The 461,373-nt window shown below is 38.3% G+C and carries 438 protein-coding genes, 21 tRNA genes, 5 rRNA genes, 13 pseudogenes, 6 riboswitches and 1 other annotated feature (2 of these 484 cut by a window edge); of the genes and pseudogenes, 143 read left to right on the top strand and 334 right to left on the bottom strand.

Translation table 11 applies throughout. From position 1 onward, the window contains the following. The 9 genes from Q5794_RS04915 to Q5794_RS04875 all read right to left on the bottom strand — a co-directional run. Window positions 1-627: the 5' end (the start) of a sugar ABC transporter ATP-binding protein gene (locus Q5794_RS04915; protein ID WP_057239178.1), read on the bottom strand. It extends 855 nt beyond the left edge of the window; the window shows 627 of its 1,482 coding nt (coding positions 1-627); it begins with the start codon at window positions 625-627; its stop codon lies off the left edge, out of view. A 14-nt stretch (window positions 628-641) separates the two neighbouring features. After that, window positions 642-1,031 (bottom strand): D-ribose pyranase, encoded by a 390-nt coding sequence (rbsD, locus tag Q5794_RS04910; protein WP_013055631.1) that lies wholly within the window; start codon window positions 1,029-1,031, stop codon window positions 642-644. Beyond that, entirely contained in the window at window positions 1,032-1,910 is an 879-nt protein-coding gene (rbsK, locus tag Q5794_RS04905; protein ID WP_057241486.1) for a ribokinase, read from the bottom strand. Beyond that, on the bottom strand, window positions 1,903-2,892 hold the full coding sequence (locus Q5794_RS04900) for a LacI family DNA-binding transcriptional regulator (RefSeq protein WP_214984963.1): 990 nt from the start codon (window positions 2,890-2,892) through the stop codon (window positions 1,903-1,905). Before Q5794_RS04900 ends, rbsK begins: the two co-directional genes overlap by 8 nt. A 116-nt stretch (window positions 2,893-3,008) precedes the next feature. Further along, the gene (locus Q5794_RS04895) at window positions 3,009-3,434 is read right to left on the bottom strand and encodes a MarR family winged helix-turn-helix transcriptional regulator (protein WP_215054967.1); all 426 of its coding nucleotides are present in this window, start codon (window positions 3,432-3,434) and stop codon (window positions 3,009-3,011) included. Window positions 3,435-3,596: 162 nt separating this feature from the next. Next, window positions 3,597-4,007, bottom strand: a complete 411-nt coding sequence (locus Q5794_RS04890) for a hypothetical protein (RefSeq protein WP_057239187.1) — start codon at window positions 4,005-4,007, stop codon at window positions 3,597-3,599. Between the two features lie 8 nt (window positions 4,008-4,015). Then, window positions 4,016-4,546 (bottom strand): NAD(P)H-dependent oxidoreductase, encoded by a 531-nt coding sequence (locus Q5794_RS04885; RefSeq protein ID WP_013055626.1) that lies wholly within the window; start codon window positions 4,544-4,546, stop codon window positions 4,016-4,018. 18 nt (window positions 4,547-4,564) lie between these two features. Then, entirely contained in the window at window positions 4,565-6,190 is a 1,626-nt protein-coding gene (locus tag Q5794_RS04880) for a DHA2 family efflux MFS transporter permease subunit (RefSeq protein ID WP_214984959.1), read from the bottom strand. A 42-nt stretch (window positions 6,191-6,232) separates the two neighbouring features. After that, complete coding sequence (locus tag Q5794_RS04875; RefSeq protein ID WP_374988757.1) at window positions 6,233-6,871, bottom strand: HlyD family efflux transporter periplasmic adaptor subunit; 639 nt, start codon at window positions 6,869-6,871, stop codon at window positions 6,233-6,235. A gap of 352 nt (window positions 6,872-7,223) precedes the next feature. Here Q5794_RS04875 and Q5794_RS04870 point away from each other — a divergent pair, with 352 nt between their 5' ends. Further along, the gene (locus Q5794_RS04870; RefSeq protein WP_016763199.1) at window positions 7,224-7,679 is read left to right on the top strand and encodes a MarR family winged helix-turn-helix transcriptional regulator; all 456 of its coding nucleotides are present in this window, start codon (window positions 7,224-7,226) and stop codon (window positions 7,677-7,679) included. 93 nt (window positions 7,680-7,772) lie between these two features. On the opposite strand, the gene Q5794_RS04865 is transcribed toward Q5794_RS04870, so the two are convergent. The 4 genes and pseudogenes from Q5794_RS04865 to Q5794_RS04850 form a co-directional block, all read right to left on the bottom strand. Then, window positions 7,773-8,534 (bottom strand): SDR family oxidoreductase, encoded by a 762-nt coding sequence (locus Q5794_RS04865; protein WP_214984957.1) that lies wholly within the window; start codon window positions 8,532-8,534, stop codon window positions 7,773-7,775. A 115-nt stretch (window positions 8,535-8,649) separates the two neighbouring features. Further along, window positions 8,650-9,477: pseudogene (locus Q5794_RS04860) on the bottom strand (aldo/keto reductase). A gap of 31 nt (window positions 9,478-9,508) precedes the next feature. Beyond that, window positions 9,509-10,264, bottom strand: coding sequence for an IclR family transcriptional regulator (locus tag Q5794_RS04855; RefSeq protein ID WP_214984955.1), 756 nt, complete (start codon window positions 10,262-10,264; stop codon window positions 9,509-9,511). Window positions 10,265-10,480: 216 nt separating this feature from the next. Then, the gene (locus tag Q5794_RS04850) at window positions 10,481-10,789 is read right to left on the bottom strand and encodes a hypothetical protein (protein ID WP_116074627.1); all 309 of its coding nucleotides are present in this window, start codon (window positions 10,787-10,789) and stop codon (window positions 10,481-10,483) included. A 497-nt stretch (window positions 10,790-11,286) separates the two neighbouring features. Here Q5794_RS04850 and Q5794_RS04845 point away from each other — a divergent pair, with 497 nt between their 5' ends. Both Q5794_RS04845 and Q5794_RS04840 read left to right on the top strand, forming a co-directional pair. Then, a complete protein-coding gene (locus tag Q5794_RS04845; RefSeq protein WP_034275644.1) occupies window positions 11,287-11,622 on the top strand; it encodes a DUF485 domain-containing protein in 336 nt (111 codons plus the stop codon). A gap of 16 nt (window positions 11,623-11,638) precedes the next feature. After that, window positions 11,639-13,189, top strand: a complete 1,551-nt coding sequence (locus Q5794_RS04840) for a cation acetate symporter (RefSeq protein ID WP_374988756.1) — start codon at window positions 11,639-11,641, stop codon at window positions 13,187-13,189. Between the two features lie 40 nt (window positions 13,190-13,229). On the opposite strand, the gene Q5794_RS04835 is transcribed toward Q5794_RS04840, so the two are convergent. Next, window positions 13,230-13,715, bottom strand: a complete 486-nt coding sequence (locus tag Q5794_RS04835) for a DUF6985 domain-containing protein (protein WP_057239197.1) — start codon at window positions 13,713-13,715, stop codon at window positions 13,230-13,232. Window positions 13,716-13,841: 126 nt separating this feature from the next. Here Q5794_RS04835 and Q5794_RS04830 point away from each other — a divergent pair, with 126 nt between their 5' ends. Both Q5794_RS04830 and Q5794_RS04825 read left to right on the top strand, forming a co-directional pair. Next, complete coding sequence (locus Q5794_RS04830; protein WP_214984950.1) at window positions 13,842-15,584, top strand: ABC transporter ATP-binding protein; 1,743 nt, start codon at window positions 13,842-13,844, stop codon at window positions 15,582-15,584. Window positions 15,585-15,600: 16 nt separating this feature from the next. Further along, window positions 15,601-17,385 carry an ABC transporter ATP-binding protein gene (locus Q5794_RS04825; RefSeq protein WP_214985624.1) on the top strand — a complete coding sequence of 595 codons (1,785 nt, stop codon included), beginning with the start codon at window positions 15,601-15,603 and terminating at the stop codon, window positions 17,383-17,385. On the opposite strand, the gene Q5794_RS04820 is transcribed toward Q5794_RS04825, so the two are convergent. Beyond that, window positions 17,382-17,591 (bottom strand): hypothetical protein, encoded by a 210-nt coding sequence (locus tag Q5794_RS04820; RefSeq protein WP_251033930.1) that lies wholly within the window; start codon window positions 17,589-17,591, stop codon window positions 17,382-17,384. The two genes, Q5794_RS04825 and Q5794_RS04820, sit on opposite strands and share 4 nt — an antisense overlap. 163 nt (window positions 17,592-17,754) lie before the next feature. Here Q5794_RS04820 and Q5794_RS04815 point away from each other — a divergent pair, with 163 nt between their 5' ends. Together Q5794_RS04815 and rpoN are read left to right on the top strand one after the other, a co-directional pair. After that, a complete protein-coding gene (locus Q5794_RS04815; protein WP_034668472.1) occupies window positions 17,755-18,102 on the top strand; it encodes a helix-turn-helix domain-containing protein in 348 nt (115 codons plus the stop codon). A 212-nt stretch (window positions 18,103-18,314) separates the two neighbouring features. Then, window positions 18,315-19,652, top strand: coding sequence for an RNA polymerase factor sigma-54 (rpoN, locus tag Q5794_RS04810; protein WP_374988755.1), 1,338 nt, complete (start codon window positions 18,315-18,317; stop codon window positions 19,650-19,652). Window positions 19,653-19,710: 58 nt separating this feature from the next. Here rpoN and Q5794_RS04805 read toward each other — a convergent pair whose 3' ends face one another. From Q5794_RS04805 to Q5794_RS04795, 3 genes are all read right to left on the bottom strand, one after another. Next, window positions 19,711-20,562: a class I SAM-dependent methyltransferase gene (locus tag Q5794_RS04805; protein ID WP_374988754.1), complete on the bottom strand. Its 852-nt coding sequence runs from the start codon at window positions 20,560-20,562 to the stop codon at window positions 19,711-19,713. Window positions 20,563-20,659: 97 nt separating this feature from the next. Beyond that, a complete protein-coding gene (locus tag Q5794_RS04800) occupies window positions 20,660-23,035 on the bottom strand; it encodes a YhgE/Pip family protein (protein WP_374988753.1) in 2,376 nt (791 codons plus the stop codon). A 187-nt stretch (window positions 23,036-23,222) separates the two neighbouring features. Further along, a complete protein-coding gene (locus Q5794_RS04795; protein ID WP_078081507.1) occupies window positions 23,223-23,708 on the bottom strand; it encodes a GNAT family N-acetyltransferase in 486 nt (161 codons plus the stop codon). 175 nt (window positions 23,709-23,883) lie between these two features. Here Q5794_RS04795 and Q5794_RS04790 point away from each other — a divergent pair, with 175 nt between their 5' ends. The 3 genes from Q5794_RS04790 to Q5794_RS04780 are packed head-to-tail and all read left to right on the top strand — an operon-like array spanning window position 23,884 to window position 26,282. Then, entirely contained in the window at window positions 23,884-24,114 is a 231-nt protein-coding gene (locus Q5794_RS04790) for a FeoA family protein (protein ID WP_013055605.1), read from the top strand. After that, window positions 24,111-26,081: a ferrous iron transport protein B gene (gene feoB, locus Q5794_RS04785; protein WP_374988752.1), complete on the top strand. Its 1,971-nt coding sequence runs from the start codon at window positions 24,111-24,113 to the stop codon at window positions 26,079-26,081. The genes Q5794_RS04790 and feoB overlap by 4 nt, the downstream gene beginning before the upstream one ends. A 15-nt stretch (window positions 26,082-26,096) precedes the next feature. Beyond that, a complete protein-coding gene (locus tag Q5794_RS04780; RefSeq protein ID WP_192996709.1) occupies window positions 26,097-26,282 on the top strand; it encodes a FeoB-associated Cys-rich membrane protein in 186 nt (61 codons plus the stop codon). Between the two features lie 43 nt (window positions 26,283-26,325). Here Q5794_RS04780 and Q5794_RS04775 read toward each other — a convergent pair. The 3 genes and pseudogenes from Q5794_RS04775 to Q5794_RS04765 all read right to left on the bottom strand — a co-directional run. Beyond that, window positions 26,326-26,508 (bottom strand): annotated as a pseudogene (locus Q5794_RS04775) (DUF3243 family protein); the annotation flags it as partial. A 12-nt stretch (window positions 26,509-26,520) separates the two neighbouring features. Continuing rightward, window positions 26,521-26,649 (bottom strand): hypothetical protein, encoded by a 129-nt coding sequence (locus Q5794_RS04770; protein WP_374988751.1) that lies wholly within the window; start codon window positions 26,647-26,649, stop codon window positions 26,521-26,523. Window positions 26,650-26,665: 16 nt separating this feature from the next. Beyond that, entirely contained in the window at window positions 26,666-27,247 is a 582-nt protein-coding gene (locus tag Q5794_RS04765; protein ID WP_043980198.1) for a hypothetical protein, read from the bottom strand. A gap of 261 nt (window positions 27,248-27,508) precedes the next feature. On the opposite strand from Q5794_RS04765, the gene Q5794_RS04760 reads away from it, so the two are divergent. The 3 genes from Q5794_RS04760 to hxlB all read left to right on the top strand — a co-directional run bounded on the left by Q5794_RS04760 (window position 27,509) and on the right by hxlB (window position 29,340). Beyond that, window positions 27,509-27,874: a helix-turn-helix domain-containing protein gene (locus tag Q5794_RS04760; protein WP_013055600.1), complete on the top strand. Its 366-nt coding sequence runs from the start codon at window positions 27,509-27,511 to the stop codon at window positions 27,872-27,874. A 268-nt stretch (window positions 27,875-28,142) separates the two neighbouring features. Next, window positions 28,143-28,772, top strand: a complete 630-nt coding sequence (gene hxlA / locus Q5794_RS04755) for a 3-hexulose-6-phosphate synthase (RefSeq protein ID WP_013055599.1) — start codon at window positions 28,143-28,145, stop codon at window positions 28,770-28,772. 10 nt (window positions 28,773-28,782) lie between these two features. Beyond that, window positions 28,783-29,340, top strand: coding sequence for a 6-phospho-3-hexuloisomerase (hxlB, locus tag Q5794_RS04750; protein ID WP_013055598.1), 558 nt, complete (start codon window positions 28,783-28,785; stop codon window positions 29,338-29,340). A gap of 116 nt (window positions 29,341-29,456) precedes the next feature. Here the strand turns inward: hxlB and Q5794_RS04745 are convergent. The 14 genes and pseudogenes from Q5794_RS04745 to nei all read right to left on the bottom strand — a co-directional run bounded on the left by Q5794_RS04745 (window position 29,457) and on the right by nei (window position 41,966). Further along, window positions 29,457-29,702 (bottom strand): annotated as a pseudogene (locus Q5794_RS04745) (ferredoxin). Window positions 29,703-29,788: 86 nt separating this feature from the next. Then, window positions 29,789-30,799, bottom strand: a complete 1,011-nt coding sequence (locus tag Q5794_RS04740) for an ABC transporter substrate-binding protein (protein ID WP_016763180.1) — start codon at window positions 30,797-30,799, stop codon at window positions 29,789-29,791. Beyond that, window positions 30,796-31,539, bottom strand: a complete 744-nt coding sequence (locus tag Q5794_RS04735) for an ABC transporter permease (RefSeq protein WP_098547119.1) — start codon at window positions 31,537-31,539, stop codon at window positions 30,796-30,798. Before Q5794_RS04735 ends, Q5794_RS04740 begins: the two co-directional genes overlap by 4 nt. Next, window positions 31,536-32,300: an ABC transporter ATP-binding protein gene (locus tag Q5794_RS04730; RefSeq protein WP_214984941.1), complete on the bottom strand. Its 765-nt coding sequence runs from the start codon at window positions 32,298-32,300 to the stop codon at window positions 31,536-31,538. The genes Q5794_RS04735 and Q5794_RS04730 overlap by 4 nt, the downstream gene beginning before the upstream one ends. Further along, on the bottom strand, window positions 32,293-32,964 hold the full coding sequence (gene tenA, locus Q5794_RS04725; protein WP_129706493.1) for a thiaminase II: 672 nt from the start codon (window positions 32,962-32,964) through the stop codon (window positions 32,293-32,295). The genes Q5794_RS04730 and tenA overlap by 8 nt, the downstream gene beginning before the upstream one ends. Before the next feature lie 5 nt (window positions 32,965-32,969). Further along, window positions 32,970-34,247, bottom strand: coding sequence for an acetylornithine deacetylase (locus Q5794_RS04720; RefSeq protein ID WP_214984938.1), 1,278 nt, complete (start codon window positions 34,245-34,247; stop codon window positions 32,970-32,972). Between the two features lie 114 nt (window positions 34,248-34,361). Further along, a riboswitch (TPP riboswitch) is annotated at window positions 34,362-34,464 on the bottom strand. A gap of 219 nt (window positions 34,465-34,683) precedes the next feature. Beyond that, window positions 34,684-35,694: a MupG family TIM beta-alpha barrel fold protein gene (locus tag Q5794_RS04715; RefSeq protein ID WP_374988750.1), complete on the bottom strand. Its 1,011-nt coding sequence runs from the start codon at window positions 35,692-35,694 to the stop codon at window positions 34,684-34,686. Continuing rightward, the gene (locus Q5794_RS04710) at window positions 35,691-37,052 is read right to left on the bottom strand and encodes a PTS transporter subunit EIIC (protein WP_214984934.1); all 1,362 of its coding nucleotides are present in this window, start codon (window positions 37,050-37,052) and stop codon (window positions 35,691-35,693) included. The genes Q5794_RS04715 and Q5794_RS04710 overlap by 4 nt, the downstream gene beginning before the upstream one ends. 89 nt (window positions 37,053-37,141) lie before the next feature. After that, the gene (locus Q5794_RS04705; protein WP_013081906.1) at window positions 37,142-37,996 is read right to left on the bottom strand and encodes a MurR/RpiR family transcriptional regulator; all 855 of its coding nucleotides are present in this window, start codon (window positions 37,994-37,996) and stop codon (window positions 37,142-37,144) included. A 12-nt stretch (window positions 37,997-38,008) separates the two neighbouring features. Then, window positions 38,009-38,914 (bottom strand): N-acetylmuramic acid 6-phosphate etherase, encoded by a 906-nt coding sequence (murQ, locus tag Q5794_RS04700; RefSeq protein ID WP_214984932.1) that lies wholly within the window; start codon window positions 38,912-38,914, stop codon window positions 38,009-38,011. Between the two features lie 153 nt (window positions 38,915-39,067). Beyond that, complete coding sequence (locus tag Q5794_RS04695) at window positions 39,068-40,102, bottom strand: DUF6612 family protein (protein ID WP_374988749.1); 1,035 nt, start codon at window positions 40,100-40,102, stop codon at window positions 39,068-39,070. 11 nt (window positions 40,103-40,113) lie between these two features. Beyond that, complete coding sequence (locus Q5794_RS04690; protein ID WP_374988748.1) at window positions 40,114-40,452, bottom strand: hypothetical protein; 339 nt, start codon at window positions 40,450-40,452, stop codon at window positions 40,114-40,116. Window positions 40,453-40,667: 215 nt separating this feature from the next. Next, window positions 40,668-41,045, bottom strand: a complete 378-nt coding sequence (locus Q5794_RS04685; RefSeq protein ID WP_192996701.1) for a MaoC family dehydratase N-terminal domain-containing protein — start codon at window positions 41,043-41,045, stop codon at window positions 40,668-40,670. Window positions 41,046-41,147: 102 nt separating this feature from the next. Continuing rightward, window positions 41,148-41,966 (bottom strand): endonuclease VIII, encoded by an 819-nt coding sequence (gene nei / locus Q5794_RS04680; protein WP_374988747.1) that lies wholly within the window; start codon window positions 41,964-41,966, stop codon window positions 41,148-41,150. Window positions 41,967-42,213: 247 nt separating this feature from the next. On the opposite strand from nei, the gene Q5794_RS04675 reads away from it, so the two are divergent. Continuing rightward, window positions 42,214-42,366, top strand: a complete 153-nt coding sequence (locus Q5794_RS04675) for a DUF3231 family protein (RefSeq protein ID WP_251033928.1) — start codon at window positions 42,214-42,216, stop codon at window positions 42,364-42,366. Window positions 42,367-42,370: 4 nt separating this feature from the next. Beyond that, window positions 42,371-42,466, top strand: coding sequence for a hypothetical protein (locus Q5794_RS04670; protein WP_285229662.1), 96 nt, complete (start codon window positions 42,371-42,373; stop codon window positions 42,464-42,466). A gap of 26 nt (window positions 42,467-42,492) precedes the next feature. Here Q5794_RS04670 and Q5794_RS04665 read toward each other — a convergent pair whose 3' ends face one another. From Q5794_RS04665 to Q5794_RS04600, 14 genes are all read right to left on the bottom strand, one after another. Continuing rightward, complete coding sequence (locus Q5794_RS04665) at window positions 42,493-43,509, bottom strand: iron ABC transporter permease (RefSeq protein WP_214984928.1); 1,017 nt, start codon at window positions 43,507-43,509, stop codon at window positions 42,493-42,495. Window positions 43,510-43,515: 6 nt separating this feature from the next. After that, complete coding sequence (locus Q5794_RS04660) at window positions 43,516-44,550, bottom strand: iron ABC transporter permease (RefSeq protein ID WP_214984926.1); 1,035 nt, start codon at window positions 44,548-44,550, stop codon at window positions 43,516-43,518. A gap of 79 nt (window positions 44,551-44,629) precedes the next feature. Beyond that, on the bottom strand, window positions 44,630-45,574 hold the full coding sequence (locus Q5794_RS04655; protein ID WP_028412138.1) for an ABC transporter substrate-binding protein: 945 nt from the start codon (window positions 45,572-45,574) through the stop codon (window positions 44,630-44,632). Window positions 45,575-45,747: 173 nt separating this feature from the next. Beyond that, a complete protein-coding gene (locus tag Q5794_RS04650) occupies window positions 45,748-45,942 on the bottom strand; it encodes a hypothetical protein (RefSeq protein ID WP_251033927.1) in 195 nt (64 codons plus the stop codon). Between the two features lie 110 nt (window positions 45,943-46,052). Next, window positions 46,053-47,243: an acyl-CoA dehydrogenase family protein gene (locus Q5794_RS04645; protein ID WP_214984924.1), complete on the bottom strand. Its 1,191-nt coding sequence runs from the start codon at window positions 47,241-47,243 to the stop codon at window positions 46,053-46,055. A 15-nt stretch (window positions 47,244-47,258) separates the two neighbouring features. Next, the gene (ssuD, locus tag Q5794_RS04640; protein WP_374988746.1) at window positions 47,259-48,392 is read right to left on the bottom strand and encodes an FMNH2-dependent alkanesulfonate monooxygenase; all 1,134 of its coding nucleotides are present in this window, start codon (window positions 48,390-48,392) and stop codon (window positions 47,259-47,261) included. A gap of 107 nt (window positions 48,393-48,499) precedes the next feature. Then, the gene (locus tag Q5794_RS04635) at window positions 48,500-49,681 is read right to left on the bottom strand and encodes an acyl-CoA dehydrogenase family protein (protein ID WP_374988745.1); all 1,182 of its coding nucleotides are present in this window, start codon (window positions 49,679-49,681) and stop codon (window positions 48,500-48,502) included. Beyond that, window positions 49,678-51,063 carry an LLM class flavin-dependent oxidoreductase gene (locus Q5794_RS04630; protein WP_374988744.1) on the bottom strand — a complete coding sequence of 462 codons (1,386 nt, stop codon included), beginning with the start codon at window positions 51,061-51,063 and terminating at the stop codon, window positions 49,678-49,680. The genes Q5794_RS04635 and Q5794_RS04630 overlap by 4 nt, the downstream gene beginning before the upstream one ends. Before the next feature lie 307 nt (window positions 51,064-51,370). After that, the gene (locus Q5794_RS04625; protein ID WP_192996693.1) at window positions 51,371-52,030 is read right to left on the bottom strand and encodes an HAD family hydrolase; all 660 of its coding nucleotides are present in this window, start codon (window positions 52,028-52,030) and stop codon (window positions 51,371-51,373) included. A 113-nt stretch (window positions 52,031-52,143) separates the two neighbouring features. Beyond that, window positions 52,144-53,523, bottom strand: coding sequence for an APC family permease (locus Q5794_RS04620; RefSeq protein ID WP_047932361.1), 1,380 nt, complete (start codon window positions 53,521-53,523; stop codon window positions 52,144-52,146). Between the two features lie 299 nt (window positions 53,524-53,822). Continuing rightward, window positions 53,823-54,779, bottom strand: a complete 957-nt coding sequence (speB, locus tag Q5794_RS04615; protein WP_214984912.1) for an agmatinase — start codon at window positions 54,777-54,779, stop codon at window positions 53,823-53,825. Window positions 54,780-54,901: 122 nt separating this feature from the next. Further along, window positions 54,902-56,278 (bottom strand): putrescine aminotransferase, encoded by a 1,377-nt coding sequence (locus Q5794_RS04610; protein WP_057239260.1) that lies wholly within the window; start codon window positions 56,276-56,278, stop codon window positions 54,902-54,904. A gap of 25 nt (window positions 56,279-56,303) precedes the next feature. Further along, complete coding sequence (locus tag Q5794_RS04605) at window positions 56,304-57,791, bottom strand: aldehyde dehydrogenase family protein (protein WP_268575008.1); 1,488 nt, start codon at window positions 57,789-57,791, stop codon at window positions 56,304-56,306. A gap of 135 nt (window positions 57,792-57,926) precedes the next feature. Then, window positions 57,927-58,514, bottom strand: a complete 588-nt coding sequence (locus Q5794_RS04600) for a TetR family transcriptional regulator (RefSeq protein WP_097824250.1) — start codon at window positions 58,512-58,514, stop codon at window positions 57,927-57,929. Window positions 58,515-59,110: 596 nt separating this feature from the next. Here Q5794_RS04600 and Q5794_RS04595 point away from each other — a divergent pair. From Q5794_RS04595 to Q5794_RS04585, 3 genes are read left to right on the top strand one after another with little or no spacing between them, the layout of a single operon-like run. Continuing rightward, window positions 59,111-59,974, top strand: coding sequence for a glycine betaine ABC transporter substrate-binding protein (locus tag Q5794_RS04595; RefSeq protein WP_374988743.1), 864 nt, complete (start codon window positions 59,111-59,113; stop codon window positions 59,972-59,974). A 35-nt stretch (window positions 59,975-60,009) separates the two neighbouring features. After that, the gene (locus Q5794_RS04590; protein ID WP_374988742.1) at window positions 60,010-61,215 is read left to right on the top strand and encodes a glycine betaine/L-proline ABC transporter ATP-binding protein; all 1,206 of its coding nucleotides are present in this window, start codon (window positions 60,010-60,012) and stop codon (window positions 61,213-61,215) included. Beyond that, window positions 61,208-62,053 carry a proline/glycine betaine ABC transporter permease gene (locus Q5794_RS04585; RefSeq protein WP_013081885.1) on the top strand — a complete coding sequence of 282 codons (846 nt, stop codon included), beginning with the start codon at window positions 61,208-61,210 and terminating at the stop codon, window positions 62,051-62,053. Before Q5794_RS04590 ends, Q5794_RS04585 begins: the two co-directional genes overlap by 8 nt. A 39-nt stretch (window positions 62,054-62,092) precedes the next feature. On the opposite strand, the gene Q5794_RS04580 is transcribed toward Q5794_RS04585, so the two are convergent. Both Q5794_RS04580 and Q5794_RS04575 read right to left on the bottom strand, forming a co-directional pair. Then, window positions 62,093-62,866: a class I SAM-dependent methyltransferase gene (locus tag Q5794_RS04580; RefSeq protein ID WP_280160628.1), complete on the bottom strand. Its 774-nt coding sequence runs from the start codon at window positions 62,864-62,866 to the stop codon at window positions 62,093-62,095. Between the two features lie 65 nt (window positions 62,867-62,931). After that, window positions 62,932-64,050, bottom strand: a complete 1,119-nt coding sequence (locus Q5794_RS04575) for an AbrB family transcriptional regulator (protein WP_374988741.1) — start codon at window positions 64,048-64,050, stop codon at window positions 62,932-62,934. Between the two features lie 140 nt (window positions 64,051-64,190). On the opposite strand from Q5794_RS04575, the gene Q5794_RS04570 reads away from it, so the two are divergent. Both Q5794_RS04570 and Q5794_RS04565 read left to right on the top strand, forming a co-directional pair. Then, entirely contained in the window at window positions 64,191-65,063 is an 873-nt protein-coding gene (locus tag Q5794_RS04570; protein WP_013055563.1) for a LysR family transcriptional regulator, read from the top strand. Between the two features lie 129 nt (window positions 65,064-65,192). Beyond that, a complete protein-coding gene (locus Q5794_RS04565; RefSeq protein WP_081085189.1) occupies window positions 65,193-65,372 on the top strand; it encodes a hypothetical protein in 180 nt (59 codons plus the stop codon). 38 nt (window positions 65,373-65,410) lie between these two features. On the opposite strand, the gene Q5794_RS04560 is transcribed toward Q5794_RS04565, so the two are convergent. The 9 genes and pseudogenes from Q5794_RS04560 to Q5794_RS04520 form a co-directional block, all read right to left on the bottom strand. Further along, window positions 65,411-66,379, bottom strand: coding sequence for a tripartite tricarboxylate transporter substrate binding protein (locus tag Q5794_RS04560; RefSeq protein ID WP_214984901.1), 969 nt, complete (start codon window positions 66,377-66,379; stop codon window positions 65,411-65,413). Window positions 66,380-66,403: 24 nt separating this feature from the next. Continuing rightward, entirely contained in the window at window positions 66,404-67,075 is a 672-nt protein-coding gene (locus Q5794_RS04555) for a response regulator (protein ID WP_028412126.1), read from the bottom strand. Between the two features lie 27 nt (window positions 67,076-67,102). After that, window positions 67,103-68,692, bottom strand: coding sequence for a sensor histidine kinase (locus Q5794_RS04550; RefSeq protein WP_057239277.1), 1,590 nt, complete (start codon window positions 68,690-68,692; stop codon window positions 67,103-67,105). A 153-nt stretch (window positions 68,693-68,845) separates the two neighbouring features. Beyond that, window positions 68,846-70,182: pseudogene (locus Q5794_RS04545) on the bottom strand (CitMHS family transporter). Between the two features lie 294 nt (window positions 70,183-70,476). Then, complete coding sequence (locus Q5794_RS04540) at window positions 70,477-71,040, bottom strand: ImmA/IrrE family metallo-endopeptidase (RefSeq protein ID WP_057239281.1); 564 nt, start codon at window positions 71,038-71,040, stop codon at window positions 70,477-70,479. A gap of 228 nt (window positions 71,041-71,268) precedes the next feature. After that, window positions 71,269-71,730, bottom strand: a complete 462-nt coding sequence (locus tag Q5794_RS04535) for a CBO0543 family protein (RefSeq protein ID WP_374988740.1) — start codon at window positions 71,728-71,730, stop codon at window positions 71,269-71,271. Between the two features lie 400 nt (window positions 71,731-72,130). Beyond that, window positions 72,131-72,762 (bottom strand): annotated as a pseudogene (locus Q5794_RS04530) (fumarylacetoacetate hydrolase family protein). A gap of 336 nt (window positions 72,763-73,098) precedes the next feature. Next, window positions 73,099-74,034 (bottom strand): homocysteine S-methyltransferase, encoded by a 936-nt coding sequence (gene mmuM, locus Q5794_RS04525; protein WP_374988739.1) that lies wholly within the window; start codon window positions 74,032-74,034, stop codon window positions 73,099-73,101. 134 nt (window positions 74,035-74,168) lie between these two features. After that, complete coding sequence (locus tag Q5794_RS04520; RefSeq protein ID WP_374988738.1) at window positions 74,169-75,566, bottom strand: PLP-dependent aminotransferase family protein; 1,398 nt, start codon at window positions 75,564-75,566, stop codon at window positions 74,169-74,171. 111 nt (window positions 75,567-75,677) lie between these two features. Between Q5794_RS04520 and Q5794_RS04515 the strand changes: the two genes are divergently transcribed. After that, window positions 75,678-76,148, top strand: coding sequence for a GNAT family N-acetyltransferase (locus Q5794_RS04515; protein ID WP_214984892.1), 471 nt, complete (start codon window positions 75,678-75,680; stop codon window positions 76,146-76,148). A gap of 229 nt (window positions 76,149-76,377) precedes the next feature. Further along, window positions 76,378-76,578: a YolD-like family protein gene (locus Q5794_RS04510; RefSeq protein WP_074893948.1), complete on the top strand. Its 201-nt coding sequence runs from the start codon at window positions 76,378-76,380 to the stop codon at window positions 76,576-76,578. 76 nt (window positions 76,579-76,654) lie between these two features. Here Q5794_RS04510 and Q5794_RS04505 read toward each other — a convergent pair whose 3' ends face one another. Continuing rightward, complete coding sequence (locus Q5794_RS04505; RefSeq protein ID WP_214984890.1) at window positions 76,655-78,583, bottom strand: LTA synthase family protein; 1,929 nt, start codon at window positions 78,581-78,583, stop codon at window positions 76,655-76,657. Window positions 78,584-78,976: 393 nt separating this feature from the next. On the opposite strand from Q5794_RS04505, the gene Q5794_RS04500 reads away from it, so the two are divergent. The 6 genes from Q5794_RS04500 to Q5794_RS04475 all read left to right on the top strand — a co-directional run bounded on the left by Q5794_RS04500 (window position 78,977) and on the right by Q5794_RS04475 (window position 81,999). Continuing rightward, on the top strand, window positions 78,977-79,159 hold the full coding sequence (locus tag Q5794_RS04500) for a YolD-like family protein (protein WP_013081871.1): 183 nt from the start codon (window positions 78,977-78,979) through the stop codon (window positions 79,157-79,159). Window positions 79,160-79,306: 147 nt separating this feature from the next. After that, the gene (locus Q5794_RS04495) at window positions 79,307-79,525 is read left to right on the top strand and encodes a helix-turn-helix transcriptional regulator (protein WP_013081870.1); all 219 of its coding nucleotides are present in this window, start codon (window positions 79,307-79,309) and stop codon (window positions 79,523-79,525) included. 210 nt (window positions 79,526-79,735) lie between these two features. Then, window positions 79,736-79,981: a hypothetical protein gene (locus Q5794_RS04490; RefSeq protein ID WP_374988737.1), complete on the top strand. Its 246-nt coding sequence runs from the start codon at window positions 79,736-79,738 to the stop codon at window positions 79,979-79,981. A gap of 214 nt (window positions 79,982-80,195) precedes the next feature. Continuing rightward, window positions 80,196-80,510, top strand: coding sequence for a hypothetical protein (locus Q5794_RS04485; RefSeq protein ID WP_374988736.1), 315 nt, complete (start codon window positions 80,196-80,198; stop codon window positions 80,508-80,510). Between the two features lie 12 nt (window positions 80,511-80,522). After that, window positions 80,523-81,446: an FAD:protein FMN transferase gene (locus Q5794_RS04480; RefSeq protein WP_374988735.1), complete on the top strand. Its 924-nt coding sequence runs from the start codon at window positions 80,523-80,525 to the stop codon at window positions 81,444-81,446. Further along, window positions 81,421-81,999, top strand: coding sequence for a ferric reductase-like transmembrane domain-containing protein (locus Q5794_RS04475; protein WP_268588050.1), 579 nt, complete (start codon window positions 81,421-81,423; stop codon window positions 81,997-81,999). The genes Q5794_RS04480 and Q5794_RS04475 overlap by 26 nt, the downstream gene beginning before the upstream one ends. A 33-nt stretch (window positions 82,000-82,032) precedes the next feature. Here Q5794_RS04475 and gdh read toward each other — a convergent pair whose 3' ends face one another. The 4 genes from gdh to Q5794_RS04455 form a co-directional block, all read right to left on the bottom strand. After that, entirely contained in the window at window positions 82,033-82,818 is a 786-nt protein-coding gene (gdh, locus tag Q5794_RS04470) for an SDR family oxidoreductase (RefSeq protein WP_214984878.1), read from the bottom strand. Window positions 82,819-82,835: 17 nt separating this feature from the next. Continuing rightward, window positions 82,836-83,696, bottom strand: coding sequence for a RhaT/GlcU family sugar-proton symporter (locus tag Q5794_RS04465; RefSeq protein WP_028407570.1), 861 nt, complete (start codon window positions 83,694-83,696; stop codon window positions 82,836-82,838). A 219-nt stretch (window positions 83,697-83,915) separates the two neighbouring features. Then, window positions 83,916-84,602, bottom strand: a complete 687-nt coding sequence (locus tag Q5794_RS04460; protein ID WP_192996672.1) for a response regulator — start codon at window positions 84,600-84,602, stop codon at window positions 83,916-83,918. Between the two features lie 12 nt (window positions 84,603-84,614). Next, on the bottom strand, window positions 84,615-86,183 hold the full coding sequence (locus Q5794_RS04455) for an ATP-binding protein (RefSeq protein WP_374988734.1): 1,569 nt from the start codon (window positions 86,181-86,183) through the stop codon (window positions 84,615-84,617). A gap of 108 nt (window positions 86,184-86,291) precedes the next feature. Here Q5794_RS04455 and Q5794_RS04450 point away from each other — a divergent pair, with 108 nt between their 5' ends. Together Q5794_RS04450 and Q5794_RS04445 are read left to right on the top strand one after the other, a co-directional pair. Then, complete coding sequence (locus Q5794_RS04450; protein WP_374988733.1) at window positions 86,292-87,350, top strand: DctP family TRAP transporter solute-binding subunit; 1,059 nt, start codon at window positions 86,292-86,294, stop codon at window positions 87,348-87,350. Between the two features lie 144 nt (window positions 87,351-87,494). Further along, a complete protein-coding gene (locus Q5794_RS04445; RefSeq protein WP_374988732.1) occupies window positions 87,495-88,763 on the top strand; it encodes a dicarboxylate/amino acid:cation symporter in 1,269 nt (422 codons plus the stop codon). Between the two features lie 75 nt (window positions 88,764-88,838). Here the strand turns inward: Q5794_RS04445 and Q5794_RS04440 are convergent, their stop codons facing one another. Both Q5794_RS04440 and Q5794_RS04435 read right to left on the bottom strand, forming a co-directional pair. Next, window positions 88,839-88,976, bottom strand: coding sequence for a hypothetical protein (locus tag Q5794_RS04440; RefSeq protein WP_374988731.1), 138 nt, complete (start codon window positions 88,974-88,976; stop codon window positions 88,839-88,841). Window positions 88,977-89,109: 133 nt separating this feature from the next. Further along, a complete protein-coding gene (locus Q5794_RS04435; RefSeq protein ID WP_016763134.1) occupies window positions 89,110-89,775 on the bottom strand; it encodes a TerC family protein in 666 nt (221 codons plus the stop codon). Between the two features lie 376 nt (window positions 89,776-90,151). Here Q5794_RS04435 and Q5794_RS04430 point away from each other — a divergent pair, with 376 nt between their 5' ends. After that, window positions 90,152-90,334 carry a YolD-like family protein gene (locus Q5794_RS04430; RefSeq protein WP_013081858.1) on the top strand — a complete coding sequence of 61 codons (183 nt, stop codon included), beginning with the start codon at window positions 90,152-90,154 and terminating at the stop codon, window positions 90,332-90,334. Between the two features lie 305 nt (window positions 90,335-90,639). Here Q5794_RS04430 and bioA read toward each other — a convergent pair whose 3' ends face one another. The 5 genes from bioA to Q5794_RS04405 form a co-directional block, all read right to left on the bottom strand. Then, window positions 90,640-92,013 carry an adenosylmethionine--8-amino-7-oxononanoate transaminase gene (gene bioA, locus Q5794_RS04425; RefSeq protein WP_374988730.1) on the bottom strand — a complete coding sequence of 458 codons (1,374 nt, stop codon included), beginning with the start codon at window positions 92,011-92,013 and terminating at the stop codon, window positions 90,640-90,642. After that, window positions 91,994-92,716 carry a dethiobiotin synthase gene (gene bioD, locus Q5794_RS04420; protein WP_374988729.1) on the bottom strand — a complete coding sequence of 241 codons (723 nt, stop codon included), beginning with the start codon at window positions 92,714-92,716 and terminating at the stop codon, window positions 91,994-91,996. The genes bioA and bioD overlap by 20 nt, the downstream gene beginning before the upstream one ends. Before the next feature lie 32 nt (window positions 92,717-92,748). Next, entirely contained in the window at window positions 92,749-93,312 is a 564-nt protein-coding gene (locus Q5794_RS04415) for a biotin transporter BioY (RefSeq protein ID WP_057239327.1), read from the bottom strand. 138 nt (window positions 93,313-93,450) lie between these two features. Next, window positions 93,451-94,887, bottom strand: a complete 1,437-nt coding sequence (locus Q5794_RS04410; protein ID WP_214984868.1) for an amino acid permease — start codon at window positions 94,885-94,887, stop codon at window positions 93,451-93,453. A 316-nt stretch (window positions 94,888-95,203) separates the two neighbouring features. Next, window positions 95,204-96,397 (bottom strand): NupC/NupG family nucleoside CNT transporter, encoded by a 1,194-nt coding sequence (locus Q5794_RS04405; protein ID WP_374988728.1) that lies wholly within the window; start codon window positions 96,395-96,397, stop codon window positions 95,204-95,206. A gap of 138 nt (window positions 96,398-96,535) precedes the next feature. Next, a riboswitch (purine riboswitch) is annotated at window positions 96,536-96,637 on the bottom strand. A 387-nt stretch (window positions 96,638-97,024) separates the two neighbouring features. Between Q5794_RS04405 and Q5794_RS04400 the strand changes: the two genes are divergently transcribed. Next, a complete protein-coding gene (locus Q5794_RS04400) occupies window positions 97,025-97,894 on the top strand; it encodes a DUF4097 domain-containing protein (RefSeq protein ID WP_214984866.1) in 870 nt (289 codons plus the stop codon). Window positions 97,895-97,920: 26 nt separating this feature from the next. On the opposite strand, the gene Q5794_RS04395 is transcribed toward Q5794_RS04400, so the two are convergent. The 3 genes from Q5794_RS04395 to folP form a co-directional block, all read right to left on the bottom strand. Next, entirely contained in the window at window positions 97,921-98,115 is a 195-nt protein-coding gene (locus Q5794_RS04395; RefSeq protein ID WP_013055532.1) for a hypothetical protein, read from the bottom strand. Window positions 98,116-98,356: 241 nt separating this feature from the next. Beyond that, a complete protein-coding gene (locus Q5794_RS04390; RefSeq protein WP_214984863.1) occupies window positions 98,357-99,490 on the bottom strand; it encodes a zinc-dependent alcohol dehydrogenase in 1,134 nt (377 codons plus the stop codon). 118 nt (window positions 99,491-99,608) lie between these two features. Beyond that, complete coding sequence (folP, locus tag Q5794_RS04385) at window positions 99,609-100,457, bottom strand: dihydropteroate synthase (protein ID WP_192996663.1); 849 nt, start codon at window positions 100,455-100,457, stop codon at window positions 99,609-99,611. Window positions 100,458-100,811: 354 nt separating this feature from the next. On the opposite strand from folP, the gene Q5794_RS04380 reads away from it, so the two are divergent. After that, the gene (locus Q5794_RS04380) at window positions 100,812-101,798 is read left to right on the top strand and encodes a S8 family peptidase (protein WP_374988727.1); all 987 of its coding nucleotides are present in this window, start codon (window positions 100,812-100,814) and stop codon (window positions 101,796-101,798) included. A gap of 69 nt (window positions 101,799-101,867) precedes the next feature. Here the strand turns inward: Q5794_RS04380 and Q5794_RS04375 are convergent, their stop codons facing one another. From Q5794_RS04375 to Q5794_RS04355, 5 genes are read right to left on the bottom strand one after another with little or no spacing between them, the layout of a single operon-like run. Further along, entirely contained in the window at window positions 101,868-103,064 is a 1,197-nt protein-coding gene (locus Q5794_RS04375) for an ABC transporter permease (protein ID WP_016763129.1), read from the bottom strand. Next, entirely contained in the window at window positions 103,061-103,750 is a 690-nt protein-coding gene (locus Q5794_RS04370; protein ID WP_214984856.1) for an ABC transporter ATP-binding protein, read from the bottom strand. Before Q5794_RS04370 ends, Q5794_RS04375 begins: the two co-directional genes overlap by 4 nt. Then, entirely contained in the window at window positions 103,747-104,472 is a 726-nt protein-coding gene (locus Q5794_RS04365; protein ID WP_374988726.1) for an efflux RND transporter periplasmic adaptor subunit, read from the bottom strand. The genes Q5794_RS04370 and Q5794_RS04365 overlap by 4 nt, the downstream gene beginning before the upstream one ends. A gap of 50 nt (window positions 104,473-104,522) precedes the next feature. Continuing rightward, the gene (locus Q5794_RS04360; protein WP_374988725.1) at window positions 104,523-104,876 is read right to left on the bottom strand and encodes a hypothetical protein; all 354 of its coding nucleotides are present in this window, start codon (window positions 104,874-104,876) and stop codon (window positions 104,523-104,525) included. Next, entirely contained in the window at window positions 104,877-105,551 is a 675-nt protein-coding gene (locus Q5794_RS04355; RefSeq protein WP_214984853.1) for a Yip1 family protein, read from the bottom strand. 344 nt (window positions 105,552-105,895) lie between these two features. Here Q5794_RS04355 and Q5794_RS04350 point away from each other — a divergent pair, with 344 nt between their 5' ends. From Q5794_RS04350 to fetB, 3 genes are all read left to right on the top strand, one after another. Next, window positions 105,896-107,203 carry a homocysteine synthase gene (locus Q5794_RS04350; protein ID WP_374988724.1) on the top strand — a complete coding sequence of 436 codons (1,308 nt, stop codon included), beginning with the start codon at window positions 105,896-105,898 and terminating at the stop codon, window positions 107,201-107,203. Between the two features lie 97 nt (window positions 107,204-107,300). Beyond that, the gene (locus Q5794_RS04345) at window positions 107,301-108,038 is read left to right on the top strand and encodes a phosphate ABC transporter ATP-binding protein (protein ID WP_214984849.1); all 738 of its coding nucleotides are present in this window, start codon (window positions 107,301-107,303) and stop codon (window positions 108,036-108,038) included. Then, window positions 108,035-108,790 (top strand): ABC transporter permease, encoded by a 756-nt coding sequence (gene fetB / locus Q5794_RS04340; protein ID WP_214984847.1) that lies wholly within the window; start codon window positions 108,035-108,037, stop codon window positions 108,788-108,790. The genes Q5794_RS04345 and fetB overlap by 4 nt, the downstream gene beginning before the upstream one ends. Before the next feature lie 33 nt (window positions 108,791-108,823). On the opposite strand, the gene Q5794_RS04335 is transcribed toward fetB, so the two are convergent. The 7 genes from Q5794_RS04335 to Q5794_RS04305 all read right to left on the bottom strand — a co-directional run bounded on the left by Q5794_RS04335 (window position 108,824) and on the right by Q5794_RS04305 (window position 117,415). Continuing rightward, window positions 108,824-109,831: an aromatic ring-hydroxylating dioxygenase subunit alpha gene (locus tag Q5794_RS04335; protein ID WP_214984844.1), complete on the bottom strand. Its 1,008-nt coding sequence runs from the start codon at window positions 109,829-109,831 to the stop codon at window positions 108,824-108,826. A gap of 392 nt (window positions 109,832-110,223) precedes the next feature. Beyond that, the gene (locus Q5794_RS04330) at window positions 110,224-110,667 is read right to left on the bottom strand and encodes a hypothetical protein (RefSeq protein WP_214984842.1); all 444 of its coding nucleotides are present in this window, start codon (window positions 110,665-110,667) and stop codon (window positions 110,224-110,226) included. 216 nt (window positions 110,668-110,883) lie between these two features. Then, window positions 110,884-113,652: a phosphoenolpyruvate carboxylase gene (gene ppc / locus Q5794_RS04325; RefSeq protein ID WP_214984839.1), complete on the bottom strand. Its 2,769-nt coding sequence runs from the start codon at window positions 113,650-113,652 to the stop codon at window positions 110,884-110,886. 462 nt (window positions 113,653-114,114) lie between these two features. Continuing rightward, a complete protein-coding gene (locus tag Q5794_RS04320; protein WP_013055518.1) occupies window positions 114,115-114,624 on the bottom strand; it encodes an acyl-CoA thioesterase in 510 nt (169 codons plus the stop codon). 84 nt (window positions 114,625-114,708) lie between these two features. Beyond that, entirely contained in the window at window positions 114,709-115,194 is a 486-nt protein-coding gene (locus Q5794_RS04315; RefSeq protein WP_311592073.1) for a DUF5105 domain-containing protein, read from the bottom strand. 87 nt (window positions 115,195-115,281) lie between these two features. Next, on the bottom strand, window positions 115,282-115,650 hold the full coding sequence (locus Q5794_RS04310) for a DUF4352 domain-containing protein (RefSeq protein ID WP_251033923.1): 369 nt from the start codon (window positions 115,648-115,650) through the stop codon (window positions 115,282-115,284). Between the two features lie 169 nt (window positions 115,651-115,819). Further along, window positions 115,820-117,415, bottom strand: coding sequence for an APC family permease (locus tag Q5794_RS04305; protein WP_214984836.1), 1,596 nt, complete (start codon window positions 117,413-117,415; stop codon window positions 115,820-115,822). Window positions 117,416-117,471: 56 nt separating this feature from the next. Next, window positions 117,472-117,550, bottom strand: a riboswitch (ZMP/ZTP riboswitch). Between the two features lie 385 nt (window positions 117,551-117,935). On the opposite strand from Q5794_RS04305, the gene Q5794_RS04300 reads away from it, so the two are divergent. The 3 genes from Q5794_RS04300 (at window position 117,936) to Q5794_RS04290 (ending at window position 120,614) form a co-directional block, all read left to right on the top strand. Further along, window positions 117,936-118,535 (top strand): cupin domain-containing protein, encoded by a 600-nt coding sequence (locus Q5794_RS04300; protein WP_080754378.1) that lies wholly within the window; start codon window positions 117,936-117,938, stop codon window positions 118,533-118,535. Window positions 118,536-118,911: 376 nt separating this feature from the next. Beyond that, window positions 118,912-119,115, top strand: coding sequence for a DUF3311 domain-containing protein (locus Q5794_RS04295; RefSeq protein WP_013055514.1), 204 nt, complete (start codon window positions 118,912-118,914; stop codon window positions 119,113-119,115). Continuing rightward, on the top strand, window positions 119,115-120,614 hold the full coding sequence (locus tag Q5794_RS04290) for a sodium:solute symporter (RefSeq protein WP_214984833.1): 1,500 nt from the start codon (window positions 119,115-119,117) through the stop codon (window positions 120,612-120,614). The genes Q5794_RS04295 and Q5794_RS04290 overlap by 1 nt, the downstream gene beginning before the upstream one ends. A 30-nt stretch (window positions 120,615-120,644) precedes the next feature. On the opposite strand, the gene Q5794_RS04285 is transcribed toward Q5794_RS04290, so the two are convergent. Both Q5794_RS04285 and Q5794_RS04280 read right to left on the bottom strand, forming a co-directional pair. After that, complete coding sequence (locus tag Q5794_RS04285; RefSeq protein WP_214984830.1) at window positions 120,645-122,075, bottom strand: sodium:alanine symporter family protein; 1,431 nt, start codon at window positions 122,073-122,075, stop codon at window positions 120,645-120,647. Between the two features lie 103 nt (window positions 122,076-122,178). Beyond that, on the bottom strand, window positions 122,179-123,168 hold the full coding sequence (locus Q5794_RS04280) for a glutaminase (RefSeq protein ID WP_214984828.1): 990 nt from the start codon (window positions 123,166-123,168) through the stop codon (window positions 122,179-122,181). A gap of 266 nt (window positions 123,169-123,434) precedes the next feature. On the opposite strand from Q5794_RS04280, the gene Q5794_RS04275 reads away from it, so the two are divergent. After that, the gene (locus tag Q5794_RS04275; protein ID WP_214985619.1) at window positions 123,435-124,685 is read left to right on the top strand and encodes an ATP-binding protein; all 1,251 of its coding nucleotides are present in this window, start codon (window positions 123,435-123,437) and stop codon (window positions 124,683-124,685) included. Between the two features lie 4 nt (window positions 124,686-124,689). Next, entirely contained in the window at window positions 124,690-125,628 is a 939-nt protein-coding gene (locus tag Q5794_RS04270) for a response regulator (protein ID WP_164797132.1), read from the top strand. A 39-nt stretch (window positions 125,629-125,667) separates the two neighbouring features. Here the strand turns inward: Q5794_RS04270 and Q5794_RS04265 are convergent, their stop codons facing one another. The 8 genes from Q5794_RS04265 to Q5794_RS04230 form a co-directional block, all read right to left on the bottom strand. Continuing rightward, entirely contained in the window at window positions 125,668-126,276 is a 609-nt protein-coding gene (locus tag Q5794_RS04265) for a malonate decarboxylase holo-ACP synthase (RefSeq protein WP_192996646.1), read from the bottom strand. Continuing rightward, complete coding sequence (mdcD, locus tag Q5794_RS04260) at window positions 126,264-127,964, bottom strand: biotin-independent malonate decarboxylase subunit beta (protein WP_374988723.1); 1,701 nt, start codon at window positions 127,962-127,964, stop codon at window positions 126,264-126,266. Before mdcD ends, Q5794_RS04265 begins: the two co-directional genes overlap by 13 nt. Further along, complete coding sequence (locus Q5794_RS04255) at window positions 127,951-128,253, bottom strand: malonate decarboxylase subunit delta (RefSeq protein WP_214984822.1); 303 nt, start codon at window positions 128,251-128,253, stop codon at window positions 127,951-127,953. The genes mdcD and Q5794_RS04255 overlap by 14 nt, the downstream gene beginning before the upstream one ends. A gap of 23 nt (window positions 128,254-128,276) precedes the next feature. After that, window positions 128,277-129,143 carry a triphosphoribosyl-dephospho-CoA synthase gene (locus tag Q5794_RS04250; protein WP_214984819.1) on the bottom strand — a complete coding sequence of 289 codons (867 nt, stop codon included), beginning with the start codon at window positions 129,141-129,143 and terminating at the stop codon, window positions 128,277-128,279. Window positions 129,144-129,148: 5 nt separating this feature from the next. After that, complete coding sequence (mdcA, locus tag Q5794_RS04245) at window positions 129,149-130,801, bottom strand: malonate decarboxylase subunit alpha (protein ID WP_374988722.1); 1,653 nt, start codon at window positions 130,799-130,801, stop codon at window positions 129,149-129,151. Window positions 130,802-130,838: 37 nt separating this feature from the next. Continuing rightward, on the bottom strand, window positions 130,839-131,765 hold the full coding sequence (mdcH, locus tag Q5794_RS04240) for a malonate decarboxylase subunit epsilon (RefSeq protein WP_374988721.1): 927 nt from the start codon (window positions 131,763-131,765) through the stop codon (window positions 130,839-130,841). 406 nt (window positions 131,766-132,171) lie between these two features. Beyond that, complete coding sequence (locus Q5794_RS04235) at window positions 132,172-133,128, bottom strand: LLM class oxidoreductase (RefSeq protein ID WP_214984810.1); 957 nt, start codon at window positions 133,126-133,128, stop codon at window positions 132,172-132,174. A gap of 57 nt (window positions 133,129-133,185) precedes the next feature. Then, window positions 133,186-134,385 (bottom strand): MFS transporter, encoded by a 1,200-nt coding sequence (locus Q5794_RS04230; protein ID WP_014461498.1) that lies wholly within the window; start codon window positions 134,383-134,385, stop codon window positions 133,186-133,188. A gap of 287 nt (window positions 134,386-134,672) precedes the next feature. Here Q5794_RS04230 and Q5794_RS04225 point away from each other — a divergent pair. The 6 genes and pseudogenes from Q5794_RS04225 (at window position 134,673) to budA (ending at window position 139,200) form a co-directional block, all read left to right on the top strand. Next, a pseudogene (locus tag Q5794_RS04225) lies at window positions 134,673-135,082 on the top strand (winged helix-turn-helix transcriptional regulator). Window positions 135,083-135,166: 84 nt separating this feature from the next. Further along, window positions 135,167-135,346: a hypothetical protein gene (locus Q5794_RS04220; protein ID WP_013055499.1), complete on the top strand. Its 180-nt coding sequence runs from the start codon at window positions 135,167-135,169 to the stop codon at window positions 135,344-135,346. Further along, entirely contained in the window at window positions 135,346-135,543 is a 198-nt protein-coding gene (locus Q5794_RS04215; protein ID WP_192996640.1) for a YwbE family protein, read from the top strand. Before Q5794_RS04220 ends, Q5794_RS04215 begins: the two co-directional genes overlap by 1 nt. 857 nt (window positions 135,544-136,400) lie before the next feature. Beyond that, window positions 136,401-136,565 (top strand): aspartyl-phosphate phosphatase Spo0E family protein, encoded by a 165-nt coding sequence (locus Q5794_RS04210; protein WP_014461503.1) that lies wholly within the window; start codon window positions 136,401-136,403, stop codon window positions 136,563-136,565. Window positions 136,566-136,790: 225 nt separating this feature from the next. Then, window positions 136,791-138,470, top strand: a complete 1,680-nt coding sequence (gene alsS / locus Q5794_RS04205) for an acetolactate synthase AlsS (protein WP_374988720.1) — start codon at window positions 136,791-136,793, stop codon at window positions 138,468-138,470. Window positions 138,471-138,486: 16 nt separating this feature from the next. Then, complete coding sequence (gene budA, locus Q5794_RS04200) at window positions 138,487-139,200, top strand: acetolactate decarboxylase (RefSeq protein ID WP_374988719.1); 714 nt, start codon at window positions 138,487-138,489, stop codon at window positions 139,198-139,200. Between the two features lie 110 nt (window positions 139,201-139,310). On the opposite strand, the gene Q5794_RS04195 is transcribed toward budA, so the two are convergent. The 6 genes from Q5794_RS04195 to Q5794_RS04170 form a co-directional block, all read right to left on the bottom strand. After that, complete coding sequence (locus Q5794_RS04195; RefSeq protein ID WP_374988718.1) at window positions 139,311-139,733, bottom strand: NUDIX hydrolase; 423 nt, start codon at window positions 139,731-139,733, stop codon at window positions 139,311-139,313. A gap of 7 nt (window positions 139,734-139,740) precedes the next feature. Next, window positions 139,741-141,582, bottom strand: coding sequence for a 2-aminoethylphosphonate aminotransferase (locus Q5794_RS04190; RefSeq protein ID WP_328246641.1), 1,842 nt, complete (start codon window positions 141,580-141,582; stop codon window positions 139,741-139,743). Further along, complete coding sequence (gene aepY, locus Q5794_RS04185; protein WP_328246642.1) at window positions 141,575-142,705, bottom strand: phosphonopyruvate decarboxylase; 1,131 nt, start codon at window positions 142,703-142,705, stop codon at window positions 141,575-141,577. Before aepY ends, Q5794_RS04190 begins: the two co-directional genes overlap by 8 nt. Further along, window positions 142,698-144,215, bottom strand: a complete 1,518-nt coding sequence (aepX, locus tag Q5794_RS04180; RefSeq protein ID WP_374988717.1) for a phosphoenolpyruvate mutase — start codon at window positions 144,213-144,215, stop codon at window positions 142,698-142,700. The genes aepY and aepX overlap by 8 nt, the downstream gene beginning before the upstream one ends. Window positions 144,216-144,228: 13 nt before the next feature. Then, complete coding sequence (locus Q5794_RS04175) at window positions 144,229-145,278, bottom strand: Mur ligase family protein (protein WP_374988716.1); 1,050 nt, start codon at window positions 145,276-145,278, stop codon at window positions 144,229-144,231. Window positions 145,279-145,633: 355 nt separating this feature from the next. Further along, window positions 145,634-148,255: a YheC/YheD family protein gene (locus tag Q5794_RS04170; RefSeq protein ID WP_374988715.1), complete on the bottom strand. Its 2,622-nt coding sequence runs from the start codon at window positions 148,253-148,255 to the stop codon at window positions 145,634-145,636. 245 nt (window positions 148,256-148,500) lie between these two features. Here Q5794_RS04170 and Q5794_RS04165 point away from each other — a divergent pair, with 245 nt between their 5' ends. Then, on the top strand, window positions 148,501-149,175 hold the full coding sequence (locus Q5794_RS04165) for a hypothetical protein (RefSeq protein WP_374988714.1): 675 nt from the start codon (window positions 148,501-148,503) through the stop codon (window positions 149,173-149,175). Window positions 149,176-149,178: 3 nt separating this feature from the next. Here the strand turns inward: Q5794_RS04165 and speE are convergent, their stop codons facing one another. After that, on the bottom strand, window positions 149,179-150,066 hold the full coding sequence (speE, locus tag Q5794_RS04160) for a polyamine aminopropyltransferase (protein ID WP_034654266.1): 888 nt from the start codon (window positions 150,064-150,066) through the stop codon (window positions 149,179-149,181). 363 nt (window positions 150,067-150,429) lie between these two features. Here speE and Q5794_RS04155 point away from each other — a divergent pair, with 363 nt between their 5' ends. Then, entirely contained in the window at window positions 150,430-151,611 is a 1,182-nt protein-coding gene (locus Q5794_RS04155) for a nitrate/nitrite transporter (protein WP_374988713.1), read from the top strand. 49 nt (window positions 151,612-151,660) lie between these two features. Here Q5794_RS04155 and Q5794_RS04150 read toward each other — a convergent pair whose 3' ends face one another. Next, the gene (locus Q5794_RS04150) at window positions 151,661-153,811 is read right to left on the bottom strand and encodes a molybdopterin oxidoreductase family protein (RefSeq protein ID WP_374988712.1); all 2,151 of its coding nucleotides are present in this window, start codon (window positions 153,809-153,811) and stop codon (window positions 151,661-151,663) included. Between the two features lie 19 nt (window positions 153,812-153,830). Continuing rightward, complete coding sequence (gene nirB / locus Q5794_RS04145) at window positions 153,831-156,176, bottom strand: nitrite reductase large subunit NirB (protein WP_374988711.1); 2,346 nt, start codon at window positions 156,174-156,176, stop codon at window positions 153,831-153,833. A 336-nt stretch (window positions 156,177-156,512) separates the two neighbouring features. Between nirB and Q5794_RS04140 the strand changes: the two genes are divergently transcribed. After that, window positions 156,513-156,947: a hypothetical protein gene (locus tag Q5794_RS04140; protein WP_025749838.1), complete on the top strand. Its 435-nt coding sequence runs from the start codon at window positions 156,513-156,515 to the stop codon at window positions 156,945-156,947. A gap of 55 nt (window positions 156,948-157,002) precedes the next feature. Here the strand turns inward: Q5794_RS04140 and lrgB are convergent, their stop codons facing one another. The 12 genes and pseudogenes from lrgB to Q5794_RS04080 all read right to left on the bottom strand — a co-directional run bounded on the left by lrgB (window position 157,003) and on the right by Q5794_RS04080 (window position 168,572). Then, window positions 157,003-157,683, bottom strand: coding sequence for an antiholin-like protein LrgB (gene lrgB, locus Q5794_RS04135; RefSeq protein ID WP_013055484.1), 681 nt, complete (start codon window positions 157,681-157,683; stop codon window positions 157,003-157,005). 33 nt (window positions 157,684-157,716) lie between these two features. Next, window positions 157,717-158,151, bottom strand: coding sequence for an antiholin-like murein hydrolase modulator LrgA (gene lrgA / locus Q5794_RS04130; RefSeq protein ID WP_192996632.1), 435 nt, complete (start codon window positions 158,149-158,151; stop codon window positions 157,717-157,719). Between the two features lie 163 nt (window positions 158,152-158,314). Next, a complete protein-coding gene (locus Q5794_RS04125; RefSeq protein WP_374988710.1) occupies window positions 158,315-159,055 on the bottom strand; it encodes a LytR/AlgR family response regulator transcription factor in 741 nt (246 codons plus the stop codon). A gap of 1 nt (window position 159,056) precedes the next feature. Further along, window positions 159,057-160,808, bottom strand: coding sequence for a sensor histidine kinase (locus tag Q5794_RS04120; protein WP_192996631.1), 1,752 nt, complete (start codon window positions 160,806-160,808; stop codon window positions 159,057-159,059). Between the two features lie 120 nt (window positions 160,809-160,928). Further along, window positions 160,929-162,257, bottom strand: a complete 1,329-nt coding sequence (locus Q5794_RS04115) for a 6-phospho-beta-glucosidase (protein WP_374988709.1) — start codon at window positions 162,255-162,257, stop codon at window positions 160,929-160,931. Further along, window positions 162,254-162,583, bottom strand: a complete 330-nt coding sequence (locus Q5794_RS04110; RefSeq protein WP_013081807.1) for a PTS lactose/cellobiose transporter subunit IIA — start codon at window positions 162,581-162,583, stop codon at window positions 162,254-162,256. Before Q5794_RS04110 ends, Q5794_RS04115 begins: the two co-directional genes overlap by 4 nt. A 13-nt stretch (window positions 162,584-162,596) precedes the next feature. Beyond that, a pseudogene (celB, locus tag Q5794_RS04105) lies at window positions 162,597-163,954 on the bottom strand (PTS cellobiose transporter subunit IIC). A 13-nt stretch (window positions 163,955-163,967) separates the two neighbouring features. Further along, window positions 163,968-164,273, bottom strand: a complete 306-nt coding sequence (locus tag Q5794_RS04100; protein ID WP_374988708.1) for a PTS sugar transporter subunit IIB — start codon at window positions 164,271-164,273, stop codon at window positions 163,968-163,970. A 163-nt stretch (window positions 164,274-164,436) separates the two neighbouring features. Next, entirely contained in the window at window positions 164,437-166,386 is a 1,950-nt protein-coding gene (locus Q5794_RS04095; RefSeq protein WP_374988707.1) for a BglG family transcription antiterminator, read from the bottom strand. Window positions 166,387-166,646: 260 nt separating this feature from the next. Continuing rightward, window positions 166,647-167,225: a TetR/AcrR family transcriptional regulator gene (locus tag Q5794_RS04090; protein ID WP_374988706.1), complete on the bottom strand. Its 579-nt coding sequence runs from the start codon at window positions 167,223-167,225 to the stop codon at window positions 166,647-166,649. Window positions 167,226-167,229: 4 nt separating this feature from the next. Next, window positions 167,230-167,952 (bottom strand): MBL fold metallo-hydrolase, encoded by a 723-nt coding sequence (locus Q5794_RS04085; protein ID WP_374988705.1) that lies wholly within the window; start codon window positions 167,950-167,952, stop codon window positions 167,230-167,232. Between the two features lie 281 nt (window positions 167,953-168,233). Further along, window positions 168,234-168,572 (bottom strand): general stress protein, encoded by a 339-nt coding sequence (locus Q5794_RS04080; RefSeq protein WP_025749849.1) that lies wholly within the window; start codon window positions 168,570-168,572, stop codon window positions 168,234-168,236. A 441-nt stretch (window positions 168,573-169,013) separates the two neighbouring features. Between Q5794_RS04080 and Q5794_RS04075 the strand changes: the two genes are divergently transcribed. Next, on the top strand, window positions 169,014-170,405 hold the full coding sequence (locus Q5794_RS04075; RefSeq protein WP_057241368.1) for an amino acid permease: 1,392 nt from the start codon (window positions 169,014-169,016) through the stop codon (window positions 170,403-170,405). Window positions 170,406-170,692: 287 nt separating this feature from the next. On the opposite strand, the gene Q5794_RS04070 is transcribed toward Q5794_RS04075, so the two are convergent. The 4 genes from Q5794_RS04070 to Q5794_RS04055 form a co-directional block, all read right to left on the bottom strand. Beyond that, window positions 170,693-171,322 carry a copper homeostasis protein CutC gene (locus Q5794_RS04070; RefSeq protein ID WP_374988704.1) on the bottom strand — a complete coding sequence of 210 codons (630 nt, stop codon included), beginning with the start codon at window positions 171,320-171,322 and terminating at the stop codon, window positions 170,693-170,695. 63 nt (window positions 171,323-171,385) lie between these two features. Then, on the bottom strand, window positions 171,386-172,831 hold the full coding sequence (locus tag Q5794_RS04065) for a DEAD/DEAH box helicase (protein WP_374988703.1): 1,446 nt from the start codon (window positions 172,829-172,831) through the stop codon (window positions 171,386-171,388). Window positions 172,832-173,025: 194 nt separating this feature from the next. After that, window positions 173,026-173,379, bottom strand: a complete 354-nt coding sequence (locus tag Q5794_RS04060) for a hypothetical protein (RefSeq protein WP_374988702.1) — start codon at window positions 173,377-173,379, stop codon at window positions 173,026-173,028. Window positions 173,380-173,534: 155 nt separating this feature from the next. Further along, window positions 173,535-173,606: transfer RNA gene (locus Q5794_RS04055), tRNA-Val, on the bottom strand. Window positions 173,607-173,736: 130 nt separating this feature from the next. Here Q5794_RS04055 and Q5794_RS04050 point away from each other — a divergent pair. Together Q5794_RS04050 and Q5794_RS04045 are read left to right on the top strand one after the other, a co-directional pair. Beyond that, window positions 173,737-174,348 carry a DsbA family protein gene (locus tag Q5794_RS04050; protein ID WP_374988701.1) on the top strand — a complete coding sequence of 204 codons (612 nt, stop codon included), beginning with the start codon at window positions 173,737-173,739 and terminating at the stop codon, window positions 174,346-174,348. Between the two features lie 20 nt (window positions 174,349-174,368). Continuing rightward, entirely contained in the window at window positions 174,369-175,124 is a 756-nt protein-coding gene (locus tag Q5794_RS04045; protein ID WP_214984770.1) for an arylamine N-acetyltransferase, read from the top strand. A gap of 27 nt (window positions 175,125-175,151) precedes the next feature. Here Q5794_RS04045 and Q5794_RS04040 read toward each other — a convergent pair whose 3' ends face one another. Next, entirely contained in the window at window positions 175,152-175,601 is a 450-nt protein-coding gene (locus tag Q5794_RS04040; protein ID WP_192996618.1) for an Lrp/AsnC family transcriptional regulator, read from the bottom strand. Window positions 175,602-175,773: 172 nt separating this feature from the next. Between Q5794_RS04040 and Q5794_RS04035 the strand changes: the two genes are divergently transcribed. Continuing rightward, window positions 175,774-176,394 (top strand): YitT family protein, encoded by a 621-nt coding sequence (locus Q5794_RS04035; RefSeq protein ID WP_214984764.1) that lies wholly within the window; start codon window positions 175,774-175,776, stop codon window positions 176,392-176,394. A gap of 38 nt (window positions 176,395-176,432) precedes the next feature. Here the strand turns inward: Q5794_RS04035 and Q5794_RS04030 are convergent, their stop codons facing one another. The 5 genes from Q5794_RS04030 to gnd form a co-directional block, all read right to left on the bottom strand. Beyond that, complete coding sequence (locus tag Q5794_RS04030; RefSeq protein WP_192996617.1) at window positions 176,433-177,044, bottom strand: DUF1349 domain-containing protein; 612 nt, start codon at window positions 177,042-177,044, stop codon at window positions 176,433-176,435. A gap of 154 nt (window positions 177,045-177,198) precedes the next feature. Beyond that, the gene (locus Q5794_RS04025) at window positions 177,199-178,527 is read right to left on the bottom strand and encodes a gluconate:H+ symporter (protein WP_214984761.1); all 1,329 of its coding nucleotides are present in this window, start codon (window positions 178,525-178,527) and stop codon (window positions 177,199-177,201) included. Window positions 178,528-178,796: 269 nt separating this feature from the next. Next, entirely contained in the window at window positions 178,797-180,323 is a 1,527-nt protein-coding gene (locus Q5794_RS04020; protein WP_374988700.1) for an NCS1 family nucleobase:cation symporter-1, read from the bottom strand. A 294-nt stretch (window positions 180,324-180,617) separates the two neighbouring features. Next, window positions 180,618-182,159 carry a gluconokinase gene (gntK, locus tag Q5794_RS04015; protein WP_057239435.1) on the bottom strand — a complete coding sequence of 514 codons (1,542 nt, stop codon included), beginning with the start codon at window positions 182,157-182,159 and terminating at the stop codon, window positions 180,618-180,620. Window positions 182,160-182,184: 25 nt separating this feature from the next. Continuing rightward, entirely contained in the window at window positions 182,185-183,084 is a 900-nt protein-coding gene (gene gnd / locus Q5794_RS04010; protein WP_192996614.1) for a phosphogluconate dehydrogenase (NAD(+)-dependent, decarboxylating), read from the bottom strand. 150 nt (window positions 183,085-183,234) lie between these two features. On the opposite strand from gnd, the gene Q5794_RS04005 reads away from it, so the two are divergent. Together Q5794_RS04005 and Q5794_RS04000 are read left to right on the top strand one after the other, a co-directional pair. Beyond that, window positions 183,235-184,080, top strand: a complete 846-nt coding sequence (locus tag Q5794_RS04005) for a MurR/RpiR family transcriptional regulator (RefSeq protein WP_013055460.1) — start codon at window positions 183,235-183,237, stop codon at window positions 184,078-184,080. Window positions 184,081-184,249: 169 nt separating this feature from the next. After that, window positions 184,250-184,729, top strand: a complete 480-nt coding sequence (locus Q5794_RS04000; RefSeq protein ID WP_192996613.1) for a GNAT family N-acetyltransferase — start codon at window positions 184,250-184,252, stop codon at window positions 184,727-184,729. A 131-nt stretch (window positions 184,730-184,860) separates the two neighbouring features. Here Q5794_RS04000 and Q5794_RS03995 read toward each other — a convergent pair whose 3' ends face one another. Next, window positions 184,861-185,397: a phosphatidylglycerophosphatase A gene (locus tag Q5794_RS03995; RefSeq protein ID WP_192996612.1), complete on the bottom strand. Its 537-nt coding sequence runs from the start codon at window positions 185,395-185,397 to the stop codon at window positions 184,861-184,863. A 173-nt stretch (window positions 185,398-185,570) separates the two neighbouring features. On the opposite strand from Q5794_RS03995, the gene Q5794_RS03990 reads away from it, so the two are divergent. From Q5794_RS03990 to Q5794_RS03970, 5 genes are all read left to right on the top strand, one after another. Continuing rightward, window positions 185,571-185,957 carry a hypothetical protein gene (locus tag Q5794_RS03990; RefSeq protein WP_029324785.1) on the top strand — a complete coding sequence of 129 codons (387 nt, stop codon included), beginning with the start codon at window positions 185,571-185,573 and terminating at the stop codon, window positions 185,955-185,957. Between the two features lie 162 nt (window positions 185,958-186,119). Next, on the top strand, window positions 186,120-186,845 hold the full coding sequence (locus Q5794_RS03985) for an esterase family protein (RefSeq protein WP_192996611.1): 726 nt from the start codon (window positions 186,120-186,122) through the stop codon (window positions 186,843-186,845). An 82-nt stretch (window positions 186,846-186,927) separates the two neighbouring features. Beyond that, on the top strand, window positions 186,928-187,440 hold the full coding sequence (locus Q5794_RS03980) for a YjcG family protein (protein WP_192996610.1): 513 nt from the start codon (window positions 186,928-186,930) through the stop codon (window positions 187,438-187,440). Window positions 187,441-187,445: 5 nt separating this feature from the next. Then, window positions 187,446-187,880: a GNAT family N-acetyltransferase gene (locus Q5794_RS03975; protein ID WP_214984752.1), complete on the top strand. Its 435-nt coding sequence runs from the start codon at window positions 187,446-187,448 to the stop codon at window positions 187,878-187,880. A gap of 89 nt (window positions 187,881-187,969) precedes the next feature. Continuing rightward, window positions 187,970-188,647 (top strand): DUF421 domain-containing protein, encoded by a 678-nt coding sequence (locus Q5794_RS03970; RefSeq protein ID WP_268588150.1) that lies wholly within the window; start codon window positions 187,970-187,972, stop codon window positions 188,645-188,647. Between the two features lie 76 nt (window positions 188,648-188,723). On the opposite strand, the gene Q5794_RS03965 is transcribed toward Q5794_RS03970, so the two are convergent. Next, window positions 188,724-188,975: a hypothetical protein gene (locus tag Q5794_RS03965; RefSeq protein ID WP_214984746.1), complete on the bottom strand. Its 252-nt coding sequence runs from the start codon at window positions 188,973-188,975 to the stop codon at window positions 188,724-188,726. A 378-nt stretch (window positions 188,976-189,353) separates the two neighbouring features. Between Q5794_RS03965 and Q5794_RS03960 the strand changes: the two genes are divergently transcribed. Beyond that, window positions 189,354-191,672, top strand: coding sequence for an ATP-dependent helicase (locus Q5794_RS03960; RefSeq protein ID WP_374988699.1), 2,319 nt, complete (start codon window positions 189,354-189,356; stop codon window positions 191,670-191,672). 1,091 nt (window positions 191,673-192,763) lie between these two features. On the opposite strand, the gene Q5794_RS03955 is transcribed toward Q5794_RS03960, so the two are convergent. From Q5794_RS03955 to Q5794_RS03935, 5 genes are all read right to left on the bottom strand, one after another. After that, complete coding sequence (locus tag Q5794_RS03955) at window positions 192,764-193,021, bottom strand: stage VI sporulation protein F (RefSeq protein WP_013055449.1); 258 nt, start codon at window positions 193,019-193,021, stop codon at window positions 192,764-192,766. 132 nt (window positions 193,022-193,153) lie between these two features. Continuing rightward, entirely contained in the window at window positions 193,154-193,276 is a 123-nt protein-coding gene (locus Q5794_RS03950; protein WP_013055448.1) for a YjcZ family sporulation protein, read from the bottom strand. A gap of 87 nt (window positions 193,277-193,363) precedes the next feature. Continuing rightward, window positions 193,364-193,543: a hypothetical protein gene (locus tag Q5794_RS03945; RefSeq protein ID WP_214984742.1), complete on the bottom strand. Its 180-nt coding sequence runs from the start codon at window positions 193,541-193,543 to the stop codon at window positions 193,364-193,366. Between the two features lie 61 nt (window positions 193,544-193,604). After that, window positions 193,605-193,775, bottom strand: a complete 171-nt coding sequence (locus Q5794_RS03940) for a hypothetical protein (protein ID WP_162837671.1) — start codon at window positions 193,773-193,775, stop codon at window positions 193,605-193,607. Between the two features lie 67 nt (window positions 193,776-193,842). After that, window positions 193,843-194,229 carry a hypothetical protein gene (locus tag Q5794_RS03935; RefSeq protein WP_192996604.1) on the bottom strand — a complete coding sequence of 129 codons (387 nt, stop codon included), beginning with the start codon at window positions 194,227-194,229 and terminating at the stop codon, window positions 193,843-193,845. Window positions 194,230-194,490: 261 nt separating this feature from the next. Here Q5794_RS03935 and Q5794_RS03930 point away from each other — a divergent pair, with 261 nt between their 5' ends. Both Q5794_RS03930 and Q5794_RS03925 read left to right on the top strand, forming a co-directional pair. Next, window positions 194,491-195,222 (top strand): hypothetical protein, encoded by a 732-nt coding sequence (locus Q5794_RS03930; protein WP_374988698.1) that lies wholly within the window; start codon window positions 194,491-194,493, stop codon window positions 195,220-195,222. A gap of 138 nt (window positions 195,223-195,360) precedes the next feature. Continuing rightward, entirely contained in the window at window positions 195,361-196,194 is an 834-nt protein-coding gene (locus Q5794_RS03925; RefSeq protein ID WP_192996602.1) for a hypothetical protein, read from the top strand. Between the two features lie 47 nt (window positions 196,195-196,241). On the opposite strand, the gene Q5794_RS03920 is transcribed toward Q5794_RS03925, so the two are convergent. The 5 genes from Q5794_RS03920 to mgtE form a co-directional block, all read right to left on the bottom strand. After that, window positions 196,242-196,577: a DUF1360 domain-containing protein gene (locus Q5794_RS03920; protein WP_098620778.1), complete on the bottom strand. Its 336-nt coding sequence runs from the start codon at window positions 196,575-196,577 to the stop codon at window positions 196,242-196,244. A gap of 77 nt (window positions 196,578-196,654) precedes the next feature. Then, the gene (locus tag Q5794_RS03915; RefSeq protein ID WP_374988697.1) at window positions 196,655-197,275 is read right to left on the bottom strand and encodes a CotO family spore coat protein; all 621 of its coding nucleotides are present in this window, start codon (window positions 197,273-197,275) and stop codon (window positions 196,655-196,657) included. Between the two features lie 222 nt (window positions 197,276-197,497). Beyond that, entirely contained in the window at window positions 197,498-197,632 is a 135-nt protein-coding gene (locus Q5794_RS03910; protein ID WP_264295253.1) for a hypothetical protein, read from the bottom strand. A gap of 170 nt (window positions 197,633-197,802) precedes the next feature. Continuing rightward, a complete protein-coding gene (locus tag Q5794_RS03905; protein WP_214984740.1) occupies window positions 197,803-199,662 on the bottom strand; it encodes a monovalent cation:proton antiporter family protein in 1,860 nt (619 codons plus the stop codon). A 158-nt stretch (window positions 199,663-199,820) separates the two neighbouring features. Next, window positions 199,821-201,197 (bottom strand): magnesium transporter, encoded by a 1,377-nt coding sequence (mgtE, locus tag Q5794_RS03900; protein WP_057239464.1) that lies wholly within the window; start codon window positions 201,195-201,197, stop codon window positions 199,821-199,823. A 177-nt stretch (window positions 201,198-201,374) separates the two neighbouring features. Between mgtE and prpE the strand changes: the two genes are divergently transcribed. After that, window positions 201,375-202,115, top strand: a complete 741-nt coding sequence (gene prpE, locus Q5794_RS03895) for a bis(5'-nucleosyl)-tetraphosphatase PrpE (protein ID WP_057239465.1) — start codon at window positions 201,375-201,377, stop codon at window positions 202,113-202,115. A gap of 18 nt (window positions 202,116-202,133) precedes the next feature. On the opposite strand, the gene Q5794_RS03890 is transcribed toward prpE, so the two are convergent. The 4 genes from Q5794_RS03890 to Q5794_RS03875 all read right to left on the bottom strand — a co-directional run bounded on the left by Q5794_RS03890 (window position 202,134) and on the right by Q5794_RS03875 (window position 204,964). Then, entirely contained in the window at window positions 202,134-203,042 is a 909-nt protein-coding gene (locus Q5794_RS03890) for an RluA family pseudouridine synthase (protein WP_121944393.1), read from the bottom strand. Between the two features lie 14 nt (window positions 203,043-203,056). Then, window positions 203,057-203,854 (bottom strand): NAD kinase, encoded by a 798-nt coding sequence (locus Q5794_RS03885; protein ID WP_162257821.1) that lies wholly within the window; start codon window positions 203,852-203,854, stop codon window positions 203,057-203,059. A 61-nt stretch (window positions 203,855-203,915) separates the two neighbouring features. After that, window positions 203,916-204,551, bottom strand: coding sequence for a GTP pyrophosphokinase family protein (locus Q5794_RS03880; protein WP_014461566.1), 636 nt, complete (start codon window positions 204,549-204,551; stop codon window positions 203,916-203,918). Window positions 204,552-204,577: 26 nt separating this feature from the next. Then, the gene (locus Q5794_RS03875) at window positions 204,578-204,964 is read right to left on the bottom strand and encodes a hypothetical protein (RefSeq protein ID WP_043980462.1); all 387 of its coding nucleotides are present in this window, start codon (window positions 204,962-204,964) and stop codon (window positions 204,578-204,580) included. Between the two features lie 216 nt (window positions 204,965-205,180). Here Q5794_RS03875 and Q5794_RS03870 point away from each other — a divergent pair, with 216 nt between their 5' ends. From Q5794_RS03870 to Q5794_RS03850, 5 genes are all read left to right on the top strand, one after another. After that, window positions 205,181-205,771: a CYTH domain-containing protein gene (locus tag Q5794_RS03870; protein WP_029324774.1), complete on the top strand. Its 591-nt coding sequence runs from the start codon at window positions 205,181-205,183 to the stop codon at window positions 205,769-205,771. A 79-nt stretch (window positions 205,772-205,850) separates the two neighbouring features. Beyond that, the gene (locus Q5794_RS03865) at window positions 205,851-206,465 is read left to right on the top strand and encodes a lytic transglycosylase domain-containing protein (protein ID WP_374988696.1); all 615 of its coding nucleotides are present in this window, start codon (window positions 205,851-205,853) and stop codon (window positions 206,463-206,465) included. 286 nt (window positions 206,466-206,751) lie between these two features. Then, window positions 206,752-207,162: a globin-like protein gene (locus tag Q5794_RS03860; RefSeq protein WP_013055433.1), complete on the top strand. Its 411-nt coding sequence runs from the start codon at window positions 206,752-206,754 to the stop codon at window positions 207,160-207,162. Window positions 207,163-207,188: 26 nt separating this feature from the next. Further along, a complete protein-coding gene (locus tag Q5794_RS03855) occupies window positions 207,189-208,040 on the top strand; it encodes a ClpXP adapter SpxH family protein (RefSeq protein ID WP_013055432.1) in 852 nt (283 codons plus the stop codon). A gap of 294 nt (window positions 208,041-208,334) precedes the next feature. Beyond that, a complete protein-coding gene (locus Q5794_RS03850; RefSeq protein ID WP_013055431.1) occupies window positions 208,335-208,514 on the top strand; it encodes a hypothetical protein in 180 nt (59 codons plus the stop codon). Between the two features lie 31 nt (window positions 208,515-208,545). Here Q5794_RS03850 and pepF read toward each other — a convergent pair whose 3' ends face one another. From pepF to mecA, 4 genes are all read right to left on the bottom strand, one after another. After that, window positions 208,546-210,363: an oligoendopeptidase F gene (gene pepF / locus Q5794_RS03845; RefSeq protein ID WP_028407481.1), complete on the bottom strand. Its 1,818-nt coding sequence runs from the start codon at window positions 210,361-210,363 to the stop codon at window positions 208,546-208,548. Between the two features lie 163 nt (window positions 210,364-210,526). Further along, window positions 210,527-211,708, bottom strand: a complete 1,182-nt coding sequence (locus Q5794_RS03840; RefSeq protein WP_214984737.1) for a competence protein CoiA — start codon at window positions 211,706-211,708, stop codon at window positions 210,527-210,529. 119 nt (window positions 211,709-211,827) lie between these two features. Continuing rightward, complete coding sequence (gene cls / locus Q5794_RS03835) at window positions 211,828-213,345, bottom strand: cardiolipin synthase (RefSeq protein ID WP_013081764.1); 1,518 nt, start codon at window positions 213,343-213,345, stop codon at window positions 211,828-211,830. Between the two features lie 214 nt (window positions 213,346-213,559). Continuing rightward, a complete protein-coding gene (gene mecA, locus Q5794_RS03830) occupies window positions 213,560-214,240 on the bottom strand; it encodes an adaptor protein MecA (RefSeq protein WP_013055427.1) in 681 nt (226 codons plus the stop codon). Window positions 214,241-214,600: 360 nt separating this feature from the next. On the opposite strand from mecA, the gene Q5794_RS03825 reads away from it, so the two are divergent. Continuing rightward, entirely contained in the window at window positions 214,601-215,266 is a 666-nt protein-coding gene (locus Q5794_RS03825) for a TerC family protein (RefSeq protein ID WP_374988695.1), read from the top strand. Between the two features lie 96 nt (window positions 215,267-215,362). On the opposite strand, the gene madM is transcribed toward Q5794_RS03825, so the two are convergent. The 7 genes from madM to Q5794_RS03790 all read right to left on the bottom strand — a co-directional run bounded on the left by madM (window position 215,363) and on the right by Q5794_RS03790 (window position 221,925). Continuing rightward, window positions 215,363-216,124, bottom strand: a complete 762-nt coding sequence (gene madM, locus Q5794_RS03820; protein ID WP_029324768.1) for a malonate transporter subunit MadM — start codon at window positions 216,122-216,124, stop codon at window positions 215,363-215,365. After that, window positions 216,121-216,534: a malonate transporter subunit MadL gene (gene madL / locus Q5794_RS03815; protein ID WP_192996589.1), complete on the bottom strand. Its 414-nt coding sequence runs from the start codon at window positions 216,532-216,534 to the stop codon at window positions 216,121-216,123. Before madL ends, madM begins: the two co-directional genes overlap by 4 nt. A gap of 195 nt (window positions 216,535-216,729) precedes the next feature. Beyond that, window positions 216,730-217,626, bottom strand: a complete 897-nt coding sequence (locus Q5794_RS03810; protein WP_192996588.1) for a LysR family transcriptional regulator — start codon at window positions 217,624-217,626, stop codon at window positions 216,730-216,732. Between the two features lie 201 nt (window positions 217,627-217,827). Then, on the bottom strand, window positions 217,828-218,226 hold the full coding sequence (gene spxA, locus Q5794_RS03805) for a transcriptional regulator SpxA (RefSeq protein WP_013055422.1): 399 nt from the start codon (window positions 218,224-218,226) through the stop codon (window positions 217,828-217,830). Between the two features lie 418 nt (window positions 218,227-218,644). Then, entirely contained in the window at window positions 218,645-220,051 is a 1,407-nt protein-coding gene (locus tag Q5794_RS03800) for an amino acid permease (protein WP_192996587.1), read from the bottom strand. Window positions 220,052-220,298: 247 nt separating this feature from the next. Further along, window positions 220,299-220,502: a hypothetical protein gene (locus Q5794_RS03795; protein WP_214985639.1), complete on the bottom strand. Its 204-nt coding sequence runs from the start codon at window positions 220,500-220,502 to the stop codon at window positions 220,299-220,301. Between the two features lie 58 nt (window positions 220,503-220,560). Further along, complete coding sequence (locus Q5794_RS03790; RefSeq protein ID WP_192996586.1) at window positions 220,561-221,925, bottom strand: amino acid permease; 1,365 nt, start codon at window positions 221,923-221,925, stop codon at window positions 220,561-220,563. 451 nt (window positions 221,926-222,376) lie between these two features. Between Q5794_RS03790 and Q5794_RS03785 the strand changes: the two genes are divergently transcribed. Further along, window positions 222,377-222,952: an N-acetyltransferase gene (locus Q5794_RS03785; RefSeq protein ID WP_192996585.1), complete on the top strand. Its 576-nt coding sequence runs from the start codon at window positions 222,377-222,379 to the stop codon at window positions 222,950-222,952. Window positions 222,953-223,233: 281 nt separating this feature from the next. On the opposite strand, the gene Q5794_RS03780 is transcribed toward Q5794_RS03785, so the two are convergent. The 5 genes from Q5794_RS03780 to Q5794_RS03760 form a co-directional block, all read right to left on the bottom strand. Next, window positions 223,234-224,151 carry an ABC transporter ATP-binding protein gene (locus Q5794_RS03780; protein ID WP_374988694.1) on the bottom strand — a complete coding sequence of 306 codons (918 nt, stop codon included), beginning with the start codon at window positions 224,149-224,151 and terminating at the stop codon, window positions 223,234-223,236. A 1-nt stretch (window position 224,152) separates the two neighbouring features. After that, window positions 224,153-225,223: an ABC transporter ATP-binding protein gene (locus Q5794_RS03775; RefSeq protein ID WP_374988693.1), complete on the bottom strand. Its 1,071-nt coding sequence runs from the start codon at window positions 225,221-225,223 to the stop codon at window positions 224,153-224,155. A gap of 14 nt (window positions 225,224-225,237) precedes the next feature. Then, the gene (locus Q5794_RS03770) at window positions 225,238-226,155 is read right to left on the bottom strand and encodes an ABC transporter permease (protein ID WP_057241320.1); all 918 of its coding nucleotides are present in this window, start codon (window positions 226,153-226,155) and stop codon (window positions 225,238-225,240) included. A gap of 7 nt (window positions 226,156-226,162) precedes the next feature. Further along, window positions 226,163-227,098, bottom strand: coding sequence for an ABC transporter permease (locus tag Q5794_RS03765; RefSeq protein ID WP_098620791.1), 936 nt, complete (start codon window positions 227,096-227,098; stop codon window positions 226,163-226,165). 95 nt (window positions 227,099-227,193) lie between these two features. After that, window positions 227,194-228,825 carry an ABC transporter substrate-binding protein gene (locus Q5794_RS03760; protein ID WP_374988692.1) on the bottom strand — a complete coding sequence of 544 codons (1,632 nt, stop codon included), beginning with the start codon at window positions 228,823-228,825 and terminating at the stop codon, window positions 227,194-227,196. 677 nt (window positions 228,826-229,502) lie between these two features. Further along, window positions 229,503-229,707 (top strand) — a binding site (T-box leader). Between the two features lie 76 nt (window positions 229,708-229,783). Between Q5794_RS03760 and trpS the strand changes: the two genes are divergently transcribed. Further along, window positions 229,784-230,773: a tryptophan--tRNA ligase gene (trpS, locus tag Q5794_RS03755; RefSeq protein WP_214984727.1), complete on the top strand. Its 990-nt coding sequence runs from the start codon at window positions 229,784-229,786 to the stop codon at window positions 230,771-230,773. A 30-nt stretch (window positions 230,774-230,803) separates the two neighbouring features. On the opposite strand, the gene Q5794_RS03750 is transcribed toward trpS, so the two are convergent. The 9 genes and pseudogenes from Q5794_RS03750 to Q5794_RS03710 all read right to left on the bottom strand — a co-directional run bounded on the left by Q5794_RS03750 (window position 230,804) and on the right by Q5794_RS03710 (window position 240,886). Beyond that, the gene (locus tag Q5794_RS03750) at window positions 230,804-231,553 is read right to left on the bottom strand and encodes a YjbA family protein (protein ID WP_050689374.1); all 750 of its coding nucleotides are present in this window, start codon (window positions 231,551-231,553) and stop codon (window positions 230,804-230,806) included. A 300-nt stretch (window positions 231,554-231,853) separates the two neighbouring features. Continuing rightward, window positions 231,854-232,768, bottom strand: coding sequence for an oligopeptide ABC transporter permease (gene opp4C / locus Q5794_RS03745; RefSeq protein ID WP_192996580.1), 915 nt, complete (start codon window positions 232,766-232,768; stop codon window positions 231,854-231,856). 11 nt (window positions 232,769-232,779) lie between these two features. Next, a pseudogene (gene opp4B / locus Q5794_RS03740) lies at window positions 232,780-233,744 on the bottom strand (oligopeptide ABC transporter permease). Window positions 233,745-233,772: 28 nt separating this feature from the next. Continuing rightward, window positions 233,773-235,512 carry an oligopeptide ABC transporter substrate-binding protein gene (gene opp4A, locus Q5794_RS03735; protein WP_214984724.1) on the bottom strand — a complete coding sequence of 580 codons (1,740 nt, stop codon included), beginning with the start codon at window positions 235,510-235,512 and terminating at the stop codon, window positions 233,773-233,775. A gap of 43 nt (window positions 235,513-235,555) precedes the next feature. Beyond that, window positions 235,556-236,539: an ABC transporter ATP-binding protein gene (locus Q5794_RS03730; RefSeq protein ID WP_214984722.1), complete on the bottom strand. Its 984-nt coding sequence runs from the start codon at window positions 236,537-236,539 to the stop codon at window positions 235,556-235,558. Next, complete coding sequence (locus Q5794_RS03725) at window positions 236,539-237,561, bottom strand: ABC transporter ATP-binding protein (protein WP_214984719.1); 1,023 nt, start codon at window positions 237,559-237,561, stop codon at window positions 236,539-236,541. The genes Q5794_RS03730 and Q5794_RS03725 overlap by 1 nt, the downstream gene beginning before the upstream one ends. A 225-nt stretch (window positions 237,562-237,786) precedes the next feature. After that, window positions 237,787-238,560 carry a DUF2268 domain-containing protein gene (locus Q5794_RS03720; RefSeq protein ID WP_016763040.1) on the bottom strand — a complete coding sequence of 258 codons (774 nt, stop codon included), beginning with the start codon at window positions 238,558-238,560 and terminating at the stop codon, window positions 237,787-237,789. A 106-nt stretch (window positions 238,561-238,666) separates the two neighbouring features. Beyond that, on the bottom strand, window positions 238,667-239,908 hold the full coding sequence (fabF, locus tag Q5794_RS03715) for a beta-ketoacyl-ACP synthase II (RefSeq protein ID WP_013055405.1): 1,242 nt from the start codon (window positions 239,906-239,908) through the stop codon (window positions 238,667-238,669). 39 nt (window positions 239,909-239,947) lie between these two features. Further along, window positions 239,948-240,886, bottom strand: a complete 939-nt coding sequence (locus Q5794_RS03710; RefSeq protein ID WP_013081747.1) for a beta-ketoacyl-ACP synthase III — start codon at window positions 240,884-240,886, stop codon at window positions 239,948-239,950. A gap of 256 nt (window positions 240,887-241,142) precedes the next feature. Between Q5794_RS03710 and Q5794_RS03705 the strand changes: the two genes are divergently transcribed. Further along, window positions 241,143-241,343 carry a hypothetical protein gene (locus tag Q5794_RS03705; RefSeq protein ID WP_214984713.1) on the top strand — a complete coding sequence of 67 codons (201 nt, stop codon included), beginning with the start codon at window positions 241,143-241,145 and terminating at the stop codon, window positions 241,341-241,343. Window positions 241,344-241,371: 28 nt separating this feature from the next. On the opposite strand, the gene Q5794_RS03700 is transcribed toward Q5794_RS03705, so the two are convergent. The 3 genes from Q5794_RS03700 to Q5794_RS03690 all read right to left on the bottom strand — a co-directional run bounded on the left by Q5794_RS03700 (window position 241,372) and on the right by Q5794_RS03690 (window position 243,451). Beyond that, complete coding sequence (locus Q5794_RS03700) at window positions 241,372-241,566, bottom strand: ComZ family protein (RefSeq protein WP_164797075.1); 195 nt, start codon at window positions 241,564-241,566, stop codon at window positions 241,372-241,374. A 77-nt stretch (window positions 241,567-241,643) separates the two neighbouring features. Continuing rightward, a complete protein-coding gene (locus tag Q5794_RS03695; RefSeq protein WP_214984710.1) occupies window positions 241,644-242,528 on the bottom strand; it encodes an NAD(P)-dependent oxidoreductase in 885 nt (294 codons plus the stop codon). Between the two features lie 182 nt (window positions 242,529-242,710). Next, window positions 242,711-243,451: a hypothetical protein gene (locus tag Q5794_RS03690; protein ID WP_013055401.1), complete on the bottom strand. Its 741-nt coding sequence runs from the start codon at window positions 243,449-243,451 to the stop codon at window positions 242,711-242,713. Between the two features lie 209 nt (window positions 243,452-243,660). Here Q5794_RS03690 and Q5794_RS03685 point away from each other — a divergent pair, with 209 nt between their 5' ends. Continuing rightward, entirely contained in the window at window positions 243,661-243,849 is a 189-nt protein-coding gene (locus Q5794_RS03685; protein ID WP_013055400.1) for a YjzD family protein, read from the top strand. Window positions 243,850-244,052: 203 nt separating this feature from the next. Further along, window positions 244,053-244,937, top strand: a complete 885-nt coding sequence (locus Q5794_RS03680; protein WP_214984707.1) for an NAD(P)-dependent oxidoreductase — start codon at window positions 244,053-244,055, stop codon at window positions 244,935-244,937. Between the two features lie 42 nt (window positions 244,938-244,979). On the opposite strand, the gene galT is transcribed toward Q5794_RS03680, so the two are convergent. After that, window positions 244,980-246,503, bottom strand: a complete 1,524-nt coding sequence (gene galT, locus Q5794_RS03675; RefSeq protein WP_214984705.1) for a UDP-glucose--hexose-1-phosphate uridylyltransferase — start codon at window positions 246,501-246,503, stop codon at window positions 244,980-244,982. 30 nt (window positions 246,504-246,533) lie between these two features. Beyond that, window positions 246,534-247,712 (bottom strand): galactokinase, encoded by a 1,179-nt coding sequence (locus Q5794_RS03670; RefSeq protein WP_374988691.1) that lies wholly within the window; start codon window positions 247,710-247,712, stop codon window positions 246,534-246,536. A gap of 338 nt (window positions 247,713-248,050) precedes the next feature. Between Q5794_RS03670 and Q5794_RS03665 the strand changes: the two genes are divergently transcribed. After that, window positions 248,051-248,944 carry an AraC family transcriptional regulator gene (locus tag Q5794_RS03665; protein ID WP_013081740.1) on the top strand — a complete coding sequence of 298 codons (894 nt, stop codon included), beginning with the start codon at window positions 248,051-248,053 and terminating at the stop codon, window positions 248,942-248,944. A gap of 28 nt (window positions 248,945-248,972) precedes the next feature. On the opposite strand, the gene Q5794_RS03660 is transcribed toward Q5794_RS03665, so the two are convergent. The 11 genes from Q5794_RS03660 to argC form a co-directional block, all read right to left on the bottom strand. Further along, window positions 248,973-249,224 carry a hypothetical protein gene (locus Q5794_RS03660; protein WP_014461601.1) on the bottom strand — a complete coding sequence of 84 codons (252 nt, stop codon included), beginning with the start codon at window positions 249,222-249,224 and terminating at the stop codon, window positions 248,973-248,975. 199 nt (window positions 249,225-249,423) lie between these two features. Further along, the gene (clpB, locus tag Q5794_RS03655) at window positions 249,424-252,027 is read right to left on the bottom strand and encodes an ATP-dependent chaperone ClpB (RefSeq protein ID WP_215054973.1); all 2,604 of its coding nucleotides are present in this window, start codon (window positions 252,025-252,027) and stop codon (window positions 249,424-249,426) included. A 114-nt stretch (window positions 252,028-252,141) separates the two neighbouring features. Continuing rightward, on the bottom strand, window positions 252,142-252,321 hold the full coding sequence (locus tag Q5794_RS03650) for a YjzC family protein (protein ID WP_013055394.1): 180 nt from the start codon (window positions 252,319-252,321) through the stop codon (window positions 252,142-252,144). Window positions 252,322-252,450: 129 nt separating this feature from the next. Beyond that, window positions 252,451-253,095 (bottom strand): SDR family oxidoreductase, encoded by a 645-nt coding sequence (locus Q5794_RS03645; RefSeq protein WP_214985613.1) that lies wholly within the window; start codon window positions 253,093-253,095, stop codon window positions 252,451-252,453. Window positions 253,096-253,198: 103 nt separating this feature from the next. After that, a complete protein-coding gene (argF, locus tag Q5794_RS03640) occupies window positions 253,199-254,149 on the bottom strand; it encodes an ornithine carbamoyltransferase (protein WP_214984701.1) in 951 nt (316 codons plus the stop codon). Then, window positions 254,146-257,256 (bottom strand): carbamoyl phosphate synthase large subunit, encoded by a 3,111-nt coding sequence (locus tag Q5794_RS03635; protein ID WP_374988690.1) that lies wholly within the window; start codon window positions 257,254-257,256, stop codon window positions 254,146-254,148. Before Q5794_RS03635 ends, argF begins: the two co-directional genes overlap by 4 nt. Continuing rightward, window positions 257,249-258,322: a carbamoyl phosphate synthase small subunit gene (locus Q5794_RS03630; protein WP_374988689.1), complete on the bottom strand. Its 1,074-nt coding sequence runs from the start codon at window positions 258,320-258,322 to the stop codon at window positions 257,249-257,251. The genes Q5794_RS03635 and Q5794_RS03630 overlap by 8 nt, the downstream gene beginning before the upstream one ends. A gap of 70 nt (window positions 258,323-258,392) precedes the next feature. After that, entirely contained in the window at window positions 258,393-259,547 is a 1,155-nt protein-coding gene (locus Q5794_RS03625; protein WP_268577472.1) for an acetylornithine transaminase, read from the bottom strand. Continuing rightward, on the bottom strand, window positions 259,513-260,337 hold the full coding sequence (gene argB / locus Q5794_RS03620; RefSeq protein ID WP_214984695.1) for an acetylglutamate kinase: 825 nt from the start codon (window positions 260,335-260,337) through the stop codon (window positions 259,513-259,515). Before argB ends, Q5794_RS03625 begins: the two co-directional genes overlap by 35 nt. A 12-nt stretch (window positions 260,338-260,349) precedes the next feature. Beyond that, complete coding sequence (gene argJ, locus Q5794_RS03615; protein WP_374988688.1) at window positions 260,350-261,585, bottom strand: bifunctional ornithine acetyltransferase/N-acetylglutamate synthase; 1,236 nt, start codon at window positions 261,583-261,585, stop codon at window positions 260,350-260,352. Window positions 261,586-261,630: 45 nt separating this feature from the next. Beyond that, window positions 261,631-262,674, bottom strand: coding sequence for an N-acetyl-gamma-glutamyl-phosphate reductase (gene argC / locus Q5794_RS03610; protein WP_214984693.1), 1,044 nt, complete (start codon window positions 262,672-262,674; stop codon window positions 261,631-261,633). A 351-nt stretch (window positions 262,675-263,025) separates the two neighbouring features. On the opposite strand from argC, the gene Q5794_RS03605 reads away from it, so the two are divergent. Continuing rightward, window positions 263,026-263,724 carry a Crp/Fnr family transcriptional regulator gene (locus Q5794_RS03605; RefSeq protein ID WP_192996563.1) on the top strand — a complete coding sequence of 233 codons (699 nt, stop codon included), beginning with the start codon at window positions 263,026-263,028 and terminating at the stop codon, window positions 263,722-263,724. Between the two features lie 30 nt (window positions 263,725-263,754). On the opposite strand, the gene Q5794_RS03600 is transcribed toward Q5794_RS03605, so the two are convergent. Further along, window positions 263,755-264,063 carry a metal-sulfur cluster assembly factor gene (locus Q5794_RS03600; RefSeq protein ID WP_013055384.1) on the bottom strand — a complete coding sequence of 103 codons (309 nt, stop codon included), beginning with the start codon at window positions 264,061-264,063 and terminating at the stop codon, window positions 263,755-263,757. A gap of 235 nt (window positions 264,064-264,298) precedes the next feature. Here Q5794_RS03600 and Q5794_RS03595 point away from each other — a divergent pair, with 235 nt between their 5' ends. From Q5794_RS03595 to Q5794_RS03585, 3 genes are all read left to right on the top strand, one after another. Then, complete coding sequence (locus Q5794_RS03595; protein ID WP_013055383.1) at window positions 264,299-265,111, top strand: Cof-type HAD-IIB family hydrolase; 813 nt, start codon at window positions 264,299-264,301, stop codon at window positions 265,109-265,111. Window positions 265,112-265,229: 118 nt separating this feature from the next. Continuing rightward, on the top strand, window positions 265,230-265,382 hold the full coding sequence (locus Q5794_RS03590) for a hypothetical protein (protein WP_013055382.1): 153 nt from the start codon (window positions 265,230-265,232) through the stop codon (window positions 265,380-265,382). A gap of 3 nt (window positions 265,383-265,385) precedes the next feature. After that, window positions 265,386-266,147 (top strand): DUF3813 family protein, encoded by a 762-nt coding sequence (locus Q5794_RS03585; protein ID WP_374988687.1) that lies wholly within the window; start codon window positions 265,386-265,388, stop codon window positions 266,145-266,147. A gap of 37 nt (window positions 266,148-266,184) precedes the next feature. Here the strand turns inward: Q5794_RS03585 and Q5794_RS03580 are convergent, their stop codons facing one another. Then, window positions 266,185-267,024: a YitT family protein gene (locus Q5794_RS03580; RefSeq protein WP_025749916.1), complete on the bottom strand. Its 840-nt coding sequence runs from the start codon at window positions 267,022-267,024 to the stop codon at window positions 266,185-266,187. 256 nt (window positions 267,025-267,280) lie between these two features. On the opposite strand from Q5794_RS03580, the gene Q5794_RS03575 reads away from it, so the two are divergent. Together Q5794_RS03575 and Q5794_RS03570 are read left to right on the top strand one after the other, a co-directional pair. Continuing rightward, window positions 267,281-268,141, top strand: coding sequence for a DegV family protein (locus Q5794_RS03575; protein ID WP_192996560.1), 861 nt, complete (start codon window positions 267,281-267,283; stop codon window positions 268,139-268,141). A 52-nt stretch (window positions 268,142-268,193) separates the two neighbouring features. Then, window positions 268,194-268,325: a DUF3941 domain-containing protein gene (locus Q5794_RS03570; protein ID WP_013055378.1), complete on the top strand. Its 132-nt coding sequence runs from the start codon at window positions 268,194-268,196 to the stop codon at window positions 268,323-268,325. A gap of 35 nt (window positions 268,326-268,360) precedes the next feature. Here the strand turns inward: Q5794_RS03570 and Q5794_RS03565 are convergent, their stop codons facing one another. Then, window positions 268,361-269,224, bottom strand: a complete 864-nt coding sequence (locus Q5794_RS03565) for a S1 RNA-binding domain-containing protein (RefSeq protein WP_013055377.1) — start codon at window positions 269,222-269,224, stop codon at window positions 268,361-268,363. A gap of 255 nt (window positions 269,225-269,479) precedes the next feature. Here Q5794_RS03565 and Q5794_RS03560 point away from each other — a divergent pair, with 255 nt between their 5' ends. The 3 genes from Q5794_RS03560 (at window position 269,480) to Q5794_RS03550 (ending at window position 272,492) form a co-directional block, all read left to right on the top strand. Further along, a complete protein-coding gene (locus tag Q5794_RS03560; RefSeq protein ID WP_013055376.1) occupies window positions 269,480-269,971 on the top strand; it encodes a YajQ family cyclic di-GMP-binding protein in 492 nt (163 codons plus the stop codon). 140 nt (window positions 269,972-270,111) lie between these two features. Beyond that, the gene (locus Q5794_RS03555; protein WP_374988686.1) at window positions 270,112-270,975 is read left to right on the top strand and encodes an SDR family oxidoreductase; all 864 of its coding nucleotides are present in this window, start codon (window positions 270,112-270,114) and stop codon (window positions 270,973-270,975) included. 104 nt (window positions 270,976-271,079) lie between these two features. Further along, entirely contained in the window at window positions 271,080-272,492 is a 1,413-nt protein-coding gene (locus Q5794_RS03550; RefSeq protein ID WP_028407442.1) for a sigma-54-dependent Fis family transcriptional regulator, read from the top strand. 27 nt (window positions 272,493-272,519) lie between these two features. Here Q5794_RS03550 and Q5794_RS03545 read toward each other — a convergent pair whose 3' ends face one another. The 14 genes and pseudogenes from Q5794_RS03545 to asnB form a co-directional block, all read right to left on the bottom strand. Continuing rightward, window positions 272,520-273,938 carry an amino acid permease gene (locus tag Q5794_RS03545; protein WP_268577479.1) on the bottom strand — a complete coding sequence of 473 codons (1,419 nt, stop codon included), beginning with the start codon at window positions 273,936-273,938 and terminating at the stop codon, window positions 272,520-272,522. 23 nt (window positions 273,939-273,961) lie between these two features. Further along, window positions 273,962-275,640, bottom strand: a pseudogene (locus tag Q5794_RS03540) (M20/M25/M40 family metallo-hydrolase). Between the two features lie 103 nt (window positions 275,641-275,743). Continuing rightward, window positions 275,744-276,949: an ornithine--oxo-acid transaminase gene (locus tag Q5794_RS03535; protein WP_013055371.1), complete on the bottom strand. Its 1,206-nt coding sequence runs from the start codon at window positions 276,947-276,949 to the stop codon at window positions 275,744-275,746. 23 nt (window positions 276,950-276,972) lie between these two features. Then, window positions 276,973-278,520 carry an L-glutamate gamma-semialdehyde dehydrogenase gene (gene pruA, locus Q5794_RS03530; RefSeq protein ID WP_208755982.1) on the bottom strand — a complete coding sequence of 516 codons (1,548 nt, stop codon included), beginning with the start codon at window positions 278,518-278,520 and terminating at the stop codon, window positions 276,973-276,975. 102 nt (window positions 278,521-278,622) lie between these two features. Further along, entirely contained in the window at window positions 278,623-278,826 is a 204-nt protein-coding gene (locus Q5794_RS03525) for a hypothetical protein (protein ID WP_374988685.1), read from the bottom strand. Window positions 278,827-278,899: 73 nt separating this feature from the next. Then, window positions 278,900-279,934, bottom strand: coding sequence for a LacI family DNA-binding transcriptional regulator (locus Q5794_RS03520; protein ID WP_013055369.1), 1,035 nt, complete (start codon window positions 279,932-279,934; stop codon window positions 278,900-278,902). A gap of 57 nt (window positions 279,935-279,991) precedes the next feature. After that, on the bottom strand, window positions 279,992-280,759 hold the full coding sequence (locus Q5794_RS03515) for an alpha-glucosidase C-terminal domain-containing protein (RefSeq protein WP_374988684.1): 768 nt from the start codon (window positions 280,757-280,759) through the stop codon (window positions 279,992-279,994). An 8-nt stretch (window positions 280,760-280,767) separates the two neighbouring features. Then, on the bottom strand, window positions 280,768-281,505 hold the full coding sequence (locus Q5794_RS03510) for an alpha-amylase family glycosyl hydrolase (RefSeq protein ID WP_374988683.1): 738 nt from the start codon (window positions 281,503-281,505) through the stop codon (window positions 280,768-280,770). Window positions 281,506-281,654: 149 nt separating this feature from the next. Beyond that, on the bottom strand, window positions 281,655-283,055 hold the full coding sequence (locus Q5794_RS03505) for an ammonium transporter (protein WP_214984684.1): 1,401 nt from the start codon (window positions 283,053-283,055) through the stop codon (window positions 281,655-281,657). A gap of 37 nt (window positions 283,056-283,092) precedes the next feature. Further along, window positions 283,093-283,197, bottom strand: coding sequence for a P-II family nitrogen regulator (locus tag Q5794_RS03500; RefSeq protein WP_268588157.1), 105 nt, complete (start codon window positions 283,195-283,197; stop codon window positions 283,093-283,095). Window positions 283,198-283,288: 91 nt separating this feature from the next. After that, window positions 283,289-284,137, bottom strand: a complete 849-nt coding sequence (locus Q5794_RS03495) for a phytoene/squalene synthase family protein (RefSeq protein ID WP_374988682.1) — start codon at window positions 284,135-284,137, stop codon at window positions 283,289-283,291. A 58-nt stretch (window positions 284,138-284,195) separates the two neighbouring features. After that, on the bottom strand, window positions 284,196-285,653 hold the full coding sequence (locus Q5794_RS03490) for an NAD(P)/FAD-dependent oxidoreductase (RefSeq protein ID WP_214984682.1): 1,458 nt from the start codon (window positions 285,651-285,653) through the stop codon (window positions 284,196-284,198). Next, window positions 285,650-287,182 (bottom strand): annotated as a pseudogene (locus Q5794_RS03485) (phytoene desaturase family protein). The gene Q5794_RS03490 and the pseudogene Q5794_RS03485 overlap by 4 nt, the downstream one beginning before the upstream one ends. Window positions 287,183-287,498: 316 nt before the next feature. Further along, the gene (asnB, locus tag Q5794_RS03480; protein ID WP_214984680.1) at window positions 287,499-289,346 is read right to left on the bottom strand and encodes an asparagine synthase (glutamine-hydrolyzing); all 1,848 of its coding nucleotides are present in this window, start codon (window positions 289,344-289,346) and stop codon (window positions 287,499-287,501) included. 171 nt (window positions 289,347-289,517) lie between these two features. Between asnB and Q5794_RS03475 the strand changes: the two genes are divergently transcribed. After that, window positions 289,518-290,078, top strand: a complete 561-nt coding sequence (locus tag Q5794_RS03475) for a DUF2777 domain-containing protein (RefSeq protein WP_013055361.1) — start codon at window positions 289,518-289,520, stop codon at window positions 290,076-290,078. 41 nt (window positions 290,079-290,119) lie between these two features. Here the strand turns inward: Q5794_RS03475 and Q5794_RS03470 are convergent, their stop codons facing one another. Both Q5794_RS03470 and Q5794_RS03465 read right to left on the bottom strand, forming a co-directional pair. After that, entirely contained in the window at window positions 290,120-290,467 is a 348-nt protein-coding gene (locus tag Q5794_RS03470; protein WP_116515066.1) for a DUF1516 family protein, read from the bottom strand. 78 nt (window positions 290,468-290,545) lie between these two features. Continuing rightward, window positions 290,546-291,718, bottom strand: a complete 1,173-nt coding sequence (locus Q5794_RS03465; RefSeq protein WP_214984678.1) for a DUF418 domain-containing protein — start codon at window positions 291,716-291,718, stop codon at window positions 290,546-290,548. A gap of 198 nt (window positions 291,719-291,916) precedes the next feature. Between Q5794_RS03465 and Q5794_RS03460 the strand changes: the two genes are divergently transcribed. The 6 genes from Q5794_RS03460 (at window position 291,917) to Q5794_RS03435 (ending at window position 294,145) form a co-directional block, all read left to right on the top strand. Then, the gene (locus tag Q5794_RS03460) at window positions 291,917-292,138 is read left to right on the top strand and encodes a spore germination protein (RefSeq protein WP_013055358.1); all 222 of its coding nucleotides are present in this window, start codon (window positions 291,917-291,919) and stop codon (window positions 292,136-292,138) included. 30 nt (window positions 292,139-292,168) lie between these two features. Then, window positions 292,169-292,444, top strand: a complete 276-nt coding sequence (locus tag Q5794_RS03455; RefSeq protein WP_029324687.1) for a spore germination protein GerPB — start codon at window positions 292,169-292,171, stop codon at window positions 292,442-292,444. Between the two features lie 89 nt (window positions 292,445-292,533). Beyond that, the gene (gene gerPC / locus Q5794_RS03450; protein WP_057239572.1) at window positions 292,534-293,250 is read left to right on the top strand and encodes a spore germination protein GerPC; all 717 of its coding nucleotides are present in this window, start codon (window positions 292,534-292,536) and stop codon (window positions 293,248-293,250) included. Continuing rightward, window positions 293,247-293,423, top strand: a complete 177-nt coding sequence (locus Q5794_RS03445; protein ID WP_013055355.1) for a hypothetical protein — start codon at window positions 293,247-293,249, stop codon at window positions 293,421-293,423. Before gerPC ends, Q5794_RS03445 begins: the two co-directional genes overlap by 4 nt. Window positions 293,424-293,435: 12 nt before the next feature. After that, on the top strand, window positions 293,436-293,864 hold the full coding sequence (locus Q5794_RS03440; protein WP_057239574.1) for a spore germination protein GerPE: 429 nt from the start codon (window positions 293,436-293,438) through the stop codon (window positions 293,862-293,864). Window positions 293,865-293,926: 62 nt separating this feature from the next. Then, complete coding sequence (locus Q5794_RS03435) at window positions 293,927-294,145, top strand: spore germination protein (protein WP_013055353.1); 219 nt, start codon at window positions 293,927-293,929, stop codon at window positions 294,143-294,145. A gap of 46 nt (window positions 294,146-294,191) precedes the next feature. On the opposite strand, the gene Q5794_RS03430 is transcribed toward Q5794_RS03435, so the two are convergent. The 9 genes and pseudogenes from Q5794_RS03430 to Q5794_RS03390 form a co-directional block, all read right to left on the bottom strand. Then, window positions 294,192-294,497 (bottom strand): HNH endonuclease, encoded by a 306-nt coding sequence (locus Q5794_RS03430; protein WP_214984676.1) that lies wholly within the window; start codon window positions 294,495-294,497, stop codon window positions 294,192-294,194. A 14-nt stretch (window positions 294,498-294,511) separates the two neighbouring features. After that, a pseudogene (locus tag Q5794_RS03425) lies at window positions 294,512-295,009 on the bottom strand (SbcC/MukB-like Walker B domain-containing protein); the annotation flags it as partial. A 1,568-nt stretch (window positions 295,010-296,577) separates the two neighbouring features. After that, entirely contained in the window at window positions 296,578-297,903 is a 1,326-nt protein-coding gene (locus Q5794_RS03420) for an AAA family ATPase (RefSeq protein ID WP_374988681.1), read from the bottom strand. Continuing rightward, window positions 297,900-299,084 (bottom strand): exonuclease SbcCD subunit D, encoded by a 1,185-nt coding sequence (locus Q5794_RS03415; protein ID WP_192996546.1) that lies wholly within the window; start codon window positions 299,082-299,084, stop codon window positions 297,900-297,902. Before Q5794_RS03415 ends, Q5794_RS03420 begins: the two co-directional genes overlap by 4 nt. 54 nt (window positions 299,085-299,138) lie before the next feature. Next, window positions 299,139-302,876 (bottom strand): helicase-exonuclease AddAB subunit AddA, encoded by a 3,738-nt coding sequence (addA, locus tag Q5794_RS03410; protein WP_374988680.1) that lies wholly within the window; start codon window positions 302,874-302,876, stop codon window positions 299,139-299,141. Continuing rightward, a complete protein-coding gene (gene addB, locus Q5794_RS03405; protein ID WP_374988679.1) occupies window positions 302,869-306,369 on the bottom strand; it encodes a helicase-exonuclease AddAB subunit AddB in 3,501 nt (1,166 codons plus the stop codon). Before addB ends, addA begins: the two co-directional genes overlap by 8 nt. Before the next feature lie 262 nt (window positions 306,370-306,631). Further along, window positions 306,632-307,372, bottom strand: coding sequence for a 3-oxoacyl-ACP reductase FabG (gene fabG / locus Q5794_RS03400; RefSeq protein WP_013055347.1), 741 nt, complete (start codon window positions 307,370-307,372; stop codon window positions 306,632-306,634). 580 nt (window positions 307,373-307,952) lie between these two features. After that, a complete protein-coding gene (locus Q5794_RS03395; RefSeq protein WP_013081701.1) occupies window positions 307,953-308,570 on the bottom strand; it encodes a TVP38/TMEM64 family protein in 618 nt (205 codons plus the stop codon). 162 nt (window positions 308,571-308,732) lie between these two features. Continuing rightward, window positions 308,733-310,712 (bottom strand): S9 family peptidase, encoded by a 1,980-nt coding sequence (locus Q5794_RS03390; protein WP_374988678.1) that lies wholly within the window; start codon window positions 310,710-310,712, stop codon window positions 308,733-308,735. Window positions 310,713-310,888: 176 nt separating this feature from the next. Between Q5794_RS03390 and Q5794_RS03385 the strand changes: the two genes are divergently transcribed. Further along, window positions 310,889-311,125 carry an IDEAL domain-containing protein gene (locus Q5794_RS03385; protein WP_057239588.1) on the top strand — a complete coding sequence of 79 codons (237 nt, stop codon included), beginning with the start codon at window positions 310,889-310,891 and terminating at the stop codon, window positions 311,123-311,125. Between the two features lie 196 nt (window positions 311,126-311,321). On the opposite strand, the gene aceA is transcribed toward Q5794_RS03385, so the two are convergent. The 28 genes from aceA to Q5794_RS03245 form a co-directional block, all read right to left on the bottom strand. Then, window positions 311,322-312,605, bottom strand: coding sequence for an isocitrate lyase (gene aceA, locus Q5794_RS03380; RefSeq protein ID WP_192996541.1), 1,284 nt, complete (start codon window positions 312,603-312,605; stop codon window positions 311,322-311,324). 392 nt (window positions 312,606-312,997) lie between these two features. Beyond that, window positions 312,998-314,257 (bottom strand): M48 family metallopeptidase, encoded by a 1,260-nt coding sequence (locus Q5794_RS03375; protein WP_214984667.1) that lies wholly within the window; start codon window positions 314,255-314,257, stop codon window positions 312,998-313,000. A 209-nt stretch (window positions 314,258-314,466) separates the two neighbouring features. Beyond that, a tRNA-Glu gene (locus tag Q5794_RS03370) sits at window positions 314,467-314,538 on the bottom strand. 4 nt (window positions 314,539-314,542) lie between these two features. Then, window positions 314,543-314,617, bottom strand: a tRNA-Asn gene (locus tag Q5794_RS03365). A gap of 3 nt (window positions 314,618-314,620) precedes the next feature. Continuing rightward, a tRNA-Ile gene (locus Q5794_RS03360) sits at window positions 314,621-314,697 on the bottom strand. Window positions 314,698-314,703: 6 nt separating this feature from the next. Then, window positions 314,704-314,777, bottom strand: a tRNA-Gly gene (locus Q5794_RS03355). An 11-nt stretch (window positions 314,778-314,788) separates the two neighbouring features. After that, window positions 314,789-314,864 (bottom strand) — tRNA-His (locus Q5794_RS03350). Window positions 314,865-314,874: 10 nt separating this feature from the next. Then, window positions 314,875-314,950, bottom strand: a tRNA-Phe gene (locus Q5794_RS03345). Between the two features lie 15 nt (window positions 314,951-314,965). Then, a tRNA-Asp gene (locus Q5794_RS03340) sits at window positions 314,966-315,041 on the bottom strand. Between the two features lie 4 nt (window positions 315,042-315,045). Next, window positions 315,046-315,122: transfer RNA gene (locus Q5794_RS03335), tRNA-Met, on the bottom strand. Between the two features lie 25 nt (window positions 315,123-315,147). Next, window positions 315,148-315,240: transfer RNA gene (locus tag Q5794_RS03330), tRNA-Ser, on the bottom strand. A gap of 27 nt (window positions 315,241-315,267) precedes the next feature. Further along, a tRNA-Met gene (locus Q5794_RS03325) sits at window positions 315,268-315,344 on the bottom strand. A 30-nt stretch (window positions 315,345-315,374) separates the two neighbouring features. Beyond that, a tRNA-Ala gene (locus tag Q5794_RS03320) sits at window positions 315,375-315,450 on the bottom strand. A gap of 5 nt (window positions 315,451-315,455) precedes the next feature. Next, window positions 315,456-315,532: transfer RNA gene (locus Q5794_RS03315), tRNA-Pro, on the bottom strand. Between the two features lie 4 nt (window positions 315,533-315,536). After that, window positions 315,537-315,613, bottom strand: a tRNA-Arg gene (locus Q5794_RS03310). Between the two features lie 6 nt (window positions 315,614-315,619). Then, window positions 315,620-315,694: transfer RNA gene (locus tag Q5794_RS03305), tRNA-Gly, on the bottom strand. 9 nt (window positions 315,695-315,703) lie between these two features. Next, window positions 315,704-315,776: transfer RNA gene (locus tag Q5794_RS03300), tRNA-Lys, on the bottom strand. A gap of 4 nt (window positions 315,777-315,780) precedes the next feature. Then, window positions 315,781-315,855: transfer RNA gene (locus Q5794_RS03295), tRNA-Gln, on the bottom strand. A 7-nt stretch (window positions 315,856-315,862) separates the two neighbouring features. Continuing rightward, window positions 315,863-315,946: transfer RNA gene (locus tag Q5794_RS03290), tRNA-Tyr, on the bottom strand. An 8-nt stretch (window positions 315,947-315,954) separates the two neighbouring features. After that, a tRNA-Thr gene (locus Q5794_RS03285) sits at window positions 315,955-316,030 on the bottom strand. Window positions 316,031-316,034: 4 nt separating this feature from the next. Further along, a tRNA-Val gene (locus Q5794_RS03280) sits at window positions 316,035-316,110 on the bottom strand. A gap of 104 nt (window positions 316,111-316,214) precedes the next feature. Then, a 5S ribosomal RNA gene (gene rrf / locus Q5794_RS03275) occupies window positions 316,215-316,330 on the bottom strand. A gap of 63 nt (window positions 316,331-316,393) precedes the next feature. After that, window positions 316,394-319,329 (bottom strand): 23S ribosomal RNA (locus Q5794_RS03270). A gap of 258 nt (window positions 319,330-319,587) precedes the next feature. Next, window positions 319,588-321,139 (bottom strand): 16S ribosomal RNA (locus tag Q5794_RS03265). The 16S, 23S and 5S rRNA genes sit together here with 19 tRNA genes alongside, the layout of an rRNA operon. Window positions 321,140-321,556: 417 nt before the next feature. Beyond that, window positions 321,557-322,333 carry an enoyl-CoA hydratase-related protein gene (locus tag Q5794_RS03260; RefSeq protein ID WP_043981729.1) on the bottom strand — a complete coding sequence of 259 codons (777 nt, stop codon included), beginning with the start codon at window positions 322,331-322,333 and terminating at the stop codon, window positions 321,557-321,559. A 35-nt stretch (window positions 322,334-322,368) separates the two neighbouring features. Then, complete coding sequence (locus Q5794_RS03255; protein ID WP_192997960.1) at window positions 322,369-323,901, bottom strand: fatty acid--CoA ligase family protein; 1,533 nt, start codon at window positions 323,899-323,901, stop codon at window positions 322,369-322,371. Between the two features lie 169 nt (window positions 323,902-324,070). Beyond that, on the bottom strand, window positions 324,071-325,060 hold the full coding sequence (locus tag Q5794_RS03250) for a lipoate--protein ligase (protein WP_214989058.1): 990 nt from the start codon (window positions 325,058-325,060) through the stop codon (window positions 324,071-324,073). Between the two features lie 15 nt (window positions 325,061-325,075). Beyond that, window positions 325,076-325,807, bottom strand: coding sequence for an MBL fold metallo-hydrolase (locus Q5794_RS03245; protein ID WP_374988677.1), 732 nt, complete (start codon window positions 325,805-325,807; stop codon window positions 325,076-325,078). A gap of 228 nt (window positions 325,808-326,035) precedes the next feature. On the opposite strand from Q5794_RS03245, the gene yhfH reads away from it, so the two are divergent. After that, on the top strand, window positions 326,036-326,167 hold the full coding sequence (yhfH, locus tag Q5794_RS03240; RefSeq protein ID WP_013055337.1) for a protein YhfH: 132 nt from the start codon (window positions 326,036-326,038) through the stop codon (window positions 326,165-326,167). A 38-nt stretch (window positions 326,168-326,205) separates the two neighbouring features. Here yhfH and Q5794_RS03235 read toward each other — a convergent pair whose 3' ends face one another. From Q5794_RS03235 to Q5794_RS03225, 3 genes are all read right to left on the bottom strand, one after another. Then, window positions 326,206-327,789 carry a response regulator gene (locus Q5794_RS03235; protein ID WP_214989056.1) on the bottom strand — a complete coding sequence of 528 codons (1,584 nt, stop codon included), beginning with the start codon at window positions 327,787-327,789 and terminating at the stop codon, window positions 326,206-326,208. Beyond that, window positions 327,767-329,587: a sensor histidine kinase gene (locus Q5794_RS03230; protein ID WP_214989055.1), complete on the bottom strand. Its 1,821-nt coding sequence runs from the start codon at window positions 329,585-329,587 to the stop codon at window positions 327,767-327,769. The genes Q5794_RS03235 and Q5794_RS03230 overlap by 23 nt, the downstream gene beginning before the upstream one ends. Before the next feature lie 150 nt (window positions 329,588-329,737). Next, complete coding sequence (locus tag Q5794_RS03225) at window positions 329,738-331,027, bottom strand: ABC transporter substrate-binding protein (RefSeq protein WP_214989054.1); 1,290 nt, start codon at window positions 331,025-331,027, stop codon at window positions 329,738-329,740. 280 nt (window positions 331,028-331,307) lie between these two features. Here Q5794_RS03225 and Q5794_RS03220 point away from each other — a divergent pair, with 280 nt between their 5' ends. Beyond that, on the top strand, window positions 331,308-333,479 hold the full coding sequence (locus tag Q5794_RS03220; RefSeq protein WP_214989053.1) for a penicillin-binding protein 2: 2,172 nt from the start codon (window positions 331,308-331,310) through the stop codon (window positions 333,477-333,479). 52 nt (window positions 333,480-333,531) lie between these two features. On the opposite strand, the gene Q5794_RS03215 is transcribed toward Q5794_RS03220, so the two are convergent. From Q5794_RS03215 to Q5794_RS03195, 5 genes are all read right to left on the bottom strand, one after another. Then, the gene (locus tag Q5794_RS03215; protein WP_013081690.1) at window positions 333,532-334,101 is read right to left on the bottom strand and encodes a TetR/AcrR family transcriptional regulator; all 570 of its coding nucleotides are present in this window, start codon (window positions 334,099-334,101) and stop codon (window positions 333,532-333,534) included. Window positions 334,102-334,263: 162 nt separating this feature from the next. Beyond that, entirely contained in the window at window positions 334,264-335,685 is a 1,422-nt protein-coding gene (hemY, locus tag Q5794_RS03210; RefSeq protein ID WP_214989052.1) for a protoporphyrinogen oxidase, read from the bottom strand. Window positions 335,686-335,822: 137 nt separating this feature from the next. Then, a complete protein-coding gene (hemH, locus tag Q5794_RS03205) occupies window positions 335,823-336,755 on the bottom strand; it encodes a ferrochelatase (RefSeq protein ID WP_268576088.1) in 933 nt (310 codons plus the stop codon). 97 nt (window positions 336,756-336,852) lie between these two features. Then, entirely contained in the window at window positions 336,853-337,896 is a 1,044-nt protein-coding gene (gene hemE / locus Q5794_RS03200; protein WP_013055329.1) for a uroporphyrinogen decarboxylase, read from the bottom strand. A 196-nt stretch (window positions 337,897-338,092) separates the two neighbouring features. Further along, window positions 338,093-340,222 (bottom strand): transglycosylase domain-containing protein, encoded by a 2,130-nt coding sequence (locus tag Q5794_RS03195; RefSeq protein WP_214989050.1) that lies wholly within the window; start codon window positions 340,220-340,222, stop codon window positions 338,093-338,095. 185 nt (window positions 340,223-340,407) lie between these two features. On the opposite strand from Q5794_RS03195, the gene Q5794_RS03190 reads away from it, so the two are divergent. Continuing rightward, on the top strand, window positions 340,408-340,914 hold the full coding sequence (locus tag Q5794_RS03190) for an antibiotic biosynthesis monooxygenase (RefSeq protein WP_013055327.1): 507 nt from the start codon (window positions 340,408-340,410) through the stop codon (window positions 340,912-340,914). A gap of 83 nt (window positions 340,915-340,997) precedes the next feature. Beyond that, window positions 340,998-342,386, top strand: coding sequence for a hypothetical protein (locus Q5794_RS03185; RefSeq protein ID WP_214989049.1), 1,389 nt, complete (start codon window positions 340,998-341,000; stop codon window positions 342,384-342,386). On the opposite strand, the gene Q5794_RS03180 is transcribed toward Q5794_RS03185, so the two are convergent. Next, the gene (locus Q5794_RS03180; protein ID WP_214989048.1) at window positions 342,355-342,597 is read right to left on the bottom strand and encodes a hypothetical protein; all 243 of its coding nucleotides are present in this window, start codon (window positions 342,595-342,597) and stop codon (window positions 342,355-342,357) included. The two genes, Q5794_RS03185 and Q5794_RS03180, sit on opposite strands and share 32 nt — an antisense overlap. A gap of 138 nt (window positions 342,598-342,735) precedes the next feature. Next, entirely contained in the window at window positions 342,736-343,401 is a 666-nt protein-coding gene (locus Q5794_RS03175; protein ID WP_214989047.1) for a phosphatase PAP2 family protein, read from the bottom strand. A 224-nt stretch (window positions 343,402-343,625) separates the two neighbouring features. Here Q5794_RS03175 and Q5794_RS03170 point away from each other — a divergent pair, with 224 nt between their 5' ends. Both Q5794_RS03170 and Q5794_RS03165 read left to right on the top strand, forming a co-directional pair. Continuing rightward, window positions 343,626-344,834 (top strand): M20 family metallopeptidase, encoded by a 1,209-nt coding sequence (locus Q5794_RS03170; protein ID WP_311592655.1) that lies wholly within the window; start codon window positions 343,626-343,628, stop codon window positions 344,832-344,834. Window positions 344,835-344,947: 113 nt separating this feature from the next. Further along, window positions 344,948-345,667, top strand: coding sequence for an EcsC family protein (locus Q5794_RS03165; RefSeq protein ID WP_013055323.1), 720 nt, complete (start codon window positions 344,948-344,950; stop codon window positions 345,665-345,667). Between the two features lie 36 nt (window positions 345,668-345,703). Here Q5794_RS03165 and Q5794_RS03160 read toward each other — a convergent pair whose 3' ends face one another. After that, window positions 345,704-346,909: an ABC transporter permease gene (locus Q5794_RS03160; protein WP_214989046.1), complete on the bottom strand. Its 1,206-nt coding sequence runs from the start codon at window positions 346,907-346,909 to the stop codon at window positions 345,704-345,706. Further along, on the bottom strand, window positions 346,902-347,645 hold the full coding sequence (locus tag Q5794_RS03155) for an ABC transporter ATP-binding protein (protein WP_214989045.1): 744 nt from the start codon (window positions 347,643-347,645) through the stop codon (window positions 346,902-346,904). The genes Q5794_RS03160 and Q5794_RS03155 overlap by 8 nt, the downstream gene beginning before the upstream one ends. Window positions 347,646-348,334: 689 nt before the next feature. Here Q5794_RS03155 and Q5794_RS03150 point away from each other — a divergent pair. Then, entirely contained in the window at window positions 348,335-348,769 is a 435-nt protein-coding gene (locus Q5794_RS03150; RefSeq protein WP_014461670.1) for an HIT family protein, read from the top strand. Between the two features lie 102 nt (window positions 348,770-348,871). Here the strand turns inward: Q5794_RS03150 and Q5794_RS03145 are convergent, their stop codons facing one another. The 3 genes from Q5794_RS03145 to Q5794_RS03135 all read right to left on the bottom strand — a co-directional run bounded on the left by Q5794_RS03145 (window position 348,872) and on the right by Q5794_RS03135 (window position 352,086). Next, window positions 348,872-350,767, bottom strand: coding sequence for an acyltransferase family protein (locus Q5794_RS03145; RefSeq protein WP_192997947.1), 1,896 nt, complete (start codon window positions 350,765-350,767; stop codon window positions 348,872-348,874). A gap of 303 nt (window positions 350,768-351,070) precedes the next feature. Continuing rightward, window positions 351,071-351,514: a GNAT family N-acetyltransferase gene (locus Q5794_RS03140; RefSeq protein WP_214989044.1), complete on the bottom strand. Its 444-nt coding sequence runs from the start codon at window positions 351,512-351,514 to the stop codon at window positions 351,071-351,073. A gap of 17 nt (window positions 351,515-351,531) precedes the next feature. Beyond that, window positions 351,532-352,086: a PadR family transcriptional regulator gene (locus Q5794_RS03135; protein WP_374988676.1), complete on the bottom strand. Its 555-nt coding sequence runs from the start codon at window positions 352,084-352,086 to the stop codon at window positions 351,532-351,534. Window positions 352,087-352,339: 253 nt separating this feature from the next. Between Q5794_RS03135 and serC the strand changes: the two genes are divergently transcribed. From serC to Q5794_RS03115, 4 genes are all read left to right on the top strand, one after another. After that, on the top strand, window positions 352,340-353,437 hold the full coding sequence (serC, locus tag Q5794_RS03130; protein WP_268576778.1) for a 3-phosphoserine/phosphohydroxythreonine transaminase: 1,098 nt from the start codon (window positions 352,340-352,342) through the stop codon (window positions 353,435-353,437). A gap of 124 nt (window positions 353,438-353,561) precedes the next feature. Continuing rightward, window positions 353,562-354,092 carry a tryptophan transporter gene (locus Q5794_RS03125; protein ID WP_214989041.1) on the top strand — a complete coding sequence of 177 codons (531 nt, stop codon included), beginning with the start codon at window positions 353,562-353,564 and terminating at the stop codon, window positions 354,090-354,092. Window positions 354,093-354,641: 549 nt separating this feature from the next. Then, window positions 354,642-355,037, top strand: a complete 396-nt coding sequence (locus Q5794_RS03120; RefSeq protein WP_013055314.1) for a YtxH domain-containing protein — start codon at window positions 354,642-354,644, stop codon at window positions 355,035-355,037. Between the two features lie 113 nt (window positions 355,038-355,150). After that, window positions 355,151-355,747, top strand: a complete 597-nt coding sequence (locus Q5794_RS03115; RefSeq protein ID WP_014461677.1) for an HTH-type transcriptional regulator Hpr — start codon at window positions 355,151-355,153, stop codon at window positions 355,745-355,747. A 3-nt stretch (window positions 355,748-355,750) separates the two neighbouring features. Here the strand turns inward: Q5794_RS03115 and Q5794_RS03110 are convergent, their stop codons facing one another. Then, window positions 355,751-356,095 carry a DUF1878 family protein gene (locus Q5794_RS03110; protein ID WP_013055313.1) on the bottom strand — a complete coding sequence of 115 codons (345 nt, stop codon included), beginning with the start codon at window positions 356,093-356,095 and terminating at the stop codon, window positions 355,751-355,753. A gap of 476 nt (window positions 356,096-356,571) precedes the next feature. Between Q5794_RS03110 and Q5794_RS03105 the strand changes: the two genes are divergently transcribed. After that, window positions 356,572-356,751, top strand: a complete 180-nt coding sequence (locus tag Q5794_RS03105) for a hypothetical protein (protein WP_013055312.1) — start codon at window positions 356,572-356,574, stop codon at window positions 356,749-356,751. Between the two features lie 35 nt (window positions 356,752-356,786). On the opposite strand, the gene Q5794_RS03100 is transcribed toward Q5794_RS03105, so the two are convergent. Beyond that, complete coding sequence (locus Q5794_RS03100) at window positions 356,787-356,882, bottom strand: YjcZ family sporulation protein (RefSeq protein ID WP_016762974.1); 96 nt, start codon at window positions 356,880-356,882, stop codon at window positions 356,787-356,789. Window positions 356,883-356,918: 36 nt separating this feature from the next. Next, window positions 356,919-357,008 (bottom strand): YjcZ family sporulation protein, encoded by a 90-nt coding sequence (locus tag Q5794_RS03095; protein WP_078081447.1) that lies wholly within the window; start codon window positions 357,006-357,008, stop codon window positions 356,919-356,921. 307 nt (window positions 357,009-357,315) lie between these two features. Between Q5794_RS03095 and Q5794_RS03090 the strand changes: the two genes are divergently transcribed. Continuing rightward, window positions 357,316-358,239, top strand: coding sequence for a peptidylprolyl isomerase (locus tag Q5794_RS03090; protein ID WP_214989040.1), 924 nt, complete (start codon window positions 357,316-357,318; stop codon window positions 358,237-358,239). Between the two features lie 42 nt (window positions 358,240-358,281). On the opposite strand, the gene Q5794_RS03085 is transcribed toward Q5794_RS03090, so the two are convergent. The 4 genes from Q5794_RS03085 to Q5794_RS03070 form a co-directional block, all read right to left on the bottom strand. Then, window positions 358,282-358,464: a sporulation YhaL family protein gene (locus Q5794_RS03085; RefSeq protein ID WP_013055310.1), complete on the bottom strand. Its 183-nt coding sequence runs from the start codon at window positions 358,462-358,464 to the stop codon at window positions 358,282-358,284. A gap of 65 nt (window positions 358,465-358,529) precedes the next feature. Then, on the bottom strand, window positions 358,530-359,471 hold the full coding sequence (gene yhaM, locus Q5794_RS03080; RefSeq protein ID WP_013055309.1) for a 3'-5' exoribonuclease YhaM: 942 nt from the start codon (window positions 359,469-359,471) through the stop codon (window positions 358,530-358,532). Between the two features lie 492 nt (window positions 359,472-359,963). Beyond that, entirely contained in the window at window positions 359,964-361,217 is a 1,254-nt protein-coding gene (locus Q5794_RS03075) for an ABC transporter permease (protein WP_214989039.1), read from the bottom strand. Beyond that, window positions 361,210-362,109, bottom strand: a complete 900-nt coding sequence (locus Q5794_RS03070; protein WP_029320779.1) for an ABC transporter ATP-binding protein — start codon at window positions 362,107-362,109, stop codon at window positions 361,210-361,212. Before Q5794_RS03070 ends, Q5794_RS03075 begins: the two co-directional genes overlap by 8 nt. A gap of 141 nt (window positions 362,110-362,250) precedes the next feature. Between Q5794_RS03070 and Q5794_RS03065 the strand changes: the two genes are divergently transcribed. Further along, complete coding sequence (locus Q5794_RS03065; protein ID WP_214989038.1) at window positions 362,251-362,436, top strand: YhzD family protein; 186 nt, start codon at window positions 362,251-362,253, stop codon at window positions 362,434-362,436. Window positions 362,437-362,476: 40 nt separating this feature from the next. Here the strand turns inward: Q5794_RS03065 and Q5794_RS03060 are convergent, their stop codons facing one another. The 6 genes and pseudogenes from Q5794_RS03060 to Q5794_RS03035 form a co-directional block, all read right to left on the bottom strand. Beyond that, window positions 362,477-362,749, bottom strand: a complete 273-nt coding sequence (locus Q5794_RS03060; protein ID WP_013055305.1) for an HU family DNA-binding protein — start codon at window positions 362,747-362,749, stop codon at window positions 362,477-362,479. A 112-nt stretch (window positions 362,750-362,861) separates the two neighbouring features. Further along, window positions 362,862-363,665 carry an enoyl-CoA hydratase gene (locus tag Q5794_RS03055; RefSeq protein ID WP_214989037.1) on the bottom strand — a complete coding sequence of 268 codons (804 nt, stop codon included), beginning with the start codon at window positions 363,663-363,665 and terminating at the stop codon, window positions 362,862-362,864. Window positions 363,666-363,670: 5 nt separating this feature from the next. Continuing rightward, entirely contained in the window at window positions 363,671-365,284 is a 1,614-nt protein-coding gene (locus Q5794_RS03050; RefSeq protein ID WP_374988675.1) for a long-chain fatty acid--CoA ligase, read from the bottom strand. A 114-nt stretch (window positions 365,285-365,398) separates the two neighbouring features. Next, window positions 365,399-366,901 carry a coproporphyrinogen III oxidase gene (locus tag Q5794_RS03045; protein WP_214989060.1) on the bottom strand — a complete coding sequence of 501 codons (1,503 nt, stop codon included), beginning with the start codon at window positions 366,899-366,901 and terminating at the stop codon, window positions 365,399-365,401. A gap of 228 nt (window positions 366,902-367,129) precedes the next feature. Beyond that, a pseudogene (locus tag Q5794_RS03040) lies at window positions 367,130-368,007 on the bottom strand (Cof-type HAD-IIB family hydrolase). Between the two features lie 179 nt (window positions 368,008-368,186). Then, window positions 368,187-368,537 carry a YlbF family regulator gene (locus tag Q5794_RS03035; RefSeq protein ID WP_214989035.1) on the bottom strand — a complete coding sequence of 117 codons (351 nt, stop codon included), beginning with the start codon at window positions 368,535-368,537 and terminating at the stop codon, window positions 368,187-368,189. A gap of 187 nt (window positions 368,538-368,724) precedes the next feature. On the opposite strand from Q5794_RS03035, the gene Q5794_RS03030 reads away from it, so the two are divergent. The 7 genes from Q5794_RS03030 (at window position 368,725) to Q5794_RS03000 (ending at window position 376,115) form a co-directional block, all read left to right on the top strand. Then, window positions 368,725-370,071, top strand: a complete 1,347-nt coding sequence (locus Q5794_RS03030) for a YheC/YheD family protein (RefSeq protein ID WP_192997938.1) — start codon at window positions 368,725-368,727, stop codon at window positions 370,069-370,071. Then, on the top strand, window positions 370,068-371,147 hold the full coding sequence (locus Q5794_RS03025; RefSeq protein ID WP_192997937.1) for a YheC/YheD family protein: 1,080 nt from the start codon (window positions 370,068-370,070) through the stop codon (window positions 371,145-371,147). The genes Q5794_RS03030 and Q5794_RS03025 overlap by 4 nt, the downstream gene beginning before the upstream one ends. 4 nt (window positions 371,148-371,151) lie before the next feature. Beyond that, on the top strand, window positions 371,152-372,501 hold the full coding sequence (locus Q5794_RS03020) for a YheC/YheD family protein (RefSeq protein WP_374988674.1): 1,350 nt from the start codon (window positions 371,152-371,154) through the stop codon (window positions 372,499-372,501). Continuing rightward, window positions 372,498-373,658 carry a YheC/YheD family protein gene (locus tag Q5794_RS03015; RefSeq protein ID WP_192997935.1) on the top strand — a complete coding sequence of 387 codons (1,161 nt, stop codon included), beginning with the start codon at window positions 372,498-372,500 and terminating at the stop codon, window positions 373,656-373,658. The genes Q5794_RS03020 and Q5794_RS03015 overlap by 4 nt, the downstream gene beginning before the upstream one ends. Window positions 373,659-373,724: 66 nt before the next feature. Then, window positions 373,725-373,934 (top strand): YheE family protein, encoded by a 210-nt coding sequence (locus tag Q5794_RS03010; protein WP_013055294.1) that lies wholly within the window; start codon window positions 373,725-373,727, stop codon window positions 373,932-373,934. Window positions 373,935-373,963: 29 nt separating this feature from the next. Then, complete coding sequence (locus Q5794_RS03005; RefSeq protein WP_214989033.1) at window positions 373,964-374,866, top strand: CdaR family transcriptional regulator; 903 nt, start codon at window positions 373,964-373,966, stop codon at window positions 374,864-374,866. A gap of 139 nt (window positions 374,867-375,005) precedes the next feature. Next, window positions 375,006-376,115, top strand: coding sequence for an ABC transporter ATP-binding protein (locus Q5794_RS03000; protein ID WP_025752961.1), 1,110 nt, complete (start codon window positions 375,006-375,008; stop codon window positions 376,113-376,115). Between the two features lie 23 nt (window positions 376,116-376,138). On the opposite strand, the gene Q5794_RS02995 is transcribed toward Q5794_RS03000, so the two are convergent. Beyond that, window positions 376,139-376,303, bottom strand: coding sequence for a hypothetical protein (locus tag Q5794_RS02995; RefSeq protein WP_013055291.1), 165 nt, complete (start codon window positions 376,301-376,303; stop codon window positions 376,139-376,141). 370 nt (window positions 376,304-376,673) lie between these two features. Between Q5794_RS02995 and Q5794_RS02990 the strand changes: the two genes are divergently transcribed. Then, window positions 376,674-376,892, top strand: a complete 219-nt coding sequence (locus tag Q5794_RS02990; protein ID WP_013055290.1) for an alpha/beta-type small acid-soluble spore protein — start codon at window positions 376,674-376,676, stop codon at window positions 376,890-376,892. A gap of 65 nt (window positions 376,893-376,957) precedes the next feature. On the opposite strand, the gene Q5794_RS02985 is transcribed toward Q5794_RS02990, so the two are convergent. Further along, window positions 376,958-378,223: a hemolysin family protein gene (locus Q5794_RS02985; protein WP_214989032.1), complete on the bottom strand. Its 1,266-nt coding sequence runs from the start codon at window positions 378,221-378,223 to the stop codon at window positions 376,958-376,960. 184 nt (window positions 378,224-378,407) lie between these two features. Here Q5794_RS02985 and Q5794_RS02980 point away from each other — a divergent pair, with 184 nt between their 5' ends. After that, entirely contained in the window at window positions 378,408-379,028 is a 621-nt protein-coding gene (locus Q5794_RS02980; protein ID WP_214989031.1) for an NAD(P)-dependent oxidoreductase, read from the top strand. A gap of 38 nt (window positions 379,029-379,066) precedes the next feature. On the opposite strand, the gene Q5794_RS02975 is transcribed toward Q5794_RS02980, so the two are convergent. Continuing rightward, window positions 379,067-379,264 (bottom strand): hypothetical protein, encoded by a 198-nt coding sequence (locus tag Q5794_RS02975; protein WP_214989030.1) that lies wholly within the window; start codon window positions 379,262-379,264, stop codon window positions 379,067-379,069. Window positions 379,265-379,445: 181 nt separating this feature from the next. On the opposite strand from Q5794_RS02975, the gene gpmA reads away from it, so the two are divergent. Then, window positions 379,446-380,171 carry a 2,3-diphosphoglycerate-dependent phosphoglycerate mutase gene (gpmA, locus tag Q5794_RS02970; RefSeq protein WP_214989029.1) on the top strand — a complete coding sequence of 242 codons (726 nt, stop codon included), beginning with the start codon at window positions 379,446-379,448 and terminating at the stop codon, window positions 380,169-380,171. Window positions 380,172-380,201: 30 nt separating this feature from the next. Here the strand turns inward: gpmA and thiD are convergent, their stop codons facing one another. The 10 genes from thiD to Q5794_RS02920 form a co-directional block, all read right to left on the bottom strand. After that, on the bottom strand, window positions 380,202-381,011 hold the full coding sequence (gene thiD / locus Q5794_RS02965; protein WP_192997928.1) for a bifunctional hydroxymethylpyrimidine kinase/phosphomethylpyrimidine kinase: 810 nt from the start codon (window positions 381,009-381,011) through the stop codon (window positions 380,202-380,204). 22 nt (window positions 381,012-381,033) lie between these two features. Further along, window positions 381,034-382,053, bottom strand: a complete 1,020-nt coding sequence (locus Q5794_RS02960; RefSeq protein ID WP_013055284.1) for a thiazole biosynthesis adenylyltransferase ThiF — start codon at window positions 382,051-382,053, stop codon at window positions 381,034-381,036. Next, on the bottom strand, window positions 382,050-382,817 hold the full coding sequence (locus Q5794_RS02955) for a thiazole synthase (RefSeq protein ID WP_013055283.1): 768 nt from the start codon (window positions 382,815-382,817) through the stop codon (window positions 382,050-382,052). Before Q5794_RS02955 ends, Q5794_RS02960 begins: the two co-directional genes overlap by 4 nt. Window positions 382,818-382,822: 5 nt before the next feature. After that, on the bottom strand, window positions 382,823-383,026 hold the full coding sequence (gene thiS, locus Q5794_RS02950; RefSeq protein WP_013055282.1) for a sulfur carrier protein ThiS: 204 nt from the start codon (window positions 383,024-383,026) through the stop codon (window positions 382,823-382,825). Continuing rightward, window positions 383,023-383,880 (bottom strand): FAD-dependent oxidoreductase, encoded by an 858-nt coding sequence (locus Q5794_RS02945; protein WP_374989196.1) that lies wholly within the window; start codon window positions 383,878-383,880, stop codon window positions 383,023-383,025. Before Q5794_RS02945 ends, thiS begins: the two co-directional genes overlap by 4 nt. Then, window positions 383,792-384,151: an FAD-dependent oxidoreductase gene (locus tag Q5794_RS02940; RefSeq protein WP_374988673.1), complete on the bottom strand. Its 360-nt coding sequence runs from the start codon at window positions 384,149-384,151 to the stop codon at window positions 383,792-383,794. Before Q5794_RS02940 ends, Q5794_RS02945 begins: the two co-directional genes overlap by 89 nt. Beyond that, window positions 384,135-384,758 carry a thiamine phosphate synthase gene (locus Q5794_RS02935; RefSeq protein ID WP_192997926.1) on the bottom strand — a complete coding sequence of 208 codons (624 nt, stop codon included), beginning with the start codon at window positions 384,756-384,758 and terminating at the stop codon, window positions 384,135-384,137. Before Q5794_RS02935 ends, Q5794_RS02940 begins: the two co-directional genes overlap by 17 nt. 121 nt (window positions 384,759-384,879) lie before the next feature. After that, window positions 384,880-384,981, bottom strand: a riboswitch (TPP riboswitch). Between the two features lie 174 nt (window positions 384,982-385,155). Continuing rightward, window positions 385,156-385,371 carry a hypothetical protein gene (locus Q5794_RS02930; protein WP_013055279.1) on the bottom strand — a complete coding sequence of 72 codons (216 nt, stop codon included), beginning with the start codon at window positions 385,369-385,371 and terminating at the stop codon, window positions 385,156-385,158. Window positions 385,372-385,418: 47 nt separating this feature from the next. After that, a complete protein-coding gene (gene crcB / locus Q5794_RS02925; RefSeq protein WP_374988672.1) occupies window positions 385,419-385,808 on the bottom strand; it encodes a fluoride efflux transporter CrcB in 390 nt (129 codons plus the stop codon). Beyond that, window positions 385,809-386,225 (bottom strand): CrcB family protein, encoded by a 417-nt coding sequence (locus tag Q5794_RS02920; RefSeq protein WP_251034317.1) that lies wholly within the window; start codon window positions 386,223-386,225, stop codon window positions 385,809-385,811. Between the two features lie 323 nt (window positions 386,226-386,548). Between Q5794_RS02920 and Q5794_RS02915 the strand changes: the two genes are divergently transcribed. The 3 genes from Q5794_RS02915 to Q5794_RS02905 are packed head-to-tail and all read left to right on the top strand — an operon-like array spanning window position 386,549 to window position 388,823. Then, window positions 386,549-387,370, top strand: coding sequence for an amino acid ABC transporter substrate-binding protein (locus tag Q5794_RS02915; protein WP_013081647.1), 822 nt, complete (start codon window positions 386,549-386,551; stop codon window positions 387,368-387,370). Next, a complete protein-coding gene (locus Q5794_RS02910; protein ID WP_075422131.1) occupies window positions 387,354-388,058 on the top strand; it encodes an amino acid ABC transporter permease in 705 nt (234 codons plus the stop codon). Before Q5794_RS02915 ends, Q5794_RS02910 begins: the two co-directional genes overlap by 17 nt. Before the next feature lie 30 nt (window positions 388,059-388,088). After that, a complete protein-coding gene (locus Q5794_RS02905) occupies window positions 388,089-388,823 on the top strand; it encodes an amino acid ABC transporter ATP-binding protein (RefSeq protein WP_075422130.1) in 735 nt (244 codons plus the stop codon). A gap of 34 nt (window positions 388,824-388,857) precedes the next feature. Here Q5794_RS02905 and Q5794_RS02900 read toward each other — a convergent pair whose 3' ends face one another. Continuing rightward, window positions 388,858-389,802, bottom strand: coding sequence for a nucleoside hydrolase (locus Q5794_RS02900; protein WP_214989028.1), 945 nt, complete (start codon window positions 389,800-389,802; stop codon window positions 388,858-388,860). A 179-nt stretch (window positions 389,803-389,981) separates the two neighbouring features. Here Q5794_RS02900 and Q5794_RS02895 point away from each other — a divergent pair, with 179 nt between their 5' ends. After that, the gene (locus tag Q5794_RS02895) at window positions 389,982-390,977 is read left to right on the top strand and encodes an acryloyl-CoA reductase (protein ID WP_192997921.1); all 996 of its coding nucleotides are present in this window, start codon (window positions 389,982-389,984) and stop codon (window positions 390,975-390,977) included. Window positions 390,978-391,029: 52 nt separating this feature from the next. Here Q5794_RS02895 and Q5794_RS02890 read toward each other — a convergent pair whose 3' ends face one another. From Q5794_RS02890 to Q5794_RS02880, 3 genes are all read right to left on the bottom strand, one after another. After that, a complete protein-coding gene (locus tag Q5794_RS02890; RefSeq protein ID WP_047931544.1) occupies window positions 391,030-391,461 on the bottom strand; it encodes an Rrf2 family transcriptional regulator in 432 nt (143 codons plus the stop codon). A 66-nt stretch (window positions 391,462-391,527) separates the two neighbouring features. Beyond that, window positions 391,528-391,857 (bottom strand): antibiotic biosynthesis monooxygenase, encoded by a 330-nt coding sequence (locus tag Q5794_RS02885; protein ID WP_214989027.1) that lies wholly within the window; start codon window positions 391,855-391,857, stop codon window positions 391,528-391,530. A 123-nt stretch (window positions 391,858-391,980) separates the two neighbouring features. Next, window positions 391,981-393,390 (bottom strand): SpoVR family protein, encoded by a 1,410-nt coding sequence (locus Q5794_RS02880; protein ID WP_075422126.1) that lies wholly within the window; start codon window positions 393,388-393,390, stop codon window positions 391,981-391,983. Window positions 393,391-393,711: 321 nt separating this feature from the next. Between Q5794_RS02880 and Q5794_RS02875 the strand changes: the two genes are divergently transcribed. After that, complete coding sequence (locus Q5794_RS02875; RefSeq protein WP_013055267.1) at window positions 393,712-393,963, top strand: YhdB family protein; 252 nt, start codon at window positions 393,712-393,714, stop codon at window positions 393,961-393,963. A gap of 210 nt (window positions 393,964-394,173) precedes the next feature. Beyond that, window positions 394,174-394,785 carry a biotin transporter BioY gene (locus Q5794_RS02870; RefSeq protein ID WP_057240588.1) on the top strand — a complete coding sequence of 204 codons (612 nt, stop codon included), beginning with the start codon at window positions 394,174-394,176 and terminating at the stop codon, window positions 394,783-394,785. 34 nt (window positions 394,786-394,819) lie between these two features. On the opposite strand, the gene Q5794_RS02865 is transcribed toward Q5794_RS02870, so the two are convergent. The 11 genes from Q5794_RS02865 to Q5794_RS02815 form a co-directional block, all read right to left on the bottom strand. Then, window positions 394,820-396,574: a phospho-sugar mutase gene (locus tag Q5794_RS02865; RefSeq protein ID WP_374988671.1), complete on the bottom strand. Its 1,755-nt coding sequence runs from the start codon at window positions 396,572-396,574 to the stop codon at window positions 394,820-394,822. Window positions 396,575-396,739: 165 nt separating this feature from the next. Beyond that, window positions 396,740-398,419, bottom strand: coding sequence for a glycerol-3-phosphate dehydrogenase/oxidase (locus tag Q5794_RS02860; protein ID WP_016762944.1), 1,680 nt, complete (start codon window positions 398,417-398,419; stop codon window positions 396,740-396,742). A gap of 187 nt (window positions 398,420-398,606) precedes the next feature. After that, window positions 398,607-400,097: a glycerol kinase GlpK gene (glpK, locus tag Q5794_RS02855; protein WP_192997916.1), complete on the bottom strand. Its 1,491-nt coding sequence runs from the start codon at window positions 400,095-400,097 to the stop codon at window positions 398,607-398,609. 67 nt (window positions 400,098-400,164) lie between these two features. Next, a complete protein-coding gene (locus Q5794_RS02850; RefSeq protein WP_214989025.1) occupies window positions 400,165-400,992 on the bottom strand; it encodes an MIP/aquaporin family protein in 828 nt (275 codons plus the stop codon). A gap of 173 nt (window positions 400,993-401,165) precedes the next feature. Then, window positions 401,166-401,720, bottom strand: coding sequence for a glycerol-3-phosphate responsive antiterminator (locus Q5794_RS02845; RefSeq protein ID WP_034654553.1), 555 nt, complete (start codon window positions 401,718-401,720; stop codon window positions 401,166-401,168). A 113-nt stretch (window positions 401,721-401,833) separates the two neighbouring features. Continuing rightward, window positions 401,834-403,372 carry a carbon-nitrogen hydrolase family protein gene (locus Q5794_RS02840; protein ID WP_214989024.1) on the bottom strand — a complete coding sequence of 513 codons (1,539 nt, stop codon included), beginning with the start codon at window positions 403,370-403,372 and terminating at the stop codon, window positions 401,834-401,836. Between the two features lie 359 nt (window positions 403,373-403,731). Next, entirely contained in the window at window positions 403,732-404,502 is a 771-nt protein-coding gene (locus Q5794_RS02835; RefSeq protein WP_016762940.1) for a L,D-transpeptidase, read from the bottom strand. 189 nt (window positions 404,503-404,691) lie between these two features. Beyond that, window positions 404,692-405,486 (bottom strand): SurA N-terminal domain-containing protein, encoded by a 795-nt coding sequence (locus tag Q5794_RS02830; RefSeq protein WP_214989022.1) that lies wholly within the window; start codon window positions 405,484-405,486, stop codon window positions 404,692-404,694. 259 nt (window positions 405,487-405,745) lie between these two features. Further along, window positions 405,746-406,738, bottom strand: coding sequence for a Gfo/Idh/MocA family protein (locus Q5794_RS02825; protein WP_214989021.1), 993 nt, complete (start codon window positions 406,736-406,738; stop codon window positions 405,746-405,748). Window positions 406,739-406,912: 174 nt separating this feature from the next. Beyond that, window positions 406,913-407,050: a hypothetical protein gene (locus Q5794_RS02820; protein WP_192997911.1), complete on the bottom strand. Its 138-nt coding sequence runs from the start codon at window positions 407,048-407,050 to the stop codon at window positions 406,913-406,915. A 128-nt stretch (window positions 407,051-407,178) separates the two neighbouring features. After that, window positions 407,179-407,571, bottom strand: coding sequence for a YhcU family protein (locus Q5794_RS02815; protein WP_013081630.1), 393 nt, complete (start codon window positions 407,569-407,571; stop codon window positions 407,179-407,181). A gap of 154 nt (window positions 407,572-407,725) precedes the next feature. On the opposite strand from Q5794_RS02815, the gene Q5794_RS02810 reads away from it, so the two are divergent. Beyond that, window positions 407,726-408,637 carry an RluA family pseudouridine synthase gene (locus Q5794_RS02810; RefSeq protein ID WP_374988670.1) on the top strand — a complete coding sequence of 304 codons (912 nt, stop codon included), beginning with the start codon at window positions 407,726-407,728 and terminating at the stop codon, window positions 408,635-408,637. Between the two features lie 202 nt (window positions 408,638-408,839). Here Q5794_RS02810 and Q5794_RS02805 read toward each other — a convergent pair whose 3' ends face one another. Then, on the bottom strand, window positions 408,840-410,858 hold the full coding sequence (locus tag Q5794_RS02805; protein WP_215055124.1) for a methyl-accepting chemotaxis protein: 2,019 nt from the start codon (window positions 410,856-410,858) through the stop codon (window positions 408,840-408,842). A 140-nt stretch (window positions 410,859-410,998) separates the two neighbouring features. Beyond that, the gene (locus Q5794_RS02800) at window positions 410,999-411,874 is read right to left on the bottom strand and encodes a cation diffusion facilitator family transporter (protein WP_057242117.1); all 876 of its coding nucleotides are present in this window, start codon (window positions 411,872-411,874) and stop codon (window positions 410,999-411,001) included. Window positions 411,875-412,206: 332 nt separating this feature from the next. Here Q5794_RS02800 and Q5794_RS02795 point away from each other — a divergent pair, with 332 nt between their 5' ends. Continuing rightward, complete coding sequence (locus Q5794_RS02795) at window positions 412,207-413,163, top strand: L-lactate dehydrogenase (protein ID WP_192997907.1); 957 nt, start codon at window positions 412,207-412,209, stop codon at window positions 413,161-413,163. Window positions 413,164-413,225: 62 nt separating this feature from the next. Further along, the gene (locus Q5794_RS02790; RefSeq protein WP_214989018.1) at window positions 413,226-414,806 is read left to right on the top strand and encodes a lactate permease LctP family transporter; all 1,581 of its coding nucleotides are present in this window, start codon (window positions 413,226-413,228) and stop codon (window positions 414,804-414,806) included. 95 nt (window positions 414,807-414,901) lie between these two features. On the opposite strand, the gene Q5794_RS02785 is transcribed toward Q5794_RS02790, so the two are convergent. After that, window positions 414,902-415,894, bottom strand: a complete 993-nt coding sequence (locus Q5794_RS02785; RefSeq protein WP_214989017.1) for a zinc-binding dehydrogenase — start codon at window positions 415,892-415,894, stop codon at window positions 414,902-414,904. A gap of 404 nt (window positions 415,895-416,298) precedes the next feature. Here Q5794_RS02785 and Q5794_RS02780 point away from each other — a divergent pair, with 404 nt between their 5' ends. Beyond that, on the top strand, window positions 416,299-416,829 hold the full coding sequence (locus Q5794_RS02780) for an IseA DL-endopeptidase inhibitor family protein (protein WP_013055250.1): 531 nt from the start codon (window positions 416,299-416,301) through the stop codon (window positions 416,827-416,829). Window positions 416,830-417,077: 248 nt separating this feature from the next. Here the strand turns inward: Q5794_RS02780 and Q5794_RS02775 are convergent, their stop codons facing one another. Then, window positions 417,078-417,347: a hypothetical protein gene (locus tag Q5794_RS02775; RefSeq protein WP_057242122.1), complete on the bottom strand. Its 270-nt coding sequence runs from the start codon at window positions 417,345-417,347 to the stop codon at window positions 417,078-417,080. Window positions 417,348-417,474: 127 nt separating this feature from the next. Here Q5794_RS02775 and Q5794_RS02770 point away from each other — a divergent pair, with 127 nt between their 5' ends. After that, complete coding sequence (locus Q5794_RS02770) at window positions 417,475-418,617, top strand: AI-2E family transporter (RefSeq protein WP_013055248.1); 1,143 nt, start codon at window positions 417,475-417,477, stop codon at window positions 418,615-418,617. 35 nt (window positions 418,618-418,652) lie between these two features. Here the strand turns inward: Q5794_RS02770 and Q5794_RS02765 are convergent, their stop codons facing one another. Further along, a complete protein-coding gene (locus Q5794_RS02765; protein ID WP_013055247.1) occupies window positions 418,653-419,048 on the bottom strand; it encodes an SET domain-containing protein in 396 nt (131 codons plus the stop codon). 335 nt (window positions 419,049-419,383) lie between these two features. On the opposite strand from Q5794_RS02765, the pseudogene rarD reads away from it, so the two are divergent. Further along, window positions 419,384-420,279: pseudogene (gene rarD / locus Q5794_RS02760) on the top strand (EamA family transporter RarD). Window positions 420,280-420,354: 75 nt separating this feature from the next. Further along, window positions 420,355-421,125 (top strand): TatD family hydrolase, encoded by a 771-nt coding sequence (locus tag Q5794_RS02755; RefSeq protein ID WP_075422113.1) that lies wholly within the window; start codon window positions 420,355-420,357, stop codon window positions 421,123-421,125. A 32-nt stretch (window positions 421,126-421,157) separates the two neighbouring features. Here the strand turns inward: Q5794_RS02755 and Q5794_RS02750 are convergent, their stop codons facing one another. Then, window positions 421,158-421,295 carry a lmo0937 family membrane protein gene (locus tag Q5794_RS02750; RefSeq protein WP_013055244.1) on the bottom strand — a complete coding sequence of 46 codons (138 nt, stop codon included), beginning with the start codon at window positions 421,293-421,295 and terminating at the stop codon, window positions 421,158-421,160. 194 nt (window positions 421,296-421,489) lie between these two features. Here Q5794_RS02750 and Q5794_RS02745 point away from each other — a divergent pair, with 194 nt between their 5' ends. Both Q5794_RS02745 and Q5794_RS02740 read left to right on the top strand, forming a co-directional pair. Continuing rightward, on the top strand, window positions 421,490-421,933 hold the full coding sequence (locus tag Q5794_RS02745; RefSeq protein ID WP_057274965.1) for a YfmQ family protein: 444 nt from the start codon (window positions 421,490-421,492) through the stop codon (window positions 421,931-421,933). Between the two features lie 146 nt (window positions 421,934-422,079). Then, window positions 422,080-423,381, top strand: a complete 1,302-nt coding sequence (locus Q5794_RS02740; RefSeq protein ID WP_374988669.1) for a CitMHS family transporter — start codon at window positions 422,080-422,082, stop codon at window positions 423,379-423,381. 312 nt (window positions 423,382-423,693) lie between these two features. Here the strand turns inward: Q5794_RS02740 and Q5794_RS02735 are convergent, their stop codons facing one another. From Q5794_RS02735 to Q5794_RS02715, 5 genes are all read right to left on the bottom strand, one after another. Further along, window positions 423,694-424,221, bottom strand: a complete 528-nt coding sequence (locus tag Q5794_RS02735) for a GNAT family N-acetyltransferase (RefSeq protein ID WP_328245475.1) — start codon at window positions 424,219-424,221, stop codon at window positions 423,694-423,696. A 71-nt stretch (window positions 424,222-424,292) separates the two neighbouring features. Then, the gene (gene nikA / locus Q5794_RS02730; protein ID WP_374988668.1) at window positions 424,293-425,717 is read right to left on the bottom strand and encodes a nickel ABC transporter substrate-binding protein; all 1,425 of its coding nucleotides are present in this window, start codon (window positions 425,715-425,717) and stop codon (window positions 424,293-424,295) included. Window positions 425,718-425,973: 256 nt separating this feature from the next. After that, window positions 425,974-426,164: riboswitch (cobalamin riboswitch) on the bottom strand. 2 nt (window positions 426,165-426,166) lie between these two features. Next, window positions 426,167-427,171, bottom strand: coding sequence for a cell division protein FtsZ (ftsZ, locus tag Q5794_RS02725; protein ID WP_013055240.1), 1,005 nt, complete (start codon window positions 427,169-427,171; stop codon window positions 426,167-426,169). A gap of 359 nt (window positions 427,172-427,530) precedes the next feature. Further along, window positions 427,531-427,920, bottom strand: a complete 390-nt coding sequence (locus Q5794_RS02720) for a tautomerase family protein (RefSeq protein ID WP_013055239.1) — start codon at window positions 427,918-427,920, stop codon at window positions 427,531-427,533. Between the two features lie 167 nt (window positions 427,921-428,087). Further along, the gene (locus tag Q5794_RS02715; protein WP_013055238.1) at window positions 428,088-428,246 is read right to left on the bottom strand and encodes a hypothetical protein; all 159 of its coding nucleotides are present in this window, start codon (window positions 428,244-428,246) and stop codon (window positions 428,088-428,090) included. Between the two features lie 260 nt (window positions 428,247-428,506). Here Q5794_RS02715 and Q5794_RS02710 point away from each other — a divergent pair, with 260 nt between their 5' ends. Next, a complete protein-coding gene (locus Q5794_RS02710; RefSeq protein WP_192997901.1) occupies window positions 428,507-429,460 on the top strand; it encodes a TRM11 family methyltransferase in 954 nt (317 codons plus the stop codon). Between the two features lie 36 nt (window positions 429,461-429,496). Here Q5794_RS02710 and rluF read toward each other — a convergent pair whose 3' ends face one another. Further along, window positions 429,497-430,204: a 23S rRNA pseudouridine(2604) synthase RluF gene (gene rluF, locus Q5794_RS02705; RefSeq protein ID WP_025601719.1), complete on the bottom strand. Its 708-nt coding sequence runs from the start codon at window positions 430,202-430,204 to the stop codon at window positions 429,497-429,499. Window positions 430,205-430,543: 339 nt separating this feature from the next. On the opposite strand from rluF, the gene Q5794_RS02700 reads away from it, so the two are divergent. After that, complete coding sequence (locus Q5794_RS02700; protein ID WP_214989014.1) at window positions 430,544-431,119, top strand: TetR/AcrR family transcriptional regulator; 576 nt, start codon at window positions 430,544-430,546, stop codon at window positions 431,117-431,119. 21 nt (window positions 431,120-431,140) lie between these two features. Beyond that, a complete protein-coding gene (locus tag Q5794_RS02695; RefSeq protein ID WP_374988667.1) occupies window positions 431,141-432,577 on the top strand; it encodes a DHA2 family efflux MFS transporter permease subunit in 1,437 nt (478 codons plus the stop codon). 56 nt (window positions 432,578-432,633) lie between these two features. Here the strand turns inward: Q5794_RS02695 and Q5794_RS02690 are convergent, their stop codons facing one another. The 3 genes from Q5794_RS02690 to Q5794_RS02680 all read right to left on the bottom strand — a co-directional run bounded on the left by Q5794_RS02690 (window position 432,634) and on the right by Q5794_RS02680 (window position 434,421). Beyond that, the gene (locus tag Q5794_RS02690; RefSeq protein ID WP_214989012.1) at window positions 432,634-432,981 is read right to left on the bottom strand and encodes a hypothetical protein; all 348 of its coding nucleotides are present in this window, start codon (window positions 432,979-432,981) and stop codon (window positions 432,634-432,636) included. A 64-nt stretch (window positions 432,982-433,045) separates the two neighbouring features. Continuing rightward, a complete protein-coding gene (locus tag Q5794_RS02685; RefSeq protein ID WP_214989011.1) occupies window positions 433,046-433,495 on the bottom strand; it encodes a hypothetical protein in 450 nt (149 codons plus the stop codon). A 437-nt stretch (window positions 433,496-433,932) separates the two neighbouring features. Then, window positions 433,933-434,421: a QueT transporter family protein gene (locus tag Q5794_RS02680; protein WP_013081607.1), complete on the bottom strand. Its 489-nt coding sequence runs from the start codon at window positions 434,419-434,421 to the stop codon at window positions 433,933-433,935. Window positions 434,422-434,430: 9 nt separating this feature from the next. After that, a riboswitch (PreQ1 riboswitch) is annotated at window positions 434,431-434,475 on the bottom strand. 196 nt (window positions 434,476-434,671) lie between these two features. Between Q5794_RS02680 and Q5794_RS02675 the strand changes: the two genes are divergently transcribed. The 3 genes from Q5794_RS02675 (at window position 434,672) to Q5794_RS02665 (ending at window position 436,899) form a co-directional block, all read left to right on the top strand. Next, window positions 434,672-435,082, top strand: a complete 411-nt coding sequence (locus Q5794_RS02675; RefSeq protein WP_192997897.1) for an Lrp/AsnC family transcriptional regulator — start codon at window positions 434,672-434,674, stop codon at window positions 435,080-435,082. A gap of 382 nt (window positions 435,083-435,464) precedes the next feature. Next, a complete protein-coding gene (locus tag Q5794_RS02670) occupies window positions 435,465-436,331 on the top strand; it encodes a YitT family protein (protein ID WP_192997896.1) in 867 nt (288 codons plus the stop codon). Window positions 436,332-436,680: 349 nt separating this feature from the next. Further along, window positions 436,681-436,899 (top strand): hypothetical protein, encoded by a 219-nt coding sequence (locus Q5794_RS02665; RefSeq protein ID WP_013055227.1) that lies wholly within the window; start codon window positions 436,681-436,683, stop codon window positions 436,897-436,899. Between the two features lie 255 nt (window positions 436,900-437,154). Here Q5794_RS02665 and Q5794_RS02660 read toward each other — a convergent pair whose 3' ends face one another. The 7 genes from Q5794_RS02660 to iolG form a co-directional block, all read right to left on the bottom strand. Further along, the gene (locus Q5794_RS02660; protein WP_192997894.1) at window positions 437,155-437,943 is read right to left on the bottom strand and encodes a 5-deoxy-glucuronate isomerase; all 789 of its coding nucleotides are present in this window, start codon (window positions 437,941-437,943) and stop codon (window positions 437,155-437,157) included. Between the two features lie 88 nt (window positions 437,944-438,031). Then, entirely contained in the window at window positions 438,032-439,057 is a 1,026-nt protein-coding gene (locus Q5794_RS02655; RefSeq protein WP_374988666.1) for a LacI family DNA-binding transcriptional regulator, read from the bottom strand. A 60-nt stretch (window positions 439,058-439,117) separates the two neighbouring features. Further along, a complete protein-coding gene (gene iolE, locus Q5794_RS02650; protein WP_192997892.1) occupies window positions 439,118-440,014 on the bottom strand; it encodes a myo-inosose-2 dehydratase in 897 nt (298 codons plus the stop codon). A gap of 84 nt (window positions 440,015-440,098) precedes the next feature. Beyond that, window positions 440,099-442,033 carry a 3D-(3,5/4)-trihydroxycyclohexane-1,2-dione acylhydrolase (decyclizing) gene (gene iolD / locus Q5794_RS02645; RefSeq protein WP_374988665.1) on the bottom strand — a complete coding sequence of 645 codons (1,935 nt, stop codon included), beginning with the start codon at window positions 442,031-442,033 and terminating at the stop codon, window positions 440,099-440,101. A gap of 111 nt (window positions 442,034-442,144) precedes the next feature. After that, a complete protein-coding gene (locus Q5794_RS02640; RefSeq protein WP_192997890.1) occupies window positions 442,145-443,602 on the bottom strand; it encodes a CoA-acylating methylmalonate-semialdehyde dehydrogenase in 1,458 nt (485 codons plus the stop codon). A gap of 73 nt (window positions 443,603-443,675) precedes the next feature. Continuing rightward, window positions 443,676-444,683: a 5-dehydro-2-deoxygluconokinase gene (gene iolC / locus Q5794_RS02635; RefSeq protein ID WP_192997889.1), complete on the bottom strand. Its 1,008-nt coding sequence runs from the start codon at window positions 444,681-444,683 to the stop codon at window positions 443,676-443,678. Window positions 444,684-444,759: 76 nt separating this feature from the next. Next, a complete protein-coding gene (gene iolG / locus Q5794_RS02630) occupies window positions 444,760-445,782 on the bottom strand; it encodes an inositol 2-dehydrogenase (RefSeq protein WP_192997888.1) in 1,023 nt (340 codons plus the stop codon). A 438-nt stretch (window positions 445,783-446,220) separates the two neighbouring features. Between iolG and Q5794_RS02625 the strand changes: the two genes are divergently transcribed. Next, window positions 446,221-447,501 (top strand): MFS transporter, encoded by a 1,281-nt coding sequence (locus Q5794_RS02625; RefSeq protein WP_214989008.1) that lies wholly within the window; start codon window positions 446,221-446,223, stop codon window positions 447,499-447,501. A 63-nt stretch (window positions 447,502-447,564) separates the two neighbouring features. Here Q5794_RS02625 and Q5794_RS02620 read toward each other — a convergent pair whose 3' ends face one another. After that, window positions 447,565-448,563, bottom strand: coding sequence for a LacI family DNA-binding transcriptional regulator (locus Q5794_RS02620; RefSeq protein ID WP_013055218.1), 999 nt, complete (start codon window positions 448,561-448,563; stop codon window positions 447,565-447,567). Window positions 448,564-448,739: 176 nt separating this feature from the next. Between Q5794_RS02620 and Q5794_RS02615 the strand changes: the two genes are divergently transcribed. Then, a complete protein-coding gene (locus tag Q5794_RS02615) occupies window positions 448,740-448,949 on the top strand; it encodes an alpha/beta-type small acid-soluble spore protein (RefSeq protein WP_016762907.1) in 210 nt (69 codons plus the stop codon). Between the two features lie 230 nt (window positions 448,950-449,179). On the opposite strand, the gene Q5794_RS02610 is transcribed toward Q5794_RS02615, so the two are convergent. From Q5794_RS02610 to Q5794_RS02595, 4 genes are all read right to left on the bottom strand, one after another. Beyond that, on the bottom strand, window positions 449,180-449,407 hold the full coding sequence (locus tag Q5794_RS02610) for a hypothetical protein (RefSeq protein ID WP_192997886.1): 228 nt from the start codon (window positions 449,405-449,407) through the stop codon (window positions 449,180-449,182). A 75-nt stretch (window positions 449,408-449,482) separates the two neighbouring features. Beyond that, entirely contained in the window at window positions 449,483-449,974 is a 492-nt protein-coding gene (locus Q5794_RS02605; protein WP_025753600.1) for a general stress protein, read from the bottom strand. A gap of 174 nt (window positions 449,975-450,148) precedes the next feature. After that, window positions 450,149-451,600 carry a cardiolipin synthase gene (gene cls / locus Q5794_RS02600; RefSeq protein ID WP_214989007.1) on the bottom strand — a complete coding sequence of 484 codons (1,452 nt, stop codon included), beginning with the start codon at window positions 451,598-451,600 and terminating at the stop codon, window positions 450,149-450,151. Window positions 451,601-452,077: 477 nt separating this feature from the next. After that, the gene (locus Q5794_RS02595) at window positions 452,078-452,908 is read right to left on the bottom strand and encodes a GNAT family N-acetyltransferase (RefSeq protein WP_214989006.1); all 831 of its coding nucleotides are present in this window, start codon (window positions 452,906-452,908) and stop codon (window positions 452,078-452,080) included. Between the two features lie 148 nt (window positions 452,909-453,056). On the opposite strand from Q5794_RS02595, the gene Q5794_RS02590 reads away from it, so the two are divergent. Together Q5794_RS02590 and Q5794_RS02585 are read left to right on the top strand one after the other, a co-directional pair. Further along, window positions 453,057-453,230 carry a hypothetical protein gene (locus tag Q5794_RS02590; RefSeq protein WP_013055212.1) on the top strand — a complete coding sequence of 58 codons (174 nt, stop codon included), beginning with the start codon at window positions 453,057-453,059 and terminating at the stop codon, window positions 453,228-453,230. A 160-nt stretch (window positions 453,231-453,390) separates the two neighbouring features. Further along, window positions 453,391-453,927 carry an SH3 domain-containing protein gene (locus Q5794_RS02585; RefSeq protein ID WP_028410207.1) on the top strand — a complete coding sequence of 179 codons (537 nt, stop codon included), beginning with the start codon at window positions 453,391-453,393 and terminating at the stop codon, window positions 453,925-453,927. Window positions 453,928-453,980: 53 nt separating this feature from the next. On the opposite strand, the gene Q5794_RS02580 is transcribed toward Q5794_RS02585, so the two are convergent. The 10 genes from Q5794_RS02580 to Q5794_RS02535 form a co-directional block, all read right to left on the bottom strand. Next, window positions 453,981-454,109 carry a YjcZ family sporulation protein gene (locus tag Q5794_RS02580; protein ID WP_013055210.1) on the bottom strand — a complete coding sequence of 43 codons (129 nt, stop codon included), beginning with the start codon at window positions 454,107-454,109 and terminating at the stop codon, window positions 453,981-453,983. A gap of 229 nt (window positions 454,110-454,338) precedes the next feature. Next, on the bottom strand, window positions 454,339-455,100 hold the full coding sequence (locus tag Q5794_RS02575; protein ID WP_057240546.1) for a D-alanyl-D-alanine carboxypeptidase family protein: 762 nt from the start codon (window positions 455,098-455,100) through the stop codon (window positions 454,339-454,341). Between the two features lie 207 nt (window positions 455,101-455,307). Then, window positions 455,308-456,651, bottom strand: coding sequence for a LysM peptidoglycan-binding domain-containing protein (locus Q5794_RS02570; RefSeq protein ID WP_374988664.1), 1,344 nt, complete (start codon window positions 456,649-456,651; stop codon window positions 455,308-455,310). A gap of 280 nt (window positions 456,652-456,931) precedes the next feature. After that, window positions 456,932-458,704 carry a PHB depolymerase family esterase gene (locus Q5794_RS02565; protein WP_374988663.1) on the bottom strand — a complete coding sequence of 591 codons (1,773 nt, stop codon included), beginning with the start codon at window positions 458,702-458,704 and terminating at the stop codon, window positions 456,932-456,934. Between the two features lie 442 nt (window positions 458,705-459,146). Continuing rightward, complete coding sequence (locus tag Q5794_RS02560; RefSeq protein ID WP_374988662.1) at window positions 459,147-459,449, bottom strand: GNAT family N-acetyltransferase; 303 nt, start codon at window positions 459,447-459,449, stop codon at window positions 459,147-459,149. 344 nt (window positions 459,450-459,793) lie between these two features. After that, window positions 459,794-459,916 (bottom strand): hypothetical protein, encoded by a 123-nt coding sequence (locus tag Q5794_RS02555; protein WP_280167623.1) that lies wholly within the window; start codon window positions 459,914-459,916, stop codon window positions 459,794-459,796. A gap of 80 nt (window positions 459,917-459,996) precedes the next feature. Beyond that, window positions 459,997-460,398, bottom strand: a complete 402-nt coding sequence (locus Q5794_RS02550; RefSeq protein WP_374988661.1) for a hypothetical protein — start codon at window positions 460,396-460,398, stop codon at window positions 459,997-459,999. Window positions 460,399-460,537: 139 nt separating this feature from the next. Next, window positions 460,538-460,614: transfer RNA gene (locus Q5794_RS02545), tRNA-Met, on the bottom strand. A gap of 11 nt (window positions 460,615-460,625) precedes the next feature. Further along, window positions 460,626-460,741 (bottom strand): 5S ribosomal RNA (gene rrf / locus Q5794_RS02540). Window positions 460,742-460,804: 63 nt separating this feature from the next. Continuing rightward, window positions 460,805-461,373, bottom strand: a 23S ribosomal RNA gene (locus Q5794_RS02535); it runs 2,367 nt beyond the window's last position.

Raw genomic sequence — 461,373 nt, 5'->3', positions numbered from 1 at the left:
AATGGAATCACAAATAGCGAAAATCTCTTCCATACGATGTGAAATATAGACAATCGATACACCTTGTTTTCGCAGCGCATTAATTACGTCAAATAACTTTTGAATTTCTCTTTCAGTAAGCGCTGCAGTTGGCTCATCCATGATAATGACTTTTGCATTCGTCATCAGCGCTTTGGCTATCTCAATCATTTGCTGCTGTCCGACAGAACAAAGTCCCGCTTCTTGATCAAGAGGAATGGTCACAGCTAATTTTTCAAACTGCTTCTTTGCTAACGCTTTCATTTCTTTTGTTTTTAAAAAACCTAAAGGCGTTTTTAATTCTTTGCCGATAAATAAATTTTCAAGCACCGTCATTTCAGGCCAAACGTTCAGCTCTTGATGAATAAAGGTAATTCCGTTTTGTTCTGCTTCTTTTGGATTTTGAAAATACGTCTCTTTACCATCAATCAGAATCTGCCCTTCATCTTTTTTATGAAGGCCGGTTAAAATATTCATCAGCGTAGATTTACCCGCTCCATTTTCCCCCATTAGTGCGTGAACTTCACCTTCATGTAATTCAAAATCCACGCCTCTTAGTACACGGTTTGCTCCAAAGGCTTTATGAATCCCTCTCATTGCAATATGCATGCTGTTCACCTCTTTTAAAAAATAACTCCCGCTTGTAAAATGCAGTTTGCATAAGGAGTTGCTTCTCCTGTACGAATCACAACTTTCGCTTTGCTTGTCAGCATTTTTAATTGTTCATGCGATACTTCTTCTACTAAGATGTTTTGTTTCTCCATCAACTCGTAAGCCTTTTGATTTCTTTCTTTCATTTCAGAAGCAATCACTATTTTTTCTGTAGCCATATCTTCTAACACAGCTACTACTACATCTTCAAAGCTAGGCACTCCTAGCTTTAAAGATAAATCAATTTTAGGCACGTCACTAGGAACAGGTAACCCTGCATCTGCAATGACAATAGTGTCTGTATGACCTAGATCTGTTAGTATTTTCGTAATATGACTGTTAATCATTCCGTGACGTTTCATTTACAGACTCTCCTCCACTTCTTTTCGAGTCGGCATACCGCCTTGCGCACCAAATTTAGTGACGGATAGCGAAGCTGCGCGATTAGCAAACTGAATTCCTTTTTCAAAACCCATTCCTTCGGCAAGTGCCACGGCAAGTGCTGCGTTAAATGTATCTCCTGCTCCTGTTGTATCAATCGTTTCTACTTGATAAGAAGGAACCAATACTTCTTTCTCGCCGTTAAAATAGCGTACACCTTGTTTTCCTTCTGTAATAAACAATTTATTTGGATATTGTTTTAATACTTCTTCTTTTTCTTTTCCTTCAAATAAAAGCTCTGCTTCATGTTCATTTGGAGTGATGTAAGAAACTTGTTCAATCACTTCTGCTTTTAATGGTCTTGCAGGCGCTGGATTTAACAAAAGCGGTACTTTAAGTTCCTGACAAAGCTGAGCAACATATTCAACCGTTTCTTCTGGAATCTCTTGCTGAATAAGTACGATATCCGCTTCTTTAATTTTTTCTTTTGCTTTTTCTACGTAGTCTGGAGTAATATAATCGTTTGCTCCTTTGACAACTACAATGCTGTTGTCTCCTTCAGCCAGTATAATGTGAGCTGTTCCACTATCTGAACCTGTAACCGGTTTCATATTTTCCACAGATACACCGTTTGATTTGAAATTCTCCAAAATTGCTTTTCCGTAATGATCTTCGCCCACACACCCAATCATACTCACATCAGCTCCAAGACGGGCTGCTGCAACAGCTTGGTTCGCTCCTTTTCCTCCCGGAACGGTTTTGAATGATTCTCCTAACACTGTTTCTCCAGCTCCAGGACGAATATTTGATGTTACTACTAAATCCATTGATGAACTTCCAATCACAGTTACTTTAGCCATGTTCCTCAACCTTTCGTGTCGTATTTCGTTCAATAAACGTAACGGGTAGTTGTACTTGCTTTTGAATTAAAGGTTCTTTCTTAATGCATTTCATTAACAGACATGCTGCTTGCTTGCCCATTTCATAAGCAGGCTGACGAATTGTAGACAGCGCTGGAAACGAAAAGCGGCTTTGCGGAATATCATCAAAACCAATTACTTGTAGATCATCAGGCACGCTTTTTTCTAATCGAAACGCCTCGTGTAAAACGGCTGTGGCTACAATGTCATTACTTGCAATAATCCCGTCCGTTTCCGGGTACTTTTGAAAGATTTCCTTTGCCCATTTCTGCGCATCGTCAAACGCTAGAGAATTTGTATTTAATACGTAAAAGTCTGCATCAGACTGACTCAAAACAGACAGAGAACCTTGAAAACGTTCCTGGGCAGGCTTTACATTTACTGGACCTTTGATAAGTGTAATTCTTTTACTTCCTCTTTTGATTATTTCTTCTGCAGCAAGTTTTCCACCTTCAAACCCATCAGCATAAACGGATGGATACTGATCAGAACTTCTATCTAAAAACACGACGGGAAATGTAAGACCTTCATATAGTTTCTGAGCTAGACTTGTTGTTGCCGTGATCATCCCTACTACATGGTTTTGCGTAAACGTTTGGAGATAGGTTAATTCTTTCTCTAACTGTTCATCACTATTGCCAAGAATTAAACGAAATCCATGGCTATGTACTTCATCTTCTATTCCTCGTGCAAGCTGAGGGAAAAAAGGGTTTGTAATGTCTGGAAGCAAGAGACCAATCAAACGCGATTCACGTGTATAAAGTGAACGGGCTACCTCGTTAGGGCTGTAGTTTAATTTTTTAATTGTATTCATTACTCGCACACGCGTGTCTTCTTTTACATATCCTGTACTGTTTAAAACGCGCGAAACGGTCGCAACGGATACGCCTGCTTCTTTTGCTACATCGCGAATTGTTACCACTTTATTTCCCTCCCTTCATATATGTAACCGTTTACACAAATGATAACATGGAAAAGTGAAGTTGACAATCTTTTTATGAAAAAAAATCACTTCATTAAGAAGTGATTTTTCTTTCATTAGATATTAGCGTCTAGTTTTTTAAATAATTTCAAAAATTGCTCTTGATCTTTCGGTTCATAGCAAGAAAAGAAATGAGCAATCATCTTTTGTACAATGTCATTTGCTTCTTCAATCACTTGTTCACCTTTAGCTGTTAACTCAATGTTTACCTTACGACGATCCTCTTTAGAGTGATGGCGTGAAACTAACTCTAAGTCTATTAAACGATTAATAACAGGAGTAATCGCACTAGGCTTGACGCGCATCTCTTCTGCCAGCTTGGTTACCCCAATGTGACTGCACTTACCGATAATTAATAAGATATGATATTGAAAAGGTGTAATCCCTTGTGAAAGTAACCTTTCTTTTATCTCTGTCATTACCTTTTTGTTAAGGGATATCGAAATTCTCTGGACCTCTTCAATAAATGTGAGCTGTTCCATGTTTTGACGTCCCCTTTCTTATAATCAGGGAGTCGATGTTAACATGTCAGCCCCCTGCTGCACTCCAAGCGAAACCTAACCTGGGGAGAGCGGCTGGTTTCGTGGAATGCTTATACCCTATTTTCTATCTACTTTATTCCGTACTATTATAATAGAAGAAACTCATTCACTATCGTTTTTCTTAAACGATCTTAAAGCTTTACGAAAAGCGTCATCATTCATAACGTCACGTTCTTCTTTTGTAAAAACCGTGTCGTCTTTTTCGCCTTCTCTAAACTTTTGCAGCACTTGACGATACATATCATCGTTCATGACATCTTTTTCTCTCTTATGTCTAGATGTTCTTGTTTCCGTCTTCGCCTGCGGCTCTTTTGGCTCTTCTTTTGGTGCTGCAGGTTTTTCTTCTGCTACTTTTTTCTCTTCTACTTTTGGCTCTTTAGGAGCATTTGAAGCAGCCGCTTCTTTTTTAGGTGGAACTGGACGCTGGCGCTTAGAAGATGATGCTTTGGCATTCATTGTAATAATTAGTATAACCAGAATCACAGCTACAACGATCAGTAAAATACCTAACATACCGTCACCTACTGTCCTTGTGTCATTCGTTTAGTCACTTGAACAACACGTTCTCCTAATGCTTTACCTAGCGCTTGGTCGTTCTCTGTTAATAATTCGTCACCTTCGATTGGACAAGTAATTCCAACACCGTAATAAGTACCGTAAAGCGCATTTTCTGGGATGTTACCTGGTAATCCAGCGATAATCATACCTTGATGAAGCATAGGTGTAATTAAATTTAAAAGCGTCGCTTCTAAGCCACCGTGCGTTGTAGCTGTTGTACAGAACACCGCACCTACTTTATTAATTAATTTACCTTCTGCCCACAGATAACCTAATTTATCGATCCACGTTTTTAACCCTGAACTAATTGTTCCAAAATGCCCTGGGCAGCCCCAAATAATAGCATCCATTTCAGGCAGTTCACGTACATCTGCATCTTCGACATGCTTTACATATACGGTTGCTTCTCCAGACAGCTCGGCGCCAGAAGCAATCGCTTTTGCTAATGCCTCTGTATGTCCGCCTTCACTATCATATACGATACAAATTTTCATCCTTTATCCCTCCGTTGCTTATGAGTTCATATCTTTTGGTGCCGGTAACATACGAATATCGTCTGTTGCTTCTTTTTCTGTTTCTTCTACTTCTACTACTGCATCTTTACGAACATCACGTAGGAAGAAACTTAAAATCAATCCAATAATGGCAATAATAACTGTCCAGTAAAATGCGTCGTTAATTCCTTGTACAGTTGCTTGCGCTTGAACTTTTCCAGCTAAAGTTGTTAAAGCTTGTTTTTGCGCCTCAGTTTGAGAAAGGTGAAGCGTTTGAGCAATCTTTTGAACAAATACCTGGAAGTTATTCATAAAGAATGGATCAGAAGTATTCATTGAACTGCTCATTTCATTTACATGATATGTTGTGCGATTTGTAAAGATTGTAGTCATTAAACTGATACCGATTGAACCACTAACCTGACGAAGCGTGTTCGCCATTGATGTACCGTGGCTGCTTAATTTTGCCGGCAGCTGATTTAAACCAGCTGTCATAATTGGCATCATTAATAATGACATACCGAATGCACGGATCATATAAATAATAACAATATGGCTAAACGGTGTTTCTAGCGTTAATTTTGTAAATTCAAATGTTGTCACAACCGTAATCAACATCCCGACAATTCCTAGTGGGCGCGGTCCTAATTTATCAAACAGCGTACCAGAAATTGGTGACATAACTAACATAACAAGTGCACCAGGCAAGATTAATAAACCTGAATCAAATGCTGAATAGCCACGAATATTTTGCAAGTAAATTGGCAATAAGAACATACCAGCATACATGCTAATTGTGATGGCAATACTAATGATATTAGATAATGAGAAAATACTGTATTTAAATACTCTCACATCAAGTAATGGACTTTTAAGTCGAAGCTGCTGCACGACAAAGATGATTAATAAGACAATACCGCCAATCATCGTTGACAATACAACTGAATCCGTCCAGCCATCGTTTCCAGCCTCACTGAATCCGTATAGAAGTAAAGCCATACCTGCAAGAGATGTAAACACAGAAATTAGATCTACTTTTACATTTTGAGGTGGTTTAATATCTTTTAATTTAAAAGCTGCAATAATAAGTACGATCGCACCTAGTGGCACCATTCCCGTAAATAAAATGTGCCAGTCATAGTTCTGAATAACCCATCCTGAAAGCGTCGGTCCAATTGCCGGAGCGAACATCATGGCTAAACCAAAGATACCCATTCCTTTTCCGCGCATATGAGGAGGGAAAATAAATACGATAATGGTCATAACTAGAGGTGCTAGCACTCCGCCTCCGACTGCTTGAACCAGACGTCCGATTAGCATAATCGAGAAAGTAGGCGCAATTCCGCAGACAAGTGCCCCTATTGTAAAGCAGGCCATTGCAAATAAGAATAAGCGGCGAACTCCAAAACGTTCAATTAAATAGGCTGATAATGGAATAAGTGCACCATTTACAAGCATATATCCTGTAAGCAACCACTGTGCCGTATTAGCCGTAACACCAAACTCTGTAATCAGATGCGGAATCGCAACATTTAGCAGCGTTTGGTTTAAAATTGCTAAGAACAATCCAAGCATAAGTACGACTAGCAGCGGAAGATGCTTTTTAACTGAGCTTTCCTCTGGTTGTATCGTGTTTGCTGACATCAGTTCCTTCCTCCTTTCTTCTCTTCTTAATCATGTACGTTCTTAATTTTTAGAGATTTTAACTTCTGCGTTCATACCTGGTAGTACGTTTTCAGAGTAGTTAGAAATAGAGATTTTAACAGGAACTGTTTGTGATACTTTCGTATAGTTGCCGTCTGAATTAGAACTTGGCATTAATGAGAAAATTGAGTTTGTTGCATAACCGATTTCTTCTACTTTTCCATCGATTGTTGTTTTAGTATCTCCGTCAACTGTTACATCAACGTCATCGCCAGCTTCAATATCTTTTAATTTGTCTTCTTTAATGTTTGCAATGATGAATAAGTTATTCATATCTACTTCGCTAGCAATTTGTTGACCAGCTTGAACCATTTGATTTTCTTTTACCTGTGTTTTGATGATTTTACCGTCTTCTGGTACTGTAACTGTTTTTTCTCCATCTTCTGATTGGATTTTAACTACCTCATCGTCTTTTGAAACATCTTTACCTTCTTCAACGTTCCAGCTTGCTACTTTACCTGCCGCTGGCGCTACTACTGTATAAAGGTCGCCGGACACTTTTGCATTGTCTGTGGATACATAATTAGATTTTTGAATATAATAGTATCCCCCACCAATAATTAAAGCTAATACTACAATAATTCCGATAAAGTTCATTAAAATTAAACGCCCTCTTGACATTTATTTTACCTCCTTAATATTTCATTCAGTTAAGTATTACGCTAGATAACTTTATCACAAAGATATTTAGTTGTAAATAAATTTGATTTTAATTTATTTTTAAAACTAAACATTTATGTTTCATAAAGTTTTCCCGACTGAATACTTTACTACATCTTTAACTGAAATACAACTTAAAAGTTTTGGTTTCTTTACAAGTACTTTACTTTACTTTAAAGTTAGATATATAAGCATAGGGTTATACACAAAAACAGCTCCTTTTTTCGGAACAAACTCCCTATATACATAAACCACAATAGGTAACTAGCAGCAATTGTTTAACACCTATAATGATAAAGAAAAGGTGATTATAATGGATCAGCAGTTAATAGATAAACTAGAAAAACTTGACCAAGTTAAAACCTCATTATTTGAACTCAAGCGAAAGCTCTTGGAAGATAAAATCAGTGAGCAGCCCTATAATTTGACCATTACGAAATTTTTAATTCTAAAATTCATTGGAGTCAGCTCTAAACGTATGGTAGCCGAAATTTCTTCAAATCTAAAGCTAACCTCCGGGGCTACTACCATTTTATTAAATCAATTAGAAGATGATGCACTCATTAAGCGCGTACGTGACCAAAAAGACCGCCGAATTGTATGGATATCCTTAACAGAGGCTGGCGAAACATTAGTGAACTATGTAATTGAGCAGCGAAATTTATTTTGGCAAGACATGCTTTTTGCTCTAACTCCTGAAGAACAGGATGAGTACCTCCGCATGCTTGAAAAAATGGAAAAACGAATTAGACAAACTGTGGATCGTTAATGCTAAAAAGCGTGTGTTCATTTATTTTATGGACACACGCTTTTTATGACCCGCTACTACTGACGAGTTTAGGAAGCTTTTGGTTTGCTGCCTTTAAAATTCAGGATTATTTTTCAAAAATCCATTCCAAGCCTGTGCTGTAGCTTTCTCAATTTCTTCTTTGGAAGCTTGAAGCCTCTTAGCGCTATCTCCATAGCCAATTTCGATTTTACCTTTTTTCAATTCTTCAAATATCGAATCAGCAAAGTCATCAAGCGGTGCTCCAAATGTATGAAGTCCCGGTCCTCCTAAATCCGTGTTCACGGCTGGAGGAAGAATTTCTATCACTTCAGTATTTGTTTCTTCTAATTGATGCCTTAAACTAATCGTAAACGACCTTAACGCCGCTTTTGTTGCGCTGTAGATTGGCACCCATGCTCCAGGTGTTAAAGATAGCCCGGACGTTACGTTAATAACCGCAGCACGTTCTTGTTGAACGAAATGAGGAACCAATAACGACGTTAAATGAATAGGAGCACTTACATTACTCATTAGTTCTTTTTCGTAATACTGCCACTCTTCGTGCATGTGTAAAAGGTTTACGCGCTGCTGAATACCTGCATTATTTACAATAACATTTAATTTTGGGAACGTTTCAGTCGCCCATTTTACTGACTCTACTCTGCTTTCTTCTATTGATACGTCGCACACTTTTGTATGTAACGAAGGGAATCTTTCTTTTGCTTCTTGCAGCTTTGATTCCCTTCTTCCACAAATAATGACTTCATTTCCTTCATTTAAAAAACGTTCTGCAAGCGCCAGCCCAATTCCGGACGCTCCGCCCGTAATTAAAATAGTGTTTCCTGACATTTTCATTACTTTTCCTCCTCGTTCAACCATCACATTTACTTTTTAATAAACAAAACGCTACTGCATGAATGACAATAGCGCTTTGTTTATTATTTATCTTACAAGACGTTTTAGTCTTGCTTTAAAAGTCAAAGTTATCCGGATCTGGACCTACGCGATGATTTTGATTTAATGCGTTAATTTTTTCAATTTCTTCTGCATTTAATTCAAAATCAAATACGTCTGCATTTTGGATAATACGATGTTCTTTTGTTGACTTAGGAATAGTTACTACTTCGTTTTGTAAGTCCCAACGTAAGATAACTTGAGCTGTTGATTTTCCGTGCTTTTCAGCAATTTGAGTTAACACTTCGTTATCAAGCAGCTCACCTTGTGCAAGCGGTGACCATGCTTCTACTTGGATTCCTTGTTTTTTGCAATATTCACGCACTTCTGTTTGTGTTAAAAGTGGATGAAATTCGATTTGGTTTACCATCGGCTTAACTTCTGCCTCTGCAATTAAGTCTTCTAAATGATGAACTTGGAAATTCGATACGCCGATTGCACGAATTTTCCCGTCTTTATAAAGCTTTTCAAGTGCTTTTCACGTATCTTTATACTTACCTTCAACTGGCCAGTGAATTAAGTATAAATCTAAATATTCAAGACCTAGCTTGTTTAAGCTTGTTTCAAACGCTTGAAGAGTTGTGTCATATCCTTGATCTGCATTCCACACTTTTGATGTAACAAATAGTTCTTCGCGAGAAACACCTGATTCTTTGATCGCTTGTCCCACGCCTTCTTCATTTTCATAAATTTTAGCCGTATCAATGCTTTTATATCCAGCTTTGATTGCATATTTAACTGAATCTACAACTTCTTGACCATCTTCTACTTTATAAACACCTAAACCTAACCAAGGCATTTTAACGCCGTTTGCTAAGGTCGTCGTTGACTGTAAGTTTTCCATGTTGCTGTTCATCCTCTTTTTTACTGTTGAATTATTCGTAAAGAGTAATTGCTTGTGAAATTTGTTCTGCGCACTGTTTAACAAGTGCAGCATGTTCTTCGTCTTTCTCTTGTGAAATACGAAGGGATGGACCTGATAAAGCAATAGCCGCCATTATTTTTCCTTTTCTGAAAATAGGGGCTGCAATACAGCGAACGCCGGGCTCCCGTTCTTCATCATCGACAGCATATCCTCTTTCCTTACTTAAAGCCAATTCAGCTTCAAGCTCGTCCAGCTCGGTGATCGTTCGATCTGTATAAGCTTCAAGCGAAAGTTCATGAAGAATAGATTTTTGCACGCTGTCCTCTTGATAAGCAAGAATACACTTTCCAATAGCATTTGCATGAAGCGGCTTTTTATTTCCTACTTCGGAATGCGTACGAGTGCTATATTGCCCGTTGACCACCTGAGTTGTAACCATTTGTTTATGATGGAGAATTCCCGCGTAAATGGTCTCTTTGGTCTCTTCACTCAGCTTCTGCATAGCAGGAACTGAGAGCCAATTCATTTCATAGTTCGTATGCATCGTATTTTGCACGAGTGCCAGCACCAGTTGTGGTGAAACCGTATAGCGGTTAGACGGGTTTCTTACAATAAATCCATTTTGTTCAAGCGTGCTTACAAGACGATACATCGTACTCTTATTAAAACCGAGCGCTTCCATCATTTCTGGAATAGTCATATTCGGACGGTTTAAAAGCAAAGAGAAGATATCTAATCCTTTTTTTAAAGTTCCAACCTCGGACATGCCCTTCTTCCTCCTTTTATCCGAACAACAATTTTATTATAAAACAAAGCTCTTTATCGTATCAAATAAGGAAACTCACCTAAGTTATTTTCCTTATATGAGAGAATACATAACGTAATTGTTCTTCTTAATCTATTCCACTGTTTTTTCTATTTAAACATAAAAAAAGCCTTAACAATAGAATTTTTTTACAGTTTTTGAAATTAGTTTTGCTTTTCACTCGTTAACTTCTTCAAATCGCTTCAGCTGCTCCAGCTGATTTTCCTTTTTCATAATTTCTTTCTGACGCTCGCCTAGTAAATCGAAATGAGGATAGCCGGATCGATTATCAATATACTTAGCGGGAATACCATACTTTTTTCCCCACTTAATCAGCTTATTTAAGTCACTACAACCTACTTTTGTTACGGTAGTTGCATTTGGAAAACGCTCATCAAGCCAATAATGAGTTAAAAATGCGATCTCTCCTCGCTTAACAGCTGCTTTCCATGCGTTTAGTTCCGGGCGTTTAATTCCAAATGCCATTATTTCACCTTTTCTCTTTTATATAAGTAGTCACATGATTTGTTTGCTATAAAGAAAAAATATCATTCATATAGAAATCTTTCATAATATCTTGTCTATTTATAACCATCTCTAAATAATAGCGTACTTTCTCAACCTGTTTCCTATCTAAGCATTATTGTGTGCTTATGATTTTATCATCATCTTCTTTTATTTTTCAAAAGATCAAACAAAAAAATAACGTTTAAATAATAAAGAAAAGCCTTATATGTAAAAGAAACTAAGGATTAATTTCAACATTTCTTTTGCGAATGATTTTTCCTTTGTATTGAATGGTGTTCTTTTTTTATTATGGCAGTATGCATTTATTGTGAACCTTCAGTATATTAAAAATTTACACAGTTACCATTCTCACAAAAAGACAGAATTTACTTTTTATTCAGAAAATAATATAATTCAAGTGATATGAAGCTTTTCGCTTCATCTATTTATTATCAAAGGGGGAATTCAGCTTGGCGATGAATGAAAATTCTTTAAAGAAGGTAAACAATGCTTCTTCCTCTCCTGATTACACAGAAATTGTACAGTCTGCTTCATTTCAAAAGCTTTTGAAACAAAAACGCAATTTTATTTTACCGCTCTCTCTGTTTTTTCTTGCTTTTTATTTTACCTTGCCTATCTTAACGGCTTACACAACCGTCCTAAACAAACCAGCTTTTGCTTCTATGACCTGGGCGTGGGTATTTGCTTTTGCACAGTTTGTGATGACCTGGACCCTATGCATTCTATACACAAAAAGAGCCTCGAAATTTGATGAACTTGTTGACACGATTAAAAAAGAAGCTGCCAATTAAATAGGGGGGTAAATGAATGAACGTACTAGCTTTTTCACTTTTTTTAGCCATTGTAGGTCTTACGCTAATCATTACGTATGCGGCATCCAAGCGGACAAAAACGACCAGTGACTTTTATACAGCAGATGGAAGTTTAACCGGCTGGCAAAATGGTATGGCGATTGCCGGAGATTATATGTCTGCTGCATCATTTTTAGGCATAGCCGGAATGGTAGCGCTTTCTGGATTTGACGGTTTTTTTTACAGCATCGGCTTTTTAGTTGCCTACCTCGTTGTGTTATACATTGTAGCTGAACCACTTCGCAACTTAGGAAAGTACACGATGGCAGATATGATAGCAGCTCGTTTTAACGAAAAGAAAGTGCGGGGAGTTGCTGCGTTAAACACGATCACCATTTCCATTTTTTATATGATTGCGCAGCTTGTTGGAGCAGGAGCATTAATTCATTTATTACTTGGTCTAGATTACATGTACTCTGTCTTGATTGTCGGCGTCTTGATGACGGTTTACGTTGTATTTGGAGGAATGACAGCGACTAGCTGGGTGCAGATTGTCAAAGCCTTGCTTCTGATGATTGGTACGTTCATTATTTCCATTATCGTATTTTCAAAATTTGATTTTAGCTTAGCTAAAATGTTTTCCGAGATGAAAACTGCAACCCCTCTTGGTGACGGCTTTTTAAATCCAGGAAATAAATTCAAAAATCCGCTGGACATGATTTCGTTGAATTTAGCTCTTGTTCTTGGTACAGCAGGCCTGCCTCATATCCTTATTCGTTTCTTCACAGTAAAAGATGCCATCACCGCAAGAAAGTCTGTTATTTATGCAACGTGGATCATTGGCGCTTTTTACATTATGACAATCTTTTTAGGATTCGGTGCTGCTGCATTTGTAGGATACGATGATATTATAAAAGCAAATGCAGCAGGAAATATGGCAGCTCCCCTGCTCGCTCAAGTTCTTGGTGGAGACTTTCTTTTTGCGTTCGTCTCAGCTGTAGCTTTTGCTACAATTTTAGCTGTTGTAGCTGGACTGGTGCTATCAGCAGCTTCAGCATTCGCGCACGACTTCTATAGTCATATTCTGCGTAAAGGAGCTGCTACTGAAAAAGAACAGGTAGTAGCTGCACGATGGGCTTCTATTGGGGTATCTATTCTATCTATTATTCTTGCATTATTTGCTCAAAACATGAACGTGGCATTTTTAGTGGCGCTTGCCTTTGCCGTAGCAGCGAGCGCTAACTTGCCAATTATTCTTCTCACTATCTTTTGGAAACGTTTCAATACAGCAGGAGCAGTCACTGGCATGCTGGTTGGACTATTCAGCTCACTGTTTTTAGTTGCCATTAGTCCAAACGTATGGGCACCTGAGCCGGGAGCTGCTATCTTTGTAGGTGAACCGCTCATCACACTAACAAACCCTGGTATTATCTCTATTCCTCTAGGTTTCTTAGCTGCTTTTATAGGAACACTTCTTTCGTCTAAAAAGGCAGACGAAAAGAAATTTGATGAGATTTTAGTAAAAGCAAATACAGGTATGGGAATCGAAGAGCCTGTCAAACATTAATTTCAAAAAGCCTTGAAGCAGTTTGCTTCAAGGCTTTTTACTAGAATAAATCTTCTTGTAAACCAATAGCGGCAATTTGTTCATTTCTAAACTTTACAGCTAACATATGCTCTTCTTCCCATGTACATTCAAAAAACAAACCAAGTTCTCTTGTATCATGAGGTGCTTCAGGGACAAAGATTTGAATACACTCAACTAAAAAACCGATGTCTTTTCGCTTTTTTACATTCGGAACTAATAAGTCTACCACGTCTTTTTCAACTTGAGTTCTGTATTCATCTCGCACCTGCTGATAATAATCAAAAAGAGCTTTTTCCGTCCTCTTTAACAATAATTCACCTTGAAGCCAAAACGCTTGAAAGGCCTCTTCTTGTCGTTTTTGAAATGGCTTCTCTTTATCTCCATCAATTGTCAGCAACACGTGTTGTTTTTGTCCAAAGAAAGTGACCTGTTTTTCTCCAACCCAGGCCGAGTCATATAACAAAGATCCAAAAAGCGGATGATGTACTCGTAATGTTTGATTCATTGCATACCTGACCCTCTCAAAAAGTGGATTTCTGCTTGCATTGGCGTATAATAAATGGTGCTTAAAACAAACTTCTAAACTTATTCTATGTTACCATATTTTTTACAGAAAGGAGTGCCACAATGTGTGAATACAATTAAATCTTTGTACCCTTACTTAAAACCTTACAAATGGCTCGCGCTGTTTGCCCCGCTATTGATGGTAATTGAAGTGTTAGCTGACCTTCTTCAGCCTACTATTATGCAGCATATCATTGATTATGGCATTGCAAACAATAATCAAACATATGTTATCACCCGAAGTATCCTTATGCTCATGTTAGCACTCATTGGCTTAGCTGCCGGTATCGTCTGCGCCATCCTTAGCACAGAAGCGGCAGTGAATTTTTCTACCGATATTCGGAAATCGCTTTTTGAAAAGATTGAAAACCTCTCAAACAGCAACAGAGACAAACTAGGGACTGGTCACTTAATTACCGTCATGACAAATGATGTAACGAGTGTTCAAAACGCATTGAATATGACGCTAAAAGTATTAGTTAGAGGTCCTTTACTTTTTGCAGGAAGTATTGTGATCGTGTTATTAACCGCTCGTTCTTTGTTTCCTATTATCGTCGTGGTCGTCCCTATTTTATTTTTATGCATTTGGTTTGTGATCACGAAAGCTGGAAAACTTTTTAAAAAAGTTCAGCAAAGCGTTGATCGTGTAAATACAAAAGTCCAAGAAAATTTATCAGGGATGCGTGTAGTAAAAGCGTATGTAAGAGAATCGTATGAAATCAATCAGTTTAAAGAAGCAAACAGTTCCTTGACGCGAGCTAATATGAGTGCTGTTCAGCTTATTTCGCTTTTAATGCCCGTTATTTTATTTGTCGTAAATATTGGAATGATAGCTACTCTATGGCTGGGAGGATTTCAAGTCGAAGCAGGAAAAATTGAAGCAGGTGTCATTCTAGCTTTTATTAATTACTTAACGATTATTTTAAACGGACTTATGTCAAGCAGCATGGTGCTTATGCAAATTACACGCGCATTCCCTTCAGCTGAACGAATCGATTCTGTTTTAAAAACAAAAATAGACATCCCTCCAGCAAACTCTGCTGCTCAAATCAACAGACTTAAAGGTGATCTATCGTTTCAAAACGTTACATACAGCTATAGTAAAAATGGCGAAAACGTATTAAAAGATATTTCGTTTACTGCTAAACACGGGGAAACCATTGGCATTATCGGCTCTACTGGAAGCGGAAAGTCGACGCTTGCAAAACTTATTTCCCGCTTATATGATCCTGATGACGGCGAAATCTTCGTAGATGAAAAAAATCTTACGGACTATGACGTAAAAGTGCTTCGCTCATCCATTGGGTTTATTCCTCAAAAAGCTACGCTGTTTACCGGCACGATTGATATGAATATTCGAATGGGAAAAGATCATGCTTCTTCCTCAGAAATTGAAGATGCTGCGGATTTTGCATGCGCAACGGAGTTTATTGAAAAACTCCCAGAAAGATATGAGTATCCTTTAACGCGAGGAGCAACCAATTTATCAGGAGGGCAAAAGCAGCGTCTTTCAATCGCGCGTGCATTTGTTAGAAAGCCCGCTATCCTGGTCATCGATGATGCAACTTCGGCATTAGACGCTGTCTCAGAAGCGCAGGTACTAAAACATTTAAAAGAAGAGTTTGCTGATGCGACCGTTATCATTATTGCTTCTAAAATTTCGTCTCTTCTCCACGCTGACCATATTATCGTCATGGATGAAGGCAAAATTGCTGAACAAGGAACTCATGAAGAATTGCTTCGTTATCGCTCTCTTTATTACGACATTTATCTTGCACAAGGCGGAAAAGAGGTGTTGCCTAGTGAATAACCAAGGTAAAAATCAAATGAGCTCTATTCGCGGCCCTAGAGGAATGATGAAAGGCCCTGTAGTTAAGCCAAAAAATGCGAAAAAAACACTGTACAGAATCTGGTCATATATGGGGAAACGAAAACCTCCGCTTGCGGCTGCGATAATCTTAGTTATTGTGACTTCCCTGCTTAATTTATTAGGCCCTTATTTAATTGGGGTTATTATTGATGAGCATATTATTCCCAAAGATACCAGCGGAACGATACGAATGTCACTTATTCTTGCAGGAATTTATATTACGACATCTTTGTTAACATGGCTGCAAACCTATTTAATGGTGAACGTTTCGTTTACGACTATTGGCATGCTTCGACAAGATTTATTTGCAAAGCTTCAGACTCTCTCCCTTCGCTTTTTTGACAAACGAGCTCACGGAGAGTTAATGAGCAGAGTCACAAATGATATTGATAATCTAAACAGCGCTCTGAGTCAAAGCGTTATTCAGGCTCTGTCCTCTATTTTGTCTTTAGTCGGCATTACCATTGCGATGTTCTCGCTCAACTGGATTCTTGCCATTATCACGCTGATTGTTATTCCCTTGATGGTTATAATCGTTCGACAAATATTAAAACGAAGCAGTGAAAATTTTGTCAAACGCCAAAAAGACTTAGGTGAGCTAAACGGCTTTGTAGAAGAAGCAATCTCTGGAGGAGAAGTTGTTACGCTTTTTAGTAAGGAAAAAGACTTTTTAACTGTTTTTAATGAACGAAATGAACAGCTGAGAAGTTCAGCAACAAAAGCGGAAACATTTTCAGGCTTTTTAGGTCCTGTTACAAACTTTATTAACAACTTAGGCTTAGCACTAGTGATTGGAGCGGGAGCATTTATGGCTGTTCAAGGTAGCGTTACAGTTGGGATGATCGCTTCATTTGTTAACTACTCACGTCAGTTCTCTCGCCCAATCAGTCAAATGGCAAACTTAGTAAACACCATTCTTTCGGCTATTGCCGGCGCAGAGCGAGTGTTTGCCATTATGGATGAGCAGCCGGACGTCACAAACAAGCCAAACGCTCTTTCTGTTACAAAATTTGCAGGAGACGTTGCTTTTGAGAACGTATCATTTGGCTATACTGAGGAAAAAATGATTTTAAAAAATGTTACACTGACAGCAAAAAAAGGTGAAATGGTTGCTTTGGTCGGTCCAACAGGTTCTGGTAAAACAACAATCATTAACTTGCTCACACGATTTTATGACATCTCAAACGGAGACATTAAAATTGACGGACGTTCCATCAGTGACTATAACATCCATGATTTACGAAACCGAATCGGCATTGTTCTTCAAGATACCTATTTATTTTCCGGTACGATTGCGGATAACATTCGATTTGGCCGGTTAGATGCCAGCAACGAAGAAGTGAAAAGTGCCGCAAAGATGGCAAATGCTCATTCGTTTATCAAGCATCTGCCGCAGCAATACAATACCGTGATTTCAGCTGGCGGAGGAAATTTAAGTGAAGGTCAAAAGCAGCTTTTATCGATTGCTCGAGCCATGCTTTCTGACTGTGATATTTTAATTTTAGACGAAGCTACTTCCAATATTGATACAAAAACAGAAATTGATATTCAACGAGGAATGAGTAATCTATTAAAAGGAAAAACAAGCTTTGTGATTGCCCACCGCCTTAAAACGATTGAAAATGCAGATCAAATCCTTGTCTTAAAAGACGGACAAATTATTGAAGAAGGAAATCATCGCGAGCTGTTAGAAAAACAAGGGTTTTATCACAAGCTCTATACGCAGCAGTTTACGATTTAAAAGAGGTAAAATAAAAAGTATGTTAGTTTAAAGAAGGTCCGAACGAGTAATCGTTCGGACCTTTTCATTGTGCTGGTAAACGTAGGGTTCAGGGCAGTAGCTTTAATTTTAACTAAAATTTTACCTTTAGCTGGATGCGGCTTTTGGATATTTCCGACTTTCATCTCACTTACTTTCCCTTTGCCTTCTAGCAGTAAAGCTTTCATCAAGATCTCCCCTTTTACATTTCTTCCTTCAATTAAAAGTTCTTTTTCAGTATAATAAATACATGTTGTTTACAAAAGACGGCACTTTCATGTAACCAGGTACCTTCCCGGTAACCTAGGTCTATGGATATTAAATTATTATATCCATATTTCATATCTGTTTATGAATGGAGGATTAACGGTGAAAGCACCCCACTATAATGTACCTGTTGAAGCAACGCTTGAAGTAATCGGCGGGAAATGGAAAGTCGTTATTTTATGCCTATTAAAAGAAGGTGAAAAACGTTTTAGTGAACTTCAGCGAGCTATGCCTGCTATTACCAAAAAAATGCTGTCTCAACAGCTAAAAGAATTAGAAAAAGACGGTGTGGTTAATAGAAAAGTATACAATGAAGTTCCTCCTAAAGTAGAGTACTCACTCAGTGAAGAAGGCGAAACCTTACGAGAAATTTTAAATATGATGTGCGCATGGGGAGATAGAAGAATGGGAAACACCCCAAATTGCAGCTAAGTTCTCCTAGCGGCTCTGTTAAAACAAACGAATAGCTATTGCCAGGAGCTATTCGTTTTTGTTTTATCTATTCTCCTACTCTTTCTTGCGATTCGCCCCTGTGTAAGAACATCTGACAACACTATAGAATTCTTTCGCATTTTCAGCTATGATGATGTCGAACGATGCAGCCAGAATTGTCGAAATAAAACTCAAGAATGATAGGTGATTCAATGATGCAATTAGGTTTAGATTTATCCCAAAAACAACTATTAAAATTGGCCATGACACCTGAATTACGTCAGTCTATCAACATTTTAAATTATTCTACGGCCGATTTAGTTCATTATCTTCATCAGCAAGTCAATGAAAATCCTGTAATTAAACTGTCTGCTGGCGACTCTCAGCAAAAAGATTCATTTGATACTCGAGAACAGCGTTCATATTCAAAAGGTTATACCGATGACGAGTATAATCCGTTTAATTATATATCTGATGAAACTGTGACATTAGAAAGTCATTTATTAGAGCAGCTGTCTATGCTAAATCATTTACACACACACCAAAAACACATCGTTCAATTTCTAATTGGAAACTTAAATAAAAACGGCTTTTTAGCAATTGAGCCAAAATTGGCAGCCGAACTGCTGAATGTTTCAATTAACGAAGTCGACGATATGATTCACGTTTTACAAAGCTTTGATCCGATTGGCGTGGGCGCTCAAAATTTTGTCGATTCACTGCTTATTCAAATTAAGGCCAAAAAGTCAAAGCCTCCTCTTTTATACGACGTGGTAAAACACGATATTGAAGATATTGCTAACAAAAAATATCGGAACATTTCAAAAAAATACTCTATTTCGATGCGTGAAGTACAAGAAATTGTTGACTGCTTGCGGACATTAAATCCTCGTCCAGCAGGAGATTTCCACGTCCCGCTTACGAAGTACATCTCGCCTGATGTAACGGTACAAAAAGTTGACGGCCGCTATCATGTTATTCTTCATAGCGAGCTGCTTCCGCCCATCGAAATTAACGGTACCTACCAAAAGCTGGTTCATCGCGCTGCATGCGTAACAACCGATCGATACGTACAGGAAAAAATTCATGAAGCTACTTGGCTAATCAATAGTATTGAGCAGCGTAATGCGACGATTTACAACGTATCCAAAGCCATTGTGGAACATCAGCAAGATTTTTTTAAAATGGGTATTTCGGGGCTAAAGCCGCTTACCTTAAAAGATATTGCTCAAAAAGTTGACTGTCACGAATCAACGGTAAGCCGTGCGACTAACGGAAAGTATATTCAAACGCCACGCGGGCTGTTTGAGTTAAAATACTTTTTCACCAATTCTTTAGAGCGAACTGATGGCGAACAAAGTAATTCTACTGCCTTTATAAAAGAAAAAATCAAAACATTAATTGCCGAAGAAGATAAACTAAAACCTCTTTCAGATCAAAAGCTCATGTCTCTTCTTTCCAGCGAAGGAATTCAAATTTCAAGAAGAACAGTAGCTAAATACCGTGAAGAAGCAGGAATTGAAAGTTCTTCTAAGCGGCGACGATTTTAATATTGCTTATTCTAAATTACAGCTTTATCACTACTAAAAAAGAACCCGTTGATTTTACTCAACGGGTTCTTTTTATCGGTTTCCAATAAATAAAAGCCATATGATATTGATATGTATATTCATATCTGCCATTTATTTTCTTTACATGCTGTAAAATAATCTTCTCAGTTTCTAACTTGTCAATATCTTTAGAAAGCACCTTTGTCGAGTTCTTCTTGATGAGATCTTCGTACGTCTCATAGGTTACCGTTTTGGTTATAGGAACCAGCTTACAATCTGCGTAAATACCCAGTTCATATAAAATATTTAGTAAGTCAATATATTCCTTACGGCGCCATTTAATCTCGTACCCAAGTTTTCTATGTAACTCTACGTAATGAGGCTTTTCTGGACCCGTTGACATGCCGATAACCGCCAAACAATTAGCCGAATCATTCATATTTAAGAGACCATCGACAATATTATGCATACGGTAAAAACAGTTTATTCCTACTACGGCATCATAGTTATCTGTTAGACGCTCATACTCCCATTTACCTTCTATGAACTTTAGATTAGAGCGGGCATCTGATTGCGTTTGTAAGTAGCGAATAATGCTTGGCGAACAATCCATACACGTAAGTTCTTTTACATAATCAGCAATCGAAAACGTATAATTTCCCCAGCCAGGGCCAATTTCCATAACAGAGTCATTTGGATTCAAAAAAGCAAGAAGTTCTTGTTGAAGCTGTTTTACTACAGGATCATTTTCTGAATCAAAAGACATTTTTTCTACATACCGCTGCCAAAATTCATCTTCAGCTCGGTCATTTATCATTCGCTCCGATATTGAACCGTCCCATTCTTTCAACCCTTCCTGCCACTTTTTCACACGATCACTTTCATATACCGAAAATTTTGTAAGCTGCATGCATTCACGTTCCCCTCTTTTATACGTAAACCTATACTATCATAAAGAAAAAGAGAGTTCCTTTTTAAACTGGAACTCTCTTTTTATGTTAATTAAATTATGCTGCTGCCTCTTCCTCTGTGTGATGCTTCTCTTTTCTGGCATTGATATAAAACATTATCAATGAAAGAGTGATGAAGATTGCTGCAAAGATTCCAAGTACGCCAGCCTGATGCCATACATAGCCGAAATCATCACCAATTGAAATGATTTCACGGAAACCGCGAATTGCATAGGTCATAGGCAAGTACGGATTAATTGCCTGGAAGAATTCCGGCACAAGTGCTTTAGGGAATGTACCTGCACTGCCGCCAATTTGAAGCAGCAGAATAATGAAGGCTAAATACTGCCCTACTTTTCCTAACCCTGTTGTTAAGAACAAGATAAGTGTAAAGAACGTCACACCTGTAATCATGGTAAAGATATAGAAGTGCCAAATGCTTGTTACGTTTAAATGCAAGCCCCATAGAAGAGCTGTAACAGCAATCGCTGCCTGCAGCATACCTACAATAGTGATGACACTAAACTTACTTAAGAACCACGAAATGCCTGATGTCGGTCGAATTGATGGCTCTTTCATTGGATATACTGCTGAAAACATTAGCGTTCCCGCAAACAAGCCAATACATAAGATGTATGGAGCTAATCCGACACCGTACTTATCTACGTTGTTTTGTTTATCTGATTTTAAATCCGTTGGATTTGAAAACATGCTATATGTTTTATCATCCGCTTTAACATCTTTTGCATCTTTTGCACCATCTGCTAAAGATGAATGAAGCTCGCTTGTTCCATCTGATAATTTAGATGAGCCATCATATAGTTTGGACGAACCATTTGTTAACTCTTTAGAACCATTTGCTAATTTGGTTGCCCCGTTTTCTAGCTGTGTTAAACCATTTGCTAGCGCTGCGCTTCCTTGTTCAGACTTCTTAAGTCCATCCACAATTTGCTGCTGCCCGTCAGCAAGCTTTCCAGCTCCTGTATGAGCGTCAGCAATACCGCTGTTTAATTCTGCAAATTTGCTGTTGAACTGCTTTTCTCCGTCTGCTAGTTTAACAGCACCGTTGTATAATTGAGTTTGGGCATTATATAATTTTGTTTGGCCATTGTACAGCTGACTTTGTCCATCAGCAATTTTATTAATAGCGCTTTGAATATCTTCTCCGCCTTTAGACAGCTTTTGAAGAGCCGCAGATAACTCTTGCACTTTATCTACTTTTGCTTTTAACTGCTCTGCTTTTTGCTGCTGTTCATCCATAAACTGCTGAGACGTGAGTTTTTTAATTCCTGCAATCAGCGTTTGTTTTTGCTCATCAGGAATGGACTCGTTGCTGTTAATGCTGTCAATGAGAGCTTGCTGCTGCTGTTCAAACTCTGCTTTTTTTGAATCGACCTGCTGTTTAATCTGCGTAATTTCCTGTTCCGCTTGATTAATTTGCTGCGTAACGCTGCTCACTTCAGCGTCCACTTGATTTAAGCCGCTTGTAAACTGCGGTAATTTCCCTTGAAGTGTCTTTGTTCCTTCATTGAGCTGTTGTGTCGCACCTTGCAGTTTTGCAGTTCCGTCTTGTAGTTGTCCTAACCCATTGCTAAGCTTTCCTGCACCTGTTTCAAGTTCTTTAGAAGCCGCATAAAGCTGTCCGCTCCCACTTTCTAACTTTCCTAAACCGCTGTTTAGGCTGCCTAAATTTTCATTAATTGTGTCCGCACCGTTTAGGAGCTTAGCTGCACCTGCATTTAAATCTGTTGCTCCTTTTCGTGCATCCGTTAATCCGTTTGCCAATTTAGCTGTACCGTCTTCGAATGTAACCGTGCTGTCTGCTAATTTCTTCATGTTATCTCGCAGCGTTTTTGAGCCGTTTTCGAGCTCTCCTGCACCGTCACTTGCTTTTTGAAGACCGTCCGCTACTTGCTTAAAGCTGTCAAATACCGTTTCAGCATACTGCTTTGTGACTGCTTCTTTAATCTGATCATTGATTTTAGCCACTGCATTTGAGCTAATTTGAGCGCCTGAATAGTTCTTTCCGGCATTTGTATGATAGATAAATTTCATTTTTTTAGGATCTTTATCCATTAATGTTGTTGCATTTTTGGAGAAATTCTTTGGAATTTCTAAAACTAAATAGTAGTCCTCATTTTTTAAGCCATCTAACGCTTTTTCTTTGTTCGTAAATTCCCAGTCAAATTTATCGTTTTTCTTTAAATCATCAACAAAATCACGACCGACATTCAATTTCTTTCCATCTAACGTAGCACCTTTATCTTCATTTACCACTGCAACTGGAATTTGATCTGTTTTTCCATATGGATCCCAGTAAGCAGATAAAAAGATGACATTATAAAGTAATGGAACAAATAACAATCCGCAAATCACAACAATAGTCATTGGTTTGGAAAAGATTTTTTTCCATTCTCCTTTAATCATATTCATGTTTTTTAGCCTCCAATAATCCTTACTTCCGTCTGACTGTTTGACCGAAAAACACTTTCGGTCATTAAGTTCTGATTAATGTTACCATATTCACAAGAATAAGGTCAATCGTTATTCTGTAATTAAAAGCTGATTTTAGCAGAAAGTTTAAAATCAGCTTTTTTAAGGTAACGTTCATGCTATAGGCTTAAATCATTAACTTCATCCGCATCGTTTTTAACAAATGCCCTTCAAATTCATCATCAAATTCATCCACGAGCTGGAAACCTTTTGATTGATAAAAAGCACGGCCTATTCCGTTTTCCCTTTCTACGTTAATGTAAACGATTTTTAATTCCTTCGAGCGCTTCATTCCTTTTTCTAACAATTGCGAACCGATTCCTTTTCCTTGATAAGCAGGCAGTATATAGATAGATCCTAGTTCTATTTCCCCTCTGTTTTGTAGTCGGAAAAAGTTAGCGTACCCTACGATTTTCTCATCAATAGTTGCTACATAAATGAACGAATTGCGCAAGCGCCACAGCAGCCTTTTATTGGAGTATGCTTCTGAAAGAAACCGATTCTGAACGCTTCTAGGAATAATTCCTTCATATGTATCATACCAGCTCATCTTTGCGACGTATTGAACAGACGTAATATCTTCTTTTCTCATTTTGCGAATGATTACCTCCACTCACATCCCTCCTGACAATTTGCTGCTAAAATCGTACATAATTTCACCTGAAAAATATAGTTATAAATATATATTTTTAATTGTAACGCTCTAGAAGCATTGATTGATTTTAGAACCTTATGTATAATCGAGATAGATACAAATTGAAAATGATTATCATTAACAGGAGTGCTGAATGATGAATTTAACTACCGTGAGTATTGGCGACAAAGTAAAAGTTAAAAACATTGAATTTTTAGATAGATCATTAGAACGCCGCCTTCTTTCTTTTGGAGTAAAAAAAGGCTGCGAACTATGCATGAAGCAAAAAACCATCTTAGGGGGACCTTGTATTATTGAATGTCAAGGTCAAATGATTAGCATCCGAAAACGCGATGCGGCTAAAATTGAGGTTGAGACAGCATGAGTACAATTGCACTTTTAGGAAATCCAAACACAGGAAAAACTTCTTTATTCAATATATTAACAGATTCCTATGAATACGTAGGAAACTGGAGCGGTGTAACCGTTGAAAAGAAAGTTGGGTCTATTAAAAAGCAAAACAGCCAGCTGGTTGATTTGCCGGGTGTGTATGATTTTACTCCTCTTTCTTCAGATGAAGCAGTAGTAACTAACTTTTTGTTAACCGGAGAATTTAACAGTATGCTGAATATTGTAGACGCTTCTCAGTTTGAAAGAAGCATGCATCTCACTATTCAAGCATTGGAATATGGAAAGCCATTAGTAATCGGCTTAAATATGATTGATGTAGCGGAAAAACGCGGATTGACTTTTCATTTGGAGAAGCTTAGCAAATCATTACATATTCCAGTTTCTGCAATTATTGCCCGCAATGGAAAAGGAATTAATGAGCTTCTCTCCACTTTGAAGCAAGATTTAAAAGCCCCGTTATTTCAATTAAATTACGGGGAAACCGCTGAACAAGCAATTCATATGATTCAAACAAAAGCGGCTGTCAGCAGATGGATTGCCATTCAATTTTTAGCGGAAAATAGCGTAATCGAATCAACGTTAAAAGAAAAAACGAGTTACTCAGAGCTGCTTGAGCTTCGAAAAGCGGCTGTACAAAAATTAACCAAGCCGCTTAGCGAGCATTTCTTCGACGTGCGTACAGCATTTATCGAGCGCATTTCCAGCGAGTGTATTGTAAAGGGCAGCGAAACACCTCTAACCTTCACAGATCGAATCGATCGAATTGTGACGCATAAGTGGCTCGGTCTCCCTATTTTTCTTGGCTTAATGTATTTGATTTTTAATATTACGTTTACTTGGATTGGCGTTCCTCTTTCTGATAAACTGGACGGTTTTTTTGGCGGAACGCTTAGTAAAGGCGCTGATTCTCTTCTAAATGCAGCTGGTGCCGCTCCATTTATTCATGATTTAATTGTGGACGGCATCATCGCAGGCGTAGGCGGCGTACTAGTATTTGTACCACAAATCTTTGTCCTGTTCTTTTTCATTTCACTGCTTGAAGATTCAGGATACATGGCTCGAATTGCTGTAGTAATGGATCGTATCATGGAATTTTTCGGTTTGAACGGAAAAGCATTTATTCCGATGATTATTAGCTTTGGATGTAACGTACCGGGGATCATGGCCGCGCGTACAATTGAACAGCGAAAAGAGCGCCTTATGACCATTTTAGTAAATCCATTTATGAGCTGCTCAGCACGCCTTCCTGTATACGCTTTATTTGTAGGTGCGTTTTTTGTGCAAAACGGAGCAGCTGTGGTGTTTTCTATGTACTTGCTTGGCATTATTTTAGCACTTGTTGTAACGAAAATTTTATCAGTAACGCTTCTTAAAGACGAACAATCAACTTTTATTGTTGAACTTCCTCCTTACCGCGTACCTCAAGCCAAGACTCTTTGGAGAAGCACGTGGGAAAAAGGCCGAAATTTCGTTCGAAAAGCAGGTACGGTTATTTTAGCTGGCTCTGTATTTATCTGGCTATCATCTTATGCTGGCCCTGGCGGTTTTGGAGTAGATATGGAAAATAGCTTTATGGCTATTATTGGAGGTGCTATCGCTCCGCTATTTATCCCTTTAGGTTTTGCGACATGGCAAGCTGTAGCATCACTGATTACAGGCTTCCTAGCAAAAGAAGTGGTTGTTTCGACTATGAGCATCATTTATAAAGTACAAGAAGGACAGCTTGGCGACACAATGAAGACATTCTTTACACCGCTAACAGCCTATACGTTTATGGTGTTTGTTCTTCTTTATGTTCCGTGTCTAGCAACCGTCGCTGTTATTCGACGAGAAACCGGCTCATTGAAATGGACAGCATTTGCTGTGGCCTACCCTTTGGTTGTCGCTTATCTCGTAGCTTTGCTTGTACACACTATTGGAAAAGTACTTGATTTTTCTTAAAAGGAGTGAATAACATTGATTATTAACATTTTAATTGGGGTTTTGATATTTGGATATGCCCTTTATCATATGGCAAAATTCTTCCGCAAGAGTACTCAGGGAAAATGTGCAAGCTGCGCACAGCAATCTTCTTGTGCAACGGATGATTGCGGTATTGAGTGGGATAAAACGATTCAAGAGGCTCAAAATCAATCATCTTAATACATTAAAAAAGCATCCTGATAGATGGGATGCTTTTTTAATGTTACGCAACTAGTTTTAAAATGAGATGAGAAAGGACTTCCTTTTCCTCTTCACTGCTGACTTTCCATAACTCATGAAGGACTTTTTCTTCTCGGTTTCGAGGTTCCTCATTTTTGGCTAAATAGCTAGCCACTTTTTTTGTAGCGGCCGTTAATTGTTCCTCACTTAACCCGAGCTTTTTACCGACATGAACTTTTTAACTTAAATAATCAGTAAACGTATCAAAGTTCTGCAAAATTGCTTCTTTTTTCTCCGTCCCTAAATTATCTGCCGTTTCTTCAATTTTATTCATGTCTTTTGTAGTTCCTTCATTCATTTGACTCACAGTTAACATCTCCTTTTTAGTGAATAGACTGGTATGTTCTTTCACGCTCAGCTTCTGGTTTTTCGTCTGGCGTCATCTTTTCCTTACTTATTTCAGAAGTTGCATCTTTCACTTTTTCACCAATTTGCTGTAAATCACTTTTAGCATCTTCTACCGTCGATTTTGCATCATGCGTAACGCTTTTCACATCTTCTGCTTGCTTAAAGAAATCTTCATTTACACGCTCGTACAAATGTTTAGCATCATTAATTGCATCTTTTAAAAGATTCGATGCGTTTTTCATTTGTTGCACCATTTTTTCTTTTGTTTCTTGAGGGTTCTCTTTTACTTGATTAATCATGTTTGCGGAAGAGTCCTTTAATGTAACGGCTCTTCTTTTAACAGATGAGCGAGTTTTATTATCAAGCAATGTTATACATCCACCCACAACTGCCCCGACAACAACACCTTTTACTAGCTTGCTGCTGCAGCTTTTTCCAGTGCTAACAGCAGTAGTGCTATTAGCTGTCTGTGGATTGTTATTGATTCCTACGTCGTTATTAATGCCTGCGCTGTTGCTTAAAGCAGGGTTTTGTAATTCAGATCGGCTTCTTTCCATTTTTACTGCCTCCTTTAGCATTGTTATTGAGTGATTTCCCATCTTTTTTTATATTTAAACAATTGAATTCCTTAAAAATAAAAAACATGACTAAAGGCCACCTTTTACACCTCACTAGTCAAGAATAACTATATAGTAAGAAAAGTTGAGCTTTTTAACGGAAAGATACAAGCCGGATTTTTGTAAAAGGATTGTCAGCACCGGTATAATAAGAAGTACTTTAAAATAAATTTTATACTATTGGTCATAGGGGTGAAGCAATTGAGCCAGCTTAATAAGGAATTTAACTGTGAAAAAGAATTAACGCTTGCTATTATCGGTGGAAAATGGAAGATGCTGATACTATGGCACTTAGGACGTGAAGGAACAAAACGGTTCGGGGAACTAAAATCGCTTATTCCTGATATTACGCCGCGCATGCTGGTTAACCAGCTGCGGGAACTGGAAGAAGATCTAATTGTTAATCGTAAAGTTTATCCTGTCGTACCACCTAAAGTCGAATACTCACTTACAAAAGAAGGAGAAAGTTTAATGCCCATTTTGACAGCCATGTATGATTGGGGTAAAAATTACCGTGATACAGTGCTGATCAATCAAGAACAAAAGGCGGAAACGTTAATTAAATGATGGAAACTACTCCTTCTATTCCATAGTTTTTATTTTTTTATGCGGATGATGTTACTCAACATCATCCGCATTTTTAATGAAAATTAAGCGGTTACAAGACTGATATGTCCATTAGTATACTTGTGTATACTATCATTCCCCACACTATTTGTGAGAAAAGTGCGTACTTTTAAGAACCTCAAACTGCGGGTACAATAACTACACCAGCTGCTTTATATGTAAAAAAGCACAAAAGGTATTTATACATTTCTGTAAGGAGTGGAGTAGAATGGAATTACAATTAGCATTAGATCTTGTTAATATCTCTCAAGCAAAAGAGGTAGTAAAAGAAGTTGAAGAACATATTGATATCGTGGAAATCGGTACGCCCGTTGTAATCAATGAAGGGCTTCGCGCCGTTAAAGAAATTAAAGAAGCATTTCCTAATTTAAAAGTATTAGCTGACCTAAAAATTATGGATGCAGCTGGCTATGAAGTACAGCAAGCTTCTCAAGCTGGAGCAGACATCATTACCATCTTAGGTGTTGCTGAAGATATGTCAATCAAAGGTGCAGTTGAAGAAGCCAAAAAACAAGGTAAAAAAATTCTTGTCGATATGATTGGTGTAAAAGATATTAAAGGACGCGCAAAAGAGCTAGACGAATTTGGCGTTGACTATATCTGTGTACACACAGGATACGATCTTCAAGCAGTTGGCCAAAACTCTTTTGAAGATTTAGTAACAATCAAAAGCGTTGTAAAAAATGCAAAAACAGCCGTTGCTGGCGGAATTAAATTAGAATCTTTACCTGAAGTAGTAAAAGCACAGCCTGATCTTGTTATCGTTGGCGGAGGAATCACGAGCCAAGACGATAAAAAATCAGTTGCTTCTCAAATGAAAGAGCTTATTACAAATTAAGGAGCTTTCTATGCAGACGAGCGAACATTTAAAAACAGTTATGAATGAGCTTTTACAAACAACAGCTCTAATCGCTGATGATGAAGCTGAGCAGCTTGTAAATGGCATCATCTCATCTAAAAAAGTGTTTGTCACTGGAGCAGGCCGTTCAGGCCTTATGGGCAAGTCGTTTGCTATGCGTATGATGCATATGGGCATTGATGCTTATGTCATTGGAGAAACCGTGACGTCCACTTTCACGCAGGATGATTTATTAATCATCGGATCAGGTTCTGGCGAGACGAAGAGCTTGATTCCTATCGCTCAAAAAGCAAAAGAACTTGGAGGAAAAGTTGGAGTAGTCACAATTTCTCCCGATTCCACGCTTGGCAAGCTGGCTGACTTTATCGTGAAGCTGCCCGGTGCTCCGAAGGATCAAGAACAAAGCAGTTATCAAACAGTGCAGCCTATGGCGTCACTGTTTGAACAAACGCTTCTTCTCTTTTACGATGCGCTGATTCTTCGCTTCATGGAGAAGAAAGAACTTGATACCCATACAATGTACGGAAAGCATGCAAATTTAGAATAAAAAAAGGTCTTGCTCTAGGCAAGACCTTTTTCGTTTTGAAACTTTCTATCTCACCAAATATTTATTTATCGCATAACTAAATGTACTTTATCATTAACTTTGTTTTTTCAAAAACCCTATTCGAATTTTGTTGCATCTCCATAAAACGGCTGCTCTGCGACTTTAATGGATTCTGTTAGGCATCCTTCATACGCTTCCATCATCTCATCTTGCTGATGTTCAGGAACTTCTTTTGTTCATTCGTTGTTATCTAACGCGGCATAAGCAAGACCTTCTGAATCATAATCATAAAGATCTGGTGCGCTCCCTCCACATGCTCCGCAAGCAATACATGTTTCCTTATCTATTATCGTAAAAGCCATAAAAAAACCTCCTTTACCTTTTCACTTTCTCGTTCAGAAAGTTACGTTCAGTATAAGAAGGTTTTTTAAAATTTGTCTTAAATTATTTACTTGGATTCTCCAATATTCTCAAACATTTCATCTACATTTGGTTTTTTCTTAATTAATCCTGACTCTTTTAGCCAGTCCACATTTGACTGCCATGATTCTTTCGTTTGACTGCCAAATCCGTGTTCAGACTTCATTTTCGGAAGTAAAATATTTAAACTTTTTGTTTCCACGTCTTTTTCAAGAGGGAAGTTTGATTTATCTTGGTTATCTAATAGAATTTGAAGTGATTCTTTTGGATGTTTCTCTGTGTACTCATACCCTTTTGTCGCGGCACGCCAAAACGCTTTAATCGTATCAGAATCTTTTGCCCACGTTTGATCCCCTGTAACTGCCACTAGCTCATAGTAAGATGGTACGCCGTAATCCGAAGGATCAATGTCAACCGTTTTGTATCCTTTTTTGTGAAGCAATGGTACTTCGTGATTAATATATGCCCCTATTACGGCATCTACTTTTTTACTAATCAGCGATGAATTTAACTCAAATCCTACGTCTACTAGTTTTACCTTATTCGGATCTCCTCCATCGCTTTTTACCATTTTCTTTAGAACAGATTCACTTAATGGTGTTCCGCTGTAGCCTACTACTTTTCCTTCTAAATCTTTAGGACGCTTAATACCGCTATCTTTGAGCGCCACAACTCGGTTTAACGGAGATCTTACAATCGCTCCTACCGACTTTACCGGCACATCTTCATTTGCTCGTGCCATTGCTACATCAGGCTGATAATAAAGGCCGAGCGTAACTTTCCCCGCAGCTGCTAAATTAAGCGAGTCTGTTGGATTAGCAGGAAACTGTACTTTTACATTCAGCCCTTCTTTTTTGAAATATCCTTTTTCTTGTGCAGCGTAAATGAAGCTGTGCACTGCATTTGGATACCAATCAAGCATAATTGTAACGTCTTTTAATTTTTTACTGTCACCAGCTTTATTTTCCTTGTTCTGACCGCAAGCAGCGAGCATCAAAACAAGCATCAGGCTTAAGCCAATTACAAACCATTTTTTCATTCTGTTTTCCTCCACTTTAATGAACGTTTTTCGAAACCTACTACAATAATAAAGAATAAAATACCAAGCGCGGATAAAATCACAATTGGTGCAAATACACCAGCTGCATCAAACTGTGTCATCATGCGACGACTGAAATATCCTAAGCCTGCTTGTGCACCTAACCATTCCCCAATGGCAGCACCTATTATACTAAAGGTAACCGCTACTTTGAGCCCTGAATAAAAATGAGGCAGTGCAGAAGGAATGTTCAACTTAAAGAAAATATCTTTTTTTGTTGCTCCCATCGTTAACATGAGTTCTTTTAACTCTTTGTTTGTGGAACGAAGCCCGTCAAACGTGCTAACGGTAATTGGAAAAAACGTAATTAATACGGTCACAATCACTTTGCTCCAAATGGAGTAGCCAAACCAGAGAACAAATACAGGAGCTATGGCAATAGTCGGGATCATTTGCGACGCAATAATAAGCGGATAGAAAGCACGCTCAATAAGCGGACTCCAATTCATCCACACGGCCAGCAGAACCCCTAGCACAACGGATATAACCAGCCCAATTACGACAATAGATAACGTAGCTGGTAAATGCTTAAACAATAAATCCATTCGCAAATCCCAAAGCTTCGTTAAAATACCGGTGGGCGTTGGTAAAATAAACGGATAGTTTACAATGCGTGCTCCAATTTCCCAAGCAGCCAGTAAAATGACTACTAATATCACTGAAGCTCCGTACTTTTTCATGTGTTCACCTTCGATCTAAGCTGTTCAATTAAATAATCTTTCACGTCAAGCACACGCTGTTGATTCAAATCTTTTTGCGTTCGAGGTCTGCTAAGCGGCACTTGAATCTCTTCAAGATGACTTACCGGCTTGTCTGAAAAGATAAAAATACGATCTGATAAAAAAAGCGCTTCGTTTACGTCATGAGTGATAAATAAGATGGTGTGCTTACGCTTTTGCCATTGTTCAAGCAGCCATTCTTGCATCGACAAACGCGTAATGGCATCAAGCGCACTGAAAGGCTCATCTAAAAGCAGCACGTTAGAACCGCTTAATACCGTTCGCAGAAAAGAAACACGCTGCTTCATCCCTCCGGATAAATCACTTGGAAAACGGTTTTCATACCCTTTTAACCCAAACTCTTCGAGCAGCTGAGATACTTGCCTATGAGCACTTGCTTTTGACACATTGTGAAGCTCAAGCGGCAGCGCTGCATTGTCTAAAATCGTGCGCCACGGAAGAAGCAAATCTTGCTGCGGCATGTAGCCTACTTTTCCAAGCCGCTTTTCATAAGACTGTCCGTTAATCACGATATCGCCTTCACTCTGCTGTTCAAGACCTGTAATGAGACGAAACAACGTACTTTTCCCAGAACCGCTCGCTCCAACGATACTGACAAACTCGCCTTCTTTCACGTCTAAGTTTAATGATGTTAAAATCGGTTGATCACCGTTTTTGTACGTAAAACTGACGTTTTGAAAAGATAACACAGACTTACTCATGAATTGGCCACATCGCTTCGTTATAAGCCATATCCCAAAACATATACTCAAAACGCGTTGTATTTAAGAAAATTTCTTCGAGCTTTTCTAACTCCGCTTCTGATTTGTCTTCAGTAAGTGAGTCGAATAAGTTGATACACCACGTCGCTAGTTCTCCAAATTCTTCTGAGCTGTACATTTCAATCCACTCACGATAAAACTCATTGTTAGCTCCAGGCTTTTCACTGAGTTCTTTTCCTATTTCCCAGTAGCTCCACATACAAGGCAAAAGAGCCGCCACTAATTCAGCCAATGTTCCGCTTTGACCAACGTGCAGCATATAGTGTGTGTATGCAAGCGTTGTAGGAGATGGCTGCGCTTTTTCTAATTCTTTTTCGCTGATTTCAAATTTCTTGGCATACTCACGGTGCAGGCTCATTTCTTCGTTTAATGTAGAATCTAAAAGTGCAGCAAATTTCCCCATCGTTTGAACATCGGTAGCTTTCATGGCTCCAATCGCAAATAATTTAGCATAATCAATTAGGTAGAGATAATCTTGAATCATATAAAAGCGAAACTTCTCCTTTTCAAGCGTTCCGTCTCCCATTCCCTCTACAAAGGGATGATTATGATTTTGGCGCCAAATCGGCTGCAGCTTTTCATATAATCGTTCACTAAATTTCATGATGATCACTCCTTATGCGTATGCAGCCACGTATAAATGAACTGCACCATCACTTTTGTATATTGAATAAGCTGATTGATATCTAATTGTTCGTTCACAGCATGTGCATTTGCTAAATTCCCCGGACCGTAAATAGCTGCTGGGATACCCGCATCAGCTAGCCAACCGCCATCTGTTACGCTAGTTGACACATCGATTAGAGGCTTTTTCCCTTCAATTTGTTCATGAGTATTTGCAAGCAGCTGTACTCCAGCATGATTTTCATCAATTTCTAATGACGGGAAGATTTCTCCTCTGTCTTCAATCATTGATGTGCCTCCCCATTCAAAGGTTGGCAGATTATCTTTTAACCATGGATCTGCTTTTGCAATAGCTAAAATGTATTCTTCCACTTCTTTTGATACTTGGTCGTATGATTCATTGGGATAATAGTGAACGGTGATCCACAGCCTGCATTCATCTGCAATAAACGCAGCATGCCTTCCGCCTTCGATTACTGCTGGGTTAATCGTATTTGTCCCCGGCAAAAATCCTGGATAGCTTTTTGTAACAGCCCAGTGGCGCTCTAATTCTTGCAGCCCTCCGATCACTTTTGCCATCTTCTCAATAGCACTCGCAGCTAACAGCCCTCCTCCAGCATGAATCATACTTCGGCGTGTACCGTCATGATAGGTTTTGCTGCTTTTTATCGTAATCCATCCCGTGATCACTCCGCCTTGACCTTGAATATGTAAATCACTCGTATCGGCAACGAGCGCAAAGTCAGCAGTATATCCTTTCTGACAGCATTGCAGCGTACCTGCTTCTCCCACTTCTTCTCCTACAACGGATTCAAAAATCAAGTCTCCCGGCAGTTCAATTCCTGCTTCCGTTAAAAGCTTCACTGCAAATAATGCTCCTGCCAAGCCGCCTTTCATATCAGCAACTCCGCGTCCGATTATCATATTGTCTTTTACCACAGCTTCAAACGGATTTGTCTCCCACTTTTCATTTTCTTGTACCTCAGCAACATCCATATGCCCGTTAATAATCAAGCTTTGATAGTCAGCTGATTTTTGTCCTTTTAACGTACCCACTACGATGGGATCGTTGGAATATAAGTCCCACATATCGATGGAAAAACCGCAGTTTTTAAGGAAATCCGCTACGTACAGCTGCGCTTCATGAGAATTTCGTGCAGGAGGCGCGGGCGTTTTATATGAAACAAGCGTTGTTAATAACTGGATTAGCTCCCCTTTGCGCTCCTCTACCTGTTTGACAAGCAAATCAATTGTTTCTTCCATGTATGACACCTTCCTTTACGCATAAAAAAACACTTCTTTCGCAGGAAAGAAGTGTTTTTGTTTATATACACAAAATTATTATAACGAGTTCGTAAGGAAATCCCATACAAAACATCCATTACAATACCTCTTTCCTACGCTAGTATTACCTAGTTCAGGTTATAAGGGTTAAGACTTCTCGTCTCTCTCAGCTTCGAAAGCACCCCTAGTGGTGTTGTATCTCTATGAAATTAAACTATTATCATATGTTTACCTTTAATAGTTTTATCATAGTAAAGCGTTTTATTCAATAGAAAGGTTCATGATTCAGCAATGAAAATAGTTTCCTTTTTAGTAAAATAAAAAGCACACACCTTTTTTAAGCAGTGTGTGCTCTTTACTTTTATAAGCTTACTAGTTAGCTATCGGCTTCTTTAAAAATACGCGGTTTTTCCATTTAGACAGTGACAAGCTCAAGTTTTTGCCCCGGCCTCACTAACGAAATCAGCTCATGATCTTCCTCTATCACATACCCAATCACGTTAACGTTAGCATTGGCAGGCAAATTCGTTTTAGCTATTTGAACCTCTCCTCTGTAACGTCCGTAGCCATCATTGTCCATTGTAATTGCTCCGATTCTGCGTTCTACTGTATGACATGGCGGCACTGGTTTTACAGATCGAGTATCAACTAAACGCAGAACGTCTCTTGATACATCCGGACGCACGCTGTACGTTCCCTCTATATGAGGTGAACGAATGCGCAGCGGAATAATGCGGCTTTCTTGATATTGAACTAAACGCTTTAATAAACTCGAACCCGGGTATGGATCTCCAATATAAACCTCCGATACTCCGCATCTGTATAAATCTACTGCAGAGGTAAAAGGACATCTATTACGGTCTTTTTCTCTAGTAGGAAGACCTTGATAAATAGGGCCTCTTTTTTCGCCTTCTCCAGGAATATAAGCGCAGACTGGAATACGAAGTTCATTAAATAAATCTGTCTGCTGTTGAAAAAACGTTTCTTCAAGTCCTGTTTCAGGCCGCGGATAAAAATTATGCCATGCAAGCAGCTGATGATGATGAAGCCCTGCAGATAAGAGTGCTTCAATTTCTTGTTTGGATAACGTACTTGCATTAACAGCAATATAAAATTCATTCGCAAGCGAAAGAGTTTCTTCTACGCTAAAGCCACCGTCTAGTCTAATACCAGATACGCCAAGTGAAGATAGCGACATAAGGCTTTCAATACCTAAATGAACTGGCGTATACTTGGATACGTCTGCATACACGCTTATTCCACAATCTCTAGCCACATGAAGCAATTCTTTTGCCCGTTCAGCCAAATCTCCTGTTTCCTCTGGAATGTGAAGCGAAGTGAATGCACGTGTGACGCCGCACTCACTTGCTTCTATTAATCTTTTTTTAGCATTTTTATCATTTAAATAAAACGAAATGCCAATCATTCAAACTCCCTCGCCATTTCATCGTTGAATCCAAAGAAATACGTACAGACAAAGCCTGCTGCGTAAGCAATAACTAATCCGAGTAAATAAAGAAGAATTTGATGCGCATGAACTAAAAACGTAAGCGGTAAACCTGATACCCCCACTGCTACAGTTGCAATATGAAAGTGCGCCTGAAATGCTCCGCCGATTCCAGCTCCGAGACAAGCGGTTAAGAATGGACGCCCTAAAGGAAGTGTGACTCCAAAAATAAGCGGCTCTCCGATTCCAAGCAGCCCTGAAGGAAGAGCGCCTCCAATTGCTCGCTTTAAACGTTTTTTCTTTGTTTTGATATAAATAGCAAAAGCGGCACCTACCTGACCAGCTCCGCCCATTGCCAGTATAGGAAGAAGCGGATCATCTCCAATTGAATTGATAAGCTCTAAATGAACAGGAGTAAGACCTTGATGCAGTCCTGTAATGACGAGCGGCAAGAACGTTGCTCCTAAAACAAAGCCTGCTACAACTCCTCCAACCTCTAAAACTCCTAAAAGGCCTTTTGTGATTCCGTCTGAAATCAAGCCGCTGATTGGCATGAACACTACATACGTAATAATGCCTGTAATTAGCACCGTAACGGTCGGTGTAATAATAATATCCAGTGACTGAGGGACAAATTTACGCACTCGTTTTTCCACTACGGCCATAAAGATTGCTGCAAGCAAGACGCCTATTAAGCCGCCCCGCCCCGGCAAAAGTGCTTCACCGAAAAGTTTAATATCAGCTACGGCAGGATTAATGACTAAAATACCGGCTAAGCCTCCTAGAGCGGGCGAACCACCAAATTCTTTTGCAGCATTAATGCCTACTAAAATACCAAGATAAGCAAATAAGCCGCTTCCGATAACGGTTAAAAGAATAGCAATCTGTGAATCTGCCGGAAGCCACTTCGCTTGAACAGCTGCTTTTGTCACTCCGGTGATAAGTCCAGATGCTACAAGAGCAGGTATTAACGGAATAAAAATACTCGCAATTCGTCGAAGCAAGAGCTTAAACGGAGTTGCGTTTTTTTCTTTCAGCTCCGATTTCCGCTGAGCCGCACGATTTTCTAAATTAATACCGCCAGATTCATCAATTAACTTTCCAAATTCCTCTGTTACTTTGTTTACTTTTCCAGGACCAATAATGATTTGCAGCGTTTCTTCTTCAACTAATCCGAGTACGCCTTCAAGCTTTCGTATATCTGCCTTTTTTACAATTGAATCATCTTTTACAGTCACGCGCAGCCGAGTCATACAATGCGTATACGCTTCAATATTCGATGCTCCCCCAAGCATCTCCAAAATAACCTTTGCTAATTGATGATTATCTAAAGACATGTTAATCCCCCTTTGTATTTTCCTCTTAGATGGATACGGTACTGAGGAAACAGACCACAAAATCCCCTTTTTGTAACCGCTTTCTTTTTTTATTTCTTAGTTTTCAAAAACTGAATGGCATCCCTTGTTTTATCAATATATTCAATCGTCTGGTCATACTGCTGCGCTGCAATACTTAAAAATAACACATCAATCACATAAAGCTGGGCCAAACGAGACGATGTAGCTGCGCTTCGAAACGGCGCTTCTTGAGAATAAGACGTATACAAACAAATATCAGCTAAAGACGAAACGGTAGACTGTCCGTACTTGGTTAAGCTAATCGTCTTTACTCCGCGATTTTTAGCTAAAGATAAGACGTTGCTTACTTCAGGAGTCTCCCCTGAAAAAGAGATGCCCACAACTACATCGTCTTTACTTGCATTTGCGATGAGTGTAGCTGCTAGATGGCTATCTGCAAAAGCCGTCGCATTTTTATTAATTCGAAGAAATTTTTGCTGCGCATCCATAGCAATAATATGTGAAGCACCGATTCCAAAAAAATGAATGTTTTTGGCTTCAATCAGCGCCAAAACAGCCCGCTCTGCTTCTTTGTAATTCACAAGCTCGGCCGTATCACTTAGACTTTGAATGCTGTTGCTTGCCGTTTTTTTGACAATAGATTGAATCGTTTCATTTGTTTCAATATCCCGGTATCCTTGCTCCGTATCTCTAGCTAAATCACCGGCTACTCTTACCTTTAATTCTTGAAACCCGCTAACCCCGATAGATTTACACAAACGAATAACAGCAGCACTGCTAGCATTCGCTAGTCTACCTAATTCTCCAGCCGTACTGTTTACCACAGTATGCGGATTATTTAAAATATATTCAGCAATTTTCCTCTCCGAATCAGGAAGCTTAGCCACCGTGTTTTTAATCATTGTTAATCCGCCTGTTGACATCGTTTCTCTCCTTTATACGTAATGTTCAATCGCTTTTCTCACATAACCGCCCGCATTATTCAGTAACATCTTCGCGGTGTCGTAATTTTCATTTGTTTTGATCATAACCACTGCTGTTTTTACCTCATTATTTGCTTCTTCAAGCGTTTGACTTGCTTGTTCATAAGAAACACCTGTAATTTTACAAATAATACCTATTGCTCGTTCTTTAAGCTTTTCGTTACTCACATGAACATCTATCATTAAGTTTTCATACGCTTTTCCTACTTTGATCATAGCCGCGGTAGAAATCATGTTAAGAATCATTTTATGAGCGCTTGCTGCTTTTAACCTTGTGGAACCTGTTAGCACTTCCGGACCTACTACCACCTCAATACTATGGTCCGCTTCTTTTCCAATAAGAGAATTATCATTGCAAGACAGCGCCACCGTTTTAGCTTTTACAGATTTTGCATATCTTAATGCACCAATCACATAAGGAGTGCGTCCGCTTGCAGCAATTCCAATGACTGTGTCTCGTTCATTCAAATGAATTTTTTGTAAATCTGCTGCTCCCAATTCTTCTTTATCTTCAGCACCTTCAACTGCTTTAACAAATGCTTTTTCTCCTCCAGCCATCAATCCCTGTACCTGATCGGGATTGGTACTGAAAGTAGGCGGGCATTCAACAGCATCCAATACTCCCAGCCTTCCGCTTGTTCCTGCTCCGACATAAATAAGCCGACTTTCCTTTTGAAACGATTCACTTACAAATTCAACTGCCACCTCTACGTCTGGAAGTACTTTTTGTACAGCCAGCGCCACTTTTTGATCTTCTTTATTCATTATGTTTAAAATTTCTTTTGTACTAGCTGTATCTATCTTCATTGTGTGTTCGTTTTGGGACTCTGTTGTTAATAACGTAAGCTGTTCATTCATCTTTTGGGCTCCTTTTTCATCATGTAGTGAAGTTATGGTTATTATAATTTGTTTGAAATATAATTTCAATAATTTATCTTATTTTTTAAAATTATATTTTAAAAAACATAAAAAAACTTCAGGCATATAGCTGAAATCTTTTTTTATGTCTATTTATGATTGTTGAGCAAATGTTAACAGATACTCATCTTGCGTTAAAACTTCGTAATCTTTTTCACCATTTCTTACGACGTGTACAGGGACTGTTTTTGCCGGAAGTAATTCAACTGGCTCACGATAGCGTTTTGCTACTCCGTTAATAAGTTCGTTTACTAACTGCTCGTTACTCAGCTCACCCGCCTGATATTTTTCTGCAAGTGGTGTCATGACTTCCGCTAATACACTTGCATCGTTAAATCCTTGAATTTCGACTTGTACGACGTACGCATCATCTTCAGCACTATACGCTGCATCTTTAATTTTATATTTTGTAGATGAAAGAGCTTTTAGAAAAGCGCTGCTTACTTCGTTTAACTGCTCATCGGTTATATTTGAGCTCAATGATGATAAAGCACCTTCAAAATTCGTTTCAAAAAACTCTACAAACGAACTCTTTTGGAACTCCCCTTTTTCTTTCACCTGTTTCTTATCTTCCTGATTCGGATGTTTAGCAACAAATTGATCTGTATTTTGATAAACAGTTCCTTGAATTAAAGCATCCACGTATTGTCCCGCTTCCTTGGCATAGGCAGCTTGCTTTTCTTTACTTGGCGTTTCGGTGCTGCTATCTTTAGAAGCAGTAGCGGCTTTTGCTTCCACTTTCGGTTTTGTTACATCGTCTAATTGGTTATATGTATACGTATACGTATACGTTTGCTTAGACTTTGAGTTTTCTGTTTTTCCGTCTACTTTAACTGAATACGACTGATTTTTTACTACTTTCTTTACTTGCTTCGTTTCTTTATCAATTGTCACAACAAGCGAAAAATCTTTTCCTTTAATTTGGTCAAGGTCTACAGCGGTATCTCTGCCTTGATTTGTTATTTTATAATAAGCTTTAGCATCATCTGCTACAATTTTTTGCTTTTTGTCTTTGTCTCCGTTAAATGTTAATACATACTCTTTGTCTTTTTCGGTGACGTCAAATTCGTTTGGAAGATTTTTATCATATTTTTGATAGTAGCGTATTGGATTTTGTTGAAGCTCCATGGCGTTATTAATTAAAGCCGCAACGTACTTTTTTCTTCTCCCTGTACTTTTGTGCTTTCTTCTCCAGCCACAGCTAACGTTTCATCACCGTCATGATACATCTTCAATTCTTCGCCGTTCATTTTTGTGTTAATGTAACCTGCTTTACTTTTAAAATCAAACTCTTGTACTCCGTTTACTTGGTAATCAGAGGATCCTTCTTCTTTTCCAGTGACCTTCACTTGAACATTTTTCACCTTTTCTTGTGCTTCTTTCACGTCACCCGTTAATTCCTCTGAAGACGGCATCCCACATGCCGAAAGCAATAGAGCGAATGATAGTGCTAAGCCTGTATTCATTATTTTTTTCATATAAGAAACTCCTTTTTAAATATTTTTCCAAAAATAAGAATTTATGTACTTAGTAAATACACATTTTTACCATTTACGAAACTCAACTTCACTAAATTACCATATTTACATTTAAATGGTAATCAATAAAAGAAGGAAATTGCACAATAAAAAAGTCACGAATCCGTGACTTTTCTAACAACATTCATAACTTATTTTTTGTTGGCGTTTTCATTTTAATCTCTAATAATTCCATTACTTGTCCCTATCAGTACTTCTTTACCTTGTTGATTTCGATACACTGATTTAATTTTCACTTTTTGAAAACCATCTGCTTTTTCTACTTTAGTTAATATGCATTCACAAGTAACTGTATCTCCTGCAAAAACTGGACGAAGAAATTCACTCACCATTTCTCTTGCAATGTAGTTTAAGTCTCCCCCTATTTTTGTCCCAATACTAGCAGTCATAAGTCCATGCACCATTAGCCGCCCTTTTTCGTCACGTTCTATATGATGTTTGCCCCGGTCTCCGGTCATCTCCGCAAACTGCATAATTTCTTCCTCTTGAAACGTTCTTTGCCACGTAAATGTATCTCCTGCTTTACATTCCATCTTATCCCTCCCCTTAAGATTATGACTTTACTTTTAACTATATCACAAAATGAACGATCATTCATTTCCACATCAAAAAAATAGCAGAATAAATATATCCTGCTATTTTTGACAAGTAGGACAGTAATAAAGCCTTCTAGAAGCAGCTTGCACTTTTAAGATAGGCGTGCCGTCAATTCGGCAAGCTTCTCCTTCACGGTTAAAAACCCAGTGGCGGTATTCAGAGCGCTTTTGGCCTTTCTTTTTTAACGTTTCAGCAAGCTTTACATCATTTGTAATGCCACCTGTTTCATAGGACTGTTTTACAAGAGAAATGGTTGCTTCAGCTGCCTTTTTAAGCTGTTCTTCTGTGCAGTCTACGGGACGAGCTACAGGATTAATTCCCGCTACAAATAGGATTTCACTGCGCAAATAATTTCCAATCCCCGCTATAAAGCTTTGGTCTAGCAGCAGCGACGCCCATTTTCTGCGGTAAAATGGCTTAGAATAAAAGCGATCTAAAAGCTCATCTGCCGTTACTTCTTCACTTAAAATATCAGGGCCAACTCTTGATACAAAAGGATGAGCAGAAACTTCTTCATCACGCAATACTTCAATATCAGAAGCGCTATAGAGCAGCGCTGATTTCTTTTCATTATGAATAGCAAGACGCAGCTGTCTGTTTGTAGATGGGTAATTGTAAGACGAACGAACATACCATTTTCCATAAAGCTGATTATGTGAATAAATGGTATAGCCGTTGTCAAAACGAATAAGCATAGCCTTTCCTTTTGTATCTACTCTTTTAATACAAGCTCCTGTTAATACTTCTTTATAGTGCTGCAAAGATGGAAAAGCAAACCATATCTCGCTAACGGGAAGACCGATAATCGCTTTTTCCACTTCGTCGGCTGATCGTCTAATTTCTGGACCTTCTGGCATATAATGAAACTCCTTTCTTGTCTGACTTTCTTCATTTATTATTTCGGTTTTATTTCTGCTTTGCAAGAAAGAAGCGGTTGCGCCCTTCTTTTCCTAAAAGAACCTTTAAATTATGCATGACGTTTACTCTTATAGCAAAATGTTGATACCTTTTTACTTTCTATAGTGTTTATCTTACTTCCTTTGGCTTATACTAGTTGATAACCCTTTAGAAACTTGTTAATTACTTAGGCATGAGAAGTTTATTATGAATAATCAATCATTTTCTCCATTATCAGAAAAACTAATGATGTTCCACCTAGCTGCGATGATTACTGAAAATGCACGTGGTTACGGGCTTGCTATGTCAACAAGCCCGCGTTTAGATCTCGCTTTAAAATTATACAGCATTCACGACTGAAATTTTGGAATACGCCAAAGAAGTATCAAGAATAAGTATTGAACAAGGATGGCTGGAAGAGCCTCCGCATAATCCATGTCCAAAAATTCATTTGGAATAAAAATAAGCTCGCGCTAAAGCGCGAGCTTATTTTTTAGATTCTCTCCACAATAAATAAAGAAAGTACGGAGCACCGATAATGCCGATGATTAATCCGGCCGGAATTTCAACCGGAGGAGCAATTCCTCGCCCAATTAAATCTGCTGCTAGTACAAACAAAGCGCCAAGTAAAGCGGCTGTAGGAATTAGTTGTTTATGTCTCGGTCCCACTAACCGTTTGGCCACATGAGGAATAATAAGCCCTACAAAGCCAATGGTGCCAACAACCGATACAACGGCAGCCGTCATTGCCACTGCGCTTGCTAGTAATACTAGACGAATTAATTCTACTCTAGCCCCTAGCCCTCGAGCCACTTCATCACCTAAATGAATTAAATCTAGCCGGGCAGCTAACAGCCAAATCAGCGGTAATAATATAACCATCCAGGGAAGTAAACCAATCAATTGATCCCATGTCCTTCCCCATAAGCTGCCGCTCAGCCAAATGAGTGCCGCGTTTACGTTTGGATTTGCTTTTGAAATTAACAAGTGAATACCGGATGAACAAAAAGCGCTGACTGCTACACCTATTAATGCAAATCGAATAGGTTCTACTCCTTTTTTATAAGCAAGCAAATAGACGATGACAAAAACAAGCGAGCCTCCTGCAAACGCAGCGGCGGATAAAACAGACGGGCTTGCTAAAGGCAGTAAAATAGTGACTGCAACAGCAGCTAACCCTGATCCGCTTGAAAGACCTAATGTATCTGGACTAGCGAGCGGATTTCTCATAATAGACTGTACGACGACTCCAGACACAGCTAGGCCGATTCCCGTTAAAATAGCTAGCAAAATACGAGGCAGACGAAATTCTACCAAAATAGACGTCAAGTCAGGATCGCCAATACCAATAAAAGACGTAATAATGTCTAGAGGAGGTATGTTAATGTCTCCTAAGCTAAGGCTTATTACGCTCAGCGCTATAATTAAGACAGAAAGAGTGATAAACAGGCCGACAGACTTGAATCGAGATGGCTGCTTTTTTGTTTTATTGACAGTCTGCATATATACTCATGCCTTCCTTTCTGTTTTTTTGCGTCTCGCTAAGTAAATAAAGTACGGCGTTCCAAGTAATGCTGTTACTGCACCCACAGGAGTCTCATACGGGTATGTAATAAATCGCGACAATACGTCTGCTAACAGCAATAAAGATGCACCAAGCAGCGCGCTCATTGGCAAAACGACCCGGTAATCTACGCCTATTAAATAGCGTACCATATGAGGAACAACAAGCCCTACAAATCCAATAGGACCCGCAATAGCCACTGAAACACCAGCTAATACAATCACAACAACTGCCGTGAACGCTCTAATGGCAAAGACCCGCTGCCCGAGTCCTCTAGCTACGTCATCTCCTAAAGACAACAAAGAAGATGCTCTTCCCAAACCAAAGGCAATAATCAGACCTACGATGCTAAAAGGAAGCAATACATGAACATGTCCCCAATCTCGTCCAATAACTGAACCGGTGAGCCAGAACATAACGCCTTCTGTTTTGCTTTCATTAAAAATCAGCAGTGTTTGCGTGAGAGACATAAGCATACCTTGTATAGCAACACCTGTTAAAGCAAGCTTTACATCACTGTCGCCGCCTTTAATCCACGAACTCATCACGTAAACAATAACAGCAGCAACAGCCCCTCCTAAAAATGCACCAAATACCCCGCCAATCATACTTACACCCGGCACTAAAACCGTTAAAAATACCATTGCCGCTGAGGCCCCGGCATTAATACCAAAAATACCAGGAGAAGCTAATGGATTTCTAGTTAATGCTTGCATCAACGCTCCGGCGACAGCCAAGTTAGCGCCAACAAATGCCGTTACCAGTAGGCGAGGCAGACGGACAGTTTGAATAATAGACTGTTCTTTTGATCCGTCAAAATTTAGTATAGCTTGCTTAATCGTTCCAAAAGAAATATGTATAGAACCGATGGAAATAGATAAAAACATTGAAATCAGTAAAAGAATAATAACCGCAAGAAAAATAGCTATTATACGAAGCGGAGATTTGTTTCTTTTGGATAAGCCGTGAACAGCTTTCATAGTAGACTGCGCCTCCTTTCATTCGAAAGTTCATTAAAAAGAAAAAAACAATCCCGCTGGATTGTTCTTTTCTTCGTTATTATTTGCCTTCAAATAATAACTTCTCTGCTTCATCTGCAATACCATTTGCACCTTGTACACTTCGGCGAAGAGACCATTTAAATACATCAACTTCATACACTTGATTATTTTTAACCGCTTTTAGCTCTTTCCATAATGGCTGTTTTGCTAAAGGCGTATGACCTTTTTCATTTCGCATAACAATGAGTTTGTCCGGATCTGCTTTTACAAGCTGTTCCATTGTCATTTTTACACTGTACTCTTTTGTAGGATCTGTTAATGCATTTTTGAAGCCTAATTGCTCAAGAACACCCGTTGTAAAGAAATTTGAAGTTCTAGCATTAATATTACCATTTGCATCAGCGATAACAAGTACATTGCCCGGATTTTTTGGTGCTTTTGCTTTTAAATCCTTCATTTTTTGCTTATGCTCTTCTACCACTTTTTCAACTTTTGCTTTCTTGCCAACCGCTTCTCCTACTTTTAACTCTGTATTTAGTAAATCATCGTAATTAGCATTTAAGTTTTTCAACTCAATCGTTGGCGCAATTTTTGATAATTCTTTGTATACATTTTTATGACGTTCTGAATCCGCGATAATCAAATCTGGCTTCAACAGTTTAATCGACTCTAAGCTTGGCTGTGCTCGCGTGCCAACTGATTTGTATCCTTTGATTTCTTTTAGTACATCTTTATCAATAAGCTGTTCTGCTTTATCATCATCAGCTACTCCTACAGGTTTGATACCAGCATCTAACAATGCATCAATAAAACCTAACTCTAATACGACTACTCGCTTTGGATTTTCTTTTACCTTTGTCTCTCCAAGCTCATGTTTGACCACTCTTGTTTTTTCATTTTTTTCATCGGCTGAATTTTCCTTATTCGTGCTGCTGCAGCCGATAAGCATTCCGATTGCCAGCATTGTAATAAAAGCCAGCAGTCCTATTTTTTTCTTATTCAAATGTCATTCCTCCTGCTTGTATCTTTATGTAGATAATCGACTCTTGAAACTGATAATCGTTATCATTATATCAGTTTTATCTATTTAAACAAGCTGATTCGTGATTTTTTAATTAAAAAAATTATATCTATTCTACAAAAAAAGAGATTGAGACATAACTACATCATTCCAATCTAAAGACGAATAAATGGGATAAACGAGCTAGCAGGGATCACTTGTTCCACCGCTGTTGATTTCCGTACAAGACTTCGCTTTCCGCAGGCGGCCGATGAGCCTCCTCGTCGCTTATGCTCCTGCGGGGTCTCACCGATTCCGCTTTTTTCCCGCAGGAGTCTTCGTCTTGCCTTCCAATCAACAGCTAGAAGCAACTCAATATATGAAACCTACGTTCACCCTCACCATGAAAAAATCCGAACGATTCATCGTTCGGATCTTCCTTCAACTAAACTACTTTTCTCCCAGCCACTTTTTAGACTTTCTATGAATATGGTGTAATAGGGAGCAGTTCACCGCTAAGACACCATTTACCTATGTCACGCAGCTTATAAGCAATAGGATCGTGTAAGCTAATTGTCCGGGCGTTGCGCCAGTATCGGTCAAATTTATACTGATCAGACGTGGCTCTCGCTCCCATCCCATCAAATATAGTAGAAGTAATATGTAAGACCGTTTTGACAGTAAATGTTTTGGCCATCGCAATGGCGACTCCGCACTTACCCCGCTGCTGTTTCGTTAGCGCATCTTCTTTTTTCCATGCATGATCAAATTCTGCAACAGCTTTTTCTATAAGTGCTGAACAAGCATGAAGGTTTAAACTCATTTCACCATATTGCTGAATAATGTAAGGATCTTGCTCCGCTGCTTCAACACCCGAACTTATCCACGGCTTTGTATGAGCCTTCACATAAGCTTTTGATTCCTCCAAAGCTCCTTGAGCAATACCGTACAATAAGTGAGTGAGCATAAGCTGAGCCAAATGCGTTCGCACCGTAGGAAAAACCTTTTGCTCTTCGGCTGCTTTATACAATATTTCTTCTTCATAAACGATAACATCTTCAAACTTTACACTTCCGCTATCCGTTTGACGCTGTCCAAATCCGTCCCAATTATCTTTAGTAACGATTCCGGCTCTATGAGTAGGAAGTACACATAGCAATGCCTCGCCGCTTCCTTCTTCTTGAGCCGATACTAACAAACGGTCTGAATCGGTTGCCCCGGAACAAAAACTCTTGCTTCCGCTAAGCATTAATCGTCCATTTTCTCGAACTGCTTTTAGTCCTGAATCTCTAGGATTAAAGGCATTGCCCCAAAATAGCTGGTGAGCTGCTGTTTCTTTGTAAAAAGTTTTGTACTGCTCAGTACTTCCAAACAGAAACGTCGAACAAACCGTCAAATAATGATACCCCAACAAGTGTGCAAGTGAACTATCTGCTTTCGCAATGATATTCACGACTTTAAAAACAATCGGCCAGCCGGCTCCATAACCTCCGTATTCCTTAGGAATTGGGAGAGCTAAAAGACCGCTTTTTCTAAGCAGATTACGCTCATGTAGAGGCGTTCCACCTTCTCTATCTCTTTTTACAGCAGTTTTGGAAAACTCTTGAGCCAACTGGTTAGCCAATTCAAGGATCTTTTCTTGAGACGCTGCAATCGTTTGGGTGTTGTTCACGATTTCCCTCCTTTCTCACCTTTTAGCGGGTGTTTTACCATTCACTTTCACTTCACCAAATGGACTGATAAATGTGCGCTCGTTCTCATCGTGCTTACGCTTAACTGGAAGCCTTGGAAACAAAAGCTCTGCTGTTCGATATGCTTCTTCTAAATGGGGATATCCAGATAAAATAAATGTTTCGATACCTAACTCTGCATATTCTTTGATTCGTTGTGCCACCGTATCAGCATCTCCTACTAAAGCAGTCCCTGCTCCTCCTCGAACTAACCCTACACCAGCCCATAGATTAGGGCTTACCTCTAAGTTTGAACGATCGCCTTGATGCAAGGCGATCATACGTTTTTGACCTTCTGAATCCATTCGAGAAAATACTTTTTGGGCTGATTTAACTGCTTCTTCATCTACATGTTGAATCAGTTCATCTGCAGCTTTCCAGGCTTCTTCTTCAGTTTCACGAACAATGACATGAAGCCTGATGCCAAATCGAATTTCTCTTCCTGTCTGCTTTGCTTTTTCTTTCATTCGTTTAATTTTTTCTTTGACTTGTGCAGGAGGCTCTCCCCAAGTCAAATAGACGTCTATATGCCTTGAGGCAACGTCCATCGCTACAGGAGAAGAACCTCCAAAATAAAGGGGAGGATACGGTTTTTGGATTGGCGGATAAAGCACGTCTCCACCCTTAACACTCAAGTAGTCTCCTTCGAAGTGAACATCGGATTCATTTAATACCCTTCTCCATATCGTTAAAAATTCATCTGTCAGCTCATAGCGATCGTGATGGTTTAAAAACACTCCGTCTCCTTCTAACTCAACGGGATCTCCTCCTGCTACGACATTAATGAGAAGCCTTCCTTTCGAAAAGCGGTCAAATGTCGCAGCCATTCTTGCGGCTTGTGTAGGCGACATTAAACCCGGGCGTACCGCTACTAAAAACTTCAGATTTTCAGTGACTGGCACTAAAGTAGATGCAGCAATCCACACATCTTCACATGATTTTCCCGTCGGAAGCAAAACCCCGCTATAGCCTAGCTCATCCGCAGCTTGTGCAACTTGTTTGCAATAAGAATAGCTTGCAGCCCTGGCTCCTTCATGGCTTCCTAAATAACGTCCATCTCCATACGTTGGAATAAACCAAAATAACTCCACTTGTATTCGCCCCTTTTGAAAGCTACATAAAAAAACTCCGTTATTACAAATAAACTGCAATAAGGAGCCTCAGTTGTCTGATAGCTTCATTTTTTACTATTTTTAAATCAAGCATACGGATTAGGTGTAGGGTACTGCTGATTCAACACCCAGTTCCCAACCGTTCGAAGCTTGTATTCAGCTGGATTATGAAGAGTATGAGTTCTTACATTACGCCAGAATCGGTCGTATCCGTATTCAGCATGAACCGAACGCGCTCCCATAACTTCAAATATCTTACTTGTGATATCCAGTGCAGTATTACCAGCAAAAACATTGGCAGCCGCTACGTGAACTGCTAGGTTTCCACGTTCTTCTTCCGTTAATTTTCTGCCTTTTTCCCACGCTCCATCCAATATGAGAGCTGCTTCATCTGCAAGTGCACTGGCTGCTTTCGCTTGAATCCAGAGTTCACCGTATTTTCGCAGTATACCTGGATCATCCGAAGCTTTTTCTACTCCTGATGTTAACCAAGGCCTTGTTTTAGAAGCCGTGTAGTTTTGTGCTTCTTCAATTGCTCCAAAAGCGCTTCCTATAAAGACATTCGTTAAAATAATTTGCGACAGCGAGGCTCCAATAGTTGAAAAAGGAGTAGGATTTTCAACAAAATCTCGAATCACTTCATATTCTTCTATTCGTACATTTTTAAAGTCTACATTTCCACTTCCCGTCTGTCTTTGTCCCATCGCATTCCAATCATCTTTGACGGTAATGCCTGTTCTGTCAGTAGGCACGACGCCGTTTAAATATTGTCCCGTTTCTCTGTCATTAAATGATAGCCATAAGTACTGAGAATCAGGCGAACCAGAACCGAACGCTTTCGTTCCATTTAACAGATAACCTTGTGATTGCTTATCGCCTTTTAGGCTTTCTACTAAAGGATTAGAGGCATTTCCCCAAAAAGCTTGCTGCTGAACAGATAAAGGATAAAAATAGGCCTGCTGTTCTTCTGTGCCTTTGATTCGAATATCTGAGACAAACAAGGAGTGATAGCCATATAAGTGACCTAATGCTGCATCGCCTTTCGCCAACTCTTGAACAATAGCCAAAGCCGTTGACCATTTCCCGCCTTCTCCGCCATATTTTTGAGGAATTAATAAATTTAACAGCCCGCTTTGGCGAATAGCATCTTTTTGCTGTTTAGGTGTTCCCCCTTCTTTATCTCTTTGTGCCGCATCCTTTGCAAAAGAAACGGACAGCTTTTTTGCTTGATCAAGATAAATTTCTTCCTTTACAGTTGTTGCAGTCATGTTAAACTCTCCTTTTGGCTCGTCTTTCGATACTGAGCGCCATAGTGTTCATCAGGCAAGAAATGTGATTTTTTAAATAGCTTTTCTCTATAAGTTCCTTCACTGTAATCTGTTTTGAATAAATCTCTTTCCTGCAAAACAGGAATCACTAAATCAATAAAATCAGCAAACGTTCCCGGCGTGGTCACATAAGCCATATTAAATCCATCCACGCCTGTATCGTCTATCCACTCTTCCATAAAATCAGCTACTTGTTCCGGACTTCCCACAGTAACCGGTCCCATTCCTCCGATACTGACAAATTTCACTACTTCTTCTACCGTCCACTTTCTATCGGGATCGCTTATTGTAAATTTCTCTAAAGCGGAACGAACTGAATTCGTCGCAATAAATTCAATAGGCTGTTCTGGTTCATAGGCAGAAACATCGATTCCCGTCCAGCCGCTAAACAGCGTAGCTGCTCCTTCGAAATTGACATAGCTCTCAAACTGAGCAAGCTTCTCCTCAGCCTCTTTTTCAGTTCGTCCAACAATTGGTGTAAATAAATTAAAAATTAATACGCTCTGTGGGTCTCTGCCTTCTGCAGCGATTTGAGCGCGCATTTTTTTCACATAATCTGCGGCTACTTTTTTAGTAGGAAAACTTGTAAAGATACACTCAGCATGTTTGGCGGCAAATTCTCTTCCTGGGGCAGAAGCTCCTGCTTGGAATAAAACTGGAGTTCGCTGCGGGGAAGGTTCTGATAAATGTACACCCGGAACACTAAACCACTTCCCTTTATGATTAATCGGATGAACCCGGTCTGGAAGTGTAAAGATCCCTTTTTCTTTATCTTTTACAACAGATCCTTCCTCCCAACTTCCTTCCCATAATTTATAGCAAACTTCTAAAAATTCATCGGCAATATCATAGCGGGTTTCATGCGTAAAATGTTCTTCTAATCCTAGATTAATTGACCCGCTTTCAAGATATGAAGTCACAATATTCCATGCAATACGTCCATTTGTTAAATGGTCCAACGTCGAAAATTTTCGCGCAAACGCATAAGGCTTCTCATAAGTAGTAGACACCGTTACCCCAAACCCTAAATGCTTTGTGGCATATGCCATAGCGGAAATAAGCGCAGTTGGTTCATTCACCGGAAGCTGAGCAGCTTGTTTAAGAGCTCCTTCGTTACTTTTCCTGTAAACGTCATAAATGCCTAATACATCGGCTAAAAACAAACCGTCAAACTTTCCTTTTTCCAATAGCTTAGCTAACTTCACCCAGTAATCTAACGTTTTATATTCGGCCGCCTGATCACTTGGGTACGTCCACAAACCAGGTGTCTGATGTACAACACAATTCATATCAAACGCATTTAAATAAATATGTTTCCCCATAGAAACCTCCAAAACTAATTAAATACATAAATTAACTAAGAATTAAATCTGTTTGGAAGTAATCTTAAAACATATTCTTCCAGAGTGTCAATAAAACTTCTCTCTTTATAATGAAATATAAATGAAGCTATTACTAATGCTGAATTAGGATTTCTTTAAAGGTTATTGACTTATTATTGCAACAACTAAAAAAACACTACGACGGCGTCTATACCCCTGTAGATAATCATTTTTATTTGACTGAAGAAGCAGTAAAACAATAAAAAAAGCGCCACATTTTCTTTTGAAAAATGTGGCGCTTTTAGCGTTAGTCTTCAATACAAAGATATTGAATCACTTCTTTTAAACTTTTCTCTTTCATCGATTCGATGTGTAAGTGATATCTTTCGAATGACAGATGTTTAGTTAATGGATTTGGTACAATCACACAGCGCAAGCCTGCTGCCATAGCAGCTTTTGCTCCATTAGAAGAATCTTCAAATGCTAAAGCTTCAGAGGGCTCTACTCCTAGCTTTTCAATTGCATTTCGGTAAAGAGCCGGATCTGGCTTCACTTTTTCTACATCATCGCGCGTTTGAATGACTTCAAAATAGTGCAGCAAATCTAGCTCTTTTAAAAATGTTGTTACCCATTCGCGATATGAGCTGCTTGCTAAACCAATTTTTAATCCAAGTTCTTTTGCTTCTGCCAAGTACTCCGCTACACCTTCTCGGGCTACTAATGATTTCATTTTTTCTTGATGACGTCTTAACGATTCTTGAGCTAGTTCCTCTTTTGTGAACTCATTGTTAAACTGCTGAAGCAAGTAATCGTAAAGTGCCGTAGCATCCGTTCCTACATAAGAAGCAAACGTTGCAATCGGTAGATCTACTCCCCTGTCTTCTAACATTTCGCGGTACACCTCGTACCACACAGATTCTGTATCAATAATTAATCCATCAAAATCAAACACAACTGCTTTAATCATAATTTACCTACCTTTTTCTATCTTATCGTTCTTACATAGTAACACGTTCAAAATACGTAATCCATAAATGTGGCTTCCTTAATAAGATAGGCTTAAACAGGTAGTTTCTATCCTTACTTTTCTCCGACTTTCATCAAAGGTGACATTTCTTCTGTTTCCTTAAACTCAATGGAAGACAGCTGCCTTCTAAAACCTTTCGTTGCATACACTAAATAAACTAAACCGGCAATCGCCCAGCCAATACCAAGTAAAAATGAATTGCGCTCCAAGTTAAGCCATAAAACGCCAATCGCCGCTGCTCCTAATAGTGGCATAATAATGTATGACCAAAAACCCTTAGCCGACCGGTGCTGCTTTTGATGAACAGCATAGTGCGCAATAACCGAAATATTAACAAAAGAAAACGCAATGAGTGCTCCAAAATTAATAAATGACGTAGCCGTTGCCAGACTGAAGAAAATGGCAGTTGCTGATACAACTCCGACTAATACAATATTTCGAGAGGGAGTGCGCAGCTTAGGATGAACATAACCAAAAAATGACTGAGGTAAAATTCGATCGCGTCCCATTACGTATAATAAACGCGAAACGCTTGCATGCGATGACATGCCTGATGATAATGTTCCTGCAATTCCTCCAGCTAAAAAGACAATTTGAAACAGCGTACCGCTCACATACATAGCAATTTCAGGAGCCGCAGCGTCTGGATGCTTGAATCCTTCTAACGTTGGAAAAACCGCTTGAATAAAATAAGATGTCACGGTAAACATGACTCCTCCGATTAACGCAACTAAAAAAATAGCTTGCGGAATCGTTTTTTTAGGATTAGGCGTTTCTTCTGATAACATAGCCACTGCATCAAACCCTAAATAGGAAAAACACATAAGTGTGGCTCCCGCTATTAGTCCTGATGACGTCATGTTCTGATTAAAGAAAGGCTTCATGGAAAAAAGAGTACCTTCCCCCATTCCGCCTAACAAGGCTTTGATTGAAACAGCAACAAACAATACTAAAATCGTCATTTGAAATACAACAAGAAACGTATTGAAATTGGCGGTGAAATTAACGCTTCGTAAATTTAGCAGCGTAACGATAATGACGAAGCTGACAACCCAAATCCACGATGGTACCGAAGGAAAAATAGATGATAAATAAATTTGGAAAATAAGTGCGTTAACCATCGGTAAAAAGAGATAATCCATTAGTGCAGACCAGCCAACTAAGAACCCTAAATGTGGATTGATTGTCTTTTGCGTATATGTATAAGCTGACCCTGCATTTGGAAACACTTGAATCATCTTTTTGTAGCTTACTGCCGTGAGAAGCATCCCGACAAGGGCTATGATATAAGACGTGGGAACGTGTCCATTCGTCATATCAGACGCAATCCCAAACGTATCAAACACTACCATCGGAGTCATATATCCGATCCCCATTAATACAATCTGCCATAATTTCAACGACCTTTTTAATGTTACCGTTTCATGTTTCATTTATCTTCCCCCTTCTATTTATTAAGAACATTCTGACAATTAAATCCATAAATGCCTGTATTTAATTTCTTTATATAAAAATGAATGACTTTCATTCATTTTTATATAAAGAGTAGTTACATTTACTATAGCAAATATATGATTTATTTCTTTAAGTTGGTAAGGGTTGCTAACAAACTATCTTTTTCTTTTATCATAATATGAAAGCGCTTTATTTTAAATAGCTATATGTTCCTAATCTCCTGCTATATCAACGCAGAAACACCCTCTGAATAAGAGGGATTTCTGCTTACAAGCCGTTATTCAATCATCGTATCCAATGACTTTCTTTTCGTTTTCACTGCAACTAAACTAGCAAAATCATGAATGATTGTAGCTGCAAGCAACGAGGTTATCTGAGTTGGATCATAAGAAGGCAGCACTTCCACCAGGTCAAATCCAACATAGTTAAATTCCGTCAGAGAACGGATCATCTGCAGCGTTTCTCTGCTGCTGAATCCGCCTACTTCAAGCGTTCCTGTTCCTGGTGCACAAGAAGGATCAACAAAATCAATATCAAACGTTAAAAAGCACGGCGTATCTCCAATAGCTGTCTTCATTTGCTCTAAAATCACTGAAAATCCTTGATGTTCAAGCTCCCCTGCCGTTACTACATGATAACCGAGGTCTTTGCTTTCTTGAACATCTCCCGGATGATTTAATGTTCCTCTGATGCCAATTTGAAAGACCTTCTTTGGATCTACTAGCCCTTCTTCATATGCGCGTATGAAAGGAGATCCGTGCCAATATTTTTCATCGTAATACGTATCCCACGTGTCTGTATGGGAATCAAAATGAATCATAGCCACTGGACCATATCTTTTAGCAGCAGCACGAAGGCTTGCCAAAGTAATTGAATGATCTCCTCCAATTCCAATTGGAACAATTCCTCTATCCATAAGAGTACCTACCGCTTCTTCCATTAATTCATAGCTTCTGTGAATATTATGCGGAATAACGGGCACATCACCAATATCGATAGCATTTGTATCATCGAATGGATATACGTCGTGTACCGGGTGATAAGGAAACAGCGTCATGGAAGCTTGCCGAATTGCCTGAGGTGCAAAGCGCGCACCTACTCTGAAAGATGCTGCCGTATCAAACGGCATCCCTACTAGCCCTACTTTTGCATTTTCTCTTTCCGCTGGCAGCCTCATAAATGAGCCCGTTGTACAAAATTCTGGTTTGACATCTGGGGACAATGGATATTTCATAATTTACTCCTCCGTTTCAATGATTTCAGTTAGTCGCTAGGCATTTCCACTACTAAAATCATTGAAAGCAATACGGGAATAAGAAACGTTTGCCGACTCATATTCATTGCTCCTTGTTACATTTATTGGTGGTTCAGCTCATTTAATACTTTTTCAAATGTAGAAATGACTTGATCTACTTCTTCCGCTGAAATAGTCAACGGCGGCTCAATACGAATTGTTTTAGAGTTTACAAGCGTCCCAGCTACTAGAATCCCTTCGTCAAACATACCTTTAGAAAGCGCGTAGCCAATTTCATCTTGGTGAAACTCAATTCCAATCATTAAACCTTGCCCTCTGATTTCAAGTACTTTATCTCCATGTTTTTCAGCTGCTTTCTTTAAACCAGCAAGGAAATATTCTCCCAGCTCTTTTGCACGGTTTGGCAGCTGCTCTTCAATCAACACGTTAATGGTTGCAATAGCGGCTGCGCAGGCAAGCGGGTTGCCTCCAAACGTTGTTGTGTGCATAAACGGATTATCAAAGAAGCTTGAAAACACTTTTTCTTTGGCTACAACCGCGCCAGCAGGCATAACTCCTCCTCCAAACGCTTTAGCAAGACATAAAATATCTGGTACAACATCGTATAGTTCTGATGCAAACATTTCACCGGTACGTCCCATACCTGTTTGAACTTCATCAAAAATTAAGATAGCGTCGTACTCATCACATAGTGCACGCACTTCTTTTAAATAATTTTCAGGAGGAAGAATAATGCCGCCTTCTCCTTGAATTGGTTCTAATAAAACAGCTGCCACATCTTCCCCTACAAGCGCGCACGTTTCAAATGTTTTGCGCATCATGTCAATATCACCAAACGGTACGTGACGGAAGCCTGGAATTAACGGCAGAAATGGTTTACGGAACATTCCTTTTGCCGTACCTGATAAAGAACCTAGACTTTTTCCATGAAAAGAACGTGTTGTGGAAATAAACGTTGTTCGATCACTATACATTTTCGCTAATTTTAAAGCGGCTTCTACACTTTCTGTTCCGCTGTTTGTGAAAAAGGAATACTTCAAATCCCCCGGTGTAATATCTGCTAAAATTTTAGCAAGCATCGCACGAAGTGGATCTAATAAGTCTTGGCTATGAAGCGCTTGGCGCTGAAGCTGATCTTGAACAGCTTTGACTACTTTAGGATGACGGTGCCCCACGTTATAAATTCCAAATCCGCCCAAACAATCAATGTATTTTTTACCGTTTACATCCGTAAAACAAGAACCTTCATCTGACCATTCAACAGCTGCAAACTGCGTATCCACCGTTACTGTTTTACGATATTCTAAAAAGCCTGGGTTGACATGTTCACGAAATCCCTCTACTGTTTCTTTCGTAATCCACTGTGCTTCTTCAGCTGACACTTCGCTTTTTTCAATAAGTCCTAGCACTTTGTTGATATATTCGTTTACTTCACCATATGCTTTGTTTACCTCTTGATTTTTCGTCACTGTATTCATTTCAATATCGCTCCTTCTCTACTTTTTAATTTTTAAACCAGCCGATTGGCTCTACTTGTAAGTTAATGTTAATTTGTTTTACTTCTTGAAATTCTTCCAAACCAAACGTGCCTAGTCCTCGGCCAATTCCGCTCTGCTTATATCCGCCCCAAGGCGCTTCATTAAACGTAAAATGATACGTGTTTACCCAAGTGATGCCCGCACGCAGCTTTTTAATCACCCGAAGAGCTTTTGCACCGTCGTTTGTAAACACACTGCCTGCCAAACCATATTCCGTATCATTTGCAAGCTTAATAGCTTCTTTTTCGTTCTTAAACGTTTGAATAACGACAACGGGCCCAAAGATTTCATCTTGCACAATTTTCATATTTGACGTAACGTTACTAAAAACCGTGGGTTCTACAAAAAAACCTTTTTCCAATCCAGTGCTGGTGATTCGATTGCCTCCGCATACAAGACGGGCGCCTTCTTGCTTTCCAATTTCGATGTACTTTAATACTTTTTTCATATGTTCCTCACTTACAAGAGGACCCATTTCAATCTCTTGATCTATTCCATTGCCTACTTTAATTTTTTGAGCACGCTCTGCAAAACGTTCGATAAATTTCTCAGCAATGCTTTCTTCTACTAAAATACGAGAGCCTGCAGCGCAAATTTGGCCGCTTCCTGCAAAAATTCCAAATAACGCATAATCTACGGCTGTTTCAAAGTCAGCGTCAGCAAATATAATGTTCGGGGACTTTCCTCCAAGTTCTAAAGAGACTTTTGTTACATTTTCTGCTGCTTGACGCATAATGTGTTTTCCAGTTACCGTTCCGCCTGTAAAGGAAATTTTGTCAACACGCTTATCTTGAATAAGCGTATTTCCCACAGTATCTCCGGCTCCCATAACAAGGTTTGCGACACCTTTTGGCAATCCTACGCTTTCTAAAATCTCAAAAAGTTTTGTAGGAGTAACCGGTGTTACTTCAGAAGGTTTAAATACAATCGTATTTCCTGCAGCTAAAGCAGGTGCAATTTTCCACACGCTCATCAACAGCGGATAATTCCAAGGTACAATCAATCCGCACACCCCGATTGGTTCTTTTATAACCATTGCTTGCATAGGTGCAGGAACACTGTAGGTTTGACCGTCTGGCTTTGTAATTAATCCAGCGTAATATCTAAAACAAGCAGCTGCATCTTCCACATCGGCCTCAGCTTCGCGATATGGCTTTCCATTATCCATTGTTTCTAGTGCTGCTAATTCTTCTTTCGCTTCCTCAAGCTTATCGGCAATTTTGAACAAGATGGCGGCTCTTTCAGATGCAGAAGTCTCAGACCAAATTCCGCTGTCAAAAGCTTCTCGTGCTGCTCCAATCGCTGTTTTCATATCTTCTATGCTGCCTTCTGCAGCATATCCAATCACTTCACCTGTAGCTGGATTAACAGTAAGACGCTGCTTCTCTGCTTTTTTCCACTCTCCGTTTATGTACATATTCAAAGTTAAAGTTTTAACGGCTGTACGATCCATAAGATACCTCCTCATTAAATAACGACTGATTGTCAGTCATTTTAAACTCTTAAAAACTTACAATTCTGATAATTATTTGTATAGTTTGAATGAATGTCAGTCATTTTAATAGGTGTAATATTAGCATTGCTAATATTACACGGACGGCACAAGAGAACGCTTTAAGAATTGAAAAAGTTCTTCCTTTGATTGCTCAAGTGTGACATCTTGCTCTCGCCCGATGTAAAAAAGTTCAGCAGCATTTTCAATCAAGTTAATCATTGTCTTAGCTGTCCATTTAACGTTAAGCTGCTTGATGACTTCTTCCTTTCTAACAGCCTCATTTAATACCTCTTCAAACCAGTTGTAATAAGGTAAGTAAATAGCTTCCCATGTTTCTAATGAATAGTCAAAAGCGAGCCCTGAATAGCATAAAACAAGAACATCTCTATACTCATCTGTTGTTTTATACGTTTCGTCAATCATTACCTCTAATGTACTTAAAAAATCCGTTGCTGTTTTAGCTCGTTCTTTGATTTTTTCAAGCGACAAAGAAAGTAAGTTTTCTGCAATAGCAGGAACAAGGGCATTTTTGGACCTGAAATAAAGATAAAAAGTTCCTTGAGCTACGCCTGCACGCTTTACAATGTCTGAAATTGACGTTTTATCAAGCCCCTTTTCAGATATAACTTCAATCGCTGCCTGTAAGATTTTATCGTATTTTTCACTTGTGCTTGTAACCAACTCTTTCCCTCCACCTATAAAATGAATGACTTTCATTCATTTTACTATAAGCAACCATAATTACGCAAGATTAAATTTTCCGAATCTTTAAATTTAATTAAAAAATCGTCCGTATACCGGCTTCAAAAATATTTTTTTATTTGATCAATTTACCCTCGTTCTTTTTATATGTTTCACTGTTATTTCCCTTCCTTTCATAATCCAAAGTAAAAGCTGATACAACGCACTTTAAGCACCAAATCTTCTGAAATGATAACTTTATTAGAAAGATACTTTTCTGCGTTTATTTATACAGCTTGATCGCTTAATTACTCTTGACTTGAAGTTGACGGAGTAAAAAAAAGAGTGGTAACATGTAAAACTGATTCGACAGTCACTTATTACATCCATTTATTTCCCATAATTTCTCTTAACTACGATGTACATTTTTAGTTAAAAATAACTTTACATCATCTAAAATCATCCACTATGTTTATTTCACATTTTTAATTTTCTAGGTTTATCATTTAAAAAAGCGGGTATACATCTCGTTGTGTTTAGTATCCATTTTACATATTAATCAGTTGAGTTAAAACTTTATAAAGGAGTTATATTTCATGAAGAAACTATTGTTAATCAGCATGACTTGCTTTCTTCTAGTTATTGCTTCCGCTTGCGGCAACGGTAATGGCGCATTTAAAGATAAAAAAACTATTACCATTGGCATGAATAACTATACTGAAAACATTGCCTACACGTACGTGTGGAAACACGTTTTGGAAGATCGAGGCTACAAAGTCAGAACCGTTTTCTTAGAGAAAGCTGGTGTTTGGGTAGGAACAGCTAATGACGACATTGACATTTCGTTTGCACCATGGCTTCCTACAACAGATGCGCCTTTTTACAAAAAGTATAAAGATCAAGTGAACATCGAAGACCCTTGGCTTGAAAACGCACGCTTAGGATTTGCAGTTCCCAGCTACATGAAGGATGTGAACACAACGGAAGACCTTGCTAAGGTTGCTTCTGATGTCGATAACAAAGTAATTGGAATTGACCCAGGCTCCAGTATTAATGGATTAGCGGAACAAGCGTTAAAAGATTATAACCTTAAAAGCTATACGCTTGTAAAATCGTCTGAAGCAGCTATGCTCAGTGAACTGCGCAAAGCCTATGATGCCAAAAAACCAATTGTTGTTACTATGTGGAATCCTCACTGGGCTTTTGCAGACTTTGATATCAAATACTTAAAAGATCCTAAAAATTCGTTTGGAGACCCTGACAACATTTACACAATGACAAGCAAGGAATTTAAAAAGACAAATCCTCAAGTCATAAAATGGATGAATAATGCACAGATGAATGATAAATTAATCAGTCCTCTTCTGTCACAAGTTGAAAAATCTTCGAATCCTGAAGAAGCAGCGCAAGAATGGGTAAAAAAGCATAAAAAGCTAGTCGACAGTTGGACAAAAGATTAATGGACGTAAAAGAAAACAACAATTGAGGTGGACATATGGAACACGTAAAATTAAAAGTACAAAATATAACCAAAGTGTTTGGTAAGAATCCGTCAAAAGCGATTGATTTACTTCAAAAAGGAAAAACAAAAAAAGAAATTCTAGAAGAAACAGGAATGACAATCGGGGTTAATCAAGCAAACTTCGAAATCAAATCCGGTGAAATCTTCGTTATTATGGGCCTGTCTGGAAGTGGTAAATCCACTTTAGTTCGTATGTTTAATCGCCTTGTTGAACCAACATCTGGATCCCTTATTTTAGACGGTAACGATGTAGTAAAAATGAACAAAGATGAACTCCGCGACATGCGCCGAAAAAAAATGAGCATGGTTTTTCAAAACTTTGCCCTATTCCCTCACCGTACGGTTCTTGATAACACAGAATACGGATTAGAAGTTCAAGGTACGCCAAAAGCCGAACGTGAAAAGAAAGCAAAAGAAGCGCTTGAATTAGTAGGTTTGAAAGGGTACGAAAATCAATACCCTGGTGAACTGAGCGGCGGTATGCAGCAGCGCGTCGGACTGGCCCGAGCACTTGCCAATGACCCTGACATTTTATTAATGGATGAAGCATTCAGTGCACTAGATCCGCTTATTCGTAAAGACATGCAAGATTTCTTACTGGAGCTTCAAGAAAAAATGGAGCGTACAATCATTTTTATTACCCATGATCTTGATGAAGCTCTTCGAATCGGAGATCGCATCGTTTTAATGAAAGACGGGAGTGTTGTGCAAGTAGGAACACCCGAAGAAATTATGACAAACCCTGCCAATGATTATGTCGAGCGCTTTGTCGAAGACGTTAATGTAGCTAAAGTATACACAGCTGAAAGCGTGATGAACCGTGCCGAATCTATTACCGTAGACCGAGGTCCGCGCGTGGCTCTTAAAATTATGCAAGAAGCTGGTTATTCAAGCATCTACGTCGTAGACAAGAAAAAAACTCTTCTAGGAGTTGTAACTGCAGATGATATTAGCCGTGCTATTAAACAAGATAAACTGACAGCAGACGTATTAGATACGGATATTCCAACTGTTACAACAGATACGCTACTAGAAAACTTGTACGACAAAATGGTTATCAGCCGCTTTCCGCTACCGGTTGTAGATGAAAACCATCGTCTGCGCGGCATCATTAAAAAAGAACGAGTGATTGAAGCACTCGCCGGTACTGATAGTAATGAGGTGAACGTAAATGAATAGTATTCCTAAAATTCCCGTTGGCAATTGGATTGACCATTTTGTCACGTTTTTAAATGATAATATCAAAGGATTTTTTGATGTTATTTCAGCTATTGTCGATGGTATTGTAAGTTTTATTGTACTAGTGCTAACCTTTCCACCAGCATTAATTTTAATCTTAATTGTCGGAATCATTGCTTGGTTTTCAAGTAAAAAATGGTCATTTACTATTTTATCGATGATTGGCCTGTTATTTATTCTTAATCTTGGCTACTGGCAAGAAACCATGGACACACTAGCCCTCGTTTTAACAAGCGTACTGATTTCGATTATAGTAGGAATTCCGCTTGGCATTTGGGCATCTCAAAGCGAAAAGACGGCTCGGATTATTACGCCAATCTTAGACTTTATGCAAACAATGCCCGCATTTGTTTATTTAATTCCAGCACTTTTCTTCTTTGGAATTGGTGTCGTACCAGGTGTTATCTCATCTGTTATCTTTGCAATGCCTCCGACGATTCGCTTAACGAACCTAGGTATTCGCGAAGTACCCGCTGACTTAGTAGAAGCAGCAAATGCCTACGGTTCAACAACAAAACAAAAATTATTTAAAGTACAGCTTCCATTAGCTACAAAAACAATCATGGCCGGAATTAACCAAAGCATCATGCTATCTCTTTCAATGGTTGTTATTGCCTCTCTTGTAGGTGCTCCGGGACTTGGTGCGGAAGTATATCGTGCAGTTTCTCGACTTGAAGTCGGCACGGGCTTTGAAGCTGGAATTTCAATCGTTATTTTAGCGATTATTTTAGACCGTATTACGCAATATTTTGGAAATCGTTCAAACCAACGAGCATAAGTAAAAAAAGAAGCCAACTCCGGTGAGTTGGCTTCTTTTTTATTTATTTTTGTAACACGCTACAAAGATTGCTTCTCCTTGAAACGATTCAATTCTTTGTTGATTCGTTTTGATGTCGAAAAACTGCTTAAATCCGCTTGGTATATTCAGCATATATTGAGTAAGCTCACGCTTTGTCTCTTCCGAAACATTCATCATCCCGCACCAGTCATCAAATAAAAAGCGCTTTGGGAAAGTTGTCAGCACTTCTGTACGGAATCCTTGCATTTCAAGCATAGAAAGCCACTCTGTTTTTTTATAAGCACGATAATGGCTTGGATCTCTTGTCTTTTCAACTCGATTATAAAACTCGTCATAAGCATTCACTTCCGGTGCTACATTATCAATGAGCAAGAACTGTCCGCCTGGCTTTAACACTCGGTATACCTCTTTGATGAACTGTTTAATATTAGGAAAATGGTGCGGTGCAATTCTGCACGTTACCGTATCAAACTCTTCATCTTGAAATGGCATATCTTCGGCATCTCCTTGAACAAACGATACATTTTCATGACCATTTTCTTTAATGAAGCCTTCAGCACTTTGCAACATTTGAGGAGTTAAGTCAAAAGCCGTTACTTCTTGAAAAACAGGTGCTAGCTTATTTGCCACGTGTCCTCCTCCTGTTGCTACATCAAGCAGCTTTCCCCCTCTGTTTTCTTCAGCAATTTCCGCTAAAACAGCTAAATCTTTGCCTTTCGCATGACCTTTACTTTTGACGTACTTTCCAGCATTCCCCCCGAACTGACTGACCACCATTTCTTTATTACTCATCTATTCTCCCCCCATTTCCCTCTTTAAAACTCTCTATTACTTTGCCTAGTGCATTCACATATTTATTATGAAACGTGTGAATGTATTCTTTTTCTTTCTCCCCATTGATGAAACACGCGAAACAGCGGAGGAAGAAGCAGCCAAATGGTTAAAATGCGAAGCACTTGGACCGCTACTACCAACGTCGAATCGGCTTGCAGTACAATTGATGTTGTTGCCATTTCTGCAATGCCTCCAGGAGCAAACGCTAAAATAGACGTAATAAGCCCGATTCCAGTTATTTTGGAGACTGCTAGTGCACAAACAAACATAGCAGCAATTAAGCCGATTGTATTAATAAGCGCAACAACTATAATTTTTTTTACACCAATAAACATTTCTTTATGAAAGCGAGAACCAATGCTTGACGCGATAAAAATTTGCGATAAAATCATCACAGAATGAGGCCAGTATGCTTGAAGATTATAGCCCGCGTACGATGAAGCAGCTGTTTGAACAATCGCAACAGTAAGCATTCCCCCTACTAACCAAGGAGCAGGAAATTTTAGTTTTTTTCCTATATAATAGCCTACTACTGCTGTAACGATTAAAACGCCTGTCCATAGCAGTGATTCCCACCCAAAAATACTTGGAGTAGCTGACACTGCATGCCGACCTGTATTACTTCCCCAATAGACCACAAATAAAGGAACAGCAAGCACAACTAAAAACACGCGCATCGTTTGAATGATGCTTACAACTGCCGTATTGGCCCCTACCTCTTCAGCCATGCCTGGCATTGCGCTCATTCCTCCAGGAGTCGTGCCGAAAAAGCTTGTTAATAAGTCTGTGGAACTGAACTTCCATAGCAAATAACCGGATAAAAGAGAAAAAACAACGGACAGCAAAAGCATGATCGTAATGGTGGACCAGTGAGATTGAAACGTAGTTAATACAGACAAGTTAATCTTTTGACCTAATTCAATTCCTAAAATACACTGTCCTGCGTACAGCCAATATTTTGGAATACCTTTTTTGCTTGTTTGAGATAAAAAACGCGGCTTTCGGAAAGCTAGAATAGCAGCTAAAATGAGGGTCCCAAGCATCCAGCCAATGGATAAGCCCGTTAACGATAAAAGAAATCCTCCCACGCATGTTAGTAAAATAAAAAATATAGATTGTAAAAAAATAATTCTTGCGTTCATATCTACTTCCTTCCTTCTACAAGGCTTTTCTTTCTTACACCGAACATTCCTCTTCTTAACTATAGTATAATTTTAGAGATAATTAAAATATCGAAATTTTATTATAAACCATTCATTTTTTTTATTCCTGGAGGGGTAGTATGGACGATCGAGATTGGCTTATTCTACAAGTGTTGTATCGAGAAAAAAACATTACAAAAGCAGCCAAGGAGCTGTTTATCTCTCAGCCTGCGCTTACGCATAGACTGCAGCAGATGGAGAAGGAATTTCATGTTCAGATTGTGAACAGAGGACGCCGCGGCGTTCAATTTACACCGCAGGGAGAATATTTAGTGAAGTGCGCAGAAGAAATGCTGCTCACGCTTCAAAAAATAAAAGAAAATGTGTTAAACATGGATGATCAATTAACCGGTACTTTACGTCTAGGAGTGTCTAACTTTTTCACTGACTACAAGCTCCCTGGACTATTACGGTTATTTAAAGAGCGATTTCCTGACGTTGAATTCAAAGTCACGACCGGATGGAGCAGCGACATGGCCCACTTACTTTATAAGCACGATGTTCATATTGCGTTTGTAAAAGGTGATTATAACTGGCAGGATCAGAAAGAGCTGCTTTTTAAAGAAACGATTTGCATTGCGTCTGCACAGCCTGTTGACATAAACAACCTTCCCAATATACCTCGAATTGACTATCACCAAGATCGTTTTTTAAAAACATCTGTTGATAACTGGTGGGCTGAAAATTACTCTCAGCCTCCCCTTGTCAGTATTGAAGTGGATAAAGCAGAAACATGCAAAAAGATGGTTGTAAACGGACTCGGTTATGCGATTTTGCCGAGTATGCTGCTTGATGACGCAGCAGAGATTTACAGATACACGCTAAAAACAAAAGACCAGCAGCCTTTAACGCGCAGTACATGGATGTTTTATCATGAGGATTCATTAAAAATTAACATCGTAAAAGCTTTTATTGAGTTCATTCAAAACTTGGATTTAAAAGATGTACACTGATAGAAAGAGATTGAAACAAAAGTAGTTTAGCTGAAATGAAAAAACGAACCATTAATCAAAATGTTTGATTAGTGGTTCATTTTTTGTTGTAGTGAACATAGGTTTCATCTGTTTCGTTCCTTCTAGCAGTTGATTGTAGGGCAAGACGAAGACTCCTGCGGGAAAAGCGGGACAGGTGAGACCCCGCAGGAGCGTAAGCGACGAGGAGGCTCATCGCCCGCCCGCGGAAAGCGAAGTCTTGCACGGAAATCAACTGCGGTGTCTCAAGCAGTTCAGCTCATATATCCCATTTGTTCATCTTTAGATTAGATTCATTTCGTCATGTCTCACCCTTTTCTTTATCATGTCTACTCGTCATTTGTTCCGCCCATTAAGTCAGAATACAGCTTGCTTTGCTGTTCAAGAAAAACTTTAGCACCGCTGCTATTTTTATAAAAAGAGGTTAAATCGTTATCTTTAAGCAGCTGTCCCCATTCTTTTGTATGAACCATTTCATACACTGTCTTATTCCAATATGCTACCTGCTCTTTGGTCATATTAGGCGGTCCCATTAGACCTCTCCAATGGCTAAATGTTACGTCAATTCCCGCTTCTTTCCACGTTGGGATCTCTTTTAACTCTTCTAGCCTGCTGGGAGAAGAAACGGCGAGTATTCTTACCTGCCCTTGTTCATACTGCTTTTTTACTTCTGATAATGACATAGGTGCTACATCTAGCTGATGATGAACGAGCGCATCGATCACTTTATGACTGCTGTTGTAAACGAAGAACTCAAGCTTGGAAGAGTCTACTCCTGCTTTTTTATTCAGCTGCATGAACGATAAATGATCGTCGTTTCCTAAGCGAGGTGATATTCCCACTTTCATGCTGGATTCACTTTGGTTTAACGTGCGTATGAGCTGTTTTAAATTATATATAGGAGAGTTAGCAGGGACTACGATGACCTCCCATTCAGATGTTAAAATAGCGAGCGGAGTAAAGTCTTTATAGGTTAATTGACTTTGCCCTAGCAAATTATTTGTAATCAGTAAGCTGGAATTTCCGGAAACAATATTCCCTTCTTTTCTCTGTTTAATATATTTCCATCCTTCTTCACCTTGCCCACCTATTTTATTACTAACAGAAACGGGTACCTTCACAATCTTCTTTTCCGTTAGCACTTGTTGAATGGCTCTTACTGTTGCATCTGCTCCTCCGCCTTTTGCACCGGCTGCCACGATTTCAATTTCTCCCATATCAATACGGTCTTTTTTAGAGGGAGAAGAACAGCTAACAAGCAATACACTTATAAACACTATCATGAGCTTTTTGATCATATATACCATCCTTCAAGGCTAATGCTACGCTAAATAGTACTTGCGCTCCGGCCGTCCAATAATCCCATAATCATATTCAACGTGACATTCACCAGTTGATACTAGATACTCTAAATATCGTCTAGCTGTCGTTCTAGATACTCCCATGTGTTGTCCCATCTCTTCGATCGTAATTCCTTTGATGCTTTTTAAAATGTCTTTTGACTTTTGTAATGTGATACCATCAATACCTGAAGGAAGAGATTTATCCGCTTTTGGCTTTGTTCTGACATGTCCAAAGTACGCATCAATAAATGATTGATCAACTTCTTCATGCGTACTAAACAGTTCCTTTTTCTCTTGATACTGTTTAATAGCATTAATGAAGGATTCCATCATAACCGGCTTAATCAAATAATTAACGACGCCGTTTCTCAAACAGATTTCTACAATGTTTTTTTCGGTTGCAGCCGTTACAACGATAACGTCAACTTGTGGAAACTGCGCTCTGATTTTCGGCAGTAAATCTGTTCCCATTTCATCTGGCATATAGATGTCTAAAAGAAGTAAATCAACTTTCTTCTCCTTTAGCATTTCAAGCGTCTCTTTTGCATTCAACGCTTTGCCTACAACTTCCACACCATCTACTTCTAATAAAAATCGCTCTTGAACTTGAGCAATTCGAAAATCGTCTTCTGCAATTGCGACTCGTAACATTTCGACTCTCCCCTTACTTCTCATGATTCAGTTTTTTGGAAGGTAAACTGAAAAAATGGCTCCTCCTTCCGGCTGATTATACACTTCAATAGATCCTCCAAGCTCATCTACCATTTTCTTTATATTTGCCAGTCCGTATCCTCTGTCTGTACCTTTGGTTGAAAAACCTTTTGTGAAAATTTGATTTAGTACTTCTTCTGATATACCTGGTCCGTTATCCATCACTTCAATAATTAAATCATGACCAATATCGGTAATAAAAAACGACACTTCTTTTTTAGACTGCTGACTCACCGCTTCAAATGCATTATCAATTAAGTTCCCAATAATGATAATGAGATGAGAAATTTCAATATGTTCTGGGAGCGTATCGAGTGTACTCTCCGAATCAACCGAAAAATAAATTTTCTTTTCAGATGCTTTTCCAATCTTCCCAAGCAATATTGCTTGGACTTTAGAATCTAATATCTGATCAAATAGAATACGATTTTGTGTTTGGTGTACGGCTGATTCTTTTTGAATAAACTCAAATGCATCTTTGTACTGCCCTAACTGCAGCAAACCCGACAAAACATACAGCTTATTCGTAAACTCATGCGTTTGAGCTCGTAAATCCTCTGAATACTTTCGTACTTCTGAAATCGTATTGATCAAGCTTTTTAATTCTGTTTTATCACGAAAACTAGCGACCACTCCTACAATTCGTTGATGTTCAATAATAGGTGTTAAGTTTAAGATAAACGTTTTTTCATTTAGAAAAATCTCTTGGTCGCTTCGGGCTATTCCCGTATCTAGCACTTCAATCATATTCGTATAAGGAAATACTTCAATGATATGATGATGTAAATATTCCGTCTGTAGTCCTAGCATATTTTTAGCTGATGTATTCATCATCGTAATAAAGCCTCGATGATCAATAGCAATAATTCCTTCTTTTATCGAAAGTAAAATCGCATTTCGTTCACGGTATAAAGAAGCGATTTCATGGGGCTCAAGACCGAGAGTATCTTTTTTAATACTTTTAGCTAAAAAAATACCCCCGATCATACCAAGCAATAACACAGCTAGTGAAAATAGGATAATTTGCTGAATACGCGTAATGAGCTGAGCATGAACATGAGACTTTAAAAACTCAACCGTCACCACTCCCACGACCTCCGTATACTTTCCGTGACTGATGACAATAGGCGCTTTCCCCATAATTGCAGGACCTGTGGTTCCCTCTCCGTCAAGCGTATAATATCCGCCAAACAGCAGTGCTCTATCGTTAACCGCCTCTTTGTTTTTCTTTCCTATCCATTTTTGATTAGAATGAGAATAGATGATTTGCTCACGGTTTTGAACCACAATACTTGCTGCTCCGATTTGTTCCCTCACTTGCTCGGCAAGCGGCTGAATATAGCGACTCGGCTGTTTTTTTTGAAAAGCAGCTTTGACTTCCGGCATAAATGATATTGATTTGGCTGCTTGAAGAGCCAGCTGCTCGGCTTGCCTTTTAGATTCTACAAACTGCATGTAAGAGAAAATACTCGCTAAAAGAACAATAACAGTTATGATTAATGCTGCGGATAAACCTACGATTTTTGTTTGCAGCGATACTTGAAACCATTTTTTCATTTCATCGCACCTTTAGCCTTTACCTTATAGTTCTATTCCTCTTTTATTTTATCAAAATTTTTTGTATATCCGCTCCTTATTCCAAAAGCTTTTTAGACAAAAAAACTTATCAATCCCAAAAGCGGAATTGATAAGTTTTTAGGTTCATGATTTTTACAGCGTAATAACTCCTGTAATAATAGCTACTAAAAGCATCACCATCGCTGTTCCAATCGTCCACTTTAAAGTAAAGCGCTGGAATTCACCAAGCTCGACTTTTGCCATACCGACCAATAGATACGTAGAAGCAACTAAAGGACTTAGTAAGTGAACAGGTTGACCAATCAATGAAGCACGGCCAATTTCTGCAGCATCAATACCGTATGCTGAAGCTGCTTGAGCAATAATTGGTAAAATCCCATAGTAGTAAGCATCATTTGACATAAAGAACGTAAACGGCATACTTGTGATAGCTGTAATCACAGACATGTAAGGCCCTAACGCATCTGGAATTAATCCTACTAAACTATTACCCATTGCATCTACCATTTTTGTACCTGATAAAATGCCTGTGAATACGCCTGCTGCGAATACAAGAGATACAACAGCAAGTACATTGCCAGCATGTGCTGTGATACGCTCTTTTTGAACTTCTAAATTTGGATAGTTAATCATGATAGCGATTGCAAATCCAATCATAAACAGAATTTGAAGCGGCATAACTGCTGTGATAAGTCCTACTAATAAGAGAGCTGTTAAAGCAAAGTTTACCCACAAAAGCTTCGGACGCTTGTACTCGATTCCTTCAGCAGCGGCTGCTTCTGCAAAAGCTACTTGAGCATTTGTGACGTCTTGAATATCAATAACACCTAAGCGCTGGCGCTCTTTTTTCCGAAATAGTAAGCCGTGAATAATAACCAAACAGCTCCACCAATCATGGCTGGAATAAGTGGTGTAAACACCTGTGAAGCATCTAACTTCAATGCGCTCATCACACGAGCAGTAGGTCCGCCCCAAGGCGTTAAGTTCATAACTCCACTACCCATAATAGCGATACAGGCTAAAATCATCGGCTTCATGTTTAGCTTTTTATAAAGCGGAAGCATCGCTGAGAGCGTAATCATATATGTTGTTGTTCCGTCTCCGTCTAATGAGATAATAAGAACTAAAATAGCTGTACCAATTGTGATTTTTAGTGGATCACCTTTTACGATTTTTAAAATTCTTCCTACAACTGGATCAAACAAACCAGCATCAATCATAATCCCAAAATATAAAATAGCGAACATTAACATAACGCCTGTAGGTGCTAATTCTTTTACACCATTTAAAGCCATTTCTCCAATATCAGTTGTGAATCCCCCTATGATTGCAAACAATACTGGAATAACCATTAAAGCAATAAGCGGCGTTAATCGTTTTGTCATAATTAGAAACATAAATGTACAAACCATCAAAAACCCAAGAATAGCTAACATTATTACCCCTCCTATTTTTGAATCCGCTTTCATAACAGTGGAAGCGATTCGTTTGTATGTATGACCCGCATATGTATGCCAGTTCGTCTATACGATTACAACATCGCTTGTTCACTATTAAGTTGTACCTTAAAACTTTAAAATTTTCTGTTTTTTCTTAAAATAATCATAATTTACAGGAGGGTATAGTGTAAATAATTCGTACTATAAAAACTTTTAAAACTTTATGGGTAATTAAATCCTTTTTGTTCATTTGAAGGATAAAAAAAAGGAAGAGGAAAAAGATAGGAAAATAAAAAACGGAGAGAGAGGAACTATTCTCGTGAATTATTCAATTTGAACTCTAAGAGAACAAGCTCCAGGATGAGGAGTTTTATTCCATTGAGTAAGAGACTCCTCTAAAAATGGAATGTTTTTCAACTTTTTTGTTTGGAACTTTTCTATTTTTGAATATTTCTCTAAAGCATACGTATTAGCAAACATTTCTTGCGTTCTATTTCCTTCTTTTAAAAGCGTTCCATTTGTCATACGATCCACATGATGGCCTAATTCATGCAGAATGATAAAAGCAAATTGATGAGGCTTTTTATTTTTTGTTGTATCGATAAAGACAATAGGACATTCCGTTACTGTATATTTAATATAGTCAATTTCAAACTGAAGTTTGCGCTTCTCTTTTGGAAGGTTATCATTAAATTGGCCATAGTACACACCTAGCACATCTTTTCCTTGCACCTTTACACTGCCTAAGCAATACACACCTTTTAGCCCATCCCAGTCTTTTTCGTCTGTTACATTAGCAATTTCCTGCAGGGCGGCTTTTTGCTTCGCACTCATGACTCCATGAAACGTTACGCCATGAATTTTGATTTTTTCACTACGCTTAAACATCTTCTTGCCTCCTTTGCTAAATTCCTTCTACAACATATTATTTAGCAATAAGTATATTGATTCACAATACATGGTTAAAAACATGAAGTTAATGTCAAGATTCCCATTTTGATGTTTTTTAACCCTGCTTATATGCTGCTTCGTTTATTTTCTATTTTCACTATATTACATATGTAGCCATTAATAAAATATCATTTTTTTATGATTTATCATTACTTTTTTTTATTTCTATTTTTGTTTATCGATAATCTGAAGCCTGCGTATCATTTTTAAATTTAAAACCATTGCTATATAAAGAAAAGGATAGCAAAAAAACGAGTATATCGTCTTCCATTCGTTATAATAAAACACTTCTGTTTGGGCAGAAATATATTCAAACAGTGTTGTAAGAATTACCCACACTGTAATATATAAAGCTTTTTTAGCTAAACTCTTGCTCTGTGGATAAAAATTCAAAAATACACTATTCGTCGCAGGATAAATAAAAATAAAAATTAAAAGATATTCAAAATATACTCCTTTTGTAAAGAATCCATAAAGATCATATTTAACATCAAGATATACATCTGCTACCGATCCTAAAAACATAACAAACAAAGAAGTTGTGTACATTTCTATCCAGCTGATACGTTTTGGCATAACTAGTACACTCAGAATAGAAATCACCGTTGCAAGGATTAAGAGCACCATGCTGAGGACCTCGTTTTCTATAGGAGATAGAAACAGCTTTCCCATTGGATATTAAATTCATTCTGAAGGCTAAAAAATTAAGACTTCGCAAAAAAAGAGATTGAGGCATAACGAAATCAAGCCAATCTAAATACGAACAAATGAGATAAATGATTTGGACTGCTTGGTACGCCGCTGTTGATTTCCGTGCAAAACTTCACTTACCCTTCTGCGGGGGCTCAGCCACTCCACTTTCCCCCGGAGTCTTCGCCCTGCCCTCTAATCAACAGCTAGCAGCAAATATATATAATCTACGTTCACCATCACAATAAAAAATCCGAACGAGTTGGATTCTTTATCAAGAATCCAACTCGTTCGGATCTTCCTTCAACTAAACTACTTTTGTTTCAGCTTCTTTTTGTTAACGAAAGGAAATGATGCAAGAACCAAGCTCTTGCTGTCCCCATTTAAGTGAAAGATGATCGTGATGTGAAAGCGGACCTACTCCCTCAGGGGTACCTGTAAAAATAAGATCTCCTTTATCAAGACCAAAATGTTTTCCTGTAAAATCAATAATCGTTTGTAAGTCAAAAATCAAATCTTTAATATTCCCCAGCTGCACGCGTTCATTGTTTTCACTAGCGAAAAGTCTTTCTTCTTAGATGCTTCTACTCCTTCAAATGGAATAAAGTTTCCCACAACCGCAGAATGTTTGAATCCTTTTGCAAGCAGCCAAGGGTGCTTTTTTTGTTTTAATTCGCTCTGCACGTCTCGAAGCGTCAAGTCTAATCCAATCGTCATCTCATCAACAAGTTCATCCACTGTTATGCCTTCTTTGTAAGATTGTCCAATATGAAGAATCAGTTCAGTTTCAAAGTGCACCTCTCCTTGGTCGCTAGGAAGAGTGATTGATTGTCCAGCTGCTTCAACGAGAGCGTGAGTAGGTTTGGAAAATAAAAAAGGTGATGTTGGAATATCATTATGTAATTCTTTTGCATGCAGTGCGTAGTTCCGGCCTACACAATAAATATTTTTAATATCTTTCACTTTCATCATCCCTTCTTTCGTTCAAATAAAGATTTTTTAACTTGTATTCTTTTATTTTACAAGAAAAAAAGGTTGGGACATAATAAAATGAATCCAATCTAAAGACGGAAAATGGGAATAAATGAGCTGAACTGCTTGTGACACCGCTGTTGATTTCCGTGCAAGGCTCCGCTTTCCGCGGGAGTTTTCGCCTTGCCCTCCAACCAACAGCTAGAAGGACCTGCGCACACGAAACCTACGTTCACCATGACCATAAAAAAACACGAACTATCTATTTTTGATAGATAGTTCGTGTTTAACGTTAGCGAAACACTTTTCTCACATTCTCTTTCTTTCAATCCGTTATTTTCTAGCCCATTTTGTAATGCCTTTGATATCATCTGGAGTCGTACGACAGCACCCTCCGATTAACTGAGCACCTGCTTCATACCAGCTGTGAGCGCTGCAGCCATACGTTTCGCCCGCAGATGTTCCGTTCCATGTTTTAGATTCAGCATCATAATGCTCCCCTGAATTTGGATACACAATGACCGGCTTATCCGTTTGAGATTTAATTTCTTTAATAAGTGAAGAAATATATTGAGGCGGCGTACAGTTAACTCCAAGAGCCGCTACTTGCTCATAGGAATCCAGATAGCGTGCACACTCCGAGATTAATGTTCCGCTGCTAATGTGCAGGTCATCTTTTGCGCTGAACGTAATCCATGCGTACGCTCCTGCAAATTCTTCTAGCAGCCTCGCAATGGCTCTTGCTTCCATTACATTAGGAATGGTTTCACAAGCTAATACGTCCGCTCCTGCTTCAATTAATGCTTTCATACGAGGACGATGAAATTCCATTAACTCTTCTTCTGTTACGTCATACTGTCCAGTATATTCCGATCCGTTTGCTAAAAATGCTCCGTAAGGCCCTACCGAAGCGGCGACAATTGGTTTTGGACGATTATGACGATTCTCTTCTTGCTGCCAAAATTCATCTCTTGCTTCCGCCGCAATTTTTACAGATGCTTGAATTAACTCGCGAGCCTCTGCTTCACTCAAACCACGTTTAGCAAAACCTTCAAATGTGCTTTGATAGCTTGCTGTAATTGCACAGTCAGCTCCCGCTGCAAAGTAGTCTTGGTGCACTCTCTTAATCAGTTCCGGCTGCTCCATCAGCACTTTTGCAGACCATAAGCTGTCGTTTAAATCACAGCCATATCTCTCCAGTTCAGTTGCCATTGCACCATCTAGTACAATCACAGGAAATATATGTAAAATTTGTTGGATAGGATTCATTGTTTAATCTAGGGTTGTCCACTAGCAATTAGTTTCGATTACCCTATCCTCCTTTCAGATAATTTAAAATATATGCAAAAAAGTCTAAAGGACTAGGCAACTTTTGTCAAGAAACCGAAAAAACGAGCATGGATTTATAACCAAGCTTTTTTTAATCGTTTTATTCCTTCTTCTATTTCTTCTCTCCCCAAACTTCCAAAACCTAATAATAGATGAGTCATTTGTTGAGGTGATTCCGTAAGGCAATAACGAGAAGTGCCATAGACAGAGACATCTTGCTTTCGAGCTGCGTTAATTAATTGCTGTTCGTTCATATCGTTGTGCACGCGTACAAGTATATGCAAACCTGCAGATTCACCTGATATCGTAATGTTTTTGTTAAACTCCTTCTGTAAAGCTGCTAAAAGAGTACTATGTTTCAGTTGATAAGCAGTTCTCACTCTTCTTAAATGCTTACTCCACTCTCCATTTTTCATCATCAGCCCGAGCGTCCGCTGATGGAGAGTTGGAACAGCTTGCTCGTATAAAGAGAAACGTTCATGATATTCCTTTAGAAGAACTTCAGGTAATACAAGGTAGCTGATTCTTAAAGAAGGCATAAAAGATTTTGAAAATGTGCCTGTATAAATGACGCGCCCCTTAGTGTCTAAGCTTTGCAATGAAGGGATGGGAGAGCCTTTATAACGAAATTCTCCGTCATAATCATCCTCAATAACAAATCCATTGCAGTCATTCGCCCATTTAAGAAGCTCTATTCTTCTTGAAACAGGCATGATCATTCCATATGGAAACTGATGAGATGGTGTAACATAAACAGCTCGTGCTTGGCTATCATAAAGCTCTTGAATGTTTATGCCTTTGTTATTAAGCGACACGGGTTTTAAGGAAAATCCATGCTGCTTAAATACAAAGCTAGCCCCGTCATAACAAGGATTTTCAAAGGCAATATCTCTGATGCTTTGCTTTAACATCTGCGCTAATAAACTGAGTGATTGCTGCGTACCTGCTCCAATAATAATTTGATGTTTTGAACAAACCACTCCTCTTGACTGATAAAGGTACGTCGCAATTTCTTCACGCAGTGATTCTTCTCCTTGACTTTCTTGGTACGTGAACAGCGCTTCTCTATAGGTTTGAAGACTTTCATTGTATCGTTTTTTCCACTCATTCAAGGGAAACAAACGGCTATCAACTTTTCCATACTGAAAATCATAGGTACACGACTTTGTTTCTGAGTGAGGGTGTAAAAATACAGTCGGCTTTTTATCTGTTTGCAGTAAATCAAACTGTGTATTCGTTACGTACAGTCCACTTTTGGGCCTGCTTTCTACATATCCTTCAGCTAAAAGCTGCTGATAGGCCATATCTACAGTATTTCGACTTACGTTTAAGTAATCAGCAAGAGACCGGATAGAAGGCAGTTTGTCATTCACTTCCACCCTGCTAGATACAATTTCTTTTTTTATACATTCATATAGCTGGTGATACAAAGGCATATCATCCTTGCGGTTTAATAAAGGTGTGAACTTCACGCTAGCTCCTTTCATCTGTCCCTATTTTATTTTTCAAATCTGGCTCTTTTAGAGGGGATATATTTCTTTTACTATAAGTGTAGATCATCTGATTAAAAAGGAGAAGATTTAATGACTACTATTATAATTCGTCAAGCTAATGCTGCTGACATGGAAGCACTTATTTCATTAATGAACGAGTACATTGTTGATTTTTACAAGCGCCCTCAGCCTACCAAAAAGCAGCTGAGAAATTTAATTAATCACTTGTTTCACCATCCCGATGCTGGCGTTCAGTTTATCGCGACTCAAAATGACGAGGCAGTAGGTTTTTCGACACTTTATTTTACATTTAGCACCACGCGTATAAAGCCTGTAGCGATTTTAAATGACTTGTACGTTACTGAAAAAGCAAGAGGACAAAAAATTGGAGAAAAGTTATTTTCGACTAGTCACCAGTATACAAAAAAACATCAGTATGCAGCTATGTCTTGGGAAACGGCTTATGATAATACAAGAGCCCAAACGCTTTACAGAAAAATGGGAGGAAATGTAACGAACGATGAATGGATTCACTACGACATTTCAAACAATATTTTATAATATTCTTCCATCCATAAAGTTTTAACACGTTCTTAACACTCCTTTCATAAATTTATTTTATGATGAATACGACAAATAAATCAGTTTCTGTATGTATTTGTCACATTCTCTGTTAAAGTTTTCACAAAGTGTTCAAACTTTAAGTGAAAACGCTTTCTATTTTTGTGTATAATAAAAATATGCAAATGAAAATGAATGTTACAGCTAGTTAATCATACACATTTTAAATATGGAAGGAGTTTTGAAAATGATTTTAAAAGCATTAAGAAAAAACGGGGCCGTTACAATTAACTATTATAAAAACGGTTTGCTTCAAACGTTTAAAGGAAAAGTACAGCGCCTAGATTTAACAGACCAAACGCTTTCATTAAAAGATGAACAGCAAAATACTTTCTCTATTCGCTTATCGGGAATTAAAGAAATTTATTGATGAATAGTTTACAGTAAAAAAGAACATGATGTTCATTCTGCTTTGCAGAAGTCATCATGTTCTTTTGATTTTAGCTTTATTTAGCTGGTGTTTCTGTTTCTTCTTTCCCGTACATATATTTCGAAGGGTCGACTGTTTGGAAATCCTTCAGCTTGTGGAAGCGAAGTAAGTCTCCATAAAGCACTTGATCAGATAACTCCAGTTCTTTCGCTACCTTCTGTTTATAAGCTTTCATTTGATTATTTTCTTTAAGCGCTTGGCCCGTCTTAGAATCATAATACGTTCCATCCACTAATGTATACTTCGGAGATACGTAGTTGCCATTACGGAATGCCACTACATCATCATGATTTTTAGAAAATAAATCCGTACCAAATTGGATAAATTCTTTGCTGTCAATCCCTACTAAATGAAGAAGAGTTGGCACAACGTCAATTTCTCCACCGTACGTATGATTAACTCCGCCTTTTACTCCAGGAACGTGAATGAATAGAGGTACACGCTGCAGCTGAGCATTTTCATAAGGCGTAATTTCTTTTCCCATTACTTTTTCCATTGCCGCATTATGATTTTCAGAAATACCGTAGTGATCTCCATAAATCATAATCACAGAATTATCATAAAGCCCAGAAGCTTTCAATTCTTGGAAGAAAGATTGCAATGATTCGTCTAAATAACGAGCCGTTTGGAAATAACGGTCAACTGTTGCATCGCCCGTGTTAGCCGGCTGTATGCTTGCCTCATTGTTCCCAAGTAAAAATGGAAAATGATTTGTTAACGTAATTAAATGCGCATAGAACGGCTGTGGTAAAGACTGCAGCATTGGAACAGATTCTTTAAAGAACGGTTTGTCTTTTAAGCCATAATTAATTTTATTTTCACCCGTCATATTGTAATAACTTGCATCAAAGAACTTATCCACACCGAACTGCTTGTAAATTTCGTTGCGGTTCCAAAACGTCTTATAGTCTCCGTGCAGCACAGCGCTCGTATAGCCAGCTTTTTGATCTAAAATAGCTGGTGCTGCCTGATACGTATTGCTTCCTTTCAGTACAAAGGCAGAACCTTGAGGAAGGCCGTATAGAGAGTTGTCCATCATCAGCTCAGCATCTGATGTTTTTCCTTGTCCTGTTTGATGAAAGAAGTTATCAAAATACGTAAAGTCATTTCCATGGGCCAACGAATTTAAGAAAGGTGTCACTTCCTGACCATTTAATTTGTAATCAATTAAAAAAGACTGAAATGATTCCAAATGAATTTTAATAATATTTTTCCCTTTAGCTTTTCCAAAATAAACGGAATTAGGCTCCGCATAATGACTGTTTTTAAAATTAACGACGTTTGTTAAATCATTGCTGCTTGCAAAAGCTCGCTGTTTAGAGTTTTGAGCAGTCTGAACACCGTCATACATCGTATAATTATAGGCGCCTAAATACTTTACTAGATAATTGCGGTCAAAAGTTCGAGATAGAAGCTGCGGGCGATCAATTTCTGCTAATGTTAAATTGACAGAAAAGACCATGAATCCTAAAGAAAGAATGGTTACAGCATTCTTAACCGATACCTTTTCATTATGCCAGTCAATTTTTTTACTGAAAAAGAAGAAAAGATAAATAATAAAATCAACAAAATAAAAAACATCATGTGCTTTTAATAAATTCATAATGCTTCCGCCCATACTTCCTGCATTACTTGTCTGCAATAGTGTAGGAAGCGTTACAAAATCGTTAAAAAAACGATAATAGAGAACGTTGCTGTATAACAGCAGCGTCATAATGAAACTGCCTGCAAGAATCCAAGCTCCTGCTCTCTTTCCTTTAAAAAATAAGCCGATTCCTAAAAAAATCAGCACTGAACTCACAGGATTTATGAACAGCAGCATTTGCTGCATTACGCCGCTTACGCCTAAGTTAAATTCAGTTTTATAAGCCACGTACGACTTTATCCACATTAAAACAGCGGCTAATATGAAATAGTGCAGCGGCTTAGAAACGATTCGCTTCATTTTGATTTTCCTTTCTCGATTATTTTATGAGTAGATTCACAAAGAACATATAGAAAACCTTTATCATTATACTCATAGAAAATGAAAATTAAATGAAATCCTAGCCTTCACAACTATAGATAGATTCTTTAAATTCATCTACTAGTTTACCTAATACCCATAAATAAATAAACTAAAATCACCTTTTTTATCATAAAACCCCTTCTCTCCTCATATACTGTATTCTGTTGCAACACCCGTACTGCAAACTTGTGCATTTTTTCACAATTTATCTACAAACTATTCTCATCTTGCTGTATAATAATAATTCTGCCTTGAGCATTCTCCAAATTTTTATGCTTAAGCCACAGCTTTCTTTTCATAACAGGTGCACACATGAAAGGAGATGAATAAATGATTTTAAAAGCGTTAAAGAAAAACAAACATGTAACCGTGAATTATTACGAAAATGGCCTGCTTCAAACCTTCAAAGGAAAAATCCAAAATTTAAACCTAACCGACCAAACCCTCTCCCTACGAGATGAAAAACAAAACATTTTTTCCATTCGTTTGTCTGGCATTAAAGAAATTTATTAACAAAAAAGATCCTGAAGAATTCTTCTAGGATCTTTTTGTATTTTTTATCCATTAATTATTGAAAAATAATCCAATTAATGTTAAATTAACTTTACATAATGTTAAATCAACTTAACAAATTTATTAAAAAGGCAGCGGGTGATCATATTGACTCTTATTAATCACGTAAAAGAGCTTAGAGCTAAACATGGATATACGCAAGGAGATTTAGCTGAAAAAGTTGGAGCCACTCGCCAAACCATTGCAGCTATTGAAAAGGGAAATTACGTTCCTTCTCTACTACTTGGTTTAACAATTTGTGATGTCTTTCAATTAAAAATGGAAGATGTTTTTACACTTCAAAAGGAGGAGAAAAATGTTGAGTAATGTTATTAAATCTTATTTGTTGAATGTAGTGTCTCTGTTATGCGTAGGTTGGTTTTTATATGATTTTTTAAGCCTAAATATTCAATTTAGTGAAATTATGACCCACCCTGAACCCCCGTGGGAAATTACTATGTCTATAGGCTTGCTTCTTTAATTGTTCTTTTAATTGTCTCATTTTTTTACTACCGCGCGCGTAAAAAGACGAAGAACGTGTCGCCTTTATTATTTCCTTTTGAATTTGCAGAAGAAGATGAACGTGAAAAGATGATAACAGCAGAAGCTTGTAAAAAAGCCTTTGTTTTCCTCCTGTTTTCTATTCCTATAGGTGCTATATTAATAGCTTTTTATCCGCTGTTACCTAATTCTTTTAGCTTCTATCCCATTGCCGTTCTTTTGCTTCTTTCTCTTGTGCAGTTAACGGTTTATTACGTATCAATTAGTAAGATTTATCGCTGATTAAAAAAGGGTTGTTCTAAAAAGAACAACCCTTTTTTAATCTAATAATTCACTGAATTCCCTAAAAAAATAATCCAACCTACATCTATTTCACTATTTTTTCATTTTCTCTGTCTATATTGAACTATAACAATTGAACGATGTATGTTACCTTCCACTGCAGTTTTTCTTCAGTGTTCAGTTGCAAAATATGAAAGATAAAAGGAGCATATCAATGGCAGCTAATAAGTGGACAAAATGGATGGTTGGTTTATCGAGCGTTGCTGCATTTACCACTTTTATAGGACTTTCTCAAAAATATGATCAAACAAATTCAACAGCTACAGCACTAAATAACGATACATCAGCCGATAATTCATCTCAACCTCAAACGGAAGATGAGACGGACCTATTTCCAGATTCAGGATCCTCCTCCAATACGGACAATGGAACTAACGGACAAGATCAATGGTCAAATGACGATTCCACAAATGGCCAGGATAACGGAGGCAATAATAATGATTCTTCTATCCAATCAAGACCTTCTTAAGGATGTGATGTAATGAGCTACTCATTTAAAGCAATGAATACCGAATTTAATGTATACCAGCTTGAAGCACCTGTCAGCAAAAAAGTGGAGAGCTGGTGTTATCGTGTAGAAGAAACCCTAAGCCGCTTTCTTCCAACAAGCGAGCTTTCACAGCTGAATTCGCTGAACGGAAGATTATTTTTACCGTCAAAAATGTTGTATGAAGCTGTAAAAATAGCCTCTTTCTATTACAATGAAACAAACGGAATTTTCAACCCATTTCTGTATCATTCCATTCAAACTCTAGGATATGACCAAAGCTTTGAACAACTGCCTAACAATCAGCTTCCTCAAGAAGTAGCATCTTTTGATGCTGTTAACCCTATTATGATTCATAAAGGAATGAGAAGTATTCAGCTTGCTTCTAATGTCGGTCTGGATTTAGGCGGAATCGCAAAAGGTTGGAGCATTCAGCAAATGGCGAATCAATTAAAGAAAAAAGGAACTTCACTTGGGGCAATCGATGGAGGCGGTGATATTGTAACGTGGGGGCCTGCTAGCAAGCACTGGTCTATTGCGCTCTCTCATCCATTTGATTTATCAAAAAATCTCATGAGTATTAAAGTAAAGAGCAACAGTGGCATTGCCACAAGCAGTGTGGGCAAGCGATTGTGGAAAGTAAACGGACACACTCACCATCATATTATTGACGGCAGAATCAGCAAGCCTAGTTCATCAGAGCTTCTGCAAGTAACGGTTATTTCAGAAGACTTGACCGTTTCTGAAGTCTATGCAAAATGCATGCTTATTCTCGGATGGGACGCTGGATTAAGATTAGCTAAAATGCATCACCCTTCTTTAGAGGTAATTGCGGTTACAAAAGAAGGCAAGGTGTTAATCGAAAAAAATGTGAAAGGTCAGGTATACCATTATGGCTACTCTCCTCGCGCAATTTAGTGCCCACTTTCCCGTTTGGAATACCCTTCGGGCAGCCGGCTTAACCTCTTATTTACTAATGTTTATATCGGTTGCCGCTGGCATTTCTCACAGCTTTTCATTTTTTAAACCAAAACGAAAAAAACAGCTTTTGCTGGTTCATCAATCATCGGGGTGGTTCGGGTTATTATTTGGCATGATTCACGGACTTGTTTTATCATTTGATCAATCTATTCATTTTTCGCTTTCTGACATTTTAATTCCGTTCACTTCCGATTACAAACCAATTAGCACAGGTCTTGGTACTATTTCACTCTACATTTTATTCGTACTAATTATTACATCCGATTTTATAAAACAGCTTGGGAGAAAAACATGGAAAGCCATTCATTTTCTTGCTTTTCCAGGCTATTTGCTAGCGCTGTATCACGGCATTACTTCTGGAACCGATACACAGCAGCCGCTTATTCTTGGGATGTACAGCATCACTGGCTGCATCATTTTAATTTTGCTTTTTTTACGAATTCAACACCAGTCAGCTCCTAAGAACCAAAAAAAAGCTCAGGAAAACTAAAAAACGCACTCTATCATAGAGTGCGTTTTTTTCTTATCCGCGTCCTGCTTGGAATGATGGGTACTGTGTCATACCGCCGTCAGCAAAGAGCGTAATCCCTGTTACATAACTTGCCTCTGAAGAAGCTAGCCATGCAGCAACCGCTGCAATTTCTTCCGGCTCTCCGATGTATCCCATTGGAATCATGCTTTCTACATCTGCACGCTGCTCAGGATCAGCAAATTTCTCAGCGTTAATCGGTGTATTAATCGCTCCCGGTCCAATGTTATTTACACGAATACCTTTTGGAGCGTATTCTAATGCAAGTGTTTCAGTCATGAGCTTCATACCGCCTTTACTTGCTGCGTAATGAACAAATAACGGCCAAGGAATTTTCTCGTGAACACTCGACATGTTAATAACTGTTCCCTTAATATCATTTTCCACAAAATATTTAATCGCTTCACGGCTGCCTAAAAATGCTCCCGTTAAGTTCGTATCAATGACTTTATTCCAATCGCTTAAAGACATTTCATGAGACGAAACCGGATTTTCCATTCCTGCGTTATTAATCATAACGTCTAACTTTCCAAATTCTTTAATAGCAGATTGAACTAAATTGATCACGTCAGACTCAACTGTTACGTCACCTTTAACGGCAATTGCCTCTCCGCCAACTTTTTTAATTTCTTCTAAAACGCTGGTAGCTTCTTCTTCTTTAGAACGATAATTCACAACTACTTTGGCTTTTTCTGTCGCAAAACGAATCGCCATTGCTTTTCCTAAACCGGTAGATGAACCTGTTATGACAACTACTTTTCCTTCTAAATCTTTATACATTGTTAATACCCTCCTAGTTAGCTTTTGGCGAGCCCTAACATGACTCCTGCTATGATGATCAGTATAATTCCAATAATAATCCCAACTAACTGACGCTTCGTTTTCTTCTCACCTAAAATAATGATCCCGCCTAATGTTGAAATGACGATTCCCATTTGGGAAAGCGAAAAGCTTGTCGCTACGCCTACTTTAGGTTGTGAGATGAATAAAAACATATTACCAGCGGCCCAGATAAGACCTGGGATAATGTTGCGAATTGCATATTTATTAAATGGCTTATGCTTAAACGTCAGCAATACTCCTCCAATAACCATACCAATTGCTTGAGGTAATAAAGCCGACCATCCGTCTACATTAAATAGACGTGCTACTACAACATAAACTAAATAACCAACGGTTGAAATTAATAAAATAACAATTCCTTTTTTGAAGTTTCCTTTTCCTTCTTCAGCCTCTTTCTCTTCTTTGCTTTGAAGTGATGCTAAAACAATCCCTACAATAATAAAGATAAGAGCGAGCACACCAAGAATAATTGAAGTTTTTGTAGACCACTCGTGAAACACAATTACTCCAAATAATGAAGTGGAAACTAACTGAAGCCCAGTTGAAATAGGCATCGTTTTAGAAACTCCAATTAAATCAATACTTTTCAGCTGATTACTTTGTCCAACTGCCCAAAATAGTCCTGATACAACTCCAACGCCAAAGATTAAAGGCGTAAGCGTAGGGTGTACAAAAATATAAATACCAATGGAGAAAATCAAAGCTCCCAATGTGGTTCCAAGCGTTTGACTATAAGGTCCTCCGCCTAGTTTCACATTGAAAAGCACAATGCTTCCCCAAAATATGGCTGGTAAGACGGCTAAAAATATGTCCATGTTTCAAAACCTTCCTGTGCTAAAATTAAATGTCAAAATGCATATTCCCCAATTTTTCCGCCATTAATCCTTTTTCAGGGACATTTTATGAATTAATGACCGCACGAAATATTCTTTAGATAGCGAAAACTGTATACCTTAATTTGTTCTAGGAGAGAAAAAGATATACTTTCTAACGCAAAAAAACAGCTTTTTCAAATAAAAGCTGTTCTGTATGATTTAATTTATTTTTAACATATAGCGATTAATAGGTCTCCCCACTCTGCCGTATTCAACTGATAATTTCAGCTCGTTTTCCTGTTCTAAAAACTCTAAATACCTTCTTGCCGTAACACGCGCAATTCCTACGCCGTCCGCTACTTCTTCAGCAGAAATTGGATGATTTTGTTCGGAAAGATATTGTTGTATTCTCCTTAACGTAACCGCATTTAGCCCTTTTGGAAGCAAATCGGCTTTTTCTTCGAATTGCTGAAACAGCATAGAATCTAATTCAGACTGAGTAATATGTTCTTTTTGACTTATTTTAATTTGAAACGAACGATACTGCTCAAGCGCTTGCTTCATTCGTTCAAACTTGAACGGTTTCATAATATAATCCACCGCGCCGTATTGAAGAACTTTCCGTACCGTTTCAATATCACTTGCAGCCGTAACTGCTATCACGTCTGTTTTATAGCCATTTGCTCGAATTTGCTGTAAGGTGGTTAAGCCATCTTGACTAGGCATATACATATCAATAATCGTTAAATCAGGCTGATGCTGTTTAATGAGCTGTATACCCTCTAAACCATTCGAAGCTGCAGCGATAACGATGAACCCTTCAACTTGTTCAATAAATTGGCGGTTCACTTCTTGTACCATAGGATCGTCTTCTATGAGAAGCACCGTCCATTCTTTTTTATTCATTTTCCACTCCCCCTATAAAAAGAATGTAATGATAAAAGTCGTTCCAACATCTATTTCTGACTCTACTTCGATCTGACCGTTTCCTTTTTCAACAATTTGTTTTACTAAATGCAAACCAATTCCTCTATTTTCCTTTGCTTTAGTTGAAAAACCTTCATCAAAGATTCTCTCTACTTGATCCTCATTCATGCCACACCCGTTATCTTCAACTAATATAGAAAGAATGCCGTCATTTTGTTCCATACTTATATAGATCTTCCGTTCATGACGCTCCATATGTTGATACGAATCAAAAGCGTTCTCAATTAAGTTACCGATAACAATCACAAAATCATGATGATCTAAGTAAGGAGGAAATGAGTGAAGCTCGCTGTGGCGATCGATAGCTAACTCAATTCCAAGTTCTTTGGCACGGCTGACTTTGCTCAACAGCAATCCCGATATACTTTCATCTTTAATATGCTTATGAAGAAATTGGGTGAGCTCTTCTTGCTGTTCAGACACTTGAAAAACGTACTGAAGAGCCTTGTCTTTATTTCCAAGTTGGATAAGCCCTGCAATCGTATGAAGTTTATTCATGTATTCATGGTTTTGAACTCTAAGAGCGCTTACAAATGATTTAACTCCTGTTAACTCTTCAGCTAATTTTTTAACTTCCGTTCTGTCTTGAAAAATAGCGACCGCACCGACTGTGTGATTATTAACCTTAATCGGCACACGATTGCTTAAAATATTCAAATTTCGAACTTGAAGCTCTCGATTATAAACAGGCTGATTAAGCTGCAGAATTTCTGGAAGCCTTGTATCTGGAATCACATCATAGATCTTTTTTCCAATTACCTCATCGGGTACATCCATCATAATTTTCGCTTTATGATTAAAAATAGTGATGTTCTCCTCTTTATCAATGGCAATGACTCCTTCATGCATGGCATTAAAGGTCTCCGTTCGTTCTACGAACAAACGAGAAATTTCATGAGGTTCAAGCTCAAACATCTCTTTTTTGATACGAGATGCAAGCGCCCACGCTCCCCATCCTCCAAAAAAAAGAGCAAGACCTGAGATAAGAAAGATTTCTTTTTTTAAACTTAAAATGACCTCTGTAAATTTCGGAAGAAGATAGCCTGAGACAACCACCCCTACTTGTTCATGGTGATCGTTTACAACGGGCACAAAAGAGCGAATGACCATTCCGCCTTCTCCTTTTGCTTTATCCGTATAGGTATGTTCTGCAAACGCCTGTCCCTCATCATCTCCTTTAGAGATTTTTCCAATCATGCTTTGCAAAGGGTGAGACAAACGTTCATGATTCATATTCATAACCACTACATAATAAGCACCGTGAATAATGCGAATCGGTTCTACAATTTGATTAATGTTCTTACTATCTTTTTCAATTTTTTCTCGAATTTCAGGCATTTCAGCAACTGTTCTCGAAGTGATTAAAGCTCTTTGCTCTAAATCATTTTCTTTTGACTGTACAAAATTATTAATCACTACGATACTTGCTAAAAACAACGAAAAGGCCACGATAAAAAAGATTAACCCCGTCATTTTCGTTTGCATCGATAAGCGCATCATAGCGGAACACCTACTGCTGATTGAAGTTTATTTTAATTTTACCACGTTGAGAAATTGCGTGTTAGAATATTTGTAGAGAAAAATTATTGAATCGCGGGGTTGGACATTTTGAAGATGTTTATAGGGGCAAGTATAATTGTCAGCGTTTTCTTGATGATCTATGTTTTTTTGCAGTATACGGTTATAAATCAGGATGATGTGTATCATGACGATGAGCAAAAAGGATTAAATAAGCAAATTGTGATTAATTTTAGCCATGTTGTAGCTGAAAACACTCCAAAAGGCTTAGCCGCTCAAAAATTTGCTGAAATCGTTAATCAAAAATCGGATGGTAAAGTTAAAATTGAAGTATATTCAAACGGTGTATTATATTCAGACGACGAAGAACTTGCCGCCCTTCGCCGAAATGATGTACAAATGATTGCACCTTCCATTTCAAAGCTAAGCGACCTCTCCCCTACGTGGCAACTTTTTGATCTTCCCTTCATTTTCGACGATTACAGCGAGGCAAAACAAGTGTTTACCGGTAAAATCGGACAGAATTTGTTGAGTACGCTGCAAGAGAAAAACATTAAAGGGCTTGCTTTATGGAGCAACGGCTTTAAACAAATGACTAGCAATACGAAACCTTTGCTCCATCCAGCAGATTTTCAAGGTCAAACGTTTCGCATTATGCCAAGTGAAGTAATCAAAAAGCAATTCGAACTTCTTGGCGCCAAGCCTCAGGCTGTCTCGTTTAATAAAGTATATCAATCCCTTGAACGACAGGAATTTGATGGACAGGAAAATACCATTTCTAATATTTATTCAAAACGTTTGTACGAGTTGCAAAAATATATGACCATCAGCAACCATGGATACTTGGGCTACGCCGTTTTAATGGATGAAAAGTATTGGGACAGCCTCCCTGAAGATGTAAAACAACTATTAAGTGATGCAATGGTAGAAACAACTAACTGGATTTGGACTCAATCAAAAATAATGAACGATGAACAGCTGCAGCAAATAAAAAATAAATCTGGCATGCGCGTTTATTACTTAAATGATTTACAAAAAGCCGAATGGAAAAAACAGTTTAACTCTCTTTATCAATCGTTTGAAAACAATGCAACAAAACAAACGCTTAATATCATTCAACAAATAAAAAATATCGAAAGCAAAAAGTGATGACTATATGTTCATCACTTTTTTGACCAAAATGACCAAAAAGAACATTATCACCAGAAATATAAATAGTTAAAATTATCAGTTAATATAAGGACAGGAATAATGTAAGCGTTAACAAAAACATTCTCGAAAGGAGCATTACGTATGAAATTAAGTTTTAAAAATCTAACTGTTCAAGTTGTTATCGGTATCCTTCTTGGTATTGCAATCGGCTTCATATTTCCTGAATTTGGAGCTAAATTAAAAGTATTGGCTGATATCTTCATTAAATTAATTAAGATGGTGATTGCCCCAATTATTTTCTTAACAGTGGTCATTGGTATCGGAAGCATGGGAGATTTAAAGAAAGTGGGACGAATTGGAGGTAAAGCTCTTTTATACTTTGAGATTGTCACTACTTTTGCCTTAGCAATTGGAATTATCGTTGTAAACTTTATCAAACCTGGGGCTGGCTTTAATATCAATGGCGCAAGCGGAGCTGATGTTACTCAATATACGCAGCAAGCAGCTGAAGCGGAGCATGGCTTTATGGAGTTTATCATGGAAATTATTCCAGACAGCGTATTTGGGGCAATGGCAAATGGTGAATTATTGCCAATCTTATTCTTTGCCGTACTATTTGGAATGGCTACAGCTACACTCGGCGAAAAAGCGGCTCCTGTCATTACATTCTTTGAACGCTGTACAGATATTTTCTTTGGCATTGTTAATATGATTATGAAACTTTCACCTATTGCGGCGTTTGGAGCGATGGCTTATACGATCGGTAACTTTGGAATAGGCTCTCTTCAAAAACTCGGTTTCTTAATGGGATCTGTTTACATTACTATGTTCTTATTTATTGTATTCGTACTTGGAACCATTGCTAAGATTTATGGATTTAATATTTTTAAATTCATTGCTTTTATTAAAGAAGAAATTCTACTTGTATTAGGTACGTCTTCTTCGGAATCTGCACTGCCAAAAATGATGGACAAAATGGAGAAGTACGGATGTTCAAAATCTGTGGTAGGACTTGTCATTCCAACTGGTTACTCATTTAACCTAGATGGAACAGCCATCTACTTATCCATGGCTGCTATCTTTATCGCTCAAGCCTATGGAGTCGACCTGTCGTTAATGCAAGAGATTACGCTACTTGGTATTTTAATGCTAACGTCTAAAGGAGCTGCCGGAGTTACTGGCTCTGGATTTATTACACTAGCAGCTACGCTTGCTGCATTCCCGATGATTCCAGTTGAAGGAATCGCGCTGTTAATTGGGGTAGACCGCTTCATGTCGGAAGCTCGTGCCATTACAAACTTAATTGGAAATGGTGTAGCGACTGTAGTTGTATCAAAAATGGAAAATGAATTTCATCCTCCTGTAGAGACGATACAGGACGTTAATTCCGCACCTCCATTAGCTAAGTAATAAAAAAAGAGGTTGAGACATAGCGAAATGAATCCAATCTAAAGACGAATAAATGGGATACATGAGCTGAACCGCTTATGACACCGCAGTTGATTTCCGTACAAGACTTCGCTTTGCGCGGGCGGCCGATGAGCCTCCTCGTCGCGTACGCTCCTGCGGGGTCTCATCTGTTCCGCTTTTCCCGCAGGAGTCTTCGCCTTGTCCTCCAATCAACTGCTAGAAGGATCTAAACAAATGAAGCCTACGTTCACCACAACAAAAAAACGAACTACTAATCAAAATGTTTGATTAGTGGTTCGTTTTTCACTTCATCTTAAATACTTTTGTCCCAACCTCTTTTTTAGGATTAATGCGTTTCTTTTTTAGAACGTCCGCTAAGTTTTCCAACAACAACAACTAAAATAGCTAACAAAATAGGAATAATCGTATGCAAATGCGGATTCAACCCTTCTAATACGTGTCCCACCGCTTTGTCTTTAAAGATCATTTCACCAGCAGTATAGCCAAGAAGCGCTGCTCCGGCAATGATGATAATCGGGAATTTTTCCATAATTTTCATTAAAAGCTGACTTCCCCAAATGATTAACGGAATGCTGATAACAAGACCAAGGATAATGAGTAGAATATTGCCGTTAGCCGCACCCGCAACCGCTACTACGTTATCTAAACTCATAACAAGATCCGCTATAATAATTGTTTTAATAGCACCTGCTAGAGTTGAATTCGCTTTAATATCTCCGTCATCTTCACCTTTTAAAAGACTAATCGCAATCCATAGAAGAAGCAGGCCTCCGATGAAATTCAAAAATGGGATTGTTAATAAATATACAGCGACAAACGTTAGCCCTACACGTAGTACAACCGCTCCTAATGTACCGAAAACAACCGCTTTGTTTCGATGCTCGTCTGGAAGATTCCGACAAGCTAAAGCAATCACGACTGCGTTATCGCCACTCAGTACAATGTTAATCAGTAAAATTTCTAAAAGATTTAAAATAAAACTCTGATCCATAAAAAAACTCCTTGATTGATTTTTATTAGTCTATTTCTCTATCTCTTATTTCATTACTAGAAACAGAGAACTAAAACTCTATTAATATAACCCATTCTTACCCTTTAATGAAGAGAAGTAGTTATTTCACTAACAGTATTTTATCACTAAAAAGAAATTTGAAATAGGTATTTGTAAAGGAAAAGTCAGTTCATTACAATAAATCAAACCTCGTCCTTTATCTTTCATCTGTTTTTCACCATTACCCTCTACTATTAGTAGCAGGAGAGCATTTATAAAAAATAGAGTAATTTTTATAAATAATACAAGCCTCCAATGCTTCTTCGTTATTTTGTAGTTTTTCGTCAGCTACGATATAAGAAAGGAGAAAATAGGTATGATTTTAAAAGCGCTAAAAACAAATAAATTATTAACTATTAACTATCAAAACAACGGTTTTGTTCAAACGGTAAAAGGTTATATTCAAAACTTAAACTTGCTTGAACAAACGCTTCTATTAAAAGATGAAAATCAGCATGTACGATCACTTCGCCTATCAAGTATTAAAAATATTTATTGATAAAAAAAGAAGAGATTTAGACATAACTACACCAACCCCATCTAAAGACGTACAAATTGGACAAATGATCTGGACTGCTTGTTAAACAGCGGTTGATTTCCGTACAAGGCTTCGCTTTCCGCGGGCGGCCGTTGAGCCTCCTCCCGCTTTTCCTGCAGGAGTCTTTGTCTTGCCTTCCAATCAACTGCTAGAAGCAGCTAAATAGAGTAAACTCATGTTACCATAACCATAAAAAGATCCGAACGATGAATCGTTCGGATCTTTTTTCAATTAAATAAAATATTTTTGTCTTACCCTCTTTTTATTTAACTCACTGTATAGCGTGCAATTACTTCTTTAATTGATTTATATACAATTTCTACCATTGTTTTTAATTCTTCGTCTGTCATTGAAAGAATAGGCATCATCGTAATCACAGGACCTAGCTCTCTAATAATTAAACCTTTTTGGCGAGCCGCTAAAATAATGTCTCCCATCACTTTTTTATCTTCAAAAATAGACTTTGTTTGACGATCTTTCACAACTTCGATTCCTGCCATTAATCCTCTTTGTCTAATGTCCCCCACGTTAGGCAGTTCATAAAGCTTTAATAGATAACGTTTAAAAACTTTTTCCTTTTCTTTTACACTACGGATTAACTCCCTTTCTTCTATCAGTTCAATATTTCTAAGCGCTACTGTACAGGCTAATTGATTTCCCGTATACGTATGTCCATGAAAGAACGTTTTATTTTCATCTGGATGAGCTAAAAAAGCATTAAATATCTTTTCGCTTGTTAACGTAGCAGCAAGCGGCATATACCCTCCTGTTATCCCTTTTCCTACACACATAATATCCGGTACAACATCTTCTTGCTCACATGCAAACAGCGTTCCTGTTCGTCCAAATCCAACGGCTACTTCGTCACAAATCAGCAATACCCCGTACGCTTTGCACAGACGCTCTACTTGTTTTAAAAAACCGGGAGGATGTGTAATAATACCCGCTGCTCCTTGCACAAGCGGTTCAATAATCAAGCCGGCTACTTCTTCTCCTTTGTTCTGCAAGAGCTTCTCTAGCTGATGAATACAGTAAGCTGAAGCTTGCTCTTCCGTTTCTAACCCGTCCATACGGTAAGTATAAGGAGAAGGTGCGGGAATTCGTTCAAACAGCAAAGGCTTAAAGAGGCGATGAAATAAATCCATGCCTCCCACACTGACTGCCCCAATTGTGTCTCCATGATATGCCTCATTCAATGAGATAAATTTACTTTTGTTTTTGTACTTTACAGAGTCGAGATTTTGCCAATATTGATAGGCAATTTTCAACGCAATTTCGACAGCGGCGGAGCCTGTATCAGAGTAGAAGACTTTCGATAAGCTGCCAGGAGTAATTTCCGCTAGCTTTTTGGCTAACAAAATGGATGGAACGTTTGCCGATCCAAGCAGCGTAGAATGCGCTAATTTTTCCACTTGTATATGTAAAGCTGTATTTAATTCCGGATCATTATGTCCATGCACGTTCACCCATAGAGAAGCGTATCCGTCTAAATATTTGTTTCCCTCTACATCATATAAATAGCTTCCTTCTCCTCTTTCAATAATAAGAGGATTCGATTGACGGTAAGCTTTCATTTGTGTAAACGGATGCCACACATATTCTTTATCCCATTTCTCCAGCTCAGCTTTTTGATACGGCACAGTCAAACACCTCCTGAATATGTTGCATAACACTTTTTTGCCTCATCATTTTCTCAATATATGCATCTAACTCTTCATCGATATGTGTGAATACTGGAACGGTCATTAAAGATGATATTTGAAGCAGCTTTTCAATCGTTCGAACATTATCGTTATGAATGATACTGCTGTGATTAAAACAATTAAAAATGAGTCCGTTGATTTTAAGGTGATGCTCACTTGCATATGAAAAGGTAGAAAGCGCGTCGTGAATAGCTCCTAACCCCGTTGTTCCAACAGCAATAACCGGCATTTGTGCATCTATGATCAAATCTTTTGTCATATAGAATGTTGTTTCCTCCTCAATTAAAGGTACGGCAAGACCTCCCGCTCCTTCCACGAGCACTACATCAAATTTCTTTTTTAATTCATTAATGCGTTTTAAGACGATTGAAGGCTCTACTTGCTTGTTGCTCAATGCAATAGCCAAATGAGGAGACGTCTCCGGCTTTAACTGATAAATACCCGTATCTGCTACTCCGAGTCTTGTTTCAAACCAGTGAATATCCGGATAACCTCCAATTTTATCTTGGTAGCCGGTTTGAAATGGTTTGCAAATTGTCGTTTTTATTCCTAGACGACCAAGTACTTTATACAAAATACTTGTAACCAGGGTTTTTCCAATATCCGTTCCAGTTCCCGTAATAAAATACGCTTTACCCATTTTCTTTTCTCTCCTTTTTTTCTATGTCTTAGTTACCCCGCTTTAACCCGCTTTGATGACAAACGACTAAATTGAGGCTGCATTCGGTGAATCAGCACTGAACATAAAATGCACAATAAAAGATCTCCAGGCATTGGCAAAACAGCTCCAAAAAGAAGTGTATCACTCAGTGAAAGAGGCTTTTCAATTATCCATTTCATTGCTCCGTAAAGCCAGAAGCAGCCGACTGCGTACACAATAGCTAACGTAGATAAGTTAGCTAAAAAGATAGAAAAAGGTTTCTTTAAGTCATATTTTTGAATAAGGTAGCCGTTCATAAATGCCCCTGCAGCATAGCCAATTAAATAGCCAAACGTTGGTTTGAAGATATACCCTAAACCTCCTCCTTCTGCAAAAACCGGAGCACCGATTAACCCAATACCTATGTAGCATAGCTGACTATACAAACCTAAACGCGGACCTAACAGCGCACCGGCTAAATAAACAGGAACAATTTGAAGAGTAAACGGTATGTAGGGAATAGGAATTTTTATAAATGCACCAATCGCCGTTAAAGCTGCAAATAAGGAAACATACGCCATTGTTTTCGGTTTCATATTCACCCTCCTTTCTCTTTTCGCTGCTTTAATTTTGCAATAATTTCTTTTTATTTGTCAACTTAATTTTATTTTAAGTTTACAAATAAACAATAAAAAAAAGACGCAAAAAACTGGGCTTTTGCGTCTTTTTGATTTTTATAAAATTACTTTTTTGTCGTCTTTAAGCTGCACTTCTTGACGGCTGATAGATAAATCAACTTTCTTTTTTACACGTGCATGATAATAAGCATAAAACAGCAGCGCTAGTGGAATACCGACATACAGTGCCATTCGCTGTTCTGCATCAAATGCCATGCTTCCCAATACGATTGTATTTAATACTAATGCTATTAAAGGTAATACCGGGTAAAGAGGGACTTTAAATTTTAAATCCTCGATTTGCCCTCCTTGATTTATATATCTTTTTCTAAATGCAAGCAGTGATGCAGCAATCGTAATCCAGCCGATTTGTGCACCTAAACCCGCTGCAGAAATGAGCCATACAAATACTGTTTCTTGAGCAAAGAATCCTGAAAGTAAAGATAAAAGCGCAATGCCTAATGTTAAAAACAGGGCATTCATCGGCACACCGCGTTTATTTACTTTCATGAAAGCTGAACTTGCCATGTTATCTTTTGACAATGAATACAGCATACGCGTTGCTGCATAAAGACCTGAGTTAGCTACAGATAACAGCGCCGTTAGGATAACAAAGTTCATAATATCTGCTGCATATGGAATACCAATTTGGTCAAATACAACAACAAATGGACTCTCAACTACGCCTGCTTTTTCAAGCGGAATCATACCCGCTAAGACAGCTACAGCTAGTACAAAAAATACAAGCGTTCTCCATACCGTTTGTTTAATTGCTCTTGGTACAGTCTTGTCTGGGTTTTCACTTTCCCCAGCCGCTACACCAATAAGCTCCGTGCCTTGGAATGAAAAGTTAACTGTAATCATGGTAATCAACACGGCACTAATTCCGTGAGGAAACACGCCGTGAGCCGTATAATTAGAGAAAAGCGGTGCGCTGTCTCCATTACTTAATGGAAGAAAACCAAACATAGCAGCTCCACCAAGCACGATAAATAAAATAATAGCTAACACCTTAATGCTGGCAAACCAAAACTCCGCTTCACCAAACGCTTTAGCTGACAGTGCATTTAATGAGAATAATAAAAGCGCAAATATAGCACACCAGATCCATACAGGAGAATCAGGAAACCATCTTTGCATAAGCTGACCTGCTGATAAAAATTCTAATGCAACCGTTACAGCCCAGCCCAACCAATATAACCATCCAAAAGCGAAACCAACGCCAGGGCCAATAAATTTTGTTGTGTATGTCTGAAACGAACCGGAAACTGGCATTGCTACTGCAAGTTCCCCTAAGCAAAGCATTGTTAAGTACATAATGAAGCCACCTACGATAAACGAAAGGATAGCTCCAATCGCTCCTGCTTGGCTAATTGTGTATCCTGTTCCTAAAAAGAAACCTGTACCGATAACCCCGCCGAGCGAAATCATAAACAAATGTCTGCTTTTCATCGTCTTTTTTAATTCATTTGTTTGCTGTTGTCCTTCTATCATATTAACGACATTTCCTTTCAACCTATTTATTACGAGATATTACCTAGAAAAAAATTAATAAACCTTTGTTTTCTATGCATATTTACTTACATATTTATGCGGTGTTCTCAATTTAAATGAAACAGCCTTTTGTAATCTTAACATAATGCTCACTAGATTTAAAATGTTTTTCTGCAAAAGTAAAATGAATTTTTCTTGAATAGTGTGATTTTCTTTTACTGTTGATATTCATAACCGTTTTTCTGCAAATGAATAGATGATGCAACAAGAAAAAAGCTGTGCTTTCGAAGACGAAAGCACAGCTTTTTTTAACTTTTTACCAAACAAACAATCCAACAATCATAGCACTTAATAACGAAACAGCGATACCGCTCACAAGCAGTTTCCATACGTTTTTTCCAATAATCGTTGATTTACCTTCTGATAACGTAGAATTATACGTTCCATAAATCATACCCACCGTACTGAAGTTAGCAAAAGATGTTAAGAATGTTGTAGCAACTGCAATCGTATGCGGTGGAAGTGTATCTAGATTTTTCTTCAAATCCATCATCGCGACGAATTCATTTGTTGCTAGCTTGATACCCATCAGCTGAGCTACGTACATTGCATCATGCCCCGTTAGCCCTAGTAAGAATGCGAATGGACTAAAGATATAAGAGAAAATCTTTTGTACAGTCAAGCCGTCTACGATAACGCCTAAAATACCGTTAAGCGCAGATGTAAGAGCTACATATCCAATAACCATCGCTAAAATAACAATAACCATGTTCATTCCGACTAACATACTGTTTGAAATGGTAGAGAAAAAGTCTTTTTTCTCCGACTTTGGCGGTACGTAAATCATATCTTCTTCTTTTGTAACATGAACTGGATTCAATAAGCTCACTAAAATAAGCGCGTTTAAACAGTTCAGTGGAATTGCTGTAAACACGTACGTAGCGGGAACCATCGTTAAATAAGCACCGATAATAGATCCGCTAATACTGCTCATACTCATAATTCCAAACGTAAGCAAACGGTTGTCTTTTAACACAGAAAGTTGATTACGAATAACCGCTAATGCTTCCGTATTTCCTAAAAACATCATTTGAATAGCGAAAAAGCTTTCTAATTTAGGCAAACGAGAAACTTTCGAAATGACCCAGCCTACTTTATCAATAATCCACGTTAAAATACCAAAGTAAGATAAAATATCAAAAAATGTCACGACAAAGATGATAGGCAGTAATGCACTGAAGAAAAAGTCAACCGTTTCATTTCCCATTACGGATGGGAACGCAAAAGCAATTCCATCGTTAGCACAGGAAATTAGCCAAGTAAAGAACGAAGCAATTTTATTAATGATCCATGTTCCGATTGAAGTTCCTAACATAAACCAAGTAATGAGGACTTCAACGACCAACAGTGAAGCAATAGGACGCCACTTTATTTCTTTCTTTTTAGGAGAACATAAGAAGATGACACCCATTACTACAAAAACGCCTAATAAATTTAATAAAAAGTACATGCAAGCCACTCCCAGGTGTGTATTTGAAAACCAAAAAAAGCTCTTACTTTTCATAAATTCTGACAATAACAGAAAGTATGAAAAGTAAGAGCTTTGAAAGAAGGCTGTATCTATGATAATACGCCCTTCTTTTTGCTGCTTATATCCAAACTTTCTTGTAGTCTAGTTTTTTACGGTTACTAGGTAGAGACTATCAGACCATATTACTGATAATATACAAGATCGTAATCTTAGTTGTATTCAATTGATATGAACAAATTCTACCCTTTATTTTTTTAATAATCAACACTTTAAAAGTTTTTCGGAATAATAAAATTGGTATGAAAATTCTATTTATTTATCACTTCTTTTGAACTACTCATAGGAAAATCACACAAAAAAAGTGAATTTAATCGTTCTTTTAACTCAATTATTTTCCTATTTTTGAAGAAAAGAAATTGATTCTTTGATGAGTATGTTTAAATATCTACTTCGCTTTTCATTTAATTCCTCAAAAAAATGTTTCATTTTTACGACTTGAGACGTAGAAAAAAATAATCCTGCTGTTCGTTGAAATTAACCGCTTTTCATTTTACACTTTATGGTAGAAGAAAACAAATTTAATTTAGGTAGAAAGCGGGTTATAACGTGAAAAAAATATTGGCTTTTATTTTAGTGATAGGTGGTACGGCAGTCCTCTTTTCTACTGCGTTTGCACCTTCCTCTTGGTCGTTAAGTTCATTCAAGACGTCCAAGTCTGAAGCGGCGTTATCAAGTGATATTCAGCATATTCAAATTGACTCTCCAAGTATTAGTACAACTGTCGTGCCGCAAGATCGTCAAGATATTAAAACAAAAGTAGAAGGTAAAGGAAAAGTAGATGTAAAGCAAAATGGAGACACCCTAGTCGTCACTTATCAAAAAAGTCCTTTTCAATGGCTTTCTATTTTTTCAAACATAAAAGTAACAATCTACATTCCTACAGATTATCACCACAACCTTGCGCTTACGGTAGGTTCTGGGGACCTTCAAGTTGCTGCACAGCCTGAGCAAGCGCTTCAGCTGAAAGATGTTTCGATTAAAGTAGGTTCTGGAAATGCAAGTATTTCAAACTTGAGGAGCACTTCTCTTCGTACGGATGTCAATTCTGGAGATTTACAGCTGAGTAATGTTGAAAGCCAAACGGCTAAATTTGCTGTAGGCTCTGGGGAAATTAAAGGAACAAACTATAAAGGAAAACTTCAAGCGCGCATTGGATCTGGTGATCTCTATATGGATTTTAAAAAGCTAGAAGAGGCCGTTTCTGTAGATGTAGGATCTGGAGATGCCGTGCTGGTTCTTCCGAAAAGCGCTGGTTTTAAAGTGAATGGAAAAGTAAGCAGCGGTGATATAAACAATGACTTTAAGTTAAGCAATGCAACCGTAACAAAAAATGTATTAAAAGGAAAGCATGGAAATGGAAAATATCCTATTGATGTAGCTGTTTCAAGCGGAGAATTAACGTTAAAATCAAAATAAAACGAACACGGAAGTGTTCGTTTTATTTATGGTCTCACTGCAATATACCACGCTACTCCTACGATTGATCCTATGAATACGACTCCGTAAATAATAGATAAATTCACTATACTTTTCTTTTTAGATTTTCCGTAATCTTCATCTACTTTCTTTGCAGCACTGATTGTACCTGCAAGAGCAGCAACGCCGATAATAATGACAAGAAGCAATGCTAGTTTCATTCATTCTCTCCTCCATATTTCGGTGATTGAATAAGTCTGAATACCATGATGTTATTTATTTCATTTTAAGCAGCACGATTTAATCAGAATATGAAAGCATTATATCTTCTCTTTCTATCATAAAGCTAAATTATGTAAAATCAACCATCCAATCGTGCATTATTTTCCTCCCCCACTTTACATACATAAAAAATTCCCGAGCTTCACTGCTCAGGAATCTTCACCTAATAGAAATGGCCTTTTAAGGCTTTAAAATAACTTTAATGCAGTTATCTTGATGATCATTAAAGATTTTGTAGGCATCAGCTGCGTCTTCTAAAGCGACTTTATGAGTAATAATTTCTTTTGGATCGAATTCTCCTTTTACAATTTGATCATATAATTTCGGCATAATGGGAATGACAGGAGCTTGCCCCATTTTGAGAGTTACATTTCGAGCAAAAAAAGCTCCTAACGGAAAACTGTTATAGTTGCTTCCGTATACCCCGGTGATTTGGACGGTTCCACATTTACGAACGGCTTTTGTCGCAATTTGAATAGGTCCGAGCGTTCCACCTTGAAGTTTTAATTTTTGTTCAATGTATTCAAGAGGCGACTTTTTGCCATCCATACCTACACAGTCAATCACCACATCAGCTCCGCCTTTTGTGATTTCTTTTAAATGCTCCCCCATATCTGGGTATTGTGTAAAATCAAAGGTTTCTACGGCATTCATTTTCTTTGCATGCTGCATTCGGTATGGAACATGATCTATTGCAATAACCCGTTTGGCACCTTTCATCCAAGCAAACTTTTGAGCCATTAATCCCACTGGTCCGCAGCCGAGTACGATAACGGTATCTCCTTTTTTAACATCCGCATGCTCTACACTCCAATAAGCAGTTGGAAGCACATCTGATAAAAAAAGAAGCGATTCATCTTCTAATTCGCACGATTCCGGAATGACAAATGGTGTAAAATTTCCAAACGGTACTTTTAAATATTCAGCTTGACCTCCTGGATGATTTCCAAACTTTTCAGTATAACCGAAATAACCGCCAGAATCATAATGTGGATTAGAATTATCACATTGGCTCGTTAAATCATCCTTACAGTACGCACACTGTCCGCACGCTACGTTAAACGGAATAATAACGCGATCTCCTTTTTTTACTTTTGTAACATCCGGTCCTACTTCTTCCACAATTCCCATTGGTTCATGACCAATAATATAACCGTGAGGCAATGGCATGCTTCCTTGATATAAATGCAGATCAGAACCACATATAGCCGTTGACGTTATTTTAATGACAATGTCATCTTTCTTCTCTAACTTCGCATCTTCTACTTCTGCTACTTTTACCTGATTAGGCCCTTGATACGTTACCGCTCTCATTTTCACCCTCCATTTTTACAACCTTCATATTACTTAAATTTATCTAAAGGCATGTATTCTATCCGGAGAAATCAAGGAAAATAAAAAAGCAGCGCTTACGCGTCTGCTTAAATGATTATTAAAACTGAAATATATGTTTTCCTACCAGTACATCTGCCATCTTTACAAAGCGCTTGATTTCTAATACGTCATGAACTCGAACCATTTGAACACCTTGTGCAATCCCTGCGTATACAGTAGCTGCAGTTCCTTCCATTCTTTCCGTAGGAGGAGCACCGACTATTTGTCCAATAAATCCTTTACGAGAAGTAGCAAGCAGCACAGGATAGCCCATCTTTGTCAGCTGATCTAGATGCTGAATCGCTTCTACATTATGCGCAGCCGTTTTTCCAAAACCAACGCCTGGATCTAAAATAATTTGATCATCTCGAACCCCTGCAGCTTTTGCAATTGATATGCTTTCTTCCAAATCACTTATCATATCTGTAATCAGATTTGTATAATTGGGCTCATGGCGGTTATGCATTAAAATAATAGGAACATTATAGTCAGCTGCAACTTGAGCCATTTTGGGATCAGCCTTTGCGCCCCATATATCGTTAATAATATGTGCTCCTGCTTCTAGCGCATGCTTGGCCACTTCCGACTTGTATGTATCTACTGAAATCGGCACCTCTACGCGCTTAGCCACTTCAGAAATAACGGGCACAATCCGTTTAATCTCTTCTTCATCGCTAATTCTTGTATAACCAGGACGAGTTGATTCTCCTCCGATATCAATGATGTCTGCTCCTTGCTTCACCATTTCCTCAGCATGAGCAACTGCTTTATCTACATCGTAGTATTTTCCGCCATCTGAAAATGAATCCGGGTTTACGTTTAAAATCCCCATAATAAGCGTACGTTCCGCATAATTCAGTTCATACTTTCCGCATTTGATGACGGATTGAGACGTTAAAGTTGACACTACCCTCAGCCCCTTCGTAATTTGCAAATTGATGTATATTTATAAATATCATGTATTTTGAGAATGTCATACCGTTCGTAATTATATCAAAAGTCACCAGTCCTATGTGATTTTTCTTAGAGTTTCTTTCTTCTATAGTGTGAGATAAACATTAAAAGTGAATACACAGATAACATTAAAAATCTCTATCGGGCTTTTCTTCAGGGTCTTTTTTCCTCTTTTCACATCTTTTGTGAGTCTTTTTATTCAAAAAGAAAGGATTCGCATAAAAAGCGTTTAATTTATAGCAATAGTTGGGAATTTATAATTAAACAGCTTCCATTTTTTATGGAATTCATTTTAAGGAGGATGACTATGACTCAACAACCGTTACAAGTCAAATTAATTCCTTATACAATTGAGTCGATTATCGACTCAACAAATGAAACGCCTAAAGGAGTAAGCTTAATTCAAGCGCCTGCTATTTGGGAACAAAGCAATCAAGGAGAAGGCATTGTAATTGCAGTTATCGACACTGGTGTTGACACAAATCATCCTGACTTAAAAGATTGTATTATCGGAGGAAGAAACTTCACTTCGGATTATGACGGAGATTCTTCTGTATTTGAAGATAATAATGGGCACGGCACTCATGTGTCTGGTACCATTGCCGCTGCGCTCAATAATGAAGGGGTAGTAGGAGTGGCACCCAAAGCAAAAATTCTAAGCTTAAAAGTACTTACCGGTGAAGGATCGGGAAATTACGAATGGATTATTGACGCTATTAACTACGCCGTCGAATGGCGCGGTCCTAACAATGAACGAGCACGAGTTATTTCCATGTCACTCGGGGGACCACAAGACGTTCCAGAACTGCACGAAGCTGTACGAGATGCTGTGAATAAAGATGTTTCTGTCGTTGTTGCGGCTGGAAACGAAGGTGATGATCGCGAAGAAACACTTGAATATTCGTACCCAGGAAGTTACAACGAAGTTATTCAAGTAGGAGCTGTAGACAGCAACTTAAATCTTGCCCCTTTTACTAATGCAAATGAGGAAGTGGACTTAGTCGCACCGGGAGTTAACATTATCTCTACTTTTTTAGAAGGTAAATATGCGGCTCTTTCAGGAACTTCAATGGCAACTCCCCACGTCGCCGGAGCTTTAGCTCTATTAATTAACTTATGTGAGAAAGAATTTGGCCGTTCTTTAATCGAAGCCGAAATCTATGCTCAACTTGTAAGAAGAACCCTTCCTCTTGGATATCGGAAAAGCTCTGAAGGAAACGGATTTCTCATGCTCGATTTGGTAGAGAAAATACATGATATTATTAACGTAGCCCGTATCAACCCTAGTAAGTAATAAATAAGAAAAACGAAAAACCTTCTTGGTTCTCGTTAAATTGAAATAAAGACATGCGAACGCATGTCTTTATTCATATCTTAATGCTTCGATTGGATCTAGCTTCGCCGCTTTGTTTGCAGGAAGCATGCCGAATACAATACCAATCGTCATGGAGAATAACACTCCTCCAAGTACTACTTGCCACGAAATTAATGACGGCCAGCCAGCAAATAACGAAACAAGAGCTGCCCCGCCCGCGCCGAGGCCAATTCCAAGCAAACCACCAATTAACGTGAGGGTAATGGATTCAATCAAAAACTGAGTTAGAATTTGTCTTTTAGATGCGCCCAACGCTTTACGAATACCAATTTCTCTTGTACGTTCCGTTACAGAAACCAGCATAATGTTCATAACGCCAATCCCGCCAACAAGCAGGGAAATGCCTGCAATCGATCCAATAATCGTTGTCATAATTCGCGTTACATTTCCAATGCTATCTGCTATTTCTTCTAAGTTCTGCACTTGGTAAGCATCTTCCGCATCATGCAAATTATTTAACAAATCCGTTGCGTCATTGCCTACTTTTTTTAGTTGATCAGAGCTTTTTGCTTGAACACTAAGGTTTGTGTAATCAAGCTTACCGAAGCTTGATTTATACGTATTATTCGGAATATAAATGGTCGGTATTTCAAACGCTAAAAAGCCCGTTGCCTTTTTTGTCACACCAATAATTTTGATAGGCTGTCCTTGAACCCATACTACTTGCCCAAGGGCTTCTTTCTTATCAAATAGCTCTTTTTTCATATCGCTTGTTATAACACCTACTCGATTACCTGATAAAAAGTCAGAGCTGTCTAACATTCTTCCTTTTGAAACTTCCAGCTGATTAACTTCAATATACCCTTCGTTAATAGCATTAACAGTCGTATCAGATTCCTTGTCTCTATATCTTATTCCCATTCCCATTGAGCTAGAAGCCACCACATTCTTCACTCCGGGAATAGTCGAAAGAGCTTTAATATCGTCCTCTGTAAAGATGGGCTCACCCGTCATTGAAAGGTCATCAGCTTGCATCTCGTCTTCAGGAGGCTGATAGTATACATCAACTGTATTGCTTGCTCCTGTTATTTCCGACTTAATCATTTGTTCTCCGCCTTGACCAATGGCTACAACGATAATAACAGCCGCTACGCCAATGATAATACCAAGCATCGTCAAAATAGAGCGCATTTTATGAGCAAGAACCGAAGAGAGAGCCATGCGAATGTTTTCTATCAAACTCATAAGCTATCGTTCTCCTTATCGCTATGACTTAGCACTTTACCGTCACGAACGATAACTGTACGCGATGTGTATTCTGCCACTTCAGGTTCATGGGTAATGACTACAACCGTTGTGCCATCTGCATTAAGCTGAGAAAATTGTTCCATAATATCAGCACTTGTTTTTGTATCTAGAGCTCCTGTTGGTTCATCTGCTAAAATAAGCGTCGGATTGTTAACAATAGAACGAGCAATAGCAACGCGCTGCTTTTGCCCTCCTGATAGCTCGCTCTGTAAATGTTTCATCCGCTCACTCAACCCTACTTTTTCAAGCGCAGCTTCTGCTCTGGCTCGTCTTTCCTTACGCGTTACGCCGGCGTATACCATTGGAAGCTCTACGTTTTCTACCGCTGTTAAACGCGGCAACAGCTGAAATTGCTGAAAAACAAAACCGATATGAATATTTCTTACTTTTGCAAGCTGCTCATCACTATAAGTGGAGATTTCTTGTTCATTTAATAAATAGGATCCTGAAGACGCACGGTCTAAACATCCGATAATGTTCATTAGCGTTGATTTACCAGAGCCAGAAGGTCCCATAATCGCAACAAATTCACCGTCATAAATCTTCAAATTAATATCTTTTAAAATTGGCACTTCCTCTTTGCCAAGATGATAACTTTTATGAATATTCACAAGTTCAATCATTGAACAGTCACTTCCGCACCGTCAGTTAAGTTCTTTGTAAGATTTGTAATGACTTTGTCTTTAGAAGATACGCCGCTTTTGATTTCAATAAATTTATTTGTTGTTTCTCCAATCTTTACTTCCTTACGAACCGCCTTTTTATCTTTCACCACATATACATATTTTTCTCCGTCTTCATTTACAACTGCTTTTATCGGCAAAGATGAAGCTTTTTTACTGCTTGTTTCAATTTCAAGCAGCAGCTTAAATCCCGGCTTAATCATCGTGATATCCTGGTCATCTACTTTTACTTCAATTGGATATTGATTAGCCCCATCATTGCGCGCTTCTGCTGATGCCTGCTGCTGAGGTAGATAGTCAATTTGTTTAACGCTCCCTGCCCATTCTTTATCAGGCAGCACATCTGATGTGATTTTAACAGGTTGACCGGTTTTAATTTTTAATGCATCATACTCAGACAGCACACCAGTAGCTAAGTATTCATCGGTATTACCAATATGTATAAGTGGTTTTTGAACGTCACTTGTGTTATTAACCGCTTCTTTATCTACTTCTAGCACCGTCCCATTAATATCACTCGCTACATCTAAATTACGTTCTTTTTTAGCAATTGATTTGGCTTCTAGTTTGTTTCGTTCTAAATCAATTTTAGCCGTTTCTAAATCGAGATTGAGCTGCGTACGCTCCGTGTCGATTTGATCTCTCGCTTCTTGCTTACTCATTTCTTTTTCCAATTCTTTTTGTTTTTTATTTAAATTAGAAAGCTGTTTGCTTAATGAGTCAATTTGGAGCTGACTGGATTTTTTTCTAACTTGTTTTGTTCTTGCTCTAAATCAAGCGCATCGCTTTCGTACGTTACAAGAGAGGTTCCCTGCTGTATACGAGATCCTTCTGTTACATGAAAACGTTCAACCTCGCCTTTTTCAGCATCAAAATAGACATATTGCTCATCAGCAAGCTTTAACGTACCCGGAACCATAACTGTATTTCTTAACTTTTTTTCCTTTATATTTGCTACTTGAACATTGACTGCTTTCCCACTTACACTTTGTGCACGATATACGTTAATCCCAATAACCGCAACAATAACAACTGCTACAGCTGTAATAATTATTCCTTTTTTCATTTACAACCCTGCTCCTTTAAGCGCTTCTGAAGCAGCTCCTCCAACTCCTGAAATAGCCGCTCCTAAGATGAATAAAATAATCACTGTAATAATAGAAGCAGCTTTTGATACATTTGCCACTTTTTGCAGTCCTACTGCTGTCAGAGTGAGTCCCCAAATAGAAAAGATTTCAATGGAAGTAAATACTCCTCCCATAGCACCTTTAGCACCAACCATTCCATTTAACGAAGTGACATTAGCTGAAGTATGTGCTAGTGCAGCTACTCCCGTATTAATTAGCTGACCGATTGCTGTGATGAACGTAACAAACAAATTCAAACTAAACATTTGGCGGTAAGTTGTTTTTCCAGTCCCTAACTTTGCAATTAAAAACAGAATCAAACTTGTGAATGCCAGTGTAGCAACTACTGCAATAACTCCTCCAATCATACTAAATGTTGAATTCACTTCAATGCCAGCTTCTTTTTGCTGTTGCAGCGCTTCTTTTGCCTGAGGGGTATAGACGGCTAGAATCGTTGTTGCAGCTGTTAAGATGAGGATAAGTAAAAGAGGTCCCCAAATGACCGGGCTGCTTTTCATTTTCTCAAACTGTACAACCGGACTCGTAATAAAACCAAAAATAGAAGGCTTTCCTTTCTCTTGGACTTCCGAAGATACATTGACTTCTGTGCTCATAATCAAACTCCTTTTATTTTGTTTCGTTATTAGCTCTTAAGACCCATCTTTTACTATTTTTTAAAGTCTTCTAGCAAAATCGGCTCTCTCTAAGAAACTCTCAAACACCTAATATTCTAACATAATTATACAAATTAATTTACATTTTTCTTACATTTTATATTTTTTATGGTATTTTTAGAAATTAAAGAGATGTCTTAATGCTGAATGACAGTATTAATTTTATTTATATTTTCTAAATATTCTAATTATCATTTGACATCATTCAATAGAATTCGTATATTATGATTAAAGTTTATTATTCCTATGTTTTTTATAAGTTTTATATTTAAGGAGGAGTTTCAATGTCTGCTAAGAAACCATTTCGTCCTGAAACACAAGCCATCCATTCTGGGCAACAGCTTGACCCGGCTACTTTTTCGCGTGCGGTACCTATTTATCAAACAAGCTCATTTGGATTTAAAGATACGGAGCATGCTGCGTCTTTGTTTAATTTAAGTGAACAAGGCTATATCTACACTCGAATTGTAAACCCTACTACGGACGTTTTTGAACAGCGAATTGCTGAGTTAGAAGGCGGAGTAGGTGCTCTAGGAGTAGCTTCGGGTCAGTCAGCTACTACTTTTTCCATTTTGAATATCGCTTCCGCAGGAGATGAAATTGTATCAGCAAGCAGTTTATATGGGGGAACATATAACCTCTTTTCGTCTACGCTTCCTAAACTGGGCATTACCGTTAAATTTGTAAATGCCGATAATCCAGAAAATTTTAGAAGTGCAATCACTTCCAAAACAAAGGCAATTTATGCTGAATCCGTTGGAAACCCGCAGGGAAATGTGCTAGACATCGAGGCAGTTGCAGACATTGCCCATGAGCATGGAATTCCTCTTATTATTGATAATACGGTTCCAAGCCCTTACCTTCTTCGTCCCATCGATTTCGGAGCAGATGTTGTCGTTCATTCTGCTACTAAGTTTCTTGGAGGACATGGAACAGCAATTGGGGGCGTTATCGTAGACAGTGGAAAATTTGATTGGGAAGCGAGCGGGAAATTTCCAGACTTAACAACTCCAGATCAAAGTTATCAGGGCCTCGTATACACAGAAGCTGCCGGTGAAGCTGCTTATATTACAAAAGCGCGCGTTCAGCTTTTACGAGATATTGGAGCTGCTTTATCACCTTTTAATTCCTTTTTACTCCTTCAAGGGGTAGAAACACTCCATCTGCGATTAGAGCGTCATAGCGAAAACGCATTAAAGGTGGCAAAATTTTTAGAGCAGCATGAATTAGTAGAATGGGTGCATTATGCGGGGCTTCCTTCTCACCCTTCCTATTCATTGGCACAAAAATACTTGCCTAAAGGGCAAGGAGCAATTTTAACCTTTGGTGTAAGGGGAGGAAAAAACGCTGCGGCTAAGTTAATTGATTCGGTTCAGTTATTTTCTCATTTAGCCAATATCGGCGACTCTAAATCACTCATTATTCACCCGGCAAGCACCACTCATCAACAGCTATCTGAAGACGAACAAAAAGCTTCAGGTGTGACGCCAGAACTCATTCGTCTATCGGTTGGAACAGAAGCAATCGAGGACCTTCTTGAAGATTTAGATTATGCCTTAAAAGCCAGCCAAAAAGTGAATACAACTGTTTAAAAGCTGTGATTTTTCACAGCTTTTTTTATATCACCCAATACCTTTTTATACTTTCGCTTATGCTACAATAAACAAAAAGAATGAAAAAGGAGTTACTATGAACACGTTCAATTCAATACCTGCTATCACATTTACAGACGTTCATAAAACATTTAAGGATAAAGAACATAGTGTTCTAAAAGGCATATCGGGTACAGTGATGCAAGGCTCGCTCGTCATGATGGTAGGACCATCAGGATCCGGAAAAAGCACCCTTCTTTCCATGTGCAATTTACTTTCTGCACCTGATGAAGGAAGTATTGAAGTATATGGAAAAGACATTAGCAAATGGAATATTTCTGATTTACGAAAAAAAGTGGGCATTGCTTTTCAATCAGCCCCTGTTATTGATGGAACAGTGCGAGATAATATGATGCTTGTTCAAAAACTGCATGGCAAACAGGATATTATGCCTGAAGAACTCTGCGCATTAACCGGTCTTTCCCCTGACTTGTTAGAGCAGGATGCAAGAGATTTATCCGGTGGTCAAAGACAAAGGTTATCATTAGCCCGCACGCTGTCGAACGAATCTGACCTTTTACTTTTAGACGAAATCACTTCCGCTTTGGATGCCACTTCTGCTCATGAAATTGAACAGCTTATTTCTCATTTACATAAAGAGCAGAAGAAAACGATTATTTGGGTTACCCATAATTTAGATCAAGCCAAACGTTTAGGAGAGGAAGTCTGGCTTTTAATGAACGGAGTGATTGTAGAAAAAGCGAAGACCGAGACTTTTTTTAATGCTCCTGTAAAAGATGAAACAAAACAATTTATTGAAGGAGCCTTTCTATGAGTTCACTTTCACTGATTTTTACCATTGTTTTTGTTTTTATTGCTCTTTTTTTATCAAAATCGTTTCGTATAGGACTCGAAAAAGATATTATCATTGCCAGTATTCGAGCAGCCGTTCAGCTGTTGGTGATAGGATATGTTTTATCTTTTATTTTTGACGCGAATCATCCTGCTTTTATGATTCTCATTTTATTCCTTATGCTGACGGTCGCTTCCCAAAATGTTGTAAAGAAAAAAAAGCAGGGATTTAAAGCTTTCTTTCGTGTATTTGTCACTCTTTTTATTGTAGAAACCCTGACCCAAAGTGTTATGCTTGGCCTACATATTATCCCTGCTACTCCGCGATATATCATTCCTGTCAGCGGTATGATTATTGGAAATTCGATGATTTTGGCCAATTTATTTTTAAATCGGTTAGATGCTGAAGTAAATAGAAGACGAGACGAAATTCAATTGATTCTGGCGCTTGGCGGCACTCCTAAACAAGCTATTCATAGTATTTTAAATGCCGCAATCAAAGCTAGCATGATTCCTACTGTAGAAAGTCAAAAAACAATTGGACTCGTTCAGCTTCCGGGTATGATGACAGGCCAGATTATTGGAGGGGCAGATCCGATACAAGCTGTCAAATTCCAGTTGCTTATCGTTTTTACTATTCTAGCTTCTGCTACGCTTTCCTGCGTCATTTTAAGCCGATTAACATACCCTACCCTTTTTAATAGCTATCAGCAGCTTATCCGTGAGCATACATAAAAAAAGAAGAAAGGAGTCTCCTTTCTTCTTTTTTTATTGAGCAGCTTTTTTTAATCTTGATCCTATGTCACTTCCAAAGGTTACTCCTAAATCGCCGAGCCATCTTCTATAAGCAATACTCAGTCGGTCCGGGTTCAAATGAAGCTCTGCTTGTAAGTCAAGCGGCAGCTCTTCTGGTTTTTGACTTTCCACAATACTGGTATCTTGTTCAATAATAAGCTGCTGAAAATCGCGAAAATATTGATCAGGTGCATCAAACGAATAGTTTCTAGAAACCAGCGCAAACACGGTGGACTTTCTTTCCTCTTCAGGTAAAACCGCAAACAGCATTGAAAAGATTTCACCCGTTTCGTAGTTCACTTTTTTCAACCTTGCGACGGTAGGACGAAGAATTTCAAAGGTATAATAAATAGTCGCAAAGTTACCCGTACCATCTGCATCTGCGTACACAGCGATTTCATCAGAAACGTATCGGTTATCTTTCCAATGCACCTTATAATCAGGAATTTCGGCGTAGTCAGAGTGTCCAAGGCTTCCTTCGTGGACAAAAGCCAAATGGCTTACATCTAGAAAGTTTTCTACGACACGAGGAGCTGCTGCCTGTAGAATATGAGGGTTGGCGCAAACCGTTTTGAATCCGGAGTTAAGATGTTCGTCATACAGGGGAAGAGGAGTATCACCTGCCTCGCTGTTCATCTTCACCCATATAATCCCGTACTTTTCAACGCAGTCATACACCTGTGCTTTTGCTTTTGAAGGAATAGCTCTTCCCGGCGGCTGTTGAGGAATTTTCACACAAGCCCCGGCATCATCGTATTTCCATCCGTGATAAGGGCATACAATGCAATCATCTACCACTTTTCCAAGAGATAACGCTGCACCGCGATGGATGCACAAATCTTTAAATGCTTTAATGGCATTAGATGTGCGAAAAAGCACAACTCGCTCTTCTAAAATCGTTACTTGCAAGGGCTGATCCGTTAAATCATGTGAATAAGCTGCAGGCAGCCATTCCTTAGCTAGTACTAAATCTTTAATCATCTGCATCGCCTCCGTACGATAAGTAAATTTATTTCTTGTTTATAAAAAAAACCGCAGAAATAGAAGGGGTGCTTCTAATTCCGCAGCTTTTTCGTTCCGTAAAACAGACTATAAGCGCGCGAAGATTCTACATGATTGCAGATAGAGCGACCTTAGCACTTCATCTACAATGACAATACGTATTCATCGCTATTTTTTTAATCTTAAAACCTAACCCTTATATATTGAATAAAGAGCGGCCAGCCGCTAAAAGCTTTTCTGTCCACTGATTTCTCTTATTTTTACTTTATCAATTTCCCACTGAAAAATCCCTTGCTTTGTAAGCATCTCTAACATAATTTTTTCAGTTAAACGAATAAAAGCTGCGGTTTTAAAAACCGCAGCTTGCTTTATTATGAGCTCATATAACTGGCCGTATATTTTTTCGTCTGTTTTTGTATTTCTTGATTTAAATGTTTGAAAAATGAGAGTGTTTCTTCATAATCGGTCGCTTTTTCATGAAACTTCAATGTAAGATTTTCTTCAAACAACGTTTCTCCTTGATGACCGACCGCTTTCAGCTGAACATCTGTAACAATACCTTGCGAAATCGAACATAATAAATAATTAAAGCAATGAACCGGAACGATATGCATCAGATGAAAATCGTCGATAGTTCTATCACTTTTTGTTTTCTTAAATTCCACAGTGAGTTCTTCTGGATGAATAAACACATTTATATGCTGTTTGGACAAACAAGTAGGAGTCATTTTTTGTGTATACTCACAAAATTCCAGTCCAATAAATATAGAATTCTCGGAGTCAGCTTCAATGAAGATTTGCGAATTTTTTACCATTATCCTCGTCCTCCATATTCAATCTAGTTACCCCACCACTCGCATTTTTTTATATAATATTACCATTTCCTCTCTATTTTATCATTGATTTTTCTCAGTGCCTATTTAACAGACGGAAGTTCTCTTTAAAGAGAGGGAACTGACAGGCAGTTCTTTATGTGAGAAAAATAAACAAAAGACACCTCTTTTGTTTTCTTGAGGTGTCTTTTGGTATCATCAGCCTGTGTTACGCAACCCTGCTGCAATGCCGTTAATCGTTAATAACGCTTCTTTTAAAAGTTCTTCATTTAACGTTTCAGCCTCATCTTCACGCAGCTTGGAAATGACCTTAACTTGTAAGAAGGTTAGAGGGTCCACATACGGATTTCGTAATTTAATAGATTCTTTAATCGTAGGAAGATGATCCATTAATTCTTTTTGACCCGTGATTCGAAGAATCATTTCTTTCGTAACATTATACTCTTTTTTAATAGCGGTAAAAATTCGCTCTGAAATAACCGGGTCTTGTACCATCTCCGTATATTCTTTTGCTGCCATTAAATCTGCTTTTGTTAAGGCCATTTGCAGATTATCGACGGTCGAGCGGAAGAATGGCCATTCCTTATACATTTGCTGAAGAAGCTGTATATCTCCGGATTTCTCTACTAAATGCTGTAAGCCTGTACCTGCAGCGTACCAGGCTGGAAGCAGCTGTCTGCTTTGCGTCCATGCAAATACCCACGGAATTGCTCGCAAGTCTTCAAAGCGATCACTTCCTTTTCGACTCATTGGACGTGACCCAATATTTAAAGCCCCCAGCTCAGGAAGAGGTGTAGCTTGTTTAAAGTACGTTAAAAAGTCTGGATCTTTGAAAACAAGCTCTTGATACTTACGTAAAGAAGCAATTGAAATCTCGTCCATTGTTTCTTCCCATTCATGTGTACGAATATCACATTGTTCAGCTTCTTGAGAAACATTTGCTGCCGCTGTAAGAAGAGCTGAGACCGCTTGTTCAAGGCTTCGGTAAGCAATGTCATATAAAGAGTATCTAGAAGAAAGAACTTCTCCTTGCTCTGTAATTTTGACGCCGTCTCCTAGCGTCTCAACAGGCTGAGATAAAATGCTTCGGTTTAACGGCCCACCTCCTCGGCCTAGTGAGCCGCCTCGGCCATGGAAAAACTTCAGACGAACTTGATACTTCCTCGCCATATCGTGAATTTCCTGCTGCGCTTTATAGAGCTTCCAATTAGCAGTAAGCGTTCCTCCGTCTTTACTTCCATCTGAGTAGCCAAGCATAATTTCCTGCAAATCCTGCTGTTTCCTTAGGTGCTCTCGATAAAAATCTAATTGAAATAGCTGTTCCATGATTTTAGGACCTGCTGTGAGATCATCAATCGTTTCAAGCAGCGGAGCTATATTTAACTTACTTTCAATGCGGCCATCTGCATGAAGGCGGTAAATACCCGCTTCTTTGGCGAGTACCATGACTTCTAACAAATCACTTGCAGACTGCGTCATACTGATTAAGTAGACTTCAATAGATCTTTCTCCAAATTCTTTATGTGCTCGATGTATCATATTAAATACTTCAATTACTTGCTGCGTTTCTTTAGAGTAATTCTCTACAAATGATATCACAGGTCTTGGGTCTTGAAGAACCTTCCCTAGCAGCTCAACTTTTTTCTCTTCTGTTAACGCTGAATAATCTTCAGCTAAAGAAACAGCATGGAAAATTTCTTTGATTGCCGCTTCATGTTCCCCGCTGTGATTACGGATATCAAGCGTTGCTAAATGAAAACCAAACAGCTCAACTTGGCGAATTAATTTACATAAGCTTTTTAACTGATAATCCTGAGGCTGGTGCTTTTGCAAGCTATCTTTGATTAGAAATAAATCATCTAGAAGTTCTTCCGACCTTTGATAGCCTGCTTCCGATTCTCCAACTAAATTTAATTTATGAAGCATAATCGTAAGCTTGCAGCGATATACTTCGTGTTTGATTCTCCATCGCTTTTTCTCAGGCAGCAACGATATTTCTTGATTAATAGAATCAAGAAGATTATCTGAAACTGCGACTCTTTTTGTAGACTGACTTAACCTTTGTCTCAATTGAGTAAGCGACTCTTTATATTTACGAATAGCTAACTTCCTTTGTTTGACAAGCGTTTGCCACGTTACTTTAGGAGTTACGTTTGGATTTCCATCTCGGTCTCCGCCAATCCATGAACCAAATCGAAGAATATTAGGCACCTTCCAATTTTCTTCAGGGTAATTCTCCTGCAATGAATTTTCTAACTCCTGATGAAGTTGAGGAAGCACTTCAAATAACGTTTCATCAAAATAATATAATCCATTGGATACTTCATCCATCACGGTCGGCTTGCGATCTCGCAGTTCATTTGTTTGCCATAAAATTAATACTTCGCTAAACAGTCTTTCTTCAATTTCCGTACGTTCACGTTTTGTTAACGTTGGATTATCCAAGTTTTTCAGAAGCTCAGCCATTCGTTTATGAATATCAAGGACACTTCGTCTAGTGGCTTCTGTTGGATGAGCAGTGATGATGAGCTCTAGAGATAGAGTTTGAAGCAAGTTAGCAATTACGTCTGGCGCCACGCCATTATTTTTAAGCGAAACAACGGCACTTTCCAATGAGCCCGGCTGCATAATAGAATCTTCTTGCTGCTGATATTCGCGTCTGCGACGAATTCGATGATTTTGCTCTGCAATATTAACTAAATGAAAATAAACTGCAAACGCCCGAATAACCTGCTCGCGCATCGGCTGTTCAAGAGTAACGATTTCATTTTTTATTTCTTTATAGATAACTTCATCTTTGTTTTCTCTAAGTGATTTTGCTACTTCGCGTATTTTTTCTACTTTGCTAAGCAGTTCTTCTCCACCTTGGTGAACCAGAACTTTTCCTAACAATTGACCGAGAAACTTTACATCACGGCGCAGGGCAGTGCTGCTGTTTTGTCTTTCTGCTGCTTCTACTGTTACCATTAGACACGACACCTTTCTTCATAAATGTTGTACTTTTTAAACTTTTTAGAAAATTATATTAAATCCATATTACCATGAACGAAAATAAATTTCATATAATTTTATTTCCTCCTCTCGTTCAGGAGAGGAGATTAATCAAATATAAAAAAGAGGTTAAGACATAACTAAATGAATCCAATCTAAAGACGAACAAATGGGATACATAAGCTGAACCGCTTGTGACACCGCAGTTGATTTCTGTGCAAGACTTTGCTTTCCGCAGGTGGCTGCTGAGCCTCCTCGTCGCTTCCGCTTTTCCCCCGGGAGTCTTCGTCTTGCCCTCCAATCAACTGCTAGAAAGAACGAAACAGACGAAACCTACGTTTGCCATAACAAAAAAAACGAACCACTAATCAAACATTTTGATCACTGGTTCGTTTTTCATTTGAGCTAAAATACTTTTGTCTCGGCCTCTCTTTTATGCTACCAAGGTTGTCCTAAATCCAATACCGAGGCTAGTTCATTGCTTTTTTTACGCACTTGTTTACGCGTGGCAGCGCGATCTGCCCCCGTTTGAAACAGGTATTTTTCTTCTTCTGTTTCTGGAATAAGCTCCGGTACTGCACGGGGCTTTCCATCATCATCCATTGCCACAAAAGTTAAAAATGATGTGGCTGCAATTTGACGCTCCCCGGTTTTTAAATTTTCTTTAATCACTTTCACAAACACTTCCATAGATGAACGACCTGTCCATGATACGTATGACTCCAAACATACAGAATCCTGAGGCGTAATAGGGTGCAGAAAATGAATAGAGTCTGCTGAAGCTGTCACACACTCAGTACGACTGTGACGATAAGCTGAAATAGACGCAATCATATCAATATCACTCATTAACTTTCCGCCAAATAACGTATTGTGATTATTAATATCATTAGGAAAAATGCGGCTCGTTCGAACGGCCTTTGTATCTTTACAATAATTTGCTTTCATTAGTAAGAACCTCCATTGATGCCTATCATAATAAGAATAAAAGAATGAATGAACCTATACTAGCATATTTTGATAAATTTAGCTTTACAAAAAACTCGTTGATTTATTTACAATATCTTTGAATTTAGAAGCCGCAAACTCTTCAGAGTGTTCTGTATCGTAATCTTTCGTTTCATCTGTATACGCTCGCTTAAGCTGCGATACGTACGAATATAAGTCTGATAAATTAAGAGTAGTGTACTCCACTTCTACTACGGCTTTATTATTTGCATTCGCAATCACATTTGTTTTCACACTTGCTTTTTCTTTTAAAACATCTTTATACATGTTAAAAAAATCTTTTTTTGCTTTGTCGGTTAAACTGTTAGAAAACGCACCTTTTAATTCCTCATTAAACGCTTTTTTCTGTTCTTCTATGACAGCTGTTTTGTCTGCTGTTACATATTTATCATAGTCTACGTTTTCTTTGTTTAAGTAAAGGACTTCTGTATAAGCTTGCAGAGCTTTTTCTGGGTCTTGCAGCTTATTATAGCTTTTCGCGTATTTTTTCGTATCCAGTGTTAATGTCACTTCGTCAATTTCTTCATCATAATCAGATGATTTTGGCTGAAGCCCAATTTTGTACTTTTTATCTTTTTTGACTTCAAAGACAAACGTTTAATTTTTTTGCTTTCCAGCGCCAATCTTGTCAGATGCACTGCTTTCTAGTCCAAGCTCACGACTGTTCACTCCCGTTTTTGGAGACAGCTGTTCATCTCCTTCGTATAAATACACACCGTCATAATCCGATAAAGATATACTGTTTTTGGATACATTTTTCACTTTTAAATCAACTTTTAACAGCCCTTTTTCTTCACTTGTAGCTCCTTCATCACTATCTACTAAAATATAAGATGCGCTGTCAATGGATGCTTCAATCGCCTTATTTTTAGCCGAAGTGGATCCTCCCGTTTCCTTAGAACTGCTGCAAGCCGCTAATACTAGCATAAGTACAAAAGCCAAAGCCAAAACATTCATTTTTTTCACAGCTGCCTAATCTCCTTTATTTTGTTTTTTTAGAACTTTATCCCAAATAAAGGTTCCCGCTGTATAAACACTTAATAAAATCTATATTTTTTACAATATTTTGATAAAAACTAAGTCTAAATTCTCCGTTCACCTAAATAAAAAAACACGAGCACGGGCTCGTGTTTTTTTATTTAGATTTAAAATTTTCTTGATTGATTTGTTCAGCTTCTTTCATATATCGGTTAGATTTGCCACTTTTAATTCCCCAGTAATAAAAAGCTAATGATACGCAAGCAATCACTAGCATATCCCATCCGAAAGGCAAAATATTTTTGCCTCCGAATTTTTCGCTTCCTATGTAGGAAATAAAAATCATGCACGCTAAATAGATAAGCATCCAAGCCCCGGTTAAAAACTCTTTTTTAAAGCCCACCCATTTATTTTTCGCTTGGTAATAAAAATAAACAGGCAAGCCAATTGCCATAATAAAGATCACTTCACCTGTAAGTGGCCACCTTGCCCAGTAAAGCGTCAAGGAAGCAAAAACGAAGCCGCATGGTGCAATAACTGATGCCCCTTTTAAATAAAATGGACGGTAAAAGTGTGAAGCCGTTTTTCTTAATGTTATAAGTGCTACAGGACCCATAATATAAGAGATAAGCGTCGCTACTGAGATCACTTCTGCTAAGACACCCCATCCTCTAAATAAAAAGAGAAACAAGAAGCAAGCTGCTAAATTTAGCCACATGGCTGGGCGCGGGACATTGTAAAGTGGATGAAGAGTACCAAATATCTTTGGCAAGTATCCATTTTGCTGCATCCCGTATAACATTCTAGAAGTAGTTGCCGTATATGTAGCACCTGTGCCGGAAGGAGAAACAAATGCGTCTGCGTATAACACAATTGTTAGCCAGTTAATTCCAAGCGCAATCGCTAAATCAGCAAAAGGAGAATTAAAATTCAAATGATTCCATCCATCAGCAATTGATGACGGACTTACTGCTCCGATAAAGACAATTTGCAATATAATGTATACAATTCCTGCAATAAAAATTGAACCAATTACAGCTATCGGAATCGATTTATTAGGTGATTTTGCTTCTCCTGCCATATTTACAGGACTTTGAAACCCATTAAATGCAAACACAATACCTGATGTTGCCACTGCCGTTAAAACACTGGCCCATCCGTAAGGTGCTACCCCATGCTCACTTGAAAAGTTTCCACTATGAAAACCAGCAAAAAATAAAGCTCCTGCCGTTAAACCAGGAATTATTAATTTAATAATCGTAATAAATGAGTTTGCTTTAGCAAAGAGATTTACCGTCCAATAGTTCACAAAAAAGTAAACGAATAATAACAAAGACGCAACTGCCAACCCCTTGGACGTTAAAATGCCATTGTCTACTAATTCATGAGTCCAGCGAGCCCATTTCCACGGCCAAGTACTCATATATTGCACAGATGCAATAGCCTCCACTGTTATCGTTGAAGCGATTGAAATCCAGTTAGCCCAAGCAGCCAAAAAACCAATAAATGATCCGTGTGAATACTGAGGATATTTGACCATCCCCCCTGCTTGTGGAAACATCGCGCCCAGTTCAGCATATGATAGAGCAATGGTCAAAATAACCACCATTCCAATAACCCATGAAAAAATAGCCGCGGGTCCCGCAATTTGAGCTGCTTTCCATGCTCCAAACAACCATCCCGAACCGATAATCGAACCTATGCCTGTCATGGTCAAAGCAAATGTTCCCATCTTCCTTTGCATATTGCTCATCCAAATCTACTCCTCTTCCCTAGGAAAATAAAAAAAACACTTGCGAAATTTTCTCAAGTGTTTGCCCAGGCGCGCGGCTTATACGCTATATGCTCCCCCATGGTCATCCATGTTGCGCCAGTCACATATAGGAATATATTTTTTATCAGTATATAACATTCATTACTATTACTCAATACACAAAAATGTTTACATTACTTTTCTAAAAATAATAAATTATTCGTAAAATTCCGAATTTTTCTTCTGAAAATCTCTTTTTAATCATAAAAATAACTAAAATCCTAACTTCTTCTATTATTTGATTCTTTTACTCCACGAGCAGATTACCTTCTAAAAATTATATTAATATACATTATTCATTTACAAAGTAAGAATTAACAGCTATATATCCATAGAATTCTTGCACTAGACCCTTTACTTATATACAATATGAAGAAAAGATACTAAAGTGAACTGCCCACCACTTAGCTACGCTTGAAGTGGGAGACTTCTTTTAGGAAAACGTTAAAACCTACATATCATGCACTTCGCAACAAATGAAGTACTTCGAGCAAACTTCTCTGTTTACGCAAGCAAAAAACAGGGAAAATTACGAAAAAAGATTGTTAGAGGGATGCTTATGAATTATGCAAATGTAAAAGTTCTTTATTTTGATGACGACGGAACCATTCCAAATCACCCTCGTCTTCCAGTTTTGTTGTATGAACACGTATTTATTAGTAAGAAAGAGAAAGTGGAGAGCATTTTTAATTCTCACAACTGGAAAAATAGCTGGGTAGGCGGCATATATGATTTTCACCATTACCACAGCAATTCTCATGAAGCACTAGGTGTAATTAGCGGATCTGCACGTTTAAAACTAGGTGGACATATGGGGGAAAATATCGTAGTGCATGCTGGCGATGTGCTCGTACTTCCTGCAGGAACAGGGCATATGCGTCTGCAGTCAACTGCTGATTTTAAAGTGGTTGGAGCTTATCCAGAGGGCATGGATTACAATTTACGAACAGGAAAACAAACTGATCGCCCTCACGTATTTGATGAAATTGCACAAGTACCTATTCCTACAACAGATCCTGTTTATGGCGACAAAGGACCATTGACAGAGTGGTGGAACTAGACAAGCACTTATTGTCTAGTTTTTTTATTTGCTCCGTTTTATTCTTTCCATGAATCTCTATTTGAACATACAAATTCTTTTCTTATAATGCAATAGCAATATACTTTATCTCAGCGAAATAACAAAAACTTCCCGGTCAGAACTAAATTTCTTCTTTTCCATTCTCTTTTTGCTTCAAGAGCAACTTCGCTTAGATTATTCCCCTTTTTTCTTTCATAATCATTTCAAATATACTCTCATCATAAGCTCTTTTTTGTTTTTCTAAAAAAATTTCCATGGATTATAACGAAATTTTCAAAAAACTTATTGCTTTACCATGTCAGACTTGCTATCATAGTGAACATTGTTAGATAAATTTTTAGTAGGAGGAGTAAAATTGAACAGAAAATTCATAATTTTTATTCTATTCATCATTCCATTTATTGCTCAATTCGCTTTTTTACCTTTTGTAAATAACATTCATCCAATTATTTTTGGATTACCTCTTTTGCATTTATGGTTATTTTTATGGGTCTTCTTAACGCCTGTGTGTACATTTATCATTTATCGTTTACAAAAATCTTGGGGGGACATTGAATAATGCAAGGAAATTTAACCGCACTTTTAATCACATCAGCAATTGTTCTTGTCGTTATCGCAATTGGCTTTATAGCGGGACGTGACAAATCATCTAGAAGCTCAGTTGAAGAGTGGGCTGTAGGTGGAAGACGTTTTGGAAGCCTGCTCGTCTGGCTTTTAGTAGGAGCAGATTTATATACTGCTTATACATTCCTAGGTCTTACAAGTACAGCTTATCAGGGAGGAAGCATCGCATTTTTTGCCATTCCTTACTCTGTTTTAGCCTTTTTAATTTCATACTTTTTTCTTCCAAAGCTTTGGACTGTTGCTAAAAAGCACAAACTTACTACGCTTGCTGATTATGCCAGAGAACGTTTTAGCAGTAAATTTCTCTCCTCTTTAATTGCTATAGTAGGTGTATTGATGCTCATTCCATATATTGATCTTCAGCTTAGCGGTATTCAAGATACTCTTCGCGTTGCAGGAACTGGCTACATTAACGTAAAAGCTGTCGTTATTCTTTCATTCTTTCTTGTGGCTCTTTATACCTTTTTCAGCGGAATTAAAGGTCCCACATATACGGCAATTATTAAAGATATTTTAGTATGGGCGATTATGTTATTTATGGTTGTTTCTCTGCCAATTATGCATTTTGGAAGCTGGGGCAACATGATCGACAATGTTGCAAAGGATGCACCTCAGCTATTAACGATCCCAACACAAGGACCTAAAGGCATTCCATGGTTTATTACAGCATCACTCGTATCTGCTTTAGCTTTATTCATGTGGGCCCACGCTGCTACAGGTGTTTTCACTGCTAAAAGTGCAGATTCGCTTCGTAAAAATGCTATTTTCTTACCGCTTTACAATATTGTTTTAATTCTAGTCATCTTCTTAGGATTTATTGCTTATCAAGTATTACCTCAAGATACGACGGATCCTAGATTAGCATTATTAACCTTAATTCAATATTCATATGGCGGCATTGGCCAAGGGTTAGCTTATGCAACGATTGCTCTTGCTTCATTAATTCCATGTTCTATCATGGCTATCGGAGCGTCTAACTTATTTGCAAATAATATATTCAGAGATTTAATTAATCCAAATGTACAGGGTAAAACATTAACAATGGTTACTCGTTCTATGGTTTTCATTGTTATTGGACTGGCACTTTTATTCGGTTTATTATTCCCTCAAGCACTTGTTTCCCTACAGTTACTAGGGGTATCCGGTATGGTACAAATCTTCCCGGCTATCGTTATCAGCCTGTTTTGGAGAAATCAATCGAAAGAAAGTACGATTGCTGGATTAGTAGTAGGGCTGGTTGTAACGTTTACCGTTCATGCCACAGGAAATTCATTTGGTCTTTATGAAGGGTTCTGGGGATTATTATCTAACTTACTCGTAGTTGTTATTTTAAATCCAATCTTTGCGGCAAAAACGAAAGCAGCAACTAACGGTGTGAAAGAAACATTATTTTCTAAAGACACTGCGCAATCTGAATTAAAGAAAAACGCATAAAAAAAGTTCAGCCAATTGGCTGAACTTTTTTTAGATAATATTCTCTTTTTCAGAAGAGGATGGAGTAGATTCTCTTTCCCAACATTCAATATTTTGATTGTTTTCTAGCGCATCTCTATAAAAGACTGGATTTTTCCCTTCCTTTTTCTGCTGAGTATAGTCATGCAAGGCAGAAAATGCCACTTTCGATAATAGAAAAATAGCAATCAAGTTCACGACTACCATCATCCCCATAAATAAGTCTGCCAAATTCCATACAAGCTGAAGCTGAGCGACCGATCCAAAAATAACCATCGCTAAAACACCTACACGATAAGACCAAAGCCACACCTTATTTGAATTTAAAAATTCAATATTCGTTTCTCCATAATAATAATTCCCAATTAACGTACTAAAAGCAAATAGAAATACCATGATAGCTAAAAACCCTGATGCCCAAGAGCCTATATGGGTACTAAGAGAAGCCTGCGTTAATTCAATGCCGCTTAGTCCCTGCTTATAGGCGGGGGATAAGAGAACGATAAATGCTGTGCTTGTACAAATCACGAGTGTATCCGTCAAGACACCAAATGCTTGGATAAGACCTTGTTTAACTGGATGACTCGTCACTGCAGTTGCCGCGGCGTTGGGAGCACTTCCCATTCCTGCTTCATTGGAAAACAGTCCGCGCTTTACTCCGTTGATTAACGTTGCACCAATTGATCCCCCAAGCGCTTGTTCAAACCCAAATGCATTTTTCACAATTAGAGATAGAACCGCAGGCATTTGATCAATATTTTTAAAGATAATGAACAGAGCCATTCCGATGTATAAAACGGCTAATACGACCACGATGTATTCCGATATCTTGGCGATGCGTTTGATTCCGCCAAAAATAATTATCGCAAATATAAATGTCATAATGATCCCAATCAACAAGCGGCTTGTTCCAAAAGAGTTCTCAAATGCTAGCGTAATCGTATTAGACTGCACAGCGTTAAACACCAGGCCAAATGATAGTGTAATGAGTACAGCAAATAGCCCGCCCATCCACCTTTTATTTAACCCTTTTTCCATATAATAAGCGGGTCCTCCTCGAAACCCGTTTGATCCTTTTACTTTATAAATTTGAGCGAGTGTACTTTCTACAAAACTTGATACTGAACCGATAATGGCAATAATCCACATCCACAATACAGCACCCGGGCCACCAAGTGCAATAGCAATCGCTATCCCTGTAATATTTCCCGTTCCTACTCGAGCTGCCATGCTTATGCAAAAAGCTTGAAACGGGGAGACTCCTCCACCTTTAGCCGCTCGTCCTTCTTTCAAAACAAGTACCATTTCTTTCAACATGCGAAACTGCAAAAAACGAGAGCGAATCGTAAAATAAATACCAATGGATACAAGTAAAATAATTAATAAATTCGACCAAAAAAAATCATTGATGACGCTAATCACACTTTCGACTGCTTGTTGCATGCCTATCACCTCATTAAAAAATTTGGTAGAACAAATGCAAAACATGAAAGTTTTTTCTCTTGGTGTTTATATTATTGAAGCGAATGAAGAGTACGTAAATAGACTAAAAAATACTCAAATCCCATTCTTTTGCGATTTTTTTTAGCAGCGTAACGCCTTTTACGCTATTCCCGTACTCATCAATAGCTGGACTGTATATTCCGATACCGCATCCATCTGGAAATGGAGACTGCTTTTTCGTATTAGGTGGCACCAATGACATGATTCCTCCCGATACACCGCTTTTAGCTGGCATACCAACAAATGCCGCAAACTTTCCTGAAGCATTATACATACCGCATGTAAGCATGAGCGCTTTTGTTAATTTAGCTACTTCTTTTGGAATTACTTGTTTGTGAAACACTGGATGATATCCGTCTAATGACAGAATTAATCCAATCAGTGCAATATCTTCAGTCGTTACTTCAATTGAGCACTGCTTTAAGTAAACCTCTAGAACCTCTTCTACTTCTCCTTGTAAGTAGTTCGTTTCTTTTAAATAGTAGGCAAGCGCACGATTTCGATGAGACGTTTGCCATTCTGATTTAAAGACCGTTTCATTAATGAGTGGTGTTTTCCCGGTAAGCATTGTTATCACATCAAACAAATAGCTTAATTTTTCTTTTGCCGTCTCCCCAGATAAAAGAGATGAAACTGTTAAAGCACCGGCGTTAATCATAGGATTGAACGGCTTTCCTGGTTTATGCATTTCCAGTCTTATAATAGAATTAAATGCATCTCCAGTTGGCTCTACATCCACTCTCTCTAGCACATAAGGAATGCCGCAGCATAAGCAAGCTGCTATAAAGCTAATGACTTTAGAGATACTTTGAAGAGTAAATACCGATTCATAATCTCCAGACTGAATAACAGTACCGTCAGCACCAATCAAACAAATACCTAATTGAGACGAGTCCATATCTTTCAGAGCTGGAATGTAATCAGCCGTTTTTCCTTCTGAAGAAAATTCTTTTATTTGCTCTACCCACTCATGTAACTGCTCTTTTGCAGTGACCTGTAAGTAAGACATTTCCTGTTCAATTTCTCTTTTCATTAAAATCACCTCATCACTTAATTACCTTTTTATTTTAAAGCGCTTTCATAAAGCGAGATTTCATTTTCGTTTTTAATGTACAATGCAACCTACGAGAGCATACAAAAACCTACAAAACTTTTTGGAATTATATTTTTATCTTTGGCACTCTTCTCCATTGTGCTGGACGCTGTCACAATGTATACTAATTCACGAATCACTTCAGGAGGTGAAATTATCTGAATTTTAAATCTTTCATTCGAAAAGATCCGTACATTTTATTGCTCATGCTCATTACTGTCCCGCTGGCGGGAGAGTTAAAATTTTATCCGTTAAATGAAACATTTCGAATTACATTTGGAGCTCCTACATTTTTCTTTTTCCTGTTGCTTTTAAAACGGAAAACCGTTTTAGCCGGGGGCTTGTTAACCGCTTTAAGCGTCGTTCTCTTTCGCATCATGCTCGATTATATCATGCTCGATCATTTTCAATTTTCGGCTTCTGCACATACGCATTACCCTACGTTTTTCTTCTACTTTACGTATGCACTTTTATTTTTTGTTTTTAAGGTAAGCCGCATGAACTATAGTGCTATTGTAATTGGATTGATTGGACTCATCATTGAAATTGCTGCTGATATAGTGGAACTAACTGCGCAGTATATAGTTTTGCACACAACAATCCATGTCGATTCATTATCTGACATGGCCGTTATTGCTTTTGCTCACAGCTTCATTGTACTTAGTTTTTTTAATATGATGACGATTTATGAATCACAGTCACGAGAACGTCAAATTCGCAAACAAAATGAGCACATGCTAATGCTCATCACAAGCCTTTATGAAGAAACCGTTCATTTAAAGAAGACCCTTCATAATACAGAAGCGATTACAAAAGCTTCGTACGATTTATACCGTGTATTAAATCAGCAGGAAAAAGATCATTCTGTGCTAAACCAAACGCTCAGTAAAAAAGCGCTTCGGATTGCGGGAGATATTCACGAAGTAAAAAAAGACAACCAGCGTATTTTTGCGGGCTTATCTAAAACAATTTCAAATGAAAGTTTCCAAAATTATATGAAAGCAGAGGAATTAATCGAGCTGATCGTACGCATCAACAAAAAATATGCCGATTCTCTTCACAAACAAATTACCTTTTTTTCTTCTGTAAACGGGGAACATTTCAGCTACCACGTTTACACCATTTTATCGATCATTAATAACTTGGTAGCCAACGCAGTGGAAGCGATTAAAGATGAAGGAAGGATTGTTTTATCGGTACATAGACAAGCTGAACATGTAGAATTTCATGTACAAGACAACGGTCCTGGCGTGCCTTTGAAGTACGAAAAAGCTATTTTTGAACCTGGTTTCACCTCAAAATACGATCAATTTGGAAACCCCTCTACTGGCATTGGTCTTTCTTATGTAAAAGATATTGTTCAAGAACTTGAAGGTACGATTAAAGCTACACAAGAAGACAGAGGAATGACGTTTATCATTCAAATCCCCCTTCGTAATCTAATTCAGAAAGGATGAGTTTATGCGATTTTGTATTACAGATGACGATTCAGCTATTCGTTCAACACTCAGTCAGCTGATTGAAGATGAGGATTTAGGAGAAGTTGTAGAAGAAGTCGTCGACGGAAGCTTTTTAGATGCTTCTATGTTAAATTTAAAACAAATTGATATTTTATTTATCGATTTACTTATGCCAGGACGGGACGGAATCGAGACGATCCGTCATTTAAAAGATTCATTTAACGGAAAAATGATTATGATTTCACAGGTAGAATCCAAAGAATTGATAGGAGAGGCCTATTCATTAGGAATTGAATACTATATTACAAAACCAATTAATCGAATTGAAATTTTAACGGTTATTCGAAAAGTAATGGAACGAATCTCCCTTGAAAAATCAATCGATGATATTAAGACCTCATTGAATAGTTTAGCGACAGCTCATCACGCTCCCCCTTCAAGCCAGCCGATAACGAAACAAGCCCATCTATACGATGTAGGAAAATTCTTATTAGCCGAGTTAGGTATTGTAGGAGAAAATGGTGCAAAAGATTTACTGGATATTTTACAGTTTCTGTACACTTATGATCAAAGAGAAAGTGTCGAAAAACATTTCCCTTCTCTAAAAAATATTTTTGTGAATGTTGCGGAGAAAAAATTGGGAGCTCACGCGTCTTCCATTGAAATTAACCGCGAAACCAAAGCTTGTGAACAGCGAATAAGACGAGCAGTTACTCACTCACTAAACCACTTTGCTTCTATTGGATTAACAGATTTTTCAAATCCAAAGTTTGAAAATTATGCTTCTAAGTTTTTTGACTTTACAGCCGTTCGTAAAAAAATGAAAGAATTGCAGGGAGATTCTAAAATTTTGCCGATTCGCATTAACACTAAAAAGTTCATTCAAATATTCTTTTTTGAAGCAAAGCGCTTGTTAAGCAAGGAAAAAAGCTGGTATTAATTGAAAAGACGGAAAAGGTGCAAATACCTCTTCCGTCTTTTATACTAATTGATTCAGTTTTACTAAGGAAGGTCCATATACAGTACGCAGAAGCAGGGTCTTTTCTCCCCTTGCATATTCCACCAGAGAAAATGCTCCTTTTTCTGTTTCTACCTGTACATCTACAGAAACTGGACACTCTTTTAACTGATTAACTATCAGTTGCGCTTGTTCCACCGACAAATAAGAAGAAAGTCGAATAAGTATATCCAGATCACTAGTTGTTGTAACAACTTCGGCACCACTTGCAAATTCGAATCCCACACTGCCAGTTGGTCCCCACGCAAAATCTTTTAAAATAATAGCGACTTCTTTTAAAGCACCTGTGGCTGGCATGTTTCTAAAGTGGCCGTTTTGAAAAATAGAAACGAGATCTTCCGGCCTAATTCTTTGTTTAACGGCCTGCTTAGATACAAATGCTCCAAAACGCTGATTTCTTCTTTCTCCTCTTACTCCAACAGGTATCAGGCTATCTCGGTAAACAGCCCGCCTTACAACTACAAACGGAGCCTTCGCTAAAGAATGCTCCACCCAATCGGGGATAGGTGTATAACTGATAAGCTTTGCTTCCTCTGTTAACTGAAGCAAATCATGAGCTATATATTCCATTGTTTTTCCAACTCACCTCTTACTACTAAAGAAGCTTTTCGCCCTTCCTTCCTTGCTTGCTCACTGTATAGCCGGGTGCTTAAATCGTACACACCTTCACGGCGTACATCTTCTACTGCTCCAGTCAAAATATCTTGAATCGTTTGAACGTCGCGCTCTGTGGGCTGTTCTGCTTGAATACCGCTAACCAGCTCATATAAAGCGCCAAGTGAGGCAAATGATTCAATATCATAAGCCATGGACGGGACTTTCTTTGAAGCTTCTTCAAGTTCTTTTATACTTCTTTTAGTAATGCGCGCTGCCGACTGTTTGGACATGGCGTGAACATTCACTCCTTCGTCTTTTAAAGCCACAATTCGATTTGATTGGTATCCATGAGCCAAAAATGCTCCTGAAATTGCTTTTCCGACAATTAACGTAATAACCGGATGACCTGCTAAGCGCGCTGCTGTATAAGCATCAGCCGCAGCACCGCAAGCATAGTGAATACCTAGAAGTTCTTCATGATAGCCATACGCTTGACTCGGTACGTCCACAATGGCAATTATAGGGCGCGGAGATTGATTTCGATCTTCTTTTATTACTTCACGAACGTGCTTGGCAATTGCCCATCCTTCATCTAGTCCTACTTCCCCTTTTCGTGCACGTAAGAAACGATTATAAGGATTAGGTACAACCGATATATATCGGACCTTTTCTCTTCCTAGCAATGCGTCTTTATAAAGAACGGAAGGGATTTCAAAATCTGCTTCTTCATCATTTATTAAGGCGTTGATCCACACGCGACCGCGGCTGTTGGGCATGTTGCCTGGAACTTCATTCAACGAGTAAGAGACTGTTGAAGGGATAGGTTCATTTTTTGTTGCTTTATACAATTCTTGAAACTGATCAGGAGCCAGTTTTTCTGAAGGATCAACCTTACTAAGCAAATGTCTGTAAAAATCTACTTGTTCTGTTTTACTAGTTACTTTTCCTTTCTTCTGAAACGTCTCTTGAACCGCTCGTTGAATAGCAGTGACATCATCCTGTGCTAAGGCATCTGCAAACCCGGTTTCATAGCGTTGAATACCGCCAATCGTTTTCCAGATTAAGCTTCGGTCTCTTGCATCAAACTCTTCAACCCCTGCTTCTTGTTCGATCACTTCAGGGCCGTTAAGGCCAAACCTTGCTTCTTTTGTCATAATGAGATAACTAAAGAGTGAAGCAGTGATGGACATTCCTCCAAAGCAGCCTACATTTCCTGAAATAACTCCGACAACAGGTGTATGCTCACGCAAAGCAACCACAGCTGAGCCAATTTCAGATATCGACAAAAGTCCATAATTCGCTTCTTGGAGCCTTACCCCTCCTGTATCGAATAGAAAAACAGGTCTAACAGGAACACCTTTTTTGTGATTATTAAGGGCTAGTTCTAAAGCTCCTGCAATTTTAGCTCCCGATACTTCACCAATGCCACCCCCTTGAAATCGTCCTTCTATTGAAATGACAACGACTGGCTCTCCTGCTATCAGCCCACCTGCTATAATGACACCATCATCGCTTTGAGGAACAATATTTTGCTTAGGTAAATGAGGCGATTCGATTCCGTCAAAAGGGCCAAGCAGCTCACAGAATGTTCCTTGATCTAAGATTGCCTGCGCTCGTTCTCTTCCATTTAACTCAATAAAGCTTTGATTATTCACTCCCATTTTCACTCACCTCCAAAGCTTGTGCAAGACGCAAGGCGACTACACCAGGCGTAGCACCGAAATCATTAATTACAATTTTCGCTTGAATGGTATGAACACTAAAGAACCGGTCTAATACGGATTTCCAGATTTCGCTAAATCCTTCACTTCCTGTTCGTACTGATACGTGAGCATGTTCTTCATCAGAAGGAACCATTAAAATTTCTAAATCCCCTGAACCAACAACGCCTACATGCGCGCGCTGAGTTAACTTTCGATCGGCTTTGTATTTAAACACTAACGTTTCCATTAGCCACTCCTCCCTGCAGACGTTTACGATTCTTTAAAAAGAGATATTCGATCTAAAAATAATACAGCAGCCAGCAAATCTGCACTTCCGCCTGGAGAAGCGTTAGATGATAGAAGTATATGATCTAACGCTTCTAGCCGCTGTTTTCCCATTGATGTAGATACCCCTCCAGCTTCTAACACATTGGATGCCGCCATTTTAACCTCCTCTAACACAACCGGACCAGCACGATGCAAAATACACGTATCATCAAGATTGGCTATTAGTGTTACTAAAGTATCAATCCTTGCTGATGTTTCATGTATGCCTAGCTTGCGAGCTTTATGTAAAGCAGGCAAGCCTATATGAATTACGTGAGGAAATCCTTGTTTCGCCTCTCCAGCCGCTCCTTTTGCGCCATACTGTTTTTTCACACGACGTCCATTAGATGAATGCAGAGGACAAAAACGATCTGCATAACGAGCAATTTGTCCTGCAGCTTCTGTGATGGATGCAGGTGATGCTTGAATGCCGCAAACCGCTGTTGCAGACGCAAGTAGACCTAATGCCCAAATGGCTCCTTTGTGTGTATTAACACCATCTGTAGCCGCGTACATAATTTGTTCACCCTCGCGTCCAATTCGAGCAATTTCTTCCCTTAGCATCTGACTTGGCTGCTTTCCTTGACTATATAATGCAATCTGTAAAAAGGTCGGTTGTAAAGCATAAGCAGAAGTTAACAGCGTCTCAATATTCATATCTTGATGAGATCCAGTTGTTGCTGCATCTACAAGCCCAGGCTTAGGTGTAAGCACCGCTTCATCAATCAGAGTGGTAACTGCCATTTTAGCTATTAAATATGAGTAAAACACAGCTGGTCTTGGCTCTTCTTGAATACTCTGAATACGCATATTCCTTACCAGCTCCTAAATTTAGCAGGCGGATTATACAAGCCATCCGACCATTCTACTAAATCTTCGACACTTCTTGCTGCCAATAATGAACGCTTTGCTTCTGTACGGCGAATCTGTAAATCTTCGGGAAAAGCCACTAGGCCATCTCTGCGCATCTTTTCCACTTTATTTTGGTTATGTCGCAGGCCTATAGGTGTTACCCCTGCTACTGCTTCAAGCGCTGCTTTTCTTTCGTCCAAGCTTTGTGCTTTATATAAATAAGCAATTCCTTCTTCCGTTACAACATGCGTCACATCATCCCCGTAAATCATGACAGGAGCAGTAGCTAAGCTTGCTTGTTTCGCTACCTTTATCGCATCCAAAGACTCCACAAAAACAGGCTCGTTTCCTGATTGAAAGGTTTCAACCATTTGAACAACTAGCTTTCTGCCTCTCGCTAGTTCGTGCTGCTCGTTTATCATATCCAACCAAGCAGGCGTAGAATGTCGGCGGCCTCTAGGGTCATGCCCCATATTAGGCGCTCCGCCAAACCCTGACAAACGTCCAGATGTGACGGTAGAAGAATTTCCTTCTCCATCTATTTGCAAAGTTGATCCTACAAAAGCATCTACCGCATATTGACCAGCCACTTGACACATCGCACGGTTTGAGCGCAGGCTGCCGTCGCGTCCTGTAAAAAACACATCTGGACGCGCTGCTGTGTATTGTTCCATTCCTACTTCTCCGCCAAAGCAGTGCACGCTCTCAATCCATCCGCTTTCAATAGCCGGAATTAACGTAGGGTGGGGATTCAGAGCCCAGTGCTTGCATATTTTACCTTTCAGTCCTAACTTTTCTCCATAAGTAGGCAGCAAAAGCTCAATTGCAGCGGTATTAAAGCCAATGCCATGATTTAATGATTGTACGCTGTGGCGCTCATAGATACCTCGAATCGTCATCATAGCCATTAAAATTTGGAGTTCTGTAATATGACGAGGATCTCGCGTAAATAAAGCTTCCAATTGATAAGGCTGATCCGCCACGACGATACAATCAACCCAAGAAGCCGGAATATCAACTCTCGGAAGTTCTTCAACAAGTTCATTTACCTGCACAATAACAATTCCATCCTTAAACGCGGTTGCTTCGATAATGGTTGGTGTTTCTTCCGTATTTGCTCCTGTATATAAATTACCTTGTGCATCCGCTTTGTCAGCAGCCACTAAGGCAATGTTCGGAATTAAATCAATGAAAAGGCGTCCGTAAAGCTCTAGATATGTATGAATTTCTCCCATTTTCAACGTCTCATCTTCAATCATTTGAGACACGCGAAGGCTTTGAGCACCGGCGTACGAAAAATCAATTTTTTCAGCAATTCCTTTTTCAAATATGTCGAGATGTTCCGGACGTGAAATACTAGACATAATCATATGAAGGCCGTTTATTTTATCAGCGCTTACTTCATTCAGCGCCTTTGATAAAAAAGATGCTTGCTTTTGATTGTCTCCTTCAAGCACTACTTTATCTCCGGGTGATATAAGCAATTCTAACGCTTCAATAATGTGTTCATTACCCAATAACTTTCCTTTAAGAAGATGGTCTATTTTCGCAAGGCGCGCTGCTTTGTGATCTCGGCGAGTTGTCCATGATTTTGAAGTTTTTTTTATGCTATTCATGTTCTAGCTCCTTTCTGACACTTCTAAATTAATACGCTTACATTTTTTCTTTTTCCATTAAAATTAGCAAAGTTTTCATCGTAGATTCGGCTGCCGAAATAGCCCTTGCTTCAGGGAAGCTCTTAGCAGCCAAATCCGTTAGCACTCTTCCTGGAGCCACTTCAATATACAATCTTGTGCCCATTTCATACATAACTTCCGTCGTATCATGCCAACGGACGGGCAGGGCAACACTCGCTGCCAAATCTTCCTTAATATCAGCAGCTTTCCATAATTTCCGAGCTTTACAATTACCTATCATAGGAACGGCCGGGTCCTTTCCTTTCACTTCCGCTATGGTTTTTCGTAATTCACTCGAAACTCCTTCCATAAGAGGACAGTGAGAAGGCACCGTTACATGAAGCATTTTAGTTTTTCTAGCCCCTTTTTTAGATGCTTTTTCAAGAACTTTCTCAATTGCTTTTAAGGTGCCAGAAATCGTTATTTGATCAGGAGAATTTAGATTCGCTACGTACACAGGAGCTGCATCAGTTGATAGTTCATGTACAATAGAGAGAAGCTGATGTTCACGCAGTCCCATCACAACCCCCATACCATAACCATCAGGATAAGCATTTTCCATCAGTTCCCCTCTTTTTTTCACAAGAAGAAGAGCTTCTTTAAAAGATAACACTTCAGATGTAACTGCTGCTCCAAACGCCCCTATTGAATGCCCTCCTACCACGTCTGGCGAGTATCCTTTGTTTTTAAACGACCTAGCCGTAGCCACTCCTGCAATAAAAAGACATATCTGAACATTTTTATTATATTTCAATTTTTCTGACGAATCTAATGATAATACGTCTTGATTTAAAACCTCACTTGCTTCTTCAAACGTAGGCGCTAATCCCCATTTATTTTTTATATCATGAAGCATACCAGCATATTGTGCGCCTTGTCCTGGAAATAGAAATGCAACACTCATCGTGTTTCTCCTTTCGACTTTATATCATCCAAGGAGATAATGGATAATTTTATTATAAAGAACATAGGATCAATAACTCTAATACATATTTCTTATATATCCTATAACTTGAAATCTATATAAAAAGAGATTGAGACATAACGAAATCAATGGAATCTAAAGACGAACTAATTGGATAAAGGAGCTCATATGGCTCGCTTGTTCCATCGCGGTTGATTTCCGTGCAAGACTTCCCTTTCCGCGGGCGGCCGGTGAGCCCCCAGGAGTCTTCGTCTTGTCCTCCAATCAACCGCTAGAAGGATCTAAACAAGTGAAACCTACGTTCACCAACACAATGAAAAAATCCGAACGATGAATCGTTCGGATTTTCCTTTAACTAAACTGCTTGTGTCCCAGCCTCTTTTTGCTACATATGAGACGGAAAATGCGGAAGCACTTCTTCACCAAGCTCATGTATGACTTCTTCAGCCGGACGCTTACTATCAAAAAGAGCAAAAAACAGGTGATTAACTCCTATTTCTTTATAAATAGAAAGAAGCTCAACTAATGCATTGCGCCCTGCTCGAAATCCTAAACGAATCGGCGTTGGCATTTCATTTGGATCTTCTGCCAAATCTAGATGCATAGGTTGTGTAAAAGGTTTAAAAACGCCTGGATGATAGATGTCAACCAGTTTCCTCCATTGTTTAATAGCTTCTGCTTGAAAATGGGGATGACGAGGATAATACATCCAGCCGTCTCCATACTGTGCAAACCACTCCATATTTTGCTGACTGTATCCCGTGATCATCGTTGGAATACGTTTCGTTGGCTTAGGAACAACATTTGCTCCTTGAATAGATCCCAAAGCAGACTGGATAGATGGAAATTCTTTATTTAACGCTTCTTCTAAATAATGAAAAGCCTCTGCAAATCGCTTTCCTCTTTCTTCATGAGGAATACCTAGTCCTCGAAAATCTGCTTGACGGTCTCCAGAAGATACGCCCATAATCAAACGCTCAGGAAAAAGCTGATCAATGGTTGCCATTTCTTTAGCTACGCGAAGCGGATGGCGCAAAGGCAGCACAATAGCAGATGTACTAAGAGCAATTTCTTTTGTTTGACTGGCCAGATACGTCAAATAAATAAGCATATCATAAATTTGACCCGTTGCTGGATCGCCAAATGATGGATCTTGAAGAAGAACATCACGGAACCATAAGCTTGTAAATCCATATTGTTCTGCAAGCTGCGTGAGCTCTACTTGTTTCTCCATCGTAGGCGTGGCATATTGATAATTTTCAAGCGGCATATGCAAACCTAACGTTAACTCATTCTCCTTGTACATACGACGATATGCCTTATGATGTTGAAATGTAGTCATTTACTTGCTCTCCTTTTATAGCTAAGAGATCATCGCAAAAAGCGATGATCTCTTGTTTTATTTTGCTTTTGCTTCTATCGAGCGGCTCCATGCTGTTAATAAGACCGCTCCTAAAACCATAACTCCTCCAATCCAAGGAGTATGAACAAGACCAATCGAATCAACAATCAGGCCGCCTACAAAAGAACCAATAGCAATTCCAACGTTAAATGCAGCAATATTAAGCGCAGAGGCTACGTTCACTGCTGAAGGAACATACTTTTCAGCTAAGTTCACGACCAGCACTTGCAGTCCAGGTACGTTCATAAATGCCAATAAGCCCATGGCAAAAATCGTAATCGTTCCCGCTACTTTAAACGATGCAGTAAACGATAAAATAACTAAGATAACTGCTTGAATTAGAAACATCCAAAATAATGCTTTTAACGGGTTTTTATTCGCAGCTTTTCCTCCGATTGTATTTCCGATGGCTACCGCTACACCGTATACCAGCAGCAGGATACTAACTGCGCTTGGTGCATATCCTGTTAGTTTTTCAAGAATAGGTGCTAAATACGTATAAGCTACAAACGTTCCGCCATATCCTAAGGCAGTAATAGCAAACGATAGTAAAAGCGGGCCGTTTTTCAAAATTTTCAATTGATCACTAAACTTTGCCGGCGGCGCTTCTTTTAAGTTTTTAGGCACTAAAAGAGCACTTGCAATAATGGCAATAACCCCAAGTAACGCTACTCCCCAAAATGTTGCTCTCCAGCCGAAAGCTTGTCCGATAAATGTACCAAGCGGAACACCTGTAACAGTTGCAACTGTTAAACCTGTAAACATTAAAGCAATGGCACTTGCTCGCTTATCTTCCGGCACTAAATCAGCAGCGATAGTCGCACCGATGGAAAAGAAAATTCCGTGTGAAAATGCAGTAATAATTCGTGCTATAAGCAGCAGCCCAAAGCTTGTTGATAAAGCTGCTACTGAGTTTCCTACGATAAAAATAACCATCAATAGCATCAACAGTGATTTTCTGCTCATTTTACTTGTTAAAGCTGTTAATACCGGAGCTCCAAATGCAACTCCCATTGCGTATCCTGAAATTAATAACCCTGCTAGCGTAATGGAAATATTTAAATCATCTGCAAGCGATGATAATAAACCTACTGGAACAAACTCTGTAGTCCCGATTCCAAAGGCGCTAATAGCTAGCGCTAATAGCGGCAAAGCACCGCTTTTTTTACTTTGTTGTGTTTGTGAAAGTGTGTTCACTTCTTAACGCCTCCTGTTCGTTATGATAACTTCTTTATAATACCTTCTCTTACGGCTAATTAGCTTAGGTACCTTTCATATATTCGCTAACTCGCCATCAACAATTGTTATTATGAGCGATGTAAAACCAAAGAAAAAGTACGCACTTTCAAGTGATATAGGCACCTAGAGGTTACAATAAGCGTAAATACTAAAGTCATGAACTATTGGGTATTCTAAAAAAATGCTTACACCTAGAAAATTTTGCTCTATAGTGATATGATAAACATCAGAAAAAATGCGAAAACATGCATTTGACCGTTATCTCTAGAACAAGGAGAGTTGTTAACGTGAAAAAATATAATATTCCAGTGGAAGCGGCACTAGAAGTCATTGGAGGCAAGTGGAAAGTCGTTATTCTTTGCCACTTAATTAAAGGGACAAAGCGCCCGGGAGAATTAAAAGAATTATGCCGCGCGTTACGCAAAAAGTATTAACGCAGCAGCTTCGCGAACTTGAAGCAGACGGCATCATTGTTAGAAAAATGTACAATGAAATGCCGCCTCGAGTAGAATACTCTTTAACAGATTACGGATGGTCTTTAAAAAGCATTCTTGATTCATTATGCTCTTGGGGAGAACATCATATTGAAAAAACGTATCCTGATAAAGAAGCTGTACTTATGCAGCCTGTAGAAGAAGTCACTGTTTCTAATTAAAAAAAGCTGACTAGATAGTCAGCTTTTTCATTCCCTTACTTTCTTTGTTTTTTCAGATGATGTATATATTCAGGAGGAACCCATATGACAGAACAACTTAAAAAGAAAATTAGTCTTCAAGATGCTATCAAACAGCAGCTTGCTAATAAGAAAAATCAATCTTCAAGTAAAGCTCAAAATAGCAGCACCAATCAAGCAACCAAAAAGCTGACGAGTCAACAAACAAAAAAAACGAATAATCAGCGAAAGAGAACAGGTGTATAATGAACGGACAAAATAGAAAAGACGTAACTCCTGGAATTGAAGTCGACATTGTTTTAAAAGCGGATCAGCGTTCTGGAAAACTTACACACGGAACGGTCAAAGACATTCTGACCAATTCAAGCTTTCACCCACATGGCATCAAAGTCCGTTTAACAGATGGACAAGTCGGACGCATAAAAGAAATTTATCCAAATTAAAAAAGCATGTATTCTACATGCTTTTTTAATTTACACTTCAAATAAGTCTACTTATCATTTCCTACTTTTGTTAAAATAAAGAAGCACTGTCGTCCCCTTTCTTTCCCTTGGGAATTCACGCAAGGAAGAAAAAGGTGGTGGATAGTCTGAGACGAATCCTCAAGTCATTTTTCCTAGATGCTGAGAATGTTCAGCTCCTAACGGCTTACGTAGAGCTTTTAGGAGCCATAGTCGCTCTTATTTTGCTATTTTTCCAGTAGTAAAATAAGTAATCACCGATAAGTATCGTCTAAAAGGTTCTTCATCCATAAGGCTCGTGTGCTGATTGTCTTTAGGGAATCGTGTTTGGCGGCACTTCCCTATAGTAAAAAGACAGCTTCCTTGCAGAAATGGACAAGGTGTAATCAACTACAGCTGATTATGGGTGCGGGACCTTTTTCTTTATTAGTCTATGTCTTTTTTTAAATTTCCATACACAAAAATAAAAAAACCTCCGAGTTGGCGGTCTCGAAGGTTTTTTCTAGTGAATCGCTTTCGACAAATCCTCATCCGGGCTAACAAGGTTCAGATCTAATAAGATTATGTGATGAATTTCTTCACCTTACAAGCTAAACTTGTCAAAGCTAAGAATTCATTCGCTTGTTAAGAATAACTGAACGTGCGCTCCAGATTGTCATTTTTCCTAGCCTCAGTATATCATACTTATTGAAAACAGGTAAAAAAAAGTGTTCGACAAAGCTTGTCAGCAGCTCTTCACTTATGTCATATTTTTCAAAACAAAAAACATTTTACAAATATGAAGGAATTTCATACTATTAGATAAAAGATAGAAGTATTCTGACTTGGAGAGGATTTCAATGAAGCAACCTCAGTTAGAAAAAGAAATTCGAGCCTTACAATCAGATATTTACCAATTAGCTAAAAAAACAAGCAGCTATTCTCACGGTGAGATTTTAAAATTAAGTCAAAAGCTAGATCAAAAAATTGTTAGTTACCAAAAGCTTTTTAACCATACCAAATAAGAGCCGCGTAAGACTTTCACTTGCTATCCCTCAAGTACCATAAACCTACAAATAAAACAGATATGTTTTATTCGCAATAGGTACATCTCTGCTTCCCTAATTAATAGGGAAGTTTTTTATTTAGAAAATTAAAACCTTCTCCTTTTTTTGGTTAGTTGTCATACAAATTGGGTATTCAATCAGTAGGCCTTAAAACCTATCTAAGAAACATAAAGGAGAGAATGCATGATGAGTAATGCTGATACTACCGAAACAAAAAAAGGCGCCGACTTACTAGTAGAAAGTTTGGCAAGTCAGAATGTGCCTTATATTTTTGGCATTCCAGGAGCCAAAATTGATGGCGTATTTGATGTTTTGAAAGAAAAAGGACCAGAAGTAATTGTTTGCCGCCATGAACAAAATGCTGCGTTTATGGCAGCTGCTATGGGAAGACTGACAGGTACGCCGGGCGTTTGCCTTGTCACATCAGGTCCAGGTGCCGCTAACTTAGCCACTGGCCTTGTCACTGCTACTTCTGAAGGTGATCCAGTGGTAGCCCTAGCAGGAGCCGTTCCAAGAGCAGATCGATTAAAAAAGACGCATCAATCAATGGATAATGAAGGACTATTTAAATCTATCGCCAAATTCAGCGTTGAGGTAGAAGACGTTGCAAACATTCCAGAAGTGATAACAGACGCTTTTCGCGAAGCTGTTTCTTCTCCTTCAGGAGCATCTTTTGTCAGCTTGCCGCAGGATGTAATGGATAGCGAAACATCTGCTTCCACTCTATCCGTTTTAAAAACTCCTACGATTGGCGCTGCCAATTTAGACGCTGTTGCCCAAGCTATACACACTATTCGCACAGCAAAACTACCTGTTTTACTTTTAGGTATGAGAGCAAGTAAATCTAAAGCAGTGGAATCAATCCGTCAGCTTATAGCAGAACATGACCTTCCTGTGGTGGAAACGTTCCAAGGTGCGGGAGCTGTTTCACGAGAGCTTGAAACTCACTTTTTTGGGCGAGTAGGTCTCTTTCGCAATCAGCCTGGAGACGTGTTATTGAAGCATGCTGACGTCGTCCTAACAATCGGATATGACCCAGTTGAATACCCTCCTTCTCTTTGGAACTCAGAAAGTCAAAGAAGCATTATTCATTTAGATGATTTACAAGCACAAGCTGACCACCATTATCAGCCGGAAATTGAGTTAGTAGGGGATATTCCAAGTACCATTAACATATTAGCAGACAAACTCCCACATTTAATACGTTCAAAAGAAAGTGCTTCTTTTTTAAAAACGCTAAAAAGCAAACTTGAACAACCTGACGATCAGTACGAGTTTTCTAATGACACTCACCTTCATCCCCTACAATTAATTGAAGCTCTGCAGAACTTTGTTGAAGATGATACTACCATCACATGTGACGTTGGTTCGCATTACATATGGATGGCTCGTTATTTTCGTTCCTATGAACCTCAGCATTTACTATTCAGCAACGGCATGCAGACACTAGGTGTTGCTTTGCCTTGGGCTATTTCAGCTGCACTCGTTCACCCCCATAAAAAAGTTCTGTCCATGTCTGGAGACGGCGGGTTTTTATTTTCAGCTATGGAGCTCGAGACAGCCGTTCGGTTAAACTTACCAATTGTTCACATTATCTGGAACGATCAAACCTACGATATGGTTGGCTTTCAACAGCAGATTAAATATGGGCGAAAATCTGCAGTAGAGTTTGGCAGTGTAGACTTTGTTACGCTTGCTGAAAGTTTTGGTGCCAAAGGATTTAGAGTTAACTCACCAGAAGAATTTTCGGACACTCTAGCAAGCGCTTTTCGTGAACAAGGCCCCGTTATCATCGATGTTCCTGTAGATTATAAAGATAATGAAAAATTAAATACACAGCTACTGCCAGATCAAATTAACTGAAAGGACTGAGTAAAGAATGAGCAATAAAGAAAAATTAACAATTCACCAAACTTCCACTATGATCGCTTTATTAGACGGAGTATTTGACGGTGTTGTCACATACAAGGATTTAGCTCAGAAAGGGGATTTCGGCATCGGTACGTTTAATCAATTGGATGGTGAAATGATTGCCTTTGACGGAGAATTTTATCATATTGCTGATGGGAAAGCCGCGCCTATTAGCGAAGATGCAAAAACACCTTTTGCCATTATGACAACCTTTTATGAAGATATCTCTTATCGTGTAGAAAAGGAAATGAATCGTGAACAACTAGAAACCTTAATGAACGAGCTTATTCCTAGCCCGAATTTATTCTATGCAGTTCGCATTGACGGGAAGTTTAAAGAAGTAAAAACTCGCACGGTTGCAAAGCAAGAAAAGCCCTATCCTTCTATGGTAGATGCGGCTGCTGATCAGCCTACATTTACATCTTCAGATGTAAATGGAACACTAGCAGGTTTTTACACGCCAGAATATTCTTCAGGCATCGGTGTTCCCGGCTACCACCTGCACTTTATTGATGAATATAAAAAAGAAGGGGGACATGTTTTAGATGTCTCTGTTCAGAATGTTACAATTCAAATCTGCAAAAAAACGAAATTAAATCTCAATTTATCGGAAACAAGTGAATTTTTAAGTGCTAATTTAGAAGACCATGATGTAGAAGAAGAAATTGCCACGGCTGAATAAACAACCATACTTTTACTGATAAAAAAACGCTCATCGTCACGCATGACGATGAGCATTTTTATTTAATCGCGTTCAGGCTTCATTTCTAGCACAACACAGAAACCTTCCGCCTATACGTAAAAGGAGCCCGTGTCTTTTAAAACATAGAAAAATGGTATTTCAGTCTCTTTTAGACATCTAGCCATTCGATCCTTAAAGTTATCTAATTTAATTATATTTTTTGCTTCTTCTAACGTAAAATATCCCACATCCTGCGTTTCATTGGAGACAGAAATTTTTCCGCTAATCGCTTTTCCCTTTAATAAAATAACAGTAGTAGATCGTTTAACATCTTGTTCTACTCCTAGAAAGTTGGTCACTTCAATAACAATTCCAGATTCTTCTTTAACTTCTCGTATCCCCGCATCTTTTATTGATTCACCTTCTTCAACAAAACCGCCTGGAAATTCCCATCCCCGTCTATGGTTCTTGACTAGAAGCACGTGATGATCTTGATTTACCACCATAACTGCTACAGCTAATTTTTGATTCAACTTTTTCTCACTCTCCTTTTAAAGCTTTAAGATATTGTTCAAGAAGGTGAAGAAATCTTTCTATATCTCTATATGTGATATCACCAATATTTGCTATTCGAAACGTTTCTAATTTATCAATTTTACCAGGATAAATGGTGAATCCTTGTTTATAAAAAAAATCATGCATAATATCAAAATTATACTTTTTATCGGAAGGCTCGATGATAGAGGTAATAATTTTAGAATGATGTGTTTCAGGAACCAAATAGGTTAACCCAAGCCGAGTAATTCCATCCGTTAAAGTAGTCCATGATTTTGAGTAGCGTTCATATCGTTTCTCAATTCCTTCCCACTGAGTTTCTATAATTGCCTGCTTTAAGGCGTACATAGTCTGAACAGGAGGAGTAAAACGCATTTGTTTATTCATTTGGAAATATCGATACTGATCATATAAATGAAGATAAAGGTTACGAGGCTTTATTTGCTCCGTTTTTTCTAACCGGTCTTTATTTGCTATAACAAACGACACGCCTGCCATTCCTTGAAGGTTCTTATTTGCACTTGCGGCCAGATAGCTTATATTCATTTTTTGCATGTCAATTGGAACAGCTGCATACGAACTCATTGCATCCACAATCATTTCGATATTTTTCACTGCACAAAATTCCCCAATTTGTTCAATATCATTAAGAAGCCCCGTGGAAGTTTCACAGTGAACAAGCGCCAGATAAGAAACGTTCGTTGAAATCTTTTTTATAAAAATTTCTAAGTCGTTCATATCAATAGCCTGCTCGGCGGAGCTTTTATATTCTAAATAATTCAGTCCATAAATTTCAGCGATTTTACACATTCTTTCACCGTATGGACCATTATTGATAATAACAACCGTACCGTTATCAATTACTGAACTTAAAATCGATTCCACTGCCGCCGTTCCAGATCCGCCGAATAATACCGTAGTATACTTCTCTGGATTCCCAACAAATTTTGTTAGTTCAGCAGAGATAAATTCCATTGTCTCTCCAAATTCTTTTTCTCTCGGGCAAATGTCCTCGACTATTTGAGCGTATTTGACGGTATCTGTTGTAGTTGCCGGTCCGGGGTTTAGGAGTATATTTCTCTTAACTGTATGTGAAATACCTTCTCGAGCTTTAATAATCGGATAAACAATAGTAGTTGCTCTTGCCCAGTGATCTTCATCATCCACTTCACACCATGCCAAATTATTCAGTTTATGAACATACACATTTGCTTTTTCGGAAATTTTAACGAGGCCATATTCATAATCGATCGTTTGATTAAACTGAAACAGCATATTTGCTTCATCACAAAGTCTCTGAAATGTAGCATAAGAGAGTTTGGTTAAACCAACTAGTTCTGCATAGATACTATTCAACTCTTCTTTTTGTTTTGACATATTCTTAAGGTTATTATTTTCATCAGCTTCAATATAAACTTCATCGCCAGCACCGTTCAATTTACTCGCTAGTATGACATTTGATCTCGAATGGTTTACTAATGTTTCCAACGCATTCTTTTCATAAATTACATCTGATTCCAATAGTAAAAAATCTTCTTTAATATAATTTTTTAATTGATACAGCGTAAACAGACTTCCCGTTGTTTCGTATCTAGAATTATAAACACATTTTATTTGAGGATATCTAACCATTAGCTTTTCATATTCTTCTTTCATATAACCTGTTCCAATAAAAATTTTCTTAACTCCTGCTTCTATTAACTTCGAAATGGAATGTTCAATAATTGATTTTTCATCAATCATCAAAAAACCTTTAGGGCGGTTTCCAGCTCTTTTACGAATCCTGCTCCCCATCCCTGCAGCTAGAATAACAGCTGTTTTAATCATCTAAAAACACCTGCAGTCTTTCTCTGACTTCATAAGGCTTCATTTCAGGACGCCCCAGGTTCTTTTTAGATCCTTTCGCTATTTTAAGATATAAAAACGTTAATTTTTTATCACTTTTCCACTGTTTGATATACGTCTCTAACTCATTTAAGTTATGAACATGAATGGAATTTTGATACCCACAGGAAGAAGCAATATCTACAAAATTAATGTTATGAGAGACCGTATGTTGCCCCCCTGTAGAATCATGAGTTTGATTGTCTAAAAGAATGTGTAATAAATTTGCTGGACAGTAGTATCCGTTGGTTGCTAGATTTCCCATGCGCATAAGCAACGCTCCGTCTCCATCAATTGTAATGATGTTCTTTTCATTTCTGCTCAAAGCTAAGCCTAAACCAATGGAACTAACGCATCCCATAGATCCAACCATATAAAAATTATTTCTTGCGTCTTCTATTTCGTAAAGCTCTCTTCCTGTTTTTCCTGTAGCGGCCAATTGAATAGTATTGTTGTCTTTTAATGAATTAACTACTTGTAATGCCTCATACCTTGAAGGTAATTCGTCGGTTGTTATCTGTTCACTTTTCATTTTAGGAGTAACGTTTTTTATTGATTTTTCTAAAAGCTTGACTGGCTCAAACGTTCCTTTTTTTACAATAAAGAAGTAGCTTTCATTATTTTCAACAGCTTGATTAGCCCGCTGTAATTGTTTTTTAACTTCGGCAAAATCAAAAGATAAATATTCCCATTTTATTTTCATCGTATTTAGCAGGGCAGAAGTAATTTCTCCCATTAATTCATGCTGCGGTTCATCTAGACATCCAGGTTCTCCACGAAAACTGACAAATCCAAGGACAGGAATTTTAAACGGATGAATAAGAGAGGTTAAAGGGGAAACAGCATTTGCTAATCCGGAGTTCTGCATTAAAACAACCGCTTTGTTGCCAGCAATTGATGCCCCAGCAGCAATCGCTACCGCTTCTCCTTCGTTTGCTGCTGCAACATATTCACATTCGTTGATAGCGTAGTTAATAAGATGTTTAAGATAGGAACAAGGAACTCCGCTATAAAATTGAAAACCTAGTTTTTTTAATTGAGTTCCAAATACGGACATACTAATCATTTTTCACACCATCTTTTTGAATCTTTGTATATGTTTCGGTATCTATCCATGACCCCATCGTATATTTAACAGCAACCGGATGAATTAGATTAATATAATTAAAGAAATCAGAGAACGTGAGCTGAGCAAAATCTTTTCTTTGTGCCAGTTCTTCTAAAGCTCTTTTTACAACCTCAGTGCCTTTTCCTGAAACTTTCCAAAGACCAATGAATTCACCATGAATGTTTTTAGAGTTTGGATTGCACGACATTTGAATCAAGTCTACTGTTTTGGAATACAGCTGTTTGGAATAGGGAAGTTTAGTGGTTACATAAGATGCTTGCTTCCCTTTTAACTCGTAATCAGCTCCTGCTACGATAGTGATATCGCCACTTTCATGAATTAACTCCTCAAAAATATGTGTTTTATACACGATGTTACTATCACTTATTAAAGTAGCCGGTCCTAGCTTATCCCTCGCAGCATAAAGATGATATAATTCTCCTTTATTAGGAAACGTCTTGTCTTCCATAGCTTTGTTGGAATCTACTTTTATACTATTTGTCACGCCGACTTTTTTTAACTGATTTATCTGCTCAGTTATTAAAGTGTCATTTGCTGATTCTTTTACCAGAATCATAGCGTTCGTGCTATGATTGGCAGAGCTTAAATAAAGCTTTTCTGCCATATCGAGCTCTTCAGCTTTTTGAAGACGGAAAACTTCCTCAAGCGGAGAGACATTGTTTTCTACGTTAATCAAACTTTTATCGTAATAAATCTGAGCGGACGTTTTCTGCATAGCTGTAATAGAAGATCTTAAGTTATGGTTGGCCCAAATGCTTAAGCTAATTCCTAAATCACTAAATTTATCAGTTGGAACCGAATAATATTTGGTTGGAACAATAATAACTGGAAGCCTGTTTCCCCACTCTTTCATAAAAGCTTCAATCTCTGTCATATCTGACCTTTTACTATGAATCAAAACGGCGTCAGTTCCCGCTTGACGATAAGCTTCTGCACGTTTTAAAGCTTCCTTCAGTCCCCACCCTGCAATAAAAGCTTCTATACGCGATACCACTACAAAATCTTCGTCATTTTGGCTATCTTTCATTGCTTTAATTTTGCCGCAAAATTCATTAATATCTGCAAGCGGCTGTGCTTCACCTTTAATAAATGAGTTTGTTTTTGGAAACAATTTATCTTCAATACATACGCCTGGAATGTCTCGCTGCTCCAATTTCTTAACTAATCTTCTTGCATTATTAAAGTTCCCATAGCCTGTATCACCATCAAGAAGAATTGGAACGGACGTTGCGTCACTCATAAACTCTAAGATGTCTAATACCTGTGTCCATGAAGCCTCGTTATTATCTCTTACACCCAGTGCCGCGGATAAAGACAGGCCACTGGCCCATATCCCTTTGAACCCTGCTTCTTCTACAATCTTTGCAGATAGCGCACTGTGAGCCTCCATAATAAACTCTAGCTGTTTACTTTCTATCAACTCTCTTAGCTGTTTAGTCTTCTTCATGTCTATCCTCCTTTTACTCTTCGTTGTCTGGAATAAGTTTATTTCTTAATTCTTTAAAAGTAGGTTTTTTCATAACGCGATGCGTTACTTTTAATAAAATTATTGTATTTTCATTTAAATATGGAGCTAGCACATTGTATACTTCATCACCAGTGTTACAAAAATACACTTTGTTAGAATCCATTCCACATTTTAAAGCTCCTGTCCCAATAGCTTTTGCTTCTTCTCCTACTACCACTAAAATATCAATCTTTGATTCCGCTGCTTTTTTTCCCATATCTTCATATTGTTTAATTGCATAAGGTCCTTCTCCTAGCTGAGGCATGTAACCTAATAAAGCGATAGACTGTTTCTCTTTTGACATATCACTAAGAACTCCGAGAGCTGTAGCCATCGATAAAGGTGAAGAGTTCCATGTGTCGTTAATTACCGTACATTCATTCATTCCTCTTTTAAATTCCAAATGTTCTTCTACTTGTTCAAATAAGCTAAGTCTTTGTATGGCAACGGGAATATCAACGCCAACATAAAATACAGCAGCAATGGCAGCCAGTGCATTATACACATTATGTTCACCATATCCAGGGATAAAAGCATCGTACTCTTTGTTTTGGTACTTTAAAGTAAAAGCCATTCCTCCATTAGCATATTTAATATCTTTTGCTTGAAATTGGGAATCATCACCTTTACCTATATATACAACACCTTGAAGATGACTAACATCAAGCACTCTCTTAATATTTTCATCATCTGCGTTTAAAATCAAAATGCCGCTATTTGGATCTAAGCCTTCTACAATTTCGGCTTTTGCTTTCATATATTCTTCAGGTGTTTCACAATCAGCGAGATGGTGCACGCCTATATTTAATAGAATTCGTATTTGTGGCTGAAAGTAGCGACACGCAACTTTTAAATATCCCGGATAAGCGACCGGCATTTCAAAAACAGCTACTTCTGTTGTATCATCAATACCTGTTAAATAACGTAGATTTACAGACATAGAATTCATACTCATCCACGTAGCTTTCACTTTATAATCTTCAATTAATATTTGTCGGATCATCTCTTTCGTGGTCGTTTTTCCACAAGTTCCTGTAACACCAATAACAGGAAGATCAAAAAGCCCTCGGTAGTATTCGATAAATTTCCAATAAGCCTCTTCTAATTGATCTGTTTTAACAAGAATAATATTTCCCTCTAAGTTCGTGCACAGCTCAGGGTGATCTGTTATAACGACAATTGAATGATTTTCTTTCCAATAATTCCCTCTAATCAGTTCTCTATCTAAATGAAAGATGAGTGTATGATCCTCTATATCCTTTTTAGCGTAGTTTATAGCATGTTTAATAACAGGATTTCCTGATCCATAACAAAGGTCTCCCCCGTTTGTTTAAGGATTTCATTTAATGTGAAGTGCTTCATGTTAAATCCTCCTTTTCTTCTTCGTAACCAGCCAGTGAAGACGCATAATTGAGCAGACGAATCCCCGCCAAAGTACGCAGCTTGTAGGCTCTAATTTGTGAGAATAGACTATCTGGTTTTGCATTTATTTCAAGTAACTTTATGGAACCGTACTGATCTATACATAAATCTACCGCCAGCTCCCCAAAAGGACCCACTTTCTCCTCTACTGTTGCAACAATATTTTTAGATATTTTAGCTAATTGGTTTATAATGAGCCTTCTGTCTGTTGGATCAGGATATAAACTGTTTAATATTTTACTGAGGCGCATATTCGTTTCAGAATCTTCCGTTAGCACATCTTCACCGGTGAGACGCGCAACCATACCCGTTCGAAGCCAAATTTGCTTTTCATTTTTTTGCATATAAACCCGTATTTCTAAATTTTTATCTTTATGCTGTTTTCTGCGAATTCCTTCTTGAACAAGATAAGGATTGTTTTTCATCAAAGGAGAGAGCAAAGTAAATAATTCTTCCATATTACTGAATTGATGCAGCTCTTTTTTATTAAGATCAAACCAAAAGATGCCTGTTGGTCGGCGAACGATACGCATGACTCCTTTACTTAAGGCCCCGCCAAGCGGTTTTAAATAGACTTCTCCGTAGCTATCAAGCATTTCTGCAATGTCAGCAGAATTTTGTACGAGACGTGACTCTGGAAGAAATTCTTCATATTCTTTCATAAGAAGTTCATATGTTGCCCACTTATCTCCCGTGAGCTGAAACAAATTTGAAGAATTAACAAAAGGAATTTTATAAATCGCCTGAAGTTTTGCCCTTACTTCTTCTATTAAAATATTTTTTCTACCATCTATGAAATAACGGTCATAAATAACAGCAGGAAAAGGAAAAAGCCCTTCACCGTTAATGGTTGTTCCTTTAACTAATTTTTTCTCCCAATCAATATCTTCCGGTTCAAACACATATACAAGCATTCGCTTTTCATTTGCTAAGCGACATAGATGATGGAAATAGGTTGTTTGTCTTTCAAAAGGACGGTTAGCAAGAATGCCAATGATAGGACCTAAAGTTATGATGCCTTCTGAAGCTGATAGCTTGGGGCACCAATCTTTCGGGAGAGATAGTTTATCACGGAGAGATTTAGAGAGTTGAACCATATTTGGATGGCGAAATGAAAAAGGATAAGAATGAACAGTTGCAGTTGATATTGCCTTTCCTGCACTAACAACCGTAGACTGCCCCTCTTTGAGGCCGTATTTTAAACGGAGCTTTTTGGGGATTTGGATAATATGTCCGCGGTCATAGATTTCTTTAGAAATCTTTACATTCCAATTCCGGCGAATATCATTTGATTCATCACAAGGAATTTCTTTTTCTATCATTTCAAATAGAAAAGATAGTTCATTTTGATAGTGTGGATAGCTGGATGTTTTCATAAGATTGGCCTTGATATCTTTCCACATTCGTTTAAGAAAGATTTTATTCCCTTGATAGTAGGCACGCTGCGTAAGTGGATGAAATAAAAATTCGCTTTTTAATTCATGATGATGGGTAGCAACTAGCTGAGCAAGAGCTAAAGTGGAGAGGGTAATTCTAGGGTCGATAATCCAAGAGCTTAAAGTTAAATACTCAAATCCATACGATTTCTCACGATAGCGTCCAAGACCTCCATGGTTCGTTTTCCGTCTGAGTTTAGCGGTCTTAGATTCTTCTATCAGCGCTACTGGAATAGCAAGGTAGTGGTCAAGAGCTCTTAATAAGGATAAAGAAAGCGGAATACCAAAATGAATATGTCCTCCACATTGATACCCTGAAAACGGCATGCTGCCTGCCCGAAAATGAATATTTTCATATGGTACCTGTGCAGATGCTTTTTCTATTAACTTTTGGATATTCTCAAATAGTTCTGTTGATGAATTCGCTTTTTCAGGCCTAACTTCTACTAATGCATACTCACCGCTATCTTGCTCTATTTGTCTTTCATCACAGCCTACCGGACCTTCAACAGAAAAAAAAGTAGAAGCTGGTAGAAGCTCTCCATCACAACTTAACATAAACTCAACGTCAGCACCCATGCTAAAAGGAACACTAGGCTTTAATGGATTTTCTATCCATTCACTTTCTGATGAGTTAATATCTGTGACGATACACTCTCCATTTTCTAATACTCCCATTTTGACAAAGCCGCTTTTAGCTCCCGTTACGTAAAGTGCTCGAATGGCTATGTTCATCAGCATTTCCGGTACATCCATGCCGTTTACCTGTTCTAATTTCCAGCCGAAGGCTTGCGTTCGGATGGGTATTTCATTAAATACAACATGTTCACTGGTCACTACTTGTACTGTTTTTACGCTCAGTCCTTCTACTTCTAGACAATATTCTTTGTCTATTGCATATATTTTCGTAAAATAATCATATCCTTCATATATTGCTTGGTCCTTTGTATTTACGATAACAATATCTCTTCCGCTATGGTGACCATATTTCCTCCCTATCACTGGATACGAACAGGTTTTGGGGTCAACTAATTCAACAGACGGTATATTATTCAGATTAAGAGTTTGCAACGTCATTTCTTTATCAGATAATATCCCTAACTCTTCTCTCATTGGATCCATTTTAAAGCCTCCTAATTAGAACTTTCTATCGTATTTTGCTACTTTAATGCCCTATAACAATAATCAGCTACTCATATAGTATGTAACTATACAAAATAATCCTGTACATTTATCTATTTATTTCCACCATCTCTAAAAACTTTTTATGTATGTATTTAACACGTGTAATAATTCACCGATTTTATTTTTACTGCATTTATTATAGAAAGGATAGATTTCAAACGATATAAAAGGAGAAATAGTCAATGACATTAAAATTCATTCATGGAAACTACTTAAAATACAACAAAGGAACTGGTTTTATAAGCTGTCATGTGGATGCACTTCATGCAGAGCCACCTGCTGCTGATTTATTTACGGATAAAGTTGTAGAAAATTTAGTCAAGAAAACAGGATGTGCAGGAATCGTTAGTACGGTTTCCAGAACTATAGCAGATTTAAATAGAAATCTAAATGAAACAAACCATGAGGGGATATATGAATATAGAAGAACAATCCAAGAAATTGTTAAATATTTGAAAATAGTAGATAGTAATAATCGCCTTCTAACGCCCTATTTGCATTTATCTTTTCATGGAATGAAGAATACACATTACGGACCTTATGCAATTGAAGTGGGGACTTTATATGGACAATCTTGCTCAAAGGAAGTTAAAGATTGGTTTCAACAGGCGCTGACTAAAAAATTTGAAGATTCGTTCCCAAAAATCCATGTAATATTTGATAATAAATTTGTTGGAGACGAATCAATTGCCTTTCACAGACAAGGTGACAATAGCGGCTATCTAGGTTACAGTCATAATTTTAATACATTTCAAATTGAATTATCTCAGACCCTGCGCAGCAAACACAGAACTACTATAACAAATATATTTTCCGAGATTATTGATGACTTTCAACAAACATTCGTCGCTACTTAGTTTTTAGGAATCTTTTCCGTCTACTATTTCTTTTATATATTTAGGTAAAACAAATGATGCACGGAAAATTTCAGGATCAATATATTGAGTATCTGTATGCTGTAGCTTCGTCAAATCGGCCTGAAGAGGATCCATTTTTTTAGAAGCAATCGTAAAACTCCAAATGCCGCAAGGGAAAAGAGGTATAGTCACTAAATATGTGCGGACAATTGGAAATAGCTCCTTTAGATTTTTAATTGTGCCTTGTAATGTAGAAGTATTGTAGTAAGGAGATCCTGATTGAAAAACAACCACGCCATCATCCTTAAGGCTGTTGTAGACATATTGATAAAAATCAGGTTGAAATAGTTTTTTTCCCGGTCCAACAGGGTCAGGCCGGTCAATTATGAGAACATCATAAACTCCCTTTTGTTCTTGAATCCAATCTATTCCATCGCGATGTATCATATTGAGCCTGGTTTCACCATCATAACAAGAAGCCGGAGTTAGCCATGTGCGGCAGATTTCTGTAACTTTTGGATCGATTTCGACTACATCAATTTGTTGAATTCCGTCATACTTCATGGCCTCCCGTGCAGGACCGCAGTCTCCTCCGCCAATCATCGCAACTTTTTTGGGATTTGAATGCGTTATAATTGGCACATGGCTAATCATTTCATTATAAATAAACCCTTCTCCTGTTGAAATTTGTGGAGTACCATCTAGCACCAACATTTTCCCATACCATTTTGTATCCACAATACTGATTTGTTGATAGGAAGATTGCTCATAGTGAAGCAGACTTTTTACTTTATACCCCATTTTCACTCTAGCCTGTCCAACGTAACTCCATATCCAGAGAACTCCGTTATCATCCTTTTTATAACCTGAAAGAGGATGCTTTTCTGTCACTTTTTCCACCTTCTATTTCAAAAATTTGTGTTCTATATAAAATATGAATTATTTTTTATTTCGCTATAATTCGATAGCACAAATTTATAGATGCTTACTCTATTAACCTCTTCTAATTTCAATTTTCCTTCCATTCTTTCGGCAATATTTCTACTTACTGTTCTTTCAAAGCTTTTTAACCGTTTCTTCATCAGCAATTAGATAGAGTGTAAGTTATCTCTCCACCTTTATCTGCATCCGTTCCTCAGCAAAAGTACGGAAGAAAACCTAACATAGAATGATACATAAGAAAGAAAACGTAGTATCATAATTACCATATTGCAACAGCTTTACGCTGCATATAAAAAAGGAGGTTTTTAAGCAATGTTTTCTAAACGGCCCTTATCTGTACTTCTTATCTCGACTTTATCTATGATTATTGCTTTTTCAGTATGGTCGGTCTTCGCGCCTATCGCTGCAGATATTCAAGTGATGTATTCATTAACCAATGCTGAAAAAAGTATCTTAATTGCCACTCCCGTCTTATTAGGTTCCCTCATGCGAATTCCGATGGGGATTTTAACAGATCGCTTCGGGGGAAGAAAAGTCTATTCTTTGACTATGCTGGCTCTTTTACTCCCTACCATTTGTGCAGGCTTTACTCATTCTTATTCCATGCTGCTCTTTTGGGCATTTTTTATCGGCATGGCTGGAACAACATTTGCTATTTCCATTACATATGTCTCTAAATGGTATTCACCTCAAAAGCAAGGTTTTATTTTAGGAATTGCCGGGATGGGCAACTTAGGATCGGCGGTAGCAAGCTTTAGTATTCCACTTATCTTTTCTTCTTTTGGCTTGCCTTGGGTATTTTGGAGTTTAGCAATTGCGGTAGCCTTAATGGCTCTTTTATTATGGGTAGGAACTTCAGACCACCCTTCTGCTGCTTCCCCCAAAACGCTGCAGGAATCTTTATCGGTATTAAAATTTAAAGAAACGTGGTTTTTATCCATTTTCTATTTTTTAACATTTGGTGGATTTGTAACGTTCAGCATCTATCTCCCTACCATTTTGCATGATCAATTTAATGCTTCAACTGTAGACAGTGGGCTGAAAACAGCTGGATTTGTCGTACTAGCAACGTTTGTACGGCCTCTTGGAGGATATTTATCGGATGTCTTCGGAGCAAAAAAAGTACTCACCTTCGTCTTTACCGGAATGCTACTAATAGGGTTATTTATTGCATTTACCATCACTGCCTTCTCCTTATTTAGCGTAGGTTGTTTACTTGCAGCCATTACTCTTGGTATCGGAAATGGAGCTGTTTTTAAAATGGTTCCATCTGTTTCAACAGGAAATATTGGAGCTGTTACCGGGATCGTAGGTGCATTCGGAGGAGTAGGCGGATTCTTTCCCCCTATTGTGCTAGGCTTTATAAAAGATACAAGCGGAGATTACGTTATCGGTTTTTCCTTACTAGCGCTTTTTGCCCTATTCTGTCTCTTACTGAATTATTCTGGATTCAAAAAACAAGATGTACGTATTAACCAAAAGCACCTTGCCTAATTCCATGTAAAAAGCCTCTTTTTTCAAGAGGCTTTTTGCATCAGCATTTTTAATAGCTACTTCTTTTTACAAAAGGGCTAATATTCACAGCACTTACTTTAAACCCTGGCATCTTACAGGCAGGATCTAATTTCTCAGAGACAAGGTTATTAACATTTTGAGAATCCGCCCAGTGAAAAGGAACAAATACGGTATCTGGCCGAATGCCCTCTGAAAATTTGCTTCTTACCACAATCCTTCCATATGAAGATTCAATTTGTACTAATTCTTGATTCGAAATTTCATATTTTTTCGCTGTTGAAGGGTGAATTTCCATAAAAGATTCGAAATTTCTAGCAGATAAAGACGCACTTTTTCGCGTTTGTACACCCGTTAAATAGTGCGACATCACTCTCCCCGTTGTTAAATAGAGAGGATATTTTTCGGTTATTTTTGCTTTAGGAACAATAGCTTGATTCGAGACAGGGACCATCATCGCTTTCCCATCACTATGAGCAAAACGCGTCTCAAACAGGCGCTCGGTTCCTTTATCTGTTAAGCTTCTGCATGGCCATAAAATTCCTTTTTCCTCTCGTAATCGTTCGTACGTAATACCGGAGTAATCGGCGATCCCTCCTTTACTTGCTATTCGCAGTTCATTAAATATTTCTTCAGCTGATGAAAACGAAAAATGTTCCTCTTTCCCTAAAGCTTTAGCAATTTCACATAGTATTTCCCAGTCGTGTTTGATTTCGCCACGGCATGGAAAGCTAGCCTCGCGTAATGTAACTCTTCCCTCTATATTTGTCATGGTTCCTTCATCTTCCAAGTAGGAAGATGCTGGTAAGATCAAGTTTGCTAATTTTGCTGTTTCTGATTCAAACATATCTGCTACTACTAGAAATTCAAGCTTTTCAAAAGCCTTCTTAACAAAATTAGCGTTTGGATTTGAAACTGTTGGATTTGAACACATCAAAAACAACCCTTTAATTTCACCGTCATGAATTTTTTCAATCATCTCATATGCAGAAACACCTTTTCTAGGAAGATCTTTCTCCTCTATGTTCCACACATCCGCTATATACATCCGGTGCTCGCGGTTTTCGATTGAACGGTAGCCTGGAAGCTGATCCGCTTTTTGACCATGCTCTCGGGCTCCTTGCCCATTTCCTTGACCGGTAATGGCCCCATATCCGCAGCGAGGTTTACCAATTTTCCCAACAGAAAGTAGAATATTCAAAAAATTTCGCACCGCAGCACTTCCGTCTGTTTGCTGCTCTACCCCTCTAGCAGTAAAAATCATTCCCGTTTTTCTTTGGCCAAACATACGGGCAGCTTGGTACATCTCTTCAAGTGGCACTCCCGTTATTTCTTCAATGATATTAAATTCTAGAGACGCCACATATTGAATTACTTCTTCAAATCCATTGACACGTTCTTGTAGAAATCGTTCATCTAGATAATTTTCTTCGATAAGGACCTTCAAGATTCCATTGGCTAATGCCGCGTCGCTCCCCGGCTTAAGTTTCAAGTGTAAATCAGCTATTTTAGTTGTAGCTGTTTCTCTTGGATCAATTGCAATAATAAAAGCTCCATTTTCTTTTGCTTTCTCAAAATAAGGCATAATCGTTGGCTGACATTCCGCAATATTTGTTCCAGCTAACATAATACATTCAGTAAACGGAATCTCTTGCAAGCTATTCGTAAATCCTCTGTCCATGCCAAATGTTTTACTAGCAGCAGAAGCAGCAGCCGACATACATAAGCGTCCATTGTAATCAATATACTTTGTTTTTAACGCAACTCGAGCAAATTTCCCTAATAAATAAGCTTCTTCATTTGTAATAGAGGCACTTCCATAAACACCTAGCGCATCTGCTCCATTCTTCTCTTGAATTTCTGTAACGTTTTCTTTAATATAGCGAAAAGCTTCTTTCCAAGAAATCTTTACAAACTCTCCGTTTACTTTTAATAAAGGATATTGAATCCGATCTTTATGCAAAGGATGCTGATGCGCATTCATTCCTTTGATACACAACCTTCCTTGAGAAGTAGGGTTGTCTGTTCCAATTGTTTTATACGTTTTCCTTTTCACATGTGTTTGTTCAACTAACTGCATTTTGCACTGCATGCTGCAGTAAGGACACTGAGTATTATAGATACGCTCGGTTTCAACTTGCTTTTGCTGCTCACGAAAATATTTCAATAGCATCTCAGTCATCGTAGGTCACCCTTCTTTCCTATAATAAATATGTGATTGCACGAGAGCGCTCTGAACTGAGCTGCTTCATTAAATACTCTCGATTGTCTATCTCAAACAAAACTTCTCTGACATGAACAATTCCTACTCGCTCGATCCAGCTCCCGACGGTTTCTAAATAGTTCCCCGTTTCCCGGTAATATTGAATCAAAGAACAGCTGATTTCTACTGCTTCTTCGTTCGTTTCGGCCACATAAAACAGCTCCCCGCTTCTGGCTTCTGCGCTGCTTCCGCCAGCATATATTTCCCATCCCCTGTCTATTCTTCTTAATCCTATATCACTTGTTGTTACACTCTCTGCAATGTGAGAACACGAAGCAATACTGATTTTGATATCACATGGGGTCTTTACATATTCAAGCTGTTTATCTAATTCATTTGATAAAGCAAGAGCAGGTTCATACTGACAAATACACTTTCCTTTTCCTATATAAACAGATACATTTTTAACTGTACGTTCATATAGCTGCTGAAGTCCTCTATCTATTTCCTCACTTATCAACGGAAGATATTCTTTTTTCACTCCAATAAGTTGAATGCGCTGATCACTTGTTAAACGAATATTAGAGATGTTGTACCTTTCAGCTACATTTGCTATGTTCCTTAATTCCTGTACATTTGTCAGACCACCGTGAATTTGCGGTACCACTGCATATGTCCCATCGTGAAGCAAAACAGCCTGTTCATTCTCCGTAGTAAATAAAGAATGTCGATTGTTTTCATAATGAGGATTCATCATATCTAAATAGTAATGAAGACCGCCTTCACATAACGAACAGCCTTTCATGTCTTTAAACTTTAATATTTTCCTTACTTGCTGAACCGTCTCAAATTGATATTGCTGCATTTCTCTTACCAGCTCATCTTCTGATAAATGTGTACATGTACAAAAGGTTTTTTGTTCAATGATTTCATCAAACTCATCGCTTTGAATATATGTTAAAAGATCTGTTACAAGGGGTTTGCATCCTCCGCATGAACCAGAAGCTTTCGTGCAATTTTTTATTTCATCTACTGTCGTTAAATCATTTTTCTGTACTGCTTCAATAATGGTTCCCTTTGTTACACCGTTACAGTTGCATACGATATTTGTAAGTGGCATAGAAGTTACTGCACTTTCTTTTTCATGTTGAGAAGGAAATAATTGTACTTTTTCCGCTTGCGACAAATCCTTTTTTTCATTAATCATTTGTGATAGCTTTATAGCCTCACTGGTATCTCCAAAAAGAACAGCTCCCACTATTTTGCCTTCGCGAAAAACTACTTTTTTGTATATACCATCTAACATATTCGAAATCGTAATGGCTTTTGCACCTTGGTTTTCCTTGAATTCTCCGACTGAGTAAACGTCTATTCCTGATATTTTTAATTGAGTGGAAATAACGGACCCGCGATAACCGTCGTTTTTTATTTGGCAAAGATGTCGCGCTAAGACTTTTCCTTGTTCGTAAAGAGGAGCAACAAGGCCGTATGTCGTCCCTCGATGTTCCGCGCATTCACCTACTGCATAGATATCCGGGATGCTCGTTTCTAAATAATCATTTACGATGATTGCTCTATTTGTTTCTATTCCGCTTTTTTTAGCTAGATTAACATTTGGCCTCACTCCTGTAGCCATTACAACTAAATCAGCTGCAATTTTACTGCTATCATTAAATCGGACGCCTTCTGCTCGATTTTCCCCTATAATCTCATCCGTATGTTTGTTTAATAGAAAACTCATGCCTTGCTTTTCTAATTCTTCTCTTAACATAGCAGATGCTGCTCTGTCTAACTGTCGCTCCATCAAGAAACTCGAATGATGAATGACTTGAACATCCATTCCCAAATTTAATAGTCCCCTAGCAGCTTCCAGCCCTAACAGACCTCCTCCAATAACCGCTGCTTTTTTATACTGTTTAGAAATTTTAATCATTTCCTGACAGTCTTCGATGGTACGAAAACCGAGGACACCTTCTTTGTCAGACCCTTTAACGGGGAGCATATACGGGCTCGAGCCAGTAGCAAGAATAAGCTTGTCGTACATCGTCTCTCTGTTTTTATCTGTTTTTATTATTTTTCTCTTGGTGTCTATGTGCGTAACGCTTTCTCCTTTAAATAAAGTGATATTATTTTCCTTATACCATGCCAAAGAATGAATATTGATATCTTCAAGCTTTGTACTGCCTTGTAAAACGGTTGATAATAAAATTCGGTTATAGTTAACGTGAGGCTCACTTCCAAAAACAGTAATATCAAAACAACTTGGAGAATGAATAAGAATTTCTTCAATACAGCGCATTCCTGCCATTCCATTTCCGATTAATATCAGCTTTTGTTTTGTCATATAAAAACCTCCAACACATAGATTCAGACCGTAAAATATACAGCTTTTATTATTTCATAAACTTCTCTAAAAAAATGAACCTTGTTATAACTTCTAACATTAAAATCTGTTTAAAGCGTATGAATATGCCGGTACCATTCGTTGAAAGCAAGCTTTTATATAGAAGATTAATATACTTTAAAAAGGGGTAGAAAAAAGGATGCTATGCTTATATCACCTTTCCCTACGCCTTATAAGTAATCTATATAAAATTTTGTTATCTTCTTTTTGCCTACTATTTATTTATTTTGAAATCAATTATGATAAAAGAAAGAGTCTGAATTGGAGGTTTAAAACATGTCAATAACCGTTCACGCCACTCAGTGGATTCATTTTCAAATTAAATTGTATAACCTTCATTCCAAAACGAGATCGCTTAAAGATCAAAAACTAGAATTACCTCTGCCAGAATTCCATCAAAACCTAATCATATTTACATCAGCAGCTCATCATGGCCTTACGTTTGGATATCAAGCCATTCAATGGGATACACCCTATACTTCCTGTCCGATTTACATAGAGCATCAGTCTATTCCATGGTCCACTTTAGAACGACGTTCCCATAAGCACATAACGGAACATATTACAGCTATTTTCTTAGAGACAATGTTTTATAGACAAAGTCAATTCAAACAATGTCAATTTTGTTTTGAATTTATCATTCCTGAGAGTCTTTTTGACCATACAACCTGTCAAAACTGCGCATCACGACATTTTGGAGTGGTGTATTAATTAACAAACAAAAGCCTGAAGGAGTCAGAAAATCTCTGACTCCTTCAGGCTTTTGTTACATGACTAGCTGAACAAAAAGTGGAATAACGGCAACTGTGACGACGCCTACAATAACAACTGCAATACTTGCCATGGCTGCCTCTACTTCTCCCATTTCAATCCCTACGGCTACTCCTAGCGCATGCCCAGAAGTTCCAAGAGCTAATCCTTTCGAAATTGGATTCTTCACCTTGAATACTTTTAAAAATAAAGCGCCCAGCGCATATACGATGACTGCATTAAAAATAACAGCAAAGGAAGTAATAGCAGGAATCCCTCCAATATCTTGAGACAATGGCAGCGCAATCGCTGTTGTAGCTGCTTGTGGAAGCATTGATTTCATCACAACTTCATCCATATGAATACCTTTAGCAATCGCAAAAATAATCGCTACCGAACAAACTGACCCTACCGCAATAGAAGAAAGAATTTGCCACCAGTACTTTTTTAATTTATCGGCTTGCTTATATAAAGGGATGGCGAAAGCAATTGTTGCCGGTTCTAAAAAGAAGCTGATAATTTTCCCGCCGCTGCTATATTCCTCATAAGAAAAATGGCCAATTTTCAAAAAAGCAATTCCGAGTACCATTGCCACAAATAAAGGAGTAAATAAGAAAAAACCTTTTGACTTTTTAAATAAATACGTTCCAATGCCGTACGCAGCTAAAGAAACCACGATTCCAAAATACGGATTCATCTTTCCAACCACCTTGTCTCTTTATAATTGATGTTAAGCAATACCTTGTTTTTTTGTTTTTTCACCCATATCTACATCTTTTATTTCTTCTTTTGCTTTATTATCTTTTGTCATGCCAAGTATAAGCTGTGAAAATAAGCCTGTAACGCCTAACAAAATAATCGTTGCCACGATGATAACTAAACAAATTTGAATGCCGTACTGCTGCATAACACCTAATGAATTCATAACAGAAATACCTGCTGGTACAAATAAAAATCCGATCAAAGAAGTTAAAGCCGTTCCCAGTGATTCAACTTGCTCTAGTTTAATAATCTTCAAGCAGAGTGCAAGAAATAACAGCACAAGTCCAATGACTGAAGCAGGCATTGGAAAAGGCAAATGCTCTGCAATAAAATCTGAAATCAACATAATTACGGAAAAAATAAATGCTTGTGTTAAAAAGCCATACACTTTTTTAGCACTCATTTCTTTCACCTCTCTCTGTTTGTTGACTTCATTATATAAAATGAAAATCAATAAGAAAGCGTTTTCAAATTAAAGAGTCAAATATTTGTGCTCACTTACAAAAATCGAGCCTTGAAATGCAAAAAAACAGCTTGCCAAAATGCATACGCAAGCTGCTTTTTCCTTAAATTCCTAAACGTTTCTTTAATTCTTTAGCATATGTACGGCTGACAGGAACTCGCTCATCGTTTTTCATTACTAAATTATACGTAGAATTAAACCAAGGCTGTACTTCGGAAATATGATTTACGTTGACGATATACCCCCTGTGCACACGACTAAACGACTGAGAAGGGAGCTTTTTTTCTAGCATAGCAAGCGTATCAGCAGTATGGTAGGATTCTGTTATGGTCTGAATGGTGACTTCTCCTTCTATTAATCCTACAAACAAGATGTCCTTTATATTCACCAACACAATCGAATCATCTACAGAAATCGCTAACTTTCCAGTTTGAGAAGAAGACTCTCCTATCGATTCTTCTTCTTTCACAGCGAGATGAGGAACACGCATTTTTTTATATTTATGAATGGCCTGCACCACTCTTTCTTCATCAAAAGGCTTCAAAATGTAATCAATTGCATCTACCTCAAAGGCTTGTAAAGCGTACTGATCGTACGCGGTTGCAAATATAATAGCTGGAGGATTTTTCATTTTTTTGAGCCTTTTAGCAATATCAAAACCGCTGTCATCCGACAATTGTATATCTAAAAATAATAAATCCGGCTTTTCATCCATCATTTTATCCAACGCCTCTTCGATACTTTCAGCTTCTTCAATGAAGTCTACTTCTTTCGTTCGATGTAATAAATATTTTAATTCATCTCGCGCTAACATTTCATCATCTACTATTAGTACTCGCAGCATATTACATACCCTCGCTTTTTAATTCAATTGGTATAACAAACGAAACCGCTGTTCCTTCTGTTACGTCAAACTCCAGTGTTGTTTCTTTTCCAAACAATCCATGCAAACGTTGTTTAATATTGTAAAGAGCCGTCCCCGTTCCTTTTTCTGAAAAAACGGGCTGATTACCAAGCATTTGCAATCGTTTTGTGTCTATACCTTGTCCATTGTCTTTTACCTTTACGTATACATATTTATCTTTTGTCTCAATATAAACTTCTACGCGACAGTGCTTTTGTTTACGCGGAAACGCGTGCCGAATGGCATTTTCCACAAGCACTTGAAGAATAAATGGCGGAAGCAAGACATCATCTAGCTCTTCTTCAATATACATGTCAATTTCGTATTTATTAGGGAACCTGGCTTGTTCAAGCGATAAGTACGCGTGGACATGATCAAGCTCTTTTGATAACGGAATCAACAGCTGCCTTGCACCTTGCAAATTGGAACGAAAATAAATGCTTAACTGCAAAAGCAGCTTTCTGGCTTTTTCTACGTCCTGTCTGCACAGCGCCGATATCGTATTAATAGCATTAAATAAAAAGTGAGGATTCACCTGTGCCTGTAAAGCTTTAATCTCCGCATCTTTTAGCAATTTACTTCGAAGCTCTGCTTCGCCGAGCTCTAGCTGAGTTGAAAAAAGTTTAGCCAATCCTTCTGCCAGCTCTTCCTCCACCCGGCTTAACCCGCTCGCATCTTTAAAGTACATTTTTAGTGTTCCAATGGTAGTACCGTGAGAAGTAAGCGGCATCACAATAGCGGCATGAAGCGGGCAATCTTTATGCTGACAATCAATTTGTTCTCTCGATTTTGCTTTCATAATTTTTCCTGTCTTCAGCACTTCGTGAGACAGCCCGGTAATTAAACTATGCGAAGGAACGTGATGATCAATTCCTTCCCCTACATGAGCTAAAATTTTGTGCGTATCAGTTAGCGAAACAGCATCCGTACCTGTGAAGCGATGAATAATATTTGCAACATTTTCACATGATTCACTAGTAAGACCCTGACGAAAATGTGGAAGAGTTTGATCCGCGATTAATAATACTTTGTGTGTCTGAAGCGCTCTCATTTGTTCCTCTTGCCGTAAAATGGACTGAATAATAGATAAGAAAATATAGCTTCCCGTGCCATTTACAATAATCATTGGAATAGCAATAATACTCACTAGCGTCCATGCCGAATCAAACGGTTTAGCAAATAATAAAATAATCAGCATCTGGAGCGTTTCCATCGCTATGCCTACAAGTGCAGCAAAGCGCGGTGTAATCGTTCGATGTTTTTTCCGGTAGGCATAGCCGATATATCCAGTTAACACCCCTGCTAAAACGGATGAAACTGCACAGCTAAACGCAGTACTCCCTCCTAATATAAAGCGATGAACGCCAGCAAGTAGTCCTACTCCTAAACCAACAAAAGGACCGCCAAGCAGACCGCCCATTTCCACACCCATAATTCGTGTATTTGCAATCGAGCTTGATGGATCTACTTTTAATAATAAGTCTTCATTTCGAATAATTGTTCCTTGAATTTCAATTCCCGTGTAGTTACTAATAATGCTAAAAAGAGAAAAAATAAAAATAAGTACGGCTTTTCCTTTATAACCTTGCTGTTTGCGGAGAAATTGCCGAAAAACTTTTGTATGTGCCAGCAAAAAACCTAAGATGACAATAACTCCGACTCGTTCTACCATCATAATTAATAAATGAATCATTTCTAGCCACCCTTTGTTGTCCGTTTCTATTTTATATTGTTACATTGATGGTGGCAGAAATCTAGCTTTACAAATAGAAAAAAGCTATTCGAATACGTACTGTATTCGAATAGCTTGACTTTAAGCTTGAACAGTTTTAAAAAATTGAGGCAAGTAATCCTTATGAGCTTCTAACATCTCATCGACAATTTGCTTAGCTAGTTTATCAGAAGCCACAAGAGGATTAATGGTTAATGCTAAAATAGCTTTGTCATAATCTCCTGTCACTGCTGCTTCAGCTGCAATCCGCTCAAATGACTTAATTGTTTGAACAAGACCGCGGACAGGTACAGGAAGGTCACCGACTGAAATTGGCTTTGGACCATCTTTTGTAATAATACAGCTTACTTCTACGGCGGAATCAGCAGGAATGCTTGCTATGGCACCATTATTGATAGTATTCACAGGCTGAATATCGCCTTTATCCGTATAAATGGATGTAATCAATCGAACGGCTGCATCACTATAATAGGCTCCGCCGCGCTGTTCTAATTGAGGCGGTTTAATGTCTAGATTAGGATCTTTATACAGTTCGAACAGCTCTTTTTCCAACTGTTTTACGACTTCTGCTCTCGTTTCACCTTTTTCATAATTAACAAGCTCTTTTTCTACCATTTCACGCGTTTTATAATAGTACATGTGATATGGACACGTTAACGCATTTAGGGCTTTTGTAAATTCTGGCTCCCATCCAAGTCCCGCTACATTTTTCACAAAGCTGCTGTTAGTTGGATCACTCAATAAATCAATAACTTGATCTTTAACGCTTACACCATCTACATATACATCTAATCCGTAGACCATGTGATTTAAACCAGCAAAATCAATTCGAATGCGAGAGTGATCTACATCAAGCAGCTTAGCAATCCCCATTTCCATTCCAATTGGCACATTACAAAGTCCTACAATCTTTTTAATGTTACTATAGCGGAGCACAGCTTCTGTTACCATGCCTGCAGGATTTGTGAAGTTAATCAGCCAAGCTTCTGGACATAACTCTTCAATGTCACGGCAGATATCTAAAATAACGGGAATCGTGCGAAGCCCTTTAAATAATCCGCCCGGTCCATTTGTTTCTTGACCAAGCACCCCGTATTTAAGCGGTATTCTTTCATCTTTCGCTCGTGCATCTAACAAACCAACGCGAAATTGAGTCGTTACAAAATCCGCATCTTTTAGTGCTTCTCTTCGATCTAACGTTAAATGAACATTAATTGGCAAACCTGATTTTTTCACCATTCGTTTCGCCAAATTACCAACAATCTCTAGCTTTTCTTTTCCTTCTTCAACGTCTACTAGCCACAGTTCTCGAACTTGAAGTTCATCGTATCGTTTAATAAATCCTTCTATTAGTTCAGGCGTATAGCTTGAACCTCCGCCAATCGTTACAATCTTAATACCTTTTTTCATAGTGTAATCCCCCCAGAAATTTTGATTGCTTCATATAAATCTACAAATTCAGTAGCCATTTCTTTTACCGTCATCGCATTCATTAAATGATCTTGAGCATGAATCATGAGCAGAGAAATTTCTGTGCTTTCCCCTCTAATTTCACCTTGAATTAACGACGTTTGGATATGATGAGCAGCATTTAATTCTTCTGCAGCTTGTGTAAGCTTTTCACGTGCTTCTGAAAAATTTCCGCTTTTGGCAGCTGCTATCGCTTCCATTGCTGAACTTCTGCCGTTTCCACCGTGTAAGATTAATTTAAAAATATATTCTTGAATGCTTTCCATCCTTTATCCCTCCTCACACAATATCTTTCTTTGTATCACTTGGTACCCCTTCAGCTGCAGGCTGTATACCATTTTCTTCAGTGAATTTTTGTTTATCCCACATTCTAAAGAAAGGATAATAAATGCAAACAGAGATTCCGATATTAATAGCTTGCATAACTGCACCCGATAATTTTCCTCCTGTTGCCAAATAGCCAGAAATAATCGGAGGCATGGTCCAAGGAACCGCAATACCTGCTGGTTTTGCTACCAGTCCTGTCGACATGGCAATATAGGTTGCTACTACCGTCACAAGAGGGGTAATAATAAACGGAATAAGCATCATTGGATTCATCACCATAGGAAGTCCAAAGATGATTGGCTCATTGATATTAAAAAGAGCTGGTCCTATCCCTAACTTACCAAGCTGCTTCATTTGTTGACTGCGTGCTTTTAAAATCATAGCTACAACTAGAGCTAACGTTGCTCCGCTACCTCCGATATTGATCCAAATATCAAAGAACTGCTGTGTGAAAATATTTGGTAATGCTTCATGATTAGCAAATGCAATTCGATTTTCATCCATAGCTCCATACCAAATGGGAGCCATAATTCCACCGACAATATTCGCTCCATGAAGTCCACAAGACCACATGAGCATAATAACAAGTTCGGCAACTAGCGTACCGCCTAAACTGCCGCCTAGCACACCTAAAGGCTTTCCAAGCAATTCTCCAACAATATTGTGAAGACTTCAAAATGCGTTTGTTCTACTAACAAACGTAAAATCCAAATAAATGCTATTACCGTAAACCCAGGAATAAGAGCAGCAAACGATTTTCCAACAGCAGGAGGAACTCCATCAGGCATCTTAATGATAATGTCTTTTTGAATAAACCATCTGTAGATCTCGGTAGAGAGAATCGCAACAATCATCGCTACAAAAAGCCCTTTACTTCCCATTAAAGCGGTTGGAATTCCGCCGTCTACTAAAATTGCTTCTTTGGCTCCACTTGGGAGAAAGGACACTTTATACGGAGTAGCAAGTAAAAAAGCAGCAAGTGAAATAGCCCCTGCGGACAAAGCATCTACTCCGTATTTTTCAGCTAACCGATAGGCTATTCCGAAACAAGCAAGCAGCGCCATAATATCGAATGTAGCTCCCACTGGATAGGCCATTTTCGTTGCCCATTCTTTTCCGAAAATCCCTGCCATAAAGTCGTTGTAACCTGGTATCGGTAAATTTGACAGTATTAAAAATACTGAACCGATAATAATGAGCGGCATTGTCAGAACAATACCGTCTCGAAGTGCTTGTAAATGGCGTTGGCCCGCCATTTTTCCCGCAATAGGCATTACTTTGCTTTCAAGCATACTATTAAATTTGCTCATGTAGTCCACACTCCTATTTTGAAACTAGTTGAACTGCAAATTTTAACACTTGTTCTCCATTACACGTTCCGTAGTGAACAGGATTTATAACGTCAACTGGCACTCCTTTTTCTTCACCTATCTTCTTAAGCTGCGGCAATAAGTAGCGCACTTGAGGTCCTAATAAAAGTACATCCGCTTGATCAATATGGTTGCGAACAGAATCACCAGGAACCGCCCAAATTTTATACTCCGTGCTTTGCTCCTGAGCGCTTTTTTCCATTTTTGTTACTAGTAAACTTGTAGACATTCCAGCTGCACAACATAATAGAATATTCATTTGCCATTCCCCCGTTTTTTATTTTGCTATCTGTTTTGTTGATAGTTTTATCATAAGATAAAAGCGCTTACATTTATACACAACCTTTTTCCGCTACTAACGGAAAAAGGTTGTTTGAACATTCAGATAAAAAAAGAAGCCCCCCTCTCTTAGACTTCTTTTTTTATCTAATATTTTTCATAAACACCTCTATAAATTCCTCATAATCCTTGCACTTTACTAAGCGCTGCACGACCTGCTTATCATCCACAACGCGGACTAACAAACTGTACATCTTTTGCAAATCGCCTTGATTATTCGCTTTTACACTTAAAAGGCAAATAAATTGTACGAGGTTTCCTTCCCACATAATCGGTTTTTTTAACGTACAAATGGCCCAAAACGTCGTATCCGTTTGAGGAACCATAGGATGAGGAATCGCAACGAGATTGCCAAAACTTGTTGGTGATGCAGCTTCTCTTTCAAAAACAGATTCTATAAATTGAGAAGGAACTAGTCCTAGATGAGTTAATTTCTCTCCTAAAAAATGAAGCACTTCTTCTCTCGTTTGAAATTCTTGCTGTAAATATACTAATTCTTTTTTTGTGTATTCTAAGGAAGGCTGCGGTTTGTTCTTCATTAAACAATCAATTTTTTTAAAATCACTGTTTCCTAGAATCGTACTTACTTGTACTACAGGAACAGGAAGATGATCTGGAATTGGAATGGTACTAACAATAAAATCTAAAGAGTGCAGCGACATTTGGTGAAGTTTATAATACTGCGTTGTTCCTAAAATAGTCAGATTTAATCCAAAAGTAGCCTGCAGCTTATATGATAATAGCTTGGCACTCCCTACTCCCGATGCGCATACAATCAAACAGCGCTTAGGCTGATTGATAATTTTTCGACGTTCAATGGCCCCTCCAATATGTAAAGCTAAATAGCCAATTTCCGTTTCATGCATGTCGATTTCAAGGCGATTTTTCAAAACCTTCCCAGCTATAATCCCAGCTTCAAAAGCCAGAGGGTAATGACTCTTAATTCCTTCAAGCATCGGGTTTCGCAGATTCATTCCATATTTATAGCGATTGATAGCCGGTTTCAAATGCAAGCTCATGCCAAGGATCAGCTCTGAATCTTCACTAATTCCTAAATGAAGCTCTTTTTCAATTGCTTCTAATATAGCTGCTGTTAATTCATAGATATTTGTGTCAATAAACTGCTTCACTTCTTTTTCTTCATGATTGCTATTGTTGAGCATTTTTGTACCTAACAAATGAATGGCGATATATGCCGTTTCTGACTTCGGAAAACGAATCTTGAATGCATTTTCAATCTCTCGCACAATTTCAGCTGCCACTTCATATTCTTTATGCTCCATAATCTCAAGCAGATCTTCTGAATACAAAGAGATAAAATTTTCTTCTTGTATTCGCTTACAAGCTATAGCTAAATGAATGATTAAATTGTTTAATCCAATGTCTGAAACCATAATATTGTATCGTTTTATTTGATTTAAAATGTGGGCTTTAATCGTTAAGATTGATTCTTGGGGCAGGATAGATATTTTATTGTATACCATATCTATTTCTTTATCTTTTCGGTTGAATATGTACTCAGACATACAGAATCTCATTTTCATTTCGTCCCCTTTAGCTTTCAAGCCATAGTTAGGACGTTTTTCTAAAAGAATATCATACTTACACAGCTGTTTTTTAACATCTCTTAAATCGTTTTGAACCGTTGACTTGCTAATATACAACTCGTCTGCTAAATCTTCGAGCTTCAAATATTCGTCTGCTAGCAGCAATCTTTTGATTAAATAATGCACGCGGTCATCAGGAACGGTTGGAATAGAAGTTGCATCAAATAATTGATTAGCCGAAAGTTCTTTTAAGAGGTGATGGAACTGTTTTTCATCTAAAACACTAAGTTCATATCCTGTCCCACGAGCTGATTTAATTTTAGCTCCGTACTGAGACAAAATGTCATCTAGCTGTTTTATATCCGTTCGAATAGTTCGAGAAGATACTTGATTTACTGTTGCTAAATATTCACTCGTAACGGTTGATAATGTAGACTGTACGGACATTAGTTCTCTTAATATGACGATCATTCTTGAATTAAGCATGTTTGCTTCTCTCCATTCTCAGAAGATTTCTCCCTTATAAAACAAATGAAAAGGGCTGGTTATTTTAAACAAAAACAAAAAATACCTAAACAGCAACAAACAGAAACTACCTTTTTCTGTCCTTGCAGCTTAGGTTTTGCCTGCTTCATCAGTAACAACCCTAAAACAATAGGAATAAATGTCTTTATTTGTAATCTATCATTCTTTCTCTTTTTTTTCAATTTCAACTAAAGCATTAGGCTTAGTGGCATTAATAAAATTTATGTGGTCTGTTTATATCGATGTAGCCCCAATGCAAACGTACGGATTAAAAAGTCTAGAGTCTCATCAGTGCTTAACGACATTTCAAATCCCCCTTTATGCTCCAAAGAAGAAAACCCATGTAAAATGCTGCGAAGACTTCTAACAGCATGAAGAGCTTCATTTTCCGGAAGCTGATACAGCTTCAACACATCTAGCACTAAAAACACAATGTTATCAGATGCTTTTTGTACTTCTTCATCCTTTATCCTTGGTGCTACCGTTGCCGTTGCTTCGTATATTCCCGGAGACTTTCTTACAAATGAAACGTACGCTTTACTTAGCTGATAAACAGCGTCTTCTGCAGAAGCATGTTCAACAGCACTTTTTAAAAGATGATATAGCTGCTGCAGTCCACTTAAAGCCAGTTCTTTGCGCAGCTCTTCTAACCCTTTTATATGGTTATATAAAGACGGTGGACGAACATTTAATTCTTTGGCTAATGAAGCAATTGTAACAGCATAAAATCCTTCACGATTGGCCAAATTTTCACTTGTTTGAATCACCTTTTTGAAATCTAGTCCTTGTCGTGGCGACATCCCTTCACCTCCTTTTTTCTATTTTTACTTTTGCTTGTTGTATTGCTTTTTCCATCAATTTTAGCGGCTGAGAAAGAATTCTTCCGTGTCCAACAGCAAGAAGTGACGGGTTTAGTTCATGTAGCTTTTCTGCACTTTTAAGCGCTATCTCTTTGCTCCACGTTCCAAAGGCAGGAAACGGAAACAGCGGTTTTAACTGACCTGATACCGCAATTCCCCCTCGCACTTGGAAAGAATCTCCGGCAATTAATGCGTTCGTTCTCTGGTCTAAAAAAGACATAGACCCAGGTGTATGTCCAGGTGTAAAAATAGGAGCAAGTGAGCCTATATAAGACTCTTCTTCGATGAAATGATCAATTTTAGTTGAAACCTTTCCTAGGCTTGGTATTCCCCCATGGATGGGGTTTTGAGGTTCTTCAGAATCGAGTGTGAAATCTCCTGAAAATAATCGATAATCTCTTTGCGACATATAAACAGAAGCATTCGGCAAACTTTTCTTCAAATTATCAATCGCTCCGATGTGATCTTCATGAGTATGTGTAAAAACAATTCGAGTAATCGGTTTTCCAATTTGATCTGCAGCTTTCAAAATACCTGACGCACTGTAAGGAAGAGCTGCATCAATTAATGTAAGACTGTCTTTTTCTTCGACTAAATAACAATTCACTGGAAAAAAGCGAGGCAAAAACGTCAGTTGATATAACATTTGCTCACGAACTATTCTCATTCCCTCATCCCCTATTATCAAAATAAAAACTAATGGCATTAGTTTTTATTTTAACTAATACCATTAGTTTTATCAATCATATATTGGAAAAAACAAAAAAGTGTGAGACATAACGAAATCAATTGAATCTAAAGATGAACAAATGGGATAAAGGAGCTCGTATAGATCACTTGTTACACAGTCCCCACAAAAAATCCGAACGCGTTTGATTCTCCATCAAGAATCAAACGCGTTCGGATCTTCCTTTAACTAAACTACTTTTGCCCTAGCCTCTATTAAAATTAAACGTCTTTTCTTTCTCCTGTAGCAGCTACTACAATCGCACTGCCTTTCTTTAACTCTTCTTCATATTTTTTTGTTTCGTCTTTTGATAAGCCTAGTGAAGCCATTTTTGTTCGAAGCTCATCTTCTCTTGTTAAAAATAAACTCGCTGCTGAATGCAAAGGACCTTCTTCAGACAGTCGAATAATATTTGTGTCCGTTACTTCTGTTAAATTTTTAGAATTTTCCTTGTCATACGTAAACACGTATACTTCATCTTTCTCAAAACCTTTGTCTGCAAATTGATTAACTGCTTCTTTAATGTTTGCTCCTTTTTCTACTACTTCAACATGTTTCATTATTTATAACCTCCTGTTTCTATCGCACATCTTTCTTTTATACTTAACAAAAGAATAAACTTCTTACTACTATATATACCCGTTTTCAGAAAGGAAAACCCGCATTTAGAGCTTTGCAGAGAGTTTGAAAATCATTCCGCATCACCCTTTACTTAGATGCATACCTCTTTTAAATAACATATAATGATATTCAGCTAATTTTCAGCTAACCTCCATAAGAAGTCCATCTGCATTGCTTATCATAATAAAGAAAAGAGACACTAATCAGGTACTTTATACGCATAATGAATGTCTGTGTCAGAGTAAGCCCGGTATGAATGCAACCATTCATATCCGGTTTTTTACATGAAAGAACTTCTAACAATATCCTGTCCTTGCCCCTTATAACATACTATAATTCTTTATATTAACTAAAAATTCAGGTTATATAGGAGGTCACAAATGAACAGCCATCCACAGCCACAGTTAAAAAAAGAGTTAAAGATTAGGCACATCACCATGATTTCTCTTGGAGGAATTATCGGGGCAGGATTGTTTATCGGAAGCGGATCACTTATTAACACCGCTGGACCCGGATCTATTTTTTCGTACGCATTTGCTGGTTTGCTCGTTATTTTAGTCATGCGAATGCTTGGCGAAATGTCTACTGCAAATCCTTCCAGCGGTTCTTTTTCCACTTATGCAAAAGAGGCATTAGGCCCTTGGGCCGGCTACACGATTGGCTGGCTCTATTGGTTTTTCTGGGTTATCGTTATTGCTGTTGAAGCCATTGCAGGTGCAAATATTATTCAATACTGGTTCCCGTCTTTGCCGTCTTGGGGAGTAAGCCTGGCTCTTACTTTTTTATTAACAATGACCAATCTGTACTCTGTTAAATCTTTCGGAGAATTTGAATATTGGTTTTCCCTCATTAAAGTGGTCAGTATCGTTCTTTTTTTACTTTTAGGTATAGCTATTATTTGTGGATTCATTCCAGGAATTGATTCTCCCGGCACTTCCAACCTTTTGCACAAAGGCGGCTTTTTACCGAATGGAATTAGCTCTATATTTTTAGGAATTGCCCTTGTCATGTTCTCCTTTATGGGAACAGAAATTGTCGCAACCGCAGCAGGTGAATCGTCTCAGCCTGAAAAAGCCATTACCATCGCGACCAATACCGTTATTTATCGCATTTTGTTTTTCTATTTAGGCTCTATTTTTATTTTAGTAACGGTTCTTCCGTGGAATTCGTCAAGCCTAATGAAAAGCCCATTTGTATCTATTCTTGAATTAGTGAATGTACCGGCCGCAGCTCAAATTATGAACTTTATTATTTTAACAGCCGTTCTTTCCTGTCTGAATTCTGGTCTGTATACAAGTTCTCGCATGCTGTTTTCCATGTCTCAAAACGGCGATGCGCCAAAAAGTTTTTCAAAATTAAATAAAAAAGGCGTGCCGGTTAGCGCGATATTAGCATGTACAGTTATCTCGTACATTAGCGTTATCTTTAACTACATTTCACCGGACAAAATCTTTTTGTTTTTAGTGAATGCATCAGGCGGCGTAGCGCTTCTTGTATATCTTGTTATTGCATTTTCACAGATTAAAATGAGAAAAAAATATGAAAAAGAAAATCCCGAAGCATTAAAAATTAAAATGTGGTTATTTCCTTACTTAACTTACGCTACAATCCTTGCCATCACTAGTATTTTTATTGCCATGGCATTTATTGATTCATTACGTTCTCAGTTCTTCTTAACTCTTTTAATTGCTGTACTCGTCGTAGGTTCTTTTTTCTTTCAACGTACCAAAATGACGAGCGGCTTAGCAGCAAAAGGAAATACATCAAAATAAAAGAGGTTGAGACATAACTAAATGAATCCAACCTAAAGATGAACAAATAAGATAGATGAGCTTGACTGCTTATTACACCGCAGTTGATTTCCGTGCAAGGCTTCGCTTTCCGCGGGCGGCCGCTGAGCCCGCAGGAGTCTTCGCCTTGCCCTCCAATCACCTGCTAGAAGGAACGAAACAGATGAAACTATATTCACCATCAAAAAAACGAACCACGAATCAAACATATTGATTAATGGTTCGTTTTTCACTTGGACTAAAATGCTTTTGTCCCAGCCTCTTTTTATTTAACGAGATAAATCTCCTACAATTTTTGTTCCGTGTAATTCAGCTGCTTTTGTTTCTTTCATAACCCTCTCTGCGTTGCCTTCATGAATTCCTCCGCCGGGCAAAATAATAATACGGTCATTAGCATATGTGATCAATTCTCGGATCATATGCAGATTTTGCAAAGAAGATCCTTTCCCTCCTTTTGTCAAAATACGGTCTGCTCCCAATTCACTAAGTATATCGATGGCTTTGTATTTATCTTTAATCTCATCAAATGCCATATGAAACGTAACGCTTAAAGGATGAGCTTCTGCTATTAACTCTTTAGTGCGTCCGTAATCGATTTCAGCTTCTTCTGTTAAAATGCCAAATACTACTCCGTTTACTCTAAGGTCTTTACATGCTTTAACGTCTTTTTTCATAATTTGAAATTCTGCTTCGGAATATACAAAATCACCGCTTCTTGGACGAATAATCACGTTAATATCTGTATCAAGATGTTCGCTTGCATATTGAATGGTGCCGTAACTTGGCGTAGTGCCTCCTTGACTGAGATTGTCACATAATTCAATGCGGTCTGCTCCTAGCTTTTCCGCTTTTTTTGCCTGCTCATACCCTTCTACACACGCTTCTTTTATGTACTTCATACTCTCAACTCCTTTATTGGCTGTATAAGTAAAGCCCATCTTTAAAAGATGGACTTCCTTCTGCTATTTAATTGCTTTATGAACTTTTAATTTCTTTCCTTTAATTGTCTTGTTCTTCATTGCTTGTAACACTTTGGTACCTTTTCCATTCAGAATCTCCACATAAGAGACGTTTTCTTGAATTGTAATAATTCCAATATCGTCCGCGGTTACTCCGTCTAATTTCGCAATTGTTCCTACAAAATCGACCGCTCGAATTTTCTTTTTCTTTCCTCCGTTAAAATACAGCTTCATAATGTCTTTATTTAATGACTCGCTTTTATCTTTTTTAACTTCTGGACGCTCATTAATTTTTTCAGTAAAAGCGGATGCTGCCTGTTGCACTTCTTCTTTAGAAGGAGGAGTAGATGTTGGAATTGAAAAGCCGATATATTCTTCAATTTCCGATAGCATTCTCTCTTCATAAGGCGTTACAAATGTGATAGCCTTCCCTTTTTTACCGGCACGTCCCGTTCTTCCTGTCCGGTGAACGTAGCTTTCTTTTTCTAACGGAAGATCGTAGTTAATAACGTGTGTGATATTATCAATATCAATTCCTCTCGCAGCTACATCTGTCGCCACTAAATAGCGGAATTTACCTTTTTTGAAATCATTCATAACCTCAAAACGGTCTTCTTGCACCATTGCCCCGTGAATTTTATCACAAGGATACCCAAGATCATCTAAATCATCTAACAGCGTATTTACCTGCTCTTGTGTGCGGCAAAAAATGATGCAGCTGTCTGGGTTTTCTACTGTGGTTACGTCTTTCAGCAGTGCAAATTTACGTTCATTTTCTACTGTTATAACAGAATGGTCAATCGTACTTGTTGTTAATCCGTTCGCTTTGATTTCAACATCAACCGGCTTCTTCATATATTTGCGAGACAGCTCTTCAATATCTTCAGGAAGCGTAGCGGAGAAAAGCATCGTTACACGCTCACTAGGAAGACGTTGAATAATTGCTTCTACTTGGTCAATAAAACCCATATTCAGCATTTCATCGGCTTCATCGATAACCAAATAACGAATTTTCTCTAATGCAAGCGTTTCTTTTTCTATATGATCAAGCACTCGTCCAGGCGTACCTACAACAATATGTGTTTTTTGCTTTAACTCTACTTTTTGCTTAGCAAATGGTGATTTTCCGTAGACAGCAGCTGCTTTAATTCGCTTAAAACGGCCGATATTGGTAATGTCTTCTTTTACCTGTGCAGCCAGCTCTCGTGTAGGTGTTAACACTAACGCCTGGGGTTTATTTTCTTCCCAGTTAACTAATTCACACAGTGGAATACCAAAGGAAGCCGTTTTTCCACTCCCTGTTTGAGATTTCACGACCACATCTCTTTCTTCTAGCGCGATGGGAAGAACCTTGCTTTGTACTTCCGTAGGATGATTGTATTGCAGGCTAGAAAGTGCCTTAGCTATCTTATCGCTAAGACCATATTGACTAAAACTTCTTTGATTCATTTTGTACCCTCATTTATTTTAAATTAGTGATTATCTTTATCATGACCTGATGCACTATGTTTCATTATACTTTAATTCTTCTATACGCGCTCAAGATTTAAAATCACATCAGTGGCTTTTGGATATACACTGATTTTGAAAGTCAAACTTACTTTCAGTTCATATACCTGCAATATGAAAAGTCAGTAAACTATCTAAGAAATAATAAGATAATAGCGGGCACTATGAATGGTTTGTTTTGGATATGTAGCATAACACGTGTAATCTATCCACTTGTATCTATCTAATTTCCTTTCTAACTTTTCACTGATTTCATCTTCAATTTCGTGCATGAAAGCAACAGTTTCGTAAATGGTCATTCCAAATCGATTAGCTGCTTGGTGATGAGGAGAGTGTTCTTTGAGAAGTGTCAAAAACTGCGCTTTTGTTTCGGCCTGCTGTGCTAAACGATCTTCGACTCCTTCAATGAATTGATATAACATTCGTTTATTACTAGGAAGAGAAGCAATAATATCTCTTGCAAAAATCTCCATCATCTTTTCATTCATGGTCACTCCACCCTTCATCTTTACCACAAATCATCGTTTTATTTAGTTTAAACGTAATGATTACGATTTTCAACATATTTTTTTCTTTTCATTTTGTACGCCGACGAAAGAAAGAGAAAAGCCGCTCTCTTATTAATAAGAAAACGGCTTTGGTATGAGCGATGAGGGATTCGAACCCCCGACCCCATCCCTGTCAAGGATGTATTCTCCCACTGAACTAATCGCTCGTGATATGTATTGACTATATTATAGAAAGAGTTATCCAATTTTGTCAACTATTTTTCCATAGTTCCCAAGTTGGAAGAATTGTCTTTACTTTTGATAAAATAAAAACATGCCATAAAGGAGCGTGACGGGATGAAAGCGCATATTGAATTTTATTTTGATTTTGTCTGTCCACTATGTTTTCTAGCCACTAAGCCTTTAAGAGAAGTCATTAAAGAACAAAAAGCTGAGATTGAATGGAAACCTTTTGAACTTTGTCCTGAGCCAACCCAGCAGATGGAGCAAATAGAAGATTCTTTAGAGAAATCTTGGGACCAATTCATAGTACCTTTAGCACAGCAGATGCACGTAGAAATGAAGATGCCGGCTTTGTCTCCAGTCCCGCGCACTCGTTTAGCACATGAAGGCTTTCATTTTGCTAAAAAACATGGTCAAGAAAGTGCCTATATAGATGCTGTTTTTAAAGCTTATTGGGAAGAGGAAAAAGATATTAATCAGATTGAAGTCTTAGCAGAAATCGCTGATTCTTTGCATTTAGATAAAGAAATATTTACACGTATCTTAAAAGACCGGACGTTCGAACAAGTTCATAAAGATAGCTTAGTTCATGCATATGAAGATGCTCATGTAACGAAAGTACCAACTTTAAAAATTGGCAGCCGTGTACTTCAAGGATTCGCTTCCAAAGAGACAATCGAAAAAGCGCTGTTCCATGAACATTCTGCTAAAGACAGAGAGAAATGATTTACTAAGAGGTGCATTTGATGAATATTAATTATTATTTTAGTCGGTTTTTAGCTAAGAAACCAGATAGCCCAACGTATGAAAGCTTAGCTGCTTTACAGAACAAACACATGCTTCATGTTCCTTTTGAGAACTTAGATGTTCTGTCTCAAACCCCTATTATAATTGATTTAGAACGAATTTTTCAAAAAGTAATTGTAAATTTGCGTGGAGGATTTTGCTACGAATTAAATGGTCTATTTGGCTGGCTGTTAAAAGAAAGCGGATATGAAGTCTCTTACGTTTCAGCTACCGTCAAAAAACCCGACGGCACGTGGACCATTGAAGGAAGTCACGCTACAAACCTTGTGACGGTTGAAAATCAGTCTTACATCGTAGACGTTGGATTTGGAGATTCTGTGCGCAAACCAATGCCTCTAAATGGCGAAGTAGTAAGAGATGTAAGCGGCTCTTATCGTATGACAAACGTTGCTGAGCATATGTATGATTTGCAGCGATGGGAAGATGATGTATGGAAAACGCTGTACCGTGTGTCTACGCTTCCTAAGAAACTGACTGACTTTACTCCCATGTGTGAGTTCAATCAAACGTCAGCCGATTCTCCGTTTGTACACAAACGTCTTGTTACTATCGCAACCCCTACAGGGCGCATTACCCTCTCTGGTGAAACGCTAACTGTAACAGATGGCGGAAAAAAGACGAAAAGGAACGTTTCAGAAGAAGAAATACCTGATATTTTACAAAATCATTTTTATATTATTAAAGGATTTTATTAATATCTCCTTACACGAAAAACCGGCCTCTTATGGGGCCGGTTTTTGTACAGGAGTAATCATCCTGTTTTCTACAGGCGACTTTAAAATAATTGAGGTATTCACATTTCCATAAGGAATCAGTTCATCCACTAGCATTCTAAGTCCATCCATTCCAGACACGGCTGCTTTGATAAAGTAAGAAACCGGCCCAGTTACTCGATGACATTCAAGCACGTCTTCATTTTGCTCAATAAAGCCTTCAAATTCCTCCGGTTTTCTTTTTAATTCGCTTACTTGAATAAACAGCTGTGTATCTCTTCCTAAAGCTTTCGGAGACACCGTAGCGCTGAAACGCTGGATCACTCCTCGTTCCTGAAGACGCTGAAGTCTTTCTGATACGCTTGGACGGCTAAGAGCCAGCTTTTTTGATAAATCGCTAATCGTCATACGTCCGTCCCTTTGCAAAATAGACAATAGTTGTGCATCGATTTGATCCATACAAACCTTTCCTTTCAAAATGAATATAATAAATAAAATCTTTATTCAAGTTGATAATAGAACAAGTATTATTTCCTTCATTTATACATGTGTTTTCTTTATTTAATATCCTATCATTAAAGTAGATGATTGAAAATGAAAATTCCGAAAAAACAAACAAAGGGGTTTATTTATGAAAAAAGTTTTATGGATTATTCTTGGATGTACGATTGCAAGTATTGGTGTTCTTATCTTGCGGCACTCTCACGTAGTGACGGGGGGAACAGCTGGTCTGTCTCTTAGCTTGTCATATGCCCTTCCCTTATCGTTTGCGGTGATCTTTTTTCTCATTAATATTCCTTTTTATCTCTTTTCCTTCTTTCAAATGGGATGGAAATTTACCGCCACAACTATAGGATCAGTGTCTTTGCTATCGCTTCTCACTTCACTCGATCACTTGCTTCCTTCTTTTACACTTCCTAGCCTGATGGGTGCTGTTACGGGCGGACTAATTGCCGGCCTTGGCTTATCCATTTTATTTATGAACGGAGCTTCTCTCGGCGGTGCTAATATTCTAGCGCTATTCGCGCAGCGAAAATTCGGCTGGGATCCTGGAAAAGTGAATTTTTCATTTGATTTCCTTGTCGTGCTGTCAAGCATGTATTCAATTGGACTTTCAAAAGGAATTTTCTCTGTTATATCCATTGCGATTACAGGTTTTGTCATCAGCTACTTCAAGCAAAAAATTGCTTTACCCAATCAACCGACATCCGCTTCTGCCACACAGCCTTTAGATAATGCGCTTTCTAAATAAAAAACACGATTTAGCTGTGGCTAAATCGTGGTTTTTATTTACATTTTTTCTACTTTTATAAAATCAAATTGGGCTTCATATCCTTCTCCTTGAGGACTACAAGCATAAATACCAACTTGAACAGGTTCTTTGGTTGAGTTCAATAAGTGAGCGAGTCGGAGCTGAGTCCAAGAATCTCCATCACTTGAATAACAAACGGTGTAATCATCGTTTTTGCGCTGAATTTTAAAATAAAGCGCTGATTTGTTTTGAGTAAAATTTTGACTGGACCAATCTGAGAAGCCTTGGTTGGTTACGACTGCTCCTAATTGGTTAGGACCATCGGGATTGTATTCAACTGACGTTTTGATCCACGTATCTTTTGATACACGAATCATGAGACCTGCTTGATCGTAGCGATTAACTGGATATGTATGCACCTTTGTCATGATTTCAAAGTCGCCTTCTACTTCACGGTAAAGAAAGTGTCCATTGTCCGCTTCAAAGCCATAATGAGTACGCTGCCAAAAATCCGTTTTAGCGTCTGTTTTAATCACTAATCGATTCGTGTCTGTATCAATTTGAAATTGAGCTGGTGGACAATACCAAGAAACGTCTGAATCTAATTTTCCTTCTGAAAAGTTTGTGAAAAATACTAGTTGATTACTCACTCTCTGTCATTCCCTTCTTAGAAGCTATTATTCTTCTATTTCTATTTTGCCATAATTTAACGAATAAATGAAATATTTTGATTACTTTTCTTGTAAATTCTTTTCTTTCATAAAAAAATAAGACTCTTTTACATAGAGTAAAAGAGTCTTATTTTTAAATTAATGCATTTAGAATAAGTGCTCCTGCAAAAGCAATAAAGGATAGAAGCGTTTCCAGAACGGTCCAGGTTTTGAACGTTTCTTTTACTGTTAATCCTAAATACTCCTTCACCATCCAGAAGCCAGCATCATTAACGTGAGAGAACATTAGTGAACCCGCACCCGTAACGATAACAAGCAGTTCTAAGTTAACACCGGACATATGCTCAATGATTGGTGAGACAATACCAGCCGCTGTTGTTAATGCAACTGTTGCTGAACCTGTAGCAATACGAATTAATCCAGCAATTAAAAATGCAAGTACAAGTGGCGATAGAGATAGATGTTCAGACATTTGACCAATCGTTGTACCTACTCCGCTATCGATTAATACTTGTTTGAAACCACCGCCTGCGCCAATAATTAAGACAATGGATCCTACAGGAAGCAAACATTCTTCCGTTAACTTTTTAATCACATCTTTGGTCATGCCTTGACGTTTTCCAAGCAGGTAAAACGCTGCAAAACAAGCAATTAAAAGTGCAATTAAGGGGCTTCCTATTAATTCTACAAACTTCACTACACCGCTTGGCAATCCATTAATAACAGGTGCTATAGCTGCTAAGACCATTAATAGCACGGGCAGTAAAATGACAAAGAATGAAACGCCTGTACCAGGAAGATCTTTTGATGTTGTCGTAATACGAATTAGATCAGGTTCTCCTTCTGGAATCACTCGTTTGTGAACCCATTTTGCAAAAACTGGTCCAGCGATAACTGCAGCTGGAATTGAAATCATTAATGCATATAAAAGCACTTTCCCCGTATTTGCTCCGTAAATACTAATCGCTGCCATCGCTCCTGGATGGGGAGGAACGAGACCGTGAACAATTGATAATCCTGCAATAACCGGCAGAGCAATCAATAATATATTTTGTTTTGTTGTTTTATGAATGGAAATAACTAAAGGCAGTAGAATTAAAATTCCTACTTCAAAGAAAACAGGAATACCAATAATGAAACCTGCTACTAGCATCGCCCATGGCAGTCTTTTCACACCGAATATTCTTACGAAATAATCCGCTACCTGCATGCCGGCACCTGAATCGGCCATCAGCTTACCTAAAATTGTTCCCAGCGCTAAAATTCCTACTAAGTGGCCTAAAACACCGCCCACTCCCGTTTCGTAAGCGCCAACAATTTTATCCATTGATAACCCAGAAGCAATTGCCAAAAACAAACTCGCAACCGTCAAACTAATAAACGCATGCCATTTAAAAACTGAAACACCTACAATAACAATAACAATTGCGCCAACTGTAATAGCTAATAAGTATGCATCCATCTTGCTTTCCACCTTCCCTTTAAGTAAACGCTTTCTCTATGTAGCAAAAAAGCTCTACACCTGTGAATTTTTTAGAAAATAAGTTCCAACTATCGAAATCGTTTACATAAATTAATTTAGAAAACGATTTCATTTTTTTATTACTTAAATTATATGAAAAAAAAATTCTTAAATCAATAAAAAAACTCAAAAAAATTTTATCAATTTTCTTCCATACAGTTTTAACACACAAAAAAATCCAATCGTGTTAATGATTGGATTCATCTTATTTATTTAGGGATGGTTGAATCAGCCGTTTGACTGTCGATAATCGGTTTTTCGCTTGTTTTAAACGTTATTTCTTCATATTCTCCCGGCGCTAATACACTTTTATCCCCTCTCATGAGATACGTGTAAGCGATGATAGAAATGAATAGACCAAATGTCCAAGCATTATCCCATAAAAAGCGCAGTCCAGGAATCAGTAAGCCTAAAACAGGTATGGCCACGCCAATTACTAATGCATAAATACCGTTTTTATTAAAACCTGTTGAATAACTGTAGCGACCGTTTACCTCATATAAATCCTTTAATGCCATCTGTCTCCTTCTTACAAGCCAGTAGTCAGCAATGGCGATGCCGTCTATAGGGCCAAGCAGCGCTCCGTATGTTCCAAGCCAGCCGAAAATATAGTTCCCGAAATTAGACATGATGTACCATGGCTGAAGTAAAATAGCAAAAATACCGGTCACTAGCGCCCCCATCGCAAACGTGATTTTCTTTGGATTCAGATTCTCAATTGCACGGGCTGGCGCAACAATATTTGCTCCCACATTAATCGTTAAAGAAGAAAGCACGATAACGATTGTTCCTAAGAAAATGATGAACGGAGGGAATTTAGCTACTAACGCCACTGGATCCCAAATAGCTTCTCCAAATATAACGATTGTTGCTGAGGTAACAGCAATTCCAATAAATGAAAAAATACTCATCGTCAACGGCAAAGAGAAGGTTTGCGCAACCATTTGAGATTTCTGACTTCTAGCATATCGACAGAAATCCGGAATGTTCAAAGCGAGCGTCGCCCAAAATGCAATAACTCCCGTTAAAGCTGGGAAAAATACGGCTAGAAATTCTCCAGTTGATGTAAATTTAGAAGGCGTAGATAAAATGGGCCCCCACCCTCCCGAGTTTGTATAAGCCCATATAAAAAGAATAATAGCTGAAATACCAATAACCGGAGCAGCAATCGCTCCTAATACTTTAATCGCTTGCGGTCCTTTATATGCCACTCCTACGTTTAAAAGCCAAAAAAGAGCAAATACAATGGCTGTATGACCAGCTAAACCATTCCAAGACGAAAACGAAGCGCTTAGGAGTGTATCAATTGCTTCCGTTCCAATCCATGTATTAATTCCAAACCACCCAGCAGCCACAATGGCCCTAGCCAGTGCTGGGATATGTGCTCCTTTATCTCCAAACCACAGGCGGGCAAATACTGGATAAGGAATGCCAAACTTGGTTCCAGCGTGAGAATTAAGCAAAATAGGAATAAGAACAATTACATTGCCTAAAAAGATTGTACCAATTGCTTGCCACCAGTTCATTCCAAGCGTCATCATTCCGCTCGCCATCGTGTAAGCTGGAATACACAGACACATCCCAATCCAAAGCGTGGCAAAGTTAACGCCTTTCCAAGAATGCTCTTTCATCGTAGTCGGACGTAAATCCTCATTCCAAAGGTCACTGCCGCTCAGCTGGTTGTGCGTCTCATCCGTGAGCGTCACAATTCCATCTTGCTCAATTTGTGTTTTCATCCATAAAACCCCTTTTCATAAAATAAGTTCATTCCAAAAAACAAATTTTGTTTGAATTTTCTGAAATATAAAGGCGTTTGTGACGATTCCTTCTAGTATGTGATAAATACTAACGTTATCCCTTATTATATTTAATGCGAAACGGGGATACACTGGACAAATTGTAACATTATTTGAGGGAACTTTTATATATTGTGTAGTGTCAACTCTTTTGATTGTTAGATAACCTAACACACAAAAAATCATCCCTTGAAAGCTTCAAGCGATGATTTTGGATATTGATGATTTTGGATATTAATGTACGTATTTTTTTTGAAAAGCCGTAATGCTTTCGTATTCTTCTTTAAATAAGCGAGCCAAACGAATATAGATAGCCGTTAACTCTTTATATACTTCACTGTTTTCTTTGATTGGATAATGATGATTAGTCGCTCCAACCATATCAGAAACAACGTTTAATGAGTCAACTTCGCCAAGGCTATATAAGCCAAGAATAACTGCTCCTAGACATGAACTTTCAAAACTTTCCGGCACGGATACTTCTTGGTTAAAAATATCTGCCATCATTTGACGCCAAAGTGCGGAACGTGCAAATCCGCCTGTTGCCTGAATTTTTGTAGGCTCTCCAATTAACTCTTCAAGTGCCAATAATACCGTATACAAGTTAAAAATAACGCCTTCTAATACAGCACGAATCATATGTTCTTTTTTATGATGCAAACCTAGGCCAAAGAATGAACCTTTAGCATTTGCATCCCAAAGCGGCGCACGCTCTCCTGAAAGGTATGGGTGAAACAATAAGCCGTCTGCTCCCGGTTTCACTAAAGCCGCAATATCCGTTAATACTTCATACGGATCTTTTCCAAGACGTTTAGCTGTTTCTACTTCCGACGCTCCAAACTGATCGCGAGCCCATCTGAAAATCATACCTCCGTTATTTACGGGGCCGCCAATTACCCAGTGGTCTTCTGTCAACGCATAACAGAAAATACGACCTTTGGGATCAACTACTGGCTTGTCAGTCACTGCTCGAATAGCTCCGCTTGTCCCGATTGTCACAGCAACAACGCCTGGTTCAATTGCATTTACGCCTAAATTTGATAATACACCGTCACTTGCACCTACAATAAAGGGCGTATCTGGAAGTAAGTGCATGTCAACTGCAAGCGCTGGGTTTAACCCTTTTAACTGATGCATTGTTGAAACAGGAGTGGATAACTGATCGGTTGTAACACCTGCTACTTTAAGTGCTTCTTCATCCCACGCAAGATTTTTCAGATTAAACAAACCTGTTGCTGATGCAATCGAATAGTCGATAACATATTCGTTAAACAACTTGAAGAATACATATTCTTTAATCGAAATAAACTTATGTGTTCCCTTCACTAATTCAGGCTGTTCATTAGAAAGCCATGTTAGCTTGGAAAGCGGCGACATCGGATGAATAGGCGTACCCGTACGCAAATAAATCTCATGACCATTGTATTCATTTTTAATTTTTTCCGTCCATTCTGCACTTCTATTATCCGCCCACGTGATACATTTTGTCAGCGGTTTTCCCTGCTGATCAACGGCAATAACACTGTGCATAGCTGAGCTGAATGAAACGCATAAAATATCCTCAGGTTTTACATCGCTCGTTTTTACAACCGTTTGAATTGTACGTACAACTGCTTGGAAAATTTCTTCAGGATCTTGCTCAGCCATCGCGGGCGTCGGCGAGTATAATGGATACTCAATCCCATGATTTGCAATGACTGTACCGTCTACTGAAAACAATACAGACTTTGTACTCGTTGTTCCGATATCTACACCTATTGCATATTTTTTGCTCATGCTGCTGTCCCCCTACTTTACTACTTTACTTATTTACAACACCGTGGCCGCCGAATTCATTTCGAAGTGCTGCTACAACTTTTCCTGTAAATGTATCTTCCTCTAATGAACGATAGCGCATCATTAGCGATAAAGCAATAACAGGAGTTGCCGTTTGAAGATCAAGAGCAGTCTCTACGGTCCATTTCCCTTCGCCAGAAGACTGCATCACTCCTTTAATACTATCTAGTTTAGGATCTTTTGAAAACGCATTTTCCGTTAGTTCCATCAACCAAGAACGAACAACAGATCCGTTATTCCAAACGCGCGCTACGGCTTCATAGTCGAAATCAAACTGACTTTTTTCCAGAACTTCAAATCCTTCAGCAATGGATTGCATCATTCCATATTCTACACCATTGTGAACCATTTTTAAAAAGTGACCGCTTCCGCTTTTACCTGCGTACATAAATCCATTTTCTACGCAAATATCATTAAAAACCGGTTCAATTGTACGGAATACTTCCGCATCTCCGCCGATCATTGTACACGCTCCGTTTCTTGCGCCTTCCATTCCGCCGCTTGTCCCTACGTCAAAGAAGTAAATACCTTTTTCCTGAAGATCCTGAGCACGTCGAACAGATTCTTTATAATTAGAGTTTCCTCCATCTATTATAATATCTCCTTCTGACAGAAGTTCTTTTAGTTCTGTAATAACATTTTCCGTTACTTCTCCAGCCGGAACCATAATCCATACAACTTTAGGTGAAGGAGGAAGTTCATTAACTAACTCTTCAACAGTAAAGGCACCAGTTGCTCCTTCGTTTGAAAGTTTTTCTACCGTTTCTTTATTTACATCATAAGCTACTACTTCATGATGGTTGTCCATTAAATTTAATGATAAATTATATCCCATTTTTCCTAAACCGATTAATCCAATTTTCATTTTACAAACTCCCTTTGAAAAAAAATTTCACATTACCTCCATTATACGAATTATTTTTCATTTTGCAATCGTTTACAAGAAAATTTTTTTCACTCGTATTTTTGTGCTATACTCTTTTTACTACTAAATTCGTGGAAAGGAACATCAGTTATGACGCAAAATTGCTTAGGAAAAATTCGTTCTCATTATGCTAGATTCAGTGAAAAAGAGAAAAAAATAGCAAATTATATTTTAGAACAGCCGGAACAAATTATTCACAGTACCATTAACGAAGTGGCAGACGATTTAAATGTAGCTGATGCAACAGTCTTTCGCTTTTGTAAACGAATTGGCTTCAAGGGCTATCAAGCGATGAAAATAGCGCTGGCTGCTGAAATTATGACGCCTATTCAGCAGATTCACGAGGAAATTGCTGAAACGGATAATGAAAAAACGATTGCTGAAAAAATCTTTCGCTCCAATGTGCGAACGCTCGAAAATACATTACAAATACTAGAAAGCAACGCTATTGAAAAAGCCGTCAAACTTCTTATGAAGGCGGATAAAGTTCAGTTTTATGGCACGGGCGGCTCTTCAGTAGTGGCTATGGATGCTTTTCATAAATTTGTTCGAACAGGAATTAAAACGTTTGCATTTATTGATTCCCATTTCCAGCTCATGTCCGCTTCTCAATTAACGAAACAGGATGTAGCGGTAGTGATTTCTCATTCTGGAACAAATAAAGACACGATGAATATTTTAAATACAGCAAAAGCAAACGGTGCCAAAACGATCGGTATTACGGGTTTTCCAAAATCTCCATTAAGCCAAAATGTCGATGTTTCTCTTTATACGAGTTCAGAAGAAACAGAATATCGATCTGAAGCTCTTGCTTCGAGGATTGGACAGCTAAGCCTCATTGATGCTTTGTACGTTAATGTAATGATTGCGAATAAAGATGCCTCTAAACACTCGCTTGAAAAAGTACGCGATGCCATTGCTGAAACTAGAATTTAATGTTTCGCCCTTATATGTTCTTCAACTATAACATCAAACAGAGCATAGAATATATGCTCTGTTTAGTGCAGTTCTTCGCTTAAAATTTTCAAGTTTTAATTCTCATTTAACATTTTCTAAGTTGCTACATATGATAAAGCACAACTTTTAAAAAGTAGGTGAAGTGTGTATGGAGATTATCTATCGCACTGCAAAACTAGATGATTATACAGAAGTAAATAAAATATTAGGGGAATCACTAGAACTCCACGCAAATGCGCTTCCTTCTATGTTTGATAATCAGATGGCTGTTTTATCTCCGGAACAATATCAAGCTACTCTTTATTATGCAACTATTGATATTCTTGTAGCTCAATATCGAAATCAAATTATCGGGGTGTCTGTTGTTGAATTAAAATATAACCCTCCCACCACATTAGCTCCTCTTTCCTACACAGCGTACATCCAATATTTTGGCGTTAAGAAAGGCTTTCAAAATTATGGCGTAGGAAAAAGTCTTTTTTCTGCTACGAAGCAGTGGGCTGTACAAAAAGGAGCAAATGACCTCCAGCTTACCGTATGGGCATTTAACGAGAAAGCACGTGCTTTTTATGAAAGTCTTGGGCTGAAAAACTTAAGCTACCTTATGACTACTTCACTACAGCCATAAATCGTTCCATTAACGGAGACTAGACACGTAGGTGATACGTGCCTAGTCTCCGTTATTCAAATAAGAGACTAAATCATTTCGACGTGTTAATTTACGCAGCTTATATACATACTAATACTAAAAGAAGTTTATTACGTAGCCGGATTGCCTTCTTGCAGCTGTTCTTGTTCATCACGCTGACGGTGAGCTAAACGACTTGCCGCACTAGAAGCTACGCTCGCTACTAAATCATCTAAAAAGGTATTAACTCCTTTTTCTTTTTTACAGTCCAGCTTTTCAATAATGCCTACTTTTACTTTATCTAAATAACCAAAGGTCGTAACAGCGATACTGCCATAGGTTAAAACGGCACCTAAAGCAATCGTTTCGTCAACACCAAACAACCCTTCGTCTTGTTCTACAATACTTTGAAGAGGTTCTGATAATTTATTTTGCTCAGCTAACTTATCAAGTTCGATTCCAACTAGAAGCGCATGCTGAATTTCTCTCTTTTGCAGTACTCTTTCTACGCTCTCAGCGCATTCCTGAATGGTTAGAGTTGGATGATAAGGAAGCTGTAAATCATACACGATTTCAGCAATATCTAAAACTGTTACGCCACGCTCTTCTAGCAAATCAAATGTTGCCTTTGCTACTTCTTTGCTCGTTGGGGTTTTTTTTGCTGTCATGTCTCTCTCTCCTTTTCAAGTTGTTGTCTCTCTTTATATTAAATTCGATGAGAGGCGCTAAAAACCTTTTTTGTTTCATTCACCTGAATTCATAAACTCGTCACATATCTCTTTAGGCGCTCATTACATTTACTTGCTATAATGAAATTATCTAATCAGGAGGTTTGTCTACTGTGGAAGAAAAACAAAGTAAATTTAGCAGAGGCTTATTATTATTTTTTATTGGCGCAACAGCCCTTTTCTTTATCGTCTTAATCGTTCTGTTTCTCATGTCTACTTTTGGAAAAAGCGAAAAAGAAGCCGTAGCTCTTCTAGCAGGGAATCACTACGCTATCGTTAAGGAAGAGAATTCATATACTCTTTATGATCAAAAAGAAAACAAGCCTATTTTAGAAGATGTAAACGGCTATTTCGGGGCTCGCAATATCCGAAGTTATGTAAAAAATGACACAGAATTAGTTTCGATTGATGAAAAAGAAGAAGAATATACGAAGAAGCCGCTAGAAAAAGCCAGCCAAGCAGAAAAAGCTATGTTTAAAAAAATGAAAAAATTAGATTAACTAAAAGCGCTTCAGCCGATTCTGAAGCACTTTTTTAATGACGCATGCCTCTTTCTCGTCATTCGCTAAAAAATTCGTTACAATAAAATAAAGAACGGTTATTAGAAAATGTGTTACAATAAAGGTAACGCTTTCATTCAAATGCATAGGAGTCGATTATTCATGTCAGAAAGTAAGCGGAAGTTAGAAGAAATTTCTTTTTATAGTGACGCACTGCAAGAAGATGTCACGTTACTAGTCTATTTGCCGTCAAACTATTCTACGCTCTATAAGTATTCCTTACTTATTGCCCAAGACGGAAAAGATTATGTTATGTACGGACGGACACCTCGTTTAATTGATGATTTAATGAACGAGTCGGAAATCGATCGTACTATTTTTGTTGGAATTCCATATAAAAGCGTGGAAGACAGACGCGATAAGTATCATCCAGAAGGAAATCAAGTAGATGCTTACATTCGCTTTTTAGCACATGAACTTGTGCCATTTTTGGATAAAACATATCCTACATATCAAATGGGAAAATCACGTGTTCTAATTGGTGATTCGCTTGCTGCTACAGTTTCACTGCTGACGGCCATTGCGTATCCTCACACGTTCGGGAAAGTAATTATGCATTCTCCTTTCGTGAACGATGCTGTATTACAAACGGTCAACTCATTTGCTTCTCCTTCACTTCTGGATTTGTATCATGTTATTGGAACTGAAGAAACGGCTGTCAAAACAACACAAGATGGTATATTGAATTTTATTGAGCCTAACCGCCTGTTGCATGAACAAATGAAGCTGCATGGATATTCTGTTTTCTACGAAGAATTTAATGGAAATCATACGTGGAAATACTGGCAAAAAGACGTAAAGCGGTCGCTTCAATATATGTTGAAGTAGAAAGATATCATATTTTTTGAAAATTTGTTATAATAAGCTCGCTTTATACATATTTTATGATCTTACTTTGGAGGGATTTTTTATGAAATTTGGCGTTGTACTTTTTCCATCTAAAAAACTGCAAGATGTAGCGAATTCTTATCGAAAACGCTATGATTCTCACTATTCATTAATTCCGCCTCATCTTACATTAAAAGAAGTCTTTGAAGCTACAGAGGACCAAATTGATGAAATTGCGGCTAACTTGCGTAAAATTGCCGAAGAAACAAATCCATTTACATTAAATGTAACGAAAGTAAGCTCATTTTCACCAGCCAATAATGTTATTTACTTAAAAGTGGAACAAAAGCCAGAACTGACGTCACTTTACAATAAACTTCATGAAGGCAATCTTGAACAGCCAACTGACTATTCATTTATTCCACATATTACAATTGGTCAACGCCTTTCAGATGATGAGCACTTAGATGTGTATAGCCAGTTGAAACTTGTGGATGTCGCTCATGAAGAAACAGTGGATCGCTTTCATTTAATGTACCAGCTTGAAAATGAAACATGGACTGTGTTTGAAACATTTCGTCTTGGAAAGGGATAAGATACGTGAACATCAAAGTACTAACGAACAAACAAGATCATTCTGATGCTTACTTCGTACGTCAAAAAGTATTTGTAGAAGAACAGCAGGTTGATGTAGAGCAAGAAATCGATGAATACGATTCCGAAGCCCTTCATTTAGTTGTATACAAAGGAACTGCACCAATTGGGGCAGGACGCTTCCGTATGGTAGAGGACTATGGCAAAGCCGAACGAATTTGCGTTCTTTCTTCTTATCGAAAAGACGGTGTAGGAAAGCTTTTGATGGATAAGCTAGAAGAGCTCGCATCAAAGCATGAGATTGAAAAGATTAAGCTGCATGCTCAAACACATGCGGAAGGATTTTATAAAAAGCTAGGCTACGTAACGGTTTCAGGTGAATTTATGGATGCTGGAATTCCACATGTAGAGATGGTAAAGAAACTAAGTAAAAAACACTAGGAATTGAACCTGGTGTTTTTGCTTTTTTAAAGGATAAGAACCTTTGCTTTGCTTATACTAATACCTAATCATGTGAATTAGGTGAAAATATGGATGAACTTATCGGAATTGCGTTAGAACTCTTTATCGGATTTATCTGCTTGTTTATTTTAACTAAATTTTTAGGCAGAGCGACGATCACTCAGCTTACCACTTTTGATTTTATCTCTGCTCTTGTATTAGGAGAGTTAGTAGGAAATGCGCTATATGACTCAGAAGTAGGAATAGGCAAAATTTTATTTGCTGTTATCTTTTGGGGAGCGCTTATTTATGTCACCGAAGTTATTACTCAAAAAAATATTCGCCTGCGTTTGTTTTTAGAAGGACGGCCATCTATTATTATTCGAAAAGGGAAAATTTCGTACAAAGAACTTAGCAAAAATCGATTAGATATCGATCAGCTTCTTCATATGCTTCGTTCAAAAGACATATTTTCCATTCGTGAAGTTGAATATGCGATTTTAGAAACAGATGGATCACTAAGTGTATTGCCAAAATCTGGTTATGCTAAGCCGACAAGAAGCGATCTACAGCTGCCTCCTTCTGAACCTGTTTTATCTATCGTCTTCGTCAGTGATGGACGTTTGCTTTTGAAAAACTTGATTCAGTCAGGCTTTGATGAAGACTGGTTAAAGACACAGTTGAAAAAACAGGGATTTACCGATTATAAACAGGTGCTTTATGCTGAATGGCAGCAGGGTAGTACTCTTTTTATTGAATCTTACTAAGATGTTTTTTACTTGTTCATTACTTTGTTAAAAAATCGTGAGCGCATTCATTCTGCTGCGCTCACGATTTTTTCTATTAGACACGTGTATTAATCACTAGGCCCTTATTTGTTAGCCTGCTGTATACACGCTCTGCTGCTTGAAGCTTTTTTCGCTTTTGTACTGAACTTGGCGTCAATTCCATTGAGTGAGAACGCGATTCAAACTCTTCGTCAAAGCTTTTTTTCTCAATAGGCCAAATACGATTTGAAAAAGAAGCACTATTTTTTTGAAGGCGATTTGCATATTGAATAGATTGATAAGGCGTGACGGGCAGTATATATCCCATATGAACCCTCCTCTTTTTCAAGATACCTTCTACTCCCAGACCTCAGTATTTTTCTCAAGAAGTATCGACATTGAAACAGCTCACTTAGATCCTCTACTTTAGACTTGTTCAAAACAGATGACACCTTGTATCTATACCGCCTTTTTTGAACATATGTGATGTCTTATTCAATATATACTCTTTTTTACATCCTATCCCTCCAAAAATATCCGTGCTCTTTTTAAAAAAAGGTGATTTTGATATGATAGACTTTGACTATAAAACAAAAACTGTGCGTATACACACATCTATATCGATGTAGAACGAGAGCGGCTTCTTGCGTTAACTCCCTCTTATTTACTATTGATTATTCATGTTTTAAAAAGGAGGCCATGTTTTTTGCAACGTGCACTTTATCAAAATCAGATACTTAATCTTGCTATAACGGCTAGAGACCGATTTCAATATTTATATGAAGCTAGTCTCCGAGGAGAAATAACGTGTGCTCACTGCGGAGAACCAGTTAAATTATATCTGGGAATTGAGCATTCTCCTTACTTTTATCATGCTCAAGTTCCCCATGAAAGAGAAGAGTGTTCAGACATACTATCAGAAACAACAGCTGTGCAACAAATAAAAGAAAATCCAGCTGAATACAGAGAAACCAATGGATTTCGTATGCCTAAAGGACGAGCTATTGGTGAGAAAAGTTCAACTGTAAAAGAGAAAGCGACATGGAGGTCTTCCGCACCTTTTTCAAGTGTTCCTGCTTTTCACTTAAAACCAGCTGTTCCTAAACACTCTGACTCTCCTTATTTAAATGAATTTAAAGAGAGCGGTATTGAATTAGATTCGAACCAATGGAAAGCTGTTACACATTCAGAAGGACCGCTCCTTATTCTAGCCGGTGCAGGCAGCGGAAAAACGCGTGTATTAACAGCTCGCACCGCATATATGATACAAGAAAAACAAATTGATCCAAAATCCATTATGCTGGTGACTTTCACGGCTAAATCAGCTAAAGAAATGAAAGATCGATTGGCTACATACCCAAAGATGTCTGGCTTACATCTTCGTCAAATGCTAGTTGGAACTTTTCACAGCATTTTCTTACGTATGATTGTTCATCATAATCCTCAAGCGTGGCAAATGGACCGCCTGCTAAAATGGGATTGGCAAAAAGAACAGATTGTGAAAGAAGCAGCAAGAGAGCTCGACGTGGATGAAAAAGATTTTCCGTTTGATCAGGCACTTCAGCAAATCGGCTATTGGAAAAACACGCTTGTTGGTGTGAAAGATGTTCGCCCAAAGGACAAATGGGAACAAGATGTGCACTTTTTATATCGTCGCTATGAAGAAGTCAAAAAGCAAAAACAGCTATTCGATTTTGATGACATGCTGTATGGATGTTATGAAATGCTAAAACAAAATCCCGATTTACTAACTCGTTATCAAAAAAGGTTTCGCTATTTTTTAATTGACGAATTTCAAGATATCAATAAAGTTCAATATAAAATTATGAAAATGCTAAGTGAAGACTCTAAAAACTTGTGTGTCGTAGGAGATGATGATCAATCAATTTACGCTTTCCGTGGAAGCGACCCTTCGTTCATTTTAAACTTTGAAAAAGATTTTTCTAATACAACTGTTATTACGTTAAACCAAAATTATCGTTCAGCTCACGCCATCGTTTCTTCTGCTAATAAAGTCATTGCACGAAATACAGCGCGCCGACAAAAAGAAATGGCTGCCCAGTTTGATAATGAGTTGCGACCTACATTCTTCTTTCCATACGACGAAGAAGAAGAAGCAACAATGATTGTAACGGATATGAAAGAAAAGATTAAGCAAGGGGCTTCTCCAACTGAATTCGCGGTCTTGTACCGAACTCACGCTTCTTCACGCGCCATCTTTGAACGTTTATCGCAGTCAAACCTGCCATTTTCAATCGAACAAGATGCGGATTCGTTTTATAAAAGACGAATGGTTCGAAGTTTACTTTCATTTCTACGCTTGAGCGTGAATCCAAATGACGCAAGTTCGCTACAAGATTTAGTAAACGCACTCTTTTTAAAGAAAACAGCCGTCAATGACTTAAAAGCAGCAAGTATTCTTCATGATGGTACATTTATTGATGCACTTGAATATCTTCAAGATTTAAAACCGTTTCAGCAAAAACGGCTCAAGAAAGTAATTCCTTTATTCAAGTCGCTAAAATCAATGTCTCCTTCTTTGGCACTTGAGACGATTTCTAAAGATATGGGATTCGATGATTTTGTCAAAAAACGCGGAAATGAAGGAAATATGATGGAAAAAGGTTCGGATGACGTGCGGGATTTAAAAGTTGTAGCACGTAAATTCAAAACCGTCCCTGAACTGTTAGAGCATGTGGATCATATGATTGCCATGAACACAGAGATGAAAGCTTTAAGCAAGCAATTTAATGAAAGTATTCAGCTAACCACAATTCACCGGGCAAAGGGTCTTGAATATAAGCATGTATACGTACTGAGCAGCGTAGATGGCGGATTGCCTCATGATTATGCACTCGAAGCTTATCGAGGCGGAGATGATGTGCCGCTTCAAGAAGAACGCCGCCTTTTATATGTAGCAATGACGCGTGCACAGAATTCACTTTACTTATCTGTTCCGCAAACTAGAAGAGGTAAAACCGCTTATCCTTCAAGATTCCTGAAGTCGTTTATAAAAAAAGTATAAAGAAAAAAGAGGCTGAGACAAAAGTATGTTAGTTGAAGGAAGATCCGAACGAGTTGGATTCTTAATCAAAAATCCGACTCGTTCGGATTTTTTTATGGTCAAGGTGAACGTAGGTTTCATGTACGTATGCGCTTCTAGCTGGTGATTGGAGGGCAAAGCGAAGACTTCTGCGGGAAAAGCGGAATAGGTGCGACCCGCAGGAGTAGATGCGTTACACTACGTTATGTACTGTACTACTATATTTTAGGGGGTTCCGTTATTGAACGCAAAGCCTATTCATGAAACTGAAAAGATTTTTTTATTCTATGTACGTTTATCAGTTTATCAACCTATTAATTTCCATTTATTCCTCTATATATTATTATATAACTTGTAATCAGTCCTTTAATTACATATGTACTCCACGGTTTCTCTATTGCTCAAATTCGCAATGATGGAATTAAACTGTCAGAGAAGCAGTTCCCGCACACTTATCATCAGGCAAAAAATTTATCTTCAGAGCTGGACTTAGAGCTGCCTGATATTTATATTGTTCAATCAGGCGGCTTGTTAAACGCATTTGCTACACGTTTCTTTGGACGCCACTTTGCCGTTTTATACTCTGACGTTGTTGAAATGATTGAAGATAATCAAGAAAAAGAACTTTTTTTACTATTGCTCACGAATTGGTTCATATTAAAAGTAAGCATACACTCTACCACTCACTTATTCTACCTGCTCTTTGGGTTCCTTTTTTAGGAAAAGCGTACTCTAGGGCCTGCGAATATACGTGTGATCGCATAGCTTCCGTTGCGATTGGTGATGCAAAAGCTGCCACTCAAGCATTCACCATACTTACGGTGGGTAATTGTTTAAATAAAAAAGTAAATCAGGTTGAACTTGTTCGTACGGACTCACAAGAAAAAGGTTTTTTATGTGGTTGAATCAAGCTACCTCAACTCCCCCTCCTATCGCTCATCATATTAAAGAAATTAATTACTTAGCACACATCCGGAGCTATTTGATCTCGATTCTAACACATTTCAAACAAATGAAATTGCATAAATGGAAAAAAGCCCTGACGTTTCAGGGCTTTTTATAAAAATATCAAATTATTTTTTCTCATTTAGCATTTTAGCGATGGTTGCAAAATCAATGGATTGATTATTGTTTGCAATCGCTTTAACAATTTGTTCTTCTTTTTGTTTTGAAATTGGCTTATTTGCAATTTGCGCTACTCGTTTCACAATATTACGCACCGTTTGCTCATCTTTAAAATTAGCATTTTGTACAGAATTCGCAAGTTCAAAAATATCCTTCATATTAACGCCTGTTTTCTTTTCTATATTTTTAAACATATTATTATCCATTTTGCATGACCTCCTTTATTTATACTTCATCGTATGCACTATGTGCCTAGATGGTGCCCTTTACATCTAATAAAAATTAAAGTGCGAGTGAAACTTCACCCGCACTTTTCGGTGCCTTATTCATAGAAGGGATTAATTATAAAAACAAACACAACCAACAATAATTAATAGAATGAATAATACAACGATTAACGCAAAACCACCGCCGTAGCCACCACCGTAACCACAACCACCGTAGCCAAATCCGCAGCCCATATTATTACACCCCCTCTGTTTTACTCTCTATACTGTATGTTCACTCAAATGATTTTGTATGGGCTTTTCAACTGTGTGCATTAAATTTCATTGTCCAAATGGATCTTCAGCATCTTTGTTATTAAGTCTTTTTACATTTTGCTGCAGTTTCTTCTCTTGCTCTTCCATCTGCTTTTCTGCTTTTTCTACTTCTTTCATTCTTTTTCGATGTTCTCCCATCATATGTTGTTCAAAAAAACGTTCAAATTCATCGAAAAAATCCGGCATATCTACACCTCTCTTTACTCCATGTAAAAAAGCATTGTCCGAGGAACAATGCTTCTATTGCTTATCGCTTTGGTAACTTTGAACCACAGCCGCAACCACCTTGTTTTGGAGAAGGGTACTGGACTGGCTTAGGAGTAGACTGACCTTCCTTCACTGATTGTTTTGTAATGGGTTGTGGATGATAAGGCAGTGGCTGAGGATATTGATTAGGATTATAATGATAATACATCATGTTTCCCTCCTTTTCACAGCATCCTATCTATAACATTATATTCAGGACTAAAGAAAGACGTTCTCTCTTATTTGTCCATTTTACGCTGCATGGACAAAAATAAATCGGTGCTGCTTTTGGGTTTCCTTGCTCTTGGTGCTTCCACCCTTTCTTGCTCTGTTACTTCTCCCAGCCTGCTCTGTAGCTCCTGAATCGTTTCTGATGCATGATCATCATACTGTACAATTGACTGTTCATTTTTTGATTTTTGTTCATTGACACATGCCTTAAGCCAATCTATTTTTTCTTGCAGCTTTCTTTTTTCTTGTTCATGCTTTTCCTTTAATTCAGCTAACTCTTCTTTCATATCTTCATATTCAAATTCTTGATGCTTGAACTTTTGATATTCTTCCTTATAAAAAGCCAGTTCTGACTTTAATGAAGAGATATTTTGTTTCACTTTTTCCTCACTCATACTGCTCACTCCTTCATTATAAACAATGCACAAACCTCTGAAAATCAATTAAAGATGAATAACACTTTTTACTAACATGAATATGCTGTAATTGAGTTTATTATTTCCTTCATTTTTTATGCTCGCTTCATCCAGAAATTATTGCTATAAATTCCGCTTTTACTAAGGAACATAAAAGCAAGTCATTCATACACTATAGTAGTCCGATACCTAGTAACGAACAGCGTAAAGGAAGGACAATTACAATTAGGAGGTTTAAAAATGGGAGAACATTTTGAAGCATTGTGTATCCGCGTACCTAAAGTGTACGATTGGGTCAGACGTCAAGTGGTTTTGCCACAAATCTTTACAAATGACGCTTCACTATTTGATGAAGAGGCGCTTGAAGATTTAGGCCATGATGTAGAAGTAGAAGTTATTTTAACTGATAGTAAAGGACACCCCGTAGACGTTTCAGATGAAGAGGCGCTCGATCATGTAATTGAGCTTGTACCACAAGGTGGTCGCAAACCTAAGAAGGTCATTTTACCAGACGGAGAAATTGTTATTCTTCATGAAGTAAAATTATCAATTAGCGGTTTTTATAAAATTAGGTTAATTAATTTAGGTGGACATCATAAATACAGCGATGTCGAATCTAGTGTTATTCCTTGGAAAATACATCAAACATTCTATCTTTGCGCACCTGAAGGAACAGAACCTGTTGTACACCTTGATTCTTTTGAAGGAACTGATGGTTCTATTAGATTATCAGACATTCACTTACAGCAGCTAAGCTTCGATCTTGTGTTAGGCCTAAGTGTGCAAATTGAAAAAGATGTTAAGATTGAAGTAGAAGGAAGCTTCTGTTATCCTCGCCCCGAAGTTATTTCTACAAGCGGTTTCTCACCGATTGAATATCCACCTCAGTGTGAAGCTATCTTCCCTGGAAGACCTTATCGTGATTCTGCTGAAAGTGACTTCGAAAGTGACTTTGAAAGTGACTTTGATTAACTGGATAACCTCAGAGGAGAATATTTCTCCTCTTTTTTCATCGTTTACAAGCTTTGTGCATACATATAAATAAAACTGCTGTGAGCAGCTCTGTTTTACAAGGCTGGTTCATAGCTCAGCAGGAAAGGAGACTAGTACATGAGTCGTAACTCCCCTTCTCCTAAAGATGATTTAACTCAACTAAAACAAAAGCTCATTCACTATAAATCGGAAATTCGGCACATACAGAACCAATTAAAAAGCTATGAACGAGCTTTAGAGAGAGAAAAAGAAAATACATCATTTTGGAAGAAAAAACACGCTGAGACGCTTTCTACATCTGAAAAAGAAGTAGAAATTGAAGGGCTAGAAAGAGAGCTGGATTTACTGAGAAACGAGCTTTCCGAACAAAAAATTATTGCCGAAGCATTTCGAGAGAAAGCATCGAGAAAACAGCACGCTATTGAAGAAAAGATTGTGGAAAAAGTGATCGAAAAAATTGTAGAAAAACCCGTGGAAAGGTTTGAAAAGAGTGATATCCTCTGTTTCTTTCAACATTCTATACTGCTGCCAGAACAACATGAAAGGGAGCTGATGATATTCGGCAATGTAATTATTCAAAATCAAACGAGCAGTACTTTACACTCTCCCGTGCTTTGCTTAAAAATGAAGCCTGCCGCTTCGTCTACATTAAGCGGGAAGATCGTTGATGAAAAAAGCATTGAAGCTTCTAGTATTCCATCTTCTTCTTTACAATGGCGTTACGCTCATCCAAAATGGAACGAAAAAATTCAACATGAGGGTGAGTATTGGATTAAACCTATTAAGCAGACAGTATTAAAGCCAAAAGACAAATTACTATTTGACTCTTTTCAAGTAGTTGTTCCTCTTTCCTCTGATATGCCCTCATTTATTTTAGAAGGCTTTTTCTATAGTGAAGAATGGCAAGAAGGCATTCCTTTGTTAAATAAAGTTGTGCTAAATTTTCCTTAATGACTAAAAGACATATTGATGTTCAATATGTCTTTTAACTCGTCCATTTATTTCATAAAAGATTCTACAATTCCAGCACATCCTGCAATAGCTAAGATTGTAATGATAGGAATAGCAATGTGGGGGACCGCTACATAACTAAAATAAATCCCTACCGCACACCATATGCCCGTGCACCAATAACAGCTGAGCAGCTCTCCAATCCATCTTTGCAGCCCTTTTCCTTTTATTTCTAAGTATGTTATCCTATTTCCTTCTTCATCTTGATCTTCTACAATTTTGTGAAACGGTTTACGAATAAAAGTCGTAATTTTATCAAAAACGATTAGGCGAGTGAGCCGAAACGTCGCAAAGACAAATAACGTTAGGTAAATCCATGTCATCTTCATTCCTCCGTACATTCACAAGCTTATGAAAATAAAAGCTAACATGCTTTTTCACTGTTAGCTTTTAGGGTTACTTAAATTTTAATGATGGATATGGTCTGAATATCATTAAATGTTAATACTTTCTTCTCTTTATTAGGAGGGATGCTTACGTATAAACTTCCTTCTTTGAGTTCTAAAATTGTTCCTATATATTTTTGGTTTTGACATACGATTTCACAAATAGGTTGAGACATATGAGCCGGAAAGCTGCATAGAAATTCAATTTTTTCTTTGATCGTCATAGACTGAAACATTTTATTTGGCATTTTAGTCTCTGATTGCGGTATATTCACAGGAATAATTGAATGTTCTACAACTTTTTCCTGCTTAATTTCTTGCCTAATTTCTACATCTTTTTCTTGCTTAATTTCTTGCCTAATTCCTACATCTTTTTCCCGCTTAATTTCTTGCTTAATTCCTACATCTTTTTCCTGCTTAATTTCTTCTACTTTTTCTACCTCAGGCTCGTTAACTTCTTGAATAGAAGAAAAGCTGGGCTCTTCTTTTAACACATACTCTTTCTTTATTTCTTTATTGTCTTGCTGTTTTGAACTGAAATAATATTGCATAGAACGCTGGTTTTGCGTAGCGCTTGGCTGGACAATGTACATTAGCGGCTCGTTTTCTTCTGACTTAGATTTTGAGTTAGTCATGAAGCATACCTCCAATTGCTTGTTATCGTTCTTTTAAAAATGTATGCTTGCACACGGAAAAACTTGTTTATTTTTTTGCGGCAGCATTTTTGACAACAAAAGCAGCGCTATACTTTTGTCTTCAGCATTTGAAAAAACACAATAAAAGAGGTTGAGATACAACTAAATTAATTCAATCTAAAGATGCACAAATAGGATACATGGGCTCGTATGGATCGCTTGTTACACCGTAGCTGATTTCCGTGCAAGACTTCGCTGTCCGCGGGCAGCCGATGAGCCTCCTCGTCGCTTGCGCTCCTGCGGGGTCTCATCTGTTCCGCTTTTCCCGCAGGAGTCTTCGCCTTGCCCTCCAATCAACTGTTAGAAGGAACTAAACAGATGAAACCTATGTTCACCATAACAAAAAAAACGAACCACTAATCAAAAATTTTGATCAATGGTTCATTTTTCACTTCAGCTAAAATACTTTTGTCCCAGCCTCTTCCTCTCATTCAATAAGGTAGAAAACTAAATCCACCTAAATACCTTTATCTAATTTTATATTCAAGAAGCATACGCAATTCATTCACATACGAACGAGATCCCGTTACAATCAAACGATCATCAAATTCAAGCTCCGTATCGCCATGAGGTACAATGGAATCTTTGCCTCTAAAGATTCGAACAAAAATCACATCTCCTGTAAATGGGAACTTACGAAGCTCTACCCCCTCGTATTTAGGGTTACGCATATTAATTTGATAAAGTGCTGTTTCTTGATTCGTTAAGATATTTAAAATATTTGGCGATTCGATTAAAGCTTTTAGCAATGCAGTCGTAGATAACAGCACAGAAAAAACTTCAATGTTATTTTCTTTCATCTTTTCATCTAATACAGGACTTTCTACGCGGGCAATAACCCGTTCTGTACCATACTCTTTTGCAAATAGAGCAATGTCGCTATTTCTCTCTTCTTCACCTGTTGTTACAACTAATACATCCGCATCTAAAATCCCCATACGCATTAAAGTTTCCTTACTATATCCATCGATGTCGACGATATTAAAAATGGAATCCGACGTACGGTTTTCAATTTTGTCCTGAGTAGGATGATAAATGGTAACATCATATAAATCAAGATCCATTTCTCGAATAACCGGGAGTGTAAATTGATTTGCACCGAGCATATTAACCTTCAGCTTTCTGTCACTGATTTCTAGCTTTGGAAACAGCTTTCTAAAGATAATAGGTGTAATAATACATGTAATAATCGCCACCAAAATCAGCGCACCGGACATTTGTGAATCAATAACACCAATATTTTCACCAACCGTTGCTGCCGCAATAACGAGTGATAAAGTCGATGTTAAAAGAAAACCCGATGCCAAAACGGTTTTCATATCATACCATTTTCTTAAGATTAACGCTGGGACTAGCTTGGATATTAATAATGCAATGAATAATAAAGGCATTAAAATCAGCACTTTTTTATCACTGAACAATGACCAAACATCAAGCTTCACTCCTACCATCACAAAAAAGATAGGAATTAAAAATCCATAGCCAAACGAATCTAATTTATGAACTAAGTTTTTGTTAGGCGCAAGTAGAGAAACGAGTGATCCTGCTAAAAAAGCGCCTAAAATGTTTTCAACACCAATTGACTCCGAAAGGCCCACTAGAATGATAATGAGTGCAAATACGGCGCGCGTGTCGATTTGAATTGTACCTTTAGACATTGTCTCAAGAAACGATCGGTTTTTAAACTGCTTCCCTATGAAGTATAAAATCACTCCTACTCCAAATAAAATTAAAATCAACCATGTATTGCTATTTCCTGATTTATCATAGACGGAAGCAAATACGGCTAGTAAAATCATCGTGACTAAGTCTGCAATAACCGCAATCAATAAAATGGTTTGTCCAATCGGCTTTTTCATAATCTGTGCATCTTTTAATGTCGGCACTACTACTCCTAGTGAAATGGTAGAAATAATAAGCGTCATCAAAAAGGCATTATCAATAAAACCTGTCCATACAAAAACATAGGACAAAAATAGTGAAACCGCAAAGATAGCTGCAAACACTAGTATAGAAATGGAAAAAGCATTTGGCACCTTCGCTCCTGATGCCTTTTTGTCTTTTGAATTTCCTCCAGCAAAAGCAGAAAAATCAATTTCTAAACCACTTAAAAACATTAAAAAGATAAAGCCTAGAGTGGAAAGTGTTTCAAGCCACATATCCTGCTCCACAAGGTCAAAACCACTTTTCCCTATAATTAATCCCATAATAATTTCAGCTACGACTACAGGTATAATGTTGAGTTTAAACCGATGCAACAGTATAGGCGTTAAAAAGGCCAAACTAATGACGATAACAAGTGATGTAAAGGACGCGTGCTGTTCCATTAGATTCCCCTCCTTTTACCTTCGCTATTTATAAAACGAAGACGTTAGTATTCAAAATTAAAGGTTAATCATAAAAGCTTGAAGGTTCTCTGTCAACTATATGAACTGATAATGAAAATCCGACATGATTACTCATGTCGAATTCTAAAGTCCTTTCATTATTTTAAATAACTCATAAATGTTGTCGCTAGACCGAAGTAAATTAAAATACTGATAAGGTCATTGATCGTTGTAATAAATGGTCCTGATGCGACTGCAGGGTCAATTTTGAACCTGTGCATGAGAAGCGGGATAAACGCTCCTGCTAATGTAGCCACAATCAATGTTGAAAATACAGAGACGCCTACCAAAGCGCCTAAAATAAGATCTCCTTGCCAAATATAAACAATTAATACAACTAAAAGTCCACATGATGCGCCCGTAATCATTCCGGTAGCTGCTTCTCGGATTAACAGCTTAAATTTGCTTTCTTCTTCGATCTCTCCCGTCGCTAGTCCGCGAACCGCAACGGCTAGTGCCTGTGTTCCTGTATTACCAGCCATACCGCCAATCAAAGGTATAAATACAGCTAAAATAGCTACTTGATTCAACGTATCTTCAAAACGTCCAATTAAACTCGCTGTCATCATTCCTAAAAACAGCAAAATAATAAGCCAAGGCAGCCTCTTTTTGGCCGCTACTAAAGGATTGTGGTCAATCGTATCATCTACATCACTAATACCGGCTAATTTAGAATAGTCATCCGATGCCTCTTCATCAAGAACATCCATCACATCATCAACCGTAATAATCCCGAGAAGATGCTGCTGAAAATCAACAACTGGAAGCGCAAGAAAGTTGTAATCGCGCATAATACGCGCAACTTCTTCTTGGTCTTCTGCTACTGACACGGATACGACTCGTTCACTCATAACTTCGCTTATCATCGTATCTTCATCTGCTATAATTAAATCACGAAGAGAAATAACACCTGCTAGATGCTTTTGTTCATCAATAACAAATACATAATAAATCGTTTCCGCTTCTGGAGCCTCCCTGCGTAGAATGTGCATGGCTGAATGTACGGTTTGATTTTCACGAATGGCCACAAATTCAGTCGTCATAATACTTCCAGCGGTATATTCCTCGTAATGAAGCAACTCTTTAATTTCATCGGCTGCTTCTTCATCCATAATCGTTAAATAGCTCGCCACTTGTTCTTTATCCAATTCATTTAATACGTCAACGGCATCATCCGCCGACATTTCCGACAGCATGTCTGCTGCAAAATTGGGATGCATCTCTGAGAGAATTTCTTGATAATCTTCTTCTCGTATCTCTACATTTTCAAAGATATCCGCCATTTCTTCCGGAGATAACATCTCGTACAGCGCAAATCTAGAAGGCTCATCTAATTCTTCAAAAAATTGAGCTTGGTCATACGTATGCATATGTAAAAATTCTTCACGAAATGCATCGATTTCATTTTTTTCTAAAAGTGATAATAAATGTTCGGCGAACCATGCCTTTTCTTCTTTTTCAATTGAATCTGTCATGTCTTCAACCTCCCTGTCGCACAAAACTCATTTAACTTTATGATGAATTTTGTTTTTTTTCAACTCACAGCTCTTTACTCTTTTCCCAATAATATATAAGTTCTACACATAGTTTGCTCCATATAAGGGTAATTTTATATCGTCAAAGGAAAAACCTTTTAAGGATGTGGATAAAAGATGAAAATAGATATAATAGGCGATATCCATGGGTGCTATGATGAATTAAAAGCGTTAACAGAAAAACTTGGGTATGAGTGGCAAGACGGGATTCCTGTCCACTCTGACGGACGGCGCCTTGGATTTGTAGGTGATTTAACAGACCGAGGACCTCATTCACTAAAAGTGATTGAGCTCGTATGGTCACTTGTAATAAAGCATCAGCAAGCTTACTACTGTCCAGGCAATCACTGCAATAAGCTATATCGCTTCTTTTGCGGTAACAAAGTGCAAATTACTCATGGGTTAGAAACGACCGTTGCCGAGTACGAAGCTTTACCTTCAAGAGAACAGAAATTCATTAAAAAAAAGTTCATTGAGCTTTATGAACAATCACCTCTATATGTGCAGCTTGATCAAAACCAATTAATTATTGCTCACGCCGGTCTTAAAGCTGAATACATCGGCAGAACGGATAAAAAAGTAAAAACCTTTGTGCTATACGGAGACATTACGGGTGAAAAACATCTAAACGGCATGCCTGTCCGACGAGATTGGGCCAAACATTATAACGGAAAACCTTTTATCGTGTATGGGCATACACCCGTAGTAAAAGCCAGAGAAATCCATAATACCATTAATATTGATACAGGCGCAGTTTTTGGAGGGGCTTTAACGGCGTTTCAGTATCCTGAAAGGAATATTATATCGGTGCCTTCATCTATGCCTTATGTAGAGGAAAAATTTAATCACTTCGTGTAAAAAGAAAGTCGCTTTTCATTAAAAAAAGCGACTTTCTTTTACGATTTGAAGTTTCTGCATATCTGGCGGCAAAGGTGCTGTAAAAGACAAAGTTTTTTGTAAAAAAGGATGAAAAAAAGTGAGCTCATAGCTGTGAAGAGCTTGACGAGAAATAAGATGATTCGTTCCGCCATATAAGGTATCTCCAAGCAGTGGATATCCTTTATAAGCCATATGAACACGAATTTGGTGAGTTCTCCCCGTCTCAAGCGAAAGAGCAACTTCTGTAAAAGAAGAATACTGACGAAGCGCCGTATAGTGTGTAATAGCAAACTGCCCATCTTCTCTTACTTCCCGTTCGATGATACTTGACTCTTTTCGGCCAATCGGTGCCTCTATCGTTTCTTTGCCAACAAGCTTACCATGAACAAAAGCTCGGTACACGCGTTTAATTTCATGTTCTTTTTGTGCTTTAGAGAATAAGTAATGAACGTGCCTATGTTTAGCGACAATAAGCAGCCCAGATGTGTCTCGATCCAACCTATTTACAAGATGAACAGTCGAGTTAATGTTATTTTTCTCATAATAATAGAGCACAGCATTACTTAGTGACCACGTTAGATGTTCTCGAGAAGGTATACTTGGCATGTTTGGCTGCTTATTCAAAACTAATATATACTCATCTTCGTATACAATATCCAAAGGTATAGCTTTAGGAAGAAGACTTTCACTTGCTTTTTCTGGTGGAAACGCCACCTTGATTTCGTCACCTTTTTGCAGAATATATCGAACCGTTGCATGCTTTCCATTTACTTCAATTGCTCCTCCTCTGAACTTAATGTCCGTCAGAGAAGCTTTGGAAATATCATGTTCTTTTAAAAATTCACGAACCGCTACACCCTCGAAAGAATTATCTACGGTCCAACTCAACGTAAAAACTTGTTTCATTCTCTTCCCTGCCTTTAATCATCACATACAAAAGAGTCTCTGACACGCTGCCAGAAAGGAAACGCACGAAAGCGAGCAAATCGAATTTTTTCGCTTGCTACCCGAAATTGAATCGACTTTACATCTTTATGTAAAAGAGTTAAATGATCAATGGTAATTTGAAAGTCTGCGTCGTTGACAGGCTTTAACAGCGCTGTATGATGTCCAGGAAGAACCAATGGAGAACCTATCGTACGGAACACTCGATTGTTAATAGAAGCCATTTCAGCAATTTGAATAGCATGAAGCGAAGGATGTAAAATCGCGCCTCCAAGGGATTTGTTGTAAGCTGTACTTCCCGAGGGAGTGGATACGCAAAGGCCGTCTCCTCGGAATGTCTCAAATCGCTGCCCTTTAATTTCCACATCCATTACTAAAGAACCTTCTACACTTTTTACCGTACATTCATTCAGAGCTAAGTATCGAGCTTCACGTCCACCGTTTGTGTAGCGAATAATCACTTCGAGCAGTGGATACTCTACAGTCTGATAGGGTGTCTTTGCAATAGCAATCACCAGCTTCTCAATCTCATCAGGTGTCCAATCTGCGTAAAAGCCTAAATGGCCGGTATGAACCCCAATAAAAGCCGTCTTGTCAAGTCGGTTTCGATAGCGGTGAAACGCGTAGAGAAGCGTTCCATCCCCTCCTACTGACACTACAATATCAGGCTGGTTTTCATCATATTCTAAATGAAAATCTAATAAATACGTTTTCATTTTTTGCATAAGCGTATTTGATATTTGGTTGCCTTTTGATGTAATAGCAAATTTTATTTTCTCCACCTAATTCTCTCCCCCTATCCATCCAATGTACAAAGCTGTTGCTGAGTCATACCTAAGATTCTTCCGCCGATTCTTTTTTTCGTGAGAAAATAGCCTGAGCTTCTTGAATCTCACCTCGTATTTGAGACATTTCTTCATCGAGCTGAGTAGCCGCTTCAGAAGCACGCTGAAGTCGCTTTTTGATATTCTCAGGAAATTTCCCGCTGTACTTATAATTTAAAGAATGCTCAATTGTAGCCCAAAAATTCATAGCCAGTGTACGAATTTGAATTTCCACTAAAATTTTCTTTTCACCTTTAATTGTTTGAACAGGATAACATACGACCACATGATATGAACGATAGCCGCTTTCTTTTTTATGAAGAATATAATCTCTTTCTTCAATCAATTCAAAGTCTGTTCGCTGACGAAGGAGCTCTACGACCGCTTTAATATCGTCCGTAAATTGACACATCATACGGAGTCCCGCAATGTCCTGCATCTCTTCCTCTAAGCGATCGAGAGAAATTCCTTTTCGAGTCGCTTTATCCAAAATACTGGCGATAGGCTTTACTCGTCCCGTCACGAATTCAATAGGTGAATGCGTAGACTTCATATCATACTGTGAACGAATTCCCTTTAATTTCACCTTAAGTTCTTCAACGGCTTGTTTATACGGTGCTAAAAATAAATCCCAATGCCTGATCATTAATAACACCCCCTTTTTTCTCTCTATTACTTATTTTCTTTATCTAAAAAAACTTCTTCTACTCGTGCTACCATCTCGTCTCCATAATTCACATTTCCTTCGATGTTACTGATGAGATAAGATAGCTCTTCTTTAACGGCTGATAGCTCAATTACTTTCTTATTAATTTCTAAAAATACTTTCATATCTTTATGTAAGACGTGCTTTAAATTTGCCCAAATATTATCACTAAGGCCAACATACATAAATTGATCATTAATATCTACAACATATACAAATGACATGTTATCTGAGTCAACAAGCATTTGTTTTGTATCTTCCAATTGTTCAATTTTCGTCTCAATAGGGTCTGCTTTTAAATGTAATTCATTTGATTTCATCACACAGGTAGTGATGTCAATTCGATTGTGCATAAATAAACTCCTTCCAACTATACAATTCGTTACTATTTTAACACATTCCAGGAACGTTTAATAAAGGTAAAACCTAAACAATCCGTATTTCTTCATTTTCCAAGTTCCCCATATGGATATTCCTGTTAGGAAATGTAGTTTGACTGTCTCAAAAAGTGTGATAAATTAAGATGGAAAGTGCCTTACCAAAAGACCTAAATTAAAAGGATGATTTCATTGAAACAAGAAATTGAAATTGAATTTAAAAATATAGTAACGAAAGAAGAGTTTGATCGTCTCCGCTCACACTTTCAACTAACTGAAGATCAGTTTGTTTCTCAAGAAAACCACTATTTTGATACACCTGCTTTCTCATTAAAAGACTGCGGGGCTGCCCTGCGAATTCGAAGCAAAAAAGATAAGTCCGTTCTCACGCTCAAACAGCCTCATCAAGAGGGTCTTTTAGAAACACATGAAGCATTAACAAATGAACAAGCTAAAGAATTGCGAGATGGCAGCGCCAAGATTCCGTCAACAATTCAACAGCTTATTACTGATTTACAAGTCGATAGCCATGCGCTAACTTATTTTGGCACTTTGCGTACAAGTCGAGCAGAAATTCCATATAAAAACGGGTTACTTGTACTCGATCATAGCTTTTATCTAGGTGCTGAGGATTATGAACTTGAATACGAAGTAACCGATGCCAATGAAGGAGCAAAATATTTTGAGCAATTGCTTACGGAGCTTGATATTAAAAAGAAACCAACGGAAAACAAAATTCGACGGTTTTACAAGCGAAAGTATACGTTAATGGATGGAGAATAAATTCATGAGCATGAATATTAACAATTACATGTCTTCCGTTCAATTTCCTGGAACTTAGCCATTTTCAGTTAACAACCAGATGCCAACAGCTAACGTGATGCTTGGTACAACTTTACTCTCTGTATTTGCTCAGCTTTTTCAAGACTACGTCAATCAAGAGCCTCAAATGAGTACCAATCTTTACTTGAAGGCAGCGCAGATGTTTCCATTTACGGCGGTTCAAATGCAGTCCGAGCCATCTGTTTCTTCCTCAAGTAAGGCAGCGGCTTCAAATGCTGCCTTACCTGCACAAAAAAATGAAACGGCAAAGACCAGTTCTCAGGATGTACAAACGATAATTACAGAAGCAGCTGCACGCTACCAGCTGGATTCTAAACTTATTTGTTCTGTTATTAAACAAGAATCAAACTTTAATCCATCTGCCAAAAGTTCTGTAGGAGCGGCTGGGCTTATGCAGCTAATGCCAGCAACCGCTAAAGCTCTTGGTGTAGAAGATCCGTACGACTCCAAGCAAAATGTATTTGGAGGAGCCAAATATCTTCGACAAATGTTAGATAAATACAACGGAAATGTGAAATTAGCGTTGGCGGCCTATAATGCTGGACCAGGTAATGTCGATAAATACGGCGGAGTACCCCCTTTTCAAGAAACGCAAAAATATGTAAATAAAATTATGTCTTCTTATCTTGTGTAAATGAACAAAATCATTCGCCACTCGAACATGGAATGGCTGTAGTTTGTCGAGGTTACACTATATAAATAGAAGGAAATGTTTGTGAAAGTATTCCTTTGTTTCTCATAATTAGTGATTCGCCACAGCATCATAGACTTTTCTTATGTAGAATTCCACTTTATCTCTTTTCCAGTAGAAGAAGTAAGCGGATAGTTTGAGTTAACGAAATGACACTGCTAAAATTAAGGAAAGTAAAAAACACCAAAGAGTTAAGACGTATATTTCTTATAACAAAGGAGTTATCAACATGAGAGAAAAAATCCACTCCCCTTACGAATTATTAGGCGGTGAACATACGATTTCAAAACTTGTTGATGCTTTTTATACACGCGTTGGACAACATCCTGAGCTCGCGCCAATTTTTCCTGATGATTTAACAGAAACAGCACGAAAGCAAAAGCAATTTCTGACACAATATTTAGGAGGGCCTTCGTTATACACTGAAGAGCATGGTCACCCTATGCTGAGAGCTAGGCATCTTCCTTTTGAAATTACACCGTCAAGAGCCAAAGCCTGGCTGACGTGTATGCATGAAGCAATGGACGAAATTAATTTAGAAGGCCCTGAGAGAGATGAACTTTATCATCGTCTTATTTTAACTGCCCAACACATGATTAATTCACCGGAACAGACAGATGAGAAAGGATTTTCACATTGAGTAATCTAAATAGCCAATACCCATCCTTGCATCAGCTTTGTCAAGGTTCAAATAAAAAACCGCTTGAAATCTATGTATTTGTTGACCCTCTTTGCCCGGAATGCTGGGCACTCGAGCCTATTCTAAAGAAGTTACAAATAGAATATGGTCAGCTGTTATCCCTCAAGCATGTGCTTGGCGGAAACTTACAGCAATTAAATATTGGAGCACAGCAGAAATTTGAACATATTGCAAAATCGTGGGAGAAAACTGGAAGCCGCTCCGGTATGTCATGTGACGGCAATCTGTGGCTTGAAAACCCAATCGATACTCCTTACGCTGCATCAATTGCGATTAAAGCGGCCGGTCTGCAAGGAAAGAAACAGGGCATTCGCTTTTTGAGAAGACTTCAAGAAGTAGTATTTTTAGAAAAACAAAATGTTACGGAAGAATCTGTCTTAATACAATGTGCAAAACATGTGGGGCTAGATGTTAATGAATTTGTAAAAGATTTGCATTCAGATTACGCTGCGAAGGCCTTTCAATGTGATTTAAAAATCACGTCGGAAATGGATGTCGATGAGATTCCAACTCTTGTGTTCTTCAACGAAAAAGTTGAAGAAGAAGGCATTAAGATATCAGGATACTATTCGTACGAAACATATGTACACATCATTAAAGAGATGTTAGAAATTGACCCAGATCCAGCTTGTCTTCCGCCTCTTCGTTCATTTTTAAGCTATTTTCAATTTGTTGCTTCAAAAGAAGTTGCAGTTGTGTATGGTTTATCATTAGAAGAGGCTGAAAAAGAATTGAAAAAACTTCAGCTTCAGCAAGTGGTTGAGAGAGTTCCTGTCAAATACGGCACCTTTTGGAGAAGTACTGAAAAGAGCTGTTAATCATTAAATGTTGATGCTTATCCTAAGCATCAACTAAACAAAAAAGACTTGGCTTTCGCCAAGTCTTTTCGTTTGTCTTAAGACAACAAGGGGATGGGAGAAATTTTTCACGGTCAAACAAAGGGGTATATGTTTGTTTTGTGATAAACTTCACGATTAATACTATAGCAAATTATGTCGACTTTTGGCAACCCCTTTTTTCAATTTTATTCACTTTTTTATAAAAAAACTTCATAAACAGCCAGATTCACTCATATAGTACAACCAATTATGCTTTTAATAGAGGTGTTAACTATGAAAATTGCTGGAATTACTCTAGGGGTTGTTATTCTTTTGGTTTCTTTTTTATTCTATATTTTATCTCTTATGCAGCTTGTTCCTCTCATTATCGCAGGCCCTCTCTTATTTTTAGCTATCCTTATTATTTTTACATTGCTTAACAATCACAACAAATTTCGAGGATTTAAAAAATGAAGCAGGATACAGCTCCTGCTTCATTTTAATTTTATTGATTTAATAAACGTTCCATTTCCGTTAATTTCTCTTCAAATACGGCTAGCGCTTCTTCAATAGGCTGAGATGTTGTCATGTCTACTCCTGCTTTTTTCAACACTTCAATTGGATAATCAGAGCTTCCTGACTTTAAGAAACCTACATATCGCTCAACAGCTGCATCTCCTTCTTCAAGGATTTGCTTGCTTAATGCCGCTGCTGCACTGAACCCTGTAGCATATTGATAAACGTAGTAATTGTAGTAGAAATGCGGAATACGAGCCCATTCTAATCCAATCTCTTCGTCAATTACTAAGTTGTCTCCAAAATACTTTTTATTTAAGTCGTAATATAATTTTGTTAATAATTCAGGTGTAAGCGGCTCTCCGTTTTGAGCACGCACGTGCACATCGTGCTCAAATTCAGCAAACATCGTTTGACGGAATACCGTACCGCGGAATCCTTCCAGATAATGGTTAAGTAAGTACAAGCGCTGCTTTTCATCATCAATCGTTTTTAGTAAATAATCGTTTAGAAGCGCTTCATTACACGTTGAAGCTACTTCTGCCACAAAGATTGAATAATCTCCGTAAGGATATGGCTGCGTTTTTCTTGTGTAATAACTGTGTACAGAATGGCCAAATTCATGGGCTAGTGTAAACAAGTTATTTACATTATCCTGCCAGTTCATTAAGATATAAGGATTGGTGCCGTACGTTCCTGAAGAATAAGCACCGCTTCGCTTGCCTTTGTTCTCATGAACGTCTACCCAACGGTTTTCAAATCCTTCTTTTAACACGTTAAGGTAGTCTTCACCTAGTGGTTTCAGGCCTTTTAAAATATAATCTTTTGCTTCTTCATAGGTTACTTCCATTTTTACGTCTTTTACTAAAGGCGTATAGAGATCATACATATGAAGCTCTTCAATTCCCAATACTTTCTTACGTAAATCAATATATCGATGCAATAAATGCAAATTATCGTTCACTGTTTTAACTAAGTTATCGTATACTTCTTCTGGAATGTTATTTGTGCTAAGAGCTGAGTGACGAGCTGAATTATAGTGACGAACGCGGGCGCTAAAATTATCTTTCTTCACCGTGCCGCTTAACGTACTTGCAAACGTATTTTTAAATTTACCGTACGTTTCGTACACCGCTTTAAACGCTTCTTCTCGTACGCGGCGATCGCTGCTTTCTAGGAAACGAATATAGCGGCCGTGCGTAATTTCTACTTCTTCTCCATTTTCATCTTTAATGGAAGGAAATTCTAAATCTGCATTGTTTAACATTCCAAACGTGTTGCTTGAAGATCCTAGCACTTCAGAAGCCTGAGCAAGAAGCGCTTCTTCGCTTTCTGATAAAATGTGCGGACGCTCGCGAGTAATTTCATCTAATGCATGAGCATATAACTTTAGCTCTTTATGTTCCGCCATGTATTGTTTAATTTTTGATTCTTCAATAGACAAAATTTCTGGTGTTACATACGATAATGCACTTGCAATTTGGGTATAAAGTGTTTTGATACGATCATTTAACCCTTGATAAAAAGAGTTAGTGGTATCTTGATCGTAGCGCATATGAGCATATGTATAAAGTTTACTAACGCGCATTGTGAGCTCGTCTTGCTCTTGAAGAGCGTCGTATAAAGTTTGAGCGGACTCTCCAAGTTTCCCTTTGAATTTTTCCATTTGCGGAATAAGAGCTTTTACTTCTTCAAATTCTTTTTCCCATGCGTCATCTGAAGCAAAAATATCCTCTAGTTTCCACGTATCTTCTACTTTTATCTCGCTTCTACTTGGTAACTTTTTTACTTTTGATTGTTCACTCATGGTCATCCCTCCATCTTTTTCTACTTGTCTATAACTTTTCGCTTTTTCTAAGGCGAATCCTTTTTATTTCTTTCGTTATTGTATGTTGTTTTAAAAGAATTAATCAAAAGTCAGTACGCTTTTGAAAAAAGGATTCTTTCTTAAGCGTACTGATTTTCAGTGATTATGTCACTTCTTTTGCTTGATTTAACCACCTTTTCATCATTTGTCCATCTTCTAAAAAAGCATCAGATGTTTGCTTTGGAATCGTGTAGGGCCTTCTGATTTTGTATACCCCAGAAGTTATATACGTTAGCATCCCTAGCCGGCATAATACCTCTATATACTCAAACAGGGGCTGTTCCACAGCAACAGGGGCCATGGGCAAAGACCGAAATACAATATGCCTTTTATGAATTCTGTAGAGCCATAGCCGGCATAACTCTTTTTCTGTAACTAAATCCCCTACTTGCTTCTGCTGCATTAAATCAAGAAGCAGCCACGTTTGCCATATAGTAGCAGACGTTTCAACCATGTATAAAGAAGGCAGCGGCATGCCTGCTTCTGCTGGAATATGAGAGGGAGGAATATTATTTTCATAAAGAGCGTGTAAAAAAGGCTGAAGCTTCTGATTAGGATAGAGGATATAATGCGTTCTCCATGCCTTCTTTTTCTTTATCCATGAAGAGAAAAATTGAGGTTGTGTATGTGTAGAAAAAAGATCATGAAAGGTATGCTCGTGAGGAGAGAGCACGACAAGCTGTGCATAACAAATCTGAGATGAAAAAGGAATAAGATGTTCAAGTTTCAACAGTTGATTAGTAGAAGGTGAAAAATAAAGAAGTGTGGGCGTATAATCGGAAAGAGTAAGAAACTGCCACTCTTGAAAAGAAAGTTGATACATATAAGTGGATAAGCGCTTCATTCTTTTTGCCCCCATAATCCAAAGGGGCATATAATTTCCTTTCTCATAATGAATAGAACGTTTGGTTAGCACTGAGGAAGATAAGGAAGCACATTGAAATTCGATTGCATATTTTTGCGAGGGCGTATCTACAAGAAGATCTGGACGCTGCATGATGTCAGGAAGATAACTTTCTAACTCGACTTCAAGATGAGAACTAAACCAGTGAAACAGCTTTCGTTTTCCGTCGAGATGATAATCTGTTTCACCTTCATGCTGAGCGACGCACGTTTTTTTCAGGTGAGCAAAATGAGGGATTTTTTTTGTACCTACCTTTAACTGTACAGGGGATTGACAAGAGGGACAGTAGAACTGCTTTTCTTTTTTCCACAGCTTAAGCTGTTCAAGCGAAAAGCGCTGAGCTAGTGAAATGAGGCCTTCTTCTGTTTGGGCAACTAACAATCGTACATTTCTCCTTCCTATAGTAGCAAGCTATATCCTTGTATTCGACACCTTTCTACTAAACCCTTTTCTTTCAGAAAAAAACCACATTACAGCATACGCAATGTGGTTTACAGCGATTATAATAGCGGTGAAAGCAAACGGGCTGTTGATTCAAATAGCCGCTGTATAAATGGCCGCTTTTCAAAGTCTTTAAAGTGAAGCTCACTCGTTTCTTCTAAATCTTGCATATATTCATATACGAGCTTTTGAGTACTAGCTGTGCGATATAAAAAAGCATTTACTTCAAAATTCAAATGAAAGCTTCTCATGTCCATGTTAGCTGTTCCAATAGAGGCAATTTCTCTATCAACAATCACAATCTTGCTATGCATAAATCCTTTTTTATACTCGTAAATTTTCACACCTGCTTCTAGCAGCTCCGGAAAATAAGAGCGTGATGCATGAAAAACAATTTTTTTATCGGGCTTCTGAGGTACAAGAAGCCTTACATCTATACCGCTTAGAGCAGCTACTTTGAGGGAAGTAAAAATATCTTCATCAGGTATGAAGTAAGGAGAAGCAATCCAAATGGACTCTTTCGCAGACGTAATCATCGAAAAAAATAAGTGTTTGATAATTTCCCACTCACGGTCTGGTCCGCCAGCAATCATTTGAACACCGCCGCACTTTTCCATATCAATGTCAATTAAATCCGGCGATAGATACGTTTGAGTAAGCATCGTCTGACCTGTCATATAATACCAGTCTTGCAAGAAAATAAGCTGCAATGAACGGACTGCCTCACCCTTCACCATCAAATGGGTATCTCTCCAAAAGCCAAAATGCCGACTTTTCCCGAGATATTCATCACCAATGTTCAAACCTCCTACAAATCCAATTGTTCCATCAATGACTACAATTTTACGATGATTACGGAAGTTGATTTTATTATTGAGAAATGGAAGTCTGACCGGCAAGAACGGAATCATTTCTACGCCCGCGTTTCTTAACTCGTGAATATAATGTGGTGAAAGCTGAAAACTGCCCACGGCATCATACAAGAAACGTACATAAACTCCTTCTTGTACCTTCTGAATTAAAATATCTTTAATTTGTTCTCCTAAGTGATCATGTCGTACGATGTAATACTCTAAGTGGATATGATGCCTTGCATGCTTTAATGATTCCATAATTTCGTGAAACGTCTCTTTTCCATTCGTCAATGCGCGCGTATCTGATGAAAAAGAAATTGGACTCTTGCCAAGCCTGACGGCTAGCTTCAGCATTTGCTTTCTACTGGTGCCCAACTGTTCAAAGTGATTTTCTAATATACCCGAATCTCTTTCCATCTTTAAAAGCACCTGTTCATCCAGCTTTGCTTTTTTAGCAAATAAACGCCGTTTTCGCGTATTGCGCCCAAATAACAAATAAAAAAAGAACCCTATTACCGGGAAACCGCCTAATACTACGAGCCACGTTAGCGTTTGAGTTGGATGACGGTTTTCTAATGAAATAACAAGACCGATGAAAACAACACTAATCGTAATTAAGATACTTAGCACGCCAATAAATTTACCGTCCCAATACCCTTTTGTAAAATAAAGCAAAGCAATAATACCAATAACAAAAATTAAAAGCTGTAATCTATTTTTCAACTTGTTTTCACCTATCCTAAAACCAATCTTTCATCATTAATAACAGGTCTCTATACCGTTATTATTCTCAAACTTGTTATTTTAACACTACACTTTCCCGTGTAGGAAGCAGCCGCCTGCTTTTTCCACCTATATTGTTCGATATGAGCGGAGGGCATTTCCAAAAAAGAGGGCAAAACAAAGACCGATTTCATATACATGAAATCGGCTGCTATTATCGTAAAGGAAAATACTGCTTTACTTGTTCAAGTGCATTTTCACTGATTAATTCTTTTCCATATTCCATTAAACGATGAACTGTTACATTTGATTCATTTGCATATTCTAAAATGATACTTAAAATGTTATCAATTTCAGCTACAAAGTCTTCATCATCTGTAAACTCAACGTATAAATAATATTTTCCTTCAAACACGTACATGCTGTTGATGATATCATCTAACTCTAAATGGTGACTTAAGGAAATTAAATGTTCTAAGTCTTGAAAGCGTGCGACGAACTGTAGCCCTTCGTCTTCTATAATTTCTTCTTCAAAATCAGCTTTTTTATTTTGATTCGCTTGATGATCAAGCAACGCTTCAATTTTTCCATCTACAGGGATATCGATTTTATCATTTTCACCAACAGGTACTTCGAACTTTTGACCGTCTTTTGAAACTTGTGCTCTTGTTACAATAACCTCTAGCCCTTTCTCAAGCGCATGTACTTGAATCCAAAGAGGACCTTCTGCTACAAACTCTTCTTCTTGATGAATTTCGTCCATCATCTCCCAGAATAGCTCTTCACTGCGCTCTCGGCTAAACCAAATTTCATTGCGATCAAATCCACGTTCTTCAATATCTACGTAAGTGACAAAGAATTTTACTGTGTTTTCATTAATGCGTTCGATTTCCATTATCATCTCTCCCTTCGGAAAAATCAGTGAAGGTAATCCGGCCATTTCGAACATTACCCCTAAACGATGAAGGGACTATTTTACCCCCGTGTTAAAGCAATATTACATGTACTTTCTCACTTTGTAAAGCATTCTAACTTGGGATATACAAGCATACACTATTTGAGTGAACCTTGTATATCTATTTTATGACAAAATGCGTAAGAAAGGAAATAAAAAATACTCTGACAACTCATAGCCACCTTACACCTTACTTTGTTATATACATAATCTCTTTACCCTATGAACGCTTTTTGTTAAAAATGAACACAGATAAAGCAATATGAGCTACTTATCCTTACATATTGGGAGGGAAGACTATTGGATTTAGAATTAATAACCTCCATTCTTCTTATTATCGGTATCGATATTGTATTAGGTGGAGACAACGCTATTGTTATTGCCTTAGCAAGCCGTAACTTACCTGAATATCAGCGAAGTAAAGCTATTTTTTTAGGGACTGGCTTAGCTGTGATAGTTCGCATTGTACTTACTATTTTAGCTGTTTATTTACTAACTATTCCTTACTTGCAGCTCATCGGCGGTTTTTTATTAGTGATCATTTCCTTTAAGCTTCTTGTATCAGAAGGTGATGATGCATCTTCAATCCGTGCAGGTGTGACATTAGGCGCCGCTGTAAGAACGATTGTATTTGCTGATATTGTAATGGGACTAGATAATGTAATAGCTGTAGCAGGCGCAGCTCATGGAAATATTATCTTGGTTGTCACTGGGTTACTCGTATCCGTCCCCATTATTGTTTGGGGAAGCAAGCTCATTTTGTATTTGATGGAACGATTTCCCCTGCTCGTTTATGGGGGAGCAGCTATTTTAGCTTATACTGCTGGAAATATGATTGGACATGAAAAGAACTTACATTCATTCTTTGCAGACCATACATCTCTAGTAACATTTATTCCGTTTATAACAATTGCTGTTGTGCTGATAAGCGGCATGGTTGTTAATAGCTTTCGTTCAACTAAATGATAAAGAAAAGGCCATACTAAACATTTTTATTTAGTATGGCCTTTTCTTTAGTTTAATGAGCACAGCAGTCTTTTATTCATAAAACACTTTGTACACTTAAAAAATAATCTCTGTGAGTAAAAAAAGAATAGATGGTACGAGTAAGCAACCAAGACCTGTATAAAATGTAGCTGTCATGGCTCCGTAAGGTACAAGTTTTACATCTGTCGCGGCTAAACCAGCTGCTACACCGCTCGTCGTCCCCATAACTCCTCCATAGATCATTGCTGTACGAGGGTTGTTTAATTTGATTTTCTTAGCAAATATCGGTGTCAAAATCATAACTGAAATGGATTTAATTAATCCTACAGCTATACTTAACGCGATAATATCAGAAGAGGCTCCAATCGCAGTTCCAGAAACCGGCCCCACAATATAGGTCACGGCTCCTCCTCCGATTGTGGTCAAAGCAACGGGATCTCTATATCCAAAACAAAGAGCAATAATTACACCTATTACAAAGGAATAGAAAACCCCAAAAAACAAGGCCGTAATCCCGCTGATTCCCGTTTTTTTGACTTCGCTAAAATTCGCGCCGAACGCAGTAGCAATAATGGCAAAATCTCGCAGCATCCCTCCGCCCATTAAACCAATTCCTGAAAATAACTGTATATCAGAAATTCCTTTCTCTCCTCCTGTGTTCACTCCACCGATATAAGCAAGGATTAGTCCAAACATAATAGCAATAGCAGATCCGTGAACTCTTCCTTTTGTTAATTTATCTGATAAAAAATAAGCAATATACATGACAATCCCAATAATAGCAAATGCCGTAATCAGCCCATTATTTTCTAATCCTTCTTTGATCATATTCATCATTTTATCTGCTCCTTAGGTAAAATAGAAAGCTCTATTTCTTGTTCTTTCACCTTCGCTTTCTCTCCTATTCTGCTGATAAATGGTATGGATAAAAAGCCTAATACGACTACTACCACCCCTGCAAGAAGCGCCATACCTCCTCCATCAAGAGCAGCTACAACATTTTGCTGTGCAGACATTGCTACCACGATAGGAATATAAATACCTCCCCAAAAAGCAATACCTTCTTCGGATTTTACTTGGAGCTTATTTTTCTTCTTTAAATAATCCACCGCTAGTACAAGAAGAAGCATGGATACCCCTACTCCCCCAACGTTGGCTTCTACTCCCATCAGCCCTCCTAATGCGTCCCCTACAATTACCCCTATCAACATGCAAATAGATAGCAGCGCTACACCGAAGATTATCATATTACTTCCTCCCCACTCCGTTATTGAAAGCGTTTGCTTTACAGTTTAAAAATAGTGTAAAGGAAAAAAGTTGAATAACCTATGCATTTTTAGTTATATACTTATATCAAAAATGACATAATGCAGTTTTTCTCTACTGTTTACTTTAGATTTATTCGAAAAAGAAATAAAAATCATGACATTTAGTCATGATTTTTATATGTATTCATGAGACATACCGGAGGGTAAATGTTTAAAATAATCGATCACAAACTGCCTGAAGATTTGTTGTAAATCCGTCACGTAGCCTCCATTGTTCCAAGCTAAAAAGATAGTACGTTCAAATGTTTCCTCTTCAATTTTCAGCAGTTTTACATCTTTTCCTGTAGAACCTCCCCAAGTTACTTCAGGAATAAAACCTATTCCTTGCTTCGCTCTAATCAAACCTCTCACTGTGGCTGGATCATCGCTTTCAAACGTAATTTGAGGTACAAAATTCTGTTCCTTACAAATTACATCCGTTATTTTCCTTAGCTCTTTCCCTTTCTTTAGCACAATGAATTTCTCATTTTTAAGTTCATTTAACTTTACACGTGATTTCTTGGCTAAAGGATGATCAAGAGGCACTGCAAGCAAAATCGATTCACGAAGCAAAGTAGTATGTTCGATCTGACGGGTTGTTAATGGAAAAGCTGAAATACATAAATCAAAATCAGGCTGTGAATAGCTATTAGTCAAGTGCTGCATCAGTCGAAAACGCACCTGAGGATATTGCTCACGAAACCTGCTTAATAGCTCTGGAAGTAAATGTGAACTAGCTAATACAACAAGGCGAATTTCTTCACATGGATCGTTCGACATATCCTTTAGCTCGTGCTTTGCGTCTTCCAATGTTTTTAAAGCAAGTTCTACTTTGGCACAGAATGCTTTACCATACCGATTTAATTTAATGTATTTACCGTTTCGATCAAACAAACGAATGCCTAGCTCTTTTTCTAACTGTGAAATCGTTTTGCTGAGCGCAGGCTGAGATACATATAGCTCTTCGGCCGCTTTACTGATATGTTCTAGTCTAGCAACTACTTGGAAATATTTTAGCTGTAAAAGCTCCAATCCGTTCACCACCACTTTTATATGTTTAGATACTCTCTTTCTTTACTAATTACATATATACTTCATTTTCCCTGCTATTTCGACAAAAAATAAGCAGCAGAGGCCATTTGGCTCCCTGCTGCTTATTTTTTATATACCAACTTCAAGCAAACGTTACTTGGTTGGTTTCTTATTTAAATCTTAAACAGACAAATATAAAAATTAACCATTCACAAGTCTTTGAGCTTCGCGAAGTTGGAAAGTACGCACTTTACGTGGTAAGAAACGACGGATCTCGTCTTCATTGTAACCAACTTGTAGACGTTTTTCATCAATGATAATCGGACGGCGCAATAAGCCGGGATTTTGCTGAATTAATTCATACAAATCTTGCAAAGGCATAGCGTCTACCTGAACGTCTAGTTTTTGGAAAGTTTTCGAACGTGTTGAAATGATTTCATCTGTTCCATCTTCTGTCATACGTAAAATTTCTTTAATCTCGTCGATTGATAACGGCTCTGAAAAGATATTACGCTCTGTATATCCAATATCATTTTCCTCTAACCAAGCTTTCGCTTTACGACAAGATGTACAACTTGGTGATGTATATAATGTAACCATTTACTCCTTCACTCCTTCTATCATAATCGGTCATAACATTTAAAACATGAACTGTAAATCATGTTGTTTTATACAAACTTCAACGAGTGTAAATATTTAATGACTGATAATGAAAATCGATACTACTTTATAATTACTTTTAAAAAATAATATCTATTTGCATTATACTATAAACTTCATCGGAATGATATACTTTTTAAAGTGAACTAGTACATTAGTTCGTTCCTTCACTGTCATTATTTTCATTGCCGATTTTCTTCATTATTTATTTACCACACTACTATTACGAATAAACCTGTAGATTAGTTTCATTTTTTTATTATTTTTTTCTTTCACAAATTCCTCAAATTTTTCAGTCACTAAAAAAGCCTTGCAGAAGAACGGACTTTTCTGCAAAGCTTTTGAGATAACCTCTTATTTATTTAATAGCTGATGTGCTGCTTTTTCCTCGTCTCATTAAGATAGGATACAGTAACAGCCCGATTACAAATAAGCCAATACCTAAGAAAAATGTTTTTAAATCAGCTGTCCCTGTCTTAATCACCCAAAGTGAATAAATAAGTGCTAACGAGGCAATAATTCCGTCTTTTACGCGCGATCCTTTAATGATATCGTACGTCTCACCCGTCACAATAAGCTTTAATTGATAAACTGTCGTCACGAAATAAGGAACTAAATAAGCGAGAGTAGCTACAACGATAGCGAAATTATAGGCTTGTGAAACTGTACCTGAAATAGTCGCAAACAAAAACAACTGTGTTAAGCCATTTGTTAATGTTAGTGAGCGGGCTGGACTATTGTTCTGATTCGTTTTAGCAAACCACTGTGGAAACAACCCTGATTTTGCTGCTTGATAAGGAACTTCTGCACTAACCACAATCCATCCAACAGTAGAACCTAATAAAGAAATAAGTGCTAAAATGGCCATTACGTAAGCACCTTTATGTCCAATCACCATTTCTAACGTATCTACCAAAGGTTTTTGAGACTGCTGAAGCTGAGCTGTTGAAAGAATACCCATAGCTAGAAGCGTAATCCCCACATAGATAACCATCGAGATCAATAATCCAAGCAGCGTTGCTTTCTTCACTACTTTTTGTGATTTTGCACGGTTAGATAACAGTACAGCCGATTCAATTCCGATAAACGCCCAAAGCGTAGCGATGGCTGCCCCATTGACCTGACTTCCCAATCCTACATTTATACCCTTTGAATTAACAAATTCTGTACTGACGAGGTTGGATGCGCTAAATAGCGATAGCGCCACAACAATAAATAAACCGAATCCAATAATTTTAGCTGCCGTTGTGATAAAGTTAATATTACCGGCGCTATTGATATCTCGCTGCAAAATAGCTTGAATTCCCCATAGGACAATAGAGCATACTAAAAACGTAATGAATTTTCCAGCTTCTAATTGAAAATCTCCGACGGAAAATAAAATATCCTTACTCTCCATTACTGGAAAGAACGTTGTTAAATATCCCGCAAACGATATGATGACAGATGCTGTTGCAGCCCAGTTGGCTGCCCAGTAGCCCCAAGCCATGCTATACCCTGCTACTTTACCTGCTTTAGGCGATGAAAAAAGATTCGCTGCATAACTTTGAGGCCCTCCTTTTAATTCAGGCTTTCTCATCACTAAGTTCCCGAATACAAGAGCAATCATGAACACGCCAAGACCTGTTGCAATCCAAGCAAGTGTTGAACCGATTGGACTTGATACGTTTGCTAAATTAGAAGGAAGCATAAATACTCCGCCGCCTACCATATTACCAACTACAAAGGCTGTTAAAAACCAAAGTCCCCATTTTTTATCTTTCATTTGCTGTGTCTCCTTTTTCTTTCTAAAAGCTTAAACTTTTGAGATAGAAAGCTCGATGCTAATCTATTAACACGTAAAAATTATTTGTTTCTTCATTTGTTTAACAATATAATATATTAGCACACTAAAGCAAAAAGTGAAATAATAAATCCTTCATTTTCTTTTGGAAAAAAATGCGGCTGGGACATAACTACATCAATCTAAAGATGAACAAATGGGATATATGAGCTCGTATGGATCGCGCTTGTTACACCGCTATTGATTTCCGTGCAAGACTTCGCTTTCCGCGGGCGGGCGGTGAGCCTCCTCGTTGCTTCCGCTCCCGCAGGGTCTCGCTTTTCCCCAGGAGTCTTCGCCTTTCCCTCCAATCAATAGCTAAAAGCCCTACATACAGTAAACTTATGTTCACCATCACCATAAAAAAATCCGAACGAGTTGGATTCTTAATCAAGAATTCAACTCGTTCGGATTTTCCTTCAATGAAACTACTTTTGTCCGAGCCTCATTTTTTATCTTTTATGAAAACCTTTTGAATAGTAGACAACAACCAATAAAACAAACCATATCGGACCTACAATAAGGGCTATTCTTGTATCAGAGGAAAAACCCATCACCACTACTACTCCCGCTAAGAAAGCAAGAGCGAGATACGACGTATACGGAAAAAACGGAAGCTTATATTTTAAATCACGTACTTGCTGATCGCTTAATCCTCTGCGGAAGCGAATTTGAGAAAGTAAAATAATTCCCCATGTCCAAATCGCTCCAATAGTAGCAATACTTGTCACCCAGGTGAACACTTTATCAGGAACAACATAGTTTAAGCCAACTCCCAGTAGCAGTACAACAGCTGAAGCAATAACTGCTGCACCAGGCACGCCGCCTTTTGTTAAGTTGGCATAGCGTTTTGGTGCTTCCCCGTGCTGAGCTAAATTAAATAACATACGGCCTGTACTAAAAATTCCACTGTTACAAGAAGATAAAGCCGCTGTTAACACTACAAAGTTTATAATCCCTGCTGCAGCGGGAATTCCAGCTTTATCAAATGTTAAAACAAATGGGCTTCCTTGTGTTCCGATCTCTGGCCAAGGATAAATAGACATAATAACAAACAAAGCTCCGATGTAAAAAATCAAAATTCTCCACAGTACATTATCAATTGCTTTTGTTAGTGTTTTTTCCGGATTTTTCACCTCTCCTGCTGTTACCCCAATCATTTCAATACCAAGGTAAGCAAACATAACCATTTGAAGTGATAAAAGAACACCCTTCATGCCATTCGGGAAAAAACCTCCGTGACTCCATAAATTACTGATTCCTGTTGCAATACCGCCATTTCCAATTCCAAAGATAATCATGCCTAGTCCCAGCACAATCATAAGGATAATCGTTACTACTTTAATAAGAGAAAACCAAAACTCTAGTTCGCCATATGCTTTTACAGCTAAAAAGTTAACCCCTGTCATGATAACGAGTGCTGCAAGTGCCCATATCCACTGAGGTACACCTGGGAACCAAAACTCCATATATACTCCAACAGCTGTAATTTCAGCCATACATGTAATAATCCACATAAACCAGTAGTTCCAGCCTGTTAAATAACCGGCAAGTGGCCCTAAATAATCGTTAGCATACTTACTAAAAGAACCGGCTACTGGATTTTGTACTGCCATTTCACCTAACGCTCTCATAATAAAAAACATAATAAGACCACTGATTCCATACATGATAAGAATACCAGGACCCGCTAACCGAATAGCGGATGCAGAACCTAAAAACAATCCAACTCCGATAGCTGCACCTAAAGACATTAAGCTAATATGTCTTTCCTCAAGTCCACGGCTTAATTCTTTTTCTTGCGTGTTCCCTTGCATAATTCTCTCTCCTAACATATCCATTTCATTTAATAGCGATAGCGGCTACCTGTATAGTATTAACTTATTTTTCAGCCAAATAATTCTAGGCAGTATATGTACTAAAAATCTGATATTGCAAGTTTCACACCTGCACTTTTACCGCTATCTCATCTATAAAATACAATATTAAAAAAACTTCACTTTGTTCATTTTATCAAAAATCACAAAAAATGCGATAGTTTTTTGTGATTTCCACAAATAAACTTACGCTCGAAATATAATAAAAACCATTTTTTACATTATATGTTCTTACCACGCTATAATTTTCTAACTATTAAGAATAATCGTTCGTTTATTCTTCCATATTTTCAATTATAGATGCTTACTTTTCCCTAAAAAGGGTAAAGATAAGATAGCTGTTTAAACACTATTATGAATATCATCATGAAAAGATCAGTAGGAGGGTGCTATGAATTGGTATGAAAAACTAAGTCAATATTTTCCCATTGAAGAAATGAAATCAAAGAAGCATATCGAAACGCTTTTACAAGAACGCAGCGATATTTATCATAAAAATGAAGGACCTCACCACGTATTAATGTACGTGGAAACAGACCAATTTATCTTTATTGATTACCTCTTTGTTTCAAAAGACGCTCGAGGTCAAGGGCTTGGCGGTAAATTAATTGATGAGTTAAAACAGCATAACAAACCAATTATTTTAGAAGTAGAGCCTGTAGACTATAAAGATTCAGACTCAGCAAAACGACTGCATTTTTATAAACGTGCAGACTTTAGGCATGCTCAAACAATTGGCTATAACCGCCGGTCATTAGCTACAAATGAAATTAACCAGATGGAAATTCTATATTGGTCTCCTACCTCTGAAACAGAGGAAAGCATTTTAAATAAAATGAAAAACACGTACGAGTTAATTCATACGTACAAAGACAAAGAAATATATGGTGCGTCTTATCAGCCGGCAGATCAAGTATTAAAAATTGACAAAAATCGTAAAGACGGCGATATCTTAGCAGATTTATAAAAAGAAGGTAGACATGTTTCTACCTTCTTTTTGTTTTTTTGAATTATTATTCAACACAAAACATTATTAATCACTTATATTCCTTTAGTTATAAGGTTTATACATAGATATTTTGTCTTAAATATAAAATTCTGAAAATTTTCAATAGTATTTTTCAATCCTTTACTGTATAATACCTGTAAAGCGCTAATGTTACTTGTTCTTACATGTTTTTTGCAACTTGAAGCTTAGTGTTCTTTGATAACTACATAAAAAACGACCTCGTTGTGAGATCGTTTTTGTTATGTTGTATATGTGGCAAACTCTGCTTGAGAACAAGACACGTAGTGACCTGGAGATACTTCTCTAAGCTCCGGTTCTTCACCGTTATAGTTATGGATACTTTGATCATAAATTTTGCGCTGACGTGTTTTTTCACTGTCAGGATCGGGAAGCGGAATAGCTGAAAGCAACGCTTTTGTATATGGATGAACAGGGTTTCGATAAAGTTCATCACTTGGTGCAAGCTCTACAATCTTACCTCTGTACATAACGCCGATGCGGTCACTGATGTATTTTACCATTGACAAATCATGGGCAATAAATAAATATGTTAGTCCACGTTCACGCTGTAACTTCTTCATTAAGTTAACAACTTGAGCTTGTATAGATACGTCCAAAGCTGAGATTGGTTCATCTGCGATGATAAAATCAGGTTCTACTGCCAGTGCTCTTGCGATACCGATACGCTGACGCTGCCCGCCACTAAACTCATGTGGATAGCGATTTGCATGTTCTTTGTTAAGCCCCACTGTTTCAAGAAGCTCGTGAACCTTTGCCATACGATCCTTTTTCGTCTTAGCTAAACCGTGAATGTCAATGCCCTCTGCGATGATATCTGCTACGGTCATACGAGGGTTAAGCGACGCATATGGATCTTGGAAAATCATTTGCATTTTACGATTGAATTTTTTAAGCTCTGAGCGAGATTTGCGACCATGTACATTTTCGCCATTAAATAGCACCTCACCGCTAGTAGCGTCGTATAAACGAATAATTGTTCTGCCTGTCGTTGACTTGCCGCAACCGGATTCACCTACAAGCCCTAATGTTTCTCCGCGGAAGATGTCAAACGTCAGACCATCAACTGCTTTAATTGTTCCTTTACTTGTGAAAAAATGTTGTTTTAAGCCTTTAATCTCTAATAATTTATCTGTCATGTTATTCACCATCCTTCGCTGCGAGTACAGGTGCACTGTATACATTATCAACTTTACGCATGCGGCGCTGAACTGAAGCAGGCGGCTCTACTTTTGGTGCATCGGGATGTAACAGCCATGTTTTCGCATAGTGCGTATCAGATATTTTGAACATTGGAGGCTCTTGCTCAAAATCAATTTTCATTGCGTATGGATTTCGCGCTGCAAATGCATCTCCCTTTGGAGGATTCGTTAAATCTGGCGGCGTTCCAGGAATAGCAGCCAGCTCTTCTTCTGCCTCGTTATCTAAGCTTGGCATAGAAGCTAGCAGCCCCCACGTATACGGATGTTTCGGATCATAAAACACTTCATCCACAGTGCCCATTTCAACAATTTGACCAGCATACATAACCGCTACTCGATCAGCTACATTGGCTACTACACCAAGATCATGGGTAATGAAAATAACAGATGTATCCGTTTTTTTCTGAATGTCTTTCATTAACTCTAAAATTTGAGCTTGAATGGTTACATCAAGCGCCGTTGTCGGTTCATCAGCGATCAGAAGTTTCGGATTAGAAGCAAGAGCCATCGCAATGACAACACGCTGTCTCATCCCGCCGCTGAATTCATGCGGATATTGGTTTACACGCTGTTCTGGAAAAGGAATACCTACAAGCGTTAATAACTCGACTGCACGTTTTTTCGCTTCTGCTTTAGACACTTTGGAGTGCTTGATTACGACTTCACCAATTTGAGCTCCAACTTTCATCGTTGGATTTAAAGAAGTCATTGGATCTTGGAAAATCATACCGATATCTTTACCGCGGATGGCTTCCATTTCTTTATCCGTTTTCTTAGCTAAATCAATGCCGTCAAACAGCATTTCACCGCTTTTAATTCGGCCTGGAGGCATCGGAATAAGGCGCATGATCGTTTGTGAAGTTACACTTTTACCAGATCCTGACTCACCAACAATTGCTAAAGTTTCACCTTTATTTAAGTGGAAGTTAACGCCGCGAATGGCTTGTACTTCACCGCCATATGTTTTAAATGATACAGCTAAATTCTTTATTTCTAATAAACGTGACATATAAGTTCACTTCCTTACTTACGTAGTTTTGGATCTAATGCGTCTCGTAATCCATCACCTACTACATTAAATGCTAATATAGTCAAGCAAATAAACGTAGCTGGGAAGAATAATCTCCATGGATAGTACTCTAGAGCTGGTAAAGCATCGGAAGCCATTGTTCCCCAGCTTGCAAGCGGTGCCGGAACGCCTAGCCCCAAGTAGCTTAAAAATGCTTCTGTAAAGATTGCTGAAGGGATTGTTAATGTCATTGTAACTAAAATTTGACCCATAGAGTTAGGAATCAAATGCTTGAATAAAATTCTGTTAGTATTTGCACCTAATGTTTGTGAAGCCATTACGTACTCCTGGTTTTTCAACTGCATTACTTGACCACGAACAATACGAGCCATATTAATCCACCCAGTTAGAGTCATAGCTATAATCATAGTTCCTAAACCTTGATCAAATACAACCATTAATAGAATAACAAGCAATAAATATGGAACTCCGTATAGGATGTCTGCAAATCGCATCATTACTTCATCCGTGCGTCCGCCACGGTAACCGGAAATGCTGCCCCATACTACACCGATAAATAAATCAATTAATGCTGCAGATAAACCAATGAATAGGGAAATGCGAGCTCCTTCCCATGTTCTTGTAAATACATCTCTACCTAAATCATCTGTTCCAAACCAATGCTCTGATGAAGGTGGTTTGTTAGCATTAACTAAGTCGTTAGTTGCATAATCGTATTTAGTCATCATGGGTCCAAATATAGCCATGAAAACAATTAATATCAGGAGGATTACTCCAAACATAGCCAGTTTATTTTCTCTGAATCTCAAACGCACATCTTTCCAAAAAGATAAACTTGGTCTAGAAATCTTTTCTGCTTCACTTAAATCTACGGATGCTGGTTCAAACATGTCTTTAGGAATCTGTTGCATAATTTAATTAAGCCCCTTTCTTTCCACCACTTAACTTAATGCGTGGATCAATCAGACCATACAGAATATCTACGAGTAATACTGAAGCTAGAAGCAAAATACTATAAAATACTGTAACTCCCATAATTACTGTGTAGTCCCGGTTGGTGATACTAGTAACAAAATGTAATCCTAATCCAGGAATTCCGAAAATCTTTTCAATAATGAAACTACCTGTTAAAATCCCTGCAGTTAAAGGGCCTAAATAAGAGACTACCGGTAACATAGCATTTCTTATTGCATGCCTTATTATGATAGCACCTCTACTTAAACCTTTTGCTTTAGCCGTTCTCATATAGTCATTGCTCAATACTTCAAGCATACTTGAACGAGTAAGTCGTGCAATAAATGCCATAGGCGTAGCAGCCAATGCTAATGCGGGTAAAACAGTGTGAGCCCACGATTCCCAACGTGCCACTGGAAACAGGTCTAACTTCATTGCTAATGTGTATTGAAGAAGAGTTGCCATAATAAAACTTGGTACAGAAATGCCTAGAACGGCAATAACCATTGCAGCATAATCTTGCCATTTATTGTGCTTCATCGCTGAGAAGACACCTAGAACAACTCCAATAGCTAGTGCTATTAAAATAGCTTCCATTCCCAACATAAATGAAACCGGAAATCCACTGCTTATTAAATCGTTAACTGTTTGACCTTTATATTTAAAAGAAGGTCCAAAATCCCAAGTACTTACAGATTTCAAATAATCTACATATTGGATATACCAGGGTTGATCTAAACCATAAAATTTGTTTAGATTTGCAATAATCTCTGGCGGAAGCTTTTTCTCTCCAGAAAATGGCCCTCCTGGCGCCGCTCTCATTAAGAGAAACGTAGCTGAGACAATTAAAAATAATGATAGTAACATATAGATTACTCTTTTCCCTATATATTTGACCATCATATACACCTCCATAATTTAACATTCACTACTTATTCAAGCAGAAAAGTATATGGGATTTCTCCCATATACTTTCTCTTAAAAGTTCGCTATTTTCACTTAAAGTGAGCCCATTTAAACTGAATATCTCCAGTTGAAGACATAACTACATCTTTCAAGTTTTCATCCTGCACCCAAGCATCTGTGTAATAGTAAATTGGTGCTGCAGGCATGTCAGTCATAAGGATTTTCTCTGCTTGCTTTAAGATGTCATAACGCTTTTTAGAATCCTGCTCTTTACGAGATTGATCAAGTAACTGTTGGTATTTAGGGTTTTCCCAGAACGTGTTATTATTTCCACCGTTTTTATCTTCGAACATTTCTAAGAATGTAATTGGATCATTGAAATCTGCTATCCAACCCATACGGCCAATTTGGAAATTCCCTTTATTTAATTCATCAATATAAACGTTCCACTCTTGGTTATTAAGTTGGACGTCTACACCCAGATTTTTCTTCCACATATCTTGAACGGCTTGTGCTACTTTTTGATGCCCTTCGTCTGTGTTATAAGAAATTTTAATTGGAGGAAGTTTAGACAATCCCATCTCTTTCAAACCTTTGTTTAAAAGTTCTTTCGCTTTTTTTACATCATTATCTTTAAATAAATTATTTTTCTTCTCACCATATGCTTGTGCAGGCACCATAGCAGTTGCTGGAACTTGTTCAGCTTTAGTTACATTTTCCGCAATTGCTTTACGGTTAATTGCATAAGCTAAAGCTTTTCGAACGTTAGCATTACTTAATGCTTTATCTTCAGTGTTAAACTTGTACATGTATGTTCCTGTTTTTACGTTAACATGAAGATTTCCTTTATCTTTTAATTGTGGAATTGCATCCTGAGGAAGTTGTCCTGCAGGGTTACCAGCCCAATCTAGTTCACCTTTTTCAAACATAGAAAGCTCAGTAGCATTATCGTTAATCATATACATTTCAATATTTTTTAATTTTACAGCATCTTTGTCCCAATAATTTTCGCTAGGTTTTAAAACAATTTTGTCGTTATGCTTCCACTGAGTCATTTTAAAAGGACCATTTGTTACGTAATTATCTCCAGCATTTGTATACCATTTAGGATTTTTTTCTACAACTTTACTATCAACCGGATAGTACGTATAGAAAGCTGTTAACTCTAAAAAGTAAGTTGTCGGATGTTCTAAAGTTACTTGTAAAGTTTTATCATCTACTACTTTAATACCAACATCATCCATACTTCCCGTACCTTTATTAGCAGCTTCTCCACCTTTGATGTAATAAAGCTGTTCAGCATATTGTGATTCATTTTTAGCATCTAAAGCCCATTTCCAAGCATATTCAAAGTCTTTTGCTATTACAGGGTCACCGTTTGACCACTTAGCATCTCTTAATTTAAATGTGTAAACTAACCCATCATCACTTACATCAATTTTTTTCGCCATTGCTTCTTCAGGCTTACCATCTTTACCTAGACGAGTTAAACCTTCAAAAGTTTGTCTTAAAACTGCACCAGATACACTATCATTTGCTAAACCTGGGTTTAGAGAAAACGGTTCTGTTTTGATATTTACACGCAGATCTTGGCTTTTAGCTTTTCCGCTATCATCGCCTCCGCTACTACTGCCACCAGATTCTTTGTTAAATCCGCATGCAGCTAAAAACAAGCTCATGACAAGCAGCAAACTGAAAAGAATCGACAACCTTTTCTTCATTGCGTATTACCCCCTATTAAATTTTGTTTGTGTGGCAACCATATTTTTTTGATATGCACTAATTTCTTAATCATCTTTCAATACACAATAATCAGTTATTTTTTCACATAGTAGAGCATTAAAGACCTCACTGCAAAATTATTCTTCTACTCTATGAAACTGTCATCAATTGTTTACATGCTGTAAATCCAATGTATGCGCTTAATATGTAGAAGACTCATTCATTACAAAATTCGCTAATTGAAACAAAACATTGTCTATTTTGTGTTTTCTGAAAAATTAAGAAATTGTAATACCTTTGTAAAAAATATGTTTGTTACGCCTATTATAAATATTTTAAAAATTTATTGCAATACTATTATTTAATGGTATTTTTCTGTCACGAAGGAAAAAACCTTATCCTATAAGGATTGTGCCTACTTGTCAGACGTCTAAAATCTTTTTTGTAGTATAGGTATTACAATGGTATTACAATAGTATTACAAAGTCATTAGAAACACTAAATAAAAGGTTTTTACCAAATCCTACACCAAATTTTCATCAAGAAATGCTTTAATTAAAAGGTTCTTGTCTTTTTTTGTCGCTGAAAAATTCCAGTAAATTGTCTTATAAAACTTTTTAGCGATAAGATGTTTAAATTCCTGCTTTTTCGCGTTATAATAACGAATAACTATATAATTAAAGCTGTGAAAAAGAGTAGTATGCAGAATTTTCATTTTTAGAGAGTTTGTGGCTGGTGAAAACAAACATTGAAACCTGCAGAATGGACTTTGGAGCTTTCAAGTGCAAAGCTTGAACGTTGACCTCAACGTTATATGAATAAAGATAGTTCACAATTATGTGTGCTAATTAGGGTGGCAACGCGGTCCATTCGCCCCTAGCTTATGCTAGGAGCGGATGGGCCTTTTTATGTTGTATTCGTAAATTAGCATCATATATGTGCAGATGAAAGGAAGATTTGATGAAAACAATTTTTTCAGGTATTCAACCAAGCGGTACAATCACTTTAGGTAACTACATTGGAGCGATGAAGCAATTTGTTGAACTTCAACATGACTATAACTGTCATTTTTGTATTGTAGATCAGCATGCGATTACAACGCCTCAAGATCGTTTAGCACTTCGTAAAAACATTCGCAGCCTTGCTGCTCTGTATGTAGCGGTAGGAATTGATCCAGCAAAATCGACTTTATTTATTCAATCGGAAGTGCCTGCCCACACAGAAGCGGGATGGATGTTACAGTGCGTAGCGTATATCGGTGAACTTGAACGTATGACTCAGTTTAAAGATAAATCCGCTGGAAAAGAAGCAGTATCAGCAGGATTACTAACTTATCCTCCATTAATGGCAGCTGATATTCTTTTATACAACACCGATTTGGTTCCAGTTGGTGAAGATCAAAAACAGCATTTAGAATTAACGCGTGACTTAGCTGAGCGCTTCAACAAAAAATACAATGATATCTTCACTATTCCTGAAGTACGTATTCCAAAAGTGGGCGCACGCGTCATGTCTCTTCAAGATCCTACGAAAAAAATGAGCAAGTCCGATCCAAACCAAAAAGCTTTCATTACGCTTTTGGATGACGCTAAAACAATTGAAAAGAAAATCAAAAGTGCCGTAACGGATTCAGAAGGTATTGTTCGCTACGATAAAGAAAATAAGCCAGGTATTTCAAACTTACTAAGTATTTATTCAATCCTAGCCAATAAATCGATCGAAGACATTGAAGCAATGTACGAAGGCAAAGGTTATGGTGACTTTAAAGCTGACACAGCTAAAGTAGTAGCTGAAGCATTCGCTCCAATTCAAGAAAGATATTATGAATTAGTTGATTCTAGCGAGCTAGATGATATTTTAGATCAAGGTGCCGATAAAGCAAATGCAACGGCTAATAAAATGCTTCGTAAAATGCGAAACGCAATGGGAATTGGCCGTAAACGTTAAAAAAAACGACTGCTATGCAGTCGTTTTTTTTTAATTAACTTTTGGTTCTTGTTCAATTTCCCAAAGTTTTTCAAAGAAAGGTTGTCCTTTTACTAAGCGCTCGCATAATAATTTATGTTTCGGTGACCACCCTGACTTCGTTTCATCGTATAGCTGACTCCATACGTCTTGAAACGACATCTCTTGAATGTCTTCGTACTTCGTTGGATTCCACTCTGTGTACCAGTAGCGGATTTGAGCTGTATTTTTTGTGGTATGTAGCTGATCAAGTGCCATAAATAACAGCTGTTTTAGCTGACGTTCTTTACGTGTTAGTCCTCTCATCGTTTCAGGAGACGGTGAAAGAATATGATGCTCTTTTTTATTTAGCTCGTCTTCACTGAACTTATATTCTAGCTCTTCTTGATCCGCAATCATCTCATAGACTAACTGCTCTTGTCTTGGAATTAAGCGGCTTTTTCGAATCGGAATATGATATCCCATCGTATCAATTGCTAAAATATTCGTTCCATCTGTAACGATAAAACAATATTCAACCTGCGTGCGTTCATGATTTTTCCGAATGTATGCTTTCTGATAGACATCTTGTAGTAGTTGTTGAGGTAGCTCGGAAAGATCATTTTCAATGTAATGAAATAAAAGCGGATTTACTTTTAATAATGGTGCTTGATCGAGCAGTTCTACACAATCGTCTTTTCTCCACTCATGGAAATGACACACATTATAACCGTTTTCTTCGCCTTCAAACCAATTAACCCATACATCATGAAGATATAGCATAATTTACCCCTCACTTACTATCTGTTTGTTATCCATCAGTATAGGCAGAGAAAAGAATTTTTATTCCAAATGATGTTATTTTTCTAAAAATTAATTGTAAAATACCTTCGTTTTTGGCTTTTATTCAAATGTACTTCTTTCGAAGCTCAGACATAACGCCAGTGCTAATGATTGCTAAAGGCTTTATGTGCTATATCCACCTCTATAAGCAGAAAAAAATCCGAGTTTCTTCTATAGTAATAGGTTTGTCAGGAGGTCTGACAAACCTAAAAAAATCTATCACACTTTTGTAATAGATTTTTAACGAAGAGATTTTGGATTTAAAGCATCTTTTAATCCTTCACCAATGAAATTGATAGCTAGGATCGTAAATGTAATAGCTAAACCTGGCGGAACCCACATCCAAGGCTTATTCTGCAGCACATCTGATTCCCTTGCTTCTGTCAGCATATTCCCCCAGCTTGGCGTATCAGCCGGCACGCCAAAACCGATGAAGCTAATTGCTGACTCAAACACAATAAGGATGGCCATCTGCAAACTGGCTTGAACCACAATCGTTGAAAACACATTTGGCAGCAAATGTTTAAAGATGATTTTAAACGGGCTGCACCCAATGGAAACAGCTGAAAGCACATATTCATTTTCTTTTTCAGCCAAGACTTTGCTTCGAACCAGCCGGGCCGTACTTCCCCAGCTTAAGAAACTAACAACTAGGATGAGCGTCCAAACGCCTGAGATCTTTCCAATTAGGATTGTATTTAACACTACAACGAAAACAATTAGTGGAAAGTTTAATACAAAGTCTGTAAAACGCATTAAGAATTGATCCACTTTGCCTCCGTAATAACCCGCAATCGAACCAATAAGAGTTCCTATTAAGATAACGAGTGTTGTACAAGCAACTCCAATCAGTAACGAAGTTCTTCCTCCATACAATGTACGTGCAAATACGTCTCGCCCATTTGTATCCGTTCCAAACCAATGCTCACTAGAAGGCGCTGCATTCATCGCCATATAGTCGATACGTGTAATATCTGCTTTTGTAAGCAGCGGTGCAAAAATGGCAAGAAGCGTAATCACAATCATGAAAGCTAAACTTATCATGGCTAGTTTATTTTTAACAAACTTCTTTCGCGCAATCGCCCATGGAGAAAGGTTTTTAGGAACTTTCATATTCACTTCTGGCTGTACATCTTTTTTCGTTACAATTTCCATACTTTCTCCTCCTAATCCAAACGAATACGCGGATCCGCTACGCCATATAACAAATCAGCAACTAGATTCCCAACCAGTGTTAAAATTGAAAACAACATTGTAAGCGACATCATAACTGAGTAGTCACGAGTTGCTACAGAGTCAACAAACAACTTTCCGATTCCTGGATACGTAAAGATCGTCTCTGTAATGATAGAACCGCTAATGATTGTTACAAGATCAAACCCTAAAAAAGTGATAAGGGGAATCATTGAGTTGCGTAAGATATGAACATTATAAATTTTAGATTCTTTTGTCCCTTTTGCTCTAGCTGTGCGTACAAAATCTTTGCGACTGTTTTCAATAATGTCATTGCGCAAAAATTGGGTATACTGCGCGGTCGACATCAAGCCAAGAATCAGCGCGGGTAATATAACGTGATGAATTCTACTTTGAATAAATTCCCATGACCCCTCTTTCAATCCTACTTCAACAGAACCGCTAAATGGAAACCAACCTAACTGAAAGGAAAATAAATAAATGCCTACGATCCCTGCGATAAACGATGGAACCGCTAATGCAAAGTAATTATATCCTGCAATAAAGTTATCTGCTAAGGTATACGGTTTTCTTCCTGCATACATACCTAAAATAAATGCAAACACATACGTAATCAAAAGCGAAGTCAAAGCTAAAAAGATAGTATTAGGCATACGCTCTAAAATAATATCTAATGTCGGTAACTTATGAGTTGTTGACTTTCCTAAATCTCCTTGTGCCACGCCCTTTACCCAGTTCCAATATTGAACGTAGATAGGATCGTTATATCCTAGCTTATCACGCATTTCCTCAATGTATTTTGGATCTGTATTACTAGGGTTGATTTCTCCCCCAAAGGGTCCCCTGGCATCATTTTTGCCAGGGAAAACACAACAAAGGAGATCAGAATCAACATTGGAATCATCCCTAAAATACGTCTTAGTGAGTATTGCAGCATCGTTGACTCTCCTTTACATGTAAAATACTTATTCCGTTACAGACCATTTCTCCGGATCTACAACTACCGTTGATGGATCTAGAGTTACGTTTTTCACACGCTTATTCACAGCATAAATATTGATATTTTCCCATAAAGGAAGTGCTGGCAGCTGCTCATTAAAGAATTTTTGCCATTTTACATATACATCTTTACGGTATTTATCATCAAATGATTTTTCACTCAAACCGTCTTTAAGCATTTCATCAGATTCCTTATTTACCCAACGGCCATAATTCCATTCAGCATTAGAGCTCCATAATCCTGTAGGATCTGGATCTGAACCAGTGTCCCAAGAACCAAAGAACGCTTCTAACGCCTTATCGTCGTTATCTTTCATTTCATTGTACAAGTTAAATTCAACAAGTGAACCCGTTGCTAATTTTGTTTTAATACCAATATCATTCCATGCTTGCATAATAGCTTTCGCACGGCCCTCGAAGTTGGCTGGACCAGCATAGTGACCAAATGAGATGGTAAATGGTTTTCCGTTTGGATCTTCTACAAAACCGTCATTATTCTTATCTTTATAACCAGCTTCAGCTAATAACTTTTTAGCTTTTTCTGGACTATACTTGTACTTTGCTAAATCTTTTTGGTCAGCAGCAATCCAGAATACAGACGGAATAACTGTGTTAGAAACTACCGCTTTGTCGTTCATAAATGCTTTTACCATTGCTTTTCTATCTATTGCATAAAGCAATGCTTGACGAAGTTTTAGATCTTTGAACTTTTCATAATCATCTACGTTTTTACCAGCCTTTTGATCACGATGTCCAAATCGTAGACCAATATACGAATAACTAGTTGATTTCCCTTCCAAAAAGTCTAAGTTTTCTGCTTTTTCAACTTGCCCTAAATCAGCTGGACGAACATCCATAATGTCGACATCGCCTTTTTTCAATGCTCCGGCGGAAACAGATGGATCCAGTACTTTTACAACAACACCATCAAGATGAGGTTTACCTTTCCAATAATCATCATTACGCTCCATTTGGACATATTCACTTGCTACCACTTTTTTCACTTTAAACGGTCCAACACCAATAGGCTCTTTACGAACTTGTTTGGACTCTGCAAGATCTTTTACAGCAATTCCTTCATAGTACTTTTTCGGCATTGGATACGGCCATAGATTGTCTAAGTTATTTACACGAACTTCTTTAAATGTTACTTTAAATGTTTGCGGATCTACTACTTCAACTCCGGAAATAGAATCCGCTTTGCCGTCGTGATATTCTTGAGCGCCTTTAATGTGCTCAACGTTTACATAGCGTGGACCTGTATAGTCTTTATCGGCAATCGTTTCATACGTATATTTAAAATCATCTGCAGTTAATGGATCTCCATTATGCCACTTAATCCCCTTTTTTAATTTAAACGTGTAAGTTAGTTTATCACCACTCACCTCCCAAGTAGCTAAGTCAGATTTAATCTTTAATTTCTTATCATAAGTAAAGAGACCTTCATTGATAAATTCTAAGATTTGGCTATCGTATGCACTGCCATACAATGCGTACTCAAAAAGCCCTTCCGGCGCTCCGTCAATCCCATACGTAATCGTTCCGCCATCTTTTGGCTTGTCTGTTTTTGCACCTTCAGTTTTTGTTTCTCCGCCTTCTTTATTACTAGAAGATGAAGAACTGCTTCCACCGCTGCATGCCGCTAGAAAAAGCGATAGCACAAGCAAAATGGAAACAAGTGATAAAAACGATTTCTTTTTCATCATGACGTTCCCCCTATTTAACTAATAATCTGTTCGTATGTAGCTTTTACGAGTTATATAAATGGCAAGCTACTTGATGGCCAGGTCTCACCTCCTTTAAGGCAGGTTTCGTTTGGCTGCACTCTGCCATGGCATCTATACAGCGAGGATGAAACGCACAGCCTTTTGGCGGATCAATTGGACTTGGCACATCTCCCTGTAAAATAATACGCTGTTTTTTCTTTCGTGGATCTGGTTCAGGTATAGCCGATACAAGCGCTTGCGTATAAGGGTGCAATGGCTCTGCGTATAGGCTTTTCTTATCAGCAATTTCCACTAAACCGCCTAGGTACATAACACCGATACGGTCACTCATATGTTTAACAACACTCAAATCATGGGCAATAAATAAAAAGGTTAGGTCGAATTCTTGTTGAAGTTCTTTAAGAAGGTTTAAAACTTGTGATTGGACAGAAACGTCCAGTGCCGATACCGGCTCATCAGCAATAATAAGTTTTGGACGAAGTGCAAGTGCACGTGCAATTCCAATCCGCTGACGCTGTCCACCGGAAAATTCGTGAGGATATTTATAGTATGCATCTTCCGGTAACCCTACTTTTGTAAGTAGATTCATAACTTCTGATTTTAATTGATTGGTTGATTTCCCTGTAAAATTCCGAATTGGTTCAGAAATAACATCTCCAACCATTTGCATTGGATTGAGGGAAGCATAGGGATCTTGAAAAACCATTTGAAAATCTTGTCTAATTTTACGGAGAGAAGTTCCTTTTACTTCTGTGATATCTTTACCATCGAAAATAATTTTTCCGCTAGTTGGTTCCAACAGTCTTAGAATCGTCCTTCCTGCCGTGGATTTTCCACAGCCAGATTCTCCTACTAGACCGAGCGTTTCTCCTTTTCGAATAGCAAAAGAAATACCGTCAACTGCTTTTACATCACCAATTTTCTTTCGAAAAAATCCGCCGTGAATAGGATAGTAGGTTTTTAAATGCTGAACTTCTAGCAATACATCTTTCACCGCTTTAGTCATTAGCTTGTCTTCACTCCTTTTGACGGATAGCTATTTTTATACAGCAGACATGCGACACCATGCCCCTGTGAATCTTGGCGAAGAACAGGCGTAACGGAACTGCAGTCTTCCATTGCATGAGGACATCGGTTAACGAAACGACAGCCTGTCCGCGGCATGTTTACAAGAGAAGGCACAATTCCTTTGATCGTATTTAATACTTCTACATCATCTTCCATGCGTGGAATTGAGTGAAGAAGCGCTTTCGTGTACGGATGTTTCGGGGCATAAAATAACGTATCAACATCTGTATGCTCAACAATTTTCCCGCCATACATGACAATCACTTCGTCACACATCTCAGCAACTACTCCTAAATCATGTGTGATCATAATAATAGACATATCATTGCTTTCTTGAATTTCTTTTAGCAACTCTAAAATTTGAGCTTGAACCGTAACATCTAGGGCCGTTGTCGGCTCATCAGCAATTAAAAGTTTAGGCTGACAAGCTACCGCCATGGCAATCATGACACGCTGCCTCATTCCTCCTGACAGCTGATGCGGATATTCATCGATGAGCTTTTCGGATCTCGAAATACCAACGCTTTTTAAAAGCGCAATGCTTTTTTCACGCGCTTCCGCTTTCGATATATTCATATGGTTAAACAATACTTCCTGCAGCTGATACCCAATGGTTAACACAGGATTAAGGGATGTCATCGGTTCTTGGAAAATCATTGAGATGTCTTTCCCCCGAACATCATTCATCTCATCTTCTGATAAGCGCGTAAGATTCTTTCCTTTAAATAAAACGCTTCCGCTTCTAATTTGACTATTCACTTTAGGTAATAACCCAATAACGGATAAAGACAATACGCTTTTTCCACAGCCGGATTCTCCGACAACTCCTACAATTCGCTTTCGTCCGACTTGAAACGACACGTCGTCCACAGCATTATGCCAGGAATCATTAATGGAAAAAGCAGTTTGTAAATTTTTCACTTCTAGTAAAGGTGTTGATTCGACGGTTTTTTTATCCATTTATAGTGCACACCTCATTTTTCTAAAAATTGTTATATTTGAATAAGATATTATTACAATTTCATTACAAAATCAATATATTTTGAAAATTAATTATATTTTTTATTTTCAAAATAATCATTTCTGAATACCTCTTCAGTACTTTAACGCATAAATCTCCTAATTTTTCGTTGAAAATAGGATAAAATTTACTATTTTTAACTTTAGGTATATAGAACTTTTTTTTTACAGTTGGAACGCAGATTTTTTTAAGATAGTATTGGTGCTAAGAGGAAGCAGCTGGGTAGTAGTTAAAGTGTGAGGCTTCATACATGAAGTAACAAGATGATAACCAATATTGTAGCCCATCATTTCTGGATACCAATTTTGTCCAAATAACAGTTGATCATATTTTTTTTCGTCAGCGCGCAGATTGTAATAAGGTTTAACATGCTTTTCCCACATTTTTTTAGCTTCTTCAATGGTATAATAATTTGTCCAAGGAGCTAAATATTTTTTACCACAATACTCCTCTACAGCTCTTTCAGCTAACCCTTCCATCATCATAGCGTCTAACAAAGTAATCGTTTCATCAGATTTATTAATGGCTTTTAGCCTGCAGACGTGATGGTATTCATGGGTAAGTACCGCTAACATTTCTTCATCGGATGTATGACTTGTCATAAACACAAATAATTTATCGGTAAAAGCGACACCTGCTCTTCCGTTAAATTCACGCTGCATTTTTCGATTTCTAGGATTGCTTGGAAGCACTAGCACCGCTACATCGGGCCCATTCCATGCTTTTTTAAGCTTCTCATAATGTGCTTTAACTTTCTTCCAAACCTGCCTTTTCTTCATTTCTTCTAATTCTTTTATAAACATTAAAGAAGGCGGACACATTCCATAGTTAAAAAGTAATTCCATATATTCTTTTTCTTTTAATTTCTTAAAATAGCGCGCAAGATAACGGCTTATTTCTTTCGGCTCCGTCCAAGTAGAAGTTGAAACAATCGGCATGTTTTCCCCTCACTTTCTTCATCCTTTTGTTTCATGATATGTTCACAGCTACTCTTTTGGTTATTAAAAATAAAAAAAATTCTAGGCATCAGCCTAGAATTTTTCATTATGCTTCGTATTTTTTAAAGATGATAGTTGCATTATGACCGCCAAATCCAAGTGAGTTGCTTAGCACCGCTTTTACTTCTTGCTTACGCGCTTTGTTTGGAATGTAGTCTAAATCGCACTCTTCATCAGGTGTTTGATAGTTAATTGTTGGAGGAAGAATACCATCTTGAATTGCTTTCACACTAAAGATAGCTTCTACTCCGCCAGCAGCTCCTAACAAGTGGCCAGTCATTGACTTTGTTGAACTAATTGCTACTTTTTGAGCGTGGTCACCAAATACTTCTTTAATAGCCATTGTTTCAAATTTATCATTGTATCCTGTACTTGTACCGTGAGCATTGATGTAATCAATATCACTTGGCTGTAGGCCCGCATCTTCAATCGCATGACGCATCGCACGAACGCCGCCTTCTCCTCCTGGAGCTGGCGCTGTGATATGATGAGCATCTCCAGTTGAACCATAGCCCACAATTTCAGCATAAATACGTGCGCCGCGCGCTAGTGCATGTTCAAGCTCTTCAAGCACAATAACACCCGCACCTTCTCCCATAACGAAGCCGTCGCGGTCTTTATCAAACGGACGAGATGCTGTTGCAGGATCTGGATTTGTAGAAAGTGCTTTATTCGCACAGAAACCAGCAATAGATAAACGCGTGATTGGCGCTTCCGTACCGCCCGTCACCATCACGTCTGCATCTCCGCGTTGAATTACTTTAAACGCATCACCAATAGAGTTTGTACCTGTTGCACATGCCGTTACCGTACAAGAGTTCACGCCTTTCGCCCCTAAAGCAATAGAAACTTGTCCTGTTGCCATATCAGGAATCATCATCGGAATGAAGAATGGACTTACACGGCGGGCACCTTTTTCTAATAACGTTGAATATTGATTTTCAAACGTTTCCATACCGCCAATTCCAGAACCAATCCAAACGCCGACGTTTGGAGCAATTTCTTCTGTAATAGTCAAATCCGCATCTTTAACAGCCGCCAATGCAGCTACCATTGCATATTGAGTAAAGCGATCCATCTTACGAGCTTCTTTACGGTCAATAAAATCTTCCACGTTAAAATCTTTTACTTCAGCCGCTACTTTAGCCGGGAATTCATCTGCATCTAGTCTTGTTAAAGGACCAACGCCAGACACGCCTGCTACTGCGTTTTTCCAAGCTGTTTCCACGTCATTTCCAATTGGTGTAAGCCCACCAAGTCCTGTTACAACTACACGTTTTTTATTCATCGTACATTCATCTCCTTCAGTTGCTTTAAAAATGTAGTGTTATTTTCCCCATCTAATAGCAATAGCTCCCCATGTTAAGCCGCCTCCGAAGCCAACCATTACAATTAAATCATCATCTTGAATTTTCCCTGCTTCAAGCTCATGAACAATTGAAATTGGAATCGATGCTGCTGATGTATTGCCGTAGTATTGGATTGTTTTAGACATTTTTTCTTCAGGTAAGTCTAATCGCTGTCTTGCAGCTTCCATGATACGAATATTCGCTTGATGAGGTACAAGAAAATCAACATCCTCTTTTGTTAAACCTGCTTTTTCAATTACATTAACAGCAGATTCCCCCATTTGTCGAACAGCAAACTTAAATACTTCACGTCCGTTCATAACAATATGATCAAGCTCGTTTTGATACAAGTGCTTGCCTCCCGTACCGTCGGACCCTAGTTCAAAGGATAAAATACCTCGTCCTTCTGATACAGGTCCCATTACAACTGCACCTGCTCCGTCTCCGAATAAAACAGCCGTGTTACGGTCGTCCCAATCTGTAATCTTAGAAAGCTTTTCTACACCGACCACTAATATATGCTTGTAAGCATTGGTTTCAATAAATTGCTTAGCTGTAATCATGCCGTACATAAACCCTGCACATGCGGCACTCACATCGTAAGAAGCTGCTTTTTTTGCTCCCAATTTTTCTTGTAGCATACATGATACTGTAGGAAACGGTTGATCTGGCGTTACCGTAGCAACAATGATCATGTCAATATCTTCTGCCTCGACGTTAGCTTTATGTAAAGCTTCAACTGCTGCTTTATAAGCTAAATCAGATGTGTCCTCGTTATCGGCTGCAATTCGGCGCTCTTGAATACCTGTGCGCGTACGAATCCACTCATCTGATGTATCCATTACTTTTTCAAGATCTAAATTTGTTACAACTTTCTCTGGTACATAACGTCCAATTCCTAGAACACCAGCGTTCATATCAACCTCTCCTTTAAATAAAAGGCTTATATTCCTATAAAACCTATATCCGTCATTTCATTTATCGATTATATAATCAATTATTATGAGTTGGTACTAATTTTACTTCATTTTTTATTTTTTGTCTATATAGGTGTTCGTCCTACTCAGGTATCTATCATGCTACATATAGTAATCATACGGGACCCTCTTACTCTAGTATGGGACATTAGGTAAGAACTTACCCACCATTAAAATAGTGAAAGGAATGAGTATCATGGCAAGAAGACAAAGAAATGAAGCTTTTTCTGATTTTCTGTTTGGAGCTGGGCGCAGAAAATCAAGAGAAGAAAGAGAGCGAGAGGAGTGGGAAAGATTATTTAAACAAATCGATGAAATTGTACTCGCCGTCGAAGAACTAGCTCCTCTGCTTAAACAGTTTGCCCCTTTAGTCGATTTATTTTCCAAACAAAAATAACAGCTCGGATTCTACCGAGCTGTTTTCTTTAGTTGTTTTCATTTTCAGCTAATGCATCTTGCTTGCCAAGCTCATAGGCATCGTTCATTACTTTTGTTAGTAATGTCAATACCGGCTGCACGTGTTCCATCGATAACTCAACGCCTGTTTCATCTAAGATCTGCTTTGCTTCTGGCAAGTACTTCATTGCAATTTGCATGAATTGCATATTTTGCTCATCCATAGTGAAATCTCCTTTATTAAAAACATTTATTCCTCCTTATATTAGCGAATCTATTCTATAAGTACAACTTTCTCCTTTTAATGAAGAGGTAAAAGGAATGTTCTCATATGTTTTTTTTGCAGATAAATGCCTTCTTTAGCCGTTACTCTTGAAGAAAAATGCAGCAGTTCTTTCGCTTTCCTGCTGATTTCATATTTTTCTTGAGCCGCTTCTTCCTTCACCTCCATATGAGTAATGTTTGCTCCTGCGCTCCAAGACTGTAACTTTTCTTCAACTAAATGAACCACTTCATATGAATATGCAGCAGTTTTACAGCGTCTAAGTGCACTGATGGCATCTTCAATATAAATAATAAAATCCGTGCCTTCCATAATGTTAAAAGCTTCTTCGTACCCGGCAATATTTTTAGAATAGCACATTGACAAAGGCTGCCAAGGTCCGTAAAGAGTCGGCGTTCTGACAATTATAATGGGCCATTCATCATCTTTATACTTCTCTATCATTCGCTCAAAATGAACGTATAGCCTTCCTTCACTACTGTCCGGTTCTGGAATCGTTGTTTCTTCAATCTTTCGCTGCTGGTCTCCAAATACGCGCATGGTAGAAACAAACACAAATCGAATGTTGAATTGACGGCATTTGTTAAGCGCTTGAATGAGCACTTGCTGCGCTTTTTGCATTTCTTGTCTTAAAAAATCAGGATGATAAAAATCTCCTCCATCGAAATACGTGAAGTAGACAATATCCGTTTCTGAGGTAATCATATCTAATGACTCTCCTACTTCAGTCGATGCATAATTAGCGTTTCGCCCTAAGAAAAATTTCATCTCTTCCTGCAAATCATCTTCTTCTTTATGAGCAGAATGTGTATATCCTTTTACTTCTGTACCTTCGTCTAAAAAAGCCATACATAAATGAAAACCAATAAAGCGGTTTGCCCCTATTACTACTACATTTCCCATATCGCTTCCTCCAATTCTTCATTCATCATTTATTCAACAAAAAGCTTAAAGCCCTATAGCTATAGAGAGTACTCATTCCTTATTTCAAAGAAGTTTATCTGTAAAAGCATCATGAACTCTTTTTTTCCTTTTATCTCTTATACAAAAAGCCCCTATGATATGTATAATCATAGAAGCTTTGCTTATAACACTTTTTCATGCTGTTTATAAAATTGGAGAAGGGACCGTTCAAACAAATAGTTTTTTTCCGGCAAATAAAGTGAAAGCATAATCGGAGAGTGAAGTTCTTCACGATGTAGTTCATATTTTTTACTGTGTGCAATTGGATAATGAGTAGAGGCATTAGGCGCGGTCCATATCTTCACGGGCAGCGTTGATTTTAATTCTGTAACAGAAGGGTACTCCTTAATTAGCTTTGATACTTGCTTGCGCTCCACTTTATAAGCTTGAGTCAAGTCCTTCGTGAATTGTTTATAAAAGAATTTATTGTTTTTTTCATGTTCTGCATGCGTATGAAGATCAATACATGGATTTAGTAAACCAGCTGATCGAATGAACGTATTCCCGTCATTTTCCATTAGCTGCAGCGCTAACAGAGCCCCCATTCCTTCAGCTAAAATATGAATTCGTTTATTTAAAATTTCTTGTTTCATTACTAAATGATAAAGTTGTTTTGCAAGGTGATATGCTTCAGGAGACCCCCAATGCCGGCCATATAAATTGGAATAAAATACTGTGTATCCTTCATCTTGTAAACATTGCAACAGCTGTGACCTTCCGCCGTGCTGAATCCATAAGCTAGTTGAACTTTCAACAAAATGATCTTTATCACCCAATACTAACACACCGAAACCATTCGGTCGTTCAGGGACATGTACGACATTCCATTGCGTATCTAAGCTAAAAAAGCGTCGATGTATCATAGCTCTTCCTCCGTAACTTACTAGTTGTTCCATACAGTGTATGATAGAACCATCAAAAAGCGCACTAGAATAATGCCTATTTCTGACTTATTGCTCTTTTGTTTCTATATGGGAACACGCCCCTTATTTATTCATAAAAAATTCAATTTCTTATTTGACTGCTATATGCTAAAATGAAATCAAACTGTACTATAAACGAGGTGAATAGAATGCGTGTCGTAATGGCTTTTGTTTGGGGCTTTTTACTAATGAATATGGCAGTGTACGTAATCTCTGCAATGACGGGTGGTACTTACAGTTTCGCAACCGCTTCCATCCTTGGAGTAGTTTTCACGCTAGTTGTAATTTTGATTGGAGAACTGGGTGTACCGAATAAACCAGCAAATAATCACCACTAAAAAGTGTTGGCTGTAAAGCCAGCGCTTTTTTTATCTTTTGGCATAAGCACTTCTCAGCAATTTCTTTCGTTAACTCGTATTCAAAACGAATGATTGAAGCTACTTTTTTACATTTATATACATTCATAATCATTGATTATGCCAGACTTTAACTGTATAATTTTAGAATAATCAAACTATTAATTGTAGGAGTGAATACTGCTGTGACTAAAGAAAAAATTGGTTTTATCGGAACAGGCGTTATGGGTCAAAGCATGGCCGGGCATTTAATTGACGCAGGATATGAAGTCCTTGTTTATACACGAACAAAAACCCGTGCTCAAGCACTACTTGAAAGAGGGGCCAAATGGAAAGAAACCGTTCAAGAAGTGGCCGAACAATCTGATGTTATTATCACCATGGTAGGCTACCCTCACGATGTAAAAGAGATTTATTTAGGAAAAGACGGCATTATACATAATGCAAAGAAAGGCTGCTATACAATTGATATGACGACATCGAGCCCTATACTTGCTCGTGAGATACATCAAGCAGCAAAAGAGAAGCACATTCATGCGCTTGACGCTCCTGTTTCAGGAGGCGATATTGGAGCTCAGAAAGCAACATTAGCGATTATGGTAGGAGGCGATTCTGAAGCATTCTCTGCCGTTACGCCTATACTTGAAAAAATGGGGACAAATATCGTTCTTCAAGGAAGCGCTGGTGCTGGTCAACATACCAAAATGTGCAATCAAATTGCTATTGCCTCTAATATGATGGGTGTATGCGAAGCTATACTTTATGCTGAAAAAGCCGGATTAGATCCGAATACCGTTCTAAAAAGTATTGAAACAGGCGCAGCGGGAAGCTGGTCGTTAAGTAATTTAGCTCCTCGCATGATTAAAGGAGACTTCGAACCAGGTTTTTATATTAAACACTTCATTAAAGATATGAAGATTGCCATTGAATCAGCTGAAGAAATGGAGCTGTATACACCAGGGCTAAAATTAGCAAAATCGCTTTATGAACAGCTCGAAAAACAAGGCGATGATAATAAAGGAACACAGGCTCTGTATATCCTTTTAAAACAGCATGCCCTAACTGTATAAAAACAGGCAGCTCATTACGAGCTGCCTGTTTTTATTAATGATTTACGCTTCATTTAACGAATTCATAAAACGACTGAATGCGAGCTGCCCTTCAGTATTTTGTTTAAACACACCTGCATGTTCTAAAATAGTCGCAAAGACCAAACCGAGCTCTTGTTGGAGAATGCTTTGGACATTTTCCGCTTCAATATGTGGATATTTTTTCTTGATTTGTTCGGCCCACTTCACGTGTTTTTTCACTTGATCATGTCTGCTGGCTAACTCGCTCAGATTATTCTGAACTAACCCTTTGGCCACTAGACTCATTTCGTCTTTCAAACGACCGGGTAAAACCGCAAGCCCCATTACTTCAATTAAACCTATGTTCTCTTTTTTAATATGATGAACTTCTGCATGCGGATGATAAATGCCATCTGGATGTTTGCCGTTTGTTCGATTGTTTCGCAGTACTAAATCTAATTCGTACAAATCTCCTCTTTTCCGAGCAATAGGCGTCACCGTGTTGTGAGGAGTTTGATCTGTAAAAGCTAAAATACCAGCACTTTGATCACTATATGATTTCCATTTCTTCAAAATGAAATCCGCTGCTTCCACTAATGGTGCAAGGTGCGAACTTTGAAGACGAACGACCGACATCGGCCAATGAACAATTCCAGCTTTCACGTCTGGATATGCTTTAAGAGAGAACAATGTATTTATTTTTGCTTTAGCCATAGGAAAATCATGATAGCCGCCTTGAAAGTGGTCATGAGTTAAAATAGATCCTCCTACGATGGGTAAATCTGCATTTGACCCTAAAAAATAATGTGGAAATTGTTCAACGAAGGCAAGCAGCCGCTTAAACGTTTGCTTTGAAATATGCATGGGTGTATGTTCACTCGCAAAAACAATGGCATGTTCATTATAATAAACATAAGGTGAAAACTGCATGTACCACAGCTCTTCCTGCACTTCCACAGGAATAATCCGGTGATTTTGACGAGCTGGGTGGTTAATACGACCTGCATAACCAGCATTTTCTTTACAGAGAAGACACAGCGGATAGTTGCTTTCCTTCAATGATTTGCTTGCTGCAATTGCTTTTGGATCTTTTTCCGGCTTTGATAAGTTGATAGTAATTTCAAGTTCTCCAAAGTCAGTGTTTGTTACCCATCTTTCGTTTTTAGCAATTCGATCTCTTCGAATATAGTGAATGTCTTTTGACAGTTTATAATAATAGCTTGTGGCTTTTTGAGGGCTTTGCTGATAGTGATCATAAAATGTCCGATTAACCTCTGAAGGCATGCTTGCAAAGCATCCCATTATTTTGGTATCGAATAAATCTCTATACGTGATAGAATTCTCGGCGATTCGATTGTTTTCTGCAGCCCAATCAAGCATGTTGTCTAAAATAGCAGCTGGATGTTCCAGACGTTCTTCTTTGACTTCTACTATAATACATTCATCGATCCTTAACACTTCCAGCAGTTTATTTCTCACCACATCTATATCCCATTTTGTTAATAGATTCTTTTGTAAACCATATTGAATAAGTCGGGTGATTTCTTCATGAATGTTGACTGACATACACTCGTTCCTTTCTCTATCTGTTTTCTCTTATACTGCTTCTAGTGTGAGTTCACGCGCTCCTTCTCCAACCGTAACCACATAAAATTCAGCTTCTAAACTTGTTTTCTCATAATAGGTATTCCTTACTTTTTCAACAAACCTATCAACCTGTGCTTTTTGTACGATGCTAATTGTACAGCCGCCAAAGCCTGCCCCTGTCATGCGTGATCCAATCACACCTTCTTGCAACCAAGCTGCTTCTACAAGAGCATCTAGTTCTTTCCCACTTACTTCATAGTCATCTCGCAGTGAGCAGTGCGATTCATTCATCAATTGACCAAACCCTTTTAAATCACCGTTTTGCAATTTAGCAACCGCTTCTTTTGTGCGTTCATTTTCATATACCGCATGTTTAGCGCGCTTACAATCTACGTCGTTTTGTATCAAAGATTTATGCTTTTCAAATTGTTCTTTGGTTAACTCACCAAGCGAATTAATGGAAAGTGACGTTTGTAAATCTGACAGCGCTCTTTCACACTCCATGCGGCGCTCATTATATTTTGAATCTGCCAGCCCTCTTCGCTTATTTGTGTTAGAAATAACGAGCACAGCATCTGTTAACTGCAGCGGGCTATATTGGTATTCAAGAGTTTGACAGTTTAACAATACGGCTTGATTTTCTTTTCCCATTCCAATTGCAAACTGGTCCATAATCCCGCAGCTTACGCCGATAAATTCATTTTCAGCTTGCTGCGCCATTTTTACAAGGTTCATCATATCAATATTCAATTCAAGAATTTTATTTAAAAATACGCATGTGACTAACTCAATTGATGCTGACGATGAAAGCCCTGCTCCGTTAGGAATGTTGCCGAAAAACAAAATATCAAAACCAAAAGGAAGATCATATCCGTGCTTTTTAAAGGTGTCCATTACTCCTTTTGGATAATTAGCCCAATCATCTTCGGTTTTGTACGTTAATTGCTCTAAAGAGGATTCAATAACGCCTGCTTCAGAGAAGTTTTTAGAGTACATACGTATTTTTCGATCATGACGTTTTTGTACTACCGCATACGTTCCTATACTCAATGAACAAGGAAAAACATGCCCTCCATTATAATCAGTATGTTCTCCAATTAAATTGACACGTCCTGGCGCAAAAAAGCAGCGAATAGCTTCTGACGAATGAAATATTTGTTTGAACTCTTCGATTAATTTTCCCAGCATTTATTATCACCTATTTTAAGTAGTTTTTTGGAAACGGATTCATATGTACATTGTAAAGTCCAATTTTCCTTGCCTCAATGGTAAAATTACTATCGATAATCGGTACTTTTTTGCTTATCCCTTTAAAAATGATTCTTTTGAACTGACGATGAACTACTCTTGCGCCAAAAAGATGTTATCTTTATGTGAGCCTTGACTTGCAAATTATAAGAAAATAATAGATTTAGAGACATTCCCTAAAAATAATCACGATATTTTCAAAAAAATATAGAAAAATGAAAGCGATTACGTTAAAGTAAGAATTAAGTACTACTTTATTTCAAAAAGAAGGTGAAAATTTGCTCTCACATTTCCAAGCTCAAGAATATTCAACGTACGCATACAGGTTTTTAGAATCCCGCACAAATGAAGTTGCGCAGCTATGGTCTGTTGGGTGGGATGAAGTTTTCTCTCCCCTTTATAACTGGAGCGGAAATCAGCGAAAAGACGTAGGGAAATATATTTTTCAATACACGGTTTCTGGGTACGGAATGATTGAAATAGATGGACAAGAATATAAAGTGGATGCTGGGAAAGCATTCATCGTCAATATACCTGGAAATTATCGCTATTACTTACCAAAGGAAAGTGAAAACTGGGAGTTTATTTTTCTTACATTATACGGAGATGAAGTACAGAAATGCTGGGATTATATTCAGTCAACCCACTCCCCTGTAATTAGGTTTCATCCTGAATCAGCACCTGTTCAGCTGCTTGCTCAAATATATAAGCGGGCAAGTGAAAAACATATAGCAGATCCATTTCATGCCTCAAGCTTATCTTACCGCTTTGTAATGGAGCTGTACCAATATATTAAAAGCATGGACAGTTTTACAGAAGATTGGCCTGAAAGTATCATTAGCTCTATTTTATTTGCCCGTAATCATTATCATGAAGAAATCGGTCCGGATGAAATGGCAGATGCAGCTCATTTATCTCGCTATCATTTTAGCCGGTTATTCAAACAAACAACTGGGATTACGCCGATTCAATATTTAACGAAGCTTCGCATTCAAAAAGCGGCCGAGCTATTGCATCAAACCAAATATTCAATCGAAGAAATTGCTGAAAACGTCGGCTATGCAAATGCCAATTATTTAACAAAAGTATTTCGCAAAACAACCAATATGACACCCGGGCAGTATCGAAAAAGTGATGCATCCATTGATGAGCACTTTGCATTGCCAAAATAAAAACGACTTCCATAAAAGGAAGTCGTTTTTATTTTTTATCGGGAATTTCTACTACCACAGAACCCTTTTCGTAAATAAAAGTCAATTTTTTACCCGGGATAATCATATTTTCTAAAATATCTCGTGCAGCTTGAAGTGCAAACTCTGTCCGTTCTGCCTTTTCCTGCACTTCTTCATTTTCAGCTTGAAGATCATTTTTATCCAGTGCTCTTATTTTAGTTAATGCCTGATCTATAAAATCGTATGCTTCGTCATATATAAGCTCTATACGGTCCTTCATGTGCTCATTCATGCTCCTTTGCCCATTTTGTATTATCATAAATGAATTAGATATATTCTACAACCTAAAACTGAATAAGTTTTTATGCTTAGCTCTCACGTATTTTCTTTCATTTCTTTTTATTTATTTTAAAAGAAGAGCTGCTTTTGATAGCAAAAAAAGACCATTCAATTTATCATGAATGGTCTTTTTAGAAAACTTATACGCTGACAACAAACTCATCATCTTTTACATCAACTGTCACTTGACTATAATCTTCAATTTGCCCTGCAATTAATTCTCTGGCAATTTTTGTTTCAATATATTTTTGAATAAACCTTTTTAAAGGGCGAGCTCCGTATACCGGATCAAATCCGGAGGCTGCAATATAATTTTTTGCTTCTTCTGTTAATGTTAACGAAATATGACGATCGGATAAACGCTTTTCAAGCTGAAGCAATAGCTTATCAATAATTCCTTTTACTTCATGAACAGTTAGCGGTTTGAATAAAATCGTGTCGTCTACTCGATTTAAAAATTCTGGACGAAAATGCTGTCTTAATTGAGCCATCACTTGCTCTCTGGCTTTTTCAGTAATCTCGCCTTCACTTGTTAAACCGTCTAATAAAAATTGAGAACCGATATTCGACGTCATAATAATGACTGTATTTTTAAAATCAATGACTTTTCCTTTTGAATCTGTTGCTCTTCCATCATCTAGTATTTGAAGGAGCACATTAAATACTTCGGGATGTGCTTTTTCAATTTCATCCAACAAAACGACTGAATAAGGCTTGCGTCTCACCGCTTCCGTTAGCTGGCCGCCTTCTTCGTATCCTACATAGCCAGGAGGCGCTCCTATAAGCCTAGAGACCGCGTGCTTTTCCATGTACTCAGACATATCAATACGAACCATTTGTTCTTCACTGTCAAATAAAGAATGTGCCAACGTTTTGGCTAGCTCCGTTTTTCCTACTCCGGTAGGTCCTAGGAAAATAAATGATCCAATCGGACGGTTTGGATCTTTAATCCCTGCCCGTGCGCGAATCACAGCATCCGTCACTAAGGATACGGCTTCGTCTTGTCCAATCACACGCTGCTGTAAAATTGACTCAAGCTTCAACAGCTTTTCTCTTTCCCCTTCAACTAGTTTTGATACCGGAATTCCCGTCCATCTTCCTACAATTTCAGCAATTTCTTCTTCTGTTACTTCTTCTCTTAACAAACGGTTTTCTTGTGCTTTTTCAGCAGCTGTTTCTTCCAGCTGTTTTAGTTCTTTTTCAAGAGCTGGAATGCGTCCGTGGCGAAGTTCAGCTGCTTTATTTAAATCATATTTCCCTTCAGCTTCTTCTAGGTCTCGCTTCGCTTTTTCAAGCTGCTCCCGGACATCTTGCACCGTTTGAATCGACTGCTTTTCTTTTTTCCACTGCAGCTTCATTGTATCTGCACGTTCTCTTAAATCAGAGACTTCTTTTCGAATTGCCTCTAACCTTGTGATGCTTGCTTGATCTGTTTCTTTACTTAATGCCGCTTCTTCAATTTCAAGCTGCATGACACGTCGTGTAACTTCATCTAATTCTGATGGCATCGAATCAATTTCTGTTCGAATAGTTGCGCATGCTTCATCAATTAAATCAATTGCTTTATCAGGTAAAAAGCGATCTGAGATATAACGATCAGACATAACCGCTGCTGAAACAATCGCTCGGTCATGAATGTTTACACCGTGATGAATTTCAAATCGTTCTTTTAAACCACGTAAAATAGAGATTGTATCTTCTACTGAAGGTTCTTCAACCAGCACCTGTTGAAAGCGTCTTTCAAGCGCTGGATCTTTTTCAATATACTGACGGTACTCATCAAGAGTTGTAGCTCCTATACAGTGAAGTTCTCCTCTAGCAAGCATTGGTTTTAAAATATTCCCTGCATCCATCGCTCCATCCGTACGGCCTGCGCCAACGATTGTATGAAGCTCATCAATGAATAAAAGAATTTGCCCGTTGCTTTTCTTAACTTCTTGAAGAACAGCTTTTAAACGTTCTTCAAATTCTCCCCTGAATTTCGCTCCTGCTACTAAAGCTCCCATATCTAATGAAAAGATGGTTTTATCTTTTAATCCTTCAGGCACATCTCGGCGAACAATACGCTGTGCTAGACCTTCAACAATCGCTGTTTTACCAACGCCAGGTTCTCCGATCAAAACTGGATTGTTTTTTGTTTTTCGCGATAAAATGCGGATAACGCGGCGAATTTCTCCATCTCGTCCAATGACTGGATCAATGTTCCCTGCTCGTACTTCTGCTACTAAGTCTCTTCCATATTTAGCCAACGCTTCATATGTGACTTCCGGATTTTGACTTGTAATTCGCTGATTTCCTCGAAGGCTGGTAAGCACATCTTGCAGAGCTTTTTTTGTTATACCGTGACTTGAAAATAACTTGCCATATTCACTAGAAGACGGTTCCTGTGCTAATGCTAAAAAGATGTGCTCAACTGAAACATAATCATCTTGCAGACGAGATGCTTCTTCTTGAGCTTTAACAAACAGCTGCTGAAGTTTATTCGTAATATAAACCTTCCCTGCTTCAGCACCACTTCCTGTAACGGCTGGTTTTTTCGCAAGCAATTGATTTACCTGCTGCTGAAAAGATTGATGATCTATATGTAAATGATCTAATATGCGAGGAGCAATACCATCTTGCTGATGAATGAGCGTATAAAGCAAATGAGCAATATCCACTTCCTGCTGATTTCGTTTAATAGCTTCGGACTGCGCTTCCATCACGCCTTCTTGCAATTTTTGGGTCATTTTATTTATATCCATTGAACATCCTCCTTCGATACATTTGACCTTTATTGACCTTTATTTCATTATACCCAGCAATAGGAAAACAAGTAAAGCCATTCAATTTAGAATGGCTTCTTTATTTTTTACTATTTAAGGCTTGCGCATGTACGTCCAGTGGCGATCATCGTTGGCCGTCTCTGGAAAACGCTCTCCTGCTTTTAATTTAACCTTTTGAGGATTATTTACGTTGCTTCCTGTTTCACCAATTTCAATATACACTCCGTTATTAGGAGCTTTTTGACCCGGTGTGAAATGACGATTTTGTCCCATTGTCCTGCCTCCTCATTCCTGAAATGAAATGTTCTCCTATACTATTCCCTTAAGATTTCTGTTTCATAATGGAGATGTTTTCATATTAGGCAGAGAAAAAGAGCAGACCTTTAGATCCGCCCTCTTATATTAATGAGTAAATTTAATAGCTTGTTCGATTTTAGTTTCTCCAGCTAGCATTTCAAACGTTTTTCCTATCGTAGCTTCTTCGTTTAGACATTCTACAAGCACTGCTGCTACATCTGCTCGGGGAATCGTCTGAGATTTATCTTCAATATCATTGTTGATATCAATTTTGCCAGTAGCTTGATCATTCGATAAAGTTCCTGGTCGTACAATTGTATACTGTAGATTAGACTGCTTTAGGTATTCATCCGCTATCGCTTTCGCACGGAGGTAAAGCTGTAAGCCTTCTGGTCCTTGTTCAGGTGCGTCTGTTCCCATTGAACTTAACATAATAAAGCGCTTTACACCTTGATTTTTTGCTTCATCAATGATATTTTTAGCACCGTTTTGATCTACAGCGATTGTCTTTTCGTCGCCGGTATGTCCTCCAGAACCTGCTGCAAATATGACAGCGTCCATACCTCTTAAAGCATCTGAAACATCTTGCTCCAAGTCAGCAAGCACAACGTTGGCACCTAGCTTCTTTAACGCGTCTGCTTGCTTTTCGTCGCGAATCATCGCATAAGCTTCGTACTGCTTGCTGTTTGCAACTTTTTCTACCACTTGTTTTCCCGTTGTTCCGTTTGCTCCAACAACTAATACTTTCATCATAAATCACCTTTCGTTCTGTTTAGTATACAAGTGGTGTTCCCTCAATTAATTCCCTTTAAACAAAAAACCCCTTCTGATATTCTCAGAAAGGGTTTTTCTCTTAAGCTAAAATGGCTTGCAGCAAAGCTTTTTGTACATGCATACGATTTCCAGCCTGCTGAAAGACAACAGAATTTGGGCCGTCAATAATGCTTGCTGTTACTTCTTCTTCACGATGCGCAGGCAAGCAGTGTAAAAATAAATAGTCTGACTTAGCATAGGCAGCTAGTTCTTCATTTACTTGATAAGGAGCAAATATTTTCAAGCGCTGCTGTGCTTCTTCTTCCTGTCCCATACTTGTCCATACGTCTGCATAAATAGCATCGGCATTTTTCACAGCCTCTACAGGATCTTTTGTAATCATAACCTTGGCACCTGTTGTAGCAGCTATTTCATTAACATAAGCTGTTACAAAGTCTTTTGGCTCATAACCATCAGGGCATCCAATTGAAATATCTATCCCCATTTTTGCACATGCAATCATTAACGAATGCGCTACATTATTTCCGTCTCCAACATAAGCTACTTTTAGCCCTTCGAACGATTTCTTGTGCTCGTAAATCGTTAATAAATCAGCTAGAGCCTGACAAGGATGATAATCATCTGTCAAACCATTAATAACGGGAATGGATGCGTAATCTGCAAGCTCTTCGATCTTGCTGTGTTCAAACGTACGAATCATTATAGCATCGATGAATTCAGATAGTACGCGTGCTGTATCAGCAATCGTTTCTCCGCGTCCAATTTGTAAATCTTGGCTGCTTAAAAAGAGGGCGTTTCCTCCAAGCTGCATCATTCCTGCTTCAAATGAGACTCTTGTTCTTGTTGAAGATTTTTCAAAAATGAGCCCCAACGTTTTTCCTTTTAACGATGTTACGATTTCACCATTTTTATGCTTTTCTTTCAGCTCGATGGCGCTCTCCAAAAGTGACATAATATCGTCTGATGATAAATCTTTAAGCGTAAGTAAATCTTTTCCTTTTAAATTGGTATTTACCGATACTGTACTCATGATACTGTCACTTCCTTTTTAGTTTTTTGAAACCATTCTTGTAGTGATGAAACCTGATATTCATCGACTTGGAACGATTGGAAAAATAGCGAAGCCGTTTCTGCCTCCGTCATGACCATCAAACCGTGTTTTAACGCTGACATACGGCTTTCTTTATCTTCAGGCTGTAAGCTTACGTATAATAAAGCTTCTTTCGTTTTCACCCATTCACTAACTTCTTTACCTTTAACAAGAGTTAAGCCCGCGCTTTGCACAAGTGCTTCAAGACCTTGCGCTTCTCCGTTGATATACACTTCCGCAGCGCCTTTTTTACTTAACACATACTGATGGAATACTTTTTTTGCTGCTTCTTCAATCGTTGAAGAAATCGCAATTCCTTCACCAGTTGACTTCATTTCCGGTCCCACAAGAGGATCGACTCCTGATAATTTACTTGTCGAAAATACTGGAAACTTAATGGTTGTGTAAGCTGGATCTGGCAATAAACCTAGCTTTTCACTAATTTCCGACAATGATTTCCCAAGCAATATTTGAGTTGATAGCGAAACAAGCGGCGTGTTGCACACTTTACTTACTACTGGTACTGTACGGCTGGCACGCGGATTAACTTCCAGCATGTAGACTTCATCGTTGTAAATAACATACTGGATATTCATAATCCCTTTATATTGAAGTTTGTTTACAATTTTTTGAGCGTAGCTCACCATTTTTTCTTTATGTGCTGCTTCTACTGTTTTTGCTGGTAAAAGCGCGTAGCTGTCTCCTGAATGAACGCCGGCTTTTTCAATATGTTCAACGATTGTCGGAATCAACACATCTTTTCCATCTGCTACAACATCAACTTCTGCTTCTTTTCCAGGGAAGTAAGCATCAATAAGCATTGGGAAATGAGACGCTTTAATAGCCGGTAAACAAGCCTGAAGCTCTGTTTCGTTTTGAATGGTTAGCATCCCTTTTCCGCCAATTACGTAAGAAGGACGAATGAGTAATGGGAATCCCATATCTTTTGCTTTTTGGACAAGCTCTTTAGCGTCTTTCGCCATTTCACCTGGGATATGAGGGATATCACACTCATCTAAAAGCTTGTAAAACAGGTCACGATCTTCAAGTGCATCAATGACATCATTTGTAATCCCTAGTAAATTGACGCCAGCTTCTTCTAGCCCTTTAACAAGCGAAATAGCTGTTTGACCTCCATATTGAACAATTACATCCTTCACATTTTCAGCATCAAGAACATTTAATACGTCTTCTACTGTTACAGGTTCGAAATATAAGCGATCTGCTACTTCAAAATCCGTACTTACCGTTTCTGGATTATTGTTAATTAAAATCGTTTCGTATCCTTCTTTTTCAAGAGCTAGCACACCGTGTACAGAGCTGTAGTCGAACTCTACTCCTTGCCCGATACGAATTGGTCCAGAACCGATAATAGCAACTTTTTTATTCGTTGATGGTTCAATCTCACTTTCGCCGTAGTAACTAGAGTAGAAATAAGCCGTTGAAGATTCAAACTCCGCTGCACATGTATCCACCATTTTATAGCTTGGCGTAATATGTAGTGCTTTACGTTTCGCTCTTACGTCAAGTTCTGGCACATTCCATACGTTTGCTAGATACGCATCTGTAAAACCATGCTCCTTCACTTGTTTAAAGTGTTCAGCTGTAATGGAATCAAAACGTACTTCTTTTAAAGAGGCTTCCATTTTAATCAGCTGTGCAAAGTGTGTTAAATAGAAATAATCAATTTGTGTTACTTCATGGATATACTCAGGCGTTGTGCCGCGGCGTAAAAGCTCAAGGATAACAAAAATACGCTCATCGCTTTGTTCGCCTAGCTTGCTTTTTAATTCATCCGTTGAAAGTTCTTGCAGTTCTTCTACTTCTAATCCTTGTAAGTCAATTTCTAAAGAAGATAATGCCTTTTGGAAGCTACGTGTAAAGTTACGGTCAATAGCCATTACTTCTCCAGTTGCTTTCATTTGTGTACCAAGCGTTCTTTCAGCGTAGAAAAACTTGTCAAACGGCCATCTTGGAAATTTCACTACTACATAGTCAAGAGCAGGTTCAAAGCTTGCATACGTGTCTCCTGTCACAGGATTTAATAACTCATGAAGCGTGTAGCCTACCGATAGCTTTGCAGCAATTTTAGCAATCGGATAGCCCGTTGCTTTTGATGCAAGAGCAGACGAACGGCTCACACGCGGATTTACTTCAATTAGATAGTACTGCTTGCTTTTTGGATCAAGCGCAAACTGAATGTTGCAACCTCCAATAATGCCAAGCGATGAAATAATTTTAACTGAAGCAGAGCGAAGCATTTGATATTCCACGTCTGTTAACGTTTGAGAAGGAGCAACGACTACCGAATCTCCAGTATGGATGCCTACGGGATCGATGTTTTCCATATTACAAATTGTAATGCACGTATTGTTCACGTCACGCATAACCTCGTACTCAACTTCTTTAAATCCAGCGATGCTTTTTTCAATTAAGCACTGAGTAATAGCACTTTCACGCAAACCTGACGCCGAAAGCTTTTCAAGCTCTTCCATAGAATGAGCAATTCCTCCGCCCGTTCCGCCTAACGTATAAGCAGGACGTACAATAACAGGAAAACCAATTTTCTCGGCAAAAGCTAACGCTTCTTCTACTTTTGTGACAACTTCACTTTCCGGCACCGGTTCATTCAGTTCATTCATCAATGCACGGAACTCTTCGCGGCTTTCACCTTTTTTGATTGATTCAATCGGTGTTCCTAAAAGTTTCACATCGTATTTCGGCAAAATGTTCTGTTCGTGAAGCTCAAGGGCTAAGTTTAAACCCGTCTGTCCACCTAATGTGGCTAACAAACCATCCGGCTTTTCTTTTGCAATAATTTTCTCTACGCAGTCTACTGTTAATGGTTCAAAATAGATTCGATCTGCTACGTGAGTGTCCGTCATAATTGTAGCTGGATTATTATTGATTAAGATAACTTCATAACCTTCTTCTTTTAATGACAAGCATGCCTGAGTTCCTGAATAATCAAATTCTGCTGCTTGCCCGATTACGATTGGTCCTGATCCGATTACTAAAATCTTTTTTAACGTTTGGTCTTTAGGCATATACTTTTCCGCTCCCTACTTGCTGTACTTTCGTCATAAATTCATCAAAGATATACGTGCTGTCACTTGGTCCAGGATGTGCTTCTGGATGGTATTGAACCGACATAACAGGAAGGTCTTTATGCATTAAACCTTCAACCGATCCGTCATTCACATTTTTAAATCGAACGTTTAATGGCGTAGACGTAATCGTCTGTTCGTCTACGACATAGCTGTGGTTTTGAGACGTCATACACACTTTGTTATTTGTTAAATCAATTACAGGCTGATTAGCTCCTCGGTGACCGAACGCCAGCTTTTTGGTTTGTGCCCCAAAAGCGAGCCCAATCAACTGATGTCCAAAGCAAATTCCCAAAGTTGGATACGATGAAATAATTTCTTTTAATTCATCCAGCTGACTGCTCACTTGAGTTGGATCTCCAGGTCCGTTTGATAAGACAATGCCATCCGGCTGCAGCTCTTTTACTTTTGAAGAGCTTGTAGAATAAGGAACAACTGTTACTTTGCACTCTCGATTTAACAGCTCTTGTAAAATTGATTTTTTATAGCCAAAGTCCATTAATACAACGTGTTTTTCACCGTTTCCGTAAGTAACTGGCTCTTTTGTTGATACTTCTTTTACTACATATCCATCGCATTCAGTAGTAAATGCTGGCGGCTCAGCAGATGTCGAAAAGACAGATTGCATCGTACCTTCTTTTCGAATTCGTTTTACGACCGCTCTCGTATCCACATGTGTAATAAGCGGAATGTTCCATTTCTTTAAATATTGTTTAAAGCTGTACATCGCTTCGTAATGGAACCCTTCATCTGAACATTCGTATACGACAACGCCTGCTACGTGAGGCTTTTTGCTTTCATAATCTTTTTCATTGATACCATAGTTCCCAATTAACGGGTACGTAAAGACGATAATTTGATCTTTGTAAGATGGATCAGTCACAACTTCTTGATAACCAGTCATTCCAGTAAAGAAAACAATTTCTCCTTCTGCCTGGTGCGTTGCTGTATGTTCAATGTGTCCGGCGAACGAATCGCCGTTTGCTAAGTGTAAATATCCGTTCATTGTGCATCCCTCTTCGAATAATTATTTATAAAACAGAATTTTTATACAAACATATTCAAAAAAATTTGTATTATGAAGTAATTTTTGTTTGGCTAAACGCTTCTTCAATGATATGAATCGCTTGGTCCAACTCTTCTTTTGTTACAGTTAAAGGCGGCAGCAATCGTACTACGTGCGGTCCTGCTCCCAGTGCTAGCAATCCTTTTTCACGCATAGCTGCAAGCAATGCTGACTGATGTTCTCCGCATTCAATTCCAATCATAAAACCTTTTCCGCGAACATCGGTTACAAATGAATAATCTGCTACACTATTTTTCAAAGCATTGGTAAAATAAAGGCTTTTTTCTGTAACCTCTGCCAAAAATGCTTCATTAAAAATAATGTTTAAGGTTGCTTTGGCTGAAGCTAATGCAATTGGGTTTCCTCCAAAGGTTGTTCCGTGAGTACCAGGTCCAAACGCTTCTTTGAGATAGCCTTTTCCAATCATCGCACCAACCGGCATTCCGCTTCCTAACCCTTTGGCTGCTGTAATAATATCTGGTGAAACGTTAAAATGCTGATAAGCAAATGGTTTTCCAGTTCTGCCAATTCCAGTTTGCACTTCATCGACTATAAACAGTGCTTCGTGCTTTTTACACAGCTCTTGAATGGTTAATAAAAATGCTTCGGTTCCTGGAACCACTCCGCCTTCCCCTTGAATGACTTCAACCATAATTGCTGCTACGCTATCGTCCATTTCTTGTTTTAATGCTTCTTCATCATTGTATGGCACGTAAACAAACTCATTAACAAGAGGACCGAAGCCATCATGAATTTTTGCCTGCCCTGTAGCTGTCATTGTAGCAAATGTACGTCCATGAAATGATTTTGTAAATGTAATAATTTTGTGTTTTTGTGTGTACTTGCGCGCTAATTTAATCGCCGCTTCGTTGGCTTCTGCACCGCTGTTACAGAAAAATACCGCATCACCGTTTGAGTGTTCCACAAGCCTACCTGCTACCTCTTCTTGAATCGATTGATGAAATAAATTTGACACATGCCACACTTTATTTAACTGCTCTTCGACCGCTTTTTGAACATCAGGATGACGATGACCTACGTTACAAACAGCGATACCTGAAATAAAATCTAAATACTCATTTCCTTTGTTATCTATTAATTTTGTTCCTTGCGCCTCTTCCACATGGATATCAAACCGTTGATATGTTGGAAACAATGAACTCATCGCTATCTTCTCCACCTTTTCCACTATATTTAATTGCTGTACCAATCAGCTTTCCTTCCTTATCTAAAAATCCATCAGTTCCGCTAATAATATGAACTTCTTCAAGCAAAGGAGATAACGCATTTACCGCTGATGTTACTTTCGGAATCATTCCGCCGTAAATTACTTTTTCTTCAATAAGTGCATCAATCTCTGACTTTGTAAGTTCAGGAAGCAATGCTCCATCCTTTAGCACTCCTTTTACATCCGTTACAAACATCAGCTTTTCAGCTTTTACTGCTTGTGCAACGGCTCCGGCCGCCACGTCAGCATTAATGTTATAGCTATTGCCTTCTTCATCGGCTCCAATGGAAGAAATAACTGGAATATACTGACTGTCAGTTAGTTGTTTTAATAATGTATCGTTTACGCCTTTTACTTCCCCAACGTAACCTAGACGTTCCACATCAATTGCCTCTGCTTTAAGCAATAATCCATCAATTCCTGATAGTCCTACTGCTTTTAAGTTCGCTTTTTGTAGTTCTTTTACAAGCTGTTTATTAACCTTGCCTGCTAATACCATCGTCACAACTTCTAATGCTTCTTTGGACGTTTTTCGAAGCCCATCTACAAATTCCGTTTCAATGTGAAGTTTGGTAAGCGTATCTTGAATATCAGGCCCGCCTCCGTGCACAACAATGATCTGATATCCACTCGCTTTTAACTGCTGAATACTTTCAAAAAAAGCGCTTGTTAACTGATTGACAATGCTGCCTCCGCATTTTACAACGACGATTTTTTCACTGCTCATTTCACTCTCTCCTTACGTTCGATAACTGGCGTTGATTTTGACATAATCGTAAGTCAAATCGCAGCCCCACGCCTTGCCAATTCCATTTCCCTGCTGCAAGTCAACATAGACTTCGACCGTATCATTTTCTAGATAAGCCTTTGCTTCTTCTTCACTAAATGAAACAGGCTGACTGTTTTCTAACATCTGGATATTACCTAACGAAACATTCACTGTTTCTGGATTAAGCGCTACTCCGCTGTACCCAACTGAACAAATAATTCGTCCCCAATTAGCATCGGCTCCATACATGGCCGTTTTCACTAGGTTCGAGCCCACAATTTGTTTAGCAATCACATTTGCTTCTTCGTTTGTATGAGCACCAGATACGTTTACTTCAATTAGTTTTGTTGCTCCTTCACCGTCGCGTGCAATTTGTTTGGCTAAATCTTCACACGTCAAGCGCAGTGCTTCATAAAATGAATTCCATTCAGGATGATCTGGTGTAAGCGATTTGTGATCAGCTTTTCCATTTGCTAAAACAACAACCATATCGTTGGTTGACGTATCACCATCCACTGTAATTTGATTAAAGCTTTTATTTGTAATAGAACCTAGCGCATCTTGTAGCACTGAAGCTTCAACCTTAGCATCCGTTGTGATAAAGCTAAGCATCGTAGCCATATTTGGGTGAATCATACCTGATCCTTTCGCTGTGCCTCCAATGATAACTACTTTGCCGTCAATTTTTGTTTCATAGCAAGCTGACTTCATCACTGTATCTGTTGTTAAAATAGCCGTTTGAAATTCTTCTGCTTTTTCTTTGTTCGACGAAGGGCTTAATAACCCAATACCTTTAACAATTTTTTTCATATCTAGAAGCTCTCCAATTACGCCTGTAGAAGCTACCGCTACATGATGAGGTAGGATATTAAGCTTTTCTGCACATGTATTTCGCATTTGGTATGCATCTTTTAATCCTTGTTCTCCAGTACATGCATTTGCACATGCGCTGTTCACAACGATCGCTTGCAGCTTCTGCTCCACCGCTACACTTTCTTTTGTAACAGCTAAAGGCGCTGCTTGAAAGGCATTAAGCGTGTAAACAGCTGCGCAATTAGCTGGTACGTCGCTTACAATAACTCCCAAATCTTTTTTAGCATAACGTAAACCAGCGTGAACGCCATCTGCTGAAAAACCTAGCGGCGTTACAATTGTACCGTTCTCTATTTTCTTTATCTTTTCTTTCGTTTGTTTAACCGTAATCACTATACGTTCCCTCCTGCTTTTATCGTGATTAGTGATGCTTTGCCTTTATGGGAAGACAGGCAGTAGCCCGATACCCGCCTGCTGTTCAAATCCCATCATGATATTGGCATTTTGAATGGCCTGACCGGCTGCCCCTTTAACTAAGTTATCAATGACAGAAACAATCGTGACACGCTTTGTTCGTTCGTCAAATGCAACACCGATATCGCAATAATTTGATGCACTTACTTCTTTAGTAGACGGAAATTCACCAGCTTTTCGAACGCGAACGAACGGGGAGTTTTGATATGTATCTACATATAGCTGATGAAGCTCTTGTTCTGAGCTTTCTTCAGAAAGTTCAGCGTATATTGTACTCATAATCCCTCGCGTCATTGGAACTAAGTGCGTACTGAACGTAACGTGGCCAATTTCCTCATCCCACTTTTCTAAAATAGATTCGATTTCTGGGATATGCTGATGTTGATTAACTTTGTATATTTTCATATTTTCATTGATTTCAGCATAATGAGCCATTTGCGAAAGACCACGTCCTGCTCCTGAGATTCCGGACTTTGCATCAATGATAATAGAGTTTGATTTCACCATTTGTTTACTAACGAGGGGAGCTAGCCCAAGCAGTGTAGCTGTTGGATAACAACCCGGGTTCGCAACGAACGTACTGCTTTCGACTTTATCTGCAAACCATTCTGATAATCCATACACAGACTGTTGTAAAAACGCTTCGGCTGCAGCAGGCTTTTTGTACCATTTTTCATAAAGCGCTTCTGTTTTTAATCTAAAATCTCCAGATAGATCTACCACTTTTATTCCTTCTTCTATTAATTGAGGTACAAGTTTGCTAGAAACACCGGACGGAGTTGCTGTAAACACTAAATCTAATTCTTCAGCCATATTCTTAGGGTTTATATCTTGCAGTGTATATACAGTATTAGAAAGGTGAGGATAAACTTCTGCTAGTTCCGTCCCATCCTGAGAGGATGAATAAACTGCATAAACATGAAAATGTGGGTGATTCGCTAACAAACGAATCAGTTCTACTCCTCCATACCCTGTTGCTCCAACAATTCCTACCTTGTATTCTTTCATTTTAAAACTCCTTTTTCCACGTATCTATTTGAATTATTTATCATTATAATACCGTATAAAAATAAAATCAAATGAATATTTAAAAAATCCAACACTTTATTCTATATTTTTAAACATTTTTATTTATTCATAAGTTTTTATTTTTATAACTACCTTTCTATTTTTGTTTAGAAATTGTTCATAGATAGTTTTGGAAAACACTGGTTGTTTTTGTGTATAATAAGAATATCGATAAAAATCATCCGTATGATATTTTTTTATACGGCTAGTGGACATACAGCATATACAGACTGTTCTAACTTAATAGATTAATAAGTAGCAGTCGCAAAATTTTAATTAAAAGGTGATAACATGATGAACATCACAACGGATTCTTTTTCAAATGAGCTGCAGCAATTTTTTATGAACTTTGATCATAAAATTTCGTTTAAAAAAGGTGACTTTCTCTTTCAAGAAGGTTCGACTTCAACTCATTTATTTTTTATTACGTCAGGGGCCGTGCAAGTAGGTAAAGTGACACCAGAAGGACGCGAGCTGACGCTTCAGCTGGCGAGTTCAGGAGACTTAGTCGGGGAAGTCATGCTGTTTTGCGGATCTACTCCCCATATGCTTCAAGCAAAAGCTATTGAACATTGTACGGCAATCAGTATTCAAAAACGGGTGTTAGAAAACGAACTAGCACAATACCCTGCTCTTTCTATGGAGTACATGAAGTGGATGGGACTACAAATTAAGCGAATGCAGACAAAATTTAGAGACTTAATTCTAAACGGAAAAAAAGGTGCCCTCTATTCTACTCTGATCCGCATGTCTAATAGCTTTGGAGTAATGAAGCCAAATGGTATTTTATTAAACGTAACGTTGACAAATCAAGAAATCGCCAATCTATGCGGGACATCTCGAGAAGTGGTCAATCGCATGCTCGCTGAGTTGCGAAAAAACGAAGTGATTTCAATGGCAGATGGAAAAATTATCATTCATAAGCTTTCTTTTTTAAAGAAAGAAATAGACTGTGAGGACTGCCCTGTGGAATTGTGCAGAATTGAATAAGAAAAAAAGCCATCGTTGATGGCTTTTTTCTTATTGAACACCTAATGCAATTTTAGCGTAGCGCGTCATGCGATCTTTATCCCATGGCGGATTAAATGTGATATTCACTTCTACATTTTCTACTTCTTCAAGAGAAATTAATTGTTTTTTCACCTGTTCACCAATCACACCAGCCAGCGGGCAGCCGATAGAAGTTAACGTCATCGTCACGATGACCGTGTTGTTTTCTTCCATTTCTACACCGTAAACTAAGCCTAAATTTACGATATCAACGCCAAGCTCTGGATCAATTACTTCTTCTAGTGATTCCATGATTTTGTCTTCTAACTGTTTATCCATATTCATTCTCCTTTCTTTTACTTCCGTAATTATCTTCACGTATTAAATATACCCTGAAACAATTTATCGTAAGCAATCAATAACTATGTCTTACACCGTAACAAGACAGCTTTTGCATGTCAATCGTTCTGCTTTTCTCATAAGGAAAAGTTGTGTAAAATATGGGAATACAAGCATGAATATTAGTAGAATTCAATATAATCGTATAACTACTTCAATTTAAAAGGAGCCCTATATGAGAAACGATCAACACTTAATCGCCTTAGATCTGGATGGAACATTGTTAACGAATGAAAAAACCATTTCACCTACAACAAAACGGGTATTAGAAAAAGCCAAACAAGAAGGACATATTGTAATGATTGCAACTGGAAGACCTTATCGTTCCAGTGCTATGTATTACAGCGAATTAGATTTATCCACGCCTATCGTAAACTTTAACGGAGCGCTTGTCCATCATCCCCTTCAGCCTGATTTCGGCACGCATCACGAACCTTTAAACCGCCGCACTGTCCATGACATTGTGACAGCTATGCAAGACTATCGCATCAACAATATCATGGCGGAAGTACAAGATGATGTGTATCTTCATTTTGAAGATCGAAAATTAATGGATGTACTTAGCCTAGGGGATCCCAAATTACAAACGGGTGATTTGCGTCATACGCTGCAGCACGATCCAACGTCTATTTTAATTCACGCAGATGAAGAACATGTACAAGATATACGTTCTCACCTTTCAGATGTTCATGCAGAAGTACTAGAGCACAGACGCTGGGGAGCACCTTGGCATGTTGTTGAAATTGTAAAAAAAGGACTTAATAAAGCGGTAGGTCTTGAGCGCGTAGCTAATCATTATCAAATTCCACGCGAACGAATTATTGCGTTTGGAGATGAAGACAATGATTTTGAAATGATTAAATTTGCAGGACACGGAATCGCCATGGAAAATGGTATTAGCGAATTAAAACAGCTAGCGCGTGAAGTAACAAAATCGAATGAAAATGATGGTATTGCTTATTATTTGGAAAAAACGTTAAATTTATAACTTAGCTATTTTTGAAAAGCAAGGTAAATTTTTATCGCTATCATTTTTTTTATTTAGCACACACTATAACCGACACTTCTTAAGGTGTCGGTTTTATTTATATTACGAGGAGGAATTTATGATGGGCAGAGGCAATCGATCAAAACGTTTTGTGAAACAAGGTGCAGACGCAGTTCAAAAACATGATGAACGAATTCCTTATCATATGACTATGGCAGAGGCAGAAGCATTTCAAGCTCAGCAGCGCCAAACTCCTCATGGAGGACAGTAACTTATGAAAAATTCACTTTTTGGCCAAGTAAAAGATGCGATTCGAAATGCAGTATCCGGCCATTCAGAAGATCAGCCTCACCGTCAAAAGAATGGCAACGGTGAACTTGATATTTCAGAAGGCGTATTAAATAGCATTGCTTCTAACGCTTCTCCTGAGGAGCAAGAGCAGCTGAAGCAATTCCAAAACTCATTGCATCAAGCGTATCATACAGATGGAGAATCGCATTCACAAGAGAAAAGCGCAGACATTACGTCTGATACGCTGTCTCATATCGTTCAGAATGCTTCTCCTGAAGAGAAGGCACAGCTTGAACAGCTTCAAAACACTTTAGAAGGCGGTCAGTCTCACGCTTACGGTAAAGCTCACACGTCCAGTGAAAGCGTGGCAGCTGATATATTATCTCATGCACAGCAAAATGCTTCTCCTGAAGAAAAGAGCCAGCTTGAACAGCTTCAAAGCACTTTAGAAGGCGGTCAGTCTCATGCTCACGGTGAAGCTCACACGTCTAGTGAAAACGTAGCAGCTGATATGCTGTCTCATGCACAGCAAAGCGCTTCTCCTGAAGAACAAACTCAGCTTCAGCAGCTTCAGAATACATTGGGAGCTGCTGATCAAAATCAGCAAACGTCTCAGGCTCATACGTCTGCAGCTTCTGATGAAAACATTGCAGCTGATATGCTGTCTCATGCGCAGCAAAATGCTTCTCCTGAAGAACAAGCTCAGCTTCAAGAGCTTTCTAATGACTTAAAAGGTACACATTAATACAAAGGGTCCAGGTAATTAATTACCTGGACCTTTTTTAATCCTTGCGAAACAAACCAAAGATTCCCGTTGTCTGAACAATATTGGTAAATGCCTTAGGATCTACCTCTTTAATCACTCGTTCCAAGTCAAATAATTCATATCTAGTCAAAACAATCATTAGCATTTCTTTATCTTCATTTGTAAAGCCGCCTTTAGCCGGTACCGCCGTAATCCCTCGCACGAGTTTGGCATGAATCGCCTTTCTTAGCTCCACTCCTTTTTTCGTTACGATCATTGCTGTAAGTTTGACATGACGCGTATGAATAACATCAATGACGCGAGTAGTTGTATAAAGCGTCACAAGCGTATAGAGTGACTTCTCAGCACCATATAAAAGACCTGCTAGCACGATAATAATTGCGTTTAATATGAACATATAAGTGCCAATTGGTCGGTCTTTTACTCGAGACAAAATCAGGGCAATAATATCGAGCCCACCAGTTGAAGCTCCAAATTTTAACGTAATTCCTACCCCTACCGCTAAAATAACGCCTCCAAAAACTGCGTTAAGGATGATGTCTTTAGAAAGTGCTTGAATAGGAATAATTCCAAGAAACAAAGTTGTTGCAGCAACGCTGATAAAGCTGTAAACAGTAAATGACTTCCCAACTTTTTTCCACCCTAAAATAGTTACAGGAATATTTAACAACAACAGCAGCACTCCAGTGGAAATAGTAAAAGGGGTGTAATCTGTCACGATACTCGAAACAAGCTGCGCTACTCCTGTAAAGCCGCTCGAATATACATTAGCAGGTATCAAAAACAAGTTGAGCGCAAGCGCATTCAATAATGCTCCTACCAAGACGACTATCGCTTTTTTTGTTTCAAGCCACATATTCAAATGACCGACCTCCGCTTTTTTAAAACTTCTTACTCTCCTATACCCATTTATAAAATGAATAAAGTCAGCATCTTTAAAATAGTTAGTACATATAGTATGTACGATTTGGCAGAATTAAAAAAACTTATTCAAAAATTGTATTTTCCTCAAAGTGCTTATACACTAATACTATGTCGTATACAACGCTTCTCAATGTTTATACATCAAACTCATTTAATACTTTATAAATGCAATTAGGAAGGTGACATTTATGTCAATTAAACTTTTAACCGATAGTGCAAGCGATTTGCCTTTATCCTTTTTTCAAGAAAATAACGTTGGTTTTTTACCGCTTCGCGTAAGCCTAGATAATCAAGAATTTTTAGATCTCCAAACGATTGAGCCAGCTTCTGTCTACGAAGCCATCCGTAAAGGCAAGATGCCAAAAACATCTCAAGCGGCTCCAACTACTATGTATGAAGTCTTTGAGGACATAGCTAAATCAGGTGATTCGTGCGTTTATTTAGCTTTTTCTTCAGAATTATCCGGTACATATCAAACAGCAATGATGATTCGAGAAGAACTCCTAGAAAAGTATCCCGATTTCCAATTAGAGATAATCGATACGAAATGTGCATCTCTTGGCCAGGGAGTAGTTACTTATTATGCAGCACAATTACTACAACAAAAGCTCTCACTAGTAGAGATGACAGAAAAAATAAAACAATACGCGCTGCATATGGAACATATTTTCACGGTCGATGACTTAGATTTTCTTGCTCAAGGAGGCCGCGTGAGCAAAGCTTCTGCTTTTGTAGGAGGTCTGCTTAATATTAAGCCGCTACTTCATGTGGAAGATGGAAAATTGATTCCAATCGAAAAAATCCGCGGCCGTAAAAAAGTATTTAAGCGCATGCTTGATGTAATGGAAGAGCGAGGAAAAAACCTCTCTTCTCAAACCATTGGAATTAGCCATGGAGATGATGTAGAAACAGCTCTTCAGCTGAAAGAGATGATTCAAGAACGTTTTGGAACCAAACATTTTATTATTAATATTATTGGTGCAGCCATAGGTTCTCACTCTGGCCCAGGGACGATTGCAGTCTTCTTTTTAAACGAAACCATCGAATAATTTAAAGAGGTCAGGGCATTCTAAAGGTACGATCAAAAAGGGGTGTATCACAATGCCAAAAACGAGCGATAACGATAAAAAAGCAAAAGATAATAACGCAAAGCTTCACGAAAAGAATCTGCAAGCTAAGCATAACCGTGAGCTTGGAAAACATTCATTTTCTAAAAAAACTGATCACTTATAAAAAAGAAGCCGCTGAATTTTCAGCGGCTTCTCCTTTTAGTTTTCTTCTTTTTTAAAATATGTCCATCCTTCTTCTTGATAAACTTTTCCTTCTTTCATCAGTTTACCAAGCGCACGTTTGAACGCAGCTTTACTCATATTAAAGCGCTCACGAATATCTTCCGGATAGCTTTTATCCCAAAATGGCATAACGCCACCGCGGCTTTCCATGTAATCGTATAGTACTTGTGCATCTTCATCCATGCTTTCTTGCTTGCGCGGAAGAAGCGATACGTTTAGCGTTCCGTCTTCTTTTACATTAATTACGCGGCCTGTTACATACGTACCAAGCTTTGGTTCTTTGCGTCTCTCGCTTTCATGAATAAATCCAACGTATCCTTCATCTGTCATAATAAATGAACCTACGCGCAGTACGCGATAGATGTATCCGCTCACTTCACGATTAAAAAGTTCGGGCGGAGCATCTAATGCCATTGCTTTCATCACATCGTCTGTAGCAATTTTTCCGTACATCTTACCGCGCTTTGAAATCTTCATTGTACAGTAAACCTTGTTTCCGACTTCTGGCCACAGATCTTCTAGCGCAGGTAAGTCTGTTGAACCAATTAACATATCTTTGTTCATGCCGATATTTACAAACACGCCCAAACCTGGATTAACATCTACGACCTCGACCCACTCATAAACACCTTCTTCAACAAGAGGTAAGTGCATCGTTGCCGTTAAACGGTCATGCTGATCAAGGTATAGAAAAACTTCTACTTCTTCTCCTTCAGCAAGTTCTCTTGTTGTTTCATTTTTATGTAGCAAAATTTCTTCTTCACCTTCTGCTAACATATAACCAATCGGCGTTTCCCGGTTTACTGTTAAATACGCTTTCATCCCAGCTTCTACATTCATCGTTCTATCCATCCTTTATATAAATTAGTAGTGACTATTCCGTCACCACATACCTTCTCACTTTGCATCGAACAGCATTTTAAATTTCAAATCAACTTAAATGTATGCATTGTTTAAAAAAGCTGCTTCTATAGCTTACAACAAAAAGCATAACTTGTATTGTATCAATTACCGGCTCTCTATTCAATATCAGTTGTATACAGTTTGTGTTTTATTTATAATAAAAGAACAAACTCTTTACATATGGAGGTTATTATGGCTAAAGATAGTTCATTTGACATTGTGTCACAAGTCGATTTATCAGAGGTAACAAACGGCATTACCATGGCAACAAAAGAAATTAAAACCCGCTACGATTTTAAAGGCAGTAAAAGCGAAATCTCGCTTGAAAACGAAGAGCTTGTTCTTATTTCTGATGATGAATTTAAGCTTGAACAGTTAAAAGACGTACTGATCTCTAAGCTTATTAAACGCGGCGTACCTACACGCAATATCTCATATGGAAAAATTGAGAACGCCTCTGGAGGAACGGTTAGACAACGCGCCAAGCTAATTCAAGGTATCGACAAAGACAACGCTAAAAAGCTAAATACAATTATTAAAAATACTGGTTTAAAAGTAAAAAGCCAGATCCAAGATGATCAGCTTCGCGTAAGCGGTAAAAATCGTGATGACCTGCAGCAAATTATTTCAGCTATTCGCAGCGCTGATTTACCTATTGACGTACAATTTATTAATTACCGCTAAAAAAATGGATGCCCCGGCATTCATTTTTTCTTTTAAAGCCTTTTTTTATTCGTTCAGGCTTATTCCTATGCATAGATACACTTTCTTAACAAATACTAGTATACGCTTACATACTCATATTAATTAAGGAGTGTATACCAATGAATCAAAATCAAAAACAAAACTTCCCTCCTCAGCATCAGCAAACTCAGCCAGGTATTGAGAAAGATATGCATCCAATCCCTACCTCTATCGCTCCAGACTATAAGGCAAGCGGAAAATTACAGAACAAAGTAGCCATTATCACCGGAGGAGACAGCGGCATTGGACGTTCCGTCGCTTATCATTACGCTAAAGAAGGCGCAAATGTTGTCATAACCTATCTTAATGAACATGATGATGCAAATGAAACCAAAAAACAAGTTGAACGAATGGAAGCTTCTTGTTTATTGCTTGCTGGTGATATAGGAGATGAGCATTTTTGTCAAGAAGTCGTCTCAAAGGCCATTCAGACTTTCGGAAAAATAGACATCTTAGTCAATAATGCAGCTGAACAGCATCCTCAAAAAAGTATTACGGATATTACGACTGAACAGCTTACTCGTACGTTTCAAACGAATATTTTTTCAATTTTTCATCTGACCAAAGCTGCATTTCCTCATTTAAAACAAGGAAGCGCTATTATTAATACAACGTCTGTGACAGCTTACCATGGGCATGATCAGCTGATTGATTACTCTTCAACCAAAGGTGCTATCGTTGCTTTTACACGTTCTTTATCAGCTTCGCTCGCAACAAAAGGCATTCGCGTAAACGGCGTAGCTCCGGGACCCATTTGGACACCTCTTATTCCGTCTACGTTCGACGAACAGCAAGTTGCAACATTTGGGTCTAATACACCTATGAAACGGGCAGGACAGCCTTCTGAGCTCGGACCGGCCTATGTATACTTGGCAAGCTCTGATTCTTCTTATATGTCCGGGCAAGTTCTGCACATTAATGGGGGATCCATTGTAAACGGATAACATTTCTCTTCGGTCATTCATTTATTTTTATGTGGAAACACTATCAGAATTCAGCTATTTTTGTTTAAATAGAGATATGAACACCGCTAAAGGAGAGTATTTGAATGACCGATACATTAAGCACTCTTAAACATATATATGAAACCATTTTAAATAAAGTCGATGCCGGTATCCATGCGGTCGATGAAACAGGAAAAACTATTATTTATAATGAAAAGATGACAAAGATGGAGCTGATGGATGAACAAGACGTTTTACATAAAAACTTGTTAGATGTGTTTATGTTCAAAGAAAATCAGCAAAGCACGCTTGTACAGGCGCTGCAAAAAGGAAAAGAAACGGTTAACGTCAAGCAAACGTATTTCAACAATCAAGGACAAGAAATCACGACGATTAATAATACCTTCCCTATTTTAAAAGACGGGGTCATTCAAGGAGCGGTTGAAATTGCTCAGGACGTGACGAAACTAGAGCGTCTAATCCGGCAAAACATTAGGCAAAAAGGAAATACACGCTTTACGTTTGATAGCATCATCGGAAACAGTCAAGCAGTTCACGATGTGATTGAAGACGCCAAGCGAGCTACTAGAACTCCTTCTTATGTCTTAATTATTGGAGAAACAGGCACGGGAAAAGAACTGTTTGCTCAAAGCATACATAATGGCAGCAGCCGCTCTTCTGCTCCTTTTATTTCACAAAACTGTGCTGCGCTACCGGATAATTTAATTGAAAGCCTTTTGTTCGGTACGAAACGCGGAGCTTTTACAGGTGCAATGGATAATCCTGGTCTTTTCGAACAAGCGCAAGGAGGCACATTACTGCTAGATGAAATCAACTCGTTAAACCCAAATCTTCAGGCTAAGCTTCTTCGAGTGCTGCAGGAAAAAACCGTACGAAGAATTGGGGATACAGTGGACAAACCGGTTAACGTTCGAGTGATCGCGAACATGAATGAAGATCCAATCGATGCAATTGCAGAAAACCGATTACGCAAAGACTTATATTATCGACTTGGCGTCGTGACGCTTTTTATTCCTCCTCTTCGTGAACGAAAAGAAGATATTATTGAATTAACAAAGTTTTTCATCAAAAAATACAATGATTTGTTTCAGATGAATGTAAAAACCGTAGATCACCAAGTCATGTCTTCTTTTCTCTCTTATGACTGGCCAGGGAACGTACGGGAATTAGAACACATTATTGAAGGTGCAATGAACTTGGTAATGGACGAAGATGTTATTCATTATTCTCACCTTCCTTTCCAATACAGAACGAAGTTCCAGCTAAAGCAGCATGAACATTTTGAAAATAAAGCAAGCAGTGACGCACCTTCTTATCCAAGCGCTTTTCACCCTTCTCTTCCTTTAAAGGAACAGCTGTTAGCGTTCGAAGCAGAATGTATTAAACAAACGCTTGAACAACACAGCCACAACATCTCAAAAAGTGCTAAGATACTAGGGCTGACCAGACAAAGCTTGCAGTATCGTATGAAACGATTAAACATCCGCTCTAAATAAAAAAGAAGTGCACAGTGCACTTCTTTTTTATTTTGCTTTATAAACCGATGAATCCGATTGTTTTTGATCAATATTTTTCTTGATTCCTACGTGATAATACACGTAGAGTACAATGATTAAAGGGACACCACAGTAAAGACCAATTCGTTGATCCGGAATAAAAATTAAGCTGATTAATACAAGTCCATACAAACAAAAACCTAGAATAGGAACGAATGGATAAAGCGGCGTTTTAAATTTCAATTCCTTTATGTCTCCTCCTTCCGCTAAAAAACGACGGCGGAACATAAATTGAGAGGCACAAATGGACATCCAAACAATAATGGTCACCATTCCTGAAATCGAAATAAACCAAAGATATACGGTTTCAGCAGCCACGACGCTTGTAATCAACGAGCACCCTGAAATAATCATTGTCACAATTAATGCGTTAATTGGAACACCTTTTGAAGATAATTTCTTCAAAGGTTTTGGCCCCATATTGCTGTTTGACAGTGACCAAAGCATACGAGAAGCAGCATAAACGCCGGAGTTCGCCACTGATAGAACGGCTGTTAAAATGACAAAGTTCATGATATCCGCTGCGTATGGAATGCCAATTTGATCTAATACGGCAACAAACGGACTTTCAATGACGCCTGCTGTTTTGTATGGCAGAATAGAGACTAAAACAAACATAGCTAACACAAAGAAAAACAGCGTTCTCCAAATGACGTTTCGAATAGATCTCGGCAACGTTTTCTCAGGACTTTCACTTTCTCCTGCTGCAATGCCGACAAGCTCCGTTCCTTGAAACGAAAAGTTAACCGTTACTAAAGTCAATAAAACTGCCAGTATTCCATTTGGAAAAAGACCTGCGCCTTGGGTGAAATGTGAAAGAAACGGTGCGGGTTCTCCTCCCTTGAAATCGATAAAACCAAAAACAGCAGCTCCTCCAATTAAAATAAATAGAATAATAGCCGTAACTTTAATACTCGAAAACCAAAACTCAGTTTCAGCATAGCTTCGAGCAGAAAGAGCGTTAATTAAAAATGTAATGACGCCAAAAATCAAGCACCATGACCATATAGGTACATCAGGAAACCACCTCTGCATTAAAATTCCTGCTGACGTAAATTCAAGCCCTGTCGTATTTGCCCAGCTGAACCAGTACAGCCATCCAATCATAAAGCCTGTAGAAGGTCCTAAAAACCTTGTAGCGTATTCTTGAAAGGAACCTGAAACCGGCATTGCTACCGCTAGCTCTCCTAAACAAAGCATAACTAAGTACATGAGGAAGCCGCCTATTATATATGCAAGAATGGCTCCTCCCGGCCCTGCCTGGCTAATAGTAAAACCCGAACCTAAAAATAGGCCTGTTCCAATCACGCCTCCTAACGCAATCATAAATAAATGTCTGCTTTTCATTGTTCTCTGTAATTGGTTTTGTTCTGTATGTCTATTCATCGGTACCTCCGTTCTTCATTTTCTTATATGTGGTTTGTACAAGCATGCCTACTTTTTAGCATCTGAACAGTTGTTTCTTGAATCAACTTAGGAAGAACTCCGAACGAATAAGGCTTATACACTCGCTCTGTCCACTTATGTCCGTCTTTCCCATATACTCCTATATTGATGGACGGAATATTTAACTCTCGAATTTCACGGAAAGGAATCGCCCCTGCAATCCCCCACCCCGGAAAGTTACGTGTAAAAGCATCGATTTCCTCATCTGTCTCATGAAGAGATAAAAAGCTGCCATCCGCTAGGTAGGGAAAAAATTTTTAAAACTGAAACGTCTCTCCCGTCTGTTTTCCAACCTTCTCCATAGCTGCTTGCAAGGGATAAAGAAGCTGCTGATCTCTGCTTTCGTCTTTCTTCAAGTGATTATGAGGCAAGTAAGGCGGTGCAAAAAAGACAATTACGCGCGGACTTTGATGCGGATCTAACTTTTGAAGTTCTTCAATTACTTTGAAGCACCTTGTTCTAAGTTCTAAATGCGCATACTGTTCGAAAGCTCGTTCAATACAAGCCTGAGCATTTATCTCTTTTTGATCCAATTCTTCCAGGTAATCTTCCAAACTCACAACATCCACTTTCCAAGACAAGTTTCGCTTTGGTAAATTCGTTCTCTGAACAAAAAGTTCGTAATAATCAGAAAGTTTTTTCTCCACTTTTTCACATGCTTCGATTGATAATCCAATTAATTGACTCATCACTTCTTTTGCCGTTCGTTCATAGATGAAATAGTTAAAATACAAATGACTGCTTACAGCGGTTTGCACATTATAAGCCTCTTTATTATCTCGTTGATACAGACAGGAAGGTGGCAGTACCAGCTCTCCTTCAATATTTTCAGCTAGATTAATATTGTTATGGATACTTCCCGTAATCTCAGATGCAATCAAATTAGGATCTATACCAGCAAGCGTATCTCCTACGTGTACCTCCCTTCCGTAAATATAAAAACATGGAAGCAGTTTCCCAGCGGCTCCTGTATAAATATAGCGCGTGGAATCTCCATCGTAAAGAGGTGTAATAAAGTCGGTATTAATCGCTGCTACATATGAAAGATTTTTTTCTTTTTCAAACGGTTCAGTTCAGAAACAGCAGAAATAATTCCAGCATGCTGACTTTCCTCATCTGGGTTGACCATAAAAAGGACGTTTCCTTCTAATTTATTTGGATGCTTAGTAAAATGCAGCACATTGGCTAAATGTACAGCAATTCCACTTTGCATATCAACGGCTCCTCTTCCAAACATCCATTCACCTGAGCGAGCATCTCGCTGTACATCTTCATTAATGTTATGCATAGAGAAATAGCGATGAAGTTCTTCTGGATCTAATGCTATGTCTTTTAATGGACCAAAATCTTCAATGCCAACCGTATCTAAGTGAGCGTGATAAATCATTGTTTGAGCATTTTTTTTGCTGCCTTGAATAAAAGCAAATACATTTTTTCTACCTAGCGTATCGCCATTAATTTTCTGTTCCCAAACGTAAAGGGGATTTTCTTTGAAATAAGGAAAACTTTGAAGCGTGTTTTTAATGAAATCAGCAATCTTTACTTCGCCGCTTGTCCCATTGATACTTTTGATTTTCACTAACGCTTTTGTTAAACATTCAACTTGCTCTTCCATGCTTAGCTGTGAGAGTTGGATATACACTTCTATTCCTCCTGCCTATCAAATAAAAACGTTATTTAGCTGCATATGAATAAAAATAGTACGATATATACATATCGTACTATTTTTATTTATTTTAAACCGATTACTCAGCAAATACTTTTTCAATTCGTTCAATTGCCCAGTCTAACTCTTCTTTTGAAATCGTTAGCGGCGGAGCAAAACGAATAACCGTACTGTGCGTTTCTTTACAAAGCAAACCTTGGTCTTTTAATTTTTCACAATAAGGACGAGCTTCTTCGTGTAATTCTACCCCGATGAATAGACCTCGGCCGCGCACTTCTTTAATAACTGGATTGCTTAAGCTTTGGAGCTTCTGCTTGAAATAAGAACCTAATTCTAATGAACGCGCTGGAAGTTCTTCATCTTCAATTACTTCCAAAGCAGCTAATGATACGGCACAAGCAAGCGGGTTTCCTCCAAATGTTGAACCATGAGAGCCAGGGTTAAAGACACTTAAAATGTCTTCGTTAGCGACTACGCAAGAAATAGGGAAAACTCCTCCTCCAAGCGCTTTACCTAAAATCAGCATATCTGGTTCTACGCCTTCCCAATCACAAGCAAACATTTTGCCTGTACGCGCTAAGCCAACTTGGATTTCATCAGCAATAAATAGCACATTATGTTCTTTACATAAATCAGCTGCAGCTTTTAAGAAGCCTTCTGGAGGTAAAACGATACCTGCTTCACCTTGAATTGGCTCAATTAAAAATGCGGCTGTATTTGGTGTAATAGCAGCTTTTAACGCTTCTAAATCACCATAAGGAATGGTTTGAAGCCCTGGAAGCATCGGTCCAAAACCACGTTGATATTCTGCTTCAGACGATAAGGAAACAGCTGTCATTGTACGACCATGGAAGTTGCCCACACATGCGATGATTTGTGCTTGATTTTCAGCAACGCCTTTCACATCGTAAGCCCAGCGGCGTGCAGCTTTAATGGCTGTTTCCACCGCTTCTGCTCCCGTATTCATTGGAAGAGCCATATTTTTATTTGTTAATTTACAAATCTTTTCATACCATGGACCAAGCTGATCATTATGAAACGCTCGTGACGTTAACGTTACTTTATCAGCTTGACGTTTTAATGCTTCAATAATTTTTGGATGACGATGTCCTTGGTTAACAGCAGAATAAGCACTTAGCATATCCATATATTTATTATTTTCTGGATCGTGTACCCATACGCCTTCTGCCTTTTCAATTACAATCGGCAACGGATGATAGTTGTGTGCCCCAAATTTTTCTGTTTGCTCAATGATTTTCACCGTTTTTTGTGTTTCAGTTGTCATATTTACTCCTCCTTATTTTCTAATTAGAATGTTTCAGATGTTGTTTTTGCTTGCATGTGAAGAACAAGATAATCCGGTCCGCCTGCTTTTGAATCCGTTCCTGACATATTAAATCCGCCAAAAGGCTGGTAACCAACAATCGCTCCTGTACATCCTCTGTTAAAATACAGATTTCCAACATGGAACTCTTCACGAGCGCGCTCAATATGCTCACGGTTGTTTGATAATAAAGCGCCTGTTAATGCATATTCTGTATTGTTTGCAATCTCCATCATATGATCAAAATCTCGCGCTTTAGAGAATGCTACTACCGGACCAAAAATTTCTTCTTGCATGAGACGAGCTTTTTCATCTACATCCGCAAAAATAGTTGGCTGAATAAAGTATCCAGTTGAATTGTCTGCTTCTCCTCCCGCAACAAGCCGTCCTTCTTCTTTTCCAATTTCAATATACGATAATACTTTGTTATACGACGCCTCGTGAATAACAGGTCCCATATAAGTTGAAACTTCTTCCGGGTTTCCAATGGTTAATGTTTTTGTTAGCGCAACTGCTTTTTCAAGCACTTCATCATACACATCTTGATGCACAACAGCACGAGAACCAGCGGAGCACTTTTGCCCTGCAAAACCAAATGCAGAGTATACGATTGAAGAAGCAGCTAAATCAAGATCCGCATCTTTGTCTACAACCACCGTATCTTTTCCGCCCATTTCAGCAATAACGCGTTTTAGCCATTTTTGGCCCGGCTGTACTTTTGCTGCTCTTTCGTAAATGCGGCAACCTACTGCGCGCGAGCCGGTAAATGAAACAAAGCGTGTTTTTGGATGTTCAACTAAGTAGTCACCGATTTCAGGTGTAGCACCAGGAATAAAGTTTAATACGCCTTTCGGTAAACCTGCTTCTTCCATTACTTCTACAAATTTCGCTGCTACTACAGGAGTGGCATCAGCTGGCTTTAATAAAATCGTGTTGCCTGTTACGATAGCTGCTACTGCTGTTCCAGCCATGATAGCTAACGGGAAGTTAAATGGTGAAATGATAATACCTACGCCCAGCGGAATATAATTGTACTGATTATACTCACCGTCTCGACTCTGTACTGGAGAACCATCTTTTAACGTCAGGACTTGACGTGCATAGTACTCTAAAAAATCAATTGCTTCTGCTGTATCAGCATCTGCTTCGTTCCAAGGCTTTCCTGCTTCTTTTACAAGATAACTAGAAAATTCATGCTTTCTGCGACGGATGATGGCCGCTGCACGGAAAAGAATATCTGCTCGATGTTCTACTTTCCATTTTTTCCACGTTTCAAAAGCTTTTAAAGCTGACTGCATCGCTTGCTCTGCTAGATCTTTATTTACTGTAGAGACATATCCAATCACTTCTTTTATATTCGCTGGGTTAACAGACGTAATTTTCTCCTCAGTTTCCACTTTTTCACCGTCGATCACAAGCGGGTACGTTTTGCCAAGCTGTGTATTTACATATGTTAATGCTTCTTGAAATGCCTTTTTATTGTTTTCGTCCTTAAAATTTGTAAATGGTTCATGAGAATAAGAAACTACCATGATATATACCTCCTAGTATGCAAATCTTTGTTTACTTTATAGTTATGCAAATAGCGTGCCAACTTTTAATAAAACTTTACAGCCTATTTGTCACCAAGGTTTTCACCACTTATATCTTTCTTTCTTTTTGATAAAGGAAAAAATAATTGGCATATGTATATTTTTTTTGCACTTTAAAACGCCAATATCTTTGGCATAAAGAATATATTGAGACATACCTAAATCAACCCAATCACCAGCTAAGAAGCAGCTACCTACGTTTACCCTCCCAACGAAAAAATCCGAACAAGTTTGATTCTCCATCAAGAATCAAACTCGTTCGGATCTTCCTTCAACTACAATACTTTTGTTCCAGCCTCTTTTCTATTTGTATATAAAGTTATCTCTTCGTCATTTGAATGGTTTTACAGGACTGTCTTTTAATCATTTTGTGAGGAACGCGCACTTGTTCTGCAACAGCATATGGCGTTTCAATCTGCTTAATCAAGCAGCGTACAGCCTGATAACCAAGTTCAAAAATATTAATATCAATAGATGTGAGAGCAGGTCTAGCCATTTCGGCGATCAGAACATTATTAAAACTGACAATCGAAATGTCTTCAGGAACTGAAATCCCCATTTCATCCAATGTATTTAAAACGCCTAATGCCATTAGATCGTCTGCTACTACCAGAGCCGTTGGACGTTCTTTTAGAGATAAAAGTTCGCAAACAGCTTCTTTTCCTCCCTTCTGTAGAAATTCTTCATGAATCACATACTCGTCCCGGTAAGGAATGTTTGCTTTTTGAATCGCTTTATCATAGCCTGTTAAACGGTCAATGGTAACGACTAATTCAAGACTTCCGCCAATAAAAGCAATACGCTCATGCCCAGATTCAATTAAATATTCCGTCGCTTCTTTTCCAGCTTTAAAATTATCATTATCAACAAACGTGATGCTTTCACTATGTTTAAACGGCTTTCCAATAACTACAAACGGCACGCTCTGTTCTTGCAAATAAGAAAGTACTTGATCATCAACTTTGGAGTACAGCAAAATTAATCCATCCACTCGTCTCCCCTGTACCATTTGAACAACTTCTGCAAAAATCTCTTCTTCCGTTTCTCCAGTGGACATATAAATCGCTCTTTTGTTTTCGTGAGCTCCGGTGCTGATTCCTCTTAGCACTTCGGGAAAGAATGGATTTTGAAACACCTTGTCTGCTGAGCTCGGCATCACTAGGCCGACTGCCTCTGTCGTTTGATTTGCTAGACTTCGCGCAATAATATTTGGGTGATAACCAAGTTCTTTCATAGCCGATCGCACGCGCTGTTTTGTTTTTTCACTAATTCTTGAGCTATCTGCAATGACGCGAGATACCGTCGAAGGGGCTACATTTGCTAAATTTGCCACATCTTTTATTGTTACACCCATAATTCCACCTCTTAATTATGTTTTCTTCATTAATACTTATCCAATATAATTTGACAACTACGACGCGCTGTCCTTTTTACGAGATTGAGAAATTTTCTTTTCTTTTCTTCTTTTTGAAGATGCTTTGTACAAAAAGATGCCAAATCCCGTATAAACAGCAGCAACCGCTGCGATATATCCAATATTAAACCCTGACTTTTTCACTACTTTATATACATTTGTGGTCTCAGGCTCCAATGAAATGTTGTATACATCGTCAACGGGTCGTATAATTCCTTCCGTTATTAACCCTCTTAGTTCATTTTCTTTTCCAACTTTTTTAAGCGGGACATTAATGGCCGACGTTTCCTTTGTATTATTAATCACAACAAACGTCGTTTCGTCCTTATACCTTCTCTTGTATACAGCCACACCTTTTTGCTCAGACACAAGGGTAAAGCTTCCTTTTCGAAGAGAAGGCGACTTTGCTCTAAGTTCAGCCAGTTTTTTCAAATGATCTATAATATCGGGATTAGCTAAAAAATTCATCATGCCATAATTTTCTGCTCCCTTTCCCCCATTCAGCGCAATTTCCGTTCCATAAAAAACGATTGGTACACTCGGCGAAGTATAAAGATAGGAAAGCCCTTGCTTTGTTCGGGCTCCAGGATGATTTTCACTCTTTAATGCTTGTGCTGTAAAACGTGTGCTATGAACATCATCTAAAAAATTGGCTAAAGGCTGATTACTTCCTTTTCCCCACTTGTCATACAACATTTTCTGCGGACGATTAGTACCGCTAAACGTAGCAGCAGTGGCTTCGGCTAGCGTTCTATCTACAAGCAAATCTACTCCTAACGAATCAGCCTGCTCATTTTTTTTAATGGTTGCCCGTTTATTTCTCCTATTAATAGAAAAGAAGGATCCATGCTTTTTAGCGTCTTAGAAAAGGATGAAATAAATGCAGAAGGAGCTTGATCGATATCTTTAACGTAATATCCGTCAATATCTGCTTGTTTGCTCCACCAAGCAGCATTTTTAATAAGGTATTTCTGCACAGCGCTTTCTTTTAAATTAAGGTGAGGCAATGCTTTAATTACTTCGTTATCTGTACCGGATTCATTACTTATCCATGTTTGTTTTCCTTTATCTGCTACCCAGGTATGATTGTTACTGATTGTCAAAGGAAATTCGACCATAATTTTTATATTGCGCTCATGTGCTTTCTTCACAAGATTTTGTAAGTCTTTTAACGTTCCAAAATGATCGTCTATTTTATAATGGTTGGTCACCGCATATCCATGATAGCCTGTCTCATCATTTTCCATAAAAGGAGTTAATAAAACAGCGGTAAATCCCATCTCTTGAATATAGTCTAACTTTTGTGCTATTCCCTGTAAATCGCCTCCATAATAGGCATCTGAGCTTTCATAGTTAACATTTCGATCATTCTGTTCACTTCCGTTATAAAAACGGTTAATCATCAATGAGTATATTACCTCATCACGTATATCTTTATGATCTTGCGCTGAGGCACTGCTTCCAAAAAGCAATAATAGTATAAGTAGCATACTTGTCCTTTTCCATTTCATCTATTCCCCTCCTATAGACGAACTGTTTCAAACTCACTTTTGTTTCCATTATAACGTTAACGCTTACATTATTGTTAAATAAGTTGATAAAAACAAAAAAAGTGATTAAAAGTTTTTACTTTTAATCACTTTTTTCCATCTATATACTGCTATACCGTCTCATTTACGTTCGATATATGAGGTTTATCCGATACTTTACCAACTTTATTTAGTCGATCAATCAATCCAACACCAAATTCAGGATGAAGGTTACCATCTCCTGTCGCTACGAAACTTTCACGAAATTCGTATGCGGATGAACCGTGTTCAGCAAAATCTAAACCAGCAATTTCTTCTTCGCTTGATACTCGAATAGAAGAAAAACGCGTGAGAACAAATAGGAATAACCCCACCGTTCCAATTGTCCAGCCCATCACAGCTATAATTCCAAGAGCTTGAATACCTAATAGCTGTACGCCGCCGCCATAAAATAAACCATTAGCTGTATCAAACAGCCCCACTGCTAACGTCCCCCAAATACCGCAAATTCCATGAACAGTAATAGCACCAACTGGATCATCTAACTTCATTTTGCTATTGATAAAATGCACAGCTTCTACTAGAATAATTCCTGCAATTAGCCCAATGACGATCGCACCTGGAATCGATACGTTTGCTGTTCCAGCTGTAATCCCTACAAGTCCAGCTAAGGCACCGTTTAATGTTAAGCTAGCGTCAATACGTTTGTAGCGAAACTTTGTATATAAAGCAGAAGACAGGACTCCGCATGACCCAGACATTAATGTAGTTGCGATGATTCCTGGTACAAGGGCAGGATCCGCTGCTAATGTACTTCCTCCATTAAATCCAAACCATCCAAACCAGAGGATAAATACACCTAATGCGCCAAGTGGAATATTATGTCCTTGAATAGCATTGACTTTTCCATCGCTTCCATACTTTCCAAGACGTGCTCCTAGAAAAGTAACTGCTACAGCCGCACCAAGAGCTCCAGTCAAATGAACAACTGTCGACCCTGCAAAATCTACGAAGCCTAGTTTAGACAACCATCCTCCTCCCCACACCCAGTGACCTGCAACTGGATAAATAACAGCTACCATAGCAATTGTGAGCATCATATAGCTCGATAATTTCATACGTTCTGCTAACGCTCCTGAAATAATCGTAGCGCATGTTGCTGCGAAAACAATTTGAAAGACAAAAAAGCTCATTTGATCGCTTTCTCCATTTAAAAAGAAACCGCTCGAACCGATAAATCCTCCTTTAGAACTTCCAAACATAAGCGCAAAACCAACCACAAAATACAAGACGGAAGACACAGCTACCGTTAGCATATTTTTCATTAAGATATTAAGCGAATTTTTCGAACGAGTGAAGCCTGTTTCAACCATCGCAAACCCTGCGTGCATTAAAAACACAAGTACTGCCCCGAACATTACCCACATCATGTCAATTGATGCGCTGACTGATTCAACAGTTGGGTCAGCCGCATTAACGCGTGTTGCCGCCAACAAACTAATAAGCAAAGCCGCACTAATTTTCTTTTTCAACGCTTAACTCCCCCTCTATTAAAATAACACTCTCTTTTTATAAAATAGCCTCTACACCTGCTTCTCCTGTTCTAATTCGTACAGCATCCTCTACCGGATATACAAAAACCTTTCCGTCGCCTATTTGATTCGTAGAACAAATTGAATGAGACTTTTTTCTTATTTACATAATAGTTAACGCTTTCATATCTTTTCAAAAAAAAGTAACGCAAAGGAAAATTAATTCCTTTGCGTTACCCCGTAGAAATAGATGTCATAATTTTCTTTTTCACTTGACTTGTGACAAAGTGCTTTTCTGTAAATACGTCATAATTTTCTTTTCGAATTTTATCAAGAATCGCTCGGTATAAATGCGCCGCTCCTGTAAGAGGTAAACGAGAAGCCACCGGATATTTATGAATCGACTGAAGTCCTTTTATATAATACATTTCCGCTTCTTTGACTAGGTGCTCCCACATCTCTATAAATTCAGAAGTGACCCACCGGTTCTCTAATAGCATGCGCGTATATCCGTAAGAATTCATAAGGTCTTTCGGTAAATAAATGCGCCCTCGCTCTAAGTCTTCCCCAACGTCTCTTAAAATGTTGGTCAGCTGCATCGCAATACCTAATGCAACTGCTTCTTCTTCTAATTCTTTATGAGTAGTTGAAGCTAAAATCGGTAAAAGCATTAACCCTACCGTACTCGCTACGTGATAAGAGTATGTTTTCACTTCATCAAGCGTATCGTATTCTTTTTTTACTAAATCCATTCTCTGGCCGGTAATCATATCATCAAACGCTTGAATATTCATCTCATATTGTTCAAATACATTGCGCAGAGCTACCCACATGGCGCTTTCGTTTAATAGTTCTCCATTTTTAAATCGGGAAAATTCTGATTCGAATTGCTGCAGCTCTATTTCAGGGTTGCATCCTTCATCTACAATATCATCGACTTGACGGCAAAATGCATATACTGCCCATACTGCCTTTCTTTGTTTTGACGGCAGCATGGAAAAAGCTTTGTAAAACGTTTTTGAGTTTTCTTTAATAATTTCTTCACACTGATTGTACGCTTTGTCTAACGAAATGTTCATCATATAGGACCCCTTTCTCTATTAAAGGATAAACCATCATTTCCTTATGGCTTACAAGATCTTAAGAAAGCTTTGCAACCGTTTGAACAGATGATTGTTCAATAAGATGATCAGCTAGCATTTTTGCTCCTTGCATAACAATTGGCACGCCTCCGCCTGGATGAATAGATGCTCCGACGGCAAAAACATTTTTATATTCGTACGGCTGGTACTGGGGTCTGAATACGCCTGATTGAAACAGCTCAGGAGCAATACCAAAGCTTCCTCCTTCGTAAAGTCCAAATGCTTGAGCATCATTTGGCGTGCGTACTTTTACCCACTCTATTTCTTTACGAAGCTCTTCAAACCCTTTTTCTTCTAAAGTTCGAATGATTCCATCAACAAAATCTTGCTGATTGCTCCAATCAATGTGGCCACCTGATGGAACCGGTACAAGTGCATATAGCACACTTTTCCCTTCAGGGGCTAACGATGGATCAATAACAGAGGGATTAAATGTATAAATAGCGGGATCTTCAGGAATCGTTTTATGCTTAAACACTGCTTCCATATGTTTAGCCAAATCATTGCCCATAAAGTATTGATGCACATTGTGATGATCATATTTTCTCTTCAAACCAAGATAAAGTAGCAGACAGCTGGACGAAGGCACATACTTCTTTTCTTTTTTTCGAGCAATTTTCGCCATATTAGGAAAGTCGCCATTTAAAACAACTTGATCAAATGGATAAAGTTTTTCGTCAACAATAACTCCTTCCGTCTTGTCTCCTGATATAGAAAGCTCTTGAACCGCCTTATTCAAATGAATGTTTACACCTTGCTCTATCAGCGCCTTTTCAAGAAGTGGCACAAGACTTGCGTATCCGCCTTTTACGTAATAGATGCCATGAGCATGCTCACTGTAAGGAACAAGGGAATAAATAGCTGGCGCCGAATAAGGATTTCCTCCAATATAGAGAGATTGCAGGGAATAGGCATCTACTAGACGTTCATCATGGAAATACGTTGAAATAAATTTTCTCATTGATTTATTTGCATTCATTTTTTTTAATGCCTTGATGTTTTGCCATGTCCAAAAATCTCGTTTATTTACAAATGTTTTTTCCAAAAATGCCTTACTTCCTAATTCAAATCTCTTTTTTAATTCTGTCATAAAACGCCGGTAGTTTTGCTCTTCGCCTGGAAACAAACGGCTAATCTCCTCTAACTGATCTTTTTCAGTCGCTTTTTTTGTATAGGTCGTACCGTCTGGAAAATGAATATCATAAAGTGGATCACAGCGTATTAGTTCATATTGAGAAGCAGAAATGCCTGCTTCATCTAAAATACGTTCAAGTATTAAAGGCAGTAAGACAATCGTGGGACCTTCATCAATTTTATAACCTTCTTTTTCTACAAACGCCAACCGGCCGCCAAGCTTGTTTTCTTTTTCGAAAATATCAACAGAAAATCCTCGTTTGCTTAATAACAAAGCGGTAATTAAACCGCCTATGCCGCCTCCAACAATTGCTGTTCTCATAATGCACTCTCCATTTCCTTCATGGTTTTAAACGGCTCATTCAGTAATTGTCCGTCTCTTTTTAAGATGAGCTTTGTCGTAATGCGAGATGATTCCAGAATAGTTGGTAGACCGCTTCCTGGATGAGTTCCTCCTCCAACTAGCCAGCAGTTTTCTAATTCTTCAAATTTATTATGCGGACGCAGCACCATCATTTGAGTGAGCTGATGTCCAAGGTTAAATGTCGCTCCTTTATAGACCAGCACGTCTTCTTCCCACTGCTTTGGTGAAATGATTTTTTCAACTTCAATATGACTCTCTAAATCCTTGAAACCTGTTTTCTTTTCTACAATTTTTAATACTGCATCCCGAAAATCTTTTTGTTTTTCATCCCAGTTTACACCGCTGAAATTATTTGGAACCGGCGCTAAAATATAAAGAGCAGACTTTCCTTCTGGTGCTAAAGTTGGGTCTGTTACACCTGGGTTTTGGATGTAGATAGAAGGGTCCTCTGAAAGAGCTAGCGTTTTTGTGATCTCTTCTACATTTTTTTTATAATCTTCAGCGAACACAATCGTGTGATGAGGCAGATCTTTGTACTGTTTGTCTATGCCTAGATAAATCATGAAAGTAGAACAAGAGTATTTTTTCTTTTCAAGTTTTTTAACTGCATATTTTTTAAGGGTACCTTCATCTATTAAATTCGTCATGGCATGAGCAAAATCTCCATTGATAATGACGTCGTCTGCCCCTATTCGCTCTCCATTTTCTAGAATAATTCCTTTTACTCTCTTATTTTCAATCCATAGTTTTTGGACACCTTGGTTTAAGTGGATGTGCCCTTGATGTTCTTCCACTACTTTTGCCATTGCTTGAGATAGTTGGTTTACTCCTCCTATTGGATGGAAGATACCGTAAGCGTGTTCCATAAACGATAAAATAGAAAAGGCTCCTGGACATTTCCAAGGGGACATTCCCAAGTACTTCGATTGAAAAGTAAAAGCTAATTTCAATTTCTCATCAGTGAAATACTTGCCAAGTACATCATAGAGCGTTTTACCTAAGGATAAATGCGGCAATGCTCGAATTGCTTCAGGCTTTAAATAGTGATGAAAACGATCCATCTCGCCCTGCAATAAAGGCAGCAAAGCCGCCATCTTTGCTTCGGTGTCTTACATAAAGCGCTCATAGCCTTCTCCGTTTCCTGGGTATAAACGTTCGATTTCTTCTTTCATCTTTTTATGGTTATCCGTCATCTGAATCTGCGCATCATCGAAAATAAGCTCATACATGAGATTTAGACGTTTTAAGTCCATATAATCATGCGCATTGCGATTAGCAGTTTGAAATAATTCTTCAAAAATCTGTGGCATGCTCAAAAATGTAGGACCCATATCAAACGTATAACCTGACATTTTAATCGCTGAATTTCGCCCGCCCACGTATCCTTGCTTTTCATATACATCTACTTTATAGCCATGACTCGCTAACAGCATCGCTGCCGCTAGTCCTCCTGGACCTGCTCCAATCACGATTACGTTTTTTTGCATACATACACTCCTAATCTTATACAATAGTTATACAAACATTATACAAAGCTTTATTATTAAACACAACGATAAACTGCTTGTCTTTATTCGAATCATAAAATTACCAATAACTAAACCATTAAAATATGACGTTTGTACCATTTTTCCAGGGTTTCGGTACACTTTCCCTTTATTCGGTGCTTTCAAGCTTTTATTTTATATCTATGTAAAGTTATACAAAAATAGACTGCGGTCTTCTTCTCTAGTTAAACGTACAAAAAAGAGAAACAGATGACTTATTTCATAAAAAAAAACCCTCTGTACTGAGAGGGTCCTGTCATTCAACAATTTGAATATTATTGTGAGTAAACCAGACGTGAATTTGAGCTAGATGAGCTAGCAGCTGAGGTCCTGTCATTAATTGACCAAACCACGGTGCTTTAAATCCTTCTCCGCCTGTATCAATAATATGCTTTAACTGTTGCTTATCAAAAAATTCATGAAGAGGTGACTGTTTATCTTGTAAAAGAGATTGAAGCCATACAGTTACAGCTTTTGTATAAGCTGGGTTATGCGTTTTAGGATAAGGGCTTTTCTTGCGATAAAGAACATCATGAGGCAAAATTCCTTCAAGCGCTTTTCGTAAAATCCCCTTCTCTTTATTGCCCGTCATTTTCATCTCCCACGGAATATTCCATGCATATTCCACAAGGCGATGATCTGCAAAAGGTACGCGTACTTCTAAGCTCGCGCCCATGCTCATACGATCTTTACGATCTAATAAAGTTGTCATAAACCAAATCTGATTTAAATAAAAAAGCTTTCTCCGCTGCGCATCTTCTAACGATTCACCTTCTAATTCAGGCACTTCCTTTAATGTTTCTTCATATCTTGCACGCACATAATCTTCTAACTGTAATTTCTTTCTCCATGAACTTTGCAGCAAATCAATTCGAGCATCTAATGAACGCATCCATGGGAAGGTATCCGAAGACAAATCATGTTTTCGGTGAAACCACGGATATCCTCCAAAAATTTCATCCGCACATTCTCCTGATAAGCTCACAACAAAATCTTGTTTGATTTCACGGCAAAACCAAAGCAGCGATGAATCTACATCAGCCATTCCAGGAAGGTCTCTCACCTCTACAGCCTCTGTTAAATGCTGCACAAGGTCCTCCGTTGAAATAATGCAGCGATGATGATTTGTTTGAAACGTATCCGACATGAGCTTGATATAAGTTCCATCAGAATTTGGCTGAAACTCATTTGCTTTAAAAAATTTATCATTGTCTTCATAATCGATAGAATACGTATGAAGAGAGCCCTTGCCGCTTTCTTTGAACGCATTTGCAGCAATTGCTGTAATGGCGCTTGAATCTACTCCACCTGATAAAAATGTACAAACCGGGACATCCGACACTAGCTGTCTTACAATCGCGTCTTGCACTAAAAATTTAACTTTTTCTGTAGTTTCACCTAAATCATCTGTATGCTGCTCACTTTTTACGTTCCAGTATCGCCAAATTTTCAACCCGTTACGCGTAAGCGTGAGCGCGTGAGCCGGGCGCAATTCATTTATTTCTTTAAATACGCCGTGGCCGGGGGAACGAGAAGGTCCTAAGCCAAACACTTCTACTAATCCATCTAATCCTACTTCCGCTTTCACCTCAGGATGAGCTAATATCGCTTTTAATTCCGATGCAAATTGAATTCCGCCTTCATAAGATCGATAGAATAAGGGCTTCACTCCCATTCTGTCGCGTGCTATAAATAACTTTTCATTGGCTTCATCCCAGATTGAAAAAGCAAAGATACCGTTAAAATGATCTACGCATGATTCTTTCCATTCTATATAAGATGTTAGAAGTACTTCCGTATCTGAATGTCCCTGAAATTGATAACCTCTTTTTAGTAATTCTTTCCGAATATCTTCCGTGTTGTAAAGCTCTCCATTATAGCAAAGCGTATAGAGCTGTTCATTTTTTTCTCTTGTCATGGGCTGTCTTCCGCCTTGAGGATCTACTACAACTAAGCGTTTGTGCCCAAAAGCAACATGCTGCTGTGTCCATACGTTGGTGTCATCAGGACCTCTTTTCGATAAAGTGTCAGCCATTTTTGTTATTGTTGCTGTTTCATTTAAAAGCGATCGCTTTAAGTCGACCCAACCCGTTATACCACACATCGTTTATCATCCTTTCTTTCACGCTCTTGTTTATGAATGAAATAATGCCATTGTATGCACGCAATAGTTACAGTTGAATTGTCCTTATATTTTATTTTCACTTTCGAGTTATAAAGAGAGCTTTTTTAGGCAATAAAAAAATATGGATAAATTTCACACGGAGGTTTGATTATGAATCATTATTCTAAACAACAAGCTCTGAACAATCAGCCGCGTTCCTTCGTGATTGGTACGGTTGAATGTGTTGATTCACAGTGGATTTTCTTTGAAGATGAAAGTGACGAAGCTTCCATGCTCCATGAAGTAATGGATGATACATTAGAACTTCTTATTGATACACGCTGGGAAAAAGCCATTATGGTTGATGACCGTCAAATAAAGCTTCACGATGGAACGTATTTATTGCGAAATGGGGATAAGCTAAGACTGACTAAAAAGCTACCTTATGCATACGAACAGCTTCTTCAATCACTACCGAAAGAGACCTTTTTATCATTCACTCAGCACTTAAATTCATTAAAATTCTCTCTTTATGATTGTATTTACTGTCACAACACATTATGTTTTTTACCGACAGACGGTGATACAAAAGGTGCTAATTTTATCATTTATGACAATGAGGAAAAAATTTGTGCCGTTCAGCATTTATTCGAACGAGGCACGCATCACCTAGATCGATTTGAATATACCGTTAATGATGGAGAACGTTCAATGAATCTTTTTTTAGATTAAAACAAAAGAAAAAAGCTATCTTATCCAAGATAGCTTTTTTCTTATCCTAGTACGACATATCCGTAATAGAATACTAAGATAAGCGCAATTGCAAGAACTGCCCAAGCAACGCCTGTACGCTTTCTTTTTTCAGTACGAACAAGGACCATTTCCATTCCCACAAGCACTAACACTCCGGCAATCCCTTTAATGAGCGCTGCGCCTTGAAAATGATACCAAGCTGCTAACATATGCAGACCTGATACTAATACTAATAAGTATAGGAGTCTAGCCACCATATGTAGGATTTTTTGACCTTTAGCTTTACCTGCTCGATGTAAAATCAACGAAACCACAAACGAGATAATCAATAATGTCCAAAGCGTTACATGAATATGTAGTGGAGCCATTCATCTCACGTCCTTTCTGAAAATATCATATCATGAAAACCTTTCCTTCACCAATAATATAAGGAAGGAAAAGGATTTTTAGCGGCTGCGTCCATAAGTAGCATACCGAATGAGTTTTTCAAGCGGCCCATCTGAAAATAGGCTCATCCATATCCAGCTTCCCAGCAGTTGAATAAAAATGATAATCCCCGCAATAGCCAAACCTTCTACAATTGAAATATGTCCGTAGTATCCTAACCCATATGAGTAAAAAAGAAATGTACATACAATGGACTGGACAATATAATTAGTTAAAATCATTCTCCCCAAAAGGGCAAATGGCTGCATGACTTTTTGAATAGATACACTTCGCATAGCTAATGTGACCAACGTTACAATAAAAATTGCTCCTGCCGTTCCTCCGATTGTATCGTGAATATAAGATGTCGCTACATTGTGATCTAAAACATACGGCAATACAGATGATGCTGCATACACGATGAATGAAATAAGACAAAGCCACTTTGTCTCCACTATGTATTCTTCTATTTCTTCGAACCACTCGCTTTTTGCCATAAAACCGCCTAATAAAAACAGTGGAAATAACGATAAAAACAGAAAAGGAACCGTATTTAAATTATACGCGTAGTACCAATCAAGCAAGCGCTGATGAAAGATTGACGCAAAACTTCCGTGTCCATATGCTTGAAGCGCTTGGTCAATAATAGGCTGGTGAATTCCCGCTGCTGTATCTCCTTCATTAACAAAAGCCGCTACTGTTAAAATAACAATCATAATCACAGCATAAATGCTAAATATTCCAATTCCCCACGCTAATAACACTTCTTTCTTTGCTTCTTGAAAAAATAGCATGATCAAAGCAAAGAAGCTGTACATCACAATCATATCACCGTGCCAAATAAATAAAGCATGAATAGCCCCAACGAGAAGCAGAGCCGTGATTCTTCGTACATAAAAAGGAGTAAAGCTTACTTGCCTTTCGTATGTACGCTGGAACATTTTCATAAAACCAAATCCAAACAAAATAGCGAGCAGCGCGTAGCCTGTCTGCCCTACAACTACATCAACTAATCCATTAGCAACATAATTCATTCTTGAACCGTCGAACAAATTATGGTCGTAATAGGAAGCAGGTGAATAAAAATCCGGCATGTTCATGAGCAAAATACCAATAAGCGCCATTCCTTTTAATACATCCGCTGCCTCAATGCGCTGTTCTTTATCAGCTGCGTTCATTTTGAAACATTTCATTCTTTCACACCTTACATTATTTCATTATTGCTTTCACATTATATCGAACGCAAAAGTTTTTCTTCAATGTTTACTATTTCCATTCCTATCTTTAATGTTTTGCTTACTCTCGGCATATAGATAAAGAAAAAGCATTAATCACCTTTTTGTCTAGGCTTCATATGCTGTTACTAGACTAAATTAAAAGGGTGTTTGCCTATGCCTGCCATTGTTGGTGTTGTTAATCTTAACAGTGTTGGTTCAGCCAGCGTCTTTCATATTGGAGATGTTTATACAATAGCCCCTATTTCCACTGCTAAAACATTTGCCGGCGCAGGTTCGTTTAATACAGGTGACGGATTATATGTTGTGAATCAACAGAGCTCAACCAATACGTCAGACAATGACGTAAATGATCAAAATGTCGCTGGAAATCTATAATAGAAATGAAGCTCATACAGGAGGATGCTTATGAACTTTTATGTGAATCAAAGTATCTGTATTCAAAGTATGAAAATCAGTGCTGTAAGTAACTCTTCGGTACTTCAAATTGGAAGCGTCGGTGTCATTAAACCAAACTCAAATCTCTTTAATACAGGAGGATTTACAGGCGCCGCACCTACTGAAACAAAAAAAGGCATTCTTGGATCTGTTTCTCCTTCTACCTTTACTCCCGGAACCGGCGCGGGCACTGCCCCAGCTCCTTTTTCACAGTCGTTAACTCCTCCAGCTCGAGACAACGACTGACATGTTACAACCTTCATCGCCATATGTATATATATAACTATTTTCTTTATCAGAAGATAAGGGAATTGAGGTGATTGAAGGTGGATAACATGAACTATATTCAGCAAGTACATCAGTATGTTCAGCAAATGTCTTCGTATATTCAGCAGCAAGAAGGACGCATTGCACAGCTTGAAAAAAACGTACAAGAACTTCAGCAAAAAATAAAAGAATTAGGTGAACAGCCACCTATTAAAATTGATAAAATTGAATATAAATTTGAACAGTTAAAAATTGATTCATTAGATGGAACATTAAATATTGGATTAAATCCTCTTACGCCTGATAATTTAGAAGATATCATTATCAATGAGAAACCAGAAGTAACGTTTTCGCAAGGAGCTCAGCCGCAGGGGCAGCCGCCTCAAGGTGAGCAGCCGGGACAACCCGGAGGTCCTGGACCGCAAAATCCTAGCTTAAAACCATTGGACCGTCAGCTAGAAAAACAGTGGGTCTCTGATATCCACGAAACGATTTTAGCTGAACTTAATCAATATGGATTTTCTATGGTTCAACATGTGCTTGATGAGCGCTCGATGATGATTGATGAATCGTACTACGAGTTTATTTTAGAAGATATTAAAAAGCAGCTGCAGCAGCGGATTACTTTTTATATACAGCAAGTTCAGCCGGAAGAAATGGAACGAAATTTTGAACAAATCAAACCTCAAATTATCGGTAAACTTTATGAAGATATGAAAAAAGGAATTGACGCATTTTTAACGTATTTACCTGAATCTTTAAAGAAAGGTGGACCCCCTTCATGAACTTTAATGTTGTAAACCGCGAATTGCTTGTTGGAGACGTTAGTATTACAGGTGTATCTTCTTCTTCTCTTTTTTTAATTGGTGATGCCAATTACATCTCTCTATCCTCAACATTTGATACGCCGGCTGAATCTTTGATTATCGGCCCTTATGTTCCACTATCGTTATCATAAAGGAGCTTACCTATGCTTTCACGCACATCTTCTGTTAATTATATAGAAATTAATTCCTTGTCGGCGAGCTCCTTTTGCCAAATTGGAGATTCAACAGAAATTCATCTACTTAATAAAGCTTTAGCTGATCGGAGACAGTATCCGTTTTTCTACGGTCGAGAAGGAAACTTTGATGATTACGCTATCTTTAATGAGCCTATTCCTCATGGCGATTACGAACCTATTCCCGTTCAAACATGGAATGAAATACCTTTGATCCGCGTTAACAGAATTGATATAAAGGGATGCTCATTCTCATCAGTTATTCATGTTGGCTCAACGTGCAATGTTTATGCAGAAGCTCGCATTAAGCATATTCGTGAACTGATCAATGATGAACCTTCAAAAGAAGCTGAAGCAGGAACATCAAGTAGTGCTTCTTCACAAGCTAGCAGCAGTTAGTGAACCTTTTAAAAAGCTGCTCATATACTAAATTAATATCACGAAAAAAGGGTGTGAATCTCATGCCAGCAATAATTGGGCCCGTTAGTATCACGAGCGTCGGAGGCGGTGTCGTAACGTTTGGAGATACGTTTTATGTTTCTCCAAAAAGCGCTGCTAAAACAGCGTCAGGCTCTGGTTCTTTAAATACAGGTAACTTTGTTAATACAAATAACGGCATTTCCGGAACAAATACGTTAGATCCAGATTTATTCGATCAAAATATAGCAGCAAATGCTTAAAAAAACCCCTTATCTTTGCTATTAAAGCAGATAAGGGGTTTTTTATTCACTTGGATTTTCGGATGTTTGATTTCTTTGTTTTAGGTAATTTAGAAGAAGGCTGTTTACGAATCCATTTAATAAAAGAGCTAATTTTAGAATCAGCTTGTAATAAAGAAATCGTATTAAGACGAATGGCTAATTCATCATTTTTATATAATGCATGAATTTGTTTATGACACGGAATACATAAGTTTGCCGTTGGTTCAAACGCTCCGCCCATTTCCTTTGGCGTTAAATGATGTACGGTCGTCAAGACATCCTGCCTTCCGCATAATTCGCATGTTCCTATCCGCCTGTCTTTTTTCTTCATATAGATTTCCTTCCCTATAAAGTTTCTACTCTTACACTAGTTCCTTTGCCAGATGGCTCGGATGGCTCAACAATCAAACGTTTTGGCAGACGAGCGCGAAGTTCTTGAACGTGACTGATTACTCCAATTGATAAATTATTTGATTGAAGCTTTTCAAGCGCTGTAACAACGGTATCAAGAAGCTCTCCATCAAGTGTTCCAAATCCTTCATCTAAAAAGAAAAACTGCAGTGGATATTCTCCTCTTAGCTGAATTTGTGCAGATAATGAAAGGGCTAAAGCCAGCGAAGTTAAAAACGTCTCTCCACCAGATAAAGTTGAAACCGGACGTTTTACGCCTCCATTTGCATCATCTCTCATAATAAAGCCGCCTTGGGAATCAACTTCAATCGCATAGCGCTGACGTGTTAATATACCCAGACGCTCTGAAGCATCTCGGCTAACGGACATCAGCTGTTCTTCAGCAATATATTCCACGAAAGCATTTCCTTTAAATACTGTTTGAAGCTTTTGATACTGTTCAAATAACGCTTGTTTTTCTTCACGGTCTTGTTCAAGCACTAAAAATCGCTCATGTCGTTCTTTGACGCTTTTTAACGTTTGCTCAGCTGCTCCCTTGAGCTGAACGGCTTCTTTCACAGCCGCTTTTATATCATGAAGCAGCTGCTGAGTTTCTTCAAATTGCTGCTCTTCTATGGACTGGTGATTCAGCTGGATATTTAACTGTTCAATTGATGACTTCATCTGTTTTATGTTGTCCCAATAAGCCTGAACAGTTTCATCCAACAATTTCATCTCCTCATGTGATAACAAAGCTTGCTGAACTTCTTTTCCTTCGCTGAATAAAGAATTCCCTATAGCTTCTTCCCATTTTTCAGCTGCTTTTTTATACTGCATATGAGCTGTTTCTAGAGATTCGCTCGCTGCTTTTTCATCCATTTGCAGCGTTTGATACGCTTTTTGAACAGTCTGCCAATGTTGATATGCCTGCTGTTCATTCGTCTCTAACTCCGCAAGTAAAAGAACTGTTTTTTGCAGCGCCTGTTCAATATCTTCTTGATCTGTAAGCGTACGCAAGCGTTCAATTTGCGAGTGAACAAGAGATTGTTTATGAGACAGCATTGCTTTTAATTCTGTAAATTCTTTTTCGCCCGCATATTTCTCTTCTTTTAGACGTTCGATTTTCTTTTGCTGATTTTCAAAAAATACGCTGCTTTTTTCAATTCGAGCTTTTATTGTCTGCTCTTCTTTTTCTCTTTCAGTCAGCCTTTCATTAATTTTTTCCATCTCTTCAAATACAAAGGAAGGATAGTCTTGTTGAAAAGCTTCTTTTCCTGCTTGTAGCGCCTGTTTTTGCTGATTTACTTTTCCTTCTAATTCAGCTTGTTCTTTTTGATAATGAGCAAGCTCTAATTCAATCTTTTCAAGACTTTGCTGGACCTTTTGTATCTGCCCGAGAATTGCCTGCTGTTTTTCACTTACCTGCAAATAATCCTGCTCAAGAGATTTGATTTCAACTTCTATTTTCTTAGCATAATGGCCAAAGGCATCTGTATCCATTTCTCCTAAAGCAGGAACTTCGCCAGCTTCGTTCATAAACTCAGCTAACTCAGGTATTTTTTCAACAAGAGGTTTAGCTAGCTGTTCAAGCAGCATTTTGAGCGACGAATAGCTAAATCGCTGTTCACGCAATTGATTGACTTGATCTTCGAACTGATCAGCTGATTCAGTTGTGACGTCATCTTCTTGTTGGTGTAACACGAGGTTAGGGTGATGCTCAGAGCCACAAACTGGACAAGGCTCTCCTTGGGTCAGCTGCTCAGCTAATTGATGAGCCAGACGGCGTGACCATTCTTTTTCTTTGCGTCTTTTTAGATCGCTCATTAAACCATCTGCTTGTTGAAAAAGCTGCTGAAACTCTTTTTCCCGCTCACATACAGTGTGATACAAGCCTTGAATATCTGAAAATAACCCTTTACTTTGTTCTATTGTTTGCTGATATCTCTCTTGGTGTGTTTGTTTTTGTGTGTGCAAATGCTTAAGCTGTTCGGCTTTTTCTTTATACGTTTTTTGACCTTCATCTAGGTTTTTTTATCGTTATTCCATACTTGATAACGGTAGAATGCTTGCTGAACAGCCTGCCGATAATCAGGTTGAATCTCCACTTTTGTTAATGCTTCTTTTAACTCTTTTTGAAGAGTTAAGCCTTGCTGATACCGCTTATCTGCTTCCATTAATTCATCATTTTTCGCTTGAAGTGCCTGCTGCTTTTGCTGAAGAGAAACTTCCGCTTCTTTTATTTCTTGCTGTCCTTCTTTAATTTGTTTTTGAAGATCAGAAGCTTGTTGAAGCTGTTCTTTTTGAACAACTAATTTGGGCTGCTGTTCATTTTTTTGTAAGCGAGCCTGCTCATATAAACTATTCGATCGCTTATATTCCTCATTTTTTTGAACAATTTGTGCTTTTAATTTTTCCACTTTATCTTCGTAAAGCTTCTGCTGTTTTTCAGCTTGTTCAAATGTTTCTAAATAAGGAAAAAGACGCTCTGCCTGCTGAGCTTTCGTCAGCACATCTTGCTTTTGTCTAATCTCCTCTTCCTGCTTAGAAGCATGCACTAGTTTTTCTTCTAGCAGTATTTTTTCCTGCTGCGCTTTCCAAAGAGACGCCTGCTGATCGTATCTTTCCTGCAAATCAGACGCTTCTTTTTCTCGTTTTTCCAAAAGTACAATGCTATCACTTACAAGCTGCTCGGCTTCCGTTACTTTCTCTGTTGAAGCTTCACCTAACCCTGTTTGTTCTGCCGTGATTTTATCTAGGTCTGTCTTTAGCTGCTGAACTTGATAGCGTATTTTCTTACTAAGCTGATCTCCGTACTGCTCGAGATTAAAAAGACGCTGAAGCATTTGACGACGCTCGGTCCCTTTTAACGATAAAAACTCCGCAAATTTTCCTTGCGGTAATACAACAGCTCTTGTAAAATCATCAATTGTTAAACCAAGAAGCTCCTGTACCTGCTGGTTTACATCATTTGTTTTATCTGCTAATACGTACGTTTCATCTTCGATTTCAATCAATCGACTTGAAGCTGATTTTACACGAAGCTCATCCGTCCGTTTAAAGCTTCGTTCAACAGTATAGCGTTTTTTATGACTAGCGTTTTCCAGCTCGAACGTAAACGATACTTTCAGTTCATTTTCCCCGTGATTTAAAATTCCTTGTGTATTATTGGCTGCACGCTCTACTTTTCCGTATAAAGCTAGTGTAATGGCATCCAAAATGGAGGATTTCCCGCTTCCTGTAGGACCAAATATTCCAAACACACCGCCTGAACACAGCGCTTCAAAATCGACAGTTTGTTTTTCTCTAAAACTGTGAAGCCCCGAAACGGTCAAGTTAATAGGTTTCATTTTTCATCCTCCTTTCCCGATACTTCTTCATCGTTAATCAAGGTTAAAAACAGTTTGACTAATTCAGTATCTGGTGCCCCTCCGCCGGTTTGCCTGCTGTAGAACTTTGCAAACAGTTCTTCGATCGGCACTTCGCGCTGTGAACGTGTTTCAATTGCTAGTTCTTCTGCTTTGAATACCGGACGGATATGAATAAAGCCTGGATGAAGCTTGCGAAGGCGATGGATTTCTTCTAGTGAAAGTGCATCTTCTACGTGAACTTCTAAATCAACCCATGCTTGCGTATCTTTTTGCTCATCAAGCCATGTATATACTTCTGACAATCCGTTTTTCGCTTTCCAACGTGTCAAAGGCTTTCCGCTAGATAATGGAATTTCAGTCATTTCAATCTCTTTTCCTGGCTTAGCATCTAAAATGGTAACGGACTTTGCATATCCTGTCTCTGAAAAACTATAAGCAAGAGGTGAACCGGAATATCTTGCAAGGGTGTTGGCGCGATTGATCATTTGCGGGCGATGCAAATGTCCTAATGCTACATATTGAGCATTAGCAGGTAAACTAGTTGCCGCCACCGTATAAGCTCCTCCTACTTCAATTGGACGTTCTGAGTCCGTTGAACTTCCACCTGCTACGTAAATATGACTCATGGCAATATTAACGGTATCTGTTGTGAACTGCTCACTCATTTTATCGAAAATACCTTTTACTCTGGCATCATATGAGTTTCGAAGAGCCAGCTCATCATTTTCTTCTGCTAAAAGTTCCTTTAACCTTGATTCAGATGGGTAAGGAAGAGCCGCAACCTTTAACATTTCATCTGATGTAGGAATGTGAATGCTTTCTACATCGGTAGTAGGCAAACCAAGAAGCGTAATATTTTGATAAACAGCTAATGGAGAAGCCGCCGACAGCCGATCTGGGTTATCATGATTACCTGCAATAACAATAATCGGTCGTTTTCCATTGTTGCTCAACCTAGACATACTTTCGTAAAAAAGCTGCTCTGCCGCTGCTGGAGGGTTAACCGTATCAAAGGCATCTCCCGCCATGAGAATCGCATCTATCTTTTCTTCTTCCACAATGTCTGCCAGTTCATCTAAAAACTGTGCTTGCTCAGCCAGACGGCTTCGACCCTCTAACGTTCGCCCCAAATGCCAATCCGCTGTATGTAATAAACGCATGTTACTCTCTCCTTATTGTCGAAAAAAGAAGAAGACTAGCGTCTTCTTCTTTTCTTATATTTCAACAGCATGTCCACCATCTAAAAAGTACAGATAGCGATGCTGCACAGGTTGTTTTACAATCCGCTCAATGGCCTTTGCGTAAAGCTCTAACTGAATGCGGTATCTGTCAATTAGAAATGGTTTTGCTCGTTCAAAATCTCCTTGAAAACGATCCGAAATATTATCCGTTTTAAAATCAAGTAAAATGAGGCCTTCTTCCGTTTCATACAAACAATCAATAATACCTTGCACTAAAATTGTTTCGTTTTCCTGCTCCCAGTGATCATAGATTTCTTTAGCGGAGACACCTAAACTAAAAGGCATCTCCCTATAAACCGTGCGAGCCGTTCGAATACCTTGTGCAATGTCACTGTCTAAAAAGTCTGCTACATCATTTGCATCAACAGCATCCGCTTGTTCTTGCGTCAATAATTCTTTGGTAACCATTGATTGAATAAAGTCTTGAACCATTTCAAGGGTATAAGCTTTATTTAATGGAAGCTGCTGCATAACGGCATGTGTAGCTGTTCCTCTTTCAGCTCCTGTGAGAGATTTCTCTTGAAGAAACAGAGGACGATTTTCAAGAGGTGCTTTAGATCCCCGAACGAGATCGTCGCTTCCACCTGCATCCGTCAGCTGCTGCTGCCTTTTTAGTTCAGAAACAGATTGCTTCGAACGATGAACGGAAGCTACACGATAATCATAAGACCAATTTAAGCGTCTATACACTTCGTCTTTATAATCGCTCGATTCTGAAACTGGCTCATGCTTTTGAAGAGCGTTTAAAAGCTCTTCATGATGCTGCTGCTCTTCAAGAGGCTGTTCGGCTAAATCACCTGCTAATAACGTTGAAAGTTTCCAGCTTGAAGCATGCTGATGAATCATCTCAGCCGGCTGGACCTCTCCTTCAACCATATGACTAACATCTTGGTGACGAATTAAAGAAGGTCCAATCCAGTCTAAATAACATTTTGCATCTCTTCTCACGTGAGCTGGAAGCGTCCAATCTTCATGTGCCATAACGGAGCTCCATTGTCTGAGCTTTTCTGATGCATCTTTTACTGTTCCAACTAAAATAAGTTTTTCTTTCGCACGCGTCAAAGCTACGTATAATACCCGCATTTCCTCTGCCATGCTTTCTTTTTTCATTTTTTTCTTCATGGTCTGCTGAAGAAGAGTAGGGTACGTAATACGCAGTTTTGGATCAATATATTTAGATCCAAAACCTAGTTCTTTATCAAGTAAATATGCTTTATTCAAGTCCATTAAGTTAAACTGACGAGCAAGACCAGCTACAAAAACAACAGGAAACTCAAGACCTTTACTGCTGTGGATCGTCATCAAACGCACCACATCTTCTTGTTCTCCCAGTGCTCGAGCAGCTCCTAAATCGTTCCCTCGGTCCTGCATGCGTTCAATAAAGCGTAAAAATCGAAATAGACCTCTAAATGAAGTTGCCTCGTACTGGCGAGCGCGATCGTAAAGAGCACGTAAATTGGCTTGACGCTGTTTCCCGCCAGGAAGTCCGCCAACAAATTCAAAGAAACCCGTATCGCGGTAAATTTGCCATACTAGTTCTGACAAAGAGCTTTGTCTAGCTTGTGTTCTCCATGCTTTTAACTGCTCATAGAAATACTTTACTTTATCGCGAAGTTCTTCATCATCTGAAACCGCTAAGTACGTTTTTAACGCATCGTAATACGTTCCTTTCTTTTGCTCTGCTCTCAGTGTAGCTAACTCTTCATCTGAAAGCCCTACTACCGGCGAGCGAAGAACAGAAGCTAACGGAATGTCTTGATGCGGGTTATCTACTACTTTTAATAAAGACATCATAATCATCACTTCAGTAGCATCAAAATAGCCTGTTGATAAATCGGCATAAATCGGCACGCCTTCTTGCTTAAATTCATCCATAATCTGCGCAGCCCAAGGCATGGAACGAAGCAAAATAACAAAGTCACGATACGTCACGTTTCTCATGATATCGAGCTTGCGATCATATATTTGAAAACGGTTTTGAACGAGCTCTTTGATTTTGCGCGCCATTGCTCTTGCTTCTAACTGAGCCGTTTCAAGCTCTGCTTCTGAAAAAGCGACGAGAGAAGAATCCGATTCTTCTTCCGCTCCTTCTTCTGCATTTTCTTTTGCAATTAGCAGAAGCTCCGTTTCCATTCCTTCCACTTTTGGATACGATGCTCCTAATTTTAAAGAAGCATCATCGTCATATGCAATTTCTCCTACTTCTTCATCCATCAGCTGGTTAAAAATAAAGTTTGTAGCATCAAGCACTTGAGAACGACTGCGGAAGTTTTTATTCAAATCGATACGTTTTCCGAACTGGCGACCATCTTGTGTAAAGCGCTTGTACTTTGTTAAAAACAAAAATGGCTCCGCTAAACGAAAGCGGTAAATGGATTGTTTTACATCTCCAACCATAAATAAATTCCCTTGTTCTTCACTATCTCTCGTCACTAATTTAATCAGTGTTTCTTGAACCATATTTGTATCTTGATATTCGTCAACAAGCACCTCTTCAAACTGAGTGCGATATTTTTGGGCAATGGACGAAGGCTTAAGCACTCCATCTTCTTTTACACTCAAGATTTGCAGGCAATAATGTTCTAAATCAGAAAAGTCCACTAACCCTTTCTCTTTTTTCATATGTTCATATCGTTCACCGAAGCGCTGAACTAAAAAGATTAGCGTTTCAATAACGGGCTTCATTTTCTCAAAATCAGCCATGTAGCCGTGCAAAGGCCTAGAAAACAAATCACCATGAAGTTTTTCAAGACTTGTTTTAGCTTTTTTGCGAAGCTCTCCGAAATCCTCTAAAAGCTGCGGGTCGTATGCTTCTCCTTTACATGGCTTTAAACGAGTAAAATTCAAATTCTGCATTTCCTCATGCAAATCAGCAAAAGAATGCTTAGAAGCGCTGAGCAGCCGATGAATTTGAGCCAGGTCTTCCTCTGCATTAACGGCGCGAGGAGCAGGCCCTCCTGGCAGCTTTGTTAACTCTAAGCCCTGTTTTAAAATCGACTCAATGCCCATCAGCTGCGTTGTTACTTCTTGTAAAAGAAAAGATAGAAACGGAAGTGAATCAATAGAAGAGTCTTCTGTCACATCATATTGACTCACGATCATTTCAAGCCAGCCGTTTGGGTCAGGGTTAGATCTTGCAAAGTCATACAGCTTTCTTACCATAAGCTGAATATCTAAGTCATTTCTGTCACTTGTATAACGATCAATTAAATCAAAGAATCGCTCGTTCTGTTCAATACTGTACTGTTCTTCAAACAATTCTTCTAATACTTCTTCACGCAGAAGATCCGCTTCCGTATCATCTGCAATCCGAAAACCAGGGTCTACATCGATCAAATAATAATACGTTCGAATGACTTCTAAACAAAAAGAATGGAGCGTAGAAATCGACGCACGGTTTAATAAATTAAGCTGTCTGCGCAGGTGCAAAGAAGATGGATTCTTTTTTAACTCTTTTTCCAATGCTTCTCCAATTCGATTTCTCATTTCGGCTGCAGAAGCATTTGTAAACGTAGCAACGAGTAATCTATCAACATCGGTTGGCTCATCACCCATCGTAATCTTTTTAATAATACGTTCAACTAAAACCGCTGTTTTTCCTGAGCCAGCCGCCGCGGCTACTAATATATCTTGACCGGATGAAACAATGGCGTTCCACTGATCATCCGTCCACTGGGAGTCGGCCGGTTTTACGTGTATATCTTCACTCATCTCGTTTGGCCTCCTCTCGAATTTTATCTAAAATAACACTTTGACTCTCTGTACTAAGCTGACGATATTCGTTGTTTTCCATTGATTCATCGAACTGACAAATTGAGCGGTATTCACAAAATGCACATGGTGTTTTATCTTTTAGTTTATAAGGCGAAATATCAATTTTCCCATTTGTAATCTCTGTACCTGCCTCCACGAATTTACCTCGCACATACTGACGGAGATGTGTAAAATCTTCTTCGCTCGCAACCGAAGAATTGGAATAAAAGCCCCCTGTCTTTTTAATGCCAGCTGATATAACCTGTGAGTGCCCTGATTCTAACGTTTCGTCCATTAACCTTACTGCTTCCTCGTCTCCTAAAAGCAGTCCTTTCATTTTAAACTTCTTGAAGATTTCAGCTTCAATTTGATCAGGCTGTAATGCTTTAGCACTGTTGATCATTGGATTATGAACGTGGAAATAAAGAACACCAGCAGGCAATGCTCCTCTATTATCATGAAGAAGCTGTTCAGCATACGTCACGACTATGTCTAAATAAGCTAAAATTTGAAGAGATAAACCGTAGTACACTTCCACTAAGTTTAATGCTTTATCGCTTGATTTATAGTCGACAATACGCAGTAAAAGTCCTTTTGAGCTTTCCGCTTTATCTACCCTGTCAATTCGGCCAACGAGTTCCATCGTATGGCCATTCGGCAGTGTGAACTGCATAGAAGGCAGCTCTGCACTAGGTCCAAATCCAAGCTCCAATCCAACAGGAACAAAGCCGCTCATCTTAGCGTGCTCACTTAACACAAGCGACGCACGTTCAATAATTTGCTGCAGCTTATGTGTTAAATAGTGGTGGCGATTCGAGCTCAATAAAATCTCATTTTGCAAGCGCGGAGCAAGTTCATGCACCGCAGCCGTAGAAAGCTGCTGACAGTCTTTTCTCGTTAAGTTCTTCCATTCTTTTTGACCGCCGCGAAGTTCGTCTGAAATCATTTTCAACGCCGCGTGAAATAACTCGCCTATGTCAGGAGCTGCTAATTTGAAAACTTTTCGTTCTTTAAGCTTGAGCCCGTGAGAAGCAAAATGCGCATATGGACAGGCTTCAAATTTTTCCATTCTCGATACGCTTGCTTGAATATGCTTTCCATACAGACGCTGACTCGTTTTCTTTGTTAACCGTTTTGCTTCATTTTGATAAAATAAGCTGCTTAGTACTTTCTCACTGTATGAGTTCCAATCTGAATTTTTCACATAAAAATTATATACATCCCACCAAGCGGAACTCATCGGATAATGGCGTTTCCATCCTTGCAGCTGGCTGGCTAAATGCGCGATGCTCGTTAAAGGATTTGTTATATAATCAACTTGCTTTTCTTCTTCTAAATCTGTAGGTTCCGTCATTAACAGCTTTTCCTGCAGGAGCGGAAATAGCTCTTTTACTCGATTAATAACGAGTGAAGGCAGCAGGGTCTTCCCTTCCTCATTGGCAAGAGGATACGAAACATAAAGTTTTTCCGAAGAGCTGGAAAGTGCTAAATAAATGAGAAATTGTTCGTCAAACAGCTTTTGTCTTCCAGTTGGCGCAAGTAATAAACCTGATTCAAGCAGCTGCTCTCTCTCCTTCTCAGATAACAGGCCATCGCTTTTTGGTTTAGCTGGAATCACACCGTCATTTACACCTAATACAAAGCTTGCTTTGATATCGGATAAACGCGAACGCTCAAAACTTGCCACAACCACTTGATCCAGTGCAGGCGGAACAAGTGCAAACTGCATGCTGTCAAGCCCTGTCTCAAATAGATCTGCGAACAAAGAAATCGATACTTTCTCTTCTCCCATCATTTCAACAAACTGATCAAATAAGTGAAGAATTGCTTTCCACACCTGCTCGTGCTCTCTTGCTTCTTGAAGCTTTCCTTCTTCTTCACATCGATTGCGCAGCGCTTCTATCTTTTGTGGAATATCTAGATTCGTTAAAAAACGATAGAGCGCTTCTGCTTTTTCTTTTCCTATTTTCGCTTGTTTTAATTTTTGCTGAAGCGAGTAAATAGGAGGGACAATCATATTTTTTAATTCATTTATTTTTTGTTCAAAAGCAAGCTCTTCGTCTGTTTTTCCAAGATTCATGTCTTCAAGCGAACGATATTTTCTGTAGGTAAATGGTTCCTTGCTCGTCCACTTAGATCCTTGAATACCGTAAGCAAGTACGTAGTTTTCTAATTCATCCATCTCTTCGCGAAGCTGGTGCACATCAGATGGCAAAGGAAATAAAAGATCTGTTTTCACTGCTCGAAAGATGGTTTCATATCGCCATGACCCGCTTACCACCTCTAAGACTGAGCGAATAAATTCAACGAGTGGATGGTGAAACATCGCTCGCTTTTGGTCAATAAAGTACGGAATTTCATAATCTCGAAAAATGGTTTGAAGCAAGTCATGATAATCCTCTGCATTTCTAACAATCAAGGCAATATCACGATAGCGATAGCCGTGATCGCGCACAAGTAACAGAACTTCTCTTGCAATCCCTTCAACTTCTGCTCTTCGGCTAACAGCCGGCAGCAGCTGAATGTGCTCGGGCTCTGACTGAAATTCCGGCGTTGGCCGTTCATCATAATATCGTTCTAAATAGGCAAGCTCTGGACTGTTTTGATGCCTTTTTTGTTCGTTAAATACGATTGGCTCTTGAATCTCTATCCCGTTTTCAGCCGCCAGGCCCATTATTTCTTGGTACGTTTCGCTCGTTAATCGAAACAAGTGCAAGTCATTTGGAATAAAATCTTGATATGAATAATCAGAAGTCACCGCTATTTTTACTTCTCTACAAACTTTCATCAGCTCTACTAATACGGTTAATTCTTGAGGAGTATAGTGATGAAATCCATCTACATAAATCGTTGCTTGAGCAAGGTAGGCAGAAGACGCTACTTTTTCACTCAGCAGCTTCAAATAATCTTCTCCATCTACATATTTCGTCATCAGCTGTTTTTCTAATTCTCCGTAAATGAGATGTAAATCATGTAATTTATCAGCAAGGACTTTCTCATCTTCTGCTTGAAGCTTTTTCTTCATCTCTTCGAGAGACGGGGCATCTACTGTGTACTGTTTAAATTCTTTAACCATTTTTTCTAGTTCTTCAATAAACCCTGCTTGTTCTGAAGAATTCGCAAACAGTCGAAGCGCTTCTTTTTGATGTTCGATAATTTTTTTAAGCATCATATGAATACCTGTTTGATCCACATGATAGCGGCTAATACCTCCCACTTCTTGCAGGATACGCCATGCAAGACGTGTAAAACTATAAACTTGAGCACGCATCATGCCTTCTAACCCAGGTGTTTGAACAAGCGCATACTCCGACTGAAATGTCATCTGTTCAGGTACAATATAAATAAGTGGATGCCCAAGCGGAGCATTTAACAGCTCTTGGCGCATGCTATTTAAAAGATATTCCGTTTTCCCGCTTCCTGAACGTCCTAATAAAAACTGTAGCCCCACGTTTTCACCCCTTCATTTTTTTCTCTATGTTTTCATTTGTTTAAGTACAAAATGGATAAACGCCACGTAAACACGTGACGCAGTCGTCAAAATTTTATAGTGATAATCATCTAAATCTCTCTATCTCTCTCCTTATTATTTTACTGAACTTGCAGACAAAATTCCACTTTGCCGATATGTGAAATGCTGGATGCAACAAAAAAACTTTTCAGTAGTCAAAAGACCACTGAAAAGTTTTAGAAAAGTGAATTATTTTCTACTTTTACATCATGATTCCACCATCTACATGAAGTGTTGTACCGTTAATATAGTTGGACTCATCAGATGCCAAATACAGATAAGCATAACCAATGTCAGAAGGCTGACCTAATCTTTGTAAAGGAATAGTGGATTTCATTTGATCAATGATTTTGTCTGGCATCGCCTTCACCATATCCGTCTCAATAAACCCGGGAGCTACAGCGTTTACATTAATTCCTTTTCGTCCCAGCTCTTTAGCCCATGTTTTTGTCATTCCTACTACGCCTGCCTTTGTCGCCGCATAGTTTGTTTGACCAACATTTCCATATACGCCAGATACCGAAGATGTGCTAATAATTTTCCCTTTACCTTGAGCAATCATATGCGGTACCACTGCTTGTGTACAGTGAAAAACGCCTGTAAGGTTTACGTTGATTACTGCTTGAAAATTTTCAACTGATAATTTGGTTAGCATTCCATCTCTGGTGATACCTGCATTGTTAATTAAAATATCTATTTTAGAGTAGCGTTTCACTACTTCTTCTACCATTGCATCTACACTGTCTCGATCCGCTACGTTCACTTGAAAAAATGCTACATCTCCGCCTTCTTCTTTTAGCTGAGCTGCTCGTTCTTCTCCCGTTTTTGCATCGTAGTCAACCATAGCGACCTTTGCACCCTCTTGTGCGAAAATTCGAGAAGCTTCGAACCCTAATCCATTTGCTGCACCCGTAATAATTGCCACTTTATCTTTTAATCTCATGTCACCCGCGCTATAAGACGCTTACTAACAACGATTAATCAGCAAGTCGCTTGAATCTTAGTAGCGCATTCCCCTCCTCAAAACGACGCCAAGCACGTCTTAATGATCATTCGGTGCTTTTCTAGTAATGATCCCTCTACTTACATCTTAGTAGTCAAGCTCAAAAATCATTCATATAATTTTTAAGAAAACGTTTTGAAATACATGAGGTGATAATACATGTTGAGAAAAAACATGTATATCTCTAGAAAACAAAGGGTTCATTACTTAGGTGCAACTAGGAATAGACGTCTAAGTTATTCCCAGTTTTTTCTTTTATTTTAGCATATTTTTCATAATTGATAAACAAAAAACTTGTTCATTGCTGGACAGATACTTTGTATGTGCATTGTTCTGCCAACCGAATAAACAGACAAATAACTTCTTTAAGAAAAATTTTAAGGTCCTTTCAAAAATGCTGTTGTATCCCTATAAGAAAAGGCTTTTCTATAGTTTATAGTACCCCTTTTGGCTGTATGTATAACAAAAGACTGCCTATTAAAAAGCAGTCTTTCATCACTATTTGTTATATATAAACAAACTATTTGTCATACTGTTTCACTTTAGATTTTTCATTTAATCTTCGTTCAATTTGTTTTCCAACAAGCCATAAGACAAAGATGATGACTAAAACAAGTACTGCCTTTAAGGGCTGTTTCACAAATGAAACAAAATCGGCTCCAATAAAACTCATCATAAATATCATCACCATTTTACCAGCTAATACAGCAAGCATAAACTGAGCCATACTGACACGGGATAGCCCTGCTACTACGTTAATTGCCGAAGAGGGGGTAAAAGGGAAACAAAGCATAATAAACAGCGGTCCGAAACCGTGTCTTTCTACCCAAATCATAATTTTTCGAATTTGTGCATGCCGGCTGATAAAATGCAAAAACCTGGCCTGTCCATATTTTCTAAAAATCAAAAAGACGAGGAGTGATCCAACGCAGCTGCCCACCCATGAAATTAAAAAACCTAACCATAAACCAAAAGCGGCAGCATTGGCCATTACAAACGCAAAAAGCGGCAAGATGGGGATAAACGCTTCTAAAATAGGCAACAGCAGCCCTGGAATGATTCCAAATGATTGATATTGTTTTAATAACTCGAGGACGCCGTCTAATGTCAAATAATGCTTTAATGTTTCAAAATCCATCGAATGTTCTCCTTATTTAAACAACTGTGCTACTTTTCACTTATTGTACTACTTTCCTTTACCAAACAAAAGTTTTACAGCGCTTTACCTTTCCTGTCCTTTTACGTTTGCTATACAGCCTTTATTTACACACACATATTTGGCTGAACAGCCATGCACTTTTTACTGAGACTGTTTTAAATAACGTTTAAACCAGCTTGTTAAATATTTTAGTCTCGCCGTTCGTAAATTAGGCTTACCGCTTCTAGAAAGTTCATGATTAGACTGAGGAAAACGAATAAATTCTACTTCTTTATCTTTTCTTTTCAGTGCTACATAAAGCTGTTCAGCTTGTTCAATTGGACATCTATAATCCTGTTCGCTATGCAAGATTAACAGCGGTGTTTTAACGTTCTCCGCTAAACGAAGCGGCGAGTGGTTCCAAAGTTTTTCCGGATTTTCATAAATATCAGCTTTTAATTCCCATTCGGTAAAATAATAGCCAATATCACTAACGCCGTAAAAACTTGTCCAATTTGAAATAGACCGTTGCGTCACCGCTGCTTTAAACCGATTTGTACTTCCTACAATCCAGTTTGTCATAAACCCTCCGTAGCTTCCTCCTGTTACGCCAAGCTTATCTTCATTAATATAAGAGTAGCGCTTAACTGCTTCGTCGGTTACTGCCATCAAGTCCGTATAATCCATGCCTCCGTAATCCCCTCGAACCGCATCTGTAAATGCTTGACCATATCCTCTGCCGCCTCTTGGATTAGAAAAGAGGATATTGAACCCTTTTGATGCAAGTACTTGGAATTCAAGCATAAATGTATGACCATACATAAGATGCGGACCTCCATGGATTTCTAAAATGGTTGGAGATACATCATTGGCAGCAGCAGCTTTTACTACCCAACTGTGGATATGTATACCGTCCGTAGAAGTGGCGTAAAAAGATTCTGCTTCTGTGAGCTGCACATGCTTTAAAAATGAGTCATTAACGTTTGTCAGCTTCACTAATTCCTCTGTTTTTAAATTTAGAGAATAAAGATCTCCGGGATGTGTAAATGTACTGATTGCCACGATAGCTTCCTCACAATTGGGAAGAACAGATACTCCATATACGTGAGCATTATCCATAAGTACAGGGTCTAACTTTCCATTCATATTTCCTTTATATATGCCTACAGAACCCTTTTCACTTACGACAAAATAAAATTCTTCATTACTGCCCCACATAATTCTCGCTGCGGTTCTGCCAAAGTGAAAATCTCCTGCTACCATATCTCCTACTTCTAAGTCTATGCCAGCAGTGATACAAGCTGTTTTTTGATTAGAGATCTGATAAATGTATATGTCATTCATTGAAGCTGATCCGTATGTACGTTCATTTCCAATGTATGCTATGTATGACCCATCCGGTGACCACGAAACTTGATGAAAATATCCTGTTTCTCCTGTAATAGATGTTACTTTTTTAGTATCACGATGCAAAATAAACACGTCCATAGTTAACGATAAATCCGGATTCTCTCCTCGGCTGCTGCAAAATACAATTGAGTTTGCATCAGGGGCCCAGCATCCTACAGAGTGATGATAAGGTCCACCCGTTACAAACGTCACTTCTTTATTTTTAAGTTTAACGACAGCAACGTGAGTATATTCACCTTTTAAATAACCGCTAACATCGGATTTATACAATAAACGTTCCACTTCATATGGCTGGGGATGTTCATGATTTTGTTCAACTCTTACAGTTTTTTCTTCTACTTTTGTGGAAAACATAATTTCGTCACTATAAGGAGACCACACCGGATTACTAACGCCTTTTTCAAGATCTGTGAGTGCTTCTGCTTCCCCGCCTGTCGCTGCTAATAAGTGGAGCTGAACGGCTTGACTGCGATCGGATAAAAAAGCAATCCACTTGCCGTCAGGGGACCAGGCGGGAGAATGATTATTTCCTTTATAATACGTTAATTGCTTTGTTTTTTTCGTTTCAAGATCTAACATAAACAGCTGCGTTTCATACGCGTTCTCTATTTTCTTCGTTTCTCGGACCGTATAAACTACACTTTTTCCATCTGGAGAAATCTGAGGATTATAAACAGACTTCAATTCATACAAATCCTCTATCGTTACCGTACGCTTTTTTAAATGATTCAATTTCTTCGCCCCCAAGCATTCATTTTTAAATCAAATAGTCAATCGATAAAAACGAAAGTAGCGTTTCCCTCTTACTTTATCATTTCTAAAAATAAAAATCTAAAAATTTAGAAAATTGGTTGTTTTTTCTTCTTTTAATCTATATAATAATAAAAAGGGTGCAGAGGTGATGAGGTATGAACAATGAAAAATCGTACACGGAAATGATGAAGTCCCTCGCTCGCAAGAAAAAAGTAATTGATACTGTGAGTATGTTGGATGTTTATATCGAAATGGTAATTGATGAATCGCTTTTTAAGCGTCAAAAAGAACTGTTAGAAACAAACATTAACACGGCATTAGATCTACGTGATGAAATTGCTTTTTATGAGCTATCAGCACAGTACCAATCCCTACTTCAAACATCTACTTAATATTTTAAGACCTTAATTCATGTTAATGATTTATATGTACGTTTAACAGGCAGATACTTTCTTCTCAGGAAGAACAGCTGTCTGTTAAATCGTGTTTACTACATAAAAAAAGATTCTTACATCTGTAAGAATCTTTTTTTGTTAGGATTTTTCCTATGAGTGGAAGTAACCAACCGTTCCACTCATAGATTTTTTGTTATTTATGTGCCTGAAACTGCTCTTCTTCCGTTGAACCTTTTAAAGCTGTTGTAGAGGAAGTTCCACCAGAAACTACTTGCGCCACTTCATCAAAATAACCCGTTCCTACTTCACGCTGATGTCTAGTAGCAGTATATCCATTTATTTCACTAGCAAACTCTCTTTCTTGTAACTCTGAATAAGCTGCCATTCCTCTTGTTTTATATCCTCGTGCCAGCTCAAACATGCTGTGATTTAAAGCGTGGAAGCCAGCAAGCGTGACGAATTGGAATTTGTAGCCCATTTTTGCGATTTCTCTTTGGAATTTTTCAATCGTTTTCTTATCTAATTTTTTCTTCCAGTTGAAAGATGGTGAACAGTTATAAGCAAGCATTTTACCTGGGAATTTTTCATGAATAGCATCTGCAAATTTTTGTGCTTGTTCCAAGTTTGGTTCAGACGTCTCACACCATACTAGATCAGCATATGGCGCATATGCTAAGCCACGAGCAATAGCTTGATCGATTCCGGCTCTCGTGCGATAAAAACCTTCAGCGGTGCGTTCACCTGTAATAAACTGGCGATCTACAGGATCAACATCACTTGTAATTAAATCAGCAGCATCAGCATCGGTACGAGCAATCAGAAGTGTCGGAACACCCATTACATCAGCAGCTAAACGAGCAGCAATCAAATTTTTCACAGCGGTTTGAGTTGGAAGCAATACCTTGCCGCCGAGATGACCACACTTTTTCTCAGAGGATAATTGATCTTCAAAGTGTACGGCAGATGCTCCCGACTCAATCATTCCTTTCATGAGTTCAAATACGTTTAACTGTCCTCCAAACCCTGCTTCTGCATCTGCTACAATTGGAGCAAAGTAATCGATATCCCCTTCTTCTTCTAAATGCTGAATTTGATCGGCACGCTGCAGCGCTTGATTGATTCGTTTCACAACATGCGGCACGCTGTTTGCCGGGTATAAACTTTGATCAGGATACATGTTTCCTGAAAGATTTGCATCTGCAGCTACTTGCCATCCGCTTAAGTAAATTGCTTTTAACCCTGCTTTTACCTGTTGTACTGCTTGATTCCCTGTTAAAGCTCCTAAGGCATGAACGTATGGCTCTGTTTTTAATAAGTTCCAGAACTTTTCGGCTCCTCTTCTAGCAAGCGTATGTTCAATATCAATGGACCCTCTTAGCCCAATGACTTTTTCTGCAGAATATGGACGTTCAATTCCTTTCCAACGCTCATCGCTTTTCCAATTCTCTTCAAGGTTTTTTACACGAATGTCTTTCATTCTTTATACCCCCTAATGAATTTAAAATTCTATATTCATAAAAATATAAAACGCAGCAGTTAGAATATGTCTGTTTCATGATGAAGTAAATTAGCAGTTTGCCATGATATTAGCAAGAACGTAGATGAAATAAGTAAGTAGTTGAAAGACATGTAGTAAGACTTAGCTGAGGTGAATGTACGCTGAGAATTTAGACTGCTATCTTTTCAATCACAAATAACTATTCCTCCCTGTTGTTATAAAACAGTTTTTATTTCACATACGTTATTATATAACAGTACTTTCGAAAATGAAACCTCCTTTTAGAATTTTTTTCCTACTCGCAAGGAGGCTTTTCTATTAATACCTACGTATAAAAGGCTTCATATATCCTTTACTTTTTCTTATATCACTTATTCATTTCTTTCATACTTCTCAACAAATGAAATTCTTTCCAGTATTGTTGGGTGACCATATCGGAAAATCTTCACTAAATACGGCGGATTTACCTGAGACAGTCCTGATTTCGTTAAGTCCTGAAACGTTTTAATAGCAGCTTGCTTATCTCCTGTTAGGTCCATAGCGTACGTGTCAGATTGAAGTTCATGATGACGCGACTGCATATTTGTTAACGGACTCACAGCAAATGTAAGAACAGAAAAAATAAGTAGAATAAGCGGTAAAGAATTTAAATCACTAAGAGAAGTAATTTTTAATGCTTTTCCCCATCTCTTAATCACAAAGCGAGCTAAGTGCTTCGTTAGCCATAAGCCTACGATCGATAAAACTAATGCTGAAGCAATCCCCACATAAATATGTTTCTTTACATAATGACCCATTTCATGCGCCATGATAAACAAAATTTCACGTTCTGTTAATTTATTAAGAGTAGTATCCCATAACACAATTCTTGAATTAGAACCTATTCCCGTCACATATGCATTGAGAGAGTTCGTTTTTTCAGACATGTTTACTTCATATACATGCTTAGCAGGTATATGAGCTTCGTCTGCTAAATGTAAAATTTTCGTCTCCAGCTCTTTATTCTTTAATGGATAAAAATCGTTATATAACGGATCGATAACCACTGGTTGAATAAACGTCAAAAATAGCGTAAATGGAATAGATAACAGCCACGCATACAGCCACCATCTTTTTGAAAACTTACGAATGAATGCATACAACACAGCAATCACTAAAAACATGGTGGCATAGTTCACCCAAAAATCTGTAAAAAGATCCTTCATCCATCCTTGGAAAGGTTGTGTCGTAATATGGTAAGCCTTTGAAAGCTTATAGCTAATCCAGTCCATAGGAAAAGAATAGATCAGCAGCAGAACAGATAACCAAAATACATAAATAGCAGTTTGGAGAAGACTGAAACGGCTGACATCTTTAGACCACTTATTAACTTTCTTAGACACACCTAACACTAAAATTAAAATAAACCCTAGCCATTCATATGGAATTCGGATAAAAAAGAGTGCATCTCTAATTTTTGAATATTTTTCGGTCAACATAAGTTCTCGGGCATTCATAAACGTAGCCGGGTCTACGCTGGTGCCTTTTAATGATTGTGGAATAGAGGTATCGCTTATATAGAATAAATACACCCAAATACACGCTCCATACACAAGAAAAACTCCGATGGACCACCAAACAATTTTTTTCACGCATTCCCCTCCTTTTGTACAAACAGTATGCCGTTATTACTATTGTAGGTTTTTTTTCGAAATTTAGAACAAGCGTTTATAGATCTGCTATAAGAAATGCAATTTGGGGAGAGGAAATCATAGAAAAACGAAAAATAGAGTTTAGACAAAAGAATAAACTCTGTTTACAAACAAAAAAAGCAGTTTGCATATGCAAACTGCTTTTAAGATGACCCGTACGGGATTCGAACCCGTGTTACCGCCGTGAAAGGGCGGTGTCTTAACCGCTTGACCAACGGGCCAGTATGGCTCCACAGGTAGGACTCGAACCTACGACCGATCGGTTAACAGCCGATAGCTCTACCACTGAGCTACTGTGGAATATGGTGGGCCTAAGTGGACTCGAACCACCGACCTCACGCTTATCAGGCGTGCGCTCTAACCAGCTGAGCTATAGGCCCTTCATTTGGAGCGGGTGATGAGAATCGAACTCACGACATCAGCTTGGAAGGCTGAGGTTTTACCACTAAACTACACCCGCGTTACTTAAGATGGGGCGACTGATGGGAATCGAACCCACGAATGCCGGAACCACAATCCGGTGCGTTAACCACTTCGCCACAATCGCCGTCTTAAAATGGTGGCTCGGGACGGAATCGAACCGCCGACACAAGGATTTTCAGTCCTTTGCTCTACCAACTGAGCTACCGAGCCTTATTAAATTTAAAATGGCGGTCCCGACGGGAATCGAACCCGCGATCTCCTGCGTGACAGGCAGGCATGTTAACCGCTACACCACGGGACCACTTTGGTTGCGGGGACAGGATTTGAACCTGCGACCTTCGGGTTATGAGCCCGACGAGCTACCGAACTGCTCCACCCCGCGATGATATGAATATGATATAAATAAATGGCGGAGGAAGAGGGATTCGAACCCCCGCGGGCTTTAACACCCCTGTCGGTTTTCAAGACCGATCCCTTCAGCCGGACTTGGGTATTCCTCCGTATATTTATAACAAATGTAAATTATATGGTAGCGGCGGAGGGAGTCGAACCCACGACCTCACGGGTATGAACCGTACGCTCTAGCCAGCTGAGCTACACCGCCATATTATTCGTTACAATTATTCAGTTTAATTGGTGGAGCCTAGCGGGATCGAACCGCTGACCTCCTGCGTGCAAGGCAGGCGCTCTCCCAGCTGAGCTAAGGCCCCATAAATGGTCGGGAAGACAGGATTCGAACCTGCGACCCCTTGGTCCCAAACCAAGTGCTCTACCAAGCTGAGCTACTTCCCGTTTATGGCGCGCCCGAGAGGAGTCGAACCCCTAACCTTTTGATCCGTAGTCAAACGCTCTATCCAATTGAGCTACGGGCGCTTTATATGGAGCGGAAGACGAGGTTCGAACTCGCGACCCCCACCTTGGCAAGGTGGTGTTCTACCACTGAACTACTTCCGCTTATTAAAATGAGCCATGAAGGACTCGAACCTTCGACCCTCTGATTAAAAGTCAGATGCTCTACCAACTGAGCTAATGGCTCTCTATGGCTGGGCTAGCTGGATTCGAACCAACGCATGACGGAATCAAAATCCGTTGCCTTACCGCTTGGCGATAGCCCAATAAAAATGGTGGAGGGGGGCAGATTCGAACTGCCGAACCCGAAGGAGCGGATTTACAGTCCGCCGCGTTTAGCCACTTCGCTACCCCTCCGATATAAATGGTGCCGGCAAGAGGACTTGAACCCCCAACCTACTGATTACAAGTCAGTTGCTCTACCAGTTGAGCTACACCGGCACGGTGGTGGAGGATGACGGGATCGAACCGCCGACCCCCTGCTTGTAAGGCAGGTGCTCTCCCAGCTGAGCTAATCCTCCATGTATCATACACAATATTCATTGTATATAAGATTTTTATAAATGAGCCAAATAAAAAACCCCTAGACTCTTTTATAAGAGCATAAAAAGGGGTCTTATTCATTGCCTGGCAACGTCCTACTCTCACAGGGACAAAGTCCCAACTACCATTGGCGCTAAAGAGCTTAACTTCCGTGTTCGGTATGGGAACGGGTGTGACCTCTTCGCTATCGCCACCAGACAAGAGATTGCTCTCTCAAAACTAGATAACAGTTCGCTGAGTAAAGCTTACGCTTTTAAAAGTTTGGTTAAGTCCTCGATCGATTAGTATCAGTCAGCTACACATGTCGCCACGCTTCCACCTCTGACCTATCAACCTGATCATCTTTCAGGGATCTTACTAGCTTGCGCTATGGGAAATCTCATCTTGAGGGGGGCTTCATGCTTAGATGCTTTCAGCACTTATCCCGTCCACACATAGCTACCCAGCGATGCCTTTGGCAAGACAACTGGTACACCAGCGGTGTGTCCATCCCGGTCCTCTCGTACTAAGGACAGCTCCTCTCAAATTTCCTACGCCCACGACGGATAGGGACCGAACTGTCTCACGACGTTCTGAACCCAGCTCGCGTACCGCTTTAATGGGCGAACAGCCCAACCCTTGGGACCGACTACAGCCCCAGGATGCGATGAGCCGACATCGAGGTGCCAAACCTCCCCGTCGATGTGGACTCTTGGGGGAGATAAGCCTGTTATCCCCGGGGTAGCTTTTATCCGTTGAGCGATGGCCCTTCCATGCGGAACCACCGGATCACTAAGCCCGACTTTCGTCCCTGCTCGACTTGTAGGTCTCGCAGTCAAGCTCCCTTGTGCCTTTACACTCTACGAATGATTTCCAACCATTCTGAGGGAACCTTTGGGCGCCTCCGTTACATTTTAGGAGGCGACCGCCCCAGTCAAACTGCCCACCTGACACTGTCTCCCGGCCCGATTAGGGCCGCGGGTTAGAATTTCAATACAGCCAGGGTAGTATCCCACCGACGCCTCCACCGAAGCTAGCGCTCCGGCTTCTCAGGCTCCTACCTATCCTGTACAAGCTGTACCAAAATTCAATATCAGGCTACAGTAAAGCTCCACGGGGTCTTTCCGTCCTGTCGCGGGTAACCTGCATCTTCACAGGTACTATAATTTCACCGAGTCTCTCGTTGAGACAGTGCCCAGATCGTTACGCCTTTCGTGCGGGTCGGAACTTACCCGACAAGGAATTTCGCTACCTTAGGACCGTTATAGTTACGGCCGCCGTTTACTGGGGCTTCGATTCAGAGCTTCTCCCAAAGGATAACCCCTCCTCTTAACCTTCCAGCACCGGGCAGGCGTCAGCCCCTATACTTCGCCTTGCGGCTTCGCAGAGACCTGTGTTTTTGCTAAACAGTCGCCTGGGCCTATTCACTGCGGCTCTCTCGGGCTATACACCCTACCAGAGCACCCCTTCTCCCGAAGTTACGGGGTCATTTTGCCGAGTTCCTTAACGAGAGTTCTCTCGATCACCTTAGGATTCTCTCCTCGCCTACCTGTGTCGGTTTGCGGTACGGGCACCTCCCGCCTCGCTAGAGGCTTTTCTTGGCAGTGTGGAATCAGGAACTTCGGTACTATAATTCCCTCGTCATCACAGCTCAGCCTTTATGATGAGCGGATTTGCCTACTCATCAGCCTAACTGCTTGAACGCGCATATCCAGCAGCGCGCTTACCCTATCCTACTGCGTCCCCCCATTACTCAAACGGCGGGGAGGTGGTACAGGAATATCAACCTGTTGGCCATCGCCTACGCTTTTCAGCCTCGGCTTAGGTCCCGACTAACCCTGAGCGGACGAGCCTTCCTCAGGAAACCTTAGGCATTCGGTGGACAAGATTCTCACTTGTCTTTCGCTACTCATACCGGCATTCTCACTTCTAAGCGCTCCACCAGTCCTTACGGTCTGACTTCGCTGCACTTAGAACGCTCTCCTACCACTGACATCTAAGATGTCAATCCACAGCTTCGGTGATACGTTTAGCCCCGGTACATTTTCGGCGCAGAGTCACTCGACCAGTGAGCTATTACGCACTCTTTAAATGGTGGCTGCTTCTAAGCCAACATCCTGGTTGTCTAAGCAACTCCACATCCTTTTCCACTTAACGTATACTTGGGGACCTTAGCTGGTGGTCTGGGCTGTTTCCCTTTTGACTACGGATCTTATCACTCGCAGTCTGACTCCCATGGATAAGTCTTTGGCATTCGGAGTTTGACTGAATTCGGTAACCCGTTGGGGGCCCCTAGTCCAATCAGTGCTCTACCTCCAAGACTCTTACAACATGAGGCTAGCCCTAAAGCTATTTCGGAGAGAACCAGCTATCTCCAGGTTCGATTGGAATTTCTCCGCTACCCACACCTCATCCCCGCACTTTTCAACGTGCGTGGGTTCGGGCCTCCATTCAGTGTTACCTGAACTTCACCCTGGACATGGGTAGATCACCTGGTTTCGGGTCTACAACCACATACTAAACGCCCTATTCAGACTCGCTTTCGCTGCGGCTCCGCCTTATCAGCTTAACCTTGCATGGGATCGTAACTCGCCGGTTCATTCTACAAAAGGCACGCCATCACCCGTTAACGGGCTCTGACTACTTGTAGGCACACGGTTTCAGGATCTCTTTCACTCCCCTTCCGGGGTGCTTTTCACCTTTCCCTCACGGTACTGGTTCACTATCGGTCACTAGGTAGTATTTAGCCTTGGGAGATGGTCCTCCCAGCTTCCGACGGAATTTCACGTGTTCCGCCGTACTCAGGATCCACTCAAGAGGGAACGAAGTTTCAACTACAGGGTTGTTACCTTCTTCGACGGACCTTTCCAGGTCGCTTCATTTACTTCGTTCCTTTGTAACTCCGTATAGAGTGTCCTACAACCCCAAGAGGCAAGCCTCTTGGTTTGGGCTAATTCCGTTTCGCTCGCCGCTACTCAGGAAATCGCATTTGCTTTCTCTTCCTCCGGGTACTTAGATGTTTCAGTTCCCCGGGTCTGCCTTCAATATCCTATGTATTCAGATAAAGATACTGCTCCATTACGAACAGTGGGTTTCCCCATTCGGAAATCTCCGGATCAAAGCTCACTTACAGCTCCCCGAAGCATATCGGTGTTAGTCCCGTCCTTCATCGGCTCCTAGTGCCAAGGCATTCACCGTGCGCCCTTTCTAACTTAACCATTAGCGAATAAATGGTACAACATAATGTTGTGTTATTTATTGGTTTGATTAAAGAAAAGTTTCACTTTTCCTCAGCAATTACTGTTATCTAGTTTTCAAAGAACAAAACAACTGACTTCAATCACATCATGATAAACATCACTGTGATATCTACGTGCAGTTTTGCGCCGAGTAATCGCAGGCGCAATTATTAATGAGAGATTGAACTCTCAAAACTGAACAAAGTGTCAAATCGTACGTCATGTAAAAATCCTTAGAAAGGAGGTGATCCAGCCGCACCTTCCGATACGGCTACCTTGTTACGACTTCACCCCAATCATCTGTCCCACCTTAGGCGGCTAGCTCCTTACGGTTACTCCACCGACTTCGGGTGTTACAAACTCTCGTGGTGTGACGGGCGGTGTGTACAAGGCCCGGGAACGTATTCACCGCGGCATGCTGATCCGCGATTACTAGCGATTCCAGCTTCATGTAGGCGAGTTGCAGCCTACAATCCGAACTGAGAATGGTTTTATGGGATTGGCTTGACCTCGCGGTCTTGCAGCCCTTTGTACCATCCATTGTAGCACGTGTGTAGCCCAGGTCATAAGGGGCATGATGATTTGACGTCATCCCCACCTTCCTCCGGTTTGTCACCGGCAGTCACCTTAGAGTGCCCAACTAAATGCTGGCAACTAAGATCAAGGGTTGCGCTCGTTGCGGGACTTAACCCAACATCTCACGACACGAGCTGACGACAACCATGCACCACCTGTCACTCTGTCCCCCGAAGGGGAACGCTCTATCTCTAGAGTTGTCAGAGGATGTCAAGACCTGGTAAGGTTCTTCGCGTTGCTTCGAATTAAACCACATGCTCCACCGCTTGTGCGGGCCCCCGTCAATTCCTTTGAGTTTCAGTCTTGCGACCGTACTCCCCAGGCGGAGTGCTTAATGCGTTAGCTGCAGCACTAAAGGGCGGAAACCCTCTAACACTTAGCACTCATCGTTTACGGCGTGGACTACCAGGGTATCTAATCCTGTTTGCTCCCCACGCTTTCGCGCCTCAGCGTCAGTTACAGACCAAAAAGCCGCCTTCGCCACTGGTGTTCCTCCACATCTCTACGCATTTCACCGCTACACGTGGAATTCCGCTTTTCTCTTCTGCACTCAAGTTCCCCAGTTTCCAATGACCCTCCACGGTTGAGCCGTGGGCTTTCACATCAGACTTAAGAAACCGCCTGCGCGCGCTTTACGCCCAATAATTCCGGATAACGCTTGCCACCTACGTATTACCGCGGCTGCTGGCACGTAGTTAGCCGTGGCTTTCTGGTTAGGTACCGTCAAGGTACGAGCAGTTACTCTCGTACTTGTTCTTCCCTAACAACAGAGTTTTACGACCCGAAAGCCTTCATCACTCACGCGGCGTTGCTCCGTCAGACTTTCGTCCATTGCGGAAGATTCCCTACTGCTGCCTCCCGTAGGAGTCTGGGCCGTGTCTCAGTCCCAGTGTGGCCGATCACCCTCTCAGGTCGGCTATGCATCGTTGCCTTGGTGAGCCGTTACCTCACCAACTAGCTAATGCACCGCGGGCCCATCTGTAAGTGATAGCCGAAACCATCTTTCAATCATCTCCCATGAAGGAGAAGATCCTATCCGGTATTAGCTTCGGTTTCCCGAAGTTATCCCAGTCTTACAGGCAGGTTGCCCACGTGTTACTCACCCGTCCGCCGCTAACGTCATAGAAGCAAGCTTCTAATCAGTTCGCTCGACTTGCATGTATTAGGCACGCCGCCAGCGTTCATCCTGAGCCAGGATCAAACTCTCCGAAGAAATGTTTGACTTGCTCATTTAAAAAATAAAAATTAACGTTGACGTTTGTCGCTTTGTTCAGTTTTCAAAGTTCAACCGCCGCTCTTAAGCGACTTTATTATCTTATCAAGTTATCAACGTAATGTCAACAACTTTTTAAAATTATTTTTTTAACTTCGTTGTTAACGGTATGTCTCAACGACGCTTTATAATAATAAAATATATTTTAACTAAAGTCAACGGTTTTTAAAGAAAAAATTAAAAACTATTATTTATAGATTTGAACAATGATTACTGCACCGTATTATAGTAAATATTATAGGCAAAAGCCAGCTGTAACTTTGCCTTCTTTGTTTCTGCGCTTTTACATATTCTTTTTTATTATTCTTATAGAATAGAAGAAACTAAAAAAAGAGCTGTCCATTAGACAGCCCTTTCTTATTTCCCTTTAAAACTAGGTCTTCTCTTCTCAGCAAATGCTTGAAGCGCCTCTAGACGATCTTCTGTCGGAATCGTTAACTCATATGCTTTTCGTTCAATTTGCAAACCAGTCTGCAAATCGGCCTTCATTCCTTCTTTGATAGCAAATTTTGCTTGCTGAAGTGCAATTGGCCCATTTTTCAATAAAAGAGAGATAAAAATATCTATTGTTTCTTCTATTTCGTATCCAGGAGCCACCTTCGTTACTAGACCACATTCTTTCGCTTCTGATGCCGAGAGACGCTGAGCTGTTAAAATTAGTTCCATTGCTTTTGCTTCCCCAACTAACCGAGGGAGACGCTGTGTTCCTCCTGCGCCTGGTATAATCGCTAAGCTTGTTTCCGTTAAACCCATAAGCGCTTCGGTTGAAGCAATCCGGAAATCACATGCTAAAGCCAGCTCCATTCCTCCTCCAAATGCATATCCATTGATGATTGCTATCGTTGGCTGCGGAAGCTGCTCTATCTTCGAAAACACTTCTCCTATTTTGTAAATATTGCGCTTTACCTCTTGATCAGAGAGGGTTTTACGTTCTTTTAAATCGGCCCCTACACTAAAAGACTTTTCACCTGCCCCTTTAAACGTCACAACTCGAATATCTTTTTGAATACGAATTCCTTCAATTACTTCTTCCAATTCTTTAAGCATATCGTAATTAAAAGCATTCATCGCTTCCGGACGGTTCAGTATCACATGGGCGACGTGTCCCTTCATTTCATAAGAAATAGATGACATCCTTTTACCACCTCCAAATTGGAATCGCTTTCATTTCATCGTTCCTGAGATACTTGTTGCTTCAGTGCACGCCGTAAAATTTTTCCCGTTGTATTTTTAGGAAGTTCTTTTAAAAATTCAATTTCACTTGGCACTTTATATTTAGCAAGGTGCTCTTTGCAGTAGGCAATAAGCTTCTCTTCCGTTATTTCTTGATTATTGCAAACCACGTAACACTTAACACATTCACCTAAGGAAGGATCAGGGACTCCGATAACAGCCACTTCTACAATATCTGGATGCGCATATAACACTTCTTCTACTTCGCGAGGATAAACATTATATCCTCCTACAATAATTAAATCTTTTTTACGGTCAACGATATAAAAATAACCTTCCTTATCCATTCTTGCTAAGTCACCTGTATACAGCCAACCATCTCGGAGAGCATATTCCGTGTCTTCAGGAAGCTTGTAATACCCTTTCATCACGTTAGGGCCTTTGACGATAAGTTCGCCAACTTGTCCTACTTCTACTTCTTCTCCTAGTTCGTTTACCACTTTATTTTCAACATTCATAATAGAGGTGCCTATAGAACCGGCTTTTCTCTCTCGGTCAATCGGATTGAAACACGTCACAGGAGAAGCCTCAGATAATCCATACCCTTCTGCTACCATTACCCCAAACTTACCTTCAAAATTGGTTAGAAGTGCCACCGGCATTGATGCCCCGCCTGATATACAAAGCCTTACCGTGTGAAAGTGCTCTTTTTTTCCTTTGTCATGCTGAAGTAAGAAATTATACATTGTGGGAACGCCTGCAAAAATAGTCGCTTGTCGATTTTGAATTAATTCAAATATAGAAGATGGACTGAATTTTGGTTCAATTAATATCGTTCCTCCATTCATTAAAGGCGCATTCAATGAAACAGTTAGACAAAATACGTGAAACATCGGCAAAGCAGCTACGACTCGGTCATTCCCATTTATACTTAAATAATCTGCTACGTCTTGAGCATTTGAATAAATATTCTTATGTGTAAGCATAGCTCCTTTTGGTTTTCCAGTCGTTCCTGACGTATACAGAATGATGGCCACATCTTCTTCTTTTAACTCCAGAAAATCATATGTAGCTTCCCCTCTGTTTACAACTTGCGAAAACGTGTGAAAATAAGAAGGTATATTTCCGACTGTATCTGTCGTTTCACATAAGATAACATGTTCCAAAAATGGAGTGTGTCCAATGATTTTCTTTAAAATAGGGAGAAGTAAATCAACCGCAATAACTGCTTTTACATCTCCATCCTGAAGCATGTAGCTAATTTCATCCGCTGTGTAAATAGGATTAATGGGTATAACAGTAGCTCCTACTCGAAGAGCACCGTACAATCCAATAACAAAATGAGGCGAGTTGCCGACAATCAAAGCGATATGATCTCCTTTTTTTACACCTAATTGCTTCAGACCATTAGCAAACTTAGATACCGATGCATCAAGATTTGCATAAGATGTTTCCTGGTCCATAAAAACATATGCCGATTTTTGTGGAAATTGCTCAGCTGTTTTATGAAGCTGTGCTGACAAATTCATCTCATAACTTCCTCCTTTTAATAACGAATGAATGAACACCCATTCATTATTAAGTCATAATAATGTAAAAATTCTTACTTCTTCTATTCTATTATAATGTTACTGCTGTTCTATTGACAAGACTCATCTGTTTAAAAAGAAAAAAAGCCTGATGTAGCAGACTTTTTTCTTAATAGATTAATTCAACAAACTCTTCTTTTGTAATATTACCAAAATAATGTGGAATATCGATGTCTTCTAAGGCTTGTTCAATAGAAGCTTTTTCATAACGAACACCTGTTAATTTTTCCTGTACTTCCTGGACATCCCCCACTCCAAAGAAATCTCCGTAAATGGTGCAAGCATCGATTTTTCCTTTATTCACTTCTAAACGAACGTCAATTTGTCCCACAGGAAAGCGGTGAGAGTGCTGTAAGTTAAATTTAGGTGATTTTCCATAGTTCCAATCCCATGACTGATAGCGCTCTTTAGAAATTTGATGAATCGTTTCCCAATCTTTTTCCGTTAGTTTATATTCTGTTATATTTTCTTCTCCGTCAAAGATATACCGAAGCAGCATTTCTCTAAATTCTTCCACCGTTACTTTCTGTTCTAAAAATTCGCTGATATTTGCTACTCTATTTCGAATAGACTTAATGCCTTTGGATTCAATTTTATCTTTTTTTACTTTTAGCGCTGATACGACGTTTTCAATCTCTGAATCAAAAAGAAGAGTTCCATGGCTGAACATTCTCCCTTTCGTTGAAAACTGAGCATTTCCAGAAATTTTCCGTCCTTCGGCCATTAAATCATTTCGTCCGCTTAGCTCAGCATTAACTCCTAATTTCTTTAACGCTTCCACGACAGGCTCGGTAAACTTTTTAAAATTATGAAAGCTATTTCCATCGTCTTTCGTAATAAAGCTGAAGTTTAAATTTCCTTTATCATGATAAACGGCACCGCCTCCAGACAGACGTCTCACTACATGAATTTGCTGATTTTCAACATATTTTGTATTAATCTCCTCAATGGTGTTCTGGTTTTTCCCAATAATAATAGAAGGTTCATTAATATAAAACAGCAGATATGTCTCATTGATGTCTAGATGCTTGAGCGCATACTCTTCAATTGCTAAGTTAATTCGGGGATCATAATTTTTTTGATTATCAATAAATAACATTCATTTTCCTCCTTGTTATTCCCATACATATCCTGATTCAGCTAACGTAAGCGTACCTCTATAATGAGCAGCGGCTTCCTCTACTAGCTGTTGATGTTCTCCATAGTGCGGAAGGTGAGTAAGCATGAGGTGTTTGACACTTGCTTTTGAAGCAAGTGTACCGGCTTCTGTACTTGTCATGTGTCCAGCGCCTCTTCCATCTTGATTGGCATAAAAATTACATTCACAAATAAGAAGATCTACTTCTTCTGAGAAGGAAACAAACTCTTCTAAATAACTAGAGTCCGCTGTGTACACGACAGTTTGATTGCCGGCGCTTATTCTCATGGCATAACAAACGACTGGATGTTTCGTTTTCATAAATTCAATGGTAAAAGGCCCAACTTCAAGTTTTTGACTCGGATCATACTCTACCCCTTTAGTAATTCCTTTATGAGTAAGTTTGTTGAAGCTTTCCTGATCATATGTATGTCCATAAATAGAAAGTTCCTTAGCAGCGTTTCCTAGATGAGTCTGAATGAGGCGAGCATATTGAAATACTCCGACATCAGCCACATGATCATGATGATAATGAGATAAAATCATAGCATCTATTTCTTCTGGCTTTGCATATTTTTGCAGCTGAGCCAATGCACCGCTTCCACAATCAACGAGCAGCTGAAATCCATCGTGCTCCACTAAATAGCTAGAAGTAGCTTCTGAAACCGCAGGATATCCTCCCCAAAAACCAATAACAGTTACTTTCATTTCAATCACCCTTTCGTACTATTTTTATTACGTTCAGTATACCCTACTTTTTTTTGAAAACTAACTGAAAGGCACTCGTTTCGGCCATTTTATCGAAATAACTCATTGTTATATAACAAATAACCACTTAGAATAGCAAAATAGGCTAAATTGTTATAAAACATAATTGACATTTTACCATCTGTTATAATACAATGTTAGTAACAAAAACAACGGAGGGGATTTAAAATGCTAGAAAAAATGACTGAATTTTTCAAAAGATTACCCAATAAAAAGTGCGTAGAATGCGGAAACGACATCGAGGAACAGCATGAATGCTACGGAAACAAATGTGATCACTGTCTAGATATCATGAAATAAAAAAAACTGAAACTGTTATAAAACAGTTTCAGCTTTTTTTATACGGTCAAACTGCGATACTCGTTTGGCGTAATGCCTTCTACTTTTTTAAACACTTTTCGAAAGTATTTATCATCATGATATCCAATCATATTCGCAATTTCATAGATTTTTAGTTCTTCATTTAGTAAAAGTGATTTGGCTTTATTCATTCTGACTTTCACCATATAATCTGAAATGTTTTCTTGAAATTCTTGCTTAAACTTTCTCGAAATGTATTCACGGCTTAGATAGAAACGTTCCGATATTTCTTGAAGCTTCACATCTCGATGAAAATTTTGCTGCAAATATTGTTCGATTTCATAAATAACGTCGCGATTGTTTTGCTTGCTATACCTTTTTACTACTTTTAAAAAGCGCTTTACTTCACGCTTCTTTCTCTCTACATACTTTGCTAGCTGAAACTGCCCATCTTGGTTATAGAAAAAAGAAAGAACATATTCAGGACCGTTATTTATCGTATAAGGAATGTGATATCTTTTTAACCAATGTTGGCTTAACAGCTGATATTCCTGCTCAAAATGCAGAATTTGCTTTAATGAGAGATAATTTTGCGCTTCAAAAGCTGTGATAATTTCGTTGAATACCGGCAAAAAGGCTTCAAACTTCCCGACTTGCAGCGCTTCTTCAATTTTACTGTTATAGTCCATCATATTTATTAATAAAGCACTTGCTAAAACGTCTTCCTCGCCGTAGACCTTCACTTTATTTTGATCAAGAACATTGCTTAATAAAAGCGAATTTTTCGCATCTTCATAGGATTTCATTAGCTGATCAATAGAAGAGACTTTGCACCCTCTTGCAATCCGACAGCTCACGTCTAACGTACGGCGAATTGCTGTATGTAAAGTCGTCAGCAAAGAGGTTATACGTTCAAAATCATTCCAAAATATAATGATAATTTCCCACTTATTTGATAAATAACGGAAGGCTACCCCATTTTCTTCTGCCATCAGCATTTCATTGATTACATTTAAAATTGAAAAATAGGCTAAATCCCGGTCACCGCCAAAAGAACGAATAATGGATTCATCTACACGTACAATCCCCACTTCATATTCTCTAGTCAGATGGAAACCAAACTCTTCATAGATTGATTGATTTAGCAAATAATTGTTCATTAACTGCGTAAGTTTTCGATCTCGATAAATCGGCTTCATTTCATTGATTAAACGGTATCTGCTATTATGGACTTTTCTAGACTCTTCTTCTTTCTTCCATTGAGTTACAGCTCGTATAAGCGTATCGTTTAAAATCGAAGGATCCACTGGCTTTAGAATATAATCCGTACTTCCAAAATGAATAGCTTTACGCATATAGTGGTAGTCATCATACCCTGTTACCACAATTGTTTTGCTAGAAGGTGAATTCTCTTTAATCCACTCCAACAAAGCAATTCCATCGATATTAGGCATCTTCATATCAGTAAAAATGATTTCCGGTCCGTGATCCTCGATAAGCGCAATCGCTTGCTCACCGCTATCAGCTTCTATCACATCTGTAATTTCATGCTCTTCCCACTGTCCAAGCAGCTTTATTCCTTCTCTTACATGCTCTTCATCATCCACGATTAATACTTTCATCACTATCCCTCTTTTCTTCAATTGTTGTTAGCTTTATGACAACGGTAAAATCGTGATTTTCTTGACTGCTAATTTGCATTGAAGCATGATCTCCATAGTAGATGCGAAGTCGTTCATAAATGTTTTGCAATCCAATATGCTCATCTGTTTGATTATACGATTGCTGAAGTCTCGTTTTTAATTGATTCAACTCTTGTTGCCCTATCCCTTTTCCGTTATCAGAAACAGTTAGAATCAGTTCTTCGCCGTTCAAATCCGCTGAAATAAACAGCTTTCCGCTCCCTGTGCGGGTTTCGAATCCATGCTTAAAAGAATTCTCAACAAGAGGCTGCAAAATCATTTTCGGTATTCGCATAAGCTCTGCCTCTTTTTCAATATTTAACTCATACTCAAACTTTGAACCAAACCGCTGCTTTTGCAGACTTAAAAAAGCTTTTACGTGATCGACTTCTTGCTTTAAGCTAACGATATCCTCTTTCATATTCATGCTGTAACGCATAATGTGCGAAAGTGAGGTTAATAAAGAATATACTTCAACTGCTTTATGCTTAAGAGCAAGAGTTCCAATCGATTGAAATGCGTTGTATAAAAAATGCGGATTAATTTGTGACTGCAGCACTTTTAGCTGCGTTGATTTATTTTCTAATTCCAATCGAAATTTACGTTCAATCAAGTCATTAATTGTTTCTACCATAGAGGTAAAATGCCTTCCTAAAACACCAAATTCATCGTTTCCAAGCGATTTAAACCGCACCTCAAATGATCCTTTTTCCACTTCTTTCATATTGCGAATCAATACGTTAATCGGCTGTGTAAAACGTACTGATATAAAAAGCGTAGCGATAACGAGCATACACAGAAATGGCAGGCCAATTAATACATTCATAAGTGCTGTCTTTCTTGCATCCTCATATAAAACACTGTAAGGAATTCGTTTCACAATGTACAAGTCCTCAAAGGGCTGTTTAAGCTTTTCATACATTAATACGCCTGAGAAGCTTTTATCTTCCCATTCCATGCTATGGTCTTTTTGAGAAGTGAGCGCCTTCACCCACGCGTAATTTTCATTATTTCCAATAACCTTTGAATCAGAGGAATACAAAACCTTCCCTTTATTGTTCATTAAATAAAAATCTTCTGACTCTTCATTATATAGACGCTGCGATATAGATTGAATTTGTGTCATATTAATGTCTAAAGATAGATAAGCTAACAACTTGTCTGATGGAATCTCATCAATCCGCTGATGAAAGCTAATAACTTGATTCGGCAGTGAATCAATTAACGTTGATAAATTATTGTAGCTATAAATTTCATGGGTAGGCTCAATCACAAGAAATTTATGATTTTTATTTAAATAAGAATAGTAAGGCTGAGTGTAAATATCATCGTACTTCCCTCTGCTGCTCACTTTCGAATTATAAGCTGTATATGAGTCATGCCCGTTTTCAATGTAAAGATGGATTTGTTCAATCTCTGGACGAGTATTATATAAATAAAGAAGAGTTCGTGATATCTCCAGTTGATTGGCTCCTAAGTCACTTGATACACCTTCATCTAACACTTTGATAAATGGGTGGTAGCCGTACAGCCTTTTTGTAATATTAGCAATTTCATTTAAGTAATCGCTCAAATCATTGCTTCCGTTTTTAATAACTTGATAGTTGGTAGAAATAAATCGGTTCTTAACCGTTTCTTTTGTGTATTGATACGTAAAAATCGTCGAAATTAAAAATGGAATAACCGTTGCGAATAAGAAAAACAAAATTAATTTCTTGCGTATGCTCCAGCCTTTCACAAATAACCTCCTTTGACTAATGTCATACATTATGACTATTATTATACATTAAAAGCGCTTTCAATTAACTATTATTTTTTCATAGCTATGAATCTAACCAGCTATTTTTTCACACCAAAAAAGTCCGCGTTTTCCACGCGGACTTCTTGTTTATTTTTTCATTTTTGCCCAAATTGTATCTAATTTCTTCATAAACTCTTCTTCCGTCATTTGCTTGCCTGCGTAAGACTGCATTGCTGCGCCGACTTCTTGAACCGTTCCTTCCGGATACTTAAACCAGTTCCAAGATAATGTTTTACCTTCTTCAGAGTATTTTAAGATATCATCAGATAAAGAATCGATTCCTTTTCCATCGATGTTTTTGAACGCTGGAATGAACTTGAACTTTTCAACTAAGAATTTTTGACCCTCTTTAGAAGAAACCATCCAATTTAAGAATTCCTTCGCTGCTTTTTTATCTGCATCTGGCGCATTTTTGTTCACTACCCAGTTATTTGGAACTCCGATTGCTAGTTTATCATTTTTCTTTGTATCGTTGCTGATTGGCATTGGAATAAAGCCCATTTTCATATCCGGATTAATTTTCGTAATCATATTTACCGTCCAGTTACCTTGTTGCATCATTGCTGTTTCACCAGAAGCAAATTGAGTAACTTGTGTATTGTAGTCTGTCGTTAGTGGATTTTTATTTCCATACTTTAACGTTAAATCGAACAGATTCATAAATTGCTTAAACGTTTCATTGCCTTCAAATTTTGCTTTCCCTTCGTTTAGACCTTTAATAAACGCATCTGGATCGTCTTGCTGTGCCATTGGAATATTAAATAAATGGTTACCTAGCACCCACCACTCGCCGTATCCATTAGAAAATGGCGTAATGCCTTTTGCTTTAAGCTTTTTAGAAGCTGCTTCTAATTCTGACAGCGTTTTAGGTAATTCTTTAATGCCTGCTTTTTCAAATAAATCTTTATTATAAATAAAACCATAACCTTCTAAGTTTAGCGGCTGACCATAAATTTTCCCGTCCATTGTCATCGGTTCTTTGGCGATATCATACAGATTATCTACCCACGGCTGATCAGATAAATCTTCTAATTTATCCTTCCACGTTTGCGCTTCTTGGAACCCTCCATTGTTAAAGATATCAGGTTCATTTCCAGAGGCAAACTGTGCTTTTAATGCTGCACCATAGTCCGCGCCTCCGCCGACTGTTTGGATGTTAAACTTTACGTTTGGATGTTCTTTTGTATATTCATCCGTTAATTCTTTCAGCTGATCTGCAATTTCCACTTTGAACTGGAACATATCAATAACAACTTGATCACCTGAGCCTGTTGATTTACTTGCTTTTGAATCCGTACCTGAGTTTGAACATGCTGTCGCAAATAAAAGTGATGTTGCTAACACGCCAGACATTATTGAAAGCCTTTTCATTTTCATTCGTTTTGCCCCCCTTGATATCTATCTCTCTTTATTTTACCGATTCTAGGACATTTGAACAGGTAACAATATTGAACAACCGAGTGGAAAATATTGAACACCCCCTTCAGCACCCTTCGACAGGTCTCTCTTCTTTCGCAAAAATCCCTATAAATTTTTTGCCTGTTTTATTCCACCTAATAACATTTATAGACAAAATTATGTTAATATGTAGAGTGATAGATTCATAAGAAAATTTATGAATTTTTTTAACTTGTATAAACAAAGTGAAGGGGTTTACATGAAAACTAAAAAGCGCAAAAAAACACATGTCTCATTTCGAATTAACTGGCTGTTTATTGTGGTTTTCCTGCTTTTTTCTGCACTCATTTTACGATTAGGCTTCGTACAGATTGTGTACGGAGAGAACTATAAACGAGAAGTTGAAAAAACAGAAGATGAAACGGTAGATTCACCGGTTCCTCGCGGAAAGATGCTAGACCGCTATGACCGCGTTATCGTGGATAATAAACCGTTGAACGCTGTCACGTACACGCGTTTGAAAGGCGTCACTCAAGAAGACAAGCTAAAAGTAGCTAAAAAGCTTGCCACTCTTATTGATGTTCCTGTTACAACAGACGTGTTTGGCAAATCGGATAAAAAGAAAGATAAAAATACGATTAAGCTAACAGAACGCGACTTAAAAGATTATTGGATTGCAACTCATCCAAAAGCAGCTGCGAAAAAAATTACCGCAGCGGATAAGCAAAAAGTAAAAGAAGGTCAACTTTCTGAAGATGATTTGTATCCTCTTCAGCTAAAGCGCATCACAAAAAATGAACTTTTATCGGTGAAAGATGACCTTGAAGTGATTGCTATTAAAAGTAAGATGGAAGGCGGCTACGCGTTAACTGCTCAAATTATTAAAAGCGGATTAACCGATAAAGAGCTTGCCGTCATTAGTGAGCAGCTGGGTGAATTACCAGGCGTTGATACGACAACTTACTGGGACCGTATGTATACATACGACGACTTACTTAGTACCCTGCTTGGTAAAATCACATCAGCTGATGAAGGATTGCCGAGCGAAAACTTACAGTACTACTTGTCCCACGGCTACAGCCGTAACGACCGAGTAGGAAAAAGTTATTTAGAAAAGCAGTATGAAGACGTTCTTCGCGGTCAAAAAGCTCGCGTGCAAAACGTAACGGACCGCTCTGGCAACTTAGTTAGTCAGGAGACCGTTACTGAAGGTCAGCGCGGCAGTGACTTAATTTTAACGATTGATATGGAACTTCAAAAGCAAGTTGAGGATATTTTAACAAAAGCTGTGACATCCGGTGCTGCTGGTTCACGATTAATGGATCGCGCGTTTGCTATTATGATGGACCCTCACACGGGAGACATTTTAGCGATGGGCGGAAAACAGCTTGTTACTGATAAGCAAACCGGAGCACGTAAAGTACAAGACTTTGCTCTTGGTAACATGACCACTTCTTATGAAGTAGGTTCCGCGGTTAAAGGAGCGACCGTTCTAGCAGGACTTGATTCAGGAGCTATTCAGCCTGGTACGGTTTTTTACGATGCGCCGCTGAAGTTTGCTGGCGGAACAATTAAAAAGTCGTCTCACCCAATTGGAGCAACTGGGATCCAAAATGCTTTGGAACAATCGTCAAACGTGTTTATGTACCGTACGGTTATGAGCATGGCTGGTGAAACGTACCGCCCTGGTGGTAAACTGAACATTCCACCGTCTATCTTTAATAAGCTGCGCTCATACTATAGCCAGTTTGGTCTTGGAATTTCAACGGGCATCGAATTAGAAAACGAATCAACGGGTATTCGCAATACCGTAACAAACGAACCAGGTAAAGCACTGGATTTTGGTATTGGACAGTATGATACGTACACACCGCTTCAGCTTGTTCAGTATATCTCAACGATTGCTAACGGTGGATATCGTATGAAGCCGCACTTAGTAAAAGAAATCCGCGAACCTGAGCTTGATAGCGAACTAAAAGGAAGTATTCAAAGTTCTGTTGAACCAGAAGTGTTAAACCGTATTACGATGGGCCAATCAGAAATTAACCTTGTCAAACAAGGATTTCGCCAAGTAGTTACAGGGTCACATGGTACAGGACGTTTACTTAATACAGGAAAATACCGTCAGTATAATATTGCTGGTAAGTCTGGTACCGCGGAAACCTTTAATAAAGGCGTAAGCGTTCGTAACTCTACATTCGTTTCATACGCACCTTATGATAATCCGGAAGTAGCAGTAGCGGTTGTTATTCCTTCTGCTTATGTAGCCGGTACATCTAACACGTTAAGTAAAACTGTTACCGGTGACGTGATAAAAGCTTACTTCGATCTTAAAAAAGAAGGCGAAAAAGAAGTAGAGCAAAAAGAAGAAGATGCAAAAACAGGAAATACAGAATTAAACGGTGTAAAAAAAGATGATAATGAACAATAAAAAAGGTCTCGTCATGAGACCCTTTTTGTTTTTTCTATAAAAAAAGCCCATCTCACTGAGACAGACCGCGTAAAAAGTATAGTTCAATTAATTCAGCAATTTTTTCTTCTGAAAGCGGCTCATGCCGTTTTTCCCAATCATAGACGAGTGCAATGTACATTTTAAATAGTAAAAAAGCTGTGAGCTCCGGGTTGCACGGTTTGATTTCTTTTTTAGAAATCGCAATTTCGATTTTGTTTTTTATATAAGTCAAAATCTCTTCTTCTACTCGCACCAGCACTTCTTGCACTGCTGTAGTGCCTAACTGCTGTTCCTGTACCAGCTTCAGCATGAGCTGATGCTCAGTGCGGAATTCTAAGATTCGAAAAATAGCTGCTTGGGCATTTTCAAAAAAAGGACGGTTGCTATCAATGACAGTTTCAGCTGCATCTGTCATTTCTCGAATCATTCGTGTAACAATTTCATCGAATAACTCTTCTTTGTTTTTAAAAAAAGTATAAATCGTTCCTTTTCCGACATTTGCAAGCTTCGCCACTTGCTCCATAGTCGTTGCTTTATACCCAAACAGCGCAAATGATTTTGACGCTGCATCAACAACTGATTGCTTTCGGTCTATAGCCACGTTATCCCCTTCTTTCTGACCAAATGAATATTTCAGTCAACAAGTACGGTTTTACTATAGCATAATTTTCTTTTGCTTTTCAACCACAATCTCTTCTCTTAGTATAACCTTTCTCTACAGGTAGTAGACAAAAAAGCGGAGCATTGATTCACCGCTCCACTTCTACAGTTGCTGCACATATTTAACCGCTTTTTTAGCCACATCTTCTCCTTGCTCTACACATTCTGGTATACCCAGACCTTCGTATGAGCTTCCCGCTACATAAAGACCGGCCAGCTCTTTTTCAAGCTGTTCGTTCATTGTATCTAGCATATTGTGATGTCCGACCGTATACTGAGGCATTGACTGCTTCCATCTCGTTACCGCGTAAAATTCAGGCTCAGCAGAAATTGTGATGAGCTTCTTCAAATCCTCCAGGACAATTTTGAAAATTTCATCGTCAGGCTGATCCACCACAGCTTCATCCCCGGTTCGTCCAACTAAACATCTCAGCAGCACTTTTCCTTCCGGAACCGCATGCGGCCACTTTTTATTTAGCCACGTGCACGCCGTAATCGTGTAATCGCTATTTCTTGAAACGGCGATGTTCATTGCATCTAGATTGTCTTGCAGCGCTTCTTGTGCAAAGGCTATCACAACAGTAGCTACTGAAGTGGAAGGCATATGCTTCAACGGTTCGAATATTTTATATTCCGAAAGCATAGACTGAGCAGCTGCATGAGGAGAAGTTACAATAACGCTGTCTGCTTTTATGACTTTCCCGCTATTTAACGATAATTCATATGTGGTATCTTCTTTATAAATTTTCTCTACTTTTATTCCTTTTGTAATAATATCAGGATCTATTGCTTTTTCTACCCCATCTACTAGCGATTGAAGACCTTCTTTTAATGTTAAAAAGACGCTATTTTTTTTAAACTCCGAATCATCACCGTGCTGTGGGTGAATTTCTTTTAGCTTTTTCATTCCAACAATTAAGCTTCTGTACTTATGTTCAGCATGCAAAAACTGTGGAAATGTTGATCTTAAACTCAAACGATCAACGTCTCCTGCGTAAATTCCTGATAATAGAGGTTCGATTAAATTTTCAACAACTTCATCACCAAACCGTCTTCTAAAAAATACGCCTAGCGAACGGTCATCCTGATTTTTTGTCTTCGGTATAAAAAAATCAGCTGCTGCGCGCAGCTTGCCAACAGGTGAAAATAACCCTGTTGTGATAAAAGGAGATAACTTGGTTGGTATCCCCATTACAGCACCATCAGGCAGCGCATGCGGTGTATCTTTTACTAGAATATAGGATTTTCCCTTTTCATTTCCGACTAGCTCCCTACCTAGCCCCACTTCTTTTGCCAGTTTTGTAGCAGCTAGCTTACGCGCTAAAAATGAATCCGGACCTTTTTCAAATAAATACCCGTCTCGTTTAACCGTTTGAATTTTTCCACCAAGCCGATGCGTCGCTTCTATTAGTTGAAGATCAATTGGCAGCTGATGATCCTTTATTTTTTTTTGCAAATAATAGGCAGCTGAAAGACCTGTTATTCCTCCACCGATGATGACAACCTTTTTTCGTCTATCCGTCATGTTATCATCGCCTTTTCTGTAAAATTCAATATAAAGAGAAGCGATTATGGAAATCCATAGCTCGCTTCTTACTTTTCTTTATATTGATTATAAGTTACTTTTCGTCCCTGTTCAACGTACAAAGAATCTATATTAACTCAACGGGCAATTCGTTTTAACACAACTGTAGCTAACCCATCGATAAATTCAGGCTGTGCATTGGGCATTTCAGGGCGGTAATAACCAGCCCCAATTTCATCCGTCACCACTTTACATTCATAGTCGTTATCATAAAGAACTTCTAAGTGGTCTGCGATAAATCCAACCGGAGTATAGACGAACGACGTATAGCCTTTTTCTTCATGCAATTCTCTTGTTAAATCTTGGACATCAGGACCTATCCATGGCTCAGGCGTATTTCCAGCACTTTGCCAGCCAATTTCGTAATGTTCAATACCAGCTGCTTGTGCAATTAAATCCGCTGTTTCTTGAAGCTGATTTGGATATGGATCTCCTGCTGCAATAATTTTTTCTGGCAAGCTATGCGCAGAAACAATCAACACGGCTTTTTGGCGTTTCTCTTCGTCTATTAAATCAAACGTTTGTTTAACACGTGTAGCCCAGTACTGAATGAACTTTGGCTCACTGTACCAGCTTTCTACTGAATGAATGATTGGTCCTCCTAATTTTTCAGCCGTTTCTTTGGCGCGCCCATTATAGGATTTTACGCTAAACGTTGAAAAGTGAGGTGCAAGCACAATGCTGACCGCTTCTTTAATTCCGTCTTTATGCATGGCTTCTACTGCATCTTCAACAAACGGTTCAATATGTTTTAAGCCAAGATACGCTTTAAATTCAATTTCATCCTGCACTTCATTCAAGCGCTTTTCCAGACTTTCCATTTGCTGTTGCGTAATTTTTGCAAGAGGTGAAATGCCTCCGATTGCTTCGTAGCGGTTTTGTAAATCTTCTAAGGCTTCCGGTGAAGGTTTACGTCCGCGGCGGATATGTGTATAGTAACGTTCAATATCTTCTTCTTTATATGGCGTTCCATATGCCATTACAAGTAATCCCATTACTTTTTTACTCATGTGTTCGACACCTCTTTGTTAGATTCAATACTTGTCTTCATTTTGCCATGAATAAAAAGAAAAATTCAAAGTTTAGCGCTCCAAATTATTTGACAATTTATTGTCTATTTGCAGAATATTCATGAATAAAGGTTGTTAAACGCTTCAGCGTTTCCGGCTGAACCTGTGGAAAAACGCCGTGCCCCAAGTTAAAGATGTAACCAGGACTGGCCATCCCTTTATCTAATATTTCTGTTACACGTTCTTCAATAACTTCCCATGGAGCTAACAAAATAGCAGGATCTAAGTTTCCTTGCAGTGTTTTTGTTAAGCCTAATGCACGTGCTTCATCCAGCTGCGTTCGCCAATCTAATCCCACTACATCCAGTGGCAGATCATGCCATTCTTTTGCCAAATGACTTGCCCCTACTCCAAACATAATGAGCGGTACATTTTTTTCACGTAAAGAGGTGAAAATTCGCTCCATAACAGGTTTTATAAAGTAACGATAATCCGCTACATTTAAAGCACCTACCCATGAATCAAAGATTTGAATGGCTTTTGCCCCAGCGTCAATTTGCGCTTTTACATATGTAATCGTCATATCTGCTAACTTATCCATTAGTGCAAACCATGCTTTAGGTTCCGTATACATAAATGCTTTTGTTTTATTGTAATTTTTTGAAGGTCCTCCTTCAATCATATAGCTTGCCACTGTAAAAGGAGCACCCGCAAAGCCAATTAGAGGTACGTTTAACTGTTCTGTTGTTAACAGCTTAATCGTATCTAATACATACGGAACATCTTCTTCCGGCGTAATTTCTCCTAGTTTTTCTACATCGCTTAAAGATTGAATTGGATTAGAAATTACGGGACCAATTCCTGACTTGATTTCAACATCCACTCCAATTGAAGGAAGCGGTGACATTATATCTTTATATAAAATAGCTGCATCCACTCCGTACTGTTCAACGGGCAGGCGTGTTACGTATGCCCCAAGCTCCGGCTGATGAGTGATTTCAAATAAAGAGTACTTCTCTTTTAGCTTTCGGTATTCCGGCTGTGAACGCCCTGCTTGGCGCATATACCAAACCGGAACATGATCTGTTTTTTCCCCTCTACAGGCTTTTAAAAAAGTATCGTTAAACGTTCCTTGACTCATAATTTCCACCTTTCTCGATTGTCTTCCATCCGTATTTTCTTCGATTAGACAGACAATAATCAGCAAAGGAACATACCGGTTCCTCTACTGATTAAAGTTTCACGTTATATTCTCTACTTGTCACTATACCCATTTCTTTGCGACTTGTATAGCCACCTGCTAAAAATGTCAAAAATTCGCCCTACTCTTCCTTTTTTTATTGAAAAAGAGCAGGTGTTACTTCGTTGGATTTTTTTCCTTTTTGTTTTGTTTGGGAATTGTAAGGAACTACATAATAAGTAGGACTGTCGAGCAGATTCACACGCTCTTTTTCAAATGCTCCTTTTCCCTTCACTTTTCCAATTACTTCGGCTTTATCTCCTTTTTTCTCATAAACATAATAAACAGCTCTTTTATCAGGTGAAGGTGTCCACGATAAATTTACCGTTAACAAACCAAATGGATGAAATGTTAATTCTTGTTTTAAGTCTTTAACTTGCTCTAAGCGTATTGGTTTTGGCAAATCTTTAACGCCTGCTGGCTTTTGAAATGCAGCTTCGTCGTAACCAGCTCTTGTGAGAATGTCTTTAAATAATAGAGTCGGATAAGAACTTCCTTTTGTTAAATAATGCTGGTCATTTGTAGAATCATATCCCATCCACACGCTTCCTACAACGTCTGGCGTATATCCAACGAACCAAGCATCCCTTGTGGCTCCTTTAACATTCGTATACGAAGTAGACCCTGTTTTTCCTGCTAACTCTCCTTTAAACTCTCCATTTTTTGCCGTTCCTTCTTTAACAACTCCTTGAAGCATCTTTGTCATATACCAAGCCGTTTGTTTTGAAAATGCTTTTTGAGTGTCGGGAACAGCTTTTGCAATTACTTTTCCGTCTTGATCTTTTATTTCTTGAATAAAGTACGGTTGGATGTTTTCTCCATTTTCAGCAAATACCCGGTACGCTCCTGCTAATTGAAGCGGTGTAATTCCTTCCTTTAATCCTCCAAGAGCAATCGCAAGCCCTTTATCTTCTAAAGGAATTCCTAGCTTTGTGAGATACTGCTTACTTGTTTCAACTCCTAGCTGATTCAATGTCCAGACAGCAGCTGCGTTTTTAGAATCTTTTAGGGCATCGTACATCGTTACCTTTTTAGCATATTGGCCGTCTACATTTTTAGGTGTGTATCCCCCGTAGCTTCTAAGCTTGTCTTGCAGCAAGGAATAAGGCTTGAATTGACCTTCTTCTAACGCAGGGCCATATACTGCAATAGGTTTCATCGTAGAACCTGGCTGTCTTTTGACATTTACGCGATTGAGCGATTTTTGTACATAATCTCGTCCTCCCATAACAGATAAAACTCCTCCGCTTTTGTTATCTACTAATACAAAAGCACCTTGGGCACTGTTATCTGTACCTGGAAAATAACGATTTTCTTTCATCAGCTCGTAGGCGGCTTCTTGTACTTTTGTACTCATAGGTACTTTGACCGTATAACCGCCGCGCAGAAGCTCATTGCTAGAAATGCTGTATTTCTTCTCTGCTTCTTGAATAACCATATCGATATAGGTTAAATACGCTGGGTTTTTAGCCTGTTCCTTTACGTTCAACCCCAGCGTTCTTCCTTGCAAACGGACATTTTTTTCAGCTGATAAATAACCTGCTTTTTGCATGGCATTTAAGACAACATTTCTACGTTCTATACTTTTTTCTGGATGTAAAATAGGAGAATAAGAATTCGGTGCTTTTGGCAGTGCAGCGAGCAGTGCACCTTCTTCTACCGTTAATTCGGAGACATCTTTATTGAAGTAAAGCTTGGATGCAGCTTGGATTCCATAGGCTCCGTGTCCAAAGTATATTTGGTTCAAATACATTTCAAGCAGTTTTTGCTTACTGTAACGCTGCTCCAAGTTAATGGCCACCACTACTTCTTTTGTTTTTCTAAGCAGCGTTTTATCATTAGATAAAAACACATTTTTAGCCAGCTGCTGTGTTAAAGTACTTCCTCCTTCAACACTTCCTCCAGCCAATATATCTCGGTATAATGCTCGACCAATAGATTTAAAATCGATTCCGTGGTGTTCATAAAAACGAACGTCTTCAATTGAAATAAATGCTTGTTGCACATGCTTTGGAATCTTATCAATTGAAACCAAGTCCCGATTTTTCACATAGAGCTTTGTTAATTCGTCTCCATTTTCGTCCACTAACCTCGTAGCCGAGTCCATGACGATCTTTTTCTCATCAATTACATAGTTTCCAAGAAACAAGATGATAATATATCCAATCAATCCTAATAGAAAAATTCCAACTAAGGCAGCAATTGCGTATAAGCCTTTTTTGTACATCGTGCCACCCCTTTTCTTTCGCTAAACTTTTGATAATATGGAAAACAACTTCATCAATGTTTTACTTTACCATCTTCATTAGAAGTTCACAATTTTTGAATTTTTGTGTGTAAAAATTTATAATTTTAGTATGATTTACAATTGTAAATTGTATGCAATTCCCAATTAGAAAGGAAGTATAATCCATGAAGATCTTTATTACTTACGGAACAGGCCCTTACCTTCAGAAGTTGATCGACGAACATCCCAGTGAACGTTTGTTACTGCTTCACAAAGATGACGATCAATTTGCACTAGTTCACGAAACAGATGGAGATACAATTTTTAAAGAAGGACATGCTTATGAAGTATTAGATGCTTCTGGGGATCTTGCAGATAGCGGATTTGCTGTACTAAATAATATTTCAGTTACAGATGAAGGCCGTCCTTTGTTTGAACAGCGATTTAGCCAACGAGCTCGTTTAATTGAAAATGAAGCAGGCTTCTCAGCTATTCGTGTGCTTCGTCCACTGCAAAATGACACATACATTATCTTTACAGGGTGGAAAGATGAAAGTTCATTTAGCGATTGGCAGTCTTCAAAAGCCTATAATGAAGCACACAAAAAACGCGGTACGTCAGAAGGCGTGGATCAGCAGCCGTCGATTTTCTCTCGCCCTTCTTATGTGACCTCATACCACGTAGTTAAATAAGTAAACATCCTCCTAGTAGGCGAGTATCACAATAGGCATAAACGTCATATTGTATACTACATCACCTATTGGGAGGAATTTTTATGGGCATAGAGCTTGGAGCTCTTCATTGGATGTATGTCCTTTTTATCGCCTTCATTATCGGCTTTATGATTATGCGGCGAGATACGAGTATCCTTTGTATACTCGGGATTTTTTTGCTTTCCTTAACGGCTACCTCTTCGTTAAGCCACTCCGTCAGCGCTGTTTTTTCCAGCTTCATTTATGCCATTACAGAACTGCTTCCTACCATTTTAATTATTTCAATTATTGTATCTATGAGTAAAGTCTTAATGGCTACAGGAATAAATGAATCGATGATTTCACCTTTTGCTCGCCTCATTAAAACGCCTGCTCTTGCCTATTGGGTTATTGGATTAGTTATGATGACCATCTCCTATTTTTTCTGGCCTTCTCCAGCCGTTGCTTTACTTGGAGCCGTGCTTTTACCAGTGGCCATCCGCGTAGGGCTTCCAGCTATAGGCGTAGCTGTAGCGATGAATTTGTTCGGCCACGGCGTTGCGCTTTCAGGAGACTTTGTTATTCAAGCTGCTCCTAAGATAACAGCTGACGCAGCAGGTCTTCCAGTTCACGAGGTGGTTCAAGCAAGTGTCCCTCTGGTCATTGTGATGGGAGTTGTGACGACACTCTCTGCTTTTTACTTTTTAAAACAAGATATGAAGCACAATAGAATTCACGCTCAACCGACAATTTTAACAAGCAGTTCTTCTGTCCAATCCACCCCTCTTTCTTCTTCAGTACGCCGGGCTTTAGCCATTATAGTTCCCCTTCTCTTTGCTATAGACGTATGGGCAATGTTCGCGCTTCATTTACAGGGAGGAGATGCGACTGCTCTCGTTGGCGGCACAGCCCTATTTATTTTAGTGGTGGTTTCACTTATTGCTCACAAAGGAAAAGGCCTCGAACAAACAACTTCCTACTTGATTGAAGGCTTGCAGTTTGGTTTTAAAGTATTCGGTCCCGTTATTCCCATTGCAGCTTTTTTCTATTTAGGAGATGCTGGATTCACAACAATCATTGGTGACTTTCTTCCGAAAGGATCACATGGACTTGTAAATGATCTAGGCGTTGCGCTTGCTTCCACTGTGCCTTTAACCGCACAGGTCGCTACTGTAACGATAACTGCGCTAGGAGCTATTACCGGATTAGATGGTTCAGGCTTTTCAGGCATTTCGCTTGTAGGCTCTGTCTCTCATTTATTTGCATCTGCTTTAGGATCGGGAGCTGCCACCCTAACTGCTTTAGGGCAAATTGCTGCGATTTGGGTTGGGGGAGGCACGTTGATTCCATGGGCATTGATTCCAGCTGCTGCGATTTGCGGAGTCAGTCCGTTTGAACTCGCCAGACGTAATTTAAAACCTGTAGCGATTGGATTAGTCGTTACAACAATTGTCGCGATGTTCTTAGTTTAAACAAAAGAGGCTGGGACATAACGAAATGAATTCCATCCAAAGACGAACAATCTGGATATATAATATGGACAGCTTGCTCGACCGCAGTTGATTTCCGTTCAAGGCTTCGCTTTCCGCGGGCGGCCGGTGAGTCTCCTCGTCGCTTACGCTCCTGCGGGGTCTCACCTGTTCCGCTTTTTCCGCAGGAGTCTTCGCCTTGCCCTCCAATCAACTGCTAGAATCAACGAAACAGATAAAACCTATGTTCACTGTAACAAAAAAAACGAACCACTAATCGAACAGTTTGATCAGTGGTTCGTTTTTCACTTCGGCTATACTATTTTTTCCAGACTCCATATGTATATATTTTTTACATGCCTTTTGGAAACTCTTTTTCCGCTGAAGGCTTTACATACGCATAAACAAGCGTATAGAAGAAAATGCCTACAATAAGCCACATAAGCCCTAAGCTGTAGCCAGCTAAGACATCTGTTAAAAAATGTTCTCTTAATAGAATACGGCTCACACCTATTAATAAAACGATCAAAGTAGTTGCAAGCTGATACCACTTGGCTACCTTTTGACTGTTCATATGCTTTGTGAGAAAAAAGATAATCAGACCGTAGATAAGAATTCCCATCATCGCATGGCCGCTTGGAAAACTGTAGCCTTCGATGCCTTCAAGAGGACGTCCTCGTTCTACCGCATCCTTAATTGCTTTATTAATAATATCACCGCTTAAAATAAGTAAAAATGCCGATATCATACCAATATAGTCCTTTTTAAAAAATAAAAAAACAATAAGTACAGCTAAAAGAACCATAATCATTACTTTTGAAGCTAAAAAAGACAAGCCATGAAAAATAGATGATGCTGACTGAAGAATAGTGCTACCATCTATAGATGAAACAAGCCAGTGGTCTCCTTGAAAAGAATCTGTCAACACAACAAACAACACTCCTAAAAAAACGAGCCCCGCAACCCCGAACATCCACATTAATTTTTTGTACAGGGATACAGTCTGTGAATCCACCATATCGTTACCTCCTATTATCTCATGAGAAAATTGGTAAAAAACTCATTCTTTATCCCTATTCCTCATCTTATGTATCTATTATGTATATAAAATATTTCATGATTCAATTACTTTTTTCAATAACAACGCTTACATTCTTTTCTTTTTTATAGATAATGATATAATGATTAAAATGTCAAAAAATTCAAAACTTTATTCAACTTATACAGAAAGGGTATGGTTATGTGAATTCCAAGCTACATACTTTACTTGAAGAAAAATTTGATGAAATGGTTCAAATCCGCCGATATCTGCATCAGTATCCAGAACCGTCTTTTAAAGAATTTCAAACCGCTGCCTACATTCGATCTTTTTATGACAAAATCGGTATTTCTTACCGAGCAAATGTAGGAGGAAACGGCATTGTAGCAAGCATTCAAGGAGGAAAACCTGGTCCTACTGTAGCTTTGAGAGCCGACTTTGATGCCCTTCCTATTCAAGATGAAAAAGATGTACTATATCAATCCACTGTTCCGGGTGTGATGCATGCATGTGGCCACGATGGTCATACCGCTACTCTTTTAGTCCTTGCTAAAGCGCTTTTTGAAATAAGAGATTCTCTCCCTGGTAAAATCGTCTTCATTCATCAGCACGCCGAAGAGTACGCTCCGGGAGGCGCCAAGTCCATGATTGAAGACGGATGCTTAGACGGTGTAGACGCGATATTCGGAACGCATTTATGGTCATTAACTCCAACTGGTGTGGTTCAATATCGAACGGGCCCTATTATGGCTGCTGCTGATCGCTTTGAAATTACGATCAAAGGAGCAGGCGGCCACGGTGCACAGCCTCACAAAACAAAAGATTCAATCGTCATCGCCTCTCAGCTTGTTGTTAATTTACAGCAAATTGTAAGCAGACGTGTAAACCCAATTGATTCAGCGGTTGTGAGCATAGGTTCTTTTGTAGCGGAAAATGCATTTAATATTATTGCTGATTCTGCTCGACTAATTGGCACGGTAAGAACATTTAATGAAGATGTACGAAATGATGTCGAAAAAGAAATCGAACGAATTGTCCAAGGTACATGTTTAACAGCTGACGCTTCTTATGAACTTAGTTATACGCGCGGCTATCCTTCCGTCGTAAACCACCCGGAAGAAACAGCCTTTCTTGCCTCTGCTGCTTCTCAAATCGATGAAGTTCATACAGTCGAAGAAACGGAGCCTCACATGACTGGGGAAGATTTCTCTTATTATTTGCAGCATATTAAAGGAACGTTCTTTTTTACAGGAGCTCAGCCAGAAGGTGTAGATGCTCCGTATCCTCATCATCATCCTAAATTTGATTTTAACGAAAAAGCAATGCTTATCGCAGCTAAAACGCTGGGTACGGCTGCTGTTGAGTATTTAAGAGAACAAGCTCCTTCTAAAAACGTAATAAAAGCGAATTAATCATTCAGCAAGCATTCGTACGGATAAGCAGACGAGTGCTTGTTGTTTTATTTTAGGAACCTTTTTCTCACTTAGAACGTAGTATTTATATCGACTGAAATGAGGTGATTTTTTTGAATACGTATGAAGAAAAAGTGTTACAAGAAGCTGAACATTGGAAATTCAGCATGTTGAAACGACCTTCTAAATTTCAACGGACCGCAAAATCTTTACAGCTTAAAATAAATGAAAAAATCCCTGCTAAAGTCCATAAGATTATGACTGAAAGCATAAAAAAAATGGTTGAAACCACACTTGTTGGGTCCGATTTCACCACTAAAAAAAGAGATGTTAGCGGTCTTTCGTTTGAAGAAAAAGAGAAAAGAATTTTGGAACTCATACCTAAGTACAAAAAAACAGCTGCTGTAGAAGGAGCTGGTACTGGTGCAGGCGGTATCCTTTTAGGTGCAGCAGATTTCCCGCTTCTTCTTTCCATAAAAATGAAGTGCTTATTTGACATTGCCGCTACGTATGGTTTTGATGTAAAAGAAAAAGAAGAACGCATTTATATGCTGTATATTTTTCATCTTGCCTTTTGCAGCGACGACCATAGAACGAAGCTGCTCGAAGTAGTAGAAAACTGGGAAGAAAAGAAAGAGGAACTTCTTGAGCTTGATTGGAAAGCTTTTCAACAAGAATACCGCGATTACATTGATGTCGTGAAAATGTTTCAGCTTATGCCGGGAATTGGAGCTGTTATAGGTGCATATGCTAATTATCAGCTTCTTGACCATCTCACAAAAGTAGCAATGAACGTCTATCGCTTCCGTATATTATCTTCGTCTCCAAAGTAGTCTAAAAACGTAAAAAAGCTCCATTCGGAGCTTTTTTTACGTTAATTTTTTATTTACATATGCATTTACAAATAAGTGAATAAATATAGCACCCGCTGCCACGGAAAGCAGTGCAGCAACTATATTAGAAAAAGCCACCACTATGGCGAGCACAAGAATTTGTACATACAGCGCTTTTTTCCATACGTCCAAAAATGCCTTTTTCCGTTCTTTAGCTTCAACCGGATAAAGAGAAAGCCATAAAATCTGTTGGTGCTGCTTCCAAAGCGGGAGTAATTGAAAACCCGTCATGTATACAACAAATAAAACAACCACTATATTGCCGTATTGAAACGGCGCAGCTACAATTAAAAATCCGCCAATGACAGTTAAGCGAACGAGCAAACTTAAATAATCTCCTGATCGCAAAAATGTTCTGGTGTACAAGTAATGGTAAGTGGCACTTTGACGAAATGGAATACGTGCTAATAGCCAATCTAAATATCTACGGCGTTTGATTCGCTCTTTTACCTGAGGAACGTCTGTAAATAAATTAGCTAATCGATAAAAATAGCCTATGCGCTTTTCTTCTAAGTCAATTAGCTTTTCCCATTTAATCGGCTTCCTTTTTGTAAGTGAGCGATAATAAATAGCTAGCGCAATCATAATCACCGCTACGACTCCTGTAAAGAATACGTATGCATGCGAAAATAAGAAGTACGTAAAAACCGCGTTCAAGAAAAACCTGACGATATAATCTGTCCATTTCGCCCACTTTTCTTCAAACCATACGGCCCACCAAGACATGCCTAAGTTTACAACTTTCAAGATGAGTAATAGCAGAAAAAACACAAAAACGTTTGAGTAAGAATCATGCATTACCTTTACGTGAAGAGGTGCTGCTGCACCAGTTGCAAATAATAAAATATAAAGCTGAATCGTAAAGGTAAACCAAAAAGATTTTTTAAAATAAGGCTGCAGCTTCGTCTCCAAAGGAAGTAAAAAGACTAAATCAGGTCGTTTTAAAAACGTTTGAATTTGACCCATGGTTAAAATCAATCCCATAAGTATCGCAATTACTACAGCCGAAGGAAACGCAGGTGTTAATGTACTCAACCACTGTTGATAATAGTAGGCCAAACCGCCAATCGCAAAAATTAACACTAATTTAATGTGGTCATTTAAGATATATTTTGTATATCTTCTTACATCCACTAAATACTGCTGAAACCGTTGCTTCCATAATGCATCAATCTTACTCATAGCCTTCTTCCTTTGTTAATTCAATATAAATTTCATCAAGAGTAGCATTGCGCATCTGAAATTCTTCTTGAAGGTCTTTAAGCGTTCCTTGCGCTCTTACTTCTCCGTTATGTAAAATAACAAATTTATCGCAGTAGCGTTCCGCAGTCGCCAGAATGTGTGTGGACATTAAAATGCCTGCACCTTGCTTTTTCATATCCGTCATCAAATCAAGTAAAGATTGTATACCAAGCGGATCTAAACCTAAAAAAGGTTCATCAATAATATAAAGAGACGGCTGAACCAAAAAAGCGCACATAATCATAACCTTCTGCTTCATTCCTTTTGAAAAATGCGCAGGGAACCATTTTAACTTCCGATCTAAACGAAATTCTTTTAAAAGCGGCTGCAGACGGGCTTCATATGTTTGAGGCTCAAGTCCATAAGCCATAGCTGTCATATCTAAATGTTCTTTTAATGTTAATTCATCGTATAGCACAGGAGTTTCTGGAATAAACGTAAACTGACTTCGATAACCTGTTGGGTCTTGTTGAAAGGTTTTATTATTAATGGATACACTTCCTTTTTTTGCTTCCATTAGCCCAATGATATGTTTAATCGTTGTACTTTTGCCGGCTCCGTTTAACCCGATTAACCCAACTAATTCACCTGCATTTACATCAAACGATACATCTTTTAAGACGGGAGTTTTTGTATATCCCCCTATAATATTGTTAATTTGCAATAAAGAACCCATCACGATCTCCTTTTATTTGTTCTTTTTTGTCCCCAAGCGCAAGCGCTATTTGCTCTATTGTACCAAATCTTTTTCTTCCTCACATCGTTTTCATTTTTTTCGGTTAATTTTTCCAGAATATAATCGAAATATCGGGACATTCTATATAGGGAAGAAGGAAAACGAGTTATTGATTACAACTAATCATTACAAAGCTTCTTACATTTGGGATGAGGTGTCTACAGCAGGCATATTTCAGAAAACCTTATTGTAAATCGATGTATGTTTGATTCATAAGGGGATGGTAGTCATGAACGTAGTAAGAATCTATATAATGGGTAGACAATAATGTTCATTTATTACTGTGTAAATGAGGTGTTTGTCAAAGACCAAGAACGATTTCGTTCACATTGTATATTTTTTAGCTCAATGCTTAAATGAGGTGTTTGTTAAAGAGAATATACTTTTTCAAGTTACTGTTTCATTAGGCAATGCAATTACGTAAATGAGGTGTTCCTTAAAGATCATATGCTGCATTAAAAGCTATTTTTTCCTTCTTCACATGACGGGATGCATAATCGTTTGCATCCCGTTTTTGTGTATAAAATGCCAGTAGCTATTTCTTGCCTGCTGATTGCATTTCTACTTTGTGGTAAAATAAACGTACATGTATACCCATACATTTATATTGGTAACGGAAGGTGAATATAATGAGCACACATGATGAAAACTGTATTTTCTGCAAAATTATTCGCGGTGAAATCCCAGGTGCAAAAGTATTTGAAAATGAACATGTATTAGCTTTTTTAGACATTAGTCAAGTAACAAAAGGTCATACACTGGTGATTCCAAAAGTACATAAAAAAGACATTCACGAACTAACGCCGGAAATTGCGCGCAATTTGTTTGAAGTGGTTCCTCAAATCGCAAATGCAATTAAAGAAACATACAGCCCAATCGGCTTAAACATCTTAAATAATAATGGTGAAAAAGCTGGTCAATCCGTGTTTCATTATCATATGCACATTATTCCTCGCTATGGGGAAGGCGATGGATTCGGTGCTGTATGGAAAGAGCATACAAGCGAATACACGCCTGAAAAACTTCAAGAAATTGCTGGCAATATTTCTTCTCGCCTTTCTTGAAACAAAAAAAGCTTACACATGTAAGCTTTTTTTGTTTTATCTATTCATTTGACACATGTTTAATCAGTTTGTGATATAAAACATAGTACGGCTTTTCACTTATTATGAACGACTTTCCGCCTTAACTTCTAAATTCATACGCTCTTCAATCAATTTTGTTAATGCTCTTGATCCTTCAGGTACCAAGTGGACACCATCTGATGTAAAGTATTCAGGGTGCTTAGAAGCCTCTGAGTACCAATCTACGAGCGTGACGTGATCAAATTTTTCAGAAGCAGCTTTCAAGTTCTTGTTCACGGTGCTTTCCCACGAACGAGGAACGCGCGTATTCACTAAGTAAACGTCCGCGTGTGAAAAAGCTTTTAACAGTTGTTCAAGTTCTTCATTTGTAAAATAGCCGTTTGTTCCTAACTCAATAATCACTGCGCTGTTCGGATTATTAAATGCTTGATAGCTAGGAGTTAGCTGCAGTGCTTCATTGAGCTGCCTTCCTACTTTTCCGTCAATCGTAATACTAAGCGGCATCTCTTTAAGATTAGGAGCAATATCCAGCATGACCGAGTCTCCAATCGCAAGAACATCTCTGTAAGAATTCGGCTGCCGTTTTTCTTTGGCATCAGATTTTTCTTCCCCGGAACTCTTTTCCGCGTTCTCTGCTTTTTTATCATCCGCTTTGTTCTTGTCTTTGAGAGAAGTTGAAGCATTTTCTTTATGATTCGTTTGAATTTTAACCTCTGTCTCTTTTGCTGTCGTTTCATCCTTTTGTTGCGTACTAATAGCAAAGCTTGTCATATCCGCTGTAAACAGCGCCAAAAAGAAAATGAGACTGCCCAAAACCGCTTGTCTCGAACGAGAGAGATTACGCCATTTAAAAAGCTCTCTCGGATGGTAGTGCCGGAAATAATAGCGAAAGCCGCGTGTGCGGATAGGCACTTCGATGTAACGGTAAGAAAGTTCAGCAATGATAAATGTAAGGCCTACTTGTAACAGCGCATGCCAATAGACCGGGCGGCCAATCTCAGATACAGGTGTTGTAAGAACAATAACCGGATAATGCCACAAATAGATACCGTATGATCTAGTACCAAGCCAGCGAAGCGGTTTAAACGACAGAGCTTTTCCTAAAAAACTACTAGGATGACTAATCGTTGCAACCAGTACAGCAGCGTTTAAACAAATCAGCAGCATTCCACCTTGATAAAGAAAAGATGCATGAGTATACTCATCAACGCTCCATACGCAGAGAATAAATACAAAGAAACTCACCATACTTACCGCGTTTAATACTTGCTTGCCTACGGCTGGAAGATTTTTTGATGACAAACGATACATCGGCCAGACAAATGCAAGTAAACAGCCGATTAAAAGGGCAAACAGCCGAGTATCGGTTCCATAATAAATGCGGCTAGGATCTCCTCCTGGCTCATATAAAAAAGACATTAGAATAGCTGAGGCCATTACTCCAGCTAAAATGAATAGAGAAAGAATTCCTCTCTTTTTAATAAATTTTAAACCCAACAATAAAACAAGTGGCCACACAATATAAAACTGCTCTTCAATAGCAAGTGACCATAAGTTCTTTAATGGTGACGGTGACCCAAAACTATCAAAATATGAAACTTTATGAAAAATAAACCACCAGTTACTCATATAAAAAATAGACGATAATGCATCGCCTCGTAGCGTTGTTAACAATGGCCGGTTAAATAAAATAACCCACGCTGCAGTTAATATTACCATCACATACACAGCTGGAAGAAGTCTTCTCGTTCGGCTGATCCAAAAATGCTTCAAATTCCCCAAAGGATTTTCCCAAGATTGCACCAGTAAAATCGAGGTAATTAAATACCCTGATAATACAAAGAAAACGTCAACTCCTAGAAATCCTCCAGATGCCCATCCAAATCCTAAGTGATATGCAATGACAGACATAACAGCGAAAGCTCGAAGTCCATCCAAACTATATATATACCTATTTTTCTTTTCCTTTGCACTCATAAAAATGCCTCCAAGCAATATGTACAACAAATTTCTTTCCTAATCAATATTAAGAATATTACGCAATTGTTACATTTTTGTTACAAAAATCATTATATACAATATTATTACTTTCTTCAATATATCACTTACTTAAAATCAAAGAATAAGCAAAAAGAAACAAATTCATTATCTATCTTATTCATAAATTACTAATTTAGTAGTAGTCATATCGATTCTATCTGCGCAGTACTAAAGCCTAACATCTTTCTTTCACCTTACCCGTTTCAGAAATAGAAAAACTTCACACAATTGGTGAAGTTTCTAAGGTGTCTTTAGCATATCTACGTGGGGAAGCCCTTCATCTGAATAAATATCGGAAATAGGTCTAAAACCAAACGATTCATAAAATGTTTGAAGTCTGCTTTGAGCTTGAATTTTAATTGTCTTCTCGTGCAACTCATTCTCTAAAAAATCAATTCCTCTTGCTACCAGTTCTCTTCCGAGACCTGTACCGCGCTGTGCTTGTTTTACAATAATGCGCCCAAGAGAAGCTTCCCGATAGCTAATTCCTTTTAGTAAAACTCTAAGGTATGCGATAATTTTCTCATTCTCTTTTTTGAACAAGTGATAAGCAAGTTTGTCTTTTCCATCTACTTCTAAGTAAGCACACTTCTGTTCGACAACAAAAATAGCGGTGCGAACCTGTAGAATTTCATAAAGCTCATCGTTTGTCAGCTCTTGAAATGATTTTATGCACCAAGTCATGATCCGCTCACCTTTTCTTATTGTTCTTTTTCAATTAAATTCAGCGTACGTTCTAGCCAATTGATATAGCTTGTCTCCCGGTCTTGAGCGCGAGATAGCACCAAATAATGACCAAATTGAGGAGACGAAACGGTAATGTGATGATTAACTTGTTCCAAAAGGTCATTCATTCGTTTCTTTAAAAAAGTTAGCTTCACTTTCCTGCTTGATAGTTGATTATCTATTTGTTGCTTTAACTCTTCTATTGACATGGATGAAGCAAAATAGGCTTTTAACATAAATTCATCTTTAGTTGTTTCAGGAATAGGATCAATTGTAGTGAGCCACTTGTTTAACTCGGCTCTTCCTTCTTCCGTTATCGAATACATCTTTTTTTCTAATTTCTTGCCTTGAATCACGGTTTCATAGCGAATAAATCCCTCTTCTGTTAATCGCTTTAACTCGGGATAAATCTGGCTGTGCTTAGCACTCCAAAAATTACCGACCTCTTCTTTAAAAAGTCTGGTAATGTCATACCCGCTGAGCTCCTTCTGATCTAAGAGCCCTAATATTGCATATTTTAATACTCTCATTCTGTTCCTCCACATTATTTCTTCCATCAGTATAGCATATAAACATTTCATTTACATGTTTGCCAAAACATGTTTGCGTATACTTTTTATTTATCTTTTTTCTATTATTTTCTCTTTACAGATTAATTTAAATTTTTGAAAAGTTACCTCCACAATCAATGGTTTTCATGATAGTATAATGATATTCTTTCTGACATCAGTCATTAGCCATTTTGTATGATGAGTGTTCGAACTAATTTGAGGAGGAATTAATGTGATTACGTTAAACAGAGCTTACAATTTTAATGCAGGTCCGTCTGCGCTTCCCCTACCTGTCTTACAACTTGCTCAAGAGGAGCTAGTTAATTTTAAAAATACAGGTATGTCTGTGATGGAATTATCACATCGCAGCAAAGAGTTTGAAGATGTATTAACACATGCTAAAGAAACACTCACGGAATTGCTTAACATTCCAGATACACATGAAATTTTATTCCTGCAGGGCGGAGCAAGCCTGCAATTCTCTATGATTCCAATGAACTTTTTAGCTCCCGATCAAGTCGGTGCATATGTACTAACCGGATCATGGTCGGAAAAAGCATTAAAAGAAGCGAAGAAACTTGGAAAAACAACAGTGGTTGCTTCTACTAAAGAAGAGAACTACCGCTCTATTCCAGCTTTAGATGATGTAAAGCTTCCAAAAGAAGAGATTGGGTACTTGCATATCACGTCCAACAATACCATTTTTGGTACACAATGGGCTGACTATCCTTCTATCGAAGGAATAGACTTAATTGCCGACATGTCAAGCGACATTCTTTGCCGTCAAATTGATGTATCTAAGTTCTCACTCATTTATGCTGGTGCTCAGAAAAACCTCGGACCATCTGGTGTCACGGTTGTCATTTTGAAGAAAGAATTGCTTAAACGTATTCCTGAAGGTTTACCAACAATGCTGAATTATGAGACACACGTAAAGAGCAACTCTCTTTACAACACTCCTCCAACGTTTGGCATTTATATGCTTTCACTTGTTTTAGATTGGATTAAAGAACAAGGTGGCGTTAAAGCAATTGAAGCCCAAAATCATAAAAAAGCTAAGCTACTCTACACAAGCATGGAACGTTCAAATGGTTTCTATACCCCTCACGCTACAGAGGAAAGCCGATCAATTATGAACGTAACGTTTACTTTACCGACCGATGAGTTAACGGCTGCGTTTTTACAGCAAGCAAAAGAAAAAGGCTTCGTAGGATTAGCTGGACACCGTTCAATCGGCGGATGCCGCGCTTCTATTTACAATGCTGTACCGCTTGAAGCGTGTAAAGCTCTTGCCGCCTTTATGGATGAATTTGCACAGGCAAACGCATAATTGGCAGAATTAACTGATTCTTTTTTCACATAAATATGTTATAATCAGTATGTAAATATATGCAATGGGCATAGACGCACTATTGGTATATTTCGAGCTTAGCTTAGAATAGGAGAGATGAGAAATGAATACAAAGGTTTTAGTTTCTTTAGCGTTATTAGTCGGAATTGGAGCGGTTCTCCACACGGTGGTACCTCCTATTTTATTTGGAATGAAGCCAGATATGATGTTAACAATGATGTTTTTAGCAATCCTGTTGTTTCCTAGCGTAAAAAATGTAGTACTAGTAAGCTTCACAACAGCTTTTATTTCTGCTTTAACGTCTAGTTTCCCAGGAGGACATATTGCAAACTTGATTGATAAACCAATTACAGCATTTGTTTTCTTTGCATTATTTATGCTTGTGAAAAAAGCAACAGGCATTAAAACACCAGTTGCCGCTGCTTTAACGGCTGTTGGCACACTCGTATCAGGAACCGTATTCTTGTCTGCTGCCGCGCTAATCGTCGGCTTACCGGGCGGAAACAGCGTCATGGCGCTTGTTGCTGCGGTTGTATTACCTGCAACAGTAGTGAATACAATCGTTATGGTCGTTATTTATCCAATTGTTCAATCCGTTCTAAAACGCACAAGCATCAAAGCAAAATTATCGTAACGTCAAGAGCCTGATTTAATTAAGAATCAGGCTCTTTTTTTACACCAAAAGCTAAGGCCCGCCAAAGCGTGGCGGACCTTTAGATAAAACGGTTCATTTATAGTACGTTGCTGATCTTTTAGAGACAGCCTACAGTTCGACTCTTAACTTTTTGTTTAAAAAGAAATGGTACAGAATGCTTTTCACTTAAATTTCATTTGCAGCTCATACAATAGGTATGAAGACTTACTATGTAATAAAGGTTTAAGTTCTCCATCCTAGGTTACATAATAAAGTATAAGCGCCAATAAAAAACTCGCAAAAGCCACTGTCGCACATGTAAGAGACTTTTGTTTCAGCACATGTTTAGGTGGATATGATGCCGTTCTAGTCGTAAGGCTAAACCATTTAAAGGCAGCCAGAAAAAAACTCAGGCTAATTATCAAAAGAATGAATAAAGCTACCCCATGTTGATAACCTCCTTCTTTTGTATAAATCTATGCTATTTTTTTATGATTATGTCAGAAGGAAGTGTTAGCAATTACTTTACTACATAGGAGGAAATAAATCATGAGCAGAATGAAAAAACTAGCAGCTGGAGCAGCAATCGGAAGCACCGTAGCCGCTATTACAACGCTTCTTGTTACTCCATATTCAGGACGAGAACTTAAACAGCGTGTCAGCTCTCGAAAAGACCGAGTTAACGCTTCACAACAAGAGCTCTCAACAAAAATAAAAGCTGTTTCTCAACAAGTACAAATGACCGCCAGAGAAGGAAATACTATAGTGAAAAATATCGCAAGTGACCTTTCTACTACCCTTGGTCAGTTTAAAGAAGAAATTGTCCCTCATAAGGAATCCCTTCAGCATCATTTGAAAGAAATCCAAAATTCTTTGTCAAACCTAGAGGAACATGTACAGACAACTAAAAATCCCAATGAAAAAATTGACAAAAAAGAAGGTTAAGACGCCTTCTTTTTTAATTTTTTAAAATTTTGTAAATTTACATCTTTATAATTTTTTATTTTATTGGCATAATAGAAGATAAATAAAAAAAGAGACTAAGTAGGTGGGAGAAGATGAAAAAGACTAGTGATCAAGATTACAGTTTGAAAGAAGCACTTCTATTTAGCCAACGCATTGCCCAATTAAGTAAAGCCCTTTGGAAAACCGTAGAGAAGGATTGGCAGCAATGGATTAAGCCTTATGACCTTAATATTAACGAGCATCATATTTTATGGATTTCATATCATTTAAACGGGGCTTCCATTTCTGAAATTGCAAAGTTTGGAGTTATGCACGTTTCTACTGCATTTAACTTCTCCAAAAAACTAGAAGAACGAGGTTTACTTGAATTTTCTAAAAAAGAAAGCGACAAGCGAAATACGTACATTCAGCTGACAGATAAAGGCGAGGCCATTTTATTAGATTTAATGGAACATTACGAACCTTCTAATAATTCAGTGTTCAGCGGCGCACTTCCGTTGCGCGACTTGTACGGCAAATTCCCAGAGTTTATGGAACTAATGACCGTCATTCGCAAAATTTACGGTGAAGATTTTATGGATATCTTCGAGCGATCTTTCCATCATATCGAAGAAGAATTCACTGAAGAAGATGGCAAGCTTGTCAAGAAAGATAAAGAGAACCACCAGGAGACTATTTCAAACTCTTAATGGTTAGTCCCTTATCCATTGAATAATTTCAAAAAATTCATTCATCACATCTTGATAAGAAGGTTGATAACGAAGCGATTCGACCGTCTCTCTGGGATTTAATTTATAATTCAGCATGCCAACAAATTGTGTAAGAAGCGGAACAAAGTCTGTTAGACCTTCCGCTTTTTGCTCAATATATTCGTTTTTTGTATCTTCACACAGAATTAAAATTTCCTCTACTTCCTTCTTTGTAAGCTGATTTCTTACCACTAAATCAATAAATGGTTTAGCTTCTTGTTCAGATGTCCCAGATAACAGTTTTATGTAATATTCTAAACGTGATACTCGAGATTCTAAAGTTTCCATCCGCTTCCCCTACTCCTTCAACGTTCATATACCTCTACTCCATATTGTACATGATTCATTCATGTTCTTCCAAATAATTCTTTCTTCGTCATTCACATTTCCTGTTTAAGTAGCACCGTATAAAGATTTTCATATACTGATTATGTACTCACTGCATATATTAATATAAATCCCTCTGTCCTTTTTAACAATCCTTTTGCACAATGACTAATTGTTACTCATTTCTTATCCATTCACTTTGCTATTTCGTTTAAAACCTATTTCTCAACTTCTTAACTACCCTTTATAAAATAAAAACCGCATTTCTGTGTAAATACCTTTTGAAATTCTTTGCTCAACTGTATATATAACTATCTATTTTACCGCTTTTTTGGTAATGTTAATATAGATATTTGTAAATTCATACAAAGCTGTACTATATAAATGACTATAAGACTTTCTGTCTTCGTCACACTGATTTTGTTAGGGGGATTTTTATGTACATATTCTTTATTGTATTTGCACTATTCATTTTATTCTACATCAATGCACTAACAAATACATTGTGTATTCAAAAAGAAATTCCAGCTGAAAAACAGCCTAAAGTTTTTCGTACGATTAATGTATTAATTACCATTTTATTAGTTTCATCTTATATTGAAGTATCATTTACATAAAAAACGGTGAGATGTCTCACCGCTTTTTTATAGGCTTAGCAAAAACAGCTAGCTCCGATGATAACTAATAAGATGAATAATACGACTAATAGTGCAAATCCACTGCCGTATCCGCATCCGTAAGAACCCATATCTATCGCCCCTTTCCCTTTATATTCATCTGTTTCCTAGTGGTAACATGCACAACCAACAATGACTAATAAGATAAACAGTACAACTAATAGTGCAAAACCGCCTCCATGTCCGCATCCGCTCATTTGAGCACCCCCTTTGTTTACTAATACTGCATCTTATGCATCAGCTCAAAAAACGTCTAGGCTTTTAGCCCAAACTCCATAATTTATTTCTCTTCCTTCTCGTTTGGAGATTACTCTGTGAGTTTGTCCACCATTTTGAAAACGCTTTATAAAAAAGCTGTCATAAGCGTATAATCACTCCATACTTAGTGGAAAATAAATGTAAATTTACGTGGTTTTAGCTTCATTTGCTAACATCAGGAAATGTGATATAGTAAATCTTGAGTCAAGCTACATAAGTAAAAATGATGAGTAGGAGTGTTTACGTATGAAAAAAAGCTTAGTTGCACTAACAACGGCAGCCAGTCTCGTTGCTTTATCAGCATGCAGTGGGGGAAATGATGCTTCAAATGCAAACGATTCTTCAAAAGTAATTGTAGAAACAAAAGCAGGCAATATCACTCAAGGTGATTTGTATAAGCAAATGAAAGATACAATCGGACAAGACCAATTTAATACACTCGTACGAAGCGTTACCGAAGAAAAAGTATTGAGTAAAAAATATAAAGTAACGAATAAAGAGCTTGATCAGCAGTTGAACATTCTAAGAGAACAATACGGTGATCAGGTGGATTCAGTTATTAAGCAAAAAGGCGAAAAAGAAGTCAAAGATATGCTAAAAGTTGATATTCTCCGTGAAAAAGCTGCTACAGCAGGCATTAAGGTATCGGACAAAGAACTGAAAAAAGCTTATGATGAATATAAAGCTCAAAAACCTCAAATTCGCGCAAGCCATATTTTAGTAAAAGACGAAAAAACAGCAAACGAAGTAGAAGCGAAAATCAAAAAAGGCGAGGACTTTGCTAGTCTGGCAAAAGAATATTCAACCGATCAGCAGTCTGCAGCTAACGGCGGCGATTTAGGCTACTTCGGTGAAGGCCAAATGGTTAAAGAATTTGAAGAAGCGGCTTACAAGCTGAAAAAAGGTGAAGTAAGTAAACCAATCAAAACAGAGTACGGCTACCATATCATTAAACTAGTCGATAAAAAGAAAGTAGAATCGTTTGAGAAAAAGAAACCCGAACTTGAGCAGCAAATCAAACGTTCAAAAGTAGATCAAGCAGAAGCGAACAAGAAGATTCAAAAAGAGCTTGATAAAGCAAAAGTGGAAGTCAAAGATAAAAATGTAAAACCAATTTTCGAAGAAGGTGCGACAGATAGTCAATCTGGCGTAGAAACTCCTCAGCAGTAATGCTAAGAGCCCGTCACTCATGTGACAGGCTCTTTTATATAATCAGATGGAATCGCTGTTGCGTCTTTCTTTTTCCACTTGCATTCTTTCGATGAAGACTTGTCCCTCTTTTTCAATAAACGAATCATCCACTTGCTTATCATGTTGTGCAGCACGAATCGCCATAAATCCACTAAAGAAAATGCCTGCTACAACTAAATAAATCCAAATTGGTAGTGTCACCATATATTGATCCCCCATCACAGTTATTTACAACCACTATATGCGAAGGAAGAAAGACTTATACCTTTTTAATCAATCGTTGGTTTATAAAATGAGCGATTATCAAGTGCAAAAATACGCTCTGTAAACTCACCGGGCTTCACTTTTGTTAATGCTCGGTCCAGCATATTCATTTTAGCGTCTACATTGTCAATCAAATGAAGCATCTCAGCCTCTTTAATTAACGGCTTTTTCGGACTTCCCCACTCTTCCTTACCGTGATGCGATAATACAAGGTGCTGAAGAAGCATAACCTCTTCTCCTTCAATCGCTAATTCTTCTGCCGCTTTTCCAATTTCATTCACCATAATCGAAATATGGCCAAGCAGGTTCCCTTCGACTGTGTATATCGTCGAAACAGGACCTGAAAGTTCAAATACTTTGCCAAGGTCATGAAGAATAACTCCAGCGTACAGCAAGTCGCGGTTTAAGCTTGGATAAAGGGTTGAAAATGACTCAGCCAGCTTCAGCATAGACACCACATGGTAGGCAAGTCCCGATACAAACTCATGGTGATTTTTAGTTGCTGCCGGATATTCTAGAAATTCCGTTTGATATTTTTTAAACAAATGGCGAGTAATGCGCTGGACATTCGAATTTTTCATTTCGAATATACTCTTTGTAATATGTTCGACCATTTCTTCTTGAGATAAAGGCGCCACTTCTAAAAAGTCAGATGTGCGCACTCCGTCTTGGGGCTGTGCAGGACGAATGTTGCGTATTTTCAGCTGGTTGCGCCCGCGGTAATTCATTACTTCTCCAGCAGCTCGCACAATCTTTTGAGCAGCATAATTTTCCTCGTCATCTGGGGAAGCATCCCACAGCTTGGCTTCAATATCACCTGTTTTATCCTGTAGGATTACCGTTAAAAATGGCTTTCCATTGCTTGCAATTCCTCTCGTTGAGGATTTAATTAAAAAATAAAGATCAACTTGCTCTCCTACTTCGTATTGAGCAATTCCTTTTGTCATGATCTTTTCCTCCTTACTAGTTCATTCTATGTATTTAATAGCAAAGCTCTTATCGCTTCGTCCGCTTATTTACAGCTCTTTACATTTCATTTTACCATCGCTTGGCACCGAATGCACGGGTAGACGCTTTTTCATAAAAGATGAGATTGCGACATAACAAAATCAATGCAATCTAAAGACCAACAAATGGCATAAAGGAGCTGAACTGCTTGAGACACCGCTGTTGATTTCCCCGCAAGACTTCGCTTTCCGCGGGAGGGCGCTGAGCCTCCTCGTCCCTTCCGCTCCTGTGGGGCCTCACCTATTCCGCTTTTCCCGCAGGAGTCTTCGTCTTGCTCTCCAATACACAGCTAGAAGCAGCCACATATATGAAAACTATGGTCACCATAGCAATAAAAAAATCCGAACGAGTTGGATTCTCCATCAAGAATCTAGGTTGTTCGTTCGGATCTTCCTTCAACTAAACTACTTTTGTCTCAGCCTCTCACTTCTTTATGTTTCTTTTTTCGTTAGCTGCAGCGCTTTTTTAATATCTTTAAAAGAGGTAGATTGCCCATACATAAGGACTCCTCCTTTATACACACGGGCACCAAATATAGCTAAAGCAGTAATCGTCACAACTAAAATCCCTATCGATACACTCACTTCCCACACAGGAACATTTAACATACCTACACGCAAAAACATAATCATCGGAGCAAAAAACGGGATAAAAGATGTGACCGTAATGATTGTGGTTTCAGGATCACCAAGTCCAAACATAGCAATTAAAAAAGCGGCCACAATCACAAGGGTCATAGGCGTAATCATTTGCTGTACATCTTCAATACGGCTCACAAGAGAACCTAAAAAAGCCGCGAGCGTAGCAAAAAGGAAGTACCCCAATATGAAAAAGACAAATGCATACACGAATGTAGTCAGCGGAACATCATTAAATCCGAGATAAGAAAAGATACCGTTATGATTTGTTTCCACACTGGCTTTTAACGATGTGTAGCCCACGCTCAGTATCACTGCAAGCTGTGTTAAGCTGAGCAGTGCAATTCCAATGATTTTAGCAAACATTTGTGTAATAGGTGATACGCTCGATACAAGGATCTCCATAACGCGGGATGATTTTTCAGTAGCTACTTCCATCGCAATCATGCTCCCATACATGATAACGGCAAAATAAATAACAAACAGCAGCACATACACAAGACCTCTTGCTTGATTTAGCTCTTGTTCTGTTTTGGCATTTTCAACTAACGCTTTCTTTTTAAATGAAACAGGGCTGTAAAGCTGATCAATTTGCTTTTCTTCTAACCCGATTTTTACTGTAGCCATAGCCACTTTTGTTTGCTGTACCGCCTGTTCTAAGGTAGAAGAAAGGTTTGATTCGGCCAAGGAGTTAGCTTTGTACACAGCTTGAGGCAGCTGCTTATCGTTTAAAGATAAAAGTAAATAGCTATCGAGCTCCCCGTTTTTTACCGCTTGTTTTGCCTTAGACTCAGACGTAAATTCTTTTAAATGAATGTCTTTATCCATGACATTTACATTTTGTTTGAACAAAGTATATACGCTTTCCACTTCATAGATGACACCCACATTTGTTCCATTATCGTCTGAATTAAAAACGTCGATAATTTTCTCCATATTTGTAAGAGCAACTAGAATAAGAGCAGTAATAACCGTCGTAATAATAAAAGATTTTGTTTTTAATTTATTAAGATATGTATGAAAGACAATGACCCAAAATTTATTCATAGGAAGCACCTACCTTTTCAATGAAAATATCATTTAATGAAGGCTCTTCCACTGCGAATTTAGATACAAATGAAAAGTGTTTAAGTTCTTGAAAAATGAGTTGTGATACGGATTCATGTTGAATTTGAACAATCATGCCTTCAACCGTTTTTTTCACCTTTACAACGCCTTCAAGCTCTGTAATTCTCTCAAACGGACCTTTTCCGTGTACAATGACGTTTTTCTTTCCAAATGAACGTTTGATCTCTGGGAGCCTTCCATACACTACAGGCGTGCCATGATGCATAATACATAAATATTCACAAAGTTCTTCCACATGTTCCATTCGATGACTTGAAAAAACAATCGTCGTTCCCCGTTTTTTCAAATCAAGCACCGCTTCTTTTAATACCTCTACGTTTACAGGATCCAAGCCGCTAAAAGGTTCGTCTAAAATAAGCAGCTCCGGTCGATGAATAACGGAGGCAATAAATTGAATTTTTTGCTGATTTCCTTTGGATAGCTCTTCTACTTTTTTGGAAGCATATTGAGGAATATTAAATCGAGACAACCAGTGCTCCATTTCTTGCAACACGTTCGCTTTTTTCATTCCGCGCAACCGTCCAAGGTATACAAGCTGATCTTTGACTTTTAATTTCGGATACAGTCCCCTTTCTTCTGGAAGGTAGCCAACTAGATGACTTCTACTGTAAGTTAAAGATTTATCATTCCATTGGATGTGACCTGAGGTTGGTTCAATGAGCCCTAAAATCATTCGAAACGTCGTCGTTTTGCCAGCACCGTTTGCACCTAAAAAACCAAACACTTCGCCTTTTGGAATTTGCAAGGATAGCTCGTTTACAGCTGTAAATTCACCGTACCTTTTTGAAACTTCACGGATAGAAAGAGACATTTAATTCCTCCTTTGTAAATAAACCTATGTTTATTGTATGGAAAAAAATGATATCTGTAAACCTTAGCAGGATTTAGAGGAATAGGACGAGAAATATGTTGAATGCGCTTACAATTATATTATAAGAGGAGAGTAGATTTTATGAGTACTTACACATTAACTGCTTTTGAAAAGACTGGAGAAAAATTAATAGATGAAAGTTTTGAAGCAGTTTCTGAGACAGAAGCAAAGACTATCGGCACCAAGAAGTTAGAAGAGCTTTCCTATTTAGAAAAAACGCATCGATGCGTTAGCTCTAGCGGAAAACTTGTATTGTTTCATCGTTAATACAAAACGCCGGAAAGTTTTAGCTTTCCGGCGTTTTATATTACTTTACAGCTTCTTTTAGTTCTTTACCAGCTTTAAATGCCGGTACTTTTGATGCTGGAATTTGCATTTCTTCACCCGTTTGAGGGTTACGGCCTGTACGAGCAGCACGCTCGCGTACTTCAAATGTACCGAAGCCGATTAACTGAATTTTTTCACCTTCACCTAGCGTTGATGAAATTGTTTCTAGTAATGCGTCAACTGCTTTAGATGCATCTGCTTTTGTTAACTCTGATTTTGTTGCCACTGCGTTTACTAAATCTGTTTTGTTCATTTCCAATCACCTCATTAGTTTCTACATTATCTTGTGTTACCACTGTTTTGCAACTTTTAAACATGCTCTATCAATATGATAGACAAAAATATTGGCTTTTAAACTAGTTCACTTAATTTTCGGAAATATCTTTTTCACTTTGATTAAAAACAGGCGCTCGCTTTTCCAGAAACGCACGTACACCTTCCTTATGATCCGAACTTTGGCTCATAGCAAACTGACTTCTTTTCTCAAGCGCAAGCACTTGCTTTAATTGTGAAATAGATGTCTCCACATAAATTCGCTTTGTTTCCTTCAAAGCACGTGAAGGTTTTTTTAGCCAATATGAGAGATAATCTTCTACATGCTTCGCCAAATCTCCTTCTTTTATTTCATCAATTATGCCAAATTGATGAGCTTCCTCTGCTTTTAATGTCTTTCCTTCCCAAATTAGCTGTTTTGCACGATGAGCACCGATGCGCTTTTCTAGTAAAAAGTGACCGCCTCCGTCTGGAATTAGAGCAATGCCGATAAAGTTCATGGCAATTTTTGTGTGTCTTTCTGCAATAATATAATCAGAAGCAAGCGCGATGCTCAGCCCTAGCCCTGCTGCCGCACCGTGCAGTACACTTATCGTCATTTGAGAGAGGCTGTATAAAGTCAGCACGGCTTCATTAATCAAATCCATTACCTGCTCAAAACGTTCTGATTGTGAAGGTGACATCATCATATTAATATCTCCGCCTGCTGAAAATACTTTTCCGTTTCCTTTTACTATTAAAAAATCTGCTTCGCTTTCTTCGACAACTTTTAAACATTGAATAAACTGCTCTAGCACTTCTTCGTTTAATGCATTTAACGCATCCGGCCTGTTAAACGAAATTGTGGCGATACGCTCTTGCAAAACTAGTTCTACTACTTTTAATTCGACGGTCATCTTACTCACCCTTTCTGATAATAATTGAGGACTTGTTCACGAAGCGTACGTTTTAAGAACTTTCCTACCGTTGTCTTCGGGATCTCATCCATAAATAAAATGTCATCTGGAAGCCACCATTTCGCGAACTGCGGCGCTAAAAATTCCAGCAGCTCTTCTGACGAAACGATGCCTTTGTATGCATCTTTTAACACGACACAAGCAACTGGACGCTCTTGCCACATCTCATGAGGGACTGCTATGACACAGGCTTCGAAAACAGCTTCATGGGCAATAAGCGCGTTTTCTAGATCAACCGATGAAATCCATTCTCCTCCGCTTTTAATTAAATCTTTTGTTCGGTCTACGATTTTGATCGTTCCCTCTTCGTCAACCGTCACAATATCTCCGGTATACAGCCAGCCGTCTTTAAACGTATCTTCTGTTCTTTTATCCTTGTAATATTCAGAAGCTACCCATGGGCCCTTTAGTAATAGCTCACCCATTTCCACTCCATCCCAAGCAATTTCGCCATTTTGACCTATTACTTTCATTTCAACGCCAGGAACTAAGAAACCTTGCTTCGCTTTTACGTTGAGCTGATACTCAAAGTCTTCGCTGTACTGATAGCTTTTTAAGCGGGAGACGGTCACTACAGGGCTTGTTTCCGTCATTCCGTATGCATGCATAAATTCAATTTGATATTTTTCCTGAAATTCTCGAATGACGCTTTTTGGGGCCGCTGATCCGCCACATAAAATAGCTCGCAAACTATCGACTGCGTAAGGCCTTTTTTCTATCTCTTGTAAAAAGTTTAACCAAACGGTAGGTACTGCTGCAGCCAGAGTTACTTTCTCTTCTTCAATCAGAGAAGCAATCGTCTCTGAAGTACAAAAAGCACCCGGCAGCACGAGCTTTGTTCCAAACCAAACGGCAGCAAAAGGAATTCCCCATGCGTTCACGTGAAACATTGGAACGATAGGCATAGCGGTATCAGCTTCTGATAATCCAGCACTATCAGCAAGCCCTAGCGCCATACAGTGCAGATAAATAGCGCGATGAGAATATACAACGCCCTTTGGCTCTCCTGTAGTAGCAGAGGTATAACAAAGACCTGCTGGTTCTTCTTCGTTTAAATCTTGAACAAAAGAATGCGATGCATCCCCTTGCTTAATCCAATTTTCGTAATGATAAACTGGCAAGTCTGTTTCTGGCAGCTTATTTTCATCTGACATAATGATATAGGCTTCAACATGTGGAAGCTTTTGATGAATGCTTTCAAATAAAGGTAAAAAGCATTCATCAAATAAAATGACTTTATCGTGTGCATGGTTAATGATGTATACAATTTGCTCAGGATCTAACCGGATATTGATGGTGTGAAGAACAGCGCCTATTCCGGGCACGGCGAAATAAGCTTCTAGATGTCTATGATGATTCCATGCAAACGTCCCGACTCTTTCTCCTCGCTTCACTCCAATTCGTTCTAGCATACTAGAGAGCTGCTGAGTCCGTTTTATTAACTGATTATAAGTTAAACGCTGAATTCCTTTTGAAGATTTAGAAACCACTTCTTTTTTACTAAACAGTTTTTCAGCTCTTTCCATCATAGATGGTACGGTTAACTGTACATTCATCATTAAGCGGCACCTCGCATCGTCATAATAAGAAAACGCTTACAACTCTTTATATATTCAACAAATTCCGACATTTCCCTGCCGAAAATAAAAAAAGATCACTAAAAAGTGACCTTTTTATTTCCTAAATAATTCATCTAAAATCTTGAGTTTCTCTTGTGTGTAGTGCTCGAATCCATCGTTGTACGATTTTGGGTCTTTTGGATTCGCAAACCTTGTAATAATGCCTGTTTCTGGATGCACGAACTTACTAGATGCCCCGCATCCAAGACCAATAATCGTCTGCTTTTCTTCCATGATCATAATATTGTACAGGCTCTCTTGACCAGGGAATGAATATCCAACGTTCTCTAAATTACCTAAAATATTTTTTTGGCGATATAAATAATAAGGTTCATATCCTTGTTCTTGAGTCCACTCAGTCGCTAAATCCATCATTTTACCAATTTCATAGCGATCTGCCACTTTGTATTTCCGTTTATTTTGAGTCATTTCAGACGCGCGTTTAAACGATAGCGTATGAACAGTTAAAGATTCAGGAAGCAATTTTTTAGATTCGTCTAGCGTATGCTGAAATTCTTCTACACCTTCATTCGGAAGCCCAATAATTAAGTCCATGTTAATGTTATTCATCCCCATTTTTCGAGAAAGATGAAATTTATCAATAGTTTCTTCAACTGTATGATGACGTCCAATAGCTTTTAAGGTTTCTTGAATATAAGACTGCGGATTTACACTAATCCGGTCAATATTCCATTTGTTCAAAACAGCTAGCTTTTCTTCCGTAATCGTATCGGGTCTTCCTGCTTCTACCGTAATTTCACGGATATTTTGTACATCTGGGAACGATTCATACATCTCTTCATACAGCATGTCCATTTCTTCAGCGGTAATGCTCGTTGGTGTGCCTCCACCATAATAGACGGTTGTAATCTTTACGTTATTGTCTTTTAGCCATTTTCCTACTTCACGCATCTCATAATGCAAGCCGCCTAAAAATGACGTAACGGATCCTTGACGTCCGTTAATCGCATAGGCTGGGAATGTACAGTATGCACACTTCGTCGGACAAAACGGAATGCCTATATAAATGCTTACCTCGTTCTTTAACTCATGTAAATCGGGGATAGCTGCTAGTTGACGATCCACAATATGCTGCATTAAATTAATTTTGTCATCGGTGATTAAATATTCTTCCTTTAGCTCACGATGCGCTTGTTCTTTACTTGTGCCTGACTGCAGTTTCATATGAAGCAGCTTCGTCGGACGTATACCAGTTAAAATACCCCATTTTTGAACAATGCTTGTATACTCCTGTAGTACAGATAAGTAGACGCGAAGCACCACATTTTTTATTTGCTTAAATTTTTCTTTTTCTGTTTCATACGGCGTAAACGATTTAGCAAGCTCTTCTGTAAACACCTTGTCCGTTTCAGCGTCATGCAGCACTGCTTTCGCATAAATTTCTTCATGAACTTTTAGCTCTACTTCGACTTTCAGCTGAGCTTCGTTATCATCCTCAAAGGAGACGTTGCTTTCTTCAAAAAACAAATCTGAAATTCGGTGAAGCGGACGTAAAAAACGCTCATCTTCTATACCTTTTATATAAATGTTCAATATAATCACCTTTCAAATCAATTCTATCTAAGTAATCAGTTTACAAAACCTACGTATGTCCGGTCAAGGTGCTCAGCTCAACAGCTAGAAGCACCTACATATATGAAACCTACGTTCACCCTACCAATAAAAAAATCCGAACGAATTGGATTCTCTATCAAGAATCTCGATTCATCGTTCGGATCTTCCTTCGGCTAAACTACTTTTGTTCTAGACTCTTTTTTCCTTTATTTATTTTAAACGAAAGCTGTCAATTTGATGAAGATAACCAAGGCGCTGCTGCTTTCTAAATAATTCTTTCACCATATAGGCTACACCATTTTCATTATTAGAACGAGTAACCCAATCCGCAAGCATTTTTAATTCTGTTGGTGAATTGCCCATGGCCACACCCATTCCCGCATGTTCAATCGTTTCTAAATCATCATAGCAATTTCCAATTGCTACTACGTCTTCCATTGGTATCCCTAGACGATTTGCTACATAACGAACGCCGGCAGCTTTTGTGGCTCCTTTTGGCGTAATATAACACCTATTTTCATTTGGATACGAAAACCATTCAATATCCGGAACTGCACTAGCAATTGTTTGCTCGGCGTATTCTTTTTCTCTACGATCTGCAAAATACACTTCTATTTTTGGCGTAGAAACAGGTTCATCACGAAGCGTATCTCCTAATGAATCTACGAACTGCACGGGATAAAAGAGCGGTTCTCCCGTTTTTAACACGCTTTTAGCTACAATATTATTAGGAAGCTTTACACGATTTCCAATTGAAAACCTTTCATGTAAAATGCGGACATGACAATTAAAATTCTCAAAAAGCTGAATGAGATTAAATGTTTTTTCCTCGCTGATTCTCTTATCTAGTATCGGTTTGTCTATCGATGTTCCGATAAAGGCACCGCTATGAGTAATTAGCATTGCTGGATGAACTTTAAGTGACCGAGCAATTTTTTTGCAGACGGGAAATGCCTGTTTGTTACTAACGTAACGTAAACACCTTTATTTTTCACAAATTGAATAGCGTCTTTCGTTTCTTTTGTAACGCGCCCTTGGCTATTTAAAATGGTTCCATCAATATTCAACGCTAGCAATCGATAAGCCATATGAGAACCCCTTCTTTCATAGATGTCTAATCCGTTAGGATACGGTTATAAATGACCTTTTCATGATAGTCGGCATGTGTAGCCTTGTTACTAAGCTTATGAGCAAAACTGCACAATTAGAAGGAATTTCCGCATAAAAAAAGAGGAAAAGATTTCTCTTTTCCTCTTTCCTCTATCTCTTATTCAGCCGCACCGTAAAGTTCTTCAAGTGGCTTCATGATAATTTTGTTTAATTCACCAATTACCATGCTCATACGTTGCTCAGCTTCCATTAGCTTCGCGATATTTTGATCTTGTTGAACGATTGCAACTGTTTGTTGAGCTTGCTGAACTTCTTCTTCAGTGATTTCTTGGCCCATCATCTGCTTTTGTTGCAGCTCCATTTGCATTGTACGGAAACGCTCAAATAATTGTTGTGAACCTTGATCAGCGTTTACTGCTGCATATAAGTTTTTTAAGTTTGTGTAATCGTCGCTTTGACGAATTGCTTTTTCTAAATCATTTGCTACATCATGTAAGTTTACAGACACGTTAAGTTCCTCCTAATTAAGTTCTATAATTTCTTGACTTCCCTAACTATAACAAATTATTATATAAAATTCAGCTTAAGACCTTTATTTTCTCAGAAAACGATAAATTCTCTTCACAGATTGGGCTAATTCCTCATAGTATATATCAGCATTCGTCTACTAAAGGAAAGAAAAAGAGGATTCGTTTATGAATACTTTTACCATTTCTCTAAAACCACTAGAGAACCATATGAGCAGCGACATTTATATTAGTTCTGCTCTGTTCTCCCGTGTGAAGTGCAAGCACGAGTTTACGTTAACAGTAGGCTCTATCACGAAAGAAGTCGAAGCCACCGTGTTTCAGCATCGAGAATGCTGTTTCATGATGTCAGAAGCTCTATTTACAGACTTTCGCTTTCCGTATGAAACGCATCAGCTGAGAGGCATTTATGAAGAGAACACGTTTAGGTTGGGACCCGTAATTAGCATCGTAACAGAAGTTCGAGAAGATGAAGAACTCTTTGGCTCCATTTCTGTATTTTGTAAGGAATTTGTTCAAGCTTGCAAGGAGTTAGGGTGTTTTTGCTATGTGAGCAAATTAAGCGACGTGAAGTCATTATCCCCTAAAGGATATGTTTATCGCGCTGATCAATGGGTTTATTCAGACGTTCCCTTTCCTGGAATCGTACACAATCGGATTCATGCCAGGAAAACGGAACAAACCGCTGATTTTCAAACCTTTAAAACATTTTTAAAAGAACATGACGTTCCTTTCTTTAACGCACGCTACTTAAATAAATGGACGGTTTTTCAACAGCTTAAAGATGTCGTACACTTGCTTCCATATTTGCCAAAAACGTATCAGCTTCGTTCACGTCAAGATCTTCTTGACGCTTTGGAACTTCATGACGATGTTTTTTTGAAGCCTGTTCATGGTAGCCAAGGAAAAAACATTTTTAAAATTTCAAAAAAAGAGAATTATATTTTAGACTATACAACGTTTACGCAGACGTATGAAAAAGAATATGAATCTCTTTATGACTTATTTAAAACGCTTTATAGTCAATTAAAAAGGCAAGGATTCCTCATCCAAGAAGGAATTTCACTGCAGACATACAAACAGTGCCCTTTTGATTTCCGCATTCTCTGTCATAAAAAAGACGACTTGACGTGGAAAATCACGTCCATTGTCACACGTGTATCAAAACCCGGCAATTTCGTCTCAAATCTTGCCCGCGGAGGAGATATTCATCCTCCTCAGCAAGTGTTAACTCAGCTCTATGATTCAAAAACCACGCGCCATATCCTTTCACTTTTAAAAGAGATTGCGATTGAAATTTGCACGCAGCTTTCTCATCCGTCTGAACTTTATGCAGAATTCGGTATTGATTTAGCGATTGATCAAGAAGGAAAGCCTTGGATTATTGAAGTAAATGTCAAACCTTCCAAACAATCTGATTCAAGCGCTTTCTCCATTCGTCCATCAACAAAAGCACTGCTTGATTATTGTCTGCATGCAACGAATTTTCAATTTCCCAAGGAGGATTTACGATGATTTCATTAGGCTTTTTAACGATTCACCCACAGCAAGAAGTGGAGTACGTGACCGAAATTGCTAAACATGCTTCTGAGTTTTCGATTGAAATATACCGTTTTACTCCTTTTAACATTCATCCTAACACCGAAAATATTGAAGGCTTGCGCTACGATTTACAACAAAAGAAATGGATAGAAGATTCCTTCTTACTTCCTTCGTTTATTTACGATCGCTGCTTTTATCGAAAAGACTCGCTGTCTAAAAAGGCTCGCCCTATTGTAAACTGGCTTAAGCAGCGGGAAGATGTTACATTTTTAGGCCATGGATTGCCCAATAAGATAGAGGTCTATGAAGTAATTAAAAAAGATAGCTATTTATCTTCATATATTCCTCCTACCACTCCAATCGAAAGTGTAGAGCAGCTTGTTCAGCTGCTTCGAACAAACGATAGCCTAATGATTAAACCTGCCAACGGCTCACAAGGTAAAGGGATTGTGAAATTAAAACAGCGCGGACGTGAAATTGAAGCTTCTTATCAACAAAATGACATTGTAAACACCATTCTATTTTCCTCTTTTCAGGAGTTTAAGAACTGGTTTACGAAAACGACCCGTGATGTATTGTATATTGCTCAGCCCCATATTTCATTTTTTCCTTATGAACGCACTCCTTTTGATATAAGACTGCTATTACAAAAAGGAAACGATGGTGCTTGGAAAGAAGCTGGAAGAGGAATTAGACAAGGTGAACGGGACTCCATCGTAACAAATGTAAGTTCAGGAGCATCTATTGTACCTTTTGAGAACTTGCTGCCTCGCATCCCTCGCGTTCATCGTCAATATGTAATGGATGAAATCAACACCATTTGTAAAACGATTCCGTCCGTGCTGGAAAATCAATTTCCTTCTCTTTTTGAATTAGGTATTGATTTATGTATCTCGAGAGACTTCAGCATCTGGATTCTAGATTTAAATTCGAAACCGGGAAGAAAAATAGTAATGGAGACAGCACCTGAACAAAAAGAAGTCATGTATAAAAATGTCCTGTCTTACTGCGTCTATTTAGCTAACACACTATCGTATCGTAAGGAGTAATGCTATGAAAAAAACTCTTAATCGCCTTGTTGTAGTAGAGCAGCTAGGCTGCGATCTTTCTGTTCCTGCATCTCTTTACAAAGACTCCTTGAAACAAGCAGCTTTTGGAACAATGACAGCTCCATGCCTTATACGATCTTCAGAGCGTGAAGAAATTCAGATTTCAGCTGAGCTAATGACAAAACTGCAAATTCCTTTCGCCCATATGATGCACCCTATTATTGTGAATGAGACCATTCACTTAGGACCTTTAATTGGTGTTTTATCAGCTGGTTTTACTGGTTCTCTGCTGCGGCCAATTGGAAAGCGTTCCCTTCACTTAGCTAAACTTCTTTCTACTGCAAGTATAACAGGGGGATTGCCTTTTATTTTTGGGACTCATCATATCAACTGGGAAACCGGGACGATAAACGGCTATTTTTATAAAGAAAGCGGCTGGACACAGCATGAAATCCCGCTTCCTAACGTTGTATATAATCGTTTGCCAAATCGAAAAACAGAGGGGTTAGCTCCTTTTAAGTTCATTAAAGAAAAGATGATGACTGATTACGGCATTCCATTTTTTAATCCTGATTTTTTCAACAAGTGGGAAATCCATGAGCTTTTAAGACTGAACGAGCAGACAGCTTATTTGTTACCTTACACGGTTGAAAGTCCTTCGCGTGAACAAATAAAAAAACTTTTGCTTCTTCATCAAACCGTTTATTTAAAACCGAAAAACGGAAGCTTAGGCCGCGGCATTTATGCCTTATCTTTTAAGGATTCCATGTACACGCTGACTTACAAAGGAGAAAAAGGTCTTCATGTTCAAGAAAAAGAAACCTTAGAGGATCTATTATCAGAATTTGCATATTTACTTACTAACCCTTCCTACATTGCTCAGCAAGGCATTTCATTAATCAAAAAAGAAAAGCGCTGTGTAGACTTTCGCGTGCATACGAATAAAGACGGGAATAACCAATGGGTGCTTACTGCTCTAGCTGCTAAAGTAGCCGGCCCCAACAGCATCACTACACATCTTGATTACGGCGGAGAAATTGAAGCTACAGCCAAAATATTCACCAACCCTTCTTACAAAAAAGAAATTGAAAATAAGCTAAAAGATGCCGCTATCTCAATTAGTCATGTGCTTGAACAGGAGTTAAACGGATTAATTGGAGAGCTTGGATTCGATTTTGGAGTGGATTACCAAGGAAACGTATGGCTGTTTGAAGCTAACTCTAAGCCTGGTCGCTCTATTTTTTCACATCCTTCCTTACGAAAAGCGGATCAACAAACTAGAAAACTTTCTCTAGAATATGCGATTTACTTATCTGGATACTATCTAAATACACCTGAAGGCATCAGCATATGATTACAATTTACTATCATAAAGAAAAGCAGCAGTGGTTTCATAATAACCCTTCAGCATCTTACACATGGGGAGTTCAAGAAATTGAACTTCCCTTTACTCAAAACATTTCTTCTACCCAAGCTTTTCTTCGTTTAAAAGGAGAAAAAGTCGGTCCTATTGTGGGAGTTTTAACGAACAAAGCTGTTTTGGAAAAACTGAATGTAAAACAGCGCCCTTTATTAGAACTCTTACATCATACCCTGCAAGAAAAAGGCGGGCTTCTTGCTTTATTCGCTGAAGAAACAATGTCTCATCACTTCTTTGAAGGATATTGCTTTGACGGTGCAAAAAAGCAGTGGATCAGAACAACTTTGCCGCTGCCAAACGTTATATATAATCGTTATCCAGAAAGAAAATCAGAAACCAAGAAGCTGACATCTTTACATCAGAAAATTAAAGGCAAGCACATCCCACTTTTTAATTCCGCTTTTTTTTCAAAATGGAAAGTATATCAATTATTTTCAAAGGATCCACTACTATCTTCTCACCTTCCTAAAACCTACCGTTTAACACCAGAAATTGATATTGCTAAGCTTCTGCAAAAACACTCTTCCCTTTATTTTAAGCCTATTAACAGCAGTAAAGGTGCTGGAATTTTCCGATTATCTTCCCATAAGCATACGATTATTTACCAAGATCATAAGCGCAAAGAAGAATTTTCTTCTTTACAAGCAATTGACCTTCCCAGGTCTGCTTATCTCATTCAAGAAGCGATTGAGACGCAACCATTCAAAGACAGGCGCTATGACTTACGTATTTTAGCGCATCACAAAGATAGCGGATATGTTATTAGCGGCGTCGGTATTCGACATAGTCCCTATCAATCCATTACAACACATACTTTAAACGGCGGCAGCATTTCACCTTTTCAAGATCTTGAAGATGAAGTAGATACTTCCTTTCTTTCGTCCTTTGTAAATACGTGCGGGCAAGTCCTTCAAAAGTCCTTTCCTCTAGTTGAAGAATTTTCTCTTGATATGGCAAAGTCAGCCCAAGGGCAGTATTATTTGTTTGAAGTGAATGCAAAACCGATGATTTTTGATGAAACAGATATTCAAACGCAAGGTGCTAAACACATATGCAACATATTTTACAAATTAACAAAATTTTTAGATTAAATGTTTTTTCATCTCCTTTTCTCATGGTAAGCTTATAATAACTAATTGAGAAAGGAGATTTTCTTTATGGTTTCACATTTTCAGGTTAAACCACTGTATCAAAATAATCGAATGCCGGGCTGGCACATCTCGTTTTATATGAATCGGGTTTATTATGAGGCTGATTATTTAAAAGATGGACAAATTGTATGGAAAACTGCGCTTTCGAATCAAATAGATGAAACACAATTAATTGATTATATTCATGAGCTTATGCTTTTTCACGTTTATGAATAGTAAGCTTTCACCGAAGGGAACGAGCACAGATGAAACAGCTGCACACACTATTTGGGGATAAAATGATTAAGGCTAAAATCCCTTCTCAATTTGAACGTTACAAATGGTTTTCATGTGATGAAGGCTTCATTGGAATTGAACACTTGGCTTTATCTCAAAAAGAGCAGGCGTTACTTTCTGCTTTTTTAACCCCTTATGATGAGAAAGTTTCTTTACTGACGCCAGAGCAATTGTATTGGTCAAACCTGTTATTTGAAACGCCTAAAAAAGTCATTCACTCTCATCATACGCACCATTCTTTTCGCTTCACCCAGTTTTTAATTAAACGTTTGTTTGAACAAAAAATAGAGTTTGAAAATGCACTTCACGCCTTGTATTCTACCTCCATTACTGTGTTGTGGATTGATAAACAATCAGGTATCGTTATCGAAACCTTTGATGATCCTAATGACTTAACTGAAAATTTATCAGATTCTATCGAGGTGCTATGTCATGATTTTGAAACTTCGATTCAGTTCTTTGAAGGACAAATTCACTTTTTTCCGTCTTCACCGCGATTAATTTTTGAGCGTGAAAAGAAATGGTTTTATCAAATTAAGCATACAGTCGAACAAAAACATGTTATCCATTTTACCGACGTTTTACCCTATTTGGTTCTGCAAGAGTCTTCAGAGGCAATCCAAAATCATATGATACATTTACTTGACTTAGTAAAAGATGATGGAGATCTGTTAGAAACGATTAAAGTTTATTTAGAATGTAATTTAAACGTATCTCTTGCTGCTAAGAAATTGTACATGCATCGCAACAGCTTGCAGTATAGAATTGAGAAATTTATTGATCGCACACACCTTGATATCAAACACTTCACAGGAGCTGTGTCTGCTTACTTAGCCATTCTTGCTTTAAAAAATTCGCAAGATAGAAAATAAAAAGAAAGGGTTTTCGTAAATAGTGCACGAAAACTCTTTCTTTTTTTTGTGCATGTTTGCCATTTACCGTTTCATTTTAAAAAATTACACTAGAGTTAAGAAAACGGTTTCACAGAGTACATACAAGGGGGAAATGGAAATGGCTGAATTACGTTTAGAACATATTTATAAAATGTATGATAAAGATGTGACGGCGGTAAAAGATTTTAATCTTCATATTCAAGATAAAGAATTTATTGTATTTGTTGGGCCTTCAGGCTGCGGGAAATCGACAACGCTTCGTATGGTTGCAGGGCTAGAGGAAATTTCCAAAGGTGATTTTTATATTGACAGCAAGCGTGTAAATGACGTTGCTCCAAAAGATCGCGACATTGCAATGGTATTCCAAAACTACGCATTGTATCCGCATATGAGCGTATATGACAACATGGCTTTTGGCTTAAAACTTCGTAAATTACCAAAAGATGAAATCGAACGCCGCGTAAAAGATGCCGCTCGTATTTTAGGACTTGAGCAATACTTAGAGCGCAAGCCAAAAGCATTATCCGGCGGGCAGCGTCAGCGTGTAGCTCTAGGTCGTGCAATCGTTCGTGATGCTAAGGTCTTCTTAATGGACGAACCTTTATCAAACTTAGACGCGAAATTACGTGTGCAAATGCGTTCTGAAATTGCGAAGCTTCACCAGCGTTTGGGTACAACGACAATTTACGTAACACATGACCAAACCGAAGCAATGACAATGGCTTCTCGTCTGGTTGTTATGAAAGATGGGATTATCCAGCAGGTTGGTACACCAAAAGAAGTATATGAAAAACCTGAAAATGTATTTGTAGGCGGGTTTATTGGTTCTCCTGCTATGAACTTCTTAACCGGAACGTTAAAAGACGGAAAGGTTCAAGTAGGCGATTCTCTTCTTGCAGTTCCGGAAGGTAAAATGAAAATACTTCGCGAGCAAGGATATTTAAACAAACAAATTATTTTAGGCATCCGTCCTGAAGATTTCCATGATGAGCCTGTATTTATTGAATCTTCACCTGGCACAAAAGTTACAATCAAAGTCGATGTATCCGAGTTAATGGGAGCTGAAACCATGCTTTATTCTAAACTTGGCGGACAAGATTTTGTAGCACGCGTAGATTCAAGAACAGATATTAAACCGCTTCAGTCTCTGGACTTAGCATTAGATATGAACAAAGCGCATTTCTTTGATGCAGAATCTGAACAGCGCATCCGTGCTGAACACGAATAAAAAAGACCCCCAGGGGTCTTTTTTTATTCCTGTATTTGCTTCAATTCTTCACTGTGACAAGTAGAGCAGTAAAAGAGATGAATACATTGGTGATTTGCTAAGTCACTAGGATACCCATTTTCTACTTTTAACTGATCGATTTCCATGTAAGCACTGTAATCATCAAAATAATCGCTGACTTTTCCCATATCCCCCAGCACTCCTCCACATGTTTTGCACGTCATTTGTACATCACTAAACCCATTACATAAGGAACAAATCGACATCCGCACACCTCGCTTTACCTGATCAATATGTACCTATAATATGCACGGAATAAAACTCTCTTACTCTTTATCAAACTCCACACAAAAATTTCTATAAATTACCAATAAATTTCTATGTATATGTTTTTTCCCTTTCGCCATAATACTAGTAACAACCGAGCACAACAGCTCGCAAGCATTGAGTTACGCCGCGGTAGGCAAGCAGATCTAATCGATGCATCTGCTCGGCTGGTTCAACTCCAGCTAACTCAACCATTACAATCTATTTTATCTAACGAGGAGATGAATACACATGGCAAATTATCAAAACGCATCAAACAGAAATTCATCAAACAAGTTAGTAGCGCCTGGTGCTCAAGCTGCTATCGATCAAATGAAGTTCGAAATCGCTAGTGAGTTTGGTGTAAACTTAGGACCAGATGCAACAGCTCGTGCGAACGGATCTGTTGGTGGCGAAATCACAAAACGTTTAGTACAATTAGCTGAGCAAAACCTAGGCGGCAAGTACTAATATTAACTAATTTCATATTATGGCTTTAGCGCTCCAAGATTTCTTGGAGCGCTTTCTAGTTTCTTTTAATCAGCTTCCTCATTCTTATTCGCAAATGATTTTACGGAAACTTTGCGAATACGTCGATTTTCTACTTCCTTAATGGTAAACAATATCTCTTCATATGAGAAAAAGTCTCCTTTAGCAGGAATATGATCAAACTGCTCATATATCCATCCCCCTAAGGTATGGCACGTACTGTCAGGAGAACTAACCGCTATATAGGTTAAAAATTCATCAATAGGGATGTCGGCGTTAAATTCGTACTCCTTTTCTCCTATCTGGTGTACATACTTAACAGCTTCATCATGTTCATCCCAAATCTCTCCTACAATTTCTTCTAATATATCCTCTAAGGTCACAAGACCGGCCGTTCCCCCAAACTCATCAACTACAATTGCCATGTGAACCTTACTTTTTTGGAGCTCTGGCAATAGAACAGATATTTTCATGGATTCTACTACAAAAATAGGTTGTCTCAACAAATCACGAATAGAAATCTTTTTTCTTTGGACTAAACAGGTTAAAAATTCTCTTTCTGATAAAATGCCAATAATATTATCAATATGATCTTCATATACAGGCACTCTCGAATATCTCTCTTCAAGAAACATTTGACAAACCGAATCAATATCGGCATTTACGTCAACTGCTGTGACATCTATTCTAGGTTTTAAAATTTGCCCCACCACAATGTCATTAAAATTGAGTGAACGATGAACTAGCTCTTTTTCAATATTATTAATCGTTCCTTCTTCTTCGCTTAAATCTACCATCACTTTAATTTCATCTTCTGTAATCGTTGGTGTAGGAGCAGACGCTAACAAGTGAGAAGTTCCTTTTTTCACCTGTAAAAATAAGAAGGAAATCGGGGTTAACAATTTAATAATAATAAATAACAAGGAAGAAATCATCAGCGCAAAAGATTCGGCATGCTCTTTAGCTAACGATTTTGGCAAGACTTCACCAAAAATCAAAATGATGATGGTCATAACGATGATACTAATCACAAGTGCTAGGTTTCCTTTAAACATATCGAGGGCCATTTTAGCTGCCAAAGAGGACGCAGCAATGTTTACGACAACATTTCCTACTAAAATTGTCGATAGCGTCTGCTCAAAGTGTTCAGCAATATGCAGCGCTTTTTTACTTCCCCGATATTTTTTCTCAGCGTAATGTTTTAAACGAATTTTATTTACGCTTGAAAAGGCTGTCTCAGCAGATGAAAAGAAAGCTGATAACATAAGCAAAACGACTAATATCATCATTTGATTCAGAGGCAAGTCTCCCAAAAGACATTCACTCTCCTATTTTTTGATTTTTCTGTCTTTTTATCATATCAATTTTTTTTGTTGTTGAATATTTCATTCATCAACTTTGTATTACTTTATGCTACGCATGCTTTTTATTATGAATAAGTATACAGATTGTATATCCTAAAGAATAGATACTATCTTTTATAGAGGGGTGTAGCCAATGAAAATTTTACTATTAGGCTCTACAGGGCGAGTTGGACAGTCTTTATTAAAAATGATGCTAAAAGATGAAAACGAAGTTACTGTACTTGTTAGAGACCGCAATAAGCTACAGGTTAGTCATCCAAACCTACATATCTTACAAGGCGATGTACTTCATCAAGAAAATATCAACTTTGCCCTCAAGCACCAAGATATCGTAGTCAGCGCGTTAAATACAGATGGTGCAGAGACGATTTCAAAAAGTATGCCGCTTATTATAAACAGCATGAAGTATTACGGCGTTCATCGTATTCTTACTATTGGAACTGCAGGCATCTTACAATCACGAACAGAACCAGAAAAGTATCGTTTTCAATCAAATGAATCAAAGCGTAAAACGACCAGAGCAGCAGAAGATCATTTAAAAGGATACTTACACTTGAAGGAAAGTGATCTAAACTGGACGGTTATATGCCCAACATACTTGCCTGAGGGTGAAATAACAGGCACGTATCGAGTGGAAAAAGATATTTTACCAGCTGATGCCGTTAAAATTTCAACGGGAGATACCGCTCACTTTACCTACCATGAGATATGGGCTCAAAAATTTTCCAAATGCCGCGTTGGAATTGCTTATTGAAAAATCAGAAGAACTTTTCGTTTTCAAAACGAGAAGTTCTACATCCAGAAAATACCGATTATAGCTAATCCACCTAGAACAAAACCTCCTATTTGACCAACGAGAGCCGGTGTCAAAATAGGCTTTCCTTTTTCTTTCTCTAATGTGCTAATATCAAGCTTCATCTGATACATTTCTTCTTTTAAATCTTCAATCTGGCCGTGCAGCGCTTGAATCTGACGTTCTTGGTCATTCATCCACTATCTTCCCTTCCCTTTTTTATTTTTATCATATGCGTAAAAAAGTTAAAGCTTTACTTTTCGGCATCACTTTTTCTAAATGATAAAAACTCCTTTCCCCGGCTTTAGGATAAAAAACTCTTCCCTTCTCATAATAAAAAAGAATAAAGTCCTTAGTCACTGTTGAAAGGAGAACACGATGATAAAACTTGTGTTGATTCGGCACGGACAAAGCGTGTGGAATCTTGAAAATAAATTTACAGGCTGGACGGATGTAGATCTTTCTAAAAATGGATTGCAAGAAGCGCGAGAAGCTGGAAAAGTGCTAAAGAAAAACGAATATACTTTTGATATTGCCTATACTTCTGTTTTAAAACGATCGATTCGCACTCTATGGATTGTCTTACATCAAATGGACTTCATGTGGATCCCTGTATACAAATCTTGGAGGTTGAACGAACGACACTACGGGGCTCTTCAAGGCTTAAACAAAGAAGAAACCGCAAAAAAATTTGGAGAAGAGCAAGTGCATTTGTGGAGAAGGTCGATGAACGAACGCCCTCCTGCTTTAAAGACAACAGATATTCGCTATGAAGCTTCCAACCCTAAGTATAAGGAATTAGCTAAGGGACAATTTCCTGTAACGGAAAACTTAGCCGATACAGAAAAGCGGGTTCTAGAATATTGGAACGAAATCATTGCTCCTTCTATTAAAGCGGGCAAAAGAGTTATTATTTCCGCTCACGGTAATACGATTAGAGCTCTGATGCAGTATTTGGATAACATTTCGCCTGATGGCATTGCGAACTTGAATATTCCCACAAGCGTGCCGCTTGTTTATGAGCTTGATGATAATTTAAAGCCCATTAGACATTATTATTTAGGCATCGAGGGAGAGATTCCTACACATATTCCTACTTCATAAAAAACGTGCCTAGATTGTAGGCACGTTTTTTTATATGTTTGAACGAAAGTATTTTCTATACGCCCAGTGATTAGTAGGACCGTGTCCGGAACCAATTTCAAGCGTATGCTTAATCGCATAGTGAACAAAATCCGAGGCGGTTTGAACTGCTTCAACCACGCTTTTGCCTTTCGCTAGTTCAGCCGTGACGCAAGCAGCAAACGTGCATCCCGTTCCGTGTGTATGCTTTGTATTCATCTTTTCATGCGTGATTTCAACGTACGTATGACCATCATACACTATATCAATCATATCTTGATGAGATTGATCATGTCCGCCTTTAATTACCACGTGCTTTACACCTAGCTCGTGCATCTGTTTTGCCGCTTCTTTTCGATCTTCAATCGTGTGAATTTCTTTACCCGTGATGACTTCCGCCTCCGGTATGTTCGGCGTAATGACTTCACAAAGAGGCAATAATTCTTTTAGAGCCTGTACGGCTTCTCTTTGAAGAAGAGACTGGCCGCCTTTTGCAATCATAACGGGATCAACTACAACATTTTGCAGTCCGTACTGTTTGATTTTACGAGCCACTGCGTAAATAATATCAGCACTGAACAACATACCTGTCTTCACTGCATTAGGAAATAAGTCAGTGGCAATTGAATCTAACTGCGTTTCAACTGCTTCTAATGCTAAAGGATAAACTCCTTGAACGCCAACTGTATTTTGTGCAGTCACAGCTGTAATAACAGACATGCCAAAAACGTCACGCTCTTGAAATGTTTTTAAATCTGCTTGAATGCCTGCTCCTCCACCGCTGTCTGATCCAGCAATGGTTAATGCTTTTGGTACTGTCATGCTTGAAACCTCCATCTCTTTCTTACCCAATATACCGATGATAAAGTGACTTTGCTTCTACTATATCGTTTGTTCCATGGACAAAGACGCGCCCATCTTGAAACATAACTAAACGGTAATCATCTACATAAAAAGAAAGCAGATACGGATTTTGTTCAATTTTATATCCTTTTTCTTTTAATCGTTCACCTAAAGACTGCAGCGGCTGCTTGGCTGATTTGCCCGGACGGATTTGTACCGTGTTTCTTCCGCATAGCACAGCTGTTTTCGTTTGATTTTCATATTGTAAAAAGGGATACGTTTGTTCACTGCCGCATGAGCGGCAAGCAGATTTGCGAAACACGTTCACATTGATGCTCGTATACTCATTTTTCCATACGTCAAACGAAACAAGTTCCCTCCTGAGCGCATTCCAGTCTCCGACTAATATTTTTAACACTTCTGTTACTTGATGAGCGACTACCATTTGTACAGCAGGACTAATAATCCCCACTGTATCACATGTTAACCCTCCAAGCGGTACAGATTCAAGCAAACAGGATAAACACGGTGTTTCACTCGGTATGATAGTATAACTAATTCCATAACTTCCTACACATGCTCCGTAAATCCAAGGAATATCATATTTTTGTGATAAATCATTCATTACAAGGCGTGTGTCAAAATTATCGGTTGCATCAATCATAACATCTACCCCCTCAACAAGCTGTTCTAAAACTTGAGGGGTACCGTCTGCTACGTGCGCTTCTACTTTTACATCATGATTAATATCGTGAAGCCGTTTTTTAGCGGCAATTGCCTTTGGAATTCTTTTATCAGCATCTTTTTCACTATACAATTGCTGCCGCTGAAGGTTGCTCCACTCTACATAGTCCCGGTCAATGAGCGTTATTTTCTTTACCCCCGCTCGTGCAAGGGCCTCGGCGTTCCCTGTTCCAAGAGCACCTGCTCCTACAATCAGAACATGCTTTTCTTGAATTTGCTGCTGTCCACCTTTTCCAATAGGTTGAAACAATTCTTGGCGGGAATAACGATTAATCAACCGATACTCATCCCTTCTGTTGGACTGCTTGCCGTTGCATATTGTTTCTTTTCAATACGTCCTGCTTCAAATGCTGCTCGTCCTGCTTCAATCGCTAGCTTCATAGCACGAGCCATTTTCACAGGATCTTTTGCTCCTGAAACAGCTGTATTTAATAACACACCATCTGCTCCTAGCTCCATGGCTTGAGCTGCGTCTGAAGCCGTTCCAATACCTGCATCTACAATTACCGGAACAGTTGATTGTTCAATGATAAAACGCATGTTCAACGGATTAATAATACCTTGACCTGAACCGATAGGCGAAGCTCCTGGCATAATGGCATGTACCCCTAACTCCTCTAAACGACGCGCAAGTAAAACATCATCTGATGTGTAAGGTAAAACGGTAAAGCCCTCTTTTAACAGTTCTTCACTGGCTTTTAATGTTTCAACTGGATCAGGAAGCAGCGTTTTATCACATCCAATTACTTCTACTTTCACCATGTCACAAAGTCCAGAAGCCTTTGCTAATTTAGCAATACGTACGGCCTCTTCTGCATTTTTTGCTCCAGCAGTGTTAGGCAAAAGAGTGAAACGCTTCACATCAAGCGCTTCTAATAAATTAGGCTGATTTTGATCAAAAATATCCATTCGTCTCACAGCAAATGTTAAAATTTCTGTTTCTGACTCTTCTACCGCTTGACGCTGAGTCGTAAAGTCCGGAAATTTCCCTGTTCCTAATAATAAACGTGAATTAAATGTATATTGTCCAATTTTTAACATACTCTTCATCCTCCTCCGACAAATGAAACAACTTCTAATATATCGCCATCTTTTAAGCATGCATCGCTATGTTCTTCTTTTTGCAAAATGTTCTTGTTTAGCTCAACAATTACCACTCGTTCATGCAGGTTCTGAGCCTGCAACAAGTGCTCGACCGTTTCAATTTCATCTCCAAAAGTAACGGTCTTACCATTAATGATTAGATTCAATGAACTCCCTCCATTACTCTCGTTAGCTGAAATGATGTGAAAAATGAATGATTCGGCTTTTTCCCTAACAAAGCATCAGCCATAATTTTTCCAGTTGCAGCACTTAATAAAATACCGTTTCGGTAGTGGCCAAACGCCATGTGTAGATTCGCTATTTCAGGATGCTCTCCTAAATAAGGCCAGCCATCATTTGTTTGTGGACGAAGACCTGCCCATGCTTTTTCAAATGTGGCTTCTTTAATAGCTGGCAGAAGCGCAGAAGCTTTATTCAGCAAAAATTGAATACCCTGTGCAGAAACCGTCTTGGTAAAATCATGCTGTAGCTTAGTTGCCCCTATTACGATTCTTCCACCAGTCTTAGGCACTAAGTAAAAACCTTCATCTAAAAAAATCGTTTTAGAAAGCAGCGGCTTATGGCTTTGAAGAGCAATACACTCCCCTTTTACAGGAAACACCTGACCTAAATGTTCAGAAGAAATAAATCGTTTAGCCCATGAGCCTGCTGCAATAACTACTTTTTCTCCATAAAAAGAGCCTTTGGACGTCTGTACACCTTTTACTGTTTCATTTTCCATAATAAGAGAATGAACGTCACAGTATTCGAATACATCTGCTCCGTGATACAAGGCTCCATGAGCAAGAGCTTGCGTTAACTTAGCCGGAGCTAGCTGGCCGTCTCCCGGTATTGTAATGGCTCCGTATATGTCTGGAGAGAGCCCCGGTTCTAACAAACGCGCTTCTTTTACATCGATCCATCTTACATGTTCATCCCACCGGTGGTGCTGAGCGGCTTTTTTCTTTAATACGTGTGCATCTTCTTCTGTTACAGCGACTTTTAATAAGCCTTTTTGAATGAGCTCTACGTCGATAGCCGTTTTTTTCTTTTAGTTCCTTCACCAGTTCAGGAAACATGCTTCTACTCTTAATAGCAAGGTCTAAAAGAGGACCTTCTTCATCAATTTCAGCTTGAGCACCTAAAATACCAGCGGCTGCACTTGAAGCTTCACAACCAATTTGATTGCGCTCAAGAATAGCTACTGAAGCTCCTTGTTTTGACAAATGATAAGCGATAGAAGAGCTGATTATACCTCCTCCGATTAACAGTACATCATAATGCTGCTTCATTTTCTCCACCTCCAGATGTCCATATATGAGAATATTGTTTAATCGCTTTGAGGGGATCTTGCGCAAGCATGACACCAGACATCACAGCTATACCGTGTGCTCCTGTTTGAAGCACCTCTTTGGCATTTACAGGTGTAATTCCTCCAATGGCAATAACCGGTATCTGCACAGCGTCTACTACTTCTTTTAGTGCTGCTATCCCTCGACTTTTTAATCCTTTTTTTGAATGTGTTGAATAAATATGTCCGTATAAAATGTAGTGAGCCCCATCTTTTTCAGCTTCTAAAGCCTCTTCCACAGAGTGAACTGACTTTCCGACAATAAGAGAAGGAAATGCGTCTATAACAAACGAAACGTCTAAACTATGATAGGCAAGCTGTACGCCTTTTGCTTTTAAAGCATGCGCTACATCAACTCGGTCATTCACAATAATTTTAGAGCGACAAAATGGCAGGCTTTCTAGTAAACATTGAATCTGCTTTGCCGTTTTCTCTTTTTCTCTAATATGAACGGCGTCCGCAAAAGGCGCGATAGCCGTTAAAATTTTTTGAAGCTCTTCGATTGGCTGCTTATCTGTTGTAATGACATGAAATTTAGGAATATCCACATGATCGAAACCTTTCTATTCAGAATAAAGAGAAATTTCAATCACCTCATCTTGTGTAGAGGGCTTTATTACATACAAAAAACCACTCTACAACGTAGAGTGGTTAGCATGCATCGTTATGTAAACATGATCGCCACTTCCCTACGCTGGTCCAAACCAGATCAGGTTCAAAGGGTCCGAAATACATTCGTCTCAGCTTCAAAAAGCTCCCCTAGTGATTGCTATTTATTGATTTTGTTTTCGCACTTAAAATTATAACACAACTAGATGTAAATACAATATCTCTTTATGCTCTTACGGCTCTCTTCCTTTTATAGGTGTATTTATAGGTGTATCTTTTAAGCTTCTTTACTAAGTAAGAGGCCCGGCGCACCGCATCATTCTGCTTTTTATATGGTTAGTAATCGGTATAGTCGTCAAATTCTTCTTTGTCTTTTTCCTTTTTCCGATCCCATATAAACAGCAGGAGTAACATAATAAAAGTTAGAATATAAAAACCGTAAAAAATAAATGCCGCCACAACATTTATAAATAAAAATAAAAAACCGATGATCTGACCTGCAACAGCTACAATCAACAAAATGTATTTCCAAACTTCTGCTTTTCTATCCATTCTCTACTTCTCCGTCTTTTTGTTTTTCCCTACTAGAAACGTTCTCTTTACTTAAATAAAAACGTTCCTGCCAGTAAACCGACTGTAAATAAACCCACTGTTCCAAATGCTGAAATCCCCACGTACGCCAACATTTTTCGATAAGATTTTTCTCGAATTAACTGTACCGTTTCCACACTAAACGTTGAAAAAGTGGTAAAAGAACCAAAAAACCCAATGCCAATCATTAAAAATATTGAATCATCATAAGCATGAATCGGAACCTTTCCATAATAACTACCGTAAAAAAGACCAAGCCCAAACGCACCGAGCAAGTTTACAAACAGCATTGATACTGGAAAAGGAGGGTTTGAAACTGTTTTTGTAACTTTTAAACCCAAAAGATAACGGCATATTCCTCCAGCTGCCCCGCCAAGTGCCAAGCTCACTATGCTCATTTACTTCACCTCATGTACTTTTACTAAATTTTCCCCTGCCGCTTCACCGCATAGATAGCCTGCTAAAGCAAGAAGGATTCCACCTACTAAAGAGACAATTACATAAATGGCTCCCCCAAATAAATGGTGCTGAGTGAGAGAAATGACGTCTCCTGCAAACGTTGAATACGTTGTAAAACCGCCGCACACGCCAACTCCTAGTCCAAGCTTTATCCATTCTTTTGGCTTTTTCCACACAAAAAATCCTGTTAATAGGCCTAGTATGAAGCTTCCTAATAGGTTTTCAATTATCGTTCCTATTGGATAGCCCGTATATAATAAGGAAAGATTCAGCAAATAACGTGCATATGTACCAGCGATAGCACCAAAGGCAATTGATATTAAGTTTATGGCTTTCATCATATCGCTCCGTTTCATAAATTCTTCTTTAAGTGTACCATAAGGAATTTATTTCTACCTTAACATTTAACTATATGTTTATTGCACCAAAAGTCATGAAAAAATGAAAGAGAAAATTGTCGCATGAAACTTCCTTTTTACTCCTCAAATATCCCTTAAAAATCCATTTAATCCAAATTTTAAAATCTTTCTGTATCCTTATGACAAACCGTGTATAGAAGGTATATTTCCCTTATTTTAAGTCACATTAATCGTATAAGTTTTTTTTGTTGACTTTTGCTGTGTTCTTGTTTAGTATCACAGAGTATCATTTCCTATCAGAATACTAGGGGGTTTAGAAAATGAAGAAATTTGCTGCACTTTTGTCGCTACTATTAGCTTTCACAGTTGTGCTTGCCGCATGCGGTTCTAGCTCAAAAAATGAAGCAAACAATGGAGACAATAAATCTTCACAAGAGGATTTATATAATAAAGTGAAAAAAGATGGTGTATTAACAATTGGAACTGAAGGTACATACCCTCCGTTCACTTTTCATGATGACAAACAAAAGCTAACTGGGTTTGATGTAGAATTGGCTCAAGAAGTAGCTAAACGTCTTGGCGTAAAAGCTGAGTTCAAAGAAACACAGTGGGATGGCATGTTTGCCGGATTAGATGCTAAACGCTTTGACATGATTGCTAATGAAGTGGGTATTCGTGAAGATCGTCAAAAGAAATACGATTTCTCTGACCCGTACATCCAGTCAGGCGCCGTATTAATTGTTCGTAAAGACGAAAAAGATATCAAATCATTTAAAGATTTAAAAGGAAAAAAATCAGCGCAGTCATTAACAAGTAACTATAAAGACATGGCTCAATCTTATGGTGCAAACATTACGAGTGCTGAAGGTTTTGCTCAAGCAGTAGAACTAATGAGCGCAAACCGTGTTGATGCTACAATCAACGATAAATTATCGTTCCTTGACTATAAGAAAAAGCACCCTAACGCACCTATCAAAATCGCAGATGAAAAATCCGATGGTGCTGCAAGCGGCTTTATGTTTAGAAAAGACAGCGGTAAGTTAGTGGATGAAGTAAACAAAGCATTAAAAGATATGAAAAAAGACGGAACATACGCAAAAATTTCTAAGAAATGGTTTGGCGAAGATGTTTCTCCTAAATAATATTTTTCCTGATGGAGAGCGATTGAATCAATTGATTTCAATCGCTCAATCATCTCTCTTACCAATGCTAAAGGGAGCTATTCAATATTCTATTCCACTAACATTAATCACGTTTGTACTCGGTATCATTTTAGCTGTCTTAACAGCCTTGGCTCGTTTATCATCTATAAAGATTTTAAATATAATTGCGCGCATCTATGTATCGATTATTCGAGGTACACCGCTGCTTGTGCAATTATTTATTATTTTCTACGGCTTACCCAATTTAGATATAACAATTGACCCATTTATCTCTGCTGTTATTGGGTTTTCATTAAGTGTAGGTGCGTATGCATCTGAAATTATCCGAGCAGCGATTCAATCTATTCCTAAAGGACAGTGGGAAGCTGGCTACTCACTTGGTATGACCTATTCCCAAGCGTTAAGACGGATTATTTTACCGCAAGCAGCACGTGTATCGATTCCGCCATTATCTAACTCTTTTATTAGCCTTATTAAAGATACGTCACTTGCATCGCTTATTCTTGTTTCTGAGATGTTCCGTAAAGCTCAAGAAATTGCTTCGACTAACTATGAATTTCTACTTCTTTATAGTGAAGCAGCGCTCTTATACTGGATTATGTGTACAATCTTATCCATTATCCAAGGACGCATTGAAATAAGACTAGATCGTTACGTATCTAAATAACCGTTTCGAGTAGCTAAAGGAGTTTTTTATATGATTAATATCAAAAATTTGCATAAATCATTCGGTGATTTGCAAGTATTAAAAGGGATTGATTTAGAAGTTGAACAGGGCAAGGTAATTGTATTAATCGGCCCTTCTGGATCCGGTAAAACTACTTTTTTACGTTGCTTAAATCTTTTAGAAATCCCAACACACGGCACGATTGAACTTGATAAAAAAAGCATGAATTTCACCAAGCCTGTTCGTAAAAAAGACATTACTTCATTTCGAAGCCTAACAGGTATGGTCTTTCAAAACTATAACTTGTTTCCTCATAAAAGTGCGCTTGAAAATGTTATGGAAGGTCCTGTAATTGTAAAAGGTGTTTCTACTCAAGAAGCAGAAAAAAGAGGGAAAGAATTATTAACACGAGTTGGCTTAGGAGATAAGCTTGACTTTTATCCTTTCCAGCTGTCTGGCGGACAACAACAGCGTGTTGGCATCGCCAGAGCAATGGCGATGGACCCAAAAGTTATGCTGTTTGATGAGCCTACTTCAGCTCTAGATCCTGAGCTTGTAGGAGATGTTCTTCAAGCGATGAAAGACTTGGCAAAAGAAGGAATGACGATGGTGGTGGTAACTCACGAAATGCGCTTTGCCCGTGAAGTAGCAGATGAAGTTATTTTTATGGATCAAGGTGTCATTATGGAAAGAGGTACACCGGATCAAATATTTTCAAATCCTCAACAAGAGCGGACACGTCAATTCTTGAATATGATTCATTAAAAAGGTTGCACACTTTCATGTGCAACCTTTTTCTTTATTTGGCTACTGCTTTTTTCATTAAATCTGTAATGTACGTAAAGAATGCTTCAGCTGTGACATCATATACGACGTCTACAGGTCGTCCCTCTTCAGAAATTTCTGTTCTTCCTTGGCTCGGTGTTTCTGTATGCACAATACTCGAAACGGTTTTTACCTTCACAAGTGTTGAATTCCCTGTAAATGCTGTCGTGAGTACATCCCACAAGTAATATGTTGAATTGGTTTCAACGTGCACAAGCGGCGGGCAGGCCGCGTAGCACTGCCCTACAAAGTCTACTCCTTCATATCTTCGAAGTGAAGCCCACATTTGACGAATAGCGGGCGTTAAAGGAACTTGATTCGTGCTTTCTAAAGCAACCATCTCAATTTTAATTTTGCTTTCCCATACTTTCGCTACTGCTTCTGGATCCCAAAAAGCATTCCACTCCGCCGTTCCATCGTGTTCGGGCTCTTGCACGTTTCCTACCTCTTGAAATGTACCGCCCATCCATACTAACTTGTCAATTTTCTCTTCTATTTCCGGCGCTTTTTCAAGTGCTCTTGCTAAATCAGTTAACGGTCCTGTAAATAATAAAGTCGTTGTTCCGTCTGTGTGCTGCAATGTTTCAATTAAATGATCATGAGCAGGCAGCTGACTTATTTCTGTTTGTACTTCCCCTTTTTCATTTAAAATCGGCAGCGCATCCACATAAAACGTATGCATGCGCCACTCTTTTGGAAATGGATTCATACCGCGTGAAGTAGATTTAGCTACCTCGATATCATAATTTCCAAAACGATCAATAATCTTTTGGCTTGCGCTGATACCTGGCTCTAGATATCCGTCAGCGGGAATGACAGATACTCCCGTTACTTTTACATCATCCATTTGCAGCAGTAAAAAAAGCGATACTAAATCATCGATGCCTGCATCATGGTTAAAATATACATTTGTGCTCATTTCTCTTCTCCTCTTTCCTATGTATTGCTACGTAATAGCTATACCGCTATTTTATAATGAAATGATCTCTTTCGTAATCAAAGTATTATGAACTTCTTTTACTATTTTCTATAATGGGTATAGAAGTAAGGTAATCTATGTATAGATGTATACATCTCAGTATAGAAAGGAGAAATAAAATGGAACAATCGTTCTCAGCATTAGTAGTAGATAAAAAAAGTGAAGACCAAGTGGAGGCGTCCGTCCAAGAACTGACGCTAAACGATTTGCCAGAAGGCGATGTCCTTATTCGCGTTCATTATTCAGGGGTGAATTATAAAGATAGCTTAGCAAGCATCGCAAACGGCAATATTGTGACAAGCTATCCATTTGTCCCAGGAATCGACCTAGCAGGAGTTGTTGTATCTTCTGACAGCCCTGATTTTAAAGAAGGAGATCGTGTCATCGCAACAAGCTATGGCATTGGCGTATCACACTTTGGAGGCTATAGTGAGTATGCGCGCATACGCAGCGAATGGATCGTCCCTCTTCCTGAAAATTTAACGTTAAAAGAAGCAATGATTATCGGAACAGCTGGCTTTACAGCTGCTTTATCTGTGCATCGCTTAGAGGAAAACCATACTAGTCCATCTAATGGCTCTGTGCTTGTAACAGGCGCTACGGGAGGTGTAGGAAGCTTTGCGGTTGCCATTCTTTCAAAATTAGGCTACAAAGTAGAAGCAAGTACGGGAAAAAGCTCGGAAGCAGCTTATTTGAAAGAGCTTGGCGCTTCCTCTATTGTAGCCCGTGAAGATGTTTATAACGGCAAATTAAAAGCATTAGGCAAGCAAAAATGGGCCGCTGCGGTGGATCCTGTGGGTGGAGAGCCTCTAGCTTCTGTTCTCAGTCAAATTCAGTACGGAGGCTCTGTAGCTGTCAGCGGGCTAACAGCTGGAGGCAAAGTGCCAACAACCGTCTTTCCCTTCATTTTAAGAGGAATTAATTTATTAGGTATCGATTCTGTTTACTGTCCAATGCCTACTCGAAAAGAGATTTGGAATAGACTCGCTAATGACTTTAAGCCTGAAAGCTTCGAACCTTTCATTCAGCAGGAAATTTCACTACAACAGCTCCCTGAGGTACTTCCGACTTTATTAAAAGGACAAGCTCGAGGACGAACAATTGTGAAGCTATAAAAAAACGGAGAAACCTAGGTTTCTCCGTTTTTTTACGAACAGAAGCATGTTATTATGCATCTATTTTTACTATTAAATCCGTCACTAATTCTTTCATGGTCACATCGGCTAAGACTTGTTCCATGGCATCTTGAGAACGTTTTAAAATCAATTCAAGGACACTTTGAATATTGGCTCCTACAGGACACTCCACATTCGGATTTTCATGCATTTGAAACAATTCTCCTTCTTCCACTGCCGCCACCGCTCGGTAAACGTCTAACAACGTTATCTCTTCTAAATCTTTCAATAGATAAGCTCCGCCAGCTCCGGCTTTTACACCCACGAGTCCAGCTTTCTTTAACATCCCAATTACTCGTCTTATAACAACAGGATTTGTATTTACACTGCTAGCAATCCACTCTGAAGTACTAGGATGACTGCTATCTACTTTAATTAAAGACAGTATGTGAACGGCCACGGTGAATCGACTGCTAATTTTCATTGCTCTCACTCCTATTTTGTTGTAATCATTATAGTTACAACATTTATGAAAGTCAAGCATGCTTTTTTAGGAAAGAATGTCCTCTTCTACCGCCTCATAAAAGCGCAGCGTTTTCTTGATTTCCATAGCTTCAGAACATGCTTTCGTTTTCTTTTTATTCGCTTCTTTATGTTCGTTCACATGTTCTTCTCTTGAGATCCACGCTTGAAAGAACTGCTTGTCTTCCCACTTGGATACAAAGACATATTCAACTTTATCTGCGGAATCTTTTTTCCAGCATTCGAACGATAAATTTCCTTTGGCTGCCTCAATTTCTATTTTGTTTTTCTTAGCTTTTTGCTTGAGCTGTTCTTCAAATTTCTTTTCTGTTTCAAAACTTGCGTTTACAACAAACATCTTATCTCCCTCTCTAAATGAAAGTAATTCTCATTCGATTATTGCATAGTAATTTTATTTTTTCAATTTATATGGATAAGTTACAGAAGCCCAAAAAGACCGCTGTTTAAGCGGTCTTCTTTTTTACAAATGTTTTCTATGCACTGTTTTTCCATCATACGTAAAGGCGATTGGCTTGCCTTCCATTACCGTTTCTAAATGAACGGGGCGGCCCCAAAGCTGATGAACGTACGGTACCACTTTTTCTAAGTATTTGACATCTAATTCAATTCCTTCATACCAGTGTTTTAAATAGAGCTCTCCATTTTTTAAATAGTCTCCATTGGTTACTGTGATGTAAGGAAATCCGCCGTTTACGCGCATATTAACAAGCTGATCTCTAACTTCTGTCCACTCTTTATCGACGATTTTATAGTCTTTTCCTTGTTTTTGGAATAAGTACATATCCTCCCGCATGACTAAATCTTTTGTTAAGTAATTGCGGATAAAGGAAATATCTGATTCAACCTCACGTACCTCAAACATCTTCTCTCTTCCTGATCCGCGCTCCACGCCCCGGCGAATCATATCTTCTGTTGGATTATTGTAGCGTTCTTCAATGTCTTCAAAGATTTTTAATCCTAAATAATATGGATTGATTCCCGTCTTAGACGGCTGCACAACCCCTGCATTTAGCTTGGCGAATTCTATCGCTTCATCACTCGTTAAGTCCATTTCTCGAATAATGCGCTGATGCCAGAAAGAAGCCCAGCCTTCATTCATAATTTTTGTTTCAAGCTGCGGCCAGAAATAAAGCATTTCTTCTCGCATCATCGTTAAAATATCCCGCTGCCAATCCTCTAAATAAGGACTGTATTCTTCGATAAATAATAAGATGTCTTTTTCAGGCTGAGGCGGAAATTTTTTAAAAGACTTTGGAGGTTTTGGTTTTTTCTTTTCTTTATAATCCAAATTCCATAAATCATCGTAAGGAGAAATGATTTCTTCTTCCGATGATTCTACATCATCTATGCTCCAAGAAAGCTTGGCACGCATAAGGGACGGATCAATATGTTCCTGAATCGATAGGACAGCATCCAAAAACTTTTCTACTTCACGCTTACCGTGCTTTACTTCGTATTCTTTAATTCGATCAGCGGTCGCTGCCATACTTTCTACCATATCCCGTTTAGTGTTGGCAAAACGGCTGTTATTTTTAAAGAAGTCACAGTGGGCTAACACGTGAGCTACAATTAATTTATTCTGAATAAGCGCATTGGAATCCAATAAAAATGCATAACAAGGATCTGAATTGATAACTAATTCATAAATTTTACTCAATCCAAGATCGTAGTGTAATTTCATTTTGTAAAATTGTTTTCCAAAGCTCCAATGTGAAAAACGAGTTGGCATCCCATATGCCCCAAACGTATAAATAATATCTGCCGGGCAAATTTCATAGCGCATCGGATAAAAATCTAAGCCGAAACCGCTAGCTATTTCCGTAATTTCATCAATCGCACGGTATAATTGCTTATAATCTGCTTCTTTCACGACAGCTCCCCCTTTCACTCCTTACTTCAATCTATGTACAAACATGTCAATTCATGTGTTTTCATCAAAAAGAAGCTTTATTTTTTCAAGAAAAGGGGATTTTTATTTAGTTGTCTTAAATAATGGATGTAATATAACTGTTATGCTGCATCATTCTTTGCCTTTCTTATCATTTATCCGGTGCTGTACGTTTATTCTTCTTGCATAATGACTACAACCTCTTTTAATTATGCACTGGTCTTTTGCCCAACATTTACAGCGTAAGAATTCCCGCAAATATCATACACTAATTTCAACTCCTCAAAAGGAGGAACGTTATTAATGGATGTAATTGATTATGATCGAGCTTTATATTACACACACCGTTCACAATGGGATAACTTATTAATTTTAATGGTTCGAACAGACGACGATTTTCTTTCAAAAAAGATTGAACATTTTTTGCACGCCTACAATTTTGAACGAAACTACCGCATCATTCAAGAAGAGCTTTATTCTTTACTACGCTACATTGATCATGCAACGGAATATTCGGAGCACAACCCGGAGCTTCTGGAAGAATCATTGTACTAGTATTTTTGATACACACACTTGGACAAAGAAGGGATGAATTCCCTTCTTTATTTTTTTATGTTGCACTAAAAATATGCATACTTTATTTCAAAAAACATCAAATAATATATGTAAACATATTTATTTTTATCGTTGACATAAAAGTGAATTCGACGTACAATCTTCAGTACATACGCTAAGATATTTCAGTACATACTGGGAGGAACATATATGAGTACTAATAAAAGGTTTCGCACATTAGATTTAACGCTAGCCGGTATGTTTGCGGCTCTTATGGCTATTGGTGCAAACATTACTTCTTGGGCACCTTTTTTACAAGTAGGCGGCGTGCCTCTTTCACTTCAGCCTTTTTTTGTTATATTAGCAGGACTTTTACTTGGGAGTCGAATGGGTTCTATTTCGATGATTGTATACGTATTAATTGGCATTGCCGGCGCCCCGGTATTTGCTCAATTTAAAGCAGGAATTGGTATTTTATTTGGAAGCACCGGCGGCTTTTTGCTTTCTTATATCGTAGCAGCATTTATCACAGGAAAAATTATGGAGATGCGCGGCAAGCCAACTTTTTCTATTTTTTTAATTTCATCGCTAGTTGGTATTGCCGTTATTTATTTAATTGGTACTACGTATATGTATGTAGCGGTTAATTACTGGCTTGAAGCTCCTGCAATGACATATGCAGCCGCTTGGAAGATTATGTCGTGGTTTGCGGTAAAGGATCTTATTTTTACTGTTCTTGGGGCTATGCTTGCTCCGAGAATTTATAAAGCCCTACGATCTTCTTCGTATTTGTCAAATACGCAATCAAATAAAGTATCATAAAAGAAGCCTGCTCAAGTTTGAGCAGGCTTTACTTTTATACCGTTTTCACTTTATCTAATACACGTTCTACTTCACCCATTACAGCTGTTTGTACAGCTTCTAAATGGGCAATGCTCGTTGCTTCATCTTCTGACACGACGCCAAAATAGAACTTCACCTTTGGCTCTGTACCAGACGGACGAAGGCAGAACCAAGAACCGTCTTCTAAGATATATTTTAATACGTTTGATTTTGGTAATGTAATTTCTTCTACTTTTCCTGCTTTAATATGCTGACGCTCACTTAATGTATAATCCTCTACAACTGAAACATTTAATCCTGCAATGTCAGTAGGAGGTTCATTTCTAAATGTAGCCAAAATATGCTGAATTTGCTCAGATCCTTCTTTTCCTTTAAGCGTTAAAGATTTCAGACCTTCACGATAGAAACCATATTTAGTAAACACTTGCTGAAGCGCTTCATATAGCGTCATGCCCTGCTTTTTATAATAAGCACAAGCTTCTACTGCTAGAATGGCTGCTTGTACAGCGTCTTTGTCACGAGCAAAGTCACCAATTAAATAGCCGTAGCTTTCTTCATAACCGAATTGGAATGTACACTCGCCCGTTTGCTCATATTGCTTAATTTTTTCACCGATAAATTTAAAACCTGTTAGAGTGTCAACAACTTGCAGTCCAAATGAACGAGCAATTTGTGTGCCGATTTCTGACGTTACAATCGTTTTTAACACAACGCCATTAGCAGGCAGCACGCCTTTTTCTTTCTTTTGAGAAAGCAAATAGTGAAGCAATAAAGCACCCGTTTGGTTTCCTGTTAATAACGTATATTCGCCGCTTGGATCTTTTACAGCAATTCCCAAACGGTCTGCATCTGGATCCGTTGCGATTAAGATATCTGCATCAATTTCTTTTCCTTTACGAACAGCATATTCAAATGCAGCCGGTTCTTCAGGATTCGGAGATTTAACCGTCGAGAAATTTGGATCAGGAAGTTCTTGTTCTTCAATAACCGTGACATTTTCGTAACCGATGGATTGAAGCGCGTTGCGAACTGGCTTATTAGCTGTACCATGTAGAGGTGTAAAAACCACTTTTAAGTCTTTACCTGTTTCAGAAGCTAGCTCTGGATTAATTAAAATCGTTTTTAGTTTCTCATTGTATGCTTCGTCAATCGCTGAACCAATCATTTCAATAAGACCTTTTTCTTTTAGCTCCGCTTCAGATTGAACAGCTAATGTAAGTTCATTTTCCACAGCATTTACAAAGCCAACTAGTTCATCAGCTTCTTTTGGCGGCAGCTGACCACCGTCTGGACCATATACTTTGTATCCATTATATTCAGGAGGATTGTGGCTCGCTGTAATAACAATACCTCCGAATGCGTTTAACTCACGCACTGCAAATGAAAGTTCAGGTGTTGGCCTTAGCTCTTCAAATACATACGTTTTAATTCCGTGACTTGCTAATGTTTTTGCTGCTTCCATTGCAAATTCAGGGGATTTGTGGCGAGAATCATACGCAATGACTACTCCTTGGTTAATAGCTTCTTCGCCAGCTTGTTTAATGTACTCAGCAAAGCCTTCGGAAGCTTTTCTGATTGTATACGCATTCATACGGTTTGTACCCGCTCCAATTTCCCCACGCATTCCGCCTGTTCCAAATTCCAATGTTTTGTAAAAACTATCTTCTAATTGTTTTTCATCACCTTTGATTGCGTCTAAATTTTGACGTAATTCAGGATCTAAATTTGGATGATTAATCCAAGATGTATATGTTTCTTTCCAACTCATAAAAAAAAGCCCCCTTATATAGATGTAAATATGTATGAAAAGAGAAAAACGAGTAATCGTCTTTCTCTTTTTTTAACAGTCATATTATATTTCTTCGTCAAAATTTGACTTCCTGCTATTATCTTATGGCTGTATTGACAAATTTTGAGGTACTTTTTTATTTTATCATGAAATACCTGTCATACGGTTAACTTTTTCATCTACTGGTACAACTGCGTCATGAAGGTGCTGTTCTAATTCATCCGTATAAGCTTTTGTTTGCTCAGGCGTCCATTTTAACTCTTCGGCCATATGAGCAATCACTTGTTTTTTCCAGCTTCTTACCCAGTTGATATCAAAGAATAAAGCGCCCGTACGTCGAATGAAGAAGTCCACTGGTTTTGAAACCATTTCTTCTTCTATGCCATATTGAATTTGCAAAAATACACTAGCTGGAAGGTCGCTGTTTTTTAGCTGATCCGGACGTTCAATCATGTAGCGGTATACTTTATCTACGTTTGAGCCGTAGCGTTTCACAAGCTTTTCAGCAGCGTCACGTGATAACCCTAGTTTGATGCCTTCTTTGACTTTTTGCTCTACAAACGTTGGGAACCCACCTGAACCGCCTACATTACCTCCAGAAATCGGTAAATGTTTAGTTTGACAGCTTTCAAATTCGCGTCCTTCTGCTTTAAAATCTTCAGCTACGCGATTTACGACAATTTCAGCCATTTTACGGTACCCAGTTAATTTCCCTCCAGCGATTGTAATTAAACCTGATTCTGATGTCCAGATTTCATCTTTACGCGAGATTTCAGAAGGATCTTTTCCTTGTTCGTGAATAAGTGGACGAACACCCGCCCAGCTTGATTCTACGTCGTCTACTGTAATATCAACCGTTGGGAACATATAGTTAATCGCATCAATAACATATTGACGGTCTTTTACAGTCATACGCGGATGTCTAGCGTCTTCTTTATAGACCGTGTCTGTTGTGCCTACGTATGTTTTTCCATCACGCGGAATTGCAAATACCATACGTCCATCAGGTGTATCAAAATAAATGGCTTGTTTTAACGGAAAGCGCTCTTGATCAATAACTAAGTGAATTCCTTTTGTTAATTGAAGCTGCTTGCCTTTTTTTGAATTATCTTTTTCACGCAGCGTGTCCACCCATGGACCTGCAGCGTTAACGATTTTTTTCGCATAGATATTATATTCTTTATTCGTAAGCTGATCGCGAACAACAGCCCCTACTACTTTTCCTTTATCGTAGATGAAGTTTTCCACTTTTGTGTAATTGACTAAGTCTGCTCCTCTTGCGGCAGCTTCCTTAGCTACTTCAATCGTTAAACGTGCATCATCTGTTTTATATTCAACGTAGTAACCGCCGCCTTTTAAATCTTTAGATTTCACCAATGGCTCGCGGCTAAGCGTTTCTTCTGCGCTAAACATCTTGCGGCGCTCTGAGCGTTTTACACCAGCTAAAAAATCATATACGCGCAGTCCAATTGAAGTTGAGAACTTACCGAATGTTCCACCCGTATGGAAAGGTAACAGCATCCACTCCGGAGTCGTTACATGAGGGCCATTTTCATATACGATGGCACGTTCTTTACCAACTTCGGCTACCATTTTAACTTCAAACTGTTTTAAATAGCGTAGACCGCCGTGAACAAGCTTCGTTGAACGACTAGATGTTCCTGCTGCGAAATCCTGCATTTCAACTAATGCCGTTTTCATGCCTCGATGAGTCGCATCAAGCGCAATACCTGACCCAGTAATCCCCCCACCAATTACTAGTAAATCATATTGATTTTGTGTCATGTCTACCAATTTATTCGAACGTGTTTGACTTGAAAACATACGTCATTCTCCTTTCAATTTTTAAAGATATAAAAATTTTCCAATATGCAAAAAAGAGAGACCACAAATCACATATATAGTATGTCTACATATGGATCTGTGGTCTCTCCGATTCTCCAACCAATTTATTAACTTGATTAAATTATATCATACATGCGCTTTTAATTAAAGTGTTTTCATCAAATAATTACTTAAAAGCCATTGTTGCATGTACGGCTTTTTTCCAGCCGCTATATAATTCTTCACGCTTTTCTTCTTCCATATTTGGTTCGAAAGATTTTTCCATATTCCACTGCTTCGCAATTTCATCGCAATCTTTCCAGTAGCCGACCGCAAGACCCGCTAAATATGCTGCCCCAAGAGCCGTTGTTTCATTCACTTGAGGACGTTCAACCGGAACGTTTAACATATCACTTTGGAACTGCATTAAGAAATTATTCTTAACTGCTCCCCCATCTACACGCAATGTTTTTAATGTAATTCCAGAATCTGCTTCCATCGCACTTAATACATCTCTTGTTTGATAAGCTAGTGATTCAAGCGTTGCACGGATAAAGTGTTCTTTTTTTGTACCGCGAGTCAATCCAAACATCGCTCCCCGTACATCGCTATCCCAATAAGGTGTTCCAAGTCCTACGAAAGCTGGCACAATATATACGCCGTCTGTAGACTCTACTCGCGTTGCATAGTTTTCAGTTTCAGCCGCATTTTTAAACATTCTTAAACCGTCGCGAAGCCACTGAATAGCAGATCCTGCTACAAAAATACTCCCTTCAAGCGCATATTCTACTTTGCCGTTAATCCCCCATGCTAATGTAGTTAACAAGCCGTGATCGGACTTAACTGCTTTTTCACCCGTATTCATGAGCATAAAGCAGCCTGTTCCATAGGTGTTTTTCGCCATTCCTTTTTCATAGCAAGCTTGTCCAAATAAAGCGGCTTGCTGATCCCCTGCTGCTCCAGCAATTGGAATGTTTTTACCAAAAAAATGATAGTCTACTGTATGAGCGTATACTTCAGAAGAAGGCTTCACTTCTGGAAGCATTGATTTCGGTACCCCTAAGATATCTAGCAGTTCATCATCCCATTTTAAATCGTAGATATTGAACATAAGCGTGCGGGATGCGTTTGAGTAATCCGTTACATGCGCCTTTCCGCCTGATAGCTTCCAAATTAACCATGTATCAATTGTTCCGAATAACAATTCACCGTTTTCTGCTTTTTCACGTGCACCTTCTACGTTATCTAAAATCCACTTCACTTTTGTTCCAGAGAAGTATGCATCAATTAATAATCCCGTTTTGTCGCGGAACGTATCGTTTAATCCTTTTGCTTTTAATTCTTCACAAATACCAGACGTTTGTCGAGACTGCCATACAATTGCATTGTACACCGGCTTCCCTGTTGCTTTTTCCCATACTACTGCTGTTTCACGCTGATTGGTAATCCCAATTCCTTCGATTTGATCTGCATGAACACCTGACTCAGATAAACAAGATGCGATAACTGCTAAGATAGAACCCCAAATTTCACTGGCATTATGCTCTACCCAGCCTGGTTTTGGAAAGTACTGTGTAAACTCTTTTTGAGCTACATGTACAACTTCACCTTTTTTATTAAATAACATTGCTCGTGAGCTTGTTGTTCCTTGGTCTAAAGATAAAATAAATTTTTCCATATCAATATCCCCTATTCTCTGTATAGTGTCGTTTCTTTATTGTACATAGTTAGATGGTAAAGGGCATTCATTTTTTCGGTACTACTGCTGATTGAATCTGTGCTTCCTTTTGTTTGGAAACAGCGTAGATAACTGCTAAAACAATCAGCGCTAGACTTAAAACAACCCATAAGCTGCTTGACATTTTATTTAAAAATGCCGCTTGGTAAAATACTGCCCCGATTGATCCGCCTACTAAAGGACCCACTACTGGCACCCAAGCATATTTCCAGTTCGAGCTGCCTTTGCCAGGTATCGGCAAGATAGCATGAGCAATACGAGGTCCTAAATCACGAGCAGGGTTGATGGCATAGCCTGTTGTTCCTCCTAATGATAAACCAATACTTACGATTAAAAATCCTACTACTAAAGGATTTAATCCATCTGTAAATTTATTTGCTCCAATTGCTAAGATTCCTACGACTAATACAAACGTTCCAATTGCCTCACTTAAAACGTTTGCAAATGGATTAGCAATTGCTGGCCCCGTTGCGAATACGCCTAATTTTGTACCAGCATCTTTTGTTTCTTTCCAGTGTGGAAGATAGTGTAAATAAACAACTGTTGCACCAAGAATGGCTCCAATAAACTGAGCTAAGATGTACATCGGTACTTGTGACCATGGAAAATCACCTGTAATAGCAAGCGCTACGGTTAACGCTGGATTTAAATGTGCCCCACTCATATTACCAACCGCATATGCTGCCATCGCTACTGCCATTCCCCATCCCATTGTGATAACGATCCATCCTGAATTAGCAGCAAACGATTTTTTTAAATTGACGCCCGCACATACACCAGCGCCAAGGATAATTAAAATCATTGTTCCAATTATTTCTCCTAAGAATGCTTGCATATAAATAACCTCCCCTTTGTATGAAAACGATTAAAATGAAAATAAGAAAATCCACAATACATCCCCCTAATAAAATCATTAAAAGGCTATACTGTGGATCTCCTATTCTCCCTCACATCTATTAACTTATCTAGAAGTTTACTAGATGATGAAAGCGTTGTCAAACAGTTTTTTTAAGTTGAAATACTCCACAGTTCTCTATTTGATGTTGTAACAGCAGAAGCCCCGGCTCCTAAAGCGTTACGAACTTCTTTTTCGGTTCGTATTAAACCTCCAGCTAACACTGGAATGCCTGTTTCAGCTTTGACTTCTTGGATTAAAGTGGGCACAATTCCAGGAAGAAGCTCAATATAATCGGGTTTTACTTTCTTCATTAACTCGTAGCTTTTCTTCAAAGCCGTGCTATCTAATAAAAAGACCCGTTGAATGGCATAAATCCCTCTTTGTTTAGCTTTTAAAATGACGTTTGTTCTTGTCGAAATAATCCCCGCAGGCTTAAACTCCTGACACAAAAAATCAACCGCATACTCATCGTGCTTTAAGCCATGAATTAAATCTAAATGAATGATTAGCTTCTTTTCATGCTTATGAACCTCTTTCATAATTCCTTTTAGCATGCCCACTTGATTGTCTAAAAGAACTCCGTACTCATAATTACTTACTAAAAATTTTTCCAATTGCTTCATATCTCGAACAGCGGGTAATACCGATTGTCCATGAAAACTCATGTTTTCCCCTCTTTTCCATGGTTAGTCCACAAAATTCATTGTAATAGCTTTTATTATGGCAAAAGTTGAAATAAAAAACACCATGCATTTGCATGATGTTTTTAGAAACTGCGTTATTTTTTATATTTAATATTGTAAACGTCGTGGCGTCGGTCTTTTAATTGACGAACCGTTCCTGATTGACGCTGGCGGCGAAGAATTTCTAAATCTACGTCTCCAATAACTACCATTTCAATATTAGGATTACATTCTCCTACAATGCCGTCTCGTGCAAATTCAAAGTCAGAAGGTGCAAAAATAGCAGACTGAGCGTACTGAATGTCCATGTTTTCTGTTTCAGGCAGGTTTCCAACTGTACCTGCGATAACCGTATAAATTTGGTTTTCGATTGCGCGCGCCTGAGAGCAGTATCTTACGCGCAGATAGCCTTGACGGTCTTCCGTGCAGAATGGTGTAAAAATAATATTTGCACCTTTATCGGTAGCAATACGAGCAAGCTCTGGAAATTCGATGTCATAGCAAATTTGGATCGCAATTTTACCGCAATCTGTATCAAACACTTCAACTTTGTCTCCTGGGCTAATTCCCCACCATTTTCTTTCATTAGGTGTAATATGCACTTTGTACTGCTTTTCAATTGTTCCATCTCGGCGGAATAGATAGGCAATATTAAAAATATCTCCATCATCTTCTTCGACGAAGTGAGATCCTCCAATAATATTTACGTTATATTTAACCGCTAAGTTAGTGAATAGCTCAATGTACTCTTCCGTATATTCTGCTACGCGCTGAACCGCTTTGCTTGGGATCTTTTCATTCAAGAAAGACATTAGCTGAGTTGTGAAAATTTCCGGGAATACGCAGAAGTCGGCTTTTGCATCATAAGCAACATCTGTATAATATTCTACCTGTGTCGCAAACTCTTCAAATGAATTGATCTGTTTCATCATATACTGAACAACACAAATACGCACTGGGAATGACGTTTTAAAATGGCGTTTTGAACGGCGAACGTAATCTACGTTGTTCCATTCCATCAGCGTTGCATACTTATTAGAAGCTAGATCATCAGGAAGATAACCAGGGTTTATACGCATAAGCGTAAATCCGTTCATTAGCTGAAAAGATAGCACTGGATCATAAATTTTATGATGAATAACTTGCTCTACATATTCTCTAGGCGACATTTCAACTGAATGCTTATGGTAATTCGGAATTCTTCCTCCGATGATGATACTTTTCAGGTTCAATTCACGTGCTAAATCTTTACGCGCTTCATATAAGCGGCGTCCTATTTTCATGCCGCGATACTTTGGATGAACCATTACTTCAATCCCATAAAGATTGTAGCCTTCCGGGTTATGATTTGTAATGTATCCTTCGTCTGTAATATCGTCCCACGTATGCTGATCATCGTACTCATCAAAGTTCACAATCAAGCTTGAACAAGATCCGATAATTTCCCCGTCGTACTCTGCACATATTTGTCCTTCTGGAAAAATGGCCAGGTGACTTTCAAGCTGTTCTTTTTTCCACGGATCCATTCCCGGGAATGATAGCTTTTGAAGTGCTAAAATTTCATCTATATCGTCCGGTTTGATGTTACGAATAATCATTTTTTTCTCAAATTTTGATAAATCTATTGTAGACATACGCTAAAACAACCCTTTCTCTCTCTTCATTAGGCAATTAGTTTCCCTGTTTTTTATTATAATAAACATTATTAAAAATTCAAAAAATGAGGTTGAGACATAACGAAGTAAATCCAATCTAAAGACGAACAAATGGATGCATTAGCTCGTATGAATAGCTTGTCACACCGCTGTTGATTTCCGTGCAAGACTTCGCTTTCCACAGGAGTCTTCGCCTTGCCCTCCCATCAACTGCTAGAAGGAACAAAACAGATGAAACCTACGTTCACCATAATAAAAAAACGAACCACGAATCAAATATTTTGATCAATGGTTCGTTTTTCACTTAGGCTAAAATACTTTTGTCTCAGCCTCATTTTCTATTTGCAAATATCTAATTTTATGGATGTTTTTTTATTAGGATAATTTTCAATAAATCCTGGTCCTAAAGAGACTTTAATGCCATTTATTTTATATACATTATATCGTTCACCGCGATTTAACGTACGAATCTTTACCCATTTTCCTTTTTCTTCTTTTAACAAAACCATCGGTGATTGAATCGTTACAAAACCAATTTGGCCTTTTGAGAGCTTTTTCGTTTTACAAAGATTCTGGGCGACTGAAGCACTGCTTACTTTGTATTTGTTTTTAACAGCGATTGAATCAAAACTTTGAGAATGAAATTGACCAATAACCACTTTTGTACCGGTTTGAACGCGGTCAAACAGCCAGCGTACCTCTTCATCATACATACGAATGCACCCTGAACTTGCGTAAGTCCCGATAGAACTTGGATTATTATTTCCATGAATAGCATACGTCGTTCCATATGTTCCGCGCGCATTTAATCCTAGCCAGCGATCACCTAGGGGATTCCTAGGATCTCCTCCCCGAATGTTGTCTTTATAATAAGGCCGGTTTTTAATTTTATTCACAATGCTAAAGGTACCCTCTGGTGTATAACTCATCTGCCTCCCTGTCGCAACTTTGAACGTCCTTACTAATTTTCCTCCATCATAAAAAGCAAGGGTGTTAGTAGATTTGTTAATAATAATAAGTTGATTTGACGCCGCAGACGCATTGCCTGTCAGGCCCATCCCCGCGAGTAAAAAAACAAGTCCAACAAAAAAAACAGCCACCTTTTTCATTTATCGACTCCCCCAATTTCTCTTATATCTATATAAGAAAAGTATAGGATGAAAGGCAAACCATCAGAACACTTTTTACCTTATAAGTCAAAATACAATAAAATCTTTCACGCACCCCTTTTTACTGACAAGAAGCAATAAATGTACATAACAAAAAAGCGGCCCTTTAAAGGGCCGTTTCGTTTGTATTTAAAGCTTCACTTCAACTTTTGCATTTTTCTTAAGTTCTTCAACTTTTTTCTCCAATGCTTCTTGTTTCTTTTGTTGTTCAAGCTGCTGCTTAATTTGTGGCTTTACGTCTTCAAGCTTTGGCATTTGAGATTGTTCTTTACCGCCGCTTGCTTGACTTTGGCTTTGTTTTGCAAATTGATCGTAATAATCTTGAATTTCTTTATCTGTTACTTCTGGTGTTTGGATGTCTTTATCTACGTACTGCTGATATTTAATGCTGTCAGCCAGCTCAGACTTTAATTGTGATTGAGTTAGTCCTGCATCTTTTAAAGCCGCTTTAAACTGTTTATCTGTTTTGAACTGCTTTTTCGTTTCTTTTAACTTTTTATTTACTTCTTCATCAGTTGCTTTATAGCCTTTGTTTTCAGCTTCTTGCAATAGCAGCGTTTGACCTACTAAATTGTCAATTGTTTGCTGCTTTACTTGTTTAGCTGCTTCTTTAGATGTTGGGTCTTGTCCCATTTGTTGGTACTGATTTTGTGATGTAGCCAGGGCTGCATTATATTCTTCACCAGAAACTTTTTTACCGTTTACAACTGCTACGGTTTTCTTCTCATCTACTTTTTGTTTATCTAATTTCTTCTGCATTTTTTTTGCTTGCTTTTCCTGCTTTTCCTGAGCCTCTTTTTGCTTCTCAGTTTGTGCAGTTTTCTGATCATCACTTTTTGATTGCTTTGCATCATCGTTTGAACCGCATGCTGTTAAAGCTGCAGCAATTACCCCAATGAGCAATGTATACATCAGTTTTTTCATGATTAATCTCCTTTCATAATCCCAAATGATTATTAGCTATTCGAAAAAATCATCTAGGGGGCATTGTATATGATATAGGCGTAAAAAGAAACTATTTAGGCTAATTTTAAACATATGTAATAAGATTGAAACGTTCTGTAATCTTATGAAAGGTAAACAATTTCGTTTATACGACCTGTCTAATCATAACATTATTTAATATGATTTACATAATTTACAGAAAGTTATTCATAGTACATTCTTTTCTTTAAAGCTTTCTTTACATTAAAGATGACAGTATTCGATCACATAATCTCATCGTTTTTACATTGTCACTTCCACTGGAAAGAAGTTCTTTATCACTTGTACAACACTCAATGAAATGAGCCATCTCTCCAACAAATCCACGAAGGTAAAGATCTCGATATGCTCCTGACATTGGAGAAGCAGAAGGTGTAAACACACGGTCGTTTTCTTTTAATGACTTCCATGGTAAATCATCAAAAGTCTGAGATTCGTGAATAGTCAATGCGTTTACTTCATCAGCAAGAGCAAAGCCATTGTCAAATGTCACTAATAAGTTTTCGCTTTCGCGAGACCACGCTGTCATGCCAGTAAAATACAGGCTTCCTACCGTGCCATTTTCAAACTTCAGCGAAATACTATTTGAAATATACTCACCATGATTATTTCTGAACCCTGTCACGTGAACGACTTCGCCGAACAAGTGACGGACAAGATCGACAATATGTATGGCAGCAAGCTTCATAAACTGCTCTTCACCTTTACAAAAAGGGGTACTGTCTACAGCAAACCTCGCTTGAAATGAACGGACGTTTCCAAGGTTTCCTTCTTCAATTAGCTCTTTTAGTTTTATATAGCAAGGTGCATAGCGCTTCATAAAACCTACCATTACTTTTACGCCAGCTTCCCTAGCAGCATCTGAAATCTCTTTTGCTTCTCTTTCATTCATCCCCAAAGGCTTGTCCACATAAACATTTTTTCCCGCTCGAATGCAATCAAGCACCAAAGCAGGATGATCTTCAGGCTGTGCCACAACTACTACTCCGTCGCACTTTTCCTGCTTCAGCATTTTCTTATAATCATCGTATGGCGTACCGCTGCTCCCAAATCGCTGAAGAGCAGCTTTTGATCTTTCCATACTGCGTGTGGAAATTGCTTTAATTTCTGCTCCCGCTTCAATAACGGACGGATAAATGTTCGTTGATGCGTGAAAGCCTGCACCAATAAAACATAATTTTGCTTTTGTCATGTTTTCGCTCCTATTTGTTTTTTGTGATGTATTTATACAAGTTTGACCATATCACAAGCTCTTTTTGAATGTCCAATTGAAATCTGAAATATGCCAATAAAAAGAAAGAAGTTGAGACACAACTAAATGAATCAAATTGAAAGACGAACAACTAGTATACATGAGCTGAACCGCTTATGACACCACAGTTGATTTCCGTGCAAGACTTTGCTTTCGGCGGGCGGGCGCTGAGCCTCCTCGTCGCATACGCTCCTGTGTGGTCTCATCTGTTCTGCTTTTCCCGCAGGAGTCTCCGCCTTGCCCTCCAATCAACTGCTAGAAAGACCTACCCTCAAGAAACCTACGTTTACCATAACAAAAAAACGAACCACTAATCAAAAATCTCGATCAATGGTTCGTTCTTCACTTCGTCTAAAATGCTTTTGTCCCAGCCTCTTTCTTTAATTTATGTATGAATTATAAAACGATTCATACGAATACGTAATCAAATTGTTTTCTTTTGCAAAACACTCAATGGAAACAGGAAATAAGAACCCGTATTTTTTTAAAATTGCAATATTTTTTTCGAATTGCTCGCAGTCGCTTTCTTCAATCGGCCGATGTTGAATCGCTTCAATCACGGCAATTATTGTCTGCAGGCTACTAATGACTTGCAATGCTTCATCGAGTAAGCCATTATATAAATGGTCTGTACAATAATCTGGATTTAATAATTCATCAGGATTAAGCTTATCTACAGATACATACCGAGGTAACAAGTCATAGCGAAGCTGTTCAGTCAACTCTTCTATGTAATTCTCCATTTCTGGCGGAGCTGCTTGGGCAATTTTCATGGTTACCCCCCTTTTTTCTCTTAACTTATGTCTCTTTATTTAGCATAACATAAACATAAAACGAGAACTTCAGGTAGTTATTTCCTCCTAATTATTTACAAGTTCTTTTAAAAGATTAAAGGATATTTACTAGTATGTAAGGAAGGGATTAAATATGAGTATACACGGCCAATGGCTAGAAGATAAAATCACAAAAAATGATGCAGGGCAAACAATTGAAGATTATTTAAAAACGAAATGGCGTATTCCTAAAAAAACGTTGCATCAGTTTCGGATGAATAAAAATGTCCTTATAAACGGTGAGCCTTTACCATGGAGAAACACTCTTAAGGAAAATGATAGAGTTTCACTTCCTTTTTTTGAAGCAGAGCCTAATGAAATAACACCTTACAATGTTGATATAGAGATTTTGTTTGAAGATGAGTACGTGCTAATCGTAAACAAACCAATAAACCTAGATACTCATCCTTCATCAGAGCAAGACCAAAAAACTCTTTTAAATGCTGTAGCTGCTTATTTTCAAAAAATAGGCCTCAAAACAAAGCCTAGACACGTTCACCGTTTGGACAGCGATACATCAGGTGCTATCTTATTCACGAAGCATTTTGTAGCAAGCTCTGTGTTTGATCAGCTGCTGGCTGAACGTAAAATTAATCGGACTTATATTGCCCTCGTCCAAGGAATCATAAAAAAAGAGGACGGCATCATCAATGAATCCATTGGACGCGATCGTCATCACGCTACAAGAAGAAGAGTATCTAGAACGGGACAAGCTGCCAAAACACGTTATCGGGTGTTAAAACGCAATACGGCAAAAAACGAAACGCTTATTGAACTTTCGCTCGAAACCGGACGCACTCACCAAATTCGTGTTCATATGAGTCACATCGGCTATCCATTACTTGGTGATACTCTTTATGGAGGAAAGAGATTAAAAGAGCAGCAGCAAGCTTTACATGCCATTAAGCTTTCTTTTATACACCCGTTTACACATCAGCGTGTGTCAGCTGTTGCACCTCCAACTCAGCAAGTCTTTTTGCCTTACAGCAAGTTGTTTTCCTATTAAACATAAAAGAGAGGTTAGGACACAACCAGCTAAGGGCAAACAAATAGAAGAAGTGCGCTGAACCGCTTGAGATACCTACATGAAACCTGCGTTGACCATATCAATAAAAAAATCCGAACGAGTTGAATTCTTTATCAAGAATCTCAATTCATCGTTCGGATTTTCCTTTAACTAAAACACTTTTGTCCTAGCCTCTTTTTTTCTATTGAATTTTAAACTGACGAATCAAGTTCGCCAATTCTTCACTAATCTCTTGCAGATGTTCAGCTGATTGAGAAACAGTAGAAATAGCTCTAATTTGTTCTTCTGTAGAAGCGGTAATTTCTTCAGTTCCCGCTGCTGATTGCTGTGCAATAGCTGCTATGCTTTGAATTGCCGCTACCACGTCTTCCTTATGCTCATCGATACTGTCCATGCTGCTTGTCACATGTTCGACAGCCGCCGCCACTTGTTCAATCGTAGTTGCAATTTCATGAAAAGCTCGTTCTGTATCTCCTACCACAAAGTCTTGAGACTTTGAAAGCTCTTCTGTACGGTTGCATTCTTCACGCGCAGCAGCGACTTCCCCTTGAATCGCTGCAATCGTATGGCGAACTTGTTCAGTGGCCTGAGAGGACTGTTCAGCAAGTTTTCGCACTTCTTCAGCTACTACCGCAAACCCTTTGCCATGTTCTCCTGCACGAGCTGCTTCAATACTAGCATTTAATGCAAGTAAATTTGTCTGATCTGAAATACTATTAATTGTGAAAATAATAGATTCAATTTTTTTCATCTTATTTGTTAACTCTTCCATTACAGCTTGAACAGCGTGAATCGTTTGAGACGATTCAGTAGTTTGGTTGCGAAGGAGCTGCATCTGTTTTAAACCTTTTTCATTGATGCTTACAGCTTCAATCGTCATTTTATTAATCTGTGCATTTTGTTCAATGACTTCTTCAATTTGCGAAGATAAACTCATCGTTTTATGATTAGTAGAGTCAGCGTCAGAAGCTTGCTGCGTGGCACCGCTGGCAATCTCATGGATAGCCCGGCCGATTTCCTCACTGGATGCAGTTGCTTCTTCAGATACGGCACTCAAGTCTTCAACAGACGTTTTTACTGTCTCAACAGACGTCTGAACCGTACCAATCAATGTTTTCATTTTGGCTACCATATCATTAAATAAATGAGTAAGCTCACCAATTTCATCTTTTGACTTCGTCTTCACCTGAACCGTTAAATCGCCAGCTGTTACTTTGGCTACTTCATTTTTCAAGCGGCGAATCGGATTAGTAATGATTCTTGAGAAAAAGATGGTTAACACCACTGATAATAAGATGCCAATTAACGCAATCCAGACAATAACAGTCAGTAAATGATGAGCGCTTGAGAGCATTTCATTATAAATAAAGGCATTTCCTATCTTCCAATTCGTCCCTTCGAGAGTATCATATGCCATCACTCTCTCTTCACCTTGAAAGGTATACTTCATGAAATCTCTATTTCGGTCTGCTTCGTACATTTTTTTCATAAATGGCTGATTCATTAAATTTTTCCCAGCTTCTGTTGGATGAACGAGCGCTGTCCCATTTTGATCAAATAAAAATGCATACCCACCGTGATTTACTTCTGCTTTACCTACAATGTTTTTTAATGCATCTAAGTCTAAATCAGTAGCTATAACGCCCAGCACATTTTTAGTATCTGGATCTAAAATAGCCTTTGCAATTGTCACGACCGTCTTTTTTGTTGCTGCATCTTCATATGGATCCGTATAAATAACCTCATTAGGTGATTCTACCGCTTGTTTGTACCATACCCTTGAAGTCGGATCATAGTTTGAACCAAACTCTTGTTTAGGAACAGAATACATTCCTTTATTTTTAGTGCCTATGTATTCAAGTGCTAGGTTTGGATACTTTTCTTTAAACTGTGTAAACTCTTTTTGAACTGCGTTCCATGTAAAATACGGATTTTTCTCTTGGTTTGTTTGATCTCCTTCCTGCTTAACAAAATTAACAATTACATCGTTTTCACTATACGTCAGCAAAGAACGACTATACATGTCTAAGTACGTATGAATGGTTTCTTTTAACTCTTTCACTTGACTTTGAGACTGAACTTCTACATCTTTTTCTATTTGCGTTTTGGTAAATTGATAAACAGCCCCTGAAACAACTAATAATAAAATAGCTATAAAAATACTAAAAAATACTACGAGCTTTGCACTTAACCTCTTCATTCCCTCACCCTTCTACAAAAATCTTTATATTACTAATAACGGCTTTTCATTTTCATTTTTGAAGAAGTTTTTGTGATTTATTTCAAATTCCCGCAAAATAAAACCAGCGCATCCTTTCATAACGAAAGAACATGCTGGTCTTATTTTTGCTTTTTGTATGCATCAGGTTCAATATGAACAAGCGTATCTTTAATTTGATGCTCATCGTTCATCATATGTTCAATTTGATCAGCAATTTCATGGCTTTTGATAACATTTAAATGGGGATCTACTTTAACAGTTACATCAATCACGACTTGATTACCAAGCTTGCGCGCTTTCACATCTTCTACTTCTTTTACACCTTCTACAAGCTCGATGCTTTCTTTGTAGTGCCCTAACTTCTCTTCGTCGAATCCGTCTGTTAAGGAATGAGCCGCTTCTTTAAAAATCTCGATGGCTGTTTTACAAATAATAATTCCCACAGCAAAAGCAGCCACCACGTCCAGCCAGGGCAGGCCGAACTGTGAGCCAAAAATTCCCACAACAGCCCCTATACTCACAAGTGCATCAGACAAATTATCTTTAGCAACCGCATATAAAGACTGGCTATCAAGTTTTTTAGCAAGCTTAATATTATATCGGTAGACACCCCCCATAACAGCAGCCGCTCCAAGACCTACCCAAGCAGCCAGTAAATTAGGCGCTTCAGATTTGTCCATAAATAATGACTGACCCGCATCGACCAATACTTCTAGTCCGATGACCATCATGATAAAAGAGGCAATAAGTGAAGAGATATGTTCCGCTCTGGAATGTCCATAGGGATGATCATTATCGCGAGGTTTTTTAGAGATTTTTAAGCCGACTAAGACGGCAATTGATGCAATAATATCTGTAACATTATTAAGACCGTCGGCTTTTAATGCAGAGGAAGCGGTGACACCCGCAATGATAAGTTTACATGCTGATAAAAAGATATATGATAAGATACTAACCCAAGCGCCTTTTTGGGCTTGCTCATAGTAGTTCTCCATCCCTTCCACTCCTTTATTCAAAATAAGCAAACTTAGTGTAACAAATGGATTTCGTGTGGGTCTATAGAAACATTATTGGCTGCTAACATACAAATAGAGAATGTTAAACTCTTTAGCTTTCTGCAAAACAAGTTGCCTTTACTCAACACTTTAAACGTTTAAGATCTTTCTAAATGTGGCGCTTCATGTAGAAGGACCCTTTTTTAAATCGCCCTGTAAAATTGTTTACTATTTTTTAAAGGGTGTGATTTTTATCACAGCTGAAGCTATTTATTCTTGTTACACTAACATTGTGAAAAACATCACAAAATAAAATTCAAAGGATGATACAAATGAAAACACAATTTACACCAAAAACACGAAAAGTTGCTGTTATCGGAACTGGTTTTGTTGGCTCAAGCTACGCTTTTTCAATGGTGAATCAAGGTATTGCCAATGAATTAGTGTTAATCGATATGAACAAAGAAAAAGCAGAAGGTGAAGCACGCGATATCAATCATGGAATGCCATTTGCCACACCGATGAAAATCTGGGCTGGAGATTATAAAGACTGTGCTGACGCTGATTTAGTAGTTATTACAGCGGGCGCTAATCAAGCTCCAGGGGAAACACGCTTAGATCTAGTTGAAAAAAACGTTAAAATTTTTGAATGCATTGTAAAAGATATTATGAACAGTGGATTTGACGGCATCATTTTAGTGGCAACAAATCCAGTTGATATTCTCGCACACGTTACACAAAAAGTATCAGGATTACCAAACGAACGGGTAATTGGTTCAGGAACGATTCTTGACACAGCTCGTTTCCGCTACTTGTTAAGCGACTATTTCGAAGTAGATTCTCGCAACGTCCACGCTTATATTATGGGGGAACATGGAGATACGGAATTTCCTGTTTGGAGCCACGCGCAAATTGGCGGTGTGAAGCTCGAACATTTTATCAATACTGCCGCTATTGAAAAAGAACCGGATATGCAGCATCTATTCGAACAAACCCGCGATGCGGCTTACCATATTATTAATCGAAAAGGAGCGACTTATTACGGAATTGCAATGGGGCTTTTACGCATTACCAAGGCTATTTTAGATGATGAAAATTCTATTTTAACGGTATCTGCTTTATTAGAAGGACAATACGGTATTTCTGATGTGTATATTGGCGTACCAGCTATCATTAATAAAAACGGCGTGCGTCAAATTATTGAATTGAATTTAACTCCTCACGAACAGCAGCAGCTCGAGCACTCTGCTAGCATTCTTAAGCAAACTCGCGACAGAGCTTTTGTGTAACATCTAAAGATTTTTGCGGGGGACTCCCCCGCTCCCTTGTTTTAAATATGTAGTAGAGGTGTATGAATATGACGTGGACTCAGGTATATAATCCGTTAGATAATATTTGGCTTTCTGCACTAATTGCACTCATCCCCATTATCTTTTTCTTTATTGCTTTAACTCTTTTGAAATTAAAAGGACATATTGCTGCCGGTATTACGGTGCTTCTTTCTATGATTATTGCTATTTATTTTTATGATATGCCTGCCTCAATGGTCTTAGGAGCCACAGGCTATGGGTTTCTGTATGCACTTTGGCCCATCAGCTATATTATTATCGGAGCGGTGTTCTTATACAAGCTAACTGTCAAAAGCGGACAGTTTACTACCATCAGACAATCTATTATTTCAATAACCAATGACCCGCGCTTGCAAATGCTGCTTGTTGCTTTTTCCTTTAATGCTTTTTTAGAAGGGGCAGCGGGATTTGGAGCTCCAATTGCTATTACAGCAGCGCTTCTAGTTGGACTTGGGTTCAAACCGTTAAAAGCAGCGGCGCTATGTTTAATTGCTAATACAGCTTCAGGAGCGTTTGGCGCCATGGGGATTCCTGTCATTGTCGCAGGACAAGTATCTGGCATAGATCCAAAAGAAATTGCTCATTTTCTTGGCACACAGCTTCCGATTATTTCTTTTCTTATCCCTTTTTTACTTGTCTTTATTATGGATGGGATAAAAGGATTAAAAGACGTATGGAAAGCAACGAGCATCACAGCCGTTTCCTATGCACTGACACAGTATTTAACTGTTACATACATCGGCCCTGAACTTCCAAATATCACATCTTCTATTGTGAGTTTGCTTGCTCTTGCTTTTTATATTAAACGAACAAGCCCGGCAGCAGCTAAAAGCTTCAGCCTGTCACCAAAACAGATTTTAAAGGCTTGGTCTCCTTTTATTCTATTAACGATACTCGTTACGGCTTGGAGCATTTCTTTTGTCAAAACGATGCTTGAACATATGAACCTGCTTATTAACGTCCCATTTTTACACAATCACGTAATTAAAGCAGCGCCTTTAGTAAAAGATCCTACGCCTTACGCTGCTGTCTTAAAAATAGACGTATTTGCAGCAACAGGTACAGCAATTCTTATTGCTTGTATCCTTTCAGTTTTCTTGCTTAACGTATCGCCAAAAGTGGCATGGACCACTCTTTTAGAAACCGTAAAAGAATTATCAAGACCTATTATTACTATTATGATGGTCATTGCTTTTGCTTTTATTTCAAATTATTCAGGACAGTCTTCTACACTTGGATTGGCGCTCGCTACATCAGCTGCTTATTTTCCATTTTTATCTCCATTTCTTGGCTGGATTGGCGTATTTCTAACGGGGTCTGTCGTATCAAATAATGCGCTGTTCGGCAACTTGCAGCTAACTACAGCTCAGCAAATTAATGTCTTGCCAATTATTCTCGTAGCGGCCAATACTGCCGGCGGCGTGATGGCTAAAATGCTTTCTCCTCAATCAATTGCCGTCGCTGCCGGAGCAGTGGGACTGGCTGGAAAAGAAGGTGAACTGTTTAAATACACGCTCAAATACAGTATGGGATTTTTGATACTAGGAGGATTTGTTACCTTTTTATTGGCTTGGTGGTTATGATAAAAAAGCGCTAAAAAACTGTTATTACCGTATTTCTTTCATTTAAACAAACGTTTGATTATATAAAAAAGTCCCCAGTTAGCGCTGGGGGTTTTTTATTCTGAAATAAGTAAACCTATGTTGCCAAATTGTTTCCCTTGATCTAATCGTTCGCAAGCTGCAACTGCCTCTGACAGCGGATAGAATCGATCAACGATTGGTTTAATTTGATGTTTCTCTATAAAATCTATCATCTTCATGAATTCTTCCCGACTACCCATAGACGTACCAAGTATATTAAATTGAGGATAAAAAATGGTCCTTAGAGGCAATTCAATTTCATTTCCAGAACTTGCTCCAAAATTAACAATTCTTCCATTGGGCTTCAATATTTCAAAATAAGTGGGAAATAAAGCTGCGCCCACACTATCAAGTATAATATCTATTTTTCTATTGTTGATTTCTTCTTTTAGACTGCTTCCACTATCTAACGCATAATCCGCTCCATACTTTAGCGCTTGCTTTCTTTTCTCATTACTTCTAGAAGTGACCGTTACGTTAGCTCCGATAGCTTTTGCAAATAATAAGCCATAGGTTGCGACTCCGCTTCCTATACCAGGAATAAGTAAATCTTCTCCTTTTTTTAATTGACCTTTTGTAAATAGAGCTCTATAAGCCGTTAAAGCTGATAATGAAAGAACTCCTGCCTGTTTCCAAGATAGATAAGATGGCTTTTGCACCACATTATCCGCTTTTATGATTACGCACTCCGCAAACGTTCCATTTGATGGACCACCTAGAATTTTAGGTGTAAACGGAATGTCCTCTATACGATTCCACTCCAGACTTGGATTAATGATCACTTCCATTCCTTTTTTTAAACCTTTTACATCTTCCCCCACTTCTTCTATAATACCTGCACCGTCTGAACCTGGAATAAACGGCTTATCTCCTTTGCTTCGATTGTTCATAACGAACAAGTCTCTTCGGTTTAAACCTGCTGTTCTTAACCTTATTTTTATTTCTCCTCTTTCAGGGTACATCTCTTGAAGATTTCTGTAATTCATGCCTGCTATTCCACTTTTCTCACTATGTATAATGGCTTTCATAATTTCATTTCACCTCCTCTTACCTACTCTACTAAAAAGCTTAAAATCACAAAAGAAATATGCCCCAAAAAAGGAAGGACAGTTTTCATCGTTTCATCTTTATTTTTCTGTATAGTAAAAGGATCCCAGCTATTTTATTACATTATTGTTACAAATAATATTATTTGTAACAATAAGAACGCTAGATGAAATAAAACGCTTAAAAACGCCGTTATTTCAACATTTATCTACAATTACACTACTATATCTATTTTAAAAACTAGCAAAAAACCAAAAAAATTTAAGAAAAAAAGACAAAACACTTTCTTTTATTACAGATTTATTGTAATATAAATGTAACAAAAGAAATATAAAACATATAATTGTTACATAAATAAAGTTAATTAATTAGGAGTGAGTTAGAAATGAAAAAAATTGGACTAGTTTTATCATCAATCGCTATTTTCTTTACACTAAGCACTGGAGTTACAGCACAAACAACATCTACAACACTAACGGATGCAAATGCTGTCAAAATTGCAGCTAGTGCCAGCAATCATTTCTGGAGTGCTCTGCACGGTTATAAAAACAAACCATGTACAGAACGTACATTTGAATATAAAGGAACTGAGTACGTGTATCTTTGCCCTGAATTTGATACAAAAGCTGAACTATCAAGCTACTTATCTGAGACATTTACAAATAGTGCAGTAGAAAAAGGATTAACAAATTACGGCTATATCACATATAACGGCAAACTTGCACATCCAATCGGCGACGGATTCAGCATGTTAGAATGGTCAAAAGCAAAAACAAAGCTTGTGTATCAAACAGCAACAGTTCGCTCTTATGAATTCACAGTTCCAACTGTAGATGGCGGCAGCGTAAAACGTACTGTCACATTCTATAAATCTAATTCTCAGTGGAAAGTAAATAAATTTGACGCTGTTCAATAATAAAAAAAGCAGGCCTGCTTGAGCAGACCTGCTTTTTTCTTTTTTATCGATAACATAAATAAAACTTCTACTTACAGCGCTCTAATAGCTGTAAATAGAAGTTGAGATCACAAGTTTAAGTAAATCAAATTTTGTCGAATCCTGTAGAAACAGTGATAAGTTACGTTTTATATTACAGGCTAAACTTCTTATTGTCAACATAATTCAGCAAAAAAATAGGACAATATATTCAGAGCATAGTAAAGACATTAACTTGGATTTTGTTCATGTTCCTCTGGATTATCATGTACAGGGTGCGCTCCTGGGAATAATCTCTGCGCTTTTTCATGAAGGTTTTTGTTTTCATAATTAAATGCGCTATACGTTCGCTGGCCTTCTTCCCACGAAGTAGATTTCCCCAGCTTTTGATTAACAGGAGAGCCGAAAGGACCGTCTGGAAATTCTTCAGCGGTTATATATTCGTGGCTTTTTTCTACTGTAGAGAAATCATCATACGATGGTTGTTTGTGTTCTTTCAATGATTTCACCCCTTCTTTCTAGAAGATTTTCTACTAGTATGCGCACTTCTTTGTAAAAAAACCTCTTAAATTAGTCTAAATCAGGGTATGATAACTATACATTTATTTTTTAAAGGAGTTGAACAGCTTGGAACCTAGACCTCAGAAAGGAACTTTTTTCCGAGAAAAAATCTTAAATAATAAATTTGTTGTATATACAATTATTATTTTTATTCTCAGCATGACTATTTTTTCGTTATCAAAAATCGGATTTATTTTAATTCCTATCTCTATTTTTATTAAAACAATCGCACTACCGATTATCTTAGCAGGAATTTGCTTTTATTTATTTAATCCGCTTGTTGACTTTTTAGAACGAAAAGGTGTAAAACGAATTATTTCCATTCTTGTTTTATACATAGTGATTATCGGCGCATTAGCCATTATTATTTCATCGGTTATTCCGCCTCTAAAAAATCAAGTTGACCGCCTTATTGATAATATCCCAGAGCTGACACATGACGTTCAGCATGCGGTGACGAACCTTTCGAATAACCGGTATGTCGAACAAGGTCTTCAATCGGCTAACACAGACCTAGATAAGCTTTCAAAAGATGCATCAAAACACTTGAGTAAATATGTTTCTGGATTTTCAAGCGGTATTGTGAACTTTGTCGGCACCATCACAGAAATTATATTATCGGTTGCCGTTTTACCCTTTATTCTTTTTTACTTGTTAAAAGATGGGAAGAACTTACCTAATTACATTGTAAAACTGCTTCCAAACCGCTCTCGTTCTGAAGCTAAATTTATTTTAGCCGACATGAACCACGCATTAAGCGCATATATTCGCGGGCAAATTTTTGTTGCGATTTGTATAGGTGTACTGCTTTTCATTGGCTATCTGATTATTGGGTTAGATTATGCATTACTTCTAGCGATTATCGCCATGGTAACCAATGTTGTGCCTTACCTTGGTCCTATTATCGCCATTATCCCAGCAATTATTATTGCGTTTATTACCTCTCCTTTCATGCTTGTAAAACTAGCCATTGTCTGGGCAGTTGTTCAATTGCTTGAAGGTAAAGTAATATCTCCGCAAATTATGGGAAGAAGCCTAGACATTCACCCGATTACAGTCATTTTTGTCATTCTAACCGCCGGAAATTTATTCGGAATCATCGGTATTATTTTAGCCGTCCCTGGATATGCCGTTTTAAAAGTTATTATTACGCATATTTACCAATTCATCCGTTTGAATTCTACTATGTATCCAGATAAAAAAGCATAATAAAAAGCCCCTCGATTTTCGATGGGCTTAACTTTTTACTTTTGTTCTTCTTCATCTTCACGATCAAACCAAAGGAGCTCTTGATCATCTTCATCTCCATTATAGTTGATGAGAATTTCTTCTCCTGCTTGGATATCCGTATATGCATAAAAATCAAAGGTATGATTGTCAAAATTAATTTCATACGTAGCATTGGGTGTATACGAGTGATTAAACAGCATACCGTATCCCAAAAGAATAGCCGTATGATTCACTCCATATTCAAAAGCATAATCCGCTAGTGTTGTTTTCTCAATAAAATCATGCTCTTTATTAGGATAAGCGATAACAGGAGCTTCGTGAATAAGCGTTCCTTTTTTAATATCTTGCTTAGCAAATACACCTCTATTAAATTCTCCGTCGCTTATCGCAGACACTTTTATTTCGATCATATTCGTCACCTATATATTCTTTCCTCTAAGATTTTTTTCTTCCTTAAGCTTGACAGTTTCTAATGGGGAAATCAACTGTTTTTCATAACCACTTGAATATAAGCTGAAGGAGCGCTTATCATGCACACATGTGTAAGCACTTACCTTGTTAGAAACATGCAATTTGATTTTATTTTAGACATGGAAAAGCAATGACCTTGCGCATAGGGCTTTTTTGAGCCATTCAACATGTGAAGAATCGTTTTTCTCTGTGATATAATCGTTTATGCTGCTTTTTTATGTTAATCTATCACTCTTATTACCAAATTTATCTCATGTTAGAAAGAAGGTTTTAAATGAACTTAAATCATGAAAAAGATGGTGTAACGTATGCAGTCCTTTCTTATCTGATGTGGGGGTTCACGCCAATTTATTGGAAGCTGGTTCACCACGTAGCACGGGGGAGATTTTAGCTCAGCGCGTTTTTTGGTCTTTTATTTTTATGCTTATTCTTTTATTGATAACAAAGAAATGGCGTACATACATTACGTTTGTAAAAGAAATAATGAAAAAACCATCCTTATTCTGGTCCCTTTTTACTGCGTCTGTACTTATTAGTGCAAATTGGGGCATTTTTATGTGGGCTGTCATTGATGGAAAAATAGTAGAAGCGAGCCTTGGACAATATATTAATCCCCTAACAAGTGTTTTATTAGGTGTTATTGTCTTAAAAGAGAGATTAAGCGGGGCTCAAATTTTTGCATTTATACTAGCAGCGATCGGCGTATGAACACTCAGTCTTCATTATGGTGTGGTTCCTTGGATTTCGCTTAGTTTAGCTCTTACTTTTGGATTATATGGTTTGGCAAAGAAAAAGATTAAAGCTGATTCAACAATCGGATTAACTCTTGAAACGATGGTCATCTCCCCTATTTCATTAGCATACATAGGCTACCTCACGTTTCAATCACACTTGCAGTTTTTTGATTCTTTTTCAACAAGTCTTTTATTAATCGGAAGTGGAATGGTCACAGCTCTACCACTCTTATTATTCACAAAAAGTGCTAAAAAAGGATCATTATCAATGCTTGGTATTCTTCAATATATTTCACCAACCTTATCTCTGCTAGCAGGAGTAATTCTATACCATGAATCGCTAACAAAAGCTCATGTTATTGCTTTTAGTTTTATTTGGTTAGCTCTTATTGTTTATACGTTTTCATCTATTGCTAAATGGGGGAACAAAAAATAAGATGGGAGCCTAACAGAAGCATACATTTTCTTACGTATTATTTCTAAACAAATTGGGCTGAAAGGAGCGATATTTATGAAACAAATCATTGACTCTCATATTCACCTCGATCAATATGAACCGAAAAGCTGGAAAGACATAATAGAGAAGGATCCTTCGTTACAAACGCTTATTTCTGTATCTTCCACATTACAGTCTTGCCAACTTAATCAAAAAATCAGCCAATTGTATTCCTGTGTGAAACCCGCCTACGGATTTCATCCTGAACAAATGCTGCCTTCTTCAAATGAATTAGCGGAGCTGTTTGCCTGGATCGATCAAAACAATGAAGAAATGATAGCTGTTGGTGAGGTAGGTCTACCTTATTACTTAAGTCAGACCTATACTCTTTCTCTAGAGCCCTATTTGGAGCTGCTTGAAGCTTTTATTATTCATTCAAAAAAATGGGGAAAACCGTTAATTCTTCACGCTGTATATGAAGACGCTGAAATTGTATGTGACTTACTAGAAAAACATTCCGTGTCTAAAGCTCACTTCCACTGGTTCAAAGGAGCTAAAAAAACCGTTGAACGAATGAAAAACAACGGTTACTATATTTCAGTTACACCTGATATTGTATATAAGCCTAAAATCCAAGCGCTTGCCATGGAATACCCTCTTGACTACTTGATGGTCGAAACAGATGGTCCGTGGCCATTTGAAGGACCTTTTCAAAACCAGACAACGGTTCCATCAATGATACATCAGTCCGTTGAGGAAATAGCACGTCTCAAAGGAGTTTCTGGAACGGAAGCATATGATTTTTTATATCAAAATACGTCTTGTTTTTATAATCTCTCCACATAAAAGGCCTTTCCCTAAGGAAAGGCCTTTTATATCTAAATTCGTTTCACAAGTTTTACGATTAGCACAATCACTGCAATGACAAGAAGAATGTGAATGATGCCGCCGCCAATATGAAAAACTAATCCTAATAACCAAAAAATAAATAAAAGTCCAATAATCGTCCACAACATAATTTTTTCTCCTTTTTTTATATGTAGTATTTGTTATAATTTTATATTTCCCTAAATGTGCATAAATAAACGTATTTCATATACATCTTTTCACTGAGGAAGGTTCACATAATGTACAAAAAGCACTCATGTTCTCTGTGGTAAAATAAGTATGTAATCTTATTTCATTTAAACTATAGCGGAGATGATTAACTATGACGTGGATTGTATTACTTTCCATCATTCTTGTAAGTGCACTCAAAATATTAATAACGTGTCTTCCAACTCCAGTGGTCAAATGGCTTATGACTAAATTTCAATTACATCCAACACTTGATGACCAAAACGTTACTGTCACAGTTGATGGGAAACATTTAGAAGGCAAAGACAAAATGCAAGTGATTGATTATTTTAATAAAGCAACATTTTTAAAACAATATTATGTCCATGAAGGAAATAAGGACTATTATAAACACCTAGAAGACAGTGAAACTCCACTGGTTATCGATACGAAAAAAGGAAAAAAAGATGTTCGATTATGCGTATACAGTTATGATGATCATGTCGATGTCGTAAAACAGTATAAAAAGAAAATTATTGCTTACAGCCTGCTGTCTGATCACCTTCAAAAACAGTCCATAACAGCTGACCTAGCTTAAACCAGTCGCCTATAAGGCGGCTTTTTGAGTTTTTAGTTTTAGTTTGAAGCTATCTTATTTAAAAAACACCAAACTTTAACATTAATTCAAATGCTATAATATAAATTAATAGAATTTTCTAACTTTTTATCGAGAGGTGATGGATAATGCTTTCTTTGTTAGGGTTTGGAATGATGGCGACTTTTCTATTTCTTGTCATTAGTAAACGCTTGTCCGTGGTTGTTGCTTTTATTTTTGTCGCTATCCTCTTTGGTGTAATTGGAGGTTTTAGTGCTGATATGGGCGATATGATGATGAATGGTATTTTAAAAGTAGCTCCTACGGCCATTATGATCGTTTTTGCTATTTTATATTTTGGACTAATGATTGACGTCGGTTTATTTGATCCTATGATTTCTCGTATCCTAAACATTGTGAAAGGCGATCCTTTAAAAGTCGTAATGGCAACTGCCGTTATTACAATGCTTGTTGGCTTGGACGGAGACGGCTCTTCTACATTTTTAATTACAGTTTCCGCCTTGCTTCCTTTATACACAAAACTGGGAATGAACCGACTAATACTGGCTTGTGTTATTAGTTTAAGCGCAGGTGTTATGAATATGATTCCTTGGGGAGGTCCTCTCGTAAGAGCCGCAGCAAGTTTGCAATTAGAAGTATCAGATCTATTTAATCCTCTGATTCCAGCTATGGCAGCGGGATTGATGTGGACTTTATTTTCAGCATATCTACTCGGAAAAAGAGAGAAAGCGCGCTTAGGAACCATTCATTTAAAAGGTTCATCAATGGCTTTTGCTGAACAGCTTTCAGTTCATGAGACCCCTGGGAAGCCACCTAGACTCTTTTGGTTTAATGCCTTATTGACACTGTGCTTAATGACTCTCTTGGTCGTAGACATACTCCCTATTCCTATTTTATTTGCTATTGCTTTTGCCATTGCTTTATTTGTTAATTTTCCTCATCCAAAAGAACAGCAGGAAAGAATCTTAAGTCATGCAAACAGCTTTGTAATGGTTAGTACGTTGGTTTTTGCAGCCGGAATTTTTACAGGCGTTTTTACAGAAACAAAAATGATGGATGCCATGGCTAATACCATTGTCAGCCTCACTCCTGAATGGCTAGGCTCTCACCTTCCCTTAGTTGTAGCAATAACGAGCCTTCCTCTTAGCTTTGTATTTTCACCTGATGCTTATTACTTTGGCATTTTACCTGTTATTAGCCATACAGCAGCTAATTTTGGTGTAGACCCTGTAGAAATAGGACGAGCAGCTTTATTGGGACATTCCACAACTGGGTTTCCTCTATCTCCTTTAGTACCCGCTACTTTTATTCTGATTGGGCTGGTTGAAGTAGATTTCGGGGAGCATCAAAAGTTTCTTTTCAAGTGGGCCTTTGGGACAACTATTGTCATGACAATTACAGCCATTTTAACGAATGCTATTTCCCTTTAGACTCCTACTATAAAAAAGGAAGCCGACTACCATAAGGCAATCGGCTCACACATGTAGGATATTGATTTAACACTAACAAAGTACAACACAACACTAGTAATTATATAATATATTTCATTATTTTGAAAGCGATTTCATATATATTTTTAAAAATGTTTTGTTATTTGTTTTTCATAGAAAAAAACCACGTTTCAGCCAATTCGAAACGTGGTTTTTTTCTGTAAGGACTTGCCCTACATGCTATAAATGTAAGTACGCTCATTATAGCATGAGCTCTTATTTAGATTCCATGGTAATTACTGTATAATATCGTTACATTACGACCGGTTGTATTTTTCTGTCCATGTGCAGCGTATTCCATGGCTCATCCTGTTCAGCAAGCCTTTCGATGAAACCTTGTGAAGTCCAGAATGGGATAGCCCCCGGTAAAAAAGGATGAGTATGCAGATACAACGTGTCATAAAAATGATTTTGAGCAAATTGTTTCACTGCCTTTAACAGCTGCTGTCCAATGCCTAGACGCCGGTATGCTGGATCGACATAGCATTTTACAATCTCGGCTGCAGTTTTATGTTCATATCGCTTTTTTAATGCATGAAACCTTCCGTCGTAAGCGTATAAACCAATTGTTCCAATTACTTGTTGATTTTCCGTGACAGCTGCAAAAAAAGCAGCGCCTTTCGCTTGAACATAATGTTCATTAAAATGAAGCAAATCCACAGGAAGCTGATTTTTTTCCAGCATAGGAAATAGCTCATTCCGCATATTCATGACAAACTGAATCACTTCAGCATCCTTTTCTTTTACTTCTTTAATTTGATACATTTGTACTTCTTGCACGTTTACTGTCACATCCTTTTATCTATCATTGTATACTTTCTCTTTTTCCTATAGGAACAACACAATATTGACTATGGCGTTACGTCTAAATGCTGAGTCAGCATATAATACTCGCTTGGATTTGTTGTCCAGTTTTTCACTTTTTGATTATAAGCAACAACAATGTTTGGATGCACAATCGATGACGTCAGCATTTCCCCATTAATCAAAGCGGTTGCTTGCTTAGCTAACTGATCTCGCTTTGCGTCATCTACGGTTGAATTTAACTGCTGAATCATTTTTGTTAGCTTATCATCATTAATCCGGCTGGCATTTAAACCACCGCCCGGCAAATAGTTCGCACTTAAATAATAGCTTGCATCTCCTCTAGGTGCAGTGATAAGACTGTACAGTGCTAAATCCCAATCGTCTTTTGCCATTAAATATTCATCGCTGTCCTCAACGAGATGAATATTAATAGTAATTCCTAACTCTTTCGCATTAGACTGTATAAGCTGAGCAACCAAAGGAAGTTCTGGCAATGAACTGTATGTGACAAGAGAGAGCGATAATGGCTTTCCATTTTTGATTGCTTTGCCATTTTTGATTTGATAGCCTGCTTTCTCTAAATATTTTTTAGCAGATGGCATACCTCTTTGCTCATTAGCATTATTATCAGCAAAAGGAAATTGGGGTAAAAATGGACCTCGAGCCGCTGCCGCTTGATTGTTCATTATGCTGCTGACAATTTCTTTTCGGTTCAGTAAGGTATCGATAGCTTTTCTTACATTTTCGTCTTTTAATGCGTCATTGGTTTGATTATAAAGTAATAAATGAGTACGCACACTAGGTACTCCACTTACCTTAAAAGACGGATCTGTTTGTAAAGTGCCCAAACTTTCTAAAGGCGGGCGATAAATAATATCGGCTGTTCCAGATTGAAGAGCAGCAACTCGCGCATTAGCATCTTCGTTAAATGCAAAAGTCGCGTTTTTCAATCTCACTTTTCCATTCCAATAATCCTCATACCTTTCTAATTTCACTTGATTTCCTTGATCAAAAGACAAGACATGAAATGGACCCGTGCCAATGGGCTTCCTAGCTATATGAGAAGCATTAACGTCTATAATGGCTGTGTTTGGGTGCACTAATTCAGAAGGGAATTTAGGCATTGGTTCTTTTAACGTAATTGTCAGGGTGTGACCGTCCGCTTTCATTTCTTTGATTTTTAAAGCGTTTCTCATCGCATAGCTTTGGTCTATTGCTCTTTGAAGAGAAGACTTCACGGCATTTGCATCCAGCGCTTTTCCATTTTGAAACGTGATGTTTTTTCTTATCATAAATGTCCATGTAAGGCCGTTATCTTTCGTTTCCCACTTTTCAGCAAGCCAAGGCTTTATTTTTAAATCGTCGCTGATTTTGACAAGCGTCTCCCCCACTCCTGCACGGACTGCCGTATAATCATCATCGGTATGAGGATCAAGGGTTGCAGGTGTAAAATTAAATAAAAATGTCACACTTTTATCCGTTTTCTTTCTTTTATACTTATGCTCTCTTCATTAGGAGCGCAAGCAGTGAGGCAAAGTAACACAAGAAATATCATAGATACGAGTTTTTTATTATTTATCATTGATTTTTCCACCTTCTATTTTAATACACAAAAAAAGCACTTCGAAAAAGAAGTGCTTGTCTTCACAACAAATTCAGATAAACGTATCCCTTGTTTATCTTATTTTTGATTCTGCCAAAATACCTCCCTATCCTCGTAGGTTATTGTGTGCTGCGATTTATGGCAGGTCTCCTGGCTTCAAGTCATTGCCTTATACCGCCTTCCCGTCTCTAAATAGACAGTGGCTTTTTGGCATAAGGCTCCTTGTTACAGTGGCGGGACCGCTCCGGATTTGCACCGGATTCCCTTTTAAGGCAATTGAAAAACAATTGCCACCATAAAAGCTGGTTATTTAATTTAGTAGCGTGCTCTGGAAACTCTAGAAGTAGAAGCTGATGGTGAAACATCTTCATCATCAAATCCAGTGGCAATAACGGTTACCATCATTTCGTCCTTTAAATCTTCATTGATCACGGACCCAAAAATCATATTTAAGTCCTGATCAGAAGCAGACGTGACAATATCTGCTGCTTCCTGTACTTCGTAAAGACTCAAGCTGCTGCCGCTCGTAATGTTCAACAGCACGCCTCTTGCTCCATCAATCGATGCATCTAGCAGCGGACTAGAAATCGCTTTTTTCGCTGCTTCAATTGCCCGGTCTGATCCGGAAGCTCGTCCGATACCCATAAGCGCAAATCCTTGATTAGACATGATTGTTTTTACATCAGCAAAGTCAAGGTTAATCAGCCCCGGAACAGCGATTAAATCTGAAATACCTTGAATACCTTGGCGAAGAACATTATCTGCTTCACGGAATGCTTCAAGCATAGGCGTCTTTTTATCGACAATTTCAAGCAAGCGGTCGTTTGGAATCACAATAAGGGTATCTACCGATTCATTCATCGCAGTAATACCGCCTACTGCTTGCTTCGTACGTTTATTTCCTTCAAACTTGAACGGGCGAGTGACTACTCCAATTGTTAAAGCATTTAGTTCACGGGCAATTTGGGCAATAACCGGAGCTGCTCCAGTACCGGTTCCTCCGCCCATGCCAGCTGTTACGAATACCATATCTGCGCCTTGCAGTACTTCTTGAATTTGTTCTCTGCTTTCTTCGGCTGCTTCTCTTCCCACTTCTGGATTAGCTCCTGCACCTAATCCTCGCGTTAAGGCCGCACCAATCTGCATTTTCACATCTGCTTTAGATAAGTTAAGCGCCTGAGCATCCGTATTAACGGCGATAAATTCTACTCCTTGTACACCGTGTTCAATCATACGGTTAACGGTGTTATTTCCTCCACCGCCGACCCCAATTACTTTAATTCGCACTAGTGGCGATACATCTGCATCAAATCCAAACATTCTAAGTTCCTCCTCAATGATCAAAATTACTTTCTCTTATTATCCGAAAAAACACGTGAAGAACCTTTTACTCCTATGTTTAACGCGTAACTGTTCTTTTGTTTTACAGATTTTATACACTTCTCTTTTAACCTTTAAATCTTTACATCTTTATGTAAATTTATTGTTGTTCTAAAATTAGTACGCCGAACTCTTTTATGGTTTTTCCACTCAAAATGGCATATAAGCTTATTGTATCATTCATTTGACAGATGTCTGTATTTAATTTTGAGTAAGATGTGACTAAGAGAATAATATTTTTATAGACAAAATGAGAAAAAGCCCTTAGAAATAAGGGCTTCTCTAGATAATAAACCGTTTTATAATTTCCCAGTTAAGAATTGAGCTTCTCCCATGCCAAAGCTCCAGTCAGCATTACCGTTTTCAACAATCGAAATCATAATGTCGTTTGGCTGAATGCCGCAGCTCTCTCCAAGCTCTTTTACAATTAATCTGTAAAGAGCTTGCTTTTGCTCTTCTGTTCGCTGTTTACTCGTTACACTTATAATAACCAAATCCTTGCTTCTCTCAAAGCCAAGACCTGTATCTTCAATAATCATTTCATGAGCAGGATGCTGATGTACAATTTGATAACGGTCGCGCTCCGGGACGCCAAAGGCTTCTAGCATCGCTCGGTGAGCAGCGTCTAGTAATGTTTTTAACTCTTTTTCATCTCTTCCTTCTATTACATCAAATCTAAGTAATGGCATACTAAGTAACCTCCAGCTTTTTGTCTAATGTATTATTGCTTCATCATATCACAACTATCATTTGTTAAAAAAAGATATGCTATCCACAATGTGCTCTCTAGTGAAGGAGACCTCAAACGCTTCAATAAAAGCTGAACCTAATAAAAAGAAATGAGCAGCATAACGGCTCATTTCATTAGTACAAAAACATTTATAATAAGAGCTAAAATACATACAGATACAATGGCGATGAGTACGTTCATCACAAGGTTTTGCGAGGATGTTTTGGCTTGTTTTTTCATATCAGCCCGACTCATCTGTTGCTTTTCATGATCACTTTTAGACATCACGCAGCCTCTCCTATTCATCAAAATGTCAGCAGTGTGTAAATAATTTTTGAGAAACCTTGATCCAGTTCTTTTGTATAGACAGCAGCACATGCAGGTTATCACCAGTTATTTTAGCATGTTTTGTCAAATAAGTGGACTATGTAGCGCTTCAATTTAGTATTCACGGCCAAATATATTTAAATTCGTTGCTTTTCTCTTCTTTTCTCGCTATTGTTTGAGAAGAAGGATAATTAGATACGATAAAGGATGATACGATATTGAATAACCATACGCAGCTGCCTCAGTATATCTACACATACGCATGCAGCGAAGAGGAACTCTCACTATGTCAATTAGAGAGACGCTCTCTTTTTGAAATTGAAACTGAGAAACCTATCATAAGAAGTGCCGTTAAACTTGATCCAAGCAGAAGCCCTTTTATCAAAGAGCGATTAGATATTATGTATGAATCAGATGACCTTGCAGATATTTGTAAGCAAGTAAAAGATATTGACCTTGGAGACAAAACATTTAAACTCATTTTCATGAAAATTAATGACTTGGAAAAAGATCAAAAAATAAGTTATAAAGGTCAGCGTGCTATTGAACGTGATGTGGGTTGGCATTTTGTAGCAGAAGCAGACTTGCATAACCCTGACCATTTGTTTGGCGTTGTTCCATTTGAAGGACGCTGGTATTTTGGGAAATATCAAAAAAGCGAAGCGGTATGGCTGCATCATTTGAAGAAACCGCGTGAATACTCTACAGCACTCAGTACCCGCCTTGCAAGAGCTGTAGCTAACATTGCCGTTCCAAACCCTGAAGGAATCAAAGTGATTGATCCATGCTGCGGTATCGGTACAGTCCTTGTAGAAGCCCTTTCAATGGGCATTGATATTGTAGGACGCGATATCAATCCACTTGTGACCGACGGATCTCGTGAAAATATTGCGCATTTCGGCTTAAGCGGTGATGTCAAAACTGGACCGATTTCAGATGTTACAACTCACTATGATGTAGCTATCATCGACATGCCTTACAATCTCTACACCCACGCGACGCCTGAAGATCAGCTTTCTATTTTAAAACACGCTCGCCGCTTTGCGGATAAAGTAGTCGTGATTACAGTAGATACGATTGACCATATGATTCATGAAGCTGGCTTTTCTATTTCAGATCGCTGCGTAGCGCGCAAAAGCGTATTTTCTAGACAAGTAGTTGTATGCGAATAAAAAAGACACCAGTCTAACAGGCTGGTGTCTTTTGATTTACCACTCTTTAGGTTCATAGTCTAATTCTTTGAATAGCTGCGTGCGCTCTTTTTTCGTTAAATCTCTCCATTGCCCAACAGGTAAGTTGTTTAAATGGATATTCATAATACGCGTACGCTGAAGGCGGTATACTTCATATCCGAGCACTTCACACATACGGCGAATTTGACGATTTAAACCCTGTGTTAAAATAATTTGAAACTCATACTTAGACAGCTGTGTCACTTCACAAGGAAGCGTTTTTGTGCCTAAAATTTTTACTCCCTCAGACATGTTTTTGATAAACTCTGGTGTAATTGGCTTATCTACTGCAACAATATATTCTTTTTCATGCTTGTTTTCTGCACGTAAAATTTCATTAATAATATCCCCGTCATTTGTAAGTAAAATTAAGCCGTCTGAATCCTTATCAAGTCGTCCAACGTGGTGAATACGCAAAGGGTGATTGACTAAATCAATGATGTTTCCCTTTACTTTTTTTTCACTCGTACTTGTAATGCCGACTGGTTTATTAAGCGCAATATATACATTATTTCGAGCAATCCGAAGCTGTTGGCCGCTTACTCGAATATCATCGCCGGGCTTAACTTGATCTCCGACTTTTGCAACCTTTCCATTAACGGTTACTCTTCCTTCACTAATTAACTTATCTGCCCCGCGTCTTGACGCCTTTCCAGATTCGCTAATAAATTTATTCAGTCTCAGGTGAATCACAACCTTACATTTAAAAATTTTAAAATTTGTCTCTTCTATTAGAAACAGACATATGCCAATTTCTATACCGTCCCTATCGTAACATGCTATACGCTTCTCGTCTTCTTTTAATTTCATTACTTAATCATATTTTTTTAACAGTAATAGAAGTATAGGTCTAAAATACTTTGTAACCTTATTCTTAACATTTCAATCAATGCTTACACCTGTGAAGCTTGCATCAATCTTCACTTATATACAAGACCTAAACGTCTGGATTGACTGATCAGTATAGAGTTGCTACCATTATACTGACCGATCAACTAGTAATTATATCAGGGAGCTGTTTTCATGGAACCAACCAATTCAAAAGAAAAAATTTTAAGCGCAGCTGCTAAACTTTTTCGCAAAAAAGGCTATCACGCCACCAGTCTAAGTCAAATTACAAAAGAAAGCAGCGCTCCGAGAGGATCTATTTATTATTATTTTCCGGATGGAAAACAACAGTTAGCAAAAGAAGCTATTCAAAAAACGGGAGAAAGAGTCAAAGCTTATATCGAAAAATCCCTCGCTTCTCATGAAGATGCCGCGTCAGCTATTCAATATCATATAAAACTGATGGCTGATCGAATGTTTGAACAAGTGGAAAATGAAGCGGATATCTCTCTCGCTGCTATGTCGAGTGAAGTATGGTCATCAAACGAAACGCTTCGGATGGCCTGTGAAGCCGTGTATAACGAGTGGGAGCAAGTTTATGCAGATAAGTTAGTTTGTTCAGGTTATGAACAAGAGGAAGCAAGACAGCTAGGTTCAGCTATACAGTCTTGGATTGAAGGGGCTTATACTCTTTCATTAACTAAAAGTAGTACAGTCCCTATGCAAATTGCAGCTGACCAAATTGGTAAGCTGTTTGCAAACAAAAATTAATTTAGTAAAAGGAGGTCACTTATGACACAAACAGAAGAAAAAATGAGTACACAAAGTAAGCTTATCCTTTTCATTTTGATTCTAGGAAATTTTTTATGCTTAATTAGTGAAACGGTAATGAACGTGGCCTTGCCAAGTATCATTTCAGATTTTCACATTAGAACGAGCTCAGCTCAGTGGTTAACTACCGGATATATGCTTGTAATCAGCATCTCTGTTCCGGTGTCTGCTTTTTTAATTCAACGATTCACATTAAGACAGCTGTTTGTGACGGCTATGAGCTTTTACTTAATTGGGTCCTTCATTGGATTTATTACTCCATGGTTTTCTCTGCTTTTTGTGGGCCGTATGATTCAAGCATTAGGGACAGGCATTATTTTACCTCTTGTGATGAGCACAATGTTAACACTCGTGCCTGTTAGCAAACGCGGCACCGTAATGGGGATTTTTAGCGTAGCTATTTTATTTGCACCGGCAATAGGACCGGTTCTTTCAGGAGTAATTATTCAATATTATTCGTGGCAAATTATATTTCTAGGTCTTTTAATTGCAGCGGCGCTTATTTTCCTATTTGCTCTTTTCAAGCTCAGTAACGTTTCTGAAACATCTAGACCAACAATTCATATCCCATCTGTGATTCTTTCTACAATTGGGTTTGGAGGAGTTGTTTATGGATTTAGCGCAGCTGGTGAAGAGACCGGATGGAGTAATCCTATCGTATGGCTTACGCTCATAATTGGCGTCATAGCTCTTGCTTTATTCGTCAGACAGCAAAGCAAGTTGAATTCTCCTATGATTAATATGAAGCCTTTTAGATCGTCTGTGTTTTCAAGATCGATTTTCTTAATGTTTCTTATTATGATGATTCAGTTTTCAATGATGTTAATTTTGCCGCTATATTTCCAAACGGCTGCAGGACTGTCTCCTTTGCAAACAGGTTTTCTTATGCTTCCAGGGGGCGTAACGCTTGCTCTAACAGCTATGGTGGGAGGACGTTTGTTTGACAAAATTGGATTTAAACCGTTGCTTTTAACGGGCTTAGTCCTTTTAACAATTATCTTAAGTTTGTTCACTACTATTTCAAGCGGAACAAGCACGACGACTGCAGCCATCTTATACGCATCCTTTACAATTGGCGTAGGTTTAAGCATCGGGCCCGTGATGACGCTTGCATTAAATCAAGTACCAAAACCGCTTCATGCTCACGGATCAGCTATTTCAAATACGATTAACCAAGTTTCAGGCGCGATTGGACCCGCTTTGTATACAAGTATTATGACCATGGCTTCTCAGCACTTTATTCAACAATCAAATGAAACGAATAAAACGCTGTTACAAATAAAAAGTATGACAAGCGGGGTTCATACCGTCTATTATGTAGCCATTGCTTTCGCCGTCGTTTCGTTCCTGCTCGCTCTTACGTTAAAGAAAAAAGATCAGCAGCTTGAAACACAATAAGTAAGAAACTGATAAGAGCTGCTCATAATTTGAGCAGCTCTTGTTACATGCAGAATTTATATTATAAATGTAAGAGCAATCATAGATACTATTAAAACAAGGATAACAATACTTCTCTTTCTTTCTATCTTCCATGCTTCAATAGCGCTCACGACACCACCAATGACTAAAATAAAAGTACCTATAACGTGCAGAGGCAGCAGAGATAACAACCTGCCTAAACTCGCCATAACTCCTCCGGTCAATATAAACCCTGTTGTTACAATAGATTTTACAGATGTTAAGTCTCTTATAGCTTCTTTTTTTTCAGTTTTACTCAGTTTAAAGTACTCTACTATACTAAAAACAGCGGGTGTTCCCCATAAAATAAAGAAGCTAATCAATCTATCGGTGTCTACACTCACTGTTCATTCACCACCTTTATCAATCCCTTACGCTCAGTTCCATCATTTAACAAATAGTTATATATTATTCTTGCTTCAAGGATCCTCCAAAAGAAAATTGGTGGTAGTCATCAAGCTTATTCCAATACCCTATGCACTTTACGTCAGGCTCATCAATAGCTAACGCTTCTTTATTAGTTCCTTTATAAGGAAGAAATGCCGTTAACTTCACCTTTTGTTTTGGCTTGATATTTAATTTATTTCCTTCTGCTAACACCTTAAATTTATTATCAGAATAACCGTTTTTCATTTTTAAAGGATACGATAAAAATACATTATTTTGTTTGATGGTCAAATCGCTCTTGTTTACTAATTCCATTTCATATGAAATTCCTTGCTTCATTTTTTGTTCTTTGATTACGTTAATACTTATCTTTTCTAGTTCCCCTAAAGGAACGTTGTCTTCTTCTTTTGAACACCCGGCAAATAAGATGGCTAACGCTAATAAAACAAGAATTCCTAACTTTCTATTCAAAAAACAATCTCCTCTCTAGTAACAAAGCTTATTTTACAATTATAACTCAAAAAAAGTTATTTAATGGTAAAAATACAATTAAAAAAGCAAACCGTCATCGGTCTGCTTTTTTAGTTGCTACGCATAGGTAATGTGTTGTTGTGCGAAAAACTTTTCGATAAGGAGTTTGCCAACTATATGTATATCGTAACAAAAGAAAAAAGGATGCGCTGTGAGATTTGTCACTCCTTCTTTCAAAATAATCTAACCGGATAATTCCTATTTCCTTACGCAAAAAGAGCAGAACGCAAACGCGATCTGCTCTTTTTACATGCTAGATATGGGTAATTTGTCCATGCGTGAAAAGCTCTTCAATAAATAAGGGGTTTATCACTACACCTATAGAATAACAAAGAAAAAAAGATGTGGCTGTGAGATTTATCACAGCCACATCTTTTTTATCCAACTAGCTTATTAAATTGTACACGTTTATTAATTGCCGCCATAATTGGTGCTCCAACAAGCATAACAATGAACTCACCAACGGCCGTTGTTAACCATGTAAAGAAAAATGGTAAATCAAATGCTAAGTGCAGTTCAAACGCAATAATAAACATCGTGAACGTAAATACAAGTGTATTAACAAGCATACGAGCCCACATATTTTTAATGTAGCGCATAGAAAAAATGGTAATGAGTAATGATAGCACAGATTGTCCTACCCCAAACACCAGATCATAAGCGACCATTGGTGAAAAAAACAAATTCGTCAGAAATACTCCTAGCACAATGCCGTACACGTACTTTTTATTAAACACAATTAAGTGATTGAACATTTCCGATATACGAAATTGGATATTGGTGAAGCCAAACGGCTGGATTAACATGCTGACAGCAATATACATAGCAGCTAAAAGACCGTTGACGCAAAGTGTTCTTATATTCATCTTACTATTCTCTCCTTAGTTTTTTAACGTGGGATGGTTACGAACCACGTAAACACTCAAAGAATCATACAGCAAGCTTAAGCTTTCGTCAATCTAGCTGTTTACAAACTACTGCCGGTTTCTATATCTTGCATATTGACGGCTCTTTTTTCTTACTTTTCTTTAGTATAAAATAGAAGACGTATCAGTATACATAGGTGACATCAAGTAGTTAACCCTTTTGATTTGAAATACGAAAGGATTTGTAGCGATGTTAGATAATACAGATAAACGCATACTAGAAGAGCTATCAAAAAATGGACGTATAAAGATGAAAGAATTAGGAGAAAAAGTGCATTTAACCGGACAAGCCACTTCTGCTAGAGTATTAAAATTAGAAGATGAAGGCATTATCAAAGGCTATACAATTAACATTGATGAACGAAAACTGGGCTACACCATCCATGCATTTTTAAATATCTATACGCAGAGCATTCATCACCACCCCTACCTTACATTTTTAGAAAGTCAGCAGGAGTACGTTATCAACAACTTTAAAATCAGCGGCGATGGCTGCTACTTATTAGAATGCAAATTTCATTCAAATGAAGAACTAAATGATTTTTTGACAGAGCTAAATCAGCATGTGAATTACAAACTTTCAATCGTCATTAACAAATAAATTTTTTTAAAAAATAAAGGTATATTAATTTATGAAAATGGTAATCCTAATAACATATTCCCCCTATTCCAATAAATTTGAAAATCCTTTGCGCCATCGCAAAGGATTCTTTTTTTATGTAGGAAACCGCCTTCTATTTTTTGAAAAGTTGAACATCTCTCACAGCGTTGACATAGCGGTCAGAGGTTTATATAATCGGTGACATCGAAGCATAGAAAAGCAGGATCAAGACCTATACATGTATCGTAATTCTTCGTCTTAGTAGTTGATCAGTTTTATAACTAGACAATTTCTAAGACGTTTTTTATTTCATTATTTGTGAAACACTAGTAAAAACAAGATTCCACGTGAAAATATCCTAATAATCAAGGAGGTTTGCATATTGAAAACAATCTATAAAGACATCATCTTAATTATTGCCGGAGCACTTTTAGTTGCTGCATCCATTGATTTTTTTGTCATTCCAAATAAATTAGGTGACGGCAGTACAGTGGGTATTGCTCTTGTTTTATATTATTTATTTCATATCCCTACAAGTATTAGCACATTTCTTGTAAACCTTATATTTATTGCCTTAGCCTATAAATTTCTAACAAAAAAAACGATTCTTTATACGATTCTAGGAGCCGTCATGACGTCCGTTTTCCTCGGTCTAGTCAGCTATATTCCTTTTCACGTTCACGACATGATTTTAGGAATTGTATTCGGGGCTTTACTAATGGGAACAGGACTTGCTCTCATTTTTATCGCAGATGGATCTACCGGCGGAACAACTCTTTTAGCTTATTTATTAAACTATACAAAAGGCTATAATATTTCTAAAAGTATGTTCTATATGGACAGCGTCATTATTTTAGCATCGGTTTTTGCTATTGGCGTCAACAACACGCTCTATACCTTTATATTCGTCTATCTTTGTGCCAAAATCGTCGACATCGTTATCGAAGGTTTCCACAACAAAAAAGCAATGACGATTATGTCCGATCAATACAAAGACATAGCACAAGTTATTACCAGTGAATTTGGAAATGCAGCCACCATCTTTTACGGATATGGCTACTACGCCAACAAAGATAAACGTATTATTTACGTTGTTATTAAAAAGAACGAGTTATTAAAAATTAAAAAGAAAATCCAGCAAATTGACCCGAATTCTTTTATTGTCATCCACGAAGTAAAAGAAGTTGTCGGCGGGAAATTTGGATTTATCGGCAATTCGCCTCATGAAACAAAAGCCGCTGCTAAATAAAAAAATCCACCTCTTGGTGGATTTTTTTATGAAAAAACCGTTAAGAAAAACGAAAAGATACCTGCTAAAAAGTAAACCGACCCTAACGCAATTGCTCCTGTAACGACCGTAAATACACTTAATCCGATAGCCACCTTCATTTTCATCCACATCCCTTTTTAGATTAGTAGTATAAGTATGTCCAAGGATAGGAGATTTATAACTATGCCATCCTATTTATTTCATATATCGATGCAACAATTATCTATTCAATGTGTTCTAAAACCACCCCTGGCGACATAATGTATAGGAAGGATTTCATATACACATCTTTGTATCACACATATCATATGAAATTAGGTGAGATAAAATGGTGGCTGTCCACTTTTTTGAAAACAGAAAGCTTCTATTAAGCCAGCTGAGGGAAAACATTCCTTCTACGGGTGATGATTTAAAGATTAAAGGACGAAAAGGAACCGTCGTGCTTGTGAATGACATCGATGAAAAAAATGTTCACGTAGAAGTTGCTTTAGAAAAAGTAGTGAAAAAGAACTTAGCGTTAGATAACGCTAAAAAGAAAAGGAGATAAGCGACTTACGCTTATCTCCTTTTCTTTTTAATTCATATACGAATCGTCTGTATCTTTTGCTTCTGTTCCCCAAAAAAAGAGACTCCTAAAAAGGAATCTGCAGCAAAGAGCGATATCATCGCCTGAATATTAATACAAGCTATATTTTAACATATAAAAACATATTTTACAAAAATGAACTATTATTTTACGCATAATTATTTTTCATTCGAGGTTTTTCAACATTTGAAACCCATTTCGTATAAAGATCTTTATTTATTTTTCGGGCCAAATTTTTGCATCCGGCTCTAATAACCACTTATGCTCTTCTTCCATAATACGGTCTGTCCACGGATTATTGTCGAGATGGCGAATCATCCAGCAGAAGTACATCGCATAGCCGGGAGCCGTTGCTTGAGGATGATCCAATTCGCCGGGAATTGTAATAAAACTGTTATCAACTACACGGTACGCATCTTCTCCAACCATTGCGCAGCCAAATCCTTGTGGCTTGTCAAAACGATAGTAATACACTTCGGGCTGGTCATGATGATGAGGCGGATAACTCGACCATCTTCCTGGATAAGAAATAACTTCTCCAATAACAAGGTTAGAGTAAGGAGCGTTATTGTAGTCAAAAATTGTTCGAATTACACGCTGAGCAGTACCTTCCCATACTCCTTCACCAGCCACGGTGTTTTGACAATCTTCAGGCGTATATAATTTTGATGAAAACTCTTTTTCATTATCCGTTTTTTGAATTAGCACTTCACTATCGGCAAGCCCGGTAATTTTAACCTCCACATTTTTTGAAACGTGCAAACACCAAGGCTCTTCTTCAAATAGGGACTGGCGCTGAATTTCTTTCGAATGGCCTTCCCACTCTAGCTTTACCTTTCCTTCTAGTAAAAGAATAGCCGTTTCATTGCTGCTGTCTAGCAAAGTTTCCTCTTTTCCTTGAGACATTTTATAAATTCCAATATCCATCAGCATATCTTTGTGCTGACCAGTCATTTCTGTAAGTACGTTGTATCCTTTATTTAATTCACCTAATTTACCTAACATGCTTAAATTCCTCCTTTATGTAGTAGCGCAATAATAATTTACGTATCACTGCGATGATTTTTGGTAGCCGCAATATTCTTCATGATGTTCAATTATTTATATAGGCTCTCACGTCTCTTCGCAACGGAGCCGTTGATTTCCGAACAATCAATTTTGGCTCAAGAAGCAAATGTTCTTTATAAATCGCTGGATATTTCATTTCTCTAACCAGCAAATCCACTACGTTTACAGCCATTTCTTTTGTCGGCTGTGCTACCGTTGTCAACATGGGTGTAATGGTAGTAGAAAGAACCGTATTATCAAAGCCAATCACTGATAAGTCTTGCGGCACATCAATTTTGAATTCTTTGGCGGCTTGCATAACGCCGATAGCCAGTAAATCGTTACAAGCAAAAATAGCCGTCACTTTCTCCTTCATTGAAAGAATTTGCTTAGCACTTTCATATCCTTTTTGAATACTTGCTTCGGTCGTAATAACGTGCTGAGGCGGCACGATGGTTCCATTTTCTTGCATAGCGTCTTGAAAAGCATCTAAACGGGCGTGATTACTTTTTGCATTTTCTGTAATAATCGCAATTTTTTTATGATGCAAAGACAGCAAATAATCAGTCGCTAAATAGCTCCCTTTATAGTCATCCACTGTCACTGTATTAACGGATATGTGAGGAATTTCTGAAGCAATAACGCTAATCGGTATATCTTGCTTAAGCATATTTTTTAAAAGATTAGCATTGCGAAAAGCAGAAGCTACAATTAAACCGTCGATTCTCTGACGTATTAACAGCGATAGATACTTTTTCTCTTTTTCCGCATCGTTATCGGTATTGCACATTACAACGTGGAAACCTCGCTCATGACTTCGGTCTTCTATGCTTCTTGCCAAATCGGCAAAAAAAGGGTTGGAGATGTCAGGTACGAGAAGCCCAATCGTTTTAGTGGGTTTTCCTGTTAAAGCAGATGCTACGACGCTTGGATGGTAATTCAACTGCGCCATAACCTCAATTACTTTTTGTCTTGTTCTTTCACTAATATGACCGGTTTGATTGATGACTTTTGATACGGTAGAAATTGATACACCTGCTTCTTCAGCCACACTATAAATAGTTGGCTTCATTTCCTCTCCTCCTTTCCTTTCATAAATACATAAAAGGCGTAAAATCTTTTACAATGGAAATTAAAGACCGCTTTTTTCTTTAATGAAGTTTCTTGCTTTTAACGCATATTCAAAAGGATTAGCAAGGGCTGGATCCTGTTCTGCTTCTACGACAAACCATCCGTTATAATCCGAAGTGGCAAGCGTAGTAAATACTTCATCAAATTCAATAGCTCCGTCACCTGGAACAGTAAAGGCTCCTTCTTTTACCGCTTGCAAGAAGCTCAGGTCTTGTTCTTTGACTCGATCAACTACTTCTTGACGAATATCCTTTAAATGAACATGCTTAATACGGTGCAGATATTTTTTTAAGATATAAAGAGGTTCTTCTCCTGAAAAGACAAGATGACCGGTATCAAATAGCAGCGAAACAAGCTCTGGATTGGTAAGCTCCATTAGCTGCTCAATTTCTTCTGTTGTTTGTACACCTGTTCCCATATGGTGATGATAGACAATATGCATATCTTTCTCTCGTGCCAGTTTCCCAAGATGGTGCAGGCCTTCTGCAAGTCTGCTCCACTCTGTTGGCGTGAACACAGGCTTTTCTTTAAATAAAGGAACATCCATCAGCCCTTGAATGCTGTGCCCTTGTTCAGACACAACAATTACTTTTGCTCCCATTTCGCATAAAAAATCGCGATGTTCAATAAATGGCGTCACCGTTTCTTCCAGCGGCTTTGTTGTTAAAAATGTACTAAACCATGCACTTGCAATTTCCAAATTCCGAAGCGATAATGCCTTTTTTAAGATTGAAACATTTCGCGGATATTTGTTTCCGACCTCACTTCCTCTAAAACCGGTTAAAGCCATCTCACTGATACACTGTTCGAATGTATTTTCAGCTCCCAGTTCAGGCATATCATCATTTGTCCAAGCAATTGGAGCAATCCCCAGTTTGACCGTATTTTCCTTGAACATCTCTTCCTCTCCCTTATATGAAATTAAAACCTCTTTTATATTTATCGAATGTTTCTCTTCAACAACCTCATTTTCTCCTGCTTCTTAATAAACTCTTGCCATTTCAAGATTTTTCACCTTATCTTCATAAGCTTCCTGTACATGCTGATTTTTAGATACCTCTGCTACTCCTACATGCCACCATGATTCATAACCGTTCGTCATAGTTTTTGGCAGCACTTTAATATCAATTAGCGTAGAAACCTCTTGTTTTTGTGCATCTTCTATCGCCGTTTTTAATTCTTCAAGAGAACTTACGCGATACGTTTTTACACCGTAGCCTGCGGCGCTGGCTGCAAAATCAATTTTCATCACGTTTCCGTTTAGTTTTCCTGTTTCATCGTTTCGATAACGAAACTCTGTGCCAAAGCTCCCCATGCCATTTGACATTTGAAGGTTATTAATGCACCCGAAGCCGGAGTTATCAAACAGTAAAATGTTTATCTTTTTTCTTTCTTGAAGGCTTGTAATAAGCTCTGAATGAAGCATTTGATAGCTTCCATCTCCAACCATCGCATACACTTCTTTAGCTGGTTCTGCCAGCTTAACTCCAAGTGCGCCTGATACTTCATATCCCATACATGAATATCCATATTCCATATGATAGGTATTAGGTTTATTAGACTTCCACATTCTCTGTAAGTCGCCTGGAAGACTTCCTGCTGCACCCACAATGACGGAGTTGTCATCAAGGAGCTTATTCACCTCTCCAATTACTTCTGTTTGCGTTAATTGAGTACCAAGTGATTCTGCATATTCACCTAAGCTCTCATCTAAATGACCTTGTATTTCCGGAACAAAATCTGCACCAGTAAAACGTATGCTATGTAGACGCTCTAATTCTGTTTCCCATGCGTCTTTAGCACTTGTAATTTCTATTGTATAACCAGACTGATAGCCAATTGATTTTAGCTCTTTCCTAAGAGCAAGCAACCCTTCTTTTGCATCAGCTACAAGTTTCACAGCATCAAGTTTATTTGCATGAAATTCAGACGTGTTAATGGTAAGAAATTGCACGTTGGGATGTTGAAAAAGCTGTTTAGATGCTGTTGTAAAATCAGTAAATCGAGTGCCTACTCCAATTACTAAATCTGCTTCTTTAGCGATTGTATTAGCAGCTGAGTTTCCTGTTACACCTATTCCGCCCAGATTATAGCGATAGTCACTTTCAACGGCACTTTTCCCTGCTTGAGTTTCTCCAAATGGAATATGGAACTCACTAGCAAATTGTTTTAACTCTTGTGCAGCTTCTGAATACCGAACGCCTCCTCCGCAAATGATGATGGGCTTTTTCTTTGTTTTCATTAATTGAATTGCATCTGCTAGACTGTCCCTGGTCGGAAGGCGGCGCTCAATGCGATGAACGCGCTTTTGGAAGAAATAAGCTGGAAAATCCCATGCTTCTCCCTGCACATCTTGAGGCAAACAAATAGTTACAGCTCCCGTATCTGCAGGATTCGTTAACACACGTATCGCATTAATCATAGCTGTCATCAATTGTTCAGGGCGGCTTACGCGATCCCAGTACTTACTCACTGATCGAAAAGCATCATTTGTAGAAATAGATAAATCATATGACTGTTCAATTTGCTGCAAAACGGGATCCGGCTGTCTAGTTGCAAATACATCACCAGGAAGCAGCAAAACTGGAATGTTATTAGCTGAAGCAGTAGCTGCCGTTGTAACCATATTTGCTGAACCTGGCCCCACTGAAGATGTGCAAGCCATAATCTGCTTTCGATGTTTTTGTTTTGCAAAAGCCATCGCTGCATTGGCCATTCCTTGTTCATTACGTCCTTGATATACATCTAGATTTCCTGGGTCTTCTTCCAAAGCTTGCCCAAGACCTACCACATTTCCGTGCCCAAAGATTGTAAAAATCCCTTTAATAAACTGATGCTGCTTTCCATCAAATTCAACATACTGCTGATTTAAAAACTTCACTAATGCTTGTGCCGTCGTCATTCTAACTGTTTCCATGCTTCTTTCTCCCTTCTAGTACTAGATTGCGATTTTAAAAAGGAAGCATAAGGAATATCTTTAATTCCTGATACTTCCTTTTAAAATGAGATGCGATTTTTAATGAATCACTTACCAGCGCGTTGTTACCATTTTCTTTCTTGTATAAAACTCCACGCCGTCCGTACCATTTGCATGAAGATCACCATAAAAAGAATCTTTCCAGCCAGAGAATGGGAAGAATGCCATAGGTGCCGGTACCCCTACATTTACTCCTAACATACCAGATTCAATATTTTCACGGAACTCACGTACGCTTGCGCCGCTATCTGTATAAATACAAGCACCGTTTGCAAATCGAGAGTTATTAGCTACTTCAATAGCCTCTTCTAATGTTTTCACACGTACAATGGACAGCACAGGTGCAAAAATTTCATCTTGCCAAATTTTCATTTCTTGCGTAACATGATCAAAAATCGTTGGTCCTACAAAGTAGCCCTTGCCATTTACTGCTGCATCTGTGCGACCGTCACGAATAAGCTCTGCTCCTTCTTGCACGCCTGATTCAATATAGCTGAGCGTACGCTCTTTATGATTTTCACGAATGACTGGTCCTAAGAAGACGTTTTCTTCTAAGCCGTCGCCAATTACAATATCATTTGCTTCCTCTACTAATCTTTCAATTAGCTGATCCGCAATTTCTTCTTGTACAGTAACAACAGATGCTGCCATACAACGTTCACCTGCTGAACCAAAAGCAGCTCCGATAATTTGTTTTGTTGCTACGTTCAAATCTGCATCATTTAATACAATTGAATGGTTTTTAGCACCGGCTAAAGCTTGAACACGCTTTAAGTTTTCCGTACCTTTTTTGTACACGTACTCAGCTACAGGCTGGGAACCTACAAACGAAATAGCTTTCACTAATTTATGTTCAAGAAGACCGTTTACCACATCATGCGCGCCGTTTACAATGTTTAATACACCTTTTGGCAAACCAGCTTCTTCAAACAGCTCAGCTAATCTTGCAGCTAACAGCGGTGTACGCTCAGAAGGCTTTAACACAAATGTATTGCCGCAAGCGATTGCAAGCGGGAACATCCAGCAAGGAACCATCATTGGAAAATTGAACGGCGTAATTCCTCCAATGACGCCAATTGGGTAGCGGTACATGCCAGATTCAATGTCTGTTGCAATATCAGGAAGCTGTTTACCCATCATTAACGTAGGAGCACCTGCCGCGAATTCTACGCATTCAATACCACGCTGCACTTCGCCTCGCGCTTCGTTAAAGCTTTTTCCGTTTTCCACCGTCACTAACTTTGCCAATTCATCCCAGTTATCTACTAATAGCTGCTGATACTTGAACAAAATTCGTGCACGTTTAGGCACGGCTGTTTTTGCCCATCCTTTAAAAGCTTCATTTGCTGCTTGCACCGCTTGATCTACATCTTCTTTTGTAGAAAGAGGCACCTGTGCAATTAATTCACCTGTCGCCGGGTTATACACAGGTTCTGTTTTTGATGAAGCTGATTCAATCCATTGTCCACCAATATAGTTTTTTACTGTTTTTACTGCTGTTTGTGTCATTGAATATCTCTCCCTTTATCTGATTTTAATAAGCTTCTATTCCTTTAATCTTTTAAGATTTTTCCTATATCTGTTAAGCTTCCTGCAAAACTTCCGTTGCTGTCTCCATAAAGTTGAAGAGCTCAACGCTTGTCGGCATAGCATCTGAACAGCTGTGTTTTGAAATTACAATCGAAGCTGAGGCACCTCCCAATCGCATTGCCTGCGGAATTTCAAGCCCTTGCATCAATCCGTAAATAAAGGCTGAAGCATAAGAATCACCAGCGCCAAACGTTTTAAGAACTTTTGTTTTAAATATTCCTCCGCGATGAGAATCGCCGTCTCTTGTATAGGCAATGGATCCTTCTCCACCATGCTTAATCACGACGATTTGAGCATGGTGAGAAAACCACCGCTCTGCTGTTACTTGATCATTAGATTCTTCATAGTTTAATAATTTTTCCATCATATCAAACTCTTCTCTCGTACCAATAATTACATCTGATTTTTCAGCGGCTAAATTAAAATAGACGGCTGTTTCAGCTTCCGATTCCCATGTATATGGACGATAATCGATATCAAAAAACACTACAACTTCATGCTTGCGTGCGTGTTCTAGTGCTAAAAACACTGCTTCACGAGAAGGACTTTGTGCAAGAGCCGTTCCAGATATTAAAAGTGCCTTTGACCGTTTGATATATTCTTCGGATACTTCTGTAGGACTTAGCTTTAAATCCGCTACGTTATCACGATACATTAAGATACTGCAATCTGTAGGGCTTTTGATTTCCGTAAAAGCTAGCCCTGTTACGGCCCCCGTTTTATCAATAACAATGCTATCTGTATTAATCTTATTTTTTTGCAGATAATCCGTAATGAAGCGTCCCATTTGATCATCTGATACTTTTCCGATAAAACCGGTTTTTAAGCCTAGCCTTGCTGCTCCAATCGCAATATTAGCCGGAGAGCCTCCTACATATTTAGTAAATGTTTTAGTCTCTTCCATTGGACGCTGTGTTTCATTTGCATTTAAATCAATACATAAACGGCCAACAGCGATGAAATCTAACCCACGATTTTCTTTAAAAACAAGCGGATTCATCTTTATTCCTCCTTAGTTAAGCGCTTTCCTAAAAGGGTAGAAAGACCAATTTCTTTCATCCCCACGTTTACCCTCATTAATTCACTGCGTATTTTTTATGTTCAATCTTTACTGGCTGCCCGGATAGTAAAGATTCTTTTGCTGCTTTAGCAATTCGTTCTGCTTGTAACCCATCGTTCCCTGTACAAATAACGCTTTGTTTTTCCATAATTGCTCTTGCAAACTGTGTCACTTCCGTTATGTACGCTTGTGTATAGCGCTCAAGAAAGAAATACAGCGGCTTCTCTTTCACTACACTTTCGCCTGTTGATATTTCTACTGTAGTAGGACGGCAATTGTCAGCAGCAGCTGCACCTTTTTCACCAAAAACTTCAAGGCGCTGATCGTAACCGTAGACAGCTTGACGACTGTTATCGATTACACCTAAAGCTCCATTTGCAAATTTTAATGACACAATTGCTGTATCTATATCCCCCGCTTCTTCAATAGCAGGATCGATGAGCGTCGTGCCGTAAGCCGATACTTCTACTACTTCGCTGCCCATTACATAACGAGCCATATCAAAATCATGAATCATCATATCCATGAACAATCCTCCTGAAGCACGAACATATTCCGGACTCGGCGGCTGAGGATCTCTAGACGTAATTTTTAGAATGTGCGGCTGTCCTACTTCTCCTTGCTGTACAAGATCATGCACTTTTTTAAAGTTGGGATCAAAGCGTCGGTTAAAGCCAACTTGAAGCTGAACATCATGTTCTTTTACTACTTCTAATGCTTGAATTGTTTCTTCTACTGAAAAACTAACGGGCTTTTCACAGAAAATATGTTTTTTCGCTCGAGCAGCTTCTTCAATAATCGATGCGTGCGTATTCGTTGGCGAACAAATGAAAACGGCATCAATTTCTGGATCAGCTAATAAATCTTGATAATTTGTTGTTAACGTCGAAATTTCTTTACTTGCAGCCCATTCATGTAAATGATCTACTACCACATCTGAAACCGCTTTAATTTTTATTTGCGGCATTAATTTTAAATTATCAACGTGTAATTTCCCTATGCGTCCAGCACCAATTATTCCAATTGTAAGAATCCCCATCTTATTTTCCCCTTTAATTAAAAGTTAAGAAAACATTCGCTCAAACCTCTATATAGGTTAAGCGCTTTCCTGATTACAATTATACATAACGTTTTCTGAAATGCAAACATTTTTTATGGATTATTTAGAATATTTGATTTTTAACAATCTAAACGTATACTATAAAAAAACTATTTTCATTTTTTTATCTATTTATCAATAAAACATAAAACATAAAGAAACTCTCTATATTTAAGTATTTTTATCATGAATTCAGTGATTATTGCCTTACGTACTAATATTTTTATGATTAAAATCATTTAATTGAAAATTATATATATTTAAAATTTTAATTGACGTTCAAAAAATGTAAGCGTATACTTTTTATCAAATAGATTAAGCGCTTAACCAAATTAGTTTGATGTTTTACACAAAATAATCGATCTGGTGGTGTGGAAAATGAATGAATTTATTTCCAGAAAAACGGTTTTAGACAGGATTGGGATCCCTTCTCATTTAACGTGGGGATACATAGGTATTATTGTTTTTATGATTGGCGATGGTTTAGAACAAGGATGGTTATCTCCTTATCTTGTAGAACGAGGTTTAACCATTGAACATGCTGCTTTACTGTTTACTGTTTACGGCATTACGGTCTCTGTTTCTTCCTGGTTCTCCGGCGTACTGGTTCAGCTGTGGGGTCCTAGAAAAGCAATGGCATTCGGCTTGATATCCTTTATTATTGGTTCAATTGGATTTATAGGTTTAGGACTTCATATTATGAATTACACAATTATACTAATTTGTTATGCTCTTAGAGGATTTGGTTACCCTTTATTTGCTTACTCATTTTTGGTCTGGGTGTCTTACCGCACGCCCCAGGAAATGCTTTCAAAAGCAGTAGGCTGGTTTTGGTTTGTCTTCCAGCTTGGATTAAGCGTAATCGGAGCCTTTTACTCAAGTTATATGGTTCCGAAAATTGGCGAAATCGCTACCTTGTGGAGTGGTTTACTTTTTGTTTTGATCGGTGGAATCTTTTCGATTATTATGAATAAAGACAAGTTTACCGTACAAAAAGTAAACGATAATAAAACAAAAGAATTAATGAAAGGGATTACAATTGCATTTGAGAACCCTAAAGTAGGGATCGGCGGCATCGTAAAGATTATTAACTCTGCTGCTCAATTTGGATTTGTTGTTTTCTTGCCAACATATATGATGAAACATGATTTTACGATGAGTGAATGGTTGCAAATCTGGGGTACATTGTTTTTTGTGAATATGGCTTTTAATATTATTTTTGGTATTGTTGGAGATAAGTTTGGCTGGGTAAATACAATCAAATGGTTTGGCGGAGTTGGATGCGGAATTGTAACACTTGCTCTCTACTATGTACCGCAATTCGTCGGACATAATTATTGGGTGATGATGATTGTCGCATGCTGTTACGGTGCAACACTAGCAGGTTATGTCCCTCTTACAGCGTTAGTGCCTTCTTTAGCTCCGGAGAATAAAGGAGCTGCAATGTCTGTGTTGAACTTAGGATCTGGACTTTCCGCTTTTGTAGGTCCTTTAATTGTGACCGTTTTTATTGGTCTTTTGGGCACGGGCGGCGTAATTTGGATCTTTGCTTGCTTATACTTCTTTGGTGCTTTTCTAACCGGTTTCCTTACGATTCCAACAGAGACAACTATTAAAGGCGAAACAATAAACGAAGTCAAAAGTCCGGTCTCTCTATAAATATGCTTAAGCAGAAAAAGCTGGAGGTGTCTCAACACCTGCAGCTTTTTTACCTTCTCTATTTTATAACTTTTTTACCGACGCACGTTCTACTAGTTCGGGAATAATCGTTACTCGCTGTTTCGCATGCTCTTCTTTTTTCATAGACTTTAACAGCTGTTCAAACGTACTAGTAGCCATCTGAGAAATGGGTTGTTCAATCGTTGTCAAACCCGGCTCAGCAATATCGGCATAAATCGTATTATCGAATCCAATTACCGACAGATCTCCCGGGATCGAAAGCCCCTGCTTCCTTGCCTCGTTTATGAGCGATACCCCAATTAGATCTGTACATGCAAAGACTGCTGTTGGCCTATTAGGCAAGGAAAGCAGCTGTTTACTTGCTCTCCTGCTATCTTCTACTGTTGAATAACAGCTGATAATGGACTGATTTTCTAGTGATAAATTTGCTTCTGTGAGCGCTTGTTTAAATCCCGCTAATCGCCCCTCACTGCTTTTTCTATCTTTTTCAGTCATAATCGTTACCGATTGATGACCTTTTTCTATTAAATACGTACCTGCGATATATCCTCCGCGAACGTTATCAATTGTCACTACATGAGTTGAGATAGAAGGATGGTCAACTGAAAACAATACAAGCGGTACATCATGCTTCACAATTTTCTTTACGAGCTTCGTATCATTTAGCTCGGTTGCGATAATGATTCCATCTACTTGTTTTTTAAATAAAAGATCTATATATTCATGCTCGCGCGCAGTTTGATGATCTGTACTGCATAAAAAAAGCGTGTATCCCGCTGCTCTAGCACTATTCTCAAAAGCTCTTGCTACCTCTGCAAAAAAAGGATTAGAGATATCAGGAACTAGAACACCGATCGTGTACGTCTTTTTTCCTGTTAACGCCGCTGCGACACTGCTAGGCTGATAATCTAATTCCATCATTACTTCATTCACTTTTTTTATCGTTTTTTCACTAATACGGCCTGTCTGATTGATTACTTTGGATACAGTGGCTATCGATACCCCTGCTTTTTTCGCAACATCGTAAATGGTTGGTTTCACTTTCACTGTTCCTTTCTTCGTGATCTCTTTCCTTATTTTATCACGAAAGTATTCAATCGTTTTATATATTACCATAAGCATATTCTATAAGTCCTTGAAAAATTTTTTTATTTTATGTATAAAAACTATCTATTAATCAAATCATAATCTTAACCTTATAAAAGGAGTTGATTATGATGGCAAACAGCAGAAATAAGAGCAGCAACGAATTAGCAGTACACGGTGCTCAACAAGCAATCGATCAAATGAAATATGAGATCGCTAGCGAATTTGGCGTAACTCTTGGTCCTGACACAACTGCACGCGCAAACGGCTCAGTAGGCGGCGAAATCACAAAACGCCTTGTGCAAATGGCTGAACAGCAACTTGGCGGCGGACGTTTCTAAATCACTATCATAAGCAATACGGCTGGAGGAAGAGCGAATGACCGTTCTTCCTTTTCCAATTTTTATATAATCCCTTATCGCTTTCCTTCTCCTCTATATGTATCTAAAACAAAACCACTACCCCATAACGTTCACATCCTGTTATATAAGGTTCTCTTTCTCTCACAATAGATTGTTTATGATAAAACATAAAAAGAAGTTCCTTTTATAGGAACTTCTTTTATCTCACTTTATAAATGTGCAAGCTCTTTAGATATCTTTTCGGTCTTTGCTTTAAGCTGTTCTTGCTGACCTTCTAAGTCAGCAAGAACAGCTAACACTTCTGTATTCTCTGGTTCTTCTTCATACTGTTTTAACGTAGCAACAAGAGACTGTGAAACTTTGATGAGCTCTTGATTAACTTCTTGCTGCTGTATTAAATAGTCAAGTTCGTATTCCGTTTTTTCTAGATTTCTCATTGGTCCCCTTCCTTTCGTTAACTAGCTTTTATTTAAGAACGCAGTCTTTTATTATCTCATTTAGTTACTCCAACATTACCTTATTTTATTTTCGTGATTGCCGTATAACATTTTTTCATTCATTGGGTCAGCTGATTTTTCAGCAGGTGTCACTGTTTGTCCTAGAGCTGAATTGTGTTTATCATGCTCAACTGCGTCTACCATCAGCAAAACTTTTCCTTTTTTAAGATCAGATACATATGAGGAAGCTTCTGCAGCAGGTACACCATATTCGGTTAATTGATTTTCGATTCGATTAACATCTTGATCCATTTTTTCTTCAGACGGAGTAAAAGCATTTTTTATTTTCTCCATAAAGGATTGATGGTGCTTTGAGTGTTGATCTGTATCAACTGTTTGCACATCAATTCCTGCAGAATGCTCAATCGCTTCTGTATTTTCATGACGCAGACCACTGTTTGTCAAAACAGAAAGTGCACTGTCCGGATATCCCTGTGTTTTTAAATTTCGAATCGCTGTAATAACGGCTGCCTCTGAATCATACGTACCTACTACATTTTTTGTCATTTTCTATTCCTCCTAGGTATTATCATTTTTTAGCTTGTTATAGTATTAATACCCTTGGATTTTTTGGTAAAACTTTTTAACTCTATCTCTAGCTCTCCTTACAAGGAAAAACCAATAAAACAACAGACCTGAATCTAAAAATTCAAGTCTGTTTCATGATATCAATGATTTTTATTATAAAATTGGTGACAGTAAGCGGGATACCGCTTCTTTAAATTTTATAAGAAGAGAGCGCTCTTTATATCGTTCAAACGTTAATTTTGAACTGCATTGCACATCTTCAAGAAACAGGTTCTGCAACTTTTTGGCAATAGGCTGGTCATATACAACTGCATTCACTTCAAAATTAAGGCTGAAACTTCGTGGATCAATATTCGTCGTTCCTACGGAAGACACTTCATTATCTACTACAATCGTTTTAGCATGCAAAAAGCCTTTTTCATAGAGATAAATATTCGCACCATACGTCAGCAGTTCGCCTACGTGAGACCACGTAGCCCAATAAACAAAAGGATGATCGGGTTTGTTTGGAATCATAATATGAATCTCTACTCCAGATAATAAAGCAATTTTACAAGCATCCATAAAGCTTGCGTCTGGAATAAAGTAAGGCGTTTGAAGGTACACACTTTCTTTGGCCGACATAATCAATGAGATATACATGTTTTTCAGATGCTGGGTAGTCGAGTTTGGCCCGCTTGCTACAATTTGTACAGGAACCGTTCCAGAATGAGTTTCTGTACGATGCAAAAATTGTTCCAGTTCAATTGGCTGTTTTGTTGCTTGATGCCAATCTAAAATGAATCTCCCTTGAATATCGTTCACTGACTCTCCTTTAATGCGAAAATGAGTGTCTCTCCAATAACCCATTTTTGGATCTAACCCTAAATATTCATCTCCTACGTTAAATCCTCCTATGTATGCTACTTCACCATCAATAATACAAAGCTTTCGATGATTTCGATTGTTAATCCGAAAATTAATTAAGCGAAGAATTGAAGGGAAAAATGCCTGTGCTTCGCCGCCATATGAAATAAGCTCCTTAAAAAATGATGGCGTCATTTTTCTAGATCCTACTTCATCATAAAGAACGCGAACCTTTATGCCTTCTTTTGCTTTTTTTGTTAGCTCATCTCTTAATTTTTTCCCAAGATTATCTCGTTGAATAATATAATATTGAATATTAATTTCTCTTTTAGCATTTCGAATGTCCTCAAACAATGCATCAAATTTCTGATTACCATCACTAAAGATATCAATTTCATTGTCGGTGCGCACGAGTGACTTAGAAGAATTTAAATTAGTGAACAGCAGTTTATTATGTTGAATCAATAAATCATTTCGATATTCATGGGTAGCTTTAAGTTCTTTTAATTGTTCATCTACTGAAGATCTTAAATATTCCCGCTCATCAGATGATAACTTATAAAAGTTCTTCTGTTTTAGCTGTCTTCCAAAGAATAGATATACAATAAAGCCGACAATCGGTATAAAAAATAAAATAAGAAGCCACGCCCATGTAGATCCTATATCTCTTCGTTCGATGAAAATAAGAATACCGGCTAATAAAACATTAATAGCTGTTACAACAGATACACTTAGTGTAAAGATATGGGCAAATTCCATTCTATTACTCCTTTCTTTCTACTGCATTGCTTTATTAACTCATTCCCATTTTTAACGCTCTCATTCACTTTACTATACATAACACAGATCGCTTCCTTTTTCATCTTTAGTATCCAAATTTTATTGTTTTTTTATTTTTTGCTATACCAAAAATGTAAAATTTTTCTTTTCGTGGTGTATTAAAAACAAGGAGGAAATAATTTGTTTTTTTCTTTTATTTTTCTTAGCCTCATCAATGTATTTATCAGTATTAGCCTGGGGTATACGGCTTATCAATTGTTTAGAAAAGCATTTATTGGAGGTATTCTTACGTGTATCCTTGCTTGCAGAGCTCCTATTATATTTGTATGGCCTTTCCTGTTTTTATCAACGGGCATATCACTTTTTCTCTACTTTCTCATTATTTACTCAAAAAAGCACATATCATCTAATATGTAAATAAAAAACACGAAAATCTAAGATTTCCGTGTTTTTTATCTAAAAGCTGTATACGTAATAATCCTGCACGTGATATGAATTGAAACCGCATGTTTCGTAGAGTTGCAAAGCGCGTTTGTTTTTCGCTTCAACCTCAAGAAATATATCATATCCTAGCTGAACCTGCTTTAAAACAACTTGTTTTAAAGCAGCTTTTCCTATTCCCAATTTTTGATAAGAAGGCAAAATACCAAATCCATAAATCCATGCTTCGCTTTTATCATAAGATACCCTTAACTTTCCAACCGCTTGACTATTGTACTCTACGATAAAATGATTTTGCTGTTCTTCCGTTTTCGTTTGTTCATAATAAGCAGCTGCTTCTGTTAAAGACATACCAAAGCATTCCACATCAACTTGTATTTCCATTTTCATATCGGTATCTGATTGGGAAGAGCGAAGTGTAACAAAGGGATTATCATCTTCCAATTCTTTTTTTGTCCACTTCATTTGATATTCTGAAAAAGTAAATGAACATGGAATTTGCTTTAAGAACTCCCTGCCTGAAACCGAATCGCCAGGAGCATTTAATAAAATTTCTGTATACCCACGCTTCTTACATATATGTAAAGCTTGAGAAAACAGCTTTGAAAAAATCCTTTTTCGGCGATAGCTAGGAGCGACCATTCCGCATATTTCTACTGTATTCCCAAACCCATAAAGACCAATAAACCCAACAAGCTGATTATCTTCATAATGAAAAAAATCGTTAACTTCATTTTGTTTTCGACTTCGTAACATATCAAAATTCAGCTTCAGCTCTATGTGCTCTTCTTGTTCGCAAATAGACTGTAGCTTTTGTATATCTTCTAACACATGTTGTTCTAACATAAAACGCCCCCTGCATTCTTCTTTTTATTATAAGTTCGGCTTTATTTAACTTTTTCCTTTCATCTTTAGCGCAATAGTCGAATAATTATAGGGTAAAAGCAAGATCAAAAAGCATAAAGAGTAATCAAACTAAATAGGCGGGGTGCTTATGAAAAAGACCATTTTAATAAGTTTTATTGCACTAGTTGCTTTAACCATTATTTATTGCCTGCAGAAAGAATTTATTTTCGCTTTAGCTTTGTGGAGCATTTATGGAACAGTATTATCTGTTTTTGTATATTTTTCTTTTTACAAATCAACGGAAAATCGCGAAGAACAGTAACGATAAAGCTATTAAAAGATCTGTGAAATAAACCTTTTTACAGATCTTTTATAAATTTACAACTGGGATATATGTTGGTAACAATTTAGAAACAAGTAATCCTTATTCTTAGTGTTATAGAAAAGTTATTACCTATTTCACTAAGGAGTTGGATATTTGTATGAAGACAATTACAAAATCTATATCGGTTTTAGCATTAGCAGCGGGCTTTACTTTTTCATCTCTATCTGGAACACTGCCATTCACTCACGAGCAAACAGCAAGTGCAGCAGAAAAAATAAACGCACCGTTCAGCGTATATGAAGTGACCGCAAACGTACTCAATATACGTTCAAAACCTAGCACTCAGGGAAAGATTCTTGATACATTAAGAAAAAAAGATCAAATTGAAGTAGTCAAGTTTGTAAATGCAGACTGGGCTGCCATTAAAATAATTGGCGGCACCGGATATATCAGTACTTCCTATTTAATGAAAGTCCCTACTACTGTTCATACAGCTGCTAACCTTAATTTACGCACAGGGCCTAGCACAAGCAACAAAGTTGTAACAACTATTCCTAAAGGAAAAAGCGTCAGCTTCTTAGCTTGGGGCTACTCAAAAGATAACAAGCTTTCATTTGATTGGGCTTTTGTAGAATACAACGGCTTTAAAGGATATGTAAGCACTTCGTACTTACAGTTACCTACTTATAGATAAAAACAGATAACTCCCTTGAATTATTTCAAGGGAGCTTATTTATGGACACCTTATTAATAGTGCCCTGCCCATGAAGCACCAATGATAATTAGTAAAATAAATAGCACAACGATTAACGCAAAGCTACTTCCGTGACCTGCTCCGTATCCGTACCCATAACCATAACCTCCGTAAAAACTCATTTTCTTTCACCTCCCTTTTTTGTAGAATATGTGAAGGGAAATGAAAACGAACATGATTATTCTTTATCACAAAATTCATTATAATTTATAAACGTTAACTCTTTTACTAGTAAGGCATAGGATATAGCATCCCGTGGTTCATCTCTACATCTTTCCCTCGTTCCCACCTTTAAAGTAAGGGTATATTCCAGCAATACAAAAAAAGAAGAGTTTATATAACTCTTCTTTCTTATTGAACTGGATTATCAACTTGCATGTAGTCATTATAATATTCTTCTAACGTAATTCCTTTCTTATACACCTTAGAGGCGAGTTCTTTTCCGACAAATCGTATATGCCACGGCTCATATTTATAACCTGTAATCTGCTGCTTTCCTTCTGGATAGCGAACAATGTATCCGTATTTATATGAATTTGCCTCAATCCATTTGGCTTCAGGAGTATCTTTAAAACAATCTTGAGCTGCACACTTACCGGTGCTGCTTGATACATCTATACTTAAACCAGTCTGATGTTCACTGCTGCCTGGATGAGCGCTGTAATGATTAGCTGCCGCTTCTCCATCTTGTTTTATATACGCTTGATAAAGAGATTCTTGACGGCTTTGAGAACGATAGGCAGAAACACCGGCTAGGTAAATTCCTTCTCGTTCAGCAGCTGAAAACATCCTTTCTAACGCTTTTGCTGCTTCTGTACGCATTTGGCGCTTTTCAATTTTTTCTTTAAATATAAACCGAACGTCTGGGTATACAAGGTCAGTGGGTTCATAGTGATCAGGAAGAAGATTTTGCTTGTTTACTAACACAGCAATGGACTCTGGGTTCCCTACAATTTCTATACTATTCTGCTTCTGTTTAGAAGAAGATAAAGGATTATGATCAGACGTATTCAAACGATCGTTGTGCTGAAATAATCCCTGATAGCCTAGATACGAGAATCCTGCAATAACCCCCAGCACTATTAGTAAAGCCATTTTTTTATAAAGTTTCATATTTCTATACTCCTGACATATTTTCAGCTTTTTAGGACACTCAAACATTGTATATAAATCAAGAAATAATTACTAATATAACAAACTAATTCCTACTATAAATTTTAGTATGCCCGGACCTAATTTTTTCAAACGTTCATTTTAAACATAAAAAAGAGATGTCTCCTAAAAGACATCTCTCTTTACTTCTATTCTATAAGACTAGTATTAGTCGATAACTGTAATTTTAACTGATCTTCTGCCCCAGTCTTGTGCAGCACTATCTGAAGAAACGAATACATCAATTCGATTTCCTTTAATTGCGCCACCTGTATCTGCTGCTACAGCTTGACCATAACCTTCAACGTATACTTTTGAACCTAATGGAATAACGCTAGGATCAACCGCAATTACTCGTTGATTTGGATTTGATTTTAAATTTACTCCAGTAGCTGTTGTACCACTGCATCCAGCACAGTTAGCTGTATAAGCTGTTGCTTCAACAGTCATAGACTTGCCGCTAGCTTGCTGTTGAGACTGCTGTTGCTGCTGTTGAGCTGCTTGTTGCTGTTGCTGAGCTGCTTGTTCTTTTTGTGCTTGTTCTTGTGCTGCCTGTGCTTGTGCTGCTTGAGCTTGCTCTTGTTCTTTTTGTGCTTGTTCTTGTGCTGCCTGTGCTTGTGCTGCTTGAGCTTGCTCTTGTTCTTTTTGTGCTTGTTCTTGTGCTGCCTGTGCTTGTGCTGCTTGAGCTTGCTCTTGTTCTTTTTGTGCTTGCTCTTGTGCTGCCTGTGCTTGTGCTGCTTGAGCTTGCTCTTGTTCTTTTTGTGCTTGCTCTTGTGCTGCCTGTGCTTGTGCTGCTTGAGCTTGCTCTTGTTCTTTTTGTGCTTGCTCTTGTGCTGCCTGTGCTTGTGCTGCTTGAGCTTGCTCTTGTTCTTTTTGTGCTTGTTCTTGTGCTGCCTGTGCTTGTGCTGCTTGAGCTTGCTCTTGTTCTTTTTGTGCTTGCTCTTGTGCTGCCTGTGCTTGTGCTGCTTGAGCTTGCTCTTGTTCTTTTTGTGCTTGCTCTTGTGCTGCTTGAGTTTGCTCTTGTTCTTTTTGGGTTTGTTCTTGTGCTGCTTGTTCTTGCTGAGCTTGTGCCGTTTGAGACTGCTGCGCTTGTGGAGCTGCCTTTGCTACTGGCGCACTAGCTGTTTGAGATTGAACTGCTTGTGCCGTTTTAATTTTAAATTGTTCTCCAGGGAAAACTAAGTCTGATGTTAAACCGTTCCATTCTTTAATTTCTTCTACTGTTACGCCATAATGTTGACCGATTGACCACAAAGTGTCACCACGTTTTACAGTATGTACGATTTCTTTTATGCTAGATAAGTTTAGTGTCTGATTTGGATAAATTAGTGTTGATGTTAAGTTATTAGCATCTTTTAGCTCGTCTACGCTCACATTATGATTTTGAGCGATTTTCCATAAAGTGTCACCTTTTTGTACTTCATACGTTCCGCTTGTAGAGGCAGATGCTGCACCTACAAATCCTGCTGAAAGAATTGCCGTTGTCCCTAGAGTAAATACAAATTTCTTCATTTTCCGAATACCTCCTTATTTACTCAATGACTGAATGATACCACCTGTTCATTTCACTTCCATTACAGGAATATTTTACTTTTATTACGGATTTAATTAATTTTAAACATTTTCTTGTAATATTTCTGACAATTCATTTTTGAATAATGATTAAATTTCATCAAAATCATGTCAAAATTTGAAGAAAACTCTATAAAAAGTTGGAGTTATATTCGGTGATAAAAGTAACTTATCAGCAAAAAAAAACCTTCTAAAAGCAGTTAGCTTTTAGAAGGTTTTTTTATTTATATGAAACAGTTAAAGTTGGAGCATATGCAGGATTGTCGCCCCCATAAATTTCAACTACGTCACTTAAAAAGTCCGCTGGACCTGAGCTTGACAAGCGAAATTGAGTTTTGCCGGTCCTATTCATATATCCCCAAAGTGAGGAAGGAAGTTGAATAGCTGTATATCCATTATTGAGTGAAGGCACTGACATTTGGAAGCCCCCTGAAATAGATGGTGAAGCCTGATAATCTATTTGTTCTAAAGCACTGCTAGTTCCAAATACACCGCTTTTAATATCTCCTTTCAAAGATGAAATATTACCAGTTGAAGATTTGCGATAAATTTTTAAAGATAAATCCGTAATGATTGCATCATCAGGTAAAGAACTTGTGTCAAAAGATAAAATGGTTCGGTATGTGTCGGTATTGTACATTCCTTTATCCCCAATTTTATGAATAGAACTACTCATACCGTCAGCTGATAAGTTTCCGATAAATCCATCTTCAGCAGCAAGCGAAGAAAATATTGAAGATTTCTCTGAAGTTCCAGAAATTTGATAAACTTCCGTCTTTACTTCCTCTTGGTTGCCCGCTGCGTCTACACTAAAAAACTTTACTGTTTTGCTAGAGTTGATGGTAATAGGCTCAGAGTACTTTAGAGAATTAACAGTTGGTATGCTTCCATCTAATGTATAGTAAGTGATGGCAGGTTCATTGGTTGATAATGTAACAGAAATGGAACTTCCATACGTCCCTCCCACTGGTGAAGCAGCTGTAACCGGTGGGGATATATCTCCTGAATTAGGAGCATCACCATTTTTCGGATGGCTTTTAAAAAAGTTCCAGCTTAATTTAGTTGCATTTGGTCCTTTAGGATCTGTATAAGAACCGGATGTACTTCCCCCTGACCAAGCATGTCCCATTCCTTCTATCATGTACTTTTCCATTACTGTTTTTCCGGCTGTATCTTTGTAAATATATTGCGTATAGCTTCTTCCACCGGATACTGTACCTGTTGCAGTTTGATCTGCCGTATCATCAATATTGTTATTATCCAGCCCATCAGACGCTCTATCATTTGTTTGAGCCCATTGCGATAATAATTGATGCGCATTTATAGGCGCAACGGTGTAGTCAGCTGTCCCATGAAACAAGATAACTGGAACCACTCGTTTATGATCTCCCATGGCTGAATAGGCTAAATCTCCTTGTTGGATAGGATTAGGACCTCCACTGCTCATTGCTGTATAAGCACCTGTCACATTAGTCGCTGCTTTATATTCTAAGCCAGCCCCAACGCTGATAGCCGCAAATATGTCTGGATAAGTAGCTCCCATAATAACACTCATAGCTGCACCAGCAGATAGCCCTCCAACAAAGACTTGGTCGGCATCTATTGAATAACTGCTTTTTATTTGATTGACCATTCCAGCAATTAACGCTGGTTCACCGCTTCCCCTTGATTGATGAGCCGTATCAAACCAGTTCCAACATTTATTTGAATTAGCAGAAGAAGGTTGTTCTGGATAAAGAACAAGAAACTTCTCTGTCTCCGCCAGTTCATTCATTTGCGTTCCTGCTGCAAATTGATCAGGGTCTTGAGTACAGCCATGTAGCATAACTACTAGAGGTAAGGCAGCACCTCCCTGATAACTGCTAGGTACGTACAGTTTGTATGTCCTTCCGTTATATGTTTTAGAGGTAAAACTTCCTGCGGCTGAAGAAGATACAGCACCTAAAGATAAAAAAAGTATAAAAATCATCCCTGCTATAAATAATCGTTTCATCTTCCTGCTTCCTCCCTATATTGATATGGCTATACTTAACAGCAAACGTACATATCGGTATGGTATGGAAATGAATAAGAGTTACTAGTAAGATGATAGCAAGGTTTTATGTAATAAAATTTATATTAACTGCACGATTTGCCTACGGTTATGAGGACGAATAAAATCATTCATCTCCCAAAAAAGAAAACGCTTACATTAAATTGTAAACGATTGTGCCGATAAATACTATAAAAAAGACATACCTTTTAAAAATAGGCCGGTATGTCTTCTATGGATTGCTTACTTAAGTATTCATATTGTGACTCGCTGCAATTTACCATAGCAATGGATTGAGGATAACGTTGTAAATGAGAAGGGAGCTCCTTAAACCCAAACTGATGATAATATTCAGGAAGAATATCGCTATACAGCATAAAAATAGCGCTGCGCTTCTCTATCTTCATCTTTTTAAAAAGTCTTCAAGCATATCACGGCCATACCCCATTCGTTGATAAAGCTGGTGTACAACAACGGATCCAATACCATGCAAAGCAAACTTTAATCGAGGAGTTTGTAAAAGAAGCAAAATAAATGAACCAATAATTTGATTCTCTTCATTTACGTATACATACCGAATTCCATATGTTTCTTCTTTTTGATTATCTCTCACATACTCTTTGTACGTTCTGCCTTTAGGCCATGCGGCATATCCCATTTGATAGACTTCTGCCAATTCTTCAGACTTTATTTTTCTTAATAACATGAACATCCCCTCTTTATTTATAATCCCATACGTCAGCAGACATTTTTTATAAAGTTAAAAATAGTTCCTGTATGTATATATTATACTTCATCCTACGGAAGCTTTCTTGCTCTGAGTGCTATTAACAGCTAATAGTGAGCTACTTTCTCAAAAAACTAGAAAGATTCCTGATAGCTGTTCCTTACCCATAGCAGTCATATATGTAAAGATACTCTTTATCATTCCATAAAAACATAGAGATGTAAATGTATTTCCAGCTTCATTTAGCATTCATTACGTATTACTCATCAAAAAAAGCATAGAAACTACGTTCTATGCTTTACAGTGAAAGTACTCATCATTTCTTAAGCTTTTTCGTTCTCTACATACTCCACTAGATGAAAGAAAAAACGATATGTAAGAACAAGAGCTTCACCTATCGACATTTTTTCATTAAACTCTTTTATAGCATCTAACTCAATATTCACATCCCATAATCCATCTTTATCATTAAATAAAAGCTGGACGCTTGTTGGGCTTTCATTAAGTTCTTTAGCAAAAAATTGTTTTAGTAAAGAACCGAATTTTTTTGCATATGTAGCCCTGTTAACACTTTATATGTGCCAAACACATCATCCACTTCAAAAGAACATCCATCAAGCTTAATAAATTCGAACCATTTTGATTCTATATATAGAAATTCACTTCTGTGTTCTTTCAAGTAAGAAATGGGCGTATCTAAAAACGAAAGAGGAGATTCTTCTGCGATCAGCTCGTCCGATTCTTTATCTACTCTTTCGATATAAGAATCTTTAAAACGTAAAGATGCCTCTTTTTCTTCTATCATCAGGTTTTGCGGTACCAACTCTTTTTGCAACGCATATTCCTTTTCTTCCTGGTATAGAGATAAAGATTGACCTTGAACGTTCATTTCTTTTTCAATATAAGTTTGAATATTACTTTGTAACATGAAAAAACCTCCTGATTAATCTGCATCACTATCTTATATCATAACCTAAACAAGTGTTTATAAATATAGCCAAACAAAAAATCCTTAGGCTATGCCTAAGGATAATAATGATATATTCAAGTATGTATAAAAGATAATTTGGTTGCGGGGACAGGATTTGAACCTGCGACCTTCGGGTTATGAGCCCGACGAGCTACCGAACTGCTCCACCCCGCGATAATAAAAATGCCTGGCAACGTCCTACTCTCACAGGGACAAAGTCCCAACTACCATTGGCGCTAAAGAGCTTAACTTCCGTGTTCGGTATGGGAACGGGTGTGACCTCTTCGCTATCGCCACCAGACAAGAGATTGCTCTCTCAAAACTAGATAACAGTTTACTGAGTAAAGCTTACGCTTTTAAAGTTTTGGTTAAGTCCTCGATCGATTAGTATCAGTCAGCTACACATGTCGCCACGCTTCCACCTCTGACCTATCAACCTGATCATCTTTCAGGGATCTTACTAGCTTGCGCTATGGGAAATCTCATCTTGAGGGGGGCTTCATGCTTAGATGCTTTCAGCACTTATCCCGTCCACACATAGCTACCCAGCGATGCCTTTGGCAAGACAACTGGTACACCAGCGGTGTGTCCATCCCGGTCCTCTCGTACTAAGGACAGCTCCTCTCAAATTTCCTACGCCCACGACGGATAGGGACCGAACTGTCTCACGACGTTCTGAACCCAGCTCGCGTACCGCTTTAATGGGCGAACAGCCCAACCCTTGGGACCGACTACAGCCCCAGGATGCGATGAGCCGACATCGAGGTGCCAAACCTCCCCGTCGATGTGGACTCTTGGGGGAGATAAGCCTGTTATCCCCGGGGTAGCTTTTATCCGTTGAGCGATGGCCCTTCCATGCGGAACCACCGGATCACTAAGCCCGACTTTCGTCCCTGCTCGACTTGTAGGTCTCGCAGTCAAGCTCCCTTGTGC

The organism is Priestia megaterium, from assembly GCF_041941685.1.
Lineage (GTDB): Bacteria > Bacillota > Bacilli > Bacillales > Bacillaceae_H > Priestia > Priestia megaterium_C.
This window is presented reverse-complemented; position numbering and strand designations above follow the sequence as displayed.

What these genes read in the sequence shown, in the direction of transcription:
- rbsD (WP_013055631.1), bottom strand. Translation starts at nt 1,031, where the DNA reads ATGAAACGTCACGGAATGATTAACAGTCATATTACGAAAATACTAACA.
- rbsK (WP_057241486.1), bottom strand. Translation starts at nt 1,910, where the DNA reads ATGGCTAAAGTAACTGTGATTGGAAGTTCATCAATGGATTTAGTAGTA.
- Q5794_RS04895 (WP_215054967.1), bottom strand. Translation starts at nt 3,434, where the DNA reads ATGGAACAGCTCACATTTATTGAAGAGGTCCAGAGAATTTCGATATCC.
- Q5794_RS04890 (WP_057239187.1), bottom strand. Translation starts at nt 4,007, where the DNA reads ATGTTAGGTATTTTACTGATCGTTGTAGCTGTGATTCTGGTTATACTA.
- Q5794_RS04885 (WP_013055626.1), bottom strand. Translation starts at nt 4,546, where the DNA reads ATGAAAATTTGTATCGTATATGATAGTGAAGGCGGACATACAGAGGCA.
- Q5794_RS04880 (WP_214984959.1), bottom strand. Translation starts at nt 6,190, where the DNA reads ATGTCAGCAAACACGATACAACCAGAGGAAAGCTCAGTTAAAAAGCAT.
- Q5794_RS04875 (WP_374988757.1), bottom strand. Translation starts at nt 6,871, where the DNA reads ATGTCAAGAGGGCGTTTAATTTTAATGAACTTTATCGGAATTATTGTA.
- Q5794_RS04870 (WP_016763199.1), top strand. Translation starts at nt 7,224, where the DNA reads ATGGATCAGCAGTTAATAGATAAACTAGAAAAACTTGACCAAGTTAAA.
- Q5794_RS04865 (WP_214984957.1), bottom strand. Translation starts at nt 8,534, where the DNA reads ATGAAAATGTCAGGAAACACTATTTTAATTACGGGCGGAGCGTCCGGA.
- Q5794_RS04855 (WP_214984955.1), bottom strand. Translation starts at nt 10,264, where the DNA reads ATGTCCGAGGTTGGAACTTTAAAAAAAGGATTAGATATCTTCTCTTTG.
- Q5794_RS04850 (WP_116074627.1), bottom strand. Translation starts at nt 10,789, where the DNA reads ATGGCATTTGGAATTAAACGCCCGGAACTAAACGCATGGAAAGCAGCT.
- Q5794_RS04845 (WP_034275644.1), top strand. Translation starts at nt 11,287, where the DNA reads ATGAATGAAAATTCTTTAAAGAAGGTAAACAATGCTTCTTCCTCTCCT.
- Q5794_RS04840 (WP_374988756.1), top strand. Translation starts at nt 11,639, where the DNA reads ATGAACGTACTAGCTTTTTCACTTTTTTTAGCCATTGTAGGTCTTACG.
- Q5794_RS04835 (WP_057239197.1), bottom strand. Translation starts at nt 13,715, where the DNA reads ATGAATCAAACATTACGAGTACATCATCCGCTTTTTGGATCTTTGTTA.
- Q5794_RS04825 (WP_214985624.1), top strand. Translation starts at nt 15,601, where the DNA reads ATGAGCTCTATTCGCGGCCCTAGAGGAATGATGAAAGGCCCTGTAGTT.
- Q5794_RS04820 (WP_251033930.1), bottom strand. Translation starts at nt 17,591, where the DNA reads ATGAAAGCTTTACTGCTAGAAGGCAAAGGGAAAGTAAGTGAGATGAAA.
- Q5794_RS04815 (WP_034668472.1), top strand. Translation starts at nt 17,755, where the DNA reads ATGAATGGAGGATTAACGGTGAAAGCACCCCACTATAATGTACCTGTT.
- rpoN (WP_374988755.1), top strand. Translation starts at nt 18,315, where the DNA reads ATGATGCAATTAGGTTTAGATTTATCCCAAAAACAACTATTAAAATTG.
- Q5794_RS04805 (WP_374988754.1), bottom strand. Translation starts at nt 20,562, where the DNA reads ATGCAGCTTACAAAATTTTCGGTATATGAAAGTGATCGTGTGAAAAAG.
- Q5794_RS04800 (WP_374988753.1), bottom strand. Translation starts at nt 23,035, where the DNA reads ATGAATATGATTAAAGGAGAATGGAAAAAAATCTTTTCCAAACCAATG.
- Q5794_RS04790 (WP_013055605.1), top strand. Translation starts at nt 23,884, where the DNA reads ATGATGAATTTAACTACCGTGAGTATTGGCGACAAAGTAAAAGTTAAA.
- feoB (WP_374988752.1), top strand. Translation starts at nt 24,111, where the DNA reads ATGAGTACAATTGCACTTTTAGGAAATCCAAACACAGGAAAAACTTCT.
- Q5794_RS04765 (WP_043980198.1), bottom strand. Translation starts at nt 27,247, where the DNA reads ATGGAAAGAAGCCGATCTGAATTACAAAACCCTGCTTTAAGCAACAGC.
- hxlA (WP_013055599.1), top strand. Translation starts at nt 28,143, where the DNA reads ATGGAATTACAATTAGCATTAGATCTTGTTAATATCTCTCAAGCAAAA.
- hxlB (WP_013055598.1), top strand. Translation starts at nt 28,783, where the DNA reads ATGCAGACGAGCGAACATTTAAAAACAGTTATGAATGAGCTTTTACAA.
- Q5794_RS04740 (WP_016763180.1), bottom strand. Translation starts at nt 30,799, where the DNA reads ATGAAAAAATGGTTTGTAATTGGCTTAAGCCTGATGCTTGTTTTGATG.
- Q5794_RS04735 (WP_098547119.1), bottom strand. Translation starts at nt 31,539, where the DNA reads ATGAAAAAGTACGGAGCTTCAGTGATATTAGTAGTCATTTTACTGGCT.
- Q5794_RS04730 (WP_214984941.1), bottom strand. Translation starts at nt 32,300, where the DNA reads ATGAGTAAGTCTGTGTTATCTTTTCAAAACGTCAGTTTTACGTACAAA.
- tenA (WP_129706493.1), bottom strand. Translation starts at nt 32,964, where the DNA reads ATGAAATTTAGTGAACGATTATATGAAAAGCTGCAGCCGATTTGGCGC.
- Q5794_RS04720 (WP_214984938.1), bottom strand. Translation starts at nt 34,247, where the DNA reads ATGGAAGAAACAATTGATTTGCTTGTCAAACAGGTAGAGGAGCGCAAA.
- Q5794_RS04715 (WP_374988750.1), bottom strand. Translation starts at nt 35,694, where the DNA reads ATGATTGGCATTTCGTTTTATTTAAATGATAAAAATGCTAAAAAAAGA.
- Q5794_RS04710 (WP_214984934.1), bottom strand. Translation starts at nt 37,052, where the DNA reads ATGTCTTTAGATAATCATCAATTAGCAAAGGTTATTTTGGAGATGCTT.
- Q5794_RS04705 (WP_013081906.1), bottom strand. Translation starts at nt 37,996, where the DNA reads ATGTCAACAGGCGGATTAACAATGATTAAAAACACGGTGGCTAAGCTT.
- murQ (WP_214984932.1), bottom strand. Translation starts at nt 38,914, where the DNA reads ATGAATGAACAGCTTACGTTATTAACAACAGAGTCCCAAAACGAACAC.
- Q5794_RS04695 (WP_374988749.1), bottom strand. Translation starts at nt 40,102, where the DNA reads ATGGAGCTTCAACAAAATCCAATACGCTACTATCAAAAATATGATAAA.
- Q5794_RS04690 (WP_374988748.1), bottom strand. Translation starts at nt 40,452, where the DNA reads ATGAAAAAAATAATGAATACAGGCTTAGCACTATCATTCGCTCTATTG.
- Q5794_RS04685 (WP_192996701.1), bottom strand. Translation starts at nt 41,045, where the DNA reads ATGGAATGTAAAGCAGGAGATACATTTACGTGGCAAAGAACGTTTCAA.
- nei (WP_374988747.1), bottom strand. Translation starts at nt 41,966, where the DNA reads ATGCCAGAAGGTCCAGAAATTAGACGATCAGCCGACGAAGTGGAAAAA.
- Q5794_RS04675 (WP_251033928.1), top strand. Translation starts at nt 42,214, where the DNA reads ATGAATAATCAATCATTTTCTCCATTATCAGAAAAACTAATGATGTTC.
- Q5794_RS04665 (WP_214984928.1), bottom strand. Translation starts at nt 43,509, where the DNA reads ATGCAGACTGTCAATAAAACAAAAAAGCAGCCATCTCGATTCAAGTCT.
- Q5794_RS04660 (WP_214984926.1), bottom strand. Translation starts at nt 44,550, where the DNA reads ATGAAAGCTGTTCACGGCTTATCCAAAAGAAACAAATCTCCGCTTCGT.
- Q5794_RS04635 (WP_374988745.1), bottom strand. Translation starts at nt 49,681, where the DNA reads ATGACTGCAACAACTGTAAAGGAAGAAATTTATCTTGATCAAGCAAAA.
- Q5794_RS04630 (WP_374988744.1), bottom strand. Translation starts at nt 51,063, where the DNA reads ATGGGGAAACATATTTATTTAAATGCGTTTGATATGAATTGTGTTGTA.
- Q5794_RS04625 (WP_192996693.1), bottom strand. Translation starts at nt 52,030, where the DNA reads ATGATTAAAGCAGTTGTGTTTGATTTTGATGGATTAATTATTGATACA.
- Q5794_RS04620 (WP_047932361.1), bottom strand. Translation starts at nt 53,523, where the DNA reads ATGAAACATGAAACGGTAACATTAAAAAGGTCGTTGAAATTATGGCAG.
- speB (WP_214984912.1), bottom strand. Translation starts at nt 54,779, where the DNA reads ATGAAATATCCATTGTCCCCAGATGTCAAACCAGAATTTTGTACAACG.
- Q5794_RS04610 (WP_057239260.1), bottom strand. Translation starts at nt 56,278, where the DNA reads ATGAATACAGTGACGAAAAATCAAGAGGTAAACAAAGCATATGGTGAA.
- Q5794_RS04605 (WP_268575008.1), bottom strand. Translation starts at nt 57,791, where the DNA reads ATGGATCGTACAGCCGTTAAAACTTTAACTTTGAATATGTACATAAAC.
- Q5794_RS04595 (WP_374988743.1), top strand. Translation starts at nt 59,111, where the DNA reads ATGAAGAAACTATTGTTAATCAGCATGACTTGCTTTCTTCTAGTTATT.
- Q5794_RS04590 (WP_374988742.1), top strand. Translation starts at nt 60,010, where the DNA reads ATGGAACACGTAAAATTAAAAGTACAAAATATAACCAAAGTGTTTGGT.
- Q5794_RS04585 (WP_013081885.1), top strand. Translation starts at nt 61,208, where the DNA reads ATGAATAGTATTCCTAAAATTCCCGTTGGCAATTGGATTGACCATTTT.
- Q5794_RS04580 (WP_280160628.1), bottom strand. Translation starts at nt 62,866, where the DNA reads ATGAGTAATAAAGAAATGGTGGTCAGTCAGTTCGGGGGGAATGCTGGA.
- Q5794_RS04575 (WP_374988741.1), bottom strand. Translation starts at nt 64,050, where the DNA reads ATGAACGCAAGAATTATTTTTTTACAATCTATATTTTTTATTTTACTA.
- Q5794_RS04570 (WP_013055563.1), top strand. Translation starts at nt 64,191, where the DNA reads ATGGACGATCGAGATTGGCTTATTCTACAAGTGTTGTATCGAGAAAAA.
- Q5794_RS04560 (WP_214984901.1), bottom strand. Translation starts at nt 66,379, where the DNA reads ATGATCAAAAAGCTCATGATAGTGTTTATAAGTGTATTGCTTGTTAGC.
- Q5794_RS04555 (WP_028412126.1), bottom strand. Translation starts at nt 67,075, where the DNA reads ATGTTACGAGTCGCAATTGCAGAAGACGATTTTCGAATTGCTCAAGTT.
- Q5794_RS04550 (WP_057239277.1), bottom strand. Translation starts at nt 68,692, where the DNA reads ATGAAAAAATGGTTTCAAGTATCGCTGCAAACAAAAATCGTAGGTTTA.
- Q5794_RS04540 (WP_057239281.1), bottom strand. Translation starts at nt 71,040, where the DNA reads ATGTTTAAGCGTAGTGAAAAAATCAAAATTCATGGCGTAACGTTTCAT.
- Q5794_RS04535 (WP_374988740.1), bottom strand. Translation starts at nt 71,730, where the DNA reads ATGGTGCTCTTAATCCTTGCAACGGTGATTTCTATTCTGAGTGTACTA.
- mmuM (WP_374988739.1), bottom strand. Translation starts at nt 74,034, where the DNA reads ATGAATCCTATCCAACAAATTTTACATATATTTCCTGTGATTGTACTA.
- Q5794_RS04515 (WP_214984892.1), top strand. Translation starts at nt 75,678, where the DNA reads ATGACTACTATTATAATTCGTCAAGCTAATGCTGCTGACATGGAAGCA.
- Q5794_RS04510 (WP_074893948.1), top strand. Translation starts at nt 76,378, where the DNA reads ATGGAAGGAGTTTTGAAAATGATTTTAAAAGCATTAAGAAAAAACGGG.
- Q5794_RS04505 (WP_214984890.1), bottom strand. Translation starts at nt 78,583, where the DNA reads ATGAAGCGAATCGTTTCTAAGCCGCTGCACTATTTCATATTAGCCGCT.
- Q5794_RS04500 (WP_013081871.1), top strand. Translation starts at nt 78,977, where the DNA reads ATGATTTTAAAAGCGTTAAAGAAAAACAAACATGTAACCGTGAATTAT.
- Q5794_RS04485 (WP_374988736.1), top strand. Translation starts at nt 80,196, where the DNA reads ATGGCAGCTAATAAGTGGACAAAATGGATGGTTGGTTTATCGAGCGTT.
- Q5794_RS04480 (WP_374988735.1), top strand. Translation starts at nt 80,523, where the DNA reads ATGAGCTACTCATTTAAAGCAATGAATACCGAATTTAATGTATACCAG.
- Q5794_RS04475 (WP_268588050.1), top strand. Translation starts at nt 81,421, where the DNA reads ATGGCTACTCTCCTCGCGCAATTTAGTGCCCACTTTCCCGTTTGGAAT.
- gdh (WP_214984878.1), bottom strand. Translation starts at nt 82,818, where the DNA reads ATGTATAAAGATTTAGAAGGAAAAGTAGTTGTCATAACAGGTTCATCT.
- Q5794_RS04465 (WP_028407570.1), bottom strand. Translation starts at nt 83,696, where the DNA reads ATGGACATATTTTTAGCCGTCTTACCAGCCATATTTTGGGGAAGCATT.
- Q5794_RS04460 (WP_192996672.1), bottom strand. Translation starts at nt 84,602, where the DNA reads ATGAATAAAAAAGAATGGACGGTGCTTCTCATAGAAGACGATCCTATG.
- Q5794_RS04455 (WP_374988734.1), bottom strand. Translation starts at nt 86,183, where the DNA reads ATGATGCGCTTATCGATGCAAACGAAAATGACGGGGTTAATCTTTTTT.
- Q5794_RS04445 (WP_374988732.1), top strand. Translation starts at nt 87,495, where the DNA reads ATGAAATTAAGTTTTAAAAATCTAACTGTTCAAGTTGTTATCGGTATC.
- Q5794_RS04435 (WP_016763134.1), bottom strand. Translation starts at nt 89,775, where the DNA reads ATGGATCAGAGTTTTATTTTAAATCTTTTAGAAATTTTACTGATTAAC.
- Q5794_RS04430 (WP_013081858.1), top strand. Translation starts at nt 90,152, where the DNA reads ATGATTTTAAAAGCGCTAAAAACAAATAAATTATTAACTATTAACTAT.
- bioD (WP_374988729.1), bottom strand. Translation starts at nt 92,716, where the DNA reads ATGGGTAAAGCGTATTTTATTACGGGAACTGGAACGGATATTGGAAAA.
- Q5794_RS04415 (WP_057239327.1), bottom strand. Translation starts at nt 93,312, where the DNA reads ATGAAACCGAAAACAATGGCGTATGTTTCCTTATTTGCAGCTTTAACG.
- Q5794_RS04410 (WP_214984868.1), bottom strand. Translation starts at nt 94,887, where the DNA reads ATGATAGAAGGACAACAGCAAACAAATGAATTAAAAAAGACGATGAAA.
- Q5794_RS04405 (WP_374988728.1), bottom strand. Translation starts at nt 96,397, where the DNA reads ATGTACTTTTTATTAAATTTATTAGGCGTTTTTGTAGTAATGGGTGTC.
- Q5794_RS04395 (WP_013055532.1), bottom strand. Translation starts at nt 98,115, where the DNA reads ATGAAACTAGCATTGCTTCTTGTCATTATTATCGGCGTTGCTGCTCTT.
- Q5794_RS04390 (WP_214984863.1), bottom strand. Translation starts at nt 99,490, where the DNA reads ATGAGAGCGGTAACGTATCAAGGGCCTAATCAGGTAAAAGTAGCAGAA.
- Q5794_RS04380 (WP_374988727.1), top strand. Translation starts at nt 100,812, where the DNA reads ATGACTCAACAACCGTTACAAGTCAAATTAATTCCTTATACAATTGAG.
- Q5794_RS04375 (WP_016763129.1), bottom strand. Translation starts at nt 103,064, where the DNA reads ATGAGTTTGATAGAAAACATTCGCATGGCTCTCTCTTCGGTTCTTGCT.
- Q5794_RS04370 (WP_214984856.1), bottom strand. Translation starts at nt 103,750, where the DNA reads ATGATTGAACTTGTGAATATTCATAAAAGTTATCATCTTGGCAAAGAG.
- Q5794_RS04365 (WP_374988726.1), bottom strand. Translation starts at nt 104,472, where the DNA reads ATGAGTAAGCAAGAAGCGAGAGATCAAATCGACACGGAGCGTACGCAG.
- Q5794_RS04360 (WP_374988725.1), bottom strand. Translation starts at nt 104,876, where the DNA reads ATGAAAAAAGGAATAATTATTACAGCTGTAGCAGTTGTTATTGTTGCG.
- Q5794_RS04355 (WP_214984853.1), bottom strand. Translation starts at nt 105,551, where the DNA reads ATGAGCACAGAAGTCAATGTATCTTCGGAAGTCCAAGAGAAAGGAAAG.
- Q5794_RS04350 (WP_374988724.1), top strand. Translation starts at nt 105,896, where the DNA reads ATGTCTGCTAAGAAACCATTTCGTCCTGAAACACAAGCCATCCATTCT.
- Q5794_RS04345 (WP_214984849.1), top strand. Translation starts at nt 107,301, where the DNA reads ATGAACACGTTCAATTCAATACCTGCTATCACATTTACAGACGTTCAT.
- fetB (WP_214984847.1), top strand. Translation starts at nt 108,035, where the DNA reads ATGAGTTCACTTTCACTGATTTTTACCATTGTTTTTGTTTTTATTGCT.
- Q5794_RS04335 (WP_214984844.1), bottom strand. Translation starts at nt 109,831, where the DNA reads ATGATTAAAGATTTAGTACTAGCTAAGGAATGGCTGCCTGCAGCTTAT.
- Q5794_RS04330 (WP_214984842.1), bottom strand. Translation starts at nt 110,667, where the DNA reads ATGGTAAAAAATTCGCAAATCTTCATTGAAGCTGACTCCGAGAATTCT.
- ppc (WP_214984839.1), bottom strand. Translation starts at nt 113,652, where the DNA reads ATGGTAACAGTAGAAGCAGCAGAAAGACAAAACAGCAGCACTGCCCTG.
- Q5794_RS04320 (WP_013055518.1), bottom strand. Translation starts at nt 114,624, where the DNA reads ATGAAAGCAAATTATTGTAAAGATACAAAGGCCGTTCGAACGAGCCGC.
- Q5794_RS04305 (WP_214984836.1), bottom strand. Translation starts at nt 117,415, where the DNA reads ATGAGCAATATGCAAAGGAAGATGGGAACATTTGCTTTGACCATGACA.
- Q5794_RS04300 (WP_080754378.1), top strand. Translation starts at nt 117,936, where the DNA reads ATGCACTTCGCAACAAATGAAGTACTTCGAGCAAACTTCTCTGTTTAC.
- Q5794_RS04290 (WP_214984833.1), top strand. Translation starts at nt 119,115, where the DNA reads ATGCAAGGAAATTTAACCGCACTTTTAATCACATCAGCAATTGTTCTT.
- Q5794_RS04285 (WP_214984830.1), bottom strand. Translation starts at nt 122,075, where the DNA reads ATGCAACAAGCAGTCGAAAGTGTGATTAGCGTCATCAATGATTTTTTT.
- Q5794_RS04280 (WP_214984828.1), bottom strand. Translation starts at nt 123,168, where the DNA reads ATGAAAAGAGAAATTGAACAGGAAATGTCTTACTTACAGGTCACTGCA.
- Q5794_RS04275 (WP_214985619.1), top strand. Translation starts at nt 123,435, where the DNA reads ATGCTCATTACTGTCCCGCTGGCGGGAGAGTTAAAATTTTATCCGTTA.
- Q5794_RS04270 (WP_164797132.1), top strand. Translation starts at nt 124,690, where the DNA reads ATGCGATTTTGTATTACAGATGACGATTCAGCTATTCGTTCAACACTC.
- Q5794_RS04265 (WP_192996646.1), bottom strand. Translation starts at nt 126,276, where the DNA reads ATGGAATATATAGCTCATGATTTGCTTCAGTTAACAGAGGAAGCAAAG.
- mdcD (WP_374988723.1), bottom strand. Translation starts at nt 127,964, where the DNA reads ATGGGAGTGAATAATCAAAGCTTTATTGAGTTAAATGGAAGAGAACGA.
- Q5794_RS04255 (WP_214984822.1), bottom strand. Translation starts at nt 128,253, where the DNA reads ATGGAAACGTTAGTGTTTAAATACAAAGCCGATCGAAAGTTAACTCAG.
- Q5794_RS04250 (WP_214984819.1), bottom strand. Translation starts at nt 129,143, where the DNA reads ATGCGTATTCAGAGTATTCAAGAAGAGCCAAGACCAGCTGTGTTTTAC.
- mdcA (WP_374988722.1), bottom strand. Translation starts at nt 130,801, where the DNA reads ATGAATAGCATAAAAAAAACTTCAAAATCATGGACAACTCGCCGAGAT.
- mdcH (WP_374988721.1), bottom strand. Translation starts at nt 131,765, where the DNA reads ATGAGTGTTGCATTTCTATTTCCAGGACAAGGCGCACAATATGCTGGT.
- Q5794_RS04235 (WP_214984810.1), bottom strand. Translation starts at nt 133,128, where the DNA reads ATGACTACATTTCAACATCATAAGGCATATCGTCGTATGTACAAGGAG.
- Q5794_RS04220 (WP_013055499.1), top strand. Translation starts at nt 135,167, where the DNA reads ATGACAGAACAACTTAAAAAGAAAATTAGTCTTCAAGATGCTATCAAA.
- Q5794_RS04215 (WP_192996640.1), top strand. Translation starts at nt 135,346, where the DNA reads ATGAACGGACAAAATAGAAAAGACGTAACTCCTGGAATTGAAGTCGAC.
- Q5794_RS04210 (WP_014461503.1), top strand. Translation starts at nt 136,401, where the DNA reads ATGAAGCAACCTCAGTTAGAAAAAGAAATTCGAGCCTTACAATCAGAT.
- alsS (WP_374988720.1), top strand. Translation starts at nt 136,791, where the DNA reads ATGATGAGTAATGCTGATACTACCGAAACAAAAAAAGGCGCCGACTTA.
- budA (WP_374988719.1), top strand. Translation starts at nt 138,487, where the DNA reads ATGAGCAATAAAGAAAAATTAACAATTCACCAAACTTCCACTATGATC.
- Q5794_RS04190 (WP_328246641.1), bottom strand. Translation starts at nt 141,582, where the DNA reads ATGATTAAAACAGCTGTTATTCTAGCTGCAGGGATGGGGAGCAGGATT.
- aepY (WP_328246642.1), bottom strand. Translation starts at nt 142,705, where the DNA reads ATGATTAGTATGTCCGTATTTGGAACTCAATTAAAAAAACTAGGTTTT.
- aepX (WP_374988717.1), bottom strand. Translation starts at nt 144,215, where the DNA reads ATGAAGAAGACTAAACAGCTAAGAGAGTTGATAGAAAGTAAACAGCTA.
- Q5794_RS04175 (WP_374988716.1), bottom strand. Translation starts at nt 145,278, where the DNA reads ATGATCCGACAAATATTAATTGAAGATTATAAAGTGAAAGCTACGTGG.
- Q5794_RS04170 (WP_374988715.1), bottom strand. Translation starts at nt 148,255, where the DNA reads ATGGATCCAATGAGAGAAGAGTTAGGGATATTATCTGATAAAGAAATG.
- Q5794_RS04165 (WP_374988714.1), top strand. Translation starts at nt 148,501, where the DNA reads ATGACATTAAAATTCATTCATGGAAACTACTTAAAATACAACAAAGGA.
- Q5794_RS04155 (WP_374988713.1), top strand. Translation starts at nt 150,430, where the DNA reads ATGTTTTCTAAACGGCCCTTATCTGTACTTCTTATCTCGACTTTATCT.
- Q5794_RS04150 (WP_374988712.1), bottom strand. Translation starts at nt 153,811, where the DNA reads ATGACTGAGATGCTATTGAAATATTTTCGTGAGCAGCAAAAGCAAGTT.
- nirB (WP_374988711.1), bottom strand. Translation starts at nt 156,176, where the DNA reads ATGACAAAACAAAAGCTGATATTAATCGGAAATGGAATGGCAGGAATG.
- Q5794_RS04140 (WP_025749838.1), top strand. Translation starts at nt 156,513, where the DNA reads ATGTCAATAACCGTTCACGCCACTCAGTGGATTCATTTTCAAATTAAA.
- lrgB (WP_013055484.1), bottom strand. Translation starts at nt 157,683, where the DNA reads ATGAATCCGTATTTTGGAATCGTGGTTTCTTTAGCTGCGTACGGCATT.
- lrgA (WP_192996632.1), bottom strand. Translation starts at nt 158,151, where the DNA reads ATGAGTGCTAAAAAAGTGTATGGCTTTTTAACACAAGCATTTATTTTT.
- Q5794_RS04125 (WP_374988710.1), bottom strand. Translation starts at nt 159,055, where the DNA reads ATGCTGCGAGTACTAATAGTAGATGATGAAATGTTAGCGCGAGATGAA.
- Q5794_RS04120 (WP_192996631.1), bottom strand. Translation starts at nt 160,808, where the DNA reads ATGATTCATTTATTAATTATGATGGTAGAACGAGTCGGAGTTATTGTC.
- Q5794_RS04115 (WP_374988709.1), bottom strand. Translation starts at nt 162,257, where the DNA reads ATGAAAAAAGGTATTAAGATTGTAACGATTGGCGGAGGTTCAAGCTAT.
- Q5794_RS04110 (WP_013081807.1), bottom strand. Translation starts at nt 162,583, where the DNA reads ATGGAAAGCATTCAAGAATATATTTTTAAATTAATCTTACACGGTGGA.
- Q5794_RS04100 (WP_374988708.1), bottom strand. Translation starts at nt 164,273, where the DNA reads ATGAATATTCTATTATGTTGTGCAGCTGGAATGTCTACAAGTTTACTA.
- Q5794_RS04095 (WP_374988707.1), bottom strand. Translation starts at nt 166,386, where the DNA reads ATGCTTAATTCAAGAATGATCGTCATATTAAGAGAACTAATGTCCGTA.
- Q5794_RS04090 (WP_374988706.1), bottom strand. Translation starts at nt 167,225, where the DNA reads ATGTCGCCACGACAAGGACTAGATTTCAAAAAGGTGATTCAAACAAGT.
- Q5794_RS04085 (WP_374988705.1), bottom strand. Translation starts at nt 167,952, where the DNA reads ATGAGAATAGTTCGTGAGCAAATGTTATATCAACTGACGTTTTTGCCT.
- Q5794_RS04080 (WP_025749849.1), bottom strand. Translation starts at nt 168,572, where the DNA reads ATGAAACATGTTGAAGTAGTAGAAAAAGGAGCAAACATTAAAGAAGCA.
- Q5794_RS04075 (WP_057241368.1), top strand. Translation starts at nt 169,014, where the DNA reads ATGAACAGCCATCCACAGCCACAGTTAAAAAAAGAGTTAAAGATTAGG.
- Q5794_RS04070 (WP_374988704.1), bottom strand. Translation starts at nt 171,322, where the DNA reads ATGAAGTACATAAAAGAAGCGTGTGTAGAAGGGTATGAGCAGGCAAAA.
- Q5794_RS04065 (WP_374988703.1), bottom strand. Translation starts at nt 172,831, where the DNA reads ATGAATCAAAGAAGTTTTAGTCAATATGGTCTTAGCGATAAGATAGCT.
- Q5794_RS04060 (WP_374988702.1), bottom strand. Translation starts at nt 173,379, where the DNA reads ATGAATGAAAAGATGATGGAGATTTTTGCAAGAGATATTATTGCTTCT.
- Q5794_RS04050 (WP_374988701.1), top strand. Translation starts at nt 173,737, where the DNA reads ATGAAAGCGCATATTGAATTTTATTTTGATTTTGTCTGTCCACTATGT.
- Q5794_RS04045 (WP_214984770.1), top strand. Translation starts at nt 174,369, where the DNA reads ATGAATATTAATTATTATTTTAGTCGGTTTTTAGCTAAGAAACCAGAT.
- Q5794_RS04040 (WP_192996618.1), bottom strand. Translation starts at nt 175,601, where the DNA reads ATGGATCAAATCGATGCACAACTATTGTCTATTTTGCAAAGGGACGGA.
- Q5794_RS04035 (WP_214984764.1), top strand. Translation starts at nt 175,774, where the DNA reads ATGAAAAAAGTTTTATGGATTATTCTTGGATGTACGATTGCAAGTATT.
- Q5794_RS04025 (WP_214984761.1), bottom strand. Translation starts at nt 178,527, where the DNA reads ATGGATGCATACTTATTAGCTATTACAGTTGGCGCAATTGTTATTGTT.
- Q5794_RS04020 (WP_374988700.1), bottom strand. Translation starts at nt 180,323, where the DNA reads ATGAAAACACAAATTGAGCAAGATGGAATTGTGACGCTCACGGATGAG.
- gntK (WP_057239435.1), bottom strand. Translation starts at nt 182,159, where the DNA reads ATGAGCAAAAAATATGCAATAGGTGTAGATATCGGAACAACGAGTACA.
- gnd (WP_192996614.1), bottom strand. Translation starts at nt 183,084, where the DNA reads ATGAAAATTGGATTAATCGGTTTAGGAAAAATGGGATATAATTTATCA.
- Q5794_RS04005 (WP_013055460.1), top strand. Translation starts at nt 183,235, where the DNA reads ATGACGCAAAATTGCTTAGGAAAAATTCGTTCTCATTATGCTAGATTC.
- Q5794_RS04000 (WP_192996613.1), top strand. Translation starts at nt 184,250, where the DNA reads ATGGAGATTATCTATCGCACTGCAAAACTAGATGATTATACAGAAGTA.
- Q5794_RS03995 (WP_192996612.1), bottom strand. Translation starts at nt 185,397, where the DNA reads ATGACAGCAAAAAAAACCCCAACGAGCAAAGAAGTAGCAAAGGCAACA.
- Q5794_RS03985 (WP_192996611.1), top strand. Translation starts at nt 186,120, where the DNA reads ATGTCAGAAAGTAAGCGGAAGTTAGAAGAAATTTCTTTTTATAGTGAC.
- Q5794_RS03980 (WP_192996610.1), top strand. Translation starts at nt 186,928, where the DNA reads ATGAAATTTGGCGTTGTACTTTTTCCATCTAAAAAACTGCAAGATGTA.
- Q5794_RS03970 (WP_268588150.1), top strand. Translation starts at nt 187,970, where the DNA reads ATGGATGAACTTATCGGAATTGCGTTAGAACTCTTTATCGGATTTATC.
- Q5794_RS03965 (WP_214984746.1), bottom strand. Translation starts at nt 188,975, where the DNA reads ATGGGATATATACTGCCCGTCACGCCTTATCAATCTATTCAATATGCA.
- Q5794_RS03955 (WP_013055449.1), bottom strand. Translation starts at nt 193,021, where the DNA reads ATGGATAATAATATGTTTAAAAATATAGAAAAGAAAACAGGCGTTAAT.
- Q5794_RS03950 (WP_013055448.1), bottom strand. Translation starts at nt 193,276, where the DNA reads ATGGGCTGCGGATTTGGCTACGGTGGTTGTGGTTACGGTGGTGGCTAC.
- Q5794_RS03945 (WP_214984742.1), bottom strand. Translation starts at nt 193,543, where the DNA reads ATGCCGGATTTTTTCGATGAATTTGAACGTTTTTTTGAACAACATATG.
- Q5794_RS03940 (WP_162837671.1), bottom strand. Translation starts at nt 193,775, where the DNA reads ATGATGTATTATCATTATAATCCTAATCAATATCCTCAGCCACTGCCT.
- Q5794_RS03935 (WP_192996604.1), bottom strand. Translation starts at nt 194,229, where the DNA reads ATGAGTGAGGAAAAAGTGAAACAAAATATCTCTTCATTAAAGTCAGAA.
- Q5794_RS03930 (WP_374988698.1), top strand. Translation starts at nt 194,491, where the DNA reads ATGGGAGAACATTTTGAAGCATTGTGTATCCGCGTACCTAAAGTGTAC.
- Q5794_RS03925 (WP_192996602.1), top strand. Translation starts at nt 195,361, where the DNA reads ATGAGTCGTAACTCCCCTTCTCCTAAAGATGATTTAACTCAACTAAAA.
- Q5794_RS03920 (WP_098620778.1), bottom strand. Translation starts at nt 196,577, where the DNA reads ATGACATGGATTTACCTAACGTTATTTGTCTTTGCGACGTTTCGGCTC.
- Q5794_RS03915 (WP_374988697.1), bottom strand. Translation starts at nt 197,275, where the DNA reads ATGACTAACTCAAAATCTAAGTCAGAAGAAAACGAGCCGCTAATGTAC.
- Q5794_RS03905 (WP_214984740.1), bottom strand. Translation starts at nt 199,662, where the DNA reads ATGGAACAGCACGCGTCCTTTACATCACTTGTTATCGTCATTAGTTTG.
- mgtE (WP_057239464.1), bottom strand. Translation starts at nt 201,197, where the DNA reads ATGACAGATTCAATTGAAAAAGAAGAAAAGGCATGGTTCGCCGAACAT.
- prpE (WP_057239465.1), top strand. Translation starts at nt 201,375, where the DNA reads ATGAAAATAGATATAATAGGCGATATCCATGGGTGCTATGATGAATTA.
- Q5794_RS03890 (WP_121944393.1), bottom strand. Translation starts at nt 203,042, where the DNA reads ATGAAACAAGTTTTTACGTTGAGTTGGACCGTAGATAATTCTTTCGAG.
- Q5794_RS03880 (WP_014461566.1), bottom strand. Translation starts at nt 204,551, where the DNA reads ATGATCAGGCATTGGGATTTATTTTTAGCACCGTATAAACAAGCCGTT.
- Q5794_RS03875 (WP_043980462.1), bottom strand. Translation starts at nt 204,964, where the DNA reads ATGCACAATCGAATTGACATCACTACCTGTGTGATGAAATCAAATGAA.
- Q5794_RS03865 (WP_374988696.1), top strand. Translation starts at nt 205,851, where the DNA reads ATGCCAACAGCTAACGTGATGCTTGGTACAACTTTACTCTCTGTATTT.
- Q5794_RS03860 (WP_013055433.1), top strand. Translation starts at nt 206,752, where the DNA reads ATGAGAGAAAAAATCCACTCCCCTTACGAATTATTAGGCGGTGAACAT.
- Q5794_RS03850 (WP_013055431.1), top strand. Translation starts at nt 208,335, where the DNA reads ATGAAAATTGCTGGAATTACTCTAGGGGTTGTTATTCTTTTGGTTTCT.
- pepF (WP_028407481.1), bottom strand. Translation starts at nt 210,363, where the DNA reads ATGAGTGAACAATCAAAAGTAAAAAAGTTACCAAGTAGAAGCGAGATA.
- mecA (WP_013055427.1), bottom strand. Translation starts at nt 214,240, where the DNA reads ATGGAAATCGAACGCATTAATGAAAACACAGTAAAATTCTTTGTCACT.
- madM (WP_029324768.1), bottom strand. Translation starts at nt 216,124, where the DNA reads ATGATGAATATGATCAAAGAAGGATTAGAAAATAATGGGCTGATTACG.
- madL (WP_192996589.1), bottom strand. Translation starts at nt 216,534, where the DNA reads ATGATAATCTTCGGTGTAGCGCTGCTATCTATTTGCATGTTGATAGGG.
- spxA (WP_013055422.1), bottom strand. Translation starts at nt 218,226, where the DNA reads ATGGTTACATTATATACATCACCAAGTTGTACATCTTGTCGTAAAGCG.
- Q5794_RS03800 (WP_192996587.1), bottom strand. Translation starts at nt 220,051, where the DNA reads ATGAAAGATAAAAAATGGGGACTTTGGTTTTTAACAGCCTTTGTAGTT.
- Q5794_RS03790 (WP_192996586.1), bottom strand. Translation starts at nt 221,925, where the DNA reads ATGCAAGGGAACACGCAAGAAAAAGAATTAAGCCGTGGACTTGAGGAA.
- Q5794_RS03785 (WP_192996585.1), top strand. Translation starts at nt 222,377, where the DNA reads ATGAATTGGTATGAAAAACTAAGTCAATATTTTCCCATTGAAGAAATG.
- Q5794_RS03780 (WP_374988694.1), bottom strand. Translation starts at nt 224,151, where the DNA reads ATGACAGATAAATTATTAGAGATTAAAGGCTTAAAACAACATTTTTTC.
- Q5794_RS03775 (WP_374988693.1), bottom strand. Translation starts at nt 225,223, where the DNA reads ATGTCACGTTTATTAGAAATAAAGAATTTAGCTGTATCATTTAAAACA.
- Q5794_RS03770 (WP_057241320.1), bottom strand. Translation starts at nt 226,155, where the DNA reads ATGCAACAGATTCCTAAAGACATGTTTGAACCAGCATCCGTAGATTTA.
- Q5794_RS03765 (WP_098620791.1), bottom strand. Translation starts at nt 227,098, where the DNA reads ATGGTCAAATATATAGGGAAAAGAGTAATCTATATGTTACTATCATTA.
- Q5794_RS03760 (WP_374988692.1), bottom strand. Translation starts at nt 228,825, where the DNA reads ATGAAGAAAAGGTTGTCGATTCTTTTCAGTTTGCTGCTTGTCATGAGC.
- Q5794_RS03750 (WP_050689374.1), bottom strand. Translation starts at nt 231,553, where the DNA reads ATGCTATATCTTCATGATGTATGGGTTAATTGGTTTGAAGGCGAAGAA.
- opp4C (WP_192996580.1), bottom strand. Translation starts at nt 232,768, where the DNA reads ATGGAAATTGTAACGAAAAAAGATGTACAGCCAGAAGTGAATATGAAA.
- opp4A (WP_214984724.1), bottom strand. Translation starts at nt 235,512, where the DNA reads ATGATGAAAAAGAAATCGTTTTTATCACTTGTTTCCATTTTGCTTGTG.
- Q5794_RS03730 (WP_214984722.1), bottom strand. Translation starts at nt 236,539, where the DNA reads ATGACTAAAGCGGTGAAAGATGTATTGCTAGAAGTTCAGCATTTAAAA.
- Q5794_RS03725 (WP_214984719.1), bottom strand. Translation starts at nt 237,561, where the DNA reads ATGGATAAAAAAACCGTCGAATCAACACCTTTACTAGAAGTGAAAAAT.
- Q5794_RS03720 (WP_016763040.1), bottom strand. Translation starts at nt 238,560, where the DNA reads ATGCCGATTGTTTCAACTTCTACTTGGACGGAGCCGAAAGAAATAAGC.
- fabF (WP_013055405.1), bottom strand. Translation starts at nt 239,908, where the DNA reads ATGAATAAAAAACGTGTAGTTGTAACAGGACTTGGTGGGCTTACACCA.
- Q5794_RS03710 (WP_013081747.1), bottom strand. Translation starts at nt 240,886, where the DNA reads ATGAACGCTGGTGTTCTAGGAATTGGACGTTATGTACCAGAGAAAGTT.
- Q5794_RS03705 (WP_214984713.1), top strand. Translation starts at nt 241,143, where the DNA reads ATGGCAAGAAGACAAAGAAATGAAGCTTTTTCTGATTTTCTGTTTGGA.
- Q5794_RS03700 (WP_164797075.1), bottom strand. Translation starts at nt 241,566, where the DNA reads ATGGATGAGCAAAATATGCAATTCATGCAAATTGCAATGAAGTACTTG.
- Q5794_RS03695 (WP_214984710.1), bottom strand. Translation starts at nt 242,528, where the DNA reads ATGGGAAATGTAGTAGTAATAGGGGCAAACCGCTTTATTGGTTTTCAT.
- Q5794_RS03690 (WP_013055401.1), bottom strand. Translation starts at nt 243,451, where the DNA reads ATGATACATCGACGCTTTTTTAGCTTAGATACGCAATGGAATGTCGTA.
- Q5794_RS03685 (WP_013055400.1), top strand. Translation starts at nt 243,661, where the DNA reads ATGCGTGTCGTAATGGCTTTTGTTTGGGGCTTTTTACTAATGAATATG.
- galT (WP_214984705.1), bottom strand. Translation starts at nt 246,503, where the DNA reads ATGTCAGTCAACATTCATGAAGAAATCACCCGACTTATTCAATATGGT.
- Q5794_RS03670 (WP_374988691.1), bottom strand. Translation starts at nt 247,712, where the DNA reads ATGCTGGGAAAATTAATCGAAGAGTTCAAACAAATATTTCATTCGTCA.
- Q5794_RS03660 (WP_014461601.1), bottom strand. Translation starts at nt 249,224, where the DNA reads ATGAAGGACCGTATAGAGCTTATATATGACGAAGCATACGATTTTATA.
- clpB (WP_215054973.1), bottom strand. Translation starts at nt 252,027, where the DNA reads ATGGATATAAATAAAATGACCCAAAAATTGCAAGAAGGCGTGATGGAA.
- Q5794_RS03650 (WP_013055394.1), bottom strand. Translation starts at nt 252,321, where the DNA reads ATGGGACAAAATCGTCATTTCACACCGGGTCAAAAAGCTCCTAATAAC.
- Q5794_RS03645 (WP_214985613.1), bottom strand. Translation starts at nt 253,095, where the DNA reads ATGAAAGTATTAGTTGTTGGAGCAAACGGAACAACGGGAAAACAAGTG.
- argF (WP_214984701.1), bottom strand. Translation starts at nt 254,149, where the DNA reads ATGAGTACAGTATCGGTAAATACCAATTTAAAAGGAAAAGATTTACTT.
- Q5794_RS03635 (WP_374988690.1), bottom strand. Translation starts at nt 257,256, where the DNA reads ATGCCTAAAGACCAAACGTTAAAAAAGATTTTAGTAATCGGATCAGGA.
- Q5794_RS03630 (WP_374988689.1), bottom strand. Translation starts at nt 258,322, where the DNA reads ATGAACGGATATTTACACTTAGCAAACGGCGATTCGTTCGCCGGACAC.
- Q5794_RS03625 (WP_268577472.1), bottom strand. Translation starts at nt 259,547, where the DNA reads ATGAGTTCATTGTTTCCAACATATCAACGGTTTGATATCCATGTGGAA.
- argB (WP_214984695.1), bottom strand. Translation starts at nt 260,337, where the DNA reads ATGAGCAGTGAAAAAATCGTCGTTGTAAAATGCGGAGGCAGCATTGTC.
- argC (WP_214984693.1), bottom strand. Translation starts at nt 262,674, where the DNA reads ATGAAAGAATACAAGGTAGGAATTGTTGGAGCAACAGGGTATGGAGGA.
- Q5794_RS03605 (WP_192996563.1), top strand. Translation starts at nt 263,026, where the DNA reads ATGATGAACATCACAACGGATTCTTTTTCAAATGAGCTGCAGCAATTT.
- Q5794_RS03600 (WP_013055384.1), bottom strand. Translation starts at nt 264,063, where the DNA reads ATGGATAAACAGTTAGAAGACAAAATCATGGAATCACTAGAAGAAGTA.
- Q5794_RS03595 (WP_013055383.1), top strand. Translation starts at nt 264,299, where the DNA reads ATGAGAAACGATCAACACTTAATCGCCTTAGATCTGGATGGAACATTG.
- Q5794_RS03590 (WP_013055382.1), top strand. Translation starts at nt 265,230, where the DNA reads ATGATGGGCAGAGGCAATCGATCAAAACGTTTTGTGAAACAAGGTGCA.
- Q5794_RS03585 (WP_374988687.1), top strand. Translation starts at nt 265,386, where the DNA reads ATGAAAAATTCACTTTTTGGCCAAGTAAAAGATGCGATTCGAAATGCA.
- Q5794_RS03580 (WP_025749916.1), bottom strand. Translation starts at nt 267,024, where the DNA reads ATGTGGCTTGAAACAAAAAAAGCGATAGTCGTCTTGGTAGGAGCATTA.
- Q5794_RS03575 (WP_192996560.1), top strand. Translation starts at nt 267,281, where the DNA reads ATGTCAATTAAACTTTTAACCGATAGTGCAAGCGATTTGCCTTTATCC.
- Q5794_RS03570 (WP_013055378.1), top strand. Translation starts at nt 268,194, where the DNA reads ATGCCAAAAACGAGCGATAACGATAAAAAAGCAAAAGATAATAACGCA.
- Q5794_RS03565 (WP_013055377.1), bottom strand. Translation starts at nt 269,224, where the DNA reads ATGAATGTAGAAGCTGGGATGAAAGCGTATTTAACAGTAAACCGGGAA.
- Q5794_RS03560 (WP_013055376.1), top strand. Translation starts at nt 269,480, where the DNA reads ATGGCTAAAGATAGTTCATTTGACATTGTGTCACAAGTCGATTTATCA.
- Q5794_RS03555 (WP_374988686.1), top strand. Translation starts at nt 270,112, where the DNA reads ATGAATCAAAATCAAAAACAAAACTTCCCTCCTCAGCATCAGCAAACT.
- Q5794_RS03550 (WP_028407442.1), top strand. Translation starts at nt 271,080, where the DNA reads ATGACCGATACATTAAGCACTCTTAAACATATATATGAAACCATTTTA.
- Q5794_RS03545 (WP_268577479.1), bottom strand. Translation starts at nt 273,938, where the DNA reads ATGAATAGACATACAGAACAAAACCAATTACAGAGAACAATGAAAAGC.
- Q5794_RS03535 (WP_013055371.1), bottom strand. Translation starts at nt 276,949, where the DNA reads ATGACAACTGAAACACAAAAAACGGTGAAAATCATTGAGCAAACAGAA.
- pruA (WP_208755982.1), bottom strand. Translation starts at nt 278,520, where the DNA reads ATGGTAGTTTCTTATTCTCATGAACCATTTACAAATTTTAAGGACGAA.
- Q5794_RS03520 (WP_013055369.1), bottom strand. Translation starts at nt 279,934, where the DNA reads ATGGGTGTAACAATAAAAGATGTGGCAAATTTAGCAAATGTAGCCCCT.
- Q5794_RS03510 (WP_374988683.1), bottom strand. Translation starts at nt 281,505, where the DNA reads ATGAAATGGAAAAGGACAAGTATGCTACTTATACTATTATTGCTTTTT.
- Q5794_RS03495 (WP_374988682.1), bottom strand. Translation starts at nt 284,137, where the DNA reads ATGATGAACATTTCGTTAGACAAAGCGTACAATCAGTGTGAAGAAATT.
- Q5794_RS03490 (WP_214984682.1), bottom strand. Translation starts at nt 285,653, where the DNA reads ATGAGAACAGCAATTGTTGGAGGCGGCATAGGCGGTTTAATTACCGCT.
- asnB (WP_214984680.1), bottom strand. Translation starts at nt 289,346, where the DNA reads ATGTGTGGTATAACGGGTTGGGTCGACTTAAAGCGATCGCTTTTAAAT.
- Q5794_RS03475 (WP_013055361.1), top strand. Translation starts at nt 289,518, where the DNA reads ATGAATCATTATTCTAAACAACAAGCTCTGAACAATCAGCCGCGTTCC.
- Q5794_RS03470 (WP_116515066.1), bottom strand. Translation starts at nt 290,467, where the DNA reads ATGGCTCCACTACATATTCATGTAACGCTTTGGACATTATTGATTATC.
- Q5794_RS03465 (WP_214984678.1), bottom strand. Translation starts at nt 291,718, where the DNA reads ATGAAATGTTTCAAAATGAACGCAGCTGATAAAGAACAGCGCATTGAG.
- Q5794_RS03460 (WP_013055358.1), top strand. Translation starts at nt 291,917, where the DNA reads ATGCCTGCCATTGTTGGTGTTGTTAATCTTAACAGTGTTGGTTCAGCC.
- Q5794_RS03455 (WP_029324687.1), top strand. Translation starts at nt 292,169, where the DNA reads ATGAACTTTTATGTGAATCAAAGTATCTGTATTCAAAGTATGAAAATC.
- gerPC (WP_057239572.1), top strand. Translation starts at nt 292,534, where the DNA reads ATGAACTATATTCAGCAAGTACATCAGTATGTTCAGCAAATGTCTTCG.
- Q5794_RS03445 (WP_013055355.1), top strand. Translation starts at nt 293,247, where the DNA reads ATGAACTTTAATGTTGTAAACCGCGAATTGCTTGTTGGAGACGTTAGT.
- Q5794_RS03440 (WP_057239574.1), top strand. Translation starts at nt 293,436, where the DNA reads ATGCTTTCACGCACATCTTCTGTTAATTATATAGAAATTAATTCCTTG.
- Q5794_RS03435 (WP_013055353.1), top strand. Translation starts at nt 293,927, where the DNA reads ATGCCAGCAATAATTGGGCCCGTTAGTATCACGAGCGTCGGAGGCGGT.
- Q5794_RS03430 (WP_214984676.1), bottom strand. Translation starts at nt 294,497, where the DNA reads ATGAAGAAAAAAGACAGGCGGATAGGAACATGCGAATTATGCGGAAGG.
- Q5794_RS03420 (WP_374988681.1), bottom strand. Translation starts at nt 297,903, where the DNA reads ATGAAACCTATTAACTTGACCGTTTCGGGGCTTCACAGTTTTAGAGAA.
- Q5794_RS03415 (WP_192996546.1), bottom strand. Translation starts at nt 299,084, where the DNA reads ATGCGTTTATTACATACAGCGGATTGGCATTTGGGGCGAACGTTAGAG.
- addA (WP_374988680.1), bottom strand. Translation starts at nt 302,876, where the DNA reads ATGAGTGAAGATATACACGTAAAACCGGCCGACTCCCAGTGGACGGAT.
- fabG (WP_013055347.1), bottom strand. Translation starts at nt 307,372, where the DNA reads ATGAGATTAAAAGATAAAGTGGCAATTATTACGGGTGCAGCAAATGGA.
- Q5794_RS03395 (WP_013081701.1), bottom strand. Translation starts at nt 308,570, where the DNA reads ATGGATTTTGAAACATTAAAGCATTATTTGACATTAGACGGCGTCCTC.
- Q5794_RS03385 (WP_057239588.1), top strand. Translation starts at nt 310,889, where the DNA reads ATGAACAATGAAAAATCGTACACGGAAATGATGAAGTCCCTCGCTCGC.
- aceA (WP_192996541.1), bottom strand. Translation starts at nt 312,605, where the DNA reads ATGAAAGACATTCGTGTAAAAAACCTTGAAGAGAATTGGAAAAGCGAT.
- Q5794_RS03260 (WP_043981729.1), bottom strand. Translation starts at nt 322,333, where the DNA reads ATGTCATCTATTTCTTATGAAATGAAGGGACACGTCGCCCATGTGATA.
- Q5794_RS03255 (WP_192997960.1), bottom strand. Translation starts at nt 323,901, where the DNA reads ATGAATTTGTCAGCACAGCTTCATAAAACAGCTGAGCAATTTCCACAA.
- Q5794_RS03250 (WP_214989058.1), bottom strand. Translation starts at nt 325,060, where the DNA reads ATGTTATTTATTGATAATCAAAAAAATTATGATCCCCGAATTAACTTA.
- Q5794_RS03245 (WP_374988677.1), bottom strand. Translation starts at nt 325,807, where the DNA reads ATGAAAGTAACTGTTATTGGTTTTTGGGGAGGATATCCTGCGGTTTCA.
- yhfH (WP_013055337.1), top strand. Translation starts at nt 326,036, where the DNA reads ATGCTAGAAAAAATGACTGAATTTTTCAAAAGATTACCCAATAAAAAG.
- Q5794_RS03235 (WP_214989056.1), bottom strand. Translation starts at nt 327,789, where the DNA reads ATGAAAGTATTAATCGTGGATGATGAAGAGCATGTAAGAGAAGGAATA.
- Q5794_RS03225 (WP_214989054.1), bottom strand. Translation starts at nt 331,027, where the DNA reads ATGAAAATGAAAAGGCTTTCAATAATGTCTGGCGTGTTAGCAACATCA.
- Q5794_RS03220 (WP_214989053.1), top strand. Translation starts at nt 331,308, where the DNA reads ATGAAAACTAAAAAGCGCAAAAAAACACATGTCTCATTTCGAATTAAC.
- hemY (WP_214989052.1), bottom strand. Translation starts at nt 335,685, where the DNA reads ATGACGGATAGACGAAAAAAGGTTGTCATCATCGGTGGAGGAATAACA.
- hemH (WP_268576088.1), bottom strand. Translation starts at nt 336,755, where the DNA reads ATGAGTAAAAAAGTAATGGGATTACTTGTAATGGCATATGGAACGCCA.
- hemE (WP_013055329.1), bottom strand. Translation starts at nt 337,896, where the DNA reads ATGAGTCAAGGAACGTTTAACGATACTTTTTTAAAAGCCTGTAGAGGG.
- Q5794_RS03195 (WP_214989050.1), bottom strand. Translation starts at nt 340,222, where the DNA reads ATGTACAAAAAAGGCTTATACGCAATTGCTGCCTTAGTTGGAATTTTT.
- Q5794_RS03190 (WP_013055327.1), top strand. Translation starts at nt 340,408, where the DNA reads ATGAAGATCTTTATTACTTACGGAACAGGCCCTTACCTTCAGAAGTTG.
- Q5794_RS03185 (WP_214989049.1), top strand. Translation starts at nt 340,998, where the DNA reads ATGGGCATAGAGCTTGGAGCTCTTCATTGGATGTATGTCCTTTTTATC.
- Q5794_RS03175 (WP_214989047.1), bottom strand. Translation starts at nt 343,401, where the DNA reads ATGGTGGATTCACAGACTGTATCCCTGTACAAAAAATTAATGTGGATG.
- Q5794_RS03160 (WP_214989046.1), bottom strand. Translation starts at nt 346,909, where the DNA reads ATGAGTAAGATTGATGCATTATGGAAGCAACGGTTTCAGCAGTATTTA.
- Q5794_RS03155 (WP_214989045.1), bottom strand. Translation starts at nt 347,645, where the DNA reads ATGGGTTCTTTATTGCAAATTAACAATATTATAGGGGGATATACAAAA.
- Q5794_RS03150 (WP_014461670.1), top strand. Translation starts at nt 348,335, where the DNA reads ATGAGCACACATGATGAAAACTGTATTTTCTGCAAAATTATTCGCGGT.
- Q5794_RS03145 (WP_192997947.1), bottom strand. Translation starts at nt 350,767, where the DNA reads ATGAGTGCAAAGGAAAAGAAAAATAGGTATATATATAGTTTGGATGGA.
- Q5794_RS03140 (WP_214989044.1), bottom strand. Translation starts at nt 351,514, where the DNA reads ATGACTTGGTGCATAAAATCATTTCAAGAGCTGACAAACGATGAGCTT.
- Q5794_RS03135 (WP_374988676.1), bottom strand. Translation starts at nt 352,086, where the DNA reads ATGAGAGTATTAAAATATGCAATATTAGGGCTCTTAGATCAGAAGGAG.
- Q5794_RS03125 (WP_214989041.1), top strand. Translation starts at nt 353,562, where the DNA reads ATGAATACAAAGGTTTTAGTTTCTTTAGCGTTATTAGTCGGAATTGGA.
- Q5794_RS03120 (WP_013055314.1), top strand. Translation starts at nt 354,642, where the DNA reads ATGAGCAGAATGAAAAAACTAGCAGCTGGAGCAGCAATCGGAAGCACC.
- Q5794_RS03115 (WP_014461677.1), top strand. Translation starts at nt 355,151, where the DNA reads ATGAAAAAGACTAGTGATCAAGATTACAGTTTGAAAGAAGCACTTCTA.
- Q5794_RS03110 (WP_013055313.1), bottom strand. Translation starts at nt 356,095, where the DNA reads ATGGAAACTTTAGAATCTCGAGTATCACGTTTAGAATATTACATAAAA.
- Q5794_RS03105 (WP_013055312.1), top strand. Translation starts at nt 356,572, where the DNA reads ATGTACATATTCTTTATTGTATTTGCACTATTCATTTTATTCTACATC.
- Q5794_RS03100 (WP_016762974.1), bottom strand. Translation starts at nt 356,882, where the DNA reads ATGGGTTCTTACGGATGCGGATACGGCAGTGGATTTGCACTATTAGTC.
- Q5794_RS03095 (WP_078081447.1), bottom strand. Translation starts at nt 357,008, where the DNA reads ATGAGCGGATGCGGACATGGAGGCGGTTTTGCACTATTAGTTGTACTG.
- Q5794_RS03090 (WP_214989040.1), top strand. Translation starts at nt 357,316, where the DNA reads ATGAAAAAAAGCTTAGTTGCACTAACAACGGCAGCCAGTCTCGTTGCT.
- Q5794_RS03085 (WP_013055310.1), bottom strand. Translation starts at nt 358,464, where the DNA reads ATGGTGACACTACCAATTTGGATTTATTTAGTTGTAGCAGGCATTTTC.
- yhaM (WP_013055309.1), bottom strand. Translation starts at nt 359,471, where the DNA reads ATGACAAAAGGAATTGCTCAATACGAAGTAGGAGAGCAAGTTGATCTT.
- Q5794_RS03075 (WP_214989039.1), bottom strand. Translation starts at nt 361,217, where the DNA reads ATGAATAAATTTTGGGTCATTGTCTTTCATACATATCTTAATAAATTA.
- Q5794_RS03070 (WP_029320779.1), bottom strand. Translation starts at nt 362,109, where the DNA reads ATGTCTCTTTCTATCCGTGAAGTTTCAAAAAGGTACGGTGAATTTACA.
- Q5794_RS03065 (WP_214989038.1), top strand. Translation starts at nt 362,251, where the DNA reads ATGAGTACTTACACATTAACTGCTTTTGAAAAGACTGGAGAAAAATTA.
- Q5794_RS03060 (WP_013055305.1), bottom strand. Translation starts at nt 362,749, where the DNA reads ATGAACAAAACAGATTTAGTAAACGCAGTGGCAACAAAATCAGAGTTA.
- Q5794_RS03055 (WP_214989037.1), bottom strand. Translation starts at nt 363,665, where the DNA reads ATGACCGTCGAATTAAAAGTAGTAGAACTAGTTTTGCAAGAGCGTATC.
- Q5794_RS03050 (WP_374988675.1), bottom strand. Translation starts at nt 365,284, where the DNA reads ATGATGAATGTACAGTTAACCGTACCATCTATGATGGAAAGAGCTGAA.
- Q5794_RS03030 (WP_192997938.1), top strand. Translation starts at nt 368,725, where the DNA reads ATGAATACTTTTACCATTTCTCTAAAACCACTAGAGAACCATATGAGC.
- Q5794_RS03025 (WP_192997937.1), top strand. Translation starts at nt 370,068, where the DNA reads ATGATTTCATTAGGCTTTTTAACGATTCACCCACAGCAAGAAGTGGAG.
- Q5794_RS03020 (WP_374988674.1), top strand. Translation starts at nt 371,152, where the DNA reads ATGAAAAAAACTCTTAATCGCCTTGTTGTAGTAGAGCAGCTAGGCTGC.
- Q5794_RS03015 (WP_192997935.1), top strand. Translation starts at nt 372,498, where the DNA reads ATGATTACAATTTACTATCATAAAGAAAAGCAGCAGTGGTTTCATAAT.
- Q5794_RS03010 (WP_013055294.1), top strand. Translation starts at nt 373,725, where the DNA reads ATGGTTTCACATTTTCAGGTTAAACCACTGTATCAAAATAATCGAATG.
- Q5794_RS03005 (WP_214989033.1), top strand. Translation starts at nt 373,964, where the DNA reads ATGAAACAGCTGCACACACTATTTGGGGATAAAATGATTAAGGCTAAA.
- Q5794_RS03000 (WP_025752961.1), top strand. Translation starts at nt 375,006, where the DNA reads ATGGCTGAATTACGTTTAGAACATATTTATAAAATGTATGATAAAGAT.
- Q5794_RS02995 (WP_013055291.1), bottom strand. Translation starts at nt 376,303, where the DNA reads ATGGGAAAAGTCAGCGATTATTTTGATGATTACAGTGCTTACATGGAA.
- Q5794_RS02990 (WP_013055290.1), top strand. Translation starts at nt 376,674, where the DNA reads ATGGCAAATTATCAAAACGCATCAAACAGAAATTCATCAAACAAGTTA.
- Q5794_RS02980 (WP_214989031.1), top strand. Translation starts at nt 378,408, where the DNA reads ATGAAAATTTTACTATTAGGCTCTACAGGGCGAGTTGGACAGTCTTTA.
- Q5794_RS02975 (WP_214989030.1), bottom strand. Translation starts at nt 379,264, where the DNA reads ATGAATGACCAAGAACGTCAGATTCAAGCGCTGCACGGCCAGATTGAA.
- gpmA (WP_214989029.1), top strand. Translation starts at nt 379,446, where the DNA reads ATGATAAAACTTGTGTTGATTCGGCACGGACAAAGCGTGTGGAATCTT.
- thiD (WP_192997928.1), bottom strand. Translation starts at nt 381,011, where the DNA reads ATGACAGTACCAAAAGCATTAACCATTGCTGGATCAGACAGCGGTGGA.
- Q5794_RS02955 (WP_013055283.1), bottom strand. Translation starts at nt 382,817, where the DNA reads ATGTTAAAAATTGGACAATATACATTTAATTCACGTTTATTATTAGGA.
- Q5794_RS02940 (WP_374988673.1), bottom strand. Translation starts at nt 384,151, where the DNA reads ATGAAGCAGCATTATGATGTACTGTTAATCGGAGGAGGTATAATCAGC.
- Q5794_RS02930 (WP_013055279.1), bottom strand. Translation starts at nt 385,371, where the DNA reads ATGGATAGAAAAGCAGAAGTTTGGAAATACATTTTGTTGATTGTAGCT.
- crcB (WP_374988672.1), bottom strand. Translation starts at nt 385,808, where the DNA reads ATGAGCATAGTGAGCTTGGCACTTGGCGGGGCAGCTGGAGGAATATGC.
- Q5794_RS02920 (WP_251034317.1), bottom strand. Translation starts at nt 386,225, where the DNA reads ATGAAACGGAGCGATATGATGAAAGCCATAAACTTAATATCAATTGCC.
- Q5794_RS02915 (WP_013081647.1), top strand. Translation starts at nt 386,549, where the DNA reads ATGAAGAAATTTGCTGCACTTTTGTCGCTACTATTAGCTTTCACAGTT.
- Q5794_RS02910 (WP_075422131.1), top strand. Translation starts at nt 387,354, where the DNA reads ATGTTTCTCCTAAATAATATTTTTCCTGATGGAGAGCGATTGAATCAA.
- Q5794_RS02905 (WP_075422130.1), top strand. Translation starts at nt 388,089, where the DNA reads ATGATTAATATCAAAAATTTGCATAAATCATTCGGTGATTTGCAAGTA.
- Q5794_RS02900 (WP_214989028.1), bottom strand. Translation starts at nt 389,802, where the DNA reads ATGAGCACAAATGTATATTTTAACCATGATGCAGGCATCGATGATTTA.
- Q5794_RS02895 (WP_192997921.1), top strand. Translation starts at nt 389,982, where the DNA reads ATGGAACAATCGTTCTCAGCATTAGTAGTAGATAAAAAAAGTGAAGAC.
- Q5794_RS02890 (WP_047931544.1), bottom strand. Translation starts at nt 391,461, where the DNA reads ATGAAAATTAGCAGTCGATTCACCGTGGCCGTTCACATACTGTCTTTA.
- Q5794_RS02885 (WP_214989027.1), bottom strand. Translation starts at nt 391,857, where the DNA reads ATGTTTGTTGTAAACGCAAGTTTTGAAACAGAAAAGAAATTTGAAGAA.
- Q5794_RS02875 (WP_013055267.1), top strand. Translation starts at nt 393,712, where the DNA reads ATGGATGTAATTGATTATGATCGAGCTTTATATTACACACACCGTTCA.
- Q5794_RS02870 (WP_057240588.1), top strand. Translation starts at nt 394,174, where the DNA reads ATGAGTACTAATAAAAGGTTTCGCACATTAGATTTAACGCTAGCCGGT.
- Q5794_RS02865 (WP_374988671.1), bottom strand. Translation starts at nt 396,574, where the DNA reads ATGAGTTGGAAAGAAACATATACATCTTGGATTAATCATCCAAATTTA.
- Q5794_RS02860 (WP_016762944.1), bottom strand. Translation starts at nt 398,419, where the DNA reads ATGTTTTCAAGTCAAACACGTTCGAATAAATTGGTAGACATGACACAA.
- glpK (WP_192997916.1), bottom strand. Translation starts at nt 400,097, where the DNA reads ATGGAAAAATTTATTTTATCTTTAGACCAAGGAACAACAAGCTCACGA.
- Q5794_RS02850 (WP_214989025.1), bottom strand. Translation starts at nt 400,992, where the DNA reads ATGCAAGCATTCTTAGGAGAAATAATTGGAACAATGATTTTAATTATC.
- Q5794_RS02845 (WP_034654553.1), bottom strand. Translation starts at nt 401,720, where the DNA reads ATGAGTTTTCATGGACAATCGGTATTACCCGCTGTTCGAGATATGAAG.
- Q5794_RS02840 (WP_214989024.1), bottom strand. Translation starts at nt 403,372, where the DNA reads ATGTCTACAATAGATTTATCAAAATTTGAGAAAAAAATGATTATTCGT.
- Q5794_RS02835 (WP_016762940.1), bottom strand. Translation starts at nt 404,502, where the DNA reads ATGAAAAAGGTGGCTGTTTTTTTTGTTGGACTTGTTTTTTTACTCGCG.
- Q5794_RS02830 (WP_214989022.1), bottom strand. Translation starts at nt 405,486, where the DNA reads ATGAAAAAACTGATGTATACATTGCTCATTGGGGTAATTGCTGCAGCT.
- Q5794_RS02825 (WP_214989021.1), bottom strand. Translation starts at nt 406,738, where the DNA reads ATGACAAAAGCAAAATTATGTTTTATTGGTGCAGGCTTTCACGCATCA.
- Q5794_RS02815 (WP_013081630.1), bottom strand. Translation starts at nt 407,571, where the DNA reads ATGAAAATTGCCCAAGCAGCTCCGCCAGAAATGGAGAATTACATAGAA.
- Q5794_RS02810 (WP_374988670.1), top strand. Translation starts at nt 407,726, where the DNA reads ATGAGTATACACGGCCAATGGCTAGAAGATAAAATCACAAAAAATGAT.
- Q5794_RS02805 (WP_215055124.1), bottom strand. Translation starts at nt 410,858, where the DNA reads ATGAAGAGGTTAAGTGCAAAGCTCGTAGTATTTTTTAGTATTTTTATA.
- Q5794_RS02800 (WP_057242117.1), bottom strand. Translation starts at nt 411,874, where the DNA reads ATGGAGAACTACTATGAGCAAGCCCAAAAAGGCGCTTGGGTTAGTATC.
- Q5794_RS02795 (WP_192997907.1), top strand. Translation starts at nt 412,207, where the DNA reads ATGAAAACACAATTTACACCAAAAACACGAAAAGTTGCTGTTATCGGA.
- Q5794_RS02790 (WP_214989018.1), top strand. Translation starts at nt 413,226, where the DNA reads ATGAATATGACGTGGACTCAGGTATATAATCCGTTAGATAATATTTGG.
- Q5794_RS02785 (WP_214989017.1), bottom strand. Translation starts at nt 415,894, where the DNA reads ATGAAAGCCATTATACATAGTGAGAAAAGTGGAATAGCAGGCATGAAT.
- Q5794_RS02780 (WP_013055250.1), top strand. Translation starts at nt 416,299, where the DNA reads ATGAAAAAAATTGGACTAGTTTTATCATCAATCGCTATTTTCTTTACA.
- Q5794_RS02765 (WP_013055247.1), bottom strand. Translation starts at nt 419,048, where the DNA reads ATGATCGAAATAAAAGTGTCTGCGATAAGCGACGGAGAATTTAATAGA.
- Q5794_RS02755 (WP_075422113.1), top strand. Translation starts at nt 420,355, where the DNA reads ATGAAACAAATCATTGACTCTCATATTCACCTCGATCAATATGAACCG.
- Q5794_RS02750 (WP_013055244.1), bottom strand. Translation starts at nt 421,295, where the DNA reads ATGTTGTGGACGATTATTGGACTTTTATTTATTTTTTGGTTATTAGGA.
- Q5794_RS02745 (WP_057274965.1), top strand. Translation starts at nt 421,490, where the DNA reads ATGACGTGGATTGTATTACTTTCCATCATTCTTGTAAGTGCACTCAAA.
- Q5794_RS02740 (WP_374988669.1), top strand. Translation starts at nt 422,080, where the DNA reads ATGCTTTCTTTGTTAGGGTTTGGAATGATGGCGACTTTTCTATTTCTT.
- ftsZ (WP_013055240.1), bottom strand. Translation starts at nt 427,171, where the DNA reads ATGTTTGGATTTGATGCAGATGTATCGCCACTAGTGCGAATTAAAGTA.
- Q5794_RS02720 (WP_013055239.1), bottom strand. Translation starts at nt 427,920, where the DNA reads ATGCCATTACTTAGATTTGATGTAATAGAAGGAAGAGATGAAAAAGAG.
- Q5794_RS02715 (WP_013055238.1), bottom strand. Translation starts at nt 428,246, where the DNA reads ATGTCTAAAAGTGATCATGAAAAGCAACAGATGAGTCGGGCTGATATG.
- Q5794_RS02700 (WP_214989014.1), top strand. Translation starts at nt 430,544, where the DNA reads ATGGAACCAACCAATTCAAAAGAAAAAATTTTAAGCGCAGCTGCTAAA.
- Q5794_RS02695 (WP_374988667.1), top strand. Translation starts at nt 431,141, where the DNA reads ATGACACAAACAGAAGAAAAAATGAGTACACAAAGTAAGCTTATCCTT.
- Q5794_RS02680 (WP_013081607.1), bottom strand. Translation starts at nt 434,421, where the DNA reads ATGAATATAAGAACACTTTGCGTCAACGGTCTTTTAGCTGCTATGTAT.
- Q5794_RS02675 (WP_192997897.1), top strand. Translation starts at nt 434,672, where the DNA reads ATGTTAGATAATACAGATAAACGCATACTAGAAGAGCTATCAAAAAAT.
- Q5794_RS02665 (WP_013055227.1), top strand. Translation starts at nt 436,681, where the DNA reads ATGGTGGCTGTCCACTTTTTTGAAAACAGAAAGCTTCTATTAAGCCAG.
- Q5794_RS02660 (WP_192997894.1), bottom strand. Translation starts at nt 437,943, where the DNA reads ATGTTAGGTAAATTAGGTGAATTAAATAAAGGATACAACGTACTTACA.
- Q5794_RS02655 (WP_374988666.1), bottom strand. Translation starts at nt 439,057, where the DNA reads ATGAAGCCAACTATTTATAGTGTGGCTGAAGAAGCAGGTGTATCAATT.
- iolE (WP_192997892.1), bottom strand. Translation starts at nt 440,014, where the DNA reads ATGTTCAAGGAAAATACGGTCAAACTGGGGATTGCTCCAATTGCTTGG.
- iolD (WP_374988665.1), bottom strand. Translation starts at nt 442,033, where the DNA reads ATGGAAACAGTTAGAATGACGACGGCACAAGCATTAGTGAAGTTTTTA.
- Q5794_RS02640 (WP_192997890.1), bottom strand. Translation starts at nt 443,602, where the DNA reads ATGACACAAACAGCAGTAAAAACAGTAAAAAACTATATTGGTGGACAA.
- iolC (WP_192997889.1), bottom strand. Translation starts at nt 444,683, where the DNA reads ATGAATCCGCTTGTTTTTAAAGAAAATCGTGGGTTAGATTTCATCGCT.
- iolG (WP_192997888.1), bottom strand. Translation starts at nt 445,782, where the DNA reads ATGGGGATTCTTACAATTGGAATAATTGGTGCTGGACGCATAGGGAAA.
- Q5794_RS02625 (WP_214989008.1), top strand. Translation starts at nt 446,221, where the DNA reads ATGAATGAATTTATTTCCAGAAAAACGGTTTTAGACAGGATTGGGATC.
- Q5794_RS02615 (WP_016762907.1), top strand. Translation starts at nt 448,740, where the DNA reads ATGGCAAACAGCAGAAATAAGAGCAGCAACGAATTAGCAGTACACGGT.
- Q5794_RS02610 (WP_192997886.1), bottom strand. Translation starts at nt 449,407, where the DNA reads ATGAGAAATCTAGAAAAAACGGAATACGAACTTGACTATTTAATACAG.
- Q5794_RS02605 (WP_025753600.1), bottom strand. Translation starts at nt 449,974, where the DNA reads ATGACAAAAAATGTAGTAGGTACGTATGATTCAGAGGCAGCCGTTATT.
- cls (WP_214989007.1), bottom strand. Translation starts at nt 451,600, where the DNA reads ATGGAATTTGCCCATATCTTTACACTAAGTGTATCTGTTGTAACAGCT.
- Q5794_RS02595 (WP_214989006.1), bottom strand. Translation starts at nt 452,908, where the DNA reads ATGTTAGAACAACATGTGTTAGAAGATATACAAAAGCTACAGTCTATT.
- Q5794_RS02590 (WP_013055212.1), top strand. Translation starts at nt 453,057, where the DNA reads ATGAAAAAGACCATTTTAATAAGTTTTATTGCACTAGTTGCTTTAACC.
- Q5794_RS02585 (WP_028410207.1), top strand. Translation starts at nt 453,391, where the DNA reads ATGAAGACAATTACAAAATCTATATCGGTTTTAGCATTAGCAGCGGGC.
- Q5794_RS02580 (WP_013055210.1), bottom strand. Translation starts at nt 454,109, where the DNA reads ATGAGTTTTTACGGAGGTTATGGTTATGGGTACGGATACGGAGCAGGT.
- Q5794_RS02575 (WP_057240546.1), bottom strand. Translation starts at nt 455,100, where the DNA reads ATGAAACTTTATAAAAAAATGGCTTTACTAATAGTGCTGGGGGTTATT.
- Q5794_RS02570 (WP_374988664.1), bottom strand. Translation starts at nt 456,651, where the DNA reads ATGAAGAAATTTGTATTTACTCTAGGGACAACGGCAATTCTTTCAGCA.
- Q5794_RS02565 (WP_374988663.1), bottom strand. Translation starts at nt 458,704, where the DNA reads ATGAAACGATTATTTATAGCAGGGATGATTTTTATACTTTTTTTATCT.
- Q5794_RS02560 (WP_374988662.1), bottom strand. Translation starts at nt 459,449, where the DNA reads ATGTTATTAAGAAAAATAAAGTCTGAAGAATTGGCAGAAGTCTATCAA.
- Q5794_RS02550 (WP_374988661.1), bottom strand. Translation starts at nt 460,398, where the DNA reads ATGTTACAAAGTAATATTCAAACTTATATTGAAAAAGAAATGAACGTT.